Genomic DNA, 456,128 nt, shown 5'->3' on the forward strand with positions numbered 1-456,128 from the left:
ACCAGGAAGACGGTGTCGATCCCCGCCTCCTTGCTCGCCGCGAGCCACGGCTCGGACTCCTCGGGGGTGAGGTCGGGCGTGATGGTCCCCGTGCCGCCCGCCGAGGCCAGCTCGCGCGCGAAGCGCTCGGCCCCGTAGCGGTCGACGGGGTTCCAGTACGTCATGACGAGCGTGGCGGCGCCGGACTTGGCCACCCCTTCGACGGTGCGCATCACGTCGCCGATGCGGGTGCCGTTCGTCAGGGACCGGTGGACCGCGTCCTGGATGGTGGGCCCGTCCATGAGCGGGTCGGAGTACGGCAGCCCGATCTCGATCACGTCACAGCCGGCCTCGACCATGGCGGTCGCGGCGGCCACTGCCCCGTCCTTGCTGGGGAAGCCGGCGGGCAGGTATCCGACGAGTGCGGACCTGTTCTCGGCGCGGGCCTTCTCGAAGACCGTCTGGAGTGTCGTCATCGGTTGCCTTTTGCGAATGTCAGAGGTTGAAGTACTTCATCGCGGTGCCCATGTCCTTGTCGCCCCGGCCGGACAGGTTCACCAGGATGACGGCGTCCGGCCCGAGCTCGCGGCCGAGCTTGAGCGCTCCCGCCAGAGCGTGCGAGGACTCGATCGCCGGGATGATGCCCTCGGTGCGGGCGAGGAGGGAGAAGGCCTCCATCGCCTCGGCGTCGGTGACGCCGTGGTAGACCGCGCGGCCGGAGTCCTTGAGCCAGGCGTGCTCGGGACCGACGCCCGGGTAGTCGAGGCCCGCGGAGATCGAGTGCGACTCGATCGTCTGGCCCTCCTCGTCCTGCAGGACGTAGGTGCGGGAGCCGTGCAGCACGCCGATGGTCCCCTGGGTCAGGGTCAGCGCGTGCTCGCCGGGCTCCGCGCCGCGCCCGCCGGCCTCGTAGCCGTGCAGTTGGACGCCCTCGTCGTCGAGGAAGGCGTGGAAGATGCCGATCGCGTTCGACCCGCCGCCCACGGCGGCCGCGACCGCGTCGGGCAGCCTGCCGATGAGCTCCAGGACCTGGCGGCGGGCCTCGACCCCGATGATGCGGGCGAAGTCACGGACGATCTCGGGGAACGGGTGCGGCCCCGCGACCGTGCCGAACAGGTAGTGGGTGTGGTCGACGTTGGTGACCCAGTCGCGGAAGGCCTCGTTGATGGCGTCCTTGAGGGTCTGGCTGCCGTTGGTGACCGGGACCACGGTCGCGCCGAGCAGCTTCATCCGCGCCACGTTCAGCGCCTGGCGCTCGCAGTCGACGGCGCCCATGTAGATGACGCACTCGAGCCCCAGGAGCGCCGCGGCGGTGGCCGTGGCGACGCCGTGCTGGCCCGCGCCCGTCTCCGCGATCACGCGGGTCTTGCCGAGCCGCTTGGTGAGCAGCGCCTGGCCCAGCACATTGTTGATCTTGTGGGCGCCGGTGTGCGTGAGGTCCTCGCGCTTGAGCAGGATCCGCGCGCCGCCGGCCCGCTCCGCGAAGCGCGGCACCTCGGTGAGCGTCGTCGGCCTGCCCGCGTAGGTGCGCAGCAGGTGGTCGAACTCCCGGATGAAGCCGAGGTCGGTCTTGGCCTTCTCGTACTCCGCGGCCACCTCGTCGAGCGCGGGGATCAGCGCCTCGGGCACGTAGCGCCCGCCGAAGACGCCGAACTTGCCGCGGAGGTCGGGGTCGTCGCCCCGGACGCCGCCGCCGGCCAGGTCGGCGGGGGTGATCAGGACCCCTTCCGCCCCCGTCAGGTGCTCTCCTCGATGAACGCTGTCCGTCACGACTACCTCTCGGATCCCGTGTCCAGTCGCGAGGCCGGATGCGCTCCGGCCGTCACCAGGTCATTGACGGCGGACCGGGGGTCCCGCCCCGTCACGAGGCTCTCCCCGACCAGCACCGCGTCAGCGCCCGCCCGGGCGTAGGCGAGCAGGTCGTGCGGGCCGCGTACACCCGACTCCGCGATCTTGATGATGCCGTCCGGCACCTTCGGCGCGAGCCGGGCGAAGACCTCGCGGTCGACCTCGAGCGTCTTGAGGTCCCGCGCGTTCACGCCGATGATCTTGGCTCCCGCCTCGACCGCCCGGTCGAGCTCTTCCTCCGTGTGCACCTCGACCAGCGGTGTCAGCCCGATCGACTCCGCGCGCTCGATGAGCGACACCAGGGCGTTCTGCTCGAGGGCGGCGACGATCAGCAGGGCGAGGTCCGCGCCGTAGGCCCGGGCCTCCCACAGCTGGTAGGAGGTGACGATGAAGTCCTTGCGCAGGATGGGGATGTCCACCGCCGCACGCACGGCGGCGAGGTCGTCGAGGGTGCCGCCGAACCTGCGCCGTTCGGTCAGCACGCTGATGACGTGGGCTCCGCCCGCCTCGTAGTCGGCGGCGAGTGCGGCGGGGTCGGCGATGGCGGCCAGCGCGCCCTTCGACGGGCTCGATCGCTTGACCTCGGCGATCACCGAGACCCGGTCGCCTCCGAGCGCGGGGTATGCGTCCCGGGGCCCCGGCGCGCGCGACGCCCGCTTCTTGAGCTCCTCGATGGGCACGGCCCGCTGCCGCTCTTCGAGGTCTTCTCGCACGCCCAGGATGATGTCCTCGAGAACACTCACGCGTCCCCCTCGCCCTCGGCTCGGATCCCGCGCGAAATACCAGTCCGCTCGCTCACGCGTAAGGGTCCCTCCGGTCGGCTGCGCTCCCTGTCTTGCCCTGCGATGCTATCGGCCCGGCTCGCGCCGCTCCGCCACTGGGTCTCGTCAGGGTGCGAGAAACCGGCCGAAAGGTATGTTCCGTACCACCCCGAACGCCAGTACGACGACGAGGACCGCCCAGAGGGGTGCGGGACGTGCGACGATCATGCGTCCGGGCCGTCCCTGCCATGATCGTAACGCCCAGCGGCCCCACCAGTACGCGGCGAAGGGGACCGCGACCACCAGGAGCGGGTTCATGCCGAGTGCCCCGTGCAGGTCGCCGACGGCGAGGTCGTGCACGGCCCGCAACGCGCCGCATCCCGGGCAGTACAGGCCAGTCAGGAAGTAGAGCGGGCATACCGGGTAGTGCCCCGGCTGGTTGGGGTCGACCACCGCGAGGCAGGTCACCGCCGCGGCCACGGCCGCGCCGGCGCCGAGCGGCGCGAGCATCAGTCCCGTACGGGACCTCTCGCGCCCCCCAGCGACATCCATGCCGGTCACCCTAACGCGTCACGCGCGGACGACGATGGAGCTCACGATCTTGTCGGCGAATGTTTGCTTCTTCTCGTCCCAGATCGGCCACAGGTAGCCAATGGGGATGCAGCCGGGCAGCGCGTCGACGATGTGGAGAAGCGCGCGGGCGAAGGCCATGCCGAAGCCGAGGAACTCGCCCGTCTCCTCCTTGATCGTCTTGATGCCGACGGCCCGCTTGCCGAGCGTCTGCCCGGTGGTGCCCTCCAGGTACCGCAGCCACAGCGTGATGGCCAACGCGACGAGGGCGCCGAGCCCGTAGAAGAGCAGTCCCGCGCCGCTGCCCCCCGTCGTCGTGACCGTGCCCGTCTCCGGGTCGACCTCGAACGAGCTCGCGAGCATGGATACGCCGATGAAGTACAGGATGCCGGAGGGGATGCCGACGATCACGGAGTCGATGAACCAGGCGCCGAAGCGCAGGCCCCAGTGCGCGTACTGCGGCACGGCGTAGCCGCCGGGCGGACCGTACCCGTAGCCGCCTCCGGGCGGCGGCGGGGGGTACCCGCCACCGGGCGGGTAGTTGCCCCCAGGCGGGGGCGGAGGGTAGCCACCACCGGGCGGGTAGTTCCCGCCGGGCGGCGGCGGGGGGTAACCGCCACCGGGCGGATAGTTTCCACCGGGCGGGGGGTAGCCGCCCGGGTTGCCGGGGTCGTTTCCGTATGTCATCACAGTTCCCGTTGTGTGTCGGAGGAAGAGGGGGGTCCAGCGGGAGTGACGGGGGTGTCAGTACCCGCCCACCGTCGTGGGGACGCTGATGGACATGGCCCCCAAGAAGGCGAACCAGAAGACGATCCAGATGACGACCGCCGCGTAGGAGACGACGAGGGCGGCGATCGCCATGCCGCGCCCCTCCTCGCCGGTTCGCCTGATCTGTCTCATGGCGACATGACCGAAGACCGCGCCCAGTATGGAGGGGATCCCGCACATCACCAGGCCGACGACGGCGAGCACGAGCGCAGCCACCGCCATGCCGTTCGTCCCGCCGCCCGGAGGCCGGTGGCCGTACGGCCCGGCGGGCGGTGGGTGACCGGGACCGTTCGGGGGCGGGTAGTACCCGCCCGGAGGCCCGTACCCCCCTGTGGGTCCCCCGCCGGATCCGCCGCCGGGCGGCTGGGAACCGTGTCCCCCCGTGCCGCCAGGCAGGCTTCCGTAAGTCATTCGGCGCTCCTGCCAGATCGTTCCTTGCGGGCGGCAGCCTAGCGGCGGGCAAAACCGGACGGCAGGGGTCGCTCAGTTCGTGGACAACTTGTGATCTGGGCCCCGAACGACCAGGTTCCGGCACGTTCATGAACAGACCACTCGAACCGGGCTCGGTCCGTCACCGGCCGCCGTCGTTGCCGGGGGTCAGAGTCCGCGCGGGTTCACGGCCGAGGCCGGGAGTCGTCGGCAGGGTAGGAGTCCGCGGACGGGTCGGCGGACGGGTCGGCGGTCGAGTCGGCGGTGGGGTCGGCGCCCTCGTCGAGGGCCTCCCACATCGCCCGCTCTTCTGAGACCCGCCGGGGACGCGCGCCCCGCCGTACCTCACCGGCCGGCCCGGTACGGCTGTCGCCGCCGGCCCGGTCGTACCGGCTCGACATGCCGGGCCACCTCGCGCCCCAGACGGCGGCCACCACTCCGGCGGCCAGCAACACGAGACCGCCGGCGACGGAGAGCACGGGCCACGCCCACACCGGGGACTCGGAGACGGGCGTGCCGGAGGACATCATCGCCGACGTCGCGTGCTCGCGCGCCGCCGCGGCGATCGCCTCCGATCGCGTCGCCGTCCAGCCGGTCACCGCGACCGCGGCGCCGCACAGACCGATCACCACGGCGATCGCCCGCCTCGCCAGGCCGCGGGTGGCGAACACCGCGACGGCGGCCGCCAGGGCCGCGAGGGTGGCAGGGACGAGCGAGGCGGCGATCTCGCTTCCCGTGACGGCCACCTCGGCCGGGCCGAGCGCGCCGGTCCGCGACTGCAGGGTCACCGTGGCCCACGTGCGCCCGGCGGCCAGCAGCACGAGCCCGCCGCCCACCGCGCACATGATCAGCCATGCCGTGAGCGAGCGCCGTGCCGTACGAGCCTGGCCGGGCGTGGGCGTCCCGTCCTGAACGGTCATGCGTTTTCGCTTACCTCGAGCACGTCCGCATCGAAGCAGGTGCGGTCGCCGGTGTGGCAGGCGGCCCCCACCTGGTCCACCTTGAGCAGGATCGTGTCGCCGTCGCAGTCGAGCGCGGCGTGCCTGACCCACTGCACGTGACCCGAGGTGTCGCCCTTCACCCAGTACTCCCCTCGACTGCGGGACCAGTAGGTCGCCCGGCCCGTGGTGAGGGTGCGGTGCAGCGCCTCGTCGTCCATCCAGGCGAGCATCAGCACCTCGCCGGTGTCGTGCTGCTGCACGATCGCGGGCACGAGCCCGTCAGCGGCGCGCTTCAGCCGTCCGGCGATCTTCGGATCGAGTGCCATGTGCCCAATTCTGCCGCACCGGGCTCCCGGGGCCGTCAGCCGAGCGGGGCGGGCGTGCGGCGGCGTCGCAGCTCACCGGTCCCGTACGGCCTACGCGGTCGCCTCGGCGGGCCCGGCTTGAGGGTGCGCCGGGGCAGCGAGGACGGGTCCCTCCTTCGGCTCGATTCAGCCGATCGCCGATATCGGCAATCGTCTCGGCCATTACCGCCATAACGGCCGGAATCATTTCGTGACGACCGGGCGGCAAATACTCCGGCGATTCGCCCGTTGATTGTCGCGTATTCGTTCGCGGTATTGTCCGCCCTCGCGCCCTCACGTATGTTCCGGCTTGACGTCACCGGAAATCCAGGGAGATACCTTGTCCGATCTCGCGGCTCCCCAACTCGTCGTCAACAGCCGGATGATCTATTTCGGCTGGGTGCCCGCCGATCCCGAGGCCGTGGCCGCACTCGTGCCGGACGGCCTCAAGCCGATGGCCAACGGACAGGTGTTCATGAACCAGTACGTCGTCGACCGGCCCGAGCAGACGTCGGGCTTCGGCGCGTACTCGCTGACCTACATCGGCCCCGACCTGGAGGACGCCTACGCTCCCGACGGCGTCACCCCAGGCCGCTGGTGGACGCACTACTTAAACTCCAGCCCCGTCGTGCGCGAGTACGCGGCCGAGCGGGGAGCGCCGGCCACGCCCGGCCGTACGACGATCAAGGTGAGCGGCAGAAGGCTGGTGGCCACGACCGAGTCAGACGGGGTCCCGGTCATCCGCACGACGGCGCGGATCGGCCGCACCGGCGAGGCGGTCAACCGCGGCCAATTGCGGTACATCACGGAGGTCGGCGGGCAGAAGGTCAGCGGCGTCTATCCATTCGTGGCCGAACCCGTCGACCCCTTCGAAGTGGTCTCGGTGGAATTCCTGGAGCCGGACCATTCGGTATACGCCCTGAGGCCGGCCGATCCCCTGCAGATCGTCTGGGGTTTCTACTCCCCCAGATCGTCGTTCACGTATCCGGGCGGCGAATCGGTGATGACCTGAAATCACGGTCCGGAAATGGGGCCTTTTCAGCTCAGGGTCGTGACCAGGGACAGCGGCAGGTCACGCACGGGCCGTACGGTGAAGCCCTCGGCGCCTCGGTAGACGGACCCGGCGACCCATCGCGCGGTGTTGGACGAGACCACGCGGCCACTCGCGTTGACGAGGAACGCCGGGGCGGGGATCTCGCGGAGCGCGGGGAGCACCGCGCCGTCGAACCGGCGGACGAACACGTCGGCGGCCGCGACGCCGACGAACGCGCCGTCGAGGACGACAGGCACCGAGAGCGTGAGGCTGTACTCGTCCGTGCACAGATAGTCGACGTACGGCCCGCAGACGGTGCGCTCGGCGCCGGAACGCGGGCCGGTGTACCAGTCCCAGTGCGTGTAGTCGTAGAAGGCGCTGCTCGACGGGTCGAGGTCGCGGAGCAGTTGAACCGGGGTTCCTGAGGGGTTCTCCTGCCACCACTCGAGGTACCAGTGGGCGTCGGCGAGCAGGCCGGGCGCGGCGATGAACCCGATGCCCGCGACGAGCGCCGCGACGCCGTTGCCGGTCAGCCGTGCCCACAACAACGGCCGGAGCGCGGCGAGGTCCGCGGTCGACGGCGGGCGGCCGCGGCGCCGCACACACCGGGCGGACGCGTCGCGCACCTCGCGGAGAGCGCCGAAGACGCCCTCGACGGCGTCGGCCACGCGGGTGAGCGCCGTCGCGACGGCCTGGCCATGGGGCCCGGCGCCCACATCTGTGATCATTTCTTACTCCTCGAGCCCCAGCCGAAGCTCGATGAGATGGTCGATCGCGTCGAGCACGTGCCGCTCGGCGAGGGCTCTGGCCTGGTCGCCGTCGCCGCTCCCGATGGCGCGGGCGATGGCGTGGTGCTGGGCGGCCATCTCATCGTGCCCGCCGAGCGCCTCGTGAGAAAGCCAGAGCAGAGGTCCGATGTCGGCCTGTAACCGGATCTCCTCCTGAGTGAGTCGTGCGGACTGCGAGGCGGCCGCCACCTCGATGTGGAACCGGCCGTCCAGCCTCTGGAGTTGAGCGATCATGCCGGGCGGCATGCGCGCGGCGACGGCGGCCATCTCGTCGAGGGAACGCCACAGCGGCGCGACATCGGAGGGCAGCGCTCGCCGGGCGGCCAGCCGCGCCGCCGCTCCCGCGATGGCCGTGTAGTGGTCCCCCAGATCGCGCAACTCGTCGACGGCGAACAGGCGCAGCCGCGTGGCCACGTCGATCTCGGCCGGAGCGCGGACGAAGCTGCCGCCGCCGCGGCCGCGCCGGGTCTCTACCATCCCCCGCTGGCGCAGGGCCATGAGGGCCTCCCGGAGGGTGACCGTCGAGACGCCGAGGCTCGCGGCCAGCTCGGCCTCGCTGGGCAGCTGCTCCCCGTCGGCGAGCAGGCCCACGGCGATCGCGTCGGCGAGGCGCCGTACGACGGCCTCGACCCTGGCGGTGTTGTCCACCGGCGAGAAGACGGCGAGCCGGGCGGCGTTCACCACCATGCCGTCCCCACCGCCTTCGCCGTCCCCGCTGAGAATGAGCCGATCGAACCCCCGGTCGGCCACGCCTCCCCCTGGCCGGCGTTCCGCTGGGCCAGAAGTTAACACGGTGAATCCGGTCCGGGCCTTTACGGGAAACATTTAACCCCATATGTTTTCGGCCATGCCAGACCAAGCAGTCGGCCTCCGCGGCCTGCGCAAGAGCTTCGGAAGCGTCGAGGCGGTCGCCGGCGTGGATCTCGACGTCGCCGACGGGGAGTTCTTCGCGATGCTCGGGCCGTCCGGCTCGGGCAAGACGACCGTCCTGCGGATGATCGCCGGGTTCGAGTCGCCGACGGCGGGGACGGTCGAACTGGCCGGTCGGGACGTCACCCGGCTCGCACCGTTCGAGCGCGACGTGAACACCGTGTTCCAGGACTACGCCCTCTTCCCGCACATGAGCGTGCTGGAAAACGTGGAGTACGGCCTGCGGGTGAAGAAGGTGCCCCGGGCGCCACGCCGCGAGCGCGCCCTGGAGGCCCTGCGCACGGTGCGCCTCGAAGGCTTCGAGAAGCGACGGCCCGCCCAGCTGTCCGGCGGCCAGCGACAGCGCGTCGCGCTCGCCCGCGCCCTCGTCAACCGTCCGCGCGTGCTCCTGCTCGACGAGCCCCTCGGGGCGCTCGACCTCAAGTTGCGCGAGGAGATGCAGATCGAGCTGAAGGCGATCCAGCGCGAGGTCGGCATCACCTTCCTGTTCGTCACCCACGACCAGGAGGAGGCGCTCACGATGAGCGACCGGGTCGCGGTGTTCAATCAGGGCAGGATCGAGCAGATCGGCACCCCGGCGGAGATCTACGAGCGGCCCGCGAGCGCGTTCGTGGCCGGATTCGTCGGCACCTCGAACCTGATCTCCGGTGAGGCTGCCCGGGCCGTCCTCGGCAGGGAGGGGACCTACAGCGTCCGCCCGGAGAAGCTGCGGGTGGTCGCGGACGGCGGCGAGGGCGCCGGGCCGGACGAGCACAGCGCCGCGGGAACGGTGTCCGAGGTGGTCTACGCCGGGCCCGCCACCCGCTTCGTCGTCGACCTCGACGCCGGCGGGCGTCTGATCGCCCTGCAGCAGAACCTGCAGGTCTCGTCCATGGACGTCATGGGCCTGCGGGGCAGCAGGGTCAGTCTCGTGTGGCACCGACGGCACGAGTTCGCGATCGCGGACGTGAACGAGGCCGTCCCACGGGAAGCGGCACACCCATGACGCGGGCGCGCGGCATCCGACACCGCGCGCCGGCGTAACGAACGTCATCGAACAAGGAGAACCCCCCATGAGATCCCCCCACCGGCGCATCCGCCGGCACAGCCTCATCGCCACCGCCGCGCTGGCGCTCGCCGCCGTCGCCGGGTGCGGCGGCGGCTCGTCCACGACCGGCTCGGCCCCCGCCCCGGGAAGCACCGGCTTCACCCCGCCCAAGATCGAAGCGCTGAAGTCCCTCGGGCAGGGCGAGGGCCAGGTCAACCTGGTGGCCTGGGCCGGTTACGCCGAGGACGGCTCCAACGACCCGAAGGTCGACTGGGTGCATCCCTTCGAGGAGGCCACCGGCTGCAAGGTCAACACCAAGACCGCCGGCACCTCGGACGAGATGGTCAACCTGATGAAGACCGGCGAGTACGACGCCGTGTCCGCCTCGGGCGACGCCTCGCTGCGGCTGATCGCCTCGGGCACGGTCGCCCCCGTGAACACCGACCTCATCCCCAACTACAAGGACGTGTTCGAGGGCCTCAAGCTCAAGCCGTGGAACTCCGTCAACGGGGTGCCCTACGGCGTGCCGCACGGCCGCGGCGCCAACCTCCTGATGTGGCGGACCGACAAGGTCACGACGCCGCCGGACTCGTGGGGCGTCGTGTTCGACCCCGCCTCGCCGTACAAGGGGCACGTGACGGCGTACGACTCGCCGATCTACATCGCCGACGCGGCGCTGTACCTCATGTCGGCCAAGCCCGAGCTCGGCATCAAGGATCCGTACGCGCTGGACGACAAGCAGCTCCAGGCGGCGGTCGACCTGCTCAAGCAGCAGAAGGCGAACATCGGCGAGTACTGGTCCGACTACACCAAGGCGGTCCAGAGCTTCAAGAGCGGCGACACCGTGGTGGGGACGACCTGGCAGGTCATCGCCAACCTGACCCAGGCCGAGAAGGCCCCGGTCCAGGTGACGCTGCCCAAGGAGGGCTCGACCGGCTGGTCGGACACCTGGATGGTCGCGGCCAAGGCTCAGCACCCGACGTGTGCGTACAAGTGGATGGACTGGATCATCTCCCCCAAGGCCAACGCCCAGGTGGCGGAGTGGTTCGGCGAGGCCCCGTCCAACGCCAAGGCGTGTGGCGAGACGTCCGACAAGACGTTCTGCGACACCTACCACGCTGAGGACGAGAGCTACTTCTCCAAGGTCCACTACTGGACCACGCCGATCGCCCAGTGCCTGGACGGCCGTACGGACGTCAAGTGCACCGACTATTCGGAGTGGACCCGAGCCTGGACCGAGATCAAGGGCTGACCCCTCCCCGCGTGATCATGCACAGGTTCGCGCGCACCCCCGCCGACCAGGCACAACCCGTTTCGTGATCATGCACGGATTCGGCGACGTGCTGCTTGAGCTGGGAGGACGCAGTTCGTGATCATGCACAGCGGTATCGCGTGCATGATCACGGACGGCGATCCCCCAGGCCGGACGGCATTCGCGCGAACCTGCGCATGATCACGCCACGGATCGCCGCAGCTCAGCGGCCCTGATCGCGAATCCGTGCATGATCACGCCAGAGGGCGGGGGAGGTCGGCGGGGCTGCACGCGAACCTGTGCATGATCACGCCAAAGGTGGGGTGTGATCACACCGAAGATCGAGTGAGGGAGTGGGACGCATGACGGCTGAGGCCGCTGTGGGGAACGAGCGCGGCACGGGGCTGCGGCGGGGGGTGGCGGCGTACCTGCACAGGCACGCCCTGGTACGGCTGTCGCTGCTGCTGTCCGCTCCCCTCCTCTGGCTGGGGCTGGCCTACCTGGGGTCTCTCGCCGCCCTGTTCGTGACGGCGTTCTGGTCGACCGACACCTTCACGGGCGATCTGGTCAAGGTCTTCACCTGGGCCAACTTCCACGACCTCGTGACCGGCGACGTCTACCGGACGGTAGCCCTGCGCTCGGTGGGGGTCGCCGCCGCCGTGACGGTCATCGACCTGGTGATCGCCTTTCCCATGGCGTTCGCGATGGCCAAGCTCGCCTCGCCGCGGGCGCAGCGGTGGCTCGTGATCCTCGTCCTCACCCCGCTGTGGGCCTCCTACCTGGTCAAGGCGTACGCCTGGCGGGTTCTGCTGTCGTCGGACGGCATCCTCGGCTGGGGGTACGGCCTGACGGCGACGATCGCGACCCTCTCCTACCTCTGGCTGCCGTACATGATCCTGCCGATCTACGCCGGCCTTGAGCGGCTGCCCAACGCCCTGCTGGACGCGTCCGGCGATCTCGGGGCCCGCGGCCGGCGGACGTTCCGCACCGTGGTGTGGCCGCTGACGTTCCCGGCGGTCGTCGCGGGCTCGATCTTCACGTTCTCGCTCTCGCTGGGCGACTACATCACCGTGAAGATCGTCGGCGGTAAGTCCCAGCTCATCGGCAACGTCGTCTACGACAACATCGGCGCGGCCAACAACCTTCCCTTCGCCGCGGCCGTCGCCACCGTGCCCGTCGTGATCATGTTGGTCTACCTCGCGGCCGTCCGCCGTACCGGCGCCCTGGAGAACCTGTGAACCTTTCCCGTCCGGCCCGCCTCCTGCTCAGGGTCGCGCTGGTCGCCGGCCTCGGCGTCATCTACGTGCCGCTGGCCGTGGTGATCCTCAACTCCTTCAACGCCGACCGCACCTTCGGATGGCCGCCTCCTGGGCTGACGTTCCAGTGGTGGCGGTCGGCGTGGAACTCCAGCGGGGTCCGCGACGCCCTGTGGACCTCGGTACAGGCGGGGCTCGGCGCCACCGCGATCGCCCTGGTCCTCGGCACCATGGCCGCCTTCGCCGTGCAGCGGTACCGGTTCTTCGGCAAGAACACCGTCTCGCTGCTCATCGTGCTGCCGATCGCGCTGCCCGGAATCGTGACGGGCATCGCGCTGAGCAACACCTTCCACACGGTGCTCGGCGTCCCCCTCGGCATGCTGACGGTGATCGTCGGGCACGCCACCTTCTGCGTGGTCACGGTCTACAACAACGTGCTGGCGCGACTGCGCCGCGTGGGCCTGGGGCTCGAGGAGGCGTCGGCCGACCTGGGCGCCGACACGTTCACCACGTTCCGCCTGGTCACGTTCCCGATGATGCGGTCGGCGCTGCTCGCGGGCGGCCTGCTCGCCTTCGCGCTCTCGTTCGACGAGATCATCGTGACGACGTTCACCTCGGGGGCGGGGGTCAGGACCCTGCCCATCTGGATCTTCGAGAACCTCTTCCGCCCGAACCAGGCCCCCGTGGTCAACGTGGTCGCCGCCGCCCTCATCGTCGTCTCGATCGTCCCGATCTGGCTGGCCCAGCGGCTGTCCGGCGAGACCGCCACCCGCTGATCAGGAGGAGTGGGTGGCCGACGTCCACGAGGCGTACAGGTCGGCGTAGACGCCGGGCTCCTCGACCAGGACGGCATGGGGCCCCCGCTGGACGATGCGCCCGTGCTCGAACACGAGGACCTCGTCGGCCGCCTGTGCGGTCGACAACCGGTGGGCGATGGAGACCGCCGTACGGCCCCGGGTCACGCCGTCGAGGGCGCGCGCCAGCCGCACCTCCGTGGCGGGGTCGACCGCCGAGGTGGCCTCGTCGAGCAGCAGCAGGTCGGGGTCCGCGAGGTAGGCCCGGGCGAGCGCCACGAGCTGCCGCTCCCCCGCCGACAGCGACTCGCCGCGCTGGCCGACCTGCGTGTCCAGGCCCGCGGGCAGGCCCTCGACCCAGTCGGACAGGCCCAGTTCGGTCACGGCCCGCCGTACGTCGTCGAGGGTCGCGGACGGACGCCCGAAGCGGATGTTGTCGGCGAGGGACGAGTCGAACAGGAACCCGTCCTGGGGGACCATCACGATCCGTTCGCGCAACGAGGAGAAGCGCACGTTCCGCAGGTCGACGCCATCGACGAGGATGCGGCCCGAGGTGGGGTCCATGAGCCGGGTGAGCAGCTTGGCGAATGTGGTCTTGCCCGAACCGGTCTCGCCCACGACGGCGACGCGGGTGCGCGGCGCGAGCTCGACGGCGACGTCGTGGAGGACGGGGGCGCCGCCGGGGTAGGCGAAGCCGACGTTCTCGAACTCCACGGAGATCGGCCCCCGCGGCAGCGTCACGCCGTTCTCGGGGTCGGCGACGTCGGCGGGGGTGTCGAGGACGCCCAGGATGCGCCGCCATCCGGCGATGGCGTTCTGCGCCTCGTTGAGCACCTCGGTCGCGGTCTGCAGCGGGCTGATGAACAGGGTGATCAGGAAGAGGAACGCGATGAGCCTGCCGGGCGAGATCGAGCCGGACACGCCCAGTGCGACCCCGGCGACCACGACTCCCGCGATGGCGATGGAGGCGACCAGTTCGGTGATCGGGAAGGTGAAGCCGATGATCTGCTGGGCCCTGGTCTGCGCCTTGCGCTGTTCCTCCACCGCGGCGTCGATCCGCGTGGAGGTGCGGTCCTCGGAGCCGTAGGCGCGGATGACGGCGCTGCCGACGACCGCCTCGCTGACGCCGGAGAGGACGTCGCCCGTCCGCTCGCGCACGCGGATGTAGGCGCGGGACACCAGCCGCTGGAACCGCGGCAGGGCGATCACGAGCGGCAGGAAGCAGACCCAGACCAGCAGCGTGAGCTGCCAGGAGTAGACCGCCATGAGCACGGTCGCGACGATGAGCTGCCCGAGCGAGACGATGACGAGCAGTCCGCCCCACTGCATGAACGTGCTGATCTGGTCGACGTCGCTGGTGACGCGGGAGACCAGCGCGCCGCGCCGTTCGGTGTTCTGGGTGAGCACCGACAGGTCGTGGACGTGGCGGAAGCCCTTGCCGCGCAGGGTGGCGAGCCCGGCCTCCGTCGACTTGTAGAGCCTGACGTTCATCAGGTAGCCGCACAGCGCGGTCAGCAGCACCGCCACTGCGCACAGCAGGGTCGCGTTCCTGATGAACGGCAGATCGGGCGTGTCGCCGAGTCCGCGGTCGATCACCTGCTGCACGGCGACGGGGACGATGACCTTCCCGACGGTCGCCAGCACGGCGAGGCAGAGGGTGCCGGTCAGCCCGCGGCGGAACTCCGGCGACAGGCTCAGGCCATGCCGTACGGTCTCCAGCGCGGTGCGCTCGGCGGCCTGCAGGCCGCCGGGCCTTTCGCCCGTGGCGGTCGTCTCCTCTGTCACGGCGGTCATGCCACGATCTCCTCGTCGGTGTCGAGCGCGGCCCGTTCGGCCTCCTCGCGCTCGTAGGCGGTCACCAGGGCCCGGTAGCCCTCGCAACGCGCCAGCAGCAGTTCGTGCGGGCCCTGGTCGACGACCTTGCCGTGCTCCAGGTAGACGACCTCGTCCGCCAGGGCGATCGTCGCCATCCGGTAGGCCACGACGATCACCGTGGAACCGGCCGCGCCCTCGCGCAGGCCGTGCAGGATGCGCTTCTCCACCTGGGGGTCCACGCTGGAGGTGGCGTCGTCGAGGATGAGCAGGCGGGGCTTGCGGACGACCGCCCTCGCGAGCGCGATCCGCTGCCGCTGGCCGCCCGACAACGTGGTCCCCCGCTCGCCGACGCGCGTGTCCAGCCCGGACGGCAGGGCGCTGACGAACCCGTCGGCCTGGGCCAGCCGCAGGGCCGCCCACACGGTCTCGTCCGGGATGTCGTGGCCCAGCGTGATGTTGCCGCGGACGGTGTCGTCGAACAGGAACGTCTGCTGGAGCACCAGGGCCACCGCGTCGCTCACGCCGCCCCGCGCGACCTCGCGGACGTCGGTCCCGTCGACCCGCACGGCTCCTTCGCCGGGGTCGATCAGCCTTCCGAGCAGCAGGGTGAGCGTGGACTTGCCCGAGCCCGTCGGCCCCACGACGGCGACGGTACGGCCCGGCTCCACCGCGAAGCTCACGTCACTGAGCACGGCCGTACCGGGCAGGTAGCCGTAGGTCACCCCGTCGGCCCGCACTCCCGCCGGAGTGTCTGCGGCCAGGCTCGCCGTGCCGTACTCCATGGACCCGGTGGCGTCGAGGACGTCCTGCACCCGGGTCCAGCCGACGACGCTGCGGGGAAGCTCGGCGAGCACCCAGCCGAGCGCGCGGATGGGGAAGGCGAGGAGCGTGAAGAGGTAGGCGACCTGGATCAGGTCTCCGGCGACGACGTCGCCCGCCTCGAGCCGCGTCGCGCCCACCAGCAGCACGGCCAGCACGCCGATCGTCGGCAGGGCCTCGAGCAGCGGGTCGAACAGCCCGCGCACCCGGCCGACGCCGACGTTGGCGTCGCGCAGTTGGTCGGCGCGCGCCTGGAACCTGCGGGCCTCCGCGTCCTCCCGGCCGAGCGTCTTCACGACGAGCGCGCCGTCGAAGCTCTCGTGCGCGACCTCGCTCACCTCGGCCCTGAGCTGCTGCGCGCGCATCGCAAGGGGGGACAGCTTGCGCTGGTAGATCAGATTCAGTACGGCGATAGCCGGAAATATCAGGAAACCGACAATGGCAAGGACGGGGTCGATGAGCAGGATCGCCCCCGCCGCCGTCACGAGCATCACGACGACGCCCACGGCCATCGGGAGCGGCGCGAGCGGCGCCCAGGCCGCCTCGACGTCGGAGTTGGCGTTGGACAGCAGCTGGCCCGTCGGATGCCGGTGGTGCCAGGCGAGCGGCAGCCGCAGATACTGCCGGGTCACCGCGCGCCGGGAACGGGCCTGCATCCGGTACTGCATGACTCCGGCGAGGATCCGCCTGCCCATGATCCCGGCGGCCTTCAGCACCGCGACGCCGACGATCAGCAGGGCCGCCCCCACCAGCGCGCCGGTGTGGAAGCGGCCGTCGCGGAAGGCGGGCAGCACGACGTCGTCCGTCGCCCTGCCGAGAGCCCACGAGGATCCGACGGTCATGACGCCGTAGACCGCGCTCGCGAGCACCGCGCTGGTGAAGATGCGCGGCTCCGCTCTGATCGCCGTGCCGATGACCCGCAGACCGCGGGCCATGACGGATTTCTTCGGGCGCGCGGGGGGGTCGTTCGACGGCACGCCGGCTTTCCTCTCGATCGGGGAACATCTGGCCGCCCGGTCCGAGCGCCAGCGAATCGGACGATACCTACCCCGGCGTGGGCCCGAATCGGTCTCCCGACCGACGCGACACCAAGCCTTTAGTCCTAGATAATCCTTATCATCACGATCAACCAAATTATTCCTGAGCTTGCGGGTGATCGCAGATCGGGCGGCCGGGACTAGGCTGCCCCCGTGAGTTTTGTACGGGACGAACGTGCGGCCATCTCCACGACTCTGGACGAAGCCGGCCCCGATGCTCCGACGCTCTGCGAGGGCTGGACGACGGCCGACCTCGCCGCGCATCTCGTGCTCCGCGAGCGCCGCCCCGATGCCGCCGGCGGCATCGCACTGAGCTTCCTGTCCGGCTACGCCGGCTCTGTCCAGAACCGTCTCAAGACCGGCCGGCCCTACGCCCAGCTGGTCCAGTTCGTACGGCAGGGCCCGCCGATCTGGTCCCCGTACCGCATCCGCGGGCTGGACAAGCTCGTGAACTCCGTCGAATTGTTCGTCCACCACGAGGACGTCAGGCGGGCCCGTCCCGGCTGGGAGCCTCGCGAACTGCCTCCCGCGGCGGAGGAGGCCCTGTGGGGCCAGCTCAGGAGCGGCGCCAAACTCTTCCTGCGCAAGTCTCCGGTGGGCGTGGTGTTCCGGCGCGCCTCGGGCGGCGAGGTCACGGCCAAGAAGGCCGCGCCCGAGGTGGTCGTCACCGGCGACACCGGCGAGCTGATCCTTTTCGCCTTCGGGCGGGGGGAACACGCCCGGGTGACCTTCGAAGGCGACGCGGACGCGGTGCGGCGGCTGCGCGAGACCCGTCTGGGCATGTGACACGGTAGATCGATCTAGACGGAAATCACGCATAACCTTGGCATGATGCGGCAGCATGAGGGCAGCGCCTCATGGTTGGAGCCCCGATGAACGCCAAGAAGATCATCACCTACGTGGCGGTCGCATTCGTCATCTTCTATCTGTTCACGCAGCCCACGGCCGCCGCGGCGGCGGTGAAGGGGCTGTTCGACGGCGTCTCCACCGGGGCCGAGCGTCTGTCGTCGTTCTTCACGACGCTCGTGAGCGGCTGAGGCCTGCCGCGTTCTCAGCGGATGGGATGGTAGGGGCTCGTGGCCTCCCGGCTAGTTATGATCTTCCGTGTCGCCGGGTACAAACAGCCGGGAAACTGACTGCAGGAGGCCCCCCAATGCAGGTCAAGAAGGTTCTTACGTACGCGGCCATCGCGTTCGTGGTCTTCTACCTCTACAACCAGCCGCGTGCCGCAGCCGGCGCCGTGAACGGCGCCTTCGACATGGTGAACACCGGCGCTACCCGTCTGGCGACCTTCTTCACGACGGTCCTGCAGTGATGTGATCCCGGCCCGGTGTGCCGAAGGGGATTCCGCACACCCGGTCTCGTCTCCACCCCGGTCACCGCGCCGAAAGGCGGCGCGGTGGCGTGGCGGCCCTTCCACCGGCGGCCCTCGCGTGTTACGCAGACAGGATGGGAGACCGCCACAGCGCCGCCGACGCTCGACAACTCGATCCCGTCGCCCGCAGAGTCCTCGAACGCGTCGAGGTCGACGGCATCGAGTTGGTCCGATTCATCTACGCCGACCACGGCGGGGTGATCCGCGGCAAGGCCGCCGGCCGCTCCCGCCTCTCCGAACGGCTCGGGTCCGGCATCGGCCACACGGTCGCGATGATGGCGATGTCGATGCTGGACCGGCTCCAGCCGGTCGAGGGCATGGGCCCGGTGGGCGAGGTCCGCATCGTCCCCGATCCCGCGACCTTCGTCCCGCTCCCCTACGCGTCCGGCGCGGCCGCGATGCTCTCCGATCTCCGGGAGATCGACGGGAGCCCGTGGGCGGCCTGCCCGCGGACGTTCCTCAAGGACGCCGTGGCCCTGCTCGGCACGGAGGGCCTCACCCCCGTCGCGGCGTTCGAACCCGAGTTCACGCTCGGCCGCAGGCTCCCCGATCCGACCGGCGGACCCGACCGGCTCGTCCCCCTCGACGACAGCCTGTGCTACGCCGCGGCCGGCTTCGACCTCGCCCACGACTACACCATGGCGCTCGTACGGGCCCTGGAGGCCCAGGGGCTGCCGATCGAGCACTACTACCCCGAACTGGGGGCCGGCCAGCACGAGCTGTCCATCAGGCCCACGACCGCGCTCAAGGCCGCGGACAACCACGTGATCTACCGGGAGACCGTGCGGGGGGTGGCCTTCCGGATGGCGATGTGGGCCTCCCTCGCGCCCAAGCCGATCGCCGGCCAGGCGGGTAACGGCGCCCACCTGCACGTCTCCCTGTGGGACACCGATCTGGAGCACAACCTGTTCGCCGACGGCAAGGGCGGCCTGTCGTTGCTCGGGCGCCGCTTCATCGCGGGCGTCCTCGCTCACCTGCCCGGGCTCGTGGCGCTGACGTGCCCCAGCGTCAACAGTTACCGGCGCCTGCAGCCCCGCACCTGGGCGAGCGCGTACGCCTGCTACGGCCCGGACAACCGCGAGGCGGCGGTCCGGATCTGCTCGCCCATGAGCGGGAACGTCGAGGCCTCGACGAACCTCGAGATCAAGCCCTCGGACTCGTCGGCCAACCCCTACCTGTCGCTCGGCGCCGTCCTCCACGCGGGGCTGGACGGCATCCGGCGCAAGCTCGACCCCGGCAAGCCCGTCACCGTGGACCCCGACACGCTGACCGAGAAGGCACGCGCCCGGCTGGGCTGCGAGAGACTCCCCGCCTCGCTCGCGGAGGCGCTGGACGCGCTGGAGGCCGATCCGCTCCTCATGGACGCCCTCGGGCCGTTGCGGAGCGCCGCCTTCCTGGCCGTCAAACGGTCCGAGGTCGCGGACTTCGCCCGCCAGGACGTCGCGTACGAGACCTTCCAGCATCTGCGCGCGTTCTGAACCGCGCGGGAGCGGATCAGAACGCGGAGGGCGGTTCCGGGCCGGCGCGGGCCCGAGGGAGGGCGGGTTCCGGGCTGGCGCGGGCCCCGTTGCTCCGTTTTAATCGGCTCGGTGAACCCGATCGGCATCAAGGAGGTGGCGGCGCACGCCGGCGTCTCCCCCGGCACCGTCTCCAACGTGCTCAACCGCCCGGAGAAGGTCGCCGCCGCGACCCGCGAGCGGGTCCAGCGGTCCGTCCGCGAACTGGGATTCGTCCGGCACGGGTCGGCGTCGTCGTTGCGGGCCGGTCACAGCAGGACCATCGGGCTGTCCGTCATCGACATCGGCAACCCCTTCTTCACCGACGTCGTCACCGGGGTCGAGGACATGGCCAGCGAGCTCGGCTACGCCGTGATCCTCGGCAACTCCGCGGGGAACGCCGCGAAGGAGGAGCGGAACCTGCTCGTCCTGTCCGAGCAGCGGGTGCGGGGGGTGCTGATCACCCCGTCCTGAGACGACCCCGTCCGGCTCGACCGCATCCGCGAGCGCGGCATCAATCTCGTCCTGGTCGACCATCCGGCCCACCGGCCCGACCAGTGCTCGGTGGCCGTCAACGACGTGGCCGGCGGCCGGCTGGCCGTCGCCCATCTGCTCGACCGGGGAGCCCGCCGCATCGTGTTCGTGAGCGGCCCCTCATCCATCCGGCAGTGCCGGGACCGCCTGGAAGGGGCGCGGCAGGCCGTGCTCGAGGCAGGACTCGACCCGGCCCGCGCGCTCGCCGTGCAGACGGTGACGAGCATGAACGCCGGATGCGGGCAGCAGGTGGCCGAGACCCTGCTCGCGTCGGGAACGCTGCCGGACGCCGTGTTCTGCGCCAACGACCTGCTGGCCCTCGGCCTGCTGCGCGGGCTGCTCCAGGCCGGGGTCCGCGTGCCAGGCGACGTGATGCTGATCGGCTACGACGACATCGACTTCGCCGCCGCCTCGGCCGTGTCGCTCAGTTCGATCACTCAGCCGACGTACCGGCTCGGGCGCATCGCCACCCAACTGCTGCTCGACGAGTGCGACAACCCCGAGCGGCACTCCCACCAGCAGATCATGTTCCAGCCGACGCTGGTCGTCAGAGAGTCGACGGCCGCGCAAATCGCCACCTCCTAATCAGGGGGAAAGGACAACGAACCGTCAGTGCGTGGAATGCAATACCGTTCGGTTCGCTCTATTTCCGGTTGATTCGCCTAGACGGAATTCGATGCCCGGCCTGACGATGGAAGGGCAATCCCCGATCGCCGTCCAACGGCCCTGATCGGATAGGAGAGAGCATGAACGGAAAGCGTCTCCCAGCTCTTCTGAGTCTGGCACTCCTTCCCGCCATCGCCTTCGGGGCGGCGCAGACGGCCGAGGCCGCCACGCACGACCCCGGAACCTCGTCGGTCGCCGAGACGTCGTCCGGCACCGACCTCGGCAGCAACATCGGCGCCAACATCGGCACTGCGTCCGGCACGATGCAGGACCAGACGCGGGACCAGATGCGGGCCCCGAAGCTCGACCCGGTGGACGGCGAGTCCACGGAATCCGAGGAGTCCGAGCAGTCCGAGCAGCAGGAGGGCAACATTCCCGAGGAGACCTCGCGAGAGGGCTACATGCGGGAGGAGTCCGTCAGCGGCACGCCCATGCAGGAGCAGTCCCTGCGTGACCAGTCCGAAGCTCCGATCGAGGAGCCCCGGCACCGCTGGTCGGAGCAGGGCGAGTGACGCACCCGCACGGCGGACGGTGAAACCGTACGCCACGGAAAAAGCGCCACATGAATGAACAAGGAGGCGGCCTCCGGTGAATCCGGAGGCCGCTTTCTCGCATATTCGGGGAATTTCCGGGAATCGCCGCGCGGGCCGGATCACCGGTGCGCTTAATTCAAACTCCCCCTGCGGTAAATAGCATTTCCGCCTTTTCCCGGGGCGCTCAGCGGACGGGGTGACCGGCGGCCCGCAGCGTCTCCTTCACTTCGTGGATCTTGAGCTGGCCGAAGTGGAACACCGAGGCGGCGAGCACCGCGTCGGCTCCCGCCTCGACGGCCGGCGGGAAGTCCTCCAGCCGACCCGCGCCTCCCGAGGCGATCACGGGGACCGTCACCGCCGCACGGACGGCCCTGAGCATCTCCAGGTCGTAGCCCGCCTTGGTGCCGTCGCCGTCCATCGAGTTGAGCAGGATCTCCCCCACACCGAGCTCCTGGCCCCGCGCGGCCCACTCGACGGCGTCGAGGCCCGTCCCGCGGCGCCCGCCGTGGGTGGTCACCTCGAACCCGGACGGCGTGGGCGGCCCGTCGACGACCCGGCGGGCGTCGACGGACAGCACGATGCACTGGGAGCCGAACCGCCGCGACGCCTCGGTGAGCAGTTCGGGCCGCGCGATGGCGGCGGTGTTGACGCCCACCTTGTCGGCGCCGGCGCGCAGCATCCGGTCCACGTCCTCGACCGCCCGGATCCCCCCGCCGACGGTCAGCGGGATGAAGACCTGCTCGGCCGTGCGGCGGACCACGTCGAGCATGGTCTCCCGCTCCCCCGACGACGCGGTGATGTCGAGGAACGTCAGCTCGTCGGCACCCTCGGCGTCGTAGCGGCGGGCGAGCTCGACCGGGTCGCCCGCGTCACGCAGGTTCTCGAAGTTGACGCCCTTGACCACCCGCCCGGCGTCGACGTCCAGGCAGGGGATGACCCGTACCGCGACAGTCATGGCGACCGCTCCCCCCGGTAGGCCTCGACCTCGACCTCCACGAGCATGCGCGGGTCAACGAGCCCCGCGATCTGGACGCTCGTGCAGGCGGGCCGTACGGCGCCGAACACCTTGCCGTGCGCCTGGCCGACGGCCTCGAAGTCGTCGGCGTTCACGACGTAGAGCCGCGTGCGGACGACCTCGGAGACGGACACACCCGCCTTCTCCACCGCGTCGAGCGCGATGGAGATCGCCGTCAGCGTCTGGTTGTAGGCGTCGCCGACGTGCTGGATCTCCCCGCCGACGGTGGCGGTGCATCCGGACACGAAGATGTGCGGACCCGCGACGACCGCGCGCGCGTAGCCGTACCGGTCCTCCCAGGGACCGCCGGACGAGATCCGGGTGAAGGTGACAGGCTCGTTCATCGGCCGCTCACCGCCGCGAGCGCCTCTTCCAGCGTGAACGCCTGGGCGTACAGGGCCTTGCCGACGATGGCGCCCTCGACGCCGTCGGGGACGAGGGTGGACAGGGCACGCAGGTCGTCGAGCGAGGAGACGCCGCCGCTGGCGATCACGGGGCGGTCGGTCCTGGCGCAGACCTCGCGGAGCAGGTCGAGGTTGGGGCCGCGCAGGGTGCCGTCCTTGGTCACGTCGGTGACGACGTAGCGGGGGCAGCCCTCGGACTCCAGCCGGTCGAGGACCTCCCACAGGTCTCCGCCCTCCTTGGTCCAGCCGCGCGCGGCGAGGGTGGTCCCCCGGACGTCGAGCCCTACCGCGATCTTGTCGCCGTGCTCGGCGATGATCTTGGCGCACCAGGCGGGGTCCTCCAGCGCGGCCGTGCCGATGTTGACGCGCCGGCAACCGGTGGACAGGGCCGCCTCGAGCGAGGCGTCGTCGCGGATCCCACCGGACAGCTCCACCTGCACGTCCAGGGCGCCGACCACGGAGGCGAGCAACTCGCGGTTGTCACCCCGGCCGAACGCCGCGTCCAGGTCGACCAGATGGATCCACTCCGCACCGGCCTGCTGCCAGGCCAGCGCGGCGGCGAGCGGATCCCCGTACGACGTCTCCGTCCCGGCCTCGCCCTGTACCAGGCGGACCGCCTGTCCGTCCGCGACATCCACGGCTGGGAGCAATACGAGCGACATTGGTCACGACCTCCGGTCGAAGACGATGGTGACGAGCACGGGGATCAGCAGGATGGAGAAGATCAGGATGCCGAGCCGGGCCATCCAGCCGTCGAACAGGATCCAGGCGATCACCTGGACGATGAACCACAACAGCGCGAGGACGCCGTTCTCGGTGCGGCGGCGCCGCGCGAGCCTGCCCTGCTGCCGGGCCACCCGGACCGGCCGCGGCAGCACCGCGGTGACGCGGCCGCGTAATTCGCGCCTCCGGGCCGCCCTGGCCTCGCGCACGGCGCGAGCGGCCGCGAGGCGTTCGCGCTCGGCTTCGCGCTCCGCCCGCCGCCTGGCCCGCTCCTTGCTCATCGTTTCTCCCGTCCCGGCCGCCGGCTCGGCCCGCTCACAACGTGCGCAGCCAGTTGTCCAGCAGCGCGGCTCCGGCGTCGCCGGACTTCTCGGGGTGGAACTGGGTGGCCGACAGGGGCCCGTTCTCCACGGCCGCGACGAACGGCACGCCGTGCTCGGCCCAGGTGACCAGCGGCTGCTCGAAGCCGGGACCGGCCGTGAGCCGCCAGTCGCGCACGCCGTAGGAGTGCACGAAGTAAAAGCGGGTGCCCGCCTCGATCCCGTCGAACAGCACGCTGCCGGCCGGGACGGAGACCGTGTTCCACCCCATGTGCGGGAGCACGGGCGCGTCGAGGCGCTCGACGGTCCCGGGCCACTCGCCGCAGCCCTGGGTGTGCACGCCGTGCTCGACGCCCTTTTCGAACAGGATCTGCATCCCGACGCAGATGCCGAGCACCGGGCGCCCGCCCGCGAGACGGCGGCCGACGATCTGGTCGCCGCGGACGCTCTTGAGTCCCTCCATGCAGGCGGAGAAGGCCCCGACGCCGGGCACGACGAGTCCGTCGGCCTCGAGCGCGGCGTCCCAGTCCGCGGTCACGGTCACGTCGGCGCCCACCCGGGCCAGCGCGCGCTCCGCCGAGCGGAGGTTGCCCGATCCGTAGTCGAGGATCACCACACGTCTGCCTACTGCCACCACATCACCCCTGCCGTGATCGCCAGCGCGGCTCCGACCCCGGTCAGCACCGCGAGCACCTTGAGCTTCTGCCGTATGGCGGAGTAGACCCCTCCGAGCAGGAAGAGCCCGATGAAGATCATGCCACCCGACGCGAGCGTCATCAGAGGACGCCCTTCGTGCTGGGCACGCCGGTCGCGCGCGGATCCCGCTCCGAGGCCTCGCGCAGGGCGCGGGCCAAGGCCTTGAACTGCGCCTCCACGATGTGGTGGGCGTTTCGCCCGTACGGCACATGCACGTGGAGGCAGATCGCCGCCTGGGCGACGAACGACTCCAGGATGTGGCGCGTCAGGGTCGTGTCGTAGTCCGGGCCGATCATGGGCGCCATGCCCTCGGGCTCGGTGTGCACGAGGTACGGCCGGCCGGACAGGTCGACGGTGACCTGGGCCAGTGCCTCGTCGAGGGGGCACGACGCGCTGCCGAAGCGGCGGATGCCCGACTTGTCGCCCAGAGCCTCACGGAACGCGGCGCCCAGCGCGATCGCGGTGTCCTCGATCGTGTGGTGGGAGTCGATGTGCAGGTCGCCCTCGGTCTTCACGGTCAGGTCGAACAGCCCGTGCTTGCCCAGCTGGGCGAGCATGTGGTCGTAGAACCCGACACCGGTCGCCACGTCGACGACACCGGTGCCGTCCAGGTCGACCTCGACCAGCACCGACGTCTCCTTGGTGCTGCGCTCGACCCGGCCGCGGCGTTGGTCACTCATCCGAGGATCCCTTCCAGGGCGGCCCGGAAGGCCGCCATCTCGTCCTTCGTCCCGATCGACACACGGAGCCAGCCCGCCGGACCGGTCTCCCTGATCAGAACGCCCTGCTCAAGCAGGCCCTCCCATACGGCGCGCCGGTCCGGAAAACTACCGAATAGCACGAAGTTGGCATCCGAGTCAGCGACCGACAGGCCACGATGCCGTAGCCAGTCGACCGTCGCGTCCCGCTCGGCCCGCAGCGCGCCGACGGTCGCGAGCAGTTCCTCGCGATGCGCAAGCGCGACCCGGGCCGCCGCCTGGGTCAGGGTCGACAGATGGTACGGCAGGCGGACCAGCAGCATGGCGTCGACGACGGCCGGATCTGCGGCCAGGTAACCCAGCCGCGTGCCCGCCATTGCGAACGCCTTGGACATGGTCCGCGTGACGATCAGGCGTGGGCTGGCCGGCAACAGGCTGAGGGCCGACGGCGTGCCGGTCCGCGCGAACTCGGCGTACGCCTCGTCGACCACCACCATCCCCGGGGCCGCGGCCGCGATCCGCTCGATCACGTCGAGGGGCAGGGCCGTACCGGTCGGGTTGTTCGGCGAGGTCAGGAAGACGACGTCCGGGCGGTGGGTCTCGATGGCCCGGACGGCGGCGTCCACGTCGATCGAGAAGTCCTCGTCGCGGGCTCCCTCGATCCACCGGGTGTTCGTGCTCCCCGCGATGATCGGGTGCATGGAGTAGGACGGCTCGAACCCGATGGCCGAGCGCCCCGGGCCGCCGAACGCCTGCAGGATCTGCTGGATGATCTCGTTCGACCCGTTGGCCGCCCAGAGCTGGCGGGCGGTGAGGCCGTGGCCGAGGTAGTCGGCGAGGTCCTTGCGCAGGTCGACCGCGTCCCTGTCGGGGTAGCGGTTGAGCGTGGCCGCCCCGTGCCGCACGGCCCGCGCGAGATCGTCGATCAGGGCGGCCGACGGCGGGTACGGGTTCTCGTTCGTGTTGAGCTGGACGGGCACGTCGAGCTGCGGCGCGCCGTAGGGGTGCTTGCCTCGCAGGTCGTCGCGGATCGGCAGGTCGTCGAGCGTCATGAGGGCACTTCCCAGTCGAAGCGGGCGCGGACGGCGGCGCCGTGGGCGGGCAGGTCCTCGGCGTCGGCGAGCGCGCTGACGTACGGCGCCGCCTCGGCGAGGGCCTCGCGGGTGTAGTCGACGACGTGGATGCCCCGCAGGAACGTCTGGACGGAAAGCCCGGAGGAGTGGCAGGCGCACCCGCCGGTCGGCAGCACGTGGTTGGACCCGGCCATGTAGTCACCGAGCGAGACCGGCGCGTACGGGCCGACGAAGATCGCCCCGGCGTTGCGGACCCGGGCGGCCACCTCGCGCGCGTCCGCCGTCTGGATCTCCAGGTGCTCGGCCGCGTAGGCGTCCACGACCGCGAGCCCGGCCTCGATGTCCGAGACGAGCACGATGCCGGACTGGCGGCCGGACAGGGCCTCGGTGATCCGCTCAGAATGGCGGGTCGCGGCGACCTGGCCCGGCAGTTCCTTCTCGACCGCGTCGGCGAGCTGGACGCTCGTCGTGACCAGGACCGCGGCGGCGATCACGTCGTGCTCGGCCTGGCTGATCAGGTCGGCCGCGATGTGCACGGGGTCGGCGGTCTCGTCGGCGAGGATCGCGATCTCCGTCGGGCCGGCCTCGGAGTCGATCCCGATGCTCCCCTTGAGCAGCCGCTTGGCCGCCGCGACCCAGATGTTGCCAGGCCCGGTGACCATGTCGGCGCGGGCGCACTCCTCAGTGCCGTAGGCGAACATCGCCACGGCCTGGGCGCCGCCCACGGCGTGCACCTCCTCGACCCCGAGCAGCGCGCACGCCGCCAGGATCGTCGGATGCGGCAGCCCGCCGAAGTCCTTCTGCGCGGGCGAGGTCACGGCGAGCGACCGGACCCCCGCCTCCTGGGCGGGCACGACGTTCATCACCACGCTGGACGGGTAGACGGCGCGGCCTCCCGGCACGTACAGCCCCACCCGGCCCACCGGCACCCAGCGCTCGGTCACCGAGCCGCCGGGCACGACCTGGGTCGTGGTGTCGGTGCGCCGCTGGTCACGGTGGACGAGGCGGGCCCTGCGGATCGACTCCTCAAGGGCGGCTCTCACGGCCGGGTCGAGCTCGTCGAGGGCGCGGGAGATCTCGTCGGCGGGGACCCGGGTGGAGGCCAGGTCGACCCCGTCGAACCTCGCCGTGAGCTCCCGGACGGCCGCCGCGCCCCGATGGCGGACGTCCGCACAGATGGGCCGCACCTTCTCCAGGGCGGCCTCGACGTCGAGCTCGGCGCGGGGCAGGACCTCGCGCAGGTCGCCGGGCAGCGACCCGCGCAGATCGATACGGGAAATCACCGTCCTAGTCTACGGATGACCAGGGACAGATCCCGTTCTGCCCACTATGCGGGACGCCGTGTTTCGCGGACGGGGACGAAGTTCCCCGACCTGCGTGATCTTCCAATTCCTCTCCCCGGTCGCGGGGAGGCGGCCGTCCGCGAACGCGCCGGCCGCCTCCGTCGTCACTGCTCGCGCCCGGGGGCTACGCCTTCTGGGACAGCTGGAACGACTGCGCGGCCGTGCCGTTGCACGTGTACTGCTGGAGCTGGACGGAGTCGGCGGCCGAGGCGCCGGGCACGTCCAGGCACTTTCCGCTGAGGCGGTTGACGAAGTGGTAGGACCCGCCGCCCTCGGAGACCGCCTGCCACTGCTGGTTGCCGCCCCCGCCGTACGCCCAGAGTTGGAGGAGGGCGCCGTCGGCCGTGGACACGCCCGTCACGTCGATCACCTGGGCGGGGTTGGTGCGGTTGTTCAGCCGCGCGAACCCGCCGCTGGTCGGCTGGACCTGGAACTGCTGGGCGAGGGTGCCGTTGCAGGTGTACTGCTGGACGGCGGTGCCGTTGGCCGAGGCGGCCGCCCGGGCGTCGACGCACTTGCCGTTGGCGCGGTTGACGAGGCTGTACCACGCCGTCGGGGAGATCGTGTCCGACGGCGGAGGGGCGCTCCCCCCGCCCAGCCACAGCAGGCTGTCGATGACGAACCGGTTCTGGGTCTCACTGGCGAACGTGGACGACAGACGGGTGTTGGTCGAGTAGTTCATGGCGTTGTGCCCGAAGTTCGCGTACACCATCTTGTAGTTCTTGTTCGTCCACATGATCGGGTAGTAGCCGCTGTACCAGGTCTGGTTGGGATCCGTGCCGACCGGGAAGTTCGACTGGTCGATCGACCCGAGGATCTTGATGTTGGGGTTGTTCCTCAGGTCGTTGCTCCAGCTGTACCACTCGCTGACCGACGAGGTGAACGTGCCGGGCAGGCGCTCCGTCGTGGGATGCCCCGCGCCGCCCTCGTTGCGGACGGTGACCGCGGTCGGGCCCCAGGTGTTGGACCTGAACGCCCCGGTGCCCAGGAACGCGTTGTGATACCACGACCAGCTCTGCGGGGCCGTGTTGAACGCCGACACGTGGAATCCCATCCACGCCCCGCCGCCCCGCATGTACTGCTCGAACGCCGACCGCTGGGCGGCCGTCTGCGGAAGGTCGTCAAGGAACAGGACGACCTGGTACTGCGCGAGGGTCGCGGCGTTCAGCTGGTTCCAGTCGGTGGTCGAGGTGTAGGAGAAGCCGTTCTGCGCGGCGGCCTGGGGGAACCACTGGTTCGCCTCTTTGGTGAAGTCGATGTGGGCCGCGTCCCAGGTGCCGCTGTAGAAGGCGAGCACCTTGAACTGCGGGGCGGCGGCCCGTGCGGGGTCGTGGGCGGGGACGGCGGCGAGCCCCAGCGCGACGGCGAACACGGCGAGCAGCCGGGTCCACGTGCGCGTCACCCCCATGTCGTGCCTGGTCATGAGCATGATCCTCTGTTCGATGACGGCTTCCGGCAGCAACGGGGCCCGTCCGCCTACGGGCACGGCCATGACCGGATCAAGGATGATGATCTGTTCTCTGCCGACTTGAGTCAAGTCATGTGAAATAGGCGGTAAGGAGAAGGGCCCGGCCGCACGGATCGCTAGTCTGTCCGGCGTGAGCAAGACCAAGGGCAAGGGCGGCCAGGGCACTCCGGCGACGGTCGCGCTGACGCAGGCGAAGGCGGAGTTCACCCTCCACCCCTACGACCACGACCCGAACGCCCAGGCGTACGGCGAGGAGGCGGCCGACGCGCTCGGCGTGCCGTACGAGCAGATCTTCAAGACGCTGGTCGCGGAGACCGAGGCTGGCCTCGCCGTCGCGGTGGTCCCGGTGGCGGGGAAACTGGACCTGAAGGCCTTCGCCGCGGCGCTCAAGGGCAAGCGGGCGGCGATGGCGGACGCGGTCAAGGTGGAGCGGGTCACCGGCTACGTCGTCGGCGGCATCAGCCCGCTCGGGCAGCGTAAGAGGCTGCCCACGGTGATCGACGAGTCCGCGCTGGGCTTCGAGACCGTCTACTTCTCCGCGGGCCGCCGCGGACTGCAGATCGAGACGGCCCCGGCCAATCTCGTACGGCTGACGCAGGCGGTCACCGCCCCCATCGCGAAGGCCTGAGCCTGTCGACTGTTGCCGTCGCCACCGGCCGCTCCCCCACTCGAGACTCGTAGCGAAGGACACCCGGAACGGGGGACGAACGTGACCGAACTGGTCGAGCTGACCGCGACAGAGATGTCGGCGCTGCTGCGTGAGCGGCAGGTGAGCGCCGTGGAGCTCACCGAGGCGCATCTGAGGCGGATCGACGAGGTCGGCGACCGGCTCAACGCCATCGTGACGCTGGTGGCCGACCGGGCGCTCGAGCAGGCCGCGCAGGCCGACGCCGACCTCGCGCGCGGCCACTGGCGCGGCCCGATGCACGGGCTCCCCGTCGCGCACAAGGATCTGGTCGACACGGCCGGGGTCAGGACGACGTACGGCTCACGCGTCTTCGCCGATCACGTGCCCGACCAGGACGACCTGCTGGTGCGCCGGGTCAGGGACGCGGGCGGCATCATGATCGGCAAGACCAACACCCCCGAGTTCGGCACGGGGTCGCACACGGTCAACGAGGTGTTCGGTGCGACCCGCAACCCCTACGACCTGTCAAGGAGCGCAGGCGGCAGCAGCGGCGGCGCGGCGGCCGCGCTCGCCGGCCGCATGGTGCCGCTGGCGGACGGCTCCGACATGGGCGGCTCCCTGCGCAACCCCGCGTCCTTCTGCAACGTCACGGGGCTGCGGCCGACCCCCGGGCGCGTCCCGTCGCCGTCGGCGAACGCGGCCTGGTACACGCTCTCGGTGCCGGGCCCCCTGGCGCGCACGGTGGCCGACCTGGCTCTGTTCATGACCGGCATCGCGGGCTTCGACCCGGCGTCGCCGTACGCGATCAGGGAGGCCGGCTCCGTCTTCGCGGGACCGCTGGAGCGCGACTTCACGGGCGCGCGGATCGCGTTCAGCCCCGACCTCGGCGGGCTGCCGGTCGATCCGGAGACCGCACGGGTGACCGCGCAGGCCGCGGGCGTGCTGACCGGCCTCGGCGCGACGGTGGAACAGGTCGACCTCGACCTGTCCGACGCCGAGGACGCCTTCCGGATCTACCGCTCGTGGTACTACGCCCTCGCGCTCGGCGACCTGCCGGAGGCGGGGCCGAACGTCACGTGGAACGTGGAGCAGGGCCGCACGGTGACGGGAGCCGACCTCGCCCGGGCCGAGCGGCTGCGCACGGGCCTGTTCCACCGGATGAACGCCTTCTTCTGCGAGTACGACTTCCTGATCGCGCCGGTCAGCCAGGTGCCGCCGTTCCCTGTCGAGGACCCCTACGTCATGGAGATCGACGGCACTCCGATGCCCGACTACCTGGCGTGGATGCGGTCGTGTTACTGGATCAGCGTGCTCCACGCGCCCGCCATGTCGGTGCCCTGCGGTTTCACCACCGGAGGGCTGCCCGTCGGGGTGCAGATCGTCGGAAGGCCGTGGGCCGACTTCGAGGTGCTGCGCCTGGGCCACGCGTTCGAGCAGGCCACGGGCACCTGGCGGAGGATGCCTGAGCTTCCCGGTGCTCAGGCGTCTCCCCGCAGCCGGTAGGTCAGCACGAACTCGAGGACCCAGAAGACGCCCGTGGCCACGACCGGCCAGGCGAACAGCACGCCGTGCGCGGTGAGCCCGAGCGACGTGGACGTGGTCAGCCCTCCCGCGGCGGAGGCCTGGATCGTTCCCTTCGCCGAACTCCCGACGAGCGACGCGACGTAGGAGCCCAGCAACCCGCCGCCGGCGACGCCCAGGACGGCGGGGACCGGTCGGGCGCGCGACAGGAGGTATCCCCCGACGCCGCAGACGAGGCCGCACGCCGCGCCGATGACGGCGAACCAGCCGTCCGCGGCGATGAGCGACTGACCCTCGAGGTCCGCAGGCTGCGGCCCCAGGTCGGTCAGGACGTACTGGGTGGGCGGCGCGACCGCCGACCACACGAACCCGGCCACCACCCCGAGCAGGGCCAAGGCGAGGACGGTCGTGACCAGCGTTGTCAGATTGCCCTTCAAATGCCGCACCGTCCAGATGGTACCTACATGGTGATCCGAGAAAGCCCCGATACCCTTGTGCTCCACCAGCCGTTGGCGAGGAGTAGGTGTGAGCGTGCAAGGCAATGGCCGCGAAGAGGTGTGGCGGATCGACCCCTCGGGGCCGCTCCGGGGTGACGTCGAGGTGCGCGGGTCCAAGAACGCCGTGTCCAAGCACATGGTCGCGGCCATGTTGGGAGACGGCCCGAGCACGCTGCACAACGCCCCCGAGGTCGGCGAGGTCGGCCTGACCGCGGCCATGCTGGAGGCGCTCGGCATCCACGTGGAGATCACCCCCGGGGAGATCACCATCGAGCGGAGCGACGAGATCCGGCCCCGCGTCCCCGAGGAGTACACCGGGCTCAACCGCATCCCGATCCTGATGCTCGGCCCGCTGCTGCACCTGGCGGGCGAGGCGTTCGTCCCCCTGGTCGGCGGCGACCCCATCGGGCGGCGCCCGGTCAACTTCCACGTGGAGGCGCTGCGGTCGATGGGCGCCGAGATCGAGGTCGGCGAGACCGGGATCACCGCCAAGGCGAACCGCCTGCGCGGAAGCAGGATCACGCTGCCCTACCCGAGCGTCGGCGCTACCGAGACGATCCTGATGACCGCCGTGCTCGCCGAGGGCAAGACGGTCATCAAGGGCGCCGCCATGGAGCCGGAGGTCGTGGAGCTCGCGCTGTTCCTCCAGCGGATGGGCGCGATGATCGAGCTCAGCCCCGACCGGCGCATCGTCATCGAGGGCGTGGAACGCCTGCGCGGCGCGTCCACGTGGCTCGCCGGCGACCGCATCGAGGCGTTCTCGTACCTGGTGGCGGGACTCGTCACGCGGGGTGAGGTGCGGGTGCACGGGTGCCCGCAGGACCGGCTGGTCACCGCCATCACCACCCTGGCGCGGATGGGCGCCCGGTTCGAGATCAACGACGACTGGCTGACGGCCTCGGCACCGGACGGCCTGCGCGCCGCCGCGGTGCAGACCGACACCCATCCCGGCTTCATGACCGACTGGCAGACGCCGCTGATGGTGTTGTTCACGCAGGCCGAGGGCATGTCGGTGCTCCACGAGACGGTCTTCGAGAACCGCCTGGTCTACGTGCCGGCCCTGCAGAAGATGGGCTGTGAGATCGAGGTCTTCGCGCAGTGCCTGGGCGGGCCCGCCTGCCGCTACCACGACACCAACGCCAAGCATTCCGCCGTGGTCCGCGGCGTGTCCGAGCTGCGCGGCGCCGACGTGATGTTGCCCGACATCCGGGCGGGCTTCTCCGCCGTGCTGGCGGCCGCCGTGGCCGAGGGCACCTCCACACTGCGCGGGGTCAACCACATCGAGCGGGGCTACCACCGGCCGTTCGAGCAGTTCACCTCACTCGGGTTGAAGATCAGCAGGGGATCGTAAAGTTTTCGCGGGCGGAGTTTGCGACACTCCGTCGCGTCGCACTGATAACCCGTGACCTCTCGCCTCCGCAGCACCGCCGTCGTGCTGGGTCTGTGCGGTGCGCTGGGCGGCGTCCTGGTCGCGGGAATGGTCCTGCCGCTCGTCGGCGGGGCCGGGGTCGCTACGAAGGGCGTCGCGTCCACCTTCACCGACCTGCCCGCGCCCCCGCGCGAGGAGCCGCTCCCGGAGATGACCCGGCTGCTCGACCGCAACGGCACGCAGATCGCGCAGTTCTACTACCAGAACCGCCAGTCGGTGGCTCTCGACCACGTCGCCCCCGTCATGCGGCAGGCGATCGTGGCCATCGAGGACTCCCGGTTCTACGAGCACGGGGGGCTCGACATCAAGGGCACCCTGCGGGCGCTGATCACCAACACGCAGGCCGGCGGGATCAAGCAGGGCGGCTCGTCGCTGACCCAGCAGCTCGTGAAGAACATCATGCTCACCCAGGCGGAGACGGAGCACGAGCGCACGCTCGCCCGTGTCAAGAGCATCCAGCGCAAGATCACCGAGCTGCGGTACGCGCTGGCGATGGAGAAGAAGTACTCCAAGAAGGAGATCCTGGAGCGCTATCTCAACATCGCCTACTTCGGCGCGGGGGCGTTCGGCGTGCAGGCGGCGGCTGAGCGGTTCTTCGGCACCGACGCCGCGGATCTGACCCTCGCTCAGGCCGCCACCCTCGCGGGCGCCGTACGCACGCCGTCCGACACCGACCCCTCACTCGGCGACGAGCAGCAGGCGCGGCTGCTGGAGCGGCGCAACCTCGTGCTCGACCGGATGGCCGACCTGAAGATGATCACACTGGAGACGGACAGGGCGACGGCGGCGACCCCGCTCGGGCTGCGCATGCGCGGAGAGCCCGGGGGTTGCGGCGGCAGCGCCTACCCGTACTTCTGCGTCTTCGTGGAGCACGAGGTGCTCAACAACCCGGCGTTCGGTCACACGCGCGCCGACCGTGAGCGCCGCCTCCAGAGGGGCGGGCTCACCCTGTGGACCTCGATCGACCCGGTCGCCCAGAAGGCCGCGCAGCAGGCGATCTCCGAACGGGTCAGCCCGAAGGACACCGAGGTCGCCGCCGAGACCATGGTGGAGCCCGGCACCGGGCTGATCAGGGCGATGGCCGCCAGCAAGAAGTACGGCCGCAATCCGCGCAACCGCAACTCCGGCCCGAGCACCACCTACAACCTGCCGGCCGACCGGGCGCACGGCGGCGGCAACGGTTTCCAGGCGGGGTCGACGTTCAAGGCGTTCACGCTGGCCACGGCCTTGTCGCAGGGCTGGCGGTTCGGCGAGGGCTTCGACACCCCCGGGGCGTTCGTGCCCTCGAGCGGATTCCGCGACTGCTCGGGCAAGCCGGTGAACGACCCGTCGGCCAGGATCTACAACGCGAGCGGAGAGGGCACCGGCGGGCCGTACAGCCTGGAACTGGGCACCTGGAAATCGGTCAACATCTTCTACATGAAGCTCGAGCAGGCCGTCGGGCTGTGCAACGTCGTGAAGACGGCGAAAGCGCTCGGCATCACGCGGGCCGACGGCAGGCCGCTGCAGGAGGTCCCCACCTTCACGCTGGGCGTCAACGAGATGGACCCCACCACGGTGGCCGCGGCCTTCGCGACGTTCGGCGCGCGGGGGCGCTACTGCCAGCCGATGGCGATCACCGACATCGTGGAGCGGGACGGAAGCCGGACGCAGATTCCGCCGAGTTGCACGCAGGCGCTCGACCCCGAGGTCGCCGACGCCGTGAACCACGTGCTCTCGGGCGTCTTCACCCAGGGGACGATGCGCGGCCAGTCGATCGGACGGCCGGCGGCGGGCAAGACGGGTACGAACAACGGCTACACGTCCGCCTGGTTCGCCGGGTACACGCCCAACCTCGCCGCGGCGGTGAGCGTCGGCGACATCCGCGGCTCCTACCGCTACCCGCTCACCGGGGTCGAGATCGGCGGCCAGTCCTACGGCGCCGTGCAGGGCGCCTCCCTGCCCGGCCCGATCTGGGTCGACTCCATGTCCGCCGCGCTGGACCACATCGACCCGGCCGGATTCGTCGCCCCGGACATGGCGCGATTCGGCGGAGGTTTCACCCCGGGCCTGAGGGAGTCCCTCGACGAGGAGGACCGGCGCAGAGGCCGGGACGGCGACAGAGGCCGGGACGGCGACCGAGACAGGGACGGCGACAGGGGCAGGGACGGCGACCGCAGGCAGGACCGAGGGGACGCCTGGGACGGCACGGACCAGGCCACGGGCGACGGGCCCACGGGCCGGGACGGCGGCGCGGGGGGACGGCCGCGCGGCCGCCACGGTGGATGGCCGGACGGCCGGCCGGACCGGTGGCACGGCGCGCCCCCCGGAGGACGCCCTGACATCCGGCACGACCGCCGCCGCGCCGGGCCGCACTCCGGCCCTCGCGCAGACCGCCCCGGCGCGTCACACGAGGGCGCGCGGAGGCCCGCTCCCAGAGCCCCTCAGGCGAACCCGCGGAGCGTGAACAGAGCCCCGCGGGGGAACGCCCCCCAAGGCCCGGCAGGAGCGCACAGGGGCGCGCAGGACGACAGGAGGAGGAACGCCCCCCACTCTGGGCGTGATCATGCATAGGCTCGCGAGCACACCCCCTGACCCGCCCGCCCACCCCCCGTGATCATGCACAGGTTCGCACGCAGGCCTCCCGACCTCGGCAACCCCTCACCGTGATCATGCACAGGTTCGCACGCAGGCCTCCCGACCTCGGCAACCCCTCACCGTGATCATGCGCAGATTCGCGGGCAGGCCTCCCCACCTGGGCGATCGCCCGTCGTGATCATGCACGCGGCCTCAGCCGTGCACGCGCAACGCGGCGATCACCCACTCCAGAGCGGGGACGGCCGGCGGGGACGGCTCCCTGCCGTTCAGGACGTCCAGCAACCGCCAGTACCGCTCCACCCGGGCGTCCGCCAGGGGTTCCAGCCACTGACGGAGCTCGGCGCGTGCCGCGACCGGCAGATCGGGGGACACGATGCGCTCGAGGACGGCCCTGCCCTCCGGCGACCCGGGCGCGACCCCCTCCGCCAGCGCGCGTCCCGCGAACTGTACGGCCGACGCCCGCACCTCGTACGCGGACTCGGGGCGCCGTCCCGTCTCTCCCCCGGTCACCAGCCGCCTGATCGCGAGCTGGAACTCCTCGTCTCCGACGAGCTCGGCGAGCTCGATCCAGGCGTCCACCTGTTCGGGGGCCGGATCGTCGGGCAGTTCGCGCATCCATTGCGCGATGACCGCGGCGTCGGCGTCGAGGTCGACCCCGGCGGTCACCCGGTCGACGAAGTCGTCGATGATCTGCCGGCGCTCGCGCACGGACAGCAGGGCCAGTTTGTGCATCAGCAACGTCTCCTCGGTCGTGCCGCCGCGCTCGGCGACCGTGCGCAACACGGCACGGCGCAGCCGCAGGGTGCGGATCTCCGCGTCCAGCGCTCTTACATGGGCCTGGGCCACCTCGGCCACGGAGGTCTGCCGCAGGAGGATCTCCCGGACGGACTCCAGCCCCACGCCGAGATCGCGCAGGGTCCTGACGAGGTCGGCGCGGGAGACCGCCTCGGCGTCGTAGAGGCGGTATCCCCCGGCGGACCGGCCGGCCGGGGGGATCAGGCCGATGTCGGACCAGAAACGGATCGTCCGTACGGGAAGCTCCGTACGGCGAGCGAGTTGCCCGATCGTGTAGAGCCGTGTCTTCTCGCTCACAGGATGAGCCTGCACCCTCCAGTCGCTGGAACCTCAAGCCCCGGGATCAGGAGCCGAGGCAGGCCGGGCCGAGCAGTTGCTTGAGGTCGCCCATGAGGGCCGGCGAGGGGGTGACCCGCAACCGGTCGTCGAGGCGCACGACCGTGGTCCGCGGCCCGTTGTGCACCTGGAGATGCACCTCCGTCGCCCCCGGATGGGTCGTCAGAACCTCCTTGAGGCGGCCGACGACGGATGGGGTGCACCGGGCCAGGGGCAGGCTGACGACGAGCGGGCCGCCGGTCTCTGCCGTGAGATCCGGCGCGGTCACCTCCATCGCGATGATCTTCGCGACGTCCTCCCGCTTGTCGATCCGGCCCTTGACGAAGACGATCGCGTCCTCGACAAGGATCGTGGCGCTCAGCTGGTAGGCCGAAGGGAAGATCATCACCTCGATGGCGCCCTCCAGGTCCTCCAGCATGGCGAGGACCCAGGTGTCGCCCTTCTTGGTCACCTTCCGCTGCAGGCCCGTCAGCAGGCCTCCGACGGTGACGATCTGGCCGTCGGGACGGTCCTCGGACTGCAGCGCGGCCACCGAGCAGTCGGCGCCGGACGCGAGGACGTGCTCGACGCCGAGCAGCGGGTGGTCGGAGACGTACAACCCGAGCATCTCCCGCTCGAACCGCAGCAGGGTGGTCTTGTCCCACTCCCCCGGCGGGATCCGCACGTCGAAGATCTGGTCCTCGGCCCCGCCGGCCGCGCCGAACAGGGAGTCCTGCCCGATCGCCTCGTTCTTCTTGATGTCGGTGATCGCGTCGACGGCCTGCTCGTGGACCATCAGCAGGCCCTTGCGGACGTGCTCTAGCGAGTCGAAGGCGCCCGCCTTGATCAGGGACTCGATGACGCGCCTGTTGCAGACGACCGCGGGGACCTTGCGCAGGAAGTCCCTGAAGTCGGTGAAGCGGTCCTTCTCCTCGCGGGCCGCGATGATCCCGGCGACGACGTTCCCTCCGACGTTGCGGACGGCCGACAGGCCGAAGCGCACGTCGCCGCCGCGCGGGGTGAAGTCGGAGTCGGAGTCGTTGACGTCCGGCGGGAGGACCCTGATGCCCATGCGGCGGCACTCGTTGAGGTACAGCGCCGACTTGTCCTTGTCGTCCTTGACGGACGTGAGGAGCGCGGCCATGTACTCGGCCGGGAAGTTGGCCTTCAGATAGGCCGTCCAGTACGAGACCAGGCCGTAACCGGCGGTGTGGGACTTGTTGAAGGCGTAGTCGGAGAACGGCAGCAGGATGTCCCACAACGCCTTGACGGCCGCGGCGGAGAAGCCGTTGTCCCGCATGCCCTTCTCGAAGGACTCGAACTGCTCGTCCAGCTCGGACTTCTTCTTCTTGCTCATCGCGCGGCGGAGCAGGTCGGCGCCGCCCGGGGAGTAGCCCGCGACCTTCTGCGCGATGGCCATGACCTGCTCCTGGTAGACGATCAGGCCGTAGGTCGTGCCGAGGATGTCCCTGAGCGGTTCCTCGAGCTCAATGTGGATCGGGGTGATCTCCTGCTGGGCGTTCTTGCGCAGGGCGTAGTTGGTGTGCGAGCCGGCGCCCATGGGGCCGGGACGGTAGAGCGCGAGCGCCGCGGAGATGTCCTCGAAGCCGTCGGGGCGCATCAGCCGCAGCAGCGAACGCATGCCGCCGCCGTCGAGCTGGAAGACGCCGAGCGTGTCTCCCCTGGCGAGCAGCTCGTACGTCCGCGGGTCGTCGAGGGGCACCTCGAGCAGCTCGATCTCGGCGCCGGAGTCCGCCTCGATCATCTTCAGGCAGTCGTCGATGATCGTGAGGTTGCGCAGGCCCAGGAAGTCCATCTTCAGCAGGCCGAGCTTCTCGCAGGCCGGGTAGTCGAACTGCGTGATGATCGCGCCGTCGGATTCGCGGCGCATGATCGGGATGTGGTCGGTCAGGGGCTCGGCGGACATGATGACGCCGGCGGCGTGCACGCCGGTCTGCCTGACCAGGCCTTCGAGGCCCCTGCCCAGGTCGATCGCCGCCTTGACGCCGGCGTCCTCGTCGTACAGCTCGCGCAGCTCGCCCGCCTCGTCGTAGCGCGGGTGGTCCTTGTCGAAGATGCCCGAGAGCGGGATGTCCCTGCCCATCACGGCGGGCGGGAACGCCTTGGAGATCCGGTCACCCAGGGCGTACGGGTGGCCGAGGACGCGGGCGGCGTCCTTCACGGCCGCCTTGGCCTTGATGGTGCCGAACGTGGCGATCAACGCGACCTTGTCGGCGCCCCACTTCTCGGTCACGTGGCGGATCACGTCGGCCCGCCGGCGCTCGTCGAAGTCGATGTCGATGTCGGGCATCGAGACGCGCTCGGGGTTGAGGAACCGCTCGAAGACCAGGCCGTACGGGATCGGGTCGAGGTCGGTGATGCCGAGGGAGTAGCCGACCAGCGAGCCCGCCGCCGAGCCGCGGCCCGGGCCGACCCGGATGCCGTTGTCCTTGGCCCACATGACGAAGTCGGAGACGACGAGGAAGTAGCTGGGGAATCCCATCTGGACGATGACGCCCAGTTCGTTCTCGACGCGGGCCCGGTGTTCCTCGTCGACGCCGCCGGGGAAACGGCGCCGCATGCCCTCCCAGACCTGCTGCCGGAAGTACTCCTCCTCGGTCGTGCCGCCGGGGACGGGGTAGGCCGGCATGAGGTTCCTGAAGCCGAACATGCCGCCGGGCTCCACGCGCTCGGCGACGAGCAGCGTGTTCCGGCAGCCTTCCCGCCACAGGTCGGAGGAGTCGAGGGCGCGCATCTCGTCGGCCGACCTGACGTGGTAACCGCTGCCGTCGAACCGGAACCGGTCGGGATCGCTGAGCTGTCCGCCGGTCTGGACGCACAGGAGGGCGTCGTGGCCCGCGGCGTCCGACTCGTAGGTGTAGTGCGAGTCGTTGGTGACGACCGGGGGGATGTCGAGCTCTCGGCCGATCCGGGTGAGCCCGTCGCGGACCCGGCGCTCGATGTCGAGGCCGTGGTCCATGACCTCCAGGAAGTAGTTCTCCTTGCCGAAGATCTCCTGGTACTTCGCGGCCGCCCTCAGCGCCTCGTCGTACTGGCCCAGCCGCAGGCGGGTCTGCACCTCACCGGACGGGCAGCCGGTGGCGGCCATGAGGCCCTCGGAGTGCTCGGCGAGGATGGCGGCGTCCATCCGGGGCCACTTGCCGACGTACCCCTCGGTGTACGCCCGGGAGCTGAGCCGCATCAGGTTGCCGAGGCCGACCCGGTTCCTGGCCCAGATCGTCATGTGGGTGTAGTAGCCGCCCGCGGAGACGTCGTCGCTCTTCTGGTGCGGCTCGCCCCACATGACCGGCGCCTTCTGCAGGCGCGACCCGGGCGCGACGTACGCCTCGATGCCGAGGACCGGCTTCACCCCGGCGGCGATGGCCTGCTTGTAGAAGTCGTAGGCCCCGTGCATGTTGCCGTGGTCGGTGATCGCGATCGCGGGCATGCCGAGCTCGCCCACGAGTTCGAACATCTGATTCAGCCGGGCCGCCCCGTCGAGCATCGAGTACTCGGTGTGAACGTGCAGATGGACGAACGGATCACCCATGAGACCCCCACTCCCGCCGCGCTCTCCCGGTCGCTCGGCACGTCATGGACTCACGTGGTTCAGATCCTAACCGCGGGCGGAAGACTCCAGGTCAGCGGCGTGAATCCGCTCTTCCGCGACGCGCAGACCCGCTTCGATCACCGCGTTCATCACCGGAGCGAGCCGTGTCTCGCCGAGGCTCGGCGCCCGCCGCGCCATCGCGGCGACGAGCCTGCGCTCACGATCCATGTCGCGTCCCTTGAACCCGCCCACGGGCTTGAGCCGCTGCACGGTGCCGGCCAGGCCGACCCGGCGTTCCAGGAGGGTCGCCAGCGCCGCGTCCACCCGGTCGATCGCCGCCCGCGCGGCGAGGACGGTGTCCGGGGCCTCCCGCCGCACCACCGCGCCGACGACGGTTGCGGCCTCGCGCGCCGCCTCGATCGTCTCAGGGGACGCGTCCGGCGCGAGCAGCAGCCCGTCGGCCCCGGCGGCGACGGCCGCTGCGGCGAGCGCCGGGTCGTCGCCCAGGTCGGCGAGCACGGGCCGGCCGGAACGCTCCGCGGCCTCCCGCATCAGCCCCAGGTCGAGCGTGGTGCCGCCCAGGTGGGTACGGCTCCCGCTCTCGCAGAGCACCACCTGGTCGTTGCCCTCCGCCGCGCAGTAGTCCGCGATGGCCAGCCACTCCTCGAGCGTGGCCGCCTGGCCGCGCTGCACCACCACCGGCAGCCCGATCCGCGCCACCGCCTGCACCAGACGGAAGTCCTGCATCCACGCGGCGCCGACCACGACGCCGTCGGCGTGGCCGGCCACCGCGCCCAGGTCCGCGGCCGAGAACGGCTCGACGAGCAGCGGTCCTGCCCACCCGGCCCTGGCCGCGCCGATGATCTCTTCAGCGGTGCTCCGGCCATGGTGGCCGCGCAGGCTCACCCATCTGGCGTCCTCACCGCCGATGACGGCGACGGGCCTGCCGTCCCCGATGGTCGAAGTCCCGATCCGTACGGCCCGGCGGCCGAGTTGTGTCGCCTGTGACATGTCCGCTCCTCGGTGGGCCGGCCGTCCGCGCCGGCTCGTCTGCAACGAAAAAGGCAGAGACGTGGCGTCTCTGCCTTCAGCCGGCTCCAGGTGATCGCTAGCTCACGAACGCGACCGGCCCTCCCGGAGCCGGCTGCGTAAACACGTGATACCTGACCATGCCTGCGACCCTACCAGCCACGCTCCGTGAGCTTGAAATGATCTGTCTCATATTTCGAAATACGGATAGATGAAACCGCGTGGTCTGGTCGAACCATTTGCCATCCGTGGGACGATTTGGGGTTCGGGAGGAGATCAGATGCCGCAAGCGGAAGGCCGGCTCGTCGGAGGCCGGTATCACCTCGAGGAGCCGATCGGCCGCGGGGGCATGGGAGTCGTCTGGCGGGCCCACGACCAGCTGCTCGACCGCGCCGTCGCGGTCAAGGAGGTCCGCTACGACAGCGCCATGGGCGACGAGCTCAGCGATCTCAACCGGCGGACCATGCGCGAGGCGCGGGCCGCCGGCCGGCTGACCCACCCGAACGTGGTCGTCGTCCACGACGTGATCGAGGAGGACGGCCGCCCCTGGATCATCATGCAGCTCGTGACCTCCCGGTCCCTCGGCCAGACGATCAGGGAGGACGGGCCGCTGTCCCCAGAGCGGACGGCCGAGATCGGGCTGCAGATCCTGGACGCGCTTCGGGCCGCCCACGCCCAAGGGGTGCTCCACCGTGACGTCAAGCCGGAGAACGTGCTGCTCACCGAGGACGGGCGGGTCGTCCTCACCGACTTCGGCATCGCACGTCTCGAGGCCGACTCCACCATGACGCGCACGGGGATCGTGGGCACGCCCGCGTTCATCCCCCCGGAGCGCCTTCGCGGCGGTCCCGCGCAGCGCGAGTCCGACCTGTGGTCGCTGGGGGCGACGCTGTACACCGCCGTCGAGGGCAAACCGCCCCACGACCGGGGCATGGCCATGGCGACCATGCACGCCGTCCTCACCGACGACGCCGCCCCCGCGATCCGCGCCGGGCGACTGGAGCCCGTGCTGATCCGGCTGCTCGCCAGGGAACCTGAGGACCGGCCCGGCTACGACGAGATCGCCCGGCTGCTCAGGGAGGCGTCGCGCCCCGCTCCCGTCATCCCGTCTCCCACCCTCCCCGAGATCGTCCCTCCTGGCGACGGCGCCGCGGCGGCCGTTCCCCCGGCGCGGCGGCCCGCCGCGGAGCCGGAGCCTGAGGCCGTCCCGCCTGAGCCCGCTTCCGCGGGGGGCGAATCCTCCGGACCCACCCCGGACGTGGAGGCGGCAGGGATCGCATCGCCGGAGCAGCCGGAACCGGAGAGCGCCACGGATCCCGGCACGCCCGCGCCAGGCGGCTCCCGTGCGGAGAAGGAGGACGCACCGGAGCCCGAGGCCGAGGAGATGCCGCTGACCCGGGCCGTTCCCCGCGGGGCTCCGGAGACGGGAAACCGGGCCGCGGCCCCGGCCCGGCCCGCGCCTCGCCCCGCGGCCCAGGTACGTCCCGCCTCCCAGGACCGTCCCGCGCCCTCCGCCGATGCCGCACCCGCACCCGCACGCGACCCGAAGGGCTCGGCCGCGCCGCCCGCCGCCCCCTCTCGCGGCGCTCCCCCGCCGCCGGCGTTCCCCCTGCAGACCCATGAGCCCGCTCCGGCGAACGACCCCGTCCGCGGGGCCGTGCCGCCGCGGGAGACCGTCGAGAGCCGCCTGAACCAAGGGCCGAAGCAGTGGACGGAGCCGGCGGCCGCCGACTGGGGCGGCCGGCCCGGGTGGGGTCAGCCCGTGTCCGCTCCCACCCAGCAGGGGACGGCGTGGCAGGCGAGCGCGCCCGGCGGCCTCGCGGAGCGGTGGCGTTCACTTCCCCCGGTCAAATGGGCCCTGGTCGCCATCCCCGTGCTGCTGGTCATCGCCGCCATCGGCGGATACCTCGGGCTGCAGGAAGGAGAGCGCGCCTCGGGCGAGCCGGCGGGCGGCGGGCGCGAGGCCACACCCGCGGCGAGCGGACCCGACACGCCGCCGCCCTCCGGCAAGCCCTCTGCGTCCGACAAGCCGCCGGCCTCCCCCTCGCCGGCGACCTCCAAGCCCGCCGGTGTCCCGGACGGCTGGCATCGCTACAAGGACAAGTCGGGCTTCTCGATCGCCCTGCCCGACGGCTGGAAGGTGGAGCGCCGCGACGGGTCCAACCTCTGGTTCCGCGGCCCGGAGCCCGGCGCCGTCCTGCAGATCGGCATGACCAGCACGCCCAAGTCCGACGCGGTGAAGGACTGGAAGGCCCAGGAGAAGTCGTATCCCTCGCGCTTCCCCGGCTACCGGCGCGTGAGCCTCAAGTCGGTGGACTACTTCAAGGAGGCCGCCGACCTGGAGTTCACCTGGCGGAGCGGCGGCGGGAGGACCCACGCGATCAACCGCGGCTTCGTCACCGACAAGCACCACGGATACGCGATCTTCTGGCAGGCCCCCGACAGCCGGTGGCAGAAGACCCTGCACTACTTCACGACCTTCACGGCCACGTTCCGGCCGGCCACCTGATCCTGACGGCCGTCAGGCCGTCAGGTCCTTGTGGTAGACGAGGTAGTCGCACGGGGTGGCGAGCGACGGCGCGAGCGCCGGGTAGGTCTCCTCGATGCTTCCGACGTCCACGCGGCGGTACCCACTCCGGGAGTACCAGGCGGCGAGGAACTCCTTGGACGGATGTGCCCACTCGCGCGGGACCAGCAGTTCCAGCTGCATGGTGGCGATCCCGCGTGCCCTGCTCGTCCGCTCGGCGAAGCGCACCAGTTCCCTGCCGACGCCCGTGCCGCGGTGCGCGGGGTGCGCCGCCAGCATCCCGAACTCGCCGACGCCGTCGTCGAGGCTGCGGACGCGGACGCAGCCCACGATCTGCCCGTCCAGGCGGGCAACGGCGATCTGACCGGCGCCGATCAGTTCCCCGACCTCGTCAGCCGTCGTCCGGACCGCGCCGTCGGCCCACAACCCCCGTTCCGCGACGGCGTACACGTCGTTGACCAGGGTCGTGATCCGCTCGGCGAGCGGCCTGTCCCCGCCCGCGGCCGCGGGCAGCAGTTCGATCTCGAGGGCACCCATGGAGGCTCCAGCGTGGCCGGCCGTCGTCGCCGCGCCCACCGGTACGGTGAGACACCGGCGTCCTTGCTGGTCACGAACCCTATCTCACCGGGCGGAACGGGCGGTCTCCCGGGCCGAGCCGGCCCACGACGACACGCCGGAGCGCTGCGCGGCCGGCCCGAGGCCATCAGCATGACGCGACCCCCGCCCCGATGCCGGGACGGGGGTCGCGCGAGGTCCTGCTCGACGGACTACCAGGTGGTGGGCTTGCCCTTCTGGAACAGCCACACGTCGAAGAAGTTCGTCAGGTCCATGCCGGAGATCTTCTCCGCACTGGCGATGAACTCCGCGGTGCTGGTGTTGCCGTACCGGTTGGCGGCGGCCCACTTCTTGACGAGCGTGAAGAAGGCGGCGTCGCCGATCTTGCCCCGGAGGGCGTGCAGCGTCATGGCGCCGCGGTTGTAGGGCACGTTGCCGAACATGTCCTCGGGGCCGGGGTCGGTCGTGACGGTCTGCCAGAACGACGAGGTCGCCGCGCGCCCGTAGTTGCTCGTGCTGTTGAACGTCTGGTCCACGGTGGCGCCACCGGTGTGCTCGGTGTACATCCACTGGGAGTAGGTCGCGAAGCCCTCGTTGAGCCAGATGTCGGACCAGCGGCTGAGCGACACGCTGTCGCCGAACCACTGGTGGGCGAGCTCGTGCGCCATCGTGCCGACGCCCGGAGCGCTCGAGAAGATCGGCTTGGTCTGGCTCTCCAGGGCGTAGCCGACGTCGGGGGCCCGGTCGATGATCGCGCCCGCCGTGTTGAAGGGGTAGGGGCCGAAGATCGAGGAGAAGTAGTCGACGATGTCCGGGATCTGGGCGACGGCGGCGGCCGACTGGGTGACCAGCCGCGGGTCCACAGCCGTGTAGATCGGCAGGCCGCCGGGCGTCTTCGACTTGGTGACGGTGAAGTTCCCGATGGTCACCGTGGACAGGTACGTCGCCATGGGCTCACGCGCGTCCCACACGAACGTCGTCCAGCCCTTCTTGGTCTTCTGGGACACCAGGCGGCCGTTGCCGACCGCGGTGACGCCCTCGGGGACCGTCGCGTGGAAGGTGAAGGTGGCCTTGTCCGTCGGGTGGTCGTTGCCCGGGAACCACGCGGGAGAGCCCTGCGGCTCGCCCGGCACGAACGCGCCGTCGTCGGTGGGCACCCAGCCCTCGATGGAGCCGTCGGGGTCGGTGACGACCGGGGGCGTGCCCTTGTACTTCACGACCACCGTGAAGTGGCGCCCCTTGCCCAGGTCGTGGCGGGGGGTCACGACGAGTTCCTGCCCGCTGCGCTCGAACGCCGACCGGTGGCCGTCCACGGTGAGAGACGTGATCTCCGGGCCGCGGAAGTCGAGGTCGAACCGGTTGAGGCCCTGGGTCGCGACCGCGGTGATCTTCGTCGTCGCGTCCATGGTCTTGGTGGCGGGGTCGTAGGTGAAGGTGATGTCGTAGTGCTTCACGTCGTAGCCGCCGTTGCCCGCGTCGGGGAAGTAGGGGTCCCCCACGCCGGACGATCCGGCCGAGTAGTGCGGCCGGCCCGGCTCCCCGTGGTCCCCTTGGTCCCCGTGGTCTCCGTGGCGTCCGGACGAGGCGAAGGCCGGCTGCGCCCCCTGGGCGATCAGCAGGCCGAGCAGAGCGGCCGAGGTGGCCGCGGCGCCGAGTCGTCGCGATGTCATGCGGTTCCTTCCATCGGGTCCGGCCGGGGAGGCCCCGGCCGGATCCGTCGTGCGTGTGTTCTCGAGAGGTGGATCTTCCGGCCGGCCCTGACGGGCCGGCCGGTTCACGTCAGCCGGTTCACGTCAGCCGACGACGGAGCGGAGCGGGATCTGCGCGGTTCGCAGAGCGCTGACCAGGTCGCGGAGGAACGGGTGCTCGTCGGCCGCGAGTCCCTCCGGGTTCGGGATGGTGATGTAGGCCGAGCCGCCCGCCTCCGCCGTCAGCGCGGTGTCCGTGTACCGCCTGACGACGGCCTCGGTCCTGGCCAGGTCGGAGCCGGCGACCTCGATGCCGATCGGCCGCCACTGCCCGCCGAGATCGGCCGGCTCGGGAGCCTCGGCGGCCGCCGACCGCAGGGCCTCGGCCCCGGCCTGCGGGGCCGCCGTGCGCTGCGCCGCCGCGGCTGCCGGAGCCTTGGGCTCGAGCAGCGCGTTGGCCACGAGGTGGATGCCGTTCTCGTTATAGGCACGGAAAAGCGGATTGTATGCGAACAGCACGGCATGTCCGGTTCCGGTCGGCTCGTCCACGAGCGAGACCGTGCCCTTGAGCGCGTCGGCTCCGACCGTGTAGCCGTTGGACCAGAACGTGTCGTCCGCCGGGTAGGTGAGGACGTTCGTGCCGGTCTGGCTCGGGTTCAGGATCGGGTCGCTGTTGTTGAACTGGAAGTCCTCCGCCGGACGGCCGAGCGCCACCGGCGCGTCCGTCGCCACGTCCACCCGGAAGTGCGAGCCGATCACCTGGTAGCCGGTCGGCTTGGCCTTCTCCGTGGTGGAGGTCAGGCCCGCGGACCTGGCGAGCCGGGTGCCCTCGTTGCGCAGGCCGAGGTAGGTGCCGCCCGCGGCCACCCAGGCCTTGAGGTTGGCCAGGCCCTCGGCGGTCAGGCCGCCGGTCGAGCTGCTGCCGTCCGGGACCACCAGGGCGGTGCGCCCGGTGAAGGCCGGGGTGTTGCCGTTGATGTCCGCCGCGGTCACCTGGGTGAGGGGCAGGCCCCAGTGGTCGCCCAGCACATACCGCGCCTCGCCGTACGAGCCGGAGGTCGTGGAGATGCCGGTGCCGGCGAACAGCCCGGTGTCGGGCAGGCTCAGCGGCGTGCCGGAGGCCGGCCGGCTGCTCGCGTGGACGGTCACGCCGAGCGGGCGGGCCAGGTCGTCCAGGTCGTCCTCGCCGATCGCGCGGGCGGGCAGGCTGACCTGTCCGGTCTCGAGGTCACGCGAGACCGGGACCTTCGAGCCGAGGAGCCGGAAGGTGAGCTCGGACGCGGCGGCCGAGTCCATCGGGTAGGTGTAGGAGCCGTTCTTGTGCGCCTTACCGTCCGTGCCGCCCTCGACGCGCTTGACCCGCTCGACCTTCGGGGACAGCGTGTCGCCGGTGTAGACGGTGTCGATCCCCATCAGCAGCGGGTTGCTCCACGACGAGACGTCGTAGAAGTACGGGAAGGGGACGTAGGGGTCCTCGGCGAGCAGCGCCTGGATCCAGTGCTTCTGCGGCTGGTTCATCGGGATCCAGTACGCGCCCTCGGGGACCGTGAGGTTCTTGGCGGACCGGCCGCCGAAGACGCGCGCGTTCGGCACCTTCAGTGAGCGCTCGACCTTGTAGACCTCGACGTCCATGCCGCGGAGCCGCTCCACCAGCTTGCGCACGTCGCCGAGCTGGCGGCCCGGCAGCAGGAAGTACGACTTGACCTTGACGTCCGGCACCGGGAACTGGACGGTGTTCGTGGGCTGCACGACCTCGTTGGGCTCGAGTGTGCCCTCGGCGCCCTCCTTGAGCGCGGTCCGCCAGATGTCGTAGTACCCGCCGAGGATCTCCCGCTTGTTGTCCGCGGCCCACCCGGTGGTGGCCCACTGGGTGTTGAACTGCTGCTGGACCCGGTCCTCGACGGCGGACGAGCTGCCCTTCTCGAAGGTCATGCCGGCGGCGCCGAAGCCCGTCGCCGGCACGGTGTCGCCGTAGCCCATGTAGAACAGGTCGTAGGTCGCGTAGTTGAAGTAGCACTCCGTGGTGACCGCGCCCGCGCACGCGCCGTTGTACCCGAAGCCCGCGGCGTTGGCCGCTCCGATGCGGTTGATCCAGTCGACCGGCTGGTCGGCGATCTCATGGTGGATCGGGTCGGCGTTCGGGGGGAAGAAGTACTGCCGCCCGCCCATCTCGTGGGCGTCGACGAAGACCTGCGGCGGATAGTCGCGCAACATCGCGACCTTGCCGTCGGTCTCCGGCTGCGTCCGGGCGAACCAGTCCCGGTTGAGGTCGAAGCCGCGGTCGTTCTGCCTGCGGTTGGCGTCGCGCCCGTCGGGGTTCTGGGTCGGCACGATGACCGTGACGAGGTTGTCGTTGCGCTCGGCCACGTCGCAGGACAGGCCGCTCGACAGTTCGTACAGCGTCTTGAGCGCGGCGTCGGCGCCGCTCGTCTCGCCACCGTGAACGTTCCCGGCCACCCAGACGATCGCGGGGGTGTCCTTGGCGATCCTGGCCGCCTTGTCGGGCTTCAGCGACCGCGGGTCGCGCAGCGACTTGACCTGCTCGGCGATCTCCGCCAGCTCCTTGCGGCCCATGTGGTCCTTGTTGGACACGATGGCGTAGGGCAGCGGCTGGCCGGTGAAGCTGTGCGCCATCGTCCCGGTGACCACCCGGTCGGAGGCGCGCCCGACCGCGTCGACGTACGCCCTGATCTCGGTGGTCGTGACCACCCGGGACTGGCCCTTGCCGAGGGGGAACCCGAAGAACGACTCGGGACTCGGCACGGACGTCAGATGGGCGTTCGGGTCCGGGCTGCATTTCGGCCCGTGTGAATTCGCGCTTGCGGGCGGGATGAACGGCAGTGTGAACGCCGTCAGCGCGATGACCGCGACAGTGGTGGCCTTGCCGAAGGGAAATCTTCTGTACGACGCCGAACTCGGCCGCACGGATGCCTCCTGGAGGGGCGGTGGACGGCACGTCCTCACGTGCGAACCCGCCGTCCTGGGGAAACTGAAACCGCTGTGGTGCCGGAGAGAGTCGAGAATGATCGTATTCGGAGGTAATAAACCGGGCAAGAGGGTCACTACTTAACAAAGTGACAGCACGAGATGTGCGGTTTTCGGGCATGATCGAGCGCCCATTCCGGCCCGTCCGCAGACTCTGTGGGACGATTCAGGAGTTTTCGGAAGGGGTCAGGTGAACGAGGGGCGTCGCATCGCGGGCAGGTATCGCCTGCTCGAAGCCGTCGGCCGCGGCGGCATGGGGATCGTCTGGCGCGCCCACGACGAGGTGCTCGACCGCACGGTGGCGGTCAAGGAGGTGCTGAACCGCGCGGTTACCGACGAGGAGCGCGAGGAGTTCAACCGGCGGACCATCCGCGAGGCCCGGGCGGCCGGCCGCCTGTCCCACTCCAGCGTGGTCGTCGTCCACGACGTGATCGAGGAGGACGGCCGGCCCTGGATCGTCATGCAGTTCGTCCAGGCGCGGTCACTCGGCTCGGTTCTGCTCGAGGACGGCCCGCTGCCGCCCCGGCGGGTCGCGGCCATCGGCCTCCAGGTGCTGGGCGCGCTCCGCGCGGCGCACGCCGCAGGGATCCTCCACCGGGACGTCAAACCGGAGAACGTCCTGCTCCGGCCGGACGGCAGTGCGGTGCTCACCGACTTCGGAATCGCCACCATGCCGGACGAGACCGGGTTCACCTCCACGGGCATGGTGTCGGGGACTCCGGCGTTCCTGCCGCCCGAACGGCTCAACGGGCGGCCCGCCACGCGCGAGTCCGACCTGTGGTCGCTGGGCGCGACGATCTACACGGCGGTCGAAGGCAGACCGCCGTTCGAGCGCGACTCGGCGATCGCGACGATGGCGGCCGTCATCCACACGGAGCCCGATCCGCCCCGGCACGCCGGCCCCCTCACCCCGGTCATCGAGGGCCTGCTGGTCAAGGAGCCCGCCCGGCGGATGGCGGCCGGGACCGCGGAAAGGCTCCTCAAGGCCGCGGCGGGTGCGGACGACGCCGGCGCCCGGTCCGGCCCAGGAGCCCACGCCCGGGCCCGATCAGGCTCGTCCACCGGAATCGGCGCCCGGTCGGGCCAGGCCACCGGGAACGGCGCCGCACCGCCGCCCGGCGCGACGTCGGTTCTGGCTCCCGAGCGGCGCGCGGCGCGCCGGGGCCCGCGTGCGCACCGGCGTGCGGCGAGCCCGGCGCGCGTGGCGGTGGCAGGACTGCTCTGCGCCGTGCTGGCGACCGGCGGCTGGTACGGCTACCGCCGCCTCGGCGGCGACACCGCCACCGGCTCGGCCTCGGGTCCCGTGGCGTCCGCGACCGCCCCCACGGTGCCGTCCCCGGCTGCCTCCGCGGCCGGGCCCGGCACGGCGCCCGAGGGCTGGACCACACATGTGGACCCGCTGGGCTTCTCCGTCGCGCTGCCCAAGGGCTGGAGCGCCTTCGACCGGCAGGCGACGCGCGTGAGCTTCCACGACTCGAGCAGGTCCGGCTATCTGCTGGTCGACCTCACGAAATGGACGGCGGCCGATCCCGTCGAGGCACTCACCGACGTCGAGGTCACCGCGCGTAAGAAGGGACTCCTTCCCGGCTACAAGCGCATCAGGCTCGGGCCCGTACGAGAGGGCGGTACGCCCGCCGCCGAGTGGGAGTTCACCTACACCCCGTCGTACGGCCGGGTGCGGGTGCTCGACCACGCCTTCCGCCTGCCCGACGGCAGGTTCGCCGCTCTTTACTGGCAGACGACCGATCGAACATGGACGACCACTATGTCCTATTTTCGGGTATTCTTGACCACATTCATGTCAAATGAGTAGATGTAGACGCGTCTGATCGCGGGAGCAACCGCATGGTTCGGCGGCCTGTGCGCGTTCGAGAAGGGCAGCGCCACGGGCAATGGCTGATGCGCAGACCTCCGATCGAGTGATCGCCGGGCGTTACCGGCTGATCGAGCCTCTCGGACGTGGCGGTATGGGGACCGTCTGGCGCGCCCTCGACGAGGTGCTCCGCCGCGAGGTCGCCGTCAAGGAGCTCACCGCCTCGGTCGGAATGTCCGATCCGGACAGGGAGGCGTTCACCACGCGGACCTTCCGGGAGGCGCGGGCCGCGGGACGGCTCAGCCATCCGGGTGTGGCCACCGTCTACGACGTCTTCGAGGAGGACGACCGCCTCTGGATCGTCCTCGAGCTCGTCCCCTCCCGCACGCTCGGCTCCATCGTCCGGGCAGAGGGCCCGCTTCCTCCTCGGCGCGTGGCGGAGATCGGTTCCCAGGTGCTCGCCGCCCTCAGCGCCGCCCATGCCGCGGGCGTGCTCCACCGGGACGTCAAACCCGAGAACGTGCTGATCGCGCACGACGGCCGCGCGGTGCTGACCGACTTCGGGATCGCGGCGCTGGAGGACGACTCCCCCGTGACGCGCACCGGCATCCTCATCGGCACCCCCGCCTTCATGGCCCCGGAGCGCGCGAGCGGGGCCACGGCCCGCCGGGCGTCGGATCTGTGGTCGCTCGGCGTGACGCTGTTCCTGGCCGTCGAGGGCCGCTCCCCTTTCCAGCGTGGTCACGCGCTCGCGACACTCGCGGCCGTCACCTACGAGGAGCCGGGGCCCATGCCGAACGCGGGTCCGCTCACCCCGATCATCACCGGACTGCTGACCAAGGACCCCGCCCAGCGGATGACGGCCGTACAGGCCGGTCCGCTGCTGCGCGCCGTGGCCGAACACCCCGCCGCGGGTACCGGCGGCCAACCCGACCCGAGGCCGCGCACCGCTGCCCCCGCGCGCTCGCACCGCAAGGCCGCGGGACGGCAGGCGGCTCAGCCCACCCGGCCGCCGCGGCCTCCCCGGCCTCGCTCCCGGCGCGTGCCCTGGGCGTTCGCCGTGGTCGCCGCTTCCATGATCGCCGTCGCGGGGGCGGCGGCGGGCGGCGTCGCCTATGTCACCGCACGGGATCCGGGCACGGGGGCCACCCCCGTCAGCCGGCCCACCGTGACCGTGTTCACCACCCGTACGGCACAGCCCCGGCCGGACGACAAGCAGGAGGCGGCGGAGTCGATGACGAACGCCGGCACGCGGTCCGGCGGCCCCGCCGCGCGGGCGAGCCGCACTCCGGCGGTCACCCGGGCGCCCTCCGTCTCCACGCCCAAGGCGCAGCCGAGGCCCCGGGACGACGGGCAGGGGCGCGGCGACGGTGCGGGCCCGGGCCGGGGCGGCTACGGGAACGGCTACGGCGACCCCTACTGGAACCGGCACGACGGCGGCGGGGGCCAGGAACCCTAGCCCGCGTCACCCCGCTGTGCGGCCGCGGGCCGGCGGGCCCTCGGCTAGCTCTCGTCGCCGACGATGCGCAGGGCCCTCGCGAGGTCCTCCGGGTAGTCGCTGGTGAACGAGACCCACTCCCCCGTGGCCGGATGCTCGAAGGCCAGGGAAACGGCGTGCAGCCACTGCCGCGACAGGCCCAGCCGGGCGGCCAGCGTGGGGTCCGCGCCGTACATGAGATCGCCGACGCAGGGGTGGCGGAGCGCGGACATGTGGACCCGGATCTGGTGGGTCCTGCCGGTCTCCAGCTTGATGTCGAGCAGCGACGCCGATCGGAAGGCCTCGACGGTGTCGTAGTGCGTGACCGAGTCCTTGCCGCCCGCGACGACGGCGAAGCGGCCGTCCCCGGAGGGGTGCCGGTCGATCGGCGCGTCGACGGTCCCCCGGAGCGGGTCCATGTGGCCCTGGACCAGCGCGTGGTAGCGCTTGTCGACCGTCCGCTCCTTGAAGGCCCGCTTGAGGTGGGTGTACGCCGCCTCGCTCTTGGCCACCACCATCGCGCCCGTGGTGTTCGCGTCGAGCCGGTGGACGATGCCCTGGCGCTCCGACGCGCCGCTGGTGGAGACGCGGTGGCCGGTGCCGAGCAGACCGCCGAGCACGGTCGGGCCGGTCCAGCCGACGGTCGGATGGGCGGCCACGCCGATCGGCTTGTTCACCACGACGATGTCGTCGTCCTCATAGATGATCGCCATGCCCGGCACCGGTTCCGCGACCGGCATCGGCACGGCCGGGGGCGGCGGGATCGTCACGTCCAGCCAGGCGCCCGCGTGCACCCGGTCGGACTTCGCCGGCACGGTGCCGTCCACCAGGACCTCACCGGACGCGATCAGCTCGGCCGCACGGGTGCGGGAGAAGCCGAACAGCCGGGCCAGGGCGGCGTCGAGCCGCTCGCCCTCCAGCCCGTCCGGGACGGGCAGGCTGCGCTGGTCACCCATCGGTGGTCTCCCCCGTCTGGCGCGACCCGTCGATCTGGTAGCCGCGCCACGCCAGGAAGACCGCGAGGATTCCACCGCAGACGATGGCGGAGTCGGCGAGATTGAACACGGGGAACCCCGTCACGGGGAACGCCTGGAGGAAGTCCACCACGTGCCCCTGCAGCGGGGCGGGCGACCGGAAGATCCGGTCCGTCAGGTTGCCCACCGCGCCGCCCAGCAGGAGGCCCAGCGTGATCGCCCAGGGGAGGCTCCTGAGCTGCCGGGCCGTCCGCAGGATGGCGACGACCACGCCGACGGCGATCACGGTGAAGATGATCGTCATCCCGGTGCCGATGCTGAACGCGGCACCGGGATTGCGGATCACGTTCAGGACCAGCACGCCGGGAATGACGGTCGTCGGCTCCTTGTGCTCGAGGAACTGGACCACGAGCAGCTTGCTCACCACGTCGAGCGCGTACACGACCGCCGCGACCACGACCAGGAGGGCGATCCTCCGTCCGCGAACGGGCCGTGTGTCGGCTCCATCGCTCAGCGGCGCTCCTCCCGGGTCTTGCACGCTACGCACAGCGTCGCCCTCGGGAACGCTCGCAGACGTTCCTTCCCGATCGGCTTGTGGCACGATTCGCACTCTCCATAAGTCCCTGCGTCGACGCGGGCGATCGCCCGCTCGTTCTGCGCGAGCAGGTCGCGCGCATTCAGGGTAAGGGCGATCTCACGCTCGCGCTCATAGGTCTTGGCCCCGGCGTCGGCCGGATCGTCCCCCGCCCCCTCGCTGGCGTCTCCCTGCGCGAGATCGGCCTCGGCGCGTGCGATGTCGGCGCCGAGCTCCTCGATCTCATGCTGCAGCCGGGTGCGGACCTCGGCGAGCTCTTCGCCGGACCAGGTGTCTTCGCTGGTAGCGGTTCTGGCCGCGCGCGTGGCCATGAGGCCTCCCATTAGTCAGGAACGATGATCAACATATGAGCGTCCGGGCAGCATAGGTCGCGGATATCAGCCCGGCAAACGACTCGCCGACGGTTTTACCCCGCCCGGAGCCGGGCGGCACCTTCGGCCTGTTCCTCCTCGTCCCCCCCCTGGATGTCGACCGTCTGGCCGCGGATCGCGACGACCCGGGACAAGACGTAAGCGCCCTGCTGTACGGCGGAACGGAGACGACGGCCCATCGGGCCGCCCCCGTCGTCCCTCCGTCGACGTAGGGCACTCACCGTGACAACATCGCCACCCCTCGGTATTGTTCCGCCCGTGACCGCCGGGTTCCACCGGCACGCATTATCGGGAAGCCCTTGCGCCCGGTCTGCGTTATCGTCTAAGTCTGCAAAGGCGTCGATGGGGACGAGTACCTCCGCATCCACTCGCATGAGCGACCCGGGGACGGTGTGAGCCCGGGGCGGGCCGCGGAGAGAAGATCACCCCGGAGCCGCCGGAAGAAAGGCCCATCCGGCCGAGTAGAACCGGCAGCGGAAACGAAAGAAGTGGGCGTCCCTCAGCGGGCGTCAAGAAGGGTGGTACCGCGGAGCCGTCGCCGGCTTCGTCCCTTCACGCCGATCCCAGCGATGCGTGGAGGTTCCGCCCGACGATGTCCGCCAATCACTTCCGCTCCCTTCCCGGGCAGGTCGATCTGCCCGCCCTCGAGCACGAGGTCCTCGAACGCTGGCGGGACGGGAAGATCTTCGAGCGGTCCCTCGAGCAGAACGCGGACGGCCCCTCCTGGATCTTCTATGAGGGCCCGCCCACGGCGAACGGCATGCCGGGCGTCCACCACGTCGAGGCCCGCGTGTTCAAGGACGTCTTCCCCCGGTACAAGTCCATGCGCGGCTACCACGTCCCCCGCAAGGCCGGCTGGGACTGCCACGGCCTGCCCGTCGAGGTGGCCGTCGAGAAGGAGCTCGGTCTCTCCGGCAAGCCCCAGATCGAGCAGTACGGCATCGCGGCGTTCAACGACCGCTGCCGCGAGTCGGTGCTCCGGCACGTCGACGCCTTCGAGGAGATGACCGAGCGGATGGGCTACTGGGTCGACATGTCCCAGGCCTACCGCACGATGGACCCGCAGTACGTCGAGGCCGTCTGGTGGTCGCTCAAGACCATCTGGGACAAGGGCCTGCTGTTCCGCGACTTCCGGATCACGCCCTACTGCCCGCGGTGCGGCACCGGGCTGTCGGATCACGAGCTGGGCCAGCCGGGCGGCTACGAGACCGTCTCCAGCCCGTCGGTCTACGTGCGGATGCCCGTCACCTCCGGCCCCCTGGCCGACCTCGGCGCCTCGCTGCTGATCTGGACCACGACCCCGTGGACCCTGGTGTCCAACACCGCGGTGGCCGTGCACCCGGACGTGACCTACGTCGCGGCCCGGCGCGGCGACGAGGTGCTGGTCATCGCCGAGCCGCTGATGACCAAGGTGCTCGGTGAGGACGTCGAGGTGCTCGCCACGTTCACGGGAACCGAGCTGGAGCACACCCCCTACTCCCGTCCCTTCGACTTCGTGGAGATCCCCGGGGCGCACTACGTCGTGCTGGGCGACTACGTGACCGTCGAGGACGGCACCGGCCTGGTCCACCAGGCCCCCGCGTTCGGCGCCGACGACATGACCGTCTGCAAGCGGTACGGCATGCCCGTGGTCAACCCCATCGGGCCCGACGGGCGGTTCCTGCCCGACGTGCCGTTCGTCGGCGGCATGTTCTTCAAGGACGCCGACGAGCACCTCACCGAGGCCCTGCGCAGCCGCGGCCTGCTGTTCTGGGGCGACCACTTCGAGCACAGCTACCCGCACTGCTGGCGCTGCCACACGCCGCTGCTCTACTACGCGCTCCCGTCCTGGTACATCCGGACCACCGAGATCAAGGAGCGCCTGCTCGCCGAGAACGAGCGGACCAACTGGTTCCCCGAGACGATCAAGAACGGCCGTTACGGCGAGTGGCTCCGCAACAACGTCGACTGGGCGCTGTCCCGCTCGCGCTACTGGGGCACGCCGCTGCCGCTGTGGGTCTGCTCCGAGGACGACTCCCACGTCACCGCCGTCGGCTCGCTCAAGGAGCTCGGGGAGCTCGCGGGCCGCGAGCTGTCCGCGCTCGACCCGCACCGGCCGTACGTCGACGACGTGACCTTCCCCTGCCCCTCCTGCCAGGCCGAGGCGCGCCGGGTGCCCGACGTCATCGACGTCTGGTACGACTCGGGCGCCATGCCGTTCGCCCAGTGGGGTGCTCCGCACGTCAACAAGGACGTCTTCGAGGCGTCCTACCCCGGCCAGTTCATCTGCGAGGCCATCGACCAGACCCGTGGGTGGTTCTATTCGATGATGACGGTCGGGAGCCTGGTCTTCGACCGCTCGTCGTACGAGAACGTGCTGTGCCTCGGCCTGATCCTCGCCGAGGACGGGCGCAAGATGAGCAAGCACCTGGGCAACGTCCTGCAGCCGATGCCGCTGATGGACGAGCACGGGGCCGACTCCCTCCGGTGGTACATGGCCACCTCGGGCTCGCCGTGGGCGCCCCGCCGGATCAGCCACGCCGCGCTGGAGGAGATCGTCCGGAAGGTCCTGCTCACCTACTGGAACACCGCGTCGTTCTTCACGCTCTACGCCAACGCGGAGTCGTGGTCGCCGGACCGGCTCGCCTCGGCGCCGCCGCGCGGTGAGCGCCCGCTGATCGACCGGTGGGCCCTGTCCGAGCTGCACCGCACGGTCGCCGACGTCACCTCGTCGCTCGACGAGTTCGACACCGCCCGGGCCGGGCGCCGGCTGACGGACTTCCTCGACGACCTGTCGAACTGGTACGTCCGCCGCTCGCGCCGCCGGTTCTGGTCGGGCGAGGAGTCGGCGTTCGCCACGCTCTACGAGTGCCTGGAGACCGTGACCCGGTTGATGGCGCCGCTGGTCCCCTTCCTCACCGACTACCTGTGGGACGTGCTCCGCGGTCCCGACGCCCCGCCGTCGGTCCACCTCACGAGCTGGCCCGAGGTGGACGCCTCGCTGGTCGACCCGGTGCTGTCCGAGCGGATGGCACTCGTCCGGCGCCTCGTCGAGCTGGGCCGCTCGGCCCGCGTGTCGTCGTCGGTCAAGACCCGTCAGCCGCTCGGCCGGGCGCTGATCGGCGCGCCCGGCTGGGCGACGCTCCCCGGCGAGCTGCGCGAGCTGATCGCCGACGAGCTGAACGTGCAGAGCCTGGAGGACATGTCCGGCTTCTCAGCCGATCTGGTGACCTTCACCGTGAAGCCGAACTTCCGTGCCCTCGGCAAGCGTTTCGGGTCGCAGACCAAGCTGGTCGCCGCCGCCGTCGGGTCCGCCGACCCGGCCGCGCTGGCTCAGGCCGTACGTTCGGGGGCGCCCGCCACCGTCGAGGCGGGAGAGCTGGGCACGGTCGAGCTCGGGCCGGACGACGTGATCATCACGGAGCAGCCGAAGACCGGCTGGGCCGTCGAGACCGGCGCGGTCGACACGGGAACCGGTGAGACCGTCGCGCTGGACCTGGCGATCACCGACGAGCTGCGCCGCGCGGGCCTGGTCCGCGAGGTCATCCGGCTCGTCCAGGAGGGGCGCAAGGCCACCGGGCTGTCGATCACCGACCGGATCGAGCTGTGGTGGTCGGCCGACGGCGACCTGGCGACGGCGCTGCGCGAGAGCGGCGGAACCCTGGCCGAGGAGGTCCTCGCGACGAACCTCACCGAGGGCGGCTCCTCCGAGGATCTGCCCCGGCACGAGGACACCGATCTCGGCCTGTCCTTCCAGCTCCGCAAGGCGTGATCCACATCTGATCATCGCACCCCTGGGCGGCGCGCCCGTGTGCCGCCCAGGGGGAATCCCCGCTCTTCGGCCGTCAGGGTTCCTGCGGCGCGGGCGGGGTCAGGATCCCGTTCAGCGCTCTGACGGACCACATCCTGTTCAGCGCTCTGACGGACGACGTCGGACCGCCGTGCCTGCCGGCCCGGCGGATGAAGGCACTTACGCCGACGGGGACGCGTGGGCGCCGCCGGCGAACCGGATCTCGCGGCTCGGCGCGAGGGAGGTCCAGGCCACACCGCGTGCCCGCGGTGCGCCCGCGGCTATCGGGCCTGGCAGACCGAGCAGCGCGTGAGGCCCGCCTTCTCGGCGTCCTCCCTGCTCATGACCTCGATGCTGTCGTCGTCGATGCCCTTGATGAGAGGGCACTGCGAGCCGTGGTAGCGGCGCGTGCCGATCATCACCTTCACCGACGCCGACGGAAGGCGTCGTGGGGCTTCCGTGCGGATGGCGGCGAAGGTGTTGGTGCTCTCGCCGTCGTCCTCTTCCGGCTCCGCGGGACGGGAGTCGCGTGAGTCCGCCTTGCGCGGCTCCTTCTCGCCCACGGCCGTGTCCTTGGCGGTGCCCGCACCGGTCGCCCTGCCGCTGTCCTTGCCGGGCTCTTTGGCCGTGTCCTTGCCGGGCTCCTTGGCCGGGCCGGCGGACGCGTTCTCGGCCGGTTTCCCTGCTCCGGCCTTCGCCGAGGCTTCTGCGCCGTTCCCGGCATCGGACGTGCGGGCCGGGCCGTCCATCTCAGGCCGTGCGGAATCGGACGCGGATCCCGCTCCCGCGGTGGGCCCGGACGTCTTGGACGACCCGGTGGCGGACGAAGACCCAGTGGAAGAGGCCGTCGCGCCGGAGGATCCCTTGGAAGCCGAACCGGGGGCGGTGCCGGCTGACGCGGGGACGGGCTGGAACCCGGCGCGCCCGGGCTGCGTGATCTCCGCCGCCGTCTCCTGCTCCGTGTCGGCGTTCCCGCTCACGTCGGATCCGGTCGTGCCGGATCGGGACTTCCCACTGCTCGTGGAAGCTTCCGTGGCCGTACCGCTCTGGGACCGGGTGGTCTCGCGCTCGGCGCTCTTCTGGCCGGTCGTGCTCTCAGGCTCGACCTTCTTCGCGTCGGCGGACTTGGCCTCGGCGGACTTGGCCTCGGCGGACTTGGCCTCGGCGCTCTTGGCCTCCGGGCTATTCGGCTCCGCGCCCGGCGCCTTCGCGCTCGGTTGTGGCGTGGCGCCCTTCTGCGTGCTCTCCGGCTCGGTGGTCCTCGCCCGCGGGCCGCCGGCGGTCTCGGCGCCCTTGGTGGTCGCGTCGCCGTCCGGCTCCGCCGTGGAGGCGTTGTCCGCGCGGCCGGAGGCGGACGGGGAGGATTCTGGCCGGGCCGCGGCGGGCTTCGTCCTCGCCGCGCTGAACCAGTCGCCGGTGCTCGGCTCAGGCGCCGCCGGCGTGCTCGCCGTCTTCTCCTGCGAAGGCGCGGGCCGCGCGTCGGACTGCGCGGGCTTCGTGGACGCGGACGGCGTGGTCTGTGTGGGGGGCAACATGTTGCGCTGGAACCAGTCGAGCTGCGCCGAGTCGGATCCGCCCGACCCGGAAGCACTCGTGCCCGAGGTGGCGGACTCAGCCCTGGACTGCTCCGTCCTGGACTTCTCCTGCGGCGACTGCTCGGGCCGGGTCTTCTCCGGCGCGGACTGCCCTTGCCTGTCCTTGTCCGGCTGCGGCTGTGCCGTCCGAGCCTGTTCGGCGCGGGACTGGTCGGAGCCGCTCGTCCGCCTGGCGGCGTCCGCTCCGGCGGCGAAGCCGGCGGTCGCGGCACCCATGGCCGAGGCGGCGTCCTTGGCGTCAGCGGGACGGCTGACGGCGACTGTGGTGTCGGCCGACGCGCGGTCCTCGCCGGTCCTGCGGTCTTTCCGGTCCCTGTCACCCGTCGTGCCCGTCGGGCGGGTGGACTCCGCCTCTCCACGCGGGCCCGTCCGACGGCTCGGCCTGGGCTGCGCCGGGTCGTCCGCGGCGCGGGCGGACAGCTCGGGCAGGCAGGTGGTGCAGGGACTGAAGCCCTCCTCGCGGGCTTCTTCGTAGGTCAGTTCCTCGATCTCCCGCCCCATGAGCTGGCGGCAGGTCGCCAGATGGAAACGCCTGCGCCCCGGGACGACCAGCACGATGTCCTCGGGACCTGGCGGGCGACCTGGCTGAGCCGGCGGACGCCTGTGGGAGGCGGTCGCGTCGGCGCGGCGGGGCGAGTAGGGCGCCGGTGGCAACGCCCCGTGATGTGCTCCCGGCGGCAGCGGCACGGCCACCGGGTGTCCCGGCGCCCCGCTGACAGCGGTGGCTCCGGCATGCGCGAGCTCTTGGGCGCCGGAGGAACCCTGGGGGGTGAGATCCGGTCCGTCAGCGGCGCGCCCACCGGCGGGGAACAGCAGATGACGCTTCAGCAGTGCACCGATGAGCAGGCAGACGGCGGCCAGAACCGCGATCACCATCGACCACATCACCAGGTACACCTTCGCCATTGCCCACCCCGCGATGAGGATGAGGAGGGCGGCGATGGCGAACGCCAAAGCGGCGCTGAACAGGATCACAGGGGGTTCTCCGAGCTTGCGGGTCGCGAGTGGCGAGGGGGGTGACCCCGCGGCCTACCTGCGGTCGGTGTGCTGCCCGTCAGGCCCGGGGAACGCACCCGTGTGCTGCGGTGCCTCCTGGCCGAACGGGTTGGGAGCCGCCTGCATGGGCTGGGGTCCCGGAGCGACGGCGTGCGCCATCGCCGGTGCTCCGCCCACCATGGGGAAGCCGCCACTGCCCTCGGCCGCGACATTGAGCTCCGCGAGCTGGTTCTCCAGGTAGAGCTTCAAGCGGCTGCGGTACTCGCGTTCGAAGCTGCGCAGCTCCTCGACCTTGCGCTCGAGCTCGTCGCGGGTCTGCACCAGCGAGCCCATGGCCTGGCGGTGCCGCTCCTGCGCGTCGCGCTCGAGCGTCTCGGCGCGGGCGCGGGCGTCGCCGATGATCTGCTCGGCCTGGCGGCGTGCCTTGCCGAGGATGTCGTCGGCCTCGCGGCGGGCGCGGGTCACCGTCTCGTCCGCCTCACGGCGGGCGTCGGCGATGGCCTGGTCGGCGGTCTGCTGCGCGAGGGCGAGGACACGGGCAGCGGTGTCCATGTTGTCCTCGGCGGGCGGCAGGCCCATGCCGACGGGGACGGGCTCGGGACGGGCGGGCTCCGGGGGCTTGATCGGCTCAGGCTGAGGGATCATCATCTCCGGCTTGGGCTCGGCGATGGGGGCCGCCATCTGCATGGGGCCACCCATGCCCATGCCCATGCCACCGGGGACCTTGCCCCTCAGGCACTCGGCCAGCTTCGCACGGAGCTCCTCGTTCTCCTGAATGAGGCGGTCGAGCTCGGCCTCCACCTCATCGAGGAAAGCGTCAACCTCCTCCTCGTCGTACCCCGGCCGTAGCCGGGTGGTACTGAACTGCTTGTTCCGCACATCAGCGGGCGTCAACGGCATTTTGGGTCTCCTTGGCGCGCTCGGAGTCTTGTCCGCGGGGACGGTACCCGATCAACGAAGCGCGTTCACGACTTGGATCAAGACCAAAACCACAATGAACAGCACAGTGAAGCTCAGGTCAAAGGCCACCGTACCCAACCTGAGGGGCGGAATGAAACGGCGGAGGAATTTGAGAGGAGGGTCGGTGACCGTGTAGATCGCCTCCGCCAGCACCAGAACGACCCCGGAAGGCCGCCAGGAGCGGGCGAAAGCCTGCACCGTCTCAAAGATCATTCTGCCGATCAGCAGAATCAGGTAGAGAGTGAGGGCGATGGACAAGATCTCGCTAATGATCCCCACGGTCCAGCCCCGCCTCCCTCTGGTTCCGCCGCATCCGGTCCCAGTGGGCACCGCTCAGCCGGTCACTGTTCATGATGGAACTCTAGCTCTGGTTGAAGAAGCCGCGTTCCGCGATTCGGGCCTTGTCCTCGGCGGTCACCTCAACATTGGCGGGGGACAACAGGAACACCTTGTTGGTAACACGTTCGATGCTGCCGTGTAGGCCAAAGACGAGACCTGCCGCGAAATCGACAAGGCGCTTGGCGTCACTGTCGACCATCTCGGTCAGGTTCATGATGACCGGCGTGCCCTCACGGAAGTGCTCGCCGATGGTGCGCGCCTCGTTGTACGTGCGAGGGTGGAGAGTCGTGATCCGCGCCAGATCGGTCGTACGACGCTCGAGCACCGCCGTGGGAGGCCGGGTGCCCGGCACGACCGTCTCGCCGTCCTCGTCATGCTCGTGGGGCGCCTGGTGGGTCGCCGCCGGACCACCTGCGAAGCCGCGCCGCTGCAGGTCGTACTCGTCGCCGTATTCCTCGTCGCCGCCGTACTCGGTCCGGTACCTGTCGTCGTAGTGGTCGTCCTCCACGAGACCGAGGTAGACCGCCATCTTGCGCATCGCGCCGGCCATCGCTCGTCGTCCTCCGCGTTACTGGTGCCTTCAGGGTCCCTATGGGAAGGCCAGGGCGGTAGGCGTACCCCCCGTGGAGCTCACCGCTGGTCGACCTCTACCTGTCGCGGACACCAAGGTCCACTTGGGGGACATTACCTGACGAAGGGCTTCCGACGACCGAGCAACGCCGTACCGACACGCAGGTGTGTCGCGCCGTTCGCTATCGCTTGGGCCATATCTCCGCTCATTCCCGCGGAAATGACGTCTGCCGTCGGGTGTTCCTTCTGTACGGCCTGCGCCACCGAGTAAAGCCGGGCAAAGGCTTCCCCCGGGTCCCCCCCGAGCGGCGCGACCGCCATGACGCCCCGCAACGTGAGGGCGTCCGCCCTGGTCACGGCCTCGGCGAGAGGCAGCACCTCGGCCGGTGTCACCCCGCCCCGTGCGCCGGGACCGCCGCCTTCCCCGCCGCCCAGTGCGACCTGGATGAGGCAGTCGACCTGGCGTTCCTGCCGTACGGCCTCTCTGCTCAGGGCGTCAACCAGCCGGGAACGGTCGACCGAGTGGACGACGTCCGCGTAGGAGACGACCGAGCGAACCTTGTTGGTCTGTAACTGACCGATGAAGTGCCAGGTGAGACCGAGATCACTGCATTCGGCGGCCTTGCCCGCCGCCTCCTGGTCCCGGTTCTCGCCGATGTCGGCCACTCCGAGCCCGGCGAGCACCCGCACGTCCGAGGCGGGGTAGGTCTTGGTCACCGCGATGATCGTGATCTCCGAGCGGGCCCGACCGGCCGCACTGCAGGCCTGTTCGACCCGCTGTTCGACTTCCGCCAGGCCCGCCGCGATCTCGTCGCGTCGTGCGTCATCCACGTGGTACGGAGCTCACTTCAGGAAGTCCGGCACGTCGAGCTCCTCTTCCTGCTCCTCGAACACCACGGGACGGCGCGGGGCCGGCTGGGTGACGCGCGAGGTGATGGGAGTGGGCGGCTCGGGCGTGGGCCGCGGGATCGACAACGGTCCCGAGCCGCTCCCCTGCTCGGTGCGCGCCGCGCCTTCTGAGCCCTCCCGGCCGAACTGCGCCGCGCTCTCGGACGCCGCGGCAGGCGGGGTCGCGGGAGCGGCCGGCGGGCCGGCGGGCTGAGCGGGAGCGGGACCCGTGGAAGCCGTCGTGGGCGGAGCCTGCGACGGAGCGGGAGCCGAAGTGGCGCCGGTCACCGGCCGCGAGGCGGTCGGCTCGGAGCGGAGCTCGGGCTTGGCCGGCGCCGGAGCAGGAGCGGGCGCGGGCCGCGACGAGGGCGCAGGAGCCGCCGGCCTGCTCTGCTGGGGCCGTGACAGCGGCGAGGCCGCCGGCTTGTCCGCGACCGGTTCGTCGAAGCCGGCCGCGATGACGGTCACCCGGACCTCGTCGCCGAGCGCGTCGTCGATGACCGTGCCGAAGATGATGTTGGCGTCGGTCGCCGCCGCGTTCGACACCAGCTGAGCCGCCTCGTTGATCTCGAAGAGACCGAGGTCGGAGCCGCCGGCGATCGACAGGAGCACGCCGTGCGCGCCGTCGATGCTCGCCTCGAGCAGCGGGCTGGAGACCGCCATCTCGGCGGCCGCGACGGAGCGGTCGTCACCCCTGGCGTGGCCGATGCCCATGAGCGCGGAACCCGCGCCGGACATGACCGACTTCACGTCGGCGAAGTCCAGGTTGATCAGTCCGGGGGTGGTGATCAGATCGGTTATGCCCTGGACACCGGACAGGAGCACCTGGTCGGCGGCCTTGAAGGCGTCGAGCACGCTGACCTGACGGTCGGAGATCGACAGGAGCCGGTCGTTCGGAATGACGATCAGCGTGTCGACCTCCTCGCGGAGGGTCTCGATGCCGGCCTCGGCCTGCATGGCCCGGCGCTTGCCCTCGAAGCTGAACGGCCGGGTGACCACGCCTATGGTCAGGGCGCCCAGCGATCGGGCGATGCTGGCCACGACCGGCGCGCCGCCGGTGCCGGTGCCGCCGCCCTCGCCCGCGGTGACGAAGACCATGTCGGCGCCCTTGAGGACCTCCTCGATCTCCTCGCGGTGGTCCTCGGCGGCCTTGCGCCCGACGTCCGGGTTCGCCCCCGCGCCGAGACCCCGGGTGAGCTCACGCCCGACGTCGAGCTTGACATCGGCGTCACTCATCAGCAGCGCCTGGGCGTCGGTATTGATGGCGATGAACTCGACGCCCTTGAGTCCCTCCTCGATCATCCGGTTCACGGCGTTCACTCCGCCGCCGCCGATTCCGACGACCTTGATGACCGCGAGGTAGTTCTGCGGTGCTGCCACGACGAGGGGCCTTTCCGCTCGTTTACGTTTCGTGCGGGCGGCGCCCGCGCTCTCTCTAACTCTCACCCTCAAGTTGAGATTTAGAGTTATGTCAACCTGAGATTGATACGGACAGTAGGGTTGCGCCTCCCTCAGGGTCAACTAACCGCGCCGCACAGCCGTCCGGCGTGTCGCGCGCTGTCCTTTTCGGCCGTGGGACCGTCGAACCGCGGGCGAGATGCGTCACCGCACGGTCACCACTTCGGGCGAGCTGATGTCGTAACTGTTCGCCGGCTTCGTGAGCAGGGACGTCAGCAGGCGCCCCTTCTCCGCGGCGCGCCCGGCGTCGCCCCAGACGACGGTCCGGCCGTCGATGAGCCGCAGTGTGACCGACTTCGGCGACGGCGCGCGCACCTGGCCGACCCGGCTCAGCACGTCCTCGGGAAGCACGCTCAGCACGGTGAGGGCCGAACGGGTCGAGGGGTCGTCCGCCGCGAGACGCTGGACCTTCAGCACGGGCAGCCGGGGAGGGGCCACGGCCACCTCCTTCAGGACCACGCCGAAGCGGTCGAGCACCGCCTGCCTACCCGGGCCGAGGATCGCGACCGCGATGGCGGTACGCTCGACGACGGCGACCTGCAACGTGCCCGGCCAGGCCCGGTCGACCTTGGCCGACTCCACCTCGCGGACCGCTCGGACGCGCTGTTCGACCAGCCCGAGGTCGACGGTGGCGAGGGGTGTGCCGAGCTTCACCCCCGCGGCCTGTCTGAGCTGTTCGGCGGGAACGGTGACGTCCCCGGTGACCTCGATCGACCGCACTCCGAGCAGCGGCGAGAAGAACACCACCCAGGTGGCGGCGCCCACCACCCCGCCGGTGAGCAGGGTGGCCAGGACCGTGCGCCGGGTGGCGAGCCTCACCGCGCGGCCAGCTCCGCGACGATGCGCGGGCCGAGCTCGGTCACGTCGCCCGCGCCCATCGTCAGGACGATGTCGCCGGCACGCGCCCGCTCCGCCACGAGAGCGGGCACGGCCTCGCGGTCCGGCTCGTAGGCGACGCGTTCGGACGGCAGCGGCACCTTGCCCGCGACCAGGCCGCCGGACACGCCGGGCTCCGGGTCCTCACGTGCGCCGTACACGTCCAGGACGACGACCTCGTCGGCCAGCGCCAGTGCCTCGCCGAACTCGGTCGCGAAGAACCTGGTGCGCGAGTAGAGGTGCGGCTGGAACACCGCGATCACCCGGCCGTCGCCCCGCACCACGTCGCGTGCGGCGCGCAGATCGGCCGCCAGCTCCGTCGGGTGGTGGGCGTAGCTGTCGAACACCGCGACGCCGCGGGCCTCACCCTTGGCCTCGAACCGCCGCTTGGCTCCGCTGAAGGTCGCGAGACCCTCCCTGATCTCGTCGAACGGCAGGCCGAGTTCCAGTGCCACGGCGACGACCGCGGTCGCGTTCAGCGCGTTGTGCCGCCCGGGGACCGCGAGCCGTACGTGGCCGTGCCCGGCGACGGTGAACTCCACGCCCAGGCCGCGCGGCACGACGTCGGCCGTCCGGTAGTCGGCGTTCGCTGCCTCGCCGTACGTGACGACCCTGAGGCCGCGTGCCCGCGCGATGGGCGCGAGGTCCGCCGAGCCCGGATCGTCCGCGCACAGGACCAGGACCGAGCCGACCCGCTCGACGAAGCGGGCGAAGCTGTCGTAGACGGCCTGCGGATCCCCGTAGTTGTCGAGGTGGTCGGCCTCGACGTTCGTCACGACCGCGATGCGCGGCGCGAGCATGAGGAACGACCCGTCGCTCTCGTCCGCCTCGGCCACGAAGACGTCGCCCGCGCCCTCGTCCGCGCCGAGGCCGGTGGTGACCAGCTGGCCGCCCACGCAGTACGACGGGTCGGCGCCGCACTTCTGCAGCGCCACCGTCAGCATCGAGGTGGTGGTGGTCTTGCCGTGCGTGCCGGCGACGGCGATGCCGTTGCGGCCGGCCATGACCGCGGCGAGGGCGGCGGCCCGCGGGATGACCCGGAGGTTCTGCCGCAGCGCCTCCCCCAGCTCGGGATTGGAGTCCCGGATCGCGGTGGACACCACGACCGTGTTGACGTCCCTGATGTGGGAGGCGGCGTGCCCGACGTGGACGGTGGCGCCGAGCTCGCGCAACTCGTTCAGCATCTCGGAGGTGCGGGCGTCGCTGCCCGACACCGGCACCCCGCGCTTCAGCAGGATCCTGGCGATGCCCGACATGCCGGCGCCGCCGATGCCGATGAAATGGACGCGGCCGAGGTCGGCCGCGGGGATGGGCTCCACCAGCTTGACGAGGCTCATCGTCCGCTCACCTCTCCCCGTCCCGCCGGGGTCGCACTCATGTACACGATCATCGGGAAGCGATCTCCAGCACCTTGCGGGCGAGCGCCACGTCGGCGTCCTTGCGTCCCATGCGGGACGCCGCCTCGGACATGGTCATGACACGCTCCGGGTCGTTCAGGATGGGAAGCACGGTCTCGACGATCCAGCGGCCGGACAGCTGCGCGTCGTCGATCATTATGCCGCCGCCGCCTCGGACGATCGGCTCGGCGTTGAGCCGCTGCTCGCCGTTGCCGTGCGGCAGCGGGATGTAGGCGGCCGGCAGGCCGACGGCGGTCAGCTCCGCGCAGGTCATCGCGCCGCTGCGGCACAGTGCGAGGTCGGCCGCCGCGTAGGCGTAGTCCATCCGGTCGACGTAGGGCAGGATCACGTACTGCGGATCCCCCGGGGGCGGTTCCACTTCGACGGTGTTCTTCGGGCCGATCACGTGCAGCACCTGGATGCCGGCCCGGCGCAGGTACGGCGCGGCCTCAAGGGCCGCGTGGTTGAGCGAGCGCGCGCCCTGGGAGCCGCCGAAGACCAGCAGCGTCGGCCGGTCGGACTCGAGCCCGAAGTAGGACCTCGCCTTGTCCCCCAGGGACAGGCGGTCCATCGTCGAGACGTCGCGCCGGAGCGGGATGCCGACGTACTGCGCACCGGGCAGCGCCGTGTCCGGATGGCCGGTGAAGACGTTGTCGGTCATGCGCGCGCCCAGCCGGTTGGCCAGCCCTGGCCGCGGGTTGGCCTCGTGCACCACGATCGGGATGCCCCGGCGGCGCGCGGCCAGGTAGGCCGGCGTCGCGACATACCCGCCGAACCCGACGAGCACGTCCGCCTTGACCCGGTCGAGGATTCCGGCGGCGGTGTTGATCGCGCCCGCGAGGCGGCCGGGGACGGCGAGCAGCTTCGGTGTGAGCGACCGCGGCAGGGGCACGGCCGGTACCAGTTCGAGTTCGTAGCCGCGGGCGGGGACGAGCCTCGTCTCCAGGCCTCTTTCCGTTCCGAGGCAGGTGATCCCGATCGCCGGGTCCTGCTGGCGAAGCGCGTCGGCCAGGGCGAGTGCCGGCTCGATATGGCCGGCCGTTCCGCCGCCGGCGAGGACCACCCTCATGTCACTCCTCGTTCCCTGTCAACGCCTCGGGCGGCCACCCAGGCCAAGCCAGCTTAGAGCCCTGGCGAAGGGTCCGGGGCCACGGACGGCCAGGGCCTCGGCGGCGCCGGGCTCCCGTTTGGCGAAGGACAACAACATGCCGAGTGCCGCCAGCGTCGGCAACAGGGCCGACCCTCCGTACGACACCAGTGGTAGGGGGATACCCGTGATCGGGAAGACCCCGATCACCGCCCCGATGTTCACGATCGCCTGACCTGCGATCCACGCCACCGAGGCCGCGGCGGCCAGCCTGATGAACGGGTCGGTCGTCCGTGAGGCGATCCGCAGTCCGGCGTACCCGAGCAGGCCGAAGAGCGCGACGACGACGAGCGTGCCCATCAGGCCGAGCTCCTCGCCGAGAATCGAGAAGATGAAGTCGCTCTCCGCGTGGGGCACCCAGTCCCACTTCTGCCGGCTGCTGCCGAGGCCGAGGCCGAACCAGCCTCCCGAGCCCATCGCGATCTGTCCCTGCGCCGCCTGGAAACCGGCGCCCTGCGCGTGCTCCCACACGTCCAGGAAGCCCGTCAGGCGCTCCATGCGGTACGGCTCCACCATGATCATGATGACCGTGGCGAGCACCAGGAGCGCGAGCACGCCGCCGAACAGCCGCACCGGCGCGCCGACCACCCACAGCAGCGCCAGGAAGATCAGCATGAGCACGATGGTGGTGCCGAGGTCGCGGCCCAGCATGACCAGGATCGCGATGATCGCCGTACCGGGCATCAGCGGGATCAGCAGGTGCCGCCACTCGATCCGGCCGGCCCGCGCCTTCCGCGCGAGCAGGTCGGCCCCCCACAGCGCGAGGCCGAGCTTGGCCGGCTCGGAGGGCTGGATCGAGAAGGGCCCGATCGCGATCCAGCGCTGGGCGCCGAGCAGCTCCTCACCGATGAAGATCACCATCAGCAGGCCGATGATCGAGATGCCCATCAGCGGATACCCGGCCAGCCGGAAGAACCGCTGCGGCATCCGGGAGCAGATCCACATCAGCGGGATGCCGATCGCGACCGACATCGACTGCTTGATGAACCAGTAGAACGGGTTGCCGGTCTTCTGCAGCGCCTCGATGCTCGACGCGGACAAGACCATCATCAGGCCGAGGGCCAGCAGCAGGGCGCTGCAGCCGAGCACCAGGTAGTAGGACGTCAGCGGGCGGCTCAGCAGTTCCCTGATCCCCGCGAGATGCGTGCGGGACCAGCCGGCGGGAGCCTCCTCCGCCTGCTGCGCCGTCACCCTTCCGCCAGGCGGTGGACGGCTCGCGCGAAGGCCTCCCCACGCGCTCCGTAACTGGCGAACATGTCCAGCGACGCCCCGGCGGGGGCGAGCAGCACGGTGTCTCCGGGGGAGGCCAGCCGGGCGGCTTCGGTGACGACACGGTCCATGACCCCAGTGTCTTGCCCGGGCACCTCCACCACTGGGACATCCACGGCGTGTCGCGCCAATGCCTCGCGGATTCGCTCCCTGTCGGCGCCCAGGAGCACCGCACCCTTCAGGCGCGGGGCGGCCCGCCGTACGAGGTCGTCCACGTCCGCGCCCTTGAGCTGGCCGCCCGCGATCCAGACGATCGACGGGTAGGCCGCGAGGGAGGCGGCCGCGGCGTGCGGGTTGGTGGCCTTGGAGTCGTCCACGTAGTCGACGTCGCCGGCCCTCGCCACGTGCGCGATCCGGTGGGGATCGGGGACGAAGTCGGCCAGGCCGCGCCGTACCGCCTCGGCGGGCACGCCGTAGGCGCGGGCGAGCGCGGCCGCGGCGAGCGCGTTGGCCACGTTGTGCGGCGCGAACGGGCGGACGTCGGCGAGGGAGGCGAGTTCCTCCCCCTCGTTGACGGGGTCGGCCACGAACGCCCGGTCGACCAGGAGGTCCTCGACGACGCCGAGCTGTCCCGGCCTCGGCACGCCGAGCGTGAAGCTCACCCGGCGCGGACCCCGTTCGTACGGCGCGGCCAGCCGGGCCGACCACTCGTCGTCGGCGTTGTAGATGACGATCCCGGCGTTCTCGAAGATCCGGGCCTTGGCCGCGGCGTACTCCTCCAGTGAGCCGTGCCAGTCGATGTGGTCGGGCGCGACGTTGAGTACGGCCGCCGCCATCGGCTCGAGGCTGGACGACCAGTGCAGCTGGAAGCTGGACAGCTCGACGGCGAGCACGTCGTACGGCTCGCGGACGGCCTCCACGATCGGCAGGCCGACGTTTCCGGCGGCGAGCGCCCGGTTGCCCGCCGCGGACAGGATCGAGGTGAGCATCCGGACCGCGGTCGTCTTGCCGTTGGTGCCGGTGAGCGTGAGCCAGGGCGCGGCGGAGCCGTCCGACGCGCGCAGGTGCCACGCGAGCTCGACCTCGCCGATGACGGCGATCCCCGCCTCGGCCGCCGCGACCAGCAGCGGGTGGTCGGGACGCCATCCCGGCGAGGTGATGACCAGCGACGTCCCCTCGGGCAGGACGGGCTCTCCGAAGCGCACCTCGATCCCGGAGGCCGCCAGCTCGGCGGCGGCGGCCCGCTGCCGCTCGCCGTCGATCGCCTCCAGGACGATGACCCGCTCCCCGCTTCCGGCGAGGCCGCGGGCGGCGGCCGTGCCGGACACCCCCAGCCCGGCGACGACGACACTCACTGTTTGGGCATCCATTCGAGGTAGAACAGGCCGAGTCCGGCGGCGACGCAGAGCGCGGCGATCAGCCAGAAGCGGACCACGATCGTCGTCTCCGCCCAGCCCGACAACTCGAAGTGGTGCTGGAGCGGAGCCATCCTGAAGACGCGTCTCCTGGTCATCTTGAAGAAGCCCACCTGGATGATCACCGACATGGTGATGATCGCGAACAGGCCGCCCAGGATGACGAGCAGTAACTGCGTGCGGGTGGTGAAGGCGAGACCGGCGATCACGCCGCCCAGCGCCAGGGAGCCGGTGTCCCCCATGAAGATCTTGGCCGGCGGGGCGTTCCACCACAGGAAGCCGAAGCAGGCGCCGAGGACCGCCGCGGCGACCACGGCCAGGTCGAGCGGATCGCGCACCGAGTAGCAGTTGGGGCCGAGCAGCAGCGTGCAGCTGTTGCGCAGCTGCCAGTTGCCGATCAGCACGTACGCCGCGAGGACGAGACAGGTCGCGCCGGAGGCCAGGCCGTCGAGGCCGTCGGTGAGGTTCACCGCGTTGGAGAAACCCACGATGAAGAACAGCACCCAGATCGTGAAGCCGAGCAGGCCGATGGACGGGCCGAAGTCACGCAGGAACGACAGCTTCGTCTCGGCCGGGGTGATGTCGTAGCCGTTGGGGAACCGGACGACGAGCACCGCGAAGATGGCGCCGACGATGAGCTGGCCGGCCGCCTTCGCGCCGCTGCGCAGACCGAGGCTGCGCTGTTTGTAGATCTTGATGAAGTCGTCGAGGAAGCCGACCAGGCCGAGCCCGGTCATCAGGAACAGCACCAGCAGCGCCGAGGCGGTGGGCGGCTCGACCCGGCCGGACAACGCCGTCGACAGATGGGCCGTGAAGTAGCCGATCAGCGACGCGATGACGATGACGGTGCCGCCCATGGTGGGCGTGCCCCGCTTGTCGTAGTGCCCGGAGGGACCCTCCTCGCGGATGTTCTGCCCGTACCCCCGTCTGGCGAACAGCCGGATGGCCAGGGGGGTGCCGGCCATCGACAGCAGCAGCGAAATCGCAGCCGCGATGAGGATGTTCCTCATCGGGCGTCACCTCCGAGGATCGCCGCGGCGACCCGTTCGAGCCCGGCCGCGCGCGGCCCTTTCACCAGCACCACATCGCCGGGCGCCAGCCGTGCGGTCAGTTCCGCCGTGGCGGCCTGCACGTCGGGGACGTGCAGCGCGCCGGGGGCGCCCGCGAGCACCGGCCCGGCGTCCTCCCCCACGACGATCAAAGTCTCTAGCCCGGAGCCGGCGGCGAGCCGCCCGAGCTCCTCGTTCAGCGCGGCGCTGTCCTCGCCGAGCTCGCGCAGGGACGCGATCACGGCGAACCGCCTCCGCTCCCCCGCGATCGTCGCGAGGCTCTCGAAGGCGGCCCGCATCGAGTCCGGGTTGGCGTTGTACGCGTCGTTGATGACGGTGACGCCGTCCGCCCGGTCGGTGACCTCCATGCGCCATCGGCTTCGCGGCTCGGCCAGCGAGAGCTCCTCCGCGATCGTGGCCACGGGAAGCCCGAGTTCGTAGGCCGCCGCCGCGGCGGCCAGCGCGTTCTCCACCGCGTGCGCGCCGTACAGGCGCAGGCGCACCGGGGCCGCGCCGGTCGGCGTCCGCAGCGTGAACGACGCGCGGCCGCGCTCGTCGATCACCTCGTCCTCCGCCCGGACGTGCGCGTCGGGCGAACGCCCGAAATAGGTGACCCTCGCGCCGGTACGGCCGGCCATCGCGCGGACCAGCGGGTCGTCGGCGTTGAGCACGGCGACGCCGTTCGCGGGCAGTGCCTCGACGAGTTCGCCCTTGGCCTGCGCGATCGCCTCCTTGCCGCCGAACACACCGAGGTGGGCGGTGCCGACGTTGAGCACCACGCCGATGCGGGGCGGGGCGACGCTCGCCAGGTGGGCGATGTGGCCGACGTTCCTCGCGCTGAGTTCGAGCACCAGGAAACGAGTGGCCCGGTCCGCCTTCAGCACGGTCAGCGGGTGGCCGATCTCGTTGTTGTAGGAGCCGACCGGGGCGACGGTGACACCGATGCGCGCGGCGAGCCGGGCCATCAGGTCCTTCGTCGTCGTCTTCCCCGCCGACCCGGTGACGCCGGTCACGGTCACTTCGGGCATGTCGGAGATCACGGCCCTGGCCAGGTCGGCGAGCGCAGTCAGCACGTCGCCCACGATCACGGCGGGCGCCTCGACGGGCCGGGAGGCCAGGACGGCCGCCGCCCCCGCCTCGTGTGCCTGCCGGGCGAAGTCGTGCCCGTCCACACGCTCACCCTTGATCGCCACGAACAGCGACCCCGGCTCTGCGGCGCGAGAGTCGATCACGACGGGACCGTGCACCACGGCCCGGGGGTCGGCCATGCCGGTCAGGGCGCCCGAGGTGATCTCGGCGATCCTGGCCAGCGGCAACGGGATCATGCGTCTTTCCTGCTCTCTTTCGCGTGATCGGTCGAGTTCAGCAATCTTAGAAGTCGGCCCGAGATCGTATGACCAGGTGCCGGAAGGGCGCCCCGGTGCGGCCGGGTCCCCCGCCGTGGCCGCGATCACCCACGGACGGCTCCTTCGCCGGGCCGGCCGCCCTGCCTCCTCCGTACGGCCTGCGCCGCGACCTCGCGGTCGTCGAAGGGGATGACCTGGTCTCCGACGTACTGGCCCTGCTCGTGTCCCTTGCCGGCGACGACGACCACGTCCCCGGGCTCCGCGCGGGAGACGGCGAGGTCGATGGCGGCGGCGCGGTCCGGCTCCACGATCACGTGGCCGCGTTCCGCCTGCGGGAGTCCCCGCACGCCGTCGAGCATCGCCGCGAGGATCTCGAGCGGGTCCTCGGTCCGGGGGTTGTCGCTGGTGAGGATCGCGACGTCGGCCAGCCGCGCCGCCGCCTCGCCCATCATCGGCCGTTTGCCCTTGTCGCGGTCGCCGCCGCAGCCGAGGACGATGGTGAGCCGGCCACCGGGTCCGTCGTCCAGGACCGAACGCAGCGAGGTCAGGACCGACTCGACCGCGCCCGGCTTGTGGGCGTAGTCCACGATCACCTGGTAGCCGTCCGTTCCCGGCACCCGCTCCATGCGTCCGGGGACCCCGGTGAACGCGCCGACTCCCGCGACCGCTGACTGCAGAGGGATGCCCGCCTCCACGAGCGCCACGAGCACGCCGAGGGTGTTGGCCACATTGAACGGCCCCGGCAGGGACACCGACGCGTCGGCCTCGATCCCGCCGGGGCCGACGACGCGGAAGGCGCTGCCGTCGGAGCCCAGGCGCACGTTCTCCGCCCGCCACTCGGCCTCCGGCGCGCCGCACGCGGAGAAGGTGATCATCGGGATCCCGGCCAGGCGGACCAGTTCGCGGCCGTGGGCGTCGTCGACGTTGACCACGCCGATCCGGGCGAACTCGGGCGTGAACAGCCGGGCCTTGGTCGCGAAGTAGTCGTCGAGGTCGCGGTGGAAGTCGAGATGGTCCTGCGACAGGTTGGTGAATATCGCGACATCGTAGAAGACGCCGTCGACCCGGCCGAGCGCGAGGGCGTGGCTGGAGACCTCCATCGCGGCGGCGGTCACCTCCTGTTCCCGCATCAGCGCGAACAGGCCCTGCAGATCGCTCGCCTCCGGCGTGGTCAGCTCCGGGACGAACCGGACGTCGCCCGCGCGGATCTCCACCCCGCCGACGAGCCCGGTGCGATGCCCCGCAGCCCGCAGCCCGGCTTCGAGCAGGAACGTCGAGGTCGACTTGCCGCTCGTCCCGGTGACTCCGATGATCGTCATGCCGGTGGCCGGCCTGCCGTACACCCATGCCGCGACCTGGCCGAGCAGTGCGCGGGGGTCGGGCACGACCAGCACGGGCAGGCCCGTGGCGGCTGCGCTCTCGCGCCCGGCGTCGTCGGTGAGGACGGCCACGGCGCCCGCCGCGAGGGCGTCCGCGGCGAAGTCGGCGCCGTGCGCGGTCTTGCCGGGCAGCGCCACGTAGAGGTCGCCGCGCTGGACGCGGCGCGAGTCGATGGTCAGGCCGGTGACGGCTCCACGGGCCGGCCTTGTTCCGGGAGATGAGGCGCCGAGCAGGGTGGCCAGCCCGGAAAGGGGGCGGGCCGGAGCGGCCACAGGGCGCATAGAGGACGGGGGACGCACGGCGAGAGCGTACCGTCCCTCGTCACCCACCGAGGCGAAGGATGACATGCGGCGCCTTCGTCCCGGTAGGGGGTATCTTCCTGCTCTTCAACGCGAAGGTCATGACGTCCTTGAATACGGGGGCGGCCACCTCGCCGCCGTAATGACCGTTCTTCGGATCCTGGATGACGGCGAGCGCCACGAGCCGGGGGGCATCAGCCGGAGTGAATCCGACGAAAGTCGCAGTGTAGCCGCAGTATCCCTTGCACTTCTCGTCATACCGCATCGCGGTGCCCGTCTTGCCGGCGACCCGGTACCCGTCGATCGACGCCTCCGTGCCCGTGCCGTCGTGGCCGACGGCGGCCTCCAGCATGCCCGCGATCCCCTCGGCCGTGGTCTGGCTGACGACCCGCGTCCGCGCGGACGGGGTCGCAGGCACGAAGCGCCCGCGCTCGTCGGTGGTCCCGGCGACGATCGACGGGGTGATCCGGACGCCGCCGTTCGCGATCGTCTGGTAGACGCTCGCCATCTGGAGGGCGGTGACCGAGATGCCCTGGCCGTACGCGATGGTGCAGCGCTGGCTGCCCGACCAGTTCTGGTAGGCGGGCAGGAGGCCCTCCTCCTCCCCCGGGACCCCCGCGCCTGTCTTGGCGCCGAATCCGAAGGCGCGGAACATGTTGTAGAGCCGCTGGTCGGTGATCTGACGCGCGGCCATGATCGTGCCGACGTTGCTGGACTCGGCGATGATGCCGGTGAACGTCAGCGGCTCGGGCGCGTGCGCGTGCGCGTCGCTGATCTCCCGGTCCGCGCAGGTGATGTGGTCGGGGACCCGGAAGACGGTCTCGGGGGTGACCGCGCCGGACTCGATGGCGCCCGCCGCCGTGATCACCTTGTTGGTGCTGCCCGGCTCGAACACCTCGGACACGGCCCGGTTGCCCCAGTCGGCCTCGGGCACGGACTGCCAGGCGTTCAGGTCGACCTCGGGCGCGTTGGCCATCGCCACGATCTGCCCGGTCTTGACGTCCAAGACGATGACGCTGCCGCTGCGCGCCTTGCTCGCCTTCACCTGCCTGGCGATCGCCTGCTGCGCGGCGTACTGGATGTCCCTGTCGATCGTCAGCCGGACGTTCCTGCCCGGCACGGGCGCCTGGCGGCTGGTCCGCGTCATCGGGATGCGCTGGCCGTCGCCGCCGATCTCGACGCTCTGCTTGCCGTCCTGCCCGGCGAGGATCTTGTCGAAGGTCTGCTCGATCCCGGACAGGCCGTGCCCGTCGAACCCGACGAACCCGATCAGCCCGCCCGCCAGGGTGTCGCCCGGGTAGGTGCGGCGGTAGGTGTCCTTGGCGCCCACGCCCTTGAACCGGTAGCTCATGACCTTGGCGGCGCGTGCGGGGTCGACGCCCCGCGCGACCACGATGTACCGCTGCGTGGTCTTGGCAAGCTTGGCCGCTATGTCCTCTTTATTGAGGTTGAGCTCCAGGGCCAGCGTGGTCGCGATCTGGTCCCGGGTCGAGGGAGTGACGTCCGCCGGGTCGATGTAGATCTCCCGGGCGTCGTCGGTGATGGCGAGCGCCTTCCCGGCGACGTCGGTGATCGAACCGCGCCGCGCCGGCAACGTCTCCGGCTGGACGCGCTGCTGCGCCGCCTTGGCCTGGAGGACCTTCGAGTCCAGTCCCTGGAGCTGGATGAGCCTGCCGGCGAACAGCGACAACACGAACGCCATGACGACGAGCGCCGCGTTCAGCCTGCGGCGGGGGTTGCCCAGTCGCAGGACCGCCGGCGGGCGCGGCGGCGGCGCCGGAGGCCGTGGCGGGCGCGGCGGACGGCCGTCACCCGGTCCCTGCGCGCGGAACGAGGCGGCGGGTCCGGCGGAACCCGTGCGGCCCGGCTGGGTGCTCTGACCGGTACGGCCCGGCTGAGCGGTCGGACCGCCGCGACCTGGCACGGTCTGGCCGGACCGTGAAGGCTGTCCGGGACGGGCGTTCTGTCCGCCTCTCGTGGGCGCTTGGCCGGCACGGCCCGTCTGTCCCTGCTGCGCTCCCGGCTGACCGGCGCGCGACTGACCCGACCGGCCCGGCTGCCCGGGCGAGCCGGACGTGCCGTCGGCCGGGGAGCGCCCGGCCCCTGCGCCCTTGCCGTTGCCGGTCGCCTTGCCGTTGCCGGTGGCCTTGCCGGTGCCGGTGGACCGGCCGTTGGCCGACGTGCCGTTCCCCGCCGTGCGTCCTGTGCTGGACTTGCCGTTCGCCGCGGAGTCTCCTGCCGCCGCGCCCTTGCCCGACCCGGACGGCTTGGACGGCTTGGCGGGCTGCCCGGATGAGGACCGGCTCGGCCGCGGGGACGGAACCTGGTCGTCGCCGCCGAGGGGCCTGCCGCCCTTCCTGGGCCCGCGCTCCTCCGCGTGCTCGTCAGGATGCCCGGACCGCGGCGAGCGGCCCGGGCGTCCGGGGAGATCGGGACGGGGACGGCCGGACGGCCCGTCGGAGGGCCGCGCCGGGGAGCCCGGCGTCTTCCTGCCGCCGCCGGGGCCCTGGCCGCCGCGTCCCCCCGGACCCCCACCACCCGGACCAGGGCCACCGCGCCCGCTGGGACCGCCGCGGCCGGGGCCCGGGCTCCGGCCGCCGTCCTTCACTTGACCATGCCCTCTTCACGTGGCGTGGCGGCGTCGGCCGCCCCGACGGACGGACCCGTCTTGACGAAGCGCGGAGCCGAGGTGTCCTTCTCGACGCCGAGCGGCTTGGCGGCCTCCTCGATCGCGCCGGGCTGGTCCCAGACGCGCAGCTCGCCCTCCAGGGTCGCGGCCTGCTCGTGGAGCTGATCCGTGCTGGACCGCAGGTCGGTGAGCTTGAACGAGTCCTGAGAGAGGACGACGTTCAGCAGCAGCAGGGTCACCAGGCCGCCGCACATCAGGCCGACGACGAGCAACACGAACGGCGCCTTCGGCGGGCGCCGGAACGCGGAGCCCGCCGGCCGTACGCGCACGGCCGTCTGGGTCTCCGGCGTCTGCGTGCCCGACGGAGCGACCCGCTCGGGCGCGCCGGGGGCGAGGTTCCTGGCGCCCGCCGCGGGCGCGGCGTCGCCGGGCACCCGTGCCGGAGCGGGCCGCGTGGGCTGACCACGCCGCGGGGTCTCCGGCGCCGGCGCCGTGACCTGGCCGCGCCGCGCGCTCACCGGGGCCGGAGCCTCGGTCTGCGCGCGCCGTCCGGCCTCGGGGGCGGACACGCCGCCGCCCACCGGCCGGCCGGACCGCCTCGGCTGGGCCTGAACCCGCCGGGCCGCCGTCCTGCTCTCCTGCTCTGTCGTGCTCATCCCTGGCGGATCCTCTCTGCCGCCCGCAAACGGGCCGAGGCCGCCCGCGGGTTGCGGGCCACCTCGTCGTCGTCCGGGAGCTCGGCTCCCCTCGTCAGAAGGCGGAACCGTGGCTGGTGTGCCTCCAGCGGGACCGGCAGCCCCGGAGGGCCGGTCTCCTTGGTTCGCGCCGCGAGGACCTGCTTGGTGAGCCGGTCCTCCAAAGAGTGATAGGCGAGCACGACGGCCCGCCCGCCCAGCGCCAGGGCGTCGAGCGCGGCGGGAAGGGCCTCCTCCAGCGCCGTCAGCTCTCCGTTCACCTCGATGCGCAGTGCCTGGAACGTTCTCTTGGCGGGATTGCCCCCGGTCCGTCTCGTCGCGGCGGGGATCGCCGTGCGGACGAGATCGGCAAGTCGCTTGGTGGTCTCGATGGGGTTGCCGGCACGCTCCTTGGCGATGAGGCCGGCGACGCGCGACGCGAACCGCTCCTCGCCGTAATCGCGCAGGATGCGGGTGAGCTCGGCCACGGAGTAGGTGTTCACCACGCGCTCGGCGGTCAGCTCCTGCTCGGGGTCCATCCGCATGTCCAGCGGAGCGTCATAGGAATAGGCGAAGCCACGCTCCGCCTCGTCGAGCTGTGGCGAGGAGACGCCGAGGTCGAAGAGCGCGCCCTGGACCCGGGGCCGCCCGGCGTGCGCCAGCACGGCCGGCAACTCGTCCGAGACGGCGCGCACGATGGTCACGCGCCCGGCGTACGGCGCGAGCCGCTCGGTGGACCGCTCGATGGCGGTCGGGTCGCGGTCGATGCCGATGAGATGGAGGGCGGGGTGCGCCGCGAGCAACGCCTCGGCGTGACCGCCGAGGCCGAGGTTGGCGTCGACGACGACCGGGTCCGGCCCGGTGAGCGCCGGAGCAAGCAACTCCAGCACGCGATCGAGCATGACCGGAACGTGACCGCCCGAGTGCCCGAGTTCTGCCGACAACACTTCCACCCCCAACTTGGCCGCTTCGATGCTCGCGGATATGCGGCTGCCGCCGGTGAACCACTTCAGGTCCCCACCCATGCCGGTCCCCCCTCGCGGGACCGACCCGTCCGGCCAGGTCCCCATCCGCATCGCCTGCCGAGGCGCCTGACACCGGGGAAGGTGCATCAGATGCCGCGGGGAGCGGGTGGAGACCTCGCCGAACGTCACCGACGGGTCTTACGCAGAAATCACAGGATCCCTGGCAACACCTCCTCGGACAGATCGGAGAAGGCCTGCTCCTGGGCGGCCAGGTAGGTGTCCCATGCCTGGGCGTCCCAGATCTCCAGCCTGGTGTTGGCTCCGATCACCACGCAGTCGCGCTCCAGGCCCGCGTACTGCCGCAGGCTTGGCGGGATCGTGATGCGCCCCTGCTTGTCAGGAGTCTCGTCGGAGGCGCTGGCGAAGAAGACGCGGCTGTAGTCACGGACCGCCTTGGCGGTCACCGGCGCGGTGCGCAGAGCCTCGGTGATGCGCTGGAACTCCTCTACGGGGAAGACGTAGAGGCAGCGCTCCTGGCCTTTGGTGATCACAAGACCCTCCGCCAGCTCCTCACGATACTTCGCCGGCAGGAACAGCCGTCCTTTGTCGTCGAGGCGCGGTTGATGGGTGCCGAGGAACACCGGACCCACCTCCCGTGCCTTGCGGAGCGCTCAGCGCTGTAGCCCCTGCCCTCCACTGCGCACCACCATACTCCACTTCTCCCCACCGTCAACAGATTCAGACCGTGTCGGCATCGGTTTAGCGCCGCGTTTCCGCAGTTCAGAAAGGGTGGTGCGAAGTGGGGCACCCTGGACGCCCCACACCCTGTCACGGGCGTGTCCGCGTCCCGGAAACGGCGCCGAGACGCCGATTTCCCGCGCACCGCGTGAGTTCGGTGGAGGAAAGTGGAGCGGGCCATTGTCTCGGGATTCGCACGAAAGTCAGCCAAGCGGGAGAAGCCGTACGGGCAACAGGTCTCCGGTTCTTCCGGATTTCTGGACAAAGTCGACCGGGAACCCCACCGGTCATAAGGTCAGTACACAGAATGGAATAGCAACCTTTAACGCCCATTCTCAGGGACGCACCTTTAATGGAGGCCTGGTGGCAGCAACCCCCGACGTCACCGACGCGGAAACCCGGCTCGAGACTCTGGTCGACACGGCGAACCGGATCCGCGACGCGATCGAATCCGTGATCGAAGGCAAGAGCGACGTCATCCGCCTCACCGTCACCGTTCTCCTCGCCGAAGGCCATCTCCTGATCGAGGACGTGCCCGGTGTCGGAAAGACGATGCTGGCCAAGGCGCTGGCGCGCTCCATCGACTGCCCCGTCAGGCGTGTGCAGTTCACCCCCGACCTGTTACCCAGCGACATCACCGGGGTGAGCGCCTACAACCAGCAGACCGGCGACTTCGAGTTCAAGCCCGGCCCCGTCTTCGCCAACATCGTGGTCGGCGACGAGATCAACCGGGCCTCGCCCAAGACGCAGTCCGCCCTCTTGGAGTGCATGGAGGAGCGCCAGGTCACCGTCGACGGCGAGACCTACCGCCTGGAATCGCCCTTCATGGTCATCGCGACGCAGAACCCGATCGAAATGGAGGGCACCTACGCGTTGCCGGAGGCGCAGCGCGACCGCTTCACCGCGAAGATCGCGATGGGGTATCCCGAGCCGGCCGCCGAACTGGAGATGCTCGACGTCCACGGGGCCTCCCAGCCCCTCGACAAGCTCGAGCCCGTCGCCACGACGGCGGAGGTGCGCGCGCTGATCGAGGCGATCCGCGCCGTGTACGTGTCGCAGCCGGTCAAGAAATACGCCATCGACATCGTCGCGGCGACCCGGCAGTCCCCCGACCTTCTGCTCGGCGCCTCCCCCCGCGCCACTCTCCACCTGGTGCGCAGCGCCCGGGCGCACGCCGCGCTCTCGGGCCGCGACTACGTGATCCCCGACGACCTGCAGGACCTGGCGGGGCCCGTCCTCGCGCACCGGCTGCTGCCGAGCATGGAGGCCCTGGGCCAGCAGCGCCGCCCCGAGCAGGTGATCGACGAAGTGATTCGCCGCGTCCCGGTGCCGGACGTCAAGTAACGGAGGCCCGATGACGGGGTTGAAGGCTCTGACCTCGCGAGGGCGTTCGTTCCTCGCGTCGGGCGTCGCAGCACTGCTGTGCGCCTTCCTGCTGGGCGAGAGCGACCTGCTGCGGGTCGCCGTCCTGATCATCGCCATGCCGCTGCTCGCCTCGATGGTCGTGTCGCGCACCCGGTACCGGCTGCGCAGCACGAGGCGGCTCAGCCCGTCGCGCGTGGAGGTGGGCAACGACAGCATCGTGACCCTGCGGCTGGAGAACGTCACCCGCCTGCCGACGGGTCTGCTGCTGGTCGAGGACACCTTGCAGTACACGCTGGGCGCCCGGCAGCGGTTCGTCCTCGACAGGATGGAATCGCGCGGCATCCGGGAGATCGACTACCGGGTGCGTTCCGACCTGCGGGGGCGCTTCCCCATCGGTCCCCTGTCCGTGCGGATCACCGACCCCTTCGGGCTGGTGGAGCTGGCCAGGTCGTTCACCGTCACCGACACGCTGGTGGTGACCCCCCAGGTGATCCCGCTGCCGGCCGTGCGCCTGTCGGGCGAGTGGACAGGTGGGGGCGACAGCCGTACGCGGTCGGTGGCCGCGGCGGGCGACGACGACGTCGCCCCCCGCGAGTACCGCCAAGGCGACGACCTGCGGCGGGTGCACTGGCGGTCCACCGCGCGGCACGGCGAGCTGATGGTCCGGCGCGAGGAGCAGCAGTGGCAGAGCAGGGGCGCGCTCCTGCTCGACACGCGCAGGCACGCCCACCGCGGAACGGGACCTTCCTCCTCCTTCGAGGTCGCGGTCTCCGCGGCGGCCTCGATCGGGGTGCACCTGTCCCGTGAGGGTCTGGGGCTGCGCCTGGTCACCGACCAGGGCGCACAGCATCTCGCCGACGCGGGCGGCTCCTGGTCGCTGATCGACAACCTCTCCGTCGTACGGCAGAGCTCCACGCGTTCGCTCGAGCACGGGGTCACCGCGCTGCGCCAGGGGGCGGGCGACGGGCTGATCGTGGCGGTCCTTGGCTCGATCGACGCGGAAGAGGCGCGCTCACTCGCCAGGCTCAGGCATCCGGGTGTCACCGGCGTCGCGGTCATGCTCGACGTCGCCACGTGGGACGAGTTCCCCGACGAGACGGCGGAGGCCTCTCGCGCCGTGCTCTCCGGAGCCGGATGGCGGGTGCTCACCCTCCCTTCGGGCACGTCGCTCGCGGCCGTCTGGCCGGAGGCGGCATACAAGAGGAGCGCCGCATGAAACTCCCCATCGCCGCGGGCCTGGCCACGGCCGCGGTGTCGCTCACGCTCTACCCCCTGTTCGAGGGCGGGTCCTGGTTCTGGGCGAGCCTGGGGGCGATCATCGTCGTCACCGCCGTCGGCATGGGGGCCTCCCGCCTGTCCGCGCCCCCGTGGGCCGCCCCGCCCGTCATGGTCGTCGCACTCGGCCTCTATCTCACGGCCGTGTTCGCGGGCGACGAGGCCTGGATCGGATTCATCCCCACGAAGGACTCGGTGCTGCTGGTCGGCGAACTGTTCGGCAGCGGCTTCGACGACATCCAGCGGTTCGCCGCGCCCGTGCCGGCCAACGAGGGGATCACCCTGCTGACGGCGGGCGGCGTCGGGGTCATGGCCGTCCTCGTCGACCTGTTCACCGTACGGCTGCGCCGGGCCGCGCTCGCGGGGCTTCCGCTGCTGGCGCTGTTCACCGTGCCGGCGGCGGTGCTGACCGATCCGATCAGCTGGCCGGCCTTCATGATCGGGGCCTTCGGGTACGTCGGCCTCCTGGTGGCGGACGGGCGCGAACGGCTCGGCAAGTGGGGCAGGGCCGTGTTCGTACGGCGGACGAGGACCGTGACCGCGGACTCCGCGCCCGACACCGGGCGGCTCGCACTGTCCGGCAGGCGGATCGGTGTGACGGCGATCGGCCTGGCCGTCCTGCTGCCGGCCCTGCTGCCCAACCTCGCGCCCGCTCCCCTGTTCGCCTTCGGCGTCGGCAACGGCCTCGGTCCCGGCGGCGGCAACATCGGCATCCCCGACGCGATCGCCGAGCTCGGAGGCGAGCTGCGGCAGGAGGCGAACAACACCGTCCTGACGTACACCAGCAGCGACGACCAGCCCCGCTATCTGCGGATCTACTCGCTCGACGTCTTCGACGGGACGAAGTGGACGATCAACCCGCTCCGGGGACGCCCGGAGGACCGGGTGTCGGAAGGGCCGCTGCCCCCCGCTCCCGGCCTCGGCCCGACGGTCCCGGTGAAACGGGCCGAGACGCAGATCTCGATCAGTGACGACATCCGCACGCTGAGGTTCCTGCCACTGCCCTACCCGGCGACGCAGGTCGACGCCGACGGAGACTGGCGGGCCGACCGCAACTCCCTCATGGTCTTCTCCACCGACGACGAGGCGGCCGGGCTCGACTACCGCGTCGCGACGGGCGAGCCTCAGCCCACGCCCGAGCAGTTGGACCTGGCGGCCCCCGAACCCGACTCGGGCGGCCGGCGCTACCTCGACCTGCCTGCCGGGCTCGACCCCCGGGTGGCCGGCCTGGCGCAGCGGGTCACGGCCGGAGCGACGACCCGCTACCAGCAGGCGGTGAAGCTCCAGGAGTGGTTCACCCAGAGCGGCGCGTTCACCTACAGCTTGAAGGCGAGCGGCTCGGGCGGCGAGGCCCTGTCGCAGTTCATCCTGACCGACCGCTCGGGATACTGCGAGCAGTTCGCGAGCGCGATGGCGGTCATGGCGCGGATGCTCGGCATCCCGGCCAAGGTGTCGATCGGCTTCACCGGCGGCACGAAGATCGGCGACAAGTGGACGGTGCGCACCCACGACGCCCACGCGTGGCCGGAGCTCTATTTCGCGGGAGTCGGGTGGCTCCGCTTCGAGCCGACTCCCGGGGGCACGGCCGGGCAGGGAACGGCGCAGGTGCCGCAGTACTCCCTGCCGGTGACTCCCACGGCGAGCCCGTCTCCCGGCTCCTCACCGGGTGCCTCCGCGGGTCCGGACGACACCACCGGCGACTCGGCTCCCGCTCCCCGCAACCCCCGGGAGATCGAACGCGACCTCGGCAACCTGCCGATCGCCGCCGACCCGGGCACGCCCCTGTGGGTGAAGATCGCCATCGGAGTGGTGGCCGCGGTGCTGGTCCTGCTGATCCCCGCCGTCGTACGGCTGTCGTCCCGATACCGGCGCCGCAGGGTCCTGGACAAGGTCGCGTTCGCCGTACCCGATCCCGTCGGGCCCGATCCCGAGGCGGACGGGTCCGACGCGGACCTGATCGTGTCCGGAGACACCTCCGCGAGGAGGAAGCGGCGAGCCGTCGCCGCGGGCGCGTCGGAGCAGGTCGCCCCGGCCGTGGAGGCGGCCTGGGCCGAGCTGGGTGACACGCTGACCGACTTCGGGATGGCGCGCAGGCCGGGCGAGAGCCCGAGGGCCCTCGGGCGGCGGGTGGCGCAGACCCTGGGGACGGACCCGGGCCTCACGGCCTCGATCACCGCGATCACCTCGGCCGAGGAGCGGCGCAGATACGCCCGCTCGGTTAACGGGCCGAGCCCCGTCGCCGCGGATCTCAGGCAGGTGAGGCGGGCGCTCGCCGCGGCCGCGTCGAAGAAGCGGCGCCTGGGCGCGACGCTGGCGCCGGTGTCCACTCTGCTGCGTCTGCGCGCGCTCGGCGAGAAGGCGCTGGACGGTTTCGACCGGCTGGAGAACATCCGGCTCGTGGCGGGGAGATCCAGGAACGGGGCGGACGACACGATGGGGAACCGGACGGTGACGGTGCGAGACGGCATGGAGGATGAGGCCGGAGCGGGGCGGAGCCTCACCGGGTCCCGGCGCTAGCCGGGGGCGGCCTCACCGGGTCCCGGAACTGCTCCTGGGCGCCTGGCCGGGTCCCGGACCGGACACCGGCCGGGGCCCGCGGGCCCCGCACGGAGGTGCGGAGGAGCGCTCAGCGTTCGTCGTGACGACGGCGCCAGCGCTCCTCCATACGCTCCATGAAGCCCTGACGCTGCTGGCGGCGGCCACGGTTCTGCGTCGTGGTCCCGCCGCCCTCGCCTCCGAACCCGCTCATGCGCTTCCAGGCGGACAGACCCCACAGGCAGGTGGCGAGCATGACCACGAACCCGGCTACGCCGAGCGGGATCTGGTTCGCCACCGCGCCCACCATCAGCAGCACGACACCCAGTGCGAAGCCGACGGAGGCCTTCACCAGGCGCCGCTTGTAATGGCTGCGCGGGTCACTGATCCGGACGGTATTGGCCCACTTCGGGTCCTCGGCATAGAGGGCCTGCTCGATCTGGTCGAGCAAGCGCTGCTCGTGCTCAGACAGCGGCACGGCGCCTCCCAAGGACGGCCCCAGTTAGGGGAAGACGGCAACGGACGACACGGGGTGTCCGAACCTCGCGGTCGGTTATCCCCAGAATACGAGGCTGTAGACGTAGGCGAAAGAAAACGTCCAACGCGGTCCAAACCGGAGGTGACGTCATAGATCCATTGGACCAAACGGGCGCTGAACTAGCGAGGCCGGGCGGACCGCTTCTGGGCCGAATCTCCGAATCGCCTTATCCATCGCCTGTTCGGCCTCGCGCCAGCCCGTCTCCCTCTCGCCGAGACCGAGCTGACGGGTCGCCGTGGCCGCCGGCCGGAGGTTCTCCATGCGGACTCCGACCAGTCTGAGACGCACGCGATCCAGGCCCGCGGCCTCGTAGAGCTCACAAGATGTGGCGAAAATCTCCTTCGCGACATCCGTCGGCTCACGGAGCGTGCGCGACCGGGTGATGGTGGTGAAGTCGGAGCGGCGCAGTTTCACGCTGACCGTGCGGCCGACGTGGCCGGCCGCCCTGAGCCGGGACGCGACCCGCTCGGACAGCCGGAGCAACTCCCGCTTGATCACCTCGGGGTCGTCCACGTCGTGGGAGAACGTCTCCTCGTTGCCGATGCTCTTGTCGGGCGAGTGGGGCACCACGGGACGATCGTCGCGTCCCCAGGCGAGAGCCGACAGATGGGCCCCCGCGGCCCCGAATTCGCGCTGGAGCGTGGAAACCGGCACCTGGGCCAGATCCCCCACCGTCCGGATGCCGAGCCGTACCAGGGCCTGTTCAGTGCGCTCCCCCACGCCCCACAGGGCGGCGACGGGAAGCGGGTGGAGGAACTCGACCTCCGCCGACGCCGGGACGACCAGCAGGCCGTCGGGCTTGCACTGGCGGGAGGCGAGCTTGGCCACGAACTTGCTGCCGGCGACGCCGACCGAGCAGGTGATGCCGTAGCGCTCCGCCACCTGCCCGCGGATCAGCTCGGCGATCACCGAGGACGAGCCGAGCCTGCGGCGGGCCCCGCCGACGTCGAGGAACGCCTCGTCCGAGGAGATCGGCTCCACCTCGGGGGTGATCGCCTGGAAGATCTCCATGATTCCCTTGGAGACCTCGGAGTACTTCCCGTGGCTGGGCGGGATGATCGTCGCCTGCGGGCAGATGCGGCGGGCCCGAGACATCGGCATCGCCGAGTGCACGCCGAACCGCCTGGCCTCGTAGGTGGCGCTGAGGACCACCCCGCGCGCGCCCGGCGCGCCGACGATGACCGGGGTGCCCTTCAGCTCAGGATGGTCGAGCAGCTCCACGCTGGCGAAGAAGGCGTCCATGTCCACGTGGAGGATCGGGCAGCCGCTGTCGTCGGCGGGGCCGCGGGGTGAAGGCTCCCGAGGCAGCAGCTGGTTCCGGGACACTCCGCCACCCTACCCGAACATGGTTGCGATAACCCGGGTTCACCCGAGCCGGATCCGGCCGCTTCTCCCGCGGCCGCCTCAACGGTAGGCGATGGCGTGGAGCTGGGTGGCGATGTCGCGCAACACGGGGTGGGCCGCCGCCGCCTGCTCCAGCGCGATCAGCGCCTCCGGGTCGTTCTCCGCCAGCATCCCCGGCACGAGATCGGCGAAGATCCGCACGCCGTGCACCTCTCCCACGGTGAACCCGGTCTGCGTGAGCAGCTCCGACAGGGCGTCGCGGGAGAACCTGCGGGGGGTCGGGTCGCGGTCGCCCCAGCGGCCCGACGGATCGGCGAGCACCCGACGGGCCTCGTCGAAGTGGCCCGCCAGCGAGCGGTGGATCGCCGTCGCGAACGGGTTGGCCGCGAGCACGCTCACCGCCCCGCCCGCGCGCAGGACACACCTGACGGCGCGGAGCGCGCCCGCCGGGTCCTCGACGTACTCGAGGACGCTGTGGCACAGCACCAGGTCGGCGCTGTCCGGCTTCAGGAGTTCGCCGAGATCGGCCGCGTCTCCCTGCAGGCCCTTGACGCCCACGCCGGTCTCGGCGGCGCGGCGCTCCAGGGCGGCCAACGAGTCGAGGGTCGGGTCCACCACCGTGACGGCGTGACCGAGCTTCGCGAGCGGCACGGCGAAACCGCCCGTGCCGCCTCCGGCGTCCACGATGTCGAGCGACTCGCGCCCGGTCGCCGCCACCCGGTCCGCCAGGACCGCGCGCAGCGCCTTCCACGCGACCGTCTGCCGCGGTGCGTCACGCACGCCCGGCCCTCCCTACTCCAGCAGTGCCCTTGTTACTCGCATTGTCGCGTGCGCCGCGCCCGGCCGCGCCCACGGCCCGCCGCGACCGGCCGGGGCACGCGGCGGTCCTAGAGCGACAGCGACGGCTTGAGCTGCTTGAACCGGGCGAGCAGGCCGTTGACGAACTGGGGTGACTCGTCGGTCGACAACTCGGCCGCGAGGTGCACCCATTCGCTGATGACCACGCCTTCCGGCACCTCCTCCGACGAGAGCATCTCGAAGGTGCCCCCGCGCAGGATGTTGCGGTCGACCGCCGGCATGCGCTCGAGCGTCCAGCCCTCGGAGTAGGTGGAGATCAGCTCGTCGATCCGGACCCGGTGCCTGGTCACGCCTTCGACCAGGGCGGAGGTGTACTCGTTGACCGGGGGATCCGATCGTTCGACCCGCTCGGCGAGCACGCTGAGCGGGCTCTCGCTCCGGGCCTCGGCCTCGAACAGGATGTCCAGCGCACGCCGCCGGGCCTTGCCCCGGGCCGACACCTCAGGCCCGACCGAGGTACTCGCCGCTGCGAGTGTCGACCTTGACCTTCTCGCCGGTGGTGATGAAGAGCGGGACCTTGATCTCCGCGCCGGTCTCCAGCTTGGCGGGCTTGGTGCCGCCGGTGGACCGGTCGCCCTGAAGGCCCGGCTCGGTCTCCGCGATGGTGAGCTCGACGGCCGCGGGCAGGTCGATGTAGAGGACGTTGCCCTCGTTGATCGCGACGGTGGCGAGCATGTTCTCGAGCAGGTAGTTGGCGGCGTCGCCGACGGCGGGCCGGGAGACGTGGAGCATGTCGTACGTCTCGGTGTCCATGAAGACGAAGTCGTCACCGTCGAGGTAGGAGTACTGCATCTCCCGCTTGTCGACGTTGGCGACGTCGACCTTGACGCCGGCGTTGAAGGTCTTGTCCACGACCTTGCCGGACGTGATGTTCTTGAGCTTGGTGCGGACGAACGCGCCGCCCTTGCCCGGCTTGACATGCTGGAACTCGACGACGGTCCAGAGCTCACCGCCGTCGAGCTTGAGCACAAGACCGTTCTTCAGGTCGTTCGTCGTGGCCACGTGTGGTCTCTTTCGCGTGCGGCTGCCCTACAGGACGAGCAGCTCCTTGGTCGTCAGTGTGAGGAGCTCCGGCGCGTCGTCACGCGTCACCAGCGTGTCCTCGATGCGCACCCCGCCCCTGCCCGGCAGATAGACCCCGGGCTCGACGGTGATCGGAACTCGATCCTCTAGTCTACCGGTCTTGTCAGGGCCGAGGAACGGTAGCTCATGGATCTCCAGCCCCACTCCGTGGCCTAGCCCATGCCCGAAATGTTCGCTGTGGCCGGCTTCGGCGATCAGGTCGCGCGCCGCCGCGTCCACCTCGCGCGCGGTCGCCCCCGGCCGTACGGCATGGCGCCCGGCCTGCTGGGCCTGCCGTACGAGCTCGTAGAGGTCCCGCTGCCAGTCGGCGGGCTCGCCGACGGCGACGGTGCGGGTCATGTCCGCGTGGTAGCCGTCGAAGAGCGCGCCGAAGTCCATCGTGACGAGGTCGCCGGACTCGATCGGGCGGTCCGACGGCGAGTGGTGCGGGATGGAGCCGTTGGGACCGGAGGCGATGATCGTGTCGAAGGCCGGCTTCTGCGCCCCGAGCTCCATCATGCGGAACTCCAGCCAGCGGGCGATCTCCCGCTCGGTCACGCCCGGCCTGATGCGCCCGATGACCAGCGAGAACGCCTCGTCGGTGATCGCGCAGGCGCGGCGCAGCGACTCGATCTCTCCCTCGTCCTTGACCCGGCGCACGGACTCGACGAGACCGCTGACCGGCGTCACGCGCTCGGCGCCGCCGAGGGCCGTGAACACCGACACCGGCATGTGGTCGGCCTCCACCAGCAGCCCGCCCCCGGATCCGGCCGCCCGCGCGGCGAGGACTCCGGCCACGTCGCGGTTCTCGACGAGCTCGATGTCGGGGCACCGGCGCCTGGCGGTCTCGATGTACCGGGAGTCGGTCGCGAGCACCGCGTGGCCCGAGGAGTCCACGAGCACGGCGGCGTTGGAGCTCGACAGGCCGGTCAGGTAGCGGACGTTGACGGGCCAGGTGACGAGGATCCCCGTGGCGCCGTGGTCGGGGAGTTCCGCTGCCAGGCGGGCGCGGCGGGAGGCATGAGACACGAATGGACTCTACGCCCGATGCGGCCGCAGCCTCACCCGCCCGTGCCCCCGGGCCGCCCGCACGGGACGGTCAGGAGGTCCTGGCGTGCCGGGGGTGGTGGGCAGGGCCCTGTGCGTCCGCGGGAGACCGGTCGGCCGAGCGGAGCGGGACCTCGCGCAGGCAGAGCACCGCGACGAACCGAGGACGGCCGCGGGCACGCCGACGAGGAACACCGTGTGCATGGCCGACGCGAAGGCGCCGATCACGACGTCGTGGACCGCCGGGGGCAGGGCGCGGATGGCCTCCGGCGTGCCCAGGTCGAGGCTCGCGGCCGGAGCGGACGTCGTCCCGAGCTTCGCGGAGATCTCCGACTTGACCCCGTTGGTGAGGACGGCGCCGAAGGCGGCCACGCCCACCGCGCCGCCGAGACTGCGGAAGAAGGACACGCCCGAGGTGCTCACCGCGAGATCCCGCCGCTCGGCCGAGTTCTGCACCGCGAGGATCAGCATCTGCATGCTCATGCCGAGCCCGACGCCGAGGACGGCGATGTCCACGCCGATCACCACGAAGGAGGAGTCGGGCCGCAGCCGCGAGAGCAGGCCGAGGCCCGCCGCCACGAGCAGCATGCCGACGAGGGGGAAGAGCTTCCACCTGCCCGTCCGGGTGACGACGCGCCCGGAGACGATCGAGGCCACGAAGAGCCCGAGCACCAGCGGCAGGGTCATGAGCCCCGACCGGGCGGGCATGAGCCCCTTGACGATCTGCAGGAACTGCGGCAGATAGATCAGCACGCCGTACAGGGCGAGACCGACGAACAGCGAGGCCGTGCCGGCCAGGACGAACGTGCGGTCGCGGAACAGGCGCGGCGGGAGGATCGGTTCCGCGGCTCTGCGCTCGGCCACGACGGCGAGGCCGCAGAACACCGCGGCGAGCGCGGCCAGGCCGTAGGTCCACGACGAGTTCCAGTCGAACTCGTGCCCGCCGAGCGACAGCAGGAGCATGAGGGAGGTGGCTGCGCCGGTCAGAGTCGCGGCGCCCCACCAGTCGATGCGGGCGTCCCGTTTCACGTGCTCCAGCTTCAGCACCTTCTGGATGACGGCGAACGCCACGACCGCGAGCGGCACGCACACGTAGAAGCACCAGCGCCAGCCGAGCCCGTCGGCGTCGACCAGGAAGCCGCCGAGCAGCGGCCCCGCGACGGTGGAGACGCCGAAGACCGCGCCCACGTATCCCGAGTAGCGGCCGCGCTCGCGGGGCTGGACCACGTCGCCCAGGATCACCTGGACGAGCGCGGACAGCCCCCCGGTCCCCAGCCCCTGTACGGCTCTCGCGGCGATGAGCATGCCGATGTCCTGGGACAGGCCGGCGACCATCGAGGCCGCGACGAACAGGCCGAGCGCGACCTGGAACATCAGCTTGCGGCCGAAGATGTCGGAGAGCTTGCCCCACAGAGGAGTGGAGACGGTCAGCGTCAGGAGCGTCGCGCCGGCGACCCACGAGAGCTGGTCCTGCCCGCCGAGGTCTCCGACGATCGTCGGCAGGGCCGTGCCGACCACGGAGGTCGAGATCATCGAAGTGAGCAGGGCGAGCAGCAGACCGGAGAGGATCTTCAAGATCTCACGGTGCGTGTAGATGCGCCCTGCGTCCTGCCGGACGGTCTCCCGCGTCACGGATCCCCTCGCTCACTGGTTCCACCGAGACGCAAATTCGTCCGGATTATGCTTTATTTTCCTTTTCAAGTATACGCTTGTTTACTCTGGTGTCACGCTAATGTGCGCTCGTGACACGAGACCGTGAGGCGACCGGCGAACGGATCCTGGCCGCCGCCGCGGCACTGTTCGCGGAGCACGGCTACGACCAGGTGACCGTGCGGATGATCGCCTCCGCGGCCGGGGCCAACGTCGCCCTGGTCAACCGGTACTTCGGCTCGAAGGCGAATCTCTTCGCCACGGTCCTGATAACGGCCTCGACGGTGACGGCCGCGATCGAGGGGGATCCCGGGCGGATGCCCGCCCGGCTGGCGGAGCACGTCGCCCACCGGCTGCGGACCGGCGCCTCCGAACCGCTCGTGCGGATGCTCGACCGGGCCGGGACGAGCCCGGAGATCCGGGCCGTCCTCGCGGCACGGGTGGAGGCCGGCCTGGTCGACGCGATCAGCGCGCGGCTGCCGGGACCGCAGGCGCGGGAACGTGCCCTGCTCGCGACGGTGATCATCCTCGGCGCGGGGTCGCTGCGCAGGCTGCTTGGCCCCGACGGGCTGCACGACGCCGACCCCGCCGTCCTGGAGGCACGGCTCGAGACGGCGTTCCGCGCCTGCCTGGCTCCGCCAGGCGGATGACCTTCCCCACCAGTCCCCCACCGGTTCCGCGCCTGCCCGGCGCGCGGCGTCAGGAGGCGAGCGTCTTGATCTTCTCGACCAGCCTCAGCCGCTCCTCGTGCGTACGCGCGAAGGGGGTCACGTTGAGCGTCGTCACCCCGGCCTCGCGCATGGCCGCGAGCCGCTCACGGACATGGCCCTCCGACCCGACCAGCGACATCTTCTCCAGCAACTCCTGCGGCACCAGGGCCGCCGCCTCGTCCTTCCTGCCCTCGAGGTAGAGGTCCTGGATCCGCTCGGCCTCCTTCTCGTAGCCGTAGCGGCGGGCGAGGTCGTTGTAGAAGTTCCTGCCCTTGGCGCCCATGCCGCCGATGTAGAGGGCGGCCATCGGCCGGCCCAGCTCCAGGACGTCCGCGACGTCCTCGCCGATCGCGAGCACCGCCTGGGCGATGACGTCCAGCTCGCCGAGCTCGGGGTCCCTGCGCGCCCGCCCGGCGGCCAGTGAGGGCCCCCACACCTCGCCGGCCTTCTCCGGCATGAAGAAGATCGGCTCCCAGCCCTCCGCCAGCTCCGCGGTGAGCTCGACGTTCTGCGGGCCGATGGCCGCGACCACGATCGGGATCCGCTCCCTGACCGGGTGGTTGATCAGCTTGAGCGGCTTGCCCAGCCCGGTCCCGCCCTCGACGGGCATCGTGTAGTGCCTGCCCGCGTACTCCAGCTTCTCCCGCCTCCACACCTTGCGGCAGATCTCGATGATCTCGCGGGTACGGCCCAGCGGAGCGGTGTAGGGGACGCCGTGGAACCCTTCGATGACCTGCGGTCCGCTGGCCCCGAGCCCCAGCGTGAACCGGCCGTCGGAGACGTAGTCGAGCCCGGCCGCGGTCATGGCGAGCAGCGCGGGCGTGCGCGAGTAGATCGGCAGGATGCCCGAGGCGATCTGGAGGCGCTCGGTGCGGGCGGCGATGTAGCCCATCTGGCTGACCGCGTCGAAGCTGTACGCCTCGGCGACGAACACGATGTCGAGCCCGGCCTTCTCGTAGTCGCCGAGCTCGGCCACGGTCTCCTTGAAGCCCCCGGCGTAGTTGAGTGCCATCCCGATGCGCATCCCGACGTCCTTCCCGGCCCGAATACCGAATGTTGTTCCGTTTCATGCGGCATGGAGAGGTTACTGCACCCGGGCGTGCGGGATCATCGGCCGTCCAGCGACCTCAGGTCGGCGGGCACGTCGATGTCGGCGGGGTCGCCCACGTCGTCGCACGGCACCGCGGTGACGAGATCGCGATGTGCCCGGAGGAACGGGCGCGCCCCGACGTCGCCCGCGGCCATCCTGGCGACCTCGGCGAAGTGGGCCCGCGCGATGAGGACGGGATTCCTCGGCGCGCCGCCGTACGTCGCCACGGCGACGGACGCGCCGGCCACGAACGCCGCGGCGAGCCGCCGGACGGCCTCCGCCGTGATCAGCGGCTGGTCGACCAGGGCGATCACGACGGCCTCCGCGGAGCCGGGGGCCGCGTCCAGCCCCGCACGCAGCGACGACCCCATCCCGCCGGCCCAGGCCGGGTTGTGCACCACGGTCGCCCCGGCGACGTCGGCCTCGGCCGCGCCGAGGACGACGACGACGGGATCGCAGCCGCCGTCGCGGAGCAGGCGCACCCCGCGGTCGACCAGCCGCTCTCCCCCGAACTCGACCAGGGCCTTGGGCGCTCCGAAACGGCTGCCCGCGCCCGCGGCGAGCAGGATGCCCGCGACCCGCCCGCCCTGGATCATGTGATGGAGTCTCCGTGGATGCGGCCGCTGGTGTCGGTGAGCGCCCGCCCGGTGCCGCCCCACCGGAGCTGGATCAGCTCGGCGGCGATCGACACGGCGGTCTCCTCGGGCGTGCGGGCGCCGAGGTCGAGGCCGATCGGCGACCTCAGCCGGGCGAGGTCGTCGTCCTTCAGGCCGACCTCCCGCAGCCGGGCGAGCCGGTCCTCGTGTGTGCGCCGCGACCCCATCGCGCCCACGTACGCCGCCGGGGTGCGCAGGGCCACCTCGAGCAGGGGGACGTCGAACTTGGGGTCGTGGGTGAGGACGCAGATGACCGTCCGCTCGTCGACCTGCACCGTCGACAGGTAGTCGTGCGGCCATTTCACGACGACCTCGTCGGCGTCGGGGAACCGCTTGGCGGTGGCGAACACGGGGCGCGCGTCGCAGACGACGACGTGGTAGCCGAGGAACTTGCCGATTTTGGCGACCGCCGCCGCGAAGTCGATGGCCCCGAACACCAGCATGCGCGGCGCGGGCGCGAAGGACTGGACGAAGACCTGGAGGTCGTCCAGCCGCCTCTCCCCCTGCGCCCCGTAACGGCGGATGCCGGTGATCCCCTGGGCCAGCATCCCCCGCACGTCGTCGTCCACGGCCGCGTCGAGCCGGTCCGAACCGAGCGACCCGGACGACGAGCCCGGGCCGTCGGGCCCGTCCGGCCAGACGACCCTGCGCGCCCCCACCTGTCCGGGCCCGGACAGGATCGTCGCCACGGCGACCGGGCGCCGCCGCTCGATCGAGGCGGCGATCTCCCCCAGTTCGGGGTAGGTCTCCCGCGAGACGTCCTCGACGAACACGTCGATGATCCCGCCGCAGGTCAAGCCGACGGCGAAGGCGTCGTCGTCGCTCACGCCGTAACGCTGGAGCACCGGCCTGCCCGCCCCGACGACCTCGTTGGCCAGTTCGTAGACGGCGCCCTCGACGCAGCCTCCCGACACGCTGCCGACGGCCTCGTTGCCGAGGACGGCCATGGCCGCTCCCGGAGGGCGGGGCGCGCTGCGGAAGGTGCCGACGACGGTCGCCAGCCCGAACCGCTCCCCCGCCTCCCACCAGCGCACGATCTGCGACAGGACGTCACGCATGGCTACGCCTCCCTGTGCGGGCCGGTCCGCGGGTCCCCGCGGCCAGCAGACCGGCCAGATCCTCGAACGCGGCCAGGCTGTGGCCGGCCACGAAGTCCGTGACGTACGGCAACGCGGCCATGATTCCCGCGGTGAGCGGGCGGTACGCGGGGTCCCCCTTGTGCGGGTTCACCCACACCACCCGGTGGGCCAGCCGCGACAGCCGGGCCATCTGGGCGCCCAGGAGCTCGGCCGAACCGCGCTCCCATCCGTCGGACGCGATCACGACCGTCGCGCCCCGAGGGTCGGCGAGCCGGAGCAACGCCTTGATCTCCTCACCGAGGCGGGTCCCGCCGCTCCAGTCGGGGATGGCCGCGGAGACCGCGAGCATGGCGGCGTCGGCGTCCCGGTGGCGCAGCTCCGCCGTGATCCGGGTGAGGCGGGTCCCGGCGCTGAACACCTCGGTCGCCCGAGGCTCGGCCCGGACCAGCGCGTGCGCGAAGCGCAGCAGGGTGTCGGCGTACGGCGCCATCGAGCCGCTGACGTCGACGAGCATCACGACCCGGCGCGGCCGGTCCCGGTGGGTCCGCATGTGCAGGCGCGCGGGCTCCCCTCCGCGCCTGATCGCCTCCCTGACCGTGCGGTGGCTGTCGAGCACACCGTTGTGCGCGGGCGTGAACCGCCGGGAGCCGCGCCGCTCCCGCGCTCCGCGCAGCAGCGCCAGCATGCGGTTGACCTGCTCCCGCTCGGCCGCGGTCATCCGCGCGACGTCCCGGTGCCGCAGCACCTCGATCTCGCTGGCGGTGGCAGGGGCCGCGCTCTGCTCGCCCGCCTCCTCCCGGTCGCGGGAGCCGTACGGCTCGGCGGTCAGCCGGGTGACGGTGACGGTCGTCCTGGGGCGGCCCTGCCGCGGCCGCTCCCCCGCGAAGTAGGCGGCGAAGCACCGGTCGTACCGCGCGAGATCGTCCGGCCCGGAGCACAGCGTGAGCCTGCCGGCCCAGTAGACGTCGCGCTCGGCGGCGACGTCGAGATGGCCGAGCGCGGTCAGGAAACCCTGGGTGCGCTGGTGATCGGCCCCGACGCCGGCGGCCCTGAGCGTGCGGGCGAACCCGGTCATCGTGGCGACCAGATCCCGGGCTGCCGCGGACGGGGCCTCAGGCATGACGGCGGGCCTCACCCGCGACCGAACCCGCGGCCGGGCCTCCCGTGGCCGTCCCCGCGAACAAGATCCCGTCACGCCGCACGAGTTCCTGGTCCTCACGGTGCTTCAGCACGGCCCCCAGCGTGGCGGCCGCCAGGCCGGGGTCGAAGTGGGTCGCTCCGAGTGTGAGCAGGGCCTCGGTCCAGTCGAGGGTCTCTGCGATCCCCGGCGGCTTGACGAGGTCGGCGGCCCGCAGCAGGCCGGCCGTCCGCGCGACCTCGGCCGCCAGCCGCTGCGTGCACTCGGGAAGGCGCCTGAGCAGGATCGCCACCTCGCGCTCGAAGCCGGGGTGCTCCAGCCAGTGGTAGAGGCAGCGCCGCTTGAGGGCGTCGTGGACCTCGCGCGTCCGGTTCGAGGTGACCACCACCACGGGAGGCGTGGCCGCTCTGACCGTGCCCAGCTCGGGAATCGAGATCGTGAAGTCCGACAGCACTTCCAGCAGGAACGCCTCGAACTCGTCGTCCGCGCGGTCGATCTCGTCGACCAGCAGCACACTGGGCTGGGTCTCGAGCGCCTGGAGCAGCGGGCGGGCGATCAGGAAGCGCCTGTCGTAGATCTCTCCCTCGAGCGCTTTGACGTCGGTCACGCCCGTGGCCTCCGCCGCCTTCAGGTGCAGCAGCTGACGGGCGAAGTCCCAGTCGTACAGCGCCTGCGCCGCGTCGAGACCCTCGTAGCACTGCAACCTGATCAACGGGGCGCCGAGGACGGCGGACAGGGTCTTGGCCAGTTCGGTCTTGCCGACCCCCGCCTCGCCCTCGAGGAAGAGCGGGCGGCCCATCCTGAGCGCGAGATACGCCGCGGTGGCCAGCCCCTCGTCCGCCAGGTAATCGTGCCCGGCGAGCAGTTCGGCCACGGTCGCGGGAGAGTCGATGTCGGACGCCTTCGTTGTGCCTCCCAGCATGCTCTCAGGCTACGCGCCGTGCGCGCGCGGACGCTCTGGCCGATTTCGCCAAACACCGGCCGTGCACCACGTGACCGTTGTCATGATCACACAGGGCGGGTTCTAACGTCGTGGACGTGACGAATCCTCTCGGGCTTCCCTGGTCCCCCGCGGCGAGCGCGCTTGCCGCCGAGCTGGAGGCGCGGTGGGCCGAGCCGCACCGGCGCTACCACACCACCACGCATCTGAGGGCCGTGCTCGCCGCGATCGAGCCGCTCGCCGGCCTGGCCGGGGACGCCGGCGCCGTACGGCTCGCCGCCTGGTTCCACGATGCCGTCTACGACGGGCGGCCGGGATGGGACGAGGAGCGCAGCGCCCAGCTCGCGCAGGCGCGCCTGCCCGCGTGCGGCGTGGTTCCCGGACGGGTGCGCGAGGTCGCCCGCCTGGTCCGGGTGACGGCCGATCACTCCTATGAGGCAGGCGACACGGACGCGGCCGTGCTGTGCGACGCCGACCTGGCCGTCCTCGGCGGTTCCCGGGAGGACTACGCGGCCTACGCGAGCGCCGTACGGGCCGAGTACCGCCACGTGCCCGACGACCTGTTCCGCGCGGGCAGGTCCGCCGTCCTGCGGCGGCTGCTGTCCGGCGACCTGTACGGCACGGCCCTTGCGCGCGAGCTGTGGGACAGCGGCGCCCGGGAGAACATGACCCGCGAACTGGCCGCGCTCGGCGGCTAAGCCCGGTGCGGGGGCGGCCGCGCTCAGAACCCGGCCGCGCTTCAGAACCCGGCCGCGCTCCCGGCATCCGCCCGTGCTCCCGGCATCCGGCCGCGCTTCGGTACCCGGCCGGCGCGGCGGTCAGGCCGGACGCGGAACGGACTCGGACGCCGGCGTGGCGGCGGGGCGGTGTTTGGGCCGGCGCAGGCCCGCGTCCCGCAGTCGCCGGACGAGCTCGCCGCTCGGCACCGGCTCCGCCCCGAGCTCGAGCGCGCGGTCGTAGACCGTCTCGGGCACGTCATAGTGATCACGGTCGAACCCGCGCTCGGGCACGCCGAGCGTCCTGGCGAACGCGTGCAGTTCCTCATAGGAGACGTCGCTGACCAGGTGCGACCACAGCAGCCCGCGCGGGCCGGGCCAGTTGGGCCGGTCGATCAGCACACTCACGTGACCTCCTCTGCCCGGCCTCGTCCGCCCGGGCGTCCCCCGGCACTGTACGGCCTGGCCTCGGCACTGTGCGGGCCCGGGAAATTACCAATTGACTTGGTAGGAAATAAAGGCAACCCTGGGGAGGACATCGCACACCATCCCTGCGAGGTACCTCCATGTCCGTCCTTGAACTGGACACCCCGGTCCGGACCGAGCCGCAACCCGGCGCTCGGATCCGGCGCCGGCGGCTGCCGGGAAGAGCCTGGCAGCGCTGGATCAGCCCCTTGGTCCTCCTGCTCGCCTGGCAGATCGCGAGCACGACAGGCCTGCTGCCCACCCGACTGCTCGCCGCGCCGTCCACGATCGCCGCGACCGCGGTCGACCTGGTCCAGGCGGGGACGTTGCCCACGGCGATCGCCGTGTCGCTCCAGCGCGTGCTGATCGGCTTCACCGCCGGAGCCGTCGCCGGAGTCGGCCTGGCGCTGGTCGCCGGGCTGAGCCGCAGAGGCGAGAACGCGGTCGACCCGATCATGCAGATGCTCCGGGCGCTGCCGTTCTTCGGGCTCATCCCGCTGTTCATCCTGTGGTTCGGCATCGGCGAGGCGCCGAAGGTGCTGCTCGTGGCCCTCGCGGTGTCCTTCCCCCTCTACCTGAACACCTTCGCGGGCATCCGCGGGGTCGACGGGAAGCTGGCCGAGGTCGCCCGCACGGTCGGGCTCGGCAGAGCCCAGCTCATCCGGCACATCGTGTTGCCCGGCGCGCTCCCCCAGACGCTCGTCGGCCTCCGGCAGAGCCTCGGCGTGGCCTGGCTGGCACTGATCGTCGCCGAGCAGGTCAACGCCAACGCCGGCCTCGGCTACATGATCAACGACGCCCGGGAGTTCCTCCGTACCGACGTGATCGTCGTCGGCCTGCTCGTCTACAGCGCGCTCGGCCTGCTCACCGACGCGCTCGTCCGCCTGCTCGAAAGGAGGGCACTCACATGGCGACGCGAGTTCCTGGCGCGCTGACCCGCACCGCCGCCCCCGCCGTGGCCGCCGTCGAGGCGCTCACCCGCGGGTTCGGCGAGCGCACGGTGCTCGACCGGCTCGACCTGGAGATCACCCGGGGCGAGTTCATCGCGCTGCTCGGCCGCAGCGGCTCCGGCAAGTCGACCCTCCTTCGCGCGCTCGCCGGGCTCGACGACGAGGCCGAGGGCGGCCTGAGCGTCACCGGCTCCGTGGCGGTCGCCTTCCAGGAGCCTCGGCTCGTGCCGTGGAAACGGGTCCACGCCAACGTCACCCTCGGCCTGGCCGTACCCGACGCGAAGGAGAAGGCGGACGCCGCGCTTGCGGAGGTCGGCCTCACCGAGCGGGCCGGCGCCTGGCCGCTCACGCTCTCCGGCGGCGAGGCCCAGCGGGCCAGCCTGGCGCGCGCCCTGGTCCGCGACCCCGACCTGCTGCTGCTCGACGAGCCGTTCAGCGCCCTGGACGCGCTGACCCGGATCACCATCCACCAACTGGTCCTCGATCTGTGGTCCGTCCACCGGCCCGCCGTGCTGCTGGTCACCCACGACGTCGACGAGGCGCTCCTGCTCGCCGACCGTGTGCTCGTCCTCGACCAGGGGCGCATCGCGCACGAGTCGGCGGTACCGGCTCCGCGTCCCCGCCACCGCGACCATCCCGATCTCACCTCCCTCCGCAGGACCCTCCTCGCCGCTCTCGGCGTGTCCCCCGAAGGAACCACATGACCAGGAAACTGCTCGCGGCCCTGTTACTCACCACGTTGGCCGCCACGGCCTGCTCCTCCACCGACTCTGCGGGCGGCTCCACCTCGGGCGGCGCGGCGAGCGGCTCGGGCGTCACCCTGCGGGTCGGCGACCAGAAGGCCGGGTCCCAGGCCCTGCTCAAGGCCGCCGGCCTGCTCGACGGCACGTCGTACAAGATCACCTGGTCGCAGTTCACGTCGGGCCCGCCGATGCTGGAGGCGATCAACGCGGGCGCGGTCGACATCGGCGGCGTCGGCAACACCCCGCCCATCTTCGCCGCCGCCGCAGGGTCGAAGATCAAGGTCGTCTCGGCCTACCGGCAGAACCTGGCCGCAGCCGCGATCCTGGTGCCGCAGAACTCCGCCATCGCCTCACCCGACCAGCTCAAGGACAAGAAGGTCGCCGTCGCCAAGGGCAGCTCGGCGCACTACCACCTGCTCTCCGTGCTGAAGAAGTCCGGCCTGTCGTTCAAGGACATCCAGCCGCAGTACCTTCAGCCCGCCGACGCCCTTGCGGCGTTCTCCTCCGGCACCATCGACGCCTGGGCGATCTGGGACCCCTTCACCTCCCAGGCCGAGTTGCAGAACAAGGCCAGGCTCCTGGTCGACGGCAACGGGTACGTCAACGGTCTCAACTTCCAGGTCGCGGCGCCGGGCGCGCTCGAGGACGCGGGCAAGGACGCGGCGATCCGCGACTACCTCACCCGCCTCACCAAGGCGCGGGTCTGGGCCGCCGGCCACCAGGCCGAGTGGGCCAAGGTGTGGGCGCAGGAGACCGGCCTTCCCGTCGAGGTCGCCAACGCGGCCGTCGCCAACACGGTCGCCACGCCCATCGTGATCGACGACTCCGTCGTCACGTCGGAGCAGCAGATGGCCGACGCGTTCGGCGCCGAGGGTCTGATCCCCGGCGGCCTCACGTTCTCGGATTTCGTCGATGACCGGTTCAACGACGTCGTAGCGAAGGGTCAGCAGTGAAATTCCATTGGTTCCTGCCCACGACGGGTGACAGCAGGGCGATCGTCGGCGGCGGCCACGGCCTGCACCGGGCACACGGCCACTCCGCGGCTGAGGTGTACCGCCCGCCGTCGGTCGACTACCTGGGCCAGATCGCCCGCTCGGCCGAACAACTCGGCTTCGAGGCCGTGCTCACTCCGACAGGCACGTTCTGCGAGGACGCGTGGCTCGTCACGGCCGCGCTCACCCAGGTGACCAAGCGGCTGAAGTTCCTCGTCGCCTTCCGGCCCGGCGCCTTGTCGCCGACCCTCGCCGCGCAGATGGCCGCGACCTATCAGCGGATATCCGGCGGACGGCTCCTGCTGAACATCGTCACCGGCGGGGAGACCGTCGAGCAGAAGAGGTTCGGCGACCATCTGTCCAAGGACGAGCGGTACGCGAGGACCGACGAGTTCCTCTCGATCGTCAGAGGGGCGTGGGAGGGGCCGTTCGACTTCAAGGGCGCCTACTACGACGTCGAGGGCGCACAGGTCGCCGAGTCGCCGTCACCCGTTCCCGAGCTCTACTTCGGCGGTTCGTCGGCCGCCGCGGGCCCGGTCGCGGCCAAGCACGTGAACGTCTACCTGACGTGGGGCGAGCCGCCGTCGCAGGTCGCGGCCAAGCTCGACTGGATCAGGGAGCTCGCCGCGGCCCAGGGCCGTACTCTGCGCTTCGGCATCCGGCTGCACGTGATCACCCGGGACACCCCGGGCGAGGCGTGGGAGGAGGCCCAGCGACTGCTCGACCGGATCGACCGGGCGGACATCGCGTCGGCGAAGGCCGTCCTCGGCCGCAGCGACTCGGTGGGGCAAAAGCGCATGCTCGCCCTGCACGCGGACTTCGACGGCGGCAAGGCCCGGGACCTGGAGATCCACCCCAACCTGTGGGCCGGGGTCGGCCTCGTCCGGGGAGGCGCGGGAACGGCCCTGGTCGGCAGCCACCAGGAGGTCGCCGACCTGATCGAGGAGTACGCCTCCCTCGGCATCGAGGAGTTCGTCCTGTCCGGCTACCCCCACCTGGAGGAGGCCTACTGGTTCGGTGAGGGCGTCCTGCCCGAACTCCGCCGCCGCGGCCTGCTCGAGGCCGCCGCGCCGGTGCTGCGCAGCGCCTGAACGCCGCCGGAGCCCGCACGCGGCGCCGGAACCCTCGCCCGCGCGCTCGCCGTGAGGACCCGCGCGCTCGCCGTGAGGACCTGCGCACTCGCGGGGAGGAGACGTGGCGCCGTGCCCGCAGGACGCGGGCGCCCGCCCGGGGTCACACCCGGTCGGGCGCCTCGCCGCGGTCGTGGATGAGGGCGCTCAGCTCCGCGACCGCCTTGCGGGACCGCTCCCGCTCCGTGCTCTGGATGCCCATCGCGCCCAGGCTGAGGCCGTTCGCCAGATCGAGCTTGGGCCAGGGGTCGCCTTCGGCCATCGTGATGTCGAGGACCTCCGGCCATTCGTAGCGGTGAACCCTGAGCGGGTTCACCACCGTGATCCCCCGCTCGTCGGCCGTGACCCGGGCGCGCCCGAGCAGGTGCAGCAGCCCCGCCACGAGGCAGCCGAACGCCACCAGGCCGAGCCTGTCGGGCAGCTTGAACTGCTCGGGCAACATCAACGCGAGGACGACCGCGCCCACGACCATGACCACCGCCAGGCCGTACGCGATGATCGGGGTCTGGCGGGGGCGCCACGTCACGGGCAGCGACGGCGGTCTGCGCTCATCCATGACGACCCGCCGAGGGGGCGCGGACGGCGCGGGATGCGCCGCCGGGGACGGCCGCGCGGGGATGGCCCGGTCTGTCACGGACCTCCCCCGCCGGCTTCTGCATGATCACCAATTGGGTCTTCCCAGCTGAGATGGCCTCGATGCGAACCTGTGCATGATCACGGAACGTGTCCTGGCCGGTCAAGTGAGCCATCCGCGAATCCGTGCATGATCACGCGGAGAATCATGCGGAGATCACGCGGAGAATCCGCGGAGGAGGAGGGCGGTCTCCAGGGCGGCGACGGTGGCCTCGTAGCCCTTGTCCTCGGCGCTGCCAGGCACCCCCGACCTGTCGACCGCCTGGTCGAGCGTCTCGCAGGTGAGGACGCCGTTGCCGACCGGAGTCGCCTCGTCGAGGGACACCCGGGTGAGGCCGGCGGTCACCGAGTCGCAGACGTAGTCGAAGTGCGCGGTCTCCCCCCTGATCACCGCGCCCAGCGCGACCACCGCGTCGTACCGCCTGGCCAGGGCCTGGGCGACCACCGGGATCTCCAGTGACCCCGCCACGCGGACCGTGACGACCTCGGCGCCGCAGTCCTGCGCCGCCTGTACGGCTCTGTCCAGCAGCTGGTCGGTGATCTTCTCGTGCCAGCGCGCCGCGACGATGCCGACGGTCAGCCCGCTCGCGTCCACGCTCTGCGCCGCCGGGCGCCCGTCCCCGCTCATTCGTGCTCCCCCTCTGGGATGTCCTGTGAAATGTCAGGAATGTCATGGCCGAGGCGCTCCCGCTTGGCCGTGAGGTACTTCTCGTTGTACGGGTTCACGGCCGCGGGCATGGGCTCGCGGCCGAGGACCTTGATGCCGAAACCGTCCATGCCGCGCACCTTGGCGGGATTGTTGGTCAGCAGCCTGACCGACTTCACCCCGAGGTCGGCGAGCATCTGGGCGGCGTTGGAGAACTCCCTGGAGTCCACGGGGAGGCCGAGCTCCAGGTTGGCGTCGACCGTGTCGCTGCCGTTGTCCTGCAGGTTGTAGGCGCGGAGCTTGGCCAGCAGGCCGATCCCCCGCCCCTCGTGGCCGCGCAGGTAGACGACCACGCCGCGGCCCTCCTCGGAGATCATGCGCATGGCGTTGTCGAGCTGGACGCCGCAGTCGCACCGCAGCGACCCGAGCACGTCGCCGGTGAGGCACTCGGAGTGCGCCCGCACCAGGACGTTCTCCCCGTCGGACAGGTCTCCGTAGACGAGGGCCAGGTGCTCGCCCCCGTCGAGGGAGCTCGCGTAGCCGTAGGCGCGCCAGATGCCGTACCGGTTGGGGATCCGCGTCTCGGCGACACGCGTGACCACCCGCTCGGACCGCTTGCGGTACTCCATGAGCTGCTCGATCGAGATGAGCGCCAGGTCGTGCTCGTCGGCGAACTCCCGCAGGCGGGGCAGCCGCGCCATCGTCCCGTCGTCGTTGACGACCTCCGCGAGCGCGCCCGCGGGCGACAGCCCGGCCAGCCGGGCGAGGTCCACGGCCGCCTCGGTGTGGCCCTGGCGGACCAGCACGCCGCCCTCGCGGTAGCGCAGCGGGAAGATGTGGCCCGGGCGGACCAGCTCGTACGGCTCGGTCGCGGAGTCGCACAGCGTGCGGATCGTCTTGGCGCGGTCGGCGGCGGAGATCCCCGTCGTCACGCCGTCGCGGGCGTCGACGCTGATCGTGTACGCCGTCCTGAGCCGCTCCCGGTTCTGGTGGACCATGAGGGGCAGGCCGAGCCGGTCGAGCTCCTTGCCCTCCATGGCCACGCAGATCACGCCGCTCGTGTACCTGATCATGAAGGCGACCACCTCGGGCGTCGCCTTGGCCGCCGCGAAGATGATGTCGCCCTCGTTCTCGCGGTTCTCGTTGTCCACCACGACGACGGGCCTGCCCTCGCGGATGTCGGCGATCGCCCGCTCGACCGGATCGAGCCTGATGTCCGTCACACCGTCACCGCTCTCAACTGCCGCGACTGGCGCAGCCAGTCACGGAACCCGATGGCCACCATGACAAGGAAGATGCCGTAGACCGCTCCCGAGACCACCAGGCCCGACGAGAACGCCAGCGGCACGCCGATCACGTCGACGGCCACCCAGATCACCCAGAAGTCCACCAGCGCCCTCCCCTGAGCCCAGGTGGCCACGGCGCTGCCGACGAAGATGTACGCGTCCGGCCACGGAGCCCACGAGATGTTCAGGCCGCGCGAGTTGAGGTAGGTGAACAGGAGCGCGACCGCCAGCGTGCCCAGCGCCATCAGCGCGACCACGAGCGTCCTCTCCCACGGGGTGGCCGACCTGATCGGCAGTGCGGCGCCGCCGCGCGTGCCCCGCGACCAGCGGACCCATCCGTAGACGGCCAGCACGGCGAACAGCGCCTGCTTGAGCGCGTTGCCCGTGATGTGGGCGCTGATGGACGCGGCGAACAGCAGCGCGGACGAGGCGAACTGCACCGGCCACGTCCAGATCGTCTTCCTGATCGCGAGCCAGACCGTCGTCAGGGCGCCCACGTTCCCGACCAGGTCGGTCCAGAGCACGTGCTGCCCCGCCACGTCGAATCCCGCCTCTGTCCAGCTCATGCGCGCGCCCCCGTGGTGAGCTTCTCGACGTACTTGGCGATCACGTCGACCTCGAGGTTGACCGGCTCGCCCGGCTGCTTGCCGCCGAGCGTGGTGAGCCCGAGCGTGGTGGGGATCAGGCTGACGGCGAAGGACTCCGCGTCCACTGCGGCCACGGTCAGGCTCACCCCGTCGACCGCGATCGACCCCTTCTCGACCACGTACCGGTTCAGGTCGGCGGGCAGGGAGATCCGGACGATCTCCCAGTGCTCGGCGGGTTCGCGCGACAGCACCCGGCCGGTGCCGTCGACGTGGCCCTGGACGATGTGCCCGCCCAGGCGCTGGTCGGCGCGCACCGCCCGTTCGAGGTTGACCCGCGACCCCGCCCGCAGCGCGCCGAGCGACGAGCGGTCCAGCGTCTCCTTCATGACGTCGGCGGTGAACGCGTCCCCCTGGACGTCCACGACCGTGAGGCACACGCCGTTGACGGCGATCGAGTCTCCGTGCCGGGCGTCGCCCGTGACGACCTTGCCGCGCACCGACAGGCGCGCCGCGTCGGCCTGGGGCTCGACCGCGACGACCTCGCCGAGCTCCTCGACGATTCCGGTGAACATTCAGCTCTCCTTAGGTGGTGCCGGCCGCAGGACGAGCCTGAGGTCCGGTCCGACGGGGGTCACTTCCTCGAACTCGAGGCGGAGGATCTCGCCGATCGTGGTCACGCCCGCGGATCCGAGGGCCGCGGCCCCCGATCCCAGCAACGCGGGCGCGATGTAGCAGACGACCCTGTCGACCAGGCCTTCTCTGAGGAAGGACCCGGCGAGGGTCGGTCCGCCTTCGAGCAACGCACTCATGACCTGCCTCCCGTGCAGCTCAGCCATGAGCGCGTGGAGGTCTATTCCTCCGGGCGCGCGCGGCAGCCGTACGGCCAGGCCGAGGTGCGCGGGGACGTCCGCGTCGTCCGCGACGGCGACGAGCGCAGGCTCGTCGCCCGTGAGGATCCTGGCCGAGGCGGGCGTGCGGGCGTCGGAGTCGACGACCACCCGCAGCGGCGGGCGGGCCGGGCCCCCGGGCACGCGGGCGGTGAGCTGGGGGTCGTCGGCGACGACGGTGCCGATACCGGCGATGACGGCGTCGTTCGCGGCCCGCAGCAGGTGCACGTCGGCCCTGGCCTCGGGTGAGGTGATCCACTGGCTGGTGCCGTCCTCGGCCGCCGACCGCCCGTCGAGCGTCGCGGCGAACTTCCAGGTGACGTACGGTCTGCGCTCACGGATGAACGTGAGCCAGGCCGCGTTGACCTGCTCCGCCTCCTCGGCCAGCACGCCGGTGACGACCTCGATCCCGTTGCGGCGCAACCGGTCGACGCCCCCAGCGGCCAGGGGGTTGGGGTCGGTCACGGCGACCACGACCCGTGCGATGCCCGCGTCCATCAGGGCGCCGCTGCACGGCCCCGTCCTGCCGGTGTGGTCACAGGGCTCGAGGGTGACGTACGCGGTGCCGCCCCTGGCCCGTTCGCCGGCCTCGCGCAGTGCCACGACCTCGGCGTGGGGGCCGCCGGCGTAGGCGTGGAACCCCTCTCCCGCGACCTGTCCCGAGGCGTCGAGGACCACACACCCGACGACGGGATTGGGGCTCGTGCCACCGTGGCCGCGCGCCGCCAGCCCGATCGCGCGGCGCATGTGAATGATGTCCTGCGGACTCACCCGGGTCGTCCTCTCGCCTGTGTCGCCACGGCGGGCCCCGGGGGTGGACGGACGCACTGAAACGTCACGTCAGCAGACGACGGACGCCCTCCGGGCACCGTCATCCGCTCGCGCGCTGCCTCCCATCCGGACTTTCACCGTCGGTCCTGGAGTCTCACCAGGTCCACCGGCCGATGGCTTCGGCCGGGTCGCGGACTTCACCCGTCTGCCTCCAGAGGAGGTCGCGAGTGTCACCGCCGGTTCGGAATTACACCGACCCCGGAGCACGCTTGCTCTGTCTTTACCAGTGTGCCATGAGCGGCACGCTCACCATTGTGCAGGATCCAGTCAAATCAGACACACCCGGCTGGCCTGGGCGTTTCGGCCGCCCCCTAAGTCCCAGCGACCACATCGGCCACCGGCCGATGTGCGGACTGTCCACAGGGCGTCCGTGTTGTGTCACGAAACCATGACACATTTGAGCGATGGCTGCCGCTTAGTGTCATACCGATCGTTTCGCCAGGTCAACCGGCAACGGGACACAAGCTGGTTTACTTTGGACAACGAAGTAGATGAAAAACGACGCTGCCCCGGCGAAGCGATTGACCAGCGGAAAATTAGTTGCCAGGGTTCCATGCAGTCGGATATCGCCGACCGTTATCGGCTTCTGGGAGCACCGCACAACATGACGTTCCCCTCCTCGACCACAGCAGAGACGGACGCTGACGCCGTCGACACGGTGGCCGCAGCAGCCGGGTCCTCGGTCGCCATCGTCGGGCGATCGCCCGGTCAGTTGATGTGGCGGCGCTTCCGCCGCGACCGGACCGGCGTGATCGCTGCCGTCGTCGTGCTCGCGTTCATCTTGATCGCGCTACTGGCACCGGTGATCTCGTGGGCCTACGGGAAGAACCCGGACGATTACTACGGCCTTAACCAGCCCGGCCTGCTCAACGAGTACGGCTACCCGATCCTGCCGAACGGCGGCATCAGCGGCGACTTCTGGTTCGGCCTCGAGCCCCTCGTCGGCCGCGACGTCCTGACGCAGCTGATCTACGGCATCCGCACGTCGATCACCATCGCGCTCATCGTGACGGTGTTGTCCACCGTCATCGGGGTCACGCTCGGAATCACCTCGGGCTATGTCGGCGGCAAGGTCGACTACGCGATCGGGCGGGTCATCGACACCCTGCTCTCCTTCCCGTCGCAGCTCTTCCTGATCGTGCTGGTCCCGGTCGTCGACGCCGCCCTGGTGCTGCCCACCCAGGAGCCGCCGACCTGGCTCAGGTTCGTGTCGATCTGCATCGTGCTGACCGTGCTCGGATGGGCCACGACCGCCCGGCTGCTCCGCGCGCAGGTGCTGTCCCTGCGCGAGCGCGAGTTCATCGAGTCGGCCCGGGTGACCGGCGCGTCACCGGCCCGGATCATCTTCAAAGAGCTCATGCCCAACCTGTGGACCCCGATCATCATCCAGGCCACACTCGCGCTTCCCCTGTACGTCGGCGCGGAGGCCGGACTCGGCTTCCTCGGCGTGGGGATGCCGGAGGCCATTCCCGACTGGGGCCGCATGTTCCTGGTGGGCTCCAACGTCTACCACTCCGACGTGACCTACCTCATGTTCCCGGGCGTGTCGATGTTGATCTTCGTGATCGCCTTCAACCTGCTCGGAGACTCGATCCGCGACGCTTTCGACCCAAAGACGAAGCGCTGACCCCCCTAGGAAGGACCATATGAGATCGCATCGCAGGCGAATCGCCACCGCGACGGCAGTGCTCGCTGTGGGCGCGCTGGCGCTGGCCGGCTGCGCCAAGGGCGGAGGAGGCGGCGCCCCCTCCGCGGCCGCGTCGAAGACCCCGCTGGAGAACAAGGCGGTCAGCGCGATCACGGTCGGCACCGCCGCGGACTCCACGGGGCCCGCGCCCGAGGTCGCCGGCGCCAAGCCGGGCGGCACGGCCTACATGATCGACCGTGACGACTTCAGCCACCTCGACCCTGGCCGCGTCTACCTGAACTACAACGCGTCGGTGTCGCTGCTGTTCACCCGGCAGCTCACCAACTACAAGGAGGACCCGTCCGGCAGCATCAAGCTGGTCGGCGACCTCGCCACGGACACGGGCACCACCACCGACGGCGGCAAGACCTGGCAGTTCACGCTCAAGGACGGCGTCAAGTGGCAGGACGGCTCGCCGATCACCTCGGGCGACATCAAGTACAGCTTCGAGCGCCTGTTCGCCGACTTCATCACCGAGGGCCCGGACTACGCCGAGACCTGGCTCGTCCCCGACGCCACCAAGCCGTTCCGTGACCAGTACAAGGGCCCGTACGACGGCAAGGAGCTCGACACGATCGAGACTCCTGACGACAAGACGGTGATCTTCCACCTGAACGCGCCCCACCCGGACTTCAACTTCACCGTGGCCATGACCGGCTACGGCGCGGTGCCGAAGGCCAAGGACACCAAGCAGAAGTACGACAAGCAGCCGTTCTCCTCCGGCCCGTACCAGATCGTGAGCCACACCACCGACAAGTCTCTCGAGCTGGAGCGCAACCCGAACTGGGACAAGAACACCGACCCGATCCGGCACGCCTACCCGGACAAGTTCCACATGGAGTTCGGTCTCCAGGCGCAGCAGTCGACCGAGCGGTTCCTGGCCGACACCGGCAACGACAAGCAGGCCTTCACCTTCCACAACGCGGTGGCGGCCGAGCGGGTCCAGGAGGTGCAGAACAACGCCGAGGCGATGAAGAGGTCCATCCAGGGCCTGACCCCCTTCACGACCTTCTACAACATCAACACCAAGCGGGTCACGGACGTCAACGTCCGCAAGGCGATCATCACCGCGTGGCCGTCCAAGCAGCTGCAGCAGATCGCGGGCGGCGAGGACAACAGCGGCAAGATCGCCACCACGGTGCTGAGCCCGACGGTCCTCGGTTACGAGGCCTCCGACCAGTACGGCAAGCTGGCCAAGCCCGAGGGCGACCCCGAGGCGGCCAAGAAGCTGCTCGCGTCGTCGAGCACGCCCACCCCGACGATCGTCTACGCGTACAACCAGACTCCGACCCAGGAGAAGATGACGCTCGCCATCAAGGACGCGCTGGGCAAGGCCGGCTTCAACGTGGTCGCCAAGCCGCTCAACCCGGCGACCTACTATGACGCGATCGGCCCGGTGGACAACCAGTACGACGTCTACTGGGGCGGCTGGGCGGCCGACTGGCCGACCGGTTCGACCGCGATCCAGCCGCAGTTCGACGGCCGCCTCATCGCGGACAACGCGCCGAACTACACACACCTGAACGTTCCGGAGATCAACACCGCGATCGACGAGGCCAACAAGGTCACCGACCCCACCGAGGCCGGCAAGGCGTGGGCCGCGATCGACCGGAAGATCATGGACCAGGCCGCGATCGTCCCCGAGTACTACCAGACCTACTTCGGTCTCTACGGCTCGGGCCTCGGCGGCGTCAGGTTCGACCCGATCCAGGGCGAGCAGTCCGCGCTCGACATCTGGGTCAAGTAGCAGCGACCGGCCCCGCCGCCCCGCCCCGAAGCGGGCGGGGCGGCGGGGCCACCGGCCCGTTCACCGTCACGACGAGTGCGAGATCATGACCAGCTTTCTGGTACGCCGGGTAGTCGGCGCCCTCGTGATCCTGATCTTCATCAGCCTGATCACGTTCTACCTCTTCTACGCCGTCCCCCGCGACCCCGCCCGGGCCTTCTGCGGCAAGATCTGCCCGCCGGAGACCCTGGAGCTCGTCCGGCACAACCTGGGGATGGACAAGCCGCTGTTCGTGCAGTACTGGCTCTGGCTGTCCGCCATCTTCGTGGGCCGTGACTTCACCCAGTTCGGGCCGTGCCCGGCTCCCTGCCTGGGATACTCCTTCGCCACCCAGGAGCCGGTCTTCAACGCCATCGTGGACCGGTTCCCCGTGACCCTGTCCCTCACGCTCGGCGCGTCCGTCGTCATCCTGTCGTTCGGGATCCTGACCGGGATGCTCGCGGCGTGGAAGGTCGGGCAGCCACTCGACAAGATCGCCAGCTCGTCGTCGGTGATCGGCGCCTCGCTGCAGATCTACTTCGTCGGCCCGCTGGTCGTGTTCCTCCTGGTGGACACCCTCGGGCTGCTCCCGCGCCCCTCATACGTCCCGTTCACCGAGGATCCGCTCACCTGGTTCGTGCACCTGCTGATCCCGTGGGTGGTCCTGTCGATCATCTTCACCGCCAACTACACCCGCATGACCCGCTCGCAGATGCTGGAGCAGCTCGCCGAGGACTACGTCCGCACGGCGCGGGCCAAGGGGATGTCCGGGCGGTCGGTCTTCTTCCGGTTCGCCTGGCGGGGCGCCATGATCCCCATCATCACGATCTTCGGCGTCGACCTCGCGACGCTGCTGGGCGGCGCGATCATCACCGAACAGACCTTCACCCTCCACGGCATCGGCGAGCTGGCCGTACGGGCCGTGCAGAACACCGACCTGCCGATGCTCCTGGGCGTGACCGTGGTCGGCGCGGCCGCCATCGTCATCCTGAACATCGTGGTCGACGTGCTGTACGCGTTCATCGACCCCCGCGTCCGGCTGAACTGAGGCGGAGGCCTTCGCGCATGCACGCCGTACCCGCCCGCACCGAGCAGACCGAGCAGTACAGAAGCTGGAGCAGTAAGTGACCACCGTGTCGTGGAGCAGCGAGCCGGGGACCTCGCGCGGCCCTGGGCCGTTCCTGTCCGTCCGTGATCTCAGCGTGCGGTTCAGCACCGAGGACGGCGTCGTCCGCGCCGTGGACGGGCTCTCCTTCGACGTGGAGAAGGGCACCACTCTCGGCATCGTGGGCGAGTCCGGCTCGGGCAAGTCCGTCACCAACCTCGCCGTCCTGGGCCTGCACGATCCGGCGCACACCGAGATCGACGGCGAGATCTGGCTGGAGGACCAGGAGCTCGTCGGGGCCTCGAGCGCCACTCTGGAGAAGCTGCGGGGCAACCGGGTCGCGATGATCTTCCAGGATCCGCTGACCTCACTGTCTCCCTTCCACACGATCGGGCGCCAGATCAGCGAGGTGTACCGCAAGCACAAGGGCGCGAGCCGGAAGGAGGCCCGCGACCGCGCGATCGAGATGCTCGAACGCGTGGGCATCCCGCAGCCGGCCACCCGCGTCGACCACTACCCCCACGAGTTCTCCGGCGGCATGCGCCAGCGCGCGATGATCGCCATGGCGCTCGTCTGCGACCCCGACCTGCTGATCGCCGACGAACCGACCACCGCGCTCGACGTCACCGTTCAGGCGCAGATCCTCGACCTGCTCAAGGACCTGCAGCAGCAGTACGGCACGACCATCATCCTGATCACCCACGACCTCGGGGTGGTCGCGAACACCGCCGACAACGTCCTGGTGATGTACGCGGGCCGGGCCGCCGAGCGCGGCACCGTCCGGGAGGTCCTCAGCAAGCCCCGTCATCCGTACACCTGGGGGCTCCTGTCCTCCATGCCGCGGCTGACCTCGTCGGTGGACGCGCCGCTCGTGCCCGTCCGCGGCACCCCTCCGAGCCTGCTGTCCCCTCCTGCCGGGTGCGCCTTCCATCCGCGGTGCGACTTCTCGCAACTGGTCGGATCGGACCTGTGCTTCACGCAGCGTCCCGACATCTCTCCCGAGAACGGGCACGGCGACGCCTGCTACCTCACCCTCCAGCAGAAGAGGGACATCCGGACCGGCGACACCAAGGAACACGCATGAGCGAGACGCTGCTGGAGCTGCAAGGGCTGAAGAAGCACTTCCCCGTCCGGGGCGGCATGATCATCAAGCACCAGATCGGGAGCGTCCACGCCGTCGACGGCGTGGACCTGACGGTGGGAGCCGGGGAGACCGTCGGCCTCGTGGGCGAGTCGGGCTGTGGCAAGTCCACCACCGGCCGCCTGGCCGCCCGCCTGCTCGAGCCGACGGACGGCAAGGTCCTCTACAAGGGCGAGGACATCAGCCACAGCTCGCGGCGCGAGCTCGCGCCGATCAGGCCCGAGATTCAGATGATCTTCCAGGACCCGTACAGCTCGCTCAACCCCCGGCAGACCGTGGGCACGATCATCCGCAGCCCGATGGAGATCAACGGCATCAACCCCGAGGGCGGCAGGAAGAAGCGGGCGCAGGAGCTGCTGGAGATCGTCGGCCTGAACCCGGAGCACTACAACCGGTTCCCGCACGAGTTCTCCGGCGGTCAGCGTCAGCGCATCGGCGTCGCCCGGGCCCTGGCGCTCAATCCGCAGCTCATCATCGCGGACGAGCCGGTGTCGGCGCTCGACGTCTCCATCCAGGCCCAGGTCGTCAACCTGCTCCAGCAACTGCAGCGCGACCTCGGCATCGCGTTCCTGTTCATCGCGCACGACCTCGCGATCGTCAGGCACTTCTCCCAGCGGGTGGCGGTGATGTACCTCGGCAAGATCGTCGAGGTCGGCGACCGCGCGTCGATCTACGAGCGGCCGCGGCATCCGTACACGCACGCCCTGCTGTCGGCCGTCCCCGAGCCCGACGTGAACGCCGAGCAGCGCGAGCGCATCCGCCTGGCGGGCGACGTGCCCTCCCCCATCAACCCGCCGTCGGGCTGCCGGTTCCGCACCCGGTGCTGGAAGGCCCAGGACAAGTGCGCGACGGAGGTCCCGCCGCTGGTCCAGCTGAACGGCAACCGCGAGGGACACCTCACCGCCTGCCATTTCCCCGAGGCGCCGACCGTCCACGGGGACGACGTGGTGCTCGACCCGGCTCTCGCCTGACCGCCGTCTCGCGCGAGGAGTTCCCCGAGCCCGGAGGCGTGCCGGCCTGGCACATCTCCGGAGGCCGGGCTCAGTCCTTGTCCGCCAGTGCCCGCAGGTCCCGTACGGCCTGTGCCGGGTCCTTGGCGCCGTAGACGGCGTTACCGGCCACGAACACGTCTGCTCCGGCGTCGGCGCAACGCTCGATGGTCTCGGCGGACACGCCGCCGTCCACCTGGAGCCAGACCTCGCCGCCGTACTTGGCGATGAGCCCGCGAGCCTTGGCGATCTTGGGGAGCATGATGTCCAGGAAGCTCTGCCCGCCGAATCCCGGCTCGACGGTCATGACCAGGAGCATGTCGATCTCGGGCAGCAGGTCCTCGTAGGGGTCGACCGGCGTCGCGGGGTTGATCGCGAGCCCCGAGCGCGCCCCGGCCGCGCGGATCGCGCGAAGCGTGCGCACGGCCGCCTTGGCCGCCTCGGCGTGGATGGTGACGCTCGCCGCGCCCGCCTCCGCGTAGCCCGGCGCCCACCGGTCCGGGTCGTCGATCATCAGATGACAGTCGATCGGCGTGGAGGTCGCCTTCAACAGGGCCTCGACGACGGGCAGTCCCAACGTCAGGTTGGGCACGAAGTGGTAGTCCATGACGTCCACGTGAAGCCAGTCGGCGACGCCCTCGACCCGGGCGGCCTCGTCGGCCAGGCGGGCGAAATCTGCGGACAGGATGCTGGGCGAGATCTGTACGGCCATAGTGCCAGCAGTCTATTTCGCCCAGCCTGCGCTCAGCGTCCACCCGGCGCACCCCTTGCACTCCATTCAACTCATCGGTATATATCGTCTACATGAAGGATCGATCCATGCAGGAACCCACGTTCCTGATCCTCACGGCTCTGGCCGCCGGCCCCCAGCACGGTTACGGCATCATCACCGACGTCCTGGAGATCTCCGGCGATCGGGTGCGGCTGCGTGCCGGCACGCTCTACGCGGCGCTCGACCGGCTCCAGGGCGAGGGCCTGATCGAGACCGACCGCGAGGAGGTCGTCGACGGGCGCGCCCGGCGCTACTACCGGCTGACCTCCGAAGGAGCGAGCCGCCTGTCCGTCGAGACGGAGCGGCTGCGCCGCAACGTGGAGACGGCCGCCGCGCGGCTGCGCCGCCGCCCCGGCCTCGCGCTCGGCGTGTGGTCCCCCATCCTTCGCGCCAGGACCGCAGGCGTCACGTGAAAACACTCGAACAGCGTTATCGCAGGTTACTGAGGTGGTATCCGAAGGACCACCGCTCCCTGCACGAAGAGGAGATGATCGCCGTCCTCCTCGCGGGATCCGCCGCCGGGCAGCGCCGCCCCGCGGCGCGTGACGCGTTCGACCTGGTGCGCGGCGGACTGTCCATCCGGCTGCGTCACGCGGTGGGACCGGAATCGCGACACCTCTGGCTCGAGGCGCTCAACCTGGCGGCGCTCATCGGCCCGATCGTCCTGCTGCTCATGGAACTCACGCGGGCCACCGGGACGGCCGACGCGGCGCTCCGGGGATTCGCATCCCTGCAGGACGTGCTGCGGTCGCTCATCACGGCTCTGCCGTACGGGCTGATGGCCCTGCTCGCCTGGCTCGGGCGGAGGAGGTCCGCGGCCCTGTGCGCCTGGGCCTGGGTGGTGCTGTACACCTGGCTCGCCCTGAATCCCGGCCTCGGCGTGCTCCCCTTCAACGTGTTCGACGGCGTCCCGCCCATCGACCTGCTGACGCCTTCGCTCCTGGTGCTCCGCGCCTGCCTGGTCGCGGTGACGCTCACACTGGCGCCGGCGCCGGGCCCTGCCCCGGTGGGCACGCGCAGACTGCTCACCTGGACGGCGGTGGCACTGGCGACGCTCGTCGCGAGCACGTACGTTCCCGGGGCGGGCCTCGCGCTTCCCCTCTCGCTGCTGGCGGTTCTGGCGACCGCGGCGCTGCGCTCCCCCTCCGGGCGGAGAGCGGTGATCGCGCTGTTCCCTCTTGTGGCCGTGGAGGGCGTCTGGGGTCAGGCCGCGGTGGCCCTGCCGGTCGCCGCCGCGTTCTCCGCGGCGGTGTTGGCCCTCATCGCGTGGCTCGCGAGAGAGGGTCGCGCACCGTCGGCGCCCGGCGGCACTCCGGGGTGATCCCGGAGTGACTCACCTGCGGCGCATCAGCGCGACGAACATGGCGTCGGTCCCGTGCCGGTGCGGCCAGAACTGCGCGTACGGCCCATCTCCCAGGTCGGGGACCTCGGGCAGGAACTCCCGCGCGTCCAGCATGTCCACCCGGTCGGCGACGCCGTCCACGACCGCACGCGTCTCGGCGAGGTGCGGCGAGCAGGTGACGTAGGCGACCACTCCGCCGGGCCGTACCGACTCGAGCGCGGAGTCGAGCAGGCGGCGCTGCAGCGACGTCAGCTCGGGCACGCTCCGTGGGTCTCGCCGCCAGCGGGCCTCCGGCCGCCTGCGCAGCGCGCCGAGCCCCGTGCAGGGAGCGTCGAGCATCACCCGGTCGAAGGCTCCGGGACGCCACGGCGGCCGGGTCCCGTCCGCGGTCACCACCTCGGCGTCCTTGGTGGTGCTCCACACCAGGCGGGCGCGGTGATACTGCGCGTCCGCGGCCAGCAGGTGTCCCCCGCCCTGTACGGCGAGCGCGTCCAGCAGCCCGGCCTTGCCGCCCGGTCCCGCGCACATGTCGAGCCATCGGCCGTCCCGGTCGAGCGGCACCCTCGTGAGCGCGAGGGCCACGAGCTGGCTCGCCTCGTCCTGGACGGCAGCGCGCGCCTCCCCGATCGCCCGCAGCGAACCGGGGTCGCCCTCGGTCAGGTAGACGCCGTACGGCGAGTACCTGGCCCGCTCGCCTCCCGCCTCGACGAGCTCCTCGACGGAGCAGCGCCCGGGACGGGCCACCAGGGCGACGCGCGGCCGGTCGTTGTCCGCCGCCAAGGCCAGGGCCGTGTCGTCGACGTCGCCTCCCAGCGCGTCGCGGAGCGCGCCGACGATCCAGCGCGGATGGCTGTGGACGACCGAGAGGTGACCGACGGGGTCCTCCTCACGCGGAGGGGCGACGATCGCGAGCCACTCCTCGAGCGTCCGTCCGGCGACCTTGCGCAACACGGCGTTGGCGTAGCGGGACGGCCCCGTCCCGACCCGGAGCCGCACGAGGTCGATGGTGGCGCTCACGGCGGCGTGCGGGGGGATGCGGGTCTTGAGCAGCTGGTGGACGCCGAGCCTGATGGCGTCGAGCAACGGCGGGTCCACGTGCTCGGGTGCACGGTCGCTGCACGCCGCGATGATCTCGTCGTAGGTGCCGAGGCCGCGCAGGGTGCCGTAGGCGAGCTCGGTGGCGAGTGCGGCGTCGCGCCCGCCCAGCCGCCGCTGCCGCAGCAGTGAGGGCATGAGCAGGTTGGCGTACGCGTCGCGTTCGTCGACGGCCCGCATGAGGTCGTAGGCGGCGTTGCGGGCCTCGTCCCTCGTCGGGCGCGGGGGCCGGCGACGGCCTCCCGAAGCGCCGCCTCCGCGTCCCTGAGAACCTCCACGCCCCTGAGAGCCTCCGCCACGGCCCCGGGAGCCTCCCGACGCGCCCTGCGTGCCCCTGGCGGCTCCTCCGCCGCCCGTCTGACCGCTCATCGCCGCTCAGCCCAGCCGGTCCTGGCCGGAGACGCGGACACCGCGCGCCCATTCGGCCGAGGACATGACGCGCTTGCCCTGGGGCTGCACGTCGCCCAGCTCGACCGGGTGCGTTCCCGTCCCGACGAGCACGGCTTTCTTGGATGCGGCGATCTCCCCCGGCTCGAGTTCGCCCGCCTCGGGCGCGAGCCGTACAGGGCCGAGCTTGACGCGCTGGCCCCGGAAGTCCGTCCACGCGCCGGGGGCCGGTGTGCAGGCGCGGACGAGCCGGTCCACCCGCATGGCGGGCGCCGACCAGTCCACCCTGCCGTCCTCCACGTCGATCTTGGGCGCGATGCTCACGCCGTCCGCGGGCTGCGGCCGCGCCTCGAGGACGCCGTCCTCGACGCCGTCGAGCGTCGCCACGAGCAGTCCGGCACCCGACTCCGCGAGCCGGGCGAGCAGGTCGCCGCTGGTGTCGTCCGGCCGGATCTCCTCGGTCACCACGCCGAAGACGGGCCCGGCGTCGAGTTCCTTCACGATCTGGAACGTCGACGCCCCCGTGATCTCGTCGCCGTGCAGGACGGCGTGCTGGACCGGGGCCGCTCCCCGCCATGCCGGCAGCACGGAGAAGTGCAGATTTATCCATCCATGAGCAGGGATGTCCAGCGCGGCCTGCGGGAGCAGCGCTCCATAGGCGACGACGGGACAACAATCCGGGCCGATCTCACGCAGGCGGTCGAGGAAGGCCGGATCTCCGGCCTTCGCCGGCTTGAGGACCTCGATGCCCGCCTCCTCGGCGAGCTGGGCCACCGGGCTGGGATGGAGCTGCCGCCCCCGCCCCGACTGCGCGTCCGGACGGGTCACGACCGCCACGACCTCGTGGCGGGGCGAGTCCAGCAGGGCGCGCAGAGAGGCGAGCGAGGTGTCCGGCGTGCCGGCGAAGACCAGGCGCACTACAGGGCCTTCCCATGCGTGGCGTGCGGAGACAGCTTCACGGCGGGCGCCGACAGGCCGCTCCACTCCGCCTCGCGCACGGCCTTCATCGCCAGCTTGCGCTGCTTGGCGTCCATCCGGTCGATGAACAGCACCCCGTCGAGATGGTCGGTCTCGTGCTGGAAGCACCGGGCCATGAGGTCGGTGCCCTCGAGGGTGATCGGCTCACCGTGCATGTCGACGCCCTTGGCCACGGCCCGGATGGCGCGCGGCGTCGGGAAGGCCAGCCCGGGGAACGACAGGCACCCCTCCTCGCCCTCCTCGTCGAGCTCGTCGGACAGGTCGAGGTCGGGATTGATCAGATGACCCAGCTGCTCGTCGACGTAGTAGGTGAAGACCCGCAGGCCCACACCGATCTGCGGCGCGGCGAGCCCGGCGCCGGGCGCGTCCATCATCGTGTCGGTGAGGTCCTTGACGAGCTTGCGCAGCTCCTTGTCGAAGTCGACCACCGGCTCCGCCGGGGTGCGCAGCACCGGGTCGCCGAACAGGCGGATCGGCTGGATCGCCAACGGTGGACTCCATTCACGTCGTGTTCTGCGGGATCTCCACAGTTTACGGGCGCGAACGGGCCTTCATCGCCGTCTTCCTCGCCACCTTGGCGATCACGGGGTCGGGGTGGTGCGCGCTGAGCATCTCCAGGACGGCGAGCGCGTCGGGATGGTCGCTGCGCCCCATGGCGGGCATCAGCGACAGCAGGTCCTCGCCGAGGATGTCGTACTGCGTCATCGAGTCGACCGGAGCGGTGATGTAGAGCAGGGCGGCGAGGGTGTCCACGGCCACCCAGGCGCCGTCGCCCTCCCCCAGCGCCGGCGCGTCGAGGTCCCGCACGCCGAGCCAGGCCGCGGCGTAGCGCGACATCATGGGCTCGTCGAGCGCCTCGCGGACGGCGGGCTCCGCCTCCGGGCCGAGCTCCTCCAGGATGGTCCCCGCCGTGCCCCGCTGGGCGGCGTTCCCGGAGGCCGCGATCTTGATCAGCTCGCGGGCGGCGTCCTCGGGGATCCGCTGCTCCAGCCACAGCGTGGCCGCGCTCGCGGACGCCTTGCCCTGCAGCATCGAGTCGACCAGCTCCGCGGCGGTCAGCGCCGCGAACCCGGCGACCTCGTGCAGCGAGGGCGCGTCATGGCCCTCCCTGAGCAGGTCTCGGCGCACGGCCCACACGCCGGGCTGGGTGAGCCTGACGAGGTCGCCGGTCACCTCGATCAGCCCGCAGTACTCCAGCAGCCGCATGGCCTCGGTCAGCTCCCCGGGCAGCGTCATCCGCAGCCGCTTGAGCTCCGCCTGGCGCGCCTCACAGCCGACCTCGTGCGCCTGGAGGATGCCGGTGGCCAGCGCCGAGACCGGCATGCCGTCGCGGACCGAGTAGATCGTCGCCAGGATCTCGGTGAGATGCTCGTCGACGACGCCCGAGCCGGTGAGGCCCTCTTCCGTGCGGTCGAGCACGTCCATCACCACGCCGTCCCAGAACTCCATGGGGTCGGCGACGCCGGGCCCTGGACGGGCTCCCGCTCGGGTGATCTCGATCAGCCGGCCGTTCACGGCCACGACCCACAACAGGTGGAGCCGTCCGGCGGCCAGGCCCAGCTCGGCGACGGCGGCGCGCGCGTCGTCGGCGGTCAGCAGGCCGTCTTCCGTGACCTCACGGACTCCCGTCCATGCGGCCAGGCGTTGGGCGTCCCGTACCAGGGGGATCGCCTGCACCGCGTGAGTCAGCTCCGCATCGGGGGCGAGCTCGACCGGCGGAAAGGTGAGCACGTCGCTGTCGGCCATTCCAGCAACTTACTCCACACGCGTTACCGGATGCCCCGCGAACGTGCCTTGAACGCCGCCTTTCGGGCAGCTTTCGCTGCCGCTTTGTCAGGAAGCGTGTTGCCGAGAAGCTCGAGGACCTCGACGACGTCAGGGTGGTCCACCTGCCACATGTCGTCGATCAGATGGGCGGGAGGACCTGACACCGCGATGTTCTCCGCGAAGCCCTCGGGATCGGCCTCGGCCGCGGGAAGGGCGAGCGCGAGCATGTCGACGCTGAGCCACAACACCTCGTCCTGGGTCATGGCCGGAGCGTCGAGCCCGCGCGCGGACAGCCAGTGGATCGCGTGCGGCCGCAACTCGGCGTCGCCGAGCTTGGCGCGCACCACGCCGGCGGCCTCCTCCCCCAGCCGGTCGACGATCGTTACGGCGATGCCGCGGACCTCGGCGGGCGCGCCCGCGACCGCCACGAGCAGCTCGGCCGCGGCCGCCTCGGGCGTGCGCCTCGACAACCACGCGACGATGTCCCGCTCCGCCACCTCGGTCGGGAGCCCGTCGGTGATCAGCCCGGCGATCAGACCGCTCGCGTCCCCCTCGGCCAGGTCCGCCGCGATGGGCGCGGACACGCCCATCGCCTCGTATCTCGCGCGGAGCCCCCACAGCCCGTGGGCGGTCAGGGTGAGGCCGTCGTCGTCGTACTGGACCGTTCCCGCGTGTGCGAGGTCATGGAAGGCCCTTTCCAGCTGGTCGACAGGACGGTCGTCCGCGACCTCCTCGAGGTAGTCGCGGATCGCCTCCAGGGGAACCGGAGCCTGCAGCCGGTAGAGCAGGTCGTGGATGGAATAGATCTCCTCGTCGACGACCTCCACGCCGGTGACGCCGGTCGGCGCCTCGACCAGGAAGTCCACCGTGCCCGTCCAGAGGGTGAGGACCTCGTCGTCGGGCAGGGAGCCGAGCGGCAGGAGCCCTTCCCCGGCAAAGACGGCGGTGCCCTCCAACCGGGCCAGTCCCAGGTCGAGCGCGAGCCGCCAGGCGAGGGCAGGCCGGCCGACGCCGTGCTCGGTCAGCTCCCGCGCGTCCTTGACCCGCAACGTCCTGCGCACGGTCGTGGTGCGCCCCTCGTCGGCCATCCAGGCGGCGACGCGGTGGGCGTCCTGGAGCAGCGGAACCTCCCGTACGGCTCTCGCGACCTCCTGCGGGGACGCCAGCCGTACCGGCGGCAGCGGCGCGTAGCCCGGGCGGTCGAACCCCTCTCCCGCGGCCTCGTCGAGCGAGTCCCGCGCCGGGTCCGCCCCGCCGTCCGCCAGGTCGAGCGAGTCGGCCCCGATCGCGCTGAAGATGCTCTTGGCCATGCCGAACTTGGTGGTGTCCGCCAGCGCGCGGGGCATCTCCGGCTCGATCGCGTCGATCGTGGTGCGCATCCGGGCGGCCGACTTGATGCCGATCTCACCGGTGTCCAGCAGGAACTCGACCAGCGTCCGCGCCGCCGCCACGGTCTCCGGCGCGCTCTCCGGCGGGGCGATCACCTTACGGGGATAGATCTCCAGCAGGAGTTCCTCGAACGTGCCCGCGCGGAAGTCGCCGAGCTCGTCGACCTCCAGGTAGTCGCTGGCGTAGTCGCACAGCAACCGCACCTCGTCGACGTCGACCTCGACGCCCTTCTCGTGCCCCCACGCGCGAAGGCCTTCGATGGCCAGGTTCACCCATTCGATCGACACAGGGAGACGCTAACGGGTTACTGACAGCATCGCGAATCGGTCAGATCAGGTCCAGCGGATCGATGTTCACACGTACCACGTCAGCCGCTTTGCGCGCGGACCGGACGCCGCCCGCCCCCTTGAGCGCCCTGGCCAGCTTCGATCCCCGATCGCGCGAAATCCTGACCATGGCCCGCTCCAGGCCGCCGTCGACCGGCACGGGGCCCAGGACCTGCGCGCCCCCGGGCAGCTCGGTGTCGGCCAGCATCTCCCTGACGGCCGTGGGGGTGCCGGTCAGCGTGGCCATCCGCACCGCGGGCGGGAACCCGAGCTCGGCTCGGTCGGCGAGCTCGCGCTCGGAGAAGGTGACGGGATCCCACCGCAGCAGCGCCTGCACCGCCGGTACCGCGGAATCGGCCAGCACGACGACCTCGGCTCCCGGTCGCGTGAGCGCCGCGGCGTTCATCCACCGCCGCAGCGCCTCCTCCCCCGCGCGAAGGTCGGGCCGGCCGAGCAGGGCCCACCCGTCGAGCAGCACGGCGGCCGCGTACCCGTCCGCGGGCATCGGCTCGGCCCCCGGCGTGGCGACGACCAGCGCGGGGGCCGCGCCGACCGTGGCCAGGACGCCGTCCCGGCCCGAGGTCTTGACCGTGACCGAGGGGAACGCCCGGCCCAGTTCCTCGGCGGTGCGCCGGGCGCCGACCACGACGGCACGGACCCGGTCGCCGCCGCAGGCGGAGCAGCGCCAGTCCCCCGCCACCCGCCCGCACCACCGGCAGTACGGCATGGCATGGCCGTTGCGCAGGGCGAGCGGCCCCCCGCACACCGGCCCGTCCTGCGCGCCGCCGGTGATCGCGCCGCACCGGGCGGGGGTGCGGCACTGGCGGCAGGCGAGCGCGGGCAGGTAGCCCCGTCGCGGAACCTGGACGAGCACCGGGCCGCTCTCCAGCCCCTGTTTGAGGGTCCGCCACGCCAGGTTGGGGAGCCGGGCCGCGCGCGCCGCCTCGTCGCGGGAGAGCTCTGCGTCGTCCCCGGTGGGACGGATCCTGGGCGCCCGCGCCCTGACCTCCTCGCGCCGCGGCGTGAGCGGCGCCGCCCACCCCGTCGCGACGAGCTGGGTGGCCTCGGCCGTCCGCGCGTAACCGCCGATCAGCATGGCGGCCTCCGCGCGATGAGCGCGCAGTGCAAGCACCTCACGGGCGTGCGGGTACGGCGCCAGCCGTTCCGCGTGCACGTCGTCGCCGTCGTCCCAGATGACGACGAGCCCCAGGCGTTCGACGGGGGCGAACGCGGCTGCGCGGGTGCCGACCACGGTGCCGACCTCGCCCCGCAACGGCTTGAGCCAGCGGCGGTAACGTTCGGCCGGGCCGAGGTCCGCGGTGATCGCGACGTGCGGAATGCCGGCGAGCGCCCGCTCGGCCACGGCGACGTCCTTGCCGTCCGGCACGACCACCACCACGCCGCGCCCGCTCGCCAGGGTGACGCGCACCGCGGCGGCGACGGCCGCCGGCCACGCCGGTCCCTCCGCGTCCGTTCCCGGGAGCGCGGACCAGACGGCGCGCGGGGCCCGTCCGGCCGCGAGAGCGGTCAGGAACGAGTGCCCGGCCGCATAGGCCGCCCAGGCCCTCTCACCGGCCTGCTCGTGGCCGTCAGGCCCCTGTGGGCCCGTCTCCCCGGCCGCGGCCTCCGCGCGCGGCTCCGCCTCCACCCGGGCGTGGCGGGGCGGTACGGCCAGGCGCAGGACGTCGGACATCGTCCCGGCGTAGCGGTCGGCGACCGCTCTGGCGAGGCACGCGATCTCGGACGTCAGGACCGGCTCGGGCGAGATCACGCGATCGAGGAACGACAGCCTGCCCTTGTGGTCGCTTCGCTCAGCCCGTTCGAGGATGAATCCGTCGGTCAGCTGGCCGGAGAAGCGCACCCGCACCCGGCAGCCGGGCACGGCGTCCGCGGCCAGTTCCGCGGGCACCAGGTAGTCGAAGGGCCGGTCCAGGTGAGGCAGCGGGGAGTCGATCGCGACCCGCGCGACCGGCGACTCCTCCGCGGCCTGCTTCGTCCCCTTCTCCCGGGTGCGCCGGGAGGCCTTCCTCGGATCGGGAAGGAGCGCCTCCTGGGGATAGGGTTCGCTGGTCGGCTCGGTCACGTCTACGTCCTACCAGACCACGCCGACGCGGGACGCACGGCTACGGGCTGACGGTGTCATGAACAGCGAGAACAGACTTCCGGTTTGGCTGCGGGAGACCGAGGCGGAGGGCCGTTGGACGGCCGCCGCCGCGGTCATCGTCGTGATCGTCATCCATGTGCTGCTCCGGACGACGCTCGACGTCAGCCCCCTGTGGCTCATGCCCGCGCTCGAGTCCGCCCTGCTCGTCGGCCTCATCGTCGCCAACCCGGTGAGCTTCACCCGGGAGAGCCGCTTCCTGCGGGCGTCCAGCATCGCCTTGATCGGCGTCATCAGTGCGGCCAACGCCTGGATCCTCGTCCGTGAGGTCGTCAGGCTGGTCGGAGGCCACGAGCACGACGCCGCCAGGCTGCTCGCGACGGGTGCCGGGGTCTGGATCATCAACGTCCTGCTCTTCGCGTTGTGGTACTGGGAGCTCGACCGGGGCGGGCCGGTCGCCAGGTCCAAGGCCCGCTGCCGCTACCCCGACTTCCTGTTCCCGCAGATGACCCAGCACGAGGTGGCCCCGCCTGACTGGCGGCCGACCTTCGCCGACTACTTCTACCTCGCGTTCACGAACGCCACCGCGTTCAGCCCCACGGACGTGATGCCGCTGTCGCGCTGGGCCAAGATGGTGATGCTCGTCCAGTCGGCGACGTCACTGATCGTGGTGGCGCTGGTGATCGCCAGAGCCATCAACGTCCTCGCCTAGCGTCCCGTCCCGGCAGGCCGATGACGCTGCCGGTGACGCTGCCGGCGGGTGACCGGTTCCACGGCCCCTCGCCGGACGTGCCCCTGCGGAACGGTCCTTCCCGGCGAAACACGAAACGGCGCCCGCACGGAGCGGGCGCCGTTTCACGTAGTCGATACCAGCCGACAGCGCGGTTCAGTGCCGACTGTCGGTGTCGGCGCCACTGCGACGCCGGTCGGCGCGGGCCAACGTCAGCCGGCGGACCGCTTGCCGATCGTCAGAGGCCGGCGGCCTTGCGGAGGGCCTCCGCGCGGTCGGTCGACTCCCAGGAGACGCCCTCGCGGCCGAAGTGGCCGTAGGCGGCGGTCTCCGCGTAGATCGGGCGGAGCAGGTCCAGCGCGCGGATGATCGCGGCCGGGCGCAGGTCGAACACCTGGAGGACGGCGTCCTGGATCGTCTCGACCGGGACCTTCTCGGTGCCGAACGTCTCGATGAACAGGCCCACCGGCTTGGCCTTGCCGATGGCGTACGCCACCTGGACCTCGCAGCGGTCGGCGAGCTCGGCCGCGACGACGTTCTTGGCGACCCAGCGCATGGCGTAGGCGGCCGAGCGGTCCACCTTCGACGGGTCCTTGCCGGAGAAGGCGCCGCCGCCGTGGCGGGCCATGCCGCCGTAGGTGTCGATGATGATCTTGCGGCCGGTGAGGCCGGCGTCGCCCATCGGGCCGCCGATCTCGAAGCGGCCGGTCGGGTTGACCAGGAGGCGGTACCCCTCGGTCTCGATGTCCAGGTCGGCCAGGACCGGCTCCACGACGTGCTCGCGGATGTCCGGGGTCAGCATCTCCCGCAGGTCGATCTCCGGCGCGTGCTGCGTGGAGACGACCACGGTGTCCAGGCGGACGGGACGGTCGCCGTCGTACTCGATCGTGACCTGGGTCTTGCCGTCCGGGCGCAGGTAGGGCACGGTGCCGTTCTTGCGGACCTCGGACAGGCGCCGGGCCATCTTGTGGGCCAGCGTGATCGGCAGCGGCATGAGCTCGGGCGTCTCACGGCACGCGTAGCCGAACATGAGGCCCTGGTCGCCCGCGCCCTGGCGGTCGAAGTCGTCGAGGCCCTCGCCCTCACGGTGCTCGTAGGCGTCGTCGACGCCCTGGGCGATGTCGGGCGACTGGGCGCCGATGGACACCGAGACGCCACAGGAGGCGCCGTCGAAGCCCTTGTGGGACGCGTCGTACCCGATCTCGAGGATCTTCTCGCGGATCAGGGCGGGGATGTCGATGTAGGTCTCCGTCGTCACCTCGCCGGCGACGTGGACCTGGCCGGTCGTGATCAGCGTCTCGACGGCGACCCGGCTCTTCGGGTCGTCCTTGAGCATGGCGTCGAGAATCGCGTCACTGATCTGGTCGGCGATCTTGTCCGGGTGGCCCTCGGTAACCGACTCGGAGGTGAACAGGCGACGGGACAACTCAGTGGCTCCTCATGCAGCGGCTGCTGACGTTCGGAATCGGCCACGATGGTCGCACCATCGCGGCCGCTCCAATGCAGAGGCGAGTCTAGCCTTACGGGGCACGGCGCCGCGAAACCGTCCAGATTCCGGGCGCCGCGGCACGGGCCCCGCCGGGGGCCGGCCAGGGTCTCACAGCTCGGGCAGCGGGTCCCGGGGCAGGTCACCGGGGGTGAAGGCCTCGGCGTCCGCCGCCGCGACGACCGCGGCGTACTCGTCGTCGACCTCGAACGTCATCCCACCGAACTCGATCGTGGGGCCGCCGCGGGAGACGATCGGCCCCAGCCTGGTCCGGCGCGGATAGGTCGCCCACACGCCCGACGGCTCGTCGCGGCCGAACATCGTGGTCGACAGCAGCGTCACCGACCGATCGGTCACGACGACGAGGAAAGAGGCCGTGAGCGGCGGGGGCAGCGACACGACGGGGAACACGTAGCGGATCTCGTCGCCGGGGCGCAGGTAGGTCCGACAGCGCTCCCTGATCGAGGCGGACACCGGCATGGCCATCGCTCCCTCGCGCCAGCACCATGTAACGGCCGGTCGCGGCAGGCCGGGACGACTCCCGTGACGGCGGATGGAACCGTCCCGGAAACGGGCCGGATCCCGCCAGGGGTCTGTCAGGAGAGGCGCGCCACCACCAGATCCCAGACTACGTCCGCGAGATCCTCTTTGGGACCCCTGGGAATCTCCACGGACTCGCCGTCCGCGGACAGGACGACGGCGGCGTTGTCCGGGGTGCCGAACGCGAGGTTCTCCCCCACCTGGTTGACCACGAGCAGGTCGCAGCCCTTGCGCTCGAGCTTGGCCCGCCCGTTGGCGAGGACGTCGTCCGTCTCGGCGGCGAACCCCACGAGCACCCGGGGGTGGCCGGCCGCCCTGCGGATCTCGCCGAGCTCAGCCAGCACGTCCGGGTTCTTCGTCAGGTGGACGGGCTCGGGCTCCCCCGAGGATTTCTTGATCTTCGTGTCGCTCTGCCGTACGGGCCGGAAGTCGGCCACCGCGGCGGCCATCACGACGGCGTCCGCGTGGCCCGCCGCCGACAGGACGGCCTCACGCAGCCGCCGGGCGGAGTCGACCCTGACCACCTTGGCTCCCGCCGGGTCGGGCAGCCCGACGTTGGCCGACACGAGCGTGACCTCGGCTCCGCGCGCGACGGCCGTACGGGCGAGCGCGTATCCCTGGAGCCCGGAGGAGCGGTTGCCGATGAACCGGACCGGGTCGATGGCCTCGCGGGTGCCCCCGGCGGAGACGACGACGTGCCGGCCGGCCAGGTCGAGGCCTCGGCCGGACATGACCCGCCGGCAGACCTCGAAGATCTCCGCCGGATCGGGCAGGCGGCCGGGGCCGGTGTCGGCTCCGGTGAGCCTGCCGACGGCGGGCTCGATCACGATCGCGCCGCGCCCGCGCAATGTGGCGACGTTGGCGCGGGTTGCGGGGTGCTCCCACATCTCCGTGTGCATCGCCGGAGCGAAGACAACCGGACAGCGGGCGGTCAGAAGCGTGTTGGTGAGCAGATCGTTCGCCAGGCCGTTCGCGGCCCGCGCCAGGATGTCCGCCGTGGCGGGCGCGACCACCACGAGGTCTGCGCTCTGCCCGATGCGGACGTGCGGCACCTCGTGGACCGACTCCCACACGTCGGTCGTCACCGGGTTGCCGGACAGCGCGGCCCAGGTGGGCTCGCCGACGAACCTCAGGGCGTCACGGGTGGGCACGACGCGCACGTCGTGGCCGGACTCCGTGAACAGGCGCAGCAGCTCGCAGGACTTGTAGACCGCGATGCCGGCGCTGACGCCCAGAACGATCGAGCTCATGCGGATCTCTCAGGACCACGCCTGCTCAGAGGCGCCCGGGACCGCGCGAGCGGAGCGAGCGCCGTGAGCGGACTCAGCCCTCGATGGGCTCGGAGGTGAGCAGACCATCGCTGACCTCGCGGAGCGCGATGGACAGCGGCTTCTCCTGCGCGTGGGTCTCCACGAGTGGCCCGACGTACTCGAGCAGGCCCTCACCGAGCTGCGAGTAGTACGCGTTGATCTGGCGCGCCCGCTTCGCGCCCATGATCACCAGGCTGTACTTGCTGTCGACGATGTCGAGCAGCGAGTCGATCGACGGGTTGGTGATGCCCTCGGCATATGCGGCGCTGCTTGCCACGTTTGATTCCTCTAGCTAGATGAACTTCTCATCAAGGCTATCAGCCGGTGGCACACGTCCTTGACGGATGTGTTGACGAGTGTGACGTCGAATTCCTTCTCGGCCGCCATCTCGACCAGACCGGCCTCGAGCCGGCGGGCCACGACGTCGGGCGGCTCGGTGCCGCGACCGCGCAGGCGGCGCTCCAGCTCCTCCCACGTGGGCGGGGCCAGGAAGACGAGCTGGGCCTCCGGCATGCTGCACCGGACCTGACGCGCGCCCTGAAGGTCGATCTCGAGCAGCGTCGGCACTCCGGCCGCGAGCCGCTCCATGACCGGGGTGCGCGGCGTCCCGTAGCGGTTGCCGGCGAACTCGGCCCATTCCAGGAGCTCCCCGGACTCGATGAGCCGGTCGAACTCCTCGTCGTCGGCGAAGTAGTACTCGACTCCGTGCTTCTCGCCTGGACGGGGCTTACGGGTGGTCACCGAGACCGACAGCCACACCTCGGGGTGCGACCGCCGGAGCTCGGCGACGACCGTGGACTTCCCGACGCCCGACGGACCGGACAGGACCGTCAGGCGTCGGTTCTGGGGCGTGGAGCCACCGCCACTCGTCTCGGATCCGCTGGAAGCGGCTGCCTCGTGGGCCCGATTCTCAGCGGACCAAGACCTGTCGGTCACTCCGTACCCCCGTGATACGCGTTCGTGCGAAACCGAGATCAGCTCTCGGCGCCGCCGAACTCGCGCTCCAGGGAGGCGCGCTGGTTGGCGCCGAGACCCCGCACACGGCGGGATTCGGCGATACCAAGGCGCTCCATGAGCTGCTTGGCGCGGACCTTGCCGACGCCAGGGAGCGACTCCAGCAGAGCCGAGACCTTCATCTTGCCGATGACGTCGTCGGTCTGCCCATCCTTCAGCACCTCAGCCAGAGAAACCCCGCCGTGCTTGAGCCGGTTCTTGACCTCGGCACGCTCCTTGCGTGCCTTGGCAGCCTTCTCAAGAGCTGCGGCGCGCTGCTCGGGGGTCAGGGGAGGAAGAGCCACGCCGGGTCACCTCGAATTTCTGTCGATGTACTCGGACGGGAGGGGAAACTAGCTGGTCTATGCCCCTTCCGGCAACGTCAAGGGCTGTTTCCGTGCCCACAAACTTGATTCTACTACTTTTGGTAATGTAATTATCACGCTTTGTCTATGAAAACCGCCCCATCAGCCCTGTAACCGAGCGACCCGCGCGAGCCCCGATCGACCCGCGAAACGGCCCTCTCGAGGCCCCCGCGAGACCACCGCGCAGACCCGCCCGGTCGTAGGCGCAGAGGGCTTCCCGTGCCGCGGTTTCGGTGTCTCAAATCACGCAAATCGGGCATGCAACGGCCCCGGTACGGTGCCCTGAGCGCCGCCGCGGAACCCCCACGACCGACGCGTTGAGGACGAAGCGGGAGTCTCACCGGCCCGCGCGGCGCGACGCCTCGGAGCCGCGCCGCACCCGCCTCAGAGGCCTCCATGGCTGCCGCGCCGAGCCCGCCTCAGAAGGCTCCATGGCTGCCGCGCCGAGCCCGCCTCAGAAGGCTCCGTGGCTTACGCGCCGCAATGCCGCGGCGATGCCCGCAGCGGCCGCTCCAGGGTCCGCCGAGCCGGTGATCGGGCGGCCGATGACAAGAAGATCGGCCCCCTGGCTCAGGGCCTCCTCCGGAGTCGCTACTCTTGCCTGATCCTGAGTGTCGGCACCGGCGGGCCGCACACCCGGGGTGATGAGCGTGATGCCCGGCCCCACCTCCGCGCGCACCGCGGCGACCTCGCGCGGCGAGCAGACGAGGGCCTGCGCGCCCGCGCCGACCGCGATCGCCGCCAACCGGCGCGTCGCGTCGACGGGTGCGCCCTCGACACCGATCCGGGCGAGATCGGCCTCGGACAGCGACGTGAGAAGTGTCACGGCCGCGATCTGGGTGTTCGGCGCCGCCTCGACGGCGGCCTTGATCATCGCGGGCCCGCCGGACGCGTGGACGGTGAGGATGGCCGGCTTCAGCCTGCCGACCGCGCGCGCGGCGCCCGCCACGGTGTTCGGGATGTCGTGGAGCTTGAGATCGAGGAAGACCTGGACCCCGCTCGCCCCGCGCACCGAGGCGATCACGTCGGGGCCGTAGCGCAGGTAGAGCTCGAGCCCCACCTTCACCGTCGACACGTGTGGCGTCACCAGGGCCGCCCAGCGGGCGGCGGTCTCCAGGTCGGGCGCGTCCAGCGCGACGGCTATGGGAGCGGACGTCGTCACAGAGAACTCTCTTCCAGATCGGTTCTGCCCCGGGGACCTGACCCCGGGGGATGGTGGGCAAGTCCGACGGCGTCCGCGAGACGGTCGAAGCCGCGCTCCGTGAGAAGCTCCTCAAGCTCCCTCTGGATGCGGGGGCAGGCGTACGGGTCATGGAACAGCGCCGAGCCCACAGCGACCGCGCAGGCCCCCGCCAGGACGAACTCCAGCGCGTCCCTGCCGCTCGTCACGCCGCCCATTCCGATGATGGGCACCCCGGGCAGCGCCGCGTGGACCTGCCAGACGCAGCGCACGGCGATGGGCCGGATCGCGGGACCCGACAGTCCTCCGGTGCCCGCGGCGAGCGCGGGCCGCATGCTGTCCACGTCCACGCTCATGCCGACCGGAGTGTTGATCATGGCGAGGGCGTCCGCGCCCCCGTCGACGCACGAGCGCGCGACGGCCACGATGTCGGCCACGTCGGAGGCGAGCTTGGCGATCACCGGGACGTCGTACCGCGTCGCCGCCCGGACCGAGGCCACCACCTCGGCCGCCGACGACCCGTCGCGGGCGAACACCCTGCCGCGGTCCTCGATGTTCGGGCACGACAGGTTGACCTCGACGGCCGTGACGCCCGGCGCGTCGGCGAGGCGGCGCGCCAGCGCCGTGTACTCGGCCACGGTGCCGCCGCCGATGGACACGACGGTGCGCGCGCCCCGCTCGGCGAGCCACGGCAGCTCCTGCGTCAGGAAGGCCTCGACGCCGGGGCCCTGGAGGCCCACGGCGTTCAGCAGGCCCGACGGCGTCTCCGCCATGCGCGGCGTGGGACGGCCGGCCCGCGGCGCCATCGTGATCGAACGGGTGACGAAGGCGCCGAGCCGTGTGACGTCGAAGAACTGCGCCAGCTCCCGGCCCGTTCCTCCGCATCCGGAGGCGGTCAGCACGGGGTTGGGCAGTTCGACGTGGGCGATGTAGCTACGGAGGTCGGCTCCTATCGCCGCTCACCCCACCCGTGCTCACACATGGCGTCCCCCCGGCGCGCCCAGAGCGTCGAACGGGATGGTGCCGACGTCCTCGAACCGGACGCGCTCCCCCCGGAAGACCGGCCCGTCGGTGCAGGCCCTGACCATGCGGGTCACCCCGTCGTCGCCGATCACCGGCAGCACGCAGGTCATGCACACGCCGATGCCGCACGCCATGGCCTCCTCGACGGCCACCTGGACCGGGATGTCGAACTCGACCGCGACCGCCGTCACCCCCTGCAACATCGCCATCGGGCCGCACGCGTAGACCACGTCGGCCCTCGTGTCGGCGATCACCCCGGGAAGCACGTCGGTGACCTTTCCGCGCATGCCGATCGAGCCGTCCTCGGTGGTCAGCGTGGTGGTCTCCCCCATGCGGCGGGCCCTGAGCGCGCCGAAGACCCGGTCGGCGCTCGGCGCGCCGAGCACGAAGTCGATCCGGCACCCGCGCTGCTGCAGCGCGTCGGCCAGGGCGAACAGCGAGGCCGAGCCGTACTCGCCGCCTACCAGCACGCAGGTGCAGGGGTCTCGGGGCAGCGGGAACGGCCGGCCGAGCGGTCCGACCAGGTCGAGGGTGTCCCGCGCGCGCAGGTCGGCCAGCCAGGCCGTGCCGGGGCCGCGCACGGTGAACACCAGCTCCACCGTGCCACCGTAGTCCGGCTTGACGTCGTGGATGGCGAAGGCCCGCCGAGTCAGCATGGACGTGCTCGGGCCGCCGACCGCCACGCCGACGAAGTGGCCGGGACGGGTCCGGTCGGCGACGCCCGGCGCGACGACCGTGAGCGCATGGTAGGCGTCCACCCGGCGCGTCGTCAGCACCGTTCCCGTCACCTGCACCGGACTAGCCGCCACCGGCCGTTCCTCCCCTACTCTTTGAGCCTCCGCGCGTGCTCCTGGAGTGACCGTACGCCCACGTCGCCCCTGACGATGTGCTGGATGCCCTGAACGGCCGCGGCGAGCCCCTGCACCGTCGTGATGCAGGCGATGCCGCGCAGCACGGCGGCGGTGCGGATCTCGTAGCCGTCGAGCCGCGGGCCGGACTGCCCCGGGCTGCCGAACGGCGTGTTGACGATGAGATCCACCTCGCCGTCGTGGATCCGCCGCACGATCGTCGGCTCACCGTCGGGACCGGTCCCGTCGCTCTGCTTGCGCACGATCTTGGCACGTACGCCGTTACGGCGCAGCACCTCTGCCGTACCCTCCGTCGCCAGGATCTCGAACCCGAGGTCTGCGAGCGCCTTCACGGGGAAGATGACGGCCCGTTTGTCCTTGTTCGCCACCGAGACGAAGGCCCGCCCCTTGGTCGGCAGCGGCCCGTAGGCCGCCGTCTGCGACTTGGCGAACGCCGTGCCGAAGAACTCGTCGATGCCCATCACCTCTCCGGTGGAGCGCATCTCCGGGCCCAGCACGGTGTCCACGCCGCGGAAGCGGTTGAACGGCAGCACGGCCTCCTTGACGGCGATCGGCGCGTCCAGGGGCAGCGTGCCGCCGTCGCCGGTGGCCGGCAGCATGCCCTCCTCCCGGAGTTCCGCGATCGTCGCGCCCAGCATGACCCGCGCCGCGGCCTTGGCGAGCGGCACGGCCGTCGCCTTCGACACGAACGGCACCGTACGGCTGGCCCGCGGGTTGGCCTCCAGGACATAGAGGACCCCGGCGGCCATGGCGTACTGCACGTTGAGCAGCCCGCGGACGCCCACACCCCGGGCGATGGCCTCGGTGGCGGCGCGGATCCGCTTGATGTCGAAGCCGCCCAGCGTGATCGGCGGCAGGGCGCACGCCGAGTCGCCGGAGTGGATGCCGGCCTCCTCGATGTGCTCCATGACGCCGCCGAGGTAGAGCTCCTCGCCGTCGAACAGGGCGTCGACGTCGATCTCGATGGCGTCGTCGAGGAACCTGTCGATGAGGACCGGGTGGTCGGTCGCCGCCTTGGACATGTAGGTCCGCAGGGTGTCGTCGTCGTAGACGATCGCCATGCCGGCCCCGCCCAGGACGTACGACGGCCTGACCAGCACGGGGTAGCCGATCTCCGCCGCGACGGCCTGCGCGTCGGCCACGGTCCTCGCGGTGCCGAACTTGGGCGCGGGCAGCCCGGCCTCGGCGAGCACCTGCCCGAACGCGCCGCGCTCCTCGGCCAGGTGGATGGACTCCGGCGACGTGCCGACCACCGGCACTCCGGCGTCCTTGAGCGCCTGGGCGAGGCCCAGGGGGGTCTGCCCGCCGAGCTGGACGATGACGCCGACGACCGGGCCCGTCTCCTGCTCCGCGTGCACGACCTCCAGCACGTCCTCCAGCGTGAGCGGCTCGAAGTAGAGCCGGTCGGAGGTGTCGTAGTCGGTCGAGACCGTCTCGGGGTTGCAGTTGACCATGACGGTCTCGTAACCGGCCCTGGCCAGCTCGAAGGAGGCGTGGACGCAGGCGTAGTCGAACTCGATGCCCTGGCCGATCCGGTTGGGCCCGCTCCCGAGGATGATCACCTTGGGGCGGTCGCCGTACGGGACCTCGGTCTCCTCGTCGTAGGTGGAGTAGAGGTACGGCGTGCGCGCCGCGAACTCGGCGGCGCAGGTGTCCACCGTGTTGTACACGGGCCGCAGGCCGAGCCCGTGCCGCGAGGCCCGGACGGAGGCCTCGTCCGAGCCGACGATCTCGGCGATCTGGGCGTCGCTGAAGCCGTGCTGCTTGGCCGTGGCGAGGGTCTCCCCGTCGAGGCCGCGGATCGAGCGGGCCACCTCGTCGATCGCGAAGAGCTGGTCGACGAACCAGGGGTCGATCCGCGTCGCCTCGAAGAGCTGCTCGGGGGTCGCCCCGGCGCGGATGGCCTGCTGCATCGTGCGCAGCCTGCCGTCATGCGGCGTACGGCAGGCGCCGAGCAGCTCGGACAGATCGCCGGGCTCTCCCGCCCAGGTGAAGGACGAGTCCTTCTTCTCCAGCGATCTCAGGGCCTTCTGGAGCGCCTCGGGGAACGACCGGCCGATGGCCATGACCTCGCCGACCGACTTCATGTGGGTCGTCAGGGTCTGGTCGGCCCCGGCGAACTTCTCGAACGCGAACCGCGGCACCTTGACGACGATGTAGTCCAGGGAGGGCTCGAACGACGCCGGCGTCTCCTTGGTGATGTCGTTGGGCACCTCGTCGAGCGTGTAGCCGATGGCCAGCTTCGCCGCGATCTTCGCGATCGGGAAGCCGGTGGCCTTCGACGCCAGGGCCGAGGACCGGGAGACCCGCGGGTTCATCTCGATGACGATCATGCGCCCGGTGGCCGGGTCGACCGCGAACTGGATGTTGCAGCCCCCGGTGTCGACGCCGACCTCGCGGATGACCGCGATCGCGACGTCGCGCATGTTCTGGTACTCGCGGTCGGTGAGCGTCAGGGCCGGCGCCACGGTCACGCTGTCGCCGGTGTGGACGCCCATCGGGTCGATGTTCTCGATCGAGCACACGATCACGACGTTGTCGCGGCGGTCGCGCATGACCTCGAGTTCGTACTCCTTCCAGCCGAGGATGGACTCCTCCAGGAGCACCTCGGTGGTCGGGGACGCGTCGAGCCCGGCTCCGGCGATGCGGCGCAGGTCGGTCTCGTCGTGGGCGAACCCCGAGCCGACCCCGCCCATGGTGAAGGAGGGCCGCACGACGACCGGGTAACCCAGCTCCTGCGCGCCGCGGAGGCACTCGTCCATGGTGTGGCAGACGACGCTGCGGGCGGACTCGGCGTTGAGGCCCCGCTCGGCCGCGACCTTGGCGACGATCTCCTTGAACCGCTCGCGGTTCTCCCCCGCCTGGATGGCGTCGAAGTTGGCGCCGATCAGCTCGACGCCGTACTTGTCCAGCACGCCCGCCTCGTGCAGCGCGACCGCCGCGTTCAGCGCGGTCTGGCCGCCCAGGGTGGGCAGCAGCGCGTCGGGCCGCTCCTTGGCGATGATCTTCTCGATGATGTCCGGCGTGATCGGCTCGACGTAGGTGGCGTCGGCGAACTCCGGGTCCGTCATGATCGTGGCCGGGTTGCTGTTGACCAGGATCACCCGGAAGCCCTCGGCCCGCAGGACGCGGCACGCCTGCGTGCCCGAGTAGTCGAACTCGCACGCCTGCCCGATGACGATCGGCCCGGAGCCGATCACCATGATCGACCTGATGTCCGTGCGCTTAGGCACTGTGGGCCCCCATCTTGCTTCTCATCACGTCGCAGAACTCGTCGAACAGGTAGGCCGCGTCGTGCGGCCCGGCCGCGGCCTCGGGGTGGTACTGGACGCTGAACGCCGGCCGGTCGAGCAGCCGCAACCCCTCGACGCATCCGTCGTTGAGGTTGACGTGGCTCACCTCGGCCTGGCCGTACGGCGTGTCGAAGGGCCCGTCCAGCGGAGCCTGTACGGCGAAGCCGTGGTTGTGCGCCGAGATCTCGACCTTGCCGGTGCGCCGGTCCTGAACGGGCTGGTTGACCCCGCGGTGGCCGTAGCGCAGCTTGTAGGTGCCCAGGCCGAGCGCGCGGCCGAGGATCTGGTTGCCGAAGCAGATGCCGAAGAAGGGCACGCCCGCCCCGAGCACGCCGCGCAGTGCCTCGACGGCGTGGTCGGCCGTCGCGGGGTCGCCGGGGCCGTTGGAGAAGAAGACTCCGTCGGGCTCGAGGGCGAGGATGTCGGCCGCCGTCGAACTCGCGGGGAGCACGTGCACCTCGCAGCCGCGTTCGGCCATCCGCTCCGGCGTCATCGCCTTGATTCCGAGGTCGACCGCGGCCACGCGGAACCGGCGGGGCCCGCGCGCCTCGACGACGTACGGCTGCGCGGTGCTGACCTCCTCGGCCAGGTCGGCCCCCTCCATGCTCGGCGAGAGCCGTACCCGCTCGACCAGCTCCGCGACCGGCGCGAGGGCCGCCTCGCCGGAGAAGACGCCCGCGCGCATGGCGCCGCGTTCGCGCAGGTGGCGGGTGAGCGCACGGGTGCCCCGCATGGCGATGCCGACGACGCCCTGGTCGCGCAGGTAGTCGTCGAGCGTCCGGGTGGACCGCCAGTTCGACGGGATGCGGGACGGCTCGCGCACGACGTATCCGGCGACCCACACCCTCCCGGACTCGGGGTCGTCCTCGTTGACGCCGGTGTTGCCGATGTGCGGTGCGGTCATCGCGACGATCTGCCGGTGGTACGACGGGTCGGTCAGGGTCTCCTGGTAACCGGTCATGCCGGTGTTGAAGACCATCTCACCGAACGTCTCCCCCACGGCTCCGTAGGGCTTCCCCTCGAAGACGCGCCCGTCCTCGAGCACGAGCAGAGCGGTCATACGAGCTTCCCTTCGAGAACGGTCGGACGGCCGCGCAGGAACGTGGCCACGACCCGGCCCGGCAGCGTCATGCCCTCATAGGGCGTGTTGCGGCTGCGGGAGGCCATCGCCGACGGGTCCACGAGGGCCCGCGGCGAGGGGTCGTACAGGGTGATGTTGGCGGGGGCCCCGGCCTCGATGGGGAGGCCGTGGCCGGCGAGGCGGCCGATCCGCGCCGGACGCGCGGACATGCGGTCGGCGACGCCCGCCCAGTCGAGCAGGCCGGTGTCGACCATGGCTTCCTGGACGACCTGCAGGGCGGTCTCCAGGCCGATCATCCCCATGGCCGCCACGCCCCACTCGGTCTCCTTGTCCTCGACCGGGTGCGGGGCGTGGTCGGTGGCGACGCAGTCGATCGTGCCGTCGGCCAGCGCCTCGCGCAGCGCCCGCACGTCCTCCTCCGTCCGCAGCGGCGGGTTCACCTTGTAGATCGGGTTGTACGGCCCGACCGGCGAGGACTCCGCGCAGGAGTCGGTGAGCAGGAGGTGGTGCGGGGTGACCTCGGCGGTGACGTCCCAGCCCTTCGACTTGGCCCAGCGGAGAATCTCCACGGACCCGGCGGTGGAGACGTGGCACACGTGCAGGCGGGAGCCGACGTGCGCGGCGAGGAGGCAGTCGCGGGCGATGATCGCCTCCTCGGCGACCGCCGGCCAGCCGTTCAGGCCCAGCCTGCCGGAGACCTCGCCCTCGTTGAGCTGGGCGCCCTCCGTCAGCCTGGGCTCTTGGGCGTGCTGGGCCACGACCCCGTCGAACGCCTTGACGTATTCGAGCGCGCGGCGCATCAGCACGGCGTCGGAGACGCACTTGCCGTCGTCGGAGAAGACGCGGACGCGGGCGGCCGAGTCGGCCATCGCGCCCAGCTCGGCGAGCCGCCTGCCCTCAAGGCCCGAGGTCACGGCGCCGACCGGCTGGACGTCGCAGTGACCGTATTCCTGGCCGAGCCGCCAGACCTGTTCGACGACGCCTGCGGTGTCGGCGACCGGTGAGGTGTTGGCCATGGCGTGGACGGCGGTGTATCCGCCGCGGGCCGCCGCCTGGGTGCCGGTCTCGACGGTCTCGGCGTCCTCCCTGCCCGGCTCGCGCAGGTGGGTGTGCAGGTCGACGAGGCCCGGCAGCGCGACCAGGCCGGCGGCGTCGACGGTGAGTTCGGCGGCCGTTCCGGCGAGGTCGCCGATCTCCGCGATCACGCCGTCCCGCACGAGGATGTCGGCAGGGTCGCCGCCGAGGATCGCGGCGCCCTTGATGAGGATGGTGTTCACAGGTCTCCCTCGATGTCGCCCGGCGTGTTCGGGGTGCTCACGCGGTGCCCCCGATCGCGGGCTCGGAACCGCCCAGCAGCAGGTAGAGGACGGCCATGCGGACCGTCACGCCGTTGCCGACCTGTTCCACGATGGTCGACCGGGGCGAGTCCGCGACCTCGGCCGAGATCTCCATGCCCCGGTTCATCGGGCCGGGGTGCATGACGATGGCGTCGTCGTGCAGCCGGGCGAACCGGTCGCGGTCGAGGCCGTAGCGGCGGCTGTACTCCCTCGCCGAGGGGAAGTAGGAGGCGTTCATCCGCTCAAGCTGGACGCGCAGCATCATCACGACGTCCGCCTTGGGCAGCACGGCGTCGAGGTCGTAGGACACCTGGCACGGCCAGGTCTCGACCGACACCGGCAGCAGCGTGGGCGGCGCGACGAGGGTCACCTCGGCGCCGAGCGTGTGCAGGAGCAGCACGTTGGACCTGGCGACCCTGCTGTGCAGGACGTCGCCGACCACGGCGACCTTGAGCCCCTCCAGCCGGCCCAGTCTCCGCCGCATGCTGTACGCGTCGAGCAGCGCCTGGGTCGGGTGCTCGTGGGTGCCGTCGCCGGCGTTCACCACGCTGCCGCGGACCCAGGTCGCGAGGCGGTGGGGCGCGCCGGATGCGCCGTGCCTGATGACGACGGCGTCGGCGCCCATGGCCTCGAGGGTGAGCGCGGTGTCCTTGAGCGACTCGCCCTTGGACACGCTCGACCCCTTGGCCGAGAAGTTGATCACGTCGGCGGACAGGCGCTTGGCCGCGGCCTCGAACGAGATCCGGGTGCGGGTGGAGTCCTCGTAGAAGAGGTTGACCACCGTGCGGCCGCGCAGCGTCGGCAGCTTCTTGATCGACCGGTCGGAGACCCTCGCAAGCTCCTCCGCGGTGTCGAGCACGAGCAGCGCGTCGTCGCGGGAGAGCTCGCCCGCCGAGATCAGGTGCCTCATCGGGCCTCCTCCTTGATGAGCAGGACGGCGTCGCGGCCGTCGGTCTCCTCCAGATAGACCTTGACCTTCTCCGCCTTGGAGGTCGGCAGGTTCTTGCCCACGTAGTCGGCGCGGATGGGCAGCTCGCGGTGGCCGCGGTCGACGAGCGTGGCGAGCTGGACGGCCCGGGGCCGGCCCACGTCGTTGAGCGCGTCGAGCGCGGCGCGCACCGTCCGGCCGGAGTAGAGGACGTCGTCGACGAGCACGACGGTCCTGCCGTCTATCCCGTCGGGCGGCAGCTCGGTGCGGCCGAGCGGGCGTGCGGGACGCAGACGCAGGTCGTCGCGGTACATCGTGATGTCGAGGGAACCGACCGGGACCTTGAGCCCCTCGAACTGGGCGATGCGATCGGCGAGCCGGCGGGCCAGCGTCGCGCCGCGTGTGGGGATGCCCAGCAGGACGACGCTTTCCGCGCCCTTGGTGCGCTCGAGGATCTCGTGCGCGATGCGGGTGAGAGCCCGATGGATGTCGGGGCCCTCCAGCACGGCGTGTGCCTGGTTCTGGACGTCGGACATCGAAAAGTCACCACCTTTCCCGCCTCACGGGACGGGTCTTAAAAGGGTGTTCAGCCCGTTCAGGCTACCAGGGCGGCTTCAGACGCCCTCTCGCCAGGGACGATGTACGGAACCAACCGTCTCGTCGCCTACGGTGGAGTGGTCCGAAACTCCCTGGCTGCGGCACGTGTCGGGGATTTCGGCCAGAACACTGTTTCGCGCTCTTTTTTCCAATCGGCTTGACCTTTGACAGTGGCGGCTTTACCGTCACTGTCCGTAACCACAACTCGCGACCTTCCTGGGTAAAACCCGACGCAATGGTCACCGATGGTGCCTGGCTCAGGCGCAACCCCGGTGTTCGGCACGCTCGGGCCGAGGACGCAGAATCAAGTGAGAACAGACATAGAAAGCCGGGGGCCATCCAATGCCGTCTGACTACGCCAAGTCCCTGGGCGCACGACTCCGCGCCATCCGCACCCAGCAGGGGTTGTCCCTGCACGGGGTCGAGGAGAAGTCGCGCGGCCGGTGGAAGGCCGTCGTCGTGGGCTCCTACGAGCGTGGCGACCGTGCTGTGACGGTTCAGAAGCTCGCCGAGCTCGCCGACTTCTACGGGGTGCCCGTTTCCGAGTTGCTCCCCGGAGGCGCCGCGCCCAGCCCGCTTGCGCCGGCGCCGAAGCTTGTCATCGACCTTGAGCGGCTCTCACAGCTGCCGAAGGAGAAGGCCGGGCCGCTCGCCCGTTACGCCGCGACCATCCAGAGCCAGCGTGGCGACTACAACGGCAAGGTGCTGTCGATCCGCCAGGAGGATCTGCGCTCGCTCGCCGTCATCTATGACAAGTCGCCGGTCGAGCTGACCGAGGAGTTCATCAGCTGGGGCGTGCTCGACGCGGAGGCCCGCCGGGCCGTCGAGTCCTTCTGACCCGGCCCCGTCCGCCTCTGCTCCGGAGAGGCGGGCGGCCGGTGTTCCGGAGACGGGCACTCGGGACCTGCCGCGAAGTCGATCGTCCGGGCCGTGGCGGCTCGGACGCATGCCGCCCTGCGCTTGGCGTAGTCGCAGGCCGGACGCGAACGCCGTCCCGCGCTTGGCATGGTCGCAGGTGAGCGGCCGCGCGGCGCATCGGTCCCCCCGGACGACCGGCGGACCGCCCCCGGTCCGTTGCGGAGATTGACCCGATAAACGAAGATATGACGGGAAATGGCCTTTCATGTCGGCTCTGAGGTCGGGCGGCTCCGCCAGGTCCTCGTGCACATCCCCGAACTGGCGCTGAGGCGGCTCACCCCCTCCAACAAGGACGACCTGCTCTTCGACGACGTGCTCTGGGTGGAGCGCGCGCTGGAGGAGCACCAGGAGTGGCGCGAGGCCCTCGCGGCGCGCGGCGTCCAGGTCCGGCTGCTCGGCGACCTCATCGAGGAGACCATCGCCGTCCCCGAGGCCAGGAAGCACATCCTCGACGGCACTGTGGACGAGCGCTGGTTCGGCCCCCTCGCCGCCGACGCGATCAGGAACTCCCTCGACGCCCTCGACGCGGCGACGCTCGCGCCCTTCCTGACCGGCGGGATCACCAAGCGCGAGATCATGGAACTCGGCTGCGATCCGAAGTCGATCGCGTTCCACACCATGAAGGCCGACGACTTCGTCCTCCCTCCGCTGCCCAACCACATGTTCACGCGCGACACCTCGTGCTGGGTGTACGACGGCGTGTCCATCAACGCCATGCGCAAGAAGGCGCGAAGGCGGGAGACGGTGAACTACGAGGCCGTCTACCGCTGGCATCCCGCGTTCGCCCCGGGCTTCGACCGGCCGGAGCAGGGCGGCTTCCATGTCTGGTGCCACGGCACCCGGACCGCTCCGGCGACCATCGAGGGCGGCGACGTCCTGGTGCTCGGCCGCGGCGTCGTGCTGGTGGGGATGAGCGAGCGCACGCAGCCTCAGGCGGTCGAGATGCTGGCCACGAGCCTGTTCGCCGCCGGCTCGGCCACCAGGATCGTGGCGCTGGACATGCCGAAGGCCAGGGCCTTCATGCATCTCGACACGGTGATGACCAACGTCGACGTGGGGGTGTTCACCAAGTACGCCGGGCTCGGCATGCTCCCGTCGTACACGATCGAGCCGGGGGACAACGAGAAGGAGCTCAAGGTCACCGACCATGCCCCTGAGGAGATGCACCAGGCCATCGCGCGGGCACTCGACCTGGACGACATCAAGATCCTGACGCCGGCGCAGGATGTGCGCTCAGCCGAGCGGGAGCAGTGGGACGACGGGTGCAACGTGCTGGCGCTGGAGCCGGGTGTCGTCATGGCCTACGAGCGAAACACCACGACCAACGACTACCTGCGCGGGAACGGAATCGAGGTCATCACGATCCGGGGCAGCGAACTCGGCCGTGGAAGGGGCGGCCCGCGCTGCATGAGCTGTCCGCTCGAACGCGACGCCGTCTGAGCCATCGCGCCCGGACGCCGCCGTGCGGGGGTCCCTACCCGGCCATCGGCAGGGCCGGCTGGCCGGGGACTCCCAGGATTGCCTCGACCTCGCCGACGAACCGGTCGGCCTCGGTGATGAGTTCCTCGGCGTCCCGGGGCGTCACTACCCGGATCATGCCGGCCTCGGCCGCCGCCCGCTTGGTCGCGCTGACCGCGAAGTAGGCCGCCCAGTCCGCGAGCTTGGGCTCCGCCTCCGGCAGCAGCTCCCAGGCACTGCGCAGGCGCCGCTTCCTGCCGTCCATCGGCCGGGGCCGCGCCGCGAGGATGGCCGCGGCCGCCCGGAGGGCCGCCAGGTGGGCCGAGACGTACCTGTCGGCGGGTGTGCGCCCCACGGTCGCGTCCGCCAGGCACGTCCTGGCATCGCCGAGATGCGTCAGGACGGTCTGCGAGACCCTGGGCCCGCTCCGCTCTTCGATCTGTCCAGTCATGCCCGCCTCCTCGAGTCGTGGCAGCCGGCGGTGATCGCCGGTGAGATCACAGTTACAGATCCCACTGACAATTCCGCCGAGGTCAGCAATCTCCGATGACGACATGGAATTCCCGAGCACCGCGGGCACTCCCGAGGCCGGCCGGACGAGGAGCTTCCCCTCTCCCCGTCCGGCCCACGCCGCGGGCCGTGCCGCGTTCGTCTCCGCCGACGACGAAGGCACGGGTCCAACGGGGTGGGCGCGAGCCGCGAGTCTCACGCCCACTACATCGAACATAGATTCGATAGCGGTGCATGTCAAGGATGAGAGCGAACACGCATTCGATTTCCCCCGCCGAACACACTGGTCCGGGGACGGCGAAGGCCCCGCGCGAGGTCGCGCGAGGCCTCGGTTCCTGTCGGCGGTCGCCGACCCTAAGAGCCGGGACCGCACTCAGCGGACGAACTTGCCGCGGACGTGGACGGGCACGCCCTTGCCCAGCAGACCGGGCAGGATCTGCGCGACGGGCATGGGGAGCCGCACGCACCCGTGGGACGCGGGGTACAGCGGGACCGACGTCGCGCCGTGCAGCGCGATTCCGCCGTTGAAGAAGATCGGGTTGTACAGGGACCCCAGGTAGGACGTGTGCCAGCCCTTCACGCGCCACGTCGTCTTGTAGTTGCCCGTGGGCGTCCTGGCGCTCCCGGAGAACTTCTGCCGCTTCCCGTTCCACACGACCCACTCGGTGTACGGAATCCCGCTGCCGGAGGAGATGTGCGAGATCAGCGTCCGCTTGCCGCCGCGGTACAACACCATGATCTGCTTGGTGAGGTTGATCTCGACCCTGGTCGGCTTACCCTTGGGCACCAGGACCTTGGGCGTCTTCGGCTTCTCCAGCGCGTTCCACGTCTTCGACGCCACCGTGCTGGTGGGCTTGATGCCCTGGACCTTCTGGAAGGCCCAGACGGCGGCGCGGGTGCCCGAGCCGTAGACGCCGTCGACCTTCCCCGGCACGTAGCCGAGCTGCTTGAGCCTCTTCTGCAGCGTCTTGACCGCCGCGCCCTTGGCGCCGTACTTGAGCGTCTTCGACGGCGCCGTGAAGGCGGGCGCCGTCGTCAGCGCGCTCCCCTGGAGCGCGGTTCCCAGCTGCGAGGCGGTCGTCCCCGCCTGCACGGCGGTGATCCGCGTCGTGTCCGTCCGCGCCCGCGCGGCCCCGGACAGACCGCCCGCCATCAGCGTCACGGCCCCCACCGTGACCAGTGCGGCGGCGGCCAGCTTCCGTCGTCCCCTCATAGGGACCAACCTCTCGTTCGGACCAAATTGGATCGAGGGATCCTCTGGGTATGGTGGGTGCGTCCCATCGCGGGATCAAGTGACGACAACGGATCGCTTATGCCCACTCACCGTGTTTAGAGTGACCGCGTGCCAGAAAAGTTGCATCCCAACGTCGCCCGCGTGGCCGAAGCGCTCCGTTCGCACGGAATCGAGAGCGAGATCGTGGTTTTGGCGGACAGCGCGCCCACGGCCGCCACGGCGGCCGCCCAGCTCGGCTGCGAGATCGGGGCGATCGCGAACAGCCTGATCTTCAACGCGGACGACGCCCCCCTGCTCGTGCTCACCAGCGGTGCCCACCGCGTGAACACCGACCTGGTCGCGGGTCTCGTGGGGGCGCGGAAGGTGCGGCGGGCCACTCCTGAGTTCGTCAGGGAGCACACCGGCCAGCCGATCGGCGGCGTCGCGCCGATCGGGCATCCCGCTCCGGTCCGCACGCTGGTCGACACCTGGCTCGACGAGCACGAGACCGTCTGGGCGGCCGCGGGGCACCCGCACACGGTCTTCCCCACGACGTACGGCGAGCTCCTCAAGATCACCGGAGGCGCGGCGGCAGAGGTCGGGTGAGCCGCGGGCGTCGTAGATGGACACGGCTGGCCCGGGGAGCCGCGGAAGAATCCGCCTGCCACTCCTCACCGGCGGGAGCCGGGCGCGTCGTCTTTGCTAGGGTCCGGAAAGTGATCCAACTCCGACGCGTAGGGCCCGACCGGTTCGTCGCGGCACTCGACACGGTGCTGACGATCTACGCCGCGGCCATGCGTCCCCCGCCGGATCAGCTCCCCGGCCGCCTCGCCATCATGCGCAACCACGCGACGTATCCCGACTTCGTGTGCATGCTCGCGGAGGCGCCGGAGATCGTCGGGTTCGCCTACGGCTTTCACGGCACGCCCGGGCAGTGGTGGCACGACGTCGTCCGCCGCGCCCTGCGCGACCGGGCGGGCGACCGGATCGCGGAGCAGTGGTTCGGGGACGCCCTGGAGATCGCGGAGGTCCACGTCCACCCCGATCATCAGGGCAAGGGCATCGGCCGACGGATGATCCACGGGCTCTGTGAAGGCCGCGGCGAGCGCACGGCCGTGTTGTCCACCCACGACGCGCCGACGGCCGCCCGCCACCTCTACCGCGACGTCGGCTTCGCCGACCTCATGACGCAGTTCGTCTTCCCCGGCGGCTACGAGGACTACGCCATCGCCGGTGCCGCGCTGCCCCTGCCGCCGCCGGTCGGGTGAGACCCGCCGGTCAGTGCCGTACGGCCGCGCCTGCCGGGGACAGCGCCTGGAACACCTCGCGCGTGGCGCTCGACCGGTTGAAGGTGATGAAGTGGATGCCCGGCGCCCCTTCGTCGAGGAGGGTCCGGCACAGCTCGGCGGCGTGCTCGATGCCCAGGCGGCGAACGGCGACGGGATCGTCGGCGACCGCCTCGAAGCGCGCGGCCACCTTGGCCGGGAACGGCGCGCCCGACAGCTGTTCCGACCGTGCGATGGTGCTCATCTGGGTGACCGGCATGATGCCGGGGATGATCGGCGTGTCACAGCCCGCCGCCGCGACCCGGTCACGCAGGCGCAGGTAGTCCTCGGCCCTGAAGAACATCTGCGTGATCGCGTAGTCAGCGCCCGCCCGGCACTTCTGGACGAAGTACTCGGTGTCGGACTCGATCGTCGCCGACCGCGGGTGCTTGTAGGGGAAGGCGGCCACACCGACGCAGAAGTCGCCCGCCTGGCGGATCAGCCGGACCAGTTCCTCGGCGTACAGCACGCCCTCAGGATGCTTGATCCAGTCGCTCAGGGGGTCCGCCCCGCGTGGGTCTCCACGTACGGCGAGGATGTTGCGGACGCCGGCGTCGGCGAACCTGCCGATCAGGTGGCGCAGCTCGCGGATGGAGTGGTCGACCGCCGTGAAGTGGGCGACCGGCGTGAGCGTCGTCTCGTGCGCGAGCCGCTCGACGATGTCCACCGTGCGGTCACGGGTGGAACCGCCGGCGCCGTAGGTCACCGACACGAACGTGGGGCGCAACGCCTCCAGCTCACGGATCGCCCGCCACAGCTGACGCTCGCCCTCGTCGGTCTTCGGAGGGAAGAACTCGAACGAGAACGACCGCTCGCCCGCGGCCAGCAGCTCGCGGACCGTCGGAACTCGTTCGGGAAGCCTTGACGGAAGACCGAGAGCCATGGGCCCAACGTTACAGGTCGCGTCAACCCGGGCCGACGCTCAAGGCCCCGCCCCGAGGGCACGCACGGTGCGGTATCCATCACACAACAGTGGCACCAGGAGCATCTCCAGATAGGACGTTGGATCAACCGCGGTTACCCTCGAAGCATGACCGCTTCCGCCGCCCCTTTCGACCTCATTCGCCCGGAGGTGGACCGTTCTCTGCGCATGTTCGTCGAAAGGCAGCGCCCCCTGTTCGCCGACCCTCAGCTGGCCGTCCTGCTGAACACGGCGGAGGACTTCCTCGCGGGCGGGAAGCGGCTCCGGCCGGCCTTCTGTTACTGGGGCTGGCGGGCCGCCGGCGGCGGGGACGACCCCGCGCTGCACGCCGCCGCCGCCTCACTCGAGCTCCTGCAGGCGAGCGCGCTCATCCACGACGACGTGATGGACTCCAGCGACGTGCGCCGCGGCATGCCCGCCGTCCACCGCAAGTTCGAGCAGATTCACCGGCAGGCGGGGTGGCACGGATCCGCGGAGCAGTTCGGGGAGGGCGCCGCCGTCCTGCTGGGCAACCTGCTCCTCATCTGGGCCGGGGAGATGTGGCGCAACAGCGGCATGGGGCCCGAGGCGCTCGCGGCGGCCCAGCCGGTACACGAGCAGATGCTGACCGAGCTCATGTCCGGGCAGTATCTCGATCTGCTGGAACAGGCCCAGGGAGAGAGCACCCTCGACGGCGCGCTCCGCGTCGCCCTCTACAAGAGCGGCAAATACTCCGTCGAACAGCCGCTCCGGCTGGGCCTCGTGCTCGCCGCCCAGGCCCAGCACCCGTGGATCGACAGGCTCTGCGTCCAGTACGGCCAGCAGGTGGGCATCGCGTTCCAGCTCCGCGACGACATCCTCGGCGTCTTCGGCGACCCCACGGAGACGGGCAAGCCCGCGGGGGACGACCTGCGTGAGGGCAAGCGGACCATCCTGATCGCCCGGGCCCTGTCGGTGGCCTCCCCCGCCCAGGCGGAGACCGTGCACGCCCTGCTCGGGGATCCGCTGCTCGACGCCGACGGGGTCGAGCGGCTCCGTTCGGTGATCGTGGACACCGGTGCCCTGTCGGCGTGCGAGGAGATGATCAAGCGGTTCCTCGACGACGCGCTCCACGCGCTCGACCAGGCCCCCATCGACGAGAGCGCCCGGACGGCTCTCGCGGCCCTCGCCGTGGCGGCCACGTCCCGGCGGACCTGAGAACACCGGCCGGGAGCCGGCGCCGGAACCGGTCGCGGCCACGGGGCCGGGCGCACGCATGCCCCGGGCGGCCGACCACGCCCGGGCTTCGGCGGAGGTCCCGCCTGGTCAGAGCGGAAACGCGGTGAGCCGTGCCCGCAGTTCGGCCGCCGCCGCCCGGGGGTCGTCGGCCTCGGTGATCGCCCTCACCACGACGGCGCGGCGCACGCCGTACGACATGACCTCGTCGATCGTGTCTGGTCCGATCCCGCCGATGCCGAACCAGGGCCGGCTGACGCCGAGATCGGCGGCGTGCTTGAGCAGGGCGGGCCCGGGCGCGGGGCGGCCGGGCTTGGTCGGCGTGGGCCAGATGGGACCGCAGCAGAAGTAGTCGACGCCGGGCTGCACCGCCGCGGCGGCGGCCTCCTCCACTGAGTGCGTGGACCGGCCGATCATGATGTCGGGCCCGAGGATGTCCCGCGCGAGTTCGACGGGCAGGTCGTCCTGGCCCAGGTGAAGGATGTCCGGGCGGGCGGCGTGGGCGATGTCCGCCCGGTCGTTCACCGCCAGGAGCGCACCGTGCCTGTCGCAGGCCGCACGGAAGACACCGAGCAGTTCGAGCTCCTCACGCGCCTCCAGTCCCTTGTCTCGCAACTGGACGATGTCCACTCCGCCTGCCAGGGCCGCGTCGAGGAAGTCCTCGAGATCGCCGCGGTCCTTCCTGGCATCGGTGCAGAGATAGAGCCTGGCATGCGCGAGTCGCTCTCGCCGGGTGTCGGTCACCCGACCACAATGCCACGGGCCGCCGGGATCAGAATCCCAGCGCCTGCGCCCTCCGCTTGACCTCGGTGTGCCGTCCCGCGACGACCGCGTCGATCGGCGAACCGGGGAGCGACGGGTCCGGCGTGAACAGCCACCGAATCGCCTCGACATCGGTGTAGCCCGCGTCGGACAGAACGGTCAGCGTGCCGGGAAGCCCCTTGAGGACGTCCCCGTCCGCCAGGAACACGGCCGGGATGTTCGGTTCGCCGCCGTTTCTGCGGGCGCCGACGAGCTTCTTGTCCTTCAGAAGCTGCTTGGCCCGCCCGATGGACAGCCCCAGCCTGTCCGCGACCTTGGAAAGGGGGAGCCACTCCCCCACCAGCCGGTCGGTCTCCACGTCGATCTGCGCAACAGTAAGCGTCACGAAACCACCATTACCACAGCCGACCTTCCAGGAAACACCTCGATTACGCCATAATACAGTCGCGGAGGGTAACGGCGGGATCCACGAGGCGGGCCACGTCGAGACGCTGCCCTCCCTCCACGACGCGACGGCCCTGCACGAGGTCGCGCGGCCGGTCGACGGTGAGGATCGCCGTGAGCCTGTCCTCCCCGGTGAGCCAGCACACCGCCCACTTCTCGTCCGCGCGCGGGTCTCCTCGCAGCACCATGTGCGTGGCGACCCCCCTGTGCCCGGCGAACTGCACCATGTGGCCGAACTGCTCCGACCAGAAGTACGGAACCGGGTCGTAGACCGCGACCTCGCCGAGCAGCGTCGCGGCCGCGGTGTCGGGGGCGCCCAGAGCGGTGTCCCAGTGCTCGACCCGCATCCGGCGCCCGAACCTGCGCGACCACCAGTTGGCGCAGTCGCCGACGGCGACCACGTCGGCGAGCGACGTCCGCAGGTGCTCGTCGACGACCACGCCGTCCTCGACGGTCACGGCGGAGCCTTTCAACCAGTCGACTGCGGGACGCACGCCCACGCAGGTCAAGATCACGTCCGCGTCGATCCTGCCGCCCGACATCAGTGTCACGCCGCCCAGGTCCACGCTGCCGACCATCGTGTCCAGCCGCAGGTCGACGCCGGCCCGCTCGTACCAGGGGGCGGTGTGACCACCGGCGGCGGCGCCGAGGGCGGCCGCCAGCGGCGCCTCGGCCGCCTCGATCACGATGACCTCGCAGCCGGCCTTGGCGGCGGCGGTCGCGACCTCGGCGCCGATCCAGCCCGCGCCGATCACCACGATCCTGGCGCCGGGGACGAGCCGCGCGCGCAGGGCAAGTGCGTCGTCGATGGTGCGCAGCACGTGCTGGCTTCCCTCGCCCCGCAGTCGTATGGGCGAGGCGCCGGTCGCGATGACGAGGCCGTCGTAGTCGAGCTCGCCCTCGGTGGTCTCCACCACGCCGTCGCGCAGGCCCTTGGCGGCGACGCCCAGGCGCAGCCGCACGTCGAGGGCCTCGAGATCGGAGTCGACGACCGTGGAGTCGGTCTGGCCGAGCAGCACCGCCTTGGACAGCGGCGGCCGGTCGTAGGGGCGGTGCGGTTCCTCGCCGATCAGCGTGATCCGGCCCGCGAACCCGTGGGCGCGCAGCGCCTCGACACTTCGCACGCCGGCCAGCCCGGCACCCACAACCACGACGTGATCCACGACCTGACCATAGATTGCCGACACGGGGACCCGCCAATGGAGAGTGGATAACGAATTGACTAACTACTGCGCACAGTGCGTAATGACTGCCTTGTGCGCATCCCTCCCGATCAGGGCTAGGCTAGGGACGTAAGACGCGCGGGAGCCCGGCAGGCCGGGCTGAGAGGAGAGCGTGAGGCTCTCGACCGCAATGAACCTGATCCGGGTAATGCCGGCGAAGGGAGCGCAGTGCCCGATCTGCCGAGAACCGCCGCCGGCTCCGGTCCCTCCACCCTGCTGGAAGGCTCCCACGGCGGTTTCCCTGATCATGACGTCGCCGTGATCGGCGGCGGCGTGGCCGGCCTGTCCGTCGCCTGGCGCACGGCACGGCGGGGGCTGTCCGTCGTCGTCGTCGACCCGGGCCCGGGAAGCGGCGCGACCCACGCCTCCGCCGGAATGCTCGCGCCCGTCAGCGAGGTGACCTACACCGAGGAGCCGCTGCTGCGCCTCGGTCTGGCGTCCCTCGCCATGTGGCCGGCGTTCCGGGCCGACCTCGAGGGTGAGAGCGGCGAGGACCTCGACTACCGGACCGACGGAACACTCGACGTCGCCTACGGCGCCGACGACATGGCCTACCTGGACGCCCTCGCGTCGTTCGAGGAGTCCCTCGGCCTCCGGGTCGAGCGCCTGACCGGACGGCAGTGCCGCGCCCTCGAGCCGATGCTCTCGCCATCGGTCCGGGGCGGACTGCTCGCCCGGGACGACGCGTGGGTCAACCCGCGCCGGGTGGTCTCCGCGCTGCTGACCGCGCTCGCCAAGGCCGGGGGCACTGTCGTCGCGGAACACGCGGACGGTCTCGCCTTCGCCGGCGACCGGGTCGTCGGCGTACGGCTGGCGTCCGGGCGGATCGTCGGCGCCACGAGCGTCGTCGTCGCCGCGGGCCCGTGGTCGCCGTCGTTCGTGCCCGGGCTGCCGGTCCGCCCGGTCAAGGGCCAGATCCTGCGGCTGCGCGGCCCCGAGGGCTTCCTCACGCGCTGCGTGCGGGGGCTGGTTCACGGCGCCCCGGCGTACCTCGTCCCCCGCGGCGACGGAGAGATCACGGTCGGCGCGACGATGGAGGAGATGGGCTTCGACGGGCGGGTCACCGCGGGCGGGGTCTACGAACTGCTCCGCGACGCCCGTGAGCTCGTCCCGGGCGTGACGGAGCTCGAACTGTCCGAGACGACCGTGGGATTCCGCCCGGGAACCCCCGACAACCTGCCGCTCATCGGCCCGCTGACGGGGGTCCGGCCGGACGGGCCCGCGACACCGGAACCGGGCGGCGGACCGGCCGCGACACCGGAACCGGCAGAGGGCGTGCACGGAGCGTCGCGGCCTGCCGTACCGGAGCGACTGGAGCGGGGCCCGCGGCCGCCGGACCTGCTGGTCGCGACCGGGCATCACCGGGCGGGCGTCCTGCTCGCCCCCGTCACCGCCGACGCCGTCGCGGCGTTCCTCACCGGGGAGCGGGTCCCGGAGGCGGTGCAGTCGTGCGATCCAGGGAGATTCGGCCGATGAAGGTGACGATCAACGGCGGCGCCGTGGAGCTGCCAGGCGAGGCGACCGTGGGCGAGGCCGTACGGGCCCTCACCTCGATGACGTCCGGCGTCGCGGTGGCGGTGAACGGCGAGGTGGTGAGCAGGAGCGCGTGGGAGTCGACCCGGCTGTCGGAGAGCGACCTGGTCGAGGTGCTCACGGCGGTTCAGGGAGGATGAGCGTGAACGGCGTGGAAGTGGACACGGGCATGGACACGGGCATGGACACCGGCGTGGACGACGTGCTGGCGCTGGGCGGGGAGAAGTTCACCTCGCGGCTGATCATGGGAACCGGGGGCGCCCCCTCGCTCGACGTCCTGGAGCAGGCGCTGGAGGAGTCCGGCACCGAGATCACCACGGTGGCGATGCGCCGGCTCGACCCGGCGGCGCGGGGGTCGGTGCTCGACGTGCTGCGGCGCAAGGGCATCAAGGTGCTGCCCAACACGGCGGGATGCTTCACCGCCGGGGAGGCCGTCCTCACCGCGCGGCTGGCCAGGGAGGCCCTGGAGACGAACTGGGTCAAGCTCGAGGTCATCTCCGACGAGCGGACCCTGCTGCCCGACCCCATCGAGACCTTCGACGCGGCGGAGCGGCTGGTCGCGGACGGGTTCGTCGTGCTCCCCTACATCGGCGACGACCCGGCGCTGGCACGTCGGCTCGAGCAGGCGGGGTGCGCGGCGGTGATGCCGCTCGGCGCCCCGATCGGCTCGGGGCTCGGCATCCGCAACCCCCACAACATCGAGCTGATCGTGGAGTCCGCCGGCGTCCCGGTGATCCTCGACGCGGGCATCGGCACCGCGAGCGACGCCGCGCTGGCGATGGAGCTCGGCTGTGACGCCGTGCTGCTCGCGAGCGCCGTGACGAGGGCGCAGCGGCCCGGCCTGATGGCCGCCGCGATGCGCCACGCCGTCACGGCCGGGCGGGCGGCCCGGGCGGCGGGCCGCATCCCGATGCGGCGGTACGCGGAGGCCTCCTCACCCTCCCTGCCGGTCTGAGCCGGGCGGCCGGCTCGCCCCGCCCGGACGGCCTGAGCCGGGCGGGCGGGGGCCCGGCCCACTAACCGCGGGTCAATGCCGTGGTAAATGCCGGTTATCGCAGAGAGTGACCCTTCACTTAGCGTCGAATTGACGGCGGAAAAGGTCTCAGTTTGGGATTCCCGAGCCCGGCGGGTTGCAAATCACCCTTAAACTCAGGCGCGTGGACACGACGCTAACGGACCCGATCGTCGGGCATGTGCTCGACGGGCGCTACCGCGTCGAGTCCCGGATCGCCCGGGGCGGCATGGCCTCCGTTTACCTGGCTCTGGACGTCCGGCTCGATCGCACGGTCGCCGTCAAGGTGATGCACCACACGCTCGCCGAGGACCCGCAGTTCGTGCGGAGGTTCATCGGAGAGGCCAGGTCCGTGGCCAGCCTCTCCCATCCCAACATCGTCCAGGTCTTCGACCAGGGCACCGACGGCAAGCACGTGTATCTCTCGATGGAGTACGTGCCCGGCCGCACGCTGCGCGACGTCCTGCGCAGCCGGGGCCGCCTGCCCGCCCGCGAGGCGCTGGAGATCGTCATCCCCGTGCTGGCCGCGCTCGGCGCCGCCCACCAGGCCGGGCTCATCCACAGGGACGTCAAGCCGGAGAACGTCCTGCTCACCGACGACGGCCGTGTGAAGGTCGTGGACTTCGGCCTCGCCCGCGCCGTCGAGGCGACCAACCAGACCAAGACCGGCATGATGATCGGCACGATCGGCTACATGTCGCCGGAGCAGGTCACCTCCGGGGTCGCGGACTCCCGCAGCGACGTCTACTCCGTCGGCATCATGCTGTTCGAACTGCTGACCGGGCGTCAGCCGTACGAGGGCGACATTCCGATGTCGGTCGCCTACCGGCACGTCCACGACAGCGTCCCCGCGCCCTCCAGCGTCGTCGGCGACGTCCCGCCCTCGCTCGACACCCTGATCGCGGCGGCCACCGCGCGCGACCCCGCCAACCGCCCGACCGACGCCACGGCGATGCTGGTCGCCGCCGTCGAGTTGCACCGCACGCTGCCCAAGACGCCCGCCAAGAACGGCCAGCACGCCGCTCCCGCCGCCGCCACCCCGCTGGGCTCCCCCGCCGAGCCGTACAGCACGGGGCAGATGCTGGCCGTCGGGGCCCACACCCCGAAGCCGGCCAACCGCACGATGGTCCAGCCGCGGGCCGACCTGCTGACCACGCCGCAGGACGGCCGCCCCCGCGGCGTCATGAAGAGGCGGTCGACCTGGTTCGTCGCCGGGCTCGCCCTGCTGATGGTCGCGGGCGTCGCGCTGACCGGCTGGTGGTTCTCGCAGGGGCGCTACACGAAGGTGCCCGACCTGCTCAACCAGAACATCACGGTCGCCAAGCAGACGGCCGAGCAGCAGGGCTTCGTCGTGAAGATCGGCCAGGCGCGCTTCGACGAGCACGTGAGCAAGGACATGGTCCTCGACTCCGACCCCGAGGTCGGCACCGAGGTGGCCAAGGGCGCGCTGATCACGCTCGTCCCCTCGGCCGGTCCTGAGACCGTGACGGTGCCCAAGGTCCAGGGTCTCAGTGAGGCGGACGCCCGCGATGCGATCGGAAAGGCCGGGCTCAGCGTCGGACGCGTGAGCAAGGCCGCGAGCGACACCGTGGCGCGTGGCCTCATCGTCAAGACGAGCCCCGAGGTGGGCAAGCGCGTACGGAAGAACTCGAGCGTCAACATCGTGATCAGCGCGGGGCTGCTCATGCCGGACGTCACGCAGATGATGCGTGACCAGGCCGAGCCGTTCCTCCGCGAGAAGGGCTTCAACGTCCAGATCGACGAGACCACCGACGACACCCCGCCGGGGACGGTCATCGCCCAGGACCCCGCGGGCGGCTCGGAGACCGTCGCAGGAGCGAACGTCCGCCTGACCGTCTCACGCGGCCCCGACCAGGGCTGGCACTGGCCGTGGGAGAACCAGGGCGACCAGGCCAACCTGGTCCAGGTGCCCGACGTCCGGTTCAAGGCCGTGTCGGACGCGCAGGCCGAGCTGAAGGCGGCGGGTTTCAAGGTCAAGACCCGCAACCTCGTCGGCACCCAGCGCGTGGTGAGCCAGCAGCCTCTCGGCCAGCAACCGGCCGGCACCACGATCATGATCTGGCACTGACGACGACCGTCCGGCGATCCGGTTCCGGGTGAGCACCACCCGGCCGGATCGCGGCCAGGTCAGGGGACGAGCGAGCGCATCCGGGACGCGGGTCAGGGGATGAGCGAGCCGAGCAGGCGCAGCCGTCCGAGGCCGCCGTCAGGGTAGATGTCGAGCCGGGCGTGCGTCATCCTCCGCTCGCTGTCGAGGCGGAAGCGATGCCGGGTGTCCGGCTGGAGCGGCGTCCTGGCAAGCAGCGGAAACCACGCCTGTGCGTCGTCGAGCGCCGCCCGCTCCGCGTCGATCCCGCTGACCGAGGCCCACCCCGGCGCGTTGAACACGAGGTTCGCCGTGTCGAGTTCGGCCACCGCCACGGTGCCCGCGCCCGCGAGGGCCACGATCAGCCAGTCGTTGCCGCCGTCCCTGCGCCGGGCTGTCTCCCATCCCTCCGCCTGGTTCCTGGGCAACCCGGGCGCGATGACGTTGTTCGGCGAGGAGTAGAACTCGTCGGAGCAGGCGATCACCAGTCCCCCGTTCTCCAGGGCGGCGAGGTCGACGGTGAGCCCCGTGAGGAACGCGGGGTCGGGCGCGACCTCCCCGTGCACACGCAGTCTGGCCACGCCTCCGTCGGGGAAGATGTTCAACCGCACATGGGTGAATCGGCGCGGGTCTGCGACCTCGAACAGGTGGGCGGCGTCGCCCTTGAGCGCGCTCGCCGGCACGATCTCCACCCAGTCCGTCCGCTCGGCGAGTTCTCCCGGCGAGGGCCGGCCGTCGGCGGCGCACGCTTCGACCGACGCGTGCGGCGGGTAGTTGCCCTTGAACCAGGCGGTGTCGATCACGATCCCCCTGATCACACCGGGGAGACCGAGCCGCACGATCGCCCAGTCGTGGCCCGGCTCCCTGCGCCGCCTGGTCTCCCAGCCGTCGTAGAGCTGGCCCTTCGGGCCGAACGTGTGCGGCTGGAACGCCGGCGGGCCCGGTCTGATGAGCGCCTCCCGCTCCGCGAACGACTCGTCGTTGGCGGCGACGACGGCCCCGCCGTACGTCCGGAGAGCAAGGTCTGGCAAACGGGTGAAGTCCGTCATCTCATTCTCCTGGGGTCAGGAACCGCCCGTTCGGCGTGACATGGTCGACCGGCACGCCGCGTGACCAGGTGGTCCGCACCACGCCCGTCAGCGTCCTGCCGTGATAGGGCGAGACCGGGTTGCGGTGGTGCAGCGCCGCCACGTCGACCGTGAACTCGGCCTCCGGGTCGAACGCCACCAGGTCGGCGTCCGCGCCGGGTCGCAGCCCCCCCTTGTGCGGCAGGCCGGCCAGCGCCGCCGTTCCCTGGGCCATCCACCTGACGACGTCGGGCAGGCCGTACCCGCGTGCGAGCGCGGCGGTCCACACGACGGGCAGGCCGAGCTGGAGCGAGGAGATCCCGCCCCACGCGGCGGAGAAATCGGGCACTTTGAGATCGGGTGTCGACGGGGAATGGTCGGAGACGATCCCCATCAGCACGCCGTCGGCGAGGGCCTGCCAGAGGGCGTCGCGGTTGGCGGCCTCCCTAACGGGCGGGCAGCACTTGAACGCCGGTCCGGTGACCTCCTCGGCGGTCAGGCAGAGGTAGTGGGGGCACGTCTCCGCGGTGATCCGGACGCCGGCGCGCTGTGCCCGGCGCAGCGGTTCGATGCAGGCGGCGGCCGAGACGTGCACGATGTGGGCCCGCGCTCCCGTCTCCGCGGCGAGCTCGATCACCTGCTCGACGGCCCTCCGCTCGGCGTCGGGAGTTCGCGATCGCAAGAAGTCCTGATATGTCGGGCCGGTGGGTTCGGTGAGCGAGGCGGGGTCCTCGGCATGCACGATGAGCAGCCCGTCGAACGTCGCGAGCTCGGCGAGGACCTCACGCAGGCCGTCGCGGTCGAGCGCGGGGAACTCGTCGACGCCCGACGGCGACAGGAAACACTTGACGCCGAAGACCCCGGCCTCATGGAGCGGCTGAAGGTCCCCCACGTTGCCGGGCACGGCCCCGCCCCAGAAGCCGACGTCGACGTGGCACCGGCCCCTGGCGGCCTTCCGCTTGACCTCCAGCGCGGCCACGTCGACCGTGGGCGGCAGCGAGTTGAGCGGCATGTCGATGATCGTCGTCACGCCGCCGGCGGCGGCCGCCCGGGTGGCCGAGGCGAAGCCCTCCCAGTGTGTGCGCCCCGGCTCGTTCACGTGGACGTGCGTGTCCACCAGGCCCGGCAGCAACGCGAGGTCGCCGAGGTCGACGGTGTCCCGCGCGGGCGGCGGCTCATCGTGGGGGCACAGCGCCTCGATCCTGCCCGCTCGCACGGCGACGGACAGCGGGCGCTCACCTTCGGGGGTGACCGCCCGGCGCGACCGGACGACCAGGTCGTACGGCTCGACCACGTTCCTTGCGTCGGGGCTCACTCGGCCGCCGCCAGCAGCCGGCGGTGGGCACGGGCTCCCGCCTCCGCGGCCTCGGCGTCGGAGACCGTGCGCAGCTCGCCGTCCTCGACCACCGTCCGGCCGCCCACCAGGAGCCTGGCCAGGGGCGGCGTCCGGCCGAACGCGAACGCCACGACGGGGTCGTCGATCGCCGCGTGGTAGCCGCCGAGCCTCCACAACGCGATGTCGGCCAGCTTGCCCACCTCCAGGGAGCCGATCTCCTTCTCGCGTCCGAGGCATCTGGCCCCGCCCATGGTCGCCAGCTCGAGCGCCTGACGGGCGGTCAGGGCACGCGGGCCGTACCGGGCGCGCTGCATGAGCATCGCCATCCGCACCTCCCCGGCGAGCGGGGTCATCTCGCTGGAGGCGGCGCCGTCGACGCCGAGGCCGACGGGGGCGCCCTCGCGGAGCAGATCGGAGATCCTGGCGATGCCCGCGCCCAGCCTCCCGTTGGACGAGGGGCAGTGGGCGGTGCCCGTGCCGGTCAGGGCGAAGCGGCGGATGTCGGCGTCGGTCAGATGGACGCAGTGGGCGAGCCAGACGTCGGGGCCGAGCCAGTTGAGCTGCTCGAGGTACTCGACCGGGAGCATGCCGAACTGCTCACGGCAGTGATCGTCCTCGTCCGAGGTCTCCGCGATATGGGTGTGCAGGCGCACGCCGTACGAACGGGCGAGCTCTGCGGACCTGAGCATCAGGTCGCCGGTCACCGAGAACGGCGAGCAGGGCGCGACGGCGACGCGGAGCATCGAGCCGAACGACGGATCATGGTATTTGCGGATGGCGTCCTCGGTGGCCTGGAGCACCTCGTCCGCCTGCTCGACCAGGTCGTCCGGCGGCAGCCCGCCCTGGGACTGCCCGCGGTCCATCGAGCCGCGGCATGGATGGAACCGCACGCCCACCTGCCGGGCGGCCTCGATCTCCGCGTCGAAGAGGTCGCCGCGGCCCTTGGGGAAGACGTAATGGTGGTCGGTCGACGTCGTGCAGCCCGACCTGGCCAGCCAGGCCAGCCCCGCCGTCGCCGCCCCCGACACCACCTCGGCGTCCATCCGGCCCCACAGCCGGTAGCTGGCGACCAGCCATTCGAACAGCGTCCCGTCGGGCGTGACGCCCTGTGAGGCCCACTGGTAGAGGTGGTGATGGGTGTTGACGAACCCGGGGGTCGCCAGGCAGCCGGATCCGTCGACGCGCCGCGCGCCGTCGGGTACGGCCGGCGCCTCGCCCGGGCCGACGGCGGTGATCCGGTCGCCCTCGACCACGATGTGACCGGAGGGGATCTCCGGGCCGACGATCGGGACGATGTGGGCGTTCTCGATGACGACGTGCCTCATTGCATGATCACGCACAGGAAACTCGCAGGTCAGAGTGGGCGGCAGCGAAAGAGCGCATGATCACGCCCGGAGGACGGGCAGGCGGGAGGGGTGATCGCCGAGGCTGTGCATGATCACACACAAGGGGCTCGCGAGCGCGCATGATCACGCTTGGAGTGATCACGGCTGGTGTTTGCGGGTGGCGGCCAGACGGACGGCGTCGAGGATCTTCTCGTATCCCGTGCACCGGCAGAGATTGCCCGCCAGGGCTTCGCGGATATCGGCGTCCTCGGGGACCCCGGGCGTGCTCTCGATCAGCGAATGCGCCTGAACGATCAGCCCGGGAGTGCAGAACCCGCACTGTACGGCTCCCGCCTCAACGAACGACCGCTGGACCTCGTCCAGCTCGCCGCCCGAGGCAAGCCCCTCCACCGTGATCACGTCCCTGCCCTCGGCCTGGCCGGCCGCGACCAGGCAGGCGCAGACCGGGGTCCCGTCCAGGTAGACCGTGCACGAACCGCACTCACCCTGCTCGCAGGCGTTCTTGGCCCCCGGGAGGCCGAGCCGCTCCCTGAGGACGTAGAGCAGGCTCTCGCCTTCCCAGACGTCGTCGGCGGCCATCGTCTCGCCGTTGACACTGATGTTCACCCTCATGCAGTCCCCCTCCCCGCGTAGTCGTTCCATGCCCACCCCAGCGTGCGGCGAGCCATCACGGCGAGCGAATGCAGCCGGTAGTCCGCCCGCCCGCGCACGTCGTCGATGGGCGCGGCCGCTCCGGCGACGAGCTCGCCGAACCTCCTGGCGACGCCGGGGTCCAGCGGCGAGCGCCCCTCCCAGTCGAGTTCGGCGGCGACGAACTCCTCCGCCTCGGCGGCGTGCCTGGGGGTGGGGGCCGCGGATCCGATGCCGGTCCCCACGCGCCGCTCCCCGGGGTGCAGGGCGACGGCGAAGGAGCAGACCGCGATCACCATGGCGTTCCTGGTGCCGATCTTGGAGAAGTACTGCGGGCCGGTCGCCGCGGGGATCCGCACCGCGCGGATCAACTCGTCCGGCTCCAGCGCGTGGCGTTTCACGCCGGTGTAGAACTCGGCGATCGGGATCATCCGCGTGCCGCGCACCGACTCCGCCTCCACGATCGCGCCGGACGCCAGGAGCGGCGGGTGCGCGTCCCCCGCCGGCGAGGCGGCGCCGAGGTTGCCCGCGACGGTGCCCCTGTTGCGGATCTGCGGCGAGCCGACGGTCCGCGACGCCTGGGCGAGCCCGGGCAGGAGCGCGCCCAGCTCGGCGATCAGCCGGGTGTAGGTCACCCCGGACCCCACGCGGATCTCCGGCCCCGCCGTCGACCACAGGGTCAGCTCGGCCACGGGGTTCAGGTCGATGAGGGCGGCGGGCCGGCCCTTGTCGAGGTTGATCTCCACCATCACGTCGGTGCCGCCCTGAATCGGCGTCGCCTCCGGCCGCTCGGCCTTGTAGGCCAGGGCCTGTTCCCAGGTGAGAGGGCGCAGGAAGTCCATGGTGCTACTCCCAGGCCGGTCCGGCGCCGGGGGCGTCGTCACGCACGACCGCGCCCTCGATCAGTCCGTACGGCCGGTCGGCGGCGAAGTACACCTCGTCGTCGTTGTCCAGGCCGAACGGCGACAGGTCGACGAGGAAGTGGTGCCTGTTGGGCAGCGAGAGCCGTACCTCGCAGATCTCGGGGCAGTCGTTCAGCACGCGTGACCCCATGGCGTACAGGGTCTGCTGCAGGGACAGGCTGTAGGTGCCGCCGAAGGCCGACAGCAGCGCCTGGCGGGCGTTCTCATACGACTTGTCGAAGGCCGCGCCGTCCGTGGCGGCATGCCGCCACGAGGCGTTCACGGCCGTGGCGAGGATGCGGTCGCGGGTCTCCGGCAGGGTCGTGTACTCGTCCTTGATGTAACCCCAGAACTCCGAGTTCGTCGTGTTGAGCACGACCAGGCCGGTGAGCCCCGAGACGACCCACGCCTGGAAGCCGTCGTAGTGGGCCACGCAGGTGCGGGTCTCCCTCCCCGACCGGGCGAAGGAGTGCCCGAAGTCGCCGTTGCGCTCCCAGGCGTACTCCTCCACCGCGACCCGCGCGTGGTGCACGGTCGGCTGGGAGTCGACGAAATGCCGGGCCAGGAGCAGGGCGAAGTCCTCGATCGCGCCCACGCCGTGCTTCTTGGCGAACGCGTGGACCGTGTTCTTCTGCGTGTCGGTGGCCAGCACCGCCGAGTTGTCCCCGCTGAGATGCACCTCGGCCATGTCTCCAGACAGCGAGGTGCTGACGTTGAGGTCCTTGATGTGGTGGGCGTCGCCGTGCCTGGTGACCCGCACCACCCTCGTCTCGGCCTTGCCGTACCTGTTGGGCCCCAAGATGATCACGCTAGCTCCCCCGGTAGGTCGAGTAGGCGAACGGGCTGAGCAGCAGCGGAACATGATGGTGTTCACCGGCGTCGCGGATGGTGAAGACGATGCTGACCTCGGGGAAGAAGGCGTCCTGCCCGAGGTAGGCGGCGGTGTCGAACACGAGCCGGTAGGTCCCGGGACGGGGATCGCCGTCGGCGGCCCACTCGCGGCCCAGGGGGGACCACTCGCGGATCCGGCCGTCGCCGTCGGTCCGTCCCTCCGCGACTGGCACGAACCCGTGCGGCGCGCGGCGCGACAGCCGTACGAACAGGCCGGGGGCGGGCCGTCCCGTGACGGTGTCGAGCACGTGGGTGGACAGGCTCATCGGCCCTCCCACAGCTTCGCCAGCCTCAGCTTCACGATCGCGTTCAGCTCCTCACGGACGATCTTCCGTTCGGACTCCTCGTCGCCCGCCAGCCGTTCGCGCAGGAAGACCAGCATCTCGCCGGCGCTGCGGCCGGTCGCGCAGACCAGGTAGACGTGCCCGAACCGCTCCTCGTAGGCGGCGTTGCCCTCCCGGATGGCGTCGAGAACCTCCCGGTCGGCCGCCGTGGTCCCCGACTGCTCGCTGCGCGACCACGCGGCCTCCCTGCCGTCCCCTGACGGCCGCTCGCCGATCCGGGGGTGCGCCGCGAGCGCCTCCTCGACGTCGGGCCAGGTGAGGTCGGCGATCGCCGCCTCCCCCGCGTCGACGAGGCCGGCGAGGTCCCGGTACGGCCCCCGCCGCGCGACCGCCGACACCCAGGCCGTGGACGCGCAGCAGGAACGCAGGTCCTGCCGGCTGATTTCACGCATGGCAGCAAGTAGACAACCCTGTGCGTACCAGGTCCAGCAGCGGGAACTCCCAAGTGCCCGTCCCCGCACCCTCGCCGGTTTGTACGTTGACACAAAGGGAGCGGCCACAAAGGGGCCGACATTACGCTGGACGCATCATGACTTCAACGAATCTCATCGGCGGGCACGTGTTCGTCACGGGGGGCCTGGCGACCGGTGGGCTGAAATACGCCGCCGAGATCGGTGCGGAGATGATCCAGGTCTTCGTCACCAACCCGCGGGGCTGGGCGCTCAGCGTGGGCAATCCGGCCGAGGACGAGAAGCTGGCCGCCTCGGGCGTGCAGACCTTCGTCCACGCCAACTACCTGATCAACTTCGGCTCGCCCACTCCGGCGACCCTGGAGAACTCGGTCGCGGTGACTCGCCACACGCTGCGCCGCGCGGCGCAGGTCGGGGCACGCGGCGTGGTCGTCCACACGGGCTCGGCCGTCAGCCAGTCACGCGAGGACGCCCTGCGCCAGGTGCGCGAGCACCTGCTGCCCCTGCTCGACGAGATCGACGAGGACGGCCCCGACCTGCTGCTCGAGCCCATGGCCGGGCAGGGCCAGATGCTCTGCGCCACCGTGCAGGATCTCGGCCCCTACCTGGAGGCCCTCGATCATCACCCCAAGGTGGGCGTCTGCCTGGACACCTGCCACGCGTTCGCGGCCGGTCACGACCTCGCCGCCCCCGACGGGGTGGGGGCCACCCTCGACGCGCTGAACGAGATCGCCCCGGGCCGCCTCCGGCTGATCCACGCCAACGACTCCAAGGACGTGTGCGGCTCGAAGAAGGACCGGCACGAGAACATTGGCGCCGGGCACATCGGCGCGCAGGCCTTCGCCGATCTCATGCGTCATCCGGTCGCCGCCGGGATCTCGCTCTGCATCGAGACGCCGGGCAAGGGCGAGAAGCACCGGGAGGACATCGAGGTGCTCAAGAAGCTCCGGAGCGTCTGACCGTCCCTGGCTCCGGAACTTCCAGCCGGGCTCTGGGCGTGTGACCGTAGCGGGCTCCGGAGCGTCGGCCCTGGGGTTTGCAGCGTCTGACCGCCTTGGGCTTCGGCGCCTGGTTCGACCGTTCGGCGCCTGTCCGACCGCTCTGTGCGTTTCGGGACGGCGCCCCCAGACGCCGTCCCGCCGCCCTTCTTCTCGCGGTGTCCCCCCGGACCACCGCCCCCGCGATGGCGGCGCCCCCCGAAAGCCGCCTTCGCCTGATGGCGTCCCCCCGGACCGCCACCTCCGGTGACGGCGCCCCAGGACCGCCACCCAGTGATCGCGGTGCCCCCGGACGCCGCGTTTCCTCTGGTACGGCGCCCCTGAGCGCCGTTTCCCCCGTGATCACGACGCCCCCGGACGCCGTGTCCCGCTGCGATCCGGCGCCCCCGTATGGCCGGACCGCTCCCGCGGGCCCCCGTCACGCGGAGCCGGGCCCTCCCCCCCGGTAGGGCCCGCCCGGTAGCCCCAAGGTGACAACCTGCTCACTTCGATGACTACCCCGCGTGTCTTGCGACGCGGGAAAGACTACGAGCCGTAATCACACAGGCGGATGGGCCTTCGGACGAGCGGTCTCTAGTTCGCGCCATGCGGTGAGCCGAATCGCGATGAGCGGGGTCCCTGAAGCGACGAACGGTCGCTCCTGATGCACATCGCCTCCCCGACGCCTTCGGGGCGGCCGTCGCACGGCTCATCGGATGTCGCCGGCGGGCACCGGCCCGGTCCTGTACTGACGGACCAACTGCTCGCGGACCTGCCGCGTGTGCCGCCTGCTCACCGGGAGCACCTTGGAACCGACCTGGAGGACCACACGGCCGGCGTCGAAGCGCAACTCGCTGACGTGCCTGGCGTTCACCAGCGTGCTGCGATGGGCCCGGATGAAACCGGAACCGCCCCAGCGGCGTTCGAGCGCCGCCAGGGACATCCGGACCAGGTAGGTCGAGTCGGCCGTGTGCAGGCGCACGTAGTCGCCGTGCGCCTCGGCGTGGGACACGTCCTGCTGCGCCAGGAACTTCGTCCGCCCGCCCAGCTCGACCGGGATGACGTCGGTGGCCTCCTCGCCCGTCGAGGGGGCCACGGCGGCCCACAGGCGCCGTACGGCCTCCGCCAGCCGCTCGGGGCGTACCGGCTTCAGCAGGTAGTCGACGGCCTCCAGCTCGAACGCCTGGACGGCGCAGTCATGGGCGCTGACGAAGATGAGGCGCGGCGGGGAGGGGAAGCCGCCGATCAGCCGGGCGAGGTCCAGCCCGTCGAGGCCGGGCATGCGCACGTCGAGGAAGACCCCGTCGAGACGCTCCCCCGCGGCGATCATCTGGACCATGTCCTGGAGCGCGGCGCCCCCGTCGGACGCCATGGCGACATGCTCCACGCGGGCATCCTGCCGCAGGAGATAGGCGAGCTCGGAAAGGGCGGGGACCTCGTCGTCGACAGCGAGAACGCGCAGCATGGCCACACCGTGCCCCGTGGCCCGCCCTCCGCGCAAGCCGTCCGTCGACAATCCGTGATATCGCGACTACGACAAGTTGTGGGCGGAGTGGCATTTGGGCACTCTCAGGCGGATTCGTGTGCCCTCGCCGGGAGCCGAGTCGACCACCAGGCCGTAATCGTGGCCGTAGATGTGCCGCATGCGCAGGTCGACGTTGCTCAGCCCGATCCCCGCCGTAGCGTCCTCCCCGAGGACGGCTCTGACGTGCTCGGGTTCCATCCCGATCCCGTCGTCCTCGACCAGGATGTGCGCCTCGGGCCCCGCGTCCTTGATCACCACGCGGACCTCGCCGGGCATGCCGTGCTTGATGGCGTTCTCGACCAGAGGCTGCAGGCAGAGGAACGGCACGGGCACCCGCAGTACCTCAGGGGCCACCTGGACGGTGAAGCGCATGCGGTCGCCGAACCTCGCGCGCTCCAGTAGGAGGTAGCGGTCCACGCAGCTCAGCTCGTCGGCCAGCGTCGTGAAGTCGCGCACCCTGCGCAGGGCGTATCGGGTGAAGTCGGCGAAGTCCAGCAGCAGTTCGCGGGCCCGTTCCGGATCGGTGCGGACGAACGAGGCGATCGTCGTCAGCGAGTTGTAGACGAAGTGGGGCGAGATCTGCGCCCGCAGCGCGCGCATCTCGGCCTCCAGCATGCGCCTGCGCGAGGTGTCCAGCTCGGCCAGCTCCAGCTGCCCGGAGACCCATCGGCCGACCTCCGTCGCCGTGCGCACCAGGACGGCGCTGACCTCGGCGTCGTAGACCGCAAGCGTGCCGATCATCCGTCCCTCGACCGTCAGCGGCACGAGCACGGCGCTGGGCTCGCCCGCGACCACGTGCGGACGGCCGCCCATCATGACGACCCGGACCTCGGTGAGCACCCGCTCGTCGTCCGGCACGCCGTCCCCGTCACGCGCGAGCACCTGCTCCGCCGACGTGATGGCCAGCGCGGAGGTCCCCAGCAACGTGCGCAGGTGCCGTACGGCCTTGCGGGCGGAGTTCCCGTTCAGGCCGCCGCGGAGCGAGGGCGCGGCCAGGCCGGCGATGTGGAGGGCGAGGTAGGTCGGCTCCCCCGCGAGCTCGCCGCGGCACGGTCTCCCGCGCGCGAGGGCGAACCCGAGCGCTCCGGTGACGGCGCACAGCCCGAGCCAGGCGACAACAGACACGCCGGTCACCGTAACGGCTCGAGGGCCTCAGAGAGGGCCGTCGCCCGGCTCCTCCTGATATGAGTAGCGCTGCTCCGTCCAGGGGTCGCCGAGGTTGTGATAGCCGCGTTCCTCCCAGAAACCGCGCCTGTCCTCGGTCAGGTACTCGATCCCGCGCGCCCATTTCACGCTTTTCCACGCATAGAGGTGGGGAACCACGGCTCGGAGGGGGAATCCCCGTTCCGGCGGAAGCTGCTTGCCCTCGAGCTCGATGGCGAACAGCGTCGTGTCCCGTGCGAAGTCGTCCATGCGGACGTTGGCGCTGTAGCCGTACTCGGCCCAGATCATCACGTGGCGGACGTCCGGCGCGGGAGGGGCCTGCTCGAGAAGCTCGGCGGCGGAGACGCCCTCCCACTCGTAACCCATGATCGAGAACTTGGTCACGCAGTGGAAGTCGGCGATCACCGAGGTCCTGGGCAGAGCCGAGAACTGGTCCCAGGTGAACTCGTGGACCCGGCCGGTCTCCGTCGCCCCGAACACCTGGAAACGCCACGTCTGCGGGCGGAACGTCGGCACTCTGCCGTAGTGGATGACGGGACGTCCTCGTGCGATGTGCTGCCCAGGGGGCAGGCGGTTCTCCTCCTCAGACATCTCCGGCACGCACCAATACTGTCACCTAGGGGTAGATCACTCGCCACGGCCCCATGGCCTGGGGACACGGGCTTCCATCTATGGGATATATTGCGGGACATGCGCAGTTTCTCGTTTTGGTATGGCGACGGACCCGTGAGGACCGATCGCCTCCACGTGCTGCGCTGACAGCCAAGGCGAACGAAGGCCCCGGGTCCGAAAGGATCCGGGGCCTTCTGCGTTTTCACGGGTTCCACCGGGGCCCACCGGGTCTCCGTCGCACGTAGTCAGCCAAGTCGCATGTAGTCAGCCGATAGGAGCGTCACATGGTCATCGTCATGGCCCCCGGGGCCACACAGGACGACATCGAGTCGGTCGTCGCCGTCGTCGCCTCCGCCGGGGGCGAGGCCTTCGTCAGCCGCGGGGTGAGCCGCACGATCATCGGGTTGATCGGCGACGTGGAACAGTTCGCCGCGCTGAACCTCCGGGGGCTGGCCGGCGTGGCCGACGTGGTGCGCGTCTCCACGCCGTACAAACTCGTCAGCAGGGAGAACCATCCCGACCGGTCCACGGTGACCGTGCGCGGGGTCCCGATCGGCCCGGACACCGTCACCCTCATCGCCGGCCCGTGCGCGGTGGAGACCCCGGAACAGACCCTCGAGGCCGCCGAGATGGCGAAGGCCGCGGGCGCGACCCTGCTGCGCGGCGGGGCGTTCAAGCCGCGGACCTCGCCGTACGCCTTCCAGGGGCTCGGGGAGAAGGGCCTGCGCATCCTCGCCGACGTGCGCGAGCAGACCGGCCTGCCGATCGTCACCGAGGTGGTCGACGCCCACGACGTGGCGCTGGTCGCCTCATACGCGGACATGCTGCAGGTGGGGACCAGGAACGCCCAGAACTTCGCGCTGCTCCAGGCCGTGGGCGCCGCCGGAAAGCCGGTGATGCTCAAGCGCGGCATGACGGCCACGATCGAGGAATGGCTGATGGCGGCCGAGTACATCGCGCAGCGCGGCAATCTCGACATCGTTCTGTGCGAGCGGGGCATCCGGACCTACGAGACGGCGACCCGCAACACGCTGGACATCTCGGCGGTGCCGGTGGTGCAGCGGATGTCGCACCTGCCGGTCATCATCGACCCGTCTCACTCGGGCGGCCGGCGGGACCTCGTGCTGCCCCTCACCCGGGCGGCCATCGCCGTAGGGGCGGACGGAGTGATCATCGACGTCCACCCGCATCCCGAGCAGGCTCTGTGCGACGGGCCGCAGGCTCTGGTGAACGGCGACCTGGACGAGCTCGCCATGATCATGCAGGAGTTCCCCAAGCTCATGTCCCGAACCCTCACCCAACCCGCCCCCCACCCCTCGGCGTGATCATGCACAGATTCGGTGGGAGGCGGGCTGAGCAGCGCACATGCGTCGCGTGATCATGCACAGATTCGCGATCAAGCCATCCGACCTGCGTCGATACGTTTCGTGATCATGCACCACAGTGCCCGTACGGCATGCGCGGCCTGGGGCGCGCATGCCGTCGGCGGGGCCAGCCGTACGGACCCGCGATGACACCCGGCCGACCGCGGCGCTCCGCCTTCACGGCGGCCTGCCGACAGGGAAGCCTGCGCGTACGCGCATGATCACGTACGGACGATCCCCAGGCCAGGCATGCCGCGAGAGAATCCGTGCATGATCACGCGACGCGTACGCGCTGGTCGGCTCGCCTCTCGCCGAATCCGTGCATGATCACGGCGAGAGGCGGGGGCGGTCAGGGCGCCTTTCGCCGAACCTGTGCATGATCACCACCTGCATGTGCGCAGCTCAGCCGGCGCATCCCCGAGCCTGTGCATGATCACGGCGAGGGGGGTGAGCGTGTGCATGATCACGGCGAGGGGGGTGAGCGTGGGCTTGATCACCGCAAGGGGCCCACAGGGGTGGGGCGATCAGGTGTCGGCGTCCAGGCGGTAGGGGCGGATGGAGTCGGCCAGCTGGGATGCCAGGTCCTCGGCGTCCAGCCGCTTCTCGATCAGCTTCAGGTCCTCGATCTTGGCCCGGGTCTCGGCGGAACGGGGAGCCAGCAGCGTGCAGCAGTCCTCGTCGGGAAGCTCGGAGATCTCCAGGGTGCCGATCCGCCGGGCCTCCGCGATGATCTCGGTCTTGTCCAGCCCGATCAGCGGCCGGAGGATCGGCAGGTCGACGGCGTTGTCCTGGGCGGTGATGTTCGTCAGCGTCTGGGAGGAGACCTGGCCGAGCGAGTCGCCGGTGACGAGCGCCTCGGCGTGGATGCGGTGGGCGACCTCCTCGGCCGTCTTCAGCATCAGCCGCCGCTGGGCGATCATGGCGAGCCTGTCCTGGCCCGACGCCCTGATCGACTGCTGGGCCTTGCCGAACGGCACGACCCACAGGCGGGACTTGCCCTGGAACTTGTCGAGGTTCCTGACCAGCGCGTACGCCTTGTAGATCGACTCCGACGTCGTGAACGGAATGCCGGAGAAGTGCAGGAAGTCCACCCGGAGCCCGCGGCGCATCATGCGGTACGCGGCGACCGGGGAGTCGATGCCGCCCGACATGAGCACCAGGCCGCGGCCGCTGGAGCCGACCGGCAGGCCGCCCTGGCCGGGGATGCCGCCGGTGAACAGGAACACCTCGTCCCTGTCGACCTCGATGTGCACGGTCAGCTCGGGCTTCTTCAGGCTCACCGGCAGGCCGTAGGTGTCGTTGATCGCGCCCCCGACGAGGCGGTCCAGTTCGTTGGAGCGCAACGGGAACCGCTTGTCCCGCCGCCGCGAACGTACGGCGAAGTGCGCCTTGCGTGCCACCTCGTCGGTGTCCTTGACGAGTTCGATGGCCGCCTTCGTGACGACCTCGGGGTCCTTGGCGACCCGCCACGCGAGGTGGATCAGCACCAGCCCGGGCACCTCGGAGACCCGCTTGGCGACCGCCTCGGCCACCTCCACGCCGGTCCCTTCGGGAAGGAAGAGCGCGATGACGCCGTGCCGCTGACGGATCTCCACCGGGAAGTCCTTGAGCGCGGCCTTGATGTTCGCCCGCAGCCGCATCTCGAACAGCTCGCGGTTCCTGCCCTTGAGGACGACTTCGCCTAACTTGAGCAGGACGCAGGGCTCTCCGAGTGTGGTCATCGACATAGGTGGAAACCTCCGGACGGACATTTCATGCCACGGGCGACAACGCGCCGGCCCAGCGGGAACTTCCCCACTGTAGTGCCGTACAGCAGGGGCTCGTCCGCGCCCGCGGGTGTCAGTCCCGTTCCGTCAGGCCCTTCTCGATGGCGTACCGCACCAACTCGACCCGGTTGTGGAGCTGGAGTTTGCTGAGCGTGTTCTGCACATGATTCTGCACCGTACGGTGGGACAGCACGAGCCTGGCCGCGATCTGCCTGTACGACAGGCCCTTGGCCACCAGCCGCAGAACCTCGGTCTCCCGTTCGGTCAGCACCGGACCCGCCGGGGCCGCGGGCCGCGCGGCGAGCCGCCGGTACTCCCCCAGCACCAGGCCGGCCAGTCCCGGCGTGAAGACCGCGTCGCCCTCCGCGGTCCGCCGGACCGCGTCCAGGAAGTCCTCCTTGCTCGCCGATTTCACGAGATATCCGGATGCGCCGGCCTTTACCGCTTCGAGTACGCCCTCCGGCTCGGCGCTCGCCGACAGCACAAGGACGCGGGGCGGGTTCTCGGAGGCGCCGAGCCCCCTGGCGACCTCAACTCCGGGCAGATCCGGCAGCTGAAGGTCCAGCACCACCACGTCGGGCCGTACGGCCGCCGCGACGCGGAGCGCCTGCTTCCCCTCCCCCGTGCTGGCCACCACCTCGTAGCCGGCCTCGGTCAGGTCCCGGGAGACGGCGTCCCGCCACATCGGATGATCGTCCACCACCATGACCCGCATGGCCGTCCGCACCTCCTCGGGATCTCGGACATTCATACACGCCTCCGGCGGCCGGCGTCTGCGGGGACCGACAGCTCGATCTCGGTGCCCGTGCGCGAGGAGGTGATCGCCACCGTTCCGCCGAGGTCCGCGATACGGCCCCGGATGGACCTGGCGACGCCCATCCGGCCGTCGGCCGCGGCCTGCTCCAGACGCCCGTCGGGAATGCCGGGCCCCTCGTCACGTACGGACACCGTCACCGTCTCTCCGTCCTGCTCCGCGAGCACCCACGCCCGTGTGCCCTCGGCGCAGTGCCGCGAGACGTTGTCGAGCGCCGCGCCGACGGCCGCGCCGACCTCGTGCGCCGCCCCCGCGGGCAGGAACAGCGCGGTCGCGGGGGCGGAGACGGTCACCCGCGCGCTGCCGTACGGCCGGAGGAGGTCGCGCAGGTCGACCCGGTCGGCGGGACCCTCCTCGTCCGGAACCCGCAGAGGCCGCCGCCGGGGTCCGCCCTGATCCGGCGCCCGGAGAGACCGCCGCCGAGGTCCGCCCTGATCCGGAAGGCCGTCTTCGGCGGGATCGCCGGCTGGCGCCGGAGCCTGGACGAGAGCCCGCAGGGCGGACTCCTGTTCCCCGGCCAGCCTGCCGAGTTCCGCCGCTTCTCCGCCGATCTCGGCTCCCCTCCTCTGCACGAGTGCGAGGACCTGGAGCACGGAGTCGTGGATCCCGCGGGCCAGCCGCTCGCGCTCCCGGCCCGCGGCCTCGAGCTGGACGGCGCGCCGCATGAGCTCCTCCGCCTCTCTCGCGAGCTGGGCGACATGGCCGACGACGACCCCGGCGAGGAAGAGCAGCACCGCGCCGTTCACCGGGATGGAGACGAAGTTGATGCCCTGCGACCCGCGCAACCACAGGTCGCCGGCCGACAGGATCGCGGCGGAGACCGCGCCGGCCCGGCGGCCCCTGGCGACGCCCCAGGCCAGCGCGGGACCGGCGACCCACGTCGCGGTGATCGGCATCGCCACGTCGGACGCGTCGGCCGGGTCCTGCACGAGCGGAGTGGACAACAGGCACCCTGCGGTGACGGCCAGGTCGGCGAGGAGCAGCGGCCACGCCGCCCGGGCGGAGGGATAGGCAGCGGCCGTGAAGACGGTCCAGGCGGCCATGACCCCGATCACGAGCCATCCGGCGACGGGATGGCCGTAACCGCCGGCCTGGATCAACAGGACGGCCGCGTACACGAGGGAGGCCACCCGGAAGACCGCGATCGCCCGCCAGAACGGCCCTTCGATCCCCAAATGTTCCTCCCCGCCACGTCGCACGGCATTTCAGTACGGCCCGGCGGTCGTCGCCGATTTCCGTTTCTCCCAGCGATATATCCCGGACGCGCCGCGCGCGCCACACGACATATCCAATTCGCCCATAAGGCGAATAGGCGGTCACTCCGGCCGAAACGGAGAAGCACGATGACGCCTGAACGTTATCGCCCGGCCACCGCTCCGGACCTCGCGGAGGATGAATGCCCTAATCACGCACACGAAAGTGCGCGGCGAGCCGTCACAAGCCCGCCGCCGTGCAGCCGCGCCGTACGACGGAAGGGCCCGCGCGGACGTCGTGTCCGGGCGGGCCCGTGCGGAGAGGATCGGCTCGGTCAGCCGAAGAAGACCTCGGCCTCCTCGTAACGGGAGGCGGGCACGGTCTTCAGCTCGGCCGTGGCCTCGTCGAGGCGCACCCGGACGATGTCCGTGCCCTGGAGGCCGACCATCTTGCCGAAGTCGCCCTCGTGGACGGCGTCGATCGCGCCGAGGCCGAACCGGGTGGCCAGCACGCGGTCGTAGGCCGTCGGGGTGCCGCCCCGCTGGATGTGGCCGAGCACGGTCGTGCGGGCCTCCTTGCCCGTGCGCTTCTCGATCTCCTGGGCGAGCAGCTCGCCGATCCCGCCGAGCCGTACGTGGCCGAAGGCGTCGAGCTCGCCGGCCTGCAGGGCCATCTGGCCCTCGATCGGGTGGGCGCCCTCGGCGACGACGATGATCGGCGCGTAGCGGGTCTTGAACCGCGACTCGACGTAGGCGCAGACCTTGTCGATGTCGAACGGCTTCTCCGGGATCAGGATGACGTTGGCCCCGGCCGCCATGCCGGCGTGCAGCGCGATCCAGCCCGCGTGTCGGCCCATGACCTCGCAGATGAGCGCGCGGTGGTGGGACTCCGCCGTGGTGTGAAGCCGGTCGATGGCCTCCATGGCGATGTTGACCGCGGTGTCGAAGCCGAACGTGTAGTCGGTCGCGTTGAGGTCGTTGTCGATCGTCTTGGGCACGCCGACGACCTTCACGTCCCGGTCGTAGAGCTGCTTGGCCACACCCAGGGTGTCCTCGCCGCCGATGGCGATCAACGCGTCGACGCCGTATGTGACCAGGTTCTCCTTGATCCGCGCCACGCCACCCTCGATCTTGATGGGGTTGGTGCGGGAGGAGCCGAGGATGGTGCCGCCGCGCGGGAGGATGCCCCGTACGGCCTGGATGTCCAGCGGCATGGTCTCGCCCTCGAGCGGGCCGCGCCAGCCGTCCCTGAAGCCGACGAACTCGTGCCCGTAAACGCCCACGCCCTTGCGGACGACGGCTCGGATCACGGCGTTGAGCCCGGGGCAGTCGCCGCCTCCGGTGAGCACTCCGATACGCATGACGGGATCCTCCACATGAGTTACGCGCATATGTGATGGGCGGCCAGACTGGTGTGAACGTCACCGCGTCGCCGGAACGCATTCTGCCCCAGTGGCCAACAATGGTCTAGACCATCAGTGAGGCTACGCGACGGAACCGGCCGCGACGGCGCAGGGCACGCCCAGGTGAACGCCATTGGCCGACCGGGATCGGCGGCTTTCGGATTCACAGTCTCCCACTCCCCTGCGCACTTCACCTACGTCTTGAGTTCAGTTATGTTTGACTGAGTCAATTAGTTCGTTGAGGTGAGCAATGGACATGGTGTCCGAGGTCAGGGCCTTCAACCGCTTCTACACGGAGGTCATCGGGGTGCTCCAGGCGGGCCTCCTGGACACCGACTACTCCCTGACCGAGGCCAGAGTGCTCTTCGAACTGGGCACCAGGGAGGCGGCCGAGGTCGCCGCCCTTCGCAACCTGCTCGATCTCGACCCCGGCTATCTCAGCAGGATCCTCACGAGATTCGAGGCCGACGGGCTGATCGCCCGAGAGCGGTCGGCCGAGGACGGCCGCCGCCAGATCGCGCGGCTCACGGACGCAGGCGCCCGGGCATACGGCCTGCTCGACGACCGTTCGTCGGCCGAGGTGCGGACCATGCTCGCCGCGCTCACCCCGGAGGAGCGCCGCAAACTCGTCTCGCACATGACGGCGATCCGCGGCCTGCTCGACCGGCAGGAGCCGCGGGGGCATTACGTCATCAGGCCTCTGCGGCCGGGAGACCTCGGCTGGGTGGTGCACCGGCACGGCGTCCTCTACGCCCAGGAGTACGCGTGGGGCATGGGCTTCGAGGCCCTCGTCGCCCGGATCCTCGCCGACTATGTGGACGGCCACGACCCGCGGCGCGAGGCCGGTTGGATCGCGGAGGTGGAGGGCGGGCCCGCCGGCTGCGTGTTCTGCATGCGCAAGGACGACGAGACCGCCCAGCTCCGCCTGCTGCTGGTGGAGCCGTCCGCGCGCGGGATGGGGATCGGCGGCCGGCTCGTCGAGGAGTGCGTCACGTTCGCCCGCCACACCGGCTACCGGCGGATCATGCTCTGGACCAGGGAGAACCTGACGAGTGCGCGCCGCATCTACGCGGGCGCGGGATTCGAGCTCACCGAGCGGCACGAGGGCGAGGAGTCCGGTCAGGCGGTCGTCGACGAGATCTGGTCCCGCACCCTTTAGGGCCCTCCGCCCGACGTCTCCGTCCGCCCGGCGGGCGCCGGCGTCCCGCCGTCAGCCGCGGAAGGGGCCGGCCACCTCGTAGGTGACCCCGCCCGCCGCCGGGCCCGTGCCGCCCCACCGGGACGAGAAGTAGAGCCTGCGCCCGTCAGGTGAGAACGCCGGCCCGGTGATCCATGAACTCTCGTGACCGGCCACACGGACGAAAGGCTCGGCCACGCCCCCGGGGCTGATGACCGTGATCTGCGCGACGCCCTCGTCCTCGGCGATGTAGGCGTCACCCGGCCTCACGACCGTGTCGCGCCCGGTGTCCCCCGAAGGGCCGCCGGCGCGGCCCGCCACCCCGTACGGCTCCGCGCGCCCGTCGTAGAGGACGGTGACCCGGTCGCCGGCGGCGTCGTAGGCCCACATGCGATCGTCGCCTCTGGTCGTGAAGTAACAGAAGCCCGCCGAATAGTGACAGCCCTCGCCGCCGTTGAAGCGTCTCGCTCCGGCGACCTGCTCGCGGACGGGCTCGAACATCGCCACAGGGTTGGGCACCCGCTTCCAGGTCACCGACTCGCAATCCGGCGACCCGGCCATCACTTCGAGCGTGCCGGTGGTGAGATCCCCCCAGACATCGGGGCGGAAGCGGTAGAAGCAGCCGTCGGGCTCGTCCTCGGTGAGGTAGACGACTGCCTGGTCGGGGTCGCAGGCGAGCCCGGCATGCCGGAACTGCCCCATGGCCAGGCGCGGCATCGCGGCGCGCTGGCCATAGGGATCGCACTCGAAGACCCGCCCGTGGGAGGTCTTCTCGCCCGACAGCCACGTCTGCCACGGCGTCGCCGCGCCCGCGCCGTTCAGATCGGTTCCCGACAGGATCCGGCAGACGCCGCCGATCGTCCCGTCCGGTTCGAACCGTACGGCCGAGACCCCGCCGAGCAGCGGCACGGCGGAGTTGGACACGTAGATCCATCCTTCGCCGTCGGGGAAGCAGGCGCCGCCGTCGGGGGCGGCGTGCCACGCGACCCCGCCGACGCGTTGGCCGGACCGGCCGATGACCCTGCTGGTGAAACCCTCGGCGAGCGCGAGGCCGTTGCCGTCCGGCGCCCGGAGGCCGCCGTAAGGCGCCGCCGACTGGTCGGGAACGGCTTCGGACGCCGCGCTGTCCGCTCCCGGGCGGGCCGCCCGGGGGGCCGTCGCGGTGAACGCCGAGCGCCACAGCGAACCCGACAGGACGGCCAGCGCCCTGGACCGGACGAACGTACGGCTCACCGTGATCCCTCCTCCATCTGCGCGTTTCCACTTCGTATGCGTCTGTGATCAGCGGGCTCCAGGGTCCGCGGTGCCGCGTGCGCGCTCGCGACGCGTTCCGCGAGGCCGCGCCGTCCGCGGTGGGAGGGCCCGGCACGGCGCGTGGTCCGACGTCGTGGTGTGACGTCCTGGCGCGACGTTGTGCGTCCGGCCTGCCGATGCGCCGATGTGGGCGCGCCCTCTTCGTGCGACGCCGTGATGTGACGTCGTGGTGTGAGCCGACGCCTGCGGCCGCGGGCGTGGAGTCCGCAGGCGCGAAGCCCCGTCCCGAGTGTCGGCGCTCCGTGCGCCGGCCCTTCGTCCACTATCGCGCCTTCCAGCAGGTCAAGCCGCCACTGCCACGGTCCAGTGGACCGGAGCGCGGTGAACACGGCGGGAAGCCACGTCCTTCCAGTGGCCGAACTTTGCGCTAACCATGGCGGTGGGAACAGTGAACGACGTTGACAGTGTCATTGTGACAGTGTCATCATGAGGACATGCGAGAACCCTGGACCATCAGCGAGCTGGCGGAGCGGGCGGCGAGCCTGCTCGACTCGGCCGGCCCTGTCAACGGCCGGGTCCGCGAGGTGCCCAACGAGCGCCTCATCCGGTGGTACACGACGATCGGCCTGCTCGACCCGCCCCTCGCCCGCCGGGGCAGGATCGCCCTGTACGGACGGCGGCACCTGCTCCAGCTCGTCGCCGTCAAACGCCGCCAGGCGGACGGCCTGTCCATCGCCGCCATCCAGGCCGAACTGGCCGGCGCGACCGACGCCATGCTCCTGCGGGCGGCCCGCCTCCCCTCCCCGCCGGAGGTTCCGGACCTGCCCGGCGCCTCAGACCTGCCTGACGTCCCGGATCTGCCTGACGCCCCGGGCCTTCCCATCGGCCGGGCGTCGGGGAACGGTTCCACGGACCACTCCGCAGCCGGGGGCGCGGGCGGAGCCGATCGGGCCGAGGCCGTGCGCGGGCGGTTCTGGACTCGGCAGGCGCCCGATCCCCCGTCGCCCGCCGTCCGGACTCCACCTCCTGCTCCAGCGGCCGCGGCGGCCACACCCCCCGCCGCCGGGTCTCCCGTCATGCCGCCTCCCGCGCCTTTCCCGGCGGCGTCGCGGCGGGGCGTCGCGGCCGACCGGGGTGCGGCCGTCGCCGCCGAACCACTGATGACCGGACCGGACGTGATCCGTCATGCGCCGGGCCGCTCGATCTCGACCGGACCGGCGTCCGCCGACGTCGTCTACGGCGTACGGCTCGCCCCCGGCGTGACCGTGACGCTCGACGCCGCGGGCAGGCCGGTCACCTCCGACGAGGCGCTGGCTCTGCGCCAGGCCGCAGAACCGCTGCTGTCCATGCTGGCCCGGCTCGGGCTCACGGACCGGTCCGACCACCCTGAAGGGACGACGCCATGACCGTTCCCATCACGCCGCTGAGGCCAGAGGAATGCCATCCCGCCCCTGACGCCGGGTTGGGAGCCCTCGAGACCGGAAGGGGCAACCTGCCTCTCGAGAGCCTCGACGTCACCGCGCACATCACCGGGCTCGTGGCCGGGGTGGACGTGGTCCAGGGCTTCCGCAACCCGTTCGACGTCTCACTCGAGGCGACGTACGTCTTCCCGCTGCCGCCCAGAGCCGCCGTCACCTCCTTCCGGATGGAGGCCGACGACCGGGTGATCGAGGGCGTGCTCAAGGAGCGCGGCCAGGCGCGCGCGGACTACGACCGCGCCCTGGCGGAAGGGCGTCGTGCCGCCATCGCGGAGGAGGACCGTCCCGACGTGTTCACCATCCGGGTGGGCAACATCGTGCCCGGAGAGCACGTCAAGGTACGGCTGGGCCTCAGCCAGCCGCTCCCCTACGAGGACGGCGCGGCCGAATTCCGGTTCCCGCTGGTGGTGGCCCCCCGTTACATCCCCGGTGCGCCCTTGGAAGAGCCGCCGGCGGGCGCCGGAGTCGTCCCGGACACCGACGCCGTTCCCGACGCCTCGCGGATCACCCCTCCCGTGCTCCTCCCCGGCTTCCCCGATCCCGTACGGCTGTCGCTGACGGCGACCATCGACGCGGCGGGTCTCGACCTGCGGGAGATCCGGTCCAGCCTCCACGAGGTCGCCATGGAGGGCGACACGATCAGCCTCCGGCCCGGCGAACGGCTCGACCGGGACTTCATCCTGCGACTGCCGTTCGAGGCCTCGGCGTCACTCGCCCTGGCGCCGGACGAGCACCCCGCCGTCCCCGGCGGAGAGGGGACCTTCACACTCACCGTCATCCCGCCGGCGGACACGGTGTCCGCGGCGACGGCGCGCGACGTGGTGCTCCTTCTCGACCGGTCGGGCAGCATGAGCGGGTGGAAGATGGTCGCCGCCCGGCGGGCCGCCGCCCGGATCGTCGACACGCTCACCACCCATGACCGATTCGCCGTGCTGGCATTCGACTCGGTGATCGAGCGCCCCTTCCCGGACGGGCTCGTCGAGGCCACCGACCGCAACCGTTACCGGGCGGTGGAGCATCTCGCGAGACTGGACGCCCGCGGCGGCACCGAGATCCTCGCCCCCATGGAGGAGGCGCTGCGGCTGCTCTCCGGAGAGTTCGCCGAGGACGACGCCGCGCGGGCAGGAGGCGCACGCCGGGACCGCGTGCTCGTGCTCGTCACCGACGGGCAGGTGGGCAACGAGGACCAGATCCTCGAACGGACCGCGACGCGGCTCGGCGGCATCCGGGTCCACACGGTCGGCATCGACCGGGCCGTCAACGCCGGATTCCTCGGCAGGCTGGCCCTGCTCGGGTCCGGCCGGTGCGAGCTGGTCGAGTCCGAGGACCGCCTCGACGAGGCGATGGAGCACATCCACCGCAGGATCGGGTCGCCGCTGGTGACCGACATCGTGGTGAAGCCGGAAGGGCTCGACATCGTCGCGGAGACCGTCACCCACGTGGGAAGCCTCTACTCCGGGGTGCCGCTGTCGGTGTCCGGGCGTTATCGGGGAGCGCCGTCCGGAGCCGTGACCGTGCGCGGTCTCGCGTCCGGCGGCAAGCCCTGGGAGACCGGTCTCAGCGGCCGGGCCGTGCACGACTCCGCCGCCCGCCCGCTGTGGGCCCGGGCCCATGTGAGGCGCCTGGAGGACCGGTATCTGGCCGGCGACCGTTCGCTGGAGCAGCAGATCATCGAGGCGTCCCTCACATACGGCGTGCTGTGCAGGTTCACGGCCTTCGTCGCCGTCGACACGCGGGTGGTCGCCGACGGCGGGCCGGAACACCGCGTGATCCAGCCCGTCGAGATGCCGAGCGGCTGGGAGGAGCCCGTCGCTGCGCCGCTGATGGCGACCGGAGCGCCGATGGTGAAGATGGCCTCCTTCGCCAGGGCCGAGTCCATCGCCTGGACGGCCGACGAGGCCCTTAACCTGCCCGAGAGCGGCGCGGTACCGCCGGCTCCCGGCGCGTACTCCGGCCCGGCCGTGGCCGGCGCGCTGGGCGGAGCCGTTCCGCCCGCCGTTCCTGGGAGCCCGTCACCGGGCGGACGTGGATTCTCCGTGGGCGCGCGTCTGCCGCATCCGCCGGGGAGAGTCCCGGAGACCGACCTCGACGGGGTCCGCCCGCTGTTGTCGGAGGAGCTCCTCCGGCTTCGTTCGGCACAGAGTCTCCCGGAGCAGGACAGACGGCGCTACCTGGCGGATCTGGCCAGCCGGCTCAAGGTGATCGACCTGATGATCGGCGGTCACTCCGGCCTGGCCGCCCTGGCGGCCGAGCTCGAAAGCGCCGAGAGGGCGTCGGCGGAGCTCGATGTGCTCTGGCGGCGGGCCGTCGACGCCCTGACCGCGATCACGATGGGCAGCGGCTCGGCGTCCTCCCCCGCGCTCGGTTCACCCGAGCCGGGCCGGGCGGAGCCTGGGGGGTCCTACGATCCGGGCTCGCCCGAGCCCGGAGGGCCGCCCTCTGAGCCGGGCGCCGACAAGCCGCCGGGTTCCCAATCACAGGGGACGCGCCGCGGAGCCTTCTGGAAGCGCGGCTGATCACTGCCTGACCGGGCGCCGGACTGACCGGCGCCCGGTGCTGCCCGGTGCTCGGTGCTGCCCGGTGCTCGGTGCCCGGCTCCGTCGGCCGGACCGGACCCGCCGGGGATCGCTGGAGATCAATGGCGATCACCGGGGATCCGGCAGGCCGGTCGCTTCGACTCGGGCGGACCGATCACTGGAGAGGCAGAGGGATCAGTTCGGTTCTGGTAGGCGGATGACATCGGATGGCGGGGTGGGAACGGGTCGCCGAGGCTCCCGCACCCCTCCCGTGTCGGGTCGATCGTCACGCCCACCAGCGGGGACGCGAGAACGACAGCGCAGCACACGATCGATGAGCCCTTTAAGCCCCATGTGCGAGCAACGCATAGTGTTGTCGGGTGAGTTCCCTGGTTCTCGACGGCGGCCTCGCCACCCACCTGGAAGCGCTCGGCCGCGATCTCAGTGACGCGTTGTGGTCGGCGAAGTTGCTGATGGAGGATCCCGGCGTGATCCGCCGGGCTCATCTCGACTACTTCCTGGCGGGCGCCGACGTGGCGACGACCGCGAGCTATCAGGCCAGCATCCCGGGGTTCGTCCGCCGGGGGCTGACGGCCGGCCAGGCGCGTGACCTGATCAGGCTGTCGGTGACGCTCGCCGTGCAGGCCCGGGACGCCGTGGGGCATGGCCTGGTCGCCGCCAGCGTGGGCCCGTACGGCGCGTATCTGGCCAACGGCGCCGAATACACCGGCGACTACGACCTGGACGAAGACGGCCTGCTCGACTGGCATCGGGACCGGTTCGAGATCCTCGCCGAGTCGGGCGCCGACCTGCTGGCCTGCGAGACGATCCCGTCGTTCGACGAGGCGCGGGCCCTCGCGAGGCTGCTGCGGGAGACGCCCTCCGTGCAGGCATGGGTGAGCTTCTCCTGCCGCGACGGCGAACACATCAGCGACGGAACGCCCTTCAAGGAGTCCGCCGCGCTGTTCGGCGATCTCTCCAATGTGGTCGCCGTCGGCGCGAACTGCACCGCCCCGCGGTTCATCTCCAGCCTCATCGAGCAGGGGGCGACGGTCGTCTACCCCAACTCCGGCGAGACGTGGGACGCCGCGGCGCAACACTGGACGGGTCTCACCGACCCGGTCGAGTACGGCGAAGCCGCCGCCGAATGGCGTGCGCTGGGTGCCACGCACATCGGCGGCTGCTGCCGCACCACCCCGGCGCATATCAGCGAGATCAGGTCACACCTCGCCTGAGGAACGGCCCGGGGAGGGCTCCGTCAGCCGCCCATCGCGGCGGGCTGGTCCCCGCGGCTCGCCAGCGGGATCTCCTTGAGGAAGAAGCCGACGACCAGCGCCAAGACCACGAACGGAATGCTGACCAGGAAGACGTCGTCGATCGCGTTCGTGAACGCCACCAGCACATGCTCCTTGACGGGGGGCGGCAGTTGCTGGATGGCCTGGACGTTGTTGGAGTCGACCCCGCCCGCGGGAACCCGCCCGCCGAACTCCGCGGCGAGGTGGTGCGTGAGCCGGTTCGTGAGGACCGCACCCATGATCGCGGTGCCGATGGCCGCGCCCATCATGCGGAAGAACGTGGTCGAACTGGTGGCGGTGCCCATGTCCGCGCGGTCCACCGCGTTCTGGACCGCGGTCACGATCGTCTGCATGGTGAAGCCGAGGCCCGCGCCGAAGAGATAGGCGTAGATCGCGACCTGCCAGTACGGACTGTCCACGCGGATGGTCGCGAGCAGTGCCAGCGCCACTATGAGCACGATCGCGCCGATGATCGGGAAGATCTTGTAACGTCCCGTCCGCGACATCAGCTGCCCCGAGGTCATCGCCGTGGAGAAGATGCCGAAGACGGCAGGCAGCAGGGCAAGGCCGGACCTGGTGGGCGACATGCCCTGGACGGCCTGCAGGTAGACCGGCAGGAAGATCAGCCCGCCGAACATCGCGAGACCGGCGAGGAAGGTGTAGGCGTTGCCCACGCTGTAGATCGCGTTGCGGAACAGGCGCATGGGGATGATCGGCTCGGCCGCCCGCAGCTCGACGAGCACGAACAGCGCCGCGAGCGCCACGAAGCCCGCGATGAGCGCGAGGGATCCCGGCGCCGTCCAGCCGAACTCGCTGCCCGCCCAGTCGAGGTAGAGGAGCAGGCAGGAGACCCCGGCGACGATGATCGCGGCTCCCAGGTAGTCGATCTTGTGAGGGCGGCGCACCAGCGGGATCTTCAGGGCGAGCGAGGTCACGATCAGCGAGATCACCCCGACCGGCAGGTTGATCCAGAAGATCCACCGCCAGCCGGGACCGTCGGTGAAGAAGCCGCCGAGCAACGGCCCCGCGACGCTCGAGGTGCCGAAGACCGCGCCGAAGTATCCCTGGTAGCGGCCGCGCTCCCGGGGCGGGATGACGTCACCGATGATGCTGAACGCCAGGGCCATCAGGCCGCCGCCGCCCAGCCCCTGGATCGCGCGGAACGTGATGAGCTGGCCGATGTTCTGGCTCAGCCCGGCCAGCGCCGAGCCGACGAGGAAGATGCCGATGGCCGCCTGGAAGATGATGCGCCTGCCGTACAGGTCGGAGATCTTGCCCCAGAGCGGAGTCGCGGCGGTCGAGGTGAGGAGGTAGGCCGTGACCACCCAGGAGAGCTTGTCCAGCCCTCCGAGCTCGGAGACGATGCGCGGCAGTGCCGTGCCGACGATGCTCTGGTCGAGCGCGGCGAGCAGCATTCCGGCCGCCACGCCCGTGAGCACGATCATGATCTGCCGATGGGGAAGGTATTCGGAGACCGTTTCCTGTTCCTCGCGAACGCTCATGCGGCTTTCCGTTCTGGATGACGGGGGGCGACGTGGCCACGCTACTCCCCGACCCCGACGGTTCCGCTAGGAATTCTCCCGTGCCGCACGCGCCAACTCGACCTTCGCGCTCGCGGCGTACTTGTCGACGTATTCCTGGCCCGCCAGCTCCATCAGGGCGTACATGATCTCGTCGGTGACCGCCCGGAGGACGAGACGGTCGTTCTCCATGCCGTAGTAGCGGGAGAAGTCGAGGGGCTTGCCGTACCGGACGCCGGGGCGGATGCCGAGCTTGGGCAGGGGGTGGCCCGGCGGCATCATCTCGAACGTGTTGACCATCGCCCAGGGGATCACCGGTGCGCGGGACTCCAGCGCGAGCCGGGCCACGCCGGTCTTGCCCTTGTACAGCCGGCCGTCGGGGGAACGCGTGCCCTCGGGGTAGATGCCGAGGACGTGCTCCTCCTTCAGGATCCGCAGCCCCGTGCGGAGCGCGGCCTCGCTGGCCTTGCCGCCAGAGCGGTCGATGGGGACCGTGCCGACGCCGGAGAAGAACAGCCGGCTGAACATGCCCTTGAGGCCGCGGCCCGTGAAGTACTCGGCCTTGCCGAGGGAGATGACCTTGCGCGGCAGCGGCAGCGCGCCGAAGAAGTGGTCGGCGAAGGACAGATGGTTGCCCGCCAGGATCACCGGGCCCTCTTTGGGCACGTTCTCCACGCCCTCCGCCCAGGGGCGGAACACGAAATGGAGGATCGGCCACAGGATGGCCTTCAACACCCAATAGAACACCCAGGCACCTCCACGGTCGGACGTGAAGTCATCTTCGCACGGCTCACCCCCTCGCACTAACGACGACTTACATGCGACTATCGGGCGAAACAGCCGGGGATTTCGGCCCTGCTACGCGGAGGTATCCATGCCAGTGCTGCCGGGCGCGGAGCCGTACCACAACGACGGCGGGCCGGTGGGCGTCCTGCTGTGCCACGGATTCACCGGTTCACCTCAGGCGTTGCGCCCGTGGGCCGAGCACCTCGCGGGGGCGGGACTCACCGTTTCGCTCCCCCGCCTGCCCGGTCACGGCACCACGTGGCAGGAGATGAGCAGGACCCGGTGGGAGGACTGGTACGCCGCACTGGACAAGGCCTTCGCCGACCTGCGCGGCAGCTGCTCGGAGACCTTCGTCATGGGCCTGTCGCTCGGCGGCTGCATGGCGCTCCGCCTGGCCGAGATCCACGGCGCCGCCGTCCAGGGGGTGGTGGCGGTGAACCCGTCGATCGTGAACGACACGCCGATCCTGCGGCTCGCTCCCGCGCTGAAGTGGGTGCTGCCCTCGGTCCCCGGCGTCGCGGGGGACATCAAGATGGAGGGCGTGAGCGAGCTCGGCTACGCCAGGACCCCCGTGCGGGCGGCCGCCACGCTTCCACGCCTGTGGAAGCTGGTGCAGAACGACCTCGAAAAGATCACTCAGCCGGTGCTGGTCTTCCACAGCAAGGATGACCATGTGGTCAAACCCGCGAGTACGGCGTTCCTCAGAGCCAAGATGGGGGACAACCTTGAAATCAGGGAACTTTCGGACAGCTATCACGTAGCCACCCTCGACAACGACGCAACCGCGATCTTCGAGGGTAGCCTCGACTTCATCCGCTCTCACGCCTCTGTACCCTTGACGAAGGACTTGTGACCCGGGATCGAAGTGACGCCGCAAAGTGACGAGGACGAGGTCTGGCGTCAGATCGTCGCCTCATTCAATGAGAAGGCCGAGGACGCCTCGGCCGATCAGCCATGGCCTGACCGCGAGAACGTCGCCGTCGAGACCGTCCACGAGGACGGCGAGGCGCCCGAGCACGAAGACGAGCCGCGGGACGAGGCCGACGACGAGCCGGACGGCTCCGCGGAGCAGGCGGCCGACGACGAGGGTCACTACGTTCCCCCGCCTCCGCCGCCTCTTCCCCGCGGCGACGCCCTCAGCAGGCTCTCCTGGGTGGCGCTGTTCGGCGGCCCCGCCTACCTGTTACTCGCCGCGCTGCTGGAGTGGCCCATGGAGGGCTGGATCGTCTTCACCGCCGTCGCCGCGTTCATCGCCGGGTTCGTGACGCTGGTGGTCCGCATGGGCGACGGCCCGCCTTCCGACTCCGGCTGGGACGACGGCGCCGTCATCTGACGCAGGCCTTCACCATGAGCGGTGCCGTCATTCTGAGGGCCCGCGAACACGGCGCCGTCGTCCGTAGGGGCGTTTTCGCCGCGACGGGACGCCTCGGCTGAGCACGGCGGCGCCCGACGGCCGGGTCATCCGGCGGCGGACCCTCGCTCACCGCCCGGCGGACCGAAACGCTCGACGAGGTCGGTGTAGTGGTCGTCGTCGCCGAGCGCGTGACCGACCGCCAAGGTGAGACCCGCGACGTGGGTGACGGCCTGGAGCCGCACCGTCCGGTCCGACGACGCCGCGTTGCCGCGGATCGTCGTCCACTTGGCTCCGTCGTACCGGAGCAGGAAACCCTCGGCCGCGTGGTCCGCGTCGTATCCCGACACCCAGTAGGTGCCGTCGCCGTCGCCGGTCACGCCGTACAGCTCGGCCTGCTTCGCCGGGGGGTCGGTCCGGATCCAGCGCTTGCCGTCCCATCGCAGGACCAGCGGGGAGATCTTGCCGCTGCTCCGGTAGACGCCGCCGACGGCGATCGCGTGCTTGCGGTCCCCGACGTAGACGTCGCGGAGGTAGCCGCCCTCGATGGAGGGCAGGTGCACGCTCTTCCACCCGGTGCCGGACAACCGCATGATCAGCGGCTGATCGCCGGTGTCGCCCACCGCCCATCCGTCGGACTTGCCGGTGACCGCCACGCCGTACAGGACGCCTTCCGGGCCCAGCGCCGTCGCCCACGTGCCGCCCTTGGCCGGGCCGCTGGTCGCGGCCATGAGCACCCGGTCGTCCCTGCTGCCCACCGCGACGACCCTGCCGGCCGAGGCCGCCACGCCGCCCAGCCAGTCTCCCGTGCGGAACTGCGGCACGGCGACGCGGTCGAACCCGTCACGCGACCCTTTGGCGACGTACGGCAGGCCGTCGTGGCCTTCGCCGACCGCCCAGACCTCGCCGGGGGACGAGACGGCCACAGAACGCAGGTGGCCCGCTCCCGTGGTGTCCCCCCGGATCCCCACCTCGGTCCACGAGGTGCCGTTCCAGTGTGTGATCACGCCGCGGTTCATCCAGATGTCCCAGACGCTCTGCTGACCGACGGCCCAGATGTCGTCGGCGGACGCTCCGGCCACGTCGGACAACGACCCGTCGGGCTGCAACCTGGCCGACGAGGCGCCCTGGGCGACCTCCTGCTGAGCCGTCTTCCGGTCCGCCTTCTGGCGGCCCGGGTCTGCATGCGCGTGGGCCACCGATGTGGCGCGCAGGAGGGAGCCGGCCATGAGTCCGACGAACAGCACACACATCGGCACCGCACGACGTACCGGGCGGCGGGTCATGAATTGATCGTACGGGGATCGGAGAGCACGTCGGTCAACAGGTCACGATTCCGCACCCGAAGCGATGCCTGGCCGCGACCCGCGCGGAGTATCCCCACACGCCCCTAAACAGGCGCGACGTCGGCGACCACGGGCAGGTGGTCGCTGGCGTGGCGGAGGTCCTGACGTGCGGCGGCCTCCGCACCGCCGCACGCGAGGACGGCCAGCCCGTGATCCACGAAGATCGCGTCGATGCGCATGGCGGGGTCGCGCGCCGGGAAGGTCCGGCCCTCCCCGCGCGGCGCCCGGGCGTGGCCGTCGGTGAAACGGTCCGCGAGGTACGTCCACACCGGTTCGCCCGGCCGCTCGTTCACGTCCACGGCCAGTACGGCTTTCGCGCCCGACGTCCGCGCCGCGTCGTCCAGGATCTGGACGATCTGCGCGGCGTGCCGGAGCCTGGCCCGCGGCACGAGGTCGAGGTGGGCCGAGCCGACGGCGAACCGGGCACCTTCCTTCTCGACGATCGCGAGGGCCAGTGCCCGCCACTCAAGGCCGGGGATCCAGCGCAGCCTCTCCCCCTGCCCGCGGACGACCCGCACGCCGGGACCGGCGAGGACGCAGACCCCTCCGACCCTGCCGCCCGCGGCGACGCTCATTCCGGCGTCGTGGGCCAGCGCCTCCCGCCTGCGCCTCCAGGAGGGGCCGCGTGGCGCCTCCTGCAGGCACAACACGTCGGGCCGAGCCGCCCGGATGACGCGGACCAGCGCGTCGCGGTCGTCACGCAACGACCGGACGTTGTAGGAGACGACGGTCAGCACGTCGGACATGAGGGGGCCGGCGGCGCGTCAGCGCTGCCGGGCGAGGTCGGCGGCACCGACGAGACCCGCGGAGGGGCCGAGCTCGGCGACCCGGATCTCGGCGAGGGGACGGTGTCCCCGGCCGGTGAGCCGTTCCGCGTAGGCCACGCGGACCTTGTCCATGAACAGGTCGGCGGCCGCGGAGACGCCCCCGCCGATGATGTACCGCCCGGGGTCGAGGATCGCCGCCAGGTCGGCCAGCCCCTGCGCGAGCCACTGCGCGAGGGAGTCGAACGCGTCGAGGGCGGCCCGGTCGCCGTTCCTCGCCGCCTCCGTCACGTGCTCGCCCCGCAGGACGTCGACGGAGCCGGCCAGTTCGAGCAGATGGACGGCCGACGAGGGGTCGGCCTCGGCGCTCGCCCGTGCGTCGATCAGCAGGGAGCTCCCGCTGGCGTACTTCTCCCAGCAGCCGCGGTGGCCGCAGCCGCAGGGCCGCCCGTCGGGGATCACCTGCATGTGCCCCCACTCGGCGCCCATCCCCCAACGCCCCCGGTAGAGCTCGCCGCCGAACACGGCGCCGCCGCCGATGCCGGTGCCGACCGTCACGCAGACCACGTGGGTCTCGCCGCGGCCGGCGCCGAAGCGGTACTCGCCCCAGGCCATGGCGTTGGCGTCGTTCTCGACCACCACGGGCAGGCCGACGAGCTCGCTGACCTTCTCCTGCAGGGGCTCCTCGCGCCAGGCGAGGTTGGGCGCGAACCTGACGTGCGAGCGCGCCTCGTCCACGAACCCGGCGGCGCCCACGCCGACGGCCTCGATCTCATGCCGTCCGGCCAGCTCAGACACCACGTCGGCGATCGTCACGGCGACCTTCTCCGGGTTGTCCGCCGGAGTCTGCCTGAGGCACCGCTCGAGAATCCGCCCGTCGTCGTCCACGACCCCAGATGCGATCTTGGTGCCGCCTACGTCCACGCCGATGGTCAGCGCCATGGTGTCTTCCTCTCGCCCTCAGGCGTCCGGCCACGGCCCGGACCGGCACACGTCTTCGAGACACCGTACGGCCGTACGAGGGGTGCCCTCGCCACAAAACCGCGTCGCCGGAACCGACCGAAGCCTGGCCCGGTCAAATCTGATCGAGCCGATCCAATCAGCCGAGATCGATGTGTTCCACTCGGGGTTCCCCCTGCCGTGAGGCGGGCGGCCCGGAAGGCGCTCCCGGAGCCGAGCCGGAGGACGACCCGGACGACGGCCGCTGCAGGGCGTCGAACACCTGCCGCGCCGCGGCGAACAGCTCTCCTCCCGCCGCGATCAGGTGCTCGGCGACGTCTCCGCCCGACTCCTTGCGTGCGGCGATGACCCGGCACACCGGGCACGCGCGGCAGATGTACTCGTCGCCGTGGGACTCCGACACCGCCTCGCCCCACACGTCGTCGTCTCGGTCCCGACGGTCGCCGCCGCCGAAGTTGATCCCGAACCCGGTGGCGCCGCCCTTCACGACGCCCTTGCCGAACTCGCGGCCCATGCGCTGCTGAAGCGCGTCGAGCAGCTTCATCGCCTCTTCGGCGGCCGAGCCGAGCGGGTCCTGCCGCCGGCCCGCGCCGCTCGCGCCTGCTCCGCTGGTGTCCTTGCCGTCTGTCATTTCGCCCCTCCTGCCTCGAACCGTACCCGGAGGCGGCCGTCGGAGAGCGTCGCGGAGGAGATACCCCGGCGAGCGAGGGCCAAAGGCAGGGCGATCACCCGCCGGTAGGGGCCGGCCGTGACGATCAGCTCGTCGCCCTTGCGGGCCAGGTCGACGTCGGCCTTGTCGGCGAGCGGCAGGTCCAGCACCAGCTCGTCGGCGGTCATGCGCAGCGGCGGTTCGGCCTGGGGCCGGGCGAACGCGTCGGCGGAGCCGTACAGCTCCTCCGCGACGCCGGCGAGGGCGGCGGGGCCGACCGGTTCCGCGGCGAGGTACGGCACGGTCATGACCGGCAGCGGCGCGAACGACTCGTCGACCTCGGCGAGCCGCCTGGCCTGCGCCTCGACCCAGCCCCTGCGCCACTCGTCGGCGCCGTCGGCGGGGAAGACCCGGTTGGCGATCACCGCGTCGACGCGGTAGCCGTACAGGCTGAGCGAGGTCAGCGTGCGGCGGGCCTCGGCGACCACGACCGCCTCCGGCGTGAGCACCAGCCGGACGGAGGCGTCCGCGCCGGTCAGCAGCTCGCGGATGTCCAGCAGGGCGCGGTGCAGCCGCTCGCCCGCCGAGATGACCTCTCCCTGCGGGACGCTCACCTTCGCGACGTGCCGCAACACCGGGGACACCGCTCTGAGCACGCGCCTGCCGACCGGGACGAGCCGGTTGACGTGCCAGTCGAACGCCTCGGGCAGGGCCAGCAGCCGCAGGGTCTCCGCGGTCGGCGCGCAGTCGACCACGATGACGTCCCACGTGCCCGTGCGGGCCTGCTCACGCAGCTCGAGCAGCGCGATGATCTCCTCCGCCCCGGGGAGGACCGTGATCTCCTCGGAGGTGATCTCGTCGAGGCCCAGCTCGCCGAACAGGTTGGTGATGTAGTCGCGCAGCTCGCCCCAGTGCCGTTCGAGCGACTTCTGGGTGTCGACCTGCTGGAGGAAGAGGCCGGGAGCGGCCTCGACGGGCTCCTCCGACGCGGGGACGGCGAGGGCGTCGGCCAGGGAATGGGCCGTGTCGGTCGACACGACCAGCGTCTTCAGGCCGCGCGCCGCCGCGAGGGTCGCGGTCGCGGCGGCGACGGTGGTCTTGCCGACGCCCCCCTTCCCCGTGAAGAGGAGGATCCTCATAGGCTCTCGACGCGCTTCTTCAGCCCGTTCAGCGCGGTGTCGACGAGGACCTTCTCCGCCTTGCGCTTGATCATCCCGATCATGGGGACCTTGAGCTCGACGGCGAGCTCGTAGGTCACGTCGGTTCCGGCGTCCCCGTCGGTGAGGCGGTAGCTGCCGCTCAGGCGGGACAACATCCGGCCCGCCTCGGCGATCTCCCAGCTGACGACCTCGTCGCCGGCCCAGTCGTAGGCGAGGACGTACTGGTCGCTGATCACGCCGGCGTCGATGACGAACCGGACCTTGGCGGGCCTGGCGTCCTCCCCGACCTCCAGGACGTCCGCGCTCTTCACCTGGCCCGCCCATTCGGGATAGGCGGCGAAGTCCGCGATCACCGTCATGATCGCCGGTCGGCCGGCGCGGATGGTGACACTCGAGGTGGTGCGATCAGCCATGGGCTAACCGTACTTCACCATTCCAGGGCGAAAGGCGTGCCGCGGCCGCGGAAATGGCCGACGTTGACGCACTCGGTCCGGCCGATCCGCGTCCTGCTCACCAGAGGCTGGTGTACGTGGCCGAACAGGGCGTACCTGGGCTGGGTCGCCTTGATCGCCTCCAGTGTCGCCTCGCTGCCCCGCTCGAAGCGGCGGGCCACGACGTCGTACAGCAACTCCGGCACGGCCGGCGGGATGTGGCAGCACAGCACGTCGACCTGGCCGACGGCCTCGACCTTCCGCGCGTAGTCCTCGTCGTCGATCTCGTACGGCGTGCGGTAGCGGGTGCGCAGGCCGCCGCCCACGAAGCCGAAGGTCAGCCCGCCGATCTCGACCTTCGTTCCGTCGAGCACCTGGTGGCCGGCCCGCAGGTAGTCCTTCCAGAGCAGCGGCAGGTCGACGTTGCCGTAGGTGAGGTACGCGGGCTCGGGCATGGCGGCGAAGATCTGCTCGTACTGTCTCCGTACGGCCGACTCGATGTGCCCGCGCGGGTCGCCGCCGAGGCCGGACCACAACACGGCCGACATCGCCCTGGCGTCGTCGAACCTGCCGGCCGTGCGCAGGCCGATGAACTCGGAGGCCTTCTCCGGGCCGAAGAGGTCGGCGAAGATCCCCTGGGAGTGATCCTGGTAGTCGACGAAGAGGATCAAATCGCCCAGGCACACGAGCGCGTCCGCGCCGTCTCCCGCGCGGGCCAGAGCGTCGACCCGGCCGTGGACGTCGCTGACGACATGAACCCGCATGGCGACATCGTAGTACCGCTCCGATTCGACCGACCAAGCGCTTGACCACAGGTCAGGCGATTGTCCCCTCCCGGCCCGAGCGGCACTGATAGCGTGCGCTTGACCCGGGATAACGCCTATATGACGGATCTACCGGTCCGTAACTTTGCGCGGTAACGTCCGGGGAGATCTCAGGGAATGACGTCCGCGACCGCCGTTCCGGCCTCGCGGAACCGGCGGAGCGTGACAGAGGAGTGACCGTGCGCGAGTTCAGTGTTCCCGTGCTGGTGGATGTGCCCCCGTCTGCCAACTGCACCGACGTGGTGTTCCAGCGCGCGGTGGACGAACCGGACACCGTCGTGATCCGCCGCAAGGACGGCGCCGCCGCCGACGCCCCCTGGAACCCCGTCACCGCCGCGGGCTTCCGCGCCGACGTCGCCGCCGTGGCCAAGGGACTGATCGCCGCCGGCGTCGAGGCCGGCGACCGGGTGGGCCTGATGTCCCGTACGCGCTACGAGTGGACGGTCACCGACTACGCCATCTGGGCGGCCGGCGCCGTGAGCGTGCCGATCTACGAGACCTCCTCCGCCGACCAGGTGAAGTGGATCCTGTCCGACAGCGGCGCCAAGGCCGTCGTCGTCGAGCTGGCGTCCCACGAGGAGACGGTGCGGGAGGCCCTGCCGGACTTCCCCCTGATCTGGCGGATCGACGACGGCGGGCTCGACGAGCTCAAGACCGGCGGATCCGGCGTCGCCGACGACGCACTCGCCGAACGCCGCGCGAGCAGGGGCGGCCACGACCTCGCCACGATCATCTACACGTCCGGGACCACGGGCATGCCGAAGGGCTGCCGGATCACCCACGACAACCTGCTCTTCACGGCGCGCAACGTCTCGCACGGCCCGCTCGAGGCGATGTTCGACGTGGACCACCGGGCGGCGCTGCTGTTCCTGCCCCTCGCCCACAGCTTCGCCCGGATCATCGAGGTGGTGCTGATCGAGACGGGCACGGTACTCGCGCACACCCCCAACATGAAGAACGTCGCCCCCGACCTGCAGGGGTTCAAGCCCACGTTCCTCCTCGGCGTGCCCCGCGTGTTCGAGAAGGTCTACAACGCCGCCGAGCAGAAGGCCGTGTCCGAGGGCAAGGGCAAGATCTTCCACGCCGCCGTACGGACCGCGATCGACTGGAGCCGCGCGGAGAGCACCGGCGGCGCGGGGCTCGGCGTCCGGATCAAGCACGCGCTGTTCGACAAGCTCGTCTACGGCAAGCTGCGCGCCGCGACCGGCGGCGCCCTGAACACGGCGGTGTCCGGCGGCTCGGCCCTCGGCGAGCGGCTCGGGCACTTCTTCCGCGGCGTCGGCATCGAGGTGCTCGAGGGCTGGGGCCTCACCGAGACGAGCGCGCCGTCGACGGTCAACATCCCGGGCGCCAACAAGATCGGGACGGTCGGCAAGCCGTTCCCCGGCGTGACCATCGGGATCGCGGACGACGGCGAGATCCTGGTCAAGGGACGCCACGTCTTCGACGGCTACTGGAACAACGAGCGCGCCACCAAGGAGGCCATCGACTCCGAGGGCTGGTTCCACACGGGCGACGTGGGCGAGCTCGACGAGGACGGCTACCTGAAGATCACCGGCCGCAAGAAGGAGATCCTCGTGACCGCGGGCGGCAAGAACGTGGCGCCCGCCCCGCTCGAGGACGCCATCCGGGCGCACCGCCTGATCAGCCAGGTCATGGTGGTCGGCGACGACCGGCCGTTCGTCGCCGCGCTCGTCACGCTCGATCCCGAGGCGATGGAGCAGTGGAAGCAGGCCAACGGCAAGACCGAGTACTCCACGACCGACCCGGCCCTGCAGGCCGAGGTGCAGGGCGCCGTCGACGTCGCCAACCGCATGGTCTCCAAGCCCGAGCAGATCAAGAAGTTCGTCATCCTGGAGAACGACCTGACCGAGGAGACCGGCCACCTCACGCCGTCGCTGAAGGTCAAGCGGGCGGTCGTGATGCGCGACTTCGCCAAGCAGGTCGACGAGCTCTACGGCTGACCCGCCGCGCAACGGGCCCGTCTCTACGGCTGACCCCGGCGCGTAACGGGGGCCCGTTCATCGGCGTTCCGCGGCGGGCTCGCTCCCTGTCGCGGTCCCCGTCGCCGTCCCCGTCTCGCTCGCCGTTGTGGCGGCCGTCGCGGTCGCCTTCGTGGCCGCCGTCGTCGCCCCCGTCTCGTCGGGCGCGAGGATGCCGGTGAAGCGGGCGGCGACCCGGTCCCAGCCCCACTCCTCCTCGACCCAGGCCCGGCCCCGCTCCCCCATGGCGCGGGCGCGGGCCGGGTCGGCCAGCAGGCCGGTCAGGGCCTCGGCGATCTCCGCCTCCGAGGTGCCGTCGACGACCAGGCCGGTCTCGCCGTGCCGTACGGCGTCGGGGGCGCCGCCCGACGCGCCGGCGACCACGGGAAGCCGGGTGGCCGACGCCTCCAGGTAGACGATGCCGAGCCCCTCGAGGTCCAGCCCGGCCAGGCGGGTGCGGCACGGCATGGCGAACACGTCTCCCGCGTCGTAGTGCGCAGGAAGCCGCGCCCACGGCACAGACCCCGTGAACACGATCGAGCCCTTCGCGACACGGGCCGCCGACCGTTCGAGCGCCTTGCGGGACGGGCCGCCGCCGACGAGCAGCAGCACTGCGTCGGGGATCGCCCGCAACACCCGCGGCCAGGCTTTGATCAGCATGTCCTGGCCCTTGCGCGGCACCAGCCGGGAGACGCACACGGCCACCGGCCGGTCCCCCAGGCCGAGCGACCTGCGGACGCCGGCGCCGCCGGCGCCCGGGTGGAAGGCCGCCGTGTCCACTCCGGGAGCCAGCCTCACCAGCTTGGACTCCGGGATCACCGTCGCGAGCCTGCGCCGCGTGTAGTCGCCGAGATAGGTCACCACGTCGGCGCCCCCGCCGATGCGGCGGAGCACGTCCCGGGCGACGGGCAGCCGGGCCCACGACGCCTCGTGCCCGTGGGTGAGCATCACGACCCTGCCCGCACCGGCCGCGCGCAGGCCGGGGGCGAGCATGCCCAGGGGGGCCGCCGCGCCGAAGACCACGGTGTCGCAACCCCCGGCCAGCTCGGCCGCTCTGCGGGCCACGCCGCGCGTGGGGAGCATGAGGGTCCCCGGATGCCTGACCACCTCGTACGGCTGCCGCCGGTCGAAGGCGTCCGATCCCCTCCACCGGGGCGCGTAGACGATCACGGAATCCGCCGGGCGCCGCGCGGCCAGGCCGTGGACGAACGCCTGGATCCCCCCGGCCCGCGGCGGGAAGTCATTGGTGACGATCAGCGTCCTCCCCATCGCCACCCCCTCTTCCCCGTGATCATGCACACATTCGGGATTACCACCTCTGACCGGCCCCCTCATCTCGCGTGATCATGCACACCTTCGGCATCTCCCCCGCCCACCTGCGCGAACGCATCGCGTGATCATGCACGCATCCGTGCCGGTCGTGCCGCGGCGCCCGCCCACGAGGCGGCCACGGGACCGAGCTGACGCACCACGTAACCCCGCCACGCCTCGGTCAGGGCGGGAAGCGTCATCCCCAGCGTCTCCTCGAGCGCGGCCGTGACACCTGACCGCAGGGCGGCACGATACAAGTGCACGAGCGCGGGCTCACCGAACCGCTCGGCGATGTAGCGGCACGCCAGCCACGCCTCCTCGTACGCCTGCGGGAGCCGTGCCGAGCCGGCCTGGAACATCGAGCGCCCGGGCAGCTCACGCGGCGGCGACCCCGCGCGCACCTCCTCTGCGAGCTCGGCCGCGACGGCGCGCACGGTGAGCGGGGCGTCCAGATATCCGACATAGTCCGCGAATCCCTCCACCAGCCAGGCCGGCATGTCCCCGCCGAGCGCGGCGCCGGTGGCGACGTGGGTCAGCTCGTGGGTGAGCACCACCTGACGACCTATCGCGCTGAGCCGCCCGAAGCCGGACGGGTCGACGATGACGCGGCCCACTCCCGCGAAGGCCGCGAAGCCCTCGACGTGCGCGGGCGCCGCCAGCTCGGCGGCCTGCGCCTCCGTGCCGGGCACCAGCACGACCGCGTCGACCGGTCCCCAGACCCGGGCGACCGTACGGCCGGCCCTGTCGGCGACGGAGGCGACCTCGGCGGCCTGCCGGACGGAGCCGGCGAGGACGATGGTCCGCCCGCCCCTGGCCACGGCCGCCTGCGTCCACATGCCGGGATGCTCCCGCGCGATCGCGCGCGCCATCGGCAGCAGGGTGTCGGGCGCCGCGGCGGAGGACGGCCCGGCCACCGCGAACACCACCAGGACGGCCGCCAGCACGGGCGCCGCCCTCGGCCGTGCGAGAGCACGCATGCCGAGCATCGTATTGCCCGCGCCTGAGAGTCCCGGTGGGTACGGAACACCGGCACGGGCCGTTACCCTTGATCCGCAAGGTGCGGCGAGCCACGTACGCGTGTTCTCGTGCCGGGACTTCCGGCCGGCACGACGTCACCGCGACAGGTGACGTCAGGTCTCTCTCAACAGAGAGTTCTCCGCCATGCCAGAAACCGGCACCTTCGTCCGCGCCCACCTCCGATGGTGGATCTTCACCGTCGTCCTGGTCGCCGACGTCCTCGATCTGCTCAGCACGACGGTCACCAACATCGCCGCGCCCTCCATCCTGCGCGACCTGCATGCTCCCCCGTCTCTCGCTCCCTGGCTGGGGTCGGCATACGCCCTGACGCTCGGCTCCGTCCTGGTGATCGGAGGCAGGATCGGGGACAGGTACGGCCACCACCGGTCGTTCCTCGCCGGCGGAGCGGGGTTCGCCGCCGCCGCGCTGCTGTGCTCGCTCGCCGTGCACCCGGCGTTCCTCATCGCGGCGCGCCTGCTGCAGGGCGTGTTCGGCGCGCTGCTGATCCCGCAGGGCTTCAGCATCCTGCTCCGCGTCTTCCCCCGCGCCGAAGTCGGCCGGGCCTTCGGCCTCTTCGGCCCGCTCATGGCCCTGTGCTCGATCAGCGGCCCGGTCGTGGCCGGGCTGGTGATTCAGGCGGATCCGTTCGGGCTGGGCTGGCGGGGCGTCTTCGCCGCCAACGCCGGGATGGGCCTTGCGGTGTTCCTCGCCGGCGCCCGGGTCCTGCCCCGGGACCCGGGACGGCGAGCGGTGGTGATCGATCCGCTGGCGTCGGTCCTGCTGACGCTCGGGGTCCTCGGCGTGCTCGGCGGCCTCGTCCGGAGCGTGGACCACGGCTGGGACGTTCCGTCGGTTCTCGCGTCGGGTCCGGGGCTCGCGGGTCTGGCCCTGTTCACCCGGCACCAGCTCCGCAGCGAGACCCCGCTGCTGGCCCCGGCCCTGTTCCGCAACCGGGGCTTCGTCGTCGGCGTCCTGCTCGGCGCGCTGTTCTCCTCGGTCGTCTCGGGGCTGCTCTACGTCACCTCGCTGTATCTGCAGGACGGCCGGGGGCTCGTGCCGTCCCGGACGGCGGAGACGATGGCGCCGCTGTCCGTCGGGATCATCGCCGCCTCGTTCACGGCACGAGGCCTCATCGCACGGCACGGACGCCGGCTGGTGGCGGCGGGCCTGGCCCTGACGGCCGCGGGTGTGCTCTGCTACCTGGTCGTCATCGGCGCCGACGGCCGATCGATCTGGCCGCTGGCCGCGCCGCTGTTCCTGTGCGGGCTGGGAATGGGCTGCTGCTTCGGCTCCATCTTCGCCGTCGCGCTGGGCGACGTCGGGGAGGAGGAATCTGGCAGCGCCGGCGGGACTCTCAACGCGGCTGAGCAACTCTTCAACTCCGTCGGCGCGGCGGGCATCTCGGCGGTCTTCCTGACCGTCGGCGCCGCCCATGGCCTGCGTGCCGGCATGTTCACCGTCCTGCCTGCCGTACTCGGCGTGATCGTGCCCTGCGGGTTGTGCCTGCCGTGGCTGCCCCGCACCGCGGCGGCGGACCGGCACTGAGACGGTGACGATCTAGACGTGGCGGCGGCGGACGCACCATCCTGTGGGGGGTGCTGTTACGCCAGTTGGAATATCTGGTCGCCCTGGCGAGGGAACGACACTTCGCCCGTGCCGCCGCCGCCTGCCACGTCTCGCAGCCGTCGTTGTCGGCGGCCATCCGCAAGCTCGAGCGCGAGCTCGGCGTGCCTCTCGTACGGCGAGGCCGGCGTTTCGCCGGGCTCACCCCCGAGGGCGACCGCGTGCTGCTGTGGGCCTACCGCATCCTCGCCGAGTGCGACGGGCTGCGCGACGACCTGTCCGTGATGCGCGAGAGCCTGTCGGGCACGCTGCGCATGGGCGCGATACCGACCGCGCTGACGGCCGCGTCGCTGCTGACGACGCCGTTCTGCGAGCGTCACCCACACGCCAGGGTCTCGTTGTCGTCGTTGTCGTCCAGGGAGATCAACCGGCAACTGGCGGAATTCGAGATCGACGTGGCGATGACGTACCTCGACGACGAGGAGCTCGGCAGCGTGCGCGCGAGCCCGCTGTACGAGGAGCGCTATCTCCTGCTCACCCCGGACGACGGCGCGCTGGCCGGGCGGGACGTCGTCCGCTGGGCGGAGGTGGCCGCGCTGCCCTTGTGCCTGCTGGCTCCAGAGATGCGCAACCGACGCATCCTGGACAGCATCTTCCGCGCCGCGGGCGCCGTCGCGGTGCCCGCCATCGAGACCGACACCGTCTCGGCCCTGTACGCCCATGTGGCCACGCACCGCTGGTCGAGCGTCATCGCGCACGCCTGGCTGTACATGTTCGGCGTGCCCGACGGCATGCGGGTCGTCCGGATGGAACAGCCCGCGCAGGTGCCGCGGGTCGGCCTGGTCGTCGCGGACCGGAGCCCCGAGCCGGTCCTCGCCACCGCGCTGCTGGAGACCACCCGGGGGCTGGACCTGCGCGACACCCTGGACCGGCTGCTGCGCGACCACCTCGCGCCGCTGCCGACCGCAGTGCCGCCGCAGGCGCGCACGGAGAACTCATAAACGGAGAACTCATAGAAGCGCCCTATCCCGCGATAGGAACTTTCGCTTTGACGTGCGGATACGTCCACGCGGAACGTGGAGACATCTGCCCCCGGCCTCGATGAGGAGCCGACATCATGGCGAAAGTGCTCTGCGTCCTGTACGACGACCCGACCAGCGGATACCCCACCACGTACGCGAGGGACGACCTGCCGGTCGTCGACGCATATCCCGGCGGCCAGACCCTGCCCACACCCAAGGCCGTCGACTTCACCCCCGGCCACCTGCTCGGCAGCGTCTCAGGCGAACTCGGCCTCCGCCGCTTCCTCGAAGAACGCGGCCACACCCTGGTCGTCACCTCCGACAAAGAAGGCACCGACTCGGTCTTCGACCGCGAACTGCCCGACGCCGACGTCGTCATCTCCCAGCCGTTCTGGCCCGCCTACCTCACAGCCGAACGCATCGCGAAAGCACCCAACCTGAAGCTCGCCATCACCGCCGGAATCGGCTCCGACCACGTCGACCTCGACGCCGCCATCACCCACGGCATCACCGTCGCCGAAGTCACCTACTGCAACAGCATCAGCGTCGCCGAACACGTCGTCATGATGATCCTCTCCCAGGTCCGCAACTACCTGCCCTCCTACCAGGTCGTCCTCGACGGCGGATGGAACATCGCCGACTGCGTCAGCCGCTCCTACGACGTCGAGGGCATGCACATCGGCACCGTCGCCGCCGGCCGCATCGGCCTGGCCGTCCTGCGCAGACTCAAGCCCTTCGACGTACGCCTCCACTACACCGACCGCCACCGCCTCCCCCGTGAGGTCGAGGAGGAACTCGGCCTCACCTGGCACGACAGCACCCAGGACATGGTCCCCTTCTGCGACGTGGTGACGGTCAACGCCCCGCTGCACCCTGAGACCGAGGGACTGTTCGACGACAAACTCATCTCCACGATGAAACGCGGCGCCTACCTGATCAACACGGCCCGCGCGAAGATCGCCGACCGCGACTCCATCGCACGAGCCCTGGAAAGCGGCCAACTCGCCGGATACGCAGGCGACGTCTGGTACCCCCAACCCGCCCCGGCCGACCACCCCTGGCGGACCATGCCCCACCACGGCATGACCCCGCACATCTCCGGATCGTCGCTGTCGGCCCAGGCGCGCTACGCCGCCGGCACCCGCGAAATCCTCGAAGCCTGGCTCGACGGAACCCCCATCCGCGACGAATACCTCATCGTCCAAGGCGGAGGCCTCGCCGGCACCGGGGCCCACTCCTACTCCACCCGGAGCTGACCGCGGATCCGCCCCGGTGGAGCCATGGTGTCTCCACCGGGGCGGCGCATTCAGGTCAAGCACGCTCACGTTTCCCTATAGATGGAGATTGCCGACGCAAGGGTAGAGATTCGCCCGTGATGGTCGAAATCAACCGACACGGCCTCCTGCCGGGTGGCGCCGAACCGGTGGTCCCATGACGCTCACGGGCACGCAGGCGGTCGGGGCGGCCCTGAGCCGGATCGAGGGGCGGGAGAAGGTCACCGGTACGGCCCGCTACGCGTTCGAGTATGCGGCGGGCCGCGACGTCGCCCACGCCGTGCCTGTTCAGGCGACCATCGGCAGGGGCGAGGTCGTCGAGGTGGACACCGATCCCGTGCTCGCCCTGCCGGGCGTCATCGCGGTGATCTGGTACGGCAACGCGCCTCGCCTGGGCCCTTCGGACGACGGCGAACTCGCCCTGTTCCAGTCGAACCGGGTGGCGTACCGGGGCCAGATCGTGGCGGCGGTGGTCGCGGAGACGATCGAGACGGCCCGCGAGGCGGCCGGCCGGGTCCGGATCGAGTACCGGCAGGAGCCGCACGACGTGGTGCTGCGGGTCGACCATCCCGCCATGTACAGGCCGCCGAAGGTGGCCCCCGACTACCCGACGGACACCGAGGTGGGCGACCCCGACACGGCGCTGCGTGAGGCCGCCGTCAGCGTCGACCTGACCTACACCACGCCCGCCCAGCACAACAACCCGATGGAGCCGCACGCGACGGTGGCCGTCTGGGAGGACGGCGGCCTCACGCTGTACGACTCCAACCAGGGCTCGTCGGCGGTCCGCGACGTCCTGTCGAGGCTGTTCGAGCTGCCGCCAGACCGGGTACGCGTGATCGCACCGCACGTGGGCGGCGGCTTCGGGTCCAAACTGGCGCCCCATCCCCCGGTGGTCCTCGCCGCCGTCGCCGCGAAGGTGACCGGCCGGGCGGTGAAGGTGGCGACGACGCGGCAGCAGATGTTCGCCTTCGTCGGCTACCGTACGCCGATCATCCAGCGGGTCCGCCTGGGCGCAGGCAGGGACGGCGGCCTGACGGCCGTCATTCACGACGCCTTCGAGCAGACCTCCACCGTCAGGGAGTTCGCCGAGCAGACGACGACCCCCACCCGTGTCATGTACGCCGCGCCCAACCGGCGGACGACCCACCGGCTGACCGCACTCGACGTCCCGACGCCGACGTTCATGCGTGCGCCCGGCGAGTGCCCGGGGATGTTCGCGCTGGAGTCGGCCATGGACGAGCTGGCCATCGCCTGCGGGATCGACCCGATCGAGTTGCGCCTCCGCAACGAACCCGCGGTGCACCCCGAGACCGGCGTGCCGTTCAGCTCACGCGGCCTCGTCGCGTGCCTGCGCGAGGGGGCGGAACGGTTCGGATGGGCGGACCGCGATCCCACGCCGGGCGCGCGCAGAGCCGGCCGCCGGATGGTCGGGACCGGCGTGGCCTCCTCGACATATCCCGTCGTCCGCCGCCCGTCGCAGGCGACGGCACGCGTGGAGGCCGACGGGCGGTTCACGGTGGGCGTCGCCGCCGCCGACATCGGCACGGGAGCGCGGACGGCGCTGACCCAGATCGCCGCCGACGCCCTGCGCGTCTCGCCGGACGAGGTGCGCGTGGAGGTCGGTGACAGCCGCCTGCCCACCGCGCCCATCGCCGGCGGGTCCATGGGCACCGCCTCCTGGGGGACGGCGGTCGTGCGGGCCTGCGAGGCGCTGCGGGAGGAGATCGGCCGCAGGGGCGACGTCCGGCCGCTCGAAGCCCGCGCCGACACCGCCGACGAGATCGCGTCGCAGCCGAGGCTGTCCCGTCATGCCTTCGGAGCCCAGTTCGCCGAGGTCGCGGTCGACACGGACACCGGCGAGGTACGGGTGACCCGCCTGCTCGGCGTCTTCGCGGTCGGCCGGGTGATCAACCCGAAGACGGCGAGGTCGCAGTTCATCGGGGGCATGACGATGGGACTCGGCATGGCGCTGATGGAGGAGAGCGTGATGGACGTGGAGTTCGGCGACTACCTCAACCACGACTTCGCCCAGTATCACGTGGCCGCGTGCGCCGACGTGCCCGAGATCGAGGTCCACTGGATCGAGGAGGAGGACCCGCAGATCAATCCGATGGGTTCCAAGGGCATCGGCGAGATCGGCATCGTCGGCACGGCCGCCGCCGTGGCCAACGCCGTCCACCACGCCACCGGCATCCGGGTGCGCGACCTTCCCATCCGCATCGACCGTCTGGTGCACTGAGACCGGCGGAGACCGGGCACAGGCCGGGCCGTACGGTCCGCTGCCGGAGCCGGCCGCATGTCGCGTGGACCGTGACGGCCGTGACGGCCGTGACGGCCGTGACCCGCGCCCGGGCGGGGCTAGCTGCCCATGATGTTGCCATCGGTGTGCATGACCGGACCGCCATGGCCGGCCTCCGCGGTGGCCGCGGGGGCTGCTGCCGTGAGGCCGAGCACGATGATGGTCACTGCCGTCGCCGCACCGGCGAGGAGCCGGGCCGTGAAGCCACGGGACTTCATCGGATACCACCTTTCCTCGTGATCATTTTCGAGTGTTACATATGGGGCGGTTCGGGTCACAGAGTTCCGGTCACCGGTCGTACGGCGGGACGACCGCCCAGGAGACGGGCGGTCGTCGCGCACCGGCAGGATCGACGCGTCAAACGTCTAGACCTCCCGAGCTTCGGAAGTGTCCGACATATCCGAGTACCGGGCGCCCACCACTTCGCCTGCGATCGGCTCCAGCAGTGCCAGCTCGTCCGCGGTCAGCACGATCCGGGTGGCCGCGGCGTTCTCCAGGAGGCGGCTGCGCCTGCGGGTCCCGGGGATCGGCACCACTGTCAGGCCGTGCGATTCGGCCCGCTGCTGCACCCAGGCCAGGGCGATCTGCCCCATGGTGGCGCCGTGGTCCGCCGCGATCTTACGCACGGGCTCCAGAAGAACCGCGTTCGCCCTGGCGTTGTCGCCGGACAGGCGCGGTACCGACCGCCGGAAGTCGCCGCCGGTGAAATCCTTGCTCGCGTCCGTGAAGGCACCGGCCAGAAAGGCCCGCCCGAGCGGCGAGTACGGCACGAAGGCGACCCCGAGCTCGGCGGCGGCGCCGACCACGCTGCGCTCGACCTCACGGCTGATGAGCGACCACTCCGACTGCACGGCGGTGATCGGGTGCACGGCGTGCGCCTCGCGCAGCTCGGCTCCGGTGACCTCGCTCAGGCCGAGGTGCTTGATCTTGCCTTCGCGCACCAGCTCGGCCATGGCGCCGACGGATTCGGCGAACGGTACGCCGGGGTCTCTGCGGTGCATGTAGTAGACGTCGATGACGTCGACGTTCAGGCGGCGCAGGCTCGCCTCGACGGCCCCTTTGATGTACGCGGGATCGTTGCGGATGCCCATGTAGCCCGTGCCGTCGGCACGGCTCTCGAAGCCGAACTTGGTGGCCAGAGTGATCTCGTCGCGGTGCGCGGCGACGAACGGCACGAGGAACTCCTCATTGGCACCGTGGCCGTACGCGTCGGCGGTGTCGATGAGGGTGACGCCCGCCTCGACGGCGGCCGCCAGGGTGTCGCGGGCGGCCGCGGCGTCCGTCTGTCCATAGCCTGCGCTGATGCCCATGGCACCGAAGCCCTGTACGCCGACGAGAGGGCCGCCGGTGCCCAGCTCGACCTTACGGATCTGTTCGGTGAGGTTGCTCATGATGGCACTCAGGCCCCTTCCGGCGCCCGACGGGCGCCCATGTAGAAATCGATCTCGGAATCGAGCCCGGCGAGGGGGTCCCCACGTCCCACGCGGCGACCTCCGGTGGGCCCGATCTCCTGTCGCGTCCAGCTGGCCAGCTGCTTTCTCCATTGGGCGGGGAGAACGCGCGTCGTAGGGAGTCCTGGCTGTTAGGTGCCCTGGCAGGGCCCCTCATGTCCGCCGTCGCCGACATAGCCTGGTGGGCATGGATCGTCGGCAGGAGATCAGTCAGTTCCTGCGTACGCGCCGCGCGAAGGTCTCACCCGAACAGGCGGGGTTCAGCAGAGTCGGGAACCGTCGTGTGTCGGGCCTGCGCCGCGAGGAGGTCGCCGTCATCGCCGGCGTGAGCGTCGAGTACTACAGGCGCATCGAGCGCGGGGCGATCGCCGGTGTGTCCGCCGACGTGCTCGGCGCCATCGCCGAGGCGCTGCAGCTCGACGAAGCGGAAGCCGCGCATCTCTTCAATCTCGCCCGCGCCGCGAGGGGGGCGAGAAAGGCGAGCCCGCGCGATACGGTGCAGCGCGTACGACCCGGCATCCAGCGCATTCTCGAGGCCTTCGTCGGGTCGCCCGCCTCGGTCCACAACGAGCGGACGGATCTACTCGCCACGAACCGCCTCGGTCGCGCCTTCTACAGTGAACTCCTTGCCGGCGACATCGCGCGCGGCAACAACGCCCGGTTCGTCTTTCTCGACCCCCGCTCGCGCGATTTCTACTCGGATTGGGGAACAAGCGCCGATCAGCTCATCGCGATCATGCGCGGGCACCTCGGGCGAAACCCCGGCGACCGCGGCCTGTCGAATCTCATCGGGGAGCTGTCGGCTCAGAGCCGGGAATTCAGCACGCGGTGGGCGTCGTACAACGTCGAAAGTCACCGCACCGGCCGCAAGCACGTCAACCATCCCACCGTCGGAGCGCTCGAGCTCGACTACGAGACGATAGAGCTGTCGTCCGACCCGGGGTTGACGCTCCTGACGTATTTCGCCGAGCCGGGCTCGCCGAGTGCCGAGCGGCTCGCCCTGCTGGCGAGCTGGGCTGCGACATCCGACCAGGACGCCGTCGAGCGGACCGCGCGATCAGCGGTTGACGAGGATCGATGAGCGATACCCAGGCGACCACCCGGCCTGCGTCGTGCGCCCGGGTGTCAGGGGCGGCCGTCGACGCGCCGGGAGGCATCGCCGAACACCCAGGGTGAGGTCTGCGCGATGAAGGACGACGGGAACGTGGGGCTGAACCCGGTCGCGTCCTCAAGCCGGCGGGCGGCCTCGTCCGGCAGATCGACGCCGAGCGTACCGAGGTTGTCGGCCAGCTGCTCGACGGCGCGGGCACCGATGATGGGGTGAACGGCACGGGAGCGCGACCTGACCCAGGCGAGGGCGACCTGCGATGAAGTGACACCCAGTTCGTCGGCCACCGCCTGGACCGTCTTGGCGACGTTGAGATCATGCTCACTGATCTGACCGGGGTCGAGGCGGCTGGGGGCGTCGTTCGCGCCGCTGGTGTACTTGCCCGACAGGACGCCTCCGCCCAGAGGGCTCCAGGCGGCGACGGTCATGCCGAAGGATTCGGCCATGGGCAGCAGTTCGTTCTCGATGTCCCGGTTGAGCAGGCTGTAGGGCACCTGGAGACCGGCGAACGGCGTCCAGCCGCGCCACTCGGCCAGGGTGTTGGCGCGGGAGACGATCCAGGCCGGGGCGTCGGAGATCCCGACGTAGAGGACCTTCCCCCCGCGGACGGCGTCGTCCAGAGCCCGCATCGTCTCCTCGATCGGGGTGTGCCGGTCCCACAGGTGCACCCAGTAGATGTCGACGTAGTCGGTGCCCAACCGGCGCAGGCTCGTCTCCAGCGACGACGTCAGGTTCTTGCGGTGGTTGCCGGCGGCGTTGGGGTCGGTGCCGTCGCGGGAGACGGTGTACTTGGTGGCCAGTACGAACCGGTCCCTGCGCCCGTGCAGCAGTTCACCGAGGAACTCCTCACTGGCGCCACCGCGGTAGTTGATCGCGGTGTCGACGACGTTGCCGCCGGCGTCGGCATAGGCGTCCAGGATGCGCCGGCATTCGTCAAGAGGAGCGCCCACACCGCCCTGTTCGCCGAAGGTCATCGCCCCGAGGAACAGTTCGGACACACGCAGGCCGGTCTGGCCGAAAAGCCGGTAACGCATGGGTACTCCTCAGGGACTCAGACGACGCCATGGGAAAGGTACCAACGGCAGTGATCAAGTCACGCCGGCGGGGCGGTTTCCCGGCTGCTCGCCCCCGTCCCGCGCCGTGGCCGGCCCTTTAGGAGTCAGCCACGATGAGGGGGCGACATCAGCCGGCGGCGTCGAGGACCTCACGCAGCCGGCGGGCGAAGGCCTCAGGCTGCCCGGCATACCCGTACTCGCCGCCGAGGAAGCCGCCGTGGTGGCTGGGGAAGACCGTGGCCTTCTGGCCGAGCAGCTCGGCCGTGGCCACCGAGGTGCGTCCGGTGAAAACGTCCAGGGACTCCTCGCCCACCGCGATCACGACCCGCGTCGGCGCCGCGGTGAGCGCTTCTATGTCGGGACGGTGGCTGCTGACCGCCCAGGACCGGTCGGAGAGCAGCGGATCGTCACGGGAGCCGTCATCGTCGGTCGGCATACCGAACACGGCGGGATCCGGCGCGGGCTGGGCGAAGTAGTCGTCGGTGAACTCGCCCCGCCACGACGTCATCGTGATGAAGGCCGCCATGCCGGCGCCCCAGCCCTTGGCCTCGTACGCATCCCGGACGCCGGCCCGGACGCGCTCGGCGGCCTCGGCGTCGGGAAGTACCGGAATGAGCGGCGGCTCGTGCGCCACCAGGGTGGTCACGTCATCGGGGTAGGCCGCCACCAGGGCGAGCGCGGTCACCGCACCGCCGCTGCTCCCGAACATCTCGACCGGGCCCGCGCCGAGCGCCTCGATGAGGGCGTGCACGTCGGCGGCCTGGATCTGGGGCGCATGGTCGGCCCGGCCGTCCTTGCGGATGCTGCGGCCGAGGCCGCGCGGGTCGTAGGTGACCACCGTGCGGTCGGGGAAGTGCGACGCCAACGCGCCGAAGCCGCCGGCGTCCATGGGCTGGCCGATCATGAGGAGCGGCGGGCGTCCGTCGGCGGTCGGCAGCGGGCCGTGGACGTCGTAGGCGAGGTCGACTTCGGGAGTCTTGAGCATCTGCGTAGTCATGACGGTGTAGACCCCTCCCGCATCGAGAACTCATCGGACCCTACGCCCTTCAGCACCCCGACAGCATTCTCAATGGAGATCTCGGCCCCTTGTCGGTGGCGTCGCATAGCCTCGGCCCTCATGACATCGCTTGCCATCGCGCAACGTTCTCTCGGGGACGCGGCGCCGACCTTTCCTTTGTGGCCGCCGCTGACCTCCGGGTGCCCCGTGACGAGCACCGACGAGCTCGCCTTTCCCCTTGAGGTGGACTACTCCTATGCCGATCTTTCGCGCGAATTCCGCGATGTGCGGTCGGGGCCGGACATCGCACGGTGGCAGGAACTGCTGCCGCCCCTGCACGCCCCGACCCTGGGCGAGGGCGGCACACCGCTGGTGGAGCTGGACGGAGTGTTCGTCAAGGACGAGTCGCGCAATCCGACCTGGTCGCACAAGGACCGCCTGAACCGCGTGACAGTGAGCGCCGCCGTGGGCGCGGGCGCGCCGGGCATCGTGGTGTCCTCCTCCGGCAACCACGGCGCGTCCGCGGCGGCCTACGCGGCCCGCGCGGGGCTGGACGCGCTCGTGCTGGCCTCGGCGGAGTCCCCGCCCGCGGTGCAGGACTTCCTGCGTGCCTACGGGGCGAAGGTGCTGTCCGTGCCGTCGGAGGGGCGCTGGCCGCTGATGCGGCAGATCGTGGAGCGCCTGGGCTACCACCCGGTGAGCAACCTGACGGTCACCCACACCGGCCACCCGTTCGGGCCCGAGGGCTACAAGAGCCTCGCCTACGAGCTCCACGACCAGCTCGGCCGCACTCCGGCGGCGGTCTTCGTCCCGACCGGCTACGCCGAACTGCTCTACGGCCTGTGGAAGGGCTTCCGCGAGCTGCGCGACCTCGGGCTGGCCGAGGGCGCGCCGCGACTGTACTCGTGCGAGTCGGCGATCAACGCACCCCTGTCGCGGGCCTTCGCCGAGGGCATCGCCGCGGCGAAGATCGAGTACACGCCGGGCTCCCGCGCCTACGCCATCGGCGCGGCCCTGAGCGGCTACCGTGGTGTCGTGGCGCTGCGCGAGAGCGGCGGCGCGGCCCTGACCGTCACCGACGAGGAACTCGACGAGGCCCAGCGCAGGCTGGCCGGGCAGGGCCTGTGGGCGGAGCTGTCGAGCGCCGCCGGGCTGGCCGGGTACCGCCGGCTCGGGCAGAGGTTCGACGGCCCGGTGGTCTGCGTCTCGACCTCCGCCGGCTTCAAGGACCTGGGCGTCGGCACGGCCCCGCCGGAGACCGTCGATGCTTCCTGGGCCAGCGTCGAGCGGCTGTTCATCTGACCCGGACGCGGCGCAAACGGGTTGAGGGTCTCCTCAGCGTGTCCGCAAGCCGATGATCTGCTCTCACTCGGCGACGCGGTGGCGGCAGGCTGGAGACGCATCTGGGCTCGCAGACGCGCAGGCCCTCAGTTGTCCGGGGTCTGCTTGAGGCGGAGCGCTTCCTTGCGGGCCTCGGCGTGGACGGACCGCTCGCGCTCCAGCCACGCCGGGTTCTCCGCTTTCAGCGCCTCGATCTCAGCAGTGGTCAGCGGTCCGGTGATCCCGCTTCTGATCAGGCCGGAAATGGAGACCCTGAGCTTCGCGGCGATGACCTGCTTGGGGTGCGGGCCGTTGCGACGCAGGTCGGCGAGCCAGGCGGGCGGCGTCGACTGCAGCTCGTTCAGCTCGTCCCTGGAGACGACACCCTCCTGGAACTCGGCGGGAGTGGCCGAGAGGAGGACACCCAGCTTCTTGGCCGCCGTCGCGGGCTTCATCGTCTGGACGGTCTTCGGTTTGGGCGAGCTCATGGGGCCAAGAGTAGTCAGTCGGAACGGGTTCCCCTGACGTCGCTACCCTGAGGAAGTGACTGATGGAGAGACCGGCAGGGTGTTTCGGCTGGCGTACGTGCCCGGGGTGACACCCGCGAAATGGGTCAACGTCTGGACCGAAAGGATGCCCGGCGTGCCGCTTACCCTCGTCGCGGTTCCCGCGGCCGAGGTGGTGGAACTCCTGCGGAACGGCGGGGCCGACGCCGGATTCGTCAGGCTGCCGGTCGACCGGGACGGGCTCAGCGTGATTCCTCTCTACATGGAGACCACGGTCGTCGTGGTGCCCAAGGACCATGCGGCGGCCGCCGTCGATGAGGTGGCCGTCGCCGACCTCGTCGACGACGAGGTGTTCCATCCTCTGGACGACACCATCGAGTGGACGGCCCGGCCCGGGCTGCCCGCGTTCACCCGCCCGGCGACAACGGCGGACGCGGTCGAACTGGTGGCGGGCGGCGCCGGGATTCTCCTGGTTCCGCAGTCGCTGGCACGCCTCCACCACCGCAGGGATCTCACTTACCGGCCGGTGCCGGACGCGCCGCAGTCCCAGGTCGCGCTGACCTGGCCCAAGGACGCGACCACTGACCTGGTGGAAGATTTCATCGGCATCGTCCGCGGCCGGACAGTGAACAGCTCGCGGGGCCGTACCCCTGGCTCCCCTGCGGAGAAACCGGAGAAGCCGGCACAGCGGCAGGCACAGAAACCCGCGCAGACCGGCTCCGGTCGCCGGGCCGTGCCGGCCGGCCGTAAAAGAAAGGGCCACCGGCCTCGGTGACCCGCAGCCCCAGACTCCGGTTCGGACCCGCTCGGGGAGTGCGGGAAGGGCTGTTGCGAAGCTGTCCAGCGTGAGCTTGAGCGCGGTGACGGCCTCTCTCAGAACCGGTCCCCTTTCTCAGTGGAGATGTCCAGAGGACAAGTCGCGGGCATCTCCACTGAGAAGAGGTCGTCTTTCTTGGGACCTACGGGTCTACAGACCCGGCCGAACCGCTCCCACGAACGTCCGCTTGCGGTAGGAGTTCAGCTTGTCGATCCGGACCCGCGAACCGGAGTGCGGCGAGTGGATCATCTTGCCGTGTCCGACGTACATGCCGACGTGGCCGCCGCCGCTGGTGAAGATCAGGTCACCGATCTTGAAGTGACCCCACTTCACCTTCTTCTTGACGGCCTTCTTCTGGGAGTAGGTCGTCCGCGGCAGTTTCACGCCGGCCTTGCGCCAGGCGTACTTGACCAGACCGGAGCAGTCGAACGCGTGCGGGCCCGTGGCTCCCCAGCGGTACGGGTCGCCGATGTGCTTCTTCGCGGTCGAGATGGCTCGCCTCGCCTTGGCCTGCTGCAGGGCGGCCTTGCTCAGCTTCTTCTTCTTGACGACCTTCGCGACGGTCTTGGTGGTGGTGGCGGTCGTCGCCACCGTCGCCGTGGCCGCCTTCGCGGCCGTCACCGTCTGGGCCGACGCCGGTTGTGCGGAGAAGGCTCCGACGGAGGCTGTCAGCGCCACGCCCCCGAGGGAGACGAGGGCACGACGGGACAGACTTACGGGAGTGCTGGACAGGATCTCTCCTACGGTCTTCCACTTGCGCCTACCGGGTTAGCTGACGGATTCGGGCGGGGAAGTCGCCCTACGGCGCACTTGGCGCCGATTCACCCCGGACCCTCAGAGAAGGTCGAATGGGTCCCCGGCTCCGTGCCTCCTGACTGCACGGACTCGGCAGGTCACCGCCGCCTGCGGGCCTCACAGGGCCCAGGCGTGATCGAGTCGATGGCGACGGCGACGCATGGATGGTTGTTCCGGAATCGGCTGACCGACCCCGGCGACGCGCATGGCGTGCTCGTCGCGACGCCAGAAGCTATCCATTGATCGCACATTTCGGCAAAATCAACACATGAAAATGTAGATCGTCCTTTGCTGATCACGAATGCAAAACTGCTGGATATCTAATGGATATCTACGCTAAATGTGACTCTGCTCACACTTAACAAAACAAATGCTGAACGACGTCACATCAGTAACATCTGCCACACCAGTATGTGATCTTCGATGGGCGTTGGAGGACCCGATGCAGGGTCGGTCGGCACGCCCCACCCCCAGAGCGGATGGGTCATCACGCCCAGGCGGCATGCATAACCGAACGGCATACATGCCGATACGGCATGCATGGCCGTAACACGGGCCCGCACGGCAGACGCCGGCGGCGTATCGGCCCGGCACACGGCGGGGACGGGATACGGCACACGGACGGCCGCGAACGCACGGCAGGCGGTGTGCGCGCGACTCAGGCGGCGCAGGGCGACCCGAATGCCACGGCACAGCAAGGAAGGCCGGACGGCTCCGAGGACGCCCTCAGCGCGCTCTCGCGTTCCCGATCCGGCGTGCACAGGCCGCTTCCCGCCAGCTGAGGGCGGGTCGATGCATGATCACGAAGAGGAAACGCCCTGGCTCCGGGCGTCACGCCCGAATCCGTGCATGATCACGGACAACGGAAGCGCAGCTCACCGGCCGCGTGCCCGAACCTGTGCATGATCACGAGCAGCGGAGGCGCGGCTCAGCGGCCGCGCACGCGAACCTGTGCATGATCACACCACATGGGGGCGAGGGGAGGTCAGGGGCGGACCGCGCCGGCGATGCTGCCGTAGCCGGACAGGCTGACGACCTTCACGACATCACCCGTCTGGGGGGCGTGGACGACCTTGCCGTCGCCCGCGTAGATGCCGACGTGCCCGATGCCCGGGTGGAAGAGCAGGTCGCCGGGCTGGAGCTTGCTGAGCGACACCCGGCGGTTCGCCCCCCACGACCACTGCTCGTAGGTGGTGCGCGGAAGGCTCACCCCGGCGGCCGCCCAGGCCGCCTGAGTGAGGCCCGAGCAGTCCCACGAACCCGGGCCGGTGCCGCCGTACCGGTACGGCTTGCCGACCTGCTTGTAAGCGAACTGAAGTGCGGTCAACGCGTTGCCCGACGCCGAGCCGGTGTAGGTGATGCCGGCGCTGTTGGGGTTGCCCGCGTTGTAGGCGCCGAGCTTGACGAGCAGCGACTTCTGCTCCTTGACGAGCTTCTCCGCGTCCGCCTTCTTCTTCGACAGGTCGGACTTGGTCTTGGCCGCGTCGTCGAAGGCCGACTTCTGCGCGTCCCGCTTGTCCTTGAGCCCCTTGATCGCGGCCTCGTACTCGGCGAGCTGCTGGGCCCGCCCCTGCGAGAGCTGGTCGAGCGCGGCCATGCCGCTGAGCGCCGACTCCGGGTCGGAGCCGTAGAAGACGCCTCCCATCAGCGCCACGTCGCCGGTCTGGTAGGTGTTCACGGCGATGGACACCACGGACTGCCTGAGCGCGTCGACCTGGTGGTACTGCTTCTGGTAGTCGTCGTTGACGCTGTCGTACTTCTTCTTGGCCTTCTTGTACTTCTCGTTGGCGGCGTTGTAGTCGTCAACGATCTTGTCGGCCTGCGAGTTCAGCTTCTTCAGCTTGGCCTGAGCCTCGGCGATCGTGGGTTTCGGATCCGCCTGTGCGCTCGTCATCGGCAGCAGCAGAACCGCGGCGGCCAAGCCAGTGGCCACCGGTACACGCCCTCGCATCGAGGCTCCCTCGGGATCGACCCTAACCAGCGGGCGCGACTCTACTGGGGCGATCTTGGAGCTTCAACCTATTCGCAGCTATTCACGGCAATCGTCACAGAATGCGACACAAGCCATTCGAAGGGTGATCAGCGGCACGGTCCAACGCACGGGACCCTCTCCGAGGCCCTCGATCAGGCCCTCGATCAGGCCTCGATCAGGCCTCGATCAGGCCCGGCCGAGGCGGCGCAACAGAAGGGTCGACGGCACGGGCCGGGCCCCCATGCGCCGGACGGACTCGGCCACCTCTCGGTCGGACGACACGACCGCGATCGCCCTCCCGGGCGGCTCCGCGCGCACCAGGCGCCGGATGAGATCATCGGCGATCTCCCCTGGCGCGCTGAACATCACCCGGACGCCACGAGGCGCGGAGACGTGGACGGGACCGTTCAGCTCAGCGCCGTCGAAGACGCACGTCACCTCGACGCGAGCCTGGACGGCGAGACCGCCGAGCCCGGTGAGGATCCGGGACCGCTGGTCGGCCAGGGTGAGCGACGGATACCCCGTCTTGGTCACGTTGTAGCCGTCGATGATCAGATGCAGGTTGGGTATCGCCAGCAACTGGTCGAGCAGCTGGGGATCGTCGCTGGCCAGCGCCCTGGCGGGCATCGCGCCCACCCCCGGCTCCCCCGGCTTGACCCCGCTGACGTAGTCGGCCGGCCGGGTGATCGAGGTGGGCAGGGCGAGTTCCTTGCGCAGGCCGGCGGCCGCGTCCTGCAGGGCGTCCATGAGCACGCGGATGCGGGTGTCCTCGATGCTGCGGCCCTCGCGCGCCGCGCGGCGGCCCTCCTCGATCTGGCTCTCCGCCTCCGCGAGACGCTCCTTCAGCTTCCGCAGCTCGGTCTCCGCCGCCCCGCTCGTGCTGGCGGCCCTGCTCGTCGCCTCGGACGTCTCCGCCTGCAGCTCGGCCGACCTGGCCTCGGCGGCCCTGACCCGCTCCCGGGCGTCGTGCAGCTTGCGCCGCAGCTCCGCGATCTCCCCCCGTGCGGACCTGAGCTGCTCGCGGACCCGCTCGATCTCCTCCTTGGCCGTCGCCCGCTGCGCCGCGAGCTGCTCGCGCAGCCGCACCTCCGCCTGCTCGCGCTGGGACCCGGCGGCCGCCGCGTGCTCGATGTCGGCCCGCGCCGTCTCGACCAGATCGGGCCATCCCGGCGGGCGCGTCAGATAGGCCGCGGCCGCCACCATCACCGGCTCGGCGGCCGGTGGCGCCGAGCCCTCCGCGAGGGCGGCGACCAGCTCGGGCCAGGCCTCCTGCACGGTCTCGGCGACCAGCTCGCGGAACTCCTTGTCGGTCTCCAGCTGTGCGGCGATCGGGGCGCTGCCGAGCCGGGCGCGTTTGCGGGGGTCGAACTTGGCGATCCCGCGCAGCGGCCCCGGCACCGTGGCCGCGGACATGGATCCGAGCACCTGGGCGGCGAGTTCCACCACCTGTAACCGGACCTGCTCGGGCAACGGACGAGACAGGCCCTCTCCGGCTGAACTCATCCTGTCGCTCCTTGTACTTGTCCTTTCGTCAAGGGTACGGCTGGCAGACCCCTGTCCGAGTCGGCGATCAAAGCCCGCCTCCCCCTGACCTCCTGCGCCGTGCCGTCCGATCCATCTGGAAACACTCGATCCCCAGCCGAAAACTGAAATCCAGCGATATCTGGTCAGCGGGTCGGCCCACCCGCCAGAGCGGGGAGATCACGCCGATTGTCGGTCGGACTCCCTAAGGTCATGGCCGTGGACGCGGTACAGGGCACCCTGGACGAGCTCGGCACTCCCCTGCGAGAGGTCACCTTCGTGGTCTTCGACCTGGAGACCACGGGCGGATCGGCGGCCGAGCATGCGATCACCGAGATCGGCGCGGTGAAGGTCCGCGGCGGCGAGGTGCTGGGCGAGTTCGCGACCCTCGTCGACCCCGGCGGCCCGATCCCCCCGTTCATCTCGGTGCTCACCGGCATCACCGACGCCATGGTCATGGCGGCTCCGCCGTTCTCGCAGGTCCTGCCGAGCTTCCTGGAGTTCGTCAGGGGCGCGACGCTGGTCGCCCACAACGCGCCCTTCGACATGTCGTTCATCCGCGCCGCCTGCGCCGCGGGCGGATACCCGCCGCCCGCCAACCCGGTCGTCGACACCGCCGACCTCGCACGGCGCGTGCTGACCCGCGACGAGACGCCCAACTGCAAGCTGGGTACGCTGGCCAGGCTGTTCCGCAGCGCCACCGAGCCGTGTCACCGTGCCCTCGCCGACGCCAAGGCCACCGTCGACGTCCTGCACGGCCTCATCGCCAGGGTCGGCTCACTCGGCGTCCACACGCTGGAGGAGCTGCGGAGCTTCGCCCGGACGCCCACGCCCGAGCAGCAGAGAAAGCGCCACCTCGCCGAGGGGGTCCCCAGCGCGCCGGGCGTCTACGTCTTCGAAGATTCGCGCGGCGAGGCCCTCTACATCGGCAAGAGCTCCAACCTGCGCAACCGTGTCCGCAGCTACTTCACGGCGAGCGAGACGCGCTCCCGGATCCGCGAGATGGTCGGCATCGCCGAGCGGGTCAGGACCATCGTGTGCGCCACCGGCCTCGAGGCCGAGATCCGCGAGCTCAGGATGATCGGCTCCACCAAGCCCCGCTACAACAAGAGATCCCGGTTCCCCGAGCGCGTGGTGTGGCTCAAGCTCACCAACGAGCCGTTCCCCAGGCTCAGCATCGTCCGGGAGGTCAAGGACGACGGCGCCACCTACCTGGGGCCCTTCGGCAGCAGCCGTGCCGCCGACGACGCCAGGACGGCCATGCACGAGGCGCTGCCGCTGCGCCAGTGCACAGAGCGGCTCTCTGCTCGGGCCCTGCGGAGCGCCTGCACGCTCGCCGAGCTCGGCCGGTGCGGGGCCCCGTGTGAGGGCCGCGAGAGCGAGGAGGCCTACGCGCGGCACGTCCGCGGGGCCAAGCGCGCCATGGAGCACGACTCCGAGGCGGTGTTCTCGGCGCTGGAGGACCGCATGCGCCGCCTGTCCACCGAGCAGCGGTACGAGGAGGCCGCGGTCGACAGGGACCGCCTCGCGTCCTACATCAGGACTGCGGCTCGCATGCAGCGGCTGAGATCACTCACGGCCGTCTCCCAGATGGTGGCGGCGAGCCCGGCCTTCGACGGCGGCTGGGACATCCATGTGATCCGGTACGGCAGGCTCGCCGCCGCCGGGGTGATGCCCCGTGGCGCCCATCCCACGCCCTACGTGGACGCGCTGGTGGCCACCGCGGAGACGGTCGTCCCCGGGCCAGGGCCGACCCCGGCGGCCAGCGCCGAGGAGACCGAGTGCGTCCTGCGCTGGCTCGACTCCCCCGGAGTCAGACTGGTCCAGGTCGACGGCACCTGGAGCGTCCCCGCGTACGGCGCCGGCCGGCTGCGCGACCGCATCGAGCGCGCCTACCAGGGGCTGCATCCGCGGCAGCCGCGTGAGGGCAGGCCCCTGCGATGACGCTAGGGTCGTGGGCACAGCCGTACTCGCCACAAAGCAGGAGAGACCCCAATGGTCACCGCGATCGTGCACATCAAGGCCGATGTCCACCGGATCCCCGAGGTCGCCCAGACCATCGCCGAGATCGAGGGCGTCAGCGAGGTCTATTCGATCACCGGCGAGTTCGACCTGCTGGCCATGGTCCGGGTCGAGCGGTACGAGGAGATCGCCGAAGTGATCCCCGGCCGGGTCAACAAGGTTCCCGGCGTGAGCCACACCGAGACGCACATCGCGTTCCGGACCTACTCGCGCCACGACCTGGAGGCCGCCTTCTCCATCGGCCTCGGCGAATCCGACTGACCCGCCCCGCCTTGGGTGTGATCATGCACAGGTCCGGCCCCACCCCTTCCCCGTGATCATGCACAGGTTCAGCCGCACACACCCCCACCTGCACAAACCCTCGCCGTGATCATGCACAGATTCGGCCCCGCGCTCCCCCACCTGCACAAACCCTCGCCGTGATCATGCACAGGTTCGGTCGCACCCCGCCCGCACCACAGACCAGGGCATGCGCCCGCACGGCGGTCGCATGCCCGGTCCACGGGTCCGCGTACCTCTGAAGGTCTACGGGGTCAGGGACCGGCTGACCTCGACCCAGCGGTCGAGCGTCGCCGCTGCCCTGCCCGAGTCGACCGCCTCGGCGGCACGCTCGAAGGCCGCCGCGATGGCCGGGACGAGTTCGCCCTCCGGCCGCTCCAGTGCGACCAGCGCGGCGGCGGCGTTCAGGAGGACCGCGTCACGGATGGGCCCGGTCTTCCCGTTCACCAGGTCACGCACGGCCGCCGCGTTGAACTCCACGTCGCCGCCCCGCAGGTCTCCCGGCTGCGAGCGCGGGATGCCGATCTCCGCGGGGTCGAACAGGGTCTGGGTGGCGGTGCCGTCCCGGACCACGTAGACGGTGGACGGCGCGGCCGTGGACAGCTCGTCGAGACCGTCCTCCCCGCGGAACACCAGGGCGGAGACCCCGCGTTCGGCGAAGACGCCGGCGATCACCGGCAGCATCCTCGCGTCGTACACGCCGATCGCCTGGGCGGCGGGCCTGGCCGGGTTGGTCAGCGGGCCGAGGAAGTTGAAGACCGTCGGGACGCCGATCTCCTTGCGCGCCGGGCCGACGAACCGCAGGGCGGGGTGGTAGACGGGCGCGAAGCAGAAGGCGATGCCCGCCTCGACGGCCACCCTGGCCGTGATCTCGGGCGGCGGGTTGAGCGTGACGCCCAGGTGCTCGAGGACGTCCGCCGCCCCGCAGAGAGACGAGGCCGCCCGGTTTCCGTGCTTGACGACCCGGGCCCCCGCCGCGGCCGCGACCACGGCGGCCATGGTCGACACGTTGACCGTGTGGGCCCGGTCGCCGCCGGTGCCGACGACGTCCACGACCGGCCCCTCGACGGTGAGGGGGGTCGCGAGGTCGAGCATGGCGCGGGCGAGCCCGGTCACCTCGGCCACCGTCTCGCCCTTCGCCCGCAGAGCCACGACGAACGCGGCGATCTGGGCGGACGTCGCCCTACCGGACATGATCTCGCCCATGGCCCACGACGTCTCACCGGACGTCAGGTGTTCGCCGGAGATCAGCGCGTTCAGCAGCGAGGGCCATGTGGTGCGCGCGTCCATGGTGGGCTCCGCGGTGTCAGATGGGTGTCAGGTGTCAGACGGAATGGTTGGACGAGTTCGTGCCGGAGATGCTGAGGCGGCTGCGCATAAGACCGGCGACCGCCTCCGCGAGGACCACGGGGTCGATCGGGTGCGCGACCACCGCGTCGGCCCGGGACCAGTTCGCGAGCCAGCGGTCGTCGCGGCGCGCGATCAGCAGCAGGATCGGCGGGCAGTTGTGCACCTCGTCCTTGGCCTGCCTGCTGACGCCCATCCCTCCGGCGGGCACGGCCTCGCCGTCGAGGATCGCGACGCCGATGTCCCCGGCGTCGAGCAGTTTGATCACCGCCGGCTGCGTCGCGCACTCGACGATCTCGACCAGTGGCACGTCCGCGGCGGGACGCCGCCCGATGGCCAGCCGCACCTTCTCCCGGGTGCCGGCGTCGTCGCTGTAGACGAGAACCCTCATGTCACGCTCACTGTCGAATCGCGGGGTATGGTCATCGTGATGCTACCGGCGTGGCCGCCAGGCGCGTAGTCGCGGGGTTATTGCTGTGCAATGCCCGTTTTAGACGCAGGTTGAGAGCCTAACGGGGGGTCGTGCGGCGACCCGGCCCCGAGAACCGCAATAATGGCGCCCGTGGCGACAGCATCCGCAACTACTACGACGACGAGACCACACGCGTACAACCGGCCGAACCTGGTTCAGGTCGGGACGATCGTGTGGCTGTCCTCTGAGCTCATGTTCTTCGCGGCGCTGTTCGCGATGTACTTCACCATCCGGTCGGTCAGCCTCGGGGAGAACAGTCCCTGGCCTGAGGCGCACCTCAACATCCCCTTCGCGACGTTCAACACGACCGTCCTGGTCCTGTCGAGTGTCACCTGCCAGCTTGGCGTGTGGGCAGTGGAGCGGGGTGACGTCAAGAAGCTGCGTTTCTGGTACATCATCAGCTTCCTGATGGGCGCCTTCTTCGTGGGCGGTCAGCTTTGGGAGTACGCGAACCTCGCGAAGGAGGGTCACACCCTTTCGCACTCGCCGTACGACTCGGTGTTCTACCTGACCACGGGTTTCCACGGCATGCACGTGACGGGTGGCCTGATCGCGTTCCTGTTCCTGCTGGGACGCACGTACGCCGCGAAGCGCCTGACCACTGAGCAGAAGACCGCCGCGATCGTCGTGTCCTACTACTGGCACTTCGTGGACGTGGTCTGGATCGGCCTTTTCGCGACCATCTACATCATCAAATGATCGGAACGGGAAATTCGGTGAACTCCATCACCGCCCGACGGCGCCATCCTCTCGCACGATATGCCGTCGTGGCGCTCGCACTCGGTCTGCTCGGCGGTGGTTACGCCGTGGCCGCGCCGGGAGGCAGCAGCGCGGACGCGGCGATCGCGTCGGGCAAGGCCGACGACGTGGCGCAGGGCAAGAGCCTCTTCGTGGCCCATTGCGCCAGCTGCCACGGCATGAACGCCGAGGGCACCGCCAAGGCTCCCACCTTGGTGGGCGTTGGCGCGGCCGCCGTCGACTTCCAGGTCAGCACCGGCCGCATGCCGGCGGCGGACGCGGGCCCGCAGGCGCCCCGCAAGCCTCTCGGCGAGTGGGCCACCCCGCAGGCGATCAGCGACCTCGCGGCGTACGTCCAGTCGCTGGGCGGCGGTCCGACCCGGCCCGCGGCCGAGCAGGTCGATCCCGCCAAGGGCGATCCGGCGAAGGGCGGTGAGCTGTTCCGGGCGAACTGCATCCAGTGTCACAACTTCGTCGGCGCGGGCGGCGCGCTGACCTACGGCAAGTACGCTCCCCCGCTGAACCCGGCCACGCCGACCCAGATCTACGAGGCGATGGCCACGGGCCCGCAGGCGATGCCGGTCTTCAACGACTCGACGATCACGCCTGACCAGAAGCGGGACATGATCGCCTACATCACCCACGTGCGGTCGCAGGTCGACCCGGGCGGCTCCGGTCTCGGCCGGATCGGGCCCGTGACCGAGGGTCTCGTGGCGTGGATCGTGGGTCTCAGCCTCCTCATCCTGGCCGCCATCTGGATCACGGCGAAGAAGCGACGGACGCAGGCATGACAGAGAACTTCAACGATCAGCCTGAGGGACGCGTGCCGGCACGCGTCATCGGCACCCCGCCCTCCAACGGCCCCATCCTCGGAAACGAGGTCGTCCGCGAGGACAAGGCCGTGCCCGGTGTGTACCCCCAGGACCCGGCCGCGGCCAAGCGGGCGGAGCGGACCGTCGCGCTGCTGTTCACGATCACCTTCCTGGCGGGCGTGGCGTTCATCGCGTCCTACGTGATCTTCCAGGTAGGCACGATCGACAGGACGGCCGCCTCCAACTACGCCCTCGGCAGCTCGCTCAGCGTCGCGCTGCTCTCGCTCGCCGCGGGCATCGTGGTGTGGGTCCGGCGGATCATGCCGAAGTACAACCTCGTGCAGGAGCGCCACCCGATGGCCTCCGAGGCCGACACCAAGGAGTACGTCGAGGAGACGTTCCTCCAGGGCGCGAACGAGAGCGGCTTCGTCAAGCACAAGATGCTGCGCAGGACGCTGCTGCTGGCCGCGGCGCCGCTGGGCCTGGCCCCGCTGGTGCTGCTCAAGGACATGGGCCCGCTGCCCGGCACCGCGCTGCGGCACACGGTGTGGGGCGCCCCGACCAAGGACGGCAAGCCACGCCGACTCGTGGTCGAGGGCACCGGCCAGCCGATCCGCGCGGCCGACTTCAACTCACCCGGCGGCATCCTCTCGGTGATCCCCGAGGGCTACGAGGAGGACCTGAACGCGCTGGCCAAGGCCACGCTGATCCTGCTCAAGTTCCGCCCGGACGAGATCAAGTCCGGCACCAACCTGAACTGGACGCACGACGGCATCGTCGCGTACTCCAAGATCTGCACCCACGTGGGCTGCCCCGCCGCCCTCTATGAGCAGACGACGCACCACATCCTCTGCCCGTGCCACCAGTCGACGTTCGACGCGGCCGACGGCGCGAAGGTGATCTTCGGTCCCGCTGCCCGGCCGCTGCCGCAGCTGCCCATCGGGATCGACAACGAGGGCTACCTCGTCGCCAAGTCCGACTTCAAGGTCCCCGTCGGCCCCAGCTTCTGGGAGCGCGGCGACGCCGAGGCGGAAGCAAGGGAGCAGAAGGCGTGATGGACACCACTCCCAAGGCCATCTCAGGGGTCTCGACCTTCCTCGACGACCGCATCGGGGCAGGCAGCTTCCTCAAGCGGAACATGAGGAAGATCTTCCCCGACCACTGGTCGTTCCTGCTGGGCGAGATCGCGCTCTACTCGTTCATCATCCTGCTGCTGACCGGCACGTTCCTGACGTTCTGGTTCAAGCCGAGCATGGGCGAGGTCGTCTACTCCGGCTCCTACCAGCCGCTGGTGGGCGTGCAGATGTCCGAGGCGTACGCCTCGGCGCTGAACATCAGCTTCGACGTCCGCGGCGGCCTGCTGATCCGGCAGATTCACCACTGGGCGGCGCTGCTGTTCATCGCGGGCATGATGGTTCACATGCTGCGGGTGTTCTTCACCGGCGCCTACCGCAAGCCGCGTGAGCTGAACTGGCTCATCGGCGTCGGCCTGCTCTCGCTGGCGCTGCTGGAGGGCCTGACCGGCTACTCCCTGCCCGACGACCTGCTGTCCGGCGCCGGTCTGCGGATCACCGAGGGCGTCATGCTCGGCATTCCGGTGGTCGGCACCTACCTCACGTTCCTGCTGTTCGGGGGCGAGTACCCCGGGCACGACGTGATCTCGCGGTTCTTCACGATCCACATCCTGCTCATCCCGGGCATCCTGCTGGCGCTGATCTCGGCCCACATGGTCCTCATGTGGGTGCAGAAGCACACCCAGATGCCGGGCACCGGCCGCAACAACAAGAACGTGGTGGGGGCGCCCTTCTATCCGGCCTTCATGGCCAAGGCGGGCGCGTTCACCCTGTTCACGTTCGGTGTCATCGCGCTGCTCGGAACCTTCGCCCAGATCAACCCGATCTGGCTGTTCGGCCCGTACACGCCGGCGGACATCTCGGCGGGTAGCCAGCCCGACTTCTACATGGGATTCCTGGAAGGCTCTCTGCGGCTGATGCCCGCCTGGGAGATCAACTTCCTTGATCACACGGTCTCGCTGAGCGTGCTCATCCCTGCCCTGGTGCCGCTGGGCATCGTCATGACCGGCCTGGCGGTGTATCCGTTCATCGAGCAGTGGGTCACCGGCGACCGCAGTGAGCACCACGTCGCCGACCGTCCCCGCAACAACCCGGTCCGCACCGCGATCGGCTTCGCGGGAATCGCGTTCTACGGCGTGTTGTGGCTGCTCGGCGCCAACGACGAGATCTCGGCCAACTTCCACATCAGCCTGTACGAGACGACGATCATCGGTCGCTTCGCGATCTTCATCGTCCCGGCGATCGCCTACTTCGTCGCGTACCGGATCTGCCTCGGCCTGCAGCGCAAGGACGCCGAGGTTCTGTCCCACGGTGTGGAGTCGGGTGTCATCAAGCGTCTGCCGCACGGTGAGTACATCGAGGTCCACACGCCGCCGGCGCAGGACATCGCGGACCACATCCGCGGCAAGGCGGAGATCCCGATCATCGAGAGCGGCGTCGACGGCGAGGGAATCCCGCCGAAGGGGGCCCGCACCGCCCTCGGGCGCCTGCGCGCGAAGGTCAGTGAGGCGTACGGCACGGACCACGTCCCCTTCGACGAGGGACACGGCCACGACGAGCACGCCGCCATCGGCGCCGGGGACCAGTCAGACGGTCACCGGGACGGGCACTGAGAAACGCTGAGAACAGGGGCGACCGGCACGGTCGCCCGGAACGTGAAACGGCCCGGGTGGGGATTCCCCACCCGGGCCGTTTCACGTTTCCGCGCACCGGTGGCCGTCCTACGTGAGCGGGCCCGTCATGTCGGCCCGCAGGCGGCTCCACTTGAGCCAGTCCTTCCAGGACTCCTGCCAGTGGCCCCAGCCGTTGGTCGCCTCCAGCTTCCGCGGCGTGCCCTCGACGATGACGGGGTCCCCGATCAGGGTGTTCTCCTTGAACCACTTCGCGTTCGAGGGGCTGACGTTGATGCAGCCGTGGCTGACGTTGGAGTTGCCCTGGTCCCCCACCGACCACGGCGCCCCGTGGACGTACTCCCCGCTGTTGGAGATGCGCACGGTGTCGTAGACGGTGGTCTGGTAGTAGCCGGACTGTCCGGGGCCGGCGTCGGGCGAGGTCATGACGGTCACGTCCTCGCGGGACATCGCCAGATGGATGCCGCTGGTCGTGTAGTGGCGCATGGCGCCGCCCATGCCGGCGCTGATCGGGAAATTCTTGATCTGCCTGCCGTCCCGGTCGATCTTCATGTGGTGGGTCTGGGTGTTCGCGACGCTGATCTGGGACCGGCCGATCGTGAAGTCGCGGGTGTAGTCCTGCTTGCCGTACATCCCGTCGGCGCCCTTGACGCCCTTGAGATTGGCGACGAAGCGCACCTTGGTGTGAGGCGGCCAGTAGCTCTTGGGCCGGAAGACGACGTTCTTGTCGTCGAACCAGTGCCATGCCCCCTCGACAGGGTTGGACGCCTGGACGGAGAGGTTCCGTTCGACCGAGACCCTGTCCTTCACGGGCTTGTCGAACGTGATCATGATCGGCATTCCCACGCCCACCGTGAGGCCGGTGTCCTTGTTCGGGAGCAGCGTGTCGATGCCGAACGACGTGGCCGCCTTGGCCGTGGAGAACGTGCTGGTCCGTTCGACGGTGCCGCCGTCGGGTCCCGCCGCCACCGCCGTGACGCTGTAGGAGAGCCCAGGAGCCATCGGGCGCTCGCTGCGCCACTGGGTCTTGTCGGCGCTGTAAACGCCCGCCACAGGCTGCCCAGCGGCCCGCACGGTGACGTTCTTCAACGCGCCGGCCGTGGCGCCCACCATGATGGGGGTCTCCGTGGACAGACCCTGCATCCCGTTGAGCGGTGTGATGTTGATCGCCGTCTTCGGTGTGGACGACCCGCCGTCCTCAACCGCGGCGGAACAGCCGGTCGCCATGAGTAGGGCCAGCGCCCCTGCACCAGCGCGCACGTCGATCTCCCCCCGGCAGTGATCAGTTTCCCGGGGTTATTCCCTGAGCAGCTTCAGGGGCCGTACCGGAACCTCCTGATTCCCGGCAAAAAAGACGTCACGGCCGGTCGACGCGGAGGTCGACCGGCCGTGACGTGAGGCCTCACCCGGGTCAGTGGGAGAAGTTGCCCCGGTAGTACTGGAACACGAAACCGATCGTGCTCATGATCGTGGCGAACAGGCCGATGAAGAACAGCCACCAGCCGATCGCGAAGCCGAAGAACGTCAGCGCCGCCGAGAGGCACACGAACAGCGGCCACCAGCTGTGCGGGCTGAAGAAGCCCAGTTCACCGGCGCCGTCGCTGATCTCGGCCTCCTTGTTGTCCTCCGGCTGGTCGCCGATGCGGCGTGCTGTGAACAGCAGGTAGTACCCGATCATGAAGGCGAGCCCGACGGAGATCGCCATGGCCGTGGTGCCTGTCGGCTCCTTGGACCAGAACCAGTAGACGACGTCGGCCGCGGCGAAGAAGACGCCGCAGAGCAGGAACATCCAGCCCTGGATCTTCATCGGACATCCTCCAGCTCAGGCTTGTTCGCCGCGAGGTGCGGGTACTTGAGGTCGAACGCGGGACGCTCGGACCTGATCCGCGGCAGCGAGGTGAAGTTGTGCCGCGGGGGCGGGCAAGAGGTGGCCCATTCCAGCGAGCCGCCGAAGCCCCACGGGTCGTCGACCATGACCTTGGGCGCGGTCTTCCAGGTCTTCCACACGTTGTAGAGGAACGGCAGCGTGGAGGCGCCGAGCAGGAACGCGCCGACCGACGAGATCATGTTCAGGTCGGTGAAGCCGTCGGCCGCCGAGTAGTCGGCGTACCGGCGCGGGAAGCCGATGACACCCAGCCAGTGCTGGACCAGGAACGTCAGGTGGAAGCCGAAGAACAGCGTCCAGAAGTGGAACTTGCCCAGCTTGTCGTCGAGCATCTTGCCGGTGAACTTGGGCCACCAGAAGTAGAAGCCCGAGAACATGGCGAACACGACGGTGCCGAAGACCACGTAGTGGAAGTGGGCGACGACGAAGTAGCTGTCGCTGATCTGGAAGTCCAGCGGCGGCGAGGCCAGGATGACGCCGGTCAGACCACCGAACAGGAAGGTCACCAGGAAGCCGACGGCGAACAGCATCGGCGTGTGGAAGACCAGATGGCCTCGCCACATCGTGCCGATCCAGTTGAAGAACTTCACGCCGGTGGGCACCGCGATGAGGAACGTCATGAACGAGAAGAACGGGAGCAGCACCTGGCCGGTGACGAACATGTGGTGCGCCCAGACCGTCACGGACAGGCCGGCGATCGCGATGGTCGCGCCGACCAGGCCGATGTAGCCGAAGACGGGCTTACGGCTGAAGACCGGCAGGACCTCGGTGATGATGCCGAAGAACGGCAACGCGATGATGTACACCTCGGGATGGCCGAAGAACCAGAACAGGTGCTGCCACAACATCGGGCCGCCTGTCGGCGAGTCGAAGATGTGCGCGCCGAGCTTGCGGTCGGCCTCCAGCGCGAGCAGCGCGGCGGCGAGGACCGGGAAGGCCAGCAGCACCAGGATGCTGGTGAGCAGGATGTTCCAGGTGAAGATCGGCATCCGGAACATCGTCATGCCGGGAGCCCGCATGGTGATGATCGTCGTGATGAAGTTGACCGCGCCGAGGATCGTGCCGAGACCGGACAGGGCCAGTCCGAGGACCCACAGGTCGCCGCCGAGTCCGGGCGAGGTCACCGCGTTCGACAGCGGCGCGTACGCCGTCCAGCCGAAGGACGCGGCGCCACCCGGGGTGAAGAAGCCGCTCACCGCGATCGTGCTGCCGAACAGGTAGAGCCAGTAGCTCACCATGTTCAGCCGCGGGAAGGCCACGTCGGGCGCGCCGATCTGCAGCGGCATGAGCTCGTTGGCGAAGCCCGCGAACAGCGGCGTCGCGAACATCAGCAGCATGATCGTGCCGTGCATGGTGAACAGCTGGTTGAACTGCTCGTTCGACACGAACTGCAGGCCCGGCTGGGCGAGTTCGGCTCGCATGACCAGCGCCATGACGCCGCCGATCAGGAAGAACACGAACGATGTGATCAGGTAGAGGTGCCCGATCACCTTGTGGTCAGTCGAGGACAGCCACTTGGCGATGACCGTGCCCTTGGTGTTCGGCCTCGCGGCGACGCGAACCGGTTCCTGAATGGCGGTCACTGCGCACTCCCCGCCTGGGTCTTGATGTACTGGGCGAATTCGGCCTGCGGCACGAGCTTCACGGAGAACAGCATCCTGCTGTGATCGACACCGCAGAGCTCGGCGCACCGGCCGAAGAAGACGCCCGTCCGGTTGAGCGTCGTGATCTCGAACTTGTTGTGCACGTTCCCCGGGAAGACGTCCTGCTTGAACAGGAAGGCCGGCACCCAGAAGGAGTGGATGACGTCCGGCGAGTGCAGGTCGAACTGGATCTTGGTGTTGACCGGCAGCACGAGCTGCGGACCCTGCGGGGTCTGCAGGCTCTGCTTGCTCAGGTCCACGGGCACACCGGCGGTGACCGCCTTCTGGCCCTGGAAGTCCGTGGTGAAGCGCCAGCTCCACTGGTAACCCTCGACGGCCACCTTGACCGGCGCGTCGCCGTCGACCTTCATGATCGCGGTCTCGTCGCGCGCGGTGAAGAAGAAGAACACCGCGACCATGATCACCGGTACGACGGTGTAGAGGATCTCGATCGGCAGGTTGTACCGCACCTGCGGGGGAAGCTGGTCGACCGAGTTCTTCTTCTTACGATGGAACGCCGACGCCCAAAGGATCAACGCCCAGACGACGACGCCGGTGGCGAGTGCCGCGATCCAGGCTCCGTTCCAGAGCGTCTGGATGACGGTCGACTGCTCGGTGACGCCTTCCGGCATCCCCCCGCGGCTCCACTGGTCAACGGCATCGCTGCTGCACGCCGTAGCGGTCGCCAGCAGCAGCGCCGCGGCGACGCCGCCGGTCAACCGGCGGCGGGCCAACTGTCGCCGTGTCGTACGGCGGGTCGGACTCACGGATCGCCTACCCCACAAATGAAGCCCAAGAGTCCTTCTCCTGGGCGGTTTTTCACATTTTGCGCTTTTGGGACGACCGGCACTGTCCTGTCGCCGGTCCCCCCCTTTACTTGGTCACTTCACGCTGGGGGACACATTAGCGCGGACCGGCCATGCCCCTCCGAGCAGCCCCCGTTAGTGTCCTAACCGTGGCCTATCTGGACGCGGCTTCCACCGAACCCCTGCACCCGGCGGCCCGTGAGGCGCTGATGACCGCCCTGGACGCCGGCTGGGCGGACCCCGCCCGCCTGTACGGCACGGCCCGCCGGGCCCAGATGTTACTGGATCAGGCGCGGGCGGAGGTGGCCGAGATCATCGGCGCCCGGGCCGACGAGGTCTCCTTCACGTCGTCGGGCACTCAGGCCGTGCATCTGGGGGTCCTCGGGACACTCCGAGGCCGCCGCCGGGCGGGGCGGCGGCTGGTGGTGAGCGCCGTCGAGCACTCCAGCGTCCTCAACGCCGCCGCGGTGCACGAACACGACGACGGCGAGGTGGAGACCGTCGGCGTGGACCGCGCCGGCCGCGTGGACGCCGCCGCCTTCGCCGAGGCCGTCTCCGGGCCGGGCACGGCCCTGGCCTGTCTCCAGACCGCCAACCATGAGGTGGGCACCCTCCAGCCGGTCGAGGAGGCTGCCGCGGCGTGCCTGGCGGCGGGCGTGCCGCTCCTGGTGGACGCCGCCCAGTCGGCAGGCCGCCTCCCCATCCCCGGCGGATGGTCGGTGCTGACTGCGAGCGCGCACAAGTGGGGAGGCCCGGCGGGCGTCGGGGTGCTGGCGGTCCGCAAGGGCACACGCTGGCGCTCGCCGTACCCGGAGGACGAGCGTGAGCGCCGCCGGGTGCCCGGTTTCGAGAACGTCCCGGCGATCGTCGCCGCGGCTGCCGCGTTGCGCGCCAGGACCGCGGAGGAGGCGGCGGAGGGCCCCCGCCTGTCGGCGCTGGTGGACAGGATCCGCCACGAGGTGCCGCGCCTCGTGCCCGACGTGGAGGTCATCGGCGACCCGGTCGCACGCTTGCCGCACATCGTGACCTTCTCCTGCCTCTACGTGGAGGGTGAGGCGCTCCTGACAGAACTGGACAAGGCCGGGTTCGCCATCTCGTCCGGAAGCTCGTGCACGGCGAGTACGCTTCGCCCATCGCATGTTCTGGAGGCGATGGGAGTGCTTACACACGGGAACGTCCGGGTATCGCTGCCCCGTGGCGTGTCCGAAGGCGACGTCGATCGCTTTCTCGCCGTGCTTCCGGACATCGTGCGGCGGATTCGAGCGACCTTGGGGGTTCACTGATGTGGCGCAGGCGGTCGAGTGGCGGCGGGTCCGCCGCCGAGACCCATGAGGCCCCCGAGGCCGCGGAGACGCGTCAGACGCGCACGGAGCCCCCGTCGGACCTGATGATCGACGCGCTGGGCCGCAAGTGCCCCATCCCGATCATCATGCTCGCCGAGCAGATCAACGTCGTGCCGCTCGGCGGGGTGGTCGCCGTGCTCGCCGACGACCCCGCGGCGTTCACCGACATCCCCGCCTGGTGCCGCCTCAAGTCACACGCGCACGTGGCCTCCTACGACCTGCCGCAGGGCGGCTGGTCGATCCACGTCCGCCGCAACTACTGACCCGGGCCCCGGCCCCACAGGACGGGCCGGCCCGCCGGGGCGACCCGATCACCGGGACCCCGCCTCCCGGGCGCGCCGATCAGGCGGTGCCCGGGATCCGGGCGGCCTGACCGGCGTTCCTCAGAGACGGCCTCAGATCGACGGCCTCAGATTGACGGCGTCAGATTCAACGGCCGAAGGCCGGCGACCTTAGACGTAGTGGCAGCGGGCGTGGGCGGCGACCTCGTCCGCCGCGGCCTGGCCGTAGGCGGCCGCGAGACGCTCGATGAAGACCTTCTGGCCGAGCTCGTACTCCTGGCCGCCGACCTGCTCGAGGACGTGGGTGGCCGTCAGGTTGCCGACCTGGCCGCAGCGCTCCAGTGACAGACCCCAGGCGAGCGCGGACAGGAAGCCCGCGCGGAACGCGTCGCCGACGCCGGTCGGGTCGGCCTTGCCCCGCTCGGGTGCCGGCGAGATGTGCAGGGACGGCTCGCCCTTGCGGTCGATCCTGACGCCCTTGGGGCCGAGGGTGGTGACGCGGACGCCGACCCGGTCGAGGATCTCCTCGTCCGACCAGCCGGTCTTCTGGATGATCAGCCCGAGCTCGTAGTCGTTGCTGAACAGATAGGCCGCGCCGTCGACCAGCCGGCGGATCTCCTCACCGGGCATCCGCGCGAGCTGCTGCGACGGGTCGGCCGCGAACGGGATCCCCCGGGTGCGCGCCTCGTCGGTGTGCCGGAGCATGGCGGCCGGGTCGTTGGGGCCCACCAGGACCAGGTCGAGCGCGCCGACGCGCTCGGCGATCGGGTGCAGCTCGATCTCCCGGGCCTCGGCCATCGCGCCGGTGTAGAAAGACGCGATCTGGTTGTGGTCCTCGTCGGTGGTGCACAGGAACCGGGCCGTGTGGTGCACCTCCGAGATGTGCACGGAATCACAGTCCACACCGTGCCGCTCGAGCCAGGACCGGTAGTCGGCGAAGTCGGTGCCCACGGCGCCCACGAGGACGGGGCTCAGGCCGAGGCAGCCCATGCCGAAAGAGATGTTGGCGGCGCAACCGCCACGCCGGATCTGCAACTCGTCCACGAGGAACGACAATGAAACCCGGTCGAGCTGCTCGGCGATGAGCTGGTCGCCGAAACGACCTGGGAAGGTCATCAGATGGTCGGTAGCGATCGAGCCGGTGATGGCGATGCGCACGGGGTCGTTCTCCTCGTTGTCAGCATCATGGGGATAGGTGGCAAACTTGCCGAACCTGTCGAGCGTACCCTGTCGCCATGACGACGGCCCCGTACGGAATCCGTACGGGGCCGTTCACGTGAGCCGGGGAACGCTCCGCCGGGCTCTGTCGCCTTCGTCGATCAGCTCAGGGGCCGGGACGATCAGCTGAACGAGTCGCCGCAGGCGCACGAGCCCGTGGCGTTGGGGTTGTCGATCGTGAAGCCCTGCTTCTCGATGGTGTCGACGAAGTCGACCGTCGCCCCGACGAGGTACGGCGCGCTCATCCGGTCGGTGACGACGCCCACGCCGCCGAAGTCCGACACGACATCGCCGTCCATGGAGCGGTCGTCGAAGAAGAGCTGGTAGCGAAGGCCGGAACAGCCACCCGGCTGGACCGCGACGCGCAGTTGCAGCCCCTCCTCGCCCTGCTGCTCCAGCAGGCTCTTGACCTTGGCCGCGGCCGCGTCAGTCAGGAGGATGCCCTGCTGCGTCGTCTCGCTGCTCTCAATCGTCATGTGCTGACTCCCGCGTCTGCCCCAACCGCCCACTCGGAGCGGTCGATTGATTCCGACGTCCTACTTAGACGCTACCAACACCCGCCGATCGATACACATTCCTGCCTGCGCCCCCGGACTTCCCCGCGGTCCCTGTTCTCCCTCTTTCCGCCACCCCGGGCGGGAGCTCCAGAACGCGTGTGCAATGCTTAGTCGTCAGTTCGACGATAAGTCCCCGAAGGGGGTGTTGTCCGTGACGATCGCTGAGACCGGACTTCCGCTGTTCGTCCTGGGCCAGGGCACCGACCCGCACAGCGAGCGTGGCGTGGACTGCCCGGGAGATCTCCCGCCCGCCTCCGACCCGGCTCTGGTCGAGCGTGCCCGCGCGGCCAGGGAGCGGCTCGGCGACCGCGTTTTCGTGCTCGGGCACCACTATCAGCGTGACGAGGTCATCCAGTTCGCGGACGTGACCGGAGACTCCTTCAAGCTCGCCCGCGACGCCGCGGCGCGGCCCGGCGCGGAGTACATCGTCTTCTGCGGCGTGCACTTCATGGCCGAGTCTGCCGACATCCTGACCGGAGACGACCAGAAGGTCGTCCTCCCCGACCTGGCCGCCGGCTGTTCGATGGCCGACATGGCGACCTTCACCCAGGTCGAGGACTGCTGGGACGCGCTCGATGACGCCGGGATCGCCGAACGGGTGGTCCCGATCACCTACATGAACTCCAGCGCGGACATCAAGGCCTTCTGCGGACGCCACGGGGGCGCCGTGTGCACCTCCTCCAACGCCAGGCGTGCACTGGAGTGGGCCTTCGAGCAGGGTGAGAAGGTCCTGTTCCTGCCCGACCAGCATCTCGGGCGCAACACCGCCGTGCTCGAGATGGGGCTGTCCCTGGACGACTGCGTCGTCTACAACCCGCACCGCCCGAACGGCGGGCTCACCCGGGAACAGCTCGAGAACGCCAAGATGATCCTGTGGAAGGGCCACTGCTCGGTCCACGGCAGGTTCACGGCCGGCTGCGTCGACGAGGTGCGCGCCCGCATCCCAGGCGTCAACGTGCTCGTGCACCCCGAATGCCGCCACGAGGTCGTGACGAAGGCCGACTACGTGGGCTCGACCGAGTACATCATCAGGACCCTGCAGGAGGCGCCCGCCGGATCCGCGTGGGCCGTGGGCACCGAGCTGAACCTGGTCAAGCGCCTCGGCCAGATGTTCCCGGACAAGACGGTCACCTTCCTGGACCGGACCGTGTGCTACTGCTCGACCATGAACCGGATCGACCTGCCTCACCTGGTCTGGGCGCTGGAGTCGCTGGCCGCGGGCGAGGTCGTCAACCAGATCACCGTGGACCCCGACACCACGCACTGGGCGAAGGTGGCGCTGGACCGGATGCTCGCCCTTCCGTGACGAGCGGCGCGCCCCGCCGTGCGGACCTCCGTACGGCGGGGCGGCTCACAGACCGGGGGCGCCCCACACGGGGAACCAGCGGGACAGGTCGGACTCGATCTTGAGCTCGCCGGCCAGGACCCCGCGTACCTGCAGTTCCAAGGCGTTGTCGCGCTGTGTGCCCCGCGCCGGGGCGAAGGGGTAGAACGTGCCCTGCTTGTAGAGGTAGACGATCGCGAGCGTGCGGTTCGAGGGGTCGGAGAACGTCACTATCGAGCACAGGAGCGACGGCCCGAAGCCCGCGGCCTCCAGCGACGAGTTGACGCCGTGCAGGTCGGTGACGAGGGCGGGCACGTCGGGGTTGCGGACCAGGAGCCACGTGTAGCCGTAGGAGTCCTGGGACACCTCGACCTTGCCCAGCAGATCCGCGATGTCCTTCTCCAGCTGCGCGAACGCGCCGCCCTCCGCGGCCCGGAACGCAACGGAGCCGGCGCCTGTGGGCGTGAAGCCCGTCGCGGCCTGCAGCGTCACGGCGGCCGAGGGCAGCGCGAACAGGGCGTCGAGATCCGGTTGCGCGGGCTTCGTACGTCCGAGCAGCGAGTCGAGCCAGCCCATCAGCGGCCCAGAGCGGCGGAGATCTGCGCCAGCTGGTCCAGCCTGCGCTCCAGGGGAGGGTGGGTGGAGAACAGCGCGGCGACGCTCTGGCCGGACAGCGCGGGGGTGAAGTAGAAGGCGTTGAACGCCTGGGCCTCGCGCAGGTCCCGTGTGGGGATGCGGGCGATCTCCCCGCTGACCTTCACCAGGGCGCTCGCGAGCGCCGACGGCCGCTGCGTGAGGTACGCCCCCGCCCGGTCGGCGGCGAGCTCGCGGTACCGGGACAGGGCCCGGGTCAGCAGGAAGCTCACGGCGTAGACGAGCGCGGACACGAGCAGGATGATCAGGCCGATGGGCGGCCCGTTGTTGCTGTCCCGGCGGCCCCCGAGGCCGGTGTACAGCGCGAACCGCGTCATGAGCCCGGCGACGATCCCGAGGAACGAGGCGATCGTCATCACCGCGACGTCCCGGTGGGCGACGTGGGACATCTCATGGGCGAGAACGCCTTCGAGCTCGTTGGCGTCCAGCCGGCGCAGGATCCCCGTGGTCACGCACACGACCGCGTTCTTCTGGTTGCGCCCGGTGGCGAAGGCGTTGGGGATGTCGGAGTCGGCGATCGCCACCCGCGGCTTGGGCATGTCGGCCATCGCCGTGAGCCGGTCGATGATGCCGTGGAGCTCGGGCGCCTCCTCGGGGGAGACCTCCCGTCCGTGCATCGCGAACAAGGCGATCTTGTCCGAGAAGAAGTACTGCACGAGCAGGAGGCCCGCGGCGATCACCAGGACCACGACGGCCTGCACGCCCAGCGAGATCAAGATGGCCATGAAGACCACGTAGAGCAGGCCGAGCAGGAACATCGTCACGGTCATCCGCACGGACAGACCGCGATCGGGCGCGAATCTGGTGCGGGCCATCAGCCAGGGATGAGCCCGGTGTCCCCGAGCATCTCCCGCACCTCCTCGATCGAAGCGTCGGCAGGAGGAAGGATCAGCTCGGACGGCTCGAGCGAGTCGTCCGGAAGGGCCTTGCCCACCTGCCGGACCTTTTCCAGCAGCGCGTGCAGCTTGGTGCGGAAGACTTCCTCGTCATCGGACTCGATGGCCGCCTCGAGCTCCACGTCCAGGGTGTTCAGGACGTCGATGTCGGCCGCGCCGATCTCGACCTGCCCCTCACCCATGATGCGAACGATCACAGTCCCTCCCCCTGCTGGCGGTACTGCTGCTGGGTGGGCTGCTGCGCCGGCTGCCCGGGCTGACCCGCCTCGATGGCGCTCTTCGGCGCCGGGCCCTGGCCCAGCTCGGCCTTCATCTTGGCGATCTCGAGCTCCACGTCCGAGCCGCCGCCCATGCGGTCGAGCTCGGCCTGGATGTCGTCGCGCTGGCCGGTGAAGTCCTCGAGGGCGCCGCTGGCGAGCAGTTCGTCGATCGCGCCCGCGCGAGCCTGCATCTGAGCGGTCTTGTCCTCGGCCCGCTGGATCGCGAGGCCGACGTCGCCCATCTCCTCGGAGATGCCGGAGAACGCCTCGTTGATCCGCGTCTGCGCCTCGGCAGCCGTGTAGGTGGCCTTGATGGTCTCCTTCTTCGTGCGGAAGGAGTCCACCTTGGTCTGCAGCCGCTGGCTGGCGAGGGTGAGCTTCTCCTCCTCGCCCTGAAGGTTGCCGTACTGGATGCGAAGGTCGGCGATCTGCGTGTTCACACCGTTGCGGCGGCTGAGTGCCTCACGTGCCAGGTCCTCGCGACCGGCCGACAGGGCCTGCCTGCCCTGGTTCTCCAGCTTGGCGGCCTGACCCTCAAGCTGGTTGATCTGCAGCTCCACCCGCTTACGGCTGGTGGCCACGTCCGCCACGCCCCGGCGCACCTTCTGGAGCAGCTCCAGCTGCCGCTGGTAGGAGTAGTCAAGGGTTTCCCGCGGATCTTCCATCTTGTCCAAAGCCTTGTTGGCCTTGGACTTGAAGATCATGGAAAGTCTCTTCATCACGCTCATGCGCGTCGGCCGTCCCCTTCTCAAGGTTGTGCGTGGGTGACCCCAGCCGTTCCAGCCCTCCGATAAGCGGTGCAACCGCCTGGGTTCACCCTACGCATAACGCGCGAGGGCGTCACTAAGTTGCACTCCCGGTAGGCTGGGCGGCGTGTTCCGACGCCGTATCCAGATGCCTACGGACGACTCCCCCGTCCCTGTAGCTGATCCTAAACCCCACGCGACTCCGGGCAAGGGGCGTCCCACCCCCAAGCGGAGCGAGTCACAGGGGCGCCGCCGCATGCCCATGACGGCTCCCTCCAACCGCAAGGAGGCCTACCGCCTCCAGCGCGATCGCGACAAGACGGCACGCCTGCGCGAGCGGGAGGGCAGGCTGCGCGGCGACGAGCGGTATCTTCAGCCCCGCGACCGCGGTCCGGTGCGGAAGTTCGCGCGGGACTGGGTCGACTCGCGCCGGGTCCCCTGGGCGTACGCCCTGCCGGCGATCCTCGCCCTGCTGATCCTCACGGTGATCCCGTTCCCGACGGAGATCAGGGCGTTCTTCTTCTACATCTACAACTACTCGGTGCCCGTCATGGTGCTCCTGCTGCCGCTGTCGTACTTCATGGCGCTGCGGGTCAAGAAGGCGGCGGCCGAGAAGTTCCCCGGCGAGAACCTCAAGGGCGTCGGCTTCTACGCCGCCATGCGCGCGCTGCAGATGCGCCCGCTGCGCTATCCGAAGCCCACCGTCCGCCCGGGGGGCGCGCCCGTTCCTCCCAAGGTCTGATTCCGTACGGCGGAGCACGCAATTCACGCCGCGGCTCTTCCGCCACGGCCCGCTCGATCACGGCACGGCGCCGGCGGCCTCCACGGCCGCCGGCGCCGTCGTCGTTTCCGCCGTCACCTGTGAAGTGAATGGATCCGCCCCGGGCGCCTTCTTTCACCGCAAACCAGGCGTCCGACCTCGAATCACATCGGATCGGCCGGGGTTCCGTCGTCCCGAACCCCCGGCCGATCCAAGGTGCGGCCAAGTTCCGCCTCCCCCTGGCGTTTTCACGATGATCTTCGAGGACTCCGCCGCTATGCTCCGGGATTTGCCGTCGGGTCGCTGGGGGGCGAATCGATCTCGACAAGGGGCGGAGTCATGGACACCAGCAGGCGGAAGTTCTTCGGGCTCGCGACGGCCGTGGCCGTGGCGGGCGTCACGGCGCCCGTGCAGGCCGCGAACGCCGGGCAGGCGGCCGAGGTCCCCGGGACGCCGGTTCCCTCCGGGACGCCGGAGCCTCAGGGAACGCCGGGGACGGCCGGGGAGCCGGGCGCGGGCGACGCCGGGCCGGCCGGAGGCGGCGGCGAGTCTTCGGGCCTCGCCGGAGCGGACCGGCCGGTGACGGCCACGCTGACACCGTTCGCCGATCCTCTTTTCATCCCTCCCCTGATCAGGCCGGCGAGCGAGGCGCTGACGATCGAGATGCGGGCCGTGGCCAGGCGCCTGCACTCGGAGCTTCCGCCGACCCGGCTGTGGACCTATGAGGGCAGCTCCCCCGGCCCCACGATCGAGGTGCGCCGCGAGCAGCGGCTGCGGGTCGCCTGGACCAACCGGATCGAGAACGAGACCGTCCCGGTGACGGCGGTGCAGGTGTTCGCCGAGGTCGGCAAGCCCACACTGCCGAACACGCTGCCCGGCGCCGGTGGCGCGGTGCCGCGCGACGACGTCGCCGGGATCCCGCCCTGGCTGGTCGTCCACCTGCACGGCGCGATCACCGGGGGCGGGCAGGACGGCTGGTCGGAGAACGGGCACCTGGCGGGCGAGGTGCAGTACTCGGAGTACCTGAACAAGCAGCCCTCCGCGGCCCTTTGGTACCACGACCACGCGATGCACACCTCGACCTGGACCCTGTTCGCCGGCCTGTTCGGCATGTACTGGATCAGGGACGAGGAGGAGGACGCGCTCAACCTGCCGAAGGGCGAGCACGAGGTGCCCCTCGTCCTGTGCGACAGGAACTTCGAGACCGACGAGCGCGGCCTGCTCACCGGCAGGCTCCTGCACAAGGTGACGTTCAGGAACGAGATCCAGCCGGTCACGCGGCCGTTCGAGGGTCCGTACACGCTGGTGAACGGGATCATCTGGCCCCACATGGACGTCGAGCCCCGCTGGTACCGGTTCCGCGTGCTCAACGCGTCCAATTCCCGGACCTTCCGGCTCGCGCTGATCGACGAGTCGACCGGCGGGCCCGTCACCGGCGTGGTCAAGCAGATCGGCACCGACGGCGGCCTGCTCCCCGCCCCCGTGCCGATCGAGCCGTTCGTCTCCCTCGCGTCGGGCGAACGCGCGGACCTGCTGATCGACTTCGGCGCGCACCAGGGCAAACGCCTTCGCCTGGTCAACACCCTCGCCGGCACGACGCCGGGAGAGCCCGCGCCTGGCATCCCGTACCCCGAGGTGATGCAGTTCCGCGTGGGCGGCGGGCATGCGGCGGGACGTGCCCGCGAGAAGGAGAGCAGCGGGCAGGAGACCAGGGCGGGCGGCGACACGTTCACCCTGCCGCGCGTCGTCTCCCCCTCCTTCGTGCGGACGACGCACGACAGCCTCCCGGTGAACCGCACGCACCGGGTCGTGCTCACCAAAGTCGGCGGGGGCAAGCACTCCGAGATGTGGGAGATGGAGAAGGTGCGCGCCGACACCGTCGATCTCGGGACCGACGGGATCGTCCAGCTCAAGACGGCAGACGGCAACGTGCTCACCTACCGGCGCATCGCCAACGGGCCGGACGACGTCGTCAACTACTTCGCGATGGAGGGCGCCTGGGAGCTATGGACGTTCATCAACGCCACCGACTTCCCGCACCCGATGCACATCCATCTGATGCGCTTCCAAGCCCTTTCTCGGGATATCTACGACATCAGTGGATTCGACGCGACGCTCGGCGGCACGACCAAGCCCATCGCGTACAAGCAGGCGGGGGTGCTGGAGGAGGGCGAGAAGGGCCTCAAGGACGTCATCCAGGTGGGCGTGAACGAGGTCGTCACCATCGCCGGCCGGTTCGAGGGCGCCACCGGGCGCTTCGCGTACCACTGCCACCTGCTGGAGCACCAGGACGAGGGCATGATGCGCCCGCTCGTGGTCTATCCGCACGCGGTGATGACCATGCGCGGCGCTCACGGCCACATGTGACGCCGTCTGCTCTAGTGTGTCGGATCATGGAACACCGCCATCTCGGCCGCAGCGGCCTCATGGTCAGTGAGATCAGCTACGGCAACTGGATCACCCACGGTTCCCAGGTCGAGGAGGACGCGGCGCGCGCGTGCGTGCAGGCGGCGCTCGACGAGGGCATCACCACGTTCGACACCGCCGACGTCTACGCGGGGACGAAGGCCGAGGAAGTTCTCGGGCGCGCGCTGAAGGGCGTCCGCCGCGAGTCGCTGGAGATCTTCACCAAGGTCTACTGGCCGACCGGCCCCGGTCGCAACGACCGCGGCCTGTCCCGCAAGCACATCACCGAGTCGATCCACGGATCGCTCCGGCGTCTGCAGACCGACTACGTCGACCTCTACCAGGCGCACCGCTACGACGCGGAGACGCCGCTCGAGGAGACCCTCAAGACCTTCGACGACCTCGTACGGCAGGGCAAGGTGCTGTACGTCGGGGTCAGCGAGTGGACGGCCGACCAGATCGCCCGGGCGCTCAAGATCGCCGATGACATGGGCTTCGACCGGATCGTCTCCAACCAGCCGCAGTACTCCATGTTGTGGCGGGTCATCGAGTCCGAGGTCGTCCCCCTGTCGGAGAAGGAGGGCATCGGCCAGGTCGTCTTCTCGCCGATCGCACAGGGCGTGCTCACGGGCAAGTACCTGCCCGGTCAGCCGCCGCCCGCGGGATCGCGCGCGACCGACGAGTCCGGCGGGGCCAACTTCATCAGCCGCCTCCTCCACGACGACGTGCTCGAGCGCGTGCAGGAGCTCAAGCCCGTCGCCGCGGACCACGGCCTCACGATGGCCCAGCTCGCCGTCGCGTGGGTGCTGCAGAACCCCAACGTGTCGTCGGCGATCGTGGGCGCGACCCGTCCCGAGCAGGTGAAGGACAACGTCAAGGCGTCAGGCGTCACTCTCGGCGCGGACACCATGAAGAAGATCGACGACGTGCTCGGCTCCGTGGTCGAGCGCGACCCCGCCAAGACGGTCAGCCCCGCCAGGCGCCCCTAACAGATCAGGCCTGGCGCAGGGACATCCCCGAATATTCGACGCGCTCGTCCTCCATCAGCGTGACCTGCTCGACACCGCTCTCGAGCAGGTCACGCCAGGTCTCGCCCAGCCATGACTCGGCGTCGGCCTGGCTGGAGAAGATCTCACGCGGCAGCGGCCGGTCCGTCAGCTCGCCGCCCTTGGCGTCCTCGTAGCGCCAGCGCCATGTCATTCCCGCACGTCCCTTCCGCCGTCCTCGCCACGAAGGTCTCCCCCTCGCGTGATCCAGCCGACCCTATATCGGCATGGGCTCGGCGAGGCCGAGGCGCGGACCGGGAACATGGGGGCGGCCCGTGAAGGACAGGACGCGAAGAACAGGAGTCGGCATGGAGGTCTACCTGGAGGGCACGGCCGGGCCCGGGGGCTGGCCGTCCCCCGGCTGCGGATGCGCGTCCTGCGGACGCCTGTCCCCCGGGCACCGCGGACCGGCCTCGATCCTGCTGGACGGCCGGGTACGGCTCCCGCACGCGGAAGGCCGGCTGCCGGACGGATACCGGCTCAGGCGGGGTCCCGACGGAGACGAGATCGTCACGCCCGACGGAGGACGCCTGCTGCACGCCGGTTCCGCCCGGTGGGCCGTCTCGGAGCCGTACGCGGCGGAGCCCTTCGATCTCGTGCTCATCGACCTTCTCGACCGGCCCGAGCACCTCGGCGACCTGCGCCGGCGCGGGCTGGTGGCCCCTCACACCCGGGTGGTCGCCGTGGGGGTCGACCACCGTGTCACCTCAGAAGCCGAGCTGAGCAGAAGGCTCGCGTTCTGGGACGCGGAGGCGGTGCCCGACGGCACCTCGATCAGGACGACCGCCGGCGGCGGGCCGTACGAGGCGGCTCCGCCGCGACGCGGCCGCACGCTGCTGCTCGGCGGCTCCCGTTCCGGCAAGTCGGCGGAGGCCGAGCTGCGGGTGGCCACCGATCCCGGCGTCACCTATGTCGCGACGGGACCGTCGGGCGGGGACGACCCGTCCTGGCTGGCCCGGGTGAAGGCCCACCGGGAGCGGCGGCCCGCCCACTGGCTGACGGTGGAGACCACCGATCTCGCCCCCCTGCTCCTCGATCCGCCGGGGACGCTCCTGATCGACGGGCTCGGCACCTGGCTGGCGGCGGTCTTCGACGAGTACGGCGCATGGCCAGGCCAGTCCGCCTCTGTGACTCCCGCGGACGGCTCAGCGCTTCCCCCGGACGACACGCCGATCTCCGCGGCCGACCGCGTCACGCGGCGGTGCGACGATCTCGTGGCGGCCTGGCGACGCGCCCCGGGCCGGGTCGTGGCGGTGAGCGACGAGGTCGGGCTCGGGGTCGTCCCCGCCACCGCGAGCGGGCGGCTGTTCCGCGACGCGCTCGGCCGGCTCAACCAGCGGCTCGCGCAGGAGTCGGAAGACGTGGCCCTGGTCGTCGCCGGACGGGTGCTGCCGCTGCCTCTCTGAGGCAGGCCGTCCGGGTCGCTACGATCGTCCGTCGTGTCCGGAACGCCGCGCCAGCCTGGTCTCCTGTCCGCATGGCGGTTCACGGTCGGCATGCTGACCGTGTTCCCGGTGCGCGCCGAGGCCGTCGACCGCACGGTCGCCGGCCGGGGCATGGCTCTGGCGCCCTTCGCCGGGATGCTGCTCGGGCTCGTGGCGGCGGCGGTCCTCCTCGTCGCGGACGGCCTGTCGGGGTCCGCGCCCCTGGCCGCGGCACTCGCCGTCGGGACGCTGGCCTGGCTGACCCGGGGACTCCATCTGGACGGTCTGGCCGACCTCGCCGACGGGCTGGGCAGCCGCGCCCCGTCGCAGCGGGCGCTCGACATCATGAAGCAGTCGGACATCGGTCCGTTCGGCGTGGTCACACTGATTTTCACGCTCCTCGTCCAGGTCGGCTCACTCGCGCGGATCCAGGCCGCCGCACCGCCCTTCACCGGCGCGCTCGCCCTCGTGGCCGCCTGCGCCGCGGGCAGACTCGCCGTGACCTGGGCCTGCCGTGACGGCGTTCCGCCCGCCCGCCCCGACGGCCTCGGCGCTCTGGTCGCCGGTGCCGTACGGCGACGTCACGCGATCGCGGCGACGGCGGCGACCGCGGGCGTCCTCGCCCTCGCCGCGTTCGCGATCCGCGCCGGGGCACCGCCCGTCTGCCCGTTCAACCCGGACCAGTGGGCGGCCGGCCTGTGCGCGTCGGCCGGCGCCTCCGCGAGCGCGTCGCTGGCCCTCGTCCTCGCGCTGGTGCTCGCGCCCGCCGCCGGGCTCGGCACCGCGGTCCTGCTGCGCCGGCGTGCCGTACGACGACTGGGCGGCGTCACGGGCGACGTGCTCGGCGCGCTGGTGGAGATCTCCGCGACGGTCACCCTGCTGGTGTGGGCCCTGGTCTGACAGACCGGTCCGGGATCGGCTCCCGGCGCGGACGGCTTCGCCGGGAATCGTGCATGATCACGAATCGTGACTCACCGGGCGAGACACGTGATCACCGAATCCGTGCATGATCACGCCGGGGATCGTGGCCGGTCAGGCCTTATCTCACCGAGCTTCTGCATGATCACGCGAGAGAGGGGGGCGGGCGGGGATTCGTAGGACGAACCCTCGTTTATGCGTCGGGGAGTAAGCAGGGCTAGCATCGGCTCACGTGACCACAGTGCGCCTCAACGCCTCTCAATCTGTCTCCATCGAGACCGATGCATTGATCGTCGGCATCCACGCGACTCCGGAAGGACCCCGGACCGCTCCCGGTGCGGACGGACTCGACCAGGCCTTCGACGGCCGCCTCGCGGAAATCCTCACCACCGTGGGGTTCGCGGGCAAGGCCGAAGAGATCGCCAAGATCCCGACGTTCGGGGCGTTGCCCGCACCGGTCGTCATCGCCGTGGGCCTCGGCGCCGTCCCCGACGGCGACTATGACCTGGAGACCCTGCGCCGCGCCGCCGGCGCCGCCTCCCGGAGCCTCGCCGGCACGGCCTCCGCCGTCCTGGCGCTGCCCGCCGCCACCGCCGCGCAGGCCGAGGCGGTCGCGATCGGCGGCCTGCTGGGCGCCTACACCTTCACGAAGTACCGCACCAACGGCGGCGGGAAGGCCCCGGTCGGCGAACTGGTCGTGTCGTCCTCCGCCGCGGGCGCCGAGGAGGCGCTGGGGCACGCCACCACGCTGGCAGGCGTCGTCGGCCTGGTCCGCGACCTCGTCAACACTCCTCCGTCCGACCTGTGGCCCGGCAAGTTCGCCGAGATCGCCCAGGAGGTCGGGGCCGAGGCGGGTCTGACCGTCGACGTGCTCGACGACGAGGAGCTCAGGAAGAACGGCTACGGCGGCATCGTCGGCGTCGGCCAGGGCTCGATCAGGCCGCCCCGCCTCGTGCGGCTCGGCTACAGCCACCCCGAGGCCACCCGGAAGGTCGCCTTCGTCGGTAAGGGCATCACGTTCGACTCCGGCGGCCTGTCGCTCAAGCCCGCCGCCTCGATGGACTGGATGAAGTCCGACATGGGTGGCGCGGCCGCCGTGCTCGGCGCCCTCCTCGCGGTCTCCCGGCTCGGCCTGGCCGTCAACGCCGTCGGCTACCTCTGCCTCGCGGAGAACATGCCGTCCGGTTCGGCCCAGCGCCCCTCCGACGTGCTCCACACCTACAGCGGCAAGACGGTCGAGGTCCTCGACACCGACGCCGAGGGCCGCCTGGTGCTGGTCGACGGCATCGCCCGCGCCGCTGAGGACTCGCCGGACCTGATCGTGGACGTCGCCACCCTCACCGGTGCGCAGATCGTCGCGCTCGGCTGGCGTACGGCCGGCGTCATGTCCAACGACGACGCCCTGCGCGCGGAGGTCGTGGAGATCGCCGGCGGCCAGGGCGAGAGCGCCTGGGGCATGCCGCTCCCCGAGGAACTGCGCAAGGGCCTCGACTCCCCGGTGGCCGACATCGCCAACCTCCAGCCCGAGCGCTGGGGCAGCATGCTCGCCGCGGGCATCTTCCTGCGGGAATTCGTTCCCGGCGGCATCCGTTGGGCACATGTCGACATGGCAGGCCCCGCGTTCAACAAGGGTGAGCCGCACGGGTACACGCCCAAGGGCGGCACCGGAGCCATCACCCGCACGCTGATCGGCATCGCCGAGCGTTACGCCGGCAACTGAACCCCGATCTTCACAGACAAATGAAAAGATGCTGTCGGATCGATCCGGCGGTGCGTGAATCCAGCGAGGAGCATTCCAGTGGCTGATGGCAGCGGCCCCTTCGACATCGTGATCCTGGGCGGCGGTAGCGGCGGTTACGCCTGCGCCCTGCGCGCGGCGGAGTTCGGCCTCAACGTCGTCCTCATCGAGAAGGACAAGGTCGGCGGCACCTGTCTGCACCGGGGCTGTATCCCGACCAAGGCTCTGCTGCACGCGGCGGAGCTGGCCGACCAGGCCCGCGAGGGCGAGTCCTTCGGCGTCCGCACCAAGCTCGAGGGCATCGACGTCCCCGGCGTCCACTCCTACAAGGACAAGGTCGTCAGCGGGCTCTACAAGGGCCTCGCCGGCCTCATCAAGAGCAAGAAGATCACCGTGGTCGAGGGCGAGGGCCGCCTGTCCGGCCCCAACCGCGTCACGGTCGGCGACCAGGTCTTCGAGGGCCGCAACGTCGTGCTGGCGACCGGTTCCACGCCGAAGTCGCTGCCCGGCCTCGACATCGACGGCGACAAGGTCATCTCCAGTGAGCACGCGCTGGTCCTCGACCGCGTGCCGTCCTCGGTGATCGTCCTCGGCGGCGGCGTGATCGGCGTGGAATTCGCCAGCGTGTGGCGTTCCTTCGGCGCCGAGGTCACGATCGTCGAGGCGCTCCCCCACCTGCTCCCGCTGGAGGACGAGTCCAACTCCAAGCTGCTCGAGCGCGCCTTCCGCCGCCGCGGCATCAAGTACGAGCTGGGCGCCCGGTTCGAGAGCGTCAAGACCACCGACACCGGTGTGGTCGTCACCCTGGAGAACGGCAAGACCCTCGACGCCGAGCTGATGCTCGTCGCCGTCGGGCGCGGACCGGTCTCCGCCGGCCTCGGCTACGAGGAGGCGGGCGTCGCGGTCGACCGCGGCTACGTGCCGGTCAACGAGTACTGCCAGACCAACGTGCCCGGCGTGTACGCGGTGGGCGACCTCATCCCCACCCTGCAGCTGGCCCACGTCGGATTCGCCGAGGGCATCCTGGTCGCCGAGCACATCGCCGGCCTGAACCCGGTGCCGATCGACTACGACGGCGTGCCGCGCATCACCTACTCCGAGCCCGAGGTGGCGTCGGTCGGCATCAGCACGGCCGTCGCCCGGGAGCGGGGTCACGACGTCGTCGAGCTCACCTACAACCTCGCGGGCAACGGCAGGAGCAAGATCCTCCAGACTCAGGGCGAGGTCAAGGTCGTCTCCGAGCGCGACGGCCGGGTCCTGGGTGTGCACATGGTGGGCGGCCGTGTCGGCGAGCTCATCGCGGAGGCTCAGCTGATCTTCAACTGGGAGGCCACGCCCACCGACGTCGCCCAGCTGATCCACCCGCACCCCACCCAGTCCGAGGCTCTCGGCGAGGCGATGCTGGCTCTGGCCGGCAAGCCGCTGCACGTACACAACTGAAGCCCTCTAGGAAACGCGAGAGAGAAGGACCATGCCGGTCTCCGTAACAATGCCCCAGCTCGGTGAGAGCGTTACCGAGGGCACCGTCACCCGCTGGCTGAAGAGCGAAGGCGACCACGTCGAGGCGGACGAGCCGCTTCTCGAGGTGTCGACCGACAAGGTCGACACCGAGATCCCCTCCCCCTCGGCGGGCTATCTCACCAAGATCATTGTTGCTGAGGACGAGACCGTCGAGGTCGGCGCCGAACTCGCTCTGATCGACTCCAACGGCGCGGCCGCCGCTCCGGCACCCGCCGCGCCGCAGGCTCCCGCCGCCGCGCCCGAGCCCGAGCCCGCCCCCGAGCCGGCCCCCGCGCCGGTGCAGGCGGCACCCCCGGCGCCCGCCGCGCCGCAGGCTCCCGCCCAGCCTCCGGCACAGCCGATCTCCTCGATCCCGCAGCCCGCGCCGGCCGTCGTGACGCCGCCGCCCGCTCCGGCCCCCGCGCCGAGCCCGGCTCCCGTCTCGCCGATCGCCACCACGCCCGCCGTGGCGCCGACTCCGCTCCCCTCGACGGGCGAGAGCCCGTACGTCACGCCGCTGGTCCGCAAGCTCGCGGCCGAGCACGGCGTGGACCTGGAGGCGCTGACCGGCACCGGTGTCGGCGGCCGCATCCGCAAGCAGGACGTCATCGAGGCGGCCCGCGTGCAGCGCGAGCAGGCCGCCGCAGCCGCGCCCGCGCCCGCGCCCGCTCCGCAGGCGCCCGCCGCTCCGGCTCCCGTCCAGGCGGCGGCCCCCGCTCCGGCTCCCGAGCCGGTCCAGGTGGACACCACCCTGCGGGGCACCACCCAGAAGATGTCGCGCCTGCGCAAGGTCATCGCCGACCGGATGCTTGAGTCGCTGCAGACCTCCGCGCAGCTCACCACTGTCGTCGAGGTCGACGTGACGCGTGTCGCGACGCTGCGCTCGCGCGCCAAGGCGGCCTTCGAGGCCCGCGAGGGCGTGAAGCTGTCGTTCATGCCGTTCTTCGCCCTGGCCGCGATCGAGGCGCTGAAGGTTCACCCGAAGCTCAACGCCGTGATCAACGACGAGACGAGCGAGGTGACCTACCACGACGTCGAGAACCTCGGCATCGCGGTGGACACCGAGCGCGGCCTCATCGTCCCGGTCGCCAAGAACGCCGGTGACCTGAACATCGCCGGCCTGGCCCGCAAGATCGCCGACCTCGCGGAGCGCACCCGCACCAACAAGATCGGCCCCGACGAGCTGACCGGCGGGACGTTCACGCTGACCAACACCGGCAGCCGCGGCGCCCTGTTCGACACGCCGATCCTGAACAAGCCGCAGGTCGGCATGCTCGGCACCGGCTCGGTCGTGAAGCGCCCCGTCGTCGTGGACACCCCCGAGGGCGAGGTCATCGCGGTCCGCTCGATGGTCTACCTGGCGCTGACGTACGACCACCGCCTGGTCGACGGCGCCGACGCCGCGCGCTTCCTCACCACGATCAAGCGCCGCCTCGAGGAGGGCCGTTTCGAGGGCCAGCTCGGGCTCGCCTGACGAGGGTTCTCGCCCGGGTCTCGTCCTGGAAGGTCCATGTCCGCCCGGCATCCGGGTGGACCGTAAGGAAGCCGCCTCGCCGTCGTGCGGGGCGGCTTCCGCCGTTCCACGGGTGTCCCGCCGCGGGCGCGCCGCCGTTCCACGGGTGCCCTCCTGAAGGCGGTCCCGGCCGGAAACCCCGCATCGGCGGGCGAGGTGGGGTAGAAGCCCTACCGTGGACGAAACGACGATCGCGGTGACCGGCTCGTCCGGTCTGCTCGGCTCGGCCCTCATCGAGTCCCTGCGAGGGCCGGGAACCCGGATCCTCAGACTTGTACGACGCTGCCCGCAAAACCCGGACGAGGCCTTCTGGGACCCGGCGGGAGGGGTTCTGGCGCCCGCGGCCCTGGAGGGCGTGGACGCGGTCGTCCATCTCGCGGGGGCGAGCGTCGGCGACCGCAGATGGACGCCCGAGTACAAGCGCAAGCTCCTGGCCAGCCGGGTGGCGGGAACCCGCACCCTGACGAAGGCCCTGGCCGTACTGGAACGGAAGCCGCGGGTCCTGCTGTCCGGTTCCGCTGTCGGGTTCTACGGCGACACGGGAGACCGGGTCGTCGACGAGACCGCGCCGCCGGGCCAGGGGTTCCTCGCCGGCCTGGCGCGGGAGTGGGAGCACGCGGCAGAACCGGCGGAGAAAGCGGGCATCCGGGTCGCGCGGCTGCGTACGGGGTTCGTGGTCAGCGGGCACGACGGAGCGCTCGGCCGGTTGATTCCGATTTTCAAGATGGGGGCGGGGGCAGTGCTGGGAAGCGGCGGGCAGTACATGTCGTGGATCTCCCTGCCCGACTGGGTGTCCGCAGCCCGCTTCCTCCTGGAGGACGAGGGGATGTCGGGGCCCGTCAACCTGACGGCGCCCGAGCCGGTGACGAACGCCGAGTTCACCAGGGAACTGGCCAAGGCCCTGCACCGGCCGACCATGCCCGTCCCCGCCCCGGCCTTCGCGCTGCGGCTCGCGCTCGGGGAGTTCGCGCAGGAGGGACTCCTCATCGGCCAGCGCGCCCTCCCCCGGCGTCTGCTCGACGCCGGCCACCGGTTCGCCCATCCCACCCTCGGAGAGGCACTGGCGGCCGTACTCTAGTGAGTCCTTCTTCTGACACTGGAGTGAACAATGGGCCGGATCGGGCAGTCGCACATCGTCGCGATCGGCGGAGGGTCGTTCCGGCAGACGGAGCGGTACGGCTTCATCGAGCCGACCGGCCTGCTCCGGTACGTGCTCGACCTCACCGGCGAGGACCGCCCGAAGCTGGGCCTGCTCGCGACCGCGACCGGTGACGACGCCGACTGGCTGCTCAAGATGTACGGCGCGTTCAGCCGCTGGGACGTCGAGGTCAGCCACCTGACCGTCTTCCCCATGCCGAACGTCGAGGACCCCCGCGAGTGGATCCTCGACCAGGACGCCATCTACGTCAGCGGCGGAAGCGTCGCCAACCTCGCCGCCCTGTGGCGGCTGCACGGCATCGACGAGGCGTTCGCCGAAGCCTGGCGGGCCGGCGTCGTGCTGTCCGGCCAGAGCGCGGGCGCCCTGTGCTGGCACGTCGGCGGCAACACCGACTCCTTCGGGCCCGCGTTGCGGCCCTGGGCCGAGGGACTCGGCCTGCTGCCCTACTCCTGCGGTGTGCACTACAACTCCGACGGCCAGCGCCGCAAACTGCTGCACGAGTCCGTGGCGTCCGGCGAACTGCCCGAGGGATACGCCGCGGACGAGGGCGTCGCCCTCCACTACGTAGGCACCGAATTCATCCAGGCGGTCACCGTCGATCCCAGCGGTTACGCCTACCGCGTCGAGCGTGACGGCGCCGGGGTCAAGGAGTTCCGTATCGAACCTCGTCAGCTGGCCTCTACCCTTTAGTGCGTGAAGGGCTTGGCCATCGTCCGGATGGGTGTCGACGTTCCGTACGAGCAGACGTGGAGCACGCAGCGGCGTGCGCACGAACGGCGGGTGGCCGGCAGGATCTCTGATCTGTGCCTCATGCTGGAGCACGCGCCCGTCTACACGGCGGGCAAGCGGACCCGTCCGCACGAGCGGCCGGCCGACGGGACTCCGGTCATCGACGTCGACCGCGGCGGGAACATGACCTGGCACGGCCCCGGCCAGCTCGTCGGGTACCCCATCCTCCGGATCGACGACGTCACCGCCTACGTGCGTCTCCTCGAGGACGTGCTGATCCAGGTCTGCTCCGACTTCGGGGTCACGGCGGGCCGGGTGCCGGGCCGGGGCGGGGTGTGGGTGCCGGGCGATCCCGCCGGAGGTCTGGACGACCGCAGGCTGGGCAGCATCGGCATCCGGGTGTCCCGCGGCGTGACCATGCACGGCTTCTCGCTCAACTGCGTGAACGACCTGAGCTGGTACGGCCGCATCCAGCCGCCCGGCGACGGCGGCGTGACCTCGCTCACGGCGGAGACCGGACGGCGCATCACCGTCGAGCAGGTCATCCCCATCGCGGGAAAGCGGCTGGCCGAAGCCCTCGGCGCCGAGGCGTACGACCTGTACGAGGAAGATTTGGCCGAGGTAATAAGCTGAACGCGTGACGGTTGCACCAGAAGGCCGCAAGCTCCTCCGCCTGGAGGTGCGCAACAGCCAGACCCCCATTGAGAAGAAGCCGCCGTGGATCAAGACGCGGCTGCACAACGGCCCCAACTTCAACGAGATCAAATCCCTGGTGCAGGGCGCGGGCCTGCACACGGTCTGCCAGGAAGCCGGATGTCCCAACATCTCGGAGTGCTGGGAGGACCGGGAGGCCACCTTCCTCATCGGCGGTGACCAGTGCACCCGGCGCTGCGACTTCTGCCAGATCGACACCGGCAAGCCGGCCGAGTACGACCGGGACGAGCCGCGTCGCGTGGCCGAGTCGGTGCGCCAGATGGGCCTGCGGTACGCCACGGTGACCGGCGTCGCCCGTGACGACCTGCCCGACGGCGGCTCCTGGCTGTACGCGGAGACCGCGCGGCAGATCCACGCGGAGATCCCCGGCTGCGGCGTCGAGTTGCTCGTTCCCGACTTCAACGGCGACGGCGGGCAACTGGAGGAGGTCTTCTCCGCCAAGCCCGAGGTCTTCGCGCACAACATCGAGACCGTGCCGCGGATCTTCAAGCGGATCAGGCCCGCCTTCCGCTACGAGCGGTCGCTGAATGTCATCACCCTGGCCCGCGAGGCCGGGCTCGTGACCAAGTCGAACCTGATCCTCGGCATGGGCGAGGAGCGCTCGGAGATCACCCAGGCACTCCACGACCTGCACGACGCAGGTTGCGACCTGGTCACGATCACGCAGTACCTCCGGCCCACGCCACGCCACCACCCGGTGGACCGGTGGGTGAAGCCGGAAGAGTTCGTCGAGCTGCAGCGGGAGGCCGAGGAGATCGGCTTCGCCGGCGTCATGTCCGGACCGCTCGTGCGCTCGTCCTACCGTGCGGGGCGTCTGTACCAGCAGGCGATCGCCGCGCGGCAGACTCTGTAATCGGTCTCGTTTTCATTAATCGACCTAGAGATTTGTATCCTTCGAACCATGGCGAAAGACCCCGCGGCTCCCGGACGGCTCAAGCAGATCCGGATGCTGGTCCAGATCACCAAGCAGGGCGATCCCAAGGCCATGCCGATCGTGTACGCATCGGCCCTCGGGACGCTCGTCGTGTTCGTGGTGCTGGGCCTGTTCTTCGGCTGGACCTGGTACGTCACCGGCGTGTTCGCCGCCCTGCTGGTCGGCATGTTCCTGTTCGGCCGCAGGTCGCAGCGCGCGCAGTACTCGATGATGGACGGGCAGCCCGGCGCCAGCCTCGCCGTGATGAAGAACATGCGGGGTAACTGGTACGTCGACGACAAGCCGGCGGCGGTAAACCGCGACCAGGACGTGGTGTTCCGAGTCGTCGGCTACCCCGGCGTGGTCCTGGTCTCCGAAGGACCGGGGAACCGGGTGCAGCGCATGCTGGTCGCGGAGAAGAAGCGCATCCAGCGGGTCGCCGTGGACATCCCCGTGTACGACATCCAGTGCGGCAACGGCGAGGGCCAGGTGCCGCTGGCCAAGCTCCAGCGGCACCTGATGAAGCTCCCCCGCAACCTGAAGAAGCCGGTCGTCTCCGAGGTCAACAACCGCATGCGCGCGCTGACCCCGGCGATGCCGATTCCGAAGGGCCCGATGCCGCGCTCGCAGCGGCCCCGCTGATCCACGCGGGCCGCCTGGATCCCGTGTAGACGGGCCGCTGGAAGGTTCGAAAGTCTCGATGGACGTCGGCAGGAAAGCGGTCTCCCCCACGGAGACATCCCAGGCCAACCGGGGCTGGTGGGACGGCGAGGCCGACGACTACCAGGCGGAACACGGCGAGTTCCTCCGTGACGACGGTTTCATCTGGTGCCCTGAGGGGCTCGACGAGGCCGACGCGCACCTTCTCGGCGAGGTGGCGGGCAAGATCGTCCTGGAGGTGGGCTGCGGGGCCGGGCAGTGCGGCCGGTGGCTGGCCGCCCAGGGCGCCTCGGTGGCCGGGTTCGACCTCTCCTACCGGCAGTTGCAGCACTCCCGCCGCATCGACCTGTCGACCGGCGCGGCCCTGCCCGTCGTTCAGGCCGACGCCGAGGCTCTGCCGTTCGCGGACGGTTCGTTCGACCTCGCCTGCTCGGCCTTCGGGGCGCTGCCGTTCGTGGCGGACGCCGGGGCGGTGCTGGCCGAGGTCCGGCGGGTGCTCCGGCCGGGCGGACGGTTCGTCTTCTCCGTCAGCCATCCGATCCGGTGGGCCTTCCCCGACGACCCCGGGCCCGGGGGCCTCACGGCCGACCGCCCCTACTTCGACCGGACGCCGTACGTCGAGTTCTCCGACGACGGCGTGCCGTCTTATGTGGAACATCACCGGACCATGGGCGACTGGGTGGGCCTGATCGCGTCGTCGGGCCTCATCCTGACCGGACTGGCCGAGCCGGAGTGGCCGGAGGGACACACGCAGATCTGGGGCGGCTGGAGCCCCCTTCGCGGCCGGCTCTTGCCCGGAACCGCGATCTTCCAGTGCCTGCGGCCGTAGCGGCGGCCGCGGAACTCGCCGCGGCCGTGCCGTACGGGTGCGTCAGATCCTGACCACGACCGTGCCGGCGGCGCGGTCGTGCAGGCCGCGGCGGTCCCGGTCCCAGATCAGCGCCGGTACGGCGAGGCACAGCAGGAACGTGCGGATCAGCACCGGCAGGAACGCGGGACGGCCGCCCTCGAGCGCGGCCACCCGGATCCCGAACAGCCGCATGCCCAGGGTCATCCCCAGGGTGCCGACCAGCAGGACGTACTCCGCGGCGAAGACGGCCAGGCCGACCCAGCCCCGGTTCTGGGCGTCGGCTTGGAGCAGGCCGCCCGCGATCGCCACCGTGCACAGCAGCCAGTCGACCACGATGGCGGCGATCCTCCGGCCGAAGCCGGAGACCGAGCCGGATCCCTCTTCCGGCAGGCCCAGACGTTGTCCCGGGTAGCCCATGTCCACTCCGGCCGCGCGTACGCCTCCGAGCCAGGTCTGTGTCCATCGAGGCTGCCGGTCGCTCATGGTCCCCCAGCGTATCGGGGCCTGTGATCGGTCTTCCGCTCGGAGGCGAAGCCGTTCATCATGGGCACGGCGATCGGCTTATTTCCGCCTGTTTCATCCATGGGGAGGGAACGATGCGGCCGAAGGATCCCGACGACATCGACGCGCGTTTCGAAGCGCTGATCGCCCAGTTCGACAAGGACGAGATCAGGCGGCTCGTCGAGGAGGCCGAGGGCGTCGCCGGCGATCCCCAGGAGGAGCCGGGCGAGGAGCCCCCGCCCACTCCCCCGCGGCGCGTCGACCGCCGGGGGATGCTCCCGGTCGTGGTGATCGTGCTGTCCGGCCTGGTCGTGTTCATCGGTCTCGTCATCAGCCTCCGCCCCGGCATGCTCGGGGATCCCGGTCCCGGCGACACCCCCAGCCCCCGGTACGGCGAGGCCCCCACGGCCGCGCGGGCCGATCCGATCCTCACCCCCATCGCGGACGACGGGGCCGGGCAGGAGTTGCCCCGCCTCGCCGATCCCTTCGCCGGTTCCCCGGCTGCGGCGTTCGCCGACGGGACGGCCGGGCTCGAGACGCCCCCGGCCAGGGCTCTGGGCGGCTTGACCGAGGAGGAGGTCGGGGCCGCGCTCACCCGTGTACGGAGACTGCTCGCCGCGGCCTACCTCGACCCGGCCACCGTGCGCGGGGGGACGCCGGACGCCTTCGTCAAGCTGCTCGACCCCGGGCAGCGCAGGTGGTTCGCGCGCCACCTCGACAAGGCGGGCGCATCCGACACCCGGACGTGGGTGTTCAGCCTGGATCCCCGTACGGCGGAGCCGAACGGGGACACCGTCAAGGTCAACGGGGAGACCACGATCGGCACGGCACGGGGACGGGCCGGAGCCGGCGCGAAGGGACATCGGGGCGTCACGATCAAGGCGGACTACCTGTTCGTCTACGCGGTCCGCCCGCCCGGTGACCAGGTGACGACGATGCGGGTGGTCGCCCACTACGTGGTGAGGTTCTCCGCTCACCGGGACGGCGGCAGGCTCGTGGTCATGGTGGACGGCGTCACGCGGGACACCTTCGGCACCCGATGCGACGCCCGTGGCGGCGCCCAGGACGGCTTCGTCCGCCCCGGCCTCCCCGGCTCCCCGGGGGAGACCCGCCCCTCGGGCACTCCGATCGACCCGTACGATCGGAAGGAGAGCAGGGCCGGCGGCGGCCACGGATGCCGGCCGACGACGGCCACCTGACCTGCGCAGATGCGCCTACGGGTCGGGACAAGAGTGGGTCAACCGGCGCGGGTCCGAGGGCTTTCGCATGGCCGCCGGGGTTAGCGTCTATGGGCGCTCCCCTTAACACCCACGAAACAATCGAGACACGGAGCGGAAACGGCTCCGGCCTATTTTCGGGTCTGCTAGCACATGCCCTTGGGAGGTTCAAGAGTGTTTAACTCTGCCGATGACGTACTCAAGTTCATCCGTGAGGAGGGTGTGCAGTTCGTCGACGTCAGGTTCACGGACCTGCCGGGCACGACGCACCACTTCACTTTCCCTGTGGAGAACTTTGGCGCGAACGTCTTCACCGACGGCCTCATGTTCGACGGTTCGTCCATTCGCGGCTTCCAGGCCATTCACGAGTCGGACATGCTGCTGCTGCCCGACCCGACGACCGCGGTGCTGGACACGTTCCGTCAGCACAAGACGCTGATCATCAACTTCTTCGTGCACGACCCGCTGACCGGCGAGGCCTACAGCCGCGACCCGCGCAACGTCGCCCGCAAGGCTGAGGAATACCTCAAGGGGACCGGCATCGCGGACACCGTGTACTTCGGCCCCGAGGCCGAGTTCTACATCTTCGACGACGTCCGCTTCGAGACGAAGTCCAACGCGGGTTACTACTACATCGACTCCGTCGAGGGCGCCTGGAACACCGGCAAGGCCTCGGAGGGCGGCAACCTCGGCTACAAGCCCCGGTACAAGGGCGGCTACTTCCCGGTTCCGCCGATGGACCACTTCACCGACCTGCGCTCGCAGATGGTCCGCAACCTGATCGACTCCGGCATCGAGACCGAGATGCAGCACCACGAGGTGGGCACCGCGGGCCAGGCCGAGATCGACTTCCGGTTCGGCACGCTGCTGAAGACGGCCGACAACCTGATGCTGTACAAGTACATCATCAAGAGCACGGCGATCCAGGCCGGTCACACGGTCACGTTCATGCCGAAGCCGCTCTTCGGTGACAACGGCTCGGGCATGCACTGCCACCAGTCGCTCTGGAAGGACGGCGCGCCGCTCTTCTACGACGAGGTCGGCTACGCGGGCCTGTCGGACATCGCGCGCTACTACATCGGCGGCCTGCTCAAGCACGCGCCGTCGCTGCTCGCCTTCACCAACCCGACGGTGAACTCCTACCACCGTCTGGTGCCGGGCTACGAGGCCCCGGTCAACCTGGTGTACTCGCAGCGCAACCGCTCCGCCTGCGTCCGCATCCCGATCACGGGCTCGAACCCGAAGGCCAAGCGCATCGAGTTCCGCGTGCCGGACCCGTCGTGCAACCCGTACTTCGCGTTCGCCGCGCAGCTGATGGCCGGTCTGGACGGCATCCGCAACAAGATCGAGCCGCCGGAGCCGGTCGACAAGGACCTCTACGAGCTTCCTCCGGAGGAGGCCCGCCAGGTCCCGCAGGTGCCCGGCTCGCTGGCCGAGGTCCTGGACGCCCTCGAGGCGGACCACGACTACCTGCTCGAGGGCGGCGTCTTCACGCCCGACCTGATCGAGACCTGGATCGCGTACAAGCGCGAGAACGAGATCGACCCGATCCGGCTGCGCCCGCACCCGCACGAGTTCGAGCTCTACTACGACGTGTGATCTGCTACCGCGCGGTGACCTGCATGTTCATCGCGCGGTACCGGTCTGGTTCTGCCTCGGTTCCGTCCGGGCGGCGATCACAGCATCGATCGCTGCCCGCGTCGACTCGTCAGAGTCCGGCCACAAGTGGCCGTAGGTGTCGAGCGTCGTCTTGGCGCTCGCGTGCCGTAGACGGGCCTGGACGACCTTGACGTCAGCCCCTGAGGCGATCAGGAGCGACGCGAGGTAGTGCCGCAAGTCGTGGAATCGGAAGCCCGTGGGAAGGTCCTGTACCTTGCCACGGGCTTTTCGCATTGCGCGTTCGAAACTTCCACGGGCCGACCTGGGCACCGTCATCGTCGGTGAGCACGCCGCCGATCCGCGGTGGGTCGACGGCACAGCGTTCCGTGCTTCTCCTTCTTCCAGCCGACGGCTCAAATAGTCATAGCCTCGCCAGACGTCATCATCAACATCCTCTGTCTGCGTTGGTTGCGGGCGATCGGCGCCCCGCGGCCGGCCTATGTTGCCCAAGCGAAGCGGGACGCGGGCGTGAGCACGTTCCACACAGTTGGCCCCGAAACTTAGTTGCCAAAGGTGGCGCGGGCGGGACGGATGCGGAAGACTGCCCCGATGGCTGCTGAGTACGCCCAGAGTGACCAGTTCCGTGGTGCCCGCATCCACCTGTGCGACCTTGCCGGTCTCGAGATCCGCGATTGCGAGGTCAGCGGTCTGAAGATCGTCGACTGCTATGGGAGCGACGTCTACCTCGGTGGCGACTTCGAGCGTCTCGTCGTCAACGACGTCGACGTGACCGCCTACGTCGAGGCCGAGCTCGACCGGCGGCACCCCACGCGGGTACTGGCGCGTGACGCCGCGTCCCCCGACGACCATCGGGCTGCTTGGGATGCCATCGAGACGCTGTGGGCGGCGACACTCGACCGCGCCAGGCTGTTGCCCGAGGCCAAGCTGCACGAGCAGGTCAACGGCGAGTGGTCGTTGGTCGAGACCCAACGGCACCTGCTGTTCGCCGGCGATGCCTGGCTCGGCAATGCCGTGCTCGAGGAGGAAGCGCCGTACCACCCGTTGGGCTTCCCTTACGGCGGGATGCCGCCCGACGCGACGGCGAAGCTCGGTCTCACCCTCGAAGCCACCCCGACGCTCGACGAGGTGCTCGCGCCGCGGCTCGCCCGCATGGCCACGATGCGGCGTGTCGTCGACGGGCTCACCGAGGCCGAGCTCGACCGGGTATGCGGTCGCAAGCCGGCGGACCCGTATCCCGACCAGGAGTACGTCGTGCGCCGCTGCCTCAAGGTGGTGCTGAAGGAAGAGGCCGAGCATCACCGTTATGCGGTGCGCGACCTCGCCGTGCTCGAGGCAGGTGCCTGAACTGGCGCCGACCCGGCCGGAAATGACCTCCAGCCGCATTGCGTGCTGCTAGGCCGTCGTGCATGGCTACCTGAAGGCTGTTGGGCTGCAAAAACGCCTACCCCCACTTCCTGGGGGTCAAGTGCGATTCACCCGGATTGGCGCGGTCGAAGCGGAGCAAGAGCCCTATCTCATTCCGCCCGGCTCCAGCTCTGTCTGATCAGTGATAGGGCTGCGCCGACTCTTTGCCGATGCCTCCCGCTTGAGTTCGTCGCGGATCTCGCTCATGGTCCAGATCAGACCACTCAAGAAGGTGAAGGCGAGGACGCGACCCCACTGACCGTCGCGAAACAGTAGCCATTGGGCGAAGACGCCTCCGACAAAACCGGAACATAGTCCTCGTACCAGGCCCCGCGGAGCGCGGGTCGCATCAACGGCACCAGCCGTTCCCTGTGTCGACGAAGCACCCAGAACGCGACCGTCACCACGGTAGGCAATAGGAGAAGCGCGGCGGCAAGGGCAGCCGCGACCGTCATGTCCCCATTGTCCCAAAGCGGGAGATCGTACACGGCGGGGATGCTACCGACCTGGAGCGGCGACGTCTGTAGCCGGCTGCACATCAGAGGGCACAGCGAGGGCACATGACACCGTGATCAGCCGCGAAATGCCGAGAACCACCAAGACGACTAGGGCGTGTATCGGAAGTAGATCTTGAGGTGGGATGATCTTGTCCTGTGGCACGTGGAGATCCGACGGATGCGCAGTGGGCCCGGCTGGAGCCGTTGTTGCCGATGGGCGCGAAGCCGGGCCGGCCGCCGATATGGGCCAGGCGGCAGCTGATCGACGGCATACGGTGGCGGACGCGGACCGGGACACCGTGGCGGGATGTGCCGGAGCGGTACGGGCCCTGGGGCCGGGTGTACGACCTGTTCCGGCGCTGGCAGCGGGACGGCACCTGGCAGCGGATCTTCGCCGAGCTGCAGGCCCAGGCGGACGCGAAACAGCTGATCGCCTGGGACGTCGACTCCACCGTCTGCCGGGCCCACCAGCACGCCGCCGGGGCGCGGAAAAGGGGGACCTGCAGGTCGAACCGCCCGGTGGCGTCGACACCGAGCCGGACGACCACGGGCTCGGACGCTCGCGTGGCGGCCTGACCACCAAGCTGCACCTGGCTGTCGAGCAGGGCCAGAAACCCATGTCGATCGTGATCACGGCCGGGCAGCGTGGCGACTCCCCGCAGTTTGAACCCGTACTGAAGAAGATCCGCGTGCGTCGCCTGGGGCCGGGCAGAGCGCGCACCAGGCCGAACCGAGTACGCGCCGACAAGGCGTACGCCTCCCGCAAGAACCGCTCCTACCTGCGCAGACGCGACATCGAGTGCACCATCCCGGACAAGGCCGACCAGGCCCGCAACCGAAGGAAACTTGGCTCCCGCGGCGGCCGTCCACCGAAGTTCGACCCGGAGGACTACAAGGCTCGGAACGCAGTCGAGTGCGGCATTAATCGCCTCAAGAGACACCGCGCCGTGGCCACGAGGTACGAGAAACTCGCGGTCCGATACGAGGCAACCGTCCTGGTAGCGGCCATCAACGAGTGGCTGTGACCAGCACATTCGACGCCATGCCCTCTCCGAGGCGGCCAGCAGCTGATGAACAGCTCGCCCAAGCCTGAGCGCTACGGCGTCTGACGGAGGATACCTGTCACGCCGGTGATGTCAGGAAGACGTCAGGCAGAAGGGGTGGCCAGCCGGATCCAGGAATACCCGCCAGCGTCCGTCGCCGGGCTGATGGTCCGGTTTGGCCGCGCCGAGTTCCAGCGCCAGCTCTTCCATCGCATCGAGGTCGTCAGCGCGGAAATCCAGGTGGAACTGTTGTGGCACGTCCTGACCCGGCCACTGCGGAGCCCGGTATCCGACAACCCGCTGGAATCCCAGATCACAGCCGGAGTCGTCCGTCAGAGCGACGAACTCGTCCGTAGTGAAGAGCTCGCGCATCCCGGTCAGTGCACCGTAGAAGCCCGCCAACGTCTGCGGGTCGGCACAGTCCAGAGTCACCCCTCGCAGTTCAGCGCCTGGCACTATTCGCTCCTTCGTGTCCGCGCGTCTGTCTCCGTAAGCCGCCGCTGCACGCGATCACCGGCCCACAGCCACACCGTACTCGCCACATCCACCGCTGAAGTAGCGGTTTACCCCTGCCTCCAAGCAACGGGTGGCTGTGACCGGCGCTTTCGATACACGCCCTAACGCCAGGTCATCCCGGTGGTTCGAGAGTTGCCGTCACCCGCTCCACGAGCGAAGCCGAGGCGACCAGCGGTAAGGCCTGAGTAGTCACGGTGTCGCTAGGGTGATGCAACGTGATGACTGACTCCAGTCGACCGGTCGATCCGACTTCCTTGCCAAGAGCTGAGTTCGCCTTCCCCGGCCCGCTACGCGACGCTCTTGTCGCAGCGATCCTGGACGGCCGCAAAGTCGCCACGACCTCTCTGGCCACCGAGTATGAGCATGCGGCCGAGCCGGGTCTGTCCATTGAACGGTGTAACTCGATCTTGATTGGTTCTATCGGGGGTTCGGGGACAGGCGGCCTTCGAAGGTGATGGCGAAGGCGTTCAGGGCGGCTTTCCACCGGGTGACCCAGCGTTTGCGGCCCTTCCCGGTCGGATCCAGGCTCATGATCGCCATGTAGACGCACTTGAGCGCGGCCTGCTCGTTCGGGAAGTGGCCACGGGCTTTGACCGCCCGCCGGATACGCGCGTTGACCGACTCGATCGCGTTGGTCGAGCAGATCACCCAGCGGATCTCGGTATCGAAGTTGAGGAACGGGACGAACTCGGCCCAGGCGTCCTGCCACAACTTCACGATCGCCGGGTACTTACCGCCCCACACGTCAGCGAACTCCACGAAGCGTTCCAGCGCAGCTGCTTCGGTCTGCGCGGTGTAAACCGGCCGCAGCGCTTTGGCGATCGCATCCCAGTGCTGGCGGCCGGCGTAACGAAACGAGGCGCGCAGCAAGTGCACCACACAGGTCTGCACGACCGCCAGGGGCCAGACCTGCTCGATCGCCTGCGGCAGCCCTTTCAGGCCGTCGCAGACGACCATCAGCACATCACCGACACCGCGGTTCTTGATCTCGGTGAGGACGTGCAGCCAGAACTTGGCGCCTTCACCGCCGTCGCCGGCCCACAACCCGAGGATGTCGCGTTCGCCGTCGACGGTGACCGCCAACGCCACGTAGATGGGCCGGTTGGCGACCTGTCCGTCACGGATCTTCACGTGGATCGCATCGATGAACACGACCGGGTAGACGGGGTCGAGGGGACGGTTTTGCCACTCGGCCATCCCGTCGATGACCTTGTCGGTGATGGTGGAGATGGTCTGCCTGGACACCTCGGCGCCGTAGACCTCGGCCAGATGCGCGGAGATCTCCCCGGTCGTCAGTCCCTTGGCGGCCAGCGAGATGACCATCTCATCGACCCCGGACAGACGCCGCTGCCGCTTACGCACGATCTTCGGCTCGAAGCTGGCGTCTCGATCCCGCGGCACAGTGATCTCCACCGGCCCGACGTCAGTGATGACCGTCTTGGTGCGTGTGCCGTTACGGGAATTGCCCGCACCTCGACCGGCCGGATCGTGCTTGTCGTAGCCGAGGTGGTCGGTAATCTCGCCTTCCAGCGCCGACTCCAACACGAGTTTGGTCAGCCGGCCCAGCAGCCCGTTCTCACCGACCAGTTCGAGCCCTTCGGCGCGGGCCTGGTCGACCAGCTTGGCCACCAGCTCCCGATCCGACCCGTCATGCTCTTTCCGCGTCACCGCGGCGTCCTCCAGGTCTATCGCTTCGGATGCCTGGCTCAACGTACTCGTCACAGGTGTCTCCTTGATCAGGAGTTACACCGTTCGTCTTACAGTCCCGCCGAGCCCCTGCCCAAGGTCGGCGCGCGGTCGACGGTGGTGGACTCCATCGACCGGCCGGTGGCTGTCATCGAGGTGACGAGCGTGCGCGTTGTGCCACTGGGGGAGGTGGATGACGTCCATGCGAGAGGGGAGGGCGAAGGCTACACGACAGTCGCGCAATGGCGGGCGGTCCATGAAGAGTTCTGGCACAGCCCGGAGATGCGCTCGTATCTCGGCGATGCGGCTTTCACAGTCGACGACACCACCCAAGTGGTCTTGGAACGCTTCCGAGTCATCGCCGACCTCCGTACAGTCTGACGGACAGGGGCGTCCGCAGGACGTGGCGGAGCGAGGCTGTGGAGACCTCACCATGTGCATGGTGCCGGTCTCTGGCCCGTCTTGATCTTGCTTGTCAGTCCAGCGCTGCCACGACCTCGGCCGTCGTGCAGACGGTAGCGATACGCGGGAAGATGTAGTCGAAGGCGAACTCATGGGCACGCGCGTCGAGTGCCGTGACCGCGTCCTCGGGCAGGATCACCTTGAAGCCGAACTCGTCGGCGAAACGCGCGGTCTGCTCGACGCCGAAGTTGGTGGCGATCCCGGTGATGATCAGGGTGTCGATGGCGTGCTTACGCAGCGCCTCCTCCAGTCCGGTGTTGTGGAATGCACCCCAGGTGCGCTTCACGATCTCCAGGTCGCCGAGCACCCCATCCACCAGTTCGCTGCCCGGTGGCTGCTCCGCAACGCCTGGCCGCTCGACCCGCACGGAGACGACGAGACCGCCCGCCTTTCGCACCGCATCGGCCAGAGCGAGGGAGCGGGCGACCACGACAGGTCCGGAATGTGGTGCCGTGGGCTGCTCAACGATGCGCGTCATCAGGTCGATAAGGAGCAATGCGGTGCGGCGGGGATCCAGTTTGTCCATGATCGGGATAGTAGCGAGCCAAGTCGGCCTTCGACCCTGTAGGCCTGGACCACGATCGCCATCGCCTGGTGGCGGCGGGAACGAAGTCGAGCGGATGATCAACGCGCTCAAGAACTCCCGGGCCGCCACCAGGTATGACAAGAGGGCACACGTCTTTCACGGCACTGTGAGCGTCGCCGCAATCCGACTGTGGCTCCACTTGTGATCCGCACGGCAGGTCTCAGGCGCCGGTCTGCCCATCGACGAGCTCACGCACGACATCGAGGTGACCGTTGTGGCGGGACGTCTCCTCAATGAGGTGGAGGATCACCCAGCGGAGGTCGACGTGGCGGCCGTCGCTGACGGGACGCTTCGCTGTTGAGTTCAGGTCGTGGTCGGACACCAGGCGGCGGTACCGGGCGCTCTGCTCCTCATACTCGGCGAGAAGCTGGGGCAACGGGATGTCGACTGCTGTCCGCATCTCAGGGTCGGGATCATCGTCGGTCGCCTCGGTGAGCGGTCCCGCAGGCTCCTCGCCCAGGAACATGACTTGGAACCAGTAGTACTCGACCCACCGCAGATGGCTGATCAGCCCGCACAACGTCATCAGCGGTGAACTCGGGAGCGGGGCCTTGCGAGCGTCTTGGGCGGATACGCCCTCACACTTGGCTCGCGCAGTATCACGGGCGTAGTCCAGGAAGGTGGCCAGCTGCGTACGCTCGTCCCACGTGGGAGGCGTGTCGGTTCGTTGAGTCATCGCGGGGAGTTTCCCGCAGCTCGGAACGGGTGTCGACTCAAATTTGCCGGAAGCACCGTCGAGTGCCACAGCACCGGCTGTGCAAGATCCGCCGGACAGGCCCTGGAGTCTCGCCCTCCCGAGTTCCGTTCCAGTTCCGTCCGAGGCCGTGGAACGTCAGAAGTCGACGGGAGGCGTTGAGAGGCTGTATTGCCTGGTCAGGGCACCACTCGACGTGATGGGCGAGGTCAGGAAAGGGCAGGTCTGAGCGGCATGTGGGCATGTTTGCGGCGGTGTCATATGCCTGACTAAAGTCAGGTATATGAACTCGGAACTCATCGCCGCAGCGCGGCGGTTCAACCGGACGGTCACACAGCGGGTCGGGGCGCTCGACGACGAGTACATGGCCCGGGGACGACCCCTCGCGCAGGCACGTCTGCTGTGGGAAATCGGCCCCGGGGGCGCCGAGGTCGCCGCGCTACGGGCCCGGCTCGGGCTGGACTCGGGGTACCTGAGCCGGCTCCTGCGCACCCTCGAAAGTGACGGGCTCGTCACCGTCGGGCCGGCCGACCAGGTCGGTGGCGACGCGCGGGTACGGGCCGCCGTGCTCACCGACGCGGGCCGGACCGAGTGGGCCGAGCTCGACAGGCGTTCCGACGAGCTCGCCTGGTCGATCCTCGAGCCGCTCACCGAGCAACGCCGCGAACGGCTCGTCGCGGCGATGGCCGAGGTCGAGCGGCTGCTCATCGCGTCGATGGTGGTCATCGAGCCGTGCCTCCCGGGCGACCCGCGGGCCCGGGCGTGCGTGCGGGCCTACGCCCGGGACCTCGCGCGACGCTTCGACGACGGGTTCGACCCTGCCTTGAGCAACCCGGTCCACGACGAGGAACTCGTCCCACCCGCCGGCGTGTTCCTGCTCGCCACCCTCAACGCCGAGCCCGTCGGCTGCGGCGCGGTGAAGCTCCACCGCGACGAACCCGCCGAGATCAAGCGCGTCTGGGTCGCGGACTCCGTCCGCGGGCTCGGGATCGGGCGGCGGATGCTGGACGAGCTGGAACGATACGCCGCCGAGCGTGGCTGGGACGCCATTCGGCTGGAGACCAACGGCAACCTCACCGAGGCGATCGCGATGTACCGCTCGGCCGGCTACCGCGAGATCGAGCCGTACAACACCGAGCACTACGCCCACCACTGGTTCGAGAAGCACCTCGCACCGTGACGGCGCACCTGGCGGCGTGGCCGGTTGAGTGCGGCTCTACTGGCCGGCATGGTCACCGCGGCCGTCAGGCTCACCGCCGTGCCGATCTCCGTTCTGTCCATGTAGGCCACAAGGATGTACCAAGGGCCTTGGGACGCGTTCCAGTCAGGGTGCTGGTACCTGTTGGCCATGAGTGGAACCAATGATGTGTCCCTCACCGCAGGACTCGAAGCGCTTCGGACGGCGTTCCCCGCTGAGTGGCGAGAGCCCGCATTAGGGGTAGGTGGCGTTGCGGCCTGGGAGAGCGAGAACAGTGCCCGCCTGCCTGAGCCCTATCGCACGTTCATCGCCGAAGTCTCCAATGGTTCTTCCTTGGGGCCGCCCGAGGATGGCGGCCTCCTTCCTCTCGGCTGGCTTCCACCAGGTTGGCCCGCGCGGGGAGATCGCATCCCAGGGGCCGTCTTCCCCCTGGACCACGCATGGCACTGGGAGGACGACAGCGACTCCACACCTGACTTCAATCAACGGATCGCCGACGTCTACAACCACGGCTCCATCGTCTTGGGCACAGACGACGAACTCTCATACTGGCTCCTGGTGCTCACCGGCTCCCAACGCGGGAAGATCTGGTTCGTTGCCGACGTCGGCGCCTCCCCCTACCCCGGGCCCGAAGCCATCAGCTTCCTCGAATGGGTCCAGCGCTGGCAGACCGGTGTCGGCTGGTGGGACTGAGCAGATACCTCGACGGCCATGCCCTGCCCGTGCGGTCGGCAACCAGCGGGGACTCACGGCCACTCGACCGGCATACGCGCAGGTCACCGTTTCCGCAGGTCACCCGGCATGATGTTGAAAGAATTCCCAAGCTGACGGTGTCGGCGCTGCCCGCTCCGCCTAACTCTAGGATCGCGGCATGACCCACGCCGAAGATCTCCCGAGATACCGTGTCCTCACCGGCCCCGACGACGCTGCCTTCTGCCGAAGAGTCAGCGAGATGCTGGATCTCGGCTACGAGTTGCACGGGCCACCTTCCCTGACGTTCAACGGTGATCGCGTAATCGTGGGCCAGGCACTCATCCGCCCGATAGCCACAGTTATCCCGGATTGAGAGACGGCCCGGAGGGACGGCCCAGAACCCGGCCTACAGGCCTACTCGTCCGCCCTTCCCCCGCCAAGGTCACGTGACCATGTACGCCCTGAGGCACGGTGAGTCGGCCGGCTTCAGCCACAGCTGGGGCTGGGATTCGCGGTATCGGTCGCTGCTTTCCGGCTGCCGAGGAAAGCGTCCTTCATGCTCGGGCGTCAGCCACTTCAACAGGTGTTAGGCCTGTGCCGACAGAGAGTAGGTTGCGACCTCACTCCAGCACTCGCCGTCGTCACACACGATCAGCGAGACGGTGTCGATGTGCGTTGCCAAGGGAAGCGCAGCGCTGATCTCCGCCTCGTCGGCAGGCGCTCCGTGGGCAACGCTCAAGTGGGGAACGATCTTCTCGAACTTCCCGCCATACGGCGGCGTCTCCGGCCACCGTTCAACCACTGCCTGGGTGAGCTCTACGAACGCAGATGCCGGCTCCGGGGCGAGATAGATCACTCCAGGAAAGTGCCCGATGCGAGCGAAACTCGCCTCGATAGCCGCATGCCGACTGAAGAGATGCCGCAAGTCGCGACGCACGTCCTCATCAATGCGGCTGACATGGAGGAACGGACCCAGGATGGTGACGTGCGCCATGATGCCGATCTCATGCTGGCGCCATCGTCGAACTAGTGGCTCCGCCTCCGGGACGTTGGCCACGAGCGCCGTCTCTCCCACCTCGAAGGGCGTGTGGCTCATCCGAGTCCCATTACATCGATGACCTGGAATCCCCCAGCAGCATGAAAGATCCCGAATGTTCCGATCATCGTAGCCTTGGCATGCCGGTCCGATGCGAGGCCAAGGCGATACCCGTAGAGATCTGGATCTGGGCCCGTCTGCGGGCCGCCTGGGAGCGACCGACGATGACGGACGACGATGACGGACGACGACCAGAGGTGGCGGCTGGGAGTCGAGGTCAGCGCGATGAGCATGAAGTTGCCACAGGTCCCTGGAGATCGCCCCCTGAAGGGGATGGCCCGACTGGCCTTCTGACTATCGATTGGTGAGCGCCCTGCGGAGTTGTGCAGCCTGCTGCGCTCGGACCTCGAAGGGAATCTCCATCTTGTCGGGGTCCGCGAGGATGAATTCGTCGTCGGGAGAACGAGGGATCGCATGGACATGTAAATGTGAAAGCGTCTGGCCTGGGATGTTGTCATTTTGTAGAACCATGCTCCCGGGTGCTCCAAACGCCTCCCGCACGGCGGCGGTCACTTGAGCGACAACATCGAACAACTCGGTCAAAAGATCGCGAGGGGCTGCGTGGAGACTCGTCACGTGCGCAGTCGGAAGCACGAGACAGTGACCGAGGTTCTTTGCTCGTTGCCAGGGGACAGGGAGAACGAAGACGTTGGCTGTGCGATAGGCGAGGAGCTCACCATCTACATCACCGGCACCGATAAGACAGAAGGGGCATGAGTTCATCCGCTGGATTTTCGGCCCCATCGGACTGACGTGTCCACCTAGATATCTGATGGGTCGATGGCGTGGGGCGGGAAAATGGTCGTAGAGCATCGGCTATGCCTGACCCGGGCGACGTGGGAGCAGCACCACACTGTCCCCGTCAGCATTGAATGGCTTGCACCCTGCTTGCCCTTTCTGGGCATCGATGCGTACGCGTGTCGCTGAACGAGGGCGTGTGCCCTCAGCAAGCACTTCAGGGTTCCGCCCTGGGTAGGCCCAGGATCCCCGCTTCACGTCCGGCTGCGACCGTTGGCGTCCCAGCACCGTGGGGGGGGTGACACACGTTCAGGGAGCCGCACCGACCCAGCGGCGATAGGCATCCATGTCGACGTTGCCGCCGCACACGATGGTGACCACGTGTCGTCCGGCGAAGCGGTCACGGTCTTCGAGGATCGCCGCGATGCCGAGCGCTGCCGACGGTTCGACGACGAGGCCGGCGTGGTCGAAGAGCATCCGCATACCGGCGATGATCGACGCCTCCTGGACCAGGACGGCGTCGTCGGCGACCAGGAGGAGGTCCTTGAGGACCGCCGGGATGGGACGCCGGCCGGCGACGCCGTCAGCGATGGTGTCGGTCGAGTCGGTGGTGACGACGCGCCGTTGGCGCCACGAGCGTGTCATCGCCGGTGCGCCCAGCGGCTGGACGCAGATCACCTCGACTTCGGGCGCCCAGGTCTTGACCACATGACCCACGCCGGTGGCCAGCGCCCCGCCCCCGAGAGCGATCAAGACGGCGTCGAACGACGGCACGGTGCGCACCAGTTCCAGGCCGATGGTCGCCGCTCCCTCGCAGGTCTCGATGTCCAGGCTGTCTTCGACCAGCCGGATGCCGTCGTACCGCGCGATGGCCGCCGCCCGCTCGCGAGCCATGTCGAAGTCCCCGTCCACCAGCTCCAACCTGGCGCCCAGCGCGCGGATGCGATCAAGCTTGGCCGCAGGCGCGGAGCGGGATGCCACGACGGTGACGTCGAGACCCCGACCGCGACCGGACCAGGCGAGGGCTTGGCCCAGGTTGCCCGCGCTGGCGCACACCACGGCTCGCGAGCCACTGTCGGCGAGCAGGCTCGCGACCACCTCGGTGCCGCGGGCCTTGAAGCTGCGGACCGGGTTCGCCGTCTCAAGCTTGATGCTCACCGCGCACCCGAGGTCGGCCTCCAGCGCCTCGCAGCGGTACAGCGGAGTATCGAGAAAGATCGGGTCGATGACCCGGCGAGCCGCCCGGATCCGAGCGGTGTCGAGGCGCGTCTCCTGCACGACGCAACAGCGTAGGGGCGAGTTATTTCGATTGACACCGGAGAGGGGCGGTCTGGAGGCTGGACCGGTGTTCGACGATCTGCCGGTGGGCGTGCGCGCGGCCTTCGGGGCATCCTCCGGGCCGGCGCGGCGGCTACCCGGAGGACGTGGCACCTGCTGGCAGGCGGATGGTCTGGTCTTCAAGCCCGTCCAGCATCCGGTCGTGGCGTCGTGGCTGGCGGACGTATTCGCCGACCTGCGCGGTCCGGGTTTCCGGGTGCCGCAGCCGGTGCGCGGGACGGACGGCTCATGGGTCGTCGGCGGGTGGGCGGCGTGGACCGCGGTCGAGGGCGTGCCGGACCCAGTGGCTCGGTGGCCGGAACTCGTCGCGGCCGGCCGGGCTTTCCACGCGGCCCTGGTCGGTGTCCCGGCGCCCGCATGGCTGGGACGCGGCCGATCCCGCTGGGAGGTGGCCGAGCGGGTCGCGTGGGATCAGGCCGAGGTCGAGCCGCCGCCGGAGCTGGCGGATCTGGTGAACGGGTTGCGGGCCGCCCTCCGGCCGCTGCGGTTGCCCAACCAGCTCGTGCACGGTGACCTCGCGGGCAATGTGTTGTTCGCGGCCGGGCGGCCGCCGGCGGTCATCGACTTCTCACCGAGTTGGCGGCCCGCGGCGTACGCGTTGGCGGTCGCCGCCGTGGACCTGCTGGCCTGGTCCGGCGCACCGCCCAGCATCCTCGACGAACTCGCCGACGAGGACGACATCGACCAACTGTTGCTGCGCGCCTTGATATGGCGCCTGGTCACCGAGTCGCTCGGGCGGCCCGACCCGGACAGCAGGCAGGCGGTCCGCCGCGCCAACCAATCGGTGGTCGAACTGCTGCTGTCGCGCGTGTCCGGCCGGCCCGCGACCACCGCGCCGTCGACCGACAGTGAGATCGCCGAATTGGCCGGCCGCGCACTCGGCTGCAGGATCGCCGGGCTGCGGCCGGTCTCGGGCGGGCACAGCAGGTCTGTGTCACGGATCGCCGACCGTGCTGGGGACGGTCCGGTGTTCGTCAAAGTCGGCGCAATCGCCGAGCGCGCCGAAGTCGGCACGGAGCTGGCGGTGTACGGAGCACTGGGCGACCGGCCGTTCCTGCCGCGACTGCTGGCGAGCACGCGCGAACCGGTGCCGATGCTCGTACTGGAAATGCTGGAGCCGGAGTACTGGGTCCGCGAGTGGACCCCCGGCCTTGTCTCGGCCACCCGCAAGCTCCTCCACGACGTGCACCTGCTGCCCGTGCCGCCCGGTGTGCCGGTGTTGCGGGCGACGCCCAACCCCTGGGACGCCATCGCCGCCGACCCGGCACGCCTGCTGCGTATGCACGTGTGCTCCCCGCGATGGCTGGCCGACCACCTCGACACGCTGCACGACGCCGCCGCCGAGGCACCCACTGAAGGGGACAGCCTGATCCACCGCGATGTACGCGCCGCGAACCTGTGGTGCCGCGACGGCCGCCTGGTGCTGGCCGACTGGGCGTCGGCGGCGATCGGCGATCCCTGGCTCGACCACCACCTGTGGCTCGTCGCCCTGCACGCCGAAGGCGGCCCCACGCCGGACACCGACCAGGGACCGAACGCCGCCGGCCATGCAGCCCTGATCGCCGCTCAGCAACCCCTGCTCACGCCGGCGCGCGACGCAGATCCGTCACTGTTCGACCAGCGCCGACGCCGCCTCACCGTCGCCCTGTCTTGGGCGAGCCGCCTCCTGGACATTCCGCCCCCGCAGCCGACGTCCTGACACGCGACGCCTCTCCCGAATTTCCGCTCCCTTCTCCTACGGCGTCAGCAGACCAGGCGGTTCAGGCTCTGCTCTCGACGCGGGGAAATCTCTGCTTGATAATCCGCACAATGATCACCCCTCCGGCCACGTCCGAATCCGGTACCGGCTTCGCCCGACGGGACGCCCGCAAGCGATTCACCCGTCTGAGAGGCCGTCGACTTGACCGGCCGGGCTTGGGAACCGCCCGGGTGCTCACCTACCTGCTGTCGGCCGCCATCCAGGCGATCCCCGCCGCCCTCATGGCCGCCGCCGTCGTCATCGTGGTCAGCTCGTACGACAACGTCTTGGCCTGGCTTTGCGGCTGCGGCCTCGCCGCCGTCGCAATCTGGTCACGGCCGAGGGCGGTCCGGCTCCCGGACGGCGCCGAGGGGGTCACCAGAACGGAGGCACCTGCCCTGTTCGAAGCCGTCGACCGGATCGCCCACGCGGTCGGAGCGGTTCCCCCGGCCACCATCTACCTGCACGACCAACTCTTCAGTTGCACCCACTTACGTGTCGGCGCGCGACGACGGCCCGCGCTGCTCATCGGCCTGCCACTTCTGCTCGCCCTCTCACCGCGTGAGCGAGCGGGCATGCTGGGCGTCGCATGCGCCGAGGACGTCGGCCACGATCCCGCCCGCGGCCTGCTCGTGCGTTCGGCACTCCTCACTGCCGGCGAGTGGCGCAACGCCCTCCTGAACGTGCGGGTCCAGCGGTACAACGGGTACGGCGACCCGGTCGTGGAGTTGTTCGGCCACCCGTTCCCCTCGGAACGGTCGGCCTCCCAGGTCATAGGGAAGATCATGGGAGCGGCGCTGGGCTCGCCGCTGTTCCTTGCCGAGTTCGCGTTGACCCGACTGGTGTCCAGCCAGTCGCAGGTTGCCCGTTACTACGCCGACCAGGTGGCCGCACGGGCCGTGTCGACGCCCGCCGTCGTCCACTACATCGACACCCTCATGATGGCCGAAAGCCGATTCACGCCCATCCTTTCAGCGGCTCGGCGGGGAGAGACTATCGACGAAATCCGGCGCACCGTACTGCGGTCCAGAGAGGTCGATCACGAAGCGGTGACCGCGCAACGGGAGGCTTCCCTGGCGCAGCGGAGCTGGCGGGATTTGGAGCCGCCCCTCGCGCTGCGGGCTGCCCTTCTGGAAGCGGGCGACACGGAGGAGGGCTCCTCTGGAGTCGACGAGGCCGAGTCCGAAGCGATCGACAGAGAGCTCTCACGCCACCTCGCCCGCGCCGTTCGGGCGCTCACCCTGTAAACGACGTCCAGCATGCGCCACCAGCCGGGACGCCCGTGCCCATCCAGGAGGACGCCCTCTGGTGACGAGCGTTCCGGACGGCACCTTCACCATCGCGGGTGAGAGCGTGTCCCGGCCCGGTTTCGGCACCATGCGGTGTCGATGACACCGCTGCCTCAGCAAATCAGTAGCGCGGCGGTGGGCGTGCTCGTCAGGATCGCGTCCATGCTTGCTGATCTGTGGCCCCAGTACGGTCTGACCATCTTCACGCCCCGACTCGAGCTTCGCCTGCCCCGGGAAGAGGAACTGGCCGAGCTCGCTCACCTCGCCGGCAGGGGCGTGCATCGCGCGAACGAACGTCCGTTCCTGACGCCCTGGACCGACGGCAGCCCACAGGACCGGGCTCGGTTCGTGCTGCAGGCACATTGGGGCCAGCTTGGAGGCTGGAGTGCGACAGCATGGCGGCTCGGGCTGGGGGTCTTTCGGGCCGGAGACCCGCTTGGCGTGGTCACGCTTCGAGCGCGCGACTACCCCGTAGTTCGGGAGGTCACGACATCCGCGTGGCTGGGGATCGAACACCAGGGCAAGGGCTATGGGACCGAGGCCCGGATCGGCCTGCTGACACTGGCCTTCGATCACCTCGACGCACGTGCCGCGCTCACCGAGGTGTTCCAGGACAACCATGCCTCTCAGGGCGTTTCCCGCAAGCTCGGTTATGAGTGGGACGGCATCTCAGTCGATGCCCGCGGCGACGAAGCCGTCGTATCGGACCGCCTGCGGCTGACTCGGGAGAGGTGGATTCAGGAGAAGCGTGCCCCGGTGCGGGTGGACGGGATGGCGTCTTGCCGGCCTCTGTTCGGCCTCTAAGAGGCTGACCGGCGCGGGGAAGCGCCTCGCGGGGAACGGCCGGCGCCGGGGTGGCGGTCAGGGCGGGGTGGCGGTCAGGGCGGGGTGATGCGCGGCGCGACCGCCGCGGCCTCCGCGCCGAGCAGCATCCCGGCCGCCTGCAGGCTGAACGCGCTGATCAGCCAGCGCCCCCGGTTCCGGGTCGGCAGGATCTCGGCCAAATACCCGGCCGCGATCGGATAGTCCAGCCCGATCGCCACCCCCAGCACGAACCGGAACGCGATCAGCGACCAGATGTCCCAGGCCAGCGCGCAGAACACGGAGAACACCACGAACAGCCGCAGGTCGATGCGGAAGATGCGGCTGCGCCCGAACCGGTCGCCGAGCGGCCCGAGCAGGCCCGCCCCTACGATCGCCGCAGCCGAGACCAGTCCCTTCTGCGCCGGGGTCACGAAGAAGTTCTGCGAGATCAGCGGGTTCGCCACGCCGATGATGAAGAAATCGAACCCGTCCAGCAGGATGCCCAGCGCCGCGAGCAGCCAGATGCGTTAGCGGACAATGGGTGATCAGAGACCGGCCGGCCCGCGTACGGTCACGCGGCCGATCCGGCGGCGCCGGCGAACCCGACGAGCAGGCCCTCGAGCTGGGCGCGCAGTTCGGCCGCGGTGATCTGGGGATCGAGCAGCGCACTGACGCACTGACGGCGCAGAGCGCGATTGAGTGCGACCGCGGACTCGTCGCCGATGCCCGGGTGGACGATCCGAATGGTGTCGACCAGACCGATGATCTCGGTCTCGAGCGCCTCGTCGAGGAGGGAGCGGAACGTGTCGACGCCGAGATGGGTGGCGGCGAGCACCGAGGGGGTGACGAAGGCGCCCGCGGCTGCGGTCAGCGAGTCCAGGCTGGCCGCGAGGTAGGCACGCGGATCGGTCTGGGCCAGGTGCCCGTGCCGGGCACGGAACGTCGTGCAGAGCCGCTCGAGGTTGGCCGGCGACAGCCCGAAGAGCAGGAGTTCCCGCTTGTTCGGGAAGTAGTGGTACAGCCCGCCGACCGACATCCGCGCGGCCCGCGCCGCCCGTGCCATGGTGATCTCCTTGACACCGTATGCGCTGATCAGCGGTGCCACCGCCAGGAAGATCTCCTGCTGACGCGCGACTCGATCCTCGGCCGGCCGCCCGGGTTTTCCGAACATGGCGACTGCTTCCTTCCGACAATCCCGAGGCCACTTGTGCGCCCTGACGGCGATCTGAAGACTTCTTGTGACGGTTCGCCGGGCCCATCCACCGTCGTCGCTTCAGCCCGTTTCTCTTGGGGGACAGCCATGACCGAAAACAACGTCGAGATTATCAGGCGGCTCTACGACGCCTTCGAGACGCAAGACTTCAACGTGATCGCCGAGCTCTTCGACCCCGAGGTCGAGATCTACCAGTCGGAGCTGCTGCCCTGGGGCGGGAACTACAAGGGGCACGACGGAGCGGTCACCTTCTTCACCGGGCTTCTCCAGCACATCGACTCCAAGGTGACCCTCGAGCGGTTCATCGAGGCCGGGGATCACGTCGTCGAGGTCGGCCGTACCGCCGGCACGACCAGGAGCGGCTCCGCTCCCTTCGACGTCCCCGAGGTCCACGTGTGGCGGGTGCGCGACGGCAAGATCGTCCGGATGGAGTCCTATGTCGACGTTCCGCTCATGCTCGAGGCGCTGAGCTGACTCGAGGTCGGATCCGGCGCGGGGTGCGGACATCCCGCGCCGGTTCTTCGTCCATGGGGACGCCCCGGGGTCAGCGCGTGACGAGAGAGGCGAGCCGGGTGAGCATCCCTCGCCGGGGAGCCAGCCAGCCGGCGATGTCGGCGACCACGGCCGGGTCGACGTGCTGGGGTGACTCGTAGTCCGAGGGCGTGGACGGGCCCGAGCCGGCGAAGAACATGTGGTCGTCGGCGTCGTGGACGCGGATCGTGACGTCCGGCCGGTGAGCGAGCCCCGCCCGCCACCGCGAGAGATCGTCGGCGACGGTCACCTGGTAGTCGCGGCCGCCCTGGAGGATGAGCATGGGCTTGTCGAGCGCGGCGGCGGTCGCGACGGGGTCGTAGCCACGAAGATCCAGATGGTAGGCGGCCGTGAAGCCGAACAGCAGCTCCGTGGCGGGCGTGTCAGGCGACAGGTCGGGGCTGCCGGTCATCGCGGCCTGGCGTGTGATCATCTCGACGGCGGCCTGCGTCGCGGGGCCCGGGTTCAGCGAGGCGAGGTGGCGGACGACGCGGACCGCGGCCTGGGGCATCGGCTCAGCGTCCGCGGCCAGGAGCACCAGGCCGGCGACGGACGGTTCGGCGGCGGCCACACGCGGCGCGACCTTGCCGCCCGCGCTGTGGCCGGCCACGTATACCCGCGCGGCGTCGACGGCCGGATGGTCCTGCAACAGGTGGACGGCGGCCACCGCGTGCGGGACGTACTCGTCGCCGATGGTGAAGCCCGCCCGTGCGGCCACCTGGTCGGCGTGGGCGTGGGTCACCTTGTCGAAGCGCAGCACCGCCACGCCTCGACCGGCCAGCCCCCAGGCCAGGTCCTTGAGCGGCTTGTTGGGGCCGCTGGTGGCGTCCCGGTCGAACGGCCCGCCGCCGCTGAGCAGCACCACGCCGGGCCGGGGGCCGCGCCCGCGCGGCACGCTCATCGTCCCGGGTACGGCCAGGGCGCCGGAGCCCACGGTGACTTCGTGCTCGTCGAACCTCCTCCTGCGGGTGTGGGGCGGCGGGGTCCAAGGCGTGGTGAGCGCGGGGGCGAGTTGCAGCCCCTGCAGCAACCCGTCCGCGTCGACCGACATGACCAGCGTGAGCCCACCCCGCTCGTACGTCAGCGGGAGGCTGATCCGGACCGGTCCCCCTTTGGGCGGCTCGGTGATCGGGGCACCGACCGCGGTGATCGACCCCATCGTGGACAGCTGGGCCTCCCAGGCGACCCGGACCGTCTCCGCGGACACCACCGCACGCAGTGGTGGAGCGAACAACTCCTCGATGTCCTCGAAGCGCCCGCTCTGCGCCATCTCGACGACCGTCGCGGCAACCGCCGTCGGGGCTCTTTCCACCATCCACAACCTTTCTCACTTTTTGCGAACCGTAGCACGGTATGAGAATGTTGTGCTCGTGGAAGGTTTGGAGCTGCTGGCCCACCCGGTGCGGCTGCGCATCGTGCACGCCATGCGCGGGGGGCGGGAGCTCACCACCGCCCAGCTGTGCGACCGGATCCCCGACGCCTCGAAGGCCATGGTGTATCGGCACGTCGACGTCCTCACGACGGGCGGAATCCTGGAGGTGGCCGGCGAGAGGCGCGTACGCGGCGCGGTGGAACGCCGGTACCGGCTCCGCCTCGACCGGATCGTCGTCGACGCCGACGCGGTCGCGACGCTGTCGCCCGACGACCATCGGCGCGTGTTCGCCACGTCGATGGCCGTCCTCGCCGCCGAGTTCAACGCCTACCTCGACCGGGAGAGCTCCGACCCGGCGGCGGACCTCGTCGGCTACCGGCAGCACGCCGTCTGGCTCAGCCGCGGCGAACTGGAACAGATGATCATCAACCTGCGACGTGTGCTGCTGCCCCTGCTGGCCAACCAGCCCGCGCCGGATCGCGCGCAATATCTGCTCAGCCCGGTTTTCTTTCCGATCGAACAACCGCCCGCCGAATCCGATTGAGGGCCTCGGTCACGTCCGGCGGCAGTGCCGGCACAAGCGGGCCGAGGTGCGCGGAGGAGATGTGACCGGCATGACCGATGAGAAGAACGGGACGCCTTCCTTGGCGTGCGCCTAACGCCGCCATAATCAGCGGATGACTCCCCGCTGATTAGCATAATTTTGTCATTTATGTTCGATCCGGGCGCTTATCGGGCGCTGGGGCAGCGCCGATCTCGATCCGATCGATGGGCGCCGGCGGCCCCCGACACCGGCCAGGTGCATTCGATGTCTACTTACTGGGATCTCAAACACCGTCTGGGCAAGGCGATCAACGCGCACGACCTGCAGGCGGTTCTCGACTGCTACTGCCCGAACGCCGTCTACGTGACGCCGTCAGGCGTGGCGGAAGGGCACGAGCAGATCGCCTGGATCTACGAGCAGTTGTTCAGGAGCTTCCCCGACATCCACCTCACGCCGTGGTTCGAGCTCGGTGACTGTGAGAATCCCGCGGTCACGGAGTGGACCATGACCGGAACGCACACCGGGCCCCTACTCCTGCCGGACGGGCGTGAGCTGCAGGGAACAGGCCGGAAGATCAGCCTCCGCGCCACCTGCTCCACCTTCGTCGGGGACGGCAAGATCAAGACTCATCGCGAGTACTTCGACCAACTGGAGCTCTACAGCCAGCTCGGTCTGCGCCTGTCGGAGCAGGCCTCCGCGTAGGCCACGCGGGTCACTCGACCGGTCATGAGGGGCGCATGGCGACGTACGTGCTGATACACGGCGCGTGGCTCGGAGGGTGGAGCTGGGATCGTGTGCGGCCCGCGCTCGAGGGGGCAGGGCATCGGGTGTTCGCGCCCACCCTGGCCGGCATGGCGGAACGCCGGCACCTGGCCGTCCCCGACCTGGGCCTGTCCGTCCACATCCGCGAGATCGTGGAGCTCTTGGAACACCAGGACGTGACGGACGTGATCCTGGTGGGGCACAGCTACGGAGGCATGGTCATCGCCGGAACGGCCGGGCTCGTCCCCGGGCGCATCGGGCGGCTGTGCTACGTCGACGGCCTCCTGCCACGGTCGGGCCAGTCGGCGTTCGACCTGGTCCCCCTCATGAGAGAGCACTTCGGCCGGTCACCACCGAGCCTGCCCTGGATGGCCTCACCCGTGGATCCGGCCCTCTTCGGCATGGACGGAGAAACCGATCGCCGGTGGGTGGCGGATCGGGTCACTCCCGTGCCGAGGCGCACCGTCGAGGAGCCGCTGCCCGCCGTCGACGACGACGCGCGTGAGTCCATTCCCTCGACCTACGTGCACTTCGCGGGTTTCCCGTTCCTCGAGGAGACCGCCGAGGTGGCCGGCCGCCGAGGTATGCGGGTGATCACGCTGGACGGCGTGGGCCACCTGGCGATGGTGACCCACCCCGAGGTCCTGGCCCGGGAACTCCTGGCCCTTGCCGGTCCGCCCGCGTAGGCGCCCAGACGGAAGGCCGGTCGCGGGTCCCGCGCATGACGGCCGCCCCGTACGGGGAGGGCGGCCGCCTGGCGCGATGGCTCCTACTGCTTGGTGACGGCGCCGCTGACGCGGGACTTGAGACCGGTGACCCGCCGGAACATGTCCCACCAGAAGGGGGCTCCGAACAGGACCGCCACCAGGGTGAGGAGGAAGCCGGGCCAGTGGCCCGGCGACGACAGCCGGTCCCACCAGCCGCCGCCGTGCCATTCCCACTGCGGGCCGGCGTCGCCGCTGCTCATGGTCACGCTCACGGGCGCGTTCGCGAAGATCTTGACGAAGGCCGGCGTGCTCAGCACCTCCGTCACGCACGTGTAGGTGTCCTGGCCGGGCGCGCACTGGTCCTGGAAGGGCTTGAGCGCCTCCTCCCCCGACTGGGCGAAGGCCGTGACCGCGCTCCGGTAGGCGTTGTCGTTGAGCAGCGTCTTGCCGTACTCGAGGGCGTCCATGCTGAACACGAGCGTCACGACCAGCGACAGCAGCGCGACGACCCAGCGGACGTACCGCTTGTAGAGCATGGACAGCCGCTGCATCTCGCCGTCGAACCACTCCTCGACCCCGCGGCGGAAGGCCTCCATGTCCGCGTCGGCCTTGTCCCAGACGGCCTTGAGCGGACGGTAGATCGGGCTCTTGAGCTGGTCGAGGTCGCGCATCAGCGGCTCGACGCCGCCGTGCTCGGTGGCGATCTCCATGAGCGCCACGGCGAAGCGCGCCGGCGGGATGTCGGCGATGCTGGTCTTGCCGCGCCTGGAGTGGTCGATCTCCTGGAGTCGCTCATGGAGCAACTCGGCCATCGACTTGCCCTGCCCGGGCGCCGCCACCTGCGCGGCGGCGACGCTCTCCCCCGCCTCCGTGCTCGGCTCGGCGGCCGCGGCGGCGGTCTCCTCCGGCTGCGCGATCGGCCCGGCGACGCTCTCCCCCGCCTGCGCGGCGGGCGCCCGCTCCTCGTCGTCGGCCTGGTCGGCCCCGTGCGCGGGGTCCGCCGGGTCGATCTCGGCGGTGACGACCCCGTCGCCGGTGCCGTCGGCCGGCAGCACCTGCCCGGTGGCCGCGCTCTCGGGCGGAGCCGCGCCCGCCGGCGCTCCCGCGGGGACGGGGTCCGACTGAACGGCCTGCGCCGCCGCGACCGAGTCGGGGGCGGCGGCGAGTGGTGGGCTCTGGGACGGCGCAGGCAACGGGCTGAAGGCGGGCCTAGGGTCCGCGCCGAAAGGCAGCTTGGCGAACACGCCGAGCACGGTGGCGGGCAGCCGGGACCGTCCCTCCTCCGACGGCGGCAGCAGGTCCATGAGCGGGGCCCGCAGCCTACGCCCGAGCCCCTTCAGCATGTCGAGCAGCCGTTCCAGCATCCGGATGAAGAACGAGGGCCTTTCCCCGGTCTCAGCGCCGTCGAGCGTGTCGCGAAGGTATGCCCATAAGAACTTGCTGCGAATTCCGAGCAGCCTGACGATGCCCTCGTTGAGTCCGCTGACCAGCAACGACAACAACAGGAAGGCGAGAATGAGACCGATTGCCAGGTCTACGTAATACGAGATCAATAAAATCACCCGCACCGTTGATACACCGTGGCAACCTCTGGGCGCAACGCTTCAGATAATCACGATCTGACCCCTGAGCACCGGTGGCCCCGGCGGTTCAGCGCATATATGACAGATCGTCCCGCGGGCCCACGAACACCGCATGACAATTGCCAGAAAAATGCGTATTGAAGAAAGGCCGACCCGTTCAGTCTTCGTACAGCAGGCGTTCCGCGACGGCCCGCGCCCTCCGCGTGGCCCTGCGGTAATCCTCGATGAGGTCCTCGGATCCGTCAGGCGGGTACCCGAGCGCCCGGGAGATAAGGACGCGCTCCTTCACCGCTCCGGGAATGCTGTCGGCGGCCCGGCCGCGCACCAGCATGATGGCGTCGCGGACACGCGAGGCGAACCGCCACGCCTCCGCGAGCACGGCTTCGTCCGCCTGCTCCAGCAGGCCCTCCGCGGCAGCGGCGCGCAGGGCGTCGAGGGTCCGCGTCGTCCGCAGGGCCGGTACGGCTCCCGCGTGCCTGAGCTGGATGAGCTGGGCCACCCACTCGACGTCGCTGAGCCCGCCCCTGCCGAGCTTGGTGTGGAGGGTCGGGTCGGCTCCCCGGGGCAGCCGCTCGGCCTCCATCCGGGCCTTGAGCTTGCGCATCTCCCTGACGGCCTCCACCGAGATGCCTTCAGGCGAATACCGCATCGGGTCGATGAGATCCATGAACTCGGCGCCGAGCCCGGCGTCTCCGGCGCAGAATCTGGCCCGCATGAGCGCCTGCGCCTCCCAGTGAGACGACCAGCGCTCGTAGTAGGCGCGGTAGGAGGCGATCGTGCGGACGAGCGGCCCCTGCCGTCCCTCCGGGCGGAGCCCCGCGTCGATCTGCAGCGGCGGGTCGGGGGCGGGCTGGGCGAGCAGCTTGCGCATCTCCTCGGCCACCGTCTGGGCCGCGACCGCGGCGTCCCTTTCCGGGACCCCCGGAAGCGGGGCGTGGACGAACATGACGTCGGCGTCGCTGGCGTAGGAGCTCTCCAGGCCGCCCAGCCGGCCCATCGCGATGACGGACAGCCGGGTGGGGAAGTCCTCCCGCCTGCCCTGGCAGACCTTGTTGATGGTCGCGTCCAGGGCGGCCTGGATGGTCACGTCGTTGAGCGACGACAGCGCCCCGCCGACCTCCTCGATGTCGATCAGCCCGAACAGGTCGGCGCACGCCGTACGCAACAGCTCCTTGCGGCGCAGCGCCCGGATGGCGGTGACGGCGGTCTCCGCATCGGCGCCGTGGCGGTTGACGGCGGACGCCGCCTCCCCCGCCAGCGTCGACGCGGGCCGTACGGCGAGCTCGCTCGTCTCGCCGAGCATCCCGACCGCTTCCGGGGCGTGGAGCAGCATGCCGGTAACGTAGCGGCTGGTGCCGAGCACCCGGGCCAGCCGCTCCGCGACGGCGGTCTCGTCCCGGAGCAGCCGCAGGTACCAGGGCGTGCTCCCGAGCTTGTCGCTGACCTGGCGGAAGCCGAGCAGGCCGGCGTCCGGGTCGGGGGCGTCGGCGAACCAGCCCAGCATGACCGGCAGCAGCGTGCGCTGGATGGCCGCGCGCCTGGACACCCCGCTGGTCAGGCCGGCGATGTGGCGCAGCGCGCCGTCCGGATCCGCGTAGCCGAGCGCTTCGAGCCTGGCCTTCGCGGCGGCGGCGGAAAGACGGGTCTCGGACTCCGGCAGCCGGGCGACCGCCTGCAGGAGCGGGCGGTAGAACAACTTCTCGTGCAGCCGCCGCACCTCGAGCGCGTGCCGCTTCCAGGTCGTGGTGAACTCCCCGACCGGGTCGGTGGTCATGCCGAGGCCGCGGCCGATCCTGCGCAGATCGGCGGTGTCGGAGGGCACCACGTGCGTACGGCGCAGCCGGTAGAGCTGGATCATGTGCTCGACCTGGCGGAGGAACGTGTACGCCTCGGCCAGGGCCTTGGCGTCGTCCCTGCCGACGAATCCGCCCCTGGACAGGGCGGCCAGGGCCGACAACGTCGCGCGGCGGCGAAGAAGGGGCTCCGAACGGCCGTGCACGAGCTGGAGCAGCTGCACGGCGAACTCGATGTCCCGCAGGCCTCCCGGCCCCAGCTTGATCTGCCGCTCCGCCTCGCTCGCCCGGACGTGGGCCTCGACGCGGCGGCGCATCGCCTGGACGTCCTCGACGAAGTGGGGGCGGGCGGCGGCCTGCCAGACCATCTCGTTGACGGCCGCGACGTACGCCTGTCCCAGTTCCAGGTCACCCGCGATCGGCCTGGCCTTGAGCAAGGCCTGGAACTCCCAGGTCTTGGCCCATCGGCGGTAGTACGTGAGGTGGCTGTCGAGGGTCCGCACGAGGGGGCCCATCTTCCCCTCGGGCCGGAGTCCGGCGTCCACCTCCCACAGGGAGCCTTCGGGCGTGCTGGTCGAGCAGGCCTTCATCATCGCCTGGGCGAGCCGGGTGGCCGTCTGCAGCGCCTTGGTCTCGTCGACGCCGTCCTTGGGTTCCGCCACGAACACGACGTCCACGTCGGAGATGTAGTTCAGCTCGCGTGCGCCGCACTTGCCCATCCCGATCACGGCAAGCCGCACGTCGCCTGAGTCGGGGGTCTCCGCCCTCGCGATGGCGAGGGCGGCGTCGATGGCCGCGCCGGCCAGGTCGGCGAGCGTGGCCGCGGTCTCGGCGAGCGTCGCGTCGCCTGCCACGTCCCGTGCGGCGATGTGCAGGACCCTGCTGCGGTAGGCCACGCGCAGCGCGTCCAGGGCGGCGCCCCTGCCTCCCGCGCCAGTCCCGGGCGCCGGCTGCGGCGACCCGTCCGCGACCGGCTGCGGCGGCCCGTCCGCGACCGGCTCCGCGTCCTCCGGGTCGGCGCCGACGGCGAGCAGCAGGTCCTCCCGCAGCTCCCGGTCCGTGGGCCGTCCCACGGCCTGGACGAACTGCAGGCAGTCGGGATGCCGGACGACGTGGTCGCCGAGGGCGGCGCTCAGCCCGAGGACGCCGAACAGTCTGCGGCGCAGCACCGGGTCGTCCCTGAACGTGCCGAGCACGCTCGGGTCGCGCTCGGCGAGACGGGAGACCGAGCCCAGCGCGAGGTCGGGATCGGCCGCGGCGACGAGATCGTCGAGCAGGTCGAAGTCGCCCACGGCCTCGGGGCCGAGCGCGTCGAGCAGCCGCTCGGCCCGGGCACCGTCGGCGAAGCCGAGGGCGGCCAGGCGGCCGGCTGTGGTCTGGATCCGGGGCGCCGTGGTAACCGTTCCTTCCTCGACGCCGGCGTCGATCACGCCGGCCTCCCGCGGTGGGCTTTCCCCGTAACGGTACACATGGGATGAAAGCCTCCTCGCCTGGATCGGTCGCACACGCGCCGCGCACACGGTAACCCGCGAGGTGGTACGCCGTCCTTAGCGGTTTCTCAGCGTAATCAGCCCATCACGCGGATTGCACGCGCACTCGGCGCGTGTTCCCCGCGACGCGCTCCGCTCACAACGAGGGCGCCGCGTCGGCACGCGCGTCCGTGACGGCACCCGCTGCGGTGACGGCGCGAGCTTCGGTGGCGGACCGCTGGAAGATCTGCGCGGCGAACGCCTCGGCGAGCGGCCGCCAGGTCGCGCGCAGCTCCTCCTCGCCCTGTCCCACCTGGGCGTTCAGCTCGCCGACCTGGGAGTCGGGCAGGCCGCCCCCGCTGGTCCAGGACTCGAACACGCCCGCCGTGGCCTCCGGGTGGAACTGCACGGCCCACGCGCTCGCTCCCAGCCGGTAGGCCTGGTTGGGGTACTGGCCGCCGGTGGCCAGCCGTACCGCGCCGGGAGGCAGCGCTGTCATCGCGTCGTAGTGGTACTGCACCGCACGCAGGGGCCGGGCGGGAAGCGCGGAGAACAGGGGGTCGTCCCCGGCCTCGGGAAGCGCCACCACGTCGCACAGGCCGATCTCGAGACCGGCGTCGCCCCGCTCGACCGTGCCGCCGCACGCGATGGTCATGAGCTGGGCGCCCAGGCAGATGCCGAGGGTCGGCACGCCGTCCTCGACCGAGCGGGCGAGCAGCGCCCTCGTGGCCGGCAGCCAGCCGTACCCCTCGTCGTCCCACGCGGACGCCTCGCCGCCGAGGACGACCAGCCCGCGATCGGCGGTCTCCGGGACCGGGTCGCCCTTGTACGGCCGGACCACCTCGCAGTCGACTCCGGCGTCACGCAACCAGCCGGCGAAGAAGCCGAGACCCGCCTCGGCCTCGTGTTCGATCACAGTGACTCGTTCCCGCATGAGGCGAGCTTAGAGACAGTGCCCGGGGCACGACACTCCGGGAACGGCCTGCCGTAAAGTCCGAATCATGAAATTTGATGACGTGGCTGTTCCGGGAGGCCACCTGCGGATCGCCAGGTTCGGCGAGGGACCGCGCCTGATCATCGCCGCACACGGCATCAGCGCCTCCCTGATGGCCTGGCGCACGGTGGCCGACGCGCTTCCGCCCGAGTGGTCCCTCATCGCTCCCGACCTGCGCGGGCGCGGTCACAGCACGGACGTGCCCGGCCCGTACGGCCTGCCCCGGCACGCCGAGGACCTCGAGCTGATCGCCCAGCACGTGGGGGCCGACGAGACGAGCGTGCTCACCGGTCACTCGATGGGGGCGTACATCGCCGCGCTGCACGGCGCGCGGCGCCGCTACGCCCGGGTCGTGCTGGTCGACGGCGGGCTGCCACTGCCCCTTCCCCCCGGCGTGGACCCTGACGCGGCGCTGGAGGCCGCCCTCGGCCCCGCCCTCGCACGGCTCAGGCTGACCTATCCGAGCGTCGACGCCTATCTCGACTTCTTCCGCGCTCATCCCGCGTTCGCCGGCCACTGGACGCCCGACGTGGAGGAGTACGTCCGCTACGACGCCGACGGCGACGGCCTCGGCGGCGCCGTACGTTCGCGGGCGCGTGAGGACGCGGTACGGCACGACGGCCGCTGGCTCCGGACCGAGGTCGACATGATCGGGTCGGCGCTCGATGCGATCGAGTCGCCGCTGACCCTCCTGCGCGCGCCCCGGGACCTGCTGAACGAGGAGGGGGGCCTGCTTCCCGACGACATCACCGCCACATGGATGGAGAGGCTCCCCCGGATGCGGCACGAGCTCGTCGAGGACTGCAACCACTACACGATCATCTTCGAACCGCGGCGCGCGGCGGTGGTGGCCGACCACCTCACCACCGACTGAGCCGCGACCCCTCGCGCATGATCACGAACGACGAAGGCGCAGGCCGGACGGCCTGCGCCAGAAGTCGTGCATGATCACGCGCAGTGGAGGTGCAGGTCACACGGCTTGCGCCCGAACCTGTGCATGATCACGGGCGGAGAAGGGCGGGGCCGCGCCGCCCGCGCCCGAACCTGTGCATGATCACGGGGGGTCAGGGGCGGGGGGTGATCCAGGTCGCCTTGGCCGCCGCCACCAGGGTGCCGTCCACCTCGTAGACCGCGCTCACTCCGTGAAGCTTGCGGCCCTCGCGCCCGATCGCCCGGGCCACGACGGAATAGCTGCCGAGGGGGTACACCCGGCGGAACACCTGACCGGTCAGCCGGCCGAGCAGCGCCGAGCCCGCCGGCACGGAATCCGTCCCGGGCTCCTCGGAGGAGCCGTACTGGACCCAGCCGGTGGCGCAGTCGAGAGCGGACCAGATGATCGAGTCGGGGACGACCCCGTGCTCGTCGGTCACGCCCACCGGAACACGCCACCCGGCGGCGACGAGATCGGTTCCCTCGACCGGCCCGGGGAAGATCCTCAGCCCGTCGCCCGGCTCACGCAGGCCGCACGCGAAGCAGCCCGCGATGGGGTGCCGGTGCCGGCCGCGGAACCCGTCCTCCGCCCGCGCGGCGTCGTTGAAGGGCACGAACGGCGGCGGCGTGAGCGCGTCCGCCGAACCGCTTCCCGCGCCGTGGCCGAGCGCGACCGGGATGGCCTCCACCAGGTGCTGGTCGCCGAGGTTCAGCGTGACGGCGTTGCCGACGTGCTCGATCGTGACCTCGGTCTCGAGCGGGACCGGTTTGTGCAGGGTGACCTCCACCGCCGAGGCATGCCCACCACCGGTGAGCGAACTCGCCAGAGTCCCCGCGATCCACCCGCCGTTGGCGATGCCCTCAGGTCCTCGGAACCGCTCCGGCACGGACAACACTGTCCGCAGCCCCGCAGCTGCCGTCATTAGGCCGCACTCTCCCCACATAAGTCTTATTACGGTCCATCCGCATCATGCATAACAAACGACCACATTTTACTCTTCCGTCTGCGCACAGCAGATCAGCGGGGGATGTCCCGGGTGTTAGCAGACTGTGACGATGCGGTGACGACTCGGCACCGGCGCACGCCCGATGCGGGAACGACGGGAGTCACGGGACGCGCGTGGCCGCCCGCCCGGAAAGGCGAGGAACGCGGACTACAGGACGGGCAGGTGACGGCCGAGTTCACGCTCGGGCACCTGGCCGCGGTACTCCGCCCACTCGGCCCGCTTGTTGCGGAGGGACAAACCATACATGATCAGGACTTCGTAGCTGATCACAGACGGCCACCATTCCTATGAGACTGACCGTGGGTGACGCACGGTCGGCGGTGGAGAGGTCCTTCATCGTTTCTCCGTGATGGTGCGGGTCCGCCTGCGGCGGCTGTGAAAATCGCTGTCCAATTGTTGGAAGGCGGTGATAGAGAGTCCGGGTGACAACGACCCTTGAGTTCCCCGCTCTGCTGCGATTGATCGACGAACGGTCGACTGCCTTCCGCGCCGCGGTCGCCTCCGCGCGCAGCCTCGACGTACAGGTGCCGACCTGCCCCGAGTGGACGCTGTTCGATCTGGCGCAGCACATCGGCGAGGGGCGCCGCGACTGGGCCGCCACCGTCGCCGCAGGGCCTGCTCCGGCCAAGTCCGCAGCGGAGGGCGCCCCGGCTGCGCCTCGGGAGCGCGAGGCGCTGCTGGCCTGGTTGGCGGAGTCCACGGAGCAACTGCTTGACGCATTGCGGAAGGCCGGCCCGGATCGCGGTTGCTGGACGTGGTGGGGGACATCGCAGTCGCCGCAGACCTCCGGTGCCGTAGCTCGGCACCAGCTCCTGCAGTTCGCGGTGCACACGTACGACGCCCAGATCACCGTGGGTGCCCCGCAGCCGCTGCCGGACGAGGTGGCGCTCGACGGTGTCGACGAGTTCCTGTCCACCTGCGTCGCAACGACGAGTGCCTGGCCGCACAAGCCCGCTGCTGTCGACTTCCACGCCTCCGAGGGCCGCTCCTGGCGCCTCTTGCTCTCCGCCGACGGCGCACGGACCACCCGTCTTCCCGGGCTCGGCACCATATCGGCCACCGCTGCCGGCCAGGACCCGGACGCGGCCGCCGCCTCCGCTCGGGGCACGGCCAGCGAGCTGGTCCTCATCCTGCACGACCGTATCCCGATCAACTCCCTGAAGCTCGACGGCGACCGACGTCTCTTCGAGCAGCTCAGCGCCTGGGACCCGGATGAGTAGGACGTGACGATGCGCCACCTCGTAAGCCCCGGGGCATGCCTCCCGCCAACGGCTACAGCCACGGCTCCGCCGACGGCTGTTCTGGCGCTACACACTGGTCTGGCACCAGCGGTGAGCGGCCGCGCGGGCCGATGATGTCTGCGGCCGTAGCCCAGCGCGACGGAAAGGGCACGGCGGGCCATGGACGCCTTCTTCAACGACGACTCGTGTGCCCCGGATGTGCCTTGATCTTCGATGGTGCGGAACCGTCCCTTCCGACGAGCCTTCCTCGATCACCGGGGAACGCTCGCCGGAAACGTGTTTCAGCAGGTCAGAGCACCGGAAGGTAGCGGCCGAGCTCGTACTCGGTCACCTGGCGGCGGTACTCCGCCCACTCGGCCCGCTTGTTGCGGAGGGACTAATCACGCCGGGCCGCTGCCTGCGGCGAAAGCCTGAACCACCGCGATGACCTGCAAAGGCTATCTCGGTGGTTCTCAACATTTCGTAGCTGATCACGGTGTCGTGTGCCCTCGGTGTGCCCTCCGGACCACCCGGGCAGCCAAGCTGCCGGTCATAGCCGACGTTCAAGTGACGAGCGAGGCGGTGTCCATTCGATCTTGTCTGCCTCGGCTGGATCTGGAAAGACCATCACAGATTCGTCGAATCGATGCCATTCAAGCGATCCGTTGTCGAGCTCGTAGATCTCGGCCGCGATGACAAGGATCGTCGCGCGGCCGATCGAGAGTGTGACCTCGGCGAGCATTCCCCGTTCGTGTCGCACTGTCACCGCATCGATCCGGCCCACTGGGAGGCTGAGTTCGGACTCCCGATAGATGCCGGTCCACTCTTGCGCATGTGGGTGTGCTGACCCTGCGACGCGTAGACCAAAACAATCATCGTTCTGATACGTATCGATGGTTCGATGGTCGCCACCGGCAAGAGTCACTTGCAGTCGCAGCAGCTGGAGACACGACACGTCAGGGTCAGAGAACTCTGGTCCGTCTGACGTGCCTTCGCGGATGGCCATCTCAACGCCTCTCCACCTCTCGACGGCGCGTCCGGCAAGAGTCTCGAACTCGGCTGTCTGCTCGGTCAGCCAAGCAATCGGCCGTTCTGAGAAGGCGTCAGGCATGCAGCCAGTATCGGGGGCGCCGGGTCACGTCCCGCCGATTCGGATGTTGAAGCGGAACTCTGACCGCCGTTCAGCCGACCTGGGCGTTCAGCTCTCTGCGCTGGTCGAGCGGCCTTCCGGGCCTCACGTCGGCAGTCATTCGTTGCCGACGTTTCACGATGTTGGCACGCCACCATCCGACGGTTCTGTGGGAGCTGGCGGGCGCGTCCCGCCGGCCACCCGGCCTACTCCTGACCGTAGAGGTAGCGCCTGTGGCGTGGTGGGCATCGACCGTTGTAGGGTGCGCGCCGTGGGATACCTGGTGTGGCCTTCAGGCCGTCTGAACCTCCCGGAGTCGGACGACGTCGCTGCGGTCGCCGCTGTCAAAGCCGCCATGGCTGTACGAGATGGTTGGTTCAAACCGGATGCGTCTTCTTCAAATGAGACACTGGCCGACATGGCGGAGTGGGCCGGGGCCTCGGTCATCCGCGACGGGGACTGGATCGAGTTTGGTTACGACGACGGGGGTGACCCCAAGTGGTCGGATCAGGCGACGGCCTTCTACGTCGCGATTGCGCCGTTCGTTCGCTCGGGAATCGTTCAGATCGAGGGCGAGGACGGTTTCGGTTGGTCATACACCTACGCTGACGGGCAGATCACCCAACAGGGTTGGAACGGTTGGGATGGGTCCATCGAGCCGTTCGGCGAGAACGTGAGTCTCCCTCCCCTGGACCACCCATAAGCGCGGCTCCCTCACCGGCTGCCAGGGCTTCGGAGAGCGGATCTCCTCGTCGGGCAGTCGTAGACCGTCCAGCCTCCCCGGAAGTGGGGGTACGCCTTTTTGCAGCTCAATCGCGCCAAGACCTCGGCTTTTGTGGAGCCAGCCGCACACTCTCCCATCCCGTCTGCCATCGACCCACCGCGCAGCGGCAGCGGGCCGGCGACAGAGGTGCAAGCCCGGCTTGACGTGTCCCTTCGCCTTGGCACCTTCCACGGCCCTTGGACGCCAACGGTCACAGCCGGGCTTGCGGCGGCGGAGACGGGCTGCTGGGCTCGCCTGGGTCGATGGCAGGCGGGGTGGGCACCCATCGGTGCCGGCTGCGGGCTCCGGCAAGGGGAAATCTTCGGCCTACCGCTCGATGAGGTGGACTTTGACGAGGGCTGGATGCGTGTTGCCTACCAGGTCAAGCTCATCAATGGTCGCCTCGTGTTCGCTCCGCCTAAGCGAGAGAAGGAACGAGACGTACCGCTGCCGGCGCGAGTAGCGGAGGCCCTGAAGACGCACGCCGACCTGTTCCCGCCCGTCAAGGTCACTCTTCCTTGGCGTACGCCGGACGGCCCTCCGCTGACCAAACTGCTATTTTTCTCCAGGAACGGCGGAGGCCCAGTACGCCGAAGCGACTTCAACGTCTTCGCCTGGAAGCCCGCTCTGGTAGCCGCTGGTGTCATTCCCGAGCCGATCAAGGGTGAACGGCACCAAGCGGCCCGGGAACACGGCATGCATGCCCTCAGGCACTTTTACGCTTCGGTGCTGCTTGATGCCGGCGAGAACATCAAGGCCCTGAGTCAGTACCTCGGGCACAGCGACCCCGGCTTTACGCTCAGGGTCTACACGCACCTCATGCCGAGCAGCGAGGGACGCACGCGGCGGGCCGTGGACGGAGCATACGAGGCCATGGGGCCTAAGTCTGACGGCCCAGAGACGGCCCAGGAGCGATGAAACGGCGCGGGATCAGCGGTTGTGCACCGCTGGTCCGTAGCCCATATACCGCGAGAAACCTCTCTGACCTGCGATTACAGCACGGGCAGGTAGCGGCCGAGTTCGTACTCGGTCACCTGGCGGCGGTACTCCGCCCACTCGGCCCGCTTGTTGCGGAGGAAGAAGTCGAAGACGTGCTCCCCCAGCGTCTCGGCGACCAGTTCGCTGTGCTCCATCACCGTGATCGCCTCGTCGAGCGACTGCGGCAGCGGCTGGATGCCGAGGGCCCGCCGCTCCCCGCTGGTCAGCGCCCAGACGTCGTCCTCGGCGCCGGGAGGCATCTCGTAGCCCTCCTCGATGCCCTTCAGCCCGGCCGCAAGGATCACGGCGAACGCCAGGTAGGGGTTGCACGAGGAGTCGAGCGAGCGGAACTCGATCCGGGTCGAGCCGCCCTTGTGGGGCTTGTACATCGGCACCCGGACCAGGGCCGAGCGGTTGTTGTGCCCCCAGCAGACGTACGAGGGCGCCTCGCCGCCCGCGCCCGCGATGGCCTCCGCGCCGCCCCAGAGCCTCTTGTAGGAGTTGACCCACTGGTTGCAGACGGCCGTGACCTCGGGGGCGTGCTTGAGCAACCCGCCGATGAACGACCGGCCGATCTTGGAGAGCTGGTAGTCGGCGCCCGGCTCGTAGAAGGCGTTGCGGTCGCCCTCGAAGAGCGACATGTGCGTGTGCATGCCCGAGCCGGGGAACTCGGTGAACGGCTTCGGCATGAATGAGGCCCACACGCCCTGCTCCAGCGCGACCTCCTTCATGACCAGGCGGAAGGTCATGATGTTGTCGGCGGTCGTGAGCGCGTCGGCGTAGCGCAGGTCGATCTCCTGCTGGCCGGGGGCGCCCTCGTGGTGGCTGAACTCCACCGAGATCCCCATCGACTCCAGCATCATGATCGCGTGGCGGCGGAAGTCGTGCCCGGCGCTGTGCGGGGTGTGGTCGAAGTAGCCGCCCTCGTCGATCGGCTGCGGCTTGCCGCCCTTCTCCGGCCGGTCGCGCAGCAGGAAGAACTCGACCTCGGGATGCGTGTAGAACGTGAAGCCCATGTCCGCCGCCTTGGCCAGCGTGCGCTTGAGCACCCAGCGGGGGTCGGCGTGGGACGGCGAGCCGTCCGGCATGAGGATGTCGCAGAACATGCGCGCCGTGCCCGGGGACTCGCTGCGCCAGGGCAGGACCTGGAACGTGGACGGGTCGGGCTTGGCCAGCATGTCGGATTCGTAGACCCGGGAGAAGCCCTCGATCGCCGAGCCGTCGAAACCGATGCCCTCGGCGAAGGCGCCCTCCAGCTCGGCCGGGGCGATCGCGACCGATTTCAGGAAGCCGAGCACATCCGAGAACCACAGCCGAATGAATCGGATATCGCGCTCTTCGAGCGTGCGGAGGACGAACTCCTGCTGGCGGTCCAAGGCATACCTCTCGAAACACATGTCGGGTCGACTACCAGTGTGCCTCGTATGTGTTTCACAGGCGTTACGAGGGATTGTGAGCGGGCCGTCCCGCCAAGTGCGGGCGGGGCAAGCGGGGCGTCGGGGCCGGCCCGCGACGATCAAGACGATCTAAGCGCCGTGCGCGAGGGCGTCACCCACGGCCGTCCTGCGGTAGAGCACCTCGCGGCCCAGCCGCCGCCGGGTCACCAGGCCGCCGTCGGAAAGGACGGTCAGGTGCTGGCTCACGGCCCCGGGGGTGAGGTCGAGCCGCCGGGCGAGGGCGGTGGTCGACCCCGGTTCCTCGAGCGCCACGAGGACGCGGGCCCGGGATCGGCCGATGAGGGCCGACAGCGCGTTCGGCGTGCAGGGGGCGCCGGCCGCCCAGAGGTTGCCGACCCCCCGCGCCGGATAGCTCAGCATGGGCTGGTATGGCTCGTACATGATCGAGACCGCCCGCCAGTTGAACGCGCTGGGGACGAGCACCAGCCCGTCACCGGTGATGTCGCCCGAGTAGTCGTGGTTCAACCTCTCGGTGACCAGCCGGTCCCCGTGCCAGACGACCGAGGGGTGGAGATCCTCGAACAGCTCACGCACGCCCCCTGCGGCGAGCCCGCGCGAGCGCCACATCACGTCGCCCTCGAGCACACCGTGGATCGCCGGCCAGAACTCCTCGATGGCCACCTTCCAGTAGTCGTACAGCCGGTCGGCCACCCGCTGGACGCCGGCGACGGGATCGTCCCTGAACCGGGCGGCCGCCTCGGGATCGGCGCTCTGCACCCAGGCCACCTCTTCGGCGGCCGTGTGCGGAGGGGCGTTCCTGACCCGGTCGAGCTCGGCCATGAAGTCGGGCAGCGGCGTGTCCGGCGGAGGCGTCAGGAAGTCGGGCATGTAGCCGGTGACCGGCACCAGCGCGAACAGCTCCGACAGATCCAGATCGCGCAGGCGTGGCCGTACGGCCCGCAGCCACGGCAGGTGCAGCGAGTGGCGGGCGGGCGACCGCAGCACGCGCAGGCTCGTCACCAGCTCCCACATGGGCGAGAACGCGAACCTCAGCCGGGCCACGTCGTCCGGCGTGAACCGCCATTCGATCGCCATCGCCGCTCCCCACGCCACGAGACCTTTTAGCCGTCGCTAAAAGATTGGCACCTCAGGAGGCCGATGGCAAAGGCTTGACCTGTGACTACTGTGACCGAATCCCCCGGTTTCCTCCGGTCCGCGACCGGCGGGCTTCCCCGCGCGTTCTGGGTGCTGTTCGCCGGGACGCTCGTGAACCGCCTCGGCACGATGGTGGAGCCGTTCATCGGCATCTACCTCACACAGGCGCGCGGCATGTCACTCGCCGCGGCCGGCCTGGTGATGACCACGTTCGGCGTCGGGTCGCTGCTGTCGCAGCCCTTCGCCGGCTGGCTGGCCGACCACTTCGGCCGGCGGGTGACGCTGACCGGAGCCATGATCGCCACCGCCGTCACGTTCATCGCCCTCGGGTACACCACCAGCGTCCACGGCATCACGGTGGCCATGCTGGTGCTCGGCCTCGTCGTCGACGCCTACCGGCCCGCGTCCCAGGCCCTGGTCGCCGACCTCGTCTCCCCGGAGGACCGGCCACGCGCGTTCGGGCTGCTGTTCTGGGCGGTCAACCTCGGTTTCTCGATCGCGATGGTCGCCGGCGGCTGGCTCGCCGAGGCCGGGTTCACCACGCTCTTCTGGATCGACGCCGTCACCTGCCTGATCTTCGGCGTGCTGGTGTGGCGGGCGATCCCCGAGACGCTGCCCGACCGCTCGGAGGCCACCCCCGGCCGGTTCGCCGACGTGCTGCGCGACAAGGCGATGGTGGCCTTCTTCGCCATCTCACTGACCTTCGCGTTCGTCTACCTCCAGGCGTACACGACCCTGCCGCTCGCCATGAGCGACCAGGGCATGCCCACCAGCGCGTACGGCATGGCGATGGCGGTCAACGGACTGCTGATCGTCGTCGTCCAGCCGTTGACGAACACCTGGCTGTCACGCCGGGACCCCAGCGCCGTACTGGCCGTCGGATTCAGCGTCGTCGGAGTCGGTCTCGCGCTCACCGCGGCCGTCTCCTCCACGCTCGGCTACGCCGCGACGGTCGCCGTATGGACGCTGGGCGAGGTCGTCACCGCGGGTGTGGCGGGCGCGATCGTCGCCTCGCTCGCCCCCGCCCACCTGCGCGGCCGCTACTCCGGTCTGTACGGCCTGGCCTGGTCGGCCGGAGGGATGCTGGCGCCCCTCGCCGGAACCCGCCTGCTCGCGGTGAGCCCGGTGCTCCTCTGGCTGGTCATCGGGGGGCTGGCGCTGCTCGCGGCCGCAGGTCAGCTGGCGCTCGGGCCGGTCATCCGGCGCCGGACCCGCGTCCAGGAGACCGCCCCGGCGTAGCGGTCTCGCACATGACGACAAGTCACCTTATCGTCGCTTTGACGACAATAAACGGGACGTTCTAGGCTGGTCACCGTGGCTCAACTCCGTATCGCCCTCGCCCAGACCAACCCTGTTGTCGGCGACCTCTCCGGCAACGCGGACATGCTCCTCCAGTGGACCCGGCGGGCCGCCGACCGGGGTGCCCATCTCGTGGTCTTCACCGAGCTGTTCCTGACCGGGTACCCGGCGGAGGACCTGGTCCTGCGCTCGTCGTTCGTCGAGGCCTCGGTCGCGACGTTGTCCTCGGTGGCGGAGCGGCTGGCCGCGGAGGGCCTCGGCGACCTTCCCGTGGTGGTGGGCTATCTCGACCGGGCCGACGTCGCCCCCCGGGTCGGCCAGCCCAAGGGCGCGCCGCTCGACGCCGCGGCGGTGCTCTACCAGGGCCGGATCGTGATCAGGTCCGCCAAGCACCACCTGCCCAACTACGGCGTCTTCGACGAGTACCGCTACTTCGTGCGCGGCGACCGGCTGCCCGTCATCCGGCTGCACGGGGTCGACGTGGCGATCGCGATCTGCGAGGACCTCTGGCAGGAGGGCGGCCCGGTGTCGGTCGTGGCCGAGACGGGCGCGGGGCTGCTCGTGGTGCCCAACGGCTCGCCGTACGAGATGGACAAGGACGACGTCCGGCTGGACCTGTGCGCGCGCCGGGCCCGCGAGGCCGGTTGCGCCCTGGCCTACGTCAACATGGTCGGCGGGCAGGACGAGCTGGTCTTCGACGGCGACTCCCTCATCGTGGACGCCTCGGGAGAGCTGGTCGCCCGCGCGGGGCAGTTCACGGAGGAGCTCCTGGTGACCGACCTCGAGCTGCCCGAGGCCACCGGCGAGCTCGGCGAGCGCACGGTCGACGCCCATGACGGCACGGTCATCACAGTGGAGCGCCTGCTGCTGTCGGCCACGCCCGTCGAGCCGTACGAGCCGGAACCGCCGGTGACCGCCGAGCGGCTGGACGACCTGGCCGAGGTCTACAACGCCCTCGTCCTGGGGGTGCGCGACTACGTGCGGAAGAACGGTTTCCAGTCGGTCATCCTCGGCCTGTCGGGCGGCATCGACTCCGCGCTGACCGCGACGATCGCCACCGACGCCATCGGCCCGGAACGGGTCAACGTGGTGCTGATGCCCTCGCGCTACTCGTCGGACCACTCGATCACCGACGCCGAGGAGCTCGTACGCCGGCAGGGACTCAACGCGCGGGTCGTGCCGATCGCGGACATCGTCACCGCCTTCGAGAAGGAGATCGAGCTCCACGGCCTCGCGGCGGAGAACCTGCAGGCGCGGGTGCGCGGCATGCTGCTGATGAGCCTGTCGAACGAGCACGGCCATCTGGTGCTGACGACCGGCAACAAGAGCGAGCTGGCCACCGGCTACTCCACGCTGTACGGCGACTCCGCCGGCGGGTACGCGCCGATCAAGGACCTGCTCAAGACGATGGTGTGGAGGCTCTCCGAGTGGCGCAACGCCCAGCCGGGGCCGCCGCCGATCCCGGAGAACTCCATCACCAAGGAGCCCAGCGCCGAACTCCGGCCGGACCAGCGCGACACCGACTCACTGCCCGAGTACGACGTGCTCGACCGGCTGCTGAGCGACTACGTGGAGAACGACATGGGCCGCGACGAGCTGATCGCCGCCGGGCACGACCCCGAGCTGGTCACGCGGATCATCCGGCTGGTGGACCTGGCCGAGTACAAGCGCAGGCAGTATCCGCCGGGGCCGAAGATCACGCCCAAGAACTTCGGGCGTGACCGCCGGCTCCCGATCACCAACCGCTGGCGCGAGACCCTGGGCTGAGACCCGCCCTCGGCCGGGTCTCAGCGTGGTCTCAGCGGGGTCTCAGCGGGGACGGAACCCGAGCAGCACCTCGTCGACGATCCGCTCGGCGAGGTCGGCGGGCAGCGGCCCGTCCGCCCACTTCGTCCGCCACATCATCGTGCCGGACAAGATGGCCATCGCCATCGGGACGTCGAGGTCGGCCCGGAGCTCGCCGTTCGCCATGCCCCGCTCCAGGACGGCGCTCAGCAACTCCTGACGGGGCTTGATGGCGATCTCGTGGAACCTCTCGGCCACGCGGGGATGCTTGTCCGACTGGCTCATCGCGATGTTCATGATGCAGCGGGTGCGCACGTGGACGGACTCCGACTGGACCACCTGCAGGTAGGCGACCAGGTCGTCGCGGACGGACACGCCCTTGAGCGGGGCGATCGGCGGCTTGAGCGACGCGAGCGCGTCGACCACCAGATCCTCCTTGTTGGACCAGCGCCGGTAGATCGTCGTCTTGCCGACGCCCGCCCTGGCGGCGATCGCCTCGATGGACAGCTCCGAGACGCCGCTGCCCTCGCCGAGGATGTCGAGGGCGGCCTCGATGATGGCCTTCTCCGCCTTCTCGCTGCGGGGGCGGCCCGCGGTGCGAACCGCCCCATCCGTCTGCTGCATCGTCATCGCCCGATCACGCTACCGCCGCTTCCTTCTTCTCCGGCTCACCCGCCGAAACCGGAGCGGCCTCCGCGGAACGGCCGGGCATCCACAGTCCTACAACGATCACCCCCACCAGCGCCACCGCCGCGGACCCGAGAGCCGCCCAGTGCATGCCGGTGACGAAGGCGGCGTCGGCGGCCTTCATGAGGCTCGCCCCCTGCGCGCCGAGGTGCTCGGCGACGCCCGCCGCACCCGAGATCGACTCGCTGACCGGCCCGCGGAGCTGCTCGGGCAGGGCCGAGACCTTGTCCTCCATGTCGCCGCGGTAGCTGGCCGACAGGGCGGCGCCGAGGACGGCGATGCCGAGCGTGCCACCGACCTGCCGCACGACGTTGCTCATCGAGGAGCCGACGCCGGCCTTCTCCCGGGGCAGGGAGTTCATGATGGCGGTGGTCGCCGGGGGAAGGATGTTGGCCATCGCGGCGCCCTGGACGAAGCCGAGGATGAGGATGAGCCAGACGGGAGTGTCCACGTCCACCAGCGCGTAGCAGGCGAGCGCGGCGGCGATGACGAGCATCGCCACGGTCCCGACCGCCTTGGAGCCGTACTTCTGCACCATCTTCGAGCTCTGCGGAGCGAAGATCAGCTGTGCCGCCGCGAACGGGAGCACCAGCGCGCCGGACTGCAGCGGAGTGTAGCCGCGGACGATCTGCCAGTAGAAGGCGAGGAAGAACATCACGCCCATGGCGGCGAAGAAGACCAGGCCCACGCTGGCGATCGCGGTGGAGAAGCCCGCGTTGCGGAAGTTCCGCACGTCGAACGCGGGGTGGGTGATCTTGCGCTCGTACCAGACGAAGCCGGCGAGGATCGCGACGCCCACCAGGGTCGGCACGATGACCGAGACGTCGGCGACGGTGCCGAGGTCGCTGATCCTGACGATTCCGTAGACGAGGGCGATCAGGCCCACGATCGACAGCAGGACGCCGACGGGGTCGAGGCCGACCCTGTTCGGGTCCTTGGAGTCGGGGACGATCAGGGTGTTGAGCACCAGGGCGATCAGCACGATCGGGACGTTGACCAGGAAGACCGAGCCCCACCAGAAGTGCGCGAGCAGGATGCCGCCGGTGATCGGGCCGATCGCGACCGCGATGCCGACGCCGCCCGCCCAGATGCCGATCGCCTTGCCGCGCTCATGGATGGGGAAGACGTTCGAGATGATCGCCAGGGTCGCCGGCATGATGGCCGCGCCGCCGAGACCCATGAGCGCCCGCGCGCCGATCAGCTGCGTCGGGTCCTGCGCGTACGCGCTGGCGAGCGATGCCAGGCCGAACAGCACCATGCCGACCAGCAGCATCTTCTTGCGGCCGAACCGGTCGCCGAGCACGCCGAAGGTGAACAGCAGGCCGGCGAAGACCAGGGTGTAGGAGTTCATCGCCCATTCCAGCTGGCTCTGGGTCGCGCCCAGGCCCTGGATCGGGTCGGCGATCGTCTTGATCGCCACGTTCAGAATGGTGTTGTCCAGAACCACGGCCAGAAGGCTGAAGACCATCACGCCGAGGATCTGCCAGCGACGCGGGTGTCCCGCGTATGCGTCCACTGATCCCCCATTGAGATTTTCGATACGCTAGAGTTTCGCAACGGCAGCGTAGCGTTGTTTATTTCGATACGCAACGGTGTCGTTTCATATTACGAGCCGCCGGGACCGGCTCCCTGCGGGGAATCCCTGATCAGGCGGGCATCGGCTCCGTGGCGGTGTGGCCGGAATCACGCCAGAACGGCAGAGCGGCGAGGACCAGGACGACACCGGCCGTGCCGGCGGCGGCGAAGGCCCAGCCCGGTCCGTGGGCGTCGACGATGGCGCCCGCGATCGGCCCCGCGCAGGCGACGCCCACGGTCAGCGCGGTGCCGTGGAGGCCCATCGCCTCACCGCGGGCGGTGGCCGGCACCCGCCGGTTGACCGCGTCGACGCTGGCGGACAGGGCGGGCGCGCACAGGAACCCGGCCGGGATGAGCGCGAGGCACAGCCACCACCATCCGCCGCCGACGAGTCCGAGAGGCGCGGTCAGCGCGCACAGGCCGCCGATCAGGCCCAGCGGTGAAAGGCCCCGCGACAGCCCTCCGTAGACGAAGCCGCCGACCAGTGAGTAGCCGCACCACAGGGCGATGACCAGCCCGGTCCACGACGTGGCGCCGCTTTCCTGCATGGTCGCGACCAGCGACAGCTCGGTCGCGGTGAGGACGAACGTCAACGCCGAGACCATCACCAGCAGCGTGATCAGGCCGGGCCCGACCCATTGCCGGTACGGCACCGACCCCTTCGTCTCCCGGTCCGCCTCGTCGGGCGACCGCGTCGGCGGGTCGAGCAGGAACAGGGCGACGCCTGAGCCGACCAGCCCGACCCCCACCGCGTACATCGTGGCGGTGCTGGAGAAGGCCGTCACGGCGGCGGCCGCGAGTGCGGGTCCCACCATGAAGGACAGCTCGACGGCCATGGAGTCCAGGGCGAACCCGGTCCTGTGGTCCTCCGCCGGGACCATGGCCGCGACGCACTGCCTGATCGCGCCGAAGACCGGCTGGCTGAACACCCCCGCGACGGCCGCCCCCACGAGCAGCGCGTGGTAGGGCAGCGACGGCGCGACGCACCAGAAGCACAGCTGGATGATCGTGGTGACGGCGATGACCGGCCGCAGCCCGCGCCTGTCGACGATGCGCCCGGCGAGAGGGGAGCCGACCGCGGAGCCGATCATGCTCGCCGCTCCGACGAGCCCGGCCTCGAGGTAACCGAGGTGCAGGCTGTTGACCACGTGCAGCGTCAGCGTGATTCCCGTGCCGGTCAGCGGGATCCTGGCCACCAGGCCCACCAGCATCAACGCACGCACGCCCGGCAGTGCCAGCACCCGCCGGTAAGGTTCAATCGCCATCTTGGTTGATTACCTCCGCATGGAATTGTGCACTGCTTCTCTGACAATTCCGACACCGGATCCGGGACCGGACAACCGGTCTGCCATCGGGCTCCCGGCGAGGTCCCCCGGGGCCCGGACAGGCACGGGATTACCGGTACGACCGGGGGTGTTCCAGCCAGTGGCGACATGCGATGATCTGACTGTCCGGGGACGCCATAGGGGCGCCACGAGGCCTTGGAGGTAGCCATGTCCTCTGTTTCCGCTGTACCTGACAACCCGTCCGCGTCCGGCTCGGCCGGCATGCTCTACGGCGGGTCGTCCGGCCGCAGAGTCACCGTCCGCGACATCGCGGCGGCCAAGGAGCGGCACGAGCGGTGGCCGATGGTCACCGCGTACGACGCCATGACCGCCAGGGTCTTCGACGACGCGGGCATCCCCGTGCTGCTCGTCGGCGACTCGGCCGCCATGGTCGTGTACGGCTACGACTCGACGCTGCCGGTCACGGTCGATGACCTTCTCCCGCTCACCGCCGCCGTGGTCCGCGGGTCGTCACGGGCGATGGTGGTCGCCGACCTCCCGTTCGGCTCCTACCAGGCCTCGCCGCAGCAGGCCCTGGAGACGGCCGCCCGCTTCATGAAGGAGTCGGGCGCGCACGCCGTGAAGCTCGAGGGCGGGCACCGGGTCCTCCCCCAGGTGGAGATGCTCGTGTCGGCCGGGATCCCGGTCATGGCACATCTCGGCCTGACCCCGCAGTCGGTCAACGTGCTCGGCGGCTACCGCGTCCAGGGACGCGGCCAGGCCGGGGACGAGTTGATGGCCGACGCCAAGGCGCTGGAGCACGCGGGCGCCTTCTCTGTCGTGCTGGAGTGCGTGCCGAGCGACCTCGCCGAGCGGGTGACCGCCTCGCTGAGCATCCCCACCATCGGCATCGGGGCAGGCCCAGGCACCGACGCCCAGGTCCTCGTCTGGCAGGACCTCATGGGCCTCACGGCTCACCCCGCCAAGTTCGTCAAGAAGTACTTCGACCTGGCCGGCGAGATGGAGCGCGCGGTGCGCGGCTTCGCCGACGAGGTGGCCGCCGGCGTGTTCCCCGCGCCGGAGCACAGCTACCGCTGACGTCCGCTCCCCCGCCACATCTCGGGCGGCGGGGGACTCCACGGCCCGCTTCCGCGCTCCGGGCACCCCTGCCCGGGGCGCGGTCAGCCGGCCAGCGTCGCCGGATCGGTGTTGGCCCCGCACACGATGACCGCGACCCTCTCGCCCGCCGCCGGCACGTACGCGCCGGACCTCAGCGCGGCGAGCGCCGCCGCGCCGGCGTATTCGGCCGCCACCCTGAACTCCCGCCACAGCGCGCGCCGGGCCTCGACGATGGCGTCGTCGGACACCAGGACGCTGGAGACCCGTGCGGCCACGGTGTCGAAGGCCACCTGCCCGATCCGGCTCGCGCCGAGGGCGTCGGCGGCCACACCGCTCACGTCCACGCGGACCGGTCCGCCCGCCTCCAGGGCGGCGTGCAGAGTGGGGATGCGTTCGGGCTCGACCGCGACGACCCCGGCCCGGCCGTCCACGGCCGCCACGACCCCCGCGACCAGGCCTCCCCCGCCGACCGCCACGAGGACGGTGTCGAACTCGGCCTGCTCGAGCAACTCGGCGGCTACCGTGCCCGCACCGGCCGCCACGTCAGGCTGGTCGTAGGCGTGGATCTCCAGCGCGCCGGTCTCGGCCGCGCGCTTCCGGGAGGCCTCGTAGGCCTCGGAGTAGATCGCCCCCACCTGGGTGACGTGGGCGCCCAGCAGGCGCAGGCCCTCGACCTTCACCGGGGCGCTGACCTCCGGCACGAAGATCTCCGCCCGCACGCCCAGGGCGCGGGCGGCGTACGCCACGGCCAGGCCGTGGTTGCCTCCGGACGCCGCGATGACGCCGGCGGCGGGCAGCGCGGCCGTCTCCCCCGCCGCCAGGATGCGGTTGAACGCGCCGCGCGCCTTGAAGGAGCCCGAGTGCTGTGTGCTCTCGAGCTTCAGGACGAGGTGGGACTCCGCCTGGAGAAGGGGCGTCCTGCGGACGTGCGGGGCGATCCGCCCCGCGGCCCTGTCCACGTCCTGCCGCACGACGGTCATGGGTGTCTCCTCACTTCGCGATCCAAGAGCGGAGTACGGCGGTCCCGCGACCGCCGACGGAATGCCGCTTCCGGCCGGGCCAGTGAAGCATCTCCGTGCTCAGGTCCCGTGCTCAGGTCCCGTGCTCAGGTCCCGTGCTCAGGTCCCGCGCTCAGGTCCCGCGCTCAGGTCCCGCGCTCAGGTCCCGCGCTCAGGTCACCGCGGAAGGCCGGCGAGAGCCTGGTCGAAGTCGGCCCACAGATCCTCGGGGTGCTCGATGCCGACGGCCACCCGGACCGTGCCCTCGCCGATGCCGGCGGCGGCCAGCCCCGCGGCGTCGAGGCCGCGGTGAGAGGTGGTCGCCGGGTGCAGGATGAGCGTCTCCACGCCGCCGAGCGACGGCGCGAGCAGCGCCAGCCGCACGGCCTTCATGAAGGCCTCTCCGGCGGGGCGGCCGCCCTTCAGGTCGAAGGAGAAGACGCCGCCGAACTCGGGCAGCAGCTTGGCCGCCACTTCGTAGGAGGGATGCGAAGGCAGCCCCGGCCAGTGCACGGCGGCGACGGCGGGATGCTCGGCCAGCCGGGTCGCGAGCAGCCGGGTGTTGGAGCAGTGGCGGTCCATCCGCAGCGGCAGCGTCTGTATGCCGCGCAGCGTCAGCCACGCGGCGAACGGGTCGGCGGTCGCGCCCAGTTCGAGCGAGTGCGTCCAGATCTTGCGGTAGAGCTCGTCGGTGGCCGCGACGGCGATCCCGCCCAGCACGTCGGTGTGCCCGGACAGGAACTTGGTGGTGGAGTGCACGACCACGTCGGCGCCGTGCTCGATCGGGCGGCACAACACGGGCGAGGCGAAGGTGTTGTCCACGACGGTGACCAGTCCGGCCTCGCGCGCGGCCTCGCTCATCCCCGGAAGGTCGGCGACCTGTGTCATCGGGTTGGCGATCGTCTCCAGATAGAGCAGCTTTGTCTCGGGCCGCACCGCGGCGCGCACGGCGGCGGGGTCGGCTTCGGGCACGTAGGTGACCGCGATGCCGTACCTCGTCTCCAGGTCCTTGAAGACGGTGGCGGTGCCGCCGTACAACGCCGTCTGGGCGATCACGTGGTCGCCCGACCGGAGCAGTCCCAGCAGGACCGTGTTGATGGCGCCCATCCCGGAACCGGTCGCCACCGCGCCCGCGCCGCCCTCGAGCCCGGCGACGGCCTCCTCGAGCGAGCGGACGGTCGGGTTCGACAGCCGCCCGTAGACGAAGGCGCCGTCGGGGCGGCCCATCCCGTCGGCGAAGACGGCAGGGTCGTCGAAGACGAACCCGGAGGTCTGGTAGATCGGCACCGCGATCGGCCTGCTGCCGTTCAGCTCAGGCTGGGGAAGGTGGACCACTCGCGTTTCCGGGTGAAGAGAGCTCATAGCGACCAGAATGACCCAGGCGGGTGGAAATTGTCAGATCCAATCCGGCGGAATCGGCCACGTTGAGGCGCCCGAGCCACGTGCCTTTCGCCTCCCAGAGCGGGGGCCGGACCACGGGCCGCGTGCTGATCACGGCTCTGGGACGAGGATGACGAGGATTACGCCCGCAGCGCACGCGACGCCGCCTGCCGGAGACGGTGACGAGGATGTGGTGATGGACATCACCTTCCTGCTCGTCCACAGCCCCTCCGTCGGCCCCTCCACGTGGACGCCCGTGGCCGAGGTGCTGCGGGCGCGGGGCCACAGGGCCGTGGTGCCCTCCCTCGTCGATGTGACCGCGGGGCCGGCGCCGTACTGGCCGCGCGTGGTGGACCAGGCGGCCGCCTCCGCGCCGCCGGAGGGCCCGGTCACGGTCGTGGCCCACAGCAACGCCGGCCTGTTCGTCCCGCTCATCGCGCAGGCGTTGCGCGAGCGGGTCACCTCGTGCCTGTTCGTCGACGCGGCCCTGCCCCCGCGGCAGGGGACGGTCACCGCGGCCGAGCCTGAGTTCCTGCCGTTCCTGCGGTCGATGACGGACGATTCGGGCGTCCTGCCACGCTGGACCGACTGGTGGGGCGAGGAGGACGTGGCCGCGATGTTCCCCGACGAGGCCACGCGCCGGGTCGTCGTGACCGAGCAGCCCCGGCTGCCGCTCGGCTACTACCTGGAGGAGATCCCCGTTCCCCCGCACTGGGACAGCGTCGCGGGCGCGTATCTGTGGTTCGGCGACGCGTACGCCGCGATCGCGGCCGAGGCGGCGGAGCGCGGCTGGCCCGTCGGCCGGATCCCGGGTGAGCACCTGCACCAGGTGTGCGCTCCTGGCGAGGTGGCGGACTGGCTGGTCGCCTCCGCCCGATGATGGACCCGTCAGGGGTCGCGCTGGCTACACGTCCGTGACCCGCAGGCCCGCGTGAACCTTGTAGCGGCGATTGATCGAGATCAGGTTGGCCGTCATCGCCTCGACCTGCCCGGCGTTGCGCAGCCGGCCCGCGTAGACGCCCCGCGCTCCGGTGATGCGGGAGGCGAGCGCCTGCACGATGTCGGTCGCCTCACGGTCGTCGCCGAGCACCAGCACGTCGAGGTCGACCTCCTCCACCGAGGGGTCGAGCAGCAGCACAGCGGACACGTGGTGGAACGCGGCGACGACCCGGCTTCCGGTGAGGACGGCGGCGGCCTGCTGGGCGGCGCTGCCCTCCTCCACGGGCAGGGCGTGGGCGCCCTGCTTGTCGAAGCCGAGCGGGTTCACGCAGTCCACGACGATCTTGCCGTCGAGGGGCTCCCTGAGCGACTCGAGCAACTGCCTGTGGCCCTCCCACGGAACCGCGACGATCACGATGTCGGCCTCCGCCGCGACCACCGCGTTCTCCGCGCCGCGCGCGCCCACGCCCTCTGCGGCCTCCTGCGCGCGCTGGGCGCTGCGGGAGCCGATCAGCACCGTGTGCCCGGCGAGGGCGAACCGGCGGGCCAGTCCTCTGCCCTGGTCTCCCGTGCCGCCCAGGATGCCGATGGACAGTGCGGACACATCGGGAAGGACCTGCGGAGAATCGGTGCGCTCAGCCATGGGACAGATCATGCCAGCCCGCGGCTCCCCTTCGAGCCGCCGGGTCCGCGTCCGGCGCCGTCCGCGTGCGCGGGGCGCCGGACGCGGCCCACCCGGAACTCAGCAGTTGCCCACGGCGGGCAGCCCGATGACGCGGCCGGCCAGCCACCCGACGGCGAGCGGGCCGCCCTCGACCGCGCCGAGGACGTGGCTGCCCGCGGGCAGACCGGTCCAGAGCACCTTGGCGCCCCCGGCGCAGTACTGCTTCCTGAGCGTCGCGCCCACGCCGTAGGGGATGATCTCGTCGCCCTTCGCGTGATAGAGGTACATCGGCACGCGCGGGGTCGTCCCGCCGAGACGGTTCTCCCGCAGGCGGGCCTGCCACTCCGGCAGGTGCATCACGTCGGTCGTGGTGAGTTCGCTCAGGCGCCGCCCGGACAGCGCGGACCGCAGCTCGGCGACGCAGTCGTCGCGCGCGCCGGCGAACAGCGCCGCGCCTTCGGGGGTCAGGTGGCTCGCCAGCGACAACTCGGGGTAGGCGGCGTCGAGGCCCAGTCCCGCCGCGGCCGCGAGGCCGAAGTCGGAGGTCCCGTCGACGTTGTCGGCGACCGCCTGCAGGTCGGCGGGCACGCCGCCGGCCGCGACCCCCTTGAGCCGGAGTTCGGGCGCGTACGACGGCTGGAGTTGCGCCGCCCAGGCGGCCGACGAGCCACCCTGCGAGTAGCCCATCACGACGACGGGCGCCTCAGCGGACAACTTCGCCTCGCCCACGCGCGTGGCCGCCCTGATCGAGTCGAGTACGGCGTGGCCCTGCGAGACGCCGGCCATGTACGTGTGCTCGCCCGGCGTGCCGAGGCCCTCGTAGTCCGTCACGGCGACAGCCCAGCCCTTGAGCAGCATCAGGCTCATGATCGCCAGTTCGGCCTCGGTGCCCTGGGACATCGCGTTCGAGGGCGCGCACCGGTCGCCGAGGCCGTGGGTGCCCACGGCGTACCCGGCGATGGGCCGCCGGCCGAACAGATAGGGCGTCCTGGGGACGAGCAGCGTGCCCGACACCACGTTCGCCGTGCCCGTCGCCGACGTCGACCGATAGCGGAGGTGCCACGCCTTGACCGGCACCTCGAGGAGCCTCCCCGGCGCGAGGTAGACCGTCGTGGGACTCGCCTCGACGAGTTCGCCGGCCGCGGTCGACTGAGCGGTCCCGCCCAGCACGGGCAGCAGGAGAAGTGCCCCGATCATGGACATGGTGGCGCGAACACGCAGGTTCATTGAGCCGCCCTTCACCTATTGGATCAATTTCCAAGAACGGCGCCGTGGGCAGATCGTTACCCGCGGGTAACGGACTGTCAAGGACCTGAATCGCGGGACTTCACCGGCGGGTGTCAGGCACCATTGCGGGATGGACTCCGCGTCGGTGAGCCTGCTCCGCGAGATGCTCGCCTCGACGGGGTGGCTCGAGCAGACCCGGCAGCTCGGCATGGCACTCAGGACCACCCGCTCCCCCGGCGGCCTGCTCGTCGTCGGCACCCCCGATGACGAGCCGTGGCACGTGACCGCTCACCTGGCCGACGAGGCGCAGTCGTCCGGCCTCGCCCAGCTGGCCCCCACCCTTCTGCGCTGGGCCCCTCCGGAGAACGCGCCCGCCCATCTGCGGGTGGGGATGGACCGGCTCCGCGAGGCCGGCAGGGGCGAGACCCTGTTCGTCGTCGCGGAGCAGCGCGCGCCCGACGGGTTGCTCGAGCGAGTCGACGACGCCAGGCGCACCGGGGTGACGATCCTCGCCGTCGACGGTGGCGACCCCGAGCTCGAGTCGCTGGCACACGACGCGATAGCCGTACGGCCCGATGACGCGCTCGTGAGCTTCGACGCGGCGCAACATCTGGTGAGCGCGGCGGCCGGCGACGTCCGGCGCCCCGGGTTCCGGGAACGGCTCGCCCGGTTCGCCGAGCGGGTCACCGGCCCGCGGCTGAGCGACTGACCGCACGGCCGACGGGCCGGCGCCCCCGTCGTCTCCCTAGCGGGCGCGCGGCTCCCGGCGGCGGCTGAGCTCCCCGACGCGCTGCGCCACCTCGTCGGCGGCCTCGCGCAGGACCTCGATGACCGCACCCTGGACCGGGTCGGGCTCCCCCGACGTCGTACGGCTCACGCGGGTGAGCGCCTCGATCCGGCGTGAGCCCACGCCGTGGATCTCGGTGACCACCACCTCGCCGGGAGGCACGTCGAGCAGGGCGAGGGACGGCACGATCGCCACTCCGTGACCAGCCGACACGAGCCCGAGGGTCGGGGGGAACTCGGCGATGACATGGACTCGCCGGGGTTCGAACCCGTGGAGCTGCGCCAGCCGCTCCAGCGCCTGCCCGCAGGCCTGGTCGGCGACGCCCGCGACCCACGGCAGACCGGCGAGCTCGTCGACGCTCTCCGGGATGGAGTCCCAGCCGGGCGGAGCGACGATGCGGTACTCGTCGTCGTACAGCCGGTGCCGGGACATCGAGGGCAGGGACGCGGCGGGCTGGCTCATGTCCCGCTCGGTGACGACGAGGTCGACGCCGCCCAGGCGGAGCTCCTGCACGGCGACCGGGCCGAACAGCTCGTGGATGACCGGGGTGATGCGCGGATGCCGTACGGACAGCGTGCGCAGGGCGGAGACGAGCAGGTGACGGATCACCGTGGGGAAGGCGGCGATCGTGACGGGACCGGACAGCCGTTCGGTGAAACGGTTGAGCTCCTGCCTGGCCTCGACCAGTTGCTCCTCGATCCGCTCGGCGTAGGCCGCGAGCACCCGGCCGGCCGGCGTCAGGGTGGCCCGGCGCTGCGACCGGTCGACGAGCGCGAGACCGACCTCCCGCTCGAGCTGCGCGAGCTGCTGGGACACCGCGGAAGGCGTGAGGTGGAGCGCCTCGGCCGCCCGCATGACCCCGCCTCTGCGGGACACCTCATGCAGGATCCGCAGACGCCGGGGGTCGATTTCCATACAGCAGAGCTTACGCCCAACTTAAGATTTCTTCACTTGAACTTCATTCCTAGCAAACGGGATCATTGATGCATTAACCACATAACTGATAGCGAGTAGCAACATATGTCCACGTTCATCACCATCATCGGCACCGTCGGCGCCGTCGCCCTGTTGTACGGCTACGCGATGGTGTCGGCAGGGAAGATGTCCGGCGACGGCCTGCCGTACCAGGCCCTGAACTTCGGCGGCGCCGCCACCTTGATGATCAACAGCGGCTTCCACTCGGCGTGGCCGTCCGCCATCCTCAACATGGTCTGGAGCGGCATCGGCGTGGTGACCCTCGGCAGGCTCGTCGCCGCCCGGGCCGTGGCGCGCAGGAAGGGATCCCCCGAACCCGAGCCGGCCGCGGAGCAGGGGCGCCCGCTGCTGGAGCCTGCTCCCTGACCACGGTCGGCCCGGGCGGTCAGTCTTCCTCCCACTCCTTGTCCTGCTTCCTCCAGGCCTCGTTCCGCTCGGACGCGGTCTGGAGGGCGTGCTCAGCGGCCTCCTCGGACTCGTAGGGGCCGAGCCGGTCCTTGTTGGGGCACCCCTTCTCCCCTTCGACGCGCATGTGCTTGAGACAGAACCACCATTGATCGCTCACGGGCTAATGGTGCCCCGTCGAAGCGCAACTAGACTTGGCGGCATGACGACGCTGCTCCGGCCCGGGCGAATCTCGCCCACGCGCAAGGTCCCCGCCCACATCAAGCGCCCGGAGTACGTGGGAAGAGCCGAGCCCAGGAAGGGCGGCTCGGATGTGCAGACCCCCGAGACCATCGAGAAGATGCGCGTCGCCGGCCGGATCGCCGCCCAGGCCCTGGAAGAGGTCGGCAAGCACGTCGCCCCCGGTGTGACCACCGACGAACTGGACCGGATCGGCCACGAGTTCCTCTGCGACCACGACGCCTACCCGTCCACCCTCGGCTACCGGGGCTACCCCAAGTCGCTGTGCACCTCGATCAACGAGGTCATCTGCCACGGCATCCCGGACGACACCGTTCTGCACGACGGCGACATCGTCAACGTGGACATCACCGCGTTCATCGGCGGGGTGCACGGGGACACCGACGCGACGTTCCTCGTGGGCGACGTCGACGAGGAGTCGCGCCTGCTGGTCGAGCGCACCCGCGAGGCCACCATGCGGGCCATCAAGGCGGTCGCCCCGGGGCGGCAGCTCAACATCGTGGGCCGCGTGATCGAGGCCTACGCCAGGCGCTTCGGCTACGGCGTGGTCCGCGACTTCACCGGCCACGGCATCTCGACGTCGTTCCACTCGGGGCTGATCGTCCCCCACTACGACGACCCGTCGCTGTCGGTCACCCTGGTGCCCGGCATGACGTTCACGATCGAGCCGATGCTCACCCTCGGCACGATCGAGTACGAGATCTGGCCGGACGGCTGGACCGCGGTGACCAAGGACCACAAGCGGACCGCCCAGTTCGAGCACACGCTCGTGGTCACGGAGTCGGGCAACGAGATCCTGACGCTCCCCTGACCGGTCGCCGGTCCTACTCGGCGGCCGCGTCCCGCTTGTTCAGCTTGGCGAGATAGTCGTTGTAGGCGTCCAGCTCGGCGTTTCCGGTGCCTCCGGTCTTCGCGGCGAGCGCGTCGGCCCGCCTGTCGTCACGGCGGGCCTTGCGGTCGTCGTCGCGCCACCACTGGATCGCGAGCGCGAGCAGCACGATGAGCGTCGGCACCTCGCCGAAGGACCAGGCGATCCCCCCGCCGGTCGCCTGGTCGGACAGCGACGACGCCCCCCATGTACGGCCCAGCTGGTCGTACCAGTCGGAGGCGAGCACCGTGCCCATGCTCATCAGCGCGACCCCGAAGAACGCGTGGAACGGCATCGTCACCAGGAGCAGCACCAGACGGGCGACGTGGGGCAGCTTGTGCGGCCCGGGGTCGACACCGATGATCACGTAGAAGAACAGGCAGCCGCTGACCAGGAAGTGCAGCGTCATCGCGATGTGCCCGATGTGCTCCTCCATGGCGGAGGCGAACAGCGGCGTGAAGTACAGCGCGTACGTCGACGAGATGAAGATCGCCGTGGCGATGGCCGGGTGGGCCACGACCTTCATGACCCTGCTGTGCAGGATCACCATGATCCACTCGCGGGGCCCGCGGTCGCCGCGCCGCGCGGCGGGCTTGAGCGCGCGCAGCGCGAGGGTGACCGGGGCGCCCAGCACCAGGAAGATCGGCACCAGCATGGAGAGGATCATGTGCTCGGTCATGTGGACGCTGAACAGGACCGGCGCGTAGCGCGCGATCCCGCTCTGCGTCGCCAGGACCAGGATGACGACGCCCGCGAACCACAGGACGGTGCGGCTCCACGGCCATGAGTCGCCACGCCTGCGCAGCCGGACCACGCCGACGCCGTACAGGCCGGCGAGCGTGGCGGCGATCGCGGCGAAGAACAGGTCGAACCACCACAGCGTGGCCAGATTCGCCAGCGACACCGGGGGCGGCATCAGGTAGCCGAGCAGCTCGAAGACCCGGTCGATCGGGTTGGGCGCCGGCGGCGGCGCGGTGCGCGACAGCGCGACGGCGATCCCGACGGTGGCCGCCATGATCACGATCTCGCCGAGCGCCAGGCGCAGGAACGACCGCGACTCCCCCGACGCGAGCCGGGGCAGCGTGCGCTCGCGGTGGCGCCAGCCGATCACCCCGAGGACGACGAAGGCGGCGGTCTTGGCGAGCAGCATGAGCCCGTAGGCCGAGGTGTAGAGCTGGTCGACGGACGACAGGCGGGCGAGCACGCTCGCGACGCCCGAGATGCCCACCCCGACGAAGCACCACAACGCCATCCGGGAGAAGCGGGCGGCGGCGACGTCGAGCTGGCGCTCACCGCGCAGGGCGTGGATGCAGAGCATGCCGAGCCCGCCGACCCACAACGCCAGGAAGAGCAGGTGGAAGGCGACCGAGGTGGTCGCCAATCCGTGGTTGGGCGAGGAGGACGAGTGCCCGGTCAGCGCGGGCGGCAGCAGCGTCGCGAGGGAGAAGACCAGCAGCCCCGCCGCGGATCCTGAGGTGATCGCACCACGGGCGAACAGGGCGATCGCGACGGCGAACAGCACGACGAGCGTCAGCGCGATGCCCTGGGGGACCTGGCTCGCGTAGCTGGTCAGCTCGTTGCCGCCGAGGATCTCCCCCACCGGCGCGCCCAGCGTCTCCGACAGGCTGAAGACCAGCGCGGAGGCCGCGGCGACGGCCCAGACGACCGCGGCCCACGAGGCGGCCTTCACATACCCCTGCGCGGGCTTGCCGAGCAGCCCCTTGTCGCTGGGCAGCAGGACCGCGCCGATGGCCAGCAGGCCCACGGTCAGCACGCCGGCGACGTCCATCCCCAGCTTCGAGAAGGGGAGCATCCAGCGCGTCAGCATGCCCTGGTCGGGCAGGCCCGGGATGATGCGGGGGGTGGCCGCGCCTCCGGCGACCATCCCGATGACGAGGGCTCCCGCCGCCGCGCAGAGGGCGGCGACGGTCAGGCGCAGTGTCCTGTTCACTTCTTCTTCCGCATGCTGATGACCATGCCGAGGTAGATCCCCCCGGCGCCGAAGACCACGACCCAGATCCAGCCGGGGATCAGCGGCTTGTCCTCGTCCTTCTGGGCGTCCGCTGCCGGGCTCGCGGCGACGGCCGCGGTGGGGGTGGCGGACGCGGTCGCCGCGTCTGACGCGGCGGAGGTGGGCGTCGCCGACGGGGTGCCCGCCTCCTGCGTGGCGGGCGGGGACGGCTTGCCCGCCACGGTGAAGGGGATCTCCCCGGTCAGCGGGTGACCGTCCTCGGAGACGACCCGCCAGGCGATGGTGTAGGCGCCGTCGGGGATCGACTCGTCGACCCCGATGCTCACCTTGACCCCGTTGACGACGGGCTGGCCGCTCTCGTAGCGCTTGCCGCCCGCGCCGCGGACCAGCAGGGTCGGGAACCGCACCGACTCGGAGAACTCGAGGGTCACCTTGCCGAGGCTCTCGACCTCGGCGTTCTTCTCCGGTGTGCTGCTCTTCAGCGTGGTGTGCGCCTGAGCGGGAGCCGACAGGCCCAGACTCAGCACCACGGTCGCGAGCAACGCGGCCATTACGGCGATCGGGGATCTTTTCATGACAGCCCCAAGGCTACCGACGCGAGGTGCCGGTCCACACCCCGATCCCATGACGCCGGGCGATCTCAATGCCCGCAAACGCGCCGGGGCACCCGCGACACGGCGCGGATGCCCCCGCTCACAGAGATCACAGACCCGCGCAGGCGAGCGCCTTCTGGTAGGCGGCCACGCTCAGGTCGGGATTACCCGCGCGGTCACGGAGCTCGGCGACGGCCATCCACTTCTCCGCCAGCTTCCTCGTCTGCGGAGACCCCTCCAGCCAGGTGCTCACCTGGCTCAGCTCCGCATCCGACTCCTCATCCCGGTGGAGGAGGTGGTGGGCCTGGCTGAGCAGCAGGTAGGCGTCGAGGTTCAGGCCTCCGGCGGACTCGTTCATCAGGTCCCGAGCGGCGCTCGCGTGCTCCGCCGCGTCCTCGGGGTGGTCCAGGGTCAGCTCCGCGTAGGCGAGGGACAGGGAGCAACGGGCCTTGTCCGACATGCTGGTGGCGGTCTCTTCGTAGTCCCGCGCGGCGCGCAGCAGCAGATCGCGGGCCTTCTCCACGTCGCTGGGGCGCACCCGGAGCATCGTGAACGCGTAGGCCTGGTGCAACCGGGCCAGGTTGCGCTGGTCGCCGGTCTCGGAATGGATGGCCAGCGCCCGCTCGATCAAGGACATGGCCTCCTCCCCGCGGCCGGCCTTCTCCGCCACGAGCGCGGCGTTCCAGCACGAGGCGACGTTCGCCCGTGGGCTTCCCAGCCCCTCCGCGGCGACGAGCAACTCGGCCGCGAAGTGGCCCGCCCGCATCAGGTCGCCACGCACCAGATAGGCCAGCAGGAGAGTGGCGCCGAGCTCGACCAGGCCGTCGGTCCAGCCGCCCGAGCCGACGTCGGCGAGCACCGCCTCACCGACCTGGACCGCGGCGGAGAAGTCGCCCCGCTCCCGGTGGCACCGGCACATCGCGAGCGCCACGGCGATCTTCCGTTCGGCCGGCACGGTCTCGGACTCCCGGAGCTCGGACAGCACCGCGATCGCCTCAGCGAGCTCGCCGCACGCCTCGAGGGCGAGCGCGTAGCCGTACTGGGCGTCCTGGCGGAGCGAGACGAGCCCCGCGAGGCTGTTGTCGGCGAGCAGTTCAGCGAAACGCCGGCTGGCCTCTTCGACCTCGCCGTTCTCGAGAGCCATGCGGGCGAAGCTCAGGCCGACCTCGAGCTCCTGCATCTGCTCGGCGGTGACCCCGTTGACGAGATAGGTCAGCGAGCAGTCGAGCTTCTGCGCGAGCAGTTCCAGGACCGCGGGAGTCGGCGTCCGCTTGCCGCTCTCGATCAGAGACACGTAGCTATCCGAAAGTTCCGGGTGTGCTAGCTGTGCCTGGGAAAGACCACGCTGACGGCGTATCGCCTTGATTCGCTGACCAACGAGATCTTGCGCAACCATGGTTACCTCTTGAGACAATGTGGGCCCCACAACCAAACCGAACGGAGACTCCCGTGCGCCGCCGCCTTGCACTATCCGTACTTGCCGTAATCATCTCGACCACTGTGGCCGTAATCGGCAATGGTACGACGACGACCGCCAGTTCGTCTCCTATGCGATCGTATGAGTTTGCGGCTGGATGCTGCTGATTTCTTCCCCCCACCCGCGCCCGTTCGCATCCGCGTCCGGGCCAAGTGGATTTCGGACTCGACCGCCGGTCTGAGATCTCTGTCAGCCCGCGCGCAGCGCAAGAAAGAGATCAACCCGGTCGGCCATGGAGGAGAGGTCCTTGGCGGTCAGCTCCTCGATCCGGCGAATTCGATAACGAACAGTGTTCACATGGACGTGCAGGCGTTCGGCGCAGCTGTTCCATGAGCCCGCACAATCCAGGAACGTCCCCAGCGTCCGCACCAGCTCGGCCTGGTGCACGCGGTCGTAGTCGAACAGCGGCCCGAGGAGCCGATCGGCGAACGACCTGCGGACATCGCCTGGGACCGTCGCCAGCAGCAGCACGTGAGTGTAGATCTCATCGCTGGTGACCACCCCCCCACCACGCGCGTCGGCGATCCGCCGCGCATGCCCGGCCTCCTCCATTCCGCCGCGGATGGCCGTGGCTCCGGTGAGCGCCGCGCTCACCCCGATGGACACCATGGTGTCCGGCAGTCCTTCCGCCAGCAGTCCCGTCCGCTCCTTCAACCGGGCGGCGACCGAGCCGGCCGTGTCCTCGCGGAGCGGAACGAGGGAAACCGCCCCGTCCGCGCCGGCGGCGGCGACCACCCGGCGGTCGAGCAACTCCTCCAGCACCCTGCCGCCGAGCGCGGACAGACCGGGATCGTCGGCGGCGCCTCGTCTCGCCGCCGTCGCCGACACCACGATGTACGGCTCGGCGGTGTCGATCCCGCAGGTGCGCAGGCGCGCCGACAACTCGGACGGGTCCGCCTCCCCCGAGCCGGCGAGGGCGACGAGCTGTTCCGCGAGCCGCCGTTCGACCCGGCGCCCCTCCTCCATCCGCGTGCGCTCCATCGCGACGCACGAGGCCAGTTCGAAGCCCGTCTCCGCGTCGACCTCGCCCCGGCAGGCCAGGGCCCATCCGGACGCCCGATGGGAACGGTCCACCGCGAAGATCGTCCAGACGTCCTCCCCAGGCCACTTGATCACCGTGGGCAGCCGGACCGCGCCGAGGAATTCGCGTGCCAGCCGTACGGCATGGGCCTGGGCGAGGTCGCCGGCGACGACCGATCCGGCGGCCGAGATCACGGCGGCAGAGACGCCGAGCTCCGCCGAGGTGAGCGCGACCAGCTCGTCCAGGCCCGCCCCCTCGGCCACCGCGGCCACGATGCGGCGGCGCCGGCCGAGCGCCCCGCGCAGGTCCCTCGCCTGGGCGGTGGCGAGACTCCGGCCCACCAGCTCCGTCACCGCGCCGAAGGACACCTCGACGGGCACCTTGAACAGGGGAAGCCCTCTGTCGCGGCAGGCGGTGACGAGGTCGTCAGGGATGTGACCGAGGCGCGCGTCGCCCGCTCCCAGAGCGGAGACCCCGGCGCGGACCAGCACGTCGACGAACGCCGGGGAGTCCGCGGGGTCCTGACGCCACATCAGGCCGGTGAGCACCAGCTCGCCGCCGTCCAGATACCGCCCCGGGTCGGGCAGGTCGGTTACGAGGGCGCCCGAGATCTCCCTGTCGAGGCCCGGCTCGCCCGTGAGGAGGCTGAGCCGAAGCTCCGGCATGGCGAGCAAATCCCTCAGCAACATGTGAAACAGCGTATTTGGAGAAACCTACAATTACCGGCATCTGCCGCCCTCCCGTTTCATGTCACCGGCTCTAGGCCCTGATGACCTGGGTTGATGTACTTCGTCATGTGACCGGCATCAGGACAGGAACACGCTCGGGAGTCGGCGAGAGCGTGCTGCGGCCCGACGGGACGCTCAAGGTGACCGGGGAGTTCGCGTACTCCTCGGACCTCTGGCTGGACGGCATGCTCTGGGGTGCGACGCTCCGCAGCCCCCATCCGTCGGCGTGGATCCGCTCCGTCGACGTGGGGCCCGCGCTGGCCATGCCCGGAGTGTTCGCGGTGCTGACCCACGAAGACGTGCCGGGCGAGAAGTTCTACGGCCTGGACCACAGGGACCAGCCCGTGCTCGCGATCGACCAGGTCCGCTACCAGGGCGAGCCCGTGGCGATCGTGGCGGCCGACCATCCGGAGACCGCCCGCCGCGCCGCCGCGGCCGTCGTCGTCGACTACGAGGTCCGCGAGGCGGTCGTCGACGCCCGCAGGGCCGCCTTCGACCCCTCCTGCCCGTCCGTCCATCCCCACGGCAACCTCGTGCGGCACCAGCCCGTCCGGGTCGGATCGGCGTTCGACGCGCCGGTGGTCGTGACGGGCGAGTACGAGGTGGGCATGCAGGACCAGGCCTTCCTTGGCCCCGAGTCCGGCCTGGCCGTACCGGACGAGGACGGCGGCGTGGACCTCTACGTCGCCACCCAGTGGCTGCACGTCGACCAGGACCAGGTCGCCCCCTGCCTCGCGCTCCCCAAGGAGAAGGTGCGCCTGTCGCTCGCCGGGGTCGGCGGCGCGTTCGGCGCCCGCGAGGACCTGTCGATGCAGATCCACGCGTCGATGCTGGCGCTCAGGACCGGCCGGCCCGTCAAGATCGTGTACGGCCGCGAGGAGTCGTTCTTCGGGCACGTGCACCGGCATCCCGCACGGATGCGGTACGAGCACGGCGCGACCGCCGACGGCAGGCTCGTGTACGTCAAGGCGGAGATCGTCCTCGACGGCGGGGCGTACTGCTCGTCGTCCCCCGCCGTCGTCGGCAACGCCGCGTCCCTGGGCGTCGGGCCGTACGAGGTGGACAACGTCATGATCGACGCGTACGGCGTGTACACGAACAACCCGCCCTGCGGCGCCATGCGCGGGTTCGGCGCCGTGCAGGCGTGCTACGCGTACGAGTCGCAGATGGACCGGCTGGCCGAGGCCTGCCGCCTGTCCCCCGTCGAGATCAGGGTGCGCAACGCCGTGTCACAGGGGTCGAAGCTCGCCACCGGCCAGATCATCGACACCCCCGCGCCCCTGGCCGGCATGCTGAGACAGCTCGAGGCCATGCCGGGCCCCGGGGACCCCGCGCTGGCCGGGGACCTGCGGTCGCTCCCCGGAGGCGTCGCCCAGACCACGCACGGCGAGGGCGTGCGGCGGGGCGTCGGATACGGCGTGGGAATCAAGAACATCTGCTTCTCCGAGGGCTTCGACGACTACTCGACGGCCCGGGTCCGCGTGGAACTCCTCGGCGGTGAGCCGCACGTGCTGGTGCACACGGCGGCCGCCGAGGTGGGCCAGGGGCTGGTCACCGTCAAGGCGCAGATCGCCCGCACCGAGCTCGGCATCGACAAGGTGACCGTCGCTCCCCCCGACACCTCGGTCGGCTCGGCGGGCTCCTCGTCGGCGTCCCGCCAGTCCTACGTCACCGGCGGCGCGGTCAAGGTCGCCTGCGAGGCCGTACGGGAGTGCCTCGACCGGATGCGGGCCGCCCACCCCGAGTCGTCCCTTGAGGAGCTCCTGGAGCGGTTCGGGCCGGTGGAGGAGACGCGGGAGTACCGCCACCGCCCCACGTCCCCCATGGACGCGGTCACCGGGCAGGGGAACTCGCACGTGCAGCTCGCGCTGTGCGTCCACCGGGCCGTGGTCGACGTGGACGTCGACCTGGGCCTGGTCAAGGTCGTCGAGCTCGCGGCGGTCCAGGACGTCGGGCGGGTCCTCAACCCCCTGGCGCTCGAGGGGCAGATCCACGGAGGGACCGCGCAGGGCCTTGGCCTGGCGCTCATGGAGGAGATCCAGGTCAGGGATGGCAAGGTGCTCAACCCCTCGTTCACCGACTACCTGATCCCGACCATCCTCGACATGCCGCCCATGCGGCTGTCGATCCTGGAGAACCCCGACCCGCACGCCCCGTACGGCCTGCGCGGTGCCGGCGAGCCGCCGACGTTGTCCTCGACGCCCGCGGTCGCCGCGGCCGTGCGGGCCGCGACGGGGCTGGACCTGCCCCGTGTCCCGATCCGCCCCGAGGACATCGCGCTCGCGCCTGCGACCGCCTGAGGACGTCCCAGGTCGGCCGATCGCCGTCCAAGGGGGTCGCGTCGGTCAACGGGATCGCGTCGGCCGAGAGGGCCGTGCTCAGGGCGGTCGCTCGGACCGGGGAGTCAGCCGAGGTCGCCCGGGTCGCAGGCGACGCCGTCGTTGTCGGCGTCGACATACCAGTAGTACTCCGGGTGGACGCCTTTGGTGTACGGGCCGTAGCCGTTGTCGTTGGCCTGCCTGCAGTCCGCGTAGCGCACCGACCCCGAAGTGGATCCGGAGGCCGGCTGCGTGGAGAAGCCCTGCGGGGTCGCCGGCGGCGTGGTGAACGTCGTCGTGCCAGGGGACGTGAACGATCCGGTCTGGCCGGGGAACGGCGTGCCCGGGGTCGTCTGGCCCGGCAGACCGGGTTGGCTCGGCTGGCCCGCCTGACCGGTTTGGCCCGGTTGGCCCGGCTGTCCCGGCGTCGGCGAGGTGCCCGCGGGGCTCTGGCCGGACGAGGGTCCCGACAACAGCGCCATCAGCGCGTCCGCCTGGGTCTTGTCGAAGCCGGCGATGCTGAGGCTGTCCTGGGTGATCGCCTGCGCGACGCGCGGCGCCGCGACCACCTGGTCCCCCACGACGATCGCCAGCTGCTGCCTGACGGTCTCGCGGGTGAGATCGGCGATCTGCTGACGGCTCGCCGGAGACAACACCAGGCGGATGGAGTAGGTGCCGTCCGACTCGGCCACGGACCCGACCTTCTGCACGGTCGTGACGGTGACTCCGGGGTCGAGCTGGTAACACGTGGTGCCGGTGTTGTCGGGCACGGCCTCCATGCCGTCGCACGGCGCGGCGTGGACGCCGGTGACCGGCGCGAAGTGCACCGGGGAGCGCAGTTTCAGTACGGGCGTGCCGGAAAGCGGTGGGGCGTCGGGGTTCTGGGTGCTCAGGACCGCGATCGCGCCGAGAACGACGCTGATCGCGAGCACCACGATGAGGACGACGACGAGGATCACCGTCGTCCGGCGGGCCGCGTGGGGCGGCGGCCCCTGTGGAGGAGCCTGAATGGCCGCGCCCGGGAAGGGGACCTGCGGGAACGGCGCCTGCTGCTGGAGGGCCGCCTGCGGCACCGCCGGCAGCGCCGCGGTGGTCGCCTCAGCGGCCGCGTCCGCCGGCTTCGCACCCCCGGCCCCGGCGGCGCCCGGCGCACCCGCAGACCCGGCTACGTCCGGCGCACCCGCAGACCCGGCTACGTCCGGCGCACCCGCAGACCCGGCGGCACCCGGCGCACCCGCAGACTCGGCGGCGCCTGACCTGCGGCGACCCCATTTCCGTTTATCGGATTTGTCGGGAATTGATGCGTTATCGCCTGATTTGTCGTGGCTGGATCCGCGGCGGCCGCGCCATCTGCCGCGCTTCTCTGCGGTTTCTCCGGCGCCGTCCGAGCCGCCGGAACGACCGCCGCCATCCGATTGACCGTTCTCGCCGAGCCGGCCCTCTTCACCGGCGGGCGCGTCACTCTTCGATTCCTCGCGGGTGGCCGTCTGCGAGGGCGAGCCCGCGGGCTTTCCTGCGCCCGGCCCGCCGGAGGGGGAACCCGTCGCAGGCTTCTCACCCGGCGCCTCACCGTCGCGTTCCCGCCGCGGCTCGCCGGCGCCCGCTCCTTGTCCGCCAGGCGCTGCGGTCCCGGATGTGGCCCCTGTTCCGGCCGCACCGGGAGCCGCGGACGGGGAAGGCGCCGTGGACCCGGAAGGGGCCGTGGAGCCGGAGGCCGGGGATCCGGGTCCGCCCGGAACCTCGGACGTTCCGGCGTCGCCGGTCGGCGAACCGGCCTTCCCGTCGCCCGGTACGGCCCCGTTCTGCATCCCTACCTCGATCCCAGCCATCGATCGCAGAGCCTACCCAGGTATGCCAATGCCAGGTAATCGGCGAATCATGCCGAGGTAGATTGCAGGCACAATTGACAATTTGTCGTGAATGTCTGCCAAATGCTTGCGCGTTGCCGCCTGACGTAGACGTTTGCGGACAACCAGAGTGAAGGGATGAAGGTCGGAGTTCCCCGCGAGATCAAGACCCACGAGTACCGGGTCGCGCTGACGCCGGCGGGAGTCCACGAGTTCGTCCGCAAGGGCCACCAGGTCCTCATCGAGCACGACGCAGGCAGAGGGTCCTCCGTACCCGACGACGACTTCGCCGGCGCGGGCGCCACGATCGTCGACTCGGCCGACGACGTCTGGGCGGAGGCCGAACTGATCCTCAAGGTCAAGGAGCCCGTGCCCGCCGAGTACCACCGGATGCGCAAGGACCAGGTGCTGTTCACCTACCTGCACCTGGCGGCGTCGGAGGAGTGCACGAGGGCGCTGCTGGACTCGGGGGTCACCGGGATCGCCTACGAGACCGTGCAGACGGCCGACGGCGCCCTGCCACTGCTCGCCCCCATGTCCGAGGTGGCGGGCAGGCTCGCCCCACAGGTGGGGGCGTACCACCTGATGCGGCAGGGCGGAGGGCGCGGCGTGCTGATGGGCGGCGTGCCAGGGGTCTATCCCGCGAAGGTCGTGGTCATCGGCGCCGGCGTGTCCGGGATGAACGCGGCGTCGATCGCCGCGGGCATGCAGGCGCAGGTGCTGCTGCTCGATCTCAACGTCGACAGGCTCCGCCAGGCGGACGTGGTCTACCAGGGGAAGGTCGGGACCGTCGCGTCCAACGCGTACGAAATCGAGCGGGCGGTCACGGACGCCGACCTGGTGGTCGGCGCGGTGCTCGTGCCCGGTGCGAAGGCGCCGACGCTCGTCAGCAACGCGCTCGTCGCGCGGATGAAGACGGGTTCCGTTCTGGTCGACATCTCGATCGATCAGGGCGGCTGCTTCGAGGACTCCCGGCCCACGACCCACGCCGACCCCGTCTACCGGGTGCACGACTCGGTGTTCTACTGCGTCGCCAACATGCCGGGGGCGGTGCCGCACACCTCGACGTACGCGCTGACGAACGTGACCCTGCCGTACGCCCTGGCCATCGCCGATCTGGGCTGGCGGGAGGCGCTCACGGCCGACCCGGCGCTCGCGCTGGGGCTCAACACCCATGAGGGCCATCTGACCAGCCGTCCCGTCGCCGAGGCCCACGGGCTGGAGGCGGTGCCGGTCACGCGGGTGCTCGTTTCCTGAGCTCCCTGCGGGGACCCGAAGACGCTACGGCCCGGCGGTGCGCTGCCGCACCGCCGGGCCGTACGCCGTCGTGGGTCAGGAGGCCGCCGGCGTCGGGGTCGGCTCCGTGGAGGCGGCGGCGTGGGGGCTGGCCGAGGGGGCCGGCTCAGGCGGCAGCGGCTGGTCGGCCGTCGTGCTGACGCCCTGGTCGCAGGCCGCGCCGAACTCCGGGGTGTAGGTGGGGTTCTGCTTGTACTTCTTGATGAATTCGGCAAGCCGGGGGTCGGACGCCCCGTCGAGGACGATCTGGTGGTTCCAGGAGCTGGCGACCACCTTGCCCGGAAGCCCCGGGTACGGGCTGAGCAGCATGTAGTCGGAGGAGGCCAGTGTCTTCAGCTTGTCGACGTCGGCGGCGGGCAGATCGGGGCTGTAGGTGATCCACACGGCACCGTGCTCCAGCGAGTGGACGCCGTGCTCGTTGTGGATCGGCTTGTCGTAGATCCCGCAGTTCTGCCAGTAGTAGTTGTGCTGGCCGCCCACCGGGGGGTTCTCCTTGTAGGAGATCTTGGTCCAGGCGTGGTCGGAGCCCTTGTAGTCGTAGGTCTTCACCGCGCTCAGGGACTTCTCCGACCGGTCGTTGACGATGTAGAAGCCGACCAGACCGACCACCACGAGGACGACCAGACCGCCGACTCCCCACATGAGGAATGCGGCACGCCGCTCCTTGCGCCTCTGCTCGGCACGCATGCGCTCGAGATGCTCGCGTCTCGCCTGCGTCTTGCCCTTCGCCATCAAGCCCTCCACCACCGGTTCGCTGACAACCCCGCTGCGGTATGGAGAATAGTGGGTGAGATGCACCTTTGGCTCAGCCCGGTCAGACAGGACAGGTAGCCTGTGGGGCGATGACCACCGAGACGAGCGTCATGCTCGACACCACGCCGCAGCCCAGGAGGCGGTTTCCCCTCGTGGGGCTGGTCGCCCTCGTCCTCGCGGCGGCCGCCCTGGTGCTGTTCGCGACCAGGTCGGGGACCCCGGGAGACACCTCGCCCGAGGCGGGCTTCGCCAGGGACATGGCCGTGCATCACTCCCAGGCGGTCGAGATGGCCTTCGTCATCCGGGACAAGACCTCCGACGGGCCGCTGCGGACCCTGTCGTACGACATCATCACCACCCAGACGGCCCAGCGCGGGATCTTCATGGGCTGGCTCCAGCAGTGGGACCTCGACCAGGCGTCGTCCCAGCCGCCGATGGCGTGGATGTCCGGGCACGCCCACGGTGGCGCGACCGCGGGCACGACCCCCGGCGTCATGCCGGGCATGGCCTCGGAGGAGGAGCTGAACCGGCTGCGGGCGGCGCAGGGCAAGGACGCCGAGATCCTCTTCCTCCAGCTCATGATCCGCCACCACGAGGGCGGCGTGGAGATGGCGCAGGGCCTGCTCCGGGTCTCGGACCGCCCCGAAGTCCGGTCGCTGGCACAGCACATCGTCGACGGCCAGACGGCCGAGATCAAGCTGATGAAGGGCCTGCTGACCGAGCGCGGGGCCCAGCCGCTGCCGAGCATCCTCCAGAGTCCGGCGGGATAGGCGCGCACAAGGTCTCCGGCCGGGGCACGATGGAGGTGCCGTGCCCAGAGGAGAGAAGAGATTGAACGACGACCCGGAAAGTCGGCTCGAGGTGAGCATCACACCCGAGGTCGAGTCAGGGCAGTACGCCGACTTCGCTTCGGTCTGGCATACCCAAGATGGATTCGTCCTGGACTTCGCCGTGATCACCCGGCCGCCGGCACTCGCCGACGACCCCCTGTCCGGAGACCGGTACGTCAGCGTGCCGACCAGGATCGTCAGCCGGGTCAGGCTGCCTCCGGCACAGGTCTTCGAGCTGATGAAGGCCCTCGAGCAACAGCTCACCGCCTACGAAAAAGACACCGGCCAAAAAGTCTGACCCCCCACCACCCCCCTTGCCCGTGATCATGCACAGGTTCGGCGGCATACCCCGTGACCTGCCACAACCCTCGGCGTGATCATGCACACATTCGCATGTTGCCCATGCGACCAGCACCGATTCCCGGCGTGATCATGCATGGATTCGGCGAAAGCCCGCCAGAGCTGGACTGTCACGATCGATGATCATGCACACCCTCGGCCGCACGCTTCACCGCCTGGGAATTCAGGCTCAGCGATCATGCAGGCATTAGCGTCGTGCATGATCACTAACTGCATCACGGCTGCTCAGGCCGCACGTCTCCGAATCTGTGCATGATCACGCCGAGGGGTTGGAGCACGTCAGATCATGCACGGGCGAACCCGTGCATGAATCACCCTCAAGGGAGGCACGGCGCCGCTGCCTGTGCATGATCACCCCGGAGGGGCGGCGCCCTCAGGCGTGGAGTTCTTGGGTCAGGGCGGCGACGAAGGCGTCCACGTCGGCTTCGGTGGTGTCGAAGGCGCACATCCAGCGGACCTCGACCAGGCCGTCGCCGATCCGGTCGTTCCAGTTGTAGAACCGGAACCGCTTGCGCAGCCGGTCGGCCACGTCCCCCGGCAGGATCGCGAAGACCGCGTTGGCCTCGACCTCGCGCGCCACCCTGACACCCGGCAGGTCACGTACGGCGTCCGCCAGCCGCCTGGCCATCCCGTTGGCCTGACGGGCGTTGCGCAGCCACAGGTCGCCGCCGAGCAGCGCCTCGAACTGCACGGACACGAACCGCATCTTCGAGGCGAGTTGCATGCCGGTCTTGCGCAGGTACGGCAGGCCCTTCGTGGCCGAGGGGTTGAGGACCACGACGGCCTCCCCCAGCATGAGCCCGATCTTGGTGCCGCCGAAGGACAGCACGTCGACCCCCGCGTCCGTGGTCATGGCGCGGAGGGGCACGTCGAGGGCCGCGGCCGCGTTGGTCAGCCGGGAGCCGTCCAGGTGGACGAACATGCCCAGCTCGTGGGCGTGGTCGCAGATCGCCTTGATCTCAGCCGGCGTGTAGAGCGTGCCGAGCTCCGTGGCGTTGGAGATCGAGACCACCCGCGGCTGGGCGCGGTGCACGTCCCCGAACCCCCATGCCTGCTGGTCGATCAGCTCGGGCGTGAGCTTGCCGTCCGGGGTCGCCACCGGGAGCAGCTTCAGACCGCCGGTGATCTCCGGTGCGCCGCCCTCGTCGGTGTTGATGTGTGCGCTGTCGGGGCAGATCACCGCCTCCCACGAGGCGCACATCGAGCGCAGCGAGAGCACGTTCGCGGCGGTGCCGTTGAACACCGGCAGGGCCTCGACGTGGTCGCCGAAATGCCGCCGGAAGACGCCCTGCAGCGCCTCGGTGTAGGCGTCGTCTCCGTAGCTGATCTGGTGCCCGCCGTTCGCCAGGGCGATGGCCTCCAGCACCTCCGGGTGGATCCCGGCGTAGTTGTCGCTGGCGAAGGTCTTGATCTCCGGCTCGTGCCGCCGCACGGCATCCGTAGTCACGAAATATCTCCGTTGAATCGAAAAAGTAGACGTCAGGCGGTGAGGTCGATCCGCTGCCCGTTGACCTCTGCGGGTTCGCGGTCCCAGAGCGCCTCGACGGAGCGCGCGAGATCGTCCACGTCGGTGAACCCCTTGTACGCCTTGCCGGGGTTCGCCGCCCTCATCCCATCGTCCACCAGTGCGGTGATAACCAGGATCGCGGCCGCGGACGACGTGCCCTTCAGGGAGTCCGCGAGCGACAGCGTCCACGCCTCGGCGGCCGCCTTGGCCGCCGCGTAGGCCGCGTTCGTCCGCGTCGGCGCCTGGGCCGCCTTCGCCGAGACGATGACGAACCGGCCGTTCTCACTGACCCGCAGCAGCGGCTCGAACGCCAGGGAGACGTTCTGCAGGGTTCTGATCAGCAGCCCGTGCAGCAGGTCCCAGTCCTCGAGCGAGGTGTCGGCGAAGGTCTTGGACCCGCGCCATCCCCCGACGAGGTGCACGATCCCGTCGACCCGGCCGTGCTCCGCCTCGACCCGCTCCGCCAGCTTCCGTACGGCTGACGCGTCCTGGAGGTCGACGGCCAGGGCGCCGTCGCCCCCCGACCTGTTCACGGCGATGACGGTATCGCCGAGCTCGGTGAACCGCCGGACGACGGCCCGCCCCGACGGGCTGCCCATGCCCGTGACCAGAATGACCCTGCTCAAACGATGACCCACCTTTCGAACGGGTCAGGGTTCACGCCCTGATGCCCCGCGTGGACTCGACCACGTCGGTGAGCTTACGACGCAGCGCCTCATAGAACATGCTCAGGGGGAACTCATCGGGCAGGACGGCGTTGACCATCGCCTTCTGCTCCTCCGGCAGCGCCTGGACGCCCTGGCTCCACACCGACGCCGGATGCGGCGCGACGTACGCGGCCACGAGCCGGTGGGCGGCGAGCCAGTGGGCCAGCTTGGACCTGTCGATGCCGTCGCGGTAGAGCGTCTCGACCTCGCCCCGGAGTTCGGCCACCCCGTCGGCGACCTTGGCCCAGTCGATGAAGAGCCTGTTGTCGGTCCAGCGGACGATGCCGCGCCGGTGCAGGTAGGCGAACAGCAGTTGCCCGCCGAGCCCGTCGTAGTTGCGCACCCGCTCACCGGTGATCGGGAAGCGGAACAGCCGGTCGAACAGGATCGCGTACTGCACGTACCGTGCGTGCGGCACGCCGTCGATCTCGAGCTTCACCGCCTCACCGAACGCGGTCAGGTCGCAGCGCAGCTCCTCGAGCGTGTAGAGCCAGTACGGCATGCGCTGCTTGATCATGAACGGGTCGAACGGCAGGTCGCCGTGGCTGTGGGTGCGGTCGTGCACCAGGTCCCACAGGACGAAGGTGTCCTGGGCCAGTTCCTGCGACGCGAGCAGCCTGGCCGCGTCCGGCGGCAGCGCCAGCTTGAGGGTGGCGGCGGCCGCCTCGCTGACGGCGCGGAAGCGAGCGGCCTCCCGGTCGCAGAAGATGCCGCCCCACGAGAACCGCGGCGGCGTCTCGCGGACGGCGACGGTCTCGGGGAAGAGCACGGCCGAGTTGGTGTCGTAGCCGGAGGTGAAGTCCTCGAAGGCGATCGGCACGAACATCGGGTTGTCGTAGCCGTTCCGCTCCAGTTCCGCCAGCCAGTCGGGCCAGACGACGCGGATCCAGACCGCCTCGATGTTCCGGTTGGGGTTCCCGTTCTGCGTGTACATCGGGAAGACGACGAGGTGCTCGAGCCCGTCCACCCGCTGGGCGTCGGGGTGGAAGAGGTTCAGCGAGTCGAGGAAGTCGGGCACGCCGAGGCCGTCGGCCACCCACTTGCGCAGGTCGGCGACGACCGCCTCGAGGTAGTCCTTGTCGTGCGGGAACCGGGGCGTGAGCCGTACGACGTTGTCGCTGATCTCGGAGATCAGCTCGACGGCGCGGTCGCGGTCCTCGGTGATGGAGCCGTCCTTGGCCTGGAGCGGCCGGAGCGCCTCGACGGCGGCCTTGAGCGCGTTCCACGCGGCGTCCAGGCCTGCCGAGGCCTCGGAGCCGCCCGCGTCGCCCGCGGCGCCGTCCGGAATCCTGGCGGCCCAGGTGACGAGGTTGGTCCAGAGTTGCGCGTGGTCGAAGTCGCCGATCGAGTCGTCGCCGAACAGGTCGGAGTCGGCGAGAGCCACGACCCGGCCGCGCCCGTGCCGTACGGCAATGGCCAGCGGACGGCCTGCGGGATCGGCGGTCCCGGACGTCTCGAACAGCACCTCCGCGCCCTCAGGGGCGACGAGCGTGCCGGCCCGGTAGAAGCAGGCCTGCCCCACGCCGGCGAGCAGGTCCTGGTGCAGGCCCGGACCCTGGGCGCCGGCGCCGCGGACGCCGAGGACCCACGTCGCCACCTTGTTGTGGGAGCCGGAGGGGTCCTGGACGGTGGTGTGCTCGATGCCGACGCCGAAGCGGCCGAGCAGGTCGGCGAGGTTGTTCCCGTACTTGTCCTGCTCGCACTCGGCGAGCACGACGAGCCCTCCCCCGGCGGCGACGTACGCCTCGACGGCGTCGAGTTCCGCGTCGGTGAACAAAGGGCTGCCCGCGCCGGTCGTCCGCTCCCAGCGATCCCCGGACGGGTGGGCGATCACGAACACGTCGTGCGGGTCGAGCACGGACGCGGTCACCTGCCCCACGGTGTGCGCGGTGACGGTCTGGCCGAGCCGCCGCAGGATGGCGGCGGCCGTCGAGTAGCCGCTGTCGTCGGGATGCGCGGGATTCATGGCCTCGGCGACTTCCCGCCTGATGGTCCATGCCTCGCTGTGCGCCTCATCGAACAGGACTGACGGGAATGCCCTCATGAAATATCTCCTGCACTTTGCGCCATCTGCACAAAAATATACACAAAGACTACGCATGCACCGATAAGTCACCCGTGGCGAGGAGATCGACTACCGTCGGCGACGAGGGTCCGCATGGGTGGTCGGCCGTCCGACATGAACGCCCACGGGCGCCCTAACTGCCGCAAAACCCGAAAAAACTGGAGATTTCGAAGATCGGCGAGCCTCCGGAGACCCCGGAGATCTCTGAAGATCCTGCGCTACCGCCTAGCGCCTCCGCCCGAACTCTTCGATCTTGGAGGTTCGGGTGCTCCGGCCCGGGTTCTCCGACCTGCGCTCTCGGTCTGGAGCTTCCACCGGGCCCTTGTGCATGATCACGAACCGCGTCGGCGCTGGTCGCGGGACACGTCGCCGAAACCGTGCATGATCACCCCGGGGATCGGCCCAGGTCATGAGAGTGACGGCCGAAAGTGTGCATGATCACGCCGAGTCGGGGGGCGGGGGGCCTCAGGCGAGTTGCCGCTCGGCGTCCGCGATGATCTCCTGCATCCGCAGCCCGTGGCGGGCGTCGAGCGGATGCCCGCCACCGCGGCGGACGGTGCCGGCGAACTCCCGCGCCACGGCCGCGAACGCGTCGTCGCCGATCTCGGACCCGAGCAGCGTGGCGCTCCCCTCGGCTCCGTAGACGTCCACCCGGGTGGGCGGCAGGTCGCCGGACCCGGCCATGGTGAGCGACACCTCGCTCACCGCGCCGCCCGTGTGGTCGAGGAGCAGGCCCACCCAGCCGAGCGGGTCGCCGTGCGCCCGCACGGAGGCCACCGGCCCGAGAGCGGCGTCCATCAGGTCGATCACATGCGGCCCGATGTCGAGGAGCGCCCCTCGTTCCAGCCGCCAGGGTGTCGCGAAGGCGCCGCCGTGCAGGACTCCCGAGAGGCTGGAGGCGTGTCCGCCGTACGGCCGCAGCGCGCGGGCCCGCTCGAGGAACGCCGTCGTCGCCGGCGAGTAGCGGAAGGTGAACACCATTTGGGACGCGACTCCCGCCTCGCCGATCGCGTCGGCGAGACGCCTGGCGCCGTCGAGGTCGGCCGCGAGGGGCTTTTCCAGCAGCACGGCCTTGCCCGCCTTCGCTGCGAGGACGGCGAGCTCGGCCTGCACCGCCGGCGGCACGCAGAAGGCGACCGCCTCACAGCGGTCGAACAGGTCTTCAAGCCGCTCGTACGAGGGGACGCGGTGCCTGGCGGCGAGCTCGTCGGCCGCCTCGCGCCTGCGCGCCCACACGCCCGCGAGCCTTGTGTGCGGTCCCGCCGCGAGCTCTGGGGCGTGCACCATCTCCGCCCACGGCCCCGCACCGACCAGACCCACTGAAACCGGTTCCATCACACCCCCATCGGCGACCCTACTGCAGCCCATGGGAGTCGGATCGCCCCAGGGCCACCTCCAGGCTCGCGAAAGCCGTACGGGCATGATGGTCGTCCTATGGAAGTCATTCTGCTGAGGCACGGCGAGACCGAGTGGAGCAAGGCGGGACGGCACACGGGCCGTACCGACCTGCCGTTGACCGAGAAGGGCGAGGACCAGGCCCGCGCCCTGGCGAAGGTGATCAAGGGCAGGCGGTTCGAGCTCGCCCTCGTCAGCCCCGCGCAACGGGCCCGCCGTACGGCGGAGCTCGCGGGGGCGACCTCATACGACGTGGATCCGGACCTGTGGGAATGGGACTACGGCGGCTACGAGGGGATCACCACCCCGCAGATCCGCGAGAGCCGTCCGGGCTGGTACCTGTGGCGCGACGGGATCATCCCGGGAGACGCGGACCATCCGGGCGAGACGGTCGGACACGTGGGCGAGCGCGCGGACCGGGTCATCGCCCGGATCAGGCCCGTTGAGGGCGACGTGCTGATCGTCGCCCACGGCCATTTTCTGCGTGTGCTCGCCGCCCGGTGGCTGGGGCTGCCCGCGGAGGAGGGACGGCATCTGCGGCTCGACACCGGCACCTACTCGGCTCTGGGCTACGAGCACGAGGAGTCCGTCCTGCTGCGGTGGAACGCGCCCGTTCAGGACCCCGCCTGAGCCGGGAGCGGAGGGCCGCCGGAGACCCGGCGGCCGATCAGACGGATCCGGTGTCCGCGGGCCCCGGCTGATCAGACCCGGCCGGGAGCCTGCGGGACCCGGCCGGTCAGACGGCGACGGGCTGGGGCTGCGGGCCCCGGCCGGTCAGCCACTCCATGACCCTGTGGTGGCCGCGCCGCGCGTCCTCGAAGTGCCCCCAGCGCCAGCATCGGGGCTGGTCGCGGACTCCGGTGACCCACGTCCGGTACGACACGCTCCGCGACTCCCCCTCCTCGGGGGCGGCCGTGGAGGCGACGCCGTACGTGCGGATCACCACGCGGCCGCCGGGTGCGAACAGCACGTCGTCGGCCACCGGGTAGAGAGTCATCTGGTCCAGCACCGCGGGTCCCCCTTGATACGCAACGTTCTCAGGGTCCAAATCTGCCGGACCGGTGTTACGCCGCCTGTGCGCGCCTGTTACGCGCGTGCGCAGCGTGTAAACACGGGGTTAAACCAGCAGGCCGTCGAACTCGCCGTCCTTGACTCCGAGCACGAGCGCCCGGATCTCGTCGCGCGTGTAGATGAGGGCCGGCCCGTCGGGGAAACGCGAGTTGCGGACGGCCACGCCCCCGTCGGGGAGCTCGGCGAGCTCCACGCAGTTGCCGGTCGAGTTGCTGTGGACGCTCTTCCGCCAGGTGACCCCGGTCAGGCTGTTCGCTGGCATCCCGTTATAAGTCTGCATCATGTCTCTCTGAGAAATTCGCCGAGAATCTCGGCGGTGCCCCCGGGCGTGGTGCTCTCCACGCACAACTGCTCCATGGCCGTGAGGTATGGATCGATGTCCTCACGCTTGTCCAGGTATAGGGCGCCCCACAACTGTTCGACGTAGACGACGTCGGACAGGTCGGACTCCGGGAAACGAAGGATCGTGAACGCGCCCCCCTCGGCCGCATGCATGCCGAAGCGGAAGGGCATCACCTGCAGGGTGATGTTGGGCAGCGTGGCGACCTCCAGCAGGTGCTGGAGCTGCTCCCGCATGATCCCTCCGCCTCCGATGGGACGCTTGAGCGCCGCCTCGTCCACGACGGCCCAGAGCCGAGGGCCGTCCGCGCGCGTCAGCCGCTCCTGCCGCTGCATGCGCAGATGCACGCGCTGTTCGATCTCTCCGTCCGGAGCGTCGGGGTAGCCCAGTTGGATCACCGCACGCGCGTACGCCGCCGTCTGCAGCAGGCCCGGTACGAACTGCACCTCGTAGGTGCGGATCACACTGGCCGCCTCTTCGAGGCCGACGTAGGTGATGAACCAGTTCGGCAGCACCTCGCCGTACTTGTGCCACCATCCCGGCGTGTTCGCCTCGCGGACCATCTCCAGCAGGCCGCGCCGTTCCGCGTCGTCGCTGACGCCGTACAGCGTGAGCAGGTCCTCGACATCACGTGTCTTGAACCCGACCCGGCCGAGCTCCATCCTGCTGATCTTCGATTCCGAGGCCCGGATGTGGAATCCGGCGACCTCCCGCGTGAGTCCCTGCGCCTCGCGCAACCGGCGAAGGCTGGCACCGAGCATGATTCGCCGAACGGTGGACCCTGATCCCGGCGGATCTATCGACACGTGCTATTCCTCCGCTTTGTGGACTGGTTCACAGTCTGTCAAAGATCGCCCCCTTCGTCCCGGGATTGTTTCGGGTAACCGTAGCGGTTGCAACAGCCGCTTGCACGTGCATTCGCTCTTGCACATGCACAGGAGTGTCCATCATCATGATCTCGTGCAGTCCACGAACGTGACTCGTGGCCGAAATCAGTGGTCGGGCCTCGACTGGTGGCCTCCGATCGGCTGGTGGCCGGAGCCCGCACGCGATCTCCTCGATCCCGGATCGCCCACCACGAGCGCCACCTTCGCCCTCCCCCCGAAGGCGGAATCGGTCCACTCGGCGCGCAGTTTCGCCGCGGGGACCCTCTCCGGCTGGGACATGACCCAGTTGCACGACAGCATGGAACTGGTCGTCTCCGAACTGGTGACGAACGCCCTGCGGCACGGGCTGATGCTCAGCGCGTCCCGTGACAGGGAGGTCATCCGGCTGTCGCTGATCCGCAGAGGCACCCTGGTGACCTGTGCGATCACCGACCCGGGAGCCGAGGCCCCGGTGATGCGGGATCCGGCGCCCTTCGAGCCGGGCGGTCTGGGGCTGCACATCGTCGAATCGCTGAGCGTGCGCTGGGGCTGGTGCCCCCTCGCCCCGCAGGGCAAGGCGGTCTGGGCCGTCCTGTCCGGCTGACCCCCCGTCCCCGTCTCCGGCCGGCCCGGCTCCGATCCGCAGCTCCGCGGAGCCCCGGCCTACTGTCCCGGCAGCGAACCCGGCGCCTGTCCCGACAGTCATATCTCAGTGACGCCGGACCCGGTCCGCCGGCCGCGGAGCGCTCCCGTGCAGCCCGGAATGCACGGGAGCGCCCCTCGGCCGGTGGCCCGATGGCGCGAATGCTCGGCACGGCGGCATCAGATGTGCTGAGATCGAACCGTAATAGGCGAACGGCATGGCCGTTTCGCGGCGATCGATGGAGAAATGTCGTGATCTCGGGGCTCGTGACCGCGCGCTGTATCCTGGCTCGCGACCCCCGTCAAGAGTGCGATCCGCATAACGGTGGCTTCCTGAGACTTCCGAGAGATCTGTGATGGACGATCACCTAGTCCGCTGGCTGACCGCTCTCGATGAAGACCGGCTCGCTCGTGTCCTGGCCAACCGCCCGGACGCCATCGCCGCGCCGTGGCCCCGCAGGCTCGACGCGCTCGCACACCGGCTGACGAACCGCTTCGCCCTCATGGAGGTCATGCGCGGCCTCCCGCTCCCGCCCCTGGAGATCCTGCAGGCGTGCCTGGTCATCGGGGGGCGTCCCACGGAGGACGAGCTGGCCCGCTTCCTGGGGGTGAGCACCTCCGAGGTCATCCCGTGGCTCGACCGCCTCTACGACCACGCCCTCGCCTGGCCGGCCCCCGACGGCAGGATCGACCTCGCGGAGGCCGTGGCGCAGTGGTGGACGGCGCCGTGCGGGCTGGGCGAACCGCTGTCCGTCTACCTGGACTCCTGGATGCTCGACACCGAGGCGCTGCGCCGGCTCTGCCGCGTCCTCGATCTGCCGTACCAGGGCGGCAAGCGGCAGGTGTCCGTACGGATCGCCGCGCTGCTCGGCGACCCGGAGCTCCTGTCCGAACTCGTGGCTCAGGCGCCGGACGGCACGATGGAGATGCTCGACGACTTCGCGTGGGACGGGCCCGTGCGCAGCGTCGACGGCAACCGTTTCGTCGCCGCGGGCACGCCCGAGAGGTGGGCGGCCGAACACGGCCTGCTGTTCCGCACGCAGTGGGACGTGGCGGAGATGCCGCGTGAGGTGGCCCTCGCCCTGCGCGGGCCTGACTATCACGGCCCCTTCACCCCCGACCCGCCCGACCTGGGGACCACGCGGGTCGACCCCGACGCCGTCGAGCACGCGATGTGCCTGGCCGCCCCGCACATCGTCGACCGCGCCACCGCGCTGCTGGAGAACACCGACAAGACTCCGCTGCCGCTGCTGAAGAACGGCGGCGTCGGCGTGCGCGAGGTGAAGCGGGTGGCCCGGGAGACGGGCTGCTCCGAGGAGGAGACCCGGCTGCTGCTGGAGATCTGCGCGGTCGCCCGGCTGATCTCGCTCGACGACGCCGCGGGCGGCCTGGTGCCCACCGACAGGTTCGACGCCTGGCGCCTCGAGGACGCCCCGATACGGTTACGCGTGCTGCTCGCGGCGTGGTGGCGCATGGAGCGGTCGTCGCTGCGGCGGACCGAGAACCGCTATCCGACCGTGCTCGGCGACGACCCCGCCGGCGAGACGATCGCGCGGATCCGCTGGGCCGTGCTCGGCGCGCTCGCGCTGGTCCCCGAGGGCCGCGGGTTCGCCACGCTTCCCGAGCTCGTGCAGTCGGTCCACTGGCGGGCGCCGCTGCTCGACCGGCAACTCCTCGCCGACTGCACGCCGGCGATCATCGAGGAGTCCCGGCTGCTCGGCCTGTGCGCGCACGACGCGCTCACCGACCTCGGGCGGGCGCTGGCCGCCCTCGGCGCGATCGCGGGGAACGAGGCCGACGAGTCCGCGCCGCAGATAGAGCACGATCCGGTGCTCGCCAAGTGCTCGGTGACGGCACTCGCCGGAGCGCAGCGCACCGCGCTGTTCGGCGCCGACCTGACGGCGGTGGTCACCGGCCCTCCGTCGGTGGAGCTGTCCGCCCTGCTCGACCGGGCCGCCGACCGCGAGTCGCGGGGCGCGGCGTCGGTGTGGCGCTTCAGCCCCGCGAGCGTACGGCGGGCGCTGGACGCCGGAGACACCGCCGACTCCCTGCTGGCCGACCTGTCCGCGGCCGGAACGCTTCCCCAGCCGCTCACCTACCTGGTCCACGACGTGGCCAGGCGGCACGGCGAGGTCACGGTGTCGACGGTCGGCTGCATCATCCAGGGCTCCGACCCGGTGCTGCTCGCGGAGATCGTCGCGCATCGGAGGCTGGCCAAGCTCGGCCTGAGGCTGCTCGCGCCCACGGTGCTCGCCGGGTCCGCGCCCGCGACGACGGTTTTGACGGCGCTGCGCGAGGCGGGCTACGCCCCGGTGCCCGTCGACGACGGCGCGGGGATCACCATCCGCCGCGCGCCCAACGCGAGCCGCCTGACCCTGCTCCCCGGCGGCCGCGTGGCCGAACTCGAACCGGCGCCCTCGCTGCTCGAGCCGCCGCCCGATCCGCGCGAGCATGCCAGGCGGCTCATCGTGAACGGCGGTTCCACCGGTCCGGGCGGGCAGACGTGGGCCGTCATCGGCCGGATGGCGACCCGCCTGCCGACCGCGCAGCAGTCGCTGCTCGGTTTCGTGGTCGACAGGGACGTCCGCGCGCTGATCACCCTGTCGGACGGCGTCACGGCGACGATCAGCCACGGCGAGCTGCGCAGCGGCGTGCTCGACGCCTGGTGCGAGGAGGCCGGCGACTACCTCGAGTTCCCCCTCAACGAGATCGCCTCCGTCACCAGCACGTACTGACCGCGGGCCGAGCCCGCCCTCGCGGACGCGGCGTCACAGGGTGCCGCAGCGGCGCAGGACGAGGAGGGCGAGCGCCCGCGTGACCTCGTGCATCTCGCGCAGGTCGACCTGCTCGCGCGGCGCGTGGGCGAACCGCACGTCGCCGGGGCCGTAGTGCAGCGTGGGAATCCCGCCCGCCGCGTAGAGCCGCAGGTCGCTCCCGTACGGCGCGGCCGTCGTGGCCGGTTGCTCCCCCGTCACGTCGGCGACGGCGCGGCCGAGCAGGCCGAGCAGAGGGTGGCCTTCGGGGAGTCTGCCACTCGCGAACTGTCCCCCCGGCCAGGTGACCGTGACGGGGTTCTCCCGCAACCACGGGTCTGCGAGGTCTGCCAGCGCGCCCTCGAGGGCGGCTCTGGCGTCGGCGGGGTCCTCGTCGAGCCGGACGCCGAGGCGGCCCTCCGCCACCAGCAGGTCGGGCACGCTGCTCGCCCAGTCGCCCGCCCGCATGGTGCCGATCTCGATCGGATAAGGCAGTGGGTTCCCGGCGAACAGCGGGTCGACGTCGCGGTTGCGCTCCGCCTCCAGACGGCGGACCGCCTGGAAGACCGGCCAGAACGCCTCGATCGCGTTGACCCCTTCGTATCGAGTCGCGCCGTGGGCGGCCCGGCCCGGCACCTCGAGGCGGAAGGTGAGCGCCCCGGCGTTCGCCGTGATGACCTTCCCGCTCGTGGGCTCGGTGATGACAGCGGCCTCGCCGGTGTGCCCGCGGGCGAGCGTGGCGAACGCGCCGAGCCCGCCGTCCTCCTCGCTCACCACGCAGTGCAGGGCGAGCGGGCGCGCGAGCCGTACCCCGGCCCGGCGGATCGCCTGGACGACGGCGAGGTTGGCCGCGAGGCCCGCCTTCATGTCGCAGGCGCCGCGGCCGTGCAGGGTCGTGGCGGTGAGGCGGGCGCCGAACGGGTCCTGTCCCTCCCATTTGGCGGGATCGCCGATCGGCACGACGTCGGCGTGGCCCTGGAGGATGAGAGCGGGCGTTCCCTCCCCCTCGGTGATCCCGACGACGCCGTAGCCCTCGGCCCGCTCCGCCTCGGTGCCGGGGAACCCCTCCCTGGACCGGAGGTCGTCGAGGTCGAGCTTCCACATGTCGACGCCGAGGTCGCATTCGGTCAGCATGTGGGCGAGCCGGTCCTGGAGTTCGGACTCGGCGTCCGTGCCCGTCACGCTCGGCACCCGTACCAGGTCGGCGAGCAGGCGCACGGTGCCCGCCTCGTCGACGGCGTTCAGGACCGCCGCCTCCGCCCTCGCGGAACGTGCGTCTCCGGGCGCTTCGTCGTTCATGCGGCGACTGTACGGCTTTCGCGTCGGCTTCGCGTTTCGCGGGGTGGGGCGGACGGTTTCGCGGGCCCTGTCTATAACGCGGTCTGTTACGCGGTCTGTTACGCGGTCTATGACGCGGTCTATGACGCGGTCTGTTACGCGGAGCGGGGGTCAGACGACGGACAGGCGGCTGAACCGGGTGGCGAAGCCGCCGCCTCTCGGCGCGCAGCACATCGCTCCGGCGACCGCCGCCACCTCCGGGGGGAAGTAGGCGAGACGGAGCATGTGCACCGGCTCCGCCCCGTCGAGGCCGTACCGGACGATGACGGTGTCGCCTTCACGCGCGATGTCGATGGTCACCGACTCCGGGGCGCCCGGGGCGGGGACGACCGACCAGTCGGAGTAGCCCCGGGTGACGACCACGCTGAGCTGGTGCGCCCCGTCGACGAACTCGACTCCGGCCTTGACCCAGTTCTCCTCGTCGATCCGCAGGATGGCGCCGGCCTGGTCGTACTGGTCGGCGTAGTCGGCGGAGAAGGTCGCCGTGACGCGCGCGTCCCCCTCGATCTCTCGGACGAACATGTGGGCGTTGTCGAAGGAGTAGCCGTAGTGGGCCTTCTGCCACAGGTCGGTGTCGGGGTCGGCGACCACGCGCAGCCCGTCCTCCGTGGCCCAGTCGCGCGGTTCGTTGATCCACCTGTAGGCGTCGAATGACATTCTGCGATCTTGCCATGCGGCGGGCGGGCGCCACCAGACCGGACAAGTTGCCAAATAAGATCTACTACCCCATTTGACTGCTTTGCACTATTTACTGCTTCTTTCGCTATCGTTGAGGCAGAAGTCAGGCTTCGGTCAAGTAGATCCCCCACATCGCAAAGCCGTCGTGTTCCCGCCCCCATGGGAACGTGTCCGCCCCCGCCGGTGGCTCGCCCCTCGCCGGGCCGTACACCCGGCTCGGACGCGCACGGCGCTCGCCGACACGCCTGCCGATCCCTCCGGAGGCCTTCCGCGACGGTCGCCCGCTCCCCCGCGGGCTTTTGCGATCGAAGCGAAAGGCCCCCCGATGCGGAAGCGAACCTCTCAGACGTTGGCCGCGGTCGCCTGCTGCGCCGCCCTGTCCGCCGGCACGGCCCAGGCCGCGCACGCCGCGGCGACCGGCCCGGCGGCGCCGCCGTCCCCGTCCCACAGCGCCGACACCCTGCCGTCCGGCACGGCGACCGCCACCTCGTTCTGGGACGGCGTGACCGCGTCGGGCCTTCCCATGCGGTACCAGACGATCGCTAGCCCCTATTGGCCGCTCGGCACCACCGTCAAGATCACCTATGGCGGCAGGAGCGCGATCGGGGTCGTCGACGACTTCGGCCCGGCGGAATGGGCCGTCGCCCAGCACGACATCCCGGCCATCGTCGACCTGTCCGCGGAGATGATGGCGGACCTCACCGGTGCGCGCTCCAACAGCGTGCACGTCCGGTTCCAGGTGCTCTCCTGGGGCACCGGACGGGTCTTCCGCAGCGCGGGCACCGGCTACGACCTCGCGATGGGGCGCGACTGACGCACCCCGCGCCTCGACCGTCGTGACGGACGCCGCGGCCGCCGCGCGTACACTTCCACCGTGGCCGACCCGAAATTCGAGATCCAGATGCTGCACGACCGTGTGATGGTCAGGCTGGAACCGGAGACCGAGGAACGGCGAAGCAGCGCGGGCATCGTCATCCCCGCCACCGTCAAACTGGCCAACCGGCTCGTGTGGGGTGAGGTCTGCGGCGCCGGTTCCAGTGTCCGGGCGGTCAAGGCCGGCGACAAGGTCCTGTTCAACCCCGAGGAACAGTTCGAGGTCGAGGTGCAGGGCCAGGTCTATCTCGTGATGCGCGAGCGCGACCTGCACGCCGTCGCCACGCAGCAGACCGACCACGGCACCGGCCTCTACCTCTAGCGCGCCCACCCCTGGTGCGCGCCCTCAAGTTCCACGCCCTCTGGCGTCCGCTGGTTCCGCGCCGTCTAGTTTCTCGTCCCCAGGTGGGTGCCACTGGTGCGCACAGCCTCGCGCCCTTCGGCACGCGTTCGGCACGCATCCCGTTTCGCCTTCTGGTGGCACGTCGGCGCCTTCGCGTGCTCGACGCCCGGAACGGAATTCGAATCTGTTTCTAGAATGCCGTCAGGTGCGAGACCGGTGCGCTCCGGTATAGCGCTTTCCCGTCCACGGCGGCCTTTTCGTGGCCGAGTCGTCGAGCGGCCGGGCTTAACGGAAGTCGGACTACTTGCCGGTAACAACAGCGCGAATGCGGGCGCGGCCCTTTGGCGGCGTTCTGCCGGCCGTCTCGTTCCCATAGGGGCAGCCTGCTCGATTACCCGCGGACGGGAGAGGCCGGATCGGCGCTTCCAGGGCCCGCAACAGGCGGCAGGCCCATGCTGGCCAGGGGTTTCCGGGCCGCACATTCCGGACTCGGGCGAATACCCGGGACGAAATTACCGGACGTGTTGTGGGTCCCGTTTGATCTCCGCTTTGTTGCACCGCCGCTAAACCTCCAACCGGGTACAGGCCCGGCGGTTTCTCCGGTCGCCTTGAAGCGCCTTGAGGAATGAACGGACAAAAACAGCCGCCAAGCGGCGTTCATTCGGCGATTTATGCCGTTATCGGGGGTATTGTCCGAATCGTCATAGTTAGAGAAACTGCCACAGGGAGGGATCGATGAGCATAAGCAACGTCTTCCCGACGGGGGCTCGCACCCCCAGTAGTTGGGGCAGCTGGGGCGGCGGCTGGCGGCGGTGTGGGTGCCGTCGGCGCTGGCGCTGCAGGCGGCGGCGCTGCTGGTGGTGAGTTCCCTGCCACAAGAAAGTGGGAGCCGGCGGGTCACCCGCCGGCTCCCCCGCTTCCCGGAGTCGGGACGGACGAGCGCGACGGCCGAAGTCGCGCCGTTCGTCTCGATCAGGGCGACATTCCGGCGTTTCTGGCCTTATACCCGGGGCCTGCGCCGGCTGTTCGCCATCGGGGTGGTCGCGGCGATGGTGGGCACGGCGTGCGAGGTCGCGGCCATCGCGCTGTTCGGCCGCATCACCGACGAGGTGCTCAGCAGCGGTCAGCTGTCCGCGTTCTGGACACCCGCCGCGGCCTGGCTCGGTCTCACCGCGCTGGCCGGTGCCGCAGCCTTCGCCGGGGCCTACACGGCCGCACTCGGCGGAGAACGGTTCCTGCTGCGCGTGCGCGACGGCGTGTTCGAGCACCTGCAGACACTGACACCCGACTATTTCGAGAACCGCAAACTCGGCGACCTGATGGCGAGGTTGACCGACGACATCGAGGCCATCGAGGAACTGGTCGTATCCGGCCTGATCAAACTGATCACAGCCCTGATCAGCGTGGTGTTCTTCGCGACCGCCGCCATGTTCATCCGGTGGGACCTGGCGCTGGTGACGTTCGCGCTCATCCCGGCGTTCGTCCTGGTGTCCAAGGGGTTCGCCGGGCGCTTCCGGCGGGCCGCCGCACGCGAACGCCTCAGCAACGGGGCCATGAACAGCGCCATCGAGGAGGCGCTGTCCAACCAGGCACTGGTGCAGGCGTACAACCGGCAGGACACGGAGGCCGCGCGGCTCCACGCCGCGGGGCGCGGCTGGCTGCGTGCCAACCTCGCCCAGGCGCGGCTGTCCGCCCTGTACGGCCCCGCCGTACAGGTGATCGAGACCGGCTGCCTGCTCACCATCATCGGGGTGGGCGCGTGGGAGATCGCCTCGGGACGGCTCACACTGGGCGGGCTGCTCGCCTTCGCCGCCTATCTGGCCTACCTCTATCCGCAGGTCCGGGGGCTCGGGGAGACCGCGCTGACCATCTCCGAGGCGGCGGCGGGCTCGGACCGCATCCTCGAGGTGCTCGACGCCCGGCCGGCCGTCGCCGACCGGCCCACGGCGAGCACGGAACCCACCGCTGTCGGAGCGGCCGGCACGTCCACGCCGTCCGGCACGTCCACGCCGTCAGGCGCGGTCGCGGGAGGTGCCCGGCAGGTCGCCGTCGACCGGGCGGGCGGGCGCATCGAGTTCGAGGGCGTGCACTTCACCTATCCCAACCGGATCCGGCCGACACTGGCCGGCCTGTCGTTCAGCGCGCGGCCGGGTGATCTGATCGTGTGCACCGGCCCGAGTGGCGCGGGCAAGTCGACGGTCGCCAAGCTGTTGCTGCGGTTCTACGACCCGTCAGTCGGGCGCATCCTGCTCGATGGAGTGGACATCCGGGAACTGCCGCACCACACGCTGCGAGAACGCGTCACCCTGCTCACCCAGGAGAGCCTGCTGTTCTCCGGAACCGTGCGCGACAACATCGCGTACGGCCGGGCCGGGGCGGACCAGGCGGAGATCGTGCGGGCCGCGGTCACCGCGGGCGCGCACGACTTCATCCGCGGCCTTCCGGAGGGTTACGACACACCCATAGGTCAGAAGGGCAGGTTGCTGTCCGGCGGTCAGAGGCAGCGCATCGCCATCGCGCGCGCCGTCCTCCGGGACGCTCCCGTGCTCATCCTGGACGAGCCGATGACGGGGCTCGACGAGGCGACGGCCGCCCGCATCATGGAGCCGCTGGGCAGGCTCATGTCCGGGCGGACCACGATCCTCATCACGCACGACCTCCGTCTCGTGCCGGACGCGGCGGAGAAGGTGGTGCTCGCCCCCGCTCCCGCGACGGCGCGGGGACGATCGCTCCGGTTGACCCGGCGGCGCCTCGGCACGGCGCTGCGCGTCTCCTGAGCGAGGGGCCGCGAGAGATGGACCGCGCGGGAAGAACGGCGGCGGGAGGGCGGGCGACACGGCGGTGTCGCCCGCCCTTCGCCGTACGGCCACATGCGATTACTCCGTGGTACACGGCGCACTAGGGTGACGATGGCGACAAGGTCGCCTTCCGCTCTGGATGAGGATGTGCCATGACTTTTCAGGATGAGCTGGCCGAGCTCCGCCACGCCTTACATCGTGAGCCCGAAGTGGGCCTGGACCTCCCCCGGACTCAGGAGAAGATCCTCTCCGCGCTCGACGGCCTTCCTCTGGAGATCGCCACGGGTGAGCGGCTGTCGTCGGTGACCGCCGTCCTGCGGGGTGGACGACCTGGTCCGACGGTCCTGCTCAGGGCCGACATGGACGCCCTTCCCGTCCACGAGAACGCCGACGTGCCGTACCGGTCGGTGATCGACGGCCAGATGCACGCCTGCGGCCACGACCTGCACATGACGATGCTGACCGGCGCGGCCCGCCTGTTGTCCGGCAGGCGCTCCGACCTCGCCGGCGACGTCGTCTTCATGTTCCAGCCGGGCGAGGAGGGCCAGGAGGGCGCCAAGATCATGATCGAGGAGGGTGTGCTCGACGCGTCCGGGTCGCGTCCCGTCGCGGCGTACGGCATGCACGTCTTCTCGATGACGATCCCGCACGGCCTGGTCCTCACCAAGGGCGGGCCGATCATGGCGGCGGCCGACACGCTCTCCGTCACCGTGCGCGGCCGGGGCGGCCACGGCTCCAGCCCGCACGCCGCGCTCGACCCCATCCCAGCGGCCTGCGAGATCGTGACGGCCATGCAGACGCACGTGACGCGGACGTTCGACGTGTACGACCCCGTCGTGGTCACCGTGGGCAGCTTCCACGCCGGGACGGCGGACAACGTCATCCCCGACGAGGCCCGATTCTCGACGACCATCCGGACCTTCTCCGCCGAGACCCGCGGCCGTGTAAGAGACGGGCTCGTACGGCTCGCGCGAGGCATCGGCGAGGCCCACGGGCTCGCCGTCGAGTGCGAGTTCGGCATCGGGTACCCCGTGACGGTGAACGACCACACCGAGGCCGAGTTCGCGGCGCAGACGGTGCGGGAGACCCTGGGGCAGGGCAGCTACTTCCCGCTGCCGCACGCGACTCCGGGCTCGGAGGACTTCTCGTTCGTGCTCCAGGAGGTGCCGGGCGCCTTCCTGCTCGTCGGCGCGTGCCCGCCCGAACGGGACCCGTCGTCGGCGCCGGCCAACCACTCCCCCGACGCGATGTTCGACGACGCCGTCCTCTCCGACGGCGCCACGCTGTTCACCGAACTCGCCGTACGGCGGCTGGCCCTGGCCGGGGGCTGAGGCCGTTCAGGCGAGCAGATCACGCGCCTTCTCGATCAGGTCGATCCCCAGGCTGAATTTGATCGTCGCCCACACGATGGCGGCCGCCACGACCAGGGTCAGCAGCCCTGCCACGATGCGGACGAACCAGTTCTGCCGCTTCAGCCAGTCGGTGGCCGCCATCACCTTGTCCTTGGCGACCTGCAACAGCCTCGACGCCCAGGCGAACTCCGTGGCCAGCACGGCGAGGCCGGCGAAGACCACGAGCCAGCCTGGACCGGGGAACGGCACCATGATGAGCCCGGTGACGATGATGGCCGTGCCGAGCACTCCGACGACGATCTTGAGTGTCAGCCGCCCCGCCGGAGTGGCACGAATGCGATCGAGAAAGCCCATCTCCTCTGCCAGTACGACCTTCCCCGTGTCGCCGTGCTCCTCGGTCGTCGCCATTCGGCCCACCCCCCACAAATAAGGATAATGACGCCCCACCCCCCTGCGCGTGATCATGCACAGGTTCCGAAAAGTGCCCCCCGACCCGCCCAAACCCCCCGCGTGATCATGCACAGGTTCGCGAAAGTACCCCGCGACCTGCCCCCGCTCCGGCCGTGATCATGCACAGATTCGGCGCAATGCCCCCCGGCCTGGCCGAATCCCAATCGTGATCATGCACACCTTCGCCGGCGCCCCGTCCCACCTGGACGAATGACAACCGTGATCATGCACGAGGGGGCGTGCTTCGCCCCCTGTATACCTGTTCCTTCCCCATCGGACACACCCCGACGGCTCCGCTTGCATGATCACGCAGATCGAATGCGCAGGCCGGCGGGCCGTCCACGAAGTTGTGCATGATCACGGGGAATCTTCACGCAGGTCAGGGCGCATTCCGCCGAACCTGTGCATGATCACGGGTGGGGTCGGCGCAGGTGGGGGGCTGCTTCTCCGAGCCTGTGCATGATCACACCCAAGACAGCCATCATCACACCCAAGACAGCCATGATCACCCCCAAGACAAGCGTGATCACCCCCAAACAGGCATGATCACACTCAATGCATGCGTGATCACACCTAATGAGGCAGCATGCCTTACATGCTCGACCGGAACCGCCTCCACGACCTGCTCGAACGCGAGCGCCAGACCTACGAGACCCGGCTGCCGCGCAGCAGAGCGGCCTACGACGGCGCCGGCTCCCTTCTGGGTCGTGTGCCGATGACCTGGATGAACAAGTCCGCCGGGCGCTTCCCCGCCTACCTCGACGAGGCGCGCGGCGCCCGCGTACGCGACATCGACGGCTTCGAGTACGTCGACTTCTGCCTCGGCGACACCGGCGCGATGGCCGGCCACTCCCCCGAGCCCGTCATGCGTGCCGTAAGAGACCGGCTGGGGTTCACGGCGATGCTGCCGAGCGAGGACGCGGAGCGGGTCGGGGCCGAGCTGACCCGCCGGTTCAAGGTCGGCCTGTGGAGCTTCAGCCTGACCGCGACCGACGCCAACCGGTGGGCCATCCGGCTGGCACGCCAGATCACCGGCAGGCCCAAGATCCTGGTGTTCAACTTCTGCTATCACGGCAGCGTGGACGAGACGGTCGTCACGCTCGGCCCCGGCGGCGTCACGCTGCCCCGCCCCGGCAACGTCGGCCCGCCCGTCGATCCCGCGCTGACCACCCGGGTCGTCGAGTTCAACGATCTGGACGCCCTGGACCGGGCGCTGTCCCACGGCGACGTCGCCTGCGTCCTGATGGAGCCCGCGCTGACCAACATCGGCATCGTGCTGCCGGACCCGGGATTCCTGCCGGCCGTACGGGAACTGACCCGGCGGCACGGCACGCTGCTGATCAACGACGAGACCCACACGTTCTCGGCCGGCCCCGGCGGGTGCACCCGGGCGTGGGACCTCGAGCCCGACATCGTGACCATCGGCAAGTCGATCGCCGGGGGCGTCCCGATCGGCGCGTACGGCGTCACGCGGGAGGTGGCCGACCGGATCCTCGCCGAGAAGGACGCCGACCTCGTCGACGTGGGCGGGGTCGGCGGCACGCTCGCGGGCAACGCCCTGTCCATCGCCGCCGCGCGGGCCACCCTCGAGGAGGTGCTGACGGACGACGCCTTCGCCTACATGACCACGCTGGCGGCTCGCTTCACCGACGGCGTGGCCAAAGCGATCGAGGGACTGCCGTGGTCGGTCACTCAGCTCGGCGCCCGTACGGAATATCGCTTCGGAGTGCCGAGGAACGGCGGGGAGTCCGCGGCGGCAGGCGACGACGAACTGGACGACTACTTCCACCTCTACCTGCACAACCGCGGCGTGCTGATGACGCCCTTCCACAACATGGCCCTGATGTGCCCATCGACCACCACCGAGGACGTCGACCTGCACACCGCGCTGTTCACGTCGGCCGTCAGGGAACTCACAGGTTGAGGGCCCTGGTTTCCGCGATCACGTCACACATAATCGGGATATGACTAGTGCACTGGTGCTCGGTGGCGGTGGAGTCGCCGGGATCGCCTGGGAGGCCGGGGTCGTCGCGGGCCTGCGCGAGCGCGGGGTGGACCTCGGCACCGCCGACCGGATCATCGGAACCTCTGCGGGCTCGGTCACGGGCACGCTCCTCGCCACGGGAGCCGATCTGGAGGCCGCCGTCGGCCGCCAGGTGACCGTCGACAACGGCCCCGCCCCCACGGTCGCCTCCGAGGCCGTGATGGAGGCCTTCGCCATCCTGTTCGACCCCAATCTCGACCCCCAGGAGGCGCGGCGGAGGGTCGGCCAGATGGCCCTCGCGGCGCCCACCGGGCCCGCGACCGCCCGCATCGAGAGGGTCGGCGACCGGCTTCCGATCAAGGAGTGGCCCGACCGCGAACTCCTGATCACCTCGGTGAACGCCGCCACCGGCGAGTTCGTCGTCTGGGACAAGGACTCCGGCATCCCTCTGGTGCTCGCCGTCGCGTCGAGCTGCGCGGTGCCCATGGTCTACCCGCCCGTCGAGATCGCGGGCGAGCGTTACGTCGACGGCGGGGTGCGCTCCCCCACGAACGCCGACCTGGCCTCCGGCGCCGGCACCGTGGTGGTGCTGGAACCACTGGGCGCCATGTCCCCCCGCGCCATGCTGGAGGCGGAGTTGCTCGCCGTCGGTACGGCGAAGACGCTCGTGGTCCAGCCGGACGAGGCGACGGTGGCCGTTTTCGGGGACAACGTCCTCGATCCGGGGTTGTGGGGCCCCGCGTACAAGGCGGGCGTGGCCCAGAGCGAAACGCTGGCCGAGTCGGTCGCCGCGGTGTGGAACGCGTGAAAGCAGGCCGCGCCTGACACATGGTGGCAGGAATTCAGGTCAGGATGCCCTCATGGACGACATCCGTGAGATCAACCGGAAGACGATCGACGACTTTCGCGCCCATGAGGGCGGCGGGCCCTTCGAGGGCCGGCCGATCCTGCTGTTGACCACGCGCGGACGCAGCACCGGCAGACCGCACACCACCCCGATGATGTTCATGCGGGACGGGGACAGGCTCGTGGTCTTCGCCTCCAACGCGGGGGCCACCGCGCATACGGACTGGTTCCACAACCTCCTCGCCGAGCCCAAGGTCACCGTGGAGATCGGGCCGGAGGTGTACATCGCGATCGCGACGGTCACCTCGGGCGAGGAGCGGGACCGCCTCTGGACGGCCGCCAAGCGGGACTACTCCTTCTTCGCCGATCATGAGAAGACGGCCGCTCCGCGCGAGATCCCGGTGGTCGTCCTGGACCGCATTCCGGAGATCTGAACAGCTTGTCATGATTCGGCGGAGCACGCGGGTGACAGGAGGCCGGCCGCGAGAAGTCGGCCTCCCGTGCCTGGTCGCCTCACCGGCATCTCGTGGCAGGTCCAAGCCGGCCACGTCGAGGCTGAGGGCGGTCAGGCGACGGCCTCCGGCAGGCACAAGCCGAGCTGGCTGAGCAACTCCAGCTGATCGTAATACTCCCGATCGCTGATGATCAGCCCGTCCTCGATGGTGCACATCCCGGCTGCGCGAACCGCGATGCGATGCTCGGTGGCCGGCAACGCCGACCCTCCGGGCAGCAGGAACGGCCCGCGATGTGTCCCAGTCATGACGTACTCGGAGACGGCCGAGATTGCCGGGTCGTAAACGGGGACTTTGCACCACGGCGTGAGATGGAGATCGGGAAAGGCCTCGAGCAGGTGCTCGAAGTACCAGCCGATCTGGTCGTGCCCCTCGGCTGTGCCCACCGGGCCGACGTAGACGGCGTCCGGGGCGAAGCACCGCATGGTCGCCTCGAGATCGTGATCGTTCAGAGCGTCGATCACTCGATCTTTCAATTCTCGAGCGGTGATCATAATCGTCGCTCCCCCCGATGCGAGCGGCACCAGCTCATATGGCAACAATGCTACTCCGGGGTAACCGGACGGGCCGGTCAGCGGTGACGCCCCCGGACGGCCGCCCCTCTTCCTGGAATGCGTTCCGGAGATCTGAACAGCTCGTCATGAATCGGCGGAGCACGCCGGTGACAGGAGCCCGGCCGGGGGTATGGCCGCCAACGGCGCGCAGTACGGGCTGATGACCGTCCACTACTGGGGTCGGCGCGGTCCCCGCGATGGTGTTCCTCTGCGTCGTCATGATGCCGTTCTACTACCGGTCGAAGGTGCACAGCGTCCCCGAGTTCATGCGCAGGCGGTTCAACGGGGCGACACAGTTGTTCAACGCCGCGACGTTCGCTATCGCGCAGATCCTCATCGCCGGGATCAACCTCTACGCGCTCGCGCTCGTCATGGAGGCACTGCTCGGCTGGCCGCTCTGGCTGTCGATCGTCGTCTCCGCGGCGATCGTGCTGGCGTACATCACGCTCGGCGGCCTGTCCTCGGCGATCTACAACGAGGTCATGCAGTTCTTCGTCATCGTCGCGGGGCTCGTCCCGGTCGTGGTCATCGGGCTGATCCGCGTCGGCGGCTTCTCCGGCCTCGGCGAGAAGGTCTGGCAGAGCGTGCTGGGTGAGGGCGGTCTGCAGAACTGGGCACAGACCGGGGGCACTGACAATCCCTCGGTGCCGGCTGGATCGGCATCGTCTTCAGCCTCGGCTTCGTGCTCTCCTTCAGCTACTGGACGACGAACTTCACCGAGGTCCAGCGCGCCCTGTCCGCGCGCAACACCAGTCCGGTCTCGGCCGCTACTGGCCGTCGGGGTCTTCCCCGGTGGTGTCCTGGTCGAGCTTGGAGACCTGGTAGAAGGCGATGGCCCAGCCGGTTCCGGTCCGTTTCAGCAGGATGCTGAGGTAGACGTTGATCGTGGGGCGGTCGGTGAAGGAGAAGTCGACGCTCAGGTATCCGAGGACGAGGTCGTCGGAGAGGCGCCTGGTCTCCAGGACCCGGTACTCGGCGGTCAGGCCGGGCGGCTGGGAGTCGTAGTAGGCGGCGATGCCGGGACGTCCGATGCTGTAGGGGTGCATTCCCTGGAAGATGGCGTCGTCGGTGAAGTGGGCGGCCACCTGGTCGGGCTGGTGCTTGTCGACGGCGGCCTTCCAGCCGTCGAGGACGCCGCGCAGGATCGTCTCGCTGTCCGCGGTGTTCTGGTTCATGGTGGTGCTCCCGGAAGGAGTGGGTGGGCGCGGTCAGTGGCCGGCGCTCATGCCGCCGTCCACGTGAAGGATCTCGCCGGTGACGAACGGCGCGTTCTCCAGGTAGACGACCGCCTCGACGACGTCGTGGATCTCGCCCATGCGGCCGACGGGCTGCAGGTCGGCGAGGAACTGGTGGGTCTGCGGGTCGTGCATCGGGGTGCGGGTGGTGCCTGGAGAGACGGCGTTGGCCCGGATGCCGCGAGTGGCGTACTCGATGGCGAGGGACTTGGTGGCGGACTGCAGGCCGCCCTTGGTCAGCGCGGCGAGGACGGACGGGACTCGGGAGTCGGGGTTGTCGACGATGCTGGCGGAGATGTTGACGATGTGCCCGCCGCCCTGGGCGAGCATCTGGCCGACGGCGAGCTGGGTGAGGTGGAAGAACCCGGCCAGGTTGATCCTGGTTACTGTGGCGTAATCCTCGGCGGTGTAGTCGGTGAACGGCTTGGCGACGTAGACGCCCGCGTTGTTGACCAGGGTGTCGACGCGGCCGAACCGCTCGACGGCCGCGGAGATCACCCGTTCGGCGGTGGCCGGGTCGGCGATGTCGCCCTGGACCGCGAGGACGCCCGCGTCCTCGGCGGGGGGGATGGTGCGCGAGGTGGCGACGACCGCGTGGCCGAGCTTGCGGTAGGCCTCGACCAGGCCCGCGCCGATACCCTGCGAGGCCCCGGTGATGACGGCAACCTTTTGATTCTGCATGCTCATGACATTCCTCCGGATGCTCGACCGAGCGCGAGCACGGGCTCAGTGATGGGATGGGATTCCTCGACCTCGGCTGCCGCCGCCGGTCGACTATTGCCCTCTGTTCGTGTCGCGACCCCGTCGTTGTCTTACGTCTGGGCGGACCACCTGCTCGATGCCGAGGAGCATGCACCACGTAGCACGAGCTGACACCCCAGACGATTACGGGGCAAAGGTTGCTGGACGCGGCACTAGATCACGTGCCAGATGCGTGCCAGATTGAACGGCGATCAGCGGGGACCGACGGGGAGTCACGGGGACTCGACCAGCCCTGAGCTGCACTCCCTGTCTCCCAGCTCAGAGGGGGTAGATCAGTAGCCGATTCCCAAGCTGACAGCACGTGTTCAAGCGTCCCCACGCGGTCTGGGTACGGCGGCCGGCCTTTGTCACCCCAGGATCGAAGCGGCCCTTGCGTATGCCTGACTGGCCAGGTCGGCAAGCATGGCCTGTTCGCTGGCCCAGGCGTCGGGATTGTCTGCCGTGAAGGGGCGCGCGACGAGGCGCACCTCGATGAGGTAGTCGCCGTGGCGGATCAGGGCGGCCCAGGTCACCGGATAAGCTCCGGATGGGTCCCGGAGGCGGTATCCCCACGCGCCCGCGGGACGTGGGAGCGCGACCTGCTCATAGCGGTCCGTCCACGTGTTCTGCCCATCGGTCAGCCGTACGGTGGCACACTGCCCGGGAGGGGCGGCCGCCAGTTGGTCCAGGGCGGGTGCGGAGGCGTACACGATCGACTCGCTCATCATCGGCCCACCGAAGGCGCCGTTGGTGGTGTCGACGAGGAAGGCGCCGCCGAGTACGCCGTGGGACTCGTTCTTCAAGGGGGCGGCGCTCCAGACGCCCTGGGTCCACTGCCGGCACTCCGGGTGGTCGACAGGCCGGGCGCCGATCTGCGTCTGGCCAATGGTCGCGATCCGCGCGTTGGTGAACGGCGCCGCCTCAGGTGGCAGCTGGTCCATGGTCTTCGCGCCGTGGAACCGCGTCAGCAGTGCCCGCCGGACGAGGTTGCCTCGGCTTCTGGCAGGCCAGGCCACTACAGGAGGTGGCGGGGTCGCCGGGATCGTCATGTCCAGATGGAGGCAGGTCGGCGGCGCGCAGGATGCGGAACTGGCAGGTAAGGGCGTCGATGGGGCACTCGGCGATGCAGACCGCTTGGACACCAGAATGCTCCACCTGGCGCCCTGCGGACCGCTGACCTTAAGGCGGTATGACTGCTCAGTCTCCGGAATGGGCTTGTGGAGGTAACCGTCTGGCCCGTTCAAACCCACCCGCCCGTTTGAACACCCGAAGCTGACACCGGACGTCTGGCCCACGCGCTCACTGACCTCGATGGTGAGCTTGTCGGGCGATCCGACACAGGCGCCGACAACTTGGAATGCTCCCCCGACCTTGAATTCCCCGCTCCAGGATTGCGCCGTATCGTCGGCGTGGTGCAGAAGGATCTCGCCCTCGACATTCTTGGTGAGATCGGGCAGCGACGATGTCTCGCCGGAAACGCCTGCTGTGGCGGGGATGTCTGGAGCGTTCATCGGCGCTGTGGAAGCCGGCGGCCTCGGGTTGTCGTCGCGATGTGATGAACATCCGGTAACGAGCGCTACGAACGCAGCGAACAGCGCGATTGTGCGCATGCCACCCCCACGATGAGAAGCAACCAAGGCCGACGATTTACGACGAAAAAGGAAATATTCCGGCGGACCGACAGCCTAACGTCGCGCGCGGCACTTGCGGATCGCTACTTCTGCGGTGACGGACTCAGAGCCCGCCAGCCTGAGGGCACTCAACCGGCGTCCGGGCGTGCAGCCCTGTTCCGTCTCTGTTCCGGCGCAGAGCGAGAGATTCCCGAAACTGTTGGCAACTGCTGGAACATGAAATCCCAGCTCCAAACCGTTTCCGGGGGCCGGCCGCAGGTCAGAGTAACGCTGGGATCAGAACCCGGCCTACAGGCCGACTCATCCGCTTCACCTTGCTCCATCTGCCCGTGACGGGTCTTAGGCTTGTTTGAGGACGGCCAGTAACCCGGTGAGCTCCCGAATTCGGTCTGGATGCCGAAGTTGGTAGGCATCAGCGATTGGCTGCCGCCGGCTGCCCATCTCCATCACGGCCGGGACGGCCGCGTTCTCTCGGATGCCACCGGCGCGGGTTTCCTCGGCTAGCCATTCGCTGGTCGGCTGGTTGAACTGCAGGCGAGCTGCGACCGACCGGCGAGCATCTGCTAGGGCGGTAACCATCAATGCCGTCGGTGGAGGTGAGCCCAGACCGGCTCCGAGGAATCCGATCAATGCCATACGTCGGCGTTCCTCTGGATCATCATTCGGCCGGTCCGGCATGCTGTCCTCCCCTTGGCTCGTCATTGACGATCAACCTATTACCGATGCCTACGGCGACCGACTCAGCGCCCGCCGGCCCGAGGGCACATTCAGGGCACATGGCAGCGTGATCAGGACGAGATGACGCGAAGCGCCGAGATGCCAAACCCGAAGGTCAGAGACATCATCGGCGCCCCAAAGGTGGTCAGCCACACCACCGTGGCAGTTCACGAACTACTGGTGCTGGCACCGGGTCGCGTGCCAGATGCGTGCCAGATTGAACGGCGATCAGTGGGGACTCACGGGGACTCGACCAGCGCTGAGCTGCACCTCCTGTTTCCCAGCTCAGAGCATGTAGATCACTAGCCGATTCCCAAGCTGACAGTGTGCCGTGTACGGAGTGATCCTCACGGTGACCGGCTTCCTCGACGGCTCGTCCGCCGTACACAAGGCGGAGGGCGTACGCATCAACCTGTGGACGGGACTCGTCACGCTCCTGGTGGCCGCCGTCTTCCTGGTCTGGGAGCGGGTTCGCCCCACCGACGGGCCCGAGTCTCACGAGTCTCCGGAGAATTCGGAGGACGGGCCGATCAGTGGGTGACGCCCACGGACGGCCGCACCGGCCCGGCGGGACGTCGGACGGCCTTGGAGGGAGCCAGGAGACCGTCCTTGACGACGGTCGCGATGACGTTGGCACTAGTGACCACGACCGGAGAGGTGATCATCGCCGGAATCGCCACCGTGGTCCCATTGACGACGGTGGCCGTGCCGTACACCGTCCGGCCGCTCCCGAGGTCGACGGCGAGCCGCGCCGCGTTGCGTGCCTCCGGCGCGACCGGTTTGTAGACGGTCATCGTCTGCGCGCCGTCCAGGATGCGCTGGATTGCCGCGGCCTCGGCACCCTCACCGGTCAGCGGAGTACCGGGCCGCAGGCGAGCCCGCACCATGATCGCGGCCACTGCGGCCGCCATGTGGTCGTCGGCCACGTACACGCCGACCACCTTCTGCGGGCCGAGTACGGCGAACGCGTTCGCGGCGGCCGCGGCGGCCGTCTCCGGGCTGCGGGACGGGATGTCGTACTCCCTCCCGATGATCATCTGGCCGTCCAGGGCCGCGTGGGCGCCCGCCTTGACGTCGGCCGAGGCCCGGTCGACCGGCGACCCGTTGATCATCACGATCGCGCCGCCGCGCAACTCGCCGCGGGCCCTGATCGCGTCGAGCAGCGCCTGGCCCTGCATCCGGCCGATCTGGCGGTCGTCGTAGGAGACATACGCGTCGATCGGCCCGTTCGCCAGGCGGTCATAGGCGATGACCTTGGCCCCGTGGAACTTGGCCCGGGCGACCGCCGACGCGATCCCCCGCACGTCCACGGCGCCGAGGATGAACACCTTGATCCCCTCGGCCAGCATCGCGTCCATCTGCCGTTCCTGCCGGGCGTGGTCGCGCCCGGCGTTGGCGTACACGACCTCGCATCGGGGGCACAGGGCGGTCAGGGCCCTGGTGATGTACGGCCGGTCGTACTTCTCGTAGCGGCTTTCGCCCTTCTCCGGAAGCAGCAGGCCGATCCGGAAGCCGTCGCGGACCGTGCCGACCGCGCCGAGCGGCCGTGGAGCCCCGCATGCCGCGAGGCCGATGAGGAAGATGAGGAAGACGCCTGGCACCGCGAAGCGAAACCCCTGTCTCCCCACAGCAAAACCCCCAGGTAGCCGCCAAGAGCCATCACTTCAGGCCGTACCCGAGCATTTGCCGCATAATGCCCGCGGATACCTCGTACAGGCCGCACGCTGGGCCGTTCTTGGTGCTGATCACCCGAGTCGCGGCTCAACCACGGCCCCCGAACCGCCGACCAGAGAGGGAATCACGGTGATCGCCATGGCGGGCGGACATCGCGGGCGACGGAAGCCGAGCGGCCGCCGGTCCGGGATCCGGCTCCCCACGGATCTCCCGCCCGATTGCCCGCGCGGCCGTCACGTCAGGTTTCGCCGTCCCGTGCCAGGCCTTCAGGACCTGCCCGGGCTGATAACGATCAGCGCGCGTCCTCCGTTGGGACGATCCACACAAGGACTAAGTTGTGAGAGACTCCTTCACTGCGGGGTTCACTGCGGGGCGGTAGCTCAGCCGGTCAGAGCATCGGACTCATAATCCGTGGGTCGTGGGTTCAAGTCCCACCCGCCCTACCAAGTTTGATCAGGGATTCGCCGCCTGAACTGCGGAAACTCTGATGATCGCCATCGCGGGGATATGCAACCGAAGGCCGCCAAAAGCAGCCGTATGCCAGTGGTCGCGGAACATACGCGGAATGCTCGCGGAGCCGTTTGCCCAGGTGAGCACGGCAGTTTCGGCGCTTCTCGGAACGATTCCGCGCCTATACGCCGAAGGACCCCGAGAGATCTCCCGGGGTCCTGTGAGTTGATTCGGGTGCTTCATACCGTGAGCGCGTCCAAGATCCGGCGGTTTGCCAGTTCGCGTTGACCTTCGATGCACTTGGCGTAGACCCTGAGCATCACGTCCACGCCATGCCCTGCCCATTCCGCGGCTTCCGGCGCATCAAGGGCGCCGCTCCGCGCCGCCTCGCGGCCCCACGCCCGCTCGCCGGCCGGGCATGTGGCCTGGGGGCCGGTCCCGGCCGGCAGCAGCTCGGACCGCGGTTAGAGACATGACGGACCAGATTCCAGGGCCCCACAAACCACACTCCGTTGCCGGAAACCGCCTGCGACATGCCGATCGGTCTCGCTGCTGTCTCGCGACTCTGTCACCTATCGCATTCTTTCCAGGCGCCACTCAGCGGTCAGGCACGGCCACCCAATCCTCCGCCCACCAGCCGTAACCGCTCTCGTCTTTGATCACGCCGACGATCCTGTTGTGTCGAATCTCTACGATGTAAAACTCATCATGCGGATCATCAAAGTGGAAGTGACACACGGGGCAGCCGAGGAGGACTCCTTGCGCCCATACGCCGGGGATACTGGGGTGCCCAATCCACTCCCATTCCATATCCCAGAAAAGGTCCTGGCCAAGCTCATAGTCCTGAAGGATGAGATCGCCATAGTAGAACTGCACAAACCATCCACTGCGATCCTCGCCGCACATAGGACAGTAGATCGCCTCGGGAACCGTGACCTGGTTGAACATCCCCATGGCGCACATCCTGTACGCCCCATTTGGACCCAGGCAAACGCTTATCGCCTCCGGCGGGGGCCTCGGCTCCGGGGTGAGCGTCCGATCAAGAGCGGCACTCCGTAGCTGGCTGAGGTGGAAGCCTGATCGCCCCGCCCGCCATCGGCCGCGCGGGTGAGTCGCGGTCGATGCGCTACTCCGAGTTGTCCCGCAGGCTGGCCGGGGTCAGCCAGAAGATGCTCACCCAGACGCTGCGCTCCCTCGAGCGCGACGGGCTGGTCACCCGCACCGTGACGCCGACGGTGCCGGTCACGGTCACGTACGAGCTAACCGACCTCGGTCTCTCGCTCCACCACCTGATGCGCGGCATCAAGGTGTGGGCCGAGGCGCATATGGACGAGGTACTCGCCAATCGCGAGGAGTACGACACCCACGTCACCTGAACGCTCAGCATCAGCGCAGCCGGGCGCGGCGCGACCTTGTCAATGGCCGGCTCGTCGAATACCCCGCCGGCCTCACGGCGGTATGACAGCCACCCGATCAGCGGGAGGTGACGGGGGTTTCGGACTCAACGCGGGTGAGTTTTTCGGGGTTGCGGACGTAGTAGAGGCCCGTGACGCGGGCGTTCTCCACGCGGAGGGCCAGCACGCCGTCGATCACTCCGTCCAGGCGCAGGATGAGTCCGGGGTTGCCGTTGACCGTCGTGGTCTCACTGGTGAAGGTGCCGCCGGCCTTGGCGACGCTGCCGGCCATGTAACTGAGCACCTTGCCGGCGCCGACGACCGGCCGAAGGGCCGCCTGCTTGAGGCCGCCGCCGTCGCTGACGAAGACAACGTCCGGGGCGAGCACGTTGAGCAGCCCCTGCAGGTCCCCGGTCACGAGCGCGCGCTGGAACGAATTCAGCGCTGCCCAGCCTTCTTCCGGGGAAACCGGTGCGCACGGCCGGCGGGCGTCGACGTGCCGGCGGGCGCGGTAGGCGATCTGGCGTGCGGCGGCGGGGCTCTTGCCGATCGCGGCCGCGATGTCGTCGTAGCCGAAGTCGAAGACCTCGCGCAGCACGAAGACGGCGCGTTCGGTCGGTGAGAGGGCCTCGAGGATGAACATGAGTGCCAGCGACAGGTTCTCGGCCAGTTCGACGTCCTCGGCCACGTCCGGCGCGGTGAGCAGGGGCTCGGGCAGCCAGGGGCCGACGTATGCCTCCCTGCGCCGTTTGAGGGTGCGTATCCGGTTGAGCGCCTGCCGGGTCGTGATCCGTACCAGGTAGGCGCGCTGGTCCCGCACCTGCGCCAGGTCGATCTTGACCCACCGCAGCCAGGCCTCCTGGAGGACGTCCTCGGCGTCCGCCGCCGATCCGAGCATCTCGTAGGCGACGGTGAACAGCAGATCGCGGTGGGCGAGGAATACCTCGGTCGCGGGGTCGGTGACGTGGTCGTTCATGGCGTGCGCCTCACTCCCTCGTGGTCGGCCCCACATGCCGTGAACAGGCCGTGGATATGTACCCGGTCCGAATACGCCACTGATCAGGCCACGTGAGGTGGGCGGGCTGGTGGGAATGGCGCCCCGGCGCCCGGCCACGGCATACGAGGCCGCGGCGTCGTGTGCTTGTCACTCCGGCTCGGCTCACTCCGGCTCGGCCTTCCTTCGGCCGGACCGGCCGGTCCGGCCGGTCCGGCCGAAGGAGGAGACTCGGCGGCTAGGCCACGCGCCGGGTGTCGGACGGCGTCGTGCGTTGTTCAGGCTGAGGCGTTTCCAGGCGATCGGCGCTGTCGCCGTGGGATGCGCGGGAACTGGCCTTGCGTGCCCCGGACACCATCTGATTGAGGGGGAACCGGCAGGCGAACTCCTTGACTTTGGCACCGAGCCGGCCGCTGATGTGGAGCGCGTTCACTCTGTCGTCCAGGTAGGAGAACTGGGTGACGCCCCCATGTCGGCCGAGGCTGATGCACTGGCCGGCGAACATCAACCGGACGGGAGCGGGTGTCTTCCCCGCGATTCGGCGCAGGATCGTGGCGGCGGCCCCCGCGCCCAACTGCACAGCGGCCTGGCAGCTCATCCGGAACGGCCGGTCCATCATCGCCGCCGCATCCCCGGCAGCGAGGATGCGCACGTCGTCCACGCTGGTCAGCGTCGCGTCGGTGAGCAGGCGGCCTTCGGTGTCGGTGCGCAGCCCGCTGCGGGCGGCCAGGTCCGGGACCCGGAATCCCGCGGTCCAGATCGTCACCGCGCTGGGCAGCTCGCGGCCGTCTTCGAGCCGTACTACGTCGCGTGTCACTTCCTTCACCCTCGCGCGAGGACCTTCGAGGACGGTCACACCCAGCTCAGCGAGCCGGCGGGCGACCGGGCGGCGGCCCCGGGCATGCAGATATGGGCCGAGCACGTTGCCGCAGACCAGGGTGACCTTGCGGCCCAGTTCCGCCAGTTCGGCGGAGGTCTCCATGCCGGTCGGGCCGGCCCCGACCACTGTCACCGGAGCCGTCGCGGACGTCGCGGCCAGCACCGACCGCAGTCGTTCCGCCCCCTCGAGGTCCGACACCGAATGAGCGAACTCTGCCGCTCCGGGCACACCAGGATCGGCGGCGCCGCTGCCCACCGCGTAGATGAGGTAGTCGTATGAGACCGTGCCACCGCCCGCCAGCGACACCCGGCGCTCGGCCGCGTCGATCCGGGTCGCGGTGTCGACCACCAGCCGGACGTTCCCGCCCAGAACCTCACCGAAGCCCTCGACCGCGTCATCGGAGCCGGCCACGAACTGGTGCAGGCGGATCCGCTCGACGAAGTCGGGACGTCGATTGACCAGGGTCACCGACACGCCATCGCGGCGGGCCAGGCGATTGGCCGCCATCACGCCCCCGTAGCCGCCGCCGACCACGACCACCTCGACGTTTCCGTTCATCATGTCTCCCTCGTGCTGTGGACTCGGCATCAAGACACCGGCCACGCATCCGGTGTAACGGCCCGCGGATGAGACTTGGAGCACATCGGAGAAGACTCGCCCGGCGGAACGATCATTCACGGTGCTGGAGCACCCTCTATCCGCTGATCGGCGATCCCGTGTTGGCCGTCGATGCACTTGATGAATGAGGAGTTCGCGTGCCCGGGAAGATCACCAAGGAAAAGGTCCTGTGCTACGTCGTCCGCGACGGGCGACTGCTGGTGTTCCGGCACACCGACTACAGCTACGAGGAAGTCGGCATCCAGGTACCGGCCGGAAGTATCCGACCCGGCGAGACACCCGAGGTAGCGGCCCTGCGCGAGGCACGGGAGGAGACCGGCCTGCACGACTTCAAGATCGTGCGCAAGCTCGGCGAGTCCGAATACGACATCACCCCGTACCGGTTCGAGGTGCAGCGTCGGCACGTCTTCCACCTGGAACTGACGGAGCCCACCGCGGAGCGGTGGACCAGCCAGGAAGATCACGACGGCGAGCAGGAGCCGACTCGTTTCGAGTGCTTCTGGATTCCGCTGGAAGCCGCGCACATCCTCCAGTCCGGCCAGGGCGCCCTGCTGGGACGCCTGCTCGACTGCCATTCCGCCTGGTCGCGGCAGCACGAGGAGGCAGCCGATTTACCCTCACTAGAGTGTGATCATGGGCGTTGACGCGGCGCTGATGCGGGTGAACCAAGCTGGGACCAGCCCGAGGCGCAGGAAACTCACCGTCGTCGCCTTCGCGTCCGATCATGACGAGGCTTTCGTCCGCCTCATCGGCCAGATCCGCGGACGTGGCACGCATCCGATGCTGGAACGCGTCGACCCACACCGGAGTCTGATCCTGACACCGGCCGAGATGCCGCAGTTCCTCCAGGAACTCGCCCGGCTCCCAGCCCGCACAGCGCGAGACATGCAGGCGATCCGGAATCTCGAAGATCTCGCCCGGCAATGCGCCGCCGATCCGATGACCGAACTCCACCTGGACGGCGACTGACCCCCAGTCGGCTCGGTGGTCGGCCATCTCGCCCCGGAAGGGACCGGCCGCCACCGTCAGCACTGTTGGCCGGTGATCACGAAGTCTGTGAGGGGCGATGGGTGTCTTCAACGAGAAAGCCGCCGCCACGTCGTCAGATGTCGGTGGCCTTGAGGCGGTAGCCCACGGAGGGGTCGGTCTGCAGGAAGCGGCCCTGTTCGTCGCCGAGTTTCTTGCGGATCCGGTAGGCGTACACCTTGAGGTAGTGGGTCTCGTGGGCGTACGCGGGTCCCCAGACGTGCTCCATGATCAGACGGCGGGTGCAGACCTTGCCGACGTGCCGAGCGAGATAGGCCAGGAACTCGAACTCCTTGGGCGTGAGGTCGAGCGGCGCACCGTGCAGGGTGGCCTCACAGTGCTGCAGGTCGAGGACGAGGGCTCCGACTCGGAGTTCGCTGCCCTGGTCGTTTCCCGCGCCGGCGTTGTGGTGGTGGCGTAGCGCGACCCGCAGCCGGGCGTCGAGTTCGCGCATGCCGAAGGGCTTGGTCATGTAGTCGTCCGCGCCGCCGTCGAGCGCTTCGACCTTGCGGTCCTCTGCGCCATCGGCGGAGAGGATGACGATGGGCGTGTCGGTCCACCCGCGGACACGGGTGCACACGTCCATTCCGTCCAGGTCGGGCAGGCCGAGGTCGAGCACGATGACGTCGGGTCGCCCCAACGCGACGGAGGACAGTCCTTCTCCGCCGGTCTCAGCGGTGCTGACCTCGTGGCCGAGTGCCTGAAGGCCGACTCGGCAGGCGTTCAGAAGCGCGATGTCATCGTCGATGATCAGCACGGCCGGCATGGCAGGATCTTTCTTGTAGTGGCGCGGCGACGGGCAGAGTGAAGCAGAAGCGCGCTCCGCCTCCGGGAGCGTCCTCGACCCAGATGCGTTGCCGGTGGGCGTCGACGAAGGTCTTGGCGATGGCAAGTCCCAGGCCCGAGCCGGAGTCGCCCTTCCGGCGCAGGAACAGTCCGAAGATCTCGCCACGCCGGTCGGGGCTGATGCCGGGGCCGTGGTCGGTGACGGACACGGCGATCGTGGTGGGATCGGCGCGCGCGGCGGCGATGGTGATCGGGCTCTCCTTCGGAGAGTGTCTGATGGCGTTTTCCAGCAGGTTGGTGAGCACCCGGGCGATGAGCACGACGTCGACGTCGATGAGGGGAAGGTCGTCGGGCAGGTCGAGGACGGGCGGGCTGTCGCGGCGGCCGGCGGGCAGGTCGGCGAGGACGGTGTCGACGAGGTCGTGCAGGTGGGTGATGCTCGCGCGGGGCTGGAGCATGCCGGCCTGTACGCGGCTCATGTCGAGCAGGTTGGTGACCAGGGCGGCGAGCCGGTCGACCTGGGTGTCGACCAGAACCGCGAGCTCGTGCCGTCCGTCGCGGCCGAGTCCCCCGCTCAGTTGCGGGTCGGCGAGGATGGACGAGGACGCCTTGATCGACGCCAGCGGGGCTCGCAGATCATGGGACACAGCGGCGACGAGCGTGCGGGCGAGCCGTTCGACCTCCTCGGTCAGCCCGGCGCGCAGGGCGTGTTCGCGCAGCTGCGCGCGTTCGACGGCCAGGGCGATCTGGTTGGCGAACAGCAGAAGCGGCTCGCGCTGCCGGCCGGTGATCTCGGTGCCGGACACGGTCAGCATGCCGACCGGCCGCCCGGCGGCGACGAGGGCGATCCCGAACGGGTTGGTCCTGTCAGGCCGTTCGGCGTCCAGGCTGGCGAGCCGGCCGGGAGAGGGCTGGAGCCGGCGCCGGTCGTCCTCGGTGAGGGGGGCGCCGGCCGAGGCGGCGATCTCGAGATCGTCGTTGCGGGGCAGCAGCAGGGCCACCTGGTGGGCGTCGAAGACGTCCCGCAGGGCGGTCACGATGACCGCGAGCAGTTCATCCAGCGGCTTGTCCTCGACCAGCAGGGCGGACAACTCGAACAGTTGCCGGATCTGCGCCGCCCGCTGCCGCGCCTGTGCGCGGGCGACGTTCATGCTGGCCACCACCCGGGCGACGGGCACCATGATCACCGCGTACACGCCGAGCGCGACCCAGTTCTCGCTCGCGCCCACATCGAGCGTCAGGTACGGCGGGATGAAGAAGAAGTCGTAGACGAGGAAGCCGCCGACGACGCTGACCACGCCGGCGGGGAAGCCGCCGATCACGACGCCGACCACGACGGGGACGACCAGCACCAGCGCGGTGGTGGCGATGCTCAGGTCGCCCCTGAACGGCAGCATGGCGAAAGTGAGGACGGCCATGGTCGCCAGGGCCGCGGACGACCCGGCGACGGTGAGCCTTCTAGCGGTCTTCGTTTCGCGACCCTCCCGCCACGTGATGATGCTGTCCATCATCGCTCCCGAGGCCGCGGTCACATCGCCCGGGGATCGGCGTTCGCGGCAGTACGCCCCAGGTGACGGGCCGATTCCGGCCTCTCCGCGTCCGGCGGGCTCACCGCAGACCCGGCGCGGGCGAAGACATGCACGTCGATGCCCGCGTCACCGGCGAGCCTGCTGAGGCGCCGGATCGTCGAGCCGGAGCCGAGCAGCTCGAGCCACCGGCCGCGCCGCCCCGGGCCGACGACGATCTGGGTGATCTGGCGCCGCCCGGCGAAGTCGACGAGGGCGGTCGCGGGATCCTCACCGGTCAGGTCGGTCCAGTCGGCGCCGAGATCCTCCGCGAGACGGCGCAGGTCGTCGATCTTCACATTGAGCGGGTCGGCGTCGCCGACGAGTACGTGGGCGACGTCCAGGTCGGCCTCCAGCCTGGCCGCGAACCGGGCGGCGCGGCGCAGCACCGCGTCGTTTCCCGGCGCCGTGCTCACCCCGACGAGCATCCGCTCGGCGGTCTCCCCCCGCGTTCGCCCGCGAGTGTCGCCGGACCGCCTGGAGGAGTCGGCCCTCATCCCGTCGGCGACGAACCGAAGCGTCATCTCGCGCAGCACGGCGAGGGTCTCGGTCGTGAAGAACCCCCGCAGCGCCTCACGGGCCCGGTCGGGCGAGAAGATGTTCTCGTGGAGCAGGCGGCGGCGCAGCCGTTCCGGTGAGGAGTCGACGAGTTCGATCTCGTCCGCGCTGCGGATCACCGCGTCGGGAACCCGTTCCCTGACAGCAATGCCGGTGATCCGCTCGACCGCGTCCGCGAGGCTCTCGATGTGCTGAACGTTGATGTTGGTGATCACATCGATGTCCGCGGCGAGCAGGTCGCGAACGTCCTGCCAGCGCTTCTCGTTGCGTCCCGAACCGGGGACGTTGGTGTGCGCGAGCTCGTCGATCAGGGCGACCTGGGGCCGGCGGGCCAGCACGGCCTCCAGGTCCATCTCCTCGAATCGTGCGCCCCGGTATTCGACGATCTTTCGTGGCACTACTTCCAGGCCGGCCAGATGGGCCTCGGTCCCGGGCCGGCCGTGTGTCTCGACCAGCGCGACGACCACGTCGTCGCCGCGCCGGCGGCAGCTTTGGGCCTCGTCGAGCATGGCGTAGGTCTTGCCGACGCCGGCCGCCGCGCCGAGGTAGATCCGGAACCGTCCGGCCGCTTCGACGCAGGCATGGGCCTCGTCGGCGCGGCGGGCGATGGACGGTTCAGCACGAGAGTCGTCGTTGGAGCGCTGGGTCGTCATCTCAACGTCGCGAGCTCCTCGTTCAGTTCGAGCACATTGACGTGGGAAGCGCCGAGGAATCCGAACTGCGGGCCCTGCACGTGGCGTTCCACCAGGGCGCGCAGCTTGTCGTCCGACTGGCCCCGGGCCTTGGCCACCGAGGGGACCTGGGCGTAGGCGGCGTCGGGGCTGATGTCGGGGTCGACACCGCTGCCCGACGCGGACACCAGGTCCTGATGCGGGGTGACGCCCTCCTTCTCCAGCCCGGCGATCCGCTCCCTGTACTTGTCCAGCAGTTCCTTCGAGCGGGGCCCGAGGTTGGATCCGCCGGTGGCGGTCGGGTCGTCACCGTCGGCGCGACCGTGGAACCACTGGGGTCCATCCCAAGTCTGCCCGATGCGCTCCGAGCCGTTGGCGGTGAGTGAGCCGTTGGCCTGGTGGTTGAACAGGGCCTGCCCGATGCCGGTCTCCGCCAGCGGGTAGGCCAGGCCGAGTATGACGAAGAAGACGATCGAGGCGGTGATCGCCCGTCGCAGGTCCAGCAACATCAGTACGCTCCGAGCGCGGTGAGGATCAGGTCGATCAGCTTGATGCCTATGAACGGGACGATCAGCCCGCCGAGGCCGTAGACGAGCACGTTGCGGCGCAGGATCGCGGTCGCTCCTGAGGGCCGGAACCGGACTCCGCGCAGCGCCAGCGGGATCAGCGCGATGATCACCAGCGCGTTGAAGATCACCGCGGAGAGCACCGCGCTCTGCGGGCTGTGCAGGCCCATGATGTTCAGGCCGTCCAGCTGCGGATAAGTGCCGACGAACAGCGCCGGGATGATCGCGAAGTACTTCGCCACGTCGTTGGCGATCGAGAAGGTCGTCAGCGCGCCGCGGGTCATGAGCAGCTGCTTGCCGATCTCGACGATCTCGATGAGCTTGGTCGGGTTGGAGTCGAGGTCGACCATGTTGCCGGCCTCCTTCGCGGCCGTGGTCCCGGTGTTCATCGCCACCCCGACGTCGGCCTGCGCGAGCGCGGGGGCGTCGTTGGTGCCGTCACCGGTCATCGCGACCAGCTTGCCGCCCTCCTGCTCAGCCTTGATCAGCCGCATCTTCGCGTCCGGCGTCGCCTCCGCGAGATAGTCGTCGACCCCGGCCTCCTGGGCGATCGCGGCGGCGGTCAGCGGGTTGTCGCCGGTGACCATGACCGTGCGGATGCCGACCCCGCGCAGTTCGGCGAAGCGCTCCGCGATGCCCTCCTTGACGACGTCCTTGAGCTCGATCACCCCGAAGACGCGGGCCTGGTCGGCCACCACGAGCGGGGTGGCGCCCGCGCGCGAGATCCGTTCGACGATCGGGTCGAGCTCGTCGGGCAGCGTGCCGCCCTGCTCGGTCACCCACCGTTTGACGGCGTCGGCCGCCCCCTTGCGGATGCGCCGGCCGTCGGTGTCCAGACCGGACATCCGGGTGTTGGCACTGAACGGCACGAAGACGTGATCTGGTCCGAGGTCGCGCTCACGCAGCCCGCAGCGCTCCTTGGCGAGCACGACGATCGAGCGTCCCTCCGGGGTCTCGTCGGCGAGGGAGGCCAGCTGGGCGGCGCCGGCGAGATCCTGCTCGCTGCACCCCCCGACCGGATAGAACTCCGAGGCCATCCGGTTGCCCATGGTGATGGTGCCGGTCTTGTCCAGCAGCAGCGTCTGCACGTCGCCTGCGGCCTCGACCGCACGGCCGCTCATGGCCAGCACGTTGTGCTGCACCAGCCGGTCCATGCCGGCGATGCCGATCGCGGACAGCAACGCCCCGATGGTGGTCGGGATGAGGCAGACGATCAGCGCGATGAGGATGACCACCTCTACCTGGCCGCCGGCGAACTGGGCGAAGGGCTGCAGTACGACCACGACGGGGATGAAGATGAGGGTCAGCGCGGAGAGCAGGATCGTCAGAGCGATCTCGTTCGGCGTCTTCTGCCGCCTCGCTCCCTCGACCAGGCTGATCATCCGGTCCAGGAACGTCTTCCCCGGCTCGGCGGTGATCCGCACGACGATCCGGTCGGAAAGCACCCGGGTGCCGCCGGTCACCGCGGACCGGTCGCCGCCGGACTCCCGGATCACCGGAGCGGACTCGCCGGTGATGGCGGACTCGTCGACCGAGGCCGCTCCCTCGATGATCTCCCCGTCGGAGGGGATGACGTCGCCTGCTTCGCAGACCACCGTGTCGCCCAGCGACAGGTCGCCGGCGGCCACCCGTTCCTCGGTGCCGTCGGGCCGGAGCCGCCGCGCGTCGGTCTGCGTGCGCGTCTTGCGCAACGTGTCCGCCTGCGCCTTTCCGCGCCCCTCGGCCATCGCCTCGGCGAAGTTGGCGAACAGCACCGTGAGCAGCAGCCAGACCATCACCGACCACGAGAAGACGCTGGGGTGGGCGATCGCCTCGAACAGCGTGATCACGGTGCCGATGAGCACCACGAACATGACCGGGTTCTTGATCTGGACACGGGGGTCGAGTTTGCGCAGCGCCTCCACAGCGGCGACGCGCATGATCCGCCCGTCGAACAGGCCGCGCCGGCTCACCACGCCGCGCCCGCCTGGAACACCCGGTTCACCGGGGGCGCCAGAGTTGCCCGCGTCGAGGACCTTGAGGTCCTGCATCACGATTTCCTTTCACAGACAGACGTGAACACGTCAGGCACCAATCGAGCCTGCTTCAGTGGCACCAGGGGGGACGTCACCAGAACATCCCGTGACTGAGCTGCTCCACGATCGGGCCCAGGGCCACGGCGGGGAAGAAGGTCAGGCCGCCGATGACGAGGACCACGCCTGTGAGCAGGCCGACGAACATCGGCTTGTCGGTGCGGAAGGTGCCCAGCGAGGTGGGCACGACGTGCTTCTCCGCGAGGCTGCCGGCAAGCGCGAGCGCCGGGATGATGATCGCGAACCGGCCCAGCAGCAGGCCGATCGTCCCGGTGACGTTGTAGAAGGGGGTGTTCGCGCTCAGCCCGCCGAACCCGGAGCCGTTGTTGTTCGTCTGCGAGGTGTAGGCGTAGAGGATCTCGGAGAACCCGTGCGGCCCCGCGTTGAGCGGGCCGGCCTTCCCGGCGCTCACGGCCGTGGCGATCGCGGTGAGCACCAGCACCGTGATCGGCATGACCAGCACTCCAAGGGCGGCGAGCTTCACCTCCTTGGCCTGGATCTTCTTGCCGAGATACTCCGGTGTTCGCCCGACCATCAATCCGCCGATGAACACCGTGATCACCGCGAACATCAGGATCCCGTACACGCCCGTTCCGACGCCGCCCGGGCTGACCTCACCCAGCATCATCCCGGTGAGCATCGCCATGCCGCCGATCGGCGTGTAGGAGTCGGCCGCCGAGTTCACGCTGCCGGTGGAGGTCTGCGTCGAGGTCACGTTGTACAGAGACGACGACAGCGCGCCGAACCGGGTCTCCTTGCCCTCCATGTTGCCGAGGGGCTGTGACATCCCAGTCTCAGCGAGAGCGGGGTTGCCCTGCTGCTCGGCGACCGCGGTCATCGTGAGCCAACCGCCGAACAGCACGGTCATCACCGCGAGGATCGCCACGCCCTGGCGGACGCTGAACACCATCTTGCCGAAGGTGTAGGTGAGTGCCACCGGGATGCACAGGATCAGCACGATGGACAGGAAGTTCGTCAGCCCGGTCGGGTTCTCGAACGGCCCGGCGCCGTTGGCGTTGAAGAATCCGCCGCCGTTGGTGCCCAGCTGCTTGATCACCTCCTGGGAGGCGATGGGGCCGCGGGGCAGCGTCTGGCTCGCGCCGTTGAGCGCGTTGCCGACCTCGGCGTGACCGGCCAGCGTCTGCAGCGCGCCCTGCGAGATGAACACGATCGCGGCGACGAACGCGATCGGCAGCAGCACGTAGATGGTGCCGCGCACCAGGTCGACCCAGAAGTTTCCGATCGTCTTCGATCCCCTGCGGGAGAAACCGCGGATCAACGCGACCGCGACCGCCATGCCCACCGCGGCGGACACGAAGTTCTGCACCGCCAGCGCACCCATCTGCGACAGGTACGACATCGTGCTCTCGCCCGAGTACGACTGCCAGTTCGTGTTGGTCACGAACGACACTGCGGTGTTCCAGGCCGTGTGCCACTCGACGCCGGGCATGTGCTCCGGGTTGAACGGCAGATGCTCCTGCAGCCGGAAGATGCCGTAACTGATCAGCAGCGAGATCGCCGAGAAGACGATCACCGATGAGGCGTAGCGCTTCCAGGTCTGTTCGGCCTGCGGGTCCGCTCCGATCACTCGGTAGATCGGCCGCTCGACCTTGGCCAGCCACCTGACCCGGCCCTCGTACACCGCGACCATGTAGGCGCCGAGGAACCGCCAGCACAACGCCAGCACGACGACCAGCGCGACGATCGTCCACACGAAGGCCACTAGAACCACTCCGCTTTGAAGAGCGCGATGCCCAGGTAAACGAACACCGCGATAGAAACTGCGAGTAGGAGAATGCTCACGCTCATATGCGATCGAGCCCCCAGATCAGGCCCAGCATCGCGAGCGTGAAGCCGATGATTCCGAGCATTACAAGCACGTCAGCCACGAGGACAGTGTCGTGACGCGGCTGGTGGAGGCGTGGTGGAGTTGCCGCCCGCCGCAGTGGAGAAACGGTGAACGCCGGCCGCCGGATGCTCCAGTGGTGACCGCCGGGCACCGGCCTTCACCCGGCCCGAGAGACAATGCCGATCATGCCTCTCCTGGTGACTCCGGCCATACCGACCGGCGCCCTCGCCGCATCCGACCAGCCGACGTTGCCACTCGGTGATGGTGCGTGGCTGCGGCCCTGGCGGCTCGATGACGCCGAAGCCGTGCGGGAGGCGTTCCAGGATCCGGAGATCCAGCGCTGGCACGTGCGCAGGGCCGACACGGTGAACGAGGCACGGGAGTGGATCGAAGGCTGGCAGAGCGGCTGGCACAGCGAGACGGGCGGCCACTGGGCAGTGGCCGGATCAGAGAACGGCGGACTGCTGGGCCGCGTCTCCCTGAAGTCGTTGAACCTGGCGGACGGCACGGCCGAAGTCGCCTATTGGACGGTGCCCGCGGCCCGCGGCGGTGGCGTCTGCACCCGAGCGGTCACGACGTTGTCCGACTGGGCGCTGAAGCACCGCGGCTTCCATCGCCTCGAACTCGAACACTCAACGGCCAACCGGGCGTCCTGCCGGGTCGCGGCCAAGGCCGGCTTCGAAGCGGAGGGCGTACGCCGCGGCGCGGCACTGCACATGGACGGCTGGCATGACATGCATCTTCACGCCCGTGTCCGCACGTTGCCGTGACCGGGGCCGTGGCACCGGACCGGGCTCGCTGAAGGGCCTTCAGCCCGTCGTCGGGCCGCGCGCGCCGGCCCGGCCGTCCTCAGTCCCGGACGGGCTCCGCGGATCGACGGCGGACGAGGGCGAGCATCTCGTCCACCGAGCCGGCCGGATCACTGATCGGGAACTGCACCGCGCGGATGATCGCGTCGGGGTCGACCAGCAGGGTGAGCCGCTTGAAGCGGTCGACGCCGGCGGCCCGGAAGGTCGGCAGCAGCAGCCCGGCCGCCAGCTTGCTGTCCTGGTCGGACAGGAGCGGGAAGGGCAACCTCGCGTGCTCGGCGAAGGCGGCGAGTTGGTCGGGACGCTGGGTGCTCACACCTGCGACCGCGGCGCCGGACGCCTCGAAGTCGGGATGCCGTGACGCGTAGGTGAGGGATTCCAGGGTGCAGCCGGGGGCACCTGGGATGTCGGCCCAACCGGGCGGGTAACCCTGGGCGCCAGGGGCGAAGGCGCCGGGGAAGAAGTAGAGCACGGTCCAGACGCCGCCCCGCGCGGCGGGCTCGACCGGCTCGCCGTCGTGCCGTTCCAGCACGACATCCGGCATTCTCCGATCGACCAGCTCATGCACCCGGCGCGCCTCGGCTGACCCTTCCCCGCTGGTCGCGGTCAGCGCCCCATCGCCGAGCACGTGCCTGGTGCCCCAGTCCTGGAGCGCGACGAGGGTCGGCAGCAGGCCCTCGCCCTTCGCGGTGAGCAGATAGTCGTGGCGCGGCGGATGATCGGAATAGGGCCGCTTCTCCAGTACCCCGTGTGCGACCAGATTGGCCAGGCGCTCGGCCAGTGCGCGACGGCTGACGCCCAGCTCACGCTGCAGGCCGTCGAAACGGGTGGTGCCGCCGGCGATGTCCCGCACCACCAGGAACGTCCACCAGTCGCCGATCACTCCGAGCGCCTGCGCGATGCCGCAGTCGGAATCGGGTAGATCAGCGCGCTTCACGTGCGCCATACTAGTGCATTCCATTTTGGAACTCACTCGAAAGGCGTGGGCATGGCGATCGGCGACGCGGACGGCGCGACCTTCTGGAGGTGGTGGACGGCCGGCACGACCAGTTCGGTCGGCTCGGCGGTGGGCGCGGTCGCGCTACCGCTGACGGCGTTGACGGTGCTGGACGCGTCCGCGTTCGAGATGGGGATGATCGCCGCCGCCGGCTACGTCGCCTGGATCGTCATCGGGTTGCCCGCCGGGGTGCTGGTGCAGCGACTGCCCATGCGAAGAGTTCAGGTCGGAGCCGACCTGGCCCGTGCGGCGGCGATCGCCTCGATTCCGATGGCCTGGTGGGCGGGCTGCCTGACGGTCGCCCAGTTGGTGGTCGTGGCCCTCGTGGTGGGCTTCGCGGACGTCGTCTTCGACGTCGCCAACGCGACCTTCCTGCCGTCGATCGTGAGCAAGGACCAGTTGCAGTCCCGCAACAGCCTGACCTCCGGCACCCAGGCCACCACTCAGCTCGGAGGGCCGTCCGTCGGCGGTCTCGCCGTCCAGCTGCTCGGGGCGGTGCCCACCCTGCTCGTCGACGCGGTCAGTTACCTGATCTCGGCCCTGCTGCTGCGAACCCTGCCCGAACACCGCGCCCAGGCCTCCGGCCCCCGTCCGCCGATGGGCGCGATGATCCGCGAGGGCTGGCGTTTCGTCGTGCACCACCCGGTGATGGGCCCGTGCATGTGGGCCGCCACCGCGGCGAACACGGTCTGCGGGGCGCAGCACGCGCTCTACGCGCTGTACCTCGTGCGCGAGTTGCACGCCGGGCCCGGCCTCGTCGGGCTGCTGCTCGCTGCGGACGGGGTCGGCACGCTGATCGGCGCCGCTTCGACGAAGCGGATCACGGTCAGGCTCGGAACCGCCCGCGCGCTGATCGTCGCCGGGTTCGTCTCCGTGGCCGGGGCCGCCGTCGTCCCCCTCGGATCGGGATGGCAGGGCTTCGCCGCCTTCGCCGTCGGCAACGTGGCGTTCTCCGCCGGGGTTGTGGTGCTCAGCGTGGTGACCCGCACATACCGGCAGATCGCCAGCCCGCCCGACCTGCTGCCAAGGGTGATGGCGACGGTCCGGTTCGTCTCCTGGGGTGCGATCCCGATCGGCGGATTGATCGCCGGAATGATCGCCGGGGTGCTCGGCGGCCGGGTCACCCTGATGGTCTTCGTCGTCGCGGCCGCCTGCATACCGCTGGTGCTGCTGGCATCGCCGGTCCGGCGCCTGCGCGATCTGCTGGATCATCAGCAGCGCCCCACGTCGGCGGCGGTGTCCACCCCTTGATCGGAACTCGATCGCCGAGCATCCTTGCGGATGGCGAGCCGAGCGAACGAACGGGAATCGGTGATGCGTTGGAAGGTTCGTTGAACGGCGGCGAGGCGGACGCGCGCCTGCCCGGCGGGCGTGGTGTGCTCGAAGGCGCCTTCGCTCTGCTCGACAGTTTGGAACGGGTACGTGAGGCGGGGCTGACTCGGCTGGCGGACGACAGCGGCCTGCCCAAGGCGACGGCGTACCGGTTGCTGGAGCAGCTGACCGTTCTGGGCGCCGCCGAGAAGGTCGGCGCCCGCTATCGCATCGGCCCGAGGATGCGCAGGCTGGGGCACACCTGGCGACCGGATCCGGTCCTGGAGCAGGCGGTCCGGGCGCCGATGCGCAACTTCGTCCGGACGACGGGAGCGGCGGTCTGGCTGTGCCTGCTTTCCGCGGGGCAGACGATAGCGGTGGGCGGTGCGCCCGGGCGGGTGCCGTACTTCTCGCCACCGCATCCGGGCGCGGTGGTGGGCTGGCCGACGGCGGTCGCGAAGGTGCTGGCGGTCTGCTCGCGGGAGGCATCCGGGCTGGCGCTCGAGTCGCCGCGATGGCGCAGGGACGCGGCGTCGATCCGCGAGGCCGGGATCGCCTTCGACCGCGAGGAGAACACGCCGGGCGTCTCGTGCGTCGCGACGCCCGTGCTCGACAGAGGCGGCACGTTGATCGCCGCGATCTGCTCACCGGTCGAGGCCGTGCGCCCACTCGCGGACCTCGCCCAGAACCTTGTCAGGACGAGCAAGGCCGTCACCGCGGCCCTGCACTGACCACGGGCACTCGACGGCCGGCGGTCCGCTGAGCGAACCGGAATGCCGCTCCGATGGTCGTCGCCGATGAAAATGCGATGGCGGCAAACAGGCCGGGACGAGTGCCGGAGAACAGGTGGGGGAAGCCCGATGCGTCGTCGCTCTCGTATTTCGACATTCACCGCTCGCGGTCACGCCACACGCGCCTTTCTGAGCGTTCTCCTGTCGCTTTCCTTGTTCGCCACCGCCTGTATCGACGAGGATTTCGGCGGAGGCTCGGACACCTCGGAGACCAAGAACGCGCAGGCTCAGGAGCCGAAGAAGGCCAAGAAGTCCAAAGCCCCGCGCTGCCCTCAGCCGGAAGCCCGCACCAGGTCCCAGCTCCCCGCCTTCCCGCCCGCGGACAACGTCGGTGTGATCACGCAGAATCCCTGCGTCAGCGTCGCGAGCCTGGCCGACGAGGTCGTCGGCTTCATCCCCGAGGGGCGCTCTGAGGAGTTCAGGAGTTTCCGAGGCGGGCTTGAGCAGTTCGTCGGCAGGGTGAACGCGATAAACGACGCGGCGGAGTGCGCCTACGAGACCGATCACCTGTCGATCGGGGCCTATCACCATGTCGACACCCCATGGTCGATCGGCGTGGTCGCGGTCGTCCGCGGGGACCTCGACGCGCTGATCGACACCGGAGTCTGCTGGCTGCTGAGAAGGCTGCCGCTCGACATGCCCACGGGAACCGTGCCCGATGAGATGCGTCCCGATTTCTGCGCCGACGCCGTCATGAGAACGATCGAGGGCGAGCGCTACACGATCCTGTGGGTCGGCTCGTCGAATGTCATGTGCGGGAGCCTCGCCACCTACTACAGCCAGGCCGCGTGACCAGCGGAACAGGCACGGCCTGAGTCACCCGCGCCCCGCCGTCACGCGTCCCCGAGCAGGCCCGGGCACTTCTCGGCGAAGATGCGGGCCAGTTCGGCCCGGGACGCGATGTCGAGCTTGGCGAAGATCCGCCGAAGGTGCGTGGAGACCGTGTGCGGAGACAGGAACATCCGTGCGGCGGCCTGCCGGTTGGTCAGGCCCCGGGCGATCAGCTCCGCCACGGTGCGTTCGGTTTCGGTGAGGCTGTCCCATCCGAAGGCCGGTCGCTCCGGCTGGGCCCAGTGACGGCGCCGCACGCCCGACGCGCGCAGTCTCGCTCGCACACGGGCCGCGTCCCGGAGCGCCCCGACGCGCTGGTAGCCGTCGAGCGCCTGGTCCAGGCTGTCGACGGCGAGCTCGCGGGTGGAGGGGTCGGCGGTGGCGGCCAGCAGCGCCCCCAGGTCCTCGGCAGCCGAGGCGCGCTCCCATGGCTGGGGGTGATTGGCGGCGGCGAAGGCGAGGGCGGCGGGGTCCTCGCAGAGGAGCCCGCGGGCGTGGGCGGCCGCGGCGGCGAAGATGGGGTAGTCGGGATTCTTCCCCGCGAGGTGCTCGGCCGTCTCGACGATGGTCCGCGCATACGGACGGTTCGACGCGGCAAGCGCCAGCCGGGTCATCCAGGCGGCCGCGAGGGGCGCGGTGATGAGCGCCCAGCGTTGCCTCTCCATGTCGGTGTAGATGGGGGCGAGAAGCTCCATCGCCCGTTCGCGGTCGCCGCGGGCCTCGGCGACCACGGCCTCCACCCACCTTTCCCACGCCGATCCGAACAACATCCCGGGCGCGCCGGGCTCGGCCAGGTATCTCTCGACCTGACGGACCGCGTCGTCGATGTCGCCGCGCCGGACGGCGATGTAGGCGAGTATCGACAGCCCGACGCGGACGAACCCCTGGGTGCCCATGTCGTCGGCGATCGTCATCGCGGCGTGCGCCTCGGCCGCGGCGTCGTCGAACCGGCCGGTGGCCAGTTTCACCCGGGCGCGGAACAACGCGGGCTGAGCGGCGAGCACGGTCACCCCGAGGGTCTCTATCTCTCCCTGGGCGGCCTGAATGGCCATGTCGGCCGCCTCGAACTGACACATGCACCTGAAGTTGAGGCTCAGCAGCAGCCGCGCGTACGGGCGCTGGATGGCTTCGACGGAGCCGCTGCCGGCGATCCGCAGGGCTTCGTTCACGTGCGCGAACGAGTCGGCGACCCGCCCGTCGACCATGGCGTGCCGGGAGAGCATCAGCAGAGCCCCGACGACGGCGACGTCGGAATGCCGGGCGCGGTCGGCGAGAACGGACTCCGCTCGCTGCTGTCCCCTCCGCAGATCATTGAGCGAGATGAGCCCCCAGAACACCGTCCACTCGGCGACGCCGCGCAGTTCGTCCGAGATGTCCTGCTGGTTGAGCAGGCTTTCCGCCTCCGACACCGCGTCGGCCGGCCGTCCGCTCAGGAGCAGGATGTACGCCAGCGCGCACCGGAGGCGGCGGGCCGCCATGGGAGGGGCCCTGCCGAGCGCGGGACGGGCGAGATCGGCCGCCTCGGACAGCCTGCCGATGGCCGTCAGGGCGTCGACCGCCGTGGCGGCACGGTCGACCCACTCCGGGTCGGTGGAGTCGGTCAGTTCGAGCGCCCGTTTGGACAGGTCGGCGGCGGTCTGAGGGGAGGACCGCAGCACCTCCCTGGCCGCCCGGTCCAGTCCGAGCAGCGCGGACGCGTCACCGCGGCAGGCACCGCGGATGAGGTGCGCGGCGGCGGGGACGGCCGACCCCCCTCGTCTGAGCAGCATCTCCCCCGCCTCGATGTGCAGGGCCCGTCGCACGGCGGCGGACAGCGTCCCCGTGACCGCCTCCCACAGCAGATCGTGCCGGAAGACCAGGTCGTGCCCGGCGGATTCGACGATGCCCGCGGACGTCGCCTCCTCCAGCATGGGCAGCAGATCTCCGGTCGATTCGCCGAGCATCTCCGCCAGGTCCCTCACCGGGAACGAACGGCCCAGGATCGCCGCGACCTGGAGCAGATGCCTGGTTCGTTCGGACAACTCCCCCAGGCGCTCGCGGGTGACCGCCTGAGCCCGGGGCAGCAGCTGCGCCGAGACCACCCGCGCGCGACCGTCGACGATCTTGAACCCGCCTTCGCTCTTGAGCTTCTCGAGGAGATCGACGAGGAGGAAGGGATTGGCGTTCGCCATGGTGGCCAGGGCCAGCACATCCGGCTCGGGCACCGCCCCGAGGACATCGGTGACCACCTGGGCCACGGCTTCCCCGTCCAGCGCCTCCAGCCTGATGCGTCGCGCTCCGTCCTGTTCCAGCAGGTGGAACAGGCGGTCGAGGCGGGCGGCGTCGCCGCCGCTCGTGCGCGCCAGCATCCAGATGAGCGGGGACGAGGCGAGATCTCTCGTCAGGGACCGCAGGGCCAGCAGGGTCATCGGGTCGGCCCACTGCACGTCGTCCAGCGTGAGAAGCACTGGCCCATGAGCCACCAGCGTCTCGAGTGGGTCTCGCAGGTGCTCGAGCAACAACAGCCGCTGATCCGCCGCACCCGGAAGACACACGTTCCCGCCCGTGGCGAAGGGGTAATCGGATCCCCCGAGCGCCGACGTCAACGGGGCAAGCGGGACCAGCTGGGTCAGCTCGTCCGCGCAGCCGCGCGCCACCCGGAATCCCCACCTCGCCGCGGCGTCGGCGGCCACGTCGAGCATGCGGCTCTTGCCGACGCCCGACCGGCCCTCGACCAGTAGGACCCCGCCTCTGCCGACTCGAGCTGCCCGGAACAGACCCGCGACGAGCTCCCACTCCCGTGTACGGCCACGCCAACCAGGCCACGATGACCCCCGGGAGCCGGGCCCACCTGCCAATTCCTGGACATGGGCGGGTTTGTCCCCCATGAATCCATGAGACACCAGGCGCACAAGGTCCCGCAACGCAGGGGCGCGGCCACAGCATTGATCACACGGGCCGGCGACACGCACAAACGTACACATATGTGCGATACGGCGCCCTTCTCCACGATTCAGGCTCGTAGCCGTTCACACATCTCTGCTTGTGAGTGACGGGGACACCCCCATCGAGCTGAGCCGGGCCGAGAAGACTCGGCCGCACACCGCTCGCGGCGGCTCTCTCGAAAGCCCGGCATCCCTCGAATCTCTCTTTTCGAAAGGACGACGATGGTGGACGCGCCCAGCGAAGGATTGTTACTCCTGTGGCCTCTGTTCACGCTGCTCACATGGGTGATCGTCACCAGATGCCTCGCGCGCCTGCTGGCCGGCGGATCCACGGCGGTCACGCGGGAGGACGCCGGCCGAGGCGGCGTCCGGTCCGCACCGGAGACCCGCGCCTGTGCGGAAGCGAAGCCGACCGGCCCTGTGGGCAGTGCGAACGGCCGGCATCCCAGTCCGGTGCCACGCCCGGCCTCCACGAGGTCACCGATGCGGGAGCGGTGCGCGCCGCGCTCGGTCCGGGGCCAGATCACTCTGCTGGCGACCGTCATCACCGTCCTGACCCTCTTCGCCACGGGAACGGGGATCTACCTGATGGCCCGGAGCGGCGCCCCCCGGTGGCGGGCCGCTCCTGCACGGACCGTTGTCGTCGCGGGGGTCGGGAACCCGGGACCATCACATGGCCTACGGCGCAGCCACCGGCCTCGGGAGCAGCACGCGGGCCGCCTCCGCGTGCCCGCCTATGCCTCCCGGGTCGTCGTCGACGCGGGAGGAACACTGCCGGGTCTGGCATGGCCCGGCCTTCTCCAGTTGATCGTGGTGATCGAGGCCGCCGAACTGATCACTTTGAACACGTGGACCGCCTGGAAGGTGGCCGGCCGGCTGCTGCGTCCCGTGGACGCGGTCTGCGCCGAACTCTCCGTGATCGACTTCAACGACCTGACCACCCGCGTCTCGGAACCGCGCAACGCGCTGGAGATCACCCGATTGTGCCGCGCCGTCAACAAGGTCCTGGGACGCCTGAACACGGCCAAGGAGGAACTCGAGGAGACCGCGCACCGCCAGCGGCAGTTCGCCTCGGACGTCTCCCACGAACTGCGCTCTCCCATCGCGGGACTGCGGGTGCAGCTGGAAGCGGCACAACTTGACCCGGGCCGGGCCCGGCAGCCCGAACTGCTGGGAAAGTTGCTGGGTCAGGTCGACCGGCTGCAGGTGATCGTGGACGACATCCTGTGCCTCGCCCGTGTGCGCGGCTGCCCACCCATCGATCGGCGGCGGCTCGATCTCGCGGCCCTCATCCAGTCCGAGATCGCCCAACGGACGGACCGGCTTCCCGTCCGGCTCCGCCTCACTCACGGCACCACAGTCATCGCCGTGCCGTCCCAGATCAGCCGGCTGTTCGCCAACCTCCTGGACAACGCCAGGAGGCATTCCGCGCATCTGGTGTGCGTCGAGGTGCGCTCGACCCCTTCCGCGGTCGAACTCATGGTCAGCGACGACGGGCCGGGGATCGCCGAGGCCGACCGGGAACGGGTGTTCCACCGTTTCACCCGGTTGGACGACGCCCGCCGGCTCGACCGCAACGGCACGGGGCTTGGCCTGGCCATCGCCCGCGACATCGCCCAGGCGCATCAGGGGACCCTCAGCGTCGAGGAGAGCGCCATCGGCGGGGCACGTTTCGTCCTGCGGCTGCCCCGAGTCCGGCCAAGTGAATCGGGGTCCGCATGAGGTTCGAAGACTGCTCGATCCGAGCCCGCCTGGCGCTGTTCACCGGCGTGGCGGTGGGTGCGCTCTGCATCGTGTTCTCCGTCGTCCTGTTGTTCGCCATCAACAAGATGGCCACCCAGAACCTGTCCAAGGAGGTGACCGCGGTGGGTGAGCTGACCGCCTATTACGTCGACCGCGGAGAGCTCGTCAACCCGCTTCCGCCCATCCCGCAGAACCTGATCCGTCCCGTCCAGGTGGTCGACCCACGTGGGCAGGTCGTCGCGGCGACCAGTGATCTGCAGAACCGGCCTCCCATGGCGCATTTCACGCCGAAGAGCCCGAACCGTGTCGCAAGCGGCGTCGTCTGCAGTTCGGTGTTCCCGACCGGCGGTTGCCACATCGTCGTCGCGCAGCAGGTGTATCGCAACGGCGACTGGACGATCTACAGCGCCGCGCCGACGCTGCCGTTCTTCGTCTATCCGGGCGTGGCGGCCCTCTTGATCGCCGGAACGGCCGTCTTCACCGTCGCCGTCGCCTACGGGGCGCGGCACACCGTCACCCGGTCGCTCCAGCCCGTGGACGCCATCCGAGCCCAGCTCGACCACATCCGGAGCAGCAACCTGAGCCGCCGAGTCCCGGTTCCCATGGCCGAGGACGAGATCCACCGGCTGGCGCAGAGCGTCAACGAGACACTGAATCGGCTGGAGACCATGTTCGAACAACAGCGACGGTTCTGCTCCGACGCCTCCCACGAGTTGCGCACTCCGATCGCGGCGATCCGCGCCCAGTTGGAGTACGCCCTCCTGGCTCCCGAGGACGTCGATCTGAACAGACTGTGCGACGACGTCCTCCCCAGCGTCGAGCGGCTTCAGTCGATCACATCCGACCTGCTCATGCTCACGCGGCTGGATGCCGGCGAACCGTGCGTACGGGATTCGGTCGACTTGGCCGAGCTGGTCGCCGTGGAGCTGAACAGTCACCAGATGGGCACGAAGGTCGTCCATCGCCTGGCACCGCACGTGATCGTCAGGGGTGATCGGGAACAGCTGCGTCAGTTGATCTGCAACCTGCTCCAGAACGCCCAGCGGCACGCGTGCTCCGCCGTCACGATCACGCTTCGGCAGGAGAACGGCGACCGGCGGTACACGCCGGGCGTCGCCGAGCTCGAGGTCCTCGACGACGGCATCGGAATCGCCGCCGACCAGAGGGAAACGGTCTTCCAGCGCTTCACCCGGCTGGACACCGCCCGCAGCAGGGACGCCGGCGGAATAGGCCTCGGCCTGCCCATCGCCAGGCAGATCGCCGAACGGCACGGCGGCACGCTGACCATCCAGGACAGCGACCGGGGCGCGCGCTTCGTCGTCCGGCTTCCTGCGGATCCCTAGGCGGCCGGTGGGCTCCCCTCGGGGTGCGGAACGTCACCCTTTGCGCCGCCGTCCGCCGGGCGCGAAGTCAGATAGGGCGGCAGAACCGTCTCCCCATCGGTGACGGCTTCCGCGATCTGCCCGGCGGACAGTCCGTTCACCTCGCTCAAGTCCACGCCGCGCAGATCGGCGTCCGCCAGAGCCGCTCCGCGCAGGTCCGACCCGCGGAGTACCGCCCCCCGGAAATCCGTCCTCATCAGCCCCGCACCTCGAAGGTTGACCCATCGGACGAGAGCCCCGCGCAGATCGGAGTCCTGCATGTGCGCAAAGGGCAGTTGCGCGCCGCTGAGGTTGGTCGCCCGCAGGTCGCACTCCGACAGGACCACACTCGTCGCCTTGGCATGGACGAAGTGCGCCCCTCGCAGGTTGCATCCTTCGAAGTGAATTGTGTCGATCCACCCGTTCGTGAATCGCGCCCCGGCGAGATCCGCACGGCCGATGAGGATCCAGGGGGTCTCAAACCGTTTCGGCCGCTTGACCAGGACGTCGATGACCGACTGGACGTCGATCGGAAAGTGGTCGCCCTTCCATGAAAGGCCGCTCTCGCATTCGTCGTCCTCGACGAGGCCGCCGTCGTCGAGCGCCTCCGCCCCCAGCGCCCGCGAGTGGCGCACGAAGGCCGCGAGCAGGTCCACTATCGCCCGATGGTCTCGGGGGGAATCCTTCAGCAGGCGTGCCAGCGAGTAGATGGCCCCGATGCGCTCGGCGGGATTGTCCGAGACCAGCTGGCTCGTGGCCTTGGCGTACCTGTCCGCTACCTGGCCCGACCTGGACAGCAGGTAGGTCCGGGCGCTGAACACGACGGTGGCCAGTCCGCCGAACGACAAGAACATCTGGAGAAGTGTGGTCCGCGTCGACGAAACCGCCTGCGCCTTCTTCTCGGCGTCCCCGATGTTCGCGAGAAGAGTGGAGTCGAACCACACGGGCCCGTTCCAGATCACGACGGCCGCCAGGGTGAGGGCGCCCAGCGACAGGACGATCCATAGCGAGCGCAACGCCCAGACCGGCAGGGCCGGGCGCAGCCGCCGCTTGATGATGAACAGGACCACCGGGACTCTCATGGAGACGCCCTGCATGAATGCGCGCACGGTCGTGGCTCCCACTCCACCCGGGATGCGCGGGCCTCAGAAGTACTGCGAGGTGAGGTCGGTCGTCGGCCAGGTGGTGACCTTGCTCCAGGCCTCGTTCATGCGTGCGCTCAGCACGTCGTAGTCGGGGGTGCCGGTCTCCTCACGCCGGTTGAAGAGCGCGGCGTAGGTGATGCCGTTCTGGAGCCTCGCCAGGTAGGTGTAGGTCCCGGGCATCGAGCCGGAGTGCCAGGTGTTGAGGTGGCCCGTGACCTGGCGGACGTACCAGCCGCAGCCGTACCACGAGCCGTCCGCGCTGATCCCGATCTCCGGCTTGGCCGTCATCGTCGCGATCGAGGCGGCGCTGAGCACCGGGCCCGCCGCGTCGAAGACGCCGGCGAACTTGACGAGGTCGACCGCGGACGCGAGCCAGCCCCCGTTGGCGTCCTGGTTGGGCATGTTGAAACCGCCGTACGGGTACGGCACCACGGTGCCGGACTCGTCCAGGACGGTCTTGTTCGTGTACTGGGAGACGTAGGGCACCTCGGACGCCGGAGCCTCCGACCTGAGGCTGCGCCCGAGAATCATGCGGCTGATGCCGACGGGCGTGAGGAGCTTCTGCTTCACGTACGCCTCGTAGCTCATGCCCGAGACCTTTTCGATGATCCGGCCGAGCAGCAGGTAGCCGTAGTTGCTGTAGACCATCTTCGATCCCGGCGTGAAGTCGAGGAGCCGGGCGGTGGCGTAGTCGATGATGTCGGCGTGGCCGATCGGCAGGGGCGCGTCCAGCACGGCGGAGATCGTGTGGTCCAGCCAGAGCTGGTCGCCGCTCACGTTCCTGTCCCAGCCCCCGAGGTGCTGCATCAGTCGGCGCACGGTGACGTCCTTCAGCCGGCTGTCGGCGGACGCGGACAGGCCGAGCAACGTGGTGACCGGAGCCGAGAGGCTGAGCTTGCCGTCCTGGACGAGCCGCAGGATCGCGGTCGCGGTGATGTGCTTGCTCAGGCTGGCGATCCGGAACAGGCTCGTCGGCTGGACGAGCCGCGGAACCGGGGACCCGCCGACATCGGCCGTGCTGACGTAGCTGCCGTAGCCGCGTGCCAGCACGAGCTTGCCGTTCTTGACGACCGCGAGCTGTGCGCAGTCGATGGCCCGCTCGGCGATGTACGTCTTCACCACGTTGTCGAGCACGGCCAGCGACGCGGGCACGACCCCTGTCACCGGCGTGCTCGCCGCCCGGGCGGGAAGCGTGCCCAGGGCCAGAGCGGGAACAGTCCCGGCGGCCACCTTCAGAACACTCCTGCGGCTGAGCATGGTCACGCTTAATCCCCTAAGTCATGATCTGTCAGATTGATCAGCCATCCTAGGAGATCTTGATCGCGGCCGGTGGCGACTCGGCCAACCCGGCGGGCCGCACCCGAGGAGCCAAAGCTGGGGCCCCACCCTCTTGGCCGGCGGCTCGAGTTCCGGCGCACCGGAGGGGAATATCCCGTTTGACCGTTTTGGGTCGGCCGCCGGTGGATGTCGCCGCGGCCGACCCTGATCGGGAGGAGGCGCCCATGCGCAGCAAGCCTCGATTCCTGCTTCTCGGCACGGCGTTGCTCACCGCTCTCACGATCACACCGGCCGAGGCGGCCACCGCCTCCCCTTCCTGCTCCGGCACCGCGCCGGTGATCAGCGGCGTTCCGGCCGGCGCCTCCGCCACCGCGCGCCGCTGCTGGTGGAGCGGCCCGTACCGGTGCTGCACGTACGCCGTCAGCAAGCACCAGTTCGTCAAGCGGTGCATGCGCGCCAGGACTCGCTACTAGCCCCGCCGGACCCGGCGGGCAGACCTCGGTGCTCGCCGATGGCGAGACCAAACCGTGACATGACGGTAAAGATCCTGGTCAGAGGGGCTTTTTGGGCATCGGAAGGCGCATGGCGGCCGATTGCAAAGAATATTTTCCACAGAGATATCCCCAGCATGTCCGCCTATTTATTGGGAGGTCCCCAGTCACCGTCCACACCGTTGTCCACAGGCGGAGCCCGGGGTTGTGGGTCTGCATGGGTGTATCACGGCCACGTTGGCGGCCTGCCCACCGCGTAGCCTGTTCTGGATGGACGCGGACAGGCTCCTTGGTGACTTCCTCCGTGCTCGTCGCCAGACCACCACCCTCGATCAGGTGGGACTGCCCCCCGGCGACCATCGTCGCCGGACACCCGGGTTGCGCCGTGAAGAGGTGGCCATGCTGGCGGGTGTCAGCACGGACTACTACATCCGGCTGGAACAGGGCAGGGAACGCCACCCGTCGGATCAGGTGCTCGACGCCCTCGCACAAGTCCTCCAGCTCGACGCCTGGGCCACCGATCATCTCCACGAGCTGGCCCGCCCGAAGGCGATCAAGCGGACGGAGGTGCCGACCGACCGGGTGAGCCCGACCCTGGAACGACTGATGTTGAGCTGGCAGAACAACCCGGCGGTCGTCGTGAATCGCCGGCTGGACGTGCTCGCCGGCAACTCCCTGGGCGTCGCCCTCTACGAAGGGCTCGACCACAGCGACAACCTCCTGCGGCTGACCTTCCTCAATCCCGACGCGCGCGTCTTCTACCGGGATTGGGAGAAGGACGCAGCCTCGAAGACGGCCCAGTTGCACACCGCCTCCGCGGCGGACCACGACGATCCCCTCCTGCTGGAACTGATCGAGGAACTCTCCCGCGAGAGCGCGGACTTCCAGCGCATGTGGGCCCGCCACGACGTGCGGGCGAAGACGACCGACTCGGTGCGCTTCCACCACCACTACGCCGGCGACCTGACCCTCTCCTACGAGGCCTTCACCGTGAACAGCTGCCCCGGCCAGGACCTGTTCATCTTCCAGGCCGAGCCGGGCAGCCCGTCGGAGCAGGCCCTGGCCAAGCTGCAGTCCCGAGTCGCCAGCCTCACGTGACCCTCGCGACGGTCGGCATGTGCCCGACCAGCGCCGGCTCGTTCACCGTGCGGCGCGCGACGTCGAGAAGCACGGCCCGGCGCTCGGGGTCACTGCCAGGCGCGATCTCCGCTGCGGAAAACCCGTTGCCCCCGTCTCCGGCTGGGCGGGATGCTCAGTTCGGACACCGGCTGAACCTTCGGAAAGGAGCGGGTCATGCGCCACCGTCATCGCCGTCGTCGCGGTCACCGCGTCCTTCGCCGAATGCGCACGCCCTTCGACACCCATAGCTGACGCCCCCGGCGGAGCCTGCTCGGACTGGAGCGGCCTCGTTCACCCGGCGGGTCCCGGCGGGTGAGGGTGCTGGTGTGCCCGGCGGTTTCATACGCCGCTCTCGGCGGGTTCGATTCCCGCACCCGCTACCTGGTTTCACGCCTCTGTGGCGCAGTGGAAAGCGCGCCTGCTTGCGGAGCAGGAGGTCGCCGGTTCGATTCCAGCCAGAGGCACCGTCTGACCAGCGGAAAGGCCACTCCCAAGATCGGGAGTGGCCTGCTGGGCATCTAAGTGAGCGACTAAGGGCCTGTATCAAAGTCGTTCAGACGGATGGTGAGGCGAGCCGATGGCGGAGAGCAGGGTCAGTTTCTCCGCAGTGGGCGTGCCAGGGGTGGGCGTGAAGAGGGCGAGGACCTGCGAGCGGTCGTCATCGAGGAGGGCCTGGCAGTCCAGCTCCAGCAGGCCGACCTCGAGGTGGGCGACGCGTTTGCGTCGGCTGCGGAGGACGGCGACTTCATGGTCGTCCCACAGGCCTGCGAACTCCGGGCTTTCCGCGCACAGGCGTCCGACCAGGTCGCGGGCTTTGGCGTCGTTGCGGCGAGCGTGGGCGGCGCGCAGGTCGGCGACCAGTATCCGGGACTCCTCCACTTGCAACTGCGGCGGGTATGCCGTGCGCGCCCGTGGTGTGGTGAACCACTGGTAGACGACGTTGCGGGCCATGCCGGTGAGTTCGCGGTGGTCGCCGAAGACGGAGCGCGCCAGTTGGTTCTGCGCGATCGTTTCCCCGAGATCGGTCATGACCTGGGCCGGTATGTCGTGCAACCGGTCCACGACGCTCAGCAGGATCGGGGAGACGTGGTCGTCACTGCGGGTGCGGTCGGGGACGTTGTGCCCAGCCAGACGGTAGAGGTGATCCCGCTCGTCGAGGGTGAGCCTCAGCGCGCGGGTCAGCGATTTCAAGACGGCGAGCGACGGCTGCGGCGCACGGCGTTGTTCGAGCCGGGTGTAGTAGTCCGTGGAGATGCCCGCCATCTGTGCCACTTCCTCGCGGCGAAGCCCGGGCGTACGGCGCCGGACCGTCGGTGACATCCAGGTCTCGGAGGGAGTGAGTCTCTCCCTCCGCGTCCGCAGAAAGTGAGCCAGATTATGGGCATCCATATCTGCAGTATTCGCCTCTCAGAAAAGCCTTGCCAGGGACTGCGAATCCGTGGATGAGCGAACTCTGCCCGCAACCCGCATCGGGTCACACACTGACGCTGCGGCCGAATCCGGCCGCGGACGATGCGATGTGGAAAGCGAGAGCGATCATGGATACCCCTAACACCTCGAGTGGCTCGGCTTCGGCTCGGCCGCGTACGTGGATGATCTCTGGCGCATCCCGGGGCCTGGGCCGGCAGTGGGCGCAGACCGTGCTGGAACGCGGTGACCGGGTCGTGGCGACGGCACGCGACGCGGCATCCCTGGAGCCTTTGGCAGAGCGCTACGGCGGCAACGTCCTGACGCTGGAGTCCGATGTCACCGATCCCGAGGCCGTCCGTGAAGCGGTTCGCACAGCCGAAGCCCGTTTCGGAGGGATCGACATCCTGGTCAACAACGCCGGCCACATGCTGATCGCTGCTGCCGAGGAGGTCACCGAGGATCAGGCCAAGGCGCAGATGGACACCAACTTCTTCGGCGCGCTGTGGATGACCAGGGCGGTCCTGCCGGGGATGCGTGAGCGTCGCGCGGGCCGAATCCTTCAGGTGTCGTCGATCGGTGGCGTGGTGGCCTATCCGGCACTGGGTCTGTACCACGCGTCGAAGTGGGCCCTGGAGGCCTTCAGCCAGTCACTGGCGGCCGAGGTCGCTGCGTACGGCATCCATGTCACGCTCATCGAGCCGATCATGTTCCCCACCGGGCTGTTCGCGACCTCTCCCCAGGTCGACCCGACACCCGCCTACGAGCACGCCAGGAAGGCACTGTTCGAGCGTGACACCGAAATGAGGCCCGGCGATGTCGCCGCCACCGGACGTGCCCTCCTCGAACTGGCCGACGCGCCCGAACCGCCGCTGCGCGCCCTTTTCGGCGCAGGCGGCCTCGACGAACTGCACCAGGAGTACGCGAAGCGGCTCGAGGAGTGGCAGCGGTGGGAGGGCCTGTCCCGCACAGCGCAGGGGACCGCGACCGCGACCGGTGTGTGACCCCTAAGAGCCCTCGGAACCTCCGAAGATGCGATCCATGGCCACGGCCCCGGACTGGATCACCGGCTGGTGCTTCAGTTGGCCAGCCGAGCGGAGGCCGACCTGGGGATCCCGGGCGGGTCAGAACGAGAAGTCCTTGACCACCGACCAGCCCCGCTCCACCGACCTGCCGTAGAAGGCTCGTAGGTCCTCGTGGTACCTAGCCAGGCGCTCCCGCAGCTCTTCATCCGAGTTGGACGAGGGCAGTTGCCGCCATCCCTGCCACCGGTCCGGGAACGACACCCCCTCCAGATATGCCGCCGCGCGCGCCACTTCCGGTGGCTCGAGCACCGCGTGGCCCGGGCCGCCGCCGGGGTCCGGTATGTGCCGACCACCGAAGACGGGGAACTCCCCGTCGCCACCCGGCTCCGACCGGGGAGAGTAGAGCTCGTTCAGCTGGAAGAAGCCGCTCTCCAGCCATACTGCGTCTCCTGCCCGGACCCGTCGGCGCAGCTCGTCGAACTCCACATCGAATAGCGCCTCAAAGCCCGCCGCGTCCCCGGGCAGCCCGGAGGATTCGAGCCCTTGAAAGTAGATCCACATACTCACGCCCGGCAAACTACCCGGCGCCAGCCGCTGATCTTAGCCCGGCTCCTGCTCCGTCTCTGTTCCGCCGGAGCGTGAGAGATCCCCGAAACTGTTGGCAACTGCTGGAACATGAAATCCCAGCTCAGGGCCGTTTCACTGACCGGCCGCAGGTCAGAGAAACGGCGCCCCGGCCTACAGGCGTACTTGTCCGATGGGCCCGCACCGGCCTATGGCTTCAAGAACGCGAAGATCCGATCACACCTACCCACGCTTTTCTGTATCGATCTTCGACAACGGATATGAAAGTGTCATATGTATCGTCCTCATCTGAACTTCCGGAAGCAATGAAGACTGTGGCATTTGCTTTCCAGATGAGAATTCGCCAACCTTGATCGGCGTCCCAATACGGCTCAGTGACGGTTCCGAGTGGGATGTCGTGCAACGTCCAGTTGCTGATGTCCTCTTCCGCGTTGCCCCACCAGGGGAACTCGATGCACACATCGATGCCGGAATCCACGAGCCGAAGTACAGTTCCGAGTCCACCAGCCCTCGCTGCAACCTCGATCGAGAAGTCCGAGGCCACTCGGAATCGACCAGGATCTATCGACGGGATCTCCCGAAAATCCTGGATGGTCAACTGCGTCCTACCGCGACCCTCGGAGGCCGAAGGTGGGATGTCGATTCCCGTCACCCGCGAAGCCGGACGGCATTGCACTCAGCTCTCAAGGGTGCTCCTGACGTCCAGGTATCGACAATCGCCTGCCCGATGCCATCCCCGCATTTCGCCCATGTGATGACATCGCGGGCAAATATGGTTACGAACGTGACAACCCCGCCGGTGATCGCGACAGCGAGGACCTTCTGGGACGTCTTCATCGGGCCGTGCCCCCTGCATACTTGCGATACCTGCCGCAACGTACAGTCCCAGGCCCGTCAGAGCCAACGCAAGCTAGGGCGTGCCCGTGCCGTACGGTCGTCGGCCTGCTGGCGCTCCGGAGGTCCGCGGAGGCTACGGACGCCTGTCTGTCAGCGGAAGCCGGAGGACGAACCGGGCACCACGCGGTGAGTCTTCGATCGTGAGGGTCCCGTTGTGGGCGTGGGCGATGTCGCGCGAGATGGCCAGGCCGAGCCCGCTGCCTCCCGGCTCCCTGCGCCGGCCCTCGTCCAGTCGGACGAAGCGCTCGAAGACGCGCTCTCGGTCCTGCGGCGCGATTCCAGCACCGTCGTCGCACACGGTGACGACGACCGAGCCCTCCACTCGTCCCACGGCGACGTGAACCCTTTTCTCCGCGTGCCGCCGGGCGTTGACCAGGAGGTTGTCGATGACCCGGATCAGCTGGATCCGGTTGCCGAGAACGTTCACATCCCGGCCCGCGTCGACGTGGACCGGCACGCCACCCGCCATGGCCGCCACCTCCTTGGCCACCAGCGCGCCGACGTCGATCGGCTCGTAGGCGGCCGGCCCTCCGGCACGGAGGCGAGCCAGCACCAGCAGGTCGTCGACGATCCTCTCCAGCCGATCGGTGACCGCCAGCGCCTCCCTGATGGTCTCGTGCGGGTCGACGTCTGCGGGGTAGAGCACCGCCTCCTCGAGCCGGGCGCGGAGACCGGCGAGCGGCGTTCTGAGCTCGTGAGAGGTGGAGGAGGCGAACCGACGTTGCTCCTTGAACATGTCCGCGTTGTCCACCGCGAGCCCGGCCCGGCTGGCGATGTCGCCGATAAGGGATAGATCAGCCGAGTCGTACACCGGGGAGGTCTCGTATCGGGCCAGGGTGAGCGCGCCCACCACCCGGCGCGGCGTACGCAGCGGCGCGACGATGACCGAATGGGCACCCAACTCCTCGTACGGCCGCCGCCGCCGGACGCTGTACTCCTCCAGGTCGATTCGCTCGGCCAGATCCTCAGGGCCGAACAGCACCGCGGGGCCGCCGCGCAGCACTTGCGCCATCGGCGCCTGGGAGGTCTCAGGAAACGCCGGAAGCGGCCCCTCCCACTGCTTGTACTCGACACCGCTCCGGCCCTGCTTGACCACGACCGCAACCCTGTCCACCCCGTCGCCGCTGGGGCCGAGCAGGTCGATCGTCGCCCAGTCGGCCAGCCGGGGCACCACCAGACGCGACAGCCGCCGCAGCGCCTCATCCACCTTCAGGGTGGAGGCCAGCACGGTGCTGATCTCGGCCATCAGCGACAACCGGTCGGTCAGCTTCCCCAGTGCCGCCAGGGCGGCCGCCTGCTTGTGTTCCACGGCCTTGTGCCGCGACAGGTCGTAGAACAGGACCACCGAGCCCATCTCCTTGCCCCCGCCCAACGGGAGCGGGGCCGCCATCACGCCCACGGGGATCAGGTCTCCGGATCCGCGGGTGAACCACGCCTCCTCGCTGCGGACGTACACCCCTTCGGCGAACGCGGCCAGAATCTGGCAGTCCTCCCGGGCCATCGGGCTTCCGTCGGCGTAGCGGTGCAGCAGGTCGTGGGGGTCAACCCCGATCAACTGCCGTGCGGGACGATCGAGCAACCTCTCGGCATACGGATTGACCAGGAGGATCTTCCCCGCATGGTCGACCACGTACAAACCCACACGCAGACCGTGGAACAGGGCTCTGACGAGTTCCTCGCTGAACCCATACCCCGCCCAGTCCTCCAGGCCGTCGCTGGCTGTCATGGCGGTTTCCCCCTTACCCACCACCTGTCAAACCCGCCCAAACGGCGAACAATCTCTTAAGGGTATGTATCTCGAAAGCGACTGCTGTTTGTGCTGGGGAGATCCTTCATAGATCGTTTTCGACCCACGAGGCGCGCCCCCATGACTCTCGAACGCACGTGCGGCTGTGGGAAGGCTGGGGTGGGCGCACCCACGCTGCAGCACCGCAGGCTAACGTCGAGGCCGCCGCTCGATGACTTTCGCGTGTACGAGCGCGCCGACGAGCTCGATACGGAGAAGGGGATCGGCAGCGGCGTCCCTGGAGTGAAGCTTGACCTTGGAGTAGGTGCGGTTGAGCCCGTCGGCGTTGGTCACGATGCCCGGCGCGCCGACGATGAGCAGCTTGCTGTGCACCATCTCCGCGTCGATGCGCAGGACGCTCGCGGTGATCACGGCATGGGTGAAGTCGAGGGTGACCCTGGCATGTTGGGTGCGGAGCCTGATGCGCCCGGGCACCCGCCAGTGCCCGTCCTTCACGTACTTGCCGCCCCCCTGCTCGAGCACGAGTACGTCGTCGGCCGCAGGCCAGAGGTCGGCGGTGAGTCCGGCCAGCTCGCGGAGCGTCCGGGCCGCCAGCGCACGCTCCAGCCGGGTGTCGAGTTCCTCGGCATCGAGTCGGCCTTCACCGGCGGCGATCCGCAACGCGTCCACGACACGGTCCCGATCCCCGTGCGATGCCCGCAGATCGGGCAGATCATCCGACATGGCAAGCACGCTAGCAAGGTAACCGGCACCCGGCCATCGGTTCCGATCATGGTTCTTCAACGTCGCCGTCGCCTGGTGCCGGGGTGCGGCGGGTCGGTCAGGTGCCGTCGCCGAAGGCGGCGACCACGGCGGCGGCCTGCTCGACGCCGTGCACGGCGGAGGCATCGCCTACGGCGGCGTAGACCGCGCGCTGCCAGTCCAGGGCGGCGGTCACGTTGTCGCGGACCTTCCCGTCGATCATCGCGTGCGGCAGGAGTTGCCCGACGACGCCGGTGAGCCAGTTGGCGGCGTCGACGGCGGCGCTCCACTCGCCCCTCTCGCCGCGCCGCTGCCCGAAGTTGAGCAGCACCGACAGCCACTCGACGCCGAAGTGCGCGAACTGGTAGCGCATGTTGACGTCGCCGCGGTACGACGCCCAGGCGAACAGGGCGTGCGCCTCGAGGCCGCAGAGCCGTTCGTAGGACGGGTCCGCGCCCATGGCGGTCTGGAACTGCAGCTCGCCGAGGACCGCGCCGTATCCGGCGCCGACGCTGTGGTTCACCCGTTGCGCCGGGACCAGCAGTCGCACCTCGGTCGGCGGGGCGGTCAGCACGTCGACGTAGCGCTGCTGGTCGTTGTGGGTGAGCACGGTGGCGAGGGACGGCTGGGACGCCAGGACGTCGGCGACCGCCTCGTCGGTGACTCTGAACCCGTCGTCTCCGGTGACCGTGGCGAACCACGTCGCCGCCTCCGCCGGCCCGGTACGGCCCGCCGCGGTGTGCAGCAGCGCGGCGAGCGGGGCGGCGATGTGCAGGGTCTGCGCGTCGGCCAGGGTCAGGGCCAGCGGGCCGCCGGGGCCGAAGCCGCTGACGACCTCGCGGATCGCCCAGTCGGCCGCGGCGACGACCAGATCCGGGTCGCCCAGGACGGCGTGCTGCACCTGGGCGGCGTGCGCGACGATCCGGGCGGCGTCGAGGCGGCGGGGCGAGCGAGGCACGTCGTCGACCCGGTCGAGGCTGTCCATGACGGCGCGTTGGGCGTCGGCGACCGCCGACAGCGGGCGGTCGCCGTGCGCATGCACCCGGGCCCGGCGGATCACCACGTCGGTCACCAGTTGGCCGGCGCCGGGGCCGAGCTCCGCGTAGACCGACTCCGCCTCGTCCAGCGCCGTCACCGCCTCGGTGAACCGTTCACGCTGGCGTTCCCACTCGCCGATCGCATAGAGCATCGCGCCGAGCTGGAGCGCGACGTCGCGGTCCGGCCGGCCGGTGCCGATCATCCCCCGGACCAGGTCGCACGCCTCCTGTAACCGGTCCACCGCCCCGGCCACGTCCCCGGCGGCGAAACGACGCTTCGCCTCGGTGTCCAACGTGACGACCCGTTCCCGCACCCGGCGTTCGGACTCCACACGGGAACGCTACCGCCGGATGATCCACTGGTCACTACCCGAGCAGCCCCACGGCGAGGACCAGGCGGGCGCGAAAGCGAGTCGCTAGTCGCCTTCCGCCGTGTCGTAAATCCCCACGGACCACAGACCCGGCTGCCGGCCGACCGCGGCCGCGAGCCGTTCCGGGTTCTCGGTGATCGTCATCACCGTGAACTTCCCGTCGCACGTGCCCCGCTTCGGGTCGGGGACCTTGCACTTCCCGTACTCGGCGACCGGCGCGTCTGCGGGAAACACCCAGATATCCACGATTTGCACTTGGCCAACCCATCCCGGGTACGTCTCAGAATGTTGGGTATCGAGACCGTGGCCTTTGGCCGCGAACCTGTCACCACATCGGCTGAACGCGCTCCCGTCGCCTAATTCCAACACCCAGTCCTTCGGATCGGCACATCGAATGACCGTGCCGGTTCGGTTGCTGGTCGGCCGGAACGCCACCCTCACCCTCTGTCCCACGAACTGGTAAGTCTGCGAGTAGATCAGCGACAGCTTGTCCCCGTTTGCTTTCACCGTCTCGGGCATCTCGACGCCGGTGGATACGCGCGCAGAGGTCGCCGGCTTCGCCGTGGTGTCCCTGTCCAGCAAGGGAAGGGTGACCCCGAACACGCCGGTGACGGCCGCGACGACTCCGACCACTGCCGCACCCGCGGCGATACGTCTACGCAGCCGCATCGCGCGTCCTTCCTTCACGATCTCGGCCACGAGGAAATGCCAGCCCGGACCCTCGGCGCTGCGTTCGGCCAGTACGGTGCGCAGATCGTTCTCGGTGACATGACTCATCTCGTCGCCTCCGGTTGCAGATCCTGGACTTCTGGAGTCACGCGTAGCCGTGCCAGCGCCCTGCCGAGTTGCGTCTTCACGGTTCCCAGCGAGCATCCGAGAGTGTCCGCCACCTGCTGCATGGTCATCTCGTCGAAATAGTGCAGGACGATCACCGTGCGCTGCCGCCTCGATAAGGTGCCGATCGCAGCCCACAGGGTGTCGCGGTCCACCACGGTCCCGGAGAAATCACGCTCCGATCGTTCCGGGACCGCCTCTGTGGGCACTTCTCCCCGCCAACTCCTGCGCCACCAGGAGGTGTGCGTGTTGACGATGATCCGGTAGACGTACCGGTCGGGATCTTCCTCGATCCTGCGCCACACCGCCCACGCCTTGGCCAGTGAGGTCTGCACGAGATCCTCTGCCACCGCCCAGTCCCGGGTGAGCAGGTACGCCGTCCGGCACAACCGGTCGTGTCGATGTGCGACGTACTCGGCGAAACCATTCGCCATCTCGGACCTCCGTTCGGATCACTCCACCGATCACTACTGCCTGGACGGACGATCCGGACGACACTCTCTGAAAACTTTCTGTACGTCCTCAGGCGGCCCTCACCGGGCCGAGGTGGCATGGAGGATGAAGCGGAGCGGATCGGCTCGACATCGTCCTCCGGAAATGAAGCGAAAGAATGTCGATGGGATGTCGAGGACGGCGCGTCCGCTCCGTCTGCAGGGTGACAGCGCGCCGACGGGGTGCGCGCAGGACGGAAGGGACGCCCCAGATGAAGTACCTGCTGTTGATCTACGGCAACCAGGAGAAGTGGAGTTCGATCCCGGCGGAGGAGTGGCCGGAGGCCATCGCCAAGCAGGAGTCGTTCAACAAGAAGTACCGGGAGACCGGCGAGTTGCTGGGTGCCTACGGCCTGGCTGATGCGGCGGCCGCCCGACTGGTGCTGCGCAAGGACGGCGCCCCAGCCGTCACCGACGGTCCGTACCTGGAGACCAAGGAGTACATCGCCAGCTTCTACCTGCTGGATTGCGAGAACGAGGAGCGGGCGCAGGAGATCGCGGCGGACATGCCCTGGGCCGACCTCGAGCCGGTCGAGGTGTGGCCGATCCTGCACGAGGCCGCGGCCGACCTGTGAGCCGGGATCGGGGCGTCGAGGACCTGCTGCGCGAGCTTGCGCCGCAGGTCCTCAGCGCTCTGGTCCGCCGGTACGGGCAGTTCGACGCGTGCGAGGACGCCGTTCAGGAGGCCCTGCTGAAGGCGGCGACGTTGTGGCCCACGCAGGGAGTACCGGACAATCCCCGGGGCTGGCTGGTCACCGTCTCCGCTCATCGCCTGCTGGACGAGTTCCGTAGCGACCGGTCGCGGCGGCGGCGCGAGGAGGCTGCCATGGCGGCGACCCCTCAATCCGCGTTGCTGGCCGCACCTGCAGACGCCACCGCGGAGAATGAGCGGGACGAAACTCTGGCCCTGCTGTTCCTGTGCTGCCACCCCGCGCTCTCTGTGCCCAGCCAGATCGCGCTGACTCTGCGCGCGGTGGGCGGACTCACCACCGTGCAGATCGCGGCGGCCTTCCTGGTCCCGGAGGCCACCATGGCCCAGCGCATCAGTCGGGCCAAGCAGAGCATCAAGGCGAGCGGAGCGTCGTTCACGGTGCCGGATGCCGCAGCGCGGGCCGAGCGGGAACGTGCCGTGCTTCACGTGTTGTACCTCATATTCAACGAGGGCTACACCGCCACGGCAGGCCCGGACCTCACCGCGCCGCAACTGTCCGACGAGGCGATCCGGCTCACCCGTCTGCTTCGCTTGCTCCTGCCGGACGATGGCGAGGTCGCCGGGCTCCTCGCCTTGATGCTGCTCACCGACGCGCGCCGACCCGCGCGCATTCGGCCCGATGGCAGTCTGGTGCCGCTGGAGGAACAAGACCGCAGCAAATGGGATCGCCGGCGTATCGCCGAAGGGGTTGAGATGATCACCGCGACGCTGCCCCGAGGCCAGGTCGGCCCTTACCAGTTGCAGGCGGCGATAGCCGCGGTCCATGACGAGGCAGAGCACATGGAGGCGACGGACTGGCCGCAAATCCTTGCCCTCTACCAGCTCCTGGAACGGATGGCGCCGAACCCGATGGTGACCCTCAACCGGGCGGTCGCCCTGGCCAAGGTGCGTGGGCCGGCCGCTGGGCTGCATCTGCTCGCACGATTGGAGTCCGATCACCGGATGACACGCCACCACCGCCTGATCGCGACCCGGGCACACCTGCTGGAACTGGCCGGCGAGCACTCCGCGGCAGCGGAGGCCTACCGCGAGGCCGCCCGGCTGGCCACCACCTTGCCCGAGCGCCGGCACTTGATCGCCCGCGCCGAGGCGACCCGGAAGGATCGCCCAGGGCCAGGAATGCCGGCACCCCCCGAGTGAGCGTCGAACTGAGTGATCCTTCAGGTCGCTGTTCGTCGTCGTGCCGCGGTCAGCGGCCGTCCAGCAACGGCTGCCGAGGATCCCACGTCGTGCCGTCGCGAGCGTCCTTCCGCCGACGGGCGATTCCCGTGAGCGCCTCCAGTACGACTCGGTTCGCGAGGTACGACGTGATCTCGGCGTGGTCGTATGGCGGCGACACTTCGACGACGTCGACGCCGAGAACGGGCAGCTCGTAGGCGATCCGGCGCACGGAGTCCAGCAGTTGCCGCGCCGTCAGGCCCCCAGGTTCGGGCGTGCCCGTTCCTGGAGCGTGACCGGGATCGCACACGTCGATGTCCACCGACAGGAAGACGCCGTCGCACTCGTCCATTGCGATGCCGGACGCTTCGGTCAGACATTCGTCCAGGCCGCGCGCCCCGATTTCTGTCATCTCGTAGGACCGCATGCGCTGCCGGGCCATCCAGCTCAGGATCTCAGGCGGCGGCCAGTAGCCCCGCAGGCCGATCTGCAAGAAGCGATCGCCTCGTACCGCGCCGGATTCGATGAGCCGGCGCATGGGCTGGCCGTGTCCGACCAGCGAGCCGTGTTCCACGTCGCCGGTGTCGGCATGCGCGTCAAAATGGATCATGGAAACCCGGCCTGCTCCGACGTGCTGGGCGACACCGGCCGCGTCCGGCCAGGCGACGGTGTGGTCGCCTCCGAGGATCAGCGGGATCGCACCGGTACTGGCGACGGCATGGACGGCGGTCTGCAGGTCGCGTACCGAACGTTCGGCGTCGCCGGAGAACATCTCGACATCGCCGGCGTCGTAGACACGCAGGTCCCGCAGGGCGTCGACACGCATGGCCAGCGAAGGGCGGGACCCGTCGGGCGGGTTGTAGTCGGTCTGACGGATGTACTGAGGGCCGAACCGCGTCCCTGGACGATGCGAGGTTCCGCCGTCGAACGGCGCGCCGAGGATCACGACGTCCGCATCGGAATAGCTGCCGGCGTCCGCCCAGTCACAGGCGTCGACGCCCATGAAGGTGATGTCCGGTCCGAATTGCGCGCCGTATCGAGCCATGGTGTCGACCTTTCCCAGGAATGCTCCGCCGCCGAAGCTCGATCATGAAGCCGACTGGCGGGCCCCGTCCACCAGTCCCTGCGCGTGATGTTCTCTGATGCGTTCCGGAGGAGCGGAATCATCAGCGCATCGAGTCGAGGATGAGCCGCAGATCGTTCTCCGACGTCGTCGGATTGACGATTGCGAAGCGAGTGCAGATCCGGCCTCGGTGGCTGGTCGGAGTCACGAAGGCGAGCTGTGATTTGAGCAGTTCATCGCTCCACTGTTCGTAATCACCGGCTCGCCATCCGATGCGTTCGAATGTCAGCACGGTGAGGTCCGGCTCGACCAACAAGGCGACATGGTCTGCACGGCGGATCATTTCCGCGGCGGCGCGCGCGGTGGACAACGTCTTTTCGATCGCGTCCCGGTAGGCATCGGTTCCATGGACCGCCAGTGAGAACCAGAACGGAAGACCGCGGGCACGTCTGGTGAGCTGGATGGCGTAATCGGACGGATTCCACGCGCTTTCCGCCAGGACAGGCTCCAGATACCCGGCGTGCTGGGTGTGGGCCGCCTTGGCCAGCGCCGGGTCGCGGTAGAGCAGTGCGCAGCAGTCGAACGGCGCGAACAGCCACTTGTGCGGGTCGACGATGAACGAGTCCGCTGCCTCGATGCCGTCGTAGAGAGGACGGACGCTCGGTGCGGCGAGGCCGGCGCCGCCGTAGGCGCCGTCGACGTGTAGCCACCAGCCGTTCTCGCGGGCGACCTCGCCGATCCCCGCGATGTCGTCGACGATGCCGAGGTTGGTCGTGCCGGCGGTGGCGACCACGGCGAAGATGCCCTCGCGCCGGGAGGCGGGGAGGCCGTTGACGGTGTCGCGCAAGGCGGCCCCGGTCATCCTGCCCCGGGCGTCGCCCTCGACGTTGACGACGTCGACGTCCATGACGACCCGCAAGGCGTGCATGACTGACGAGTGCGTCTCATCGGTCACGCAGACCGCCCAGCGCCGCGGAACCGTCGACCGCTTCCGCTTCGCCGCTTCCCTCGCGGCGACCAGGGCCGACAGATTCCCGATGGTGCCGCCCTGAACGAACGCACCCCCTGATGTGACCGGCAGGCCGGCCAGGTCGGCGATCCAGCGAAGGGCCTCGTTCTCGGCGAAGGCGGCCCCCGATCCTTCGAGCCACGATCCGGCGTACACGTTCGACGTGCCCACGAGCATGTCGAACGCGGCTGCCAACTTGGTCGGCGCCGCCGGAATGAAGGACAAATAGCGCGGGTGGTCAACGGTTATGCACGCCGGAGCCAGCACGTCCGTCCAGAGCCGCACCGCCTCGGGAGCGCCGACGCCTGAGGGAGTGATCGTCTTTCCGGCCGCGGACTCGAGTTGCATGGGCGTGGCGGTCCCGTCGAGGGACGGGTGCGACGCCAGCCGATCCATGCTCAGCCGTGCCAGTTCCCGAATCGTGGCCTCGATCTCGGGCGTGTTGTCGTGCACAGGACATCCTCTGGGGTGCGGCCGGCCGGCCCCTCACGTTCTGATGTTCCGGCTCAACAAGGGAAAGCGCGCCGATGGCACGAGCGGAAGCCGTCCGCCATCAGCGCACCCAGATATTTGTGCATACCTGGATCGTCCGCGTCCAGCGCCTAGTTCTGTTGGCAACGTCCGCGATTTGCGGACGTCTGGCTACCCTGACTCGTATGGACCTGCAATGGATGCGCGTACTGGTCGAGCTCGCCGACCGTGACACCCTGCGCGCTGTGGCCGATGTGACCGGGTACAGCCCTTCAGCCGTCTCCCAGCACCTGGCCGCGCTCCAGAAGGCACTGGACACCGTGCTGGTCGAGCCCGTCGGCAGAAAGCTCGCGTTCACCCCCGCGGGTAAGGCCTTCCTGCCCCATGCCCGTGCCATTCTCGCCAGGTACGACACGGCCCGCGGCGAACTCTCACCTGAGGGGCAGCTCTTGGGTGACGTCCGTCTTGCCGGATATGCCACGGGCCTCGCGCACCATGTGATTCCCGCCATCTCAGCCATGCGCGGCCGGCACCCTCACCTGACCGTGACCATGGAAGAGCGCGAACCTCCGGAGGCTCAGGCGTTGCTCGACAGGGACGAGGTCGACATCGCCCTGGTCTACGACCTGAGTCTTGCGCCCCGCAGCATCCCCGCCACCGCCTATCACGAGGTGCCGATGGAGCTGGTGGTCCAAGCCGCAGACGGCCGGGCTCCCGAGGAGATCATCACCGACCCCACGACGACCTGGATCACCAACTCCCGCGCACACGACGACGACGAACTCATCCAGAGGATGACCGCGCAATTCGGCGTGGTCCCCCGCATCGCCCATCGGGCCGACAGCCTCGACCTTGGGATCCGCCTGATCGTCGCCGGTCTGGGTGCGGCCCTGATGGCCGGCGACGGCCCCCGGCACCCGGACGTGCGGTACTCGTCCCTCCACGGAGCGGCGGGAACACGTCGCAGTTACGTGCTCACCCGGCCCGGACGCGAGCAGTGGCGTGCCAATGCGACGGTCATCTCCGCCATCACCGCGGCCGCCGCATCGTCCGCCTGATGCTCTGCCGCCGAACCCCGCCGGGTTTCGCGGAGGCCCTGAAGCCGGCCCGACGGCATGCCCCATCGCTTGGCGGTTTGGGCGATTTCTGAGTATTCGTACTCAGGCGGCACACGCGATGCCTCATCGAGAATCGCGGCATGCGCGACTACCTGAAAGCGGTCGGCTGGCTTATGGTGCTGATCTTCGTCGTACCAGGACTCCTGCTCCTGCTCTGGGCGGCTCTCCCCGCCCGGGGACCGACCTACGACTTCGTCCTGTGGTACGGGGGCTTCCTCCTGGTGGAGTTCGTCGCGGCCACACTGATCGTGGCCGTTCTCGCCGTCTGGCGCCTGCCCTCTCTGGCGCGCGCCCTCATCGCGGCCCTCGTCGTCTATGCGGTGTCCCTGGTCATGCCCATCGCCTCTCCCCTGGCCCGGTATCCGCTCCATGTCGTGAGGTGCGGTGGAGCTCCGGTCGTGGCGACCGACTTCGCGTCCGCACGCAGCTATCGGACACCCGACAGCAGCGCATACGCCGTGACGCCACTGGACTCCACGTTCTTCTGCACACCCGAGGCGGCCGACCACGCGGGCTACCGCCGGTCGAATCTCTGAAGACGGCCGGGGGTCGAGCCGATTAGGTTGAGGGCGCGCTCGCGGGAGGAGAGACCATGTCGAACCAGTTGACGACCTTGTGGCGGCCGACCGGGCCGGAGGAGCTGGATTTGGTGCGGCAGTCCGAGTGGCGGGCGTGGCCGCCGCGGCTGCCTGATCAACCGATCTTCTATCCGGTGCTCAACGAGGACTACGCCGTCAGGATCGCTCGCGATTGGAATGCCCCTCGTTCCGGCGTCGGCTACGTGACTCGCTTTCAGGTGCGCGGCGACTTCCTGGCCCGCTACCCGATCCGGCAGGTAGGCGGCGAAACGATTCTCGAACTCTGGGTGCCTGCCGAGGAGCTGGACGAGTTCAACGCGCACATCGTGGGCGTCATCGAAGTGGTGCACGAGTTTCGCCTCGATCACGACAGAGGATGAGACGGCCGACCGGGGGCGAAGGACGGTGGACGCCCCCGGCGGGTCGTGACCTGGCCATGCTGGTTAGCGTTGCCTTACGCGTCTTGTTCGCGGGAGGTGGAAGGCCATGCGCGTGTTCGTTCACGGGGTTCCGGAGACCGCCGTCGTGTGGCAAACCCTGCAGGAAGCCGTGGGGGGCCCCTCTGTGGCACTCACGCTGCCCGGCTTCGGCACCGGTCTGCCTGCGGGCTTCACTCCCACCAAGGATCAGTACGCCTCGTGGCTCACGGACGAGCTGAAGAAGATCCCGGGGCCCATCGACCTGGTCGGCCACGACTGGGGCGCGCTGCTCACCATGCGGGTCGCCACTGTCGGCGAAGTCCGGCTGAGGAGCTGGATCTGCGATGTGGGCAGCGTCTTCCATCCGGAGTACGCATGGCATCCGTGGGCGGCGACGCTGATCAGTCCCGATCAGGGTGAGGAGACGCTGCTGCGGCGGCGGCAGTCCAGCCCGGAGGAGGCCGGGGCGCTGATGACGGGCAGCGGTGTTCCCGCCGACGCCGCCGCCGAGATGTTCGCGGCTCTCGACGAGACCATGAGCCGGTGCATTCTCGGCCTCTACCGTTCCGCCGTGCCCAACGTCTCCGCCGACTGGGGCGCGCTTGCGCAGGCTCCCACAGCGGCCCCCGGGATGATTCTGCTGCCGACCGAAGACCGGGTGGACTACGAAGACCTTTCCCGGCAGATGGCCGATCGGCTCGGCGCCCGCACCGAGATCCTCGACGGCATGGGCCACTGGTGGATGTACGACGGGACCGGGAAGGTCGCGTCCGCTCTCAACGAGTTCTGGGCCGCCGTCGAGTAGGCCCATCAGGGCTCAGCTCAGCCGGGCGTGCGCGTAGGCGGTCATGGCGTCTCGCATGTACTCGGCCAGGCCCTCGGCGATCTGCTCGTAGTTCGCCCTGAACTGCTCCTCCTCCGCCTGCATCCGGGCCAGTTGCGCATATTGTGCCGCGGTCGGCGTCCAGAACTCGCTCAGGTGCCGATAGTGGACGTCGAGTTCGGCGAAGACCGCCGGGGCGTCGACGGGGGTGCCGGCGAGCATGTGCTCGGCCATCCGGACCATCCCCGCCGTCGCCTCCCGCTGCATTCGCTCAAGCTCCTGCGGGGTACTGCTGTCCAGAAGCTCCTGCTGCCCGCTCTGCCGCCACTGCTCCGGCCACCGCTCGCGGGCGCCGTCCTCGTACCGGGCGGCGTCGAATCCCTCGAACAGGTTCTCCGGCCTGCTGATCCTGGGCATGGTCGTCTTCCCTTCGTTCTCCTGAAGTTCGGCGATGGTGCGCTCCACCATGCGGGCCACCCCGTCCAGCCGGTCACGCTCCGCCAGCAGGCGCCTGTGGTGCTCGCGCAGCGCCGCGACGGGGTCGGTGTGCCGATCGACGATCTCCTTGATCTCGGTCAGGCCGAGGCCCAGCGCACGCAACACGAGGACCTGCTGCAGGCGCAGCAACTGGTCCTCGTCGTAGTAGCGGTAGCCGTTCCCGCCGATCCGCGCGGGCGGGAGCAGCCCGATCTGGTCGTAGTGCCGCAGCGTCCGGGACGTCACTCCCGACATCTGGGCCACCTGCGCGATCGACCACGACATGGCGTTCTCCCCGTCCTCGCTCGTCACCGAGCCGGTGGTCTCCGGAATCACGACACTAGAAGTTGACGCGACGAGAAGGTCAACAGTGCTCAGGAGGCAAATACCGGCCGGCGGCGGGAATCACGGGGACGCGGGCAGGTCACTTCGCTTGGCTTGTTCGTGGGCGATGAGGGCGTCCACCGCCGCGACGAAGCCGGGTTCGAAGTCACCGTAGGAGTGCTTTTTCACGATCTCCCAGCGAGCGACGTTCTCTGGGATGGCCAGCATCCGGCACAGCGAGTCGCCGTCACGTTTCATATAACGCAGCATGCGGTCGAAGTCGCCCCTCACGTGCAGGTTGTGCGCCACGAGGTAACCGTCCAGGAGAATGCTCAGATAGACCAGGGCGCGCGCATCCCGCTCGGACGTCCCCGCGGGGATTCCGTGGACGTCGATCCACAACTCGGGATGGTCCAATGCCGCCTGGTTGGCGAGGAAGAGATTCTGAATGTGCCCGGGGCGACTGCTTGCACGAGCCGTTCGCGCGCTCGACCACGCGATGAAAGCGCTGACCATCGCGACCACCAGCGCCGCGACGGTCAGCGAGATCGACACGGTGTCGTTCACACATCCTCCTTGTTCGCCCGTCGGTGAACCGCCTCGCTTTTGAGACCGATCCTTTACGCCCCTGCAGAGCCGGTCAACGGGCCACTGGGCGGTCCCGGCACAGGTGAGATTCGAGTCCCGCCGATCACCCGTTCTGTTCGCCACTTCGTCCTCGGGAAACAACGCGGCCCCGCCCTGTCGGACAGGGCGGGGGCCGCGCGTTCGTCAGGTCATGCGGTGGCGAGATAGGCGGTCAGGCCGTCGAGCAGGAAGTTGCTGCCCTGTTCTGCCTGGTCGCGCTCCTCGGCGGTGTCGAAGGTCTGGGCGAGGGTGATCCGCGTGCGCTCGCCTTCCGCGGCCAGGTCGACGGTCATCAGGGCGGGCTCGTCGCGACCGGGCACGTCCATGCTCATCACCAGGCGCTTGTTCTCCACGACCTCGATGTAGCCGCCCGACAGCGGCACGCGGGCACCGCCGGGGATGACCATGACCGTGCTCCAGGAGCCGCCGGGCCGGGCGTCCAGGACGACTTCTTCGGCGCCGGCCCATGCGCCGTAGTCGTCAGCGACGGTCCACGCGGCCCAGACCTTGCCGGCCGGGGCGTCGAGGGTGCGGGTGAGGGTGTAGTCGTATCCGACGGTGCTCATGACGCATCTCCTTGTCTGGCCCCTGTCGGGGGGTTGGGGATCAACTGATCACAAGGTATAGTAAATACTTCTGATAGTCAATGATCGTGACTAAATTCGGAGCCGAGATGGACGACGACGCCAGGGAGCCGGACTTGGGGATGCTGATCGGGCAGCTGGGGCGGGCGGTGCAGGACGAGCTGTTCTCCCGCCTCGCCGAGCAGGGCCATCCCCACGTGCAGCCGCGGCACGGCACGGTGCTGGCCGTGCTGCCCGCCTCGGGTGCGCGGGCCACCGAGCTCGCCCAGCTATCCGGGCAGCACAAGCAGATCGTCGGGGTCATCGTCGACGAACTGGAGCGGCTCGGCTATGTCCGCAGGGAGGCCGACCCCGCCGATCGGCGCGCGAAGCTCGTCGTCCCCACCGAGACCGGCCTGGACGAGATCGGCAAGGGCCGCGCCATCCTCGCCCAGATCGAGCAGCGCCACCGCGGGGATCTGGGCGATGAGACCTACCTGGTCTTCAAGGACGCCCTCAAGCACATCACGGGTTCCCAGCGCGCTTGGCGGCGGTAGAGCAGCGGTACCGACCGAGAGGGTGCGGGCTACGAAGGTTGCGGCGGAACGCGCATCCGCAGCAACGGCAGCACGCGACCGGGTATCGAGCCCGATGGGGTCTCGCCGACGCGCTCGGCGCCCATCGCCAGATAGAACCCCTCCGCGAACGGGTCGGCATCGATGCGCAGGGTCGTGAAGCCGGCCGATCGAGCCGTTCGAAGCGCGTGGTGCCACAGATGACGTCCGACGCCGCCGCCGATGGCGTCGGGTTCGACCCACATGTTGCCCAGTTCGCCGTCGGGCGGTTCGCCGGTGAGGCTGTAGAAGCCCAGCACGCGCCCGGCGGACTCGGCGACCGCGATTCGCTGAGCTCGCAACTGGTCGGGGTGAAAGGTCAGCTCCGCCCGGCACGCCTCCAGGAAGTCGTGGTCGTACCCCCAGTGCCCCTTGGATCGAAGGGCGAGGTCGCCGAGCAGCCCCGCCTCCTCCGCCCGCGCAGGGCGAATCCGAATGTCGATCACGCCACCATTGTCCAGGGCCGGCGCGATCACTTGCATGCCCTTTTTGTGCACGTACGGTCGGCGACCGAGCGCTCTTGTGCGCTATCGTCCGCCCATGAGCGGAGCCGATGATCTCCTCCGGCGGATCGAGACCACTCCGGAGCTGGCCCGGCTGCTGATGTGGCCGGGTGACTTCGACATCGAACGTCGTGACCCTGTCGAGCAGTTGCGGCTGCCGTCCGGACTGTCGCTGACGCCGATAGCCGGAGACGCCAGTGGTGGCACCTACTTCCTGTGTGGAACGCCCGGCACCACGCGCCCGGTCCTGTACGCCGATTCCGAGGGCCAGGCCACCTTGGTGGCCGCCGACCTGGAGGAGGCGCTCACGCTGGTCGCGGCGTTCCCCTATTGGCAGGACATGCTGCACGGACATTCAGCCGAGGAGCTGGAGGAGGAGATCCGTGACGACGACCCCGACTACGCGGACGCGCACGCCGAACTCGTCGGCCTTCTCGGCCTCACCCCGCCCACGGCGGAGGATGCGGTCACGCGACTGCGGGCCTCGGCGGCCCGCACCGTTCCCGACTTCCTGCCCGTCGCGCTCCACGACGAGGGCGAAAGCGTCTACGAACCGATGTGGACGCCGGGTCGTCGGCCCGTCTGAGGGACCGTAGGGCCGCTCCCGTGTTCACGGTGCGGTCCTGCACTTCGGCCACCGCCGACCACGAGGGGAACCATGCAAGCGGACATCGCGACTCAGCTGATCACGGCGTCCGCCACGCTGGGCGGTGTGGTCATGACCCTGCTCGCGAACGCGTTCCTCGAGCGCCGGCGGGCACGCGACGGCCAACGGCTCGAAACCCATCGCGTCAGCTCAGAGCACGCCAAGTGGTTACGCGAAGAGCGGCACAGGGCGTACGGCGGCATGGCCATCGCCGCTGAAGAGGTCCAGCAGTGGATGCGCAGCGACCTGCTCGAAGTCGCGGCTACAGGCGACGAGACCACGCGCGAACAGGCCGCGGCCCGGTGGAAGCTCCTTCGGACCGAGCTGCGCAAGGCGTACGACCAGGTCGCCATCTTCGGAGCGGACGAGGCCCGGGCGGAGGCGCTCACCCTGTGGCGGACGGCGCGCAACACGGGGAACGACTACCTCTTTCCCTCGACCGACCATCCCGCTCCCGAGGAGCCGGTCCGGGCGATCAGGGAGGGTGTGGCCCGGCTCGGTGTCGCAGGCGAGGCGTTCCTGGACGCATGCCGGAAGGACCTGCAGGGCGACGCGGTCCGCTGATCGGCTAGCGGCTCCACTCCCCCTGGTCGAGCCGCCGCAGCTGCCCGACCAGGAGATGCAGCAACGCTTGAGGATCTTCCAGGTGGGGGTCGTGTCCCGTCGGCATGGACGCCTCCCGCACCGACGCCGACGTACGCGTGGCCGATTCGAGCTGCCGCCGCGTCCAGAGGCAGTAGGCGTCCCACGCGGGGACCAGATGTTCGGGGAACATGCCCGCGAAGGCCGACGAGTCACCGCTGACGACGAGCAGCGGACAACGCGCACCGCGATAGACGGCGAACAGGTCCAGGGCGTCTATCTCACGCATGACCTGGAGGAACGACTCAGGCAGGCCCCGGCCCATCTCCGCCAGGAACGCCGTCATCTCCCTGCAGGCGCGTTCCGCGGAATCCTCCAGGCCGTGGAACTGGTCAGGCCGGGTCGGGTTTCCGTGGCCGTCGAGGTTGACCGCCAGCGGGCACTCCGGATGTTCCTTCGCCCACAGCGCGGCGACCATGCCCCCGAGGGAATGCCCGATGATCATTGGCCGGCGAAGGCCGTACCCCTCGGCGACGGCGGCGACGTCGGTGAGCACCTCTCGCCAGGACCACGGCGCCCGTCCGGACTCACCGTGGCCGCGGAGATCCATGGACACCGGGTGGAATCCCTCGCCGACGAGCAGCCCCGCGAAGGCGTCCCAATCCCTGCGCGTCCGCCCGCCCCCATGCAGCAGGAGGACGTCCCTGCCCTGCCCGCCGTGGTCTTCTGCCGCCATCGGCACTCCCCCGGCCGTGAACTTCCTCATCAACGGTCCTGTCTCCTGGAGGTCAGCGCATGACGCAGAACTCGTTGCCCTCGGGGTCGGCCATCGTCACCCAGTCCTCGTACTCGGCCAGCACCCGCGCGCCGAGCCCGACCAGCCTCCGGACCTCCGCGGCCGGGTCGTCGGCCGTCAGATCCAGATGCATCCGGTTCTTGACGACCTTCTCCTCGGGCACGAGCGAGAAGAAGAACCGCGGCCTGACCCCCGGGCCCGCCTCGACCAGCACGTTCGGATCGTCTTCCGGATCGTCGATGCCGTCGCCGCGCAGGCGTTCCAGCTCGGCCTGGTCGTACGGCGCCACCTGGTAGCCGTCGAGCGCCGCCGCCCAGAACCGGGCCAGCGAGGCCGGATGCCGGGAGTCGACCACGACGTCGTGAATTCGTGCCATGAGATCACCTGCTCGCAAAGTCGCCCGAAGCCACCGGGCCGCCGTCGTTCCAGCCGTTCGGACTACTCGTCGCCGGGGTCGCCGAGCATGGCGCCGAGTTGTTTACTGGTTTCCGCGAGTTCGGCGAGGACCTCCTCCGACGGATCACTCCGCGCGATCGACTCCAGCTCGGTCAGGACAGCGCGCATGGCGACGACCCCCGGCCCTGTCGCGTCCGCGGTCGTCCCGGCCTCCTCGGCCGCCTGCTCGTCCATCGCGTTCTGCAACCACGCGGCCGACCGCAGGCAGCGCACGCGCGGCGTGACGGCGCCCATCTCCTCCCAGAGCCTGGCGGCGCGCCGGTAGGCCGCCAGAGACTCCTGGCCCTGACCGGCGTCCCGGAGCGCCTCCGCCGCCGCCCAGGCCAGCTGGGCATGGGGAACCTGGTTCTCCGGGTCGTCCTGGAGCAGTCGCGCGGCCTCGAGGTACTGCTCGGCGGCCTCATGGTGACGGTCGACGGCGCACAGTGAGTCGCCGTACTGCTTGCGGGTGGTCGCGATGCCGTACGTGTCGTACGGGACCTCCACCCTCGGCATGGCCTCCTCGAACAGCGCGGCGGCCTCGGCGTGCCGTTCGAGGACGTGATAGGCGCGCGCGGCCGTGAAGGTGTTGTGCAGGGTGTCGGGCTCGGACAGGCCGTCCCAGCGTGCGGCGGCGGCGAGCGCCGCGGCGACGAGGTCGAGCTCGCGGCCCTCCTGGCGGGAGATCACCTCGACGAGCAGGGAGCTGAGATGCGCGGCCTGTTCGCGGTCGATGAGGCCGCCGCCGTACTCGATCGCCTGCGTGACGAGATCCTCGGCCGACTTGACGTCGCCGTCCTCGAGGGCGAGCTGAGCCAGCATGCCCGCGGGGGTGGGGGCGAACCACGGCTGCCCGGCGTCGACGTAGCCGGTCATGGCGGACCGCAGGTGCGCGCGGGCGGCGTCCCGGTCCTCCAGCCGGAAGCAGAGCTGGGCGAGCATGTCGTGATATCGGCACGCGCGGTCGGCGACGCCGAGCTCCGCGGCCAGGGCGACTTCGGCCTCGATCAGCGCGCGCGCCGCCGCCACCTCGGCGGCCGGCGGGTCCTCGTGCCGCGCGAGAGCGTTCATCGCGTTGAACGGCCCGCCCTTGCGCACGGCCACGTACTCGGCGGGCGTCAGCGTCCCGGCCGCGTACTCACGTTCCGCTTCCGCGATCACGGCCGCGAGCGACGTCTCCGCCGCGGCCGGGTCGCCGGTCACGAGCAGCGCGACGGCGGCGACCGCCCGCGCCTCCAGCGCGTCCGCGGTGCGGGTCGCCCGCGCGAACCGCTCCGCGGAGCTCAGTAGCAGGTCACGGGCCCGGCCGGGGTCGGTGCCCATGAGATCGCCCGCCCTGGTGCGCTCGATCTCTGCGACGACGTCCTCCGGCAACTCCGCGCCGCTGTCCGCGATCCGGGTCCAGGCCTGCTCGGCGTGGGGATGGCGGGCAGTGGTCAGTCGACGCGCCTCGGCGACCATCTCGTCCAGAGTCGTTCCGGTCGCTGTTCCGGTCGCTGTTCCGGTCGCGGCGGCCGGAGACGCCGCCTCGGACGGCCCCGCGCCCGGCAACGTCAGCGGGACGCCGAGCGGCAGCCGTTCGAGCAGCGGCTCCTGAGCGAGCCTGCGGGCCAGGCGCTCGCTGTAGGCGGTGGTGCCGTTGCGCGCGTCGTAACGGGCGGACAGGTCGCCGAGCTCTCGCTCCAGCGTGGCGAGCATGGACTCGACCGTGCCTGCGCCGACGGCCACGTCCCCGTGGCCGAGCGCGACCAGGCGGCGGAGCAGGACGGCGGCGCCCGCCAGGAACCCGGCCCGCTGGGACACGTCCTCGTGCTGGTCGGTGACCCAGGCCGCGTGCTCGGAGAAGATCTCGAGCCCGCGCGCCTCGTTGCCGGACAATGCGCAGAACTCCAGATGCCTGCCCACGGACCCGCGAAGGCTGACGTTGTGACGGACGAGGCGGTACCCCTTGAGGAAGGCGCCGCGCGCCTCCTCGACGCGCCCGGTGCGCAGGTAGGGCAGCAGCGACTGCGCCAGCACATGGTGCGGCTCCTCCGCGCAGACCAGCTCGCCCTCGAGCACCGGCGCCCAGAAGTCCAGCGCGCCGTCGTCGTCGCCGACGGTCGTCCGCCACCAGCCCCAGGTGTTGCGCTCGCACGCGTCGCAGTCGGCCATCTCGTCGCGGGGCGCGGTGATGGACGCCTCCATCGCGGTGGCGGCGCCCTCGTCGTCGCCGACGAGCTCGGCCAGCTGCGCGCGGAGCGCCAGCACCGGCCGGGCGCTGAACCCGCGCTGCCGGTAGCGGCCGTCCAGCTCGTCGAGCCAGCGGTACGCCGTCGCGAGCGGAACCGACGGGTTGTTCACCAGGTTGGCGGTCATCCACTTGAGCGTCCAGTGGATGGAGTGCGACCACCCGCCCACCTCCGCCGGGTGGTCGTCGTAGATGCGCAGGAGCCGCCCGAAGGCCACGGGCATGCGGTCGCGTTCGCCTCCGTAGGCGTACGACTTGATCAGGTAGAGCAGCACCTCGGCCTCGAGGCCCCGGTCCTCGGCGCCGCGGGCGGCCGCCGCGAGCGTCTCGAGGCGTTCGGCCTTCAGCCGGCCGTCGGGAAGCGTGTGGCTCTCGCCGAGCCCGGCGCTGATCTCTGCGACGTTCATGCCTTGCCATCCTCTTCGGCGGATTCGGTCACGTTGTGGGAGGCCCAGCCGAGCAGCTCGTCGAAGGCCCGGTTGAGCAGCGCGGTGTCGACCGGCCGCAGCGGTCTGTGGGTCATCAGCAGGGCCTGGCCGTACAGGGCCTCGATCGCGGAGACGAGCAGCGTCCGGTCGCGGATGGCCGCGAGCCGGCGCACGACGGGGCTGCGGTGGTTGAGCACGAGCTGCGCGCGCGGCTCGGCCGACTTGAGCGCGCCGAGGATCTCCGCCCAGAGGTCGTCCGCGTCGGCCTCCGTCTCCGCCCGGGTGCGTTCGTTGCGCGCCGCACGGCTGTCCAGGTGCAGGGCGGACACCGACGCGGGGAAGAAGGCGCGGAGGATCACGTCGCATCCCAGCGGATCGAGCGTGGAGCGGGCCGTCGCGAGGAACCCGGCCATCGCGAGTTCGTCGGCGCCCTCCACCGGATCGAGGGCGGCGGTGACCACGTCGGCGCCGAGCTCCTCGACCGCCACGCCGGGCATGACCTCAGGGAGCAGGGCGACCAGCTCGCTCTCGTAGGTGTAACCGCCGTTGACGACTCCGACGCCCTGGGCGGACGCGATCGTCGCGATCTGGCGGAACTCCTCGACGGTGGGCGTCACCCGGACCACGGGGTGCTTCCTCGCGAACTCCGCCAGGGTGACGCGCCCGTCGGTCGTCTCGAAGACGAGGTACGGCAACATGATCCGGAACAGGTCCCTGTCGTGCCGCGCCAGCGCCTTGACCCCGAGACTGTGGACGGTCAGGAACGCCGCCAGGCGCCCCGGATCCTGGGCGGCCAGCCCGGTGAGCCAGTCTCGCACCCGGGCGCCGAGGGCCTCGCGGACCGCCGCAAGCGTCTCGTCCTCGTACAACCCCTCGCGCGAGGCGGTCGGCCGGAGCGTGTCCGTGTCGATGACGCAGCGGACGAAGAACGCCCAGTCAGGCAGCAGGCCGGTCGTCGCGTCGCTGAGCAGCATGCCCTTGAGGTACACGCGGTGCCGGCCGCTGTCGGCCGGGTTGGCGGCACGCGGAAGCACGTACGCGGCACCTCGCACTCCCGCCAGCTCGACGTCGAGCTCGACGACGTCGAGCGCGGTGAAGCCGAGCACCTGCGCGCCGTACTCGATCAGTGCCGACCTGCGGGCCGCGGGCGAGGAGTAGGTCCTGTCCCACACCGGAACGCCGTCGGTCGTCCTTGTGGTCCGCCCGTCCGCCTCGACCGTCACCTCGTACGGCAGCAGCGCGCCGAAGTCGCGGGCGAGCTCTGCCACGAGTTCGGGCGCGAACCAGCGTTCCGCCCCGGGCCTCGGCGTCAGGCGCACCGTCGTCCCCGGTTCCGCGCGCTCACCGGGGTCGAGGCGCCGGACCGAGTACGTGCCGTCGGACGCGGCCAGCCATTCGACGCCCGGCTCCTCGGGATCCGTGGCCGCGCGCGTGAGCACCTGGATCCGCTCGGCGACGGTGAAGCAGGCGAGCAGGCCGATGCCGAACTGCCCGAGGAACTCCCTGCGGGCGCCCTCGAGATCGTCGCGCTTGGACGAGCGGCCGATGGTCGCGAGGAACCGGTGGACGTCGGCCTCGGTCAGGCCGATCCCCGGATCGTCGACGCGCAGCCCCGACGGATCCACGGCGATCCGGATGGCCGTGGGCGCGGTGGGGTCGATCCGCCGCCGCGCGGTCACCGCGTCGACCGCGTTCTGCAGCAGTTCCCGCACGTAGACGCGCGGACTCGAGTACAGGTGGTGCGACAGGAGATCGACGAGACCACGCAGATCAACCTGGAACGAATGCGACTTGGCCGACTTATCGTCCAACATGGCGACGATCGTAGCGGCGGTCGGCGAAGCGATTCGATCAATATCGTGTGGTCCCGCCGATCGATCGCGGCGGGCGCGCCGATTCTGCGTCTATTCTGAGGACGAACGTCGATTCGCCGATGGCCCGGGCGTGCCGCTGAAAGCGCCCTTGTTCATGTGTGTTCATCTCCACGCGGGAGACGCCCGCGATTCCCGATGAGCGGGCCCGCCGTACGGGTCCGGACCCGCAAGGATCTCAGAAGCGAGCGCCGGCGCCGCCCGCCCCGCTGCCTCGACCACCTGATCGCCGCACCCCTGTGGCCGATGCACGGCGCCAACCTGGGGACCCTCCTGCGCACCTGCGACGCCGTCGGAGCCTGCCTGGCCGTACCCCGCTTCCCCTGGGTGCCGGAAGCGCTCGAACGCGGGAACACGCTGCGCCGGCCCGCCTGCGTGCACTGGGTGGGCGACCCCCTGCGCTGGCTGGAACGCCGGCGTGAGGCGGGTCGTCACGTGATGGGGGTCGAACTGGCCGAGGAGGCGGTACGGCTGGCCGACCTGCCGATGGCCCGCAGGCCGACGATCGCGGTCCTCGGCCACGAACGCGAGGGCATCCCGCCGGAGGCGCTCGGCCTCCTCGACGCCGTCGTGGAGATCCCGATGATCGGCACGGGCGCCAGCCTCAACGTCGCGGTCGCGGGCTCGCTCGTCCTGTACAAGCTCGCCGGGTTCGCATGAGACCGGCAGGCGGACCGGCGGCGGGAGGACCGCCGGTCCGCCTGCCCGGCGCGAATCCCGCTAGGCGACCTCGACGCTCTCCAGGACGCCGAGCGCGTCGGGCACCAGGACGGCGGCCGAGTAGTACGTCGTGACCAGGTACGACGCGATCGCCTTGTCGCCGATGCCCATGAAGCGGACCGACAGCCCCGGCTGGTACTCGTCGGGCAGGCCGGTGCGGTGCAGGCCGACGACCCCCTGGTCGGCCTCCCCCACCCGCATGACCATGATCGAGCTGAGGCCTTCACGGCTGACCGGGATCTTGTCGCACGGCAGGATCGGCACTCCCCGCCACCCCATCACCCTGGAGCCCCCGAAGTCCACGGTGTCGGGGTAGACGCCCCGGCAGTTGCACTGCCGGGCGAAGGCCGCGATGGCCGCGGGATGCGCCACGAAGAACTGCGACTTCCTTCGCCTGCAGAGCAGTTCGTCGAGGTCGTCGGGGGTGGGCGGGCCGGTCCGGGTGTGGATCCGCTGAGCGAGGTCCGCGTTGTGCAGCAGACCGAACTCACGGTTGTTCACCAACTCGTGCTCCTGCCGCTCCCGCAACGCCTCGATCGTCAACCGCAACTGCTGCTCGGTCTGATTCATCGGCTCGTTGTACAGATCCGCCACCCGCGAATGCACCCGCAAAATCGTCTGAGCCACACTCAGCTCATACTCACGCGGCGACACCTCGTAATCCACGAACGTCCCCGGCAACGTCACCTCCCCCACATGCCCCGCCGCCAACTCGATCCCGGCCTCGCCGTGCTTGTTCTGGGGTGCGCGGGCGTCGGCCGCGGCCCGCCGGAGATGCGCCTGCAGCGCCTCCGACCGGTCGCGCACCTCCTGGAACTCCCCCAGCGAGAGGATCAGGACGACGCAGGGGGTGATGGCCGTCGCGGTGAACCCCCACCTCATGGCGGGCCCGGTCAGCGCCTGCTGCCCGAGGTGGTCGCCGTCGGCCAGGACCCGCAGTTCCCTGCTCCGCCCGTACTCCCCCGCGGCCGTCGCGTCGGCCCTGCCGTGCGCGAGCAGGACCACCCCGTCCACCGGTGTGTCCGCGGACACGATCCGCTCGCCGGGCTGGAACTCGTGCTGGACGAACCGCTCCGCGAGTTCGCCCAGCACGCCGTCGCCGGGGAAGCCCCGCAGCGCGGGCAACTCCCCCAGGGTCGCGGGGACGACGTCGATCCGCGACCCCGTGGAGACGAACGCCACGCGCCCCGACCCGGGCCGGTGGGTGAGCCGGCGGTTGACCCGGTAGGCGCCGCCGCTCACCTCGACCCAGGGCAGCGCGCGCAGCAGATGACGGGAGGTGATCTCCTGCATCTGCGGCGCCGACTTCATCGTCGACGCCAGATTGCGCGCGGCGGCGGTGCCGAGACTCAGGGCAGGGCTCGGAACGGGATCCTCCGTGCCGTGCACGCTCATGCGCACACCGCCGTTCCCGCGCCGGGACGCGCGCAGCCGACGAGACCGGCCAGCCGGGCCGTCGCCGTCCCGACTCCGCCCGGTACGCCGACCGGCCGCGCCGCCGGAAGGCGTGCCAGCTCGGATTCCACGTAACGGCTGGTCTCCCGGTGCCACAGGAGGACGGCGGCCATCCAGTCCTTCAGCTCCTCCGCATAGTCCGTGAGGACCTGTCTCGCGTCGGCGTCCAGGTCGTGGTCGTCGAACAGGACGGGCAGCTCCGCCGCGACGAGGTGCTCGAACTGCCGCATGCGCGACGCCATCAGGTCGGCCACGATGCCGGCCGCCCGCTGCGCGTCGCAGCCGAAGAAGCTCTGCACGACGAGCACGCAGTTGTGCAGCTCACCTTCGAACTGGATCTCCTTCTGGTACGAGAAGAGGTCGTTGACGAGGCAGGCGTAGTCGGCGGACGCGTTCTCGAGTCCCAGGATCGTGCGGGTCCGGTAGACCTCCCCGGGCACGTGCCGGCCGTGCGCGAGGCGGGCCAGAGCCCTGGTGAGGTCCGACCCGAAGGTCAGCCGCCGCATCTCCATGTAGTCGATCGGATCGGGGATCCTGTTCTGGAGGTGGTTGGCCAGCTCCCACAGCCAGCTCCCGGTCATCTGCTCGACCGCGGCGCGGAACAGGCCGCGTCCCTCGGAGGTCATGGACGACGCGGTCCGCGCCCACAGGTCCCCGAGGGCACGTTCAACCGGATTCGCCGGGTCGGGCGTGACACCGAGGTCCAGCGGCATGAACAGCGGCAGCCGCCCGGTGAACACCCGCGCGCCCGCCATGTCCCCGGACGGCCCGAAGACCGCGGGGAAGTAGTCGTCGGCGTAGGTCCCCCAGGTGAGCCACTGGGCCGACAGGGCCAGCTCCTCGCCGGGCGCGTCGGGATCTATCCCGGCGGCGCACAGCGCGAAGTCGAAGCCCTCGTTCTTCCTGGCGGTCCACAGGCCGGCCCCCGCGAGCTGCGGCAGCGGATCGTAGAAACCGATCCGCGCCGCCCATTCCCAGCTCTCGCGCCGCGCCACGTCCAGGTGCGGGTTCACCTCGACGTCGTACGGCATGACGATCTCGGGCAGCGGCAGCGGTCCCACGTCCTGGTAGGGGACGTGGGTGTGGTTTCGTGGGCCGCCGGCCCCGGTCATCCCCGCCGTCAGCCTGATCCGCGCGGCCGAGGTCCCCAGCCCCGTGGGGCCGCCGAGCACGGGCTCGCCGGCGGCGCCGCCGTTCATGTACCGGCTGGAGCGCATGTGCCACTCGTGGCCGCCGGACTGCCAGTCCTGCAGCCCCTTGACGTACGCGAGGACGGCGAGGCGCTCCCCGGGATCGAGCGCGTGCTCGTCGAAGAGGGGGGACAGCTCCGTGAGGGTCGTGTTCTCGAACTGGTGGAGCCGCGAGGTGAGCAGGTCGTTGACGGCGTCGGCGGCCTGCTGCGTGCTGAGGCCGAGGAAGCGCTCGAACACCAGGACGCCGTTGCTGAGCTCCCCCTCCTCCTCGACCTCGCGCTGGTAGGAGAACAGGTCGTTGCGCAGATGCACCGCGTCGGAGAAGGCGTCCCTGAGCACGCACAACGGCCGGGTCCGCGCCACCCGGGCCGGGATCTGGGCGCCGACGGCGTGCTCGACGAGGTTGGCCGACCAGGGCGCCCCGCCGACCCGGCGCCGCATCTCGATGTACTCCATCGGGTTGGCGACCCGGCCCGCGTTGATGTTGGACAACTCCCACAGGGACTCGTCGAGCAGGTTCTCCGTGCTCTCGACGAAGCGCATCCGCCAGTCCACGGACATGCCGGGCACCGTCCTGGTCCACAGGTCGGCGAGGCCCCGTTCCACCGGGTTCGCCGGCTCGGGCATGTCCGACCCGGGGTCGGCGGGCATGAAGGCCGGGAGCCTGTCCAGGTACTCCTTCGCGCCGTCGGTGTCCCCGCTGCGTTTGAAGAGCTCCAGGAAGTGGTCGTCGAAGAAGAACACCCACACGTACCAGTCGGTGATGAGGTCGAGCTCGGGGGCGGGGGCGTCCGGATGCGTGTAGGCGCACATCAGCCCGTAGTCCATGGCGTCGAGCTGCTCCTCGTCCCAGACGCCGAGTTCGGGGTCGAGCATGCCCATGCCACGAGCCCATCGCTTCGTGTGCGCCCGGGCCGTCTCCAGATGGGGATTGAGCCTGGCCGGATACGGCACGTAGAAGTCGGGAAGCGTGAAGGGTTGCATCGTCCGCTAGCCGATCTCGACGCTCTCGAGGACGCCCAGGGCGTCGGGCACCAGGACGGCGGCCGAGTAGTACGTCGTGACCAGGTAGGAGATGATCGCCTTGTCGCTGATGCCCATGAAGCGGACCGACAGCCCCGGCTGGTACTCGTCGGGCAGGCCGGTGCGGTGCAGGCCGACGACCCCTTGCTCGGCCTCCCCCACCCGCATCGCCATGATCGAGCTCAGCCCGCGGTCGCTGACCGGGATCTTGTTGCACGGCAGGATCGGCACGCCTCGCCAGGCCGGGACCCTGTTGCCGTTCAGCTCCGTGCTCTGCGGGTACAGGCCCCGGCTGTTGCACTCCCGCGCGAAGGCCGCGATCGCCTTCGGGTGGGCGAAGATGAAGGCCGGCTCCTTCCAGACCTTGGCGAGCAGGGCGTCCATGTCGTCGGGGGTGGGCGGTCCGGTCCGGGTGTGGATGCGCATCCCCAGATCCGCGTTGTGCAGCAGACCGAACTCACGGTTGTTCACCAACTCGTGCTCCTGCCGCTCCCGCAACGCCTCGATCGTCAACCGCAACTGCTGCTCGGTCTGATTCATCGGCTCGTTGTACAGATCCGCCACCCGCGAATGCACCCGCAAAATCGTCTGAGCCACACTCAGCTCATACTCACGCGGCGACACCTCGTAATCCACGAACGTCCCCGGCAACGTCACCTCCCCCACATGCCCCGCCGCCAACTCGATCTCCGCCTCGCCGTGGGCGTTGGCGGCCCGGTGGGCGCCCGACCGGAGGTCCGCGAGGTGGGCGCGCAGCTCGGGCGACTGGGCGGCGACGTCCTGGAACGCCTCACGCGTCATGATCAGCACCGTGCACGGGGTGATGGCCTTCACGGTGAAGTCCCAGGTCTCCGACTCCTCCGTGAGGAGCTGCTCGCCGAAGTGGTCGCCGTCCGCCAGGACCGCCAGGGTCGACTCGTGCCCGTACGCGCCCGCCCCCAGCTTGTTCACCTTGCCGTGGGCGATCAGGACCACCTGGTCCACCGGGGTGCCCGCGGAGACGATCACCTCGTCCGGCTCGAACTCACGCTGGACGAAGCGCCGGGCCAGCGCCGACAGCACATCGGTGTCGTCGAACCGCCGAAGTGCCGCGAGCTCGCAGAGCTCGGCCGGGATGACCCTGACCTCCGCGCCCGTGGAGACGAACGTGATCCGCCCGTCCCCCACGCCGTAACTGAGCCTCCGGTTCACCCGGTACGCCCCGCCGACCACCTGCACCCAGGGGAGCACCCGGAGCAGATGACGTGAGGTGATCTCCTGCATCTGCGGCACCGACTTGGTCGTCGTCGCCAGATTCCGCGCGGCGGCAGTGCCCAGGCTCAGCTGCGACTGCTCACCCGTGGGAGCTGCTTCGGTCATGACGAGATCACCTTTTCTCTCGTGGTGGGAACGACCGGGGCCCAGGCGTGGCCCCGGCGAGTACTACCGGCTCCGGTCGCGGAGCCCAGGGGGAAGGGAGAACGTCAAGGTCTCCTCGGCGAGGGTGACCGAGGTGGTGTCGGCGAATCCGCGGACGGCGAGCCATTCGAGCAGCTCGGCGACGAGGTGCTCGGGGACCGAGGCGCCGGAGCCGACGCCGACGGTCTCCACCCCGTCGAGCCAGCGCTCGTCGGCGTCGAGGGCGCGGTCGACCAGGTGGGCGGCGCCGGCGCCCGCGCCGAGGGCGACGTCGACCAGCCGCCGGGAGTTGGAGGAGTTCGCCGAGCCGACCACGATGACGAGCTGGCACCGGGCCGCGATGGCGGCCACGGCCTCCTGCCGGTTCTGGCTCGCGTAACAGATGTCGTCGCTGGGCGGGTCGATCAGGCCGGGGAACCGCTCGCGCAGGCGGGCGACGGCGCTCATCGTCTCGTCGACCGCCAGCGTGGTCTGCGACAACCAGCTCACCGGCGCGTCCCCGGGAAGGCTGACGTCGTCGGGCAGTGCGGGATCGACGACGTGGATCCGGTCGGCGGCCTCGCCGAGCGTCCCCTCGACCTCCTCGTGCTCGGCGTGGCCGATCAGCAGAATCCGGTGGCCCGCCTCAGCGAACCTGACGGCCTCCTTGTGGACCTTGGTGACGAGCGGGCAGGTGGCGTCGACGGCTCGCAGCCCTCGCCGGTCGGCCTCCCGCCTGACCGCCGGGGAGACCCCGTGCGCGGAGAAGATGACCATCGCGCCGTCCGGAACCTCGTCGAGCTCCTCGACGAACACGGCGCCCCGCCGGGTCAGGTCGCCCACGACGAAGGTGTTGTGCACGATCTGCCTTCTGACGTAGATCGGCGGCCCGTGCCGCCGTAAGGCCTCCTCCACGGTGGTGATGGCTCGTTCGACGCCCGCGCAGTAGCCACGCGGGGCAGCCAGCAGTACACGCCCCATGAACTGGTTCCCCTTATCCGGTTTATCGGGCTTACCTGGGCTTACCTGAGCTGACCGGCGTTACGGATCTCCGGTGGTCCGGAGGGTCATCGGGTGCGGTTGATCAGTCCGTCCGCCAGGGCCGCCAGGCCGCTTCCGGTCACGGGGCAGATCGGCGCGGCGTGCAGGACTCCGAGGGCGTCGCGGGCACGTTCCTCGATCATCAGCTCGACCCGCGCCAGGGCCCCGGTGGCCACCACGATCTCCCGCAGCTCCGCCGCCCGCTGCTCGGTCAGCTCGGCGTTGCCGTGCCACGCACGGAGATGGTCGGCCTCGCCGGGCGACGCGTGCTGGAACGCGTGGGCGATGAGGATCGTGTGCTTGCCCTCTCTCAGGTCGTCGAGCACCGACTTGCCGGTCACGGCCGGGTCGCCGAACATGCCGAGGACGTCGTCGCGGAGCTGGAAGGCCTCGCCCAGCGGAAGGCCGATCTGGGAGTAGGTCTCGAGAAGAGCGGGCTGGGCTCCGGCCAGGGCTCCGCCGATCTGCAGCGGGCGCTCGACGGTGTACTTGGCCGTCTTGTAGCGGATCACCGTCAGCGCCTGCTCGACCGAGGACAGGTCGCGGACCTGGGCGAGGATGTCGAGGTACTGACCCGTGATCACCTCGGTGCGCAGCCGGTCGAACAGCCCGCGCGCGGTGCGCAGGCGAGCCGGATCGACGTCGCCGGCCGACAGCAGCTCGTCGGACCAGGCCAGCGTGAGGACGCCCATCAGGATCGCCGCCGCCCGCCCGAACGACCTCGCCCCCGGCCCCTCGTGCATGCCCGCCAGGCTGCGGTGCATGGTGGGGCTGCCGCGGCGCAGCTCGCTGCCGTCCATGATGTCGTCGTGGATGAGCAGGCCCGCGTGGCACAGCTCGAGGGCGGAGGCCGCCGAGATGATCTGGTCGCACTCCTCGCCGCCCGCGCCCCGCCATCCCCAGTAGCACAGCAGGGGGCGGATCCGCTTGCCTCCGCCCAGGATGAACCGGCGCAGGAGGCGGTATGCCCTGACCACCTCCGGGTCGGAGACCGGCGCGTCGTGGGCGTCGAGGAACCTCTCCAGATGGTGGTCGACCAGCCCCCGCACCCGCTCGGCTGTACGCGTGCTCGACGCCTGCTCGGTTCCCACCGTCATGGCTCGCCCTCCTCGAAGAAGATCCGATGCACACAGCAAGCTATTGACTGACTACGGAAAGTTGAAGATTCCATTCCGAAGAACGGAACATGTCATGACCGGCCCGCGACTACCGAGAGTGGTGTTACGTTGCCGGGGGTAGTCATGCTTCTGCTCCGCTGATCCATGGGCTGATCCATGGGGCTGATCCGCGCCAGGAGCATGCCTTCTCATCACCGGACGGGTGCCGAGCGAAGAATGCCGCGAAGCGTAGTCGACGAGGAACCACCACTGTCACGACATCTGATGCCTGACCAGCCGAGCAGTCTGGAGAAGGCCATAACGATCATCACGTCGCTGAGCACGGCTCTTCAGCCGGTGAGCCTGGCGGAGTTGTCGAGGAGGACGGGCCTGCCGAAGACCACCGCCCATCGTCTGCTCGGCGTGCTGTGCAGGAAGGGGTTCGCCAGGCGGATCGGCATCGACTACGCCATCGGAGATCAGCTGATCAGCCTGGCCGGCCCCGGGACGCGGACCATTCCCGGCACCCGGCGCGTCGTCCTGCCGTACATGATCCGCTTATACGAGCTGACGCGTCAGACGGTGAACCTGGCCGTCTCCCGGGGGCTGGAGGTGGCCTACGTCGAGCGCGTCTACGGTCACACGCGGGTGAGCTCGCCCTCGGACGACGTCGACCGGGCGCCCCTGCACTGCACCGCCACGGGCAAGGTGCTTCTCGCGTTCAACAACGAGCTGAGCGCGAGCTTCCGCGAGGTCGGCGCCATGCAGAGGATGACCCGCAGGACGCTCGCCGGGCCGGGCGCCCTCGATCGTGAGCTCCAAACGGTGCGGCGCAGCGGCATCGCGTTCTCGCGTGAGGAGTTCGCCGAAGGCGTGGCCTGCGCCGCGGCCCCCGTCTTCGGGCCCGACGGCAGGATCTGCATGGCGGTGGGCGTGGCGGGGCCGTCGGTGAGCGCCGTCACCCCTGAGGTCGCGGGAATGGTCAGGAAGACGGCGCACGCCATATCCGCGAGCATCACCCGGTCGATCGCCGGGATGGCGGGCAGGGCGAAGGCCGACGGCCCCGGCGTCTCCCTCCTTTGACGGGTCCGATGAGACGTCAGACTCCTTCGGCGAGTCCGATGAGACGTCAGAGTCCTTCGGCGGATCCGATGAAAGGTCCGACGCGGCGCCCGGCCTCGATCGTCTCCCGCACTCCGCAGAGGGCAATTTTCCCCACTGGTTGAGCAACTTCAGGAAAGAAGCCCGGCGCCGCGAACGGTCATCCTGCTGTCGTGCCTTCTCGCACCGACTCCCGGCCCGCGTACCGCGGGGCCGCGCCGCTGCCGGCGCACCCCGCACTGAGCGCGCCGGAAACGGCCTCCGCGCCCGCTCCGGGCCGCGCCCAGCCGGTGCTGGGTCTCGCGGGGCTGACGTTCGTGATCCCGCTCTCCTTCCTGATCGCCTTCGGCGCGGGAGGCGCGGAGGCGTCGCTGCGGGTGCTGGGGCCGCTCACCACGTTCGCGTTGCCGGCCGTCGCGATGATCGCGTTCTGGTGGGAGGACTGGCCGGGCAGCGCGCTGCGCGCCGGTTGGTCCGGTCTCACCGACACGCTCATCGTGGTCGTGGCCGGAGCGTGCCTCACCGTGATCGGCCAGGCCGTCGTGAGCGGGCTCGATCCGGGGGTGCTCCTGGACGCCCAGCCGGGCGCCGGGCACGTCCCGACGTTCCCGAGCACGATGCCGCTGGCCGTCGGCGTGTTCACTGCCATCCTCCAGTTGACGCTGGTGACGGAGGGCTGGCCGCTTCGCGGTCTCGGCCGTTTCCGGTCCGGCCTCGCGGCCGTGGTCCTGTGCTACGTGGCCGGCACCGCCGGATACCTGCTCCTCGTCGACGTGGACGACGCGGCGGCGGCCGGGACGTCGCTGCAGGACCCGGGCGGGCCGTTCACCGCGGGGGTCTACGGCGCCTGGCTGACGGCTCTCGGCGTCTGGCAGATTGTGTTCTTCGTGGCCCTGCGCGGCAGGCCGTTCACCGCCATCCGGCGGCGCGGCCCGCGACTGGCCGCCGGCAACGTGGCGGTGATCCTCCTCGGCTGGGCGACCTACGCGGTGCTGCGCCACCCGCTCGGATGGGAGACCGACCGGATCACGGCGGTCTGCGGTAGCGTGATCACCGCCGTCCTCATTGTGGGGATGCTCTTCGAGGCCTGGCCCGCGACCAGGCTGCGGCCGCTGCCCGGCCGCACCTGCGCCCTGGTTCTCATGGGCGCCGTCGCGGCCCTGCTGTACTGGGCGCTGTCCGCGTACGCGCGGGGCGTCGGCTGGCGGCACGCGACGCCCGACGAGTGGGTGACGTTCGCGGCCCTCAACGGCATCGGCGCGGGAATCATCCTGCATGTCGCCATCTGGCGGCGCTGGCCGGTGATCACCGGACCCGCCGGGCACGCCGATGGAACACGACCGCCCGCAGAAGGGCGGCCAGAAGAAAGGGAACCGACATGACGTACGAGGTCGAGCCGGCGGTCCAGGCGTTGCTGGACGCCGCGAACGAGGGCGACCTCGCCGCGTTCCTCGCGGGCTTCACCGATGACGGCGTCGTCGACGACTGGGGCCGCGAGTTCCGCGGGGCCACCCGGATCCGGGCGTGGAGCGACGCGGAGTTCATCGGCAAGCAGGTCACCCTGGCCGTCGAGCGGGTCGAGCGGCGCGGCGACGAGACCGTGGTCACCGCGCAGGTCGGCGGCAGCGGCTTCAACGGCCCGAGCCACTTCTCCTTCCATGTCGCGGGCGATCGCGTCTCGCGCATGACGATCCGGGCATAGCGGGACCGGCGTGCGTCTTCCGAGGTTCCTCCTGGCCGGCGTCCTGCTGTTCGCCGCGCTCTTCCTGCTGACCTCGCTGTTCGTCCGGCCCCCCTTCGAGGGGGTCGGCGTGACGGCCGCCGCGGTCTTCCTCGTCGTCTGGCTCGTCGTCTCGATGGTCAACGCCTGGCTCGGAGTCGTCTCCGCGGGGTACCGCCCCGCGGAGGAGGCGCTGGCCCTGATTCCCGTGTTCGGCGTCCCCGCCGTCGTGGCCGGTCTCGGCGCGCTCGGCTCCGCGGCGCTCTGGGACGGCGGCCCGGTCATTCAGACCGGGCGGGCTCCGGCCGTGTTCGCCGCCGGGCTCGCCCTTTGGGGCGCGATCCTGCTCCTCGCCGGGCTTCTGGCGCGACGGCCGTCCCCCGCCAGGAGCGCGGCGACCGCGGCGGCCGTCCACCTCCCCCTGTGGGCGCTGCTGTGCCTCGTCAACCTGGTGACCGGGGTGCGGGCCGCGGGATACACGGTCGCCGAGGAGGTCCCCCTGTTCCTGCTCAACGTGGCCGTGCCGGGGATCGTGGCGATGGCGGCCTGGGCACTGGTCAGGCGCGTCGCCGCCTGACCGCGTCCGCCCGGCCGCATGTCCGGCGCGCACCCACCGGCGGATGGGCGGCCCTGTCTGGCGCGGAGTTGTGATCTTTGATACGCATCGGTTCATGGCGGCAGACGTTCTGGTGTCCGTGGCGTCCCTGGCCGGTGTCGGCCTCGGCGGCGGCCTGTCCTACCTCGCGCAGATCACCGCCCTGCGGCATGCCGGCCGTACCGAGCGGTGGCGCGCCACCGCGCAGACGGCCGAGGCGCGCCGGGCGGAGCGGCTCGAAGAGCTGCGCCGCTTCATCCAGGACGCCCAGCAGGGCGAGCGCACCGCGGAGGAGCGGCGTGCCACACCCGAATGGCTCACGGCAGCCAGGGACGTCATGGACGAGCTGTGGGTCCGCGAACGGATGATCCACATCATGTTCGGCGCGTCCCTTCACGAGCGCGCCCGCGCCTACGTCGTGGCGATCGACGACATCCTCTGGGAGGAACAGGCGGGCGTGTCGATGTGGGACCACCTGCGGGGCCCGAAGGTCGCCTTCCTCGACGCCGCCCGCGCCGAGCTCGCCTGACCGGAGGGGTGCGGAAAACGATCAGCCAGTGGAGCGCGGACCGCCGTACGCGTAGCGTTTGCCCCATGACGCCCACCCAGCTCCGCGCGTTCGCCGCCGTGGTCAGGCTCGGATCGGTCAAGCACGCGGCGGCGGAGCTCGAGGTGTCGGAAGCCGCCGTCTCCCTCCACGTCAGCCAGTTGCGCAAGGAGCTGGGCGACCAGCTCTACGTACGGACCGCGTCCGGGCTGGCCTTCACTCCCGGCGGCCTGCGGCTCGCCAGCCGTGGGGCCGAGATGCTCAGCCTCCAGGAGCGCACGATCATCGAGGTCGGGCAGGCCGCACGGGGCAGGCGACTGCTGCGCATCGGCGCGTCGAGCCTGTTCGCCGAGCACGCGGCACCCGGGCTGATCGGGCTGTTCGCCGGGCGGGCCGCCGACCTCGACGTGGAGCTCAGCGTGCACGACCCGCGCAAGTTCGGCTCCCTGCTGAGCTCACGGGCCGTGGACGTGGCCATCGGCCCGAACGTGGGGAACGTCGACGACTCGCTGGTCCGGCGGCCGTTCCTCAACTACCAGGTGATCGTGGTGGCCTCCCCCGACCATCCTGCCGCCAGGACCGACGCCACCCCCCGCCGGCTGCGCGACGAGACGTGGCTGCTCGGGCCGTCGGCAGCGGTCGGCATCGGCGCGATCCCGGCGGTGCTGCGCCGGATCAACGTCCCGGAGTCGCGCCAGCAGATCTTCCAGAGTCACGCGGCGGCTCTTGAGGAGGTCATGCGGGGAAACGGAGTGGCGCCGACGGTCTCCTTCGCGGTGTCCCGCGATCTGGCGAACGGCCGCCTCGTCCGGCTGGCCGGGCCTTCGCTCCGCTTCGACGGCTCCTGGGCCACGCTCACGCTCGACGAACGCGGCGCCTCCACCGCCGCCGACGAGCTCGTGCGGTTCGTCACCACCCCGCGCGCCACGCAGGCCATGCTGCGCGGCCCCGGGGTCAACATCGGCCGGTTCCGCCCGTCGATCCACGTCACCCTCTGGAGCTAGCGGCCCTCAAAGAGGGCCGCCGTGGGATTTCAACAGCCGGGGATCCTCCCGGGGTCGTGGCCCCAGGCACCGGTGAGCGCACGCGGGACGGCTGGAGGGGCCGGCTCGCACACGCGTGCGTCATGGCCGCCCTGGAATTCCCACGGGCCGTCGCCTTTCTGCCTCCAGAAATACAACTGGTCGATGGACGCGACGACATAGCGCATGTCGGTTTCTGGAGTTCCGCCATAGACCACCCCGTAATAGATCGTGCCGCTCGTGGCCACGTTCATGGCTCCCTTCGCGGGTCCGGAGGGGTCGACGACCGCCCGTGCGGCGGCGCTCAGCTGGTCGCGGGTCTCTCGGTCGATGGGAAGCGGGATCGCGGTCCCCGCGGGGAAACGCTGTTCCTCAGACTCCTCCTCGTCCGGCTCCTCCTGCGCGGCCGTCGCGGAGGGCGGGGCGGAGAAGGTCGCCGCATCATCGACGAGCGCCCGGCCCGGGGACGGGAGATAGACGGCCAGCGTGAAGACGACCACGGCGCCGATCGCGGCGACCAGGCCTGCCAGCGCGACGCGAACCGAGAAGGAGCGGTGCATGAACGACATCTAGCACGATCAAGGTGTGCCCGAGAGGCGGGGGTGTCCACCCGGCGGCGCGCCCATGGCCGTGGCGTCGCGAGCGGCGACCCAGCGGCTCTCACCGGATCCGGGACACCTCGTCGATCACCTGCCGCAACGACCGGAAGGTGTCGGCGGGCAGCAGCCGGTCGCAGTACGGCAGGGCGGCGGCCATGCCCGCGACCTTCGGTTCGAAGCCCGGAGCGGACGCCCGGGGGTTCATCCAGATCACGCGGTGGGCGCGCCGGCGCAGCCGGGCCATCCCGGCCGCGAGAGACTCCGGCTCGTCGCTGTCCCATCCGTCCGAGCCGATGATCACGATGGCACCGCGCAGCTTGCCCCCGTGGTGGGAGCCCAGCAGCGCGTGGACGTTCGCGGCGATCCGCGTCCCCCCGAACCGGTCGGCGACCTTCTCCGTGGCCTGCTCGACGGCCACGGCCGCCGACCTGTGCGTCAGCACCGGGGTCAGGCGCGTGAGCGACGTCGCGAACGCGAACACCTCCGCGCCCGCGACCAGCGCGAGGGCCCGCATCATGTGGAGGTAGCCCGCCGCCTGCGCCTGCATCGACTGGCTGACGTCGCACAACATGACCACCCGCCGCGGTTTGTCGACGGGCCGCTCCCGCACCAGGTGGAACGGCTCCCATCCGGTACGGCGGGACCGCTCGGCCGTGGCACGCACCGAGACGCGGCGCCCTCGAGGACCAGCCGCCAGCCGACGGCTGCGCCTGGTGGGCCAGTCCGCGACGGCAGCCCGCAGCCACTCGCCGAGAGCCTCCGCCGCCTGATCGTCGAGCTGCTCGAACGGCACGTCGGCGAGCCCCTCGGCGTCGCTGGGGAGCCGCTCGGGGACGGCCTGGGCGGTGAAGGCCGTCTCGGCCTCGGCGACCGCCGGAGGCAACGTCACCCACGGCAGCCCGCCCCCGCCTTCGGTCGCGGCGGACGGCGCAGGAAGAGGGGCGAAGGCGTCGTCGCCGTGAGGTTCGGGGGTCCTGCGCCGCCGCGCGTTCGGGTCGAGCGCGGCGACCACCCCGCCGAAGACGGCCGCGAACACGGCGTCGAACGCCTCCACCTCCGTGTGCCGCCGGACGAACGTGATACGCGCAGTCCAGTACAGCTGCGACATCGAGGACGGCGGGGAGACCTCCAGCGCGCGGACGAAGTCCTCCGTCGCCGTGAAACCCGCCGGGACTCCCCGCTGCCGGAGCCGGTCCGCCAGCGCGACGGCGAGCGCCGCGCGGTCGACGCCGGGCAGCAGGGTGGCCGGCCGGTCAGCGGGCATGGCGCGCAGGCTCGCGTGCCGCCCCCATCGCGGCGCCGTACGGCACGGGCGCCCCCGGCGGGTTCACGAGACGAGAAGGTAGACGGCGACGACCACGACGACGATGAGCACCACGAGCACGGGGATCGCCCGCTTGTAGAGCGACCCGCCCGCCACGCTCATCATGTCGAGCGGTTCGGGTTCCGGCGCGACGACCCGCCTGACGGCGGGCTCGGGCTCCGCGGCGGCCGGGGCCGCAACGGTGTCAGCCGTCACGGGGGCCGGGGCGGCGGTCGCGCCCGTTCCTTCCGGCGTCTCGGCCGGGGCGGCGAGCGGCGTGGCCGTACCCTCGGAAACCGGCGGTGCGCCGGCCACGGAGGAGTCGGTGGCCAGCTTCTCCTCCAGGCGCTCGACGAACTGGCCGAGCAGCTTCTGCGACACCTCCTTGATCATGCCGCTGCCGAACTGGGCGATCCTGCCGGAGATCTTCAGGTCCGTGTCGACGGTGACGACCGTCCGGTCGCCGTCGGACGTGAGCTGGGCGGTGATGATCGCGGCCGCCGTGCCCGCCCCCCGCGAGTCGCGCCCCTTGGCGTCGATCACCGCGTGATGGTTCGCGTCGTCCTTCTCCGCGAAGCGGACGGTTCCGGCGTACTCGGACACGACCGGGCCGACCTTCACCTTCACCTTGCCGGAGTAGACCCCGCCGTCCACACCGGTCAGCTGGGCTCCCGGCATGCAGGGCGCGACGGCCTCGAGGTCGGTGAGCACCGCCCACGCCCGCTCGACCGGAACGCTGACGGTGAAGTCATGGGTGATCTTCATGGGCTCTTTCTCCCTGTGCGTTCTCCCGACGTGCTTCTCCGGCCGCGTCCTCCCCGGTTCTGCCGCTCAGGCGGTCGCGCCACGGGCGCCTCCCACCAGCCGGTCGAGGGCGCCGAGGATCGTCTCCCGGTCGTCCGGCGTCTTGGCGACGGCGCTGAGCGTCCGGACGACGTCCTCCCGGACGAGTTCGGTCGCCCCGAGCGCGGACAGGGCCGAGACCCAGTCGATGGCCTCCGCCATGCCCGGCGCCTTGTCGAGGTCGTGGCCGCGTACCCGTCCCACGAACTGTGCGGCCGACCTGATCAGCGGCTCGTTCGCGGCGGGCACGGAACGCCGGAGTATCTCCACCGTCCGCTCGGCCGAAGGGAAGTCGATCCAGTGGTACAGGCAGCGCCGCCGGAGCGCGTCATGCAGGTCCCTGCTGCGGTTGGACGTCAGGACGACGATCGGCGGACGCTTCGCGGCGAACGTGCCGAGCTCGGGGATCGTGATCGCTGACTCACCGAGGAACTCGAACAGCAGCGCCTCGAACTCGTCGTCGGCCCGGTCGATCTCGTCGATGAGCAGCACCGGCGGAACCGGCCCGTCATGCCTGACCGCCCGCAGGATCGGCCGCTCCTGCAGGAACTCGGCGGTGAACAGGTCGGCGTCCGTGAGCCTGTCCTGCCGCGACTCCGCGAGCCGGATGGCGAGCAGCTGGCGCTGGTGGTTCCACTCGTAGAGCGCCTCGCTGACCGTCAGCCCCTCGTAGCACTGCAGCCGGATCAACGGCGTGCCGAGGGCGTGGGCCAGCGCCTTGGCCGCCGTCGTCTTCCCCACGCCCGGCTCGCCCTCGAGCAGGAGCGGCTTGCCGAGGCTGAGCGCGAGGAACAGGGCCGACGCCGTGCCCTCGTCGACGAGGTAGCCGACCTCGTCGAGCCGCCGCCTGATGTCGGCGGTGTCGCTGACGACGCGATCCCCCACCGCCCCCACCGCCCCTACCGCCCGCCGCCGGACGCGTACCGGTCGCGGCAGCCGGTACCGCAGAACCACACGTGCTCGCCGTCGGCGACGAGGTGCGGCGTGCCGGCGGCCACGGTGACCGTCATGCCGCAGACCGGATCGGCCACCTGCGTGCCGTACGCCGGTTCGGCGGCCGGCGTCTCGGCCTGACCGCTCGTGGGAGCGGGGACGAGTCCCTGCGTGCGGACGGCGGCGACGATCTCCGCCAGGACCGACAGCGCGATCTCCTGCGCCGTCCGAGCGCCGATCCTGAGGCCGGCGGGCGTGTGAACCCGCCGGCGCTCGGCCTCGCTCAGCCCCATCTCCGCGAGCACGGCCGCGCCACGCCTGGTGCTGGCCACCAGCCCGACGAAGCCGACGCCCGCGTCCAGGGCCGCGCGGACCGCCGGGATCTCGTCGCGCCCGTGGCTCGACACCACGACCGCGGTCGCGCCCGCGGGTCCCCGCTCATCCCGGGTCCGCCGTACGGAGAAGTCCATCGCGTGCGCGAGCCCGGCGAGCGCCTCCGCGATGGGCGAGTCCCCGACGATCCAGAGCACCGGCGGCGGCAACTGCGGCTGGAGGAAGATCTCCAGAGCGCCTCCGGACAGGCAGGGGTTCACCACGATCCGGGCGCCCGGAGATTCGGGAAAATCCAGATCGTCCTCGGGAAGCACCCTGAGCAGCACGGACCGTCCGTCCTGGAGCGCGCCGAGAGCCGCCGTGCGCACGGAACTCTCGGCGCACTGGCCGCCGACGAACCCCTCGATGGAGCCGTCGGGCAGGACGATCGCGTCGTCGCCCGCGTTCACGGCCGTCGGGAACTGGGCGCGGACCACGACCGCGTGGACGAAGGGAACCCGGTCGTCGGACAGTTCCTTCATCCGTGCAGAAATGGTGGGGGCCATCGATGCTCCGCCCGGTCAGATCGGCGGCCGCGGCACGCCGCGCATGGCGTCCCACACCCGGGAGGGGGTGAGCGGCATGTCGGCGTGGCGGACGCCGAAGGGTTTGAGCGCGTCGACGACCGCGTTGACGATCGCCGGCGGGGAGCCGACGGTGGCCGACTCCCCGACGCCCTTCGCGCCGATCGGGTGATGCGGTGAAGGCGTCACGGTGAAGCCGGTCTCCCAGTCGGGCACCTCGAGCGCGGTCGGGATGAGGTAGTCCATCAGGGATCCGCCCAGGCAGTTGCCGTCCTCGTCGAAGGCGATCATCTCCATGAGCGCCATGCCCACGCCGTCGGTGAGGCCGCGGTGCACCTGCCCCTCGATGATCATCGGGTTGATGCGGGTGCCGCAGTCGTCCACCGCGACGAACCGGCGTACCTTCACCTGGGCCGTGCCGGGATCGATGTCGACGACGCAGATGTAGGCCCCGTGCGGGTAGGTGAGGTTCTCCGGGTTGTAGCAGATCTGCGCCTCGAGCCCGCCCTCGATCCCTTCTGGCAGGTCGCCCGCGCCGTGCGCCCGCATCGCGATGTCCTGGATGGTGACGGACTTGCCCGGGTCGCCCTTGACGTGGAAGGCGCCCTTCACCCACTCGAGGTCGGCGACCGACACCTCCAGCATGCCGGAGGCGATGATCCGCGCCTTGTCGCGCACCTTGCGCGCGACCAGGGCGGCCGCGGCGCCAGACACCGGGGTGGACCGGCTGCCGTAGGTGCCGAGGCCGAACGGCGTCTGGTCGGTGTCGCCGTGCACGACGTCGATGTCGGCGGGCGGGATGCCGATCTCCTCCGCGACGATCTGCGCGAACGTCGTCTCGTGCCCCTGGCCCTGCGACTGCACCGAGAGCCGGACGACGGCCTTGCCCGTCGGATGCACCCGAAGTTCGCACCCGTCGGCCATGCCGAGACCCAGGATGTCCATGTCCTTGCGGGGACCGGCGCCCACCGCCTCGGTGAAGAACGAGACGCCGATGCCCATCAGCTCGCCGCGGGCACGCCGCTCGGCCTGCTCCCTGCGCAGCTCGTCGTAGCCGGCGAGCTCCAGCGCCTTGCGCATGGTCGGCTCGTAGTCGCCCGAGTCGTACACCCACCCGGTCTTGGTCCGGTACGGGAACTGGTCGGGCTGGATGAAGTTCCTCATGCGCAGCTCGACCGGGTCCATCTCGAGCTCGTACGCCAGGCAGTCGACGATGCGCTCGATGAGGTAGACGGCCTCGGTGATGCGGAACGAGCACGCGTAGGCCACGCCGCCCGGCGCCTTGTTGGTGTAGACGGCCGTCATCTTGCAGTACGCGGCCTGCAGGTCGTAGCTGCCGGTGAAGACGCCGAAGAACCCGGCGGGGTACTTGACCGGCGCGGCGACCCCGTTGAACGCGCCGTGGTCCGCGAGCACGTTGGTGCGGACCGCGAGGATCTTCCCGTCCCTGGTGGCCGCGATCTCGCCGCGCATGATGTAGTCGCGGGCGAAACCCGTGCTCGTGAGGTTCTCCGAGCGGTCCTCCATCCACTTCACCGGCTTGCCCGTGACGATCGATCCGACGATCGCGCAGACGTACCCGGGATAGATCGGGACCTTGCCGCCGAAGCCTCCGCCGATGTCGGGGGAGATGACCCTGATCTTGTGCTCGGGCAGCCCGGCGACGATCGCGTACAACGTCCGGTGGGCGTGGGGCGCCTGGCTCGTGGACCACAACGTCAGCCGGCTGTCGATGCGGTCGTAGTCGGCGACGCAGCCGCACGTCTCCATAGGGGCGGGATGCACACGGGGGTAGACGATGTCCTCGCTGACGACGACGTCCGCGCTCGCGAACACCGCCTCCGTTGCCGCCTCGTCGCCGGTCTCCCAGTCGAAGATGTGGTTGTTCTGCTTCCCGTCCAGGTCGTCGCGGATGACGGGGGCGCTCGGGTCGAGGGCCATGCGGACGTCGATCACCGGGTCGAGCAGGTCGTACTCGACGTCGATCAGCTCGAGCGCGTCGCGTGCCGCGTAGCGGTCCTCCGCCACCACGAACGCGACCTCCTGGCCCTGGAAGCGCACCTTGTCCGTCGCGAGCACCGACTGCACGTCGCCCGACAACGTGGGCATCCAGGCGAGCCCCAGCCCCGTCAGCGCGGCTCCGGTGACCACCGCCTTGACCTTCGGATGCGCCTCGGCCGCGCTGGTGTCGATGCTCACGATCCTCGCGTGCGCGACGGGAGAGCGCAGGATCGCGCAGTGCAGCATGCCGGGCAGTTGCACGTCGTCGACGTAGTTGCCCTTGCCGCGGATGAACCTCGGGTCCTCCTTGCGCAGCATCCGGCCGTGGCCGATCGGCTTGTGGTCGTTGTTCTCGAATCCGGCCGGCCGTTCGTCGGTGGTGGTCATGAGGCACCTCCGGCGGGTGTGCTCGCCTCGTGCGCGGCGGCCCATTTCACCGAGCGGACGATGGTGGCGTAGCCGGTGCACCGGCAGATCTGCCCGGAGATCGCCTCGCGGATCTCCTCTTCCGACGGGTCCGGGTTGCGGTCGAGCAGGGCCCGGGCCGTCATCATCATGCCGGGGGTGCAGAATCCGCACTGCAGGCCGTGGCACTCCATGAAGCCGCGCTGCACCGGATCGAGCTCACCTCCCTGTTCGAGGTCCTCGACCGTGCGCACCTCGTGGCCGCCGGCCATCGCGGCGAGCACGGTGCACGACTTGACCGGCTCTCCGTCGAGCCACACCACGCAGGTGCCGCAGTTGCTCGTGTCGCACCCCCAGTGGGTGCCCGTCAGGCCGAGGTGGTCGCGCAGGAAGTGCACCAGGAGCAGCCTGCCCTCGATCTCCCTGGTGACTTCCTCGCCGTTTACGATCATGGAGACCTGCATGTCAGTCCCTCTCGTTGATCCGGGCGACGGACCGGCGCAGCGCGCGCCTGGTGAGTTCCCTGGCGAGGTGGCGCTTGTAGTCGGCGCTGCCGCGCATGTCGGTGACCGGACTGCAGGCCTCGGCGGCCAGCGTGCCCGCGTGTTCGTAGAGCTCCTCCGACGGTTCCCTGCCGCGCAGGGCGTCCGACACCGCCGGCAGCCCCGTCGTGTTCGGCCCGACCGCCGCGAGCCCCACCCGCGCGTCGGCGATCACCCCGCCGTCGAGCCACACGGCGGCTCCGGCGGACACGATCGCCCAGTCACCCGCCCGCCGCTCGACCTTCTCGTACGCGCTGGACCCGCCGGGCCGTACCGGGATGCGGATCTCGACGAGCATCTCGGCGTCCTCGACGGCGGTCTCGTAGGGCCCGCGGTAGAACTCCTCCATCGTCACGACCCGCTCCCCCGCTCCGCCCCGGATGACGCAGCTCGCCCCGAGGGTGGTGCAGACGGCCGACAGGTCCTCGGACGGATCGGCCTGGCACAGGGAGCCGCCCAGGGTGCCGCGGTTGCGGACGACGGGGTCGGCGATGACGCGCTCGGCGTCGCGGAAGACGGGGAACACCTCGGCGAGTTCGCCGGACTCGAGCAGTTCCCTGTGCCGGGTCATCGCCCCGATGCGGACCTCGGTCTGCTCCACCCGGATGTAGCCGAGTTCGCCGTGGAGGTCGTTGATGTCGATCAGGTACTCCGGGCTCGCCAGCCGGAGCTTCATCATGGGGAGCAGGCTGTGGCCGCCCGCGACGATGCGGGCGGAGCCTCCCAGCCGCTCCAGCAGGCCGATCGCGTGATCGACGCTGGTCGCGCGCTCGTATTCCACCGGCGCGGGAACCTGCATGGCGGACCCCCTTGGCTTGTGGGTGGTCGGCCAAGTGGACCCCCGCGCGGCAGTGCTGTCAACGGCCACCTAAGGATTCACTTAATCCGGTGCGAACCCCCGATTCGCCGGTCGATCCGTCCGGGCCCCGGCGGCGTCACGGCATTCGCACGGGCGTCCGTCACGCACGTCGATCGAGACCGGCGTTGCGATCACTTTCGCGTAGGCGTCATCCCGCCTGGTCGGGCACGTCGACCACGCCCACGACGTACGACAGCGGGATCGTGCCCTTGTCCGCGTCGGTCGAGTGGGCGCGGGAATCCATGGCGAAGTCGCGGTTGTCCCCCATGATCCACACATGCCCGGGCGGCACGGTGAGGTCGAACTCGACGGCGGACGCCTTCGCCGACGCGATGTACGGCTCGTCGAGCGGCCTGCCGTCCAGAGCGATGTGCCCGGCGTCGTCGCAGCACCGCACGTCGACGCCCGGCGTGCCGATGACCCGGGCGATGTACGTCTTACCCGGCGTGGCGACCGCCCAGGACGGCGGTGCCTTGTACACGACGACGTCCCCCTCGTGGGGTGTGTAGTCGCCGTCGCTCAGACTGGCCACGACACGGTCGCCAGTTTTGATCGTCGGCTCCATCGAGATGCCGGGGACGTCGAACTCCTCCCGTCCCGTCAGCCGGTAGGCGACGCCGCACCCGGAGGCGGATACGACTGTCAGCGCCGTAAGGAGGAGGACGGACAATCTGCGAAGGTTCACGCGGGCATTATCGAGGTCCGGGCGACCCAGGGCCTGTTGATCAGGAGAAGCCGGTCGCGGCCTGGCTATCCTCGTGACGGTGAAGGGCGCCGGATTCATCCGCGACATCCGCGTGGACACACGGCGGATCCACACGGGGTACCCCTTCAACCTGCCCGTCGTCGCATGGCTGGCCCGATCTCCCGGCCTCGACCTCGCACCCGCCGTCACCTTCCTCGTCGGTGAGAACGGCTCCGGCAAGTCGACGCTCATCGAGGCCGTCGCCGTGGCCTGCGGCTTCAACGCGGAGGGCGGCTCGCAGTCATTCCAGTTCGCGACGCGCGCCAGCGAATCGGCGCTCGCCGATCATCTCGTCGTGGGATGGGGGTTGAAGAAGCCCAGAACCGGATTCTTCCTGCGTGCCGAGTCGTACTACAACGTCGCAACGGAGATCGAGCGCCTCGACGAGATCGGACCGGCGCCGCTGCTTCCTGCGTACGGCGGCGTCTCCCCCCACGAGCGCTCCCACGGGGAGTCGTTCCTCGACTTGATCACTCACCGCTTCGGACCGCAGGGCCTGTACATCCTCGACGAACCCGAGGCCGCGCTCTCGGTGCGGGGCTGCATGGCCGTGCTCGCGCGGATCGCGGACCTGGTCCGGCAGGGCTCCCAGTTCGTCATCGCCACGCATTCGCCGATCCTGCTCGCCCTGCCCGGCGCCACAATCCTGCAGCTGGACGGTGACGGCGTCGCCTCCGTCGCCTACGACGACGCGCTTCCCGTCACCCTGACACGCGAGTTCCTGACCTCTCCCGAGCGCTACCTTCGTCACCTGCTCGCCGAGGACGTCTGACCGGGGGTTGCAAGGGCGGCGGCCGCCCGGTCATCATGGTCGACATGATGATCTACGGGAAGGGCGGCCACCGCCCCAGCCGGTGATGCCCGGCACGTGGAAGCTGGATGTCGGTCCCGTCGGCGACCGCCCCACCTTCCTCGCTCATGCGAACGCGATGTCCCGCACGTACGGTCCCGGCCCCTGGCCGGACGAGGCCCATCGGCTGCCCGACGAGCAGCCCCGCACCGATCCCGGAACCGTGCACATCCCCAGCGTGGTGATGGACGGCATCAGGACCCACCACTTCGCGCGGGGGAACGATCCCGGCGGCGTGACGGCGATGGCCGATCTGATCGAGGCCCTGGTGACGGCGGATCCGGAACCCGACGACCTGGTCCGCCTCCACGACCTGGCGGCGGAGCACTCCGCTCTCTCGGTCGCCGACGACCTCGTCGACGAGCTCCTAAGACGCAAACCGCCCGCTCGCCGGGTCCACGCGGTCGGTCGATACCTGGCGGAACGCGGCACGAGGCGTGAGGCCGTGAAGATCGGCCTTGTCCTCGTGGGCGCGTGCGGCGGGGAGCAGGACCGGGACCTGCTCCTGCTGCTCGGCACGTTGGAGGAACTGACCCTGTTCGCGGTGGTCGCGCTCATGCGCACGCAACCCGACGGGCGGCGCGCCGTCTACGGGCTGGCCCGCCGGGTGACGGCCTGGGGACGGATCCACGCGGTCGAACGGCTCAAGGGATTCGACGACCCGGAGGTCAAGGACTGGCTCCTGCGCGAAGGATTCCGAAACGGGATCATGAACGAGTACCTCGCGCACATCGCGGCCACGACAGGCGACCTTCGTTCGGCGCTCGCACGACCGGACGTGGACGACGCGCTCCTGGCCGGCGCGGGCGGCATCCTGAGCGGCCTGGCGCTCGGCGGACCGGCCGAGGACATGACGGACTACGCCGACGCCGTACCGGTGCTGCACCGGTACGCGGAACTCGCCGCCGCGCGCCCGCCGGAACTCGGCCGCCTCACCGCTCTGCTCCATGTCACGGCCTTCCTGGTCAGCCCCCTGGGCGAGCCGGACTGGCCGGACGGGACACGCGACCGGCTTCGCGAGCGTTACGAGGCGCTCGTGGCCGAGCCGCGATGGCGCGAACTCGTCCTCACCCATCTCGCGGACCCCGACCAGGAGAACTTCACGGCCGGGCTGTGGCCGGCGACCCGGCTGGCGCTGCCGGTCACCGAGCAGGTCATCGCCTATCTGCGGCGGGACCCGCTCGACTCCTACGCCTGGATGACGCTCGCCGAGGCCTGTACGGCCGAGGACACCGAGCGGATGACACGGCTCGCCGAGGATCTCCTTCCGCTGGAACGGCTCACCGGCGAACCGGTGGACGGTCTGCTCTCGGGTCCCGACTACGCGCTGGACAGTGCCCTGGAGTCGGTGGTCGACCGGTTGGCCGGGGTTCCCGGTTCCGGGCTCTCGCTGATCGGCACCGCCCTGTCCGCCAGGGGCCTGCGCTCCCGACGCGCGGCGCTCAGGTCGTTGGCCAGGTGGCCCGCGGAAGCCGTACCGGAAGAGGCGGTCGACTGGGTTCTGGCGGCGGCCATGGCGGAACCCAGCGAGGACCTGCGCCAGGAGATGGCCGACTTCGTCAGGACGCACTGACACGCATGGGACCGGAGCCCTCCAAACGGGGCTCCGGTCCCCCGGCACCCGACCCGTCCGTGCACGATCACGACTGGTTTCGCCGCAGGTCAGGGCGTTATTTGCGAGAGTGCGCGTGATCACGGCAAGGGGACGGCCTGGTCGGAGGCGCGCCCGCGAACCCGTGCATGATCACGGCGAGGGGGGGCTGTGCGTGATCACGGCGAGGGGGGCTGTGCGTGATCACAGTCCCGGGGTTGTTTTCCCTCGCAGGGGCCGGACGGCAAATACACAATTTCGCGATTAATGCGCTTAAGACACAGAGCGGCGGAGCGCCGACGAGACGACGCGCCGGATAATAGAACGTACATATTGACATAATTCAGTCGGATGGAGAAATTCGCCGGCGCGGCAACTCCGCCCGTCCGTCATACCGCGGCGAACTCACGTCACCCCAGGTCACCCTGCCCGTACGGACATCCCCCGCCCACTCGGATGCGCATGCCATCAAAGGGTTGACATGACCAATTTCGGGTGTAACCATCGCAAAATATTCCAGATATATGAAAATGGATTCGAGTAACTCGAATGAAGAGCGGGCGTAAATCATCGAGCGTCGACAAGGCATTCGAGCTCATCAATGCCGTGTCGAAGGCCGGTCAGACCGGCGTCTCCCTCGGGGAGCTCGCCGGTCACGCGGGCATCGCGGTCAGCACGGCGCACAGATACGTGACGTCGCTGCTCGAACTGGGCGTGCTCGACCGTGACGCGTCAGGGTCGTACCACCTCGGCGTCACCCTGATCACGCTGGCCGGGCAGTACCTGGAGGAGGACGGCCTGCGCGCGGCGGCCCGGCCGTACCTGTCCGAGCTCGTCGAGCTGAGCGGCGAGACCGTCCATCTGGGTGTGCCGGTGGGCGAACAGATCGTCTACGTCGACAAGGTCGAGAGCGCCAAGTCGGTGCGGCTGGTCTCGCGGATCGGCAGCACGTCGCCGCTGCACAGCACCGCGATGGGCAAGGCCGTCCTGTCTCTCGACGAGCGGCGGGCCGAGGAGATCCTGGCGGGCCCGCTGGACAGGCGGACTGAGAGAACACTCACGGGCGACGCGTTGCGCGCGGAGCTCCGCGTCGTGCGCGAGCGCGGCTACGCGATCGACGACGAGGAGAACGAGGAGGGGGTGCGCTGCGTGGGCCTGCCCATCATGAGCGCCTCGGGCCGGCCCGCCGGCGCCTTCAGCGTCTCCGCTCCCGCCAACAGGTTCAGCCTCGACGACTGCCACCGCCTGGCGCCGACCGCGCTCGCCATGGCGGCCGACATCAGCCGGCGGATCGGCTATGTGGGAGCCGGGCGAGGCAGGCCCGGCGCCCACAGCGGCACCCAGACCGGCGCACGGACCGGCGCAGGAACACGTAACGGACGAGACAACACACGCATCTGAGGAGTCGAACGGATGTCCCTTTCGTCAGCGGGGCCGGCCATCACCGTCCGCAATCCCGGCACAGGCAGAGAACTCGGGGAAGTGGCGGCCATGTCCCCGGAGGCCGTCGCCGGGGTCGTCGACGACGCCCAGGAGGGCCAGCGGGCGATGTCCGCCATGCCCGCCCACGAGCGGGCGGACCTGTTGCGCCGCGTAGCCGACCTCATGGAGGCGGAGCTGGAGGACCTCGCCACGTCGCTCGCCGAGGAGAACGGCAAGCCCCTCCCACAGACCAGGGGCGAGGTCGAGGCGGCGATACGGATCTTCCGGGGGTACGCGGGAGAGGCCACGCGGCTGTTCGGCCGTCAGATCCCGCTCGACGCGGTGCCGGGCCTGGAACGGCACCTCGCGGTGACCGTGCGCGAACCGCTCGGCGTCGTGGCGGCGCTCGTGCCGTTCAACTACCCGGTCGAGCTGTACGCGCACAAGGCGGCCGCGGCCCTCGCCGCCGGGAACGCGGTCGTCGTCCAGCCTCCCGCCCACTGCCCGCTGACGTTGGTCAGGGTGGCTGAGCTCGTGACGCGGGCGGGCGCGCCGCCGTACGCCCACCAGCTGGTCACCGGGCGGGTCGAGGTGTCGCAGGCGCTGGCCGAGCTGCCCGGGATCGCCGCGGTGAGCCTCACCGGCAGTACCAACGCCGGCCGCGAGATCGCCCGCAGGGCCGCGGGCACGCTCAAGAAGGTCTTCCTCGAGCTGGGCGGCAACGACGCGCTCATCGTGTGCGACGACGCCGACGTCGACGAGGCCGCCCAGGCGGTCGTGCTCGGCAGGCTCGCCCGCGGCAACGGGCAGATCTGCTGCGCCGTCAAGCGGGTCTACGTGCAGGACGGCGTGCACGACGCCTTCGTCGCCTCGCTGCTCGAACGGACGGCCAAGCTCACGGTCGGCGACCAGCTGCTGGAGGCGACGGACGTCGGGCCCCTGATCACCGAGGAGGCGGCCGAGCGGGTGGAGGCGGCCGTGGGCAGGCTCGTGGCGGACGGCGCCCGGCTCGCCGCCGGAGGCACGAGGCGCGGCGCCTTCGTCGACCCCGCCGTGCTGGTCGACGTCCCCGCGCAGAGCCCCGCCTTCGCCGAGGAGATCTTCGGCCCGGTCGCTCCCGTCGCCCGCTTCGCCGACCCCGCTGACGCGGTGCGGATGGCCAACGAGTCGCCGTACGGACTGCACGCCGCCGTCTTCACGCGGGACGTCTCGCGCGCGTTCACACTCGCGAGACGTCTCGACGTCGGCGGGGTGGTCATCAACGGCTCGACCGCGCTGCGGGCGGAGAACCTGCCGTTCGGCGGCACCAAGGACACCGGGGGCCACCGCGAGGGCCTGCACGAGACGGTCCTCGACTTCACCCGGCAGAAGACGGTGCTCGTGATGGAGGCCTTCGGATGACCCTCGAGCTCAGGGGCGTCCGCAAGGACTACGGCGGGGTCGAGGTGCTCCACGGGGTCGACCTCGTGGGACACCCCGGTGAGGTCCTCGCCGTCGTCGGCGCGAACGGGGCCGGCAAGTCCACCCTCATCAAGATCCTCTCCGGGGCTCAGCCGATGAGCGCGGGCGAGATGCTGATGGACGGCGCGACCGTGGACCTGCGCTCCCCGCACGACGCGCACGCCCGCGGCATCCGCACCGTCTACCAGGAGCTGTCGATCGTCCCCGGCCTCTCGGTCACCGAGAACCTCCTGATGGGCAACTTCCCGAGACGGCGCGGCCTCATCGACTGGGCGGCGGCGCACGCCCGCGCCCAGGAACTGCTCGACGGCATCGGGTTCGGCGCGATCGATCCGCGCACCCTCGCCGGGCGGTTGTCGGTGGCCAGGCAGCAGATGGTGGAGATCGCGAAGGCCCTGGTCGCCGAACCCCGGGTGCTGGTGCTCGACGAGCCGTCCGCCGTGCTCGCGGGCAGCGACCTCGAGGCGTTGTTCGCACTCGTCCGGCGGCTCCGCGAGCGCGGAGTCCTGGTGGTCTACGTCTCCCACCGGCTCGCCGAGGTGATGGAGCTCGCCACCTCCATCGTCGTCATGAAGGACGGCCGGGTGATCGAGCGGACCGAGCCCGCGCGGACCAGCGAGACGGAGCTGATCGGCCTCATGGCGGGGCGCCGGCTGGAGCAGGTCTATCCCGAACGCCGTGCGCGGCCGGGTGACGTGCGGCTGAGCGTGCACGGGCTCAGCAGGCGGGGCGAGTTCGAGGACGTCTCCTTCGAACTGCGCGCCGGGGAGATCGTGGGACTGTTCGGCCTGGTCGGCTCGGGCCGCAGCGAGCTGGCCCGCTGCGTCTTCGGCGCCGAGCCCGCGACGTCAGGCCGGGTGCAGGTCTCCGGCGGGGAGGTGCGCTTCCGCGCGCCGTCCGACGCGATCGCGGCCGGACTCGCGCTGGTGACCGAGGACCGCAAGCGCACGGGCCTGGTCGGCGGCATGAGCGTTCTGGACAACATCGGCCTCACCACGATGTACGGCATGCGGCGCGGCCCGCTGATCGACGCGGCGCGGCGGCGCGAGCGGGTCGGCGAGATGATCGACCGGCTGAGCATCCAGCCGGAAGGCTGCGCCTCGATGCGCGTCGCCAACCTCAGCGGCGGCAACCAGCAGAAGGCCGTTCTGGCGAAGTGGCTGCTGGCCGAGCCTCGGGTGCTCATCCTCGACGAGCCGACGCGAGGGGTGGACATGTCCACCCGGATCGCGATCTACCGAATGATCGACGATCTCGCCCGCGGCGGCCTCGCCGTCCTGCTCGTCTCCTCCGACCTCACCGAGGTGCTGGGCGCCACCGACCGGATCCTCGTGATGAACCAGGGCCGCGTCACCGGCGAACTGCGCTCGGACCGGACCACCGAGGACGAGATCCTCGCGCACGCGATTGGACGGGCCGCATGACCGGGCAGCTCACCGAGCCGGCACTCACCCCGACCGAACCTCGAAGGCTCCCCCGGCTGGTCCTCGCCGGACGCGACATCACGGTGGCGACCGCGTTCGTCGCGCTCATCGCCCTGCTCGTCGTGGTGGCCGCGCTGACGGCGGAGACGTTCCTCACCCCGACCAACCTGACCAACCTGCTCAAGCAGATGGTGACGACGGGCCTGCTGTCGTTCGGCATGCTGGTCGTCATCCTCACCGGCGGCATCGACCTGTCCGTCGGATCGATCGTGGCCTTCTCCGGCATCCTCACCGCCGGTCTCGTCTCCGGCCTGCCGATCCCGGTGGCCATGGCGGTGGGCGTCGTGTCGGGCATCGGGTTCGGCCTGATCAACGGCGCGTTGATCGCGAGGTTCGAGCTGGCGCCGTTCGTCGTCACGCTGGCCGCGCTGACGACGATCCGCGGGCTCGCCTTCGTCTACTCCGAGGTGCCCATCGCACCCGAGGACCCCGGGTTCTTCACGCTCGGCTCGGCGACGCTTGGGCCCGTGCCGGTGAGCACCCTGGTCATGCTCGCCGTCTTCGCCGTGGGGGGCGTCTTCCTGACCCGCACTCCCCCTGGCCGATCCATCGTGGCGATCGGCGGCAACGCCGAGACCGTACGGCTGGCCGGCATCAACGTGCGCCGGCACGTGGTGCTGGCCTACACCATCAGCGGCGCGTGCGCCGGGCTGGCGGGCGTGGTCCTGGCCAGCCGGGTGGGCATCGCCCAGCCCAGTGTCGGCGTGGCGTTCGAGCTCGACGCGATCGCCGCCTGCGTCATCGGCGGCGCGAGCCTGGCGGGCGGGCGCGGCTCGGTGCGCGCCACGTTCGGCGGCGTGCTCGTGCTCGTGCTGATCAACAACCTGCTCAACCTGTACGGCGTGCAGAGCTTCTGGCAGCAGGTCCTCAAGGGCCTGATCATCATCGCCGTCATCCTCGTCCAGCGCACCAACCGGGTGCGCTCCTGACAAGTAACCACCAATGGGAGGCCCTTGTATGAACGGGAAGAAACTCAGCGGTCTAGTGGTGGCCGGCGTCCTCGCCGCCGGCCTGGCCGGCTGCTCATCCGGGTCCGGCGACACCGGCGCGGCCGGCGACGACGGCTCCTACACGATCGGCGTGGCCAACTTCACGCTCGGCGGGCCCTACTTCAGCGGCATGGACAAGGCGATCGCCGCGGAGGCCAAGAAGAAGGGCAAGATCGAGATCATCAGCACCGACGCCAACGGAGACGCGGCCAAGCTCGCCTCCAACGTCGAGGACCTGCTGAGCAAGAACGTCGACGCGGTGATCATCTCCGGCGGCCCGCTCGAGTCCGCGCCCGCGGCGCTCAACGCGATCAACTCGGCGGGCAAGCCGGTGGTCCTGGTGGACCGCAAGTTCCAGACCGGTGAGTACACGAGCTGGATCGGCCCGGACAACGAGGCGATCGGCCGGCAGAACGGCGAGTTCCTCGCGCAGAAGCTGCCCGACGGAGGCAAGGTCGCCATCATCAAGGGCGGCCCCGCCGACAACAGCATCGGCCTGGCCCGCACGAACGGCGTCAAGTCGGTGCTCCAGGGCAAGACCGGCATCACTCTGGTCGAGGCCCCCGACTTCGGCAACTGGGGGTCCGACGGCGGGCTGACCGTGATGGAGAGCCTGCTGGCGACCAACGCCGACCTGAAGGCCGTGTTCTGCGAGAACGACGCGATGTGCCTGGGCGCCCAGCGCGCGATCGCGGACGCCGGCAAGGCCGACCAGGTCATCATCGCCGGAGTGGACGGGCAGGCCGAGGCGCTCAAGGCGATCCTGGACGGCACCAACTACCTGGTGACCGGCCTCAACGACGCCGACGTGATCGGCGCGATGGGACTCGACCGCGCGGTGGAGATCCTCAGCGGCGCCACGGTCGAGAAGGACACCGTGGTGCCCTCCCCGATGATCACCAAGGAGAACGCGGCCCAGTACCAGAACCCCGACGGAAGTTTCTGACAGCCGGCCCGCGGTCAGGTGGCGTGCGGCGACGCCACCCACGACCGGCCGCATCCCGCCTCCGGCGTCACGCTCACGCAGGAGCGACACTCCCCGACCGAAGGGCAACGCCATGGGAAGGAAAGCCAGGAGGGTCGTGCGCGCGACGGCCTTCGCCGCGACCGCCTCCACCGTCATCAGCCTCGCGACGTTCGCCGCGGGCGTCCCCGCCTCGGCCGACGACCCCACCCGCCCTGGATGGACCCTGCTCTACTCGGAGGACTTCTCCGCACCGCTCACCGGCGCCGGCGCCCCATGGGTCAAGGAGACCTACAGCCGGCCGTTCGACACGATCATGGACGACTCCGGGCTGTGGTACCAGAACGACTACGGCCCCGCCTGGAACACCGCCTTCAACTCCTTCGCCACCTACCGCAAGGAGTTCACCCTCGGCCAGAACGGCTGGCTGACGGCGTCGCTGTCGGCCCGCGACTTCAACAAGGACGGCGTGCTGGAGTCACCCCCGTCGATCACGACCCAGGCGCTCGGCGGCGAGCACGTCGCCGTGCTCAACGTGCCGGAGTCCACCGGCGGAGCCATCTTCCGCCCCACGAACAAGCTGCCCGAGCAGTACCGCATCGAGTACAAGCTCAAGACCCTCGACTTCGGCGGCAAGCGCAACGGCACGATCGACTACGGCGGCAGGACCAACGGGTACTCCACCCAGGGCTGCAAGACCCAGCACCCCTGGGGTGAGGGGTCACGCTCCCCCGGCTGGACGGGCGACGCGTCGGTGCCGTACTGCCAGTGGCAGAACGTCAGAGAGGGCACCTACGGATACAACGGCTACCACTTCCTGTCGATCGTCGACTTCGCCGACCCCGCGCCGCGGAACAACCACTTCTGGCACTACCACCGCAAGGTGCTGATGGACGCCTTCTCCCAGCACCCGGACCGGGTCGGGACCGGCACCGGCGGCCGGGTCTGCAACTCGGCGAACAACACCTACTACAACTACCGCGACAGCAGCTTCAACACGGTCAACATGTGGATCAGCGGGCTGCCCAACTGGCGGCCCGGACCCGGCGGTCTGGCCGGCAACTCGCAGTGGTTCATGACGAGTTGCTCGGGCGGCGTCGCCGAGCAGCAACTGTCGTCGGCCGCCGAACTGCAGCCCGAGCTCATGCCGAACCAGTTCTACACGTTCGCCATCGAGCGCGACGCGACCGGCTACACGCTGGAGGCGAGCGGCAACTTCGCGCGGGCCGGGCAGAAGACGTTGCGGTTCCACCGCGACTTCATCGTCGGCAACGACCCGATCTGGCACTACAACGTCAAGCCGGGCGAGTACGACGGCCGCTACAACGCGAGCCTCGTGCAGAACGACGCCCACGGCAGCACGACGTGGCCGAACCAGTGGCCGGCCGGGTCGCAGTACCCCGACTCCTTCGTCATCGGCGACCTCTACACCAACGTCTACGAGGGCAGCGCGAGCCTGACCGACATCAGGCTGTACGTGCCCTCCCAGCCGGGCACGACCAACCTCGCGCTGAACAGGCCCGCGACCGCGGACAGCCAGTGCGCGGCGGCCGAGGGCCCGGCCAAGGCCGTCAACGGCAGCTGGACGGGCGGCACTTCCGACAAGTGGTGCTCGCTCGGCGCGAGCAAGTGGCTGCGGGTCGACCTCCAGTCGACCACCAAGGTCGGGCGGCTGGTCGTGCGCCACTCCGGCGCCGGCGGTGAGAAGGCGGCCTGGAACACCCGCGACTTCGACCTCCAGACCAGCGTCAACGGCACGACCTGGACGACGGTGGCGTCGGTGCGGGGCAACACCTCGGACGTCACCACGCACACGTTCACGCCCGCCGACGCGCGGTATCTGCGCGTCAACGTGATCACCCCGACGAACGACACGGACAGGGCTGCCCGGATCTTCGAACTCGAGGCCTACGCCTCCTGACGGCCGGCACACGAGACAAGGGCGCCGGTGCGGATCGCACCGGCGCCCTTCCCGTTGTCCCGGCCGCACGTCCTCCGGAGCCCGTACGGCGAGGGCCGTTCAGTCTTGGGCCTTGCCTCCGGCCAGACGACTGATCATGAGCGCCACCAGGATGATGCCGCCGTAGACGAGCTGCTTCCACTCGCCGGGGACGCCCTTGAGCGTGAGGATGTTCTCCACCAGGCCGATGACCAGCACACCGGTCAGGGCGCCGAGGATGGTGCCCTTCCCGCCGTCCATGCTGACCCCGCCGATCACGGCCGCGGCGAAGACCATGAAGATCCAGCCGTTGCCCTGGTTGGCGCTGATCCCGCCGAGCCTTCCGGTCTCAAGCAGGCCCGCGAGCGCGGCGAGAGTGCCGGCGATCACGAAGACCACCAAAGTGACGCGCTCGACCCGGATGCCCGCCGCCCTCGCGGCGTCGGCGTTGCCGCCGATCGCGTACAACGAGCGGCCGACCCGGAACAGGCGCAGGACGGCGATGCCCGCGAGGAAGAGCACGGCGGTGATCCAGATGGCCGCGGGGACGCCGAGCCAGGTGGCGCTGCCGAGGTAGAGGAACGACTGCGGCAGCGCGAACAGGCTCTTGCCTCCGGTGATGCCGGTCTGGAGTCCGCGCACGACGATCAGCATCGCCAGCGTGACGATGAAGGCCGACAACTGGAACCGCAGGATGAGGAAGCCGTTGAAGGCGCCGACAGCGGCGCCGATCAACAGGCACAGCGGGATCGCCAGCGCCACGGGAAGCTCGATGCCGAAGCCGCCGGCCGTCGTGGGGACGACCAGCATCACCGCGAGGGCCGGAGCCAGGCCGACCGTGGACTCCAGCGAGAGGTCGAACTTCCCGGCGATGAGGATCAGCGCCTCGGCGAGCACCACCAGGGCGAGCGCCGACTGCTGTTGGAGCACGTTGGTCAGGTTGCCGGTCGTCAGGAAGACCGGGTCGATGAACGCGCCCACGACGAGCAGCAGGATGATCACCGGCACCAGCGTGAGGTCCCGGAACCTGCCGAGCCTCAGGCCCACCCCGCGTGACCCGACAGCCAGGGAGTCGGGCACGGCCGATTCGGTCATGAGTCGATACCTTCCATTGCCGCCACGAGATCGTTCTCACTCCAGCCTCGCGGCACGTCCTTGACCACCCTGCCGTGGAACATGACCAGCACCCGGTCGCAGATCCGCAGGTCGTCCAGCTCGTCGGAGACCAGCAGGACACCCGTGCCGTTCGCCGTCGCGTCCTCGACCGCGCCCAGCAGGGACTGCTTGGCCTTGACATCGACCCCGGCGGTCGGGTTGATGACCACAAGCGCCGCCGGGCTGTCCGACAGCGCGCGGGCGAGCACGACCTTCTGCGCGTTGCCGCCCGACAGGTCGCCGACCGGCTGGTCCGGCCCGGTGGTCTTGATGTCCAGATCCTGGATCATCGTCGTGGCCCGGGCCCTGCGTCGCTCCGCGGAGATCATGCCGAACCTGCCCAGCTTGTGGGCGATCGGCATGGTCGCGTTCTCCGCGATCGACAGCAGCGGCACGAAGCCCTCATGGTGGCGGTCCTGCGGGACGAACCCGAGGCCCGCCTTCAGCGCGGCGGACACGTCTCCCGGACGGACCGCCGTCCCGTTGACCGTGACGTCGCCGCCGTCCGGCTTGCGCAGGCCCACCAGCGTCTCCGCCAGGCCGACCTTCCCACTGCTGCCGGAGCCGGCCAGCCCGACGATCTCGCCCGAGCGCACGGTGAGGTCGATGTCCTCGTAACGGTCCTTCAACCGCAGCCCGGACGCGGAGAGCACGACCTTCGCCGTGCCGTCGATCTCCCGCGCCTTCGACTCGTACGCCTGGGTGTCCTCGCCGGTCATCGCCTTGACCAGCTCGTCGTGCGGAAGATCGGCCACCGAGGCGGTGACGATGTGCCTGGCGTCGCGGAACACCGTGACGCTCTGGCAGACCTGGTAGACCTCCTCCAGGTGGTGCGAGATGAACATCATCGTCACTCCCTGCTTCCGCAGGTCGCGCATCCGCTCGAAGAGCCGCTCGATGGCCGGGCCGTCGAGCTGGGCCGTGGGCTCGTCGAGGATGATGAACCTCGCGCCGAAGGACAGCGCCCTGGCGATCTCCACCAGTTGCCGTTCCTCGACGTTGAGGTCGCCCGCGAGGGAGTCGGCGTCCACCGCGACGCCGTACTGGTCGAGCAGTTGCCGGGCGCGGGCACGCAGGGCGCGCCAGTTGATCGGGCCGCGCTCGGTCTGCCGGTTGATGAAGAGGTTCTCCGCGACGGTCAGCGTGGGGATGATCGTCGACTTCTGGTACACACACGCCACCCGGCGCCGCCAGGCGTCCCGGTCGGTCAGCGGCGGCGCGGGCTCGCCCGCGAAGAGGACCTCGCCGAGGTCGGGACGCTGGAGGCCCGTCAGGATCGAGACGAGGGTCGACTTGCCCGCGCCGTTCCGGCCCACCAGCGCGTGGGTCTCTCCGGGGGTGATCACGATCCCGGCGTCGTTGAGGGCGACGGTGGGGCCGAAGCGCTTGGTGATGCCACGCGCTTCGACCGCCGCCGTTTCAGTAACTGTCATTACTTGACCTGGTTGCCCCAGAGCGCGGGGTCGTCCACGTTGTCCTTGGTCACGAGCGGAGCCGGAAGCTGGTCCTCCAGGCCGTTGGGCAGCTGGATGATCGTGCTGTCGTGGTCCGTCGGGCCGGGCTGGAACGTCTTGCCCTCGACGGCCGCCTTGGCGTAGAAGAGCGCGTACTTGGCGTACAGGTCCGCCGGCTGCGAAACGGTCGCGTCGATCGAGCCGTCACGGATCGCGGCGAACTCCTGCGGGATGCCGTCGTTGGAGATGACGAAGATGTGCTTGGGGTCAGTCGGCGGGACGATGAGGTTCTTGGCCTTCAGCACCTGCAGGGTCGGGGCCAGGTGCACACCGCCCGCGTGCATGTAGATGCCCTTGATGTCCGGGTTCTGCTCGAGGCGGGTCTGGAGCATGGACGCGGCCTTGGTGCCGTCCCACTCCGTGGGCTCCTCGAAGACGGTGATTCCGGGGAACTTGGTCTTCATGCACTCGCGGAACGCCTCGGCGCGGTCACGCCCGTTGATCGAGGACAGGGCACCCATGAGCTCAACGATCTTGCCCTTGCCGCCGAGCTTGTCGCCGAGGAACTCGCACGCCTTCTGGCCGTACGCCCGGTTGTCGGCGCGGACGACCATGTAGACCTTGCCGGTGTCCGGCCGGGTGTCCACCGAGACGACGGGGATCTTCTTGCTGTCGAGCGACTGCAGCGTCGAGGCGATCGCACCGGTGTCCTGCGGCGCCATCACGATGGCCTTGGCCCCCTGGCTGACGAGCGCCTGGGTGTTGGCCACGACCTTGGCGATGTCGTTCTGGGAGTTGGTCGGCGGCATCAGGTCGACGCCGAGTTCCTTGGCCATCTCCGGGACGTACTTGTTGTAGGAGTTCCAGAAGTCGGAGTCGGCGCGGGGGAAGTCGACGCCGATCTTGCCGCCCGCGGCGGCGGTCGAGCCGCCGCTCGATCCCGTCGAGGTGTCGGAGGTGGAACCGCAAGCTGCGAGCGCGAGCGCGAGGACGGCGACGCCCGCGGCGCTGACGAAATGTCTCATGCCATCTGGCCTTTCATGACGTGGGGGGTAGAAGGCGAGGACACCAGGTGTCCCCGTCGGCGGCCGGTCGGATGCCTGGCTGGCACCGACAGGCCGGCTGGCCGGCGCGACCGTGCGGGGTCGCGTCCGGCCGGGTGACGCACTCGCCGAACTCACCCATTGCCTCCCCTCCAGACGGGGCCGTCGGGGTAGGAGAACTCGGCGATCGACTCGGGGCGCATCGTGGAGCCGAAGCCCGGCGCGGCCGGCGCGGCGTATCGGCCGCGCCGGATGACGACGGGATCCACGAAGTGCTCATGCAGATGGTCGACGTACTCGATGACCCGGCCCTCCATGGACCCGCTCACCGCGACGTAGTCGAACATCGCCAGGTGCTGGACCAGCTCGCACAGGCCGACTCCCCCGGCGTGCGGGCAGACCGGCACGCCGAACTTGGCCGCGAGGAGCAGGATCGCGAGGTTCTCGTTGACCCCGCCGACCCTGGCCGCGTCGAGCTGGAGGTAGGAGACCGCGCCCGCCTGGAGCAACTGCTTGAAGACCATGCGGTTCTGCACGTGCTCGCCGGTGGCGACCGGGATGGGCGCGATCCTGCGCGCGATGGCGGCGTGGCCGAGCACGTCGTCGGGGCTGGTCGGCTCCTCGACCCACCACGGGTCGAACTCCGCCAGCGCCTCGACCCACTGGACGGCCGTGTCCACGTCCCAGCGCTGGTTGGCGTCGACGGCGATGGGGAATCCGGTGCCGCAGACCTCACGGGCGACCCGCATGCGGCGGATGTCGTCGTCGAGGTCGGCGCCGACCTTCAGCTTGATCTGCGTGAAGCCGTCGGCCAGCGCCTCCTTGCACAGGCGGCGCAGCTTTTCGTCGTCGTAGCCGAGCCAGCCGGGCGAGGTCGCGTACGCGGGGTAGCCGTCGGCCTGGAGGCGGGCGATCCGCTCCTGCCTGCCCGGCTCGGCCTTGCGGAGGATCTCCAGCGCCTCGCCGGGGGTGAGGGCGTCGGTGATGTAACGGAAGTCGACGAGGTCGACGATCTCCTCGGGCGACATCTCACTCAGCAGCAGCCAGAGCGGCTTGCCCTCCCGCTTGGCCTTGAGGTCCCACAGGGCGTTGACGACCGCGGAGATCGCCATGTGCATGACGCCCTTCTCCGGGCCCAGCCAGCGCAGCTGCGAGTCGCCCACCATGCCGCGCGACAACGCGCCGATGTCGGAGCAGTCCCGCCCCACCACGTGGGGTTCGAGGGCTTTGATCGCGGCCGTCTGCACGTCGTTGCCGCGGCCGATCGTGAAGGCGAACCCGTGCCCCTCGTGACCGTCCTCGGTCCTGAGCACCACATAGGCGGCGGAGTAGTCGGGATCGGGGTTCATGGCGTCGGAGCCGTCCCGCTCCCGCGACGTGGGGAAGCGGATGTCGTGCGTCTCCAGGGAGGTGATCTTCACGCCCGTCCCGCCGTCCGGCCGGCGACGGCCTCGTGGGAGCGATCCATCCGACCAATGAGCGCCGACACCTTCATCCCGAAGAACGCCTTTGGGTTATTCTCCCCAAAAGAGGCACCCACGAGGGCTTCCGCCTGTCCGACGAGGCGCGCAGGTCGGGAGACCGGCGCCACCGGCGCCGGAGAACCCGCCGCGCCGCGTTGATCGAGCTGCGAGAAGCCGATGGACATGGCCGAGCGTGGATGGGCGACGCCACCCGGACCAACCGGCAGCAGCTTCACAACGCCTCCAATACATCCGATGTTTCGCCAAGAATGTCCGGTGGCTGCGTGCAAGTCAAGGGTTTCCGGCAGGAATACATCGGATAACTCGACGCCGATCGGCCGTGTTAGACGGAGGAGTCAGGCGGACATCGGATCTCCTCGGGATGAGGCCCGGCGGAGGCCGCGCCGGCCGCGCCGGCCGCGCCGCGACGGACCGGGCCGGCGTCCGCGAGGGACACCGGCCCGTCCACTGTTCCCGACGACTGTTCCCGACCGCTGTTCAGGCGCCGTAGACCTCGAACTCCCACAGCGAGTAGCCGTACTGCGGGAGCCCGCGCTGTGTGCCGTACATCCGCACGTACCGCCCGGTGCCGGAGACGACGAGGTCGTCCACCCCGCCGTCCCCGCTGGTCGTGGAGTACACGGTCGACCAGGTGGCGTTATCAGGAGACGTCTGGATCTGGTAGGCCCTGCCGTACGCCGCCTCCCAGTTCAGCCGCACCCGGCTGAGCGAGCGGGACGAACCCAGATCCACCGAGATCCACTGCGGGTCGCCGTACGCGCTGCTCCACCGCGTCGCCGCGTTGCCGTCCACCGACAGCGACCCCACCCGGCCGTTGTCAGGCTCCACGCTGGACGTGGCCGTCGGGCGGCCGGACGACAGCAGGGTTCCGCCGCCGGCGACGGGGGTGCCGTAGACGTTGAGGTCCCACAACGAGTAGCCGTACTGCGGGAGCCCGCGCTGCGTGCCGTAGACGCGGACGTACCGCCCGGTGCCGGAGACGACGAGGTCGTCCACCCCGCCGTCCCCGCTGGTGGTGGAGTACACGGTCGACCAGGTGGCGTTGTCCGCGGACGTCTGCACCTGGTACGCCCTGCCGTACGCCGCCTCCCAGTTCAGCCGCACCCGGCTGAGCGCGTAGGAGGCCCCGAGGTCGACCGAGATCCACTGCGGGTCACTGTAGGCGCTGCTCCACCGCGTCGCCGGGTTGCCGTCCACCGCCAGCGACCCCACCCGGCCGGCGTCGGGCTCCACGCTGGAGGTCGCCGTCGGACGGCCCTGGGCGAGGTCGCTCGAGGTGGTCGGCGGCGTGCTGACGCCGGGGCCGACGAAGGTGTAGCTGTCGACGTCGAACAGCGCGTTCGCGCCGGTGTTGTTACCGGTGAACACCAGGTAGAGGTCATGCGTGCCGTCGTCCGGCCTCGTGACCGGCGCGGTCAGCTCGACGTAGTCGTCCCAGCCTCCCGTGCCGGTGACCGCGAGGCGGGCGACCTCGGGACCCGTCGGCGAGTCGTACCGGAAGGAGAGGGTGCCGCCGGCGTTCGCCGACGACACGCGGGCCTTCACTCCGGTGATGCCCTTCAGGCTGACCGCGTGGTGCCGCACCCACTCCCCGCTCTGGATGTCGCCGAGCCTCCTGCCGCCTTCCGCCGCCGCCTGGTCGACGACCTTCGGCCCGTTGAGCTGGACGAAGTGCTCGGCCTGCCACTGCTTCGGCCAGACGGAGATCTCCTTCTCCCCCGTCAGCGCGACCGTGCCGGGGGCGCCGCGGTCGGTGTAGGAGGCCCGCAGGACGAAGAACTGCACGGCGTCGGGACCGGCGTGCACGGGGCCGGTGTTGACGGTGAACCCGCAGCCGGTGCCCTGCCCCTCCTCATGTGCGTGTTCCTGGTGCCCCAGGGCCGCCCGGATGACGACGTCGGCGCAGCCGACCGTGCCGTCCTGCGGATCGGTCGCGCTCGCGGTCGTGGTGAGGTTCTCGCCCCAGCTCCACATGCCGCCCGCCGGGATGCCCGCCAGCGTGACCGTGGGCCGGTTGTTGCCGACCACGACGGGGATCACCGCCGTGCCCGTGTGACCGGCGGGGTCTCGTACGGTCAGACGCGCCCGCTTGTCTCCGTTGGTGGTGTAGGTGAACGACGGGTTGGCGGCCGTGGAGTCGGTGGTGCCGTTGTCGTCGAAGTCCCAGGCGTAGGTGATGGGGTCGCCGTCGGGATCGGACGATCCCGCGCTGGAGAACGTCACCGCGAGCGGCGTCAGGCCGTTGTCCCTGTTCGCCGTGGCCACCGCGACCGGCGACCGGCCGCCCTGGACATAGTTGATCTTGTACAGCCCGGCGTCCGCCGCGCCGGAGAAGTAACCGCTGCCGTACTCCAGCAGGTACAACGATCCGTCGGGCCCGAACTCCATGTCGATCGGGTGGACGAGGTTCATCCCCGCGAGCACCGGCTCGATGATCGTCGGGTTCCCCGTGGCGGGGTTTCCGTTGTCGAACTGGACCTCCTTGATCCAGTTGCGGCAGTACTCGGAGATGATCCACTTGTTGTCGTAGTAGGCGGGCCACTTCACGTCCGAGGCCAGGTTCGGGTCGTAGTGGTAGACCTCGGCGTGGTTGGGCGAGCCGCAGCCGCCGGGGTTGTCGAGCGCGGGCCACTCCCTGCTGCCGCCGTGCTGCTCCCACACCAGCGAGGGTTTGGTGGGGGGAAGCTGCTGGAGTCCGGTGTTGCGCGGCGAGTTGTTCACCGGGCCCGTCGTCCCGCCGCACGGGAACCAGCCGCGCGGGGCGTTGGCCGCGAAGTCCCAGTCGTTGTAGGCGACGTTCGGGCCGCCGCAGTACGGCCAGCCGTGGTTGCCCGGGCCGGTCGCCCGGTTGAACTCGTCGTAGGCCGCCGGCCCCCGGTTCGGAATCGTCGCGCCCGCGTCCGGTCCCACCTCGCCCCAGTAGAGGGTGTCGTCCGCCTTCTTGTCGACCCAGATCCGGTACGGGTTGCGATCGCCCATGATGTAGATCTCGGGCCGCGTCTTCGCCGTGCCCGGCGGGAAGAGGTTGCCGGCCGGGATCGTGTAGGTACCGTCGTTCTCCGGGTGGATCCGGTTGATCTTCCCGCGCAGGTCGTTGGTGTTGCCCGCCGTGCGCTGCGCGTCGTACTGCGGGTTGCTGGCCGGCCGCTCGTCGATGGGCGCCATGCCCGCCGAGTCGCCGCCGGAGTTGGTGTTGTCGCCCACCGCGAAGTACAGGTTCTCGTTCGAGTCCCAGGTCATCGAGCCGGCCGAGTGGCAGCACAGGTCACGCTCGGTCGGCCATTCGATGATCATGTCCTCGCTCGCGGGGTCGAGGACGCCGGCCGCGGTGCTGAAGGTGAACCGCGAGATCCGGTTGACCAGCGGCGTCACCTTCGGCGAGTAGAAGAGGTACACCCAGTGGTTGGCGGCGAAGCGCGGGTGGATCGTGATGCCGATGAGCCCGTCCTCGAACCGGGCGTCGAGCTGCAGCGTCAGCGCCACGGTCGTGCTCTTGGTGGCGGGGTTGTACAGGCGCACCTGGCCGCCGCCGGAGCTGCTGCCCCGGTTGATGTAGAGGACCTTGCCGTCGGGGAGGACCGACAACTCGATGGGCTCGCCCATCGAGAGCCCGCCGTCCAGCTTGACCTTCTCGAACCCGCTCGTGGGAGGCGGAGCGAGGGCGGCCGTGGGCTGAGCTTCGGGGACGGCGGCGGAGGCGGGAACTCCGGCGACCGCCGTCGCCGCGAGCGTGAGGACGAGGGCGCCGACGACCGTCCGAAGGCGCGCGAAACCGACCACGATGTCTCCTGGGGGGGTGCGGAGGCGGATGTGCGTCGTGCTCACGGGGGCTCCGGGCCTTGCGAAGACCCGGAGCCCCCGGTGTCGTTGCGGGTGGCGAGAGGGTCAGGTGCCGTAGACCTGCAGTTCCCAGAGCGAGTAGCCGTAGGGCGTCAGCCCCCGCTGTGTGCCGTGGATCCGCACGTATCGGCCGGTGCCGGAGACGCTCAGGTCGTCGATGCCGCCGTCACCCGTGGTGGTGGAGTAGACGGTCGTCCACGTCGCGTTGTCCGGCGACGTCTGCACCTGGTAGGCCCTGCCGTACGCGGCCTCCCAGTTCAGCACGACCCTGCTGATCGAGCGGGACGAGCCGAGGTCGACCGAGATCCACTGCGGATCGGAGTACAGGCTCCCCCAGCGCGTCGCCGTGCTGCCGTCGACGGCGTTCGCCCCGACCAGCACGTTGCCGGTCTCGACGCTGGAGGTGGCCGTGGGACGTCCCTGCGAGAGCAGAGCCGGCCCGGTTCCGGCCGGCGTGCCGTACACGTTGAGGTCCCACAACGAGTAGCCGTACTGCGTGAGCCCGCGTTGCGTGCCGTAGACGCGGACGTACCGCCCGGTGCCCGACAGGGCCACGTCGTCGACGCCGCCGTCCCCGCCGGTGGTGGAGTAAACGGTCGTCCAGGTGGCGTTGTCCGGCGACGTCTGGATCTGGTACGCCCTGCCGTACGCGGCCTCCCAGTTCAGTCGGACCCGGTTGAGCGCGTAGGAGGCCCCGAGGTCGACCGAGATCCACTGCGGGTCGCTGTAGGCGCTGCCCCAGCGGGTGGAGGCGTTGCCGTCGACCGCGAGCGAGCCGGTAAGTGTGCTGCCGCTCTGCACGCTGGAGGTCGCCGTCGGACGGCCCTGCGCGAGGTCCGTGGCCGCGGGAGCCCCTCCGTCTCCCTTGATCCGGATGTTGCGGTAGTTGATGTCGGCGCCGTCGCCGTCGTTCTGCACGCCGATGTATCCGGACGCGATGTCCCGGCTGCTGGTGTAGTCGTTGATCTTGACGCCGTTGAGGAAGATCTCGACGTGCCGGCCGTGTACGGCGATCTCGTAGGTGTTCCAGGATCCCGGCGGGTTGAGGTTGGCCGCGCGCAGGGCGGCGTCGGGCGCCCTGAAGCTGTAGACGCTGCCGGTCGTGCGGGTCGGGTCGGCGTCGCTGGCGTCGATCTGGATCTCGTGGCCCTGGTCGACCGGCTTCCACGGGTCGCCCTGCGGATCGGGGAAGCCGATGAAGACGCCGCCGTTGTCGTCACCCGGCATCATCCAGTCGAGCTTGAGCGAGTAGTTCGAGAAGGTGCTGACCGGGTACCACAGCAGCCCCATCCCGCCGAAGGAGGTCAGCGTGCCGTCGGCCAGCGTGAAGCCGCCGGGGCCGGCCATCCGCCAGCGGTCGAGGCTCGCCTGGGTGCCGTCGAACAGCGGGGTGTAGCCGGTCTCAGGACGGCAGTCGGCCGGCTTGGCACGTGCGGCGATCTGGATGCCGCCGAGCAGCATCCTGGTGAAGTTCGGGTCGGCGTAGGACTCCTCGGTGTGGCCGAGGCCGGTGTACCACGCGCGGCCGCCCATGTAGTCGTGGCACCAGGTGATGGGGTGGTCGCCCATGGATCCGCCCGAGTACGACGACTCGTCAAGGCCGGCGAGCACCTTCACGTTCGCCCGCGGGTTCGTGCGGTAGTTGTACCACTCGTCGGTCCGCGTCCAGGCCTGCGGCAGGTGCGAGGTGGACACGTTGGCCCGGTCCTCGACCCGGACGACCGCCTGCTGGGTCGCCGGATGCGAATTGAACCAGGCCCCGACCAGCCCGCCGTACCAGGGCCAGTCGTACTCGGTGTCGGCGGCCGCGTGCACGCCGACGTAGCCGCCACCCGACGCGATGTAGGACTGGAACGCCGCCTGTTGCGCGCCGTCGAGGACGTCGCCGGTCGTCGACAACCAGACGACGGCCTGGTACTGGGCGAGGTTCGCCGTGGTGAACGCCGCCGCGTCCTCGGTGGCGACCACCGTGAACCCGTTGGCCGCGCCCAGTTGCCGGATCGCCGCGATGCCGTTGGGGATGGAGGAGTGGCGGAATCCTGCCGTCTTCGAGAAGACGAGGATCTTGGTCAGCGGTGCCGAGAGCGCGGCGGCCTGAACGGTCAGGACGGCCGCGCCGGCGACGACGAGCGCGAGGACTGCCCGGATGATCGCACGCATGAGCCACCCCCTGTCATCCGGCGAACGCGGAACGGGACGGCAGCGCCAACCGCAGCGTCGTCGGCAGCGTCGTCGGCGTTGGCCGAGACGCCGGGAGGGACTCCGAGAGAAGGACGAAGGCGGGCACACATGGGCACATGCGGTACTCCTTCTGGAGAAAGAGGAGCGCGCCGCCGCACCTGGTGAGAAGTATTCACGGCAACCCGAGAACTTTTGTTGCCGCCAACGAAAGATTGGCACAATGGAACGAAAGCGTCAACATTCGTCGGATCGGTCGGACCACTGACGCCCGACACTGATCACGATGGGTGTTATTGATCTTCATACATCGGATGTGTAGGAGATCGAGATCTCTGAGTTTCGACTTCGAAACGACAAAAATCAGACCTGATCCGCGCCACTGGCGCGTTTCTGGAGCGGTCCCGCGGACACAGTGGCGCGTGAGACGTCTATTGACTGGCCAATACATCCAATGTTAACTGCGCCTGACAGTCCAGATTCGGAGCAAGTGCGACGGTGTGCCGGGCCGACGGCCTCCGTCCTCGAGCGCCGGGTCTGTGCTGGAGAGGGGCCCGGTGGGCAGGCACGTCAGCCGGTCGCCGATCGCCGGGCTTACGGCGGCTCACCGGCCCCTCTGCCCGTCGTACGGCCAGGCGGCACGCCGCGCGGAACTCCACGGCGCTCCCCCGGGCAACCTCCCCGGCAACCGTGCAGAACTCTCCGGCGCCGAAGCTCCCACGCCCCCGCGGTGCACGCGGGGCCAGGGGTCAGGCCGTGTCCCCCGGGCGGTCGAAACCGGACGGACGGTCAGGACCCGCGGTGTGGTCGGGACCCGCGGCGTGGTCGGGGCTCGCCGGATGTTCGGGCTTCTTGCGGCGGCCGAGCATGGCCGCCCCTGCGGCGACGACGAGCAGGGCGAACCCGCCCCAGAGCAGCAGGGGACTGTTCGAGCCCGTGTCCCCGGCCGCCTCGCTCCCCGCGGTGTCTCCGGCGGTGTCTCCGGCGGTGTCTCCGGCGGTGTCTCCCGCCGCGGGCGGCGCGGTCGCGGCGGCCGGAGGCGCCGCCCCGCCCGAAGCTGCCTTCACCGTGAAGGGGATCTCCCCCTCGACGGGATGGCCGTCGGAGGAGACGACCCGCCACGCGATGACATAGCTCCCGGACGGAAGCGGACCGGCGACGTTCTGGGTCACCTTCGGCCCGTCGGCGAGTGGCTTGCCGGACTCGAACCGGCGCCCGGCGGTGTCGTGGAGGATCACGACAGGGAAGGTCACGTGCGCGCTGAACTCCAACTCGATCCGGTCGAGGGTGGAGACGACGGCGTTCTTCGCGGGCGTGCTGCTCTTCAGGCTGTCATGTGCCAGAGCGGGCGGTGCGAGCGCCGCCACGAGCGCGCCCCCCAGGCACAGGACGAGCATCGCCTTGATGGCGGAGATCTTCATGGGACCAACTCCGAACGCGTGAAGAAGGCGTGAGCCGTCACACTTTCCGCGAGCCGTGAGAGACCGGACGGGCGCGCGTGTCGCGACGAATTCTGTCACAGAACCCCCTCGGTCCCCCGGACGGCCACGCTGGCCGGGGCCGGTCTGCGGCGAAGAATCGCGAGGTCAATAGGATGCGGCTGCCGATCGTCCGTTCGGCGGGAAGATCCCGTCCCGGCTCATTGAAAGCGCAGATGACCACCGAGCACACGCACGAGTTCCGTCTGGTCGCTCCGGGGGACGCCGCCCTCCGCCCGCTCCTCGACGACCTCGCGATCGAGTACCACCGCCGCTACGGACCCAACAACGAGCTGGCCCGTTTCCCCGACTCCGACTTCTCGCCGCCGGACGGCGGCTTCCTGGTCCTCGTCGAGAACGGGGAGACCACGGCGGGCGGCGCCTTCCGCCGCCACGACGAGTCCACGGCCGAGCTGAAGCGCATCTGGACGCATCCCAGCCACCGCCGCCGCGGGCTCGCCCGCCTCGTCGTCCGGGAGCTGGAACGCGAGGCGGCCGCGCGCGGCTACCAGCGGGTCGTCCTCAGCACGGGCCCGCGCCAGCCCGAAGCGATCGCCCTGTATCTGGCGGGCGGCTACCGCCCGCTGTTCGACGTGACCGCCGCCCCGGAGACGGTCGGAGAGCACGTGTTCGACAAGACCCTCGTCTGACGCATCTCGCCGGCCGCCCCCGCCCGCCGGAGCCGTCAGCGCAGGATGTACAGGACGCTGTCCCCCAGATCCCGCCGCTCCACCCCGAGGCCGTCGACCGGGCGCTCGAGCGCGTTCTGGAACGCCGTCCCCCTGGCTCGATCACGGGGGACGACGACCTCGCGCACGCCCATGTTCCGCAAGTAGCCGATCGAGTACGGCTCGGGGAACGCCCTCGTCACCTCGATGACCTCGGACATCATCTCGGGGGTGAACGATGCGGCGCCGTTCACCGTCGGGTAGAACCTCCCGGCCGACCAGATCAGGGACAGGGCGTCCTGGCCGTGCTCGTCGGGAAGCGTCAGCACGGGCCCACTGATCTGGGACATCGCGGCGGGCGGCGGCGGCACCTCCGGATTCGGGACGGCCTGCAGTCCCTCGGCGCACACGAGCAGCGGCACCACCAGCAGGACGTGCCTGAACCGGCCCGCGCGCACGGCCAGGCGGGTCACGGCCCCCGCGGCCAGCAGCCCGAGCAGGAGCACGGTGTACATCACGAACCTGCCGGGCGTCCGCAGCGCCTCGAAGCCCGGAAGCAGATGCCGGGCGGGCAACCACGTGAGGGCGCCGCCCAGGAACGTCGTGCCCAGGGCCAGCACCAGCGTGCCCGCGACGCCGAGCAGGAGCAGGAGCCGGGTCCGCGGCCTCCACGTCGTCACCGCCAGCCCGGCGATCGCCACGAGCACCACCACCAGACCGGGGAACAGGCACATCTCGATCGGCCAGCCGAGGCCGGCGCGGGCTCCCGCGGTGAGCCGGCCCCACACCACGGAGTAGTCGGGGGCGGCCAAGAAGGCCCGGAAGGGCGGCGAGAAGAACTCGAGCGCCCTTTCGCTCCGCGCCTCGGCGACCTGCGGATTCTCCTTCGCCACCTGCAGGAAGACGGCGCCGACGGCGAGCGTGACCGCCGCGAACCCGGCGCCGCCCGCCAGGTTGGCGATCAGCAGCCTTCGCGGCAGGTTCGGCCGGCCGGCCCGCAGCCAGCCGGCGGCCCCCGCCGCCACGACGAGGATCAGCAGGTACAAGGCGGGCAGCCCGATCGCGAAGCCCAGGCTGAGCTGCCAGGCCGCGAGCGCCCAGGCGGCGACCACCATCCAGGGCCGCGCCGGTCCGCGGAACCAGCCTCGCCTGCCGATCCCGTTGCCCCTCAGCAGCAGCGCGATCGCCAGCGGGATGGCGCCGCTGATGAGGATGTTGAGGTGGATCGCGTGAGACAGGCGCCACGGGCTGAAGGCGAACGCCGCTCCCGCGACGAGCGCGCCGATCCAGCCGCTGCCGAGCTGGCGGGCGAGCAGGTACGCGCCCGCGAACGCGAAGGCGGAAGCCAGGACGTACGCCACGTTGTACCGGACGAGGGCGTCCCCCATGTCGGACACGCCGATGCCGAACGGTGCCAGCCCGAGCAGGGTGTCGCTGAACACCCCGGTGTGGGGCAGCGGCCAGTAGGCGTTCGCGTCGAACGGGTGGCCGATCTGGCTCACCAGCGCATGGCCGTACCAGGCGATCTCCCACGCGAAGAACAACGGGTCGCCGAAGTCGCCCGGGATGGTGCGGCCGGGGTCGGCCATGACCGGCCAGGTCATGAGCACGGCGAGAGCCAGCGCCCCCACCCCGAGGGCGCCCACCTCCACGGGCACCCGGTCGAGCAGTCGACGCCCGGTCCTGGCGGCCGGACGGGAGACGGTGAGGCTGACGGGCATCGCGCTTCCTTTCGTCACGACGTGCTCAGGCGACGGCCTCGCGGGTCCGCCGCGGGTTGAACACCCACGCGCGCAACAGCAGGAATCTGACCAGCGTGGCCAGCCCGTTGGCCACGACCACGGCGCACAGCTCCGCGTGCGTCGACGGCGCCGGCACGAGCAGATGGAGCAGCGCGAGGCCGCCCGTGCTCAGGACCAGGCCGATCAGGAAGGCGATCCCGCCTTCCAGCTGGTGCCGTACGGCTCTGGTCCGGCCGGTCACGAGGAAGGTGAAACGCCGGTTGGCCGCGGTGTTGGCGACCGCGGTCGCGGCGAGCGCCAGCCCGTTGGCGGCGATCGCGGCCATGACCGTCCGCAGGCCCATGTAGAGCATGAGATGGACGAAAGTGCTGATCAGCCCGACGATCGCGAAGCTCGACAACTGACGCGCCATGCCGGCGGGCAACCTGGCCTGCTGCACCTTCTCCGGGATCGGCAGGCGTGCCGCTCCGGACAGGGTCTTGCGCGCCACCCGGACCACTCCCCTGAGGTCGTCGCGGGCCGTCCTGAGGATGTCCACCCGGCTGTCGGGATCGTCGACCCAGTCCACGGGCACCTCGTGGATGCGCAGCCCGTGCTGCTCGGCCAGCAGCAGCAGTTCGGTGTCGAAGAACCACTCCTCGTCCTCGACCGCCGGCAGCAGCACCTGGGCGACGTCCGCGCGCACGGCCTTGAACCCGCACTGGGCGTCGGAGAACCGCACCCCCAGGGTCGATCGCAGGAGCAGGTTGTAGCCCCGCGAGATGAACTCGCGCTTGGCACCACGCGTCACGTTCGACCCGCGGGACAACCGGGTGCCGATGGCCAGGTCGCTGTGCCCGGACAGGAGGGGCGCGACCAGCGGCAGAAAGGCATTCAAATCGGTGGACAGATCCACGTCCATGTAGGCGACCACGTCCGCGTCGCTGTCGGCCCACACTCTGCGCAGGGCCCTGCCCCGGCCCTTCTTCTCAAGGTGCACCGCCCGGACGTTGGGCAAATCGCCCGCGAGGTCCATGGCGAGGGGCCACGTCCCGTCGGTGCTGTCATTGTCGGCAATCGTTATGAGATATCCGTACGGAAATGTCGTCGCCAAGTAGTCGTGGAGACGGCGGATGCTGTCGTCCAGCACGCGCTGCTCGTTGTAGACGGGAACGACCACCTCGACGACCGGATTCACGCTTCTCTCTGCGGTCATCTGACTCATGCCGCACGTCGTACCCGAGCACCGATCCGCCTTTAACCGTCCTGAGTGGATTATTGATGAAGCATTCCCAATAACAGGAAATCATCGCGCGGAAGCCCTTCAAATAAACCAAATATGACATTAACCCGAAAACGGATATATCCCTTTAAGTGGTAATCGGACCGTGGCTCGGGAGGCGGGGCATTCTGCGTGAGCATCTCCATCCTGGGTGTGACAGGGCCAGGTCAGCCCACCTTCGCGCACGTATGGTCGAAGGCATGGAGACCGGCAGCCGGCTCGGGGACTACCTCCGCGCACGGAGAGAGTCGATGCGCCCGGAGGACGTGGGGCTCTCCGACCTCGGACGCCGCAGGACCCTCGGGCTCCGGCGCGAGGAGCTCGCCATGCTGGCGGGCATCAGCACCGACTACTACCTGCGCCTGGAGCAGGGGCGCGACCAGCATCCGTCCGAGCAGGTCCTCGACGCGCTGGCCCGGGCGCTGCAGCTGAACGACGACGCCACCTCGCGTCTCCATCAGCTCGCCCGGCCGCGGCAGCGGCGCCGCCGGGTCGCCGACCGCCCCGAGCGGGTGCAGCCCGGCATCCGGCAGCTGCTCAAGACCTGGTCGGACACCCCGGCGTTCGTCCAGAGCCGCTTTCTCGACGTGCTCGCCGCCAACCCGCTGGCCTGCGCCCTGTCGCCGGTCTACCGGCCAGGCGTCAACGTCCTGCGAGCACTGTTCCTCGATCCCGGCGTCCGCCCGTACTACCGAGACTGGGAGAAGATCACCTCAGGGACGGTGGGCGCCCTGCGCGAGCTCGCCGGGCCCGACGTCGACGACCCTCGGCTCACCGATCTCGTCGGTGAGCTGTCCGTCCGCAGCGAACTCTTCCGCCGTCTGTGGGCTCGTCACGACGTCCGGGCCCGGCGTTGCGGGACCAGCGTCATCGACCATCCCCAGGTCGGGCCGCTGGAACTCCGCTTCGAGAAACTCTCGATCAGCGGCGGCAACGGCCAGCTCCTGGTCATCAAGCACGCCGAGCCCGGAAGTCCCACCGCCCAGGGCCTGTCGCTGCTGGCGAGCATGATCGCTGAGCCGGGCGACCCGCGCGAGCAGGGGCCGAGGCAACCCGATCGATCATCGGACCAGGGCCAGGTGCCCGAAGGTGAGCACGGCGAATAGCACCACGCCGAAGGGCCGTATCGCTACATAGCACCGTGAACTGCCGATTCTCTGTGGGCCGCGTCCCGCCCCTGCCATGCTGACCGTCATGTCTGAGACGGGTGAGGTGCGAGAGGCGTTCCGCCGGGCGTCCGCGCTCGTCGCCGACCACCGCGCCGACCTCGACCAGGCCGTCCATCTGATGGCCGTCCACGCGTGGGTCGGCGGCGGCGCGCCCCGCTTCGCCGCCGAGTTGTCCAGGCACCGCGCGATCCTGCAGTCGTGCCTGGAGACCGCTCTGACGGAGATCTCCCGCCTCGTCGTACGGCACGGCATGCTCCCGCCGGGCATGACCTCCGTCCACACATCGGTGACGAGCATGACCGCCACGTCGAGCGCCTTCCGCGGCGTCGACGTCGAGACCATGAACGCCCTGGTCTGCTCGCTCGAACGTGCCGCCGAACGGATGTCCGACCTGTCGGTGCGGCTGCACGCCGAACTCGCCGTGCTCTGCCTGCCGACCGACCCGGGATGGGACGTGGCGCACAGCGCAGACTGGGCCCGCGGGCAGGCCCGCGACCTGAAGAGGCGCCTGTCCTGGATCCAGCGGGCCGAGCCGGACGCGTGGACTCCCTGGGACGGCGGCGTGGTGTCGTCCGGCGTGGTCGGCTTCGGGTTCTTCGAGGCGTTCGCCCCTGATCCCGGCATGGCGGCGGCGCTGCTGCGCAGGATCGCCGCAGGGGACCACACGGCGCTCATGGCCGTGGTCGCGCTGCAGGAGCAGGGTCAGGACCCCGGCCTGGCCGCCCGCGTCCACACGTGGTGGCGCGGGCTCCCCCGGGGGCTTCGCGAGGAACTGGTCTCAGCCGCGCCGCAGGGGGTCGGGGCGCTCAACGGCCTGCCCGCCTCGGTCCGCGACCGGGCCAACCGGCTGTTCCTCGCCATGGAGAAGACCCGCCTGCGGGCCGAGTCCGCCCGGCTCACCCGCGAGATAGCGGAGTCGGGCCGGGCCACCATGTTCCTGCCGCTCGACGCCGCCCTGAACGCCCTCAGAAGGATCGACATCATCGAGCGGATGCTCACGGTCGGCGGCGCCGCAGGCCATCCGCCGCTGCTCCTGCTCTCCTTCAATCTCACCGGGCTCGGGCGCCTCGTCGTCTCCTGGGGCGACCCCGACACGGCCGACACGACCGTCACCTATGTCCCCGGGCTCGGCACGCGACTGGACACCTTCGACGACGGCGTCGAGCGAGCCCGGCGGCTCTGGCAGCAGTGCCAGACGACCGCGGGAGGCAGGCATGTCGCCTCGATCGCCTGGCTGGGCTACGACGCTCCTCAGCTCGATCCCGGGATCATCTCCTTCGGCCGCTCGGTCGCCATGGGAGGCGCCGCCGACCGGGGCGCGGGCGCGCTGGCCGCCTTCGTCGACGGCCTGCACGCCGCCCACGTGCCCGCCCCGTCCGCCAGGAACGTGTTGCTGGGACACAGCTACGGCTCCCTGGTCACCGGGAAGGCCGCCGTCCTGCGACCCGGGCTGCTGGCCGACGACCTCATCTTCGTGGGCAGCCCCGGCGTCGGAGTGGAGCACGCCGGCGATCTGGGAGTGGCCCCCGGCCATGTCTGGGTCGGCGAGGCCGGAAACGATCCGGTCGCGTATCTCGGCAGGTTCACGGCCGATCCCGGGGACGCGAGCTTCGGCGCCAAGCGCTTCCTCGTCGAGCGCAGCGTGATCACCGAAGCCCACTCCAGCTACTGGAATCCGTATTCCTCCTCCCTGCGCAATATGGGCCGCATCGTCAACAGCCAATACGGCCACCTGATCAAGCCGGAGCCTCTGAAACAGCCTCAGTTGCTGATGCCCGAACTCGCTCCCCCAGAGGTGAGAGAGCTCAACAGATGACGCCACTGTGGCACCGCGTTTCGGGGTGCGCCCTCTCGCTGGCCGTCCTGGCCGGCTGCACAGAACCAAGGTCTGCCATGCCCCAAACGATCGTCCAGACGCAGGCGCTGACCCGCGTGGAAGAACTCCTCTCGAGCACCGTCTCTGCCCTCGACCCGAAACCACGTCTGGAACTCAACGCCATCGTCCCGACCGTCTCCCGATGTCTCGATCCCGGTCCGACGGAGTCATCCGAGCAGGTGGTGGTGAGCCGCGCGTACTGGCTCCGCGACATTCCCGCGAACCACAACCTCGCCATCGCGTACCAGGTCCGGGATCACTGGGTCCGGCAGGGGCACGTCATCCTCGGCACGGCTGGGCTGGAGTCTGGACATCCCGACATCGCGGGCGAGACGCGTCCCGATGGGTTCATCCTGGCTCTGGTCTGGGCCGAAGGAGATCATCTCTATCTCGCCTCCTCCTCCCCCTGCGTCTGGCCGGACGGCACCCCCGAACCGTGATGGACCTCTCGCCGAGTGGGTCGATCGAGTCGTGACTCGGTAACCTACGGGAGGTCGAAAATGTTCAGGAGTGTGGGATTGTGCGCGTTGTTGATGCTTTCCGGCAGGCCTATGGCGGCGAACCCGCGGGGGTGTGGCACGCGCCCGGCCGGGTCAACCTGATCGGGGAGCACACCGACTACAACGACGGATTCGTGCTGCCCTTCGCCGTGCCGTGGGGCGTCACGGCCGCGGTACGCCCGCGCGAGGACGACACGGTCCGTCTCGCCTCGCTCCAGGCGGACTCCGGACCCCAGGTTCTCGAGCAGATCGACCAGGCCGAGGGCTGGGCCCGATACGCGGCCGGAGTCTTCTGGGTGATGCGCGAGGACGGCCTTCCCATCCGCGGCGCCGATGTCATGATCGACGGCGACGTGCCCCAGGGTGCCGGGCTGTCGTCCAGCGCGGCCCTCGAGGTCGCCGTCGCGGTCGCCCTCGACGACCTGTACGGCCTCGGCCGGCCCAGGATGGAGCTGGCCAGAATCGCGCAGCGGGCCGAGAACGACTTCGTCGGCATGCCGTGCGGGATCATGGACCAGGCGGCGTCCGTCCTGAGCCGGGAGGGCCACGCGCTGTTCCTCGACTGCCGGTCCCTGGCCTCCCGGGCCGTCCCGCTCGACCTGGCCGCGCACGGACTCCAGCTGTTGATCATCAACACCGGCGTGCACCACGAGCTGGCCGACGGCCAGTACGCCCGCCGCCGCCGGGACTGCGAGAACGCCGCCAAGCACCTGGGCGTCGACTCCCTGAGAGACGTCACCGACCTCGCGTCTGCCCTCCAGAAGCTCACCGGCGACGAGCGCAAGCGGACACAGCACGTCGTGACGGAGAACCACCGTGTCGAGGCCCTGATCGGGTTGCTGCGGGCGGGAGCCGTACAGGAGATCGGAGCCCTGCTGATCGCCTCGCATCTCTCGCTGCGCGATCAGTTCGAGGTGTCCTGCGCGGAGCTGGACGTGGCGGTCGAGGCGGCCGTCAAGGGCGGAGCCAGGGGCGCCAGGATGACGGGGGGCGGATTCGGCGGCTCCGCCATCGCCCTCGTCGCCGAGGAGAAGGCGGACCGGGTTCGGGAAGAGGTCATGCGCGCCTACGAAGAGCGCGGCTGGGCCGCTCCGACCATCTTCACGGCGTCTGCCGCTCCGGGCGCCCGCCGGCTCGCCTAGAGGCTCCTCGGAGCGGCCCGGACCCGCTCAGCCGAGCGGAGGGAAGTCCGGCGCCCGGTTTTCGAGGAAGCTGGCGACCCCCTCGGCGAAGTCGGGTCTTTCGAACGACTTCCGCATCAGTTCCTGCGCCGTGTCCCTCGATTCGTCGAGGGACACGTTCCAGTCACCCCACACCTGCCGCTTCATGACCTCCATCGACGCGGGTGAGCACCACACGGCCAGCTCTCTCGCGTACGTCAGCGTCTCCTCCATGAGCCGATCCCGCGGTACGGCCCGGGCCGCCAGGCCGAATCCGCAGGCCTCCGCACCCGTGAACACGCGGCCGGACAGCAGCAGGTCCATCGCCCTGGCCTGCCCGGCGAGCCTGGGCATGATCCAGGCCAGGCCGTACTCGGCGATGAGACCCCGGCGCGAGAAGGCGGTCGTCCACTTGGCGTCCTCGGCCGTGAAGACGAGGTCGCACACGAGCGCGTGGACCATCCCGAGCCCGGCGCACGCACCGTTCACCGCGGCGATCACCGGCTTGCGGATCGTCACGGGGAAGGTGTTCGGCCGCGTGTCCGGTTCGCCGTCGTAGTCTCCGGTCTGGATCGCGGTCAGGGTCGCGAAGTCGGCCCCGGCGCAAAAACCCCTGCCTGCGCCGGTGACCACGATGACCCTGACAGACGGATCCCGCTCGGCCTCCTCGAGGAGGTCGAAGTAGCGCCGTCCCATCTCGTCGGTCCACGCGTTCAGCCGTTCAGGCCGGTTGAACGTGAGGATCCGCACGCCGCCGTCGTCCTCGGACAGCACCACCATGTCGACCTCCCCTACCGAATTATGTTCTACACCGGGCAGCGCCCTTCCGTGAACTTCTCGAGCCCTTCATTGCCGTCTCGGCGGGTGAATGCCGGGGTCAGCTGCACGTCGTCGTAGTAGCGGTGGAAAACCGGGGTCGCCGCGCCGGATAGCGGCGGCACGATCCAGGACCAGTCCGCCGGGCAGACGCGACCGCTGCGCTCCTCCTTCTCCAGGTGGAGCATGAAACGCCTGGCCTCGGTGTGGTGGTCGGTGACGGCCACGCCGTCCTCCTCGAAGGAGTGCAGGACGGCCACGTTCAGCTCGACGAGCGCCTGGTCGCGCCAGAGCGTCCGGTCGTGCGACATGTCCAGCCCGAGCCGCTCGGCGACCACGGCGAGCTGGTCGTACCGGTCGGCGTCCGCGAGGTTGCGGGCGCCGATCTCGGTGCCCATGTACCACCCGTTGAAGGGGGCGCACGGATAGCGGACACCGCCGATCTCCAGGCACATGTTCGAGATGACCGGCACGGCGTGCCATTTCAGCCCGAGATCGGCGAACCATCGGAACGACGGGTGACGGAGGGGGACTTCGAGAACGACCTCGGGGGGCAGTTCTCGCAGGGCAGGGGTGCCCTTGGCCTCGACGACGAGGGGCAGGACGTCGAACCGGGTGCCGCGGCCCCGCCAGCCGAGCCGGACGGCGGCCTCGGTCACCTCGGCGTTCGCCGGGTCACCGACGACCGAGCCGTCGGGCCGCGTGTATCCGGCGTATCGGATGAGCTGGTCGTTCCAGATCACCGGGGCATGCTCGCCCGGCCTGTCCGGCGCGAACACGGTGACCGTCGGCCGGATCTTGCCCTTGTTGGTGGCCACCCGGAGGTGTTCCACGCACTCGTCCGCGACGCCGTCGGCCGTGTCGACGTGCCGCCGATCCCGGACGCGGAGGGACTTCCAGTAGAGCCGGCCGATGCACTTGTTGCTGTTGCGCCACGCCACCCGAGCTCCGAAGGCGAGCTCGCCCGGCGTGTGCGTGTAGGTACCTGTCTGGGAGATCTCTCGGGCGACCTCGCGCAGCCTGGGCTTCATCGACCCCGCGGACGGGTTCTCCGCGTGGTACAGCCGGATGAAGTCCTCAGCCTCCCCCCTGTCGATGCCCTCCTCGCATCCCTGTTGCTGTACGGCTTCCGTAACCTGCTTGGACCTGAACCATCTCAGCACGACCGCCACACACTTCGTACTCACGGACGTCACGCCGGTTCCGGGGTGGCGATGGCGCCCTCTGCGCAGTGGCCCTCACCCCACTGCGATGTTTGTGGTCCGCGGCAGCCACGACTTCTCAGGAAAGGCGCAGCGTTTCACATTTTCGGCGAACTCCCGTGATTTGTCCCCGCATTCGGCCACAAGGGGCAATCTTCGATAGAAACATCCGGATCAACAGGGGCCCCGGACGGACATGAAAGGGCCCGCATCCCCGGCAGGGAGACAGGCTCGGAATGTTCACGTGTCCATATGAATGATCTTCAGCTGGTGGGACCTACGGGGGCGGGCCGACCACCGGCATCGATAACCCGAGCTGGGCGTACATCTCCAACTGATCATAGAAAAGGTGGTAGCTGGCGATCAGGTCCTGTTCCACGGTGAAGACCCAGCAGCAGCGGAGGCCGATTCGCCTGCCGGTACCGGGAGCCGAGTCGCCGCCCGGCATCAGGAGCGGGCCGTTGTGGGTGCCGGTGGCCAGGGCCGTCGTCGCGATCTCGTCGCCCTCCGTGATCGTCTGCCAGACCGTGAAGCGCATGTCGGGCGCGGCCGTCCAGATGACCTCGTAGTAGGAGACGACTTCCTCTCGGCCCTCGGCCTCCCCATCTGGCCCCACTGCGGCGACATGTGGGGCGAAACACTGGGCTAACCGGTCCGGATCGTGGGCGTTGCAAGCCGCGAAAAAGCGGCTCACGACGCCCGCCACGTCCCGCACGGGGGGCCTCCCTCCGC

422 protein-coding genes, 3 tRNA genes, 2 pseudogenes and 3 riboswitches (1 of these 430 only partly in view) are annotated in these 456,128 nt (G+C 70.2%); of the genes and pseudogenes, 172 read left to right on the plus strand and 255 right to left on the minus strand.

The features are described from left to right. The 8 genes from trpA to hisI form a co-directional block, all read right to left on the minus strand. Positions 1-455, minus strand: the 5' portion of a protein-coding gene (gene trpA, locus Pka01_RS00505) for a tryptophan synthase subunit alpha (RefSeq protein WP_203880508.1). The gene continues 340 nt to the left of window position 1, outside the view; the window shows 455 of its 795 coding nt (coding positions 1-455); the start codon lies at positions 453-455; its stop codon lies beyond the left edge, outside the window. A 19-nt stretch (positions 456-474) separates the two neighbouring features. Further along, the gene (gene trpB / locus Pka01_RS00510; protein WP_239114673.1) at positions 475-1,680 is read right to left on the minus strand and encodes a tryptophan synthase subunit beta; all 1,206 of its coding nucleotides are present in this window, start codon (positions 1,678-1,680) and stop codon (positions 475-477) included. A 71-nt stretch (positions 1,681-1,751) separates the two neighbouring features. Continuing rightward, positions 1,752-2,570 (minus strand): indole-3-glycerol phosphate synthase TrpC, encoded by an 819-nt coding sequence (gene trpC / locus Pka01_RS00515; RefSeq protein WP_203880509.1) that lies wholly within the window; start codon positions 2,568-2,570, stop codon positions 1,752-1,754. A 144-nt stretch (positions 2,571-2,714) separates the two neighbouring features. Further along, complete coding sequence (locus Pka01_RS00520; RefSeq protein ID WP_203880510.1) at positions 2,715-3,140, minus strand: DUF2752 domain-containing protein; 426 nt, start codon at positions 3,138-3,140, stop codon at positions 2,715-2,717. Between the two features lie 18 nt (positions 3,141-3,158). Further along, entirely contained in the window at positions 3,159-3,845 is a 687-nt protein-coding gene (locus Pka01_RS00525) for an RDD family protein (protein WP_203880511.1), read from the minus strand. Between the two features lie 57 nt (positions 3,846-3,902). Continuing rightward, positions 3,903-4,337, minus strand: a complete 435-nt coding sequence (locus Pka01_RS00530; RefSeq protein WP_203880512.1) for a DUF4190 domain-containing protein — start codon at positions 4,335-4,337, stop codon at positions 3,903-3,905. A 203-nt stretch (positions 4,338-4,540) separates the two neighbouring features. Continuing rightward, on the minus strand, positions 4,541-5,275 hold the full coding sequence (locus tag Pka01_RS00535) for a TIGR02234 family membrane protein (RefSeq protein ID WP_203880513.1): 735 nt from the start codon (positions 5,273-5,275) through the stop codon (positions 4,541-4,543). Then, the gene (hisI, locus tag Pka01_RS00540; protein ID WP_203880514.1) at positions 5,272-5,622 is read right to left on the minus strand and encodes a phosphoribosyl-AMP cyclohydrolase; all 351 of its coding nucleotides are present in this window, start codon (positions 5,620-5,622) and stop codon (positions 5,272-5,274) included. The genes Pka01_RS00535 and hisI overlap by 4 nt, the downstream gene beginning before the upstream one ends. 358 nt (positions 5,623-5,980) lie before the next feature. Between hisI and Pka01_RS00545 the strand changes: the two genes are divergently transcribed. Beyond that, positions 5,981-6,652 carry an acetoacetate decarboxylase family protein gene (locus tag Pka01_RS00545; RefSeq protein WP_239114601.1) on the plus strand — a complete coding sequence of 224 codons (672 nt, stop codon included), beginning with the start codon at positions 5,981-5,983 and terminating at the stop codon, positions 6,650-6,652. A 26-nt stretch (positions 6,653-6,678) separates the two neighbouring features. On the opposite strand, the gene Pka01_RS00550 is transcribed toward Pka01_RS00545, so the two are convergent. Both Pka01_RS00550 and Pka01_RS00555 read right to left on the minus strand, forming a co-directional pair. Beyond that, positions 6,679-7,401 carry a cache domain-containing protein gene (locus tag Pka01_RS00550; protein WP_203880515.1) on the minus strand — a complete coding sequence of 241 codons (723 nt, stop codon included), beginning with the start codon at positions 7,399-7,401 and terminating at the stop codon, positions 6,679-6,681. A gap of 3 nt (positions 7,402-7,404) precedes the next feature. Beyond that, positions 7,405-8,211 (minus strand): FadR/GntR family transcriptional regulator, encoded by an 807-nt coding sequence (locus Pka01_RS00555; RefSeq protein WP_239114602.1) that lies wholly within the window; start codon positions 8,209-8,211, stop codon positions 7,405-7,407. 97 nt (positions 8,212-8,308) lie between these two features. On the opposite strand from Pka01_RS00555, the gene Pka01_RS00560 reads away from it, so the two are divergent. The 4 genes from Pka01_RS00560 to Pka01_RS00575 all read left to right on the plus strand — a co-directional run bounded on the left by Pka01_RS00560 (position 8,309) and on the right by Pka01_RS00575 (position 12,702). Continuing rightward, positions 8,309-9,376 carry an ABC transporter ATP-binding protein gene (locus tag Pka01_RS00560; protein ID WP_239114603.1) on the plus strand — a complete coding sequence of 356 codons (1,068 nt, stop codon included), beginning with the start codon at positions 8,309-8,311 and terminating at the stop codon, positions 9,374-9,376. Between the two features lie 67 nt (positions 9,377-9,443). Then, positions 9,444-10,670 (plus strand): ABC transporter substrate-binding protein, encoded by a 1,227-nt coding sequence (locus tag Pka01_RS00565; RefSeq protein ID WP_203880517.1) that lies wholly within the window; start codon positions 9,444-9,446, stop codon positions 10,668-10,670. A 362-nt stretch (positions 10,671-11,032) separates the two neighbouring features. Beyond that, positions 11,033-11,908: an ABC transporter permease gene (locus Pka01_RS00570; RefSeq protein ID WP_203880518.1), complete on the plus strand. Its 876-nt coding sequence runs from the start codon at positions 11,033-11,035 to the stop codon at positions 11,906-11,908. Further along, on the plus strand, positions 11,905-12,702 hold the full coding sequence (locus Pka01_RS00575) for an ABC transporter permease (RefSeq protein ID WP_203880519.1): 798 nt from the start codon (positions 11,905-11,907) through the stop codon (positions 12,700-12,702). The genes Pka01_RS00570 and Pka01_RS00575 overlap by 4 nt, the downstream gene beginning before the upstream one ends. On the opposite strand, the gene Pka01_RS00580 is transcribed toward Pka01_RS00575, so the two are convergent. Together Pka01_RS00580 and Pka01_RS00585 are read right to left on the minus strand one after the other, a co-directional pair. Further along, positions 12,703-14,514: an ABC transporter ATP-binding protein gene (locus Pka01_RS00580; protein WP_203880520.1), complete on the minus strand. Its 1,812-nt coding sequence runs from the start codon at positions 14,512-14,514 to the stop codon at positions 12,703-12,705. Further along, positions 14,511-16,289, minus strand: a complete 1,779-nt coding sequence (locus tag Pka01_RS00585) for an ABC transporter ATP-binding protein (protein ID WP_203880521.1) — start codon at positions 16,287-16,289, stop codon at positions 14,511-14,513. The genes Pka01_RS00580 and Pka01_RS00585 overlap by 4 nt, the downstream gene beginning before the upstream one ends. Before the next feature lie 255 nt (positions 16,290-16,544). Here Pka01_RS00585 and Pka01_RS00590 point away from each other — a divergent pair, with 255 nt between their 5' ends. The 7 genes from Pka01_RS00590 to Pka01_RS00615 all read left to right on the plus strand — a co-directional run bounded on the left by Pka01_RS00590 (position 16,545) and on the right by Pka01_RS00615 (position 20,974). Further along, a complete protein-coding gene (locus Pka01_RS00590; RefSeq protein ID WP_203880522.1) occupies positions 16,545-17,177 on the plus strand; it encodes a TIGR03085 family metal-binding protein in 633 nt (210 codons plus the stop codon). An 86-nt stretch (positions 17,178-17,263) separates the two neighbouring features. Further along, complete coding sequence (locus Pka01_RS00595; protein WP_203880523.1) at positions 17,264-17,428, plus strand: hypothetical protein; 165 nt, start codon at positions 17,264-17,266, stop codon at positions 17,426-17,428. A gap of 116 nt (positions 17,429-17,544) precedes the next feature. Beyond that, complete coding sequence (locus Pka01_RS00600) at positions 17,545-17,706, plus strand: hypothetical protein (protein ID WP_203880524.1); 162 nt, start codon at positions 17,545-17,547, stop codon at positions 17,704-17,706. Positions 17,707-17,840: 134 nt separating this feature from the next. Next, a complete protein-coding gene (locus Pka01_RS00605; RefSeq protein ID WP_203880525.1) occupies positions 17,841-19,244 on the plus strand; it encodes a glutamine synthetase family protein in 1,404 nt (467 codons plus the stop codon). A 111-nt stretch (positions 19,245-19,355) separates the two neighbouring features. Continuing rightward, positions 19,356-19,736 carry a LacI family DNA-binding transcriptional regulator gene (locus Pka01_RS40530; protein ID WP_239114604.1) on the plus strand — a complete coding sequence of 127 codons (381 nt, stop codon included), beginning with the start codon at positions 19,356-19,358 and terminating at the stop codon, positions 19,734-19,736. Positions 19,737-19,760: 24 nt separating this feature from the next. Further along, a complete protein-coding gene (locus Pka01_RS40535) occupies positions 19,761-20,381 on the plus strand; it encodes a substrate-binding domain-containing protein (RefSeq protein ID WP_275414416.1) in 621 nt (206 codons plus the stop codon). Between the two features lie 161 nt (positions 20,382-20,542). Then, positions 20,543-20,974 (plus strand): hypothetical protein, encoded by a 432-nt coding sequence (locus Pka01_RS00615; RefSeq protein ID WP_203880526.1) that lies wholly within the window; start codon positions 20,543-20,545, stop codon positions 20,972-20,974. Between the two features lie 205 nt (positions 20,975-21,179). Here Pka01_RS00615 and hisF read toward each other — a convergent pair whose 3' ends face one another. The 10 genes from hisF to Pka01_RS00665 form a co-directional block, all read right to left on the minus strand. Continuing rightward, complete coding sequence (hisF, locus tag Pka01_RS00620) at positions 21,180-21,950, minus strand: imidazole glycerol phosphate synthase subunit HisF (protein WP_203880527.1); 771 nt, start codon at positions 21,948-21,950, stop codon at positions 21,180-21,182. Further along, a complete protein-coding gene (locus Pka01_RS00625) occupies positions 21,947-22,354 on the minus strand; it encodes a RidA family protein (RefSeq protein ID WP_203880528.1) in 408 nt (135 codons plus the stop codon). The genes hisF and Pka01_RS00625 overlap by 4 nt, the downstream gene beginning before the upstream one ends. After that, positions 22,351-23,076: a bifunctional 1-(5-phosphoribosyl)-5-((5-phosphoribosylamino)methylideneamino)imidazole-4-carboxamide isomerase/phosphoribosylanthranilate isomerase PriA gene (priA, locus tag Pka01_RS00630; protein ID WP_203880529.1), complete on the minus strand. Its 726-nt coding sequence runs from the start codon at positions 23,074-23,076 to the stop codon at positions 22,351-22,353. Before priA ends, Pka01_RS00625 begins: the two co-directional genes overlap by 4 nt. A 3-nt stretch (positions 23,077-23,079) precedes the next feature. Continuing rightward, positions 23,080-23,418, minus strand: coding sequence for a hypothetical protein (locus tag Pka01_RS00635; RefSeq protein WP_203880530.1), 339 nt, complete (start codon positions 23,416-23,418; stop codon positions 23,080-23,082). Positions 23,419-23,452: 34 nt separating this feature from the next. After that, complete coding sequence (gene hisH / locus Pka01_RS00640) at positions 23,453-24,091, minus strand: imidazole glycerol phosphate synthase subunit HisH (RefSeq protein WP_203880531.1); 639 nt, start codon at positions 24,089-24,091, stop codon at positions 23,453-23,455. Beyond that, complete coding sequence (locus Pka01_RS00645; RefSeq protein WP_203880532.1) at positions 24,082-24,234, minus strand: CG2302 family histidine operon protein; 153 nt, start codon at positions 24,232-24,234, stop codon at positions 24,082-24,084. The genes hisH and Pka01_RS00645 overlap by 10 nt, the downstream gene beginning before the upstream one ends. Next, positions 24,234-24,833 (minus strand): imidazoleglycerol-phosphate dehydratase HisB, encoded by a 600-nt coding sequence (hisB, locus tag Pka01_RS00650; protein ID WP_203880533.1) that lies wholly within the window; start codon positions 24,831-24,833, stop codon positions 24,234-24,236. The genes Pka01_RS00645 and hisB overlap by 1 nt, the downstream gene beginning before the upstream one ends. Further along, positions 24,830-25,903: a histidinol-phosphate transaminase gene (locus Pka01_RS00655; RefSeq protein ID WP_203880534.1), complete on the minus strand. Its 1,074-nt coding sequence runs from the start codon at positions 25,901-25,903 to the stop codon at positions 24,830-24,832. The genes hisB and Pka01_RS00655 overlap by 4 nt, the downstream gene beginning before the upstream one ends. Then, the gene (gene hisD, locus Pka01_RS00660) at positions 25,900-27,207 is read right to left on the minus strand and encodes a histidinol dehydrogenase (protein WP_203880535.1); all 1,308 of its coding nucleotides are present in this window, start codon (positions 27,205-27,207) and stop codon (positions 25,900-25,902) included. Before hisD ends, Pka01_RS00655 begins: the two co-directional genes overlap by 4 nt. A gap of 184 nt (positions 27,208-27,391) precedes the next feature. Next, on the minus strand, positions 27,392-28,690 hold the full coding sequence (locus tag Pka01_RS00665) for an RICIN domain-containing protein (RefSeq protein WP_203880536.1): 1,299 nt from the start codon (positions 28,688-28,690) through the stop codon (positions 27,392-27,394). Positions 28,691-28,865: 175 nt separating this feature from the next. On the opposite strand from Pka01_RS00665, the gene ybaK reads away from it, so the two are divergent. After that, positions 28,866-29,363: a Cys-tRNA(Pro) deacylase gene (gene ybaK / locus Pka01_RS00670; protein WP_203880537.1), complete on the plus strand. Its 498-nt coding sequence runs from the start codon at positions 28,866-28,868 to the stop codon at positions 29,361-29,363. 81 nt (positions 29,364-29,444) lie between these two features. Continuing rightward, on the plus strand, positions 29,445-30,866 hold the full coding sequence (locus Pka01_RS00675; RefSeq protein WP_239114605.1) for an amidase: 1,422 nt from the start codon (positions 29,445-29,447) through the stop codon (positions 30,864-30,866). Here Pka01_RS00675 and Pka01_RS00680 read toward each other — a convergent pair. After that, positions 30,842-31,330: a hypothetical protein gene (locus tag Pka01_RS00680; protein WP_203880538.1), complete on the minus strand. Its 489-nt coding sequence runs from the start codon at positions 31,328-31,330 to the stop codon at positions 30,842-30,844. The two genes, Pka01_RS00675 and Pka01_RS00680, sit on opposite strands and share 25 nt — an antisense overlap. A 79-nt stretch (positions 31,331-31,409) precedes the next feature. On the opposite strand from Pka01_RS00680, the gene murA reads away from it, so the two are divergent. Both murA and Pka01_RS00690 read left to right on the plus strand, forming a co-directional pair. Next, complete coding sequence (gene murA / locus Pka01_RS00685; RefSeq protein ID WP_239114606.1) at positions 31,410-32,732, plus strand: UDP-N-acetylglucosamine 1-carboxyvinyltransferase; 1,323 nt, start codon at positions 31,410-31,412, stop codon at positions 32,730-32,732. 51 nt (positions 32,733-32,783) lie between these two features. Next, positions 32,784-35,363 carry a transglycosylase domain-containing protein gene (locus Pka01_RS00690; protein WP_239114607.1) on the plus strand — a complete coding sequence of 860 codons (2,580 nt, stop codon included), beginning with the start codon at positions 32,784-32,786 and terminating at the stop codon, positions 35,361-35,363. A gap of 216 nt (positions 35,364-35,579) precedes the next feature. On the opposite strand, the gene Pka01_RS00695 is transcribed toward Pka01_RS00690, so the two are convergent. The 3 genes from Pka01_RS00695 to Pka01_RS00705 form a co-directional block, all read right to left on the minus strand. Beyond that, a complete protein-coding gene (locus Pka01_RS00695; protein ID WP_203880539.1) occupies positions 35,580-36,479 on the minus strand; it encodes a helix-turn-helix domain-containing protein in 900 nt (299 codons plus the stop codon). 46 nt (positions 36,480-36,525) lie between these two features. Beyond that, positions 36,526-40,047, minus strand: a complete 3,522-nt coding sequence (gene dnaE, locus Pka01_RS00700) for a DNA polymerase III subunit alpha (RefSeq protein WP_203880540.1) — start codon at positions 40,045-40,047, stop codon at positions 36,526-36,528. Positions 40,048-40,113: 66 nt separating this feature from the next. After that, on the minus strand, positions 40,114-41,058 hold the full coding sequence (locus Pka01_RS00705; RefSeq protein WP_203880541.1) for a chorismate mutase: 945 nt from the start codon (positions 41,056-41,058) through the stop codon (positions 40,114-40,116). Between the two features lie 298 nt (positions 41,059-41,356). Here Pka01_RS00705 and Pka01_RS00710 point away from each other — a divergent pair, with 298 nt between their 5' ends. After that, the gene (locus tag Pka01_RS00710; protein ID WP_203880542.1) at positions 41,357-43,585 is read left to right on the plus strand and encodes a serine/threonine-protein kinase; all 2,229 of its coding nucleotides are present in this window, start codon (positions 41,357-41,359) and stop codon (positions 43,583-43,585) included. A gap of 12 nt (positions 43,586-43,597) precedes the next feature. On the opposite strand, the gene Pka01_RS00715 is transcribed toward Pka01_RS00710, so the two are convergent. The 3 genes from Pka01_RS00715 to Pka01_RS00725 all read right to left on the minus strand — a co-directional run bounded on the left by Pka01_RS00715 (position 43,598) and on the right by Pka01_RS00725 (position 48,771). Then, positions 43,598-44,140, minus strand: a complete 543-nt coding sequence (locus tag Pka01_RS00715; RefSeq protein WP_203880543.1) for a GNAT family N-acetyltransferase — start codon at positions 44,138-44,140, stop codon at positions 43,598-43,600. 230 nt (positions 44,141-44,370) lie between these two features. Then, positions 44,371-45,828 carry a M1 family metallopeptidase gene (locus Pka01_RS00720; RefSeq protein ID WP_203880544.1) on the minus strand — a complete coding sequence of 486 codons (1,458 nt, stop codon included), beginning with the start codon at positions 45,826-45,828 and terminating at the stop codon, positions 44,371-44,373. A 123-nt stretch (positions 45,829-45,951) separates the two neighbouring features. Then, a complete protein-coding gene (locus Pka01_RS00725) occupies positions 45,952-48,771 on the minus strand; it encodes a M14 family zinc carboxypeptidase (RefSeq protein ID WP_203880545.1) in 2,820 nt (939 codons plus the stop codon). Positions 48,772-49,021: 250 nt separating this feature from the next. Between Pka01_RS00725 and Pka01_RS00730 the strand changes: the two genes are divergently transcribed. Beyond that, entirely contained in the window at positions 49,022-50,644 is a 1,623-nt protein-coding gene (locus Pka01_RS00730; RefSeq protein ID WP_203880546.1) for a serine/threonine-protein kinase, read from the plus strand. A 79-nt stretch (positions 50,645-50,723) separates the two neighbouring features. Beyond that, the gene (locus Pka01_RS00735) at positions 50,724-52,103 is read left to right on the plus strand and encodes a serine/threonine-protein kinase (RefSeq protein WP_203880547.1); all 1,380 of its coding nucleotides are present in this window, start codon (positions 50,724-50,726) and stop codon (positions 52,101-52,103) included. Between the two features lie 44 nt (positions 52,104-52,147). Here Pka01_RS00735 and Pka01_RS00740 read toward each other — a convergent pair whose 3' ends face one another. From Pka01_RS00740 to Pka01_RS00755, 4 genes are all read right to left on the minus strand, one after another. After that, positions 52,148-53,077, minus strand: coding sequence for an RluA family pseudouridine synthase (locus tag Pka01_RS00740; protein WP_203880548.1), 930 nt, complete (start codon positions 53,075-53,077; stop codon positions 52,148-52,150). Beyond that, positions 53,070-53,642, minus strand: coding sequence for a signal peptidase II (lspA, locus tag Pka01_RS00745; RefSeq protein WP_239114608.1), 573 nt, complete (start codon positions 53,640-53,642; stop codon positions 53,070-53,072). The genes Pka01_RS00740 and lspA overlap by 8 nt, the downstream gene beginning before the upstream one ends. Continuing rightward, positions 53,606-54,001 (minus strand): TraR/DksA family transcriptional regulator, encoded by a 396-nt coding sequence (locus Pka01_RS00750; RefSeq protein WP_203880549.1) that lies wholly within the window; start codon positions 53,999-54,001, stop codon positions 53,606-53,608. The genes lspA and Pka01_RS00750 overlap by 37 nt, the downstream gene beginning before the upstream one ends. Positions 54,002-54,096: 95 nt before the next feature. Then, positions 54,097-54,240, minus strand: a complete 144-nt coding sequence (locus Pka01_RS00755) for a hypothetical protein (protein ID WP_203880550.1) — start codon at positions 54,238-54,240, stop codon at positions 54,097-54,099. Positions 54,241-54,653: 413 nt separating this feature from the next. On the opposite strand from Pka01_RS00755, the gene ileS reads away from it, so the two are divergent. Further along, positions 54,654-57,812: an isoleucine--tRNA ligase gene (ileS, locus tag Pka01_RS00760; RefSeq protein WP_203880551.1), complete on the plus strand. Its 3,159-nt coding sequence runs from the start codon at positions 54,654-54,656 to the stop codon at positions 57,810-57,812. Between the two features lie 299 nt (positions 57,813-58,111). Here ileS and Pka01_RS00765 read toward each other — a convergent pair whose 3' ends face one another. The 18 genes from Pka01_RS00765 to mraZ form a co-directional block, all read right to left on the minus strand. Continuing rightward, complete coding sequence (locus Pka01_RS00765; RefSeq protein WP_203880552.1) at positions 58,112-60,400, minus strand: hypothetical protein; 2,289 nt, start codon at positions 60,398-60,400, stop codon at positions 58,112-58,114. A 54-nt stretch (positions 60,401-60,454) separates the two neighbouring features. Next, complete coding sequence (locus tag Pka01_RS00770) at positions 60,455-61,321, minus strand: DivIVA domain-containing protein (protein WP_203880553.1); 867 nt, start codon at positions 61,319-61,321, stop codon at positions 60,455-60,457. Positions 61,322-61,372: 51 nt separating this feature from the next. Then, complete coding sequence (locus tag Pka01_RS00775; RefSeq protein ID WP_203880554.1) at positions 61,373-61,660, minus strand: YggT family protein; 288 nt, start codon at positions 61,658-61,660, stop codon at positions 61,373-61,375. An 82-nt stretch (positions 61,661-61,742) separates the two neighbouring features. Next, the gene (locus tag Pka01_RS00780) at positions 61,743-62,270 is read right to left on the minus strand and encodes a cell division protein SepF (RefSeq protein WP_203880555.1); all 528 of its coding nucleotides are present in this window, start codon (positions 62,268-62,270) and stop codon (positions 61,743-61,745) included. A gap of 134 nt (positions 62,271-62,404) precedes the next feature. Then, the gene (locus Pka01_RS00785; RefSeq protein WP_203880556.1) at positions 62,405-63,121 is read right to left on the minus strand and encodes a YggS family pyridoxal phosphate-dependent enzyme; all 717 of its coding nucleotides are present in this window, start codon (positions 63,119-63,121) and stop codon (positions 62,405-62,407) included. Positions 63,122-63,133: 12 nt separating this feature from the next. Next, the gene (gene ftsZ, locus Pka01_RS00790; RefSeq protein WP_203880557.1) at positions 63,134-64,558 is read right to left on the minus strand and encodes a cell division protein FtsZ; all 1,425 of its coding nucleotides are present in this window, start codon (positions 64,556-64,558) and stop codon (positions 63,134-63,136) included. Between the two features lie 222 nt (positions 64,559-64,780). Beyond that, positions 64,781-65,455, minus strand: a complete 675-nt coding sequence (locus tag Pka01_RS00795) for a cell division protein FtsQ/DivIB (protein WP_239114609.1) — start codon at positions 65,453-65,455, stop codon at positions 64,781-64,783. Further along, entirely contained in the window at positions 65,452-66,849 is a 1,398-nt protein-coding gene (gene murC, locus Pka01_RS00800; RefSeq protein ID WP_203880558.1) for a UDP-N-acetylmuramate--L-alanine ligase, read from the minus strand. Before murC ends, Pka01_RS00795 begins: the two co-directional genes overlap by 4 nt. A 49-nt stretch (positions 66,850-66,898) precedes the next feature. After that, positions 66,899-67,978, minus strand: coding sequence for an undecaprenyldiphospho-muramoylpentapeptide beta-N-acetylglucosaminyltransferase (murG, locus tag Pka01_RS00805; RefSeq protein ID WP_203880559.1), 1,080 nt, complete (start codon positions 67,976-67,978; stop codon positions 66,899-66,901). Between the two features lie 18 nt (positions 67,979-67,996). Further along, entirely contained in the window at positions 67,997-69,247 is a 1,251-nt protein-coding gene (gene ftsW, locus Pka01_RS00810; RefSeq protein WP_203880560.1) for a putative lipid II flippase FtsW, read from the minus strand. Continuing rightward, positions 69,244-70,635 (minus strand): UDP-N-acetylmuramoyl-L-alanine--D-glutamate ligase, encoded by a 1,392-nt coding sequence (gene murD / locus Pka01_RS00815; protein ID WP_203880561.1) that lies wholly within the window; start codon positions 70,633-70,635, stop codon positions 69,244-69,246. Before murD ends, ftsW begins: the two co-directional genes overlap by 4 nt. Continuing rightward, positions 70,617-71,690 carry a phospho-N-acetylmuramoyl-pentapeptide-transferase gene (gene mraY, locus Pka01_RS00820; RefSeq protein ID WP_203880562.1) on the minus strand — a complete coding sequence of 358 codons (1,074 nt, stop codon included), beginning with the start codon at positions 71,688-71,690 and terminating at the stop codon, positions 70,617-70,619. The genes murD and mraY overlap by 19 nt, the downstream gene beginning before the upstream one ends. Beyond that, on the minus strand, positions 71,687-73,054 hold the full coding sequence (locus tag Pka01_RS00825; protein ID WP_203880563.1) for a UDP-N-acetylmuramoyl-tripeptide--D-alanyl-D-alanine ligase: 1,368 nt from the start codon (positions 73,052-73,054) through the stop codon (positions 71,687-71,689). The genes mraY and Pka01_RS00825 overlap by 4 nt, the downstream gene beginning before the upstream one ends. A gap of 125 nt (positions 73,055-73,179) precedes the next feature. Next, positions 73,180-74,736 carry a UDP-N-acetylmuramoyl-L-alanyl-D-glutamate--2,6-diaminopimelate ligase gene (locus Pka01_RS00830; RefSeq protein ID WP_203880915.1) on the minus strand — a complete coding sequence of 519 codons (1,557 nt, stop codon included), beginning with the start codon at positions 74,734-74,736 and terminating at the stop codon, positions 73,180-73,182. Between the two features lie 40 nt (positions 74,737-74,776). Next, positions 74,777-76,456, minus strand: a complete 1,680-nt coding sequence (locus Pka01_RS41765) for a peptidoglycan D,D-transpeptidase FtsI family protein (protein ID WP_203880916.1) — start codon at positions 76,454-76,456, stop codon at positions 74,777-74,779. A 902-nt stretch (positions 76,457-77,358) separates the two neighbouring features. After that, complete coding sequence (gene ftsL, locus Pka01_RS00840; RefSeq protein WP_203880564.1) at positions 77,359-78,039, minus strand: cell division protein FtsL; 681 nt, start codon at positions 78,037-78,039, stop codon at positions 77,359-77,361. After that, positions 78,036-79,082: a 16S rRNA (cytosine(1402)-N(4))-methyltransferase RsmH gene (gene rsmH, locus Pka01_RS00845; RefSeq protein ID WP_203880565.1), complete on the minus strand. Its 1,047-nt coding sequence runs from the start codon at positions 79,080-79,082 to the stop codon at positions 78,036-78,038. Before rsmH ends, ftsL begins: the two co-directional genes overlap by 4 nt. A 149-nt stretch (positions 79,083-79,231) precedes the next feature. Further along, positions 79,232-79,663, minus strand: a complete 432-nt coding sequence (mraZ, locus tag Pka01_RS00850; RefSeq protein ID WP_203880566.1) for a division/cell wall cluster transcriptional repressor MraZ — start codon at positions 79,661-79,663, stop codon at positions 79,232-79,234. 460 nt (positions 79,664-80,123) lie between these two features. Between mraZ and Pka01_RS00855 the strand changes: the two genes are divergently transcribed. Genes Pka01_RS00855 through Pka01_RS00865 form a run of 3 tightly spaced genes read left to right on the plus strand, consistent with a single transcriptional unit; the run spans position 80,124 to position 84,917 of the window. Then, entirely contained in the window at positions 80,124-81,104 is a 981-nt protein-coding gene (locus Pka01_RS00855) for an AAA family ATPase (protein WP_203880567.1), read from the plus strand. A 10-nt stretch (positions 81,105-81,114) separates the two neighbouring features. Further along, on the plus strand, positions 81,115-82,341 hold the full coding sequence (locus Pka01_RS00860; protein ID WP_203880568.1) for a DUF58 domain-containing protein: 1,227 nt from the start codon (positions 81,115-81,117) through the stop codon (positions 82,339-82,341). Continuing rightward, positions 82,338-84,917: a transglutaminase TgpA family protein gene (locus Pka01_RS00865; RefSeq protein WP_203880569.1), complete on the plus strand. Its 2,580-nt coding sequence runs from the start codon at positions 82,338-82,340 to the stop codon at positions 84,915-84,917. The genes Pka01_RS00860 and Pka01_RS00865 overlap by 4 nt, the downstream gene beginning before the upstream one ends. 109 nt (positions 84,918-85,026) lie before the next feature. Here Pka01_RS00865 and Pka01_RS00870 read toward each other — a convergent pair whose 3' ends face one another. The 7 genes from Pka01_RS00870 to Pka01_RS00900 all read right to left on the minus strand — a co-directional run bounded on the left by Pka01_RS00870 (position 85,027) and on the right by Pka01_RS00900 (position 91,416). After that, the gene (locus Pka01_RS00870) at positions 85,027-85,413 is read right to left on the minus strand and encodes an SCO2097 family morphological protein (RefSeq protein WP_203880570.1); all 387 of its coding nucleotides are present in this window, start codon (positions 85,411-85,413) and stop codon (positions 85,027-85,029) included. 147 nt (positions 85,414-85,560) lie between these two features. Next, complete coding sequence (locus Pka01_RS00875) at positions 85,561-86,799, minus strand: DNA polymerase IV (RefSeq protein WP_203880571.1); 1,239 nt, start codon at positions 86,797-86,799, stop codon at positions 85,561-85,563. 78 nt (positions 86,800-86,877) lie between these two features. Then, entirely contained in the window at positions 86,878-87,597 is a 720-nt protein-coding gene (locus tag Pka01_RS00880) for a methyltransferase domain-containing protein (RefSeq protein WP_203880572.1), read from the minus strand. A 107-nt stretch (positions 87,598-87,704) separates the two neighbouring features. Beyond that, on the minus strand, positions 87,705-88,115 hold the full coding sequence (nusB, locus tag Pka01_RS00885) for a transcription antitermination factor NusB (protein ID WP_203880573.1): 411 nt from the start codon (positions 88,113-88,115) through the stop codon (positions 87,705-87,707). Position 88,116: 1 nt separating this feature from the next. Further along, complete coding sequence (efp, locus tag Pka01_RS00890; RefSeq protein ID WP_203880574.1) at positions 88,117-88,677, minus strand: elongation factor P; 561 nt, start codon at positions 88,675-88,677, stop codon at positions 88,117-88,119. A 27-nt stretch (positions 88,678-88,704) separates the two neighbouring features. Then, the gene (locus Pka01_RS00895) at positions 88,705-89,766 is read right to left on the minus strand and encodes an aminopeptidase P family protein (protein ID WP_203880575.1); all 1,062 of its coding nucleotides are present in this window, start codon (positions 89,764-89,766) and stop codon (positions 88,705-88,707) included. Between the two features lie 9 nt (positions 89,767-89,775). Continuing rightward, complete coding sequence (locus Pka01_RS00900; protein ID WP_308442191.1) at positions 89,776-91,416, minus strand: MDR family MFS transporter; 1,641 nt, start codon at positions 91,414-91,416, stop codon at positions 89,776-89,778. Between the two features lie 110 nt (positions 91,417-91,526). Between Pka01_RS00900 and Pka01_RS00905 the strand changes: the two genes are divergently transcribed. Further along, positions 91,527-92,084: a TetR/AcrR family transcriptional regulator gene (locus tag Pka01_RS00905; protein WP_239114611.1), complete on the plus strand. Its 558-nt coding sequence runs from the start codon at positions 91,527-91,529 to the stop codon at positions 92,082-92,084. A gap of 49 nt (positions 92,085-92,133) precedes the next feature. Here Pka01_RS00905 and Pka01_RS00910 read toward each other — a convergent pair whose 3' ends face one another. The 5 genes from Pka01_RS00910 to Pka01_RS00930 form a co-directional block, all read right to left on the minus strand. Next, a complete protein-coding gene (locus Pka01_RS00910) occupies positions 92,134-93,168 on the minus strand; it encodes an LLM class F420-dependent oxidoreductase (RefSeq protein WP_203880576.1) in 1,035 nt (344 codons plus the stop codon). 83 nt (positions 93,169-93,251) lie between these two features. Then, positions 93,252-93,830, minus strand: coding sequence for a nucleotidyltransferase family protein (locus tag Pka01_RS00915; protein WP_203880577.1), 579 nt, complete (start codon positions 93,828-93,830; stop codon positions 93,252-93,254). Continuing rightward, complete coding sequence (locus tag Pka01_RS00920; RefSeq protein ID WP_203880578.1) at positions 93,827-94,948, minus strand: XdhC family protein; 1,122 nt, start codon at positions 94,946-94,948, stop codon at positions 93,827-93,829. Before Pka01_RS00920 ends, Pka01_RS00915 begins: the two co-directional genes overlap by 4 nt. Further along, positions 94,941-96,089, minus strand: a complete 1,149-nt coding sequence (locus Pka01_RS00925) for a vWA domain-containing protein (RefSeq protein ID WP_203880579.1) — start codon at positions 96,087-96,089, stop codon at positions 94,941-94,943. The genes Pka01_RS00920 and Pka01_RS00925 overlap by 8 nt, the downstream gene beginning before the upstream one ends. Then, on the minus strand, positions 96,082-97,029 hold the full coding sequence (locus tag Pka01_RS00930; protein ID WP_203880580.1) for an AAA family ATPase: 948 nt from the start codon (positions 97,027-97,029) through the stop codon (positions 96,082-96,084). The genes Pka01_RS00925 and Pka01_RS00930 overlap by 8 nt, the downstream gene beginning before the upstream one ends. Before the next feature lie 116 nt (positions 97,030-97,145). On the opposite strand from Pka01_RS00930, the gene Pka01_RS00935 reads away from it, so the two are divergent. After that, on the plus strand, positions 97,146-97,745 hold the full coding sequence (locus tag Pka01_RS00935) for an HD domain-containing protein (RefSeq protein WP_239114612.1): 600 nt from the start codon (positions 97,146-97,148) through the stop codon (positions 97,743-97,745). 120 nt (positions 97,746-97,865) lie between these two features. On the opposite strand, the gene Pka01_RS00940 is transcribed toward Pka01_RS00935, so the two are convergent. Then, positions 97,866-98,171 carry a DUF4031 domain-containing protein gene (locus Pka01_RS00940; RefSeq protein WP_203880582.1) on the minus strand — a complete coding sequence of 102 codons (306 nt, stop codon included), beginning with the start codon at positions 98,169-98,171 and terminating at the stop codon, positions 97,866-97,868. 158 nt (positions 98,172-98,329) lie between these two features. Between Pka01_RS00940 and Pka01_RS00945 the strand changes: the two genes are divergently transcribed. Genes Pka01_RS00945 through Pka01_RS00960 form a run of 4 tightly spaced genes read left to right on the plus strand, consistent with a single transcriptional unit; the run spans position 98,330 to position 102,004 of the window. Continuing rightward, entirely contained in the window at positions 98,330-99,163 is an 834-nt protein-coding gene (locus Pka01_RS00945; RefSeq protein WP_203880583.1) for an ABC transporter permease, read from the plus strand. Further along, positions 99,136-99,882 carry an ABC transporter ATP-binding protein gene (locus Pka01_RS00950; RefSeq protein ID WP_203880584.1) on the plus strand — a complete coding sequence of 249 codons (747 nt, stop codon included), beginning with the start codon at positions 99,136-99,138 and terminating at the stop codon, positions 99,880-99,882. The genes Pka01_RS00945 and Pka01_RS00950 overlap by 28 nt, the downstream gene beginning before the upstream one ends. After that, on the plus strand, positions 99,879-100,874 hold the full coding sequence (locus tag Pka01_RS00955) for an ABC transporter substrate-binding protein (RefSeq protein ID WP_203880585.1): 996 nt from the start codon (positions 99,879-99,881) through the stop codon (positions 100,872-100,874). The genes Pka01_RS00950 and Pka01_RS00955 overlap by 4 nt, the downstream gene beginning before the upstream one ends. Then, positions 100,871-102,004, plus strand: a complete 1,134-nt coding sequence (locus Pka01_RS00960; protein WP_203880586.1) for an LLM class flavin-dependent oxidoreductase — start codon at positions 100,871-100,873, stop codon at positions 102,002-102,004. Before Pka01_RS00955 ends, Pka01_RS00960 begins: the two co-directional genes overlap by 4 nt. A gap of 142 nt (positions 102,005-102,146) precedes the next feature. Here Pka01_RS00960 and Pka01_RS00965 read toward each other — a convergent pair whose 3' ends face one another. The 6 genes from Pka01_RS00965 to ribD form a co-directional block, all read right to left on the minus strand. Further along, positions 102,147-102,677, minus strand: coding sequence for a PH domain-containing protein (locus Pka01_RS00965; protein ID WP_308442192.1), 531 nt, complete (start codon positions 102,675-102,677; stop codon positions 102,147-102,149). A gap of 156 nt (positions 102,678-102,833) precedes the next feature. Continuing rightward, entirely contained in the window at positions 102,834-103,304 is a 471-nt protein-coding gene (ribH, locus tag Pka01_RS00970; protein ID WP_203880587.1) for a 6,7-dimethyl-8-ribityllumazine synthase, read from the minus strand. Beyond that, on the minus strand, positions 103,301-104,545 hold the full coding sequence (locus Pka01_RS00975; RefSeq protein ID WP_239114613.1) for a bifunctional 3,4-dihydroxy-2-butanone-4-phosphate synthase/GTP cyclohydrolase II: 1,245 nt from the start codon (positions 104,543-104,545) through the stop codon (positions 103,301-103,303). The genes ribH and Pka01_RS00975 overlap by 4 nt, the downstream gene beginning before the upstream one ends. After that, positions 104,542-105,174: a nicotinamide mononucleotide transporter family protein gene (locus tag Pka01_RS00980; RefSeq protein WP_203880588.1), complete on the minus strand. Its 633-nt coding sequence runs from the start codon at positions 105,172-105,174 to the stop codon at positions 104,542-104,544. The genes Pka01_RS00975 and Pka01_RS00980 overlap by 4 nt, the downstream gene beginning before the upstream one ends. Beyond that, positions 105,171-105,767, minus strand: coding sequence for a riboflavin synthase (locus Pka01_RS00985; protein WP_203880589.1), 597 nt, complete (start codon positions 105,765-105,767; stop codon positions 105,171-105,173). The genes Pka01_RS00980 and Pka01_RS00985 overlap by 4 nt, the downstream gene beginning before the upstream one ends. After that, positions 105,768-106,853: a bifunctional diaminohydroxyphosphoribosylaminopyrimidine deaminase/5-amino-6-(5-phosphoribosylamino)uracil reductase RibD gene (gene ribD, locus Pka01_RS00990; RefSeq protein ID WP_239114614.1), complete on the minus strand. Its 1,086-nt coding sequence runs from the start codon at positions 106,851-106,853 to the stop codon at positions 105,768-105,770. A 108-nt stretch (positions 106,854-106,961) separates the two neighbouring features. Further along, positions 106,962-107,124: riboswitch (FMN riboswitch) on the minus strand. A 342-nt stretch (positions 107,125-107,466) separates the two neighbouring features. Here ribD and Pka01_RS00995 point away from each other — a divergent pair. The 5 genes from Pka01_RS00995 to Pka01_RS01015 all read left to right on the plus strand — a co-directional run bounded on the left by Pka01_RS00995 (position 107,467) and on the right by Pka01_RS01015 (position 113,582). Continuing rightward, positions 107,467-108,540, plus strand: coding sequence for an ABC transporter permease (locus tag Pka01_RS00995; RefSeq protein WP_203880590.1), 1,074 nt, complete (start codon positions 107,467-107,469; stop codon positions 108,538-108,540). Positions 108,541-108,559: 19 nt separating this feature from the next. Beyond that, positions 108,560-110,347 (plus strand): ABC transporter substrate-binding protein, encoded by a 1,788-nt coding sequence (locus Pka01_RS01000; RefSeq protein WP_203880591.1) that lies wholly within the window; start codon positions 108,560-108,562, stop codon positions 110,345-110,347. Between the two features lie 85 nt (positions 110,348-110,432). Further along, a complete protein-coding gene (locus tag Pka01_RS01005) occupies positions 110,433-111,413 on the plus strand; it encodes an ABC transporter permease (RefSeq protein ID WP_203880592.1) in 981 nt (326 codons plus the stop codon). A 76-nt stretch (positions 111,414-111,489) separates the two neighbouring features. Then, positions 111,490-112,554, plus strand: a complete 1,065-nt coding sequence (locus Pka01_RS01010; RefSeq protein WP_275414413.1) for an ABC transporter ATP-binding protein — start codon at positions 111,490-111,492, stop codon at positions 112,552-112,554. Beyond that, entirely contained in the window at positions 112,551-113,582 is a 1,032-nt protein-coding gene (locus Pka01_RS01015; RefSeq protein ID WP_203880593.1) for an ABC transporter ATP-binding protein, read from the plus strand. Before Pka01_RS01010 ends, Pka01_RS01015 begins: the two co-directional genes overlap by 4 nt. A 70-nt stretch (positions 113,583-113,652) precedes the next feature. Here the strand turns inward: Pka01_RS01015 and rpe are convergent, their stop codons facing one another. Next, positions 113,653-114,312, minus strand: a complete 660-nt coding sequence (rpe, locus tag Pka01_RS01020; protein ID WP_203880594.1) for a ribulose-phosphate 3-epimerase — start codon at positions 114,310-114,312, stop codon at positions 113,653-113,655. Positions 114,313-114,419: 107 nt separating this feature from the next. Here rpe and Pka01_RS01025 point away from each other — a divergent pair, with 107 nt between their 5' ends. Together Pka01_RS01025 and Pka01_RS01030 are read left to right on the plus strand one after the other, a co-directional pair. After that, positions 114,420-114,785: a PadR family transcriptional regulator gene (locus tag Pka01_RS01025; protein ID WP_203880595.1), complete on the plus strand. Its 366-nt coding sequence runs from the start codon at positions 114,420-114,422 to the stop codon at positions 114,783-114,785. Continuing rightward, entirely contained in the window at positions 114,782-115,693 is a 912-nt protein-coding gene (locus Pka01_RS01030; protein WP_203880596.1) for a hypothetical protein, read from the plus strand. Before Pka01_RS01025 ends, Pka01_RS01030 begins: the two co-directional genes overlap by 4 nt. Before the next feature lie 12 nt (positions 115,694-115,705). On the opposite strand, the gene Pka01_RS01035 is transcribed toward Pka01_RS01030, so the two are convergent. The 6 genes from Pka01_RS01035 to Pka01_RS01060 are packed head-to-tail and all read right to left on the minus strand — an operon-like array spanning position 115,706 to position 123,739. Then, entirely contained in the window at positions 115,706-117,178 is a 1,473-nt protein-coding gene (locus Pka01_RS01035; protein ID WP_203880597.1) for an RsmB/NOP family class I SAM-dependent RNA methyltransferase, read from the minus strand. Between the two features lie 6 nt (positions 117,179-117,184). Continuing rightward, positions 117,185-118,114 carry a methionyl-tRNA formyltransferase gene (gene fmt, locus Pka01_RS01040; RefSeq protein WP_203880598.1) on the minus strand — a complete coding sequence of 310 codons (930 nt, stop codon included), beginning with the start codon at positions 118,112-118,114 and terminating at the stop codon, positions 117,185-117,187. Then, the gene (gene def, locus Pka01_RS01045) at positions 118,114-118,662 is read right to left on the minus strand and encodes a peptide deformylase (RefSeq protein WP_203880599.1); all 549 of its coding nucleotides are present in this window, start codon (positions 118,660-118,662) and stop codon (positions 118,114-118,116) included. Before def ends, fmt begins: the two co-directional genes overlap by 1 nt. A 43-nt stretch (positions 118,663-118,705) precedes the next feature. Continuing rightward, entirely contained in the window at positions 118,706-119,920 is a 1,215-nt protein-coding gene (locus tag Pka01_RS01050) for a hypothetical protein (RefSeq protein ID WP_203880600.1), read from the minus strand. A 23-nt stretch (positions 119,921-119,943) separates the two neighbouring features. Then, positions 119,944-121,617 carry a hypothetical protein gene (locus tag Pka01_RS01055; protein ID WP_239114615.1) on the minus strand — a complete coding sequence of 558 codons (1,674 nt, stop codon included), beginning with the start codon at positions 121,615-121,617 and terminating at the stop codon, positions 119,944-119,946. A gap of 40 nt (positions 121,618-121,657) precedes the next feature. Continuing rightward, positions 121,658-123,739, minus strand: a complete 2,082-nt coding sequence (locus Pka01_RS01060; RefSeq protein ID WP_203880601.1) for a primosomal protein N' — start codon at positions 123,737-123,739, stop codon at positions 121,658-121,660. Between the two features lie 58 nt (positions 123,740-123,797). On the opposite strand from Pka01_RS01060, the gene Pka01_RS01065 reads away from it, so the two are divergent. Further along, positions 123,798-124,469: a hypothetical protein gene (locus Pka01_RS01065; RefSeq protein ID WP_203880602.1), complete on the plus strand. Its 672-nt coding sequence runs from the start codon at positions 123,798-123,800 to the stop codon at positions 124,467-124,469. Positions 124,470-124,725: 256 nt separating this feature from the next. Here Pka01_RS01065 and metK read toward each other — a convergent pair whose 3' ends face one another. The 14 genes from metK to pyrR all read right to left on the minus strand — a co-directional run bounded on the left by metK (position 124,726) and on the right by pyrR (position 139,428). Further along, positions 124,726-125,913 (minus strand): methionine adenosyltransferase, encoded by a 1,188-nt coding sequence (gene metK, locus Pka01_RS01070; protein ID WP_203880603.1) that lies wholly within the window; start codon positions 125,911-125,913, stop codon positions 124,726-124,728. A 171-nt stretch (positions 125,914-126,084) separates the two neighbouring features. Continuing rightward, positions 126,085-126,453 (minus strand): hypothetical protein, encoded by a 369-nt coding sequence (locus Pka01_RS01075; RefSeq protein WP_203880604.1) that lies wholly within the window; start codon positions 126,451-126,453, stop codon positions 126,085-126,087. A 116-nt stretch (positions 126,454-126,569) separates the two neighbouring features. Then, the gene (gene coaBC / locus Pka01_RS01080) at positions 126,570-127,763 is read right to left on the minus strand and encodes a bifunctional phosphopantothenoylcysteine decarboxylase/phosphopantothenate--cysteine ligase CoaBC (RefSeq protein WP_203880605.1); all 1,194 of its coding nucleotides are present in this window, start codon (positions 127,761-127,763) and stop codon (positions 126,570-126,572) included. A 73-nt stretch (positions 127,764-127,836) separates the two neighbouring features. Next, a complete protein-coding gene (rpoZ, locus tag Pka01_RS01085; protein ID WP_203880606.1) occupies positions 127,837-128,100 on the minus strand; it encodes a DNA-directed RNA polymerase subunit omega in 264 nt (87 codons plus the stop codon). 11 nt (positions 128,101-128,111) lie between these two features. Next, positions 128,112-128,657 carry a guanylate kinase gene (gmk, locus tag Pka01_RS01090; protein WP_239114676.1) on the minus strand — a complete coding sequence of 182 codons (546 nt, stop codon included), beginning with the start codon at positions 128,655-128,657 and terminating at the stop codon, positions 128,112-128,114. A 140-nt stretch (positions 128,658-128,797) separates the two neighbouring features. Then, positions 128,798-129,121, minus strand: coding sequence for an integration host factor, actinobacterial type (mihF, locus tag Pka01_RS01095; protein ID WP_203880608.1), 324 nt, complete (start codon positions 129,119-129,121; stop codon positions 128,798-128,800). 514 nt (positions 129,122-129,635) lie between these two features. Further along, positions 129,636-130,343, minus strand: a complete 708-nt coding sequence (pyrF, locus tag Pka01_RS01100) for an orotidine-5'-phosphate decarboxylase (RefSeq protein ID WP_203880609.1) — start codon at positions 130,341-130,343, stop codon at positions 129,636-129,638. Next, a complete protein-coding gene (locus Pka01_RS01105; protein WP_203880922.1) occupies positions 130,340-131,314 on the minus strand; it encodes a dihydroorotate dehydrogenase in 975 nt (324 codons plus the stop codon). The genes pyrF and Pka01_RS01105 overlap by 4 nt, the downstream gene beginning before the upstream one ends. Before the next feature lie 21 nt (positions 131,315-131,335). Beyond that, positions 131,336-132,193: a dihydroorotate dehydrogenase electron transfer subunit gene (locus Pka01_RS01110; protein ID WP_239114616.1), complete on the minus strand. Its 858-nt coding sequence runs from the start codon at positions 132,191-132,193 to the stop codon at positions 131,336-131,338. A gap of 14 nt (positions 132,194-132,207) precedes the next feature. Then, the gene (gene carB / locus Pka01_RS01115) at positions 132,208-135,486 is read right to left on the minus strand and encodes a carbamoyl-phosphate synthase large subunit (RefSeq protein ID WP_203880610.1); all 3,279 of its coding nucleotides are present in this window, start codon (positions 135,484-135,486) and stop codon (positions 132,208-132,210) included. After that, the gene (carA, locus tag Pka01_RS01120) at positions 135,479-136,606 is read right to left on the minus strand and encodes a glutamine-hydrolyzing carbamoyl-phosphate synthase small subunit (RefSeq protein WP_203880611.1); all 1,128 of its coding nucleotides are present in this window, start codon (positions 136,604-136,606) and stop codon (positions 135,479-135,481) included. Before carA ends, carB begins: the two co-directional genes overlap by 8 nt. Then, the gene (locus Pka01_RS01125; RefSeq protein ID WP_203880612.1) at positions 136,603-137,904 is read right to left on the minus strand and encodes a dihydroorotase; all 1,302 of its coding nucleotides are present in this window, start codon (positions 137,902-137,904) and stop codon (positions 136,603-136,605) included. Before Pka01_RS01125 ends, carA begins: the two co-directional genes overlap by 4 nt. A 37-nt stretch (positions 137,905-137,941) precedes the next feature. Further along, positions 137,942-138,874 carry an aspartate carbamoyltransferase catalytic subunit gene (locus Pka01_RS01130; RefSeq protein WP_203880613.1) on the minus strand — a complete coding sequence of 311 codons (933 nt, stop codon included), beginning with the start codon at positions 138,872-138,874 and terminating at the stop codon, positions 137,942-137,944. Beyond that, on the minus strand, positions 138,871-139,428 hold the full coding sequence (pyrR, locus tag Pka01_RS01135) for a bifunctional pyr operon transcriptional regulator/uracil phosphoribosyltransferase PyrR (RefSeq protein WP_203880614.1): 558 nt from the start codon (positions 139,426-139,428) through the stop codon (positions 138,871-138,873). Before pyrR ends, Pka01_RS01130 begins: the two co-directional genes overlap by 4 nt. A gap of 403 nt (positions 139,429-139,831) precedes the next feature. Between pyrR and bldD the strand changes: the two genes are divergently transcribed. Next, a complete protein-coding gene (gene bldD / locus Pka01_RS01140) occupies positions 139,832-140,326 on the plus strand; it encodes a transcriptional regulator BldD (protein ID WP_203880615.1) in 495 nt (164 codons plus the stop codon). 276 nt (positions 140,327-140,602) lie between these two features. Then, positions 140,603-141,847, plus strand: a complete 1,245-nt coding sequence (locus Pka01_RS01145; RefSeq protein WP_203880616.1) for an arginine deiminase — start codon at positions 140,603-140,605, stop codon at positions 141,845-141,847. Positions 141,848-141,881: 34 nt separating this feature from the next. Here the strand turns inward: Pka01_RS01145 and Pka01_RS01150 are convergent, their stop codons facing one another. Then, positions 141,882-142,316, minus strand: coding sequence for an SAV_6107 family HEPN domain-containing protein (locus tag Pka01_RS01150; protein ID WP_203880617.1), 435 nt, complete (start codon positions 142,314-142,316; stop codon positions 141,882-141,884). 432 nt (positions 142,317-142,748) lie between these two features. Further along, positions 142,749-143,588, minus strand: a complete 840-nt coding sequence (locus tag Pka01_RS01155) for a L,D-transpeptidase family protein (RefSeq protein WP_203880618.1) — start codon at positions 143,586-143,588, stop codon at positions 142,749-142,751. Positions 143,589-143,717: 129 nt separating this feature from the next. On the opposite strand from Pka01_RS01155, the gene Pka01_RS01160 reads away from it, so the two are divergent. Then, positions 143,718-144,194, plus strand: coding sequence for a YbaK/EbsC family protein (locus tag Pka01_RS01160; protein ID WP_239114617.1), 477 nt, complete (start codon positions 143,718-143,720; stop codon positions 144,192-144,194). Between the two features lie 110 nt (positions 144,195-144,304). Then, positions 144,305-144,856: a GNAT family N-acetyltransferase gene (locus Pka01_RS01165; RefSeq protein WP_239114618.1), complete on the plus strand. Its 552-nt coding sequence runs from the start codon at positions 144,305-144,307 to the stop codon at positions 144,854-144,856. Between the two features lie 10 nt (positions 144,857-144,866). Here Pka01_RS01165 and metF read toward each other — a convergent pair whose 3' ends face one another. Continuing rightward, positions 144,867-145,796, minus strand: a complete 930-nt coding sequence (gene metF, locus Pka01_RS01170; protein ID WP_203880619.1) for a methylenetetrahydrofolate reductase [NAD(P)H] — start codon at positions 145,794-145,796, stop codon at positions 144,867-144,869. Between the two features lie 147 nt (positions 145,797-145,943). Here metF and Pka01_RS01175 point away from each other — a divergent pair, with 147 nt between their 5' ends. Next, complete coding sequence (locus Pka01_RS01175; protein ID WP_203880620.1) at positions 145,944-147,011, plus strand: polyprenyl synthetase family protein; 1,068 nt, start codon at positions 145,944-145,946, stop codon at positions 147,009-147,011. 108 nt (positions 147,012-147,119) lie between these two features. Here Pka01_RS01175 and thiE read toward each other — a convergent pair whose 3' ends face one another. Genes thiE through Pka01_RS01190 form a run of 3 tightly spaced genes read right to left on the minus strand, consistent with a single transcriptional unit; the run spans position 147,120 to position 149,398 of the window. After that, a complete protein-coding gene (gene thiE, locus Pka01_RS01180; protein ID WP_203880965.1) occupies positions 147,120-147,773 on the minus strand; it encodes a thiamine phosphate synthase in 654 nt (217 codons plus the stop codon). 28 nt (positions 147,774-147,801) lie between these two features. Beyond that, positions 147,802-148,176 (minus strand): Rv2175c family DNA-binding protein, encoded by a 375-nt coding sequence (locus tag Pka01_RS01185; protein WP_203880621.1) that lies wholly within the window; start codon positions 148,174-148,176, stop codon positions 147,802-147,804. 43 nt (positions 148,177-148,219) lie between these two features. Continuing rightward, positions 148,220-149,398, minus strand: coding sequence for an NAD(P)/FAD-dependent oxidoreductase (locus Pka01_RS01190; protein ID WP_203880622.1), 1,179 nt, complete (start codon positions 149,396-149,398; stop codon positions 148,220-148,222). Positions 149,399-149,526: 128 nt separating this feature from the next. Further along, a riboswitch (TPP riboswitch) is annotated at positions 149,527-149,638 on the plus strand. A 36-nt stretch (positions 149,639-149,674) separates the two neighbouring features. Here Pka01_RS01190 and thiO point away from each other — a divergent pair. From thiO to pknB, 4 genes are all read left to right on the plus strand, one after another. Beyond that, entirely contained in the window at positions 149,675-150,934 is a 1,260-nt protein-coding gene (gene thiO, locus Pka01_RS01195) for a glycine oxidase ThiO (protein WP_203880926.1), read from the plus strand. Then, the gene (gene thiS / locus Pka01_RS01200) at positions 150,931-151,131 is read left to right on the plus strand and encodes a sulfur carrier protein ThiS (RefSeq protein WP_203880623.1); all 201 of its coding nucleotides are present in this window, start codon (positions 150,931-150,933) and stop codon (positions 151,129-151,131) included. Before thiO ends, thiS begins: the two co-directional genes overlap by 4 nt. Positions 151,132-151,160: 29 nt before the next feature. After that, positions 151,161-151,946, plus strand: a complete 786-nt coding sequence (locus Pka01_RS01205; RefSeq protein WP_275414417.1) for a thiazole synthase — start codon at positions 151,161-151,163, stop codon at positions 151,944-151,946. A 202-nt stretch (positions 151,947-152,148) separates the two neighbouring features. Next, positions 152,149-154,092 carry a Stk1 family PASTA domain-containing Ser/Thr kinase gene (gene pknB / locus Pka01_RS01210; RefSeq protein WP_203880624.1) on the plus strand — a complete coding sequence of 648 codons (1,944 nt, stop codon included), beginning with the start codon at positions 152,149-152,151 and terminating at the stop codon, positions 154,090-154,092. 92 nt (positions 154,093-154,184) lie between these two features. On the opposite strand, the gene alc is transcribed toward pknB, so the two are convergent. The 8 genes from alc to uraD form a co-directional block, all read right to left on the minus strand. Continuing rightward, complete coding sequence (gene alc / locus Pka01_RS01215) at positions 154,185-155,159, minus strand: allantoicase (RefSeq protein ID WP_203880625.1); 975 nt, start codon at positions 155,157-155,159, stop codon at positions 154,185-154,187. 1 nt (position 155,160) lies between these two features. Continuing rightward, positions 155,161-156,492 carry an allantoinase AllB gene (gene allB / locus Pka01_RS01220; RefSeq protein WP_239114620.1) on the minus strand — a complete coding sequence of 444 codons (1,332 nt, stop codon included), beginning with the start codon at positions 156,490-156,492 and terminating at the stop codon, positions 155,161-155,163. Further along, entirely contained in the window at positions 156,489-157,838 is a 1,350-nt protein-coding gene (locus tag Pka01_RS01225; RefSeq protein ID WP_203880626.1) for an 8-oxoguanine deaminase, read from the minus strand. Before Pka01_RS01225 ends, allB begins: the two co-directional genes overlap by 4 nt. A gap of 159 nt (positions 157,839-157,997) precedes the next feature. Then, the gene (locus Pka01_RS01230) at positions 157,998-158,471 is read right to left on the minus strand and encodes a (2Fe-2S)-binding protein (RefSeq protein ID WP_203880627.1); all 474 of its coding nucleotides are present in this window, start codon (positions 158,469-158,471) and stop codon (positions 157,998-158,000) included. Continuing rightward, on the minus strand, positions 158,468-159,331 hold the full coding sequence (locus Pka01_RS01235; protein ID WP_203880628.1) for an FAD binding domain-containing protein: 864 nt from the start codon (positions 159,329-159,331) through the stop codon (positions 158,468-158,470). The genes Pka01_RS01230 and Pka01_RS01235 overlap by 4 nt, the downstream gene beginning before the upstream one ends. 4 nt (positions 159,332-159,335) lie before the next feature. Continuing rightward, positions 159,336-160,253 carry a factor-independent urate hydroxylase gene (gene pucL, locus Pka01_RS01240; protein ID WP_203880929.1) on the minus strand — a complete coding sequence of 306 codons (918 nt, stop codon included), beginning with the start codon at positions 160,251-160,253 and terminating at the stop codon, positions 159,336-159,338. Next, positions 160,201-160,548 carry a hydroxyisourate hydrolase gene (uraH, locus tag Pka01_RS01245; RefSeq protein ID WP_203880629.1) on the minus strand — a complete coding sequence of 116 codons (348 nt, stop codon included), beginning with the start codon at positions 160,546-160,548 and terminating at the stop codon, positions 160,201-160,203. The genes pucL and uraH overlap by 53 nt, the downstream gene beginning before the upstream one ends. Continuing rightward, positions 160,545-161,018 (minus strand): 2-oxo-4-hydroxy-4-carboxy-5-ureidoimidazoline decarboxylase, encoded by a 474-nt coding sequence (uraD, locus tag Pka01_RS01250; protein WP_203880630.1) that lies wholly within the window; start codon positions 161,016-161,018, stop codon positions 160,545-160,547. The genes uraH and uraD overlap by 4 nt, the downstream gene beginning before the upstream one ends. Positions 161,019-161,155: 137 nt before the next feature. On the opposite strand from uraD, the gene Pka01_RS01255 reads away from it, so the two are divergent. Then, a complete protein-coding gene (locus Pka01_RS01255; RefSeq protein WP_203880631.1) occupies positions 161,156-161,995 on the plus strand; it encodes a deoxyribonuclease IV in 840 nt (279 codons plus the stop codon). Positions 161,996-162,722: 727 nt separating this feature from the next. Here the strand turns inward: Pka01_RS01255 and Pka01_RS01260 are convergent. The 3 genes from Pka01_RS01260 to Pka01_RS01270 all read right to left on the minus strand — a co-directional run bounded on the left by Pka01_RS01260 (position 162,723) and on the right by Pka01_RS01270 (position 165,293). Beyond that, positions 162,723-163,478, minus strand: a complete 756-nt coding sequence (locus Pka01_RS01260) for a LytR/AlgR family response regulator transcription factor (RefSeq protein ID WP_203880632.1) — start codon at positions 163,476-163,478, stop codon at positions 162,723-162,725. Between the two features lie 66 nt (positions 163,479-163,544). Further along, a complete protein-coding gene (locus Pka01_RS01265) occupies positions 163,545-164,663 on the minus strand; it encodes a sensor histidine kinase (protein ID WP_203880633.1) in 1,119 nt (372 codons plus the stop codon). Positions 164,664-164,690: 27 nt separating this feature from the next. Further along, positions 164,691-165,293, minus strand: a complete 603-nt coding sequence (locus Pka01_RS01270) for a sulfite oxidase-like oxidoreductase (RefSeq protein WP_203880930.1) — start codon at positions 165,291-165,293, stop codon at positions 164,691-164,693. Positions 165,294-165,598: 305 nt separating this feature from the next. Between Pka01_RS01270 and aroF the strand changes: the two genes are divergently transcribed. Continuing rightward, positions 165,599-166,639, plus strand: a complete 1,041-nt coding sequence (gene aroF / locus Pka01_RS01275; protein ID WP_203880634.1) for a 3-deoxy-7-phosphoheptulonate synthase — start codon at positions 165,599-165,601, stop codon at positions 166,637-166,639. A gap of 563 nt (positions 166,640-167,202) precedes the next feature. Here the strand turns inward: aroF and thiI are convergent. The 4 genes from thiI to Pka01_RS01295 all read right to left on the minus strand — a co-directional run bounded on the left by thiI (position 167,203) and on the right by Pka01_RS01295 (position 171,812). Beyond that, the gene (gene thiI / locus Pka01_RS01280) at positions 167,203-168,405 is read right to left on the minus strand and encodes a tRNA uracil 4-sulfurtransferase ThiI (RefSeq protein WP_203880635.1); all 1,203 of its coding nucleotides are present in this window, start codon (positions 168,403-168,405) and stop codon (positions 167,203-167,205) included. Between the two features lie 112 nt (positions 168,406-168,517). After that, positions 168,518-169,195, minus strand: a complete 678-nt coding sequence (locus Pka01_RS01285; protein ID WP_203880636.1) for a response regulator — start codon at positions 169,193-169,195, stop codon at positions 168,518-168,520. After that, entirely contained in the window at positions 169,192-170,433 is a 1,242-nt protein-coding gene (gene macS, locus Pka01_RS01290) for a MacS family sensor histidine kinase (protein WP_203880637.1), read from the minus strand. Before macS ends, Pka01_RS01285 begins: the two co-directional genes overlap by 4 nt. A gap of 353 nt (positions 170,434-170,786) precedes the next feature. Continuing rightward, a complete protein-coding gene (locus Pka01_RS01295) occupies positions 170,787-171,812 on the minus strand; it encodes a 6-phosphofructokinase (RefSeq protein ID WP_203880638.1) in 1,026 nt (341 codons plus the stop codon). A gap of 292 nt (positions 171,813-172,104) precedes the next feature. Between Pka01_RS01295 and Pka01_RS01300 the strand changes: the two genes are divergently transcribed. After that, entirely contained in the window at positions 172,105-173,013 is a 909-nt protein-coding gene (locus Pka01_RS01300) for a bifunctional helix-turn-helix transcriptional regulator/GNAT family N-acetyltransferase (RefSeq protein WP_203880639.1), read from the plus strand. A 51-nt stretch (positions 173,014-173,064) separates the two neighbouring features. Here the strand turns inward: Pka01_RS01300 and Pka01_RS01305 are convergent, their stop codons facing one another. Next, positions 173,065-174,264, minus strand: a complete 1,200-nt coding sequence (locus Pka01_RS01305; RefSeq protein ID WP_239114622.1) for an alkaline phosphatase PhoX — start codon at positions 174,262-174,264, stop codon at positions 173,065-173,067. A 515-nt stretch (positions 174,265-174,779) separates the two neighbouring features. On the opposite strand from Pka01_RS01305, the gene Pka01_RS01310 reads away from it, so the two are divergent. The 3 genes from Pka01_RS01310 to mmuM all read left to right on the plus strand — a co-directional run bounded on the left by Pka01_RS01310 (position 174,780) and on the right by mmuM (position 179,514). Beyond that, entirely contained in the window at positions 174,780-175,691 is a 912-nt protein-coding gene (locus Pka01_RS01310) for a MerR family transcriptional regulator (RefSeq protein ID WP_203880640.1), read from the plus strand. Further along, complete coding sequence (locus Pka01_RS01315; RefSeq protein WP_203880641.1) at positions 175,688-178,279, plus strand: VIT domain-containing protein; 2,592 nt, start codon at positions 175,688-175,690, stop codon at positions 178,277-178,279. Before Pka01_RS01310 ends, Pka01_RS01315 begins: the two co-directional genes overlap by 4 nt. A 380-nt stretch (positions 178,280-178,659) precedes the next feature. Next, the gene (gene mmuM, locus Pka01_RS01320) at positions 178,660-179,514 is read left to right on the plus strand and encodes a homocysteine S-methyltransferase (protein WP_203880642.1); all 855 of its coding nucleotides are present in this window, start codon (positions 178,660-178,662) and stop codon (positions 179,512-179,514) included. Between the two features lie 23 nt (positions 179,515-179,537). Here the strand turns inward: mmuM and Pka01_RS01325 are convergent, their stop codons facing one another. Both Pka01_RS01325 and Pka01_RS01330 read right to left on the minus strand, forming a co-directional pair. Then, on the minus strand, positions 179,538-181,076 hold the full coding sequence (locus Pka01_RS01325) for an MDR family MFS transporter (protein ID WP_203880643.1): 1,539 nt from the start codon (positions 181,074-181,076) through the stop codon (positions 179,538-179,540). Between the two features lie 66 nt (positions 181,077-181,142). After that, complete coding sequence (locus tag Pka01_RS01330) at positions 181,143-181,841, minus strand: lysophospholipid acyltransferase family protein (RefSeq protein ID WP_203880644.1); 699 nt, start codon at positions 181,839-181,841, stop codon at positions 181,143-181,145. 127 nt (positions 181,842-181,968) lie between these two features. Here Pka01_RS01330 and Pka01_RS01335 point away from each other — a divergent pair, with 127 nt between their 5' ends. Then, positions 181,969-182,733: an alpha/beta hydrolase gene (locus Pka01_RS01335; RefSeq protein ID WP_203880645.1), complete on the plus strand. Its 765-nt coding sequence runs from the start codon at positions 181,969-181,971 to the stop codon at positions 182,731-182,733. A 12-nt stretch (positions 182,734-182,745) separates the two neighbouring features. Continuing rightward, complete coding sequence (locus Pka01_RS01340) at positions 182,746-183,213, plus strand: hypothetical protein (protein ID WP_203880646.1); 468 nt, start codon at positions 182,746-182,748, stop codon at positions 183,211-183,213. Positions 183,214-183,338: 125 nt separating this feature from the next. On the opposite strand, the gene Pka01_RS01345 is transcribed toward Pka01_RS01340, so the two are convergent. The 7 genes from Pka01_RS01345 to Pka01_RS01375 form a co-directional block, all read right to left on the minus strand. Further along, the gene (locus Pka01_RS01345) at positions 183,339-184,517 is read right to left on the minus strand and encodes a beta propeller repeat protein (RefSeq protein WP_203880647.1); all 1,179 of its coding nucleotides are present in this window, start codon (positions 184,515-184,517) and stop codon (positions 183,339-183,341) included. Between the two features lie 104 nt (positions 184,518-184,621). Beyond that, entirely contained in the window at positions 184,622-185,323 is a 702-nt protein-coding gene (locus tag Pka01_RS01350; RefSeq protein ID WP_203880648.1) for an endonuclease/exonuclease/phosphatase family protein, read from the minus strand. Positions 185,324-185,341: 18 nt separating this feature from the next. After that, positions 185,342-186,283, minus strand: a complete 942-nt coding sequence (locus Pka01_RS01355; RefSeq protein WP_203880649.1) for an ROK family glucokinase — start codon at positions 186,281-186,283, stop codon at positions 185,342-185,344. 157 nt (positions 186,284-186,440) lie between these two features. After that, positions 186,441-186,932 (minus strand): hypothetical protein, encoded by a 492-nt coding sequence (locus Pka01_RS01360; RefSeq protein ID WP_203880650.1) that lies wholly within the window; start codon positions 186,930-186,932, stop codon positions 186,441-186,443. Beyond that, on the minus strand, positions 186,929-188,089 hold the full coding sequence (locus Pka01_RS01365; protein ID WP_203880651.1) for an ArsA family ATPase: 1,161 nt from the start codon (positions 188,087-188,089) through the stop codon (positions 186,929-186,931). The genes Pka01_RS01360 and Pka01_RS01365 overlap by 4 nt, the downstream gene beginning before the upstream one ends. Then, positions 188,086-188,523 carry an SRPBCC family protein gene (locus Pka01_RS01370; RefSeq protein ID WP_203880652.1) on the minus strand — a complete coding sequence of 146 codons (438 nt, stop codon included), beginning with the start codon at positions 188,521-188,523 and terminating at the stop codon, positions 188,086-188,088. The genes Pka01_RS01365 and Pka01_RS01370 overlap by 4 nt, the downstream gene beginning before the upstream one ends. 14 nt (positions 188,524-188,537) lie before the next feature. Further along, on the minus strand, positions 188,538-189,305 hold the full coding sequence (locus Pka01_RS01375; protein WP_203880653.1) for a metallophosphoesterase family protein: 768 nt from the start codon (positions 189,303-189,305) through the stop codon (positions 188,538-188,540). Between the two features lie 239 nt (positions 189,306-189,544). Between Pka01_RS01375 and Pka01_RS01380 the strand changes: the two genes are divergently transcribed. Next, positions 189,545-191,329, plus strand: coding sequence for an AMP-dependent synthetase/ligase (locus Pka01_RS01380; RefSeq protein ID WP_203880654.1), 1,785 nt, complete (start codon positions 189,545-189,547; stop codon positions 191,327-191,329). A 57-nt stretch (positions 191,330-191,386) separates the two neighbouring features. Here the strand turns inward: Pka01_RS01380 and Pka01_RS01385 are convergent, their stop codons facing one another. Beyond that, on the minus strand, positions 191,387-192,616 hold the full coding sequence (locus Pka01_RS01385; protein WP_203880655.1) for a glycosyltransferase family 4 protein: 1,230 nt from the start codon (positions 192,614-192,616) through the stop codon (positions 191,387-191,389). 128 nt (positions 192,617-192,744) lie between these two features. Further along, positions 192,745-193,635, minus strand: a complete 891-nt coding sequence (locus Pka01_RS01390; RefSeq protein ID WP_203880656.1) for a gluzincin family metallopeptidase — start codon at positions 193,633-193,635, stop codon at positions 192,745-192,747. Between the two features lie 184 nt (positions 193,636-193,819). Between Pka01_RS01390 and Pka01_RS01395 the strand changes: the two genes are divergently transcribed. From Pka01_RS01395 to Pka01_RS01410, 4 genes are all read left to right on the plus strand, one after another. Beyond that, complete coding sequence (locus Pka01_RS01395; RefSeq protein ID WP_203880657.1) at positions 193,820-195,220, plus strand: MFS transporter; 1,401 nt, start codon at positions 193,820-193,822, stop codon at positions 195,218-195,220. Positions 195,221-195,270: 50 nt separating this feature from the next. Next, positions 195,271-196,239: a LysR family transcriptional regulator gene (locus Pka01_RS01400; RefSeq protein WP_239114623.1), complete on the plus strand. Its 969-nt coding sequence runs from the start codon at positions 195,271-195,273 to the stop codon at positions 196,237-196,239. A 116-nt stretch (positions 196,240-196,355) separates the two neighbouring features. Beyond that, a complete protein-coding gene (locus tag Pka01_RS01405) occupies positions 196,356-197,516 on the plus strand; it encodes an NAD-dependent formate dehydrogenase (RefSeq protein ID WP_203880658.1) in 1,161 nt (386 codons plus the stop codon). 175 nt (positions 197,517-197,691) lie between these two features. Next, positions 197,692-199,776, plus strand: a complete 2,085-nt coding sequence (locus tag Pka01_RS01410) for a xanthine dehydrogenase family protein molybdopterin-binding subunit (RefSeq protein WP_203880659.1) — start codon at positions 197,692-197,694, stop codon at positions 199,774-199,776. Between the two features lie 119 nt (positions 199,777-199,895). Here Pka01_RS01410 and Pka01_RS01415 read toward each other — a convergent pair whose 3' ends face one another. Both Pka01_RS01415 and Pka01_RS01420 read right to left on the minus strand, forming a co-directional pair. Next, on the minus strand, positions 199,896-200,054 hold the full coding sequence (locus Pka01_RS01415) for a hypothetical protein (protein WP_203880660.1): 159 nt from the start codon (positions 200,052-200,054) through the stop codon (positions 199,896-199,898). A gap of 147 nt (positions 200,055-200,201) precedes the next feature. Next, the gene (locus Pka01_RS01420) at positions 200,202-201,227 is read right to left on the minus strand and encodes an aldo/keto reductase (RefSeq protein WP_203880661.1); all 1,026 of its coding nucleotides are present in this window, start codon (positions 201,225-201,227) and stop codon (positions 200,202-200,204) included. A 247-nt stretch (positions 201,228-201,474) separates the two neighbouring features. On the opposite strand from Pka01_RS01420, the gene Pka01_RS01425 reads away from it, so the two are divergent. Continuing rightward, positions 201,475-202,368: a helix-turn-helix transcriptional regulator gene (locus tag Pka01_RS01425; protein WP_203880662.1), complete on the plus strand. Its 894-nt coding sequence runs from the start codon at positions 201,475-201,477 to the stop codon at positions 202,366-202,368. Between the two features lie 44 nt (positions 202,369-202,412). On the opposite strand, the gene Pka01_RS01430 is transcribed toward Pka01_RS01425, so the two are convergent. Further along, positions 202,413-203,429, minus strand: a complete 1,017-nt coding sequence (locus tag Pka01_RS01430; RefSeq protein ID WP_203880663.1) for an aldo/keto reductase — start codon at positions 203,427-203,429, stop codon at positions 202,413-202,415. Between the two features lie 148 nt (positions 203,430-203,577). Beyond that, positions 203,578-204,447, minus strand: a complete 870-nt coding sequence (locus Pka01_RS01435; protein ID WP_203880664.1) for an alpha/beta fold hydrolase — start codon at positions 204,445-204,447, stop codon at positions 203,578-203,580. Positions 204,448-204,567: 120 nt separating this feature from the next. Between Pka01_RS01435 and Pka01_RS01440 the strand changes: the two genes are divergently transcribed. Beyond that, positions 204,568-205,749: a threonine synthase gene (locus Pka01_RS01440; RefSeq protein ID WP_239114624.1), complete on the plus strand. Its 1,182-nt coding sequence runs from the start codon at positions 204,568-204,570 to the stop codon at positions 205,747-205,749. A gap of 125 nt (positions 205,750-205,874) precedes the next feature. On the opposite strand, the gene Pka01_RS01445 is transcribed toward Pka01_RS01440, so the two are convergent. After that, on the minus strand, positions 205,875-206,255 hold the full coding sequence (locus Pka01_RS01445; RefSeq protein WP_203880666.1) for a DUF5997 family protein: 381 nt from the start codon (positions 206,253-206,255) through the stop codon (positions 205,875-205,877). 55 nt (positions 206,256-206,310) lie between these two features. On the opposite strand from Pka01_RS01445, the gene Pka01_RS01450 reads away from it, so the two are divergent. Next, positions 206,311-207,048, plus strand: a complete 738-nt coding sequence (locus Pka01_RS01450) for a LysR substrate-binding domain-containing protein (protein ID WP_239114625.1) — start codon at positions 206,311-206,313, stop codon at positions 207,046-207,048. Between the two features lie 192 nt (positions 207,049-207,240). Here the strand turns inward: Pka01_RS01450 and Pka01_RS01455 are convergent, their stop codons facing one another. From Pka01_RS01455 to Pka01_RS01465, 3 genes are all read right to left on the minus strand, one after another. Then, positions 207,241-207,768, minus strand: a complete 528-nt coding sequence (locus Pka01_RS01455) for a C40 family peptidase (RefSeq protein ID WP_239114626.1) — start codon at positions 207,766-207,768, stop codon at positions 207,241-207,243. Between the two features lie 64 nt (positions 207,769-207,832). Next, positions 207,833-207,991, minus strand: a riboswitch (cyclic di-AMP (ydaO/yuaA leader). Positions 207,992-208,870: 879 nt separating this feature from the next. Continuing rightward, positions 208,871-209,836 (minus strand): C40 family peptidase, encoded by a 966-nt coding sequence (locus tag Pka01_RS01460; RefSeq protein WP_203880667.1) that lies wholly within the window; start codon positions 209,834-209,836, stop codon positions 208,871-208,873. Between the two features lie 207 nt (positions 209,837-210,043). After that, entirely contained in the window at positions 210,044-211,360 is a 1,317-nt protein-coding gene (locus Pka01_RS01465) for an NYN domain-containing protein (protein WP_203880668.1), read from the minus strand. Between the two features lie 231 nt (positions 211,361-211,591). Here Pka01_RS01465 and Pka01_RS01470 point away from each other — a divergent pair, with 231 nt between their 5' ends. Next, positions 211,592-213,322: a DEDD exonuclease domain-containing protein gene (locus Pka01_RS01470; protein WP_203880669.1), complete on the plus strand. Its 1,731-nt coding sequence runs from the start codon at positions 211,592-211,594 to the stop codon at positions 213,320-213,322. Between the two features lie 51 nt (positions 213,323-213,373). After that, entirely contained in the window at positions 213,374-213,661 is a 288-nt protein-coding gene (locus Pka01_RS01475) for an Lrp/AsnC family transcriptional regulator (RefSeq protein WP_203880670.1), read from the plus strand. Positions 213,662-213,925: 264 nt separating this feature from the next. On the opposite strand, the gene trpD is transcribed toward Pka01_RS01475, so the two are convergent. Together trpD and Pka01_RS01485 are read right to left on the minus strand one after the other, a co-directional pair. Then, positions 213,926-214,969 (minus strand): anthranilate phosphoribosyltransferase, encoded by a 1,044-nt coding sequence (gene trpD / locus Pka01_RS01480; protein WP_203880671.1) that lies wholly within the window; start codon positions 214,967-214,969, stop codon positions 213,926-213,928. Positions 214,970-215,003: 34 nt separating this feature from the next. Beyond that, entirely contained in the window at positions 215,004-215,417 is a 414-nt protein-coding gene (locus Pka01_RS01485; protein ID WP_203880672.1) for a hypothetical protein, read from the minus strand. Positions 215,418-215,579: 162 nt separating this feature from the next. On the opposite strand from Pka01_RS01485, the gene ctaE reads away from it, so the two are divergent. From ctaE to qcrB, 4 genes are all read left to right on the plus strand, one after another. After that, positions 215,580-216,197, plus strand: a complete 618-nt coding sequence (ctaE, locus tag Pka01_RS01490) for an aa3-type cytochrome oxidase subunit III (protein ID WP_203880673.1) — start codon at positions 215,580-215,582, stop codon at positions 216,195-216,197. Positions 216,198-216,265: 68 nt separating this feature from the next. Continuing rightward, a complete protein-coding gene (qcrC, locus tag Pka01_RS01495; protein ID WP_425570995.1) occupies positions 216,266-217,027 on the plus strand; it encodes a cytochrome bc1 complex diheme cytochrome c subunit in 762 nt (253 codons plus the stop codon). Further along, positions 217,024-218,103, plus strand: a complete 1,080-nt coding sequence (qcrA, locus tag Pka01_RS01500) for a cytochrome bc1 complex Rieske iron-sulfur subunit (RefSeq protein WP_203880675.1) — start codon at positions 217,024-217,026, stop codon at positions 218,101-218,103. The genes qcrC and qcrA overlap by 4 nt, the downstream gene beginning before the upstream one ends. Next, on the plus strand, positions 218,103-219,734 hold the full coding sequence (gene qcrB, locus Pka01_RS01505) for a cytochrome bc1 complex cytochrome b subunit (protein WP_203880935.1): 1,632 nt from the start codon (positions 218,103-218,105) through the stop codon (positions 219,732-219,734). Before qcrA ends, qcrB begins: the two co-directional genes overlap by 1 nt. A gap of 108 nt (positions 219,735-219,842) precedes the next feature. Here the strand turns inward: qcrB and Pka01_RS01510 are convergent, their stop codons facing one another. From Pka01_RS01510 to ctaC, 4 genes are all read right to left on the minus strand, one after another. Beyond that, positions 219,843-221,012, minus strand: a complete 1,170-nt coding sequence (locus tag Pka01_RS01510; RefSeq protein WP_239114627.1) for a L,D-transpeptidase — start codon at positions 221,010-221,012, stop codon at positions 219,843-219,845. 151 nt (positions 221,013-221,163) lie between these two features. Beyond that, positions 221,164-221,559: a cytochrome c oxidase subunit 4 gene (locus Pka01_RS01515; RefSeq protein ID WP_203880676.1), complete on the minus strand. Its 396-nt coding sequence runs from the start codon at positions 221,557-221,559 to the stop codon at positions 221,164-221,166. After that, positions 221,556-223,220, minus strand: a complete 1,665-nt coding sequence (ctaD, locus tag Pka01_RS01520) for an aa3-type cytochrome oxidase subunit I (RefSeq protein ID WP_203880677.1) — start codon at positions 223,218-223,220, stop codon at positions 221,556-221,558. Before ctaD ends, Pka01_RS01515 begins: the two co-directional genes overlap by 4 nt. Beyond that, positions 223,217-224,047 (minus strand): aa3-type cytochrome oxidase subunit II, encoded by an 831-nt coding sequence (ctaC, locus tag Pka01_RS01525; RefSeq protein WP_203880678.1) that lies wholly within the window; start codon positions 224,045-224,047, stop codon positions 223,217-223,219. The genes ctaD and ctaC overlap by 4 nt, the downstream gene beginning before the upstream one ends. A gap of 188 nt (positions 224,048-224,235) precedes the next feature. On the opposite strand from ctaC, the gene Pka01_RS01530 reads away from it, so the two are divergent. Both Pka01_RS01530 and Pka01_RS01535 read left to right on the plus strand, forming a co-directional pair. Continuing rightward, complete coding sequence (locus Pka01_RS01530) at positions 224,236-225,369, plus strand: cysteine desulfurase family protein (RefSeq protein WP_239114628.1); 1,134 nt, start codon at positions 224,236-224,238, stop codon at positions 225,367-225,369. Between the two features lie 104 nt (positions 225,370-225,473). Beyond that, complete coding sequence (locus tag Pka01_RS01535) at positions 225,474-225,692, plus strand: sulfurtransferase TusA family protein (RefSeq protein WP_239114678.1); 219 nt, start codon at positions 225,474-225,476, stop codon at positions 225,690-225,692. Positions 225,693-225,881: 189 nt separating this feature from the next. Here Pka01_RS01535 and Pka01_RS01540 read toward each other — a convergent pair whose 3' ends face one another. Both Pka01_RS01540 and erpA read right to left on the minus strand, forming a co-directional pair. Next, positions 225,882-226,868 (minus strand): carbohydrate kinase family protein, encoded by a 987-nt coding sequence (locus Pka01_RS01540; protein ID WP_203880681.1) that lies wholly within the window; start codon positions 226,866-226,868, stop codon positions 225,882-225,884. Between the two features lie 182 nt (positions 226,869-227,050). Beyond that, a complete protein-coding gene (erpA, locus tag Pka01_RS01545; RefSeq protein ID WP_203880682.1) occupies positions 227,051-227,404 on the minus strand; it encodes an iron-sulfur cluster insertion protein ErpA in 354 nt (117 codons plus the stop codon). Between the two features lie 232 nt (positions 227,405-227,636). Between erpA and nadA the strand changes: the two genes are divergently transcribed. Continuing rightward, positions 227,637-228,791 (plus strand): quinolinate synthase NadA, encoded by a 1,155-nt coding sequence (gene nadA, locus Pka01_RS01550; RefSeq protein ID WP_373318082.1) that lies wholly within the window; start codon positions 227,637-227,639, stop codon positions 228,789-228,791. A gap of 45 nt (positions 228,792-228,836) precedes the next feature. On the opposite strand, the gene pspAB is transcribed toward nadA, so the two are convergent. Genes pspAB through Pka01_RS01570 form a run of 4 tightly spaced genes read right to left on the minus strand, consistent with a single transcriptional unit; the run spans position 228,837 to position 231,347 of the window. Next, positions 228,837-229,385 carry a PspA-associated protein PspAB gene (pspAB, locus tag Pka01_RS01555; RefSeq protein WP_203880684.1) on the minus strand — a complete coding sequence of 183 codons (549 nt, stop codon included), beginning with the start codon at positions 229,383-229,385 and terminating at the stop codon, positions 228,837-228,839. Beyond that, positions 229,385-230,278 (minus strand): zinc metalloprotease HtpX, encoded by an 894-nt coding sequence (htpX, locus tag Pka01_RS01560; protein WP_203880685.1) that lies wholly within the window; start codon positions 230,276-230,278, stop codon positions 229,385-229,387. The genes pspAB and htpX overlap by 1 nt, the downstream gene beginning before the upstream one ends. Further along, on the minus strand, positions 230,278-230,556 hold the full coding sequence (gene pspAA / locus Pka01_RS01565) for a PspA-associated protein PspAA (protein ID WP_203880686.1): 279 nt from the start codon (positions 230,554-230,556) through the stop codon (positions 230,278-230,280). Before pspAA ends, htpX begins: the two co-directional genes overlap by 1 nt. Continuing rightward, complete coding sequence (locus tag Pka01_RS01570) at positions 230,553-231,347, minus strand: PspA/IM30 family protein (RefSeq protein ID WP_203880687.1); 795 nt, start codon at positions 231,345-231,347, stop codon at positions 230,553-230,555. The genes pspAA and Pka01_RS01570 overlap by 4 nt, the downstream gene beginning before the upstream one ends. 166 nt (positions 231,348-231,513) lie before the next feature. Here Pka01_RS01570 and Pka01_RS01575 point away from each other — a divergent pair, with 166 nt between their 5' ends. The 3 genes from Pka01_RS01575 (at position 231,514) to Pka01_RS01585 (ending at position 235,520) form a co-directional block, all read left to right on the plus strand. After that, the gene (locus Pka01_RS01575; RefSeq protein ID WP_203880937.1) at positions 231,514-232,107 is read left to right on the plus strand and encodes a DUF3043 domain-containing protein; all 594 of its coding nucleotides are present in this window, start codon (positions 231,514-231,516) and stop codon (positions 232,105-232,107) included. Between the two features lie 357 nt (positions 232,108-232,464). Then, complete coding sequence (locus Pka01_RS01580) at positions 232,465-234,492, plus strand: multicopper oxidase family protein (RefSeq protein ID WP_203880688.1); 2,028 nt, start codon at positions 232,465-232,467, stop codon at positions 234,490-234,492. A 26-nt stretch (positions 234,493-234,518) separates the two neighbouring features. Continuing rightward, positions 234,519-235,520: an aldo/keto reductase family protein gene (locus Pka01_RS01585; RefSeq protein ID WP_203880689.1), complete on the plus strand. Its 1,002-nt coding sequence runs from the start codon at positions 234,519-234,521 to the stop codon at positions 235,518-235,520. Between the two features lie 4 nt (positions 235,521-235,524). Here the strand turns inward: Pka01_RS01585 and Pka01_RS01590 are convergent, their stop codons facing one another. Continuing rightward, positions 235,525-235,731 (minus strand): hypothetical protein, encoded by a 207-nt coding sequence (locus tag Pka01_RS01590; RefSeq protein ID WP_203880690.1) that lies wholly within the window; start codon positions 235,729-235,731, stop codon positions 235,525-235,527. A 154-nt stretch (positions 235,732-235,885) separates the two neighbouring features. Here Pka01_RS01590 and Pka01_RS01595 point away from each other — a divergent pair, with 154 nt between their 5' ends. The 11 genes from Pka01_RS01595 to Pka01_RS01645 all read left to right on the plus strand — a co-directional run bounded on the left by Pka01_RS01595 (position 235,886) and on the right by Pka01_RS01645 (position 247,674). Further along, positions 235,886-236,983, plus strand: coding sequence for a bifunctional adenosylcobinamide kinase/adenosylcobinamide-phosphate guanylyltransferase (locus Pka01_RS01595; RefSeq protein WP_203880691.1), 1,098 nt, complete (start codon positions 235,886-235,888; stop codon positions 236,981-236,983). Positions 236,984-237,016: 33 nt separating this feature from the next. After that, positions 237,017-237,901 carry an adenosylcobinamide-GDP ribazoletransferase gene (locus tag Pka01_RS01600; protein WP_239114632.1) on the plus strand — a complete coding sequence of 295 codons (885 nt, stop codon included), beginning with the start codon at positions 237,017-237,019 and terminating at the stop codon, positions 237,899-237,901. Between the two features lie 250 nt (positions 237,902-238,151). Next, a complete protein-coding gene (locus Pka01_RS01605; RefSeq protein ID WP_203880692.1) occupies positions 238,152-239,639 on the plus strand; it encodes a leucyl aminopeptidase in 1,488 nt (495 codons plus the stop codon). A 78-nt stretch (positions 239,640-239,717) separates the two neighbouring features. Then, positions 239,718-241,097 (plus strand): dihydrolipoyl dehydrogenase, encoded by a 1,380-nt coding sequence (gene lpdA, locus Pka01_RS01610; protein ID WP_203880693.1) that lies wholly within the window; start codon positions 239,718-239,720, stop codon positions 241,095-241,097. A gap of 31 nt (positions 241,098-241,128) precedes the next feature. Beyond that, entirely contained in the window at positions 241,129-242,631 is a 1,503-nt protein-coding gene (gene sucB, locus Pka01_RS01615; RefSeq protein ID WP_203880694.1) for a 2-oxoglutarate dehydrogenase, E2 component, dihydrolipoamide succinyltransferase, read from the plus strand. A 214-nt stretch (positions 242,632-242,845) separates the two neighbouring features. After that, entirely contained in the window at positions 242,846-243,748 is a 903-nt protein-coding gene (locus tag Pka01_RS01620) for a TIGR01777 family oxidoreductase (protein WP_203880695.1), read from the plus strand. A gap of 30 nt (positions 243,749-243,778) precedes the next feature. Next, the gene (locus Pka01_RS01625; protein ID WP_203880696.1) at positions 243,779-244,519 is read left to right on the plus strand and encodes a Type 1 glutamine amidotransferase-like domain-containing protein; all 741 of its coding nucleotides are present in this window, start codon (positions 243,779-243,781) and stop codon (positions 244,517-244,519) included. Positions 244,520-244,522: 3 nt separating this feature from the next. Further along, positions 244,523-245,191, plus strand: a complete 669-nt coding sequence (lipB, locus tag Pka01_RS01630) for a lipoyl(octanoyl) transferase LipB (RefSeq protein WP_239114633.1) — start codon at positions 244,523-244,525, stop codon at positions 245,189-245,191. Between the two features lie 4 nt (positions 245,192-245,195). After that, the gene (gene lipA, locus Pka01_RS01635) at positions 245,196-246,125 is read left to right on the plus strand and encodes a lipoyl synthase (RefSeq protein WP_203880697.1); all 930 of its coding nucleotides are present in this window, start codon (positions 245,196-245,198) and stop codon (positions 246,123-246,125) included. Positions 246,126-246,173: 48 nt separating this feature from the next. Further along, entirely contained in the window at positions 246,174-246,827 is a 654-nt protein-coding gene (locus Pka01_RS01640; protein WP_203880698.1) for a DUF4191 domain-containing protein, read from the plus strand. A 58-nt stretch (positions 246,828-246,885) separates the two neighbouring features. Next, complete coding sequence (locus Pka01_RS01645; RefSeq protein ID WP_203880699.1) at positions 246,886-247,674, plus strand: class I SAM-dependent methyltransferase; 789 nt, start codon at positions 246,886-246,888, stop codon at positions 247,672-247,674. A gap of 42 nt (positions 247,675-247,716) precedes the next feature. Here Pka01_RS01645 and Pka01_RS01650 read toward each other — a convergent pair whose 3' ends face one another. Next, positions 247,717-248,178 carry an RDD family protein gene (locus Pka01_RS01650; protein ID WP_203880700.1) on the minus strand — a complete coding sequence of 154 codons (462 nt, stop codon included), beginning with the start codon at positions 248,176-248,178 and terminating at the stop codon, positions 247,717-247,719. 113 nt (positions 248,179-248,291) lie between these two features. On the opposite strand from Pka01_RS01650, the gene Pka01_RS01655 reads away from it, so the two are divergent. After that, a complete protein-coding gene (locus Pka01_RS01655) occupies positions 248,292-249,395 on the plus strand; it encodes a hypothetical protein (protein ID WP_203880701.1) in 1,104 nt (367 codons plus the stop codon). A 192-nt stretch (positions 249,396-249,587) separates the two neighbouring features. Further along, entirely contained in the window at positions 249,588-251,012 is a 1,425-nt protein-coding gene (glnA, locus tag Pka01_RS01660; RefSeq protein ID WP_203880702.1) for a type I glutamate--ammonia ligase, read from the plus strand. A 27-nt stretch (positions 251,013-251,039) separates the two neighbouring features. Here glnA and Pka01_RS41480 read toward each other — a convergent pair whose 3' ends face one another. Then, positions 251,040-251,348: a tyrosine-type recombinase/integrase gene (locus tag Pka01_RS41480; protein WP_345337146.1), complete on the minus strand. Its 309-nt coding sequence runs from the start codon at positions 251,346-251,348 to the stop codon at positions 251,040-251,042. A 273-nt stretch (positions 251,349-251,621) separates the two neighbouring features. Here Pka01_RS41480 and Pka01_RS01670 point away from each other — a divergent pair, with 273 nt between their 5' ends. Together Pka01_RS01670 and Pka01_RS01675 are read left to right on the plus strand one after the other, a co-directional pair. Further along, a complete protein-coding gene (locus tag Pka01_RS01670) occupies positions 251,622-252,377 on the plus strand; it encodes a DinB family protein (protein ID WP_239114636.1) in 756 nt (251 codons plus the stop codon). Between the two features lie 713 nt (positions 252,378-253,090). Next, positions 253,091-253,959 (plus strand): IS5 family transposase gene (locus Pka01_RS01675; protein WP_373318083.1). Its coding sequence is split into 2 segments (ribosomal slippage): positions 253,091-253,475 and positions 253,475-253,959, totalling 870 coding nucleotides; the frame shifts between segments, so codons are not numbered across the junction. 111 nt (positions 253,960-254,070) lie between these two features. Here the strand turns inward: Pka01_RS01675 and Pka01_RS01680 are convergent. Both Pka01_RS01680 and Pka01_RS01685 read right to left on the minus strand, forming a co-directional pair. Beyond that, positions 254,071-254,433, minus strand: coding sequence for a VOC family protein (locus Pka01_RS01680; RefSeq protein WP_239114637.1), 363 nt, complete (start codon positions 254,431-254,433; stop codon positions 254,071-254,073). A gap of 477 nt (positions 254,434-254,910) precedes the next feature. Continuing rightward, positions 254,911-256,176 (minus strand): IS256 family transposase, encoded by a 1,266-nt coding sequence (locus Pka01_RS01685; RefSeq protein WP_373318089.1) that lies wholly within the window; start codon positions 256,174-256,176, stop codon positions 254,911-254,913. Here Pka01_RS01685 and Pka01_RS41100 point away from each other — a divergent pair. Then, positions 256,144-256,560, plus strand: coding sequence for an ASCH domain-containing protein (locus Pka01_RS41100; RefSeq protein WP_203880705.1), 417 nt, complete (start codon positions 256,144-256,146; stop codon positions 256,558-256,560). The two genes, Pka01_RS01685 and Pka01_RS41100, sit on opposite strands and share 33 nt — an antisense overlap. 94 nt (positions 256,561-256,654) lie before the next feature. Here the strand turns inward: Pka01_RS41100 and Pka01_RS01695 are convergent, their stop codons facing one another. Further along, positions 256,655-257,167, minus strand: a complete 513-nt coding sequence (locus Pka01_RS01695; protein ID WP_203880706.1) for an isochorismatase family protein — start codon at positions 257,165-257,167, stop codon at positions 256,655-256,657. Positions 257,168-257,246: 79 nt separating this feature from the next. Between Pka01_RS01695 and Pka01_RS01700 the strand changes: the two are divergent. Next, positions 257,247-257,372: pseudogene (locus tag Pka01_RS01700) on the plus strand (IS5/IS1182 family transposase); the annotation flags it as partial. A gap of 15 nt (positions 257,373-257,387) precedes the next feature. Here the strand turns inward: Pka01_RS01700 and Pka01_RS01705 are convergent. Then, positions 257,388-257,903: a DinB family protein gene (locus Pka01_RS01705; RefSeq protein WP_203880707.1), complete on the minus strand. Its 516-nt coding sequence runs from the start codon at positions 257,901-257,903 to the stop codon at positions 257,388-257,390. Positions 257,904-258,204: 301 nt separating this feature from the next. On the opposite strand from Pka01_RS01705, the gene Pka01_RS01710 reads away from it, so the two are divergent. The 3 genes from Pka01_RS01710 to Pka01_RS01720 all read left to right on the plus strand — a co-directional run bounded on the left by Pka01_RS01710 (position 258,205) and on the right by Pka01_RS01720 (position 260,185). Next, complete coding sequence (locus tag Pka01_RS01710) at positions 258,205-259,101, plus strand: bifunctional helix-turn-helix transcriptional regulator/GNAT family N-acetyltransferase (protein ID WP_203880708.1); 897 nt, start codon at positions 258,205-258,207, stop codon at positions 259,099-259,101. Between the two features lie 168 nt (positions 259,102-259,269). After that, the gene (locus Pka01_RS01715; RefSeq protein ID WP_203880709.1) at positions 259,270-259,812 is read left to right on the plus strand and encodes an SMI1/KNR4 family protein; all 543 of its coding nucleotides are present in this window, start codon (positions 259,270-259,272) and stop codon (positions 259,810-259,812) included. Positions 259,813-259,990: 178 nt separating this feature from the next. Next, positions 259,991-260,185, plus strand: coding sequence for a DUF1737 domain-containing protein (locus tag Pka01_RS01720; RefSeq protein WP_203880710.1), 195 nt, complete (start codon positions 259,991-259,993; stop codon positions 260,183-260,185). Between the two features lie 213 nt (positions 260,186-260,398). Here the strand turns inward: Pka01_RS01720 and Pka01_RS01725 are convergent, their stop codons facing one another. From Pka01_RS01725 to Pka01_RS01735, 3 genes are all read right to left on the minus strand, one after another. After that, on the minus strand, positions 260,399-260,908 hold the full coding sequence (locus Pka01_RS01725; RefSeq protein ID WP_203880711.1) for a 2'-5' RNA ligase family protein: 510 nt from the start codon (positions 260,906-260,908) through the stop codon (positions 260,399-260,401). Between the two features lie 294 nt (positions 260,909-261,202). Next, positions 261,203-261,721, minus strand: a complete 519-nt coding sequence (locus Pka01_RS41485; RefSeq protein WP_373318084.1) for an HIT family protein — start codon at positions 261,719-261,721, stop codon at positions 261,203-261,205. 234 nt (positions 261,722-261,955) lie between these two features. After that, on the minus strand, positions 261,956-262,924 hold the full coding sequence (locus Pka01_RS01735; protein ID WP_203880713.1) for a threonine ammonia-lyase: 969 nt from the start codon (positions 262,922-262,924) through the stop codon (positions 261,956-261,958). A 67-nt stretch (positions 262,925-262,991) separates the two neighbouring features. On the opposite strand from Pka01_RS01735, the gene Pka01_RS01740 reads away from it, so the two are divergent. The 3 genes from Pka01_RS01740 to Pka01_RS01750 all read left to right on the plus strand — a co-directional run bounded on the left by Pka01_RS01740 (position 262,992) and on the right by Pka01_RS01750 (position 266,815). After that, positions 262,992-264,683 carry a hypothetical protein gene (locus Pka01_RS01740; protein ID WP_203880714.1) on the plus strand — a complete coding sequence of 564 codons (1,692 nt, stop codon included), beginning with the start codon at positions 262,992-262,994 and terminating at the stop codon, positions 264,681-264,683. 215 nt (positions 264,684-264,898) lie between these two features. Next, the gene (locus tag Pka01_RS01745) at positions 264,899-265,969 is read left to right on the plus strand and encodes a M48 family metalloprotease (RefSeq protein WP_203880715.1); all 1,071 of its coding nucleotides are present in this window, start codon (positions 264,899-264,901) and stop codon (positions 265,967-265,969) included. A 204-nt stretch (positions 265,970-266,173) separates the two neighbouring features. Then, positions 266,174-266,815: a GNAT family N-acetyltransferase gene (locus Pka01_RS01750; RefSeq protein WP_203880716.1), complete on the plus strand. Its 642-nt coding sequence runs from the start codon at positions 266,174-266,176 to the stop codon at positions 266,813-266,815. Between the two features lie 74 nt (positions 266,816-266,889). Here Pka01_RS01750 and Pka01_RS01755 read toward each other — a convergent pair whose 3' ends face one another. After that, the gene (locus tag Pka01_RS01755; protein ID WP_203880942.1) at positions 266,890-267,339 is read right to left on the minus strand and encodes an MFS transporter; all 450 of its coding nucleotides are present in this window, start codon (positions 267,337-267,339) and stop codon (positions 266,890-266,892) included. Between the two features lie 47 nt (positions 267,340-267,386). Continuing rightward, positions 267,387-267,986, minus strand: coding sequence for a TetR/AcrR family transcriptional regulator (locus Pka01_RS01760; protein WP_203880717.1), 600 nt, complete (start codon positions 267,984-267,986; stop codon positions 267,387-267,389). A gap of 129 nt (positions 267,987-268,115) precedes the next feature. Between Pka01_RS01760 and Pka01_RS01765 the strand changes: the two genes are divergently transcribed. Continuing rightward, positions 268,116-268,502, plus strand: coding sequence for a nuclear transport factor 2 family protein (locus Pka01_RS01765; protein WP_203880718.1), 387 nt, complete (start codon positions 268,116-268,118; stop codon positions 268,500-268,502). 70 nt (positions 268,503-268,572) lie between these two features. Here Pka01_RS01765 and Pka01_RS01770 read toward each other — a convergent pair whose 3' ends face one another. Next, entirely contained in the window at positions 268,573-269,874 is a 1,302-nt protein-coding gene (locus Pka01_RS01770) for an alpha/beta hydrolase (protein WP_203880719.1), read from the minus strand. Positions 269,875-269,929: 55 nt separating this feature from the next. Between Pka01_RS01770 and Pka01_RS01775 the strand changes: the two genes are divergently transcribed. The 3 genes from Pka01_RS01775 to Pka01_RS01785 all read left to right on the plus strand — a co-directional run bounded on the left by Pka01_RS01775 (position 269,930) and on the right by Pka01_RS01785 (position 271,923). Beyond that, a complete protein-coding gene (locus Pka01_RS01775) occupies positions 269,930-270,475 on the plus strand; it encodes a helix-turn-helix domain-containing protein (RefSeq protein WP_239114640.1) in 546 nt (181 codons plus the stop codon). A gap of 264 nt (positions 270,476-270,739) precedes the next feature. Further along, complete coding sequence (locus tag Pka01_RS01780; RefSeq protein WP_203880721.1) at positions 270,740-271,177, plus strand: ester cyclase; 438 nt, start codon at positions 270,740-270,742, stop codon at positions 271,175-271,177. 35 nt (positions 271,178-271,212) lie between these two features. Then, the gene (locus Pka01_RS01785; protein ID WP_203880722.1) at positions 271,213-271,923 is read left to right on the plus strand and encodes an alpha/beta fold hydrolase; all 711 of its coding nucleotides are present in this window, start codon (positions 271,213-271,215) and stop codon (positions 271,921-271,923) included. 83 nt (positions 271,924-272,006) lie between these two features. On the opposite strand, the gene Pka01_RS01790 is transcribed toward Pka01_RS01785, so the two are convergent. From Pka01_RS01790 to Pka01_RS01800, 3 genes are all read right to left on the minus strand, one after another. After that, a complete protein-coding gene (locus tag Pka01_RS01790) occupies positions 272,007-273,506 on the minus strand; it encodes a hypothetical protein (protein WP_203880966.1) in 1,500 nt (499 codons plus the stop codon). Between the two features lie 178 nt (positions 273,507-273,684). Beyond that, positions 273,685-276,750, minus strand: a complete 3,066-nt coding sequence (locus Pka01_RS01795; protein ID WP_373318085.1) for a bifunctional [glutamine synthetase] adenylyltransferase/[glutamine synthetase]-adenylyl-L-tyrosine phosphorylase — start codon at positions 276,748-276,750, stop codon at positions 273,685-273,687. 196 nt (positions 276,751-276,946) lie between these two features. Then, the gene (locus Pka01_RS01800) at positions 276,947-277,723 is read right to left on the minus strand and encodes a type 1 glutamine amidotransferase (protein ID WP_203880723.1); all 777 of its coding nucleotides are present in this window, start codon (positions 277,721-277,723) and stop codon (positions 276,947-276,949) included. A gap of 67 nt (positions 277,724-277,790) precedes the next feature. On the opposite strand from Pka01_RS01800, the gene Pka01_RS01805 reads away from it, so the two are divergent. Next, positions 277,791-278,657 carry an alpha/beta hydrolase gene (locus Pka01_RS01805; RefSeq protein WP_203880724.1) on the plus strand — a complete coding sequence of 289 codons (867 nt, stop codon included), beginning with the start codon at positions 277,791-277,793 and terminating at the stop codon, positions 278,655-278,657. 190 nt (positions 278,658-278,847) lie between these two features. Here Pka01_RS01805 and Pka01_RS01810 read toward each other — a convergent pair whose 3' ends face one another. Both Pka01_RS01810 and Pka01_RS41105 read right to left on the minus strand, forming a co-directional pair. Beyond that, positions 278,848-279,636, minus strand: a complete 789-nt coding sequence (locus tag Pka01_RS01810) for a hypothetical protein (protein WP_203880725.1) — start codon at positions 279,634-279,636, stop codon at positions 278,848-278,850. Between the two features lie 231 nt (positions 279,637-279,867). Continuing rightward, positions 279,868-279,990, minus strand: a complete 123-nt coding sequence (locus Pka01_RS41105) for a hypothetical protein (RefSeq protein ID WP_275414414.1) — start codon at positions 279,988-279,990, stop codon at positions 279,868-279,870. A gap of 152 nt (positions 279,991-280,142) precedes the next feature. Between Pka01_RS41105 and Pka01_RS01815 the strand changes: the two genes are divergently transcribed. Then, positions 280,143-280,940: a maleylpyruvate isomerase N-terminal domain-containing protein gene (locus Pka01_RS01815; RefSeq protein ID WP_203880726.1), complete on the plus strand. Its 798-nt coding sequence runs from the start codon at positions 280,143-280,145 to the stop codon at positions 280,938-280,940. 550 nt (positions 280,941-281,490) lie between these two features. Here Pka01_RS01815 and Pka01_RS01820 read toward each other — a convergent pair. Next, positions 281,491-282,051, minus strand: coding sequence for a hypothetical protein (locus tag Pka01_RS01820; protein ID WP_203880727.1), 561 nt, complete (start codon positions 282,049-282,051; stop codon positions 281,491-281,493). Between the two features lie 289 nt (positions 282,052-282,340). On the opposite strand from Pka01_RS01820, the gene Pka01_RS01825 reads away from it, so the two are divergent. Beyond that, positions 282,341-282,772, plus strand: a complete 432-nt coding sequence (locus Pka01_RS01825) for a hypothetical protein (protein ID WP_203880728.1) — start codon at positions 282,341-282,343, stop codon at positions 282,770-282,772. Positions 282,773-282,997: 225 nt separating this feature from the next. Further along, positions 282,998-283,750: a tyrosine-type recombinase/integrase gene (locus tag Pka01_RS01830; protein ID WP_275414419.1), complete on the plus strand. Its 753-nt coding sequence runs from the start codon at positions 282,998-283,000 to the stop codon at positions 283,748-283,750. A gap of 74 nt (positions 283,751-283,824) precedes the next feature. Here the strand turns inward: Pka01_RS01830 and glnA2 are convergent, their stop codons facing one another. Continuing rightward, positions 283,825-285,186 (minus strand): gamma-glutamylpolyamine synthetase GlnA2, encoded by a 1,362-nt coding sequence (gene glnA2 / locus Pka01_RS01835; protein ID WP_203880944.1) that lies wholly within the window; start codon positions 285,184-285,186, stop codon positions 283,825-283,827. A gap of 150 nt (positions 285,187-285,336) precedes the next feature. Further along, positions 285,337-286,302: an ArsR/SmtB family transcription factor gene (locus Pka01_RS01840; RefSeq protein ID WP_203880730.1), complete on the minus strand. Its 966-nt coding sequence runs from the start codon at positions 286,300-286,302 to the stop codon at positions 285,337-285,339. 81 nt (positions 286,303-286,383) lie between these two features. Here Pka01_RS01840 and Pka01_RS01845 point away from each other — a divergent pair, with 81 nt between their 5' ends. Then, the gene (locus tag Pka01_RS01845) at positions 286,384-287,601 is read left to right on the plus strand and encodes an MDR family MFS transporter (protein WP_203880731.1); all 1,218 of its coding nucleotides are present in this window, start codon (positions 286,384-286,386) and stop codon (positions 287,599-287,601) included. 75 nt (positions 287,602-287,676) lie between these two features. Then, a complete protein-coding gene (locus Pka01_RS01850; RefSeq protein ID WP_203880732.1) occupies positions 287,677-289,428 on the plus strand; it encodes an NAD+ synthase in 1,752 nt (583 codons plus the stop codon). A 42-nt stretch (positions 289,429-289,470) separates the two neighbouring features. On the opposite strand, the gene Pka01_RS01855 is transcribed toward Pka01_RS01850, so the two are convergent. The 3 genes from Pka01_RS01855 to Pka01_RS01865 all read right to left on the minus strand — a co-directional run bounded on the left by Pka01_RS01855 (position 289,471) and on the right by Pka01_RS01865 (position 292,973). Further along, positions 289,471-290,076, minus strand: a complete 606-nt coding sequence (locus Pka01_RS01855; protein WP_203880733.1) for a TetR/AcrR family transcriptional regulator — start codon at positions 290,074-290,076, stop codon at positions 289,471-289,473. Positions 290,077-290,083: 7 nt separating this feature from the next. Beyond that, the gene (locus tag Pka01_RS01860; RefSeq protein ID WP_203880734.1) at positions 290,084-291,649 is read right to left on the minus strand and encodes an MFS transporter; all 1,566 of its coding nucleotides are present in this window, start codon (positions 291,647-291,649) and stop codon (positions 290,084-290,086) included. A gap of 130 nt (positions 291,650-291,779) precedes the next feature. After that, a complete protein-coding gene (locus Pka01_RS01865; protein ID WP_203880735.1) occupies positions 291,780-292,973 on the minus strand; it encodes an MFS transporter in 1,194 nt (397 codons plus the stop codon). Positions 292,974-293,201: 228 nt separating this feature from the next. On the opposite strand from Pka01_RS01865, the gene panB reads away from it, so the two are divergent. Beyond that, positions 293,202-294,071 (plus strand): 3-methyl-2-oxobutanoate hydroxymethyltransferase, encoded by an 870-nt coding sequence (panB, locus tag Pka01_RS01870; RefSeq protein WP_203880736.1) that lies wholly within the window; start codon positions 293,202-293,204, stop codon positions 294,069-294,071. 83 nt (positions 294,072-294,154) lie between these two features. Here the strand turns inward: panB and Pka01_RS01875 are convergent, their stop codons facing one another. Both Pka01_RS01875 and Pka01_RS01880 read right to left on the minus strand, forming a co-directional pair. Next, positions 294,155-295,072, minus strand: coding sequence for a serine/threonine dehydratase (locus Pka01_RS01875; RefSeq protein ID WP_203880737.1), 918 nt, complete (start codon positions 295,070-295,072; stop codon positions 294,155-294,157). A 195-nt stretch (positions 295,073-295,267) separates the two neighbouring features. Continuing rightward, the gene (locus tag Pka01_RS01880; RefSeq protein WP_203880738.1) at positions 295,268-296,452 is read right to left on the minus strand and encodes a trans-sulfuration enzyme family protein; all 1,185 of its coding nucleotides are present in this window, start codon (positions 296,450-296,452) and stop codon (positions 295,268-295,270) included. A 214-nt stretch (positions 296,453-296,666) separates the two neighbouring features. On the opposite strand from Pka01_RS01880, the gene Pka01_RS01885 reads away from it, so the two are divergent. After that, the gene (locus Pka01_RS01885; protein ID WP_203880739.1) at positions 296,667-297,350 is read left to right on the plus strand and encodes an alpha/beta hydrolase; all 684 of its coding nucleotides are present in this window, start codon (positions 296,667-296,669) and stop codon (positions 297,348-297,350) included. Positions 297,351-297,374: 24 nt separating this feature from the next. On the opposite strand, the gene npdG is transcribed toward Pka01_RS01885, so the two are convergent. Both npdG and Pka01_RS01895 read right to left on the minus strand, forming a co-directional pair. Then, positions 297,375-298,052, minus strand: a complete 678-nt coding sequence (gene npdG, locus Pka01_RS01890; protein WP_203880740.1) for an NADPH-dependent F420 reductase — start codon at positions 298,050-298,052, stop codon at positions 297,375-297,377. Positions 298,053-298,151: 99 nt separating this feature from the next. Beyond that, positions 298,152-299,300 carry a lipase family protein gene (locus Pka01_RS01895; RefSeq protein ID WP_203880741.1) on the minus strand — a complete coding sequence of 383 codons (1,149 nt, stop codon included), beginning with the start codon at positions 299,298-299,300 and terminating at the stop codon, positions 298,152-298,154. Positions 299,301-299,430: 130 nt separating this feature from the next. Between Pka01_RS01895 and Pka01_RS01900 the strand changes: the two genes are divergently transcribed. After that, on the plus strand, positions 299,431-300,009 hold the full coding sequence (locus Pka01_RS01900; RefSeq protein WP_203880742.1) for a hypothetical protein: 579 nt from the start codon (positions 299,431-299,433) through the stop codon (positions 300,007-300,009). Between the two features lie 36 nt (positions 300,010-300,045). Here Pka01_RS01900 and Pka01_RS01905 read toward each other — a convergent pair whose 3' ends face one another. After that, the gene (locus Pka01_RS01905) at positions 300,046-301,002 is read right to left on the minus strand and encodes a LysR family transcriptional regulator (protein ID WP_203880743.1); all 957 of its coding nucleotides are present in this window, start codon (positions 301,000-301,002) and stop codon (positions 300,046-300,048) included. A 105-nt stretch (positions 301,003-301,107) separates the two neighbouring features. Between Pka01_RS01905 and Pka01_RS01910 the strand changes: the two genes are divergently transcribed. Further along, positions 301,108-301,428: a CBU_0592 family membrane protein gene (locus Pka01_RS01910; protein ID WP_203880744.1), complete on the plus strand. Its 321-nt coding sequence runs from the start codon at positions 301,108-301,110 to the stop codon at positions 301,426-301,428. A 19-nt stretch (positions 301,429-301,447) separates the two neighbouring features. On the opposite strand, the gene Pka01_RS01915 is transcribed toward Pka01_RS01910, so the two are convergent. Continuing rightward, complete coding sequence (locus Pka01_RS01915; protein ID WP_203880967.1) at positions 301,448-301,627, minus strand: hypothetical protein; 180 nt, start codon at positions 301,625-301,627, stop codon at positions 301,448-301,450. A 42-nt stretch (positions 301,628-301,669) separates the two neighbouring features. On the opposite strand from Pka01_RS01915, the gene map reads away from it, so the two are divergent. Continuing rightward, positions 301,670-302,518 (plus strand): type I methionyl aminopeptidase, encoded by an 849-nt coding sequence (gene map, locus Pka01_RS01920; protein WP_203880745.1) that lies wholly within the window; start codon positions 301,670-301,672, stop codon positions 302,516-302,518. Positions 302,519-302,531: 13 nt separating this feature from the next. Here map and Pka01_RS01925 read toward each other — a convergent pair whose 3' ends face one another. The 4 genes from Pka01_RS01925 to Pka01_RS01940 all read right to left on the minus strand — a co-directional run bounded on the left by Pka01_RS01925 (position 302,532) and on the right by Pka01_RS01940 (position 308,327). Then, entirely contained in the window at positions 302,532-304,526 is a 1,995-nt protein-coding gene (locus Pka01_RS01925; protein WP_239114642.1) for a bifunctional copper resistance protein CopD/cytochrome c oxidase assembly protein, read from the minus strand. Beyond that, entirely contained in the window at positions 304,523-305,122 is a 600-nt protein-coding gene (locus Pka01_RS01930; protein WP_203880746.1) for a copper resistance CopC family protein, read from the minus strand. The genes Pka01_RS01925 and Pka01_RS01930 overlap by 4 nt, the downstream gene beginning before the upstream one ends. A 127-nt stretch (positions 305,123-305,249) precedes the next feature. Continuing rightward, complete coding sequence (locus Pka01_RS01935) at positions 305,250-306,536, minus strand: helix-turn-helix domain-containing protein (RefSeq protein WP_203880747.1); 1,287 nt, start codon at positions 306,534-306,536, stop codon at positions 305,250-305,252. A gap of 270 nt (positions 306,537-306,806) precedes the next feature. Next, entirely contained in the window at positions 306,807-308,327 is a 1,521-nt protein-coding gene (locus Pka01_RS01940; RefSeq protein ID WP_203880748.1) for a PucR family transcriptional regulator, read from the minus strand. 80 nt (positions 308,328-308,407) lie between these two features. Here Pka01_RS01940 and Pka01_RS01945 point away from each other — a divergent pair, with 80 nt between their 5' ends. After that, the gene (locus Pka01_RS01945; RefSeq protein ID WP_203880749.1) at positions 308,408-310,666 is read left to right on the plus strand and encodes a molybdopterin cofactor-binding domain-containing protein; all 2,259 of its coding nucleotides are present in this window, start codon (positions 308,408-308,410) and stop codon (positions 310,664-310,666) included. 104 nt (positions 310,667-310,770) lie between these two features. Here the strand turns inward: Pka01_RS01945 and Pka01_RS01950 are convergent, their stop codons facing one another. Continuing rightward, positions 310,771-311,757, minus strand: a complete 987-nt coding sequence (locus Pka01_RS01950; protein WP_203880750.1) for an excalibur calcium-binding domain-containing protein — start codon at positions 311,755-311,757, stop codon at positions 310,771-310,773. A 912-nt stretch (positions 311,758-312,669) separates the two neighbouring features. Here Pka01_RS01950 and ald point away from each other — a divergent pair. After that, a complete protein-coding gene (ald, locus tag Pka01_RS01955) occupies positions 312,670-313,788 on the plus strand; it encodes an alanine dehydrogenase (protein WP_203880751.1) in 1,119 nt (372 codons plus the stop codon). A 75-nt stretch (positions 313,789-313,863) separates the two neighbouring features. On the opposite strand, the gene Pka01_RS01960 is transcribed toward ald, so the two are convergent. Beyond that, positions 313,864-314,559 (minus strand): thioredoxin-like domain-containing protein, encoded by a 696-nt coding sequence (locus Pka01_RS01960; protein WP_203880752.1) that lies wholly within the window; start codon positions 314,557-314,559, stop codon positions 313,864-313,866. A gap of 110 nt (positions 314,560-314,669) precedes the next feature. Here Pka01_RS01960 and Pka01_RS01965 point away from each other — a divergent pair, with 110 nt between their 5' ends. Together Pka01_RS01965 and Pka01_RS01970 are read left to right on the plus strand one after the other, a co-directional pair. Beyond that, the gene (locus tag Pka01_RS01965) at positions 314,670-315,350 is read left to right on the plus strand and encodes a DUF305 domain-containing protein (protein ID WP_239114643.1); all 681 of its coding nucleotides are present in this window, start codon (positions 314,670-314,672) and stop codon (positions 315,348-315,350) included. Between the two features lie 61 nt (positions 315,351-315,411). Further along, positions 315,412-315,708, plus strand: a complete 297-nt coding sequence (locus Pka01_RS01970) for a DUF3467 domain-containing protein (protein WP_203880753.1) — start codon at positions 315,412-315,414, stop codon at positions 315,706-315,708. A gap of 435 nt (positions 315,709-316,143) precedes the next feature. On the opposite strand, the gene Pka01_RS01975 is transcribed toward Pka01_RS01970, so the two are convergent. The 4 genes from Pka01_RS01975 to Pka01_RS01990 all read right to left on the minus strand — a co-directional run bounded on the left by Pka01_RS01975 (position 316,144) and on the right by Pka01_RS01990 (position 321,384). Continuing rightward, positions 316,144-317,217: a threonine aldolase family protein gene (locus Pka01_RS01975; protein WP_203880754.1), complete on the minus strand. Its 1,074-nt coding sequence runs from the start codon at positions 317,215-317,217 to the stop codon at positions 316,144-316,146. Between the two features lie 32 nt (positions 317,218-317,249). Continuing rightward, the gene (locus Pka01_RS01980) at positions 317,250-317,903 is read right to left on the minus strand and encodes an SDR family NAD(P)-dependent oxidoreductase (RefSeq protein WP_239114644.1); all 654 of its coding nucleotides are present in this window, start codon (positions 317,901-317,903) and stop codon (positions 317,250-317,252) included. A 31-nt stretch (positions 317,904-317,934) separates the two neighbouring features. Further along, a complete protein-coding gene (locus Pka01_RS01985) occupies positions 317,935-320,028 on the minus strand; it encodes a DUF6421 family protein (protein WP_203880755.1) in 2,094 nt (697 codons plus the stop codon). Positions 320,029-320,514: 486 nt separating this feature from the next. Further along, positions 320,515-321,384, minus strand: coding sequence for a Gfo/Idh/MocA family protein (locus tag Pka01_RS01990; protein ID WP_203880756.1), 870 nt, complete (start codon positions 321,382-321,384; stop codon positions 320,515-320,517). A 99-nt stretch (positions 321,385-321,483) separates the two neighbouring features. On the opposite strand from Pka01_RS01990, the gene Pka01_RS01995 reads away from it, so the two are divergent. Continuing rightward, positions 321,484-322,074 (plus strand): histidine phosphatase family protein, encoded by a 591-nt coding sequence (locus tag Pka01_RS01995; RefSeq protein WP_203880757.1) that lies wholly within the window; start codon positions 321,484-321,486, stop codon positions 322,072-322,074. Between the two features lie 106 nt (positions 322,075-322,180). On the opposite strand, the gene Pka01_RS02000 is transcribed toward Pka01_RS01995, so the two are convergent. The 3 genes from Pka01_RS02000 to Pka01_RS02010 form a co-directional block, all read right to left on the minus strand. After that, on the minus strand, positions 322,181-322,453 hold the full coding sequence (locus Pka01_RS02000) for a hypothetical protein (protein WP_203880758.1): 273 nt from the start codon (positions 322,451-322,453) through the stop codon (positions 322,181-322,183). A gap of 108 nt (positions 322,454-322,561) precedes the next feature. Beyond that, positions 322,562-322,795, minus strand: a complete 234-nt coding sequence (locus tag Pka01_RS02005) for a DUF397 domain-containing protein (RefSeq protein ID WP_239094529.1) — start codon at positions 322,793-322,795, stop codon at positions 322,562-322,564. Beyond that, positions 322,795-323,616 carry a Sco1979 family transcriptional regulator gene (locus Pka01_RS02010; protein WP_203880760.1) on the minus strand — a complete coding sequence of 274 codons (822 nt, stop codon included), beginning with the start codon at positions 323,614-323,616 and terminating at the stop codon, positions 322,795-322,797. Before Pka01_RS02010 ends, Pka01_RS02005 begins: the two co-directional genes overlap by 1 nt. Before the next feature lie 199 nt (positions 323,617-323,815). Between Pka01_RS02010 and Pka01_RS02015 the strand changes: the two genes are divergently transcribed. Together Pka01_RS02015 and Pka01_RS02020 are read left to right on the plus strand one after the other, a co-directional pair. Next, complete coding sequence (locus Pka01_RS02015) at positions 323,816-324,325, plus strand: ATP-binding protein (RefSeq protein WP_239114645.1); 510 nt, start codon at positions 323,816-323,818, stop codon at positions 324,323-324,325. Between the two features lie 394 nt (positions 324,326-324,719). Continuing rightward, positions 324,720-327,098, plus strand: a complete 2,379-nt coding sequence (locus tag Pka01_RS02020; RefSeq protein ID WP_203880762.1) for a helicase-associated domain-containing protein — start codon at positions 324,720-324,722, stop codon at positions 327,096-327,098. Between the two features lie 33 nt (positions 327,099-327,131). Here the strand turns inward: Pka01_RS02020 and Pka01_RS02025 are convergent, their stop codons facing one another. Both Pka01_RS02025 and Pka01_RS02030 read right to left on the minus strand, forming a co-directional pair. Beyond that, positions 327,132-328,415: an ArgE/DapE family deacylase gene (locus tag Pka01_RS02025; protein ID WP_203880763.1), complete on the minus strand. Its 1,284-nt coding sequence runs from the start codon at positions 328,413-328,415 to the stop codon at positions 327,132-327,134. Positions 328,416-328,565: 150 nt separating this feature from the next. Further along, on the minus strand, positions 328,566-329,111 hold the full coding sequence (locus tag Pka01_RS02030; protein ID WP_203880764.1) for a DUF1349 domain-containing protein: 546 nt from the start codon (positions 329,109-329,111) through the stop codon (positions 328,566-328,568). A gap of 346 nt (positions 329,112-329,457) precedes the next feature. Here Pka01_RS02030 and Pka01_RS02035 point away from each other — a divergent pair, with 346 nt between their 5' ends. From Pka01_RS02035 to Pka01_RS02050, 4 genes are all read left to right on the plus strand, one after another. Then, positions 329,458-329,946 carry an RlpA-like double-psi beta-barrel domain-containing protein gene (locus tag Pka01_RS02035; RefSeq protein ID WP_203880765.1) on the plus strand — a complete coding sequence of 163 codons (489 nt, stop codon included), beginning with the start codon at positions 329,458-329,460 and terminating at the stop codon, positions 329,944-329,946. Positions 329,947-330,006: 60 nt separating this feature from the next. Beyond that, positions 330,007-330,327 (plus strand): GroES family chaperonin, encoded by a 321-nt coding sequence (locus tag Pka01_RS02040; protein ID WP_203880766.1) that lies wholly within the window; start codon positions 330,007-330,009, stop codon positions 330,325-330,327. A gap of 803 nt (positions 330,328-331,130) precedes the next feature. Beyond that, on the plus strand, positions 331,131-333,125 hold the full coding sequence (locus tag Pka01_RS02045; protein ID WP_239114646.1) for an ABC transporter ATP-binding protein: 1,995 nt from the start codon (positions 331,131-331,133) through the stop codon (positions 333,123-333,125). A gap of 173 nt (positions 333,126-333,298) precedes the next feature. Then, positions 333,299-334,477, plus strand: coding sequence for a M20 metallopeptidase family protein (locus Pka01_RS02050; protein ID WP_203880767.1), 1,179 nt, complete (start codon positions 333,299-333,301; stop codon positions 334,475-334,477). Between the two features lie 6 nt (positions 334,478-334,483). Here the strand turns inward: Pka01_RS02050 and Pka01_RS02055 are convergent, their stop codons facing one another. Next, positions 334,484-334,906, minus strand: coding sequence for a TIGR02611 family protein (locus Pka01_RS02055; protein WP_203880768.1), 423 nt, complete (start codon positions 334,904-334,906; stop codon positions 334,484-334,486). Positions 334,907-335,534: 628 nt separating this feature from the next. Between Pka01_RS02055 and Pka01_RS02060 the strand changes: the two genes are divergently transcribed. From Pka01_RS02060 to Pka01_RS02070, 3 genes are read left to right on the plus strand one after another with little or no spacing between them, the layout of a single operon-like run. After that, the gene (locus Pka01_RS02060) at positions 335,535-336,872 is read left to right on the plus strand and encodes a transaminase (RefSeq protein ID WP_203880769.1); all 1,338 of its coding nucleotides are present in this window, start codon (positions 335,535-335,537) and stop codon (positions 336,870-336,872) included. A gap of 40 nt (positions 336,873-336,912) precedes the next feature. Then, positions 336,913-337,740: a patatin-like phospholipase family protein gene (locus tag Pka01_RS02065; protein ID WP_203880770.1), complete on the plus strand. Its 828-nt coding sequence runs from the start codon at positions 336,913-336,915 to the stop codon at positions 337,738-337,740. Between the two features lie 52 nt (positions 337,741-337,792). Continuing rightward, a complete protein-coding gene (locus tag Pka01_RS02070; RefSeq protein WP_203880771.1) occupies positions 337,793-338,212 on the plus strand; it encodes a nitroreductase/quinone reductase family protein in 420 nt (139 codons plus the stop codon). 131 nt (positions 338,213-338,343) lie between these two features. On the opposite strand, the gene Pka01_RS02075 is transcribed toward Pka01_RS02070, so the two are convergent. Further along, complete coding sequence (locus Pka01_RS02075) at positions 338,344-338,814, minus strand: ester cyclase (protein WP_239114647.1); 471 nt, start codon at positions 338,812-338,814, stop codon at positions 338,344-338,346. A 251-nt stretch (positions 338,815-339,065) separates the two neighbouring features. On the opposite strand from Pka01_RS02075, the pseudogene Pka01_RS40555 reads away from it, so the two are divergent. Beyond that, positions 339,066-339,359 (plus strand): annotated as a pseudogene (locus tag Pka01_RS40555) (sodium:solute symporter family transporter); the annotation flags it as partial. Between the two features lie 252 nt (positions 339,360-339,611). On the opposite strand, the gene Pka01_RS02085 reads toward Pka01_RS40555, so the two are convergent. The 4 genes from Pka01_RS02085 to Pka01_RS02100 all read right to left on the minus strand — a co-directional run bounded on the left by Pka01_RS02085 (position 339,612) and on the right by Pka01_RS02100 (position 343,129). Beyond that, positions 339,612-340,019 carry a nuclear transport factor 2 family protein gene (locus Pka01_RS02085; RefSeq protein WP_203880772.1) on the minus strand — a complete coding sequence of 136 codons (408 nt, stop codon included), beginning with the start codon at positions 340,017-340,019 and terminating at the stop codon, positions 339,612-339,614. Between the two features lie 33 nt (positions 340,020-340,052). Continuing rightward, entirely contained in the window at positions 340,053-340,766 is a 714-nt protein-coding gene (locus tag Pka01_RS02090) for an SDR family NAD(P)-dependent oxidoreductase (RefSeq protein WP_203880773.1), read from the minus strand. Positions 340,767-341,188: 422 nt separating this feature from the next. After that, on the minus strand, positions 341,189-342,430 hold the full coding sequence (locus tag Pka01_RS02095) for a hypothetical protein (protein ID WP_203880774.1): 1,242 nt from the start codon (positions 342,428-342,430) through the stop codon (positions 341,189-341,191). 360 nt (positions 342,431-342,790) lie between these two features. Further along, the gene (locus Pka01_RS02100) at positions 342,791-343,129 is read right to left on the minus strand and encodes a hypothetical protein (protein WP_203880775.1); all 339 of its coding nucleotides are present in this window, start codon (positions 343,127-343,129) and stop codon (positions 342,791-342,793) included. A 370-nt stretch (positions 343,130-343,499) separates the two neighbouring features. On the opposite strand from Pka01_RS02100, the gene Pka01_RS02105 reads away from it, so the two are divergent. Continuing rightward, a complete protein-coding gene (locus Pka01_RS02105) occupies positions 343,500-343,709 on the plus strand; it encodes a hypothetical protein (protein WP_203880776.1) in 210 nt (69 codons plus the stop codon). Here Pka01_RS02105 and Pka01_RS02110 read toward each other — a convergent pair. Beyond that, positions 343,699-344,769 carry a substrate-binding domain-containing protein gene (locus Pka01_RS02110; RefSeq protein WP_239114648.1) on the minus strand — a complete coding sequence of 357 codons (1,071 nt, stop codon included), beginning with the start codon at positions 344,767-344,769 and terminating at the stop codon, positions 343,699-343,701. The two genes, Pka01_RS02105 and Pka01_RS02110, sit on opposite strands and share 11 nt — an antisense overlap. Positions 344,770-345,211: 442 nt before the next feature. Here Pka01_RS02110 and Pka01_RS02115 point away from each other — a divergent pair. After that, positions 345,212-345,288 (plus strand) — tRNA-Ile (locus Pka01_RS02115). 601 nt (positions 345,289-345,889) lie between these two features. Here the strand turns inward: Pka01_RS02115 and Pka01_RS02120 are convergent. Next, positions 345,890-346,246, minus strand: a complete 357-nt coding sequence (locus Pka01_RS02120) for a hypothetical protein (RefSeq protein WP_203880778.1) — start codon at positions 346,244-346,246, stop codon at positions 345,890-345,892. A 167-nt stretch (positions 346,247-346,413) separates the two neighbouring features. On the opposite strand from Pka01_RS02120, the gene Pka01_RS02125 reads away from it, so the two are divergent. Beyond that, positions 346,414-346,668: a winged helix-turn-helix transcriptional regulator gene (locus Pka01_RS02125; protein ID WP_203880779.1), complete on the plus strand. Its 255-nt coding sequence runs from the start codon at positions 346,414-346,416 to the stop codon at positions 346,666-346,668. A 97-nt stretch (positions 346,669-346,765) separates the two neighbouring features. On the opposite strand, the gene Pka01_RS02130 is transcribed toward Pka01_RS02125, so the two are convergent. Together Pka01_RS02130 and Pka01_RS02135 are read right to left on the minus strand one after the other, a co-directional pair. Next, entirely contained in the window at positions 346,766-347,662 is an 897-nt protein-coding gene (locus Pka01_RS02130) for an RNA polymerase sigma-70 factor (RefSeq protein ID WP_203880780.1), read from the minus strand. A 256-nt stretch (positions 347,663-347,918) separates the two neighbouring features. Further along, positions 347,919-349,118, minus strand: a complete 1,200-nt coding sequence (locus Pka01_RS02135; RefSeq protein ID WP_203880781.1) for an NAD(P)/FAD-dependent oxidoreductase — start codon at positions 349,116-349,118, stop codon at positions 347,919-347,921. 197 nt (positions 349,119-349,315) lie between these two features. Between Pka01_RS02135 and Pka01_RS02140 the strand changes: the two genes are divergently transcribed. Together Pka01_RS02140 and Pka01_RS02145 are read left to right on the plus strand one after the other, a co-directional pair. Beyond that, positions 349,316-349,822, plus strand: a complete 507-nt coding sequence (locus Pka01_RS02140; RefSeq protein WP_203880782.1) for an NUDIX hydrolase — start codon at positions 349,316-349,318, stop codon at positions 349,820-349,822. Continuing rightward, complete coding sequence (locus Pka01_RS02145) at positions 349,812-350,147, plus strand: hypothetical protein (RefSeq protein WP_203880783.1); 336 nt, start codon at positions 349,812-349,814, stop codon at positions 350,145-350,147. Before Pka01_RS02140 ends, Pka01_RS02145 begins: the two co-directional genes overlap by 11 nt. A 133-nt stretch (positions 350,148-350,280) precedes the next feature. On the opposite strand, the gene Pka01_RS02150 is transcribed toward Pka01_RS02145, so the two are convergent. From Pka01_RS02150 to Pka01_RS41490, 7 genes are all read right to left on the minus strand, one after another. Continuing rightward, positions 350,281-350,970 (minus strand): response regulator transcription factor, encoded by a 690-nt coding sequence (locus Pka01_RS02150; RefSeq protein WP_203880784.1) that lies wholly within the window; start codon positions 350,968-350,970, stop codon positions 350,281-350,283. Further along, complete coding sequence (locus tag Pka01_RS02155; protein WP_203880785.1) at positions 350,942-352,498, minus strand: sensor histidine kinase; 1,557 nt, start codon at positions 352,496-352,498, stop codon at positions 350,942-350,944. Before Pka01_RS02155 ends, Pka01_RS02150 begins: the two co-directional genes overlap by 29 nt. Before the next feature lie 20 nt (positions 352,499-352,518). Continuing rightward, positions 352,519-353,766 carry a universal stress protein gene (locus tag Pka01_RS02160; RefSeq protein WP_203880786.1) on the minus strand — a complete coding sequence of 416 codons (1,248 nt, stop codon included), beginning with the start codon at positions 353,764-353,766 and terminating at the stop codon, positions 352,519-352,521. Further along, a complete protein-coding gene (locus tag Pka01_RS02165) occupies positions 353,763-354,293 on the minus strand; it encodes a potassium-transporting ATPase subunit C (protein ID WP_203880787.1) in 531 nt (176 codons plus the stop codon). Before Pka01_RS02165 ends, Pka01_RS02160 begins: the two co-directional genes overlap by 4 nt. Continuing rightward, positions 354,293-356,380, minus strand: coding sequence for a potassium-transporting ATPase subunit KdpB (kdpB, locus tag Pka01_RS02170; protein WP_203880788.1), 2,088 nt, complete (start codon positions 356,378-356,380; stop codon positions 354,293-354,295). The genes Pka01_RS02165 and kdpB overlap by 1 nt, the downstream gene beginning before the upstream one ends. A gap of 76 nt (positions 356,381-356,456) precedes the next feature. Further along, on the minus strand, positions 356,457-358,136 hold the full coding sequence (gene kdpA, locus Pka01_RS02175) for a potassium-transporting ATPase subunit KdpA (protein WP_239114649.1): 1,680 nt from the start codon (positions 358,134-358,136) through the stop codon (positions 356,457-356,459). An 8-nt stretch (positions 358,137-358,144) separates the two neighbouring features. Then, positions 358,145-358,231: a potassium-transporting ATPase subunit F gene (locus tag Pka01_RS41490; protein WP_203880950.1), complete on the minus strand. Its 87-nt coding sequence runs from the start codon at positions 358,229-358,231 to the stop codon at positions 358,145-358,147. 225 nt (positions 358,232-358,456) lie between these two features. On the opposite strand from Pka01_RS41490, the gene Pka01_RS02185 reads away from it, so the two are divergent. Continuing rightward, entirely contained in the window at positions 358,457-359,041 is a 585-nt protein-coding gene (locus tag Pka01_RS02185) for a GNAT family N-acetyltransferase (protein ID WP_203880790.1), read from the plus strand. Positions 359,042-359,120: 79 nt separating this feature from the next. On the opposite strand, the gene Pka01_RS02190 is transcribed toward Pka01_RS02185, so the two are convergent. Beyond that, positions 359,121-360,017: a winged helix-turn-helix transcriptional regulator gene (locus tag Pka01_RS02190; protein ID WP_203880791.1), complete on the minus strand. Its 897-nt coding sequence runs from the start codon at positions 360,015-360,017 to the stop codon at positions 359,121-359,123. Positions 360,018-360,068: 51 nt separating this feature from the next. Here Pka01_RS02190 and Pka01_RS02195 point away from each other — a divergent pair, with 51 nt between their 5' ends. The 3 genes from Pka01_RS02195 (at position 360,069) to Pka01_RS02205 (ending at position 362,971) form a co-directional block, all read left to right on the plus strand. Then, positions 360,069-361,328: an MFS transporter gene (locus tag Pka01_RS02195; RefSeq protein ID WP_203880792.1), complete on the plus strand. Its 1,260-nt coding sequence runs from the start codon at positions 360,069-360,071 to the stop codon at positions 361,326-361,328. Positions 361,329-361,396: 68 nt separating this feature from the next. After that, complete coding sequence (locus Pka01_RS02200) at positions 361,397-362,119, plus strand: IclR family transcriptional regulator (protein WP_203880793.1); 723 nt, start codon at positions 361,397-361,399, stop codon at positions 362,117-362,119. A gap of 213 nt (positions 362,120-362,332) precedes the next feature. Next, positions 362,333-362,971 carry a hypothetical protein gene (locus Pka01_RS02205; protein ID WP_203880794.1) on the plus strand — a complete coding sequence of 213 codons (639 nt, stop codon included), beginning with the start codon at positions 362,333-362,335 and terminating at the stop codon, positions 362,969-362,971. Between the two features lie 41 nt (positions 362,972-363,012). Here Pka01_RS02205 and Pka01_RS02210 read toward each other — a convergent pair whose 3' ends face one another. Further along, a complete protein-coding gene (locus Pka01_RS02210) occupies positions 363,013-365,877 on the minus strand; it encodes a helix-turn-helix transcriptional regulator (protein WP_203880795.1) in 2,865 nt (954 codons plus the stop codon). A gap of 540 nt (positions 365,878-366,417) precedes the next feature. On the opposite strand from Pka01_RS02210, the gene Pka01_RS40565 reads away from it, so the two are divergent. Then, positions 366,418-367,656: a sensor histidine kinase gene (locus tag Pka01_RS40565; protein ID WP_239114650.1), complete on the plus strand. Its 1,239-nt coding sequence runs from the start codon at positions 366,418-366,420 to the stop codon at positions 367,654-367,656. Next, positions 367,653-369,020, plus strand: coding sequence for a sensor histidine kinase (locus tag Pka01_RS02220; protein ID WP_203880796.1), 1,368 nt, complete (start codon positions 367,653-367,655; stop codon positions 369,018-369,020). The genes Pka01_RS40565 and Pka01_RS02220 overlap by 4 nt, the downstream gene beginning before the upstream one ends. Here Pka01_RS02220 and Pka01_RS02225 read toward each other — a convergent pair. Both Pka01_RS02225 and Pka01_RS02230 read right to left on the minus strand, forming a co-directional pair. Continuing rightward, positions 369,017-370,120, minus strand: coding sequence for a pentapeptide repeat-containing protein (locus Pka01_RS02225; RefSeq protein ID WP_203880797.1), 1,104 nt, complete (start codon positions 370,118-370,120; stop codon positions 369,017-369,019). The genes Pka01_RS02220 and Pka01_RS02225 overlap by 4 nt on opposite strands. A gap of 63 nt (positions 370,121-370,183) precedes the next feature. After that, the gene (locus Pka01_RS02230) at positions 370,184-371,440 is read right to left on the minus strand and encodes a serine hydrolase domain-containing protein (protein WP_203880952.1); all 1,257 of its coding nucleotides are present in this window, start codon (positions 371,438-371,440) and stop codon (positions 370,184-370,186) included. A gap of 245 nt (positions 371,441-371,685) precedes the next feature. On the opposite strand from Pka01_RS02230, the gene Pka01_RS02235 reads away from it, so the two are divergent. From Pka01_RS02235 to Pka01_RS02250, 4 genes are all read left to right on the plus strand, one after another. Further along, positions 371,686-371,934 carry a hypothetical protein gene (locus tag Pka01_RS02235; protein ID WP_203880798.1) on the plus strand — a complete coding sequence of 83 codons (249 nt, stop codon included), beginning with the start codon at positions 371,686-371,688 and terminating at the stop codon, positions 371,932-371,934. Between the two features lie 288 nt (positions 371,935-372,222). Beyond that, complete coding sequence (locus tag Pka01_RS02240; protein ID WP_203880799.1) at positions 372,223-373,050, plus strand: helix-turn-helix domain-containing protein; 828 nt, start codon at positions 372,223-372,225, stop codon at positions 373,048-373,050. A 328-nt stretch (positions 373,051-373,378) separates the two neighbouring features. Next, positions 373,379-373,451 (plus strand) — tRNA-Met (locus Pka01_RS02245). 11 nt (positions 373,452-373,462) lie between these two features. Further along, positions 373,463-373,535: transfer RNA gene (locus tag Pka01_RS02250), tRNA-Arg, on the plus strand. A 79-nt stretch (positions 373,536-373,614) separates the two neighbouring features. Here Pka01_RS02250 and Pka01_RS02255 read toward each other — a convergent pair. Then, positions 373,615-374,460, minus strand: coding sequence for a helix-turn-helix transcriptional regulator (locus tag Pka01_RS02255; protein ID WP_203880800.1), 846 nt, complete (start codon positions 374,458-374,460; stop codon positions 373,615-373,617). 203 nt (positions 374,461-374,663) lie between these two features. Between Pka01_RS02255 and Pka01_RS02260 the strand changes: the two genes are divergently transcribed. Next, the gene (locus Pka01_RS02260) at positions 374,664-375,482 is read left to right on the plus strand and encodes an SDR family NAD(P)-dependent oxidoreductase (protein ID WP_239114652.1); all 819 of its coding nucleotides are present in this window, start codon (positions 374,664-374,666) and stop codon (positions 375,480-375,482) included. Between the two features lie 120 nt (positions 375,483-375,602). On the opposite strand, the gene Pka01_RS02265 is transcribed toward Pka01_RS02260, so the two are convergent. The 7 genes from Pka01_RS02265 to Pka01_RS02295 all read right to left on the minus strand — a co-directional run bounded on the left by Pka01_RS02265 (position 375,603) and on the right by Pka01_RS02295 (position 382,149). Continuing rightward, positions 375,603-376,070: a DUF1877 family protein gene (locus Pka01_RS02265; RefSeq protein WP_203880802.1), complete on the minus strand. Its 468-nt coding sequence runs from the start codon at positions 376,068-376,070 to the stop codon at positions 375,603-375,605. A gap of 214 nt (positions 376,071-376,284) precedes the next feature. Further along, a complete protein-coding gene (locus Pka01_RS02270; RefSeq protein WP_203880803.1) occupies positions 376,285-376,566 on the minus strand; it encodes a hypothetical protein in 282 nt (93 codons plus the stop codon). Between the two features lie 492 nt (positions 376,567-377,058). Continuing rightward, the gene (locus Pka01_RS02275) at positions 377,059-378,711 is read right to left on the minus strand and encodes a PAS domain-containing sensor histidine kinase (protein WP_203880804.1); all 1,653 of its coding nucleotides are present in this window, start codon (positions 378,709-378,711) and stop codon (positions 377,059-377,061) included. A gap of 210 nt (positions 378,712-378,921) precedes the next feature. Further along, positions 378,922-379,455, minus strand: a complete 534-nt coding sequence (locus tag Pka01_RS02280; protein ID WP_203880805.1) for a DUF1707 SHOCT-like domain-containing protein — start codon at positions 379,453-379,455, stop codon at positions 378,922-378,924. 97 nt (positions 379,456-379,552) lie between these two features. Continuing rightward, the gene (locus Pka01_RS02285; protein ID WP_203880806.1) at positions 379,553-380,842 is read right to left on the minus strand and encodes a hypothetical protein; all 1,290 of its coding nucleotides are present in this window, start codon (positions 380,840-380,842) and stop codon (positions 379,553-379,555) included. An 84-nt stretch (positions 380,843-380,926) separates the two neighbouring features. After that, positions 380,927-381,658, minus strand: coding sequence for a hypothetical protein (locus Pka01_RS02290; RefSeq protein WP_203880807.1), 732 nt, complete (start codon positions 381,656-381,658; stop codon positions 380,927-380,929). Continuing rightward, entirely contained in the window at positions 381,655-382,149 is a 495-nt protein-coding gene (locus Pka01_RS02295; protein ID WP_203880808.1) for a SigE family RNA polymerase sigma factor, read from the minus strand. Before Pka01_RS02295 ends, Pka01_RS02290 begins: the two co-directional genes overlap by 4 nt. Before the next feature lie 269 nt (positions 382,150-382,418). Between Pka01_RS02295 and Pka01_RS02300 the strand changes: the two genes are divergently transcribed. Both Pka01_RS02300 and Pka01_RS02305 read left to right on the plus strand, forming a co-directional pair. Then, positions 382,419-382,781 (plus strand): YciI family protein, encoded by a 363-nt coding sequence (locus Pka01_RS02300; protein ID WP_203880809.1) that lies wholly within the window; start codon positions 382,419-382,421, stop codon positions 382,779-382,781. Beyond that, entirely contained in the window at positions 382,778-384,058 is a 1,281-nt protein-coding gene (locus tag Pka01_RS02305; protein WP_203880810.1) for an RNA polymerase sigma factor, read from the plus strand. Before Pka01_RS02300 ends, Pka01_RS02305 begins: the two co-directional genes overlap by 4 nt. Before the next feature lie 49 nt (positions 384,059-384,107). Here Pka01_RS02305 and speB read toward each other — a convergent pair whose 3' ends face one another. Both speB and Pka01_RS02315 read right to left on the minus strand, forming a co-directional pair. Next, positions 384,108-385,121: an agmatinase gene (speB, locus tag Pka01_RS02310; protein ID WP_203880811.1), complete on the minus strand. Its 1,014-nt coding sequence runs from the start codon at positions 385,119-385,121 to the stop codon at positions 384,108-384,110. 121 nt (positions 385,122-385,242) lie between these two features. Continuing rightward, complete coding sequence (locus Pka01_RS02315; RefSeq protein WP_203880812.1) at positions 385,243-386,601, minus strand: pyridoxal phosphate-dependent decarboxylase family protein; 1,359 nt, start codon at positions 386,599-386,601, stop codon at positions 385,243-385,245. 203 nt (positions 386,602-386,804) lie between these two features. On the opposite strand from Pka01_RS02315, the gene Pka01_RS02320 reads away from it, so the two are divergent. The 4 genes from Pka01_RS02320 to Pka01_RS02335 all read left to right on the plus strand — a co-directional run bounded on the left by Pka01_RS02320 (position 386,805) and on the right by Pka01_RS02335 (position 389,539). Further along, positions 386,805-387,677 (plus strand): LysR family transcriptional regulator, encoded by an 873-nt coding sequence (locus Pka01_RS02320; protein WP_203880813.1) that lies wholly within the window; start codon positions 386,805-386,807, stop codon positions 387,675-387,677. A 140-nt stretch (positions 387,678-387,817) separates the two neighbouring features. Next, positions 387,818-388,273: a hypothetical protein gene (locus tag Pka01_RS02325; RefSeq protein ID WP_203880814.1), complete on the plus strand. Its 456-nt coding sequence runs from the start codon at positions 387,818-387,820 to the stop codon at positions 388,271-388,273. Between the two features lie 56 nt (positions 388,274-388,329). Next, complete coding sequence (locus Pka01_RS02330) at positions 388,330-388,695, plus strand: ADP-ribosylation/crystallin J1 (RefSeq protein WP_203880815.1); 366 nt, start codon at positions 388,330-388,332, stop codon at positions 388,693-388,695. A gap of 106 nt (positions 388,696-388,801) precedes the next feature. Continuing rightward, positions 388,802-389,539 carry an alpha/beta fold hydrolase gene (locus tag Pka01_RS02335; RefSeq protein WP_203880816.1) on the plus strand — a complete coding sequence of 246 codons (738 nt, stop codon included), beginning with the start codon at positions 388,802-388,804 and terminating at the stop codon, positions 389,537-389,539. 12 nt (positions 389,540-389,551) lie between these two features. Here the strand turns inward: Pka01_RS02335 and Pka01_RS02340 are convergent, their stop codons facing one another. From Pka01_RS02340 to Pka01_RS02350, 3 genes are all read right to left on the minus strand, one after another. After that, positions 389,552-390,370: a MerR family transcriptional regulator gene (locus tag Pka01_RS02340; protein ID WP_239114653.1), complete on the minus strand. Its 819-nt coding sequence runs from the start codon at positions 390,368-390,370 to the stop codon at positions 389,552-389,554. A 69-nt stretch (positions 390,371-390,439) separates the two neighbouring features. Next, positions 390,440-390,925, minus strand: a complete 486-nt coding sequence (locus tag Pka01_RS02345) for a hypothetical protein (protein WP_203880817.1) — start codon at positions 390,923-390,925, stop codon at positions 390,440-390,442. Positions 390,926-391,134: 209 nt separating this feature from the next. Next, complete coding sequence (locus Pka01_RS02350) at positions 391,135-391,551, minus strand: SRPBCC family protein (RefSeq protein ID WP_203880818.1); 417 nt, start codon at positions 391,549-391,551, stop codon at positions 391,135-391,137. An 86-nt stretch (positions 391,552-391,637) separates the two neighbouring features. Between Pka01_RS02350 and Pka01_RS02355 the strand changes: the two genes are divergently transcribed. Next, the gene (locus tag Pka01_RS02355; RefSeq protein WP_239114654.1) at positions 391,638-392,105 is read left to right on the plus strand and encodes a MarR family winged helix-turn-helix transcriptional regulator; all 468 of its coding nucleotides are present in this window, start codon (positions 391,638-391,640) and stop codon (positions 392,103-392,105) included. 29 nt (positions 392,106-392,134) lie between these two features. On the opposite strand, the gene Pka01_RS02360 is transcribed toward Pka01_RS02355, so the two are convergent. After that, entirely contained in the window at positions 392,135-392,608 is a 474-nt protein-coding gene (locus Pka01_RS02360; protein ID WP_239114655.1) for a GNAT family N-acetyltransferase, read from the minus strand. Between the two features lie 94 nt (positions 392,609-392,702). Between Pka01_RS02360 and Pka01_RS02365 the strand changes: the two genes are divergently transcribed. Further along, the gene (locus Pka01_RS02365; protein ID WP_203880820.1) at positions 392,703-393,251 is read left to right on the plus strand and encodes a hypothetical protein; all 549 of its coding nucleotides are present in this window, start codon (positions 392,703-392,705) and stop codon (positions 393,249-393,251) included. A gap of 72 nt (positions 393,252-393,323) precedes the next feature. Further along, complete coding sequence (locus Pka01_RS02370; protein WP_203880821.1) at positions 393,324-393,875, plus strand: hypothetical protein; 552 nt, start codon at positions 393,324-393,326, stop codon at positions 393,873-393,875. Between the two features lie 4 nt (positions 393,876-393,879). On the opposite strand, the gene Pka01_RS02375 is transcribed toward Pka01_RS02370, so the two are convergent. The 4 genes from Pka01_RS02375 to Pka01_RS02390 form a co-directional block, all read right to left on the minus strand. Continuing rightward, positions 393,880-394,659 (minus strand): alpha/beta fold hydrolase, encoded by a 780-nt coding sequence (locus Pka01_RS02375; RefSeq protein ID WP_203880822.1) that lies wholly within the window; start codon positions 394,657-394,659, stop codon positions 393,880-393,882. Between the two features lie 22 nt (positions 394,660-394,681). Continuing rightward, positions 394,682-395,065: a VOC family protein gene (locus tag Pka01_RS02380; RefSeq protein WP_203880823.1), complete on the minus strand. Its 384-nt coding sequence runs from the start codon at positions 395,063-395,065 to the stop codon at positions 394,682-394,684. Between the two features lie 62 nt (positions 395,066-395,127). Continuing rightward, entirely contained in the window at positions 395,128-397,761 is a 2,634-nt protein-coding gene (locus Pka01_RS02385) for a hypothetical protein (protein ID WP_203880824.1), read from the minus strand. Next, positions 397,758-399,596, minus strand: a complete 1,839-nt coding sequence (locus Pka01_RS02390) for an HSP90 family protein (RefSeq protein ID WP_203880825.1) — start codon at positions 399,594-399,596, stop codon at positions 397,758-397,760. The genes Pka01_RS02385 and Pka01_RS02390 overlap by 4 nt, the downstream gene beginning before the upstream one ends. A 195-nt stretch (positions 399,597-399,791) precedes the next feature. On the opposite strand from Pka01_RS02390, the gene Pka01_RS02395 reads away from it, so the two are divergent. Further along, entirely contained in the window at positions 399,792-400,313 is a 522-nt protein-coding gene (locus Pka01_RS02395; RefSeq protein ID WP_203880826.1) for a TrmH family RNA methyltransferase, read from the plus strand. Positions 400,314-400,373: 60 nt separating this feature from the next. Here Pka01_RS02395 and Pka01_RS02400 read toward each other — a convergent pair whose 3' ends face one another. The 5 genes from Pka01_RS02400 to Pka01_RS02420 all read right to left on the minus strand — a co-directional run bounded on the left by Pka01_RS02400 (position 400,374) and on the right by Pka01_RS02420 (position 407,559). Further along, entirely contained in the window at positions 400,374-401,768 is a 1,395-nt protein-coding gene (locus Pka01_RS02400) for a family 2B encapsulin nanocompartment shell protein (protein WP_203880827.1), read from the minus strand. Next, on the minus strand, positions 401,765-404,005 hold the full coding sequence (locus Pka01_RS02405; protein WP_203880828.1) for a family 2 encapsulin nanocompartment cargo protein terpene cyclase: 2,241 nt from the start codon (positions 404,003-404,005) through the stop codon (positions 401,765-401,767). Before Pka01_RS02405 ends, Pka01_RS02400 begins: the two co-directional genes overlap by 4 nt. 6 nt (positions 404,006-404,011) lie before the next feature. Further along, the gene (locus tag Pka01_RS02410) at positions 404,012-405,403 is read right to left on the minus strand and encodes a family 2B encapsulin nanocompartment shell protein (RefSeq protein ID WP_203880829.1); all 1,392 of its coding nucleotides are present in this window, start codon (positions 405,401-405,403) and stop codon (positions 404,012-404,014) included. 63 nt (positions 405,404-405,466) lie between these two features. After that, positions 405,467-406,402, minus strand: coding sequence for a 4-hydroxy-3-methylbut-2-enyl diphosphate reductase (locus Pka01_RS02415; protein ID WP_203880830.1), 936 nt, complete (start codon positions 406,400-406,402; stop codon positions 405,467-405,469). Positions 406,403-406,488: 86 nt separating this feature from the next. Next, positions 406,489-407,559 carry a polyprenyl synthetase family protein gene (locus tag Pka01_RS02420; RefSeq protein ID WP_203880831.1) on the minus strand — a complete coding sequence of 357 codons (1,071 nt, stop codon included), beginning with the start codon at positions 407,557-407,559 and terminating at the stop codon, positions 406,489-406,491. Between the two features lie 285 nt (positions 407,560-407,844). Here Pka01_RS02420 and Pka01_RS02425 point away from each other — a divergent pair, with 285 nt between their 5' ends. The 6 genes from Pka01_RS02425 (at position 407,845) to Pka01_RS02450 (ending at position 412,526) form a co-directional block, all read left to right on the plus strand. Then, positions 407,845-408,642: an IclR family transcriptional regulator gene (locus Pka01_RS02425; RefSeq protein ID WP_203880832.1), complete on the plus strand. Its 798-nt coding sequence runs from the start codon at positions 407,845-407,847 to the stop codon at positions 408,640-408,642. A gap of 191 nt (positions 408,643-408,833) precedes the next feature. Further along, complete coding sequence (locus tag Pka01_RS02430) at positions 408,834-410,042, plus strand: hypothetical protein (RefSeq protein WP_203880833.1); 1,209 nt, start codon at positions 408,834-408,836, stop codon at positions 410,040-410,042. Beyond that, positions 410,039-410,362 carry a nuclear transport factor 2 family protein gene (locus Pka01_RS02435; RefSeq protein WP_203880834.1) on the plus strand — a complete coding sequence of 108 codons (324 nt, stop codon included), beginning with the start codon at positions 410,039-410,041 and terminating at the stop codon, positions 410,360-410,362. The genes Pka01_RS02430 and Pka01_RS02435 overlap by 4 nt, the downstream gene beginning before the upstream one ends. A 10-nt stretch (positions 410,363-410,372) precedes the next feature. Beyond that, a complete protein-coding gene (locus tag Pka01_RS02440) occupies positions 410,373-410,957 on the plus strand; it encodes a hypothetical protein (RefSeq protein ID WP_203880835.1) in 585 nt (194 codons plus the stop codon). Between the two features lie 94 nt (positions 410,958-411,051). Beyond that, positions 411,052-411,504 carry a hypothetical protein gene (locus tag Pka01_RS02445; RefSeq protein ID WP_203880836.1) on the plus strand — a complete coding sequence of 151 codons (453 nt, stop codon included), beginning with the start codon at positions 411,052-411,054 and terminating at the stop codon, positions 411,502-411,504. 65 nt (positions 411,505-411,569) lie between these two features. Further along, positions 411,570-412,526, plus strand: a complete 957-nt coding sequence (locus tag Pka01_RS02450; RefSeq protein WP_203880837.1) for a LysR family transcriptional regulator — start codon at positions 411,570-411,572, stop codon at positions 412,524-412,526. A gap of 29 nt (positions 412,527-412,555) precedes the next feature. On the opposite strand, the gene Pka01_RS02455 is transcribed toward Pka01_RS02450, so the two are convergent. The 9 genes from Pka01_RS02455 to lepB form a co-directional block, all read right to left on the minus strand. Continuing rightward, the gene (locus tag Pka01_RS02455; protein WP_203880838.1) at positions 412,556-413,104 is read right to left on the minus strand and encodes a hypothetical protein; all 549 of its coding nucleotides are present in this window, start codon (positions 413,102-413,104) and stop codon (positions 412,556-412,558) included. Positions 413,105-413,204: 100 nt separating this feature from the next. Then, positions 413,205-414,407: a vWA domain-containing protein gene (locus tag Pka01_RS02460; protein ID WP_203880839.1), complete on the minus strand. Its 1,203-nt coding sequence runs from the start codon at positions 414,405-414,407 to the stop codon at positions 413,205-413,207. A 63-nt stretch (positions 414,408-414,470) separates the two neighbouring features. Further along, positions 414,471-415,211 carry an SRPBCC family protein gene (locus Pka01_RS02465; protein WP_203880840.1) on the minus strand — a complete coding sequence of 247 codons (741 nt, stop codon included), beginning with the start codon at positions 415,209-415,211 and terminating at the stop codon, positions 414,471-414,473. Positions 415,212-415,277: 66 nt separating this feature from the next. Next, entirely contained in the window at positions 415,278-416,174 is an 897-nt protein-coding gene (locus Pka01_RS02470) for an AAA family ATPase (RefSeq protein ID WP_203880841.1), read from the minus strand. Between the two features lie 14 nt (positions 416,175-416,188). After that, positions 416,189-417,076 carry an XdhC family protein gene (locus Pka01_RS02475; protein ID WP_239114656.1) on the minus strand — a complete coding sequence of 296 codons (888 nt, stop codon included), beginning with the start codon at positions 417,074-417,076 and terminating at the stop codon, positions 416,189-416,191. A gap of 39 nt (positions 417,077-417,115) precedes the next feature. Further along, positions 417,116-419,506 (minus strand): aerobic carbon-monoxide dehydrogenase large subunit, encoded by a 2,391-nt coding sequence (locus tag Pka01_RS02480; RefSeq protein WP_203880843.1) that lies wholly within the window; start codon positions 419,504-419,506, stop codon positions 417,116-417,118. Beyond that, the gene (locus tag Pka01_RS02485) at positions 419,503-419,988 is read right to left on the minus strand and encodes a (2Fe-2S)-binding protein (RefSeq protein ID WP_203880844.1); all 486 of its coding nucleotides are present in this window, start codon (positions 419,986-419,988) and stop codon (positions 419,503-419,505) included. The genes Pka01_RS02480 and Pka01_RS02485 overlap by 4 nt, the downstream gene beginning before the upstream one ends. Before the next feature lies 1 nt (position 419,989). Then, entirely contained in the window at positions 419,990-420,865 is an 876-nt protein-coding gene (locus tag Pka01_RS02490) for an FAD binding domain-containing protein (protein WP_203880845.1), read from the minus strand. 208 nt (positions 420,866-421,073) lie between these two features. Beyond that, positions 421,074-421,610, minus strand: a complete 537-nt coding sequence (gene lepB, locus Pka01_RS02495; protein ID WP_203880846.1) for a signal peptidase I — start codon at positions 421,608-421,610, stop codon at positions 421,074-421,076. Positions 421,611-421,689: 79 nt separating this feature from the next. Here lepB and Pka01_RS02500 point away from each other — a divergent pair, with 79 nt between their 5' ends. The 8 genes from Pka01_RS02500 (at position 421,690) to Pka01_RS02535 (ending at position 432,352) form a co-directional block, all read left to right on the plus strand. Next, on the plus strand, positions 421,690-422,442 hold the full coding sequence (locus Pka01_RS02500) for an AAA family ATPase (protein ID WP_239114657.1): 753 nt from the start codon (positions 421,690-421,692) through the stop codon (positions 422,440-422,442). Positions 422,443-422,599: 157 nt separating this feature from the next. Further along, positions 422,600-424,093: an amino acid adenylation domain-containing protein gene (locus tag Pka01_RS02505; RefSeq protein ID WP_203880847.1), complete on the plus strand. Its 1,494-nt coding sequence runs from the start codon at positions 422,600-422,602 to the stop codon at positions 424,091-424,093. Between the two features lie 567 nt (positions 424,094-424,660). Next, the gene (locus Pka01_RS02510; protein WP_203880848.1) at positions 424,661-425,512 is read left to right on the plus strand and encodes an IclR family transcriptional regulator; all 852 of its coding nucleotides are present in this window, start codon (positions 424,661-424,663) and stop codon (positions 425,510-425,512) included. Positions 425,513-425,524: 12 nt separating this feature from the next. Then, the gene (locus tag Pka01_RS02515) at positions 425,525-426,934 is read left to right on the plus strand and encodes an aldehyde dehydrogenase family protein (RefSeq protein WP_203880849.1); all 1,410 of its coding nucleotides are present in this window, start codon (positions 425,525-425,527) and stop codon (positions 426,932-426,934) included. Continuing rightward, complete coding sequence (locus Pka01_RS02520; RefSeq protein ID WP_203880850.1) at positions 426,931-428,418, plus strand: sugar ABC transporter ATP-binding protein; 1,488 nt, start codon at positions 426,931-426,933, stop codon at positions 428,416-428,418. The genes Pka01_RS02515 and Pka01_RS02520 overlap by 4 nt, the downstream gene beginning before the upstream one ends. After that, a complete protein-coding gene (locus tag Pka01_RS02525; protein ID WP_203880851.1) occupies positions 428,415-429,407 on the plus strand; it encodes an ABC transporter permease in 993 nt (330 codons plus the stop codon). Before Pka01_RS02520 ends, Pka01_RS02525 begins: the two co-directional genes overlap by 4 nt. Before the next feature lie 28 nt (positions 429,408-429,435). Then, positions 429,436-430,413 (plus strand): substrate-binding domain-containing protein, encoded by a 978-nt coding sequence (locus tag Pka01_RS02530; RefSeq protein WP_203880852.1) that lies wholly within the window; start codon positions 429,436-429,438, stop codon positions 430,411-430,413. 136 nt (positions 430,414-430,549) lie between these two features. Then, entirely contained in the window at positions 430,550-432,352 is a 1,803-nt protein-coding gene (locus Pka01_RS02535; protein ID WP_203880853.1) for a discoidin domain-containing protein, read from the plus strand. A 99-nt stretch (positions 432,353-432,451) separates the two neighbouring features. On the opposite strand, the gene Pka01_RS02540 is transcribed toward Pka01_RS02535, so the two are convergent. The 8 genes from Pka01_RS02540 to Pka01_RS02590 form a co-directional block, all read right to left on the minus strand. After that, complete coding sequence (locus tag Pka01_RS02540) at positions 432,452-433,465, minus strand: ABC transporter permease (RefSeq protein WP_203880854.1); 1,014 nt, start codon at positions 433,463-433,465, stop codon at positions 432,452-432,454. After that, positions 433,462-434,958, minus strand: coding sequence for a sugar ABC transporter ATP-binding protein (locus Pka01_RS02545; protein ID WP_203880855.1), 1,497 nt, complete (start codon positions 434,956-434,958; stop codon positions 433,462-433,464). Before Pka01_RS02545 ends, Pka01_RS02540 begins: the two co-directional genes overlap by 4 nt. Further along, positions 434,958-436,004, minus strand: coding sequence for a sugar ABC transporter substrate-binding protein (locus tag Pka01_RS02550; RefSeq protein ID WP_203880856.1), 1,047 nt, complete (start codon positions 436,002-436,004; stop codon positions 434,958-434,960). The genes Pka01_RS02545 and Pka01_RS02550 overlap by 1 nt, the downstream gene beginning before the upstream one ends. 152 nt (positions 436,005-436,156) lie before the next feature. Beyond that, positions 436,157-437,443: an L-fuconate dehydratase gene (locus Pka01_RS02555; RefSeq protein ID WP_203880857.1), complete on the minus strand. Its 1,287-nt coding sequence runs from the start codon at positions 437,441-437,443 to the stop codon at positions 436,157-436,159. Then, positions 437,440-437,721: a hypothetical protein gene (locus Pka01_RS02560; RefSeq protein ID WP_203880858.1), complete on the minus strand. Its 282-nt coding sequence runs from the start codon at positions 437,719-437,721 to the stop codon at positions 437,440-437,442. Before Pka01_RS02560 ends, Pka01_RS02555 begins: the two co-directional genes overlap by 4 nt. A gap of 262 nt (positions 437,722-437,983) precedes the next feature. Continuing rightward, on the minus strand, positions 437,984-441,331 hold the full coding sequence (locus Pka01_RS40570; RefSeq protein ID WP_239114658.1) for a galactose-binding domain-containing protein: 3,348 nt from the start codon (positions 441,329-441,331) through the stop codon (positions 437,984-437,986). A gap of 60 nt (positions 441,332-441,391) precedes the next feature. Then, the gene (locus tag Pka01_RS02585) at positions 441,392-443,506 is read right to left on the minus strand and encodes a ThuA domain-containing protein (protein WP_203880859.1); all 2,115 of its coding nucleotides are present in this window, start codon (positions 443,504-443,506) and stop codon (positions 441,392-441,394) included. 767 nt (positions 443,507-444,273) lie between these two features. After that, complete coding sequence (locus Pka01_RS02590; RefSeq protein WP_203880860.1) at positions 444,274-444,945, minus strand: copper resistance CopC family protein; 672 nt, start codon at positions 444,943-444,945, stop codon at positions 444,274-444,276. Between the two features lie 233 nt (positions 444,946-445,178). Here Pka01_RS02590 and Pka01_RS02595 point away from each other — a divergent pair, with 233 nt between their 5' ends. Beyond that, a complete protein-coding gene (locus tag Pka01_RS02595; RefSeq protein ID WP_203880861.1) occupies positions 445,179-445,652 on the plus strand; it encodes a GNAT family N-acetyltransferase in 474 nt (157 codons plus the stop codon). 35 nt (positions 445,653-445,687) lie between these two features. Here the strand turns inward: Pka01_RS02595 and Pka01_RS02600 are convergent, their stop codons facing one another. Together Pka01_RS02600 and Pka01_RS02605 are read right to left on the minus strand one after the other, a co-directional pair. Further along, entirely contained in the window at positions 445,688-447,391 is a 1,704-nt protein-coding gene (locus tag Pka01_RS02600; protein ID WP_203880862.1) for a hypothetical protein, read from the minus strand. A gap of 25 nt (positions 447,392-447,416) precedes the next feature. Further along, complete coding sequence (locus Pka01_RS02605; protein ID WP_239114659.1) at positions 447,417-448,607, minus strand: bifunctional glycosyltransferase family 2/GtrA family protein; 1,191 nt, start codon at positions 448,605-448,607, stop codon at positions 447,417-447,419. A 266-nt stretch (positions 448,608-448,873) separates the two neighbouring features. On the opposite strand from Pka01_RS02605, the gene Pka01_RS02610 reads away from it, so the two are divergent. The 4 genes from Pka01_RS02610 to galK all read left to right on the plus strand — a co-directional run bounded on the left by Pka01_RS02610 (position 448,874) and on the right by galK (position 453,360). Then, complete coding sequence (locus Pka01_RS02610; protein ID WP_203880864.1) at positions 448,874-449,779, plus strand: helix-turn-helix transcriptional regulator; 906 nt, start codon at positions 448,874-448,876, stop codon at positions 449,777-449,779. An 88-nt stretch (positions 449,780-449,867) separates the two neighbouring features. Further along, a complete protein-coding gene (locus Pka01_RS02615; protein WP_203880865.1) occupies positions 449,868-451,658 on the plus strand; it encodes an alpha/beta hydrolase in 1,791 nt (596 codons plus the stop codon). Between the two features lie 77 nt (positions 451,659-451,735). Continuing rightward, complete coding sequence (locus Pka01_RS02620; RefSeq protein WP_203880866.1) at positions 451,736-452,158, plus strand: hypothetical protein; 423 nt, start codon at positions 451,736-451,738, stop codon at positions 452,156-452,158. A gap of 80 nt (positions 452,159-452,238) precedes the next feature. Beyond that, positions 452,239-453,360 carry a galactokinase gene (galK, locus tag Pka01_RS02625; protein WP_203880867.1) on the plus strand — a complete coding sequence of 374 codons (1,122 nt, stop codon included), beginning with the start codon at positions 452,239-452,241 and terminating at the stop codon, positions 453,358-453,360. Between the two features lie 27 nt (positions 453,361-453,387). Here the strand turns inward: galK and Pka01_RS02630 are convergent, their stop codons facing one another. From Pka01_RS02630 to Pka01_RS02640, 3 genes are all read right to left on the minus strand, one after another. Then, positions 453,388-454,158 carry an enoyl-CoA hydratase-related protein gene (locus tag Pka01_RS02630; RefSeq protein ID WP_203880868.1) on the minus strand — a complete coding sequence of 257 codons (771 nt, stop codon included), beginning with the start codon at positions 454,156-454,158 and terminating at the stop codon, positions 453,388-453,390. A 26-nt stretch (positions 454,159-454,184) separates the two neighbouring features. Beyond that, positions 454,185-455,381 (minus strand): nitric oxide synthase oxygenase, encoded by a 1,197-nt coding sequence (locus Pka01_RS02635; protein WP_239114660.1) that lies wholly within the window; start codon positions 455,379-455,381, stop codon positions 454,185-454,187. Between the two features lie 292 nt (positions 455,382-455,673). After that, entirely contained in the window at positions 455,674-456,111 is a 438-nt protein-coding gene (locus tag Pka01_RS02640; RefSeq protein ID WP_203880869.1) for an ester cyclase, read from the minus strand. Between the last annotated feature and the right edge of the window lie 17 nt (positions 456,112-456,128).

Source organism: Planotetraspora kaengkrachanensis (assembly GCF_016862895.1).
GTDB lineage: Bacteria > Actinomycetota > Actinomycetes > Streptosporangiales > Streptosporangiaceae > Planotetraspora > Planotetraspora kaengkrachanensis.

Bases quoted from the DNA above. Each gene is read 5' to 3' on its own strand.
- Pka01_RS00520 (WP_203880510.1), bottom strand. From the start codon at position 3,140: ATGGATGTCGCTGGGGGGCGCGAGAGGTCCCGTACGGGACTGATGCTC.
- Pka01_RS00525 (WP_203880511.1), bottom strand. From the start codon at position 3,845: ATGACATACGGAAACGACCCCGGCAACCCGGGCGGCTACCCCCCGCCC.
- Pka01_RS00530 (WP_203880512.1), bottom strand. From the start codon at position 4,337: ATGACTTACGGAAGCCTGCCTGGCGGCACGGGGGGACACGGTTCCCAG.
- Pka01_RS00535 (WP_203880513.1), bottom strand. From the start codon at position 5,275: ATGACCGTTCAGGACGGGACGCCCACGCCCGGCCAGGCTCGTACGGCA.
- hisI (WP_203880514.1), bottom strand. From the start codon at position 5,622: ATGGCACTCGATCCGAAGATCGCCGGACGGCTGAAGCGCGCCGCTGAC.
- Pka01_RS00550 (WP_203880515.1), bottom strand. From the start codon at position 7,401: ATGATCACAGATGTGGGCGCCGGGCCCCATGGCCAGGCCGTCGCGACG.
- Pka01_RS00560 (WP_239114603.1), top strand. From the start codon at position 8,309: ATGCCAGACCAAGCAGTCGGCCTCCGCGGCCTGCGCAAGAGCTTCGGA.
- Pka01_RS00565 (WP_203880517.1), top strand. From the start codon at position 9,444: ATGAGATCCCCCCACCGGCGCATCCGCCGGCACAGCCTCATCGCCACC.
- Pka01_RS00570 (WP_203880518.1), top strand. From the start codon at position 11,033: ATGACGGCTGAGGCCGCTGTGGGGAACGAGCGCGGCACGGGGCTGCGG.
- Pka01_RS00580 (WP_203880520.1), bottom strand. From the start codon at position 14,514: ATGACCGCCGTGACAGAGGAGACGACCGCCACGGGCGAAAGGCCCGGC.
- Pka01_RS00585 (WP_203880521.1), bottom strand. From the start codon at position 16,289: ATGGCCCGCGGTCTGCGGGTCATCGGCACGGCGATCAGAGCGGAGCCG.
- Pka01_RS00595 (WP_203880523.1), top strand. From the start codon at position 17,264: ATGAACGCCAAGAAGATCATCACCTACGTGGCGGTCGCATTCGTCATC.
- Pka01_RS00600 (WP_203880524.1), top strand. From the start codon at position 17,545: ATGCAGGTCAAGAAGGTTCTTACGTACGCGGCCATCGCGTTCGTGGTC.
- Pka01_RS00605 (WP_203880525.1), top strand. From the start codon at position 17,841: ATGGGAGACCGCCACAGCGCCGCCGACGCTCGACAACTCGATCCCGTC.
- Pka01_RS00615 (WP_203880526.1), top strand. From the start codon at position 20,543: ATGAACGGAAAGCGTCTCCCAGCTCTTCTGAGTCTGGCACTCCTTCCC.
- hisF (WP_203880527.1), bottom strand. From the start codon at position 21,950: ATGACTGTCGCGGTACGGGTCATCCCCTGCCTGGACGTCGACGCCGGG.
- Pka01_RS00625 (WP_203880528.1), bottom strand. From the start codon at position 22,354: ATGAACGAGCCTGTCACCTTCACCCGGATCTCGTCCGGCGGTCCCTGG.
- priA (WP_203880529.1), bottom strand. From the start codon at position 23,076: ATGTCGCTCGTATTGCTCCCAGCCGTGGATGTCGCGGACGGACAGGCG.
- Pka01_RS00635 (WP_203880530.1), bottom strand. From the start codon at position 23,418: ATGAGCAAGGAGCGGGCCAGGCGGCGGGCGGAGCGCGAAGCCGAGCGC.
- Pka01_RS00645 (WP_203880532.1), bottom strand. From the start codon at position 24,234: ATGACGCTCGCGTCGGGTGGCATGATCTTCATCGGGCTCTTCCTGCTC.
- hisB (WP_203880533.1), bottom strand. From the start codon at position 24,833: ATGAGTGACCAACGCCGCGGCCGGGTCGAGCGCAGCACCAAGGAGACG.
- Pka01_RS00655 (WP_203880534.1), bottom strand. From the start codon at position 25,903: ATGACGCTCGACGACCTGCCGATCCGCGACGACCTGCGAGGCAAGCAC.
- Pka01_RS00665 (WP_203880536.1), bottom strand. From the start codon at position 28,690: ATGACCAGGCACGACATGGGGGTGACGCGCACGTGGACCCGGCTGCTC.
- dnaE (WP_203880540.1), bottom strand. From the start codon at position 40,047: ATGGGTGATCCGTTCGTCCATCTGCACGTTCACACCGAGTACTCGATG.
- Pka01_RS00705 (WP_203880541.1), bottom strand. From the start codon at position 41,058: ATGTCACAGGCGACACAACTCGGCCGCCGGGCCGTACGGATCGGGACT.
- Pka01_RS00710 (WP_203880542.1), top strand. From the start codon at position 41,357: ATGCCGCAAGCGGAAGGCCGGCTCGTCGGAGGCCGGTATCACCTCGAG.
- Pka01_RS00715 (WP_203880543.1), bottom strand. From the start codon at position 44,140: ATGGGTGCCCTCGAGATCGAACTGCTGCCCGCGGCCGCGGGCGGGGAC.
- Pka01_RS00720 (WP_203880544.1), bottom strand. From the start codon at position 45,828: ATGACATCGCGACGACTCGGCGCCGCGGCCACCTCGGCCGCTCTGCTC.
- Pka01_RS00735 (WP_203880547.1), top strand. From the start codon at position 50,724: ATGGCTGATGCGCAGACCTCCGATCGAGTGATCGCCGGGCGTTACCGG.
- Pka01_RS00740 (WP_203880548.1), bottom strand. From the start codon at position 53,077: ATGGGTGACCAGCGCAGCCTGCCCGTCCCGGACGGGCTGGAGGGCGAG.
- Pka01_RS00750 (WP_203880549.1), bottom strand. From the start codon at position 54,001: ATGGCCACGCGCGCGGCCAGAACCGCTACCAGCGAAGACACCTGGTCC.
- Pka01_RS00755 (WP_203880550.1), bottom strand. From the start codon at position 54,240: ATGGGCCGTCGTCTCCGTTCCGCCGTACAGCAGGGCGCTTACGTCTTG.
- ileS (WP_203880551.1), top strand. From the start codon at position 54,654: ATGTCCGCCAATCACTTCCGCTCCCTTCCCGGGCAGGTCGATCTGCCC.
- Pka01_RS00770 (WP_203880553.1), bottom strand. From the start codon at position 61,321: ATGCCGTTGACGCCCGCTGATGTGCGGAACAAGCAGTTCAGTACCACC.
- Pka01_RS00780 (WP_203880555.1), bottom strand. From the start codon at position 62,270: ATGGCCGGCGCGATGCGCAAGATGGCGGTCTACCTCGGTCTCGTGGAG.
- murC (WP_203880558.1), bottom strand. From the start codon at position 66,849: ATGAGCCTCGTCAAGCTGGTGGAGCCCATCCCCGCGGCCGACCTCGGC.
- murG (WP_203880559.1), bottom strand. From the start codon at position 67,978: ATGAGGGTGGTCCTCGCCGGCGGCGGAACGGCCGGCCATATCGAGCCG.
- murD (WP_203880561.1), bottom strand. From the start codon at position 70,635: ATGGATGCCCAAACAGTGAGTGTCGTCGTCGCCGGGCTGGGGGTGTCC.
- mraY (WP_203880562.1), bottom strand. From the start codon at position 71,690: ATGAGGAACATCCTCATCGCGGCTGCGATTTCGCTGCTGCTGTCGATG.
- Pka01_RS00825 (WP_203880563.1), bottom strand. From the start codon at position 73,054: ATGATCCCGTTGCCGCTGGCCAGGATCGCCGAGATCACCTCGGGCGCC.
- Pka01_RS00830 (WP_203880915.1), bottom strand. From the start codon at position 74,736: ATGCGCCCTGTGGCCGCTCCGGCCCGCCCCCTTTCCGGGCTGGCCACC.
- Pka01_RS41765 (WP_203880916.1), bottom strand. From the start codon at position 76,456: ATGGCGTTCGTGTTGTCGCTGTTCGCCGGCAGGCTCATCCAGCTCCAG.
- ftsL (WP_203880564.1), bottom strand. From the start codon at position 78,039: ATGAGCACGACAGAGCAGGAGAGCAGGACGGCGGCCCGGCGGGTTCAG.
- rsmH (WP_203880565.1), bottom strand. From the start codon at position 79,082: ATGGGTGGGGACCTGAAGTGGTTCACCGGCGGCAGCCGCATATCCGCG.
- Pka01_RS00860 (WP_203880568.1), top strand. From the start codon at position 81,115: ATGACGGGGTTGAAGGCTCTGACCTCGCGAGGGCGTTCGTTCCTCGCG.
- Pka01_RS00865 (WP_203880569.1), top strand. From the start codon at position 82,338: ATGAAACTCCCCATCGCCGCGGGCCTGGCCACGGCCGCGGTGTCGCTC.
- Pka01_RS00910 (WP_203880576.1), bottom strand. From the start codon at position 93,168: ATGCGCATCGGGATGGCACTCAACTACGCCGGGGGCTTCAAGGAGACC.
- Pka01_RS00915 (WP_203880577.1), bottom strand. From the start codon at position 93,830: ATGATCCAGGGCGGGCGGGTCGCGGGCATCCTGCTCGCCGCGGGCGCG.
- Pka01_RS00920 (WP_203880578.1), bottom strand. From the start codon at position 94,948: ATGCGTGACGTCCTGTCGCAGATCGTGCGCTGGTGGGAGGCGGGGGAG.
- Pka01_RS00925 (WP_203880579.1), bottom strand. From the start codon at position 96,089: ATGCCTGAGGCCCCGTCCGCGGCAGCCCGGGATCTGGTCGCCACGATG.
- Pka01_RS00930 (WP_203880580.1), bottom strand. From the start codon at position 97,029: ATGCTGGGAGGCACAACGAAGGCGTCCGACATCGACTCTCCCGCGACC.
- Pka01_RS00945 (WP_203880583.1), top strand. From the start codon at position 98,330: ATGTCCGTCCTTGAACTGGACACCCCGGTCCGGACCGAGCCGCAACCC.
- Pka01_RS00950 (WP_203880584.1), top strand. From the start codon at position 99,136: ATGGCGACGCGAGTTCCTGGCGCGCTGACCCGCACCGCCGCCCCCGCC.
- Pka01_RS00955 (WP_203880585.1), top strand. From the start codon at position 99,879: ATGACCAGGAAACTGCTCGCGGCCCTGTTACTCACCACGTTGGCCGCC.
- ribH (WP_203880587.1), bottom strand. From the start codon at position 103,304: ATGAGCGGGGACGGGCGCCCGGCGGCGCAGAGCGTGGACGCGAGCGGG.
- Pka01_RS00980 (WP_203880588.1), bottom strand. From the start codon at position 105,174: ATGAGCTGGACAGAGGCGGGATTCGACGTGGCGGGGCAGCACGTGCTC.
- Pka01_RS00985 (WP_203880589.1), bottom strand. From the start codon at position 105,767: ATGTTCACCGGAATCGTCGAGGAGCTCGGCGAGGTCGTCGCGGTCGAG.
- Pka01_RS00995 (WP_203880590.1), top strand. From the start codon at position 107,467: ATGCAGTCGGATATCGCCGACCGTTATCGGCTTCTGGGAGCACCGCAC.
- Pka01_RS01000 (WP_203880591.1), top strand. From the start codon at position 108,560: ATGAGATCGCATCGCAGGCGAATCGCCACCGCGACGGCAGTGCTCGCT.
- Pka01_RS01005 (WP_203880592.1), top strand. From the start codon at position 110,433: ATGACCAGCTTTCTGGTACGCCGGGTAGTCGGCGCCCTCGTGATCCTG.
- Pka01_RS01015 (WP_203880593.1), top strand. From the start codon at position 112,551: ATGAGCGAGACGCTGCTGGAGCTGCAAGGGCTGAAGAAGCACTTCCCC.
- rpe (WP_203880594.1), bottom strand. From the start codon at position 114,312: ATGGCCGTACAGATCTCGCCCAGCATCCTGTCCGCAGATTTCGCCCGC.
- Pka01_RS01025 (WP_203880595.1), top strand. From the start codon at position 114,420: ATGCAGGAACCCACGTTCCTGATCCTCACGGCTCTGGCCGCCGGCCCC.
- Pka01_RS01035 (WP_203880597.1), bottom strand. From the start codon at position 117,178: ATGAGCGGTCAGACGGGCGGCGGAGGAGCCGCCAGGGGCACGCAGGGC.
- Pka01_RS01050 (WP_203880600.1), bottom strand. From the start codon at position 119,920: ATGGCCGACAGCGACGTGCTCACCTTTCCGCCGGTCGAGCTCGCCCCC.
- Pka01_RS01065 (WP_203880602.1), top strand. From the start codon at position 123,798: ATGAACAGCGAGAACAGACTTCCGGTTTGGCTGCGGGAGACCGAGGCG.
- Pka01_RS01075 (WP_203880604.1), bottom strand. From the start codon at position 126,453: ATGCCGGTGTCCGCCTCGATCAGGGAGCGCTGTCGGACCTACCTGCGC.
- coaBC (WP_203880605.1), bottom strand. From the start codon at position 127,763: ATGAGCTCGATCGTTCTGGGCGTCAGCGCCGGCATCGCGGTCTACAAG.
- carA (WP_203880611.1), bottom strand. From the start codon at position 136,606: ATGACCGCTCTGCTCGTGCTCGAGGACGGGCGCGTCTTCGAGGGGAAG.
- Pka01_RS01130 (WP_203880613.1), bottom strand. From the start codon at position 138,874: ATGAGGCACCTGATCTCGGCGGGCGAGCTCTCCCGCGACGACGCGCTG.
- pyrR (WP_203880614.1), bottom strand. From the start codon at position 139,428: ATGTCCGACGTCCAGAACCAGGCACACGCCGTGCTGGAGGGCCCCGAC.
- bldD (WP_203880615.1), top strand. From the start codon at position 139,832: ATGCCGTCTGACTACGCCAAGTCCCTGGGCGCACGACTCCGCGCCATC.
- Pka01_RS01145 (WP_203880616.1), top strand. From the start codon at position 140,603: ATGGCCTTTCATGTCGGCTCTGAGGTCGGGCGGCTCCGCCAGGTCCTC.
- Pka01_RS01150 (WP_203880617.1), bottom strand. From the start codon at position 142,316: ATGACTGGACAGATCGAAGAGCGGAGCGGGCCCAGGGTCTCGCAGACC.
- Pka01_RS01155 (WP_203880618.1), bottom strand. From the start codon at position 143,588: ATGAGGGGACGACGGAAGCTGGCCGCCGCCGCACTGGTCACGGTGGGG.
- metF (WP_203880619.1), bottom strand. From the start codon at position 145,796: ATGGCTCTCGGTCTTCCGTCAAGGCTTCCCGAACGAGTTCCGACGGTC.
- Pka01_RS01175 (WP_203880620.1), top strand. From the start codon at position 145,944: ATGACCGCTTCCGCCGCCCCTTTCGACCTCATTCGCCCGGAGGTGGAC.
- thiS (WP_203880623.1), top strand. From the start codon at position 150,931: ATGAAGGTGACGATCAACGGCGGCGCCGTGGAGCTGCCAGGCGAGGCG.
- Pka01_RS01205 (WP_275414417.1), top strand. From the start codon at position 151,161: ATGGACACGGGCATGGACACCGGCGTGGACGACGTGCTGGCGCTGGGC.
- alc (WP_203880625.1), bottom strand. From the start codon at position 155,159: ATGACGGACTTCACCCGTTTGCCAGACCTTGCTCTCCGGACGTACGGC.
- Pka01_RS01225 (WP_203880626.1), bottom strand. From the start codon at position 157,838: ATGAGGCACGTCGTCATCGAGAACGCCCACATCGTCCCGATCGTCGGC.
- Pka01_RS01230 (WP_203880627.1), bottom strand. From the start codon at position 158,471: ATGAGGGTGAACATCAGTGTCAACGGCGAGACGATGGCCGCCGACGAC.
- Pka01_RS01235 (WP_203880628.1), bottom strand. From the start codon at position 159,331: ATGGACTTCCTGCGCCCTCTCACCTGGGAACAGGCCCTGGCCTACAAG.
- pucL (WP_203880929.1), bottom strand. From the start codon at position 160,253: ATGTTCCGCTGCTGCTCAGCCCGTTCGCCTACTCGACCTACCGGGGGA.
- uraH (WP_203880629.1), bottom strand. From the start codon at position 160,548: ATGAGCCTGTCCACCCACGTGCTCGACACCGTCACGGGACGGCCCGCC.
- uraD (WP_203880630.1), bottom strand. From the start codon at position 161,018: ATGCGTGAAATCAGCCGGCAGGACCTGCGTTCCTGCTGCGCGTCCACG.
- Pka01_RS01255 (WP_203880631.1), top strand. From the start codon at position 161,156: ATGACTTCAACGAATCTCATCGGCGGGCACGTGTTCGTCACGGGGGGC.
- Pka01_RS01260 (WP_203880632.1), bottom strand. From the start codon at position 163,478: ATGCTGCGCGTTCTCGCTGTCGACGACGAGGTCCCCGCCCTTTCCGAG.
- Pka01_RS01270 (WP_203880930.1), bottom strand. From the start codon at position 165,293: ATGTCTGAGGAGGAGAACCGCCTGCCCCCTGGGCAGCACATCGCACGA.
- aroF (WP_203880634.1), top strand. From the start codon at position 165,599: ATGGTCATCGTCATGGCCCCCGGGGCCACACAGGACGACATCGAGTCG.
- thiI (WP_203880635.1), bottom strand. From the start codon at position 168,405: ATGTCGATGACCACACTCGGAGAGCCCTGCGTCCTGCTCAAGTTAGGC.
- Pka01_RS01285 (WP_203880636.1), bottom strand. From the start codon at position 169,195: ATGAATGTCCGAGATCCCGAGGAGGTGCGGACGGCCATGCGGGTCATG.
- Pka01_RS01295 (WP_203880638.1), bottom strand. From the start codon at position 171,812: ATGCGTATCGGAGTGCTCACCGGAGGCGGCGACTGCCCCGGGCTCAAC.
- Pka01_RS01300 (WP_203880639.1), top strand. From the start codon at position 172,105: ATGGACATGGTGTCCGAGGTCAGGGCCTTCAACCGCTTCTACACGGAG.
- Pka01_RS01310 (WP_203880640.1), top strand. From the start codon at position 174,780: ATGCGAGAACCCTGGACCATCAGCGAGCTGGCGGAGCGGGCGGCGAGC.
- Pka01_RS01315 (WP_203880641.1), top strand. From the start codon at position 175,688: ATGACCGTTCCCATCACGCCGCTGAGGCCAGAGGAATGCCATCCCGCC.
- Pka01_RS01325 (WP_203880643.1), bottom strand. From the start codon at position 181,076: ATGAGCGTTCGCGAGGAACAGGAAACGGTCTCCGAATACCTTCCCCAT.
- Pka01_RS01335 (WP_203880645.1), top strand. From the start codon at position 181,969: ATGCCAGTGCTGCCGGGCGCGGAGCCGTACCACAACGACGGCGGGCCG.
- Pka01_RS01345 (WP_203880647.1), bottom strand. From the start codon at position 184,517: ATGACCCGCCGCCCGGTACGTCGTGCGGTGCCGATGTGTGTGCTGTTC.
- Pka01_RS01350 (WP_203880648.1), bottom strand. From the start codon at position 185,323: ATGTCCGACGTGCTGACCGTCGTCTCCTACAACGTCCGGTCGTTGCGT.
- Pka01_RS01355 (WP_203880649.1), bottom strand. From the start codon at position 186,283: ATGGCGCTGACCATCGGCGTGGACGTAGGCGGCACCAAGATCGCATCT.
- Pka01_RS01360 (WP_203880650.1), bottom strand. From the start codon at position 186,932: ATGACAGACGGCAAGGACACCAGCGGAGCAGGCGCGAGCGGCGCGGGC.
- Pka01_RS01365 (WP_203880651.1), bottom strand. From the start codon at position 188,089: ATGAGGATCCTCCTCTTCACGGGGAAGGGGGGCGTCGGCAAGACCACC.
- Pka01_RS01370 (WP_203880652.1), bottom strand. From the start codon at position 188,523: ATGGCTGATCGCACCACCTCGAGTGTCACCATCCGCGCCGGCCGACCG.
- Pka01_RS01375 (WP_203880653.1), bottom strand. From the start codon at position 189,305: ATGCGGGTTCATGTCGTCAGCGACGTCCACGGCCGGGTCGACGCTCTG.
- Pka01_RS01385 (WP_203880655.1), bottom strand. From the start codon at position 192,616: ATGGGGAGGACGCTGATCGTCACCAATGACTTCCCGCCGCGGGCCGGG.
- Pka01_RS01390 (WP_203880656.1), bottom strand. From the start codon at position 193,635: ATGCGTGCTCTCGCACGGCCGAGGGCGGCGCCCGTGCTGGCGGCCGTC.
- Pka01_RS01395 (WP_203880657.1), top strand. From the start codon at position 193,820: ATGCCAGAAACCGGCACCTTCGTCCGCGCCCACCTCCGATGGTGGATC.
- Pka01_RS01405 (WP_203880658.1), top strand. From the start codon at position 196,356: ATGGCGAAAGTGCTCTGCGTCCTGTACGACGACCCGACCAGCGGATAC.
- Pka01_RS01410 (WP_203880659.1), top strand. From the start codon at position 197,692: ATGACGCTCACGGGCACGCAGGCGGTCGGGGCGGCCCTGAGCCGGATC.
- Pka01_RS01415 (WP_203880660.1), bottom strand. From the start codon at position 200,054: ATGAAGTCCCGTGGCTTCACGGCCCGGCTCCTCGCCGGTGCGGCGACG.
- Pka01_RS01420 (WP_203880661.1), bottom strand. From the start codon at position 201,227: ATGAGCAACCTCACCGAACAGATCCGTAAGGTCGAGCTGGGCACCGGC.
- Pka01_RS01425 (WP_203880662.1), top strand. From the start codon at position 201,475: ATGGATCGTCGGCAGGAGATCAGTCAGTTCCTGCGTACGCGCCGCGCG.
- Pka01_RS01430 (WP_203880663.1), bottom strand. From the start codon at position 203,429: ATGCGTTACCGGCTTTTCGGCCAGACCGGCCTGCGTGTGTCCGAACTG.
- Pka01_RS01435 (WP_203880664.1), bottom strand. From the start codon at position 204,447: ATGACTACGCAGATGCTCAAGACTCCCGAAGTCGACCTCGCCTACGAC.
- Pka01_RS01440 (WP_239114624.1), top strand. From the start codon at position 204,568: ATGACATCGCTTGCCATCGCGCAACGTTCTCTCGGGGACGCGGCGCCG.
- Pka01_RS01445 (WP_203880666.1), bottom strand. From the start codon at position 206,255: ATGAGCTCGCCCAAACCGAAGACCGTCCAGACGATGAAGCCCGCGACG.
- Pka01_RS01460 (WP_203880667.1), bottom strand. From the start codon at position 209,836: ATGCGAGGGCGTGTACCGGTGGCCACTGGCTTGGCCGCCGCGGTTCTG.
- Pka01_RS01465 (WP_203880668.1), bottom strand. From the start codon at position 211,360: ATGAGTTCAGCCGGAGAGGGCCTGTCTCGTCCGTTGCCCGAGCAGGTC.
- Pka01_RS01470 (WP_203880669.1), top strand. From the start codon at position 211,592: ATGGCCGTGGACGCGGTACAGGGCACCCTGGACGAGCTCGGCACTCCC.
- Pka01_RS01475 (WP_203880670.1), top strand. From the start codon at position 213,374: ATGGTCACCGCGATCGTGCACATCAAGGCCGATGTCCACCGGATCCCC.
- trpD (WP_203880671.1), bottom strand. From the start codon at position 214,969: ATGGACGCGCGCACCACATGGCCCTCGCTGCTGAACGCGCTGATCTCC.
- Pka01_RS01485 (WP_203880672.1), bottom strand. From the start codon at position 215,417: ATGAGGGTTCTCGTCTACAGCGACGACGCCGGCACCCGGGAGAAGGTG.
- ctaE (WP_203880673.1), top strand. From the start codon at position 215,580: ATGGCGCCCGTGGCGACAGCATCCGCAACTACTACGACGACGAGACCA.
- qcrA (WP_203880675.1), top strand. From the start codon at position 217,024: ATGACAGAGAACTTCAACGATCAGCCTGAGGGACGCGTGCCGGCACGC.
- qcrB (WP_203880935.1), top strand. From the start codon at position 218,103: ATGGACACCACTCCCAAGGCCATCTCAGGGGTCTCGACCTTCCTCGAC.
- Pka01_RS01515 (WP_203880676.1), bottom strand. From the start codon at position 221,559: ATGAAGATCCAGGGCTGGATGTTCCTGCTCTGCGGCGTCTTCTTCGCC.
- Pka01_RS01535 (WP_239114678.1), top strand. From the start codon at position 225,474: ATGATCGACGCGCTGGGCCGCAAGTGCCCCATCCCGATCATCATGCTC.
- erpA (WP_203880682.1), bottom strand. From the start codon at position 227,404: ATGACGATTGAGAGCAGCGAGACGACGCAGCAGGGCATCCTCCTGACT.
- pspAB (WP_203880684.1), bottom strand. From the start codon at position 229,385: ATGGGCTGGCTCGACTCGCTGCTCGGACGTACGAAGCCCGCGCAACCG.
- htpX (WP_203880685.1), bottom strand. From the start codon at position 230,278: ATGGCCCGCACCAGATTCGCGCCCGATCGCGGTCTGTCCGTGCGGATG.
- Pka01_RS01570 (WP_203880687.1), bottom strand. From the start codon at position 231,347: ATGAGCGTGATGAAGAGACTTTCCATGATCTTCAAGTCCAAGGCCAAC.
- Pka01_RS01575 (WP_203880937.1), top strand. From the start codon at position 231,514: ATGCCTACGGACGACTCCCCCGTCCCTGTAGCTGATCCTAAACCCCAC.
- Pka01_RS01580 (WP_203880688.1), top strand. From the start codon at position 232,465: ATGGACACCAGCAGGCGGAAGTTCTTCGGGCTCGCGACGGCCGTGGCC.
- Pka01_RS01585 (WP_203880689.1), top strand. From the start codon at position 234,519: ATGGAACACCGCCATCTCGGCCGCAGCGGCCTCATGGTCAGTGAGATC.
- Pka01_RS01590 (WP_203880690.1), bottom strand. From the start codon at position 235,731: ATGACATGGCGCTGGCGCTACGAGGACGCCAAGGGCGGCGAGCTGACG.
- Pka01_RS01595 (WP_203880691.1), top strand. From the start codon at position 235,886: ATGGAGGTCTACCTGGAGGGCACGGCCGGGCCCGGGGGCTGGCCGTCC.
- sucB (WP_203880694.1), top strand. From the start codon at position 241,129: ATGCCGGTCTCCGTAACAATGCCCCAGCTCGGTGAGAGCGTTACCGAG.
- Pka01_RS01625 (WP_203880696.1), top strand. From the start codon at position 243,779: ATGGGCCGGATCGGGCAGTCGCACATCGTCGCGATCGGCGGAGGGTCG.
- Pka01_RS01640 (WP_203880698.1), top strand. From the start codon at position 246,174: ATGGCGAAAGACCCCGCGGCTCCCGGACGGCTCAAGCAGATCCGGATG.
- Pka01_RS01645 (WP_203880699.1), top strand. From the start codon at position 246,886: ATGGACGTCGGCAGGAAAGCGGTCTCCCCCACGGAGACATCCCAGGCC.
- Pka01_RS01650 (WP_203880700.1), bottom strand. From the start codon at position 248,178: ATGAGCGACCGGCAGCCTCGATGGACACAGACCTGGCTCGGAGGCGTA.
- Pka01_RS01655 (WP_203880701.1), top strand. From the start codon at position 248,292: ATGCGGCCGAAGGATCCCGACGACATCGACGCGCGTTTCGAAGCGCTG.
- Pka01_RS41480 (WP_345337146.1), bottom strand. From the start codon at position 251,348: ATGACGGTGCCCAGGTCGGCCCGTGGAAGTTTCGAACGCGCAATGCGA.
- Pka01_RS01670 (WP_239114636.1), top strand. From the start codon at position 251,622: ATGGCTGCTGAGTACGCCCAGAGTGACCAGTTCCGTGGTGCCCGCATC.
- Pka01_RS41100 (WP_203880705.1), top strand. From the start codon at position 256,144: ATGCTCTTTCCGCGTCACCGCGGCGTCCTCCAGGTCTATCGCTTCGGA.
- Pka01_RS01695 (WP_203880706.1), bottom strand. From the start codon at position 257,167: ATGGACAAACTGGATCCCCGCCGCACCGCATTGCTCCTTATCGACCTG.
- Pka01_RS01705 (WP_203880707.1), bottom strand. From the start codon at position 257,903: ATGACTCAACGAACCGACACGCCTCCCACGTGGGACGAGCGTACGCAG.
- Pka01_RS01710 (WP_203880708.1), top strand. From the start codon at position 258,205: ATGAACTCGGAACTCATCGCCGCAGCGCGGCGGTTCAACCGGACGGTC.
- Pka01_RS01715 (WP_203880709.1), top strand. From the start codon at position 259,270: ATGAGTGGAACCAATGATGTGTCCCTCACCGCAGGACTCGAAGCGCTT.
- Pka01_RS01720 (WP_203880710.1), top strand. From the start codon at position 259,991: ATGACCCACGCCGAAGATCTCCCGAGATACCGTGTCCTCACCGGCCCC.
- Pka01_RS01725 (WP_203880711.1), bottom strand. From the start codon at position 260,908: ATGAGCCACACGCCCTTCGAGGTGGGAGAGACGGCGCTCGTGGCCAAC.
- Pka01_RS41485 (WP_373318084.1), bottom strand. From the start codon at position 261,721: ATGCTCTACGACCATTTTCCCGCCCCACGCCATCGACCCATCAGATAT.
- Pka01_RS01750 (WP_203880716.1), top strand. From the start codon at position 266,174: ATGCTTGCTGATCTGTGGCCCCAGTACGGTCTGACCATCTTCACGCCC.
- Pka01_RS01760 (WP_203880717.1), bottom strand. From the start codon at position 267,986: ATGTTCGGAAAACCCGGGCGGCCGGCCGAGGATCGAGTCGCGCGTCAG.
- Pka01_RS01765 (WP_203880718.1), top strand. From the start codon at position 268,116: ATGACCGAAAACAACGTCGAGATTATCAGGCGGCTCTACGACGCCTTC.
- Pka01_RS01770 (WP_203880719.1), bottom strand. From the start codon at position 269,874: ATGGTGGAAAGAGCCCCGACGGCGGTTGCCGCGACGGTCGTCGAGATG.
- Pka01_RS01780 (WP_203880721.1), top strand. From the start codon at position 270,740: ATGTCTACTTACTGGGATCTCAAACACCGTCTGGGCAAGGCGATCAAC.
- Pka01_RS01785 (WP_203880722.1), top strand. From the start codon at position 271,213: ATGGCGACGTACGTGCTGATACACGGCGCGTGGCTCGGAGGGTGGAGC.
- Pka01_RS01800 (WP_203880723.1), bottom strand. From the start codon at position 277,723: ATGCGGGAACGAGTCACTGTGATCGAACACGAGGCCGAGGCGGGTCTC.
- Pka01_RS01805 (WP_203880724.1), top strand. From the start codon at position 277,791: ATGAAATTTGATGACGTGGCTGTTCCGGGAGGCCACCTGCGGATCGCC.
- Pka01_RS01810 (WP_203880725.1), bottom strand. From the start codon at position 279,636: ATGACGGCAGCTGCGGGGCTGCGGACAGTGTTGTCCGTGCCGGAGCGG.
- Pka01_RS01820 (WP_203880727.1), bottom strand. From the start codon at position 282,051: ATGCCTGACGCCTTCTCAGAACGGCCGATTGCTTGGCTGACCGAGCAG.
- Pka01_RS01840 (WP_203880730.1), bottom strand. From the start codon at position 286,302: ATGGCGATCGAATGGCGGTTCACGCCGGACGACGTGGCCCGGCTGAGG.
- Pka01_RS01855 (WP_203880733.1), bottom strand. From the start codon at position 290,076: ATGACGATGCAGCAGACGGATGGGGCGGTTCGCACCGCGGGCCGCCCC.
- Pka01_RS01865 (WP_203880735.1), bottom strand. From the start codon at position 292,973: ATGGCGATTGAACCTTACCGGCGGGTGCTGGCACTGCCGGGCGTGCGT.
- panB (WP_203880736.1), top strand. From the start codon at position 293,202: ATGTCCTCTGTTTCCGCTGTACCTGACAACCCGTCCGCGTCCGGCTCG.
- Pka01_RS01875 (WP_203880737.1), bottom strand. From the start codon at position 295,072: ATGACCGTCGTGCGGCAGGACGTGGACAGGGCCGCGGGGCGGATCGCC.
- Pka01_RS01880 (WP_203880738.1), bottom strand. From the start codon at position 296,452: ATGAGCTCTCTTCACCCGGAAACGCGAGTGGTCCACCTTCCCCAGCCT.
- Pka01_RS01885 (WP_203880739.1), top strand. From the start codon at position 296,667: ATGGACATCACCTTCCTGCTCGTCCACAGCCCCTCCGTCGGCCCCTCC.
- npdG (WP_203880740.1), bottom strand. From the start codon at position 298,052: ATGGCTGAGCGCACCGATTCTCCGCAGGTCCTTCCCGATGTGTCCGCA.
- Pka01_RS01895 (WP_203880741.1), bottom strand. From the start codon at position 299,300: ATGAACCTGCGTGTTCGCGCCACCATGTCCATGATCGGGGCACTTCTC.
- Pka01_RS01900 (WP_203880742.1), top strand. From the start codon at position 299,431: ATGGACTCCGCGTCGGTGAGCCTGCTCCGCGAGATGCTCGCCTCGACG.
- Pka01_RS01905 (WP_203880743.1), bottom strand. From the start codon at position 301,002: ATGGAAATCGACCCCCGGCGTCTGCGGATCCTGCATGAGGTGTCCCGC.
- Pka01_RS01910 (WP_203880744.1), top strand. From the start codon at position 301,108: ATGTCCACGTTCATCACCATCATCGGCACCGTCGGCGCCGTCGCCCTG.
- map (WP_203880745.1), top strand. From the start codon at position 301,670: ATGACGACGCTGCTCCGGCCCGGGCGAATCTCGCCCACGCGCAAGGTC.
- Pka01_RS01930 (WP_203880746.1), bottom strand. From the start codon at position 305,122: ATGAAAAGATCCCCGATCGCCGTAATGGCCGCGTTGCTCGCGACCGTG.
- Pka01_RS01935 (WP_203880747.1), bottom strand. From the start codon at position 306,536: ATGGTTGCGCAAGATCTCGTTGGTCAGCGAATCAAGGCGATACGCCGT.
- Pka01_RS01940 (WP_203880748.1), bottom strand. From the start codon at position 308,327: ATGTTGCTGAGGGATTTGCTCGCCATGCCGGAGCTTCGGCTCAGCCTC.
- Pka01_RS01945 (WP_203880749.1), top strand. From the start codon at position 308,408: ATGACCTGGGTTGATGTACTTCGTCATGTGACCGGCATCAGGACAGGA.
- ald (WP_203880751.1), top strand. From the start codon at position 312,670: ATGAAGGTCGGAGTTCCCCGCGAGATCAAGACCCACGAGTACCGGGTC.
- Pka01_RS01960 (WP_203880752.1), bottom strand. From the start codon at position 314,559: ATGGCGAAGGGCAAGACGCAGGCGAGACGCGAGCATCTCGAGCGCATG.
- Pka01_RS01965 (WP_239114643.1), top strand. From the start codon at position 314,670: ATGACCACCGAGACGAGCGTCATGCTCGACACCACGCCGCAGCCCAGG.
- Pka01_RS01985 (WP_203880755.1), bottom strand. From the start codon at position 320,028: ATGAGGGCATTCCCGTCAGTCCTGTTCGATGAGGCGCACAGCGAGGCA.
- Pka01_RS01990 (WP_203880756.1), bottom strand. From the start codon at position 321,384: ATGGAACCGGTTTCAGTGGGTCTGGTCGGTGCGGGGCCGTGGGCGGAG.
- Pka01_RS01995 (WP_203880757.1), top strand. From the start codon at position 321,484: ATGGAAGTCATTCTGCTGAGGCACGGCGAGACCGAGTGGAGCAAGGCG.
- Pka01_RS02005 (WP_239094529.1), bottom strand. From the start codon at position 322,795: ATGCAGACTTATAACGGGATGCCAGCGAACAGCCTGACCGGGGTCACC.
- Pka01_RS02010 (WP_203880760.1), bottom strand. From the start codon at position 323,616: ATGCTCGGTGCCAGCCTTCGCCGGTTGCGCGAGGCGCAGGGACTCACG.
- Pka01_RS02020 (WP_203880762.1), top strand. From the start codon at position 324,720: ATGGACGATCACCTAGTCCGCTGGCTGACCGCTCTCGATGAAGACCGG.
- Pka01_RS02025 (WP_203880763.1), bottom strand. From the start codon at position 328,415: ATGAACGACGAAGCGCCCGGAGACGCACGTTCCGCGAGGGCGGAGGCG.
- Pka01_RS02030 (WP_203880764.1), bottom strand. From the start codon at position 329,111: ATGTCATTCGACGCCTACAGGTGGATCAACGAACCGCGCGACTGGGCC.
- Pka01_RS02035 (WP_203880765.1), top strand. From the start codon at position 329,458: ATGCGGAAGCGAACCTCTCAGACGTTGGCCGCGGTCGCCTGCTGCGCC.
- Pka01_RS02050 (WP_203880767.1), top strand. From the start codon at position 333,299: ATGACTTTTCAGGATGAGCTGGCCGAGCTCCGCCACGCCTTACATCGT.
- Pka01_RS02055 (WP_203880768.1), bottom strand. From the start codon at position 334,906: ATGGCGACGACCGAGGAGCACGGCGACACGGGGAAGGTCGTACTGGCA.
- Pka01_RS02060 (WP_203880769.1), top strand. From the start codon at position 335,535: ATGCCTTACATGCTCGACCGGAACCGCCTCCACGACCTGCTCGAACGC.
- Pka01_RS02065 (WP_203880770.1), top strand. From the start codon at position 336,913: ATGACTAGTGCACTGGTGCTCGGTGGCGGTGGAGTCGCCGGGATCGCC.
- Pka01_RS02070 (WP_203880771.1), top strand. From the start codon at position 337,793: ATGGACGACATCCGTGAGATCAACCGGAAGACGATCGACGACTTTCGC.
- Pka01_RS02085 (WP_203880772.1), bottom strand. From the start codon at position 340,019: ATGAACCAGAACACCGCGGACAGCGAGACGATCCTGCGCGGCGTCCTC.
- Pka01_RS02090 (WP_203880773.1), bottom strand. From the start codon at position 340,766: ATGAGCATGCAGAATCAAAAGGTTGCCGTCATCACCGGGGCCTCGCAG.
- Pka01_RS02095 (WP_203880774.1), bottom strand. From the start codon at position 342,430: ATGCGCACAATCGCGCTGTTCGCTGCGTTCGTAGCGCTCGTTACCGGA.
- Pka01_RS02100 (WP_203880775.1), bottom strand. From the start codon at position 343,129: ATGCCGGACCGGCCGAATGATGATCCAGAGGAACGCCGACGTATGGCA.
- Pka01_RS02120 (WP_203880778.1), bottom strand. From the start codon at position 346,246: ATGGGGATGTTCAACCAGGTCACGGTTCCCGAGGCGATCTACTGTCCT.
- Pka01_RS02125 (WP_203880779.1), top strand. From the start codon at position 346,414: ATGCGCTACTCCGAGTTGTCCCGCAGGCTGGCCGGGGTCAGCCAGAAG.
- Pka01_RS02130 (WP_203880780.1), bottom strand. From the start codon at position 347,662: ATGAACGACCACGTCACCGACCCCGCGACCGAGGTATTCCTCGCCCAC.
- Pka01_RS02135 (WP_203880781.1), bottom strand. From the start codon at position 349,118: ATGAACGGAAACGTCGAGGTGGTCGTGGTCGGCGGCGGCTACGGGGGC.
- Pka01_RS02145 (WP_203880783.1), top strand. From the start codon at position 349,812: ATGGGCGTTGACGCGGCGCTGATGCGGGTGAACCAAGCTGGGACCAGC.
- Pka01_RS02150 (WP_203880784.1), bottom strand. From the start codon at position 350,970: ATGCCGGCCGTGCTGATCATCGACGATGACATCGCGCTTCTGAACGCC.
- Pka01_RS02155 (WP_203880785.1), bottom strand. From the start codon at position 352,498: ATGGACAGCATCATCACGTGGCGGGAGGGTCGCGAAACGAAGACCGCT.
- Pka01_RS02160 (WP_203880786.1), bottom strand. From the start codon at position 353,766: ATGACGACCCAGCGCTCCAACGACGACTCTCGTGCTGAACCGTCCATC.
- Pka01_RS02165 (WP_203880787.1), bottom strand. From the start codon at position 354,293: ATGTTGCTGGACCTGCGACGGGCGATCACCGCCTCGATCGTCTTCTTC.
- kdpB (WP_203880788.1), bottom strand. From the start codon at position 356,380: ATGCAGGACCTCAAGGTCCTCGACGCGGGCAACTCTGGCGCCCCCGGT.
- Pka01_RS41490 (WP_203880950.1), bottom strand. From the start codon at position 358,231: ATGAGCGTGAGCATTCTCCTACTCGCAGTTTCTATCGCGGTGTTCGTT.
- Pka01_RS02185 (WP_203880790.1), top strand. From the start codon at position 358,457: ATGCCTCTCCTGGTGACTCCGGCCATACCGACCGGCGCCCTCGCCGCA.
- Pka01_RS02195 (WP_203880792.1), top strand. From the start codon at position 360,069: ATGGCGATCGGCGACGCGGACGGCGCGACCTTCTGGAGGTGGTGGACG.
- Pka01_RS02210 (WP_203880795.1), bottom strand. From the start codon at position 365,877: ATGGGGGACAAACCCGCCCATGTCCAGGAATTGGCAGGTGGGCCCGGC.
- Pka01_RS40565 (WP_239114650.1), top strand. From the start codon at position 366,418: ATGCGGGAGCGGTGCGCGCCGCGCTCGGTCCGGGGCCAGATCACTCTG.
- Pka01_RS02220 (WP_203880796.1), top strand. From the start codon at position 367,653: ATGAGGTTCGAAGACTGCTCGATCCGAGCCCGCCTGGCGCTGTTCACC.
- Pka01_RS02225 (WP_203880797.1), bottom strand. From the start codon at position 370,120: ATGAGAGTCCCGGTGGTCCTGTTCATCATCAAGCGGCGGCTGCGCCCG.
- Pka01_RS02230 (WP_203880952.1), bottom strand. From the start codon at position 371,440: ATGCTCAGCCGCAGGAGTGTTCTGAAGGTGGCCGCCGGGACTGTTCCC.
- Pka01_RS02235 (WP_203880798.1), top strand. From the start codon at position 371,686: ATGCGCAGCAAGCCTCGATTCCTGCTTCTCGGCACGGCGTTGCTCACC.
- Pka01_RS02240 (WP_203880799.1), top strand. From the start codon at position 372,223: ATGGACGCGGACAGGCTCCTTGGTGACTTCCTCCGTGCTCGTCGCCAG.
- Pka01_RS02255 (WP_203880800.1), bottom strand. From the start codon at position 374,460: ATGGATGCCCATAATCTGGCTCACTTTCTGCGGACGCGGAGGGAGAGA.
- Pka01_RS02260 (WP_239114652.1), top strand. From the start codon at position 374,664: ATGATCTCTGGCGCATCCCGGGGCCTGGGCCGGCAGTGGGCGCAGACC.
- Pka01_RS02275 (WP_203880804.1), bottom strand. From the start codon at position 378,711: ATGACAGCCAGCGACGGCCTGGAGGACTGGGCGGGGTATGGGTTCAGC.
- Pka01_RS02280 (WP_203880805.1), bottom strand. From the start codon at position 379,455: ATGTCGGATGATCTGCCCGATCTGCGGGCATCGCACGGGGATCGGGAC.
- Pka01_RS02290 (WP_203880807.1), bottom strand. From the start codon at position 381,658: ATGAGTCATGTCACCGAGAACGATCTGCGCACCGTACTGGCCGAACGC.
- Pka01_RS02295 (WP_203880808.1), bottom strand. From the start codon at position 382,149: ATGGCGAATGGTTTCGCCGAGTACGTCGCACATCGACACGACCGGTTG.
- Pka01_RS02300 (WP_203880809.1), top strand. From the start codon at position 382,419: ATGAAGTACCTGCTGTTGATCTACGGCAACCAGGAGAAGTGGAGTTCG.
- speB (WP_203880811.1), bottom strand. From the start codon at position 385,121: ATGGCTCGATACGGCGCGCAATTCGGACCGGACATCACCTTCATGGGC.
- Pka01_RS02320 (WP_203880813.1), top strand. From the start codon at position 386,805: ATGGACCTGCAATGGATGCGCGTACTGGTCGAGCTCGCCGACCGTGAC.
- Pka01_RS02325 (WP_203880814.1), top strand. From the start codon at position 387,818: ATGCGCGACTACCTGAAAGCGGTCGGCTGGCTTATGGTGCTGATCTTC.
- Pka01_RS02330 (WP_203880815.1), top strand. From the start codon at position 388,330: ATGTCGAACCAGTTGACGACCTTGTGGCGGCCGACCGGGCCGGAGGAG.
- Pka01_RS02335 (WP_203880816.1), top strand. From the start codon at position 388,802: ATGCGCGTGTTCGTTCACGGGGTTCCGGAGACCGCCGTCGTGTGGCAA.
- Pka01_RS02350 (WP_203880818.1), bottom strand. From the start codon at position 391,551: ATGAGCACCGTCGGATACGACTACACCCTCACCCGCACCCTCGACGCC.
- Pka01_RS02365 (WP_203880820.1), top strand. From the start codon at position 392,703: ATGAGCGGAGCCGATGATCTCCTCCGGCGGATCGAGACCACTCCGGAG.
- Pka01_RS02370 (WP_203880821.1), top strand. From the start codon at position 393,324: ATGCAAGCGGACATCGCGACTCAGCTGATCACGGCGTCCGCCACGCTG.
- Pka01_RS02375 (WP_203880822.1), bottom strand. From the start codon at position 394,659: ATGAGGAAGTTCACGGCCGGGGGAGTGCCGATGGCGGCAGAAGACCAC.
- Pka01_RS02380 (WP_203880823.1), bottom strand. From the start codon at position 395,065: ATGGCACGAATTCACGACGTCGTGGTCGACTCCCGGCATCCGGCCTCG.
- Pka01_RS02385 (WP_203880824.1), bottom strand. From the start codon at position 397,761: ATGAACGTCGCAGAGATCAGCGCCGGGCTCGGCGAGAGCCACACGCTT.
- Pka01_RS02390 (WP_203880825.1), bottom strand. From the start codon at position 399,596: ATGTTGGACGATAAGTCGGCCAAGTCGCATTCGTTCCAGGTTGATCTG.
- Pka01_RS02395 (WP_203880826.1), top strand. From the start codon at position 399,792: ATGAGCGGGCCCGCCGTACGGGTCCGGACCCGCAAGGATCTCAGAAGC.
- Pka01_RS02400 (WP_203880827.1), bottom strand. From the start codon at position 401,768: ATGAGCGTGCACGGCACGGAGGATCCCGTTCCGAGCCCTGCCCTGAGT.
- Pka01_RS02405 (WP_203880828.1), bottom strand. From the start codon at position 404,005: ATGCAACCCTTCACGCTTCCCGACTTCTACGTGCCGTATCCGGCCAGG.
- Pka01_RS02410 (WP_203880829.1), bottom strand. From the start codon at position 405,403: ATGACCGAAGCAGCTCCCACGGGTGAGCAGTCGCAGCTGAGCCTGGGC.
- Pka01_RS02415 (WP_203880830.1), bottom strand. From the start codon at position 406,402: ATGGGGCGTGTACTGCTGGCTGCCCCGCGTGGCTACTGCGCGGGCGTC.
- Pka01_RS02420 (WP_203880831.1), bottom strand. From the start codon at position 407,559: ATGACGGTGGGAACCGAGCAGGCGTCGAGCACGCGTACAGCCGAGCGG.
- Pka01_RS02425 (WP_203880832.1), top strand. From the start codon at position 407,845: ATGCCTGACCAGCCGAGCAGTCTGGAGAAGGCCATAACGATCATCACG.
- Pka01_RS02435 (WP_203880834.1), top strand. From the start codon at position 410,039: ATGACGTACGAGGTCGAGCCGGCGGTCCAGGCGTTGCTGGACGCCGCG.
- Pka01_RS02445 (WP_203880836.1), top strand. From the start codon at position 411,052: ATGGCGGCAGACGTTCTGGTGTCCGTGGCGTCCCTGGCCGGTGTCGGC.
- Pka01_RS02450 (WP_203880837.1), top strand. From the start codon at position 411,570: ATGACGCCCACCCAGCTCCGCGCGTTCGCCGCCGTGGTCAGGCTCGGA.
- Pka01_RS02455 (WP_203880838.1), bottom strand. From the start codon at position 413,104: ATGCACCGCTCCTTCTCGGTTCGCGTCGCGCTGGCAGGCCTGGTCGCC.
- Pka01_RS02460 (WP_203880839.1), bottom strand. From the start codon at position 414,407: ATGCCCGCTGACCGGCCGGCCACCCTGCTGCCCGGCGTCGACCGCGCG.
- Pka01_RS02465 (WP_203880840.1), bottom strand. From the start codon at position 415,211: ATGAAGATCACCCATGACTTCACCGTCAGCGTTCCGGTCGAGCGGGCG.
- Pka01_RS02475 (WP_239114656.1), bottom strand. From the start codon at position 417,076: ATGAAGGAACTGTCCGACGACCGGGTTCCCTTCGTCCACGCGGTCGTG.
- Pka01_RS02480 (WP_203880843.1), bottom strand. From the start codon at position 419,506: ATGACCACCACCGACGAACGGCCGGCCGGATTCGAGAACAACGACCAC.
- Pka01_RS02485 (WP_203880844.1), bottom strand. From the start codon at position 419,988: ATGCAGGTCTCCATGATCGTAAACGGCGAGGAAGTCACCAGGGAGATC.
- Pka01_RS02490 (WP_203880845.1), bottom strand. From the start codon at position 420,865: ATGCAGGTTCCCGCGCCGGTGGAATACGAGCGCGCGACCAGCGTCGAT.
- Pka01_RS02505 (WP_203880847.1), top strand. From the start codon at position 422,600: ATGTCCCGCACGTACGGTCCCGGCCCCTGGCCGGACGAGGCCCATCGG.
- Pka01_RS02510 (WP_203880848.1), top strand. From the start codon at position 424,661: ATGAAGAGCGGGCGTAAATCATCGAGCGTCGACAAGGCATTCGAGCTC.
- Pka01_RS02515 (WP_203880849.1), top strand. From the start codon at position 425,525: ATGTCCCTTTCGTCAGCGGGGCCGGCCATCACCGTCCGCAATCCCGGC.
- Pka01_RS02520 (WP_203880850.1), top strand. From the start codon at position 426,931: ATGACCCTCGAGCTCAGGGGCGTCCGCAAGGACTACGGCGGGGTCGAG.
- Pka01_RS02525 (WP_203880851.1), top strand. From the start codon at position 428,415: ATGACCGGGCAGCTCACCGAGCCGGCACTCACCCCGACCGAACCTCGA.
- Pka01_RS02530 (WP_203880852.1), top strand. From the start codon at position 429,436: ATGAACGGGAAGAAACTCAGCGGTCTAGTGGTGGCCGGCGTCCTCGCC.
- Pka01_RS02540 (WP_203880854.1), bottom strand. From the start codon at position 433,465: ATGACCGAATCGGCCGTGCCCGACTCCCTGGCTGTCGGGTCACGCGGG.
- Pka01_RS02545 (WP_203880855.1), bottom strand. From the start codon at position 434,958: ATGACAGTTACTGAAACGGCGGCGGTCGAAGCGCGTGGCATCACCAAG.
- Pka01_RS02550 (WP_203880856.1), bottom strand. From the start codon at position 436,004: ATGAGACATTTCGTCAGCGCCGCGGGCGTCGCCGTCCTCGCGCTCGCG.
- Pka01_RS02585 (WP_203880859.1), bottom strand. From the start codon at position 443,506: ATGCGTGCGATCATCCGGGCAGTCCTCGCGCTCGTCGTCGCCGGCGCG.
- Pka01_RS02590 (WP_203880860.1), bottom strand. From the start codon at position 444,945: ATGAAGATCTCCGCCATCAAGGCGATGCTCGTCCTGTGCCTGGGGGGC.
- Pka01_RS02595 (WP_203880861.1), top strand. From the start codon at position 445,179: ATGACCACCGAGCACACGCACGAGTTCCGTCTGGTCGCTCCGGGGGAC.
- Pka01_RS02600 (WP_203880862.1), bottom strand. From the start codon at position 447,391: ATGCCCGTCAGCCTCACCGTCTCCCGTCCGGCCGCCAGGACCGGGCGT.
- Pka01_RS02605 (WP_239114659.1), bottom strand. From the start codon at position 448,607: ATGACCGCAGAGAGAAGCGTGAATCCGGTCGTCGAGGTGGTCGTTCCC.
- Pka01_RS02610 (WP_203880864.1), top strand. From the start codon at position 448,874: ATGGAGACCGGCAGCCGGCTCGGGGACTACCTCCGCGCACGGAGAGAG.
- Pka01_RS02615 (WP_203880865.1), top strand. From the start codon at position 449,868: ATGTCTGAGACGGGTGAGGTGCGAGAGGCGTTCCGCCGGGCGTCCGCG.
- Pka01_RS02620 (WP_203880866.1), top strand. From the start codon at position 451,736: ATGCCCCAAACGATCGTCCAGACGCAGGCGCTGACCCGCGTGGAAGAA.
- Pka01_RS02630 (WP_203880868.1), bottom strand. From the start codon at position 454,158: ATGGTGGTGCTGTCCGAGGACGACGGCGGCGTGCGGATCCTCACGTTC.